Raw genomic sequence first — 453,317 nt, 5'->3', positions numbered from 1 at the left:
AGGTCGTGGGCGCGTCCGACCACCTCCGCGACGAGCAACTCATCACGGACCACACCACGACGCTCGTCAAGAACGACAGCGACGTGCTTCCGCTCACTCGCGACCCGCAGAGGGTTCTCGTGACCGGCTGGGGCGTGACGACGACGACCACGCTCGGCAACGCGATCGGCCGACGTGGGCAGACCGTGACCGTCCTCGAGACGGGCACGACACCCAGCCAGACCAGGATCAACCAGGTGGTCGCCGACGCCGCGCACAGCGACCTTGTGGTGGTGTCGACGATGAACGCCGCCAGTGTCAATCCCATCACGGGGTTGCCCACCGCGTCGGCCGCCGCTCAGCAGGCCCTGGTCAAGGCGCTGCTCGCGACGGGCAAGCCGGTCGTCGTGTCCGGCATGCGCAATCCCTACGACATCTCGTACTTCACGGAGGCACCGACCTACCTTGCCACCTACGGCTACACGGCCGCCTCGATGGAGTCACTGACCCGCGTGTTGTTCGGGGAGGTCAACCCCGTCGGAAAACTGCCCGTCACAATCCCCCATGCGAACGGGTCGGGTGCCCTCTACCCCTTCGGACACGGGCTCCGCTACGACGGCTGACCGGTCGTTGACCAGGAATATGTGCAGGCCGCCGCCCAGTCCTCCTCGACACCTTCGGGGCTGCCGAAGAGGTCACCGAGCAGGAAGCCCTGACCAGAGCAGAGCGTGGCCAGTGAGATCGGGAGCTGTCAGCCGGAGGCCGCCGGTCGAAGCCCGTACCGTTCGGCCGCGCGCGCCTTGGCCTTCGCGGCCTCCACCTCGCGGTCACGGAGAGGTGCCTTGGTCACGAGGCTGTCCAGTAGGGTCCGGGTGGCCGCCGTGACAGCGCGGATCGCCTCGCCGAACGCCTCCTCGTTGGCCGCGGACGGCCGTGTCGTGCCGCTGACCTTGCGCACGTATTGGATGGCGGCGGCCTCGATCTCATCGTCGGTCGCAGGCGGTTCAAAGTTGTGGAGCACGCGAATGTTCCTGCACATGCCTCTACGATGCCAGGCCGAGCCGACAGCGGCAGATGGGTACCAACGACGACCGCATTGACGATGTATGCCGCGCATAACCTGATCATCGCGAGCCCCCCATCGCCGGATCGTCCCTGCGGCGCGGCGACCGCGTGCGCTCGTGATCCCGATCCTGCGGCCACCCCATTTCGCTGCGAGCGCTCGCCGTGGCCGGCCTGGCCCGACTGCCGCCAGCAGCGATTGGCGAGGCGGTCAGCTACGGGAGCGCGGCAGGCAGCACTTCTTGTACTTGAGGTCCGAGCCGCACCAGCAGGCGTCGTTGCGCTCCGGCGGCCAGGAAATCTGCGCGCCGGTCCGGGTCGCCAGATCTCGCCCGTAGCGGGTGCGGATCTCCGGATCCGTCGGATCCCCGTTGTGCCGGCTGGCGTAGCCGTTCAGCCCATCCACCGATGCGCCGACCACGCTCAGCCCGGTCCGACCGGTGTTGGCCTGCTGGACGAGGTGTCGTTCCAGGCGGCCCCGGTGCGCGTCCCAGTCCGGCCCGTACGCCTCGGTCAGCTCGGCGTGCTCGGCGAGCAGGCGGTCGAACTCGACCCGGGGCCAGAAGAGCAGGTCGGGCTCCGTGCCCTGCCGCTGCTCCGCCCGGCGGACGAGCTGAGCCTCCAGCCGGTCCGCCAGATCGTCCTGCCGATCATGCGGCAGGTTCAAGTCCCGGCGTACCCGGTGCCGCTGTTGGAGCAGGAAGAACAGGACGCCGGGCGCCTCCGGAGGGCCGACCTCCACCGTCGCCTCGGCGGCGGGTACGGCCTCAGTGGGTGCTCCGGCCGCCGTGGCGCGCCTGCCGAGCACGGTGTCGACCGCTTCGCTCAGCCACTCCTCGGCGATCACCGAGAGATCGCCGGCGTCCAGTGCCGCGCTGACGTACACCGGGGCCTCGGGCTGCTCGATCAGGAGCTGGCGCAGCGCGGTGAGTTCCGCCATCGCCTCGTCCTCCCGGCCGCCGGCCCGGAACAGGATCCGGGCCCGCAGCGCCCGGGCGAAGCCGGCCCGGGCATCCTCTACCGACGGGTACGCCTCCAAGGCCCGGTCCGCGTACCGGAGGGCGGCGTCCAGCCGCCCTCGGATCTCGGCGATCTCCGCGGCCAGGGTCAGCGCGTCCCCGGCGTCCTCCGGCTCCGCCAGCCGGCCCTGCTCCACCGCGTCTGCCAGGTCGGTTGCGACGCCGAGCGGATTGGCTGTGCCGAGCGCCGAGCGGCGAAGTTCGTCGAGGTCAGCGCTGGTGATCAGATCTCTCGTCGGCACGATCTCACGGTACGTCGGGCTCCGCCCGTAGCGCTGGCTGATCACCTGTTACGCCGATCTCACGCTGCCTCGGGCCGCCGTCCCGGGCGGGGATCGGGCCGCGGTCTCGACCGGGGGATCCGGCCGTCGAGGGCGGGCGGCTCTTCTCCGGCTGAGATGCGGACGCTGGCTGCGGCACGAATGGGTGCCGAGCATCAAAGGGTGGCATCCGGGGATGGCCGCGCCGACGGCACCGCGATCGTGACGGAGATCGTCGGGCCGGCGATCTTGTCCGGGGCAGATCGGTTCGCCGACGGTCGATACTGCGGGTGCGCCGAGAGCTCTCCGAGCAGCGGTGGTGGTCCTACTCCTGACGGCGTCGGTGGCCTGTGACAGCCCGGCGACCGACGCAGCTCCGCCGGTGTCATGGCCAAGGAGATGCTCCGCGAAGGCAAGATCGAGCCGGCCTCACCCACGGCGGCACTCACGCCGAACGTGAGCGACCAGCGCAACTACCTGTACGCCGTGGTCGACAAGACCACCCTGCCGGCCAACTCGGGGGCGAACTGGGTCGGGGTCTCGCTCGGCGTACGCCTCGTCAACGGCCAGACCGTCTACCTGTCGCACCACGTCGACCCGACCTGGTCGATCCAGCGCGACATCCCGGCGGCCACCACCGTCGAACTGCCCGCCGGCACCACGACCGACGACATCGCCGAGGTGAGTATCCACCGGGGCGTGGTCGGTGCCGACAGCGGCGCGACAGTGCAGGTGACCGGAATCCAGCGTGGCTTCTTCCTGGGCCAGGACTACCTACCCCAGCCGTCATTCCTAACCTGGAACGGCGACGTCGTCCTCGATCCGACCACCACGTCTCAGGTGGTCTGGCGGCGCTGAGCCGAGCTTTCCCGGGGGCCGTCGGCCGGTGGCCGGCGCCCCGCCCGCATTCCGGGAAAGTGGTGCGGGCATGCCGGTGGGGGCGGCCAAAAAGTTTTGTTCGGTTCCTACAAACGGTGCCGCTAAGGGTTCGGTGGTTACGACATGGCGCTGCCAGCCGGCAGGCGGAAAGGTGATCACTGCCGGAGGCCGGGGTCTCGCGGCGCATACATCGTGGGTCTACCGGAGGGGTCGGTCGGGTGTTCAGCCGTGTCGCCATCGTCAACCGTGGTGAGGCCGCGATGCGGCTCATCCACGCGGTCCGAGAGCTGGCCGCGGAGACCGGGACCCGGATTGAGACCGTCGCCCTGTACACCGACGTCGACCGCACCGCCACGTTCGTGCGTGAGGCGGACATCGCCTACGATCTCGGTCCCGCGTCCGGGCGCCCGTACCTGGACCTGAAGGCGCTCGAGCGTGCGTTGGTGGAGACCGGGGCCGACGCCGCGTGGGTCGGCTGGGGCTTCGTCGCAGAGGACCCGGCGTTTGCGGAGCTGTGCGAGAAGGTCGGGGTCGTCTTCGTCGGGCCGAGCGCGAAGGCCATGCGCAAGCTCGGTGACAAGATCGGCGCGAAGCTGATCGCCGAGGAGGTCGGCGTGCCGGTCGCGCCGTGGAGCCGTGGCGCGGTCGAGACCCTGGACGCCGCCCTGGCGGCGGCGACCGAGATCGGCTACCCGCTGATGCTGAAGGCGACCGCGGGCGGCGGCGGGCGCGGTATCCGCGTGATCACGAACGCGGCCGAGCTCGCCGACGCGTACGATCGCACCAGCCAGGAGGCAGCGCGGGCGTTCGGCAGCGGCGTCGTGTTCCTGGAGCGCCTGGTCACCGGTGCACGGCACGTCGAGGTCCAGGTGATCGCCGACGGCCAGGGCACCGCGTGGGCGCTCGGTGTCCGCGACTGTTCGGTGCAGCGGCGCAACCAGAAGGTCATCGAGGAGTCGGCGTCGCCGGTGCTCAGCCCGGCGCAGGCCGCCGAGCTCAAGGCGTCGGCCGAACGGCTGGCCGTCGCGGTCGATTACCGGGGTGCGGCGACCGTCGAGTTCCTCTACCACCCTGGCGACCGGCTGTTCGCGTTCCTCGAGGTCAACACCCGCCTGCAGGTCGAGCACCCGATCACCGAGTCCACGACCGGGTTCGACCTGGTCAAGGCGCAGCTGCACGTCGCCGCGGGCGGGCGGCTCGAAGGCGAGCCGCCGGTGGAGCGCGGGCACGCCATCGAGGCCCGGCTGAACGCCGAGGACCCGGACCGCGATTTCGCGCCCTCCCCGGGCCGTATCGCGCGGCTGGACCTGCCCGCCGGACCGGGCATCCGGGTGGACACCGGCGTCAGCGAGGGTGACACCATCCCCGCCGACTTCGACTCGATGATCGCGAAGATCATCGCCTACGGTCGCGACCGCGACGAGGCGCTCGGCAGGCTGCGCCGGGCGATGGCGAACACCACGGTGATCATCGAGGGTGGCGCGACGAACAAGAGCTTCGTGCTCGACCTGCTCGACCAGCCTGAGGTGATCGACGCCAGCGCGGACACCGGCTGGATCGACCGCGTCCGCGGCGCTGGCAGACTCGTCGCGCAGCGGCACTCCGCCGTCGCGCTGGCGGCCGCCGCCATCGAGGCGTACGAGGAGGAGGAACGCATCGAGCGGCGGCGGCTGCTGTCGACGGCGTTCGGCGGGCGCCCGCAGGTGCAGCACAGGAGTGGCCGGCCGCTGGACCTCAAGCTGCGTGGCGCAGGCTATCGCATGCGCGTGGCGCGGGTCGGCGCGCACCGGTTCCGCGTCGGCATCGAAACGGGCGGGGCCGTCCGCACCGCCGACGTCGAGCTCGACCGCTTCGACCGGCACACCGGGCAGATCGTCGTCAACGGTGCCCGGTACCGCCTGCTCACCGGGACGCACGGGCCGATCCACCTGGTCGAGGTGGACGGCGTGACGCACCGGGTCAGCCGCGACGAGGGCGGTGTCGTCCGCTCACCCATGCCCGCGCTGGTCGTCGCCACGCCGCTGGAGGTCGGCGCCGAGGTCGAGGCGGGCGCGCCGGTGCTGGTGCTGGAGGCCATGAAGATGGAGACGGTGCTGCGGGCGCCGTTCAAGGCGCGGCTGAAGGAATGCGCCGTCTCCGTGGGCAGCCAGGTGGAGGCCGGCGCACCGTTGCTGCGGCTGGAGCCGCTGGCCGAGGAGGCTGACGAGGACGCGGACGGCCCGGCCGCCGCGTCCGTCGAGCTGGACCTGCCCGCCGCGCCCGGGGAGATCCCGGCGCGGAAGCGCGCCACGCGCGGCCAGGAGGACCTGCGCGGCCTGCTGCTCGGCTTCGACGTCGACCCGCACGACGACCGTCGGGTGCTCGACGACTACCTCGCCGCGCGTCGGGCCGCAACCGAGGACGGCCACCGGCCGCTGGCCGAGGAACTCGACCTCGTCAACGTGTTCGCCGACCTCGCCGAGCTGAGCCGCAACCGGCCCACGGGCGAGGACGGCGGCGACGACGCCCACGTGCACAGCGCCCGCGAGTACTTCCACACCTATCTGCAGAGCCTCGACGTCGAGCGGGCCGGACTGCCGAGTTCGTTCCAGGGCAGGCTCGCCAAGGCGCTCGGGCACTACGGTGTCACCGACCTGGAGCGCTCCCCCGAGCTCGAAGCCGCCGTGTTCCGGATCTTCCTCGCCCAGCAACGCGCGTCCGCCGACGCCACGGTCGTCGCGACGCTGCTGCGCGCGTGGCTGCGGGAGTCGCCGCCGGACGAGACGCTGCGCGAGCCGGCGGGCCTCGCGCTGGAGCGGCTGGTGGCCGCGACGCAGGTCCGTTTCCCCGTGGTCGCCGACCTCGCCCGCGGCGTGGTGTTCGCCTGGTTCGCCCAGCCGCTGCTGCGCCGCAACCGCGCCCGCGTCTACGCCAAGGTCCGCAAGCACCAGCGCCACCTGGACGCGCACCCGGACGCGCCGGACCGCGCCGAGCGCATCGCCGAGATGGTACGCAGCACCGAGCCGTTGGTTCGGCTGCTCGGCCAGCGGCTCGTCCGCGACCACCTCGACAACGCGGTCATGCTGGAAGTGCTGACCCGGCGGTACTACGGCAACAAGGGGCTCACCAGCGTCGGCATCCGCGAGGTCGCGGGCTGCACGTTCGTGGTCGCCGAGCGCACGGACTCGAGCGTGGTCTCCGCCGCGGTGAGCTTCGACGCGCTGGGCGGCGCGCTGCGCGGGCTCGCCGAGCTGGCCAGCGGCGAGGACGCCGTCGACGCCGACATCTACCTCGCCTGGGAGAGCCAGCCGGAGGACTTCGCCGCGATGGCCACCGCGCTGCTCGAGGTCGTCAACGCGCACCCGCTGCCGCACCAGGTCCGCAGAGTCACCACCACCGTCGCGGGTCGCGGCGGAGCGGTGATGCACCACCACTTCACGTTCCGCCCGTCCGGCGCCGGGATGGCCGAGGAGCGGCTGATCCGCGGCCTGCACCCGTACATCGCGCAGCGGATGCAGCTGGAGCGGCTGCACAAGTTCGACCTGACCCGGCTGCCGTCGTCGGACGAAGAGGTCTACCTCTTCCAGTGCGTGGCGCGGGAGAACCCGTCCGACGAGCGTCTCGTCGCGTTCGCGCAGGTGCGCGACCTGACCGAGCTGCGCGACCACGACGGCCGGCTGGTCGCGCTGCCGACGACCGAGGACACCGTCGCCGCCTGCCTCGACTCGATCCGCCGCGCGCAGTCCCGGCGACCGTCGAAGACCCGCTTCAACACCAACCGCATCGTGATCTACGTGTGGCCGCCGAGCGACCTCACCCGGGAGGAGATGGAGATGATCGCCGGGCGCGTGCGCCCGACGACCGCCGGTGCCGGGCTGGAGGAGATCCTGTTCATCGCGCGGCAGCGCGACCGCGGGACCGGCGAACTGACCAAGATCGCCGTTCGAATCTCCTTCGAGGCCACGGGCGGCGCCGAGCTGACCGTCGGCGAGCCGCCGGTCGAGCCGGTCGAGCCGCTCGACGACTACCGGCTGAAGGTGCTGCGCGCGAGCAGCCGCAACACGGTGTACCCGTACGAGCTGACCGGCCTGCTCGGCGACTTCGCCGAGCACGACCTGGACGACGACCACGCGCTGGTGCCGGTCGACCGACCGAAGGGGCGCAACACCGCGGCGATCGTCGCGGGCTTGGTCACGACGCCGACCCCGCGGCACCCGCAGGGCATCACCCGGGTCGTACTGCTCGGCGACCCGACGAAGTCGCTGGGCGCCCTGTCCGAGCCGGAGTGCCGCCGGGTGATCGCCGCACTGGACCTGGCCGAGCGGATGCGGGCGCCGCTGGAGTGGTACGCCCTGTCCGCCGGCGCCCGGATCTCCATGAAGTCGGGCACGGAGAACATGGACTGGGTGGCGGCGGCGCTCAAGCGGATCGTCGAGTTCACCCAGGACGGCGGTGAGATCAACATTGTGGTCGCGGGCATCAACGTCGGCGCGCAGCCGTACTGGAACGCCGAGGCGACGATGCTCATGCACACCAAGGGCGTCCTGGTGATGACACCGGACTCGGCGATGGTGCTCACCGGCAAGCAGTCGCTCGACTTCTCCGGTGGCGTGTCCGCCGAGGACAACTTCGGCATCGGCGGCTACGACCGGGTGATGGGCCCGAACGGACAGGCGCAGTACTGGGCGCCGAACCTCCCCGCCGCGCGGGACGTGCTGATGTCACACTACGACCACACGTACGTCGCACCCGGCGAGGACGTGCCGCGGCGGACGACCACCACCGACCCCACCGACCGCGACATCTCCGACTTCCCGCATGCCGCAGCCGGCAGCGACTTCACCACCGTCGGCGAGATCTTCTCCGCCGGGGCCAACCCGGACCGCAAGAAGCCGTTCGACATCCGGACCGTGATGCGGGCGCTGTCCGACCAGGACCACCCGGTGCTGGAACGCTGGGCGGGCATGGCCGACGCGGAGACCGCGGTGGTGCAGGACGCGCACCTGGGCGGCATGCCGGTGTGCCTGCTCGGCATCGAGTCACGGGCGGTGCCGCGGCGTGGCTTCCCGCCCACCGACGGCCCGGACACCTACACCGCGGGCACGCTGTTCCCGCGGTCGTCGAAGAAGGCCGCGCGCGCGATCAACGCGGCCAGCGGCAACCGACCGCTGGTGGTGCTGGCGAACCTGTCGGGTTTCGACGGCTCGCCCGAGTCGATGCGAAAGCTGCAACTGGAGTACGGCGCCGAGATCGGCCGCGCGATCGTGAACTTCCGCGGGCCCATCGTGTTCTGCGTGATCTCGCGGTACCACGGCGGCGCGTTCGTGGTGTTCTCGAAGGCGTTGAACCCCAACATGACCGTGCTGGCGCTGGAAGGCTCGTTCGCTTCCGTGCTCGGCGGCGCTCCCGCCGCTGCGGTGGTGTTCTCCGGCGACGTCGACGCCCGCGCCGCGGCTGACCCGCGCGTGCGGGACCTGGAGGCCCGCGCTGCGGCCGCGTCCGGAGCCGACCGCGCCGCGTTGACCGCGGAACTCGACGAGCTCCGCTCGTCGGTCCGCGCGGAGAAGCTCGGTGAGGTGGCCACGGAGTTCGACCGCGTGCACAACATCCAGCGCGCCGTCGAGGTCGGCTCCGTTGACGCCGTCATCCGTGCAGCCGAGCTCCGTCCCCGCATCATCGAGGCCATCGAGTCACATCTGCGTTGACCGGCCGGGAGCGATCATCACGCCGGCCGTCGTGAGATACCGCGATGACCTGACTGGCGATCGGCGGGGCGTGAGCCCTGCCCCTGCCGAAACCCCATCCTCCCTGGTGAGGACCGGTGCGTGGGTGGTGGAGCCGCTGGCCGGGTCGCTGGGCGCTGAGCCCGGGCGTAGCTGCTGATCGATGCGGCATGATGGGCTGCCGTGCTGCTGCGACTCAACATCGCTAGCCGTCAATTCATGGCTTGAACTAACAACCATCAAAAGTTAGGCTCCGCGAGCGGAGCCAGTATCACCCTCTACTCGCAATCGCGGACGGCACCGACGCCGGCGCCTGCCGTGAGGACCCTTCCGTTTGAATCTGGAGGCGCCGTGAGGCAATCCGTTACTGCGGCACTCGCCGTCGCATCGGCAACGGTCACCGTGCTCGCAGCCACGCCGGCGTCGCCGGCGACGGCCGACCGTGGCAATGTCGTGACCGGGACCTACTCGACCGGCGCCGAACACCGGTGGCAGTCGTTGCCCACCATCCGCGTGGGCAACGACAAGGGCGCATCCGCCGACACAACTGTCGTCATCGACCCCAGCCAGACGCGTCAACGCTACAGCGGCGTCGGCTTCTCCCTGGACGAGACGAGCGTCTCCAACCTCTGGAAGCTCGACCCGGCGAAGCGGGAGCAGGCCGTCCGGCTGCTCGTCGACCCGAAGACCGGGGCGGGCCTCGACCGGTTCCGCCTGACGATCGGCAGCCCTGACGTCATCGAGCACCTGCCGTTCTGGTCGGAGGACGACCTGCCTACCGGCGTCAGCGATGACTTCGACCTGAAGCACTTTTCGATCCAGCGCGACATCGACCTGCACATCATCGACACGATCAAGCTGATCCAGCGCTACAACCCGCACGCCACGTTCTTTGCGTCCGCCTGGAGCGCTCCGGCCTGGATGAAGACGAACAACCGCTTCATCGGCGAGGTCGCGCTTCGGCCGGGCAGCACGACCAGCTACTACCAGGTCGGCAAGCTGCGCGATGACTGCATTGACGTCTTCGCCCGCTACTATGTCAAGTTCGTCCAGGCGTACGCGGAGCACGGCATCAAGATCGGTGGGCTGACGCTGCTGAACGAGCCCGGCATGGACGTCGTCTACCCGGCCATGGACATCAGCGTCGAGCAGCAGCAGAAGCTGGCCATTGCGATCAAGCGCGAGTTCGCCGCAGCCAACCTCGACACCCAGCTCTACGTGCACGACTTCAACTTCTGGGACTGGCGCGACCCGAACAGCACCGAGACGAAGAACTACTACCGCATCTTCGAGGACGCACCGGACGGCTCAATCACCGGGGCGCAAGTCCGCGCGGCAGCCGACGCCATCGCCTTTCACCCGTACTGGGGCGACCCGACCGTCATGCGCGACGCGTACGAGCAGTACGGCAAGCCCATCGAGATGACCGAGACGGGCAGCGTCTCCCCGGACACCCTCCTGAGCTACTTCCGGCTGGACGCCAGCTCGTACGTCATGTGGGCCCAGGCCACCGACCAGGACGGCGGGACACTGCACTGGACACCTGCGCGCGACAACAACATCGACTGGGCGGAAGTCGGCCGGACCACGAAATGGCCCAACCGTCTGGTCACCGTCAACACCACCACCCGTGACTTCACCGTCCGGGACGAGCTCTACCAGTTGGGGCAGTTCGCGCGATACCTCGGCCCCGACGATGTACGTGTGCAGTCGAGTGGCGAGGCGAACGGCATCAGCAACGTGGTCTACCGGGACAAGGCCAACAACTTCGTCGCCGTACTCCGCAACAGCAACGACGCTGACAGCAAGGTACGCATCGTGCTCGCCGGTCAGTCCTTCCTCGAGACGGTGCCGGCGCACTCGTTCGCCACGTTCCGGTGGAAGGGCAAGCTGCCGCCGACGAAGGGCAATCACGCCCCGGTGCTGGACAACGTCGCCGATGTGGTCGCCGACCAGTACAGCACGGTGCAGGTGCAGCTGACAGCGGCCGACGTCGACGGCGACCCGCTCGGCTTCTACGCCACCGACCTGCCGGACGGGGTCAGCATCGACGGCACCACCGGGCTCGTGACGATCCACCCCACCGTGGCCGGCGAGCAGGATTTGACCTTCGTGGTCACCGACGGCCAGGCAAGCGACAAGGTGAGGGTCCACCTGACCGTGCGGCCGCACGGCGCGCCCATCGGCGCAAAGGTCGAGGCCGAGTCGTACCTGGAGCAACACGGCTGGGACGAGGGAGGCTGCTGCTTCGTCGAGAGCAACCCGGCCGCCAGCGGCGGCAAGAACATCGGCTGGACGGCCGCCGGAAACTGGCTCAAGTACCGCATCGCGGTCGCGCAGGCCGGAACGTACGACCTTGAGCTGCGCGTCGCCAACGGCACGGGTGCCGCCGCGGCGAACGCGCTGTCGTTCCGCAACGCGAGCGGGCAGGTGCTCGCGACCGTATCCGTGCCGGACACGGGCGGCTGGGGTAGCTACCAGTCGGTGCACGTGCCGGTCGCCCTGACGGCGGGCGATCAGCTGGTCACGGTGTACTGCGAAACGGGCGGGTTCAACCTCGACTACTTCCGGCTCACACCGTAGTCAGCCGCCACGCGTTCACGCGGCCAGGTCGAGACCTCTGCGTTCTCGACCTGGCCGCGGCGTCGTCCCGCCCGCCCAGAGGAGCCGCCGGTGACTGTCCTGACAAGGTCGGGTCAGGACTCGGCAACCTCGGCTCCGCCGACAGCAGGTGCCCGAGCTTCGGCGGGGCTGGCTGGCTGGGCTGCTGTCGACAGCCATTTCCCCGGCAGTCCAGCCGATTCATCAGAAATTCCTGCGGCATCCGTTCATCAGGCCACGCACCGTTGCCTTGCCTACCCGTGGATACGGGTCTGAACGGCGGCCCGCGATGTGCGGCGCGAGAGAGGGCCCGGGCGGTGACACCACCCGGGCCCTCTCGGTCGGCCGGAACTAGACCTTCTGCAATGCGAAGTCCAGCGTCGTCGCCTCTCCCCTTCTGATCTTTACAGCCGTCGTCTGTGGCTGATAGCCGTCGATCGCGCAGATCACCTGCAACGGGGTTGTTTCGGACGTCGAGCCACAGCTGGTAATGGCCGCTCGCATCGGTTCTGAGCGTGTAGTGCCCCAACGACGTGTTGATTTGGACCGTTGCGCCAGGCAACGCACCTGACGGCCCGGTGACCGTACCGGTGATCTTGCCCCAGGTCTTCGGCGGGTTGACCGTCATCGACACCGGGACGGTCGGCGTCGTGTACGGCGTATCCGTGCCGATCACAACAGCCGCCGTGTACGTCCCCGGCTGCGTGATGTCCGGAACATTCGCGTCGACGGTCACGGTGACCGTGGTGCTGGCACCCGGTGCGAGCGTGAGCGTCGTCGGGTTCACCGCGAGCCAGCTCACGTGGTTCGTCTCGCCGCAGTCGACCCTGCCCGGCAACACCTCGGAGCTGCCCAGGTTCTGGGCGTCCTCGCCACCCGTGTTACCACCGATCTTGTAGAACCCGCAGGCGCTACCACTGCGGTAGAGCGTGTTGTTCGAGTTCGAGATGGGCGTCCAGGTGTCGCTGGCCGGGTCGAGGCCGAAGCCCTGGTTGGTGACCACCGAGTTGTGCTCCGTGACACCACCGGAGACCAGCAACCGGCCCTCAGCCGTGGTGTACCCGGACCCCCACAGGTCGATGGGCATGTCGGCCGCCGGCGACCACGAGTCGGCATGCGGGTCGTAGACGTACGTGTGGCGCGTCGCGCCGCCGGAGCTGGACTCGCCGCCCGCGCAGTAGAGGGCGTCGGAGATCGCACCACACGCCTCCCAGCTCACCGGCTCGGGTAGTCGGGGGCGCGGTCCCACGAGTCACTGGCCGGGTCGTACACCATGACGTCCTTGGCGCCACACACCATCTGGAGGCAGCCGCCGACGACGTACATCCTGCCGTCGAGCACCGCGACACCGGAGCCCGCGAGCGGTTTCGGGTTCGTCGCCGCGGTCGTCCACACATTCGTTGCCGGGTCATACACCTCGGACTTGCCGTCGGGGGCGCCGTCAACGGCCGAGCCGCCCCCAGCCGCCTGTTGCGTAGATCTTCCCGTTCAACACCGCCATGGTCGGCCGCTGGCGATCGTCCGCGGGGCTCGCCAGCCGGGACCAGCTGCCCGCGGTCGGGTCATAGGCGTACATCGCGTGGGAGTAATCGGAGCCGGTGACCCCGAACGCCGAGTAGATCTTGCCGCCGAGCGAGACGACGCCGTTGTCCTGGATCGGGCTCGGGTAGTCGGCGATCGTGGTCCACGGCGCGGCGGCCGGTGCCGAGCTGTTCGGTGCGGCGCTGCCCGCCTTGGGGGTCGACCCGACCGTGTTGCGCAGGGACAGCGGAGAGTACGTGCCCTTGATCCGCGTCGTGGGCGACCGGCTGGCCATCATCCCCATCAGCTCCAGCGAGCAGGATGTCGGCGTCGCCTACGTGGTCCACCCATCGTCGCTACTCGACGCGTTCATCACGCTCTTCGAGGCGGAGTGGGACCGGGGCATACCGCTGTCCATCGACGGGCCGGTCGACGGCGCGAGCGGACCGGACGAGGAAACCAGGGACCTCTTGACGCTGCTCGCCTCGGGCCTAACCGACCAAGGTATCGCCCGGTCACTGGGCTGGTCGATCAGGACCACGCAGCGCCGGATCCACGCGCTGATGGAAGACCTGGGTGCCACCACCCGCTTCCAGCTGGGAATGACCGCCACGGCGCGTGGCTGGCTGTGACGTCCCGTCTCAACGGGGCGTTGTCGCGTTTGCCCTCGGCCCTCTTGCGGTCGAAGCAGCCGCGGCTGACGGGTCGGCAAGGGCGGCGAACGCGGCGAGGACGAAGGCGCGTTCGAGCTGTTGAAGCCGCAGTCCGGGGCGGCGCCAGCAGGCAGCCGCCCCGGATTCGGGCGTGGTTCAGGCGATCCGGTAGGCCCGCTGGATCGTCTGTGTCACCGTGTTGCCGGCGGTGTCGGTGGCCGTCAGGCGCAGCGACACGAAGCCGGGCCGTCGCGGATGGGCGATGCGGGCGACGCCGCGGACGATCGGCAACGCGATCCACGTCCTGCCGTCGTCGAAGGATGCGGCCACGCCGAGCGTGCGGCCCGGCGCGGCGGCTGAGCCCGCCTGCCGGTCCAGCGCCACGGGGATGGTCATCGTCCTGCCCGCCTGGGCCGTGTTGGTGTCGTCGAGCGCGGGCATCGGCCGGGCCGTGGTCAGGGGCAGTCGCTGCGGCGTCGACGTGTGCGCCGAGATGAAGGTCCAGGCCACTGAGACCGACGTCGACAGGGTGTCCGGGGCGCCGCGGGTGACGGTCGCCTCCAGGCGGTAGGCGGCCTTGTCGGCGGGCACCGAGAAGTCCGCGTATGGTCCGTCCGCGGTGGCGATCTCCTTACCGTTGCTTGACAGCCGGAAGTGGACCTGCAGGTCGTCGCGGCTCGCGGGGCGGCCGGTCGCGTCGCCGAACAGGGGTGGCGACGCGACCGAGATGGTGTCGCCGTCGCGGCCCGCGTACCCCAGCGGCGACCAGGTCGGGGCCCCGCCCACCGTGGGCCCGAAGGGCGCCGCGTTCCAGGTCTGGGTGTACGTCCTGCCCGGGTGGAAGGTGGACTCCTGCGTGGTGAGGTTGTCGCCCTCGACGAACGTGGACGTCCAGACGATGCCGCCGTCGGTGTTGTAGTACTCGGTGGCGTGGAATGGCAGGTCGAACGAGGTGCTCGAACCGATCGGGCCGGGGCCGCCGGGGGACGCCGCGCGGTGGAGGCGGACGGCGGTGGCGGTGGTGGACTGGCTCCGGTAGGTCGCCTTGACGGTGGCGAGGTTCTTCGGCGACAACGTCCTGGTCAGCCCCGTGAACATGTCGCCGTGGCCCACATACGCGAGGTCGTACGTGTAGGGGCTGTTCCGGAACGTCCGGTCGGGGCCCGGTCGGGCGAGCCCGATGCCCAGCGTCGCGGCGAACTCGGGGGCCGCGACGGCAGGCCCGATCCGGCCGAAGAAGACGTCCGCGAACGACACCCCGCTGAGCTGGACACCCGGGTAGCGGAAGCCGTCGTTCCAGTTCGCGCTCACGTTGATCGACAGCGGTGCGGCGTCCCGCTGGGGCACGGTCAGCGAGACCGGCTGGGCCGTGCGGGCGTCGAGCGCCTCGGTGACCGGGCCGTGTACGTCCAGGACCGGCTGCACGAGCAGGGTCGACACGTTGCCCTCGTGGATGGTGCTGTAGAGCGCGTAACGGCCCTTGGGTAGCCGCAGGGTGCCGCCGCCCGGTTGCCCGTCAAGGGCGGTGAACTCGCCGGTCGCCAGGTTCGCCGCCACGGTCTGGTACTCCGTGGCCGGTCTGCCGTCGCGCCCGGTGTGGTCGAGCCGGACGTCGTAGCTCTCGATCTCGCGGTTGAGCGCGAACGGTGTCCGCACCCGCAGGTCCCCAGCGCCGGTCGCGGTCAGCGCGCCCTGGTAGAGGCCGTCGGGGGCGTCGACCCGGGTGTCCACGGTGATCGTCGCCTCGGCGCGGCCGCCGGCCGGCACCACCAGGGTGGTCGGGCTGACGGTGATCATGCCGGCCGGGGCCGGGGCGACGGTCAGGGACAGGGTGACCGGCGCGCTGCCCGTGTTGCGGTAGCCGATGACGCGGGAGATCGGGGTGTCGTCGGCGTGGGGCCAGCGCTGGACTGGGAAGTCGACCGCGGCGACGTCGGCGGCGATCGGCTGGGCGACCGCTCGGCCGATGTCCACCCGGCCCGCGCCCTGCTCGTAGAGGCTGTCATCGCCGGCCGGCTTGGCCGAGCCCATCAGGGCGGCCTTGAGTTGCGGGCCGGACCAGTCCGGATGCTGCCCAGCGAGGATCGCGGCCGAACCCGCCACGTGCGGGGTGGCCATCGACGTGCCCGACATGGCGACGTAGCCGCCGCCCGGGGCGGCCGCCGCGATGTCGACGCCCGGCGCGCTGATCTCGGGCTTGATGTGGTTGTCGCCGATGCGGGGGCCCCTGGCGGAGAAGTACGCCCGCTGGTCGTCGGCGGCGACGGCGGCGACGGCGAGTGCGTCGTCCGCGGAGGCCGGTGACATGACCGACTTCGGTTTGCCCTCGTTGCCGGCGGCGACCACGAAGAGCGTGCCGTACCGGTGACTCAGGTCCTGGACCGCGGTCTCCAGCGGGTCGAGACCCGGCGCGTCCGTGCCGCCCAGGCTCACGTTGACCACCCGGGCCTGCGACGCGGCCCACTGCATGCCGGCGATGATGTCCGAGTCCTGGCACTCCTCGGTGGCGCAGACCTTGCCGACGACCAGCTTCGCGCCCGGTGCCACGCCCCGGTACCGGCCGCCCGAGGCGGCGCCGCTGCCCATGATGGTCGACGCCACGTGGGTGCCGTGGCCGACCGTGTCGCCGGGGTCGTTGCCGCCGGTGAAGTCCCGGATCGCGGCGATGTGCCCGGCGAAGTCGGAGTGGCTGGCGTCGATCCCGGTGTCCAGCACGCCGACCGTGACGCCGGTGCCGTCGAAGCCGGCCTGCCAGGCCGCCGGCGCGCCGATCTGCGGCACGCTGCGGTCCAGGGACACCCGGCGCTTGCCGTCCAGCCAGACGTGGGTGATCCCGGCGGTGAGCGTGCGCTCGGACGCCGTGCCGCGGGTGAGTGACGCCCACAGCGTGACCCGCTCGTCCAGTCCCGCCCGCACGGCCAGCGCGTGGGCGGCGGGCAGGTCGGCCCGCACCCGTGCGGCACCCTCGACGGCCGCGGACCGTGCCTGCGGCGCCATGTTCTCCGGGTACGCGACCAGCAGCGGTAGCTCGGCCGCCCGGTCGTCGTAGCCGAACTCGCCGAGCGCGGTGAGGTCGAACAGCCGCCGGTCGAGTCGCCCGTCGTGCAGCAGCGGCATCGCGTCGACCGGGACGACGAACTGGTGACCTCCCTCCCGGCTGCTCACGAACCGCATGCCGGGCCGCCCCGGCCCCCGCTGGATCTCCAGGTGACCGTCCGCGTCCAGCGACACCCGATCCCCGGTGATCAACGTGAAGGTACCGGGCTTGCCGGAGACCGTGGCCCCCGGCTTCTCCTGCGCGTCCGCCTGTGAAGCCGTGAGGCCGGCCGCCGCCAGCACGGTCGCCAGCACCCCGGCTGTCAAGGCGCGTCGTTGCCGTCGTCGCACATCGTCCTCTCCGTCACGGGCCTCTCCCGGGACGGCACGATGACGCCTGGCCCGCTCGACGGGTTGATCACTCACGCTGTGACGTGTACCACAATCCTTCACCGCGCAGATGGACCGGGCGTCCCTCCCGGGTCTCATTTCGGCGGTGACCACGAGACGAGTTTCTGGGGAAGGTGCAGGTCAGGATGCGTGACGCCGAGGAGTTCGACGGCTTCTACGCGGCCTGCGCGGGACGGATCGTGGGTCACGTCTATGCGCTGACCGGCAACCGCAGTGAGGCGGAGGACGCCGTCGCCGAGGCTTTCATGCGGGCCTGGCAGCGCTGGCGGACTGTGCGGGAGGCGGACAGCCCGGAGGCGTGGGTCCGCCGGGTCGCCTCCCGAATCGCGGTGAGCAGCTGGCGCAAGACGCTCAACCGGATCCGTGCACACCGCCGGGCCGCCGTCGACCAGAGCGTGCCCGGACTCAGCGTGGACCACGTCGCCCTGCTCCAGGCGCTGCAGCGGCTGAGCGCCAACCAGCGCCGCGCCGTCGTGCTGTACCACCTGAACGATCTCAGCGTTGCCGAGGTGGCAGCCGAGATGCAGGTGCCCATCGGGACCGTCAAGGCGTACCTTGCCCGCGGCCGACGAGCGATGGCCGGAATGCTGACCGAGACGCACCACGAGGAGGCGTCCCATGGCTGATCCGCACGACGACCTCACGGCCATCGCCGACAGGGTCCGGGACGTTACGACGCTGCCCGCAGCGCAGACGTTGCGCCGCCGCAGCGACCAGCGCCGGCGGCGCCGGGCGGCAGTCACCGGCGCGGGCCTGGCCGTGCTGGTCGTGACCGCCGGCGCCACCCTGCTGCCGGCGCGGGACCACGTTGAGACGCCGGACCGGGGTGTTGTCGGCCCGGCGGGCGAGGTCCCGCCATCGGTCGCCCCGTCCGTGACCGCGCCAGCGGGACCGCAGGAGTTCCTCGGCGGCCGGCGGCAGGTCCTTATCGTTGTGCCCGGCATGGGCGGGGCCGCATTGGCGATCGGCCGTGACGACGACCGGGCGCGGGCCACCACCGAGCCGGGCATCGACGACCGGGCCCTGTGGGTCCTGCACCCCGAGGGGGACAAATTCCGGATCATGCTGGCCACGCCGCGTGGCACGAGCCAGGTCTGCATGACCGTCGTGCACGACGCCGCGCCGGGCAGCGTCCGCGGCCGGGTGTGCGATCCGACCGCGCAGACGCAGCTCTTCAAGATCGAGCAGATCGCCGACGGGAGCTACTCGATCCTCCAGGATCGCCGCTACGTCCAGGTGGTCGACGGCACCAACGCCCTGGTCCCCGACCTGCCCGAAGGCCTGACTACCACGTACGAGTTCGAGGACCGCGGTCCCGCCGCCACTGACTGGTCCGGCGGGGGGAGCAGCCCCACCCCTTGAGCAGAGGGCGAACAGCAACCACACCCGTGCGGCCCGTATGAGGTGGAGCCGATCCGACACGCGGTGGCCGACGAACTACTAGGCGGCCCCCGGAGTCCGCTGGAACATCCGACGGCCCGCTCCATCCGACAGATGGAGCGGGCCGCACCCTGCTGTGATACGGCCGGTAACACGGCTCCCTACCCGCAAACAGATCGTGACCCGGGCCCCGTTCCACGGGCCTATCGGTGGTGTTGGTGGAACGATGGAAGACGTGGGAACTGCGAAAACTGCTACACCTGCCATCTCGCCGCTTGCTGGCGAGCCGATCAAGCGTGCGGATGCCGAACGGCTCGCGGGAGTGCTGAAGGCATTCGCCGACCCGGCCCGGCTACGACTGCTCAGTCTGATCCAGTCCGCTCCGGAGGGCGAGGCGTCCGTGAGTGACCTCACCGCGCCGCTTGGTCTCTCCCAGCCGACCGTCAGTCATCACCTTCGGATCCTCACCGAGGCCGGTCTGCTCGAGCGCGAGAAGCGAGGCGTCTGGGCGTACTACCGCCTGGTGCCGTCAGCCATCGCCGCGATCGCCGACTCGTTGACGCCGCCCCGCAAGCGGGCGACCAAGAAGGCCCGCTGAGCGGCACTCAAGGCCGCCGCCGGTGCCCGGTCCTGCAGGTTGCCGACAATGACGTCCGCTCTGGTCACGGCCGGCTTGACCACGCCGACAATGTCTGCCTCGTCAACGTGCCCGGGCTAGTCGTATCGCCGGCGGCTCAGCCGGCCCGGACCGGTGTCAAGGCAGGAGGAACCGGCCCCCGGTGGTCATGTGGCGCGGGGGTGCGGCGTTCAGGCGGCGAAAGCGCCGATATCGGCTGATCTTTCGCGAGTGCCACCGTCGCCGCGCCCGTCAAGCCGGGACGGCGCCGCCAAAAGCGCGCGCAGCTCGCGGACCGCTGCCCGCCCGGCGCGGTTCGCGCCGACTGTGCTCGCGGACGGCCCGTAGCCGACCAGGTGGATGCGGGGGTCGGCGACCACCCGAGTTCCGTCCACGACGATGCCGCCGCGGGGCCCCCGCAGCCGCAGCGGGGCCAGGTGGTCGAGCGCCGGCCGGAAGCCGGTGCACCAGAGGATGACGTCCACGTCCTGTGCCGAGCCGTCGCGCCACCGGACGCCGTCGGAGATGATCCGGTCGAACATGGGCCGGCGTAGGAGGAGACCGCGTTCCCGGGCTTCGCGCAGCTGCGGTGTCCACGACAGCTCGGTCGCGCTGGCGATGCTTCCCGGGGGCAGGCCGGCCCGTACCCGTGCCTCCACCTTGGCGACCACCTCGCGTCCGTAGTCCGGCGTGAAGGGCCCGTCCCGGAACACCGGCGGCCGGCGGGTGACCCAGGTCGTCGTCGCCGCGACGTCGGCGATCTCGACCAGGAGCTGCACCGCCGACGTTCCGCCCCCGACGACAACCACCCGCTTTCCTGCGAATTCCGCCGGCCCCCGGTAGTGGGCGGTGTGCAGCTGCCGCCCGCGGAACGTCTCCCGTCCCGGGTAGTACGGCACGAACGGCCTGGTCCACGTCCCAGCGGCGTTGATCAGTGCCCGGGTGGTCCAGGTGCCGTTGTCGGATTCGACGAGGAGTCGTCCGTCGCGTGCGTTCCGGACGGCCGTGACGGCGACTGGCCGCCGCACGTCGATGCCGAAGTCCTTCTCAAAGGCGGTGAAATAGGCCGGCACCGCGTCGGCGGCTGGCTCGTCCGGCGACGGAGGCGTGAAGCGCATGCCGGGCAGGTCGAAGATCCCGTGCACGGTCGCCATGCGCAGCGTCGGCCACCGGTGCTGCCAGGCCCCGCCGGGTGCCGGGTTGGCGTCCAGGACGACGAAGTCAAGACCGGAGGAGCGCAGGTGGTATGCGCTGGACAGCCCCGCCTGTCCGGCCCCGATAACCACCACATCAGTTTCCGGCATGTGCTGGACAACGTCTCAGGCTCACCCGGACCTTCCCACGGGCGATGGATCTCACACCGCCCGGACGTACCCGCCCAACCCGGCCGTGGCCCGCTCGGTTTCGGCGGTCGACCCGCCCAGGTGGCAGCCGACCAGGGTTACGGTCGAGCGGCCGAAAAGTGCCAATGCCGATCATTTCCTCGGCGCAGATGAAGGGCTCGGCCTCGATCATGTACATCGAATACAAACAACTCTGGGCCGACGTCGGCCAAGACTTCACGATCATCGTTCATGGCGAACTACAGCTGACGCCCAGATAGCCGCATCAGCAGATTGCTGGTGCCGTTGCTACGGTCTGTGTTCGAGGATGGACACCGACCAAATTCCCATACGCGCCGATCATCGACTTGGATGTCTTCCACCTGTGCCACCGCAGTACGCCTACCAGCGTGTAGCCGAAGACATGGCGAACCGGATCAAGTCCGGGGAGTTTCCGCCTGGCTCACGCCTGCCCAGCCGCGCCAAGTTGTGCGAGCAGTACGAGGTGTCCAGCTTCGTCGCGGACCGTGTGTTTCTGATCTTGAAGATGCAGGGGCTGACGGAGTCGCTGCCCGGAGCCGGGTCTACGTGAAGGAGAACGGCTAGCGGTGGACGTGGGCGCCTCGGGATACGCACCCTGGCCGTGTGGCCCGACCAGCGTGTCGCAGCTGGCGCAGTCACGGCTCGTGGCCGAGCCTTCACCGCGCTGCCCGCGATCTTTGAGCCGGCGGAGAATGGGCGCCCAGGGAAGTCGCGCCCGGCATACCGTCTGCGGCGCCCTCTCGGCCTGGCTTGCCAGGCTGCAGGCGGGTCAGGCTGGTCGCATCTCCCTCACGTTCGGTGCCCTCAGTGAGACACGCTGCCGCCATTCGGTAGCGGAGTCGACGGGTCCTATGTGGCCGAAAGGTAAAGCAGGGCTGGTGCCGACGCCGTGATCAAGGATCCCCCCCGGAGGCTTCCCAACTCAGATAAACGCGGAGGCCGATTGGACGCGCCTTCCCAGTGGCGACTTCTTCTCGATCCACCGCGAGTCCACATCTGAGCCAGGGGCGCTGCAGGGTCGCATTCCCGATCTTCCCGGCAGTGACGATCTTCGTCGCTCCCCCGGCAGGCCCACCCCGCCCGGCTGCTACAAGAGGTTGAAAGGCTGACGTCTGTCGCGTGTCTGCGTGGTCTGGGTCGATGGGTTCAGTGGCACCGAGTGAGGAGGTATCGGGGGCTGATGGTGGGATAAACGCGGCGGCCCGGACGCGAGGAAACCATCCGGCAGCAGGTCACCCACAGGTCACCCTGGCACGATGGGCGATCCGGCAGGGCTGTGGTCAGTTCCCCTGACGCAGAACTCGTTGCCGTCTGGATCTGCCAGCATGACTGCGCCGTCCTTACCGATCTCGAGCCGAGTGGCCCCGAGGGAGATCAGCCCGTCGACCGCCGCTTGCTGGTCGCCAGCGGCCGGGATGAGCTCGAAGCGCTGCTGGTTCGGCTCCTTTTTCGGGGCCACGGGCGGGCCTGCCCATGCGACCTTGGTGCCGCCGCGCGGTGACTGGATCGCGGTCTCCTCGTCCTGGTCCCACACCAGCGGCCAGCCCAGCACCTTGCTCCAGAACAGGCCGACTTCCCGGGTGCCGTCACAGGTGAGCTCACCGAGGAAGCCGCACCCGGCGAGGTAGGCGTTGCCGGGCTCGATCACGCAGAACGCGTAGCCCGCGGGGTCGGCCAGGACGACGTGCTCGTCCTCAGGTCGCTGCCCAACGTTGAGGTGGCGGCCACCAAGCTTCAGCGCCATCGCCACCGTGTGCTGCTGCTCGTCGAGATCGGCGCTGGTCAGGTGCAGGTGCATGCGGTTCGCTCCGAGTTGGCCCGCGCGGCCCGGAACGAACCGAAGACCGAGCTGGGCGTCATCGCCCGGCAAAAGCGCACCGACGGCATCCTCGATGACCTCCCGGCCGAGCAGAGCGGCCCAGAACTGCGCCGGACGAGCCGGGTCGTGCGCCTCGAAGGTCACGGCCAGCAGTCGCGAACGCATCACCAGACAGTAGACACCGCCCCGGCAAGGCAACAAGGCATTAACGAGTTGGTGCACGTACAAGAGGTTGAAGGCCGAGGTCCGCGTCGTTATGGCAGTTCGGGTTCGAGGGTCATGCCGGTTTGGGCGAGGAAGCCGGCGACGGCCGTCCGGCCGGATGATGACCCGACTGAACAGGAACCTGACGGCGATGAGACACCGACACCTTCGACGCCGTGTTCGCCCCAGCAGGCGTCACCGTCCTGAAGACCCCACCGCAAAGCCCGCGAGTAACCGCCTACGCGGAAAGGCTCGTCCTCACCGCACGCAGCGAGGTCACCGACTGCATGCTCATCTTCGGAGAAGGACATCTACGCCGCACGCTCGATGGATACGCGCGCCACTACAACGGGCGGCGGTCACATCGAGCCCTGCAGTTGCAGCCCCCGCGATCCGACCGTCCCGTCGTTGACCTGACCCACGAGCGGACCCGCCAGCGTGAATCAACTGGTTGGCATTGCTACAAAGGCCTCGTCACGGTACTACCCGTGGTGGCCGGACCTCCCGTCGTTCGTCCTGGCGCGGGCCGTGCACCGCGCCTCGGCCTGGCTGCCGGTCACCGGCAGCATTGCGTGGGCGGTCGCGGTGACTCCTGGCTCGACTCGGTTGACCAGGCTGATTCCCCACCCCAGCGGCGCGGTGTCGGTCGCGACGGACAGCTCTACTCGGTAGCCGTGGGTGACCCGGTCGGCGTTGGTCACCGTGTAGGTGACCTGCGCCGCGCCCTGGGTGCTCAGATCGCAGCGGGTGACGCTGGCCTTGACAGGTTCGGCGGATGAGGCCTGAGGCGGCCCGAGCGCCAGGCCGACGACGACCGCCGCGACGGCGAGGCACGCTTCGGTGACGGCGAAGTATCGCACCTGTCTCTGACTACGCATGGTTGAACACCACCGTGGCCATCAACCACACCGTGGACGCGCCGGTGGTGGCACTCGCCGCCGGGCGAGCGCCGGCACTCACCGGCAGGTCCTCGACCAGTAGGTCCATGTTGCCGTTGGGTGACAGGTTCGTGCGGGCGTTGTATGCGGGGTCAGGGACGAGCAGCGTGCCGAATCCGGAGTCGGCGTAGAAGCCGAGCGCGAGTTCGCCGTCGGCGGTGGCCGGGTTGGTCGCGGCTGACTGCACGGCCAGCGCGCCGCTCGTCGTACCCGTCGCCGTGGCCTGCTGGTCCACGGCTGCAGCGCCCGCGGCGGTCGACAGCCCGGCGTACTCCAGGGCGGCGACGCCCACGTCGGCGGCGCCGGACACCGACGCGGTGATCGTCGGCTTGGTCCCACCGTTGTTCACCACCGCGGTCCACACGCTCATCTGTGTGTGGTCGGATGCGGTGAACGAGGTGACTTTGGTGAACGTGTCGCCGGCGTTGTCGGTGACGGTGTTCACGGTGGCCGATCCCGCGCTCCAAACGCCCACCTGCACGATGAGCCGGTTGTCGCGGGTGGTGGTTTGCGGTGTGGCGACGGCGAGGCTCGTCCGTCCGGCACCCTTCGCTGACACCTGCTGCACGAAGGCCGGTGCCGGCGGGCTGACGCCCGGGGTTACGGGCGCCGAGGGCGCAGACTGCGGCCCGTCGCCGATGGTGTTGGTGGCGCTCACGGTGAAGGTGTACGTGGTGCCGTTGGTCAGCCCGCCGATCGTGCCGGTGGTCGACGGTGGTGACCCGCTGACAGTGGTCGGTGCCTGGGCCGTCGCGCCCACGTACGGCGTGACGGTGTAGGAGGTGATCGCGCTGCCGCCGTTGCCGGGCGCGGTCCAGGTCACCCTCGCGGAGCCGTCGGCGGCGGAGGCGGTGACGCCGGTCGGTGCCGACGGGGCCGTCGGCGGTGCGGTGGATGCGGCCTTGAACACCAGTGTGCCGAGCAGCCAAATGGTGTTGGAGCCGGTGCCCACGGCCGCGTTTGGGGTCGCGCCCGCGGCCACGACCTGGTCCTCGGTGAGCAGGTCCATGTTTCCGTTGGGTGAGACGTTGCCGCGCACGGTCCAGCCGGTGCCCCCGGTGAGGCTTTTGCCGAAGCCGGAGTCAGCGTAGAAGCCGACGGCCAGCTCGTTGCCGCCCGTCGTGGGTGGCGTCGCTCCGGACCGGACCGTGGCGGCGACGCTGGTGGTGCCCGACGCCGTGGCCTGCTGGTCGACCACGCTGGCATCCGCGACGGTGGACAGCCCCGCGTACTCCAGCACGTCGACGCCGATGTCGGCCGGGCCGGACACCTGTGCGGTGACCGCCGAGGACTGACCCGCGCCGGCGGTGACCGGCGCGGTCCACACGCTCAGCTCGGTGCTATCGGGTGCCTTCCAGCGCGCCACCTCGACGAACTGGTCGCCGGCGGCGTCGGTGACGCCGGTGGTGACGGCGCCGGCCCCGCTCCAGGTGCCGACCTCGACGATCAGTCGGTTACCGGAGCCCAGGACCGCCGGCAGCGTCGCCGACAGGCTGTCGCTGCCCGCGGACTGGGTACCGGTGTGCTGGACGAACGTCGGTGGCGGCGCGATGCCGGGGGTGACCGCAGCCGACGGCGCTGACGGCGGAGAGGTACCGATCGCGTTGGTGGCGGTGACCTTGAACGTGTAGGCGGCGCCGTTGGTGAGGTTGGGGATCGTGGCGCTGGTCGCCGGTGGATTCCCCGTGACCGTGGTCGACAGCTGCGCGGTCGTGCCGATGTACGGGGTGACGGTGTAGCTGGTGATCGGGCTGCCGCTGCCCGGCGGCGCCTTCCAGGACACGTTCGCGCTGCGGTCCGCGGGTGTCGCCGTCACCGCGGTCGGCGCAGCCGGCGCGGTGGGGTTGGCGCCGATCTGCACCATCGAAGCGACCGATGGCACCCCGTTGCCGTTGAGGATGAACAGCATGTAGTAGCCCGGAGGCGCCAGTTCCGGCCCAGCGGGCGCCTGCACTGTCAGCCCGCTGCCGTTTTTGGTGAAGCTGAGCGGCACAAAGTGCTGGTTCATGTCCATCTGATGGGTGTCCGCACCGAGCGATACCAAGTTGACTGCCGTGATGGACGTCGCGTCGGGGGTGGACACCGAGATCGTGCCGCCGTAGGAGCCGCCGCCGGAGGTCGACGTGATGGTGGGTCGGGGACCGTTGGAGAGGTAGGCGGGCGAGTAGTACTGCGCCGAGTACTGGGCGGCGCCGCTGCTGCCGAACGGGTGGCCACCGCCGGCCACCAGCACCCGCGCGTCCGGCATCAGCAGCGCGGTCGAGTGATAGTTGCGGGCCGCAGCCATCGGCGCCGCCGCCGTCCAGGTCTGGGTCGCCGGGTCCCAGATCTCGGCCGGCAGCATCCCGCTGGTGACGATGCCCTGGTCGGTGTTGGTGTTGCCGCCGACGGCGAGAACTTTGCCGTCCGGGAGCATGGTGAGTGTGTGGTAGACCCGGGCGTTGTTCATCGGCGCTGTCTGCTGCCAGGTCGGGGTTGCCGCGTTGAGGTCGATGACCGCCGTCGTCTTGAAGGCCGATCCGGGACGGTTGACATCGACGCCGCCGCCGCTGTAGAGCACCTTGCCCGGCCGGTACATCACGGAGGACCCGTTGTGGACACCGCTCGTGCCGCCGACCGGGGTCCAGGTCTGGTTGTTCACGTCGAGCAGGAATGAGTTGTCCTCGTTGGGCCCGATGGTGAAGACCTTGCCGCTGGGCAGCAGATACGAGAACGGGTACTCGGTCTCGTGGACCTGGGGGGTGGACACGCCGGACAGCAGGGTCCAGGTGTTGGTGGCCGGGTCGTACACCTCGGGGGTGTCCGCCCAGTGCGAGGCGTCGGTGTCGTTGCCGCTGATGGCGACGTAGCGACCGTCGGCCAGTTCGGTCACGGTCGGGTACCACCGGGGCCTGTGCATGTCGGCGACGCGGCTCCAGGTGTTGGTCGCCGGGTCGAAGATGTTGGTGTCGACAATGCCGAGCTGCCCGGTGGTCAGCCCGCCGTAGCCGCCGACGACCAGCAGCCGCCCGTCCGGCAGGCTCGCGGCGCCGTCGCAGAAGACGCTGGTCGGGGCGTTGAACGTGTTGAACGCCTGCGGCGATGCCGGGTTCCACACGACCGTGGGCTGCGGTTGCTGCCAGCCGTCCCAGGCCACCACGCTGCCGTTGTAGAGCAGGGTGTTGCTCAACGCCACGATGGGCCAGGTCTGCAGGCCCGACCATGATCCACCGGCCTGAGGGCCCGGCGTGACCGGGGCCGATGCGGTCGAGGCCGGGCCGGTCCCGACCCCGTTGGTGGCGGTCACCGTGAAGGTGTATTCCGTGCCGTTGGTCAGCCCGTTCACCGTCGCGGTCGTCGGCGGCGGCGAGCCGGCCACGGTGGTCGGGGCTTGTGCGACACCGCCCGCCGACGGCGTGACGGCGTAGCTGGTGATCTGGCTGCCGCCGTCGCCGGGTGCGGTCCAGGTCACGGTGGCACTGCCGTCGCCGGGCGTGGCGGCCACCCCGCTGGGGGCCTGCGGCGCGGTCGGCGTCGTTGACGACGCGGCCCGCAGCACGACGGTGGCCATCAGCCAGGTCGTGCGTGCCGCCGTGCCGGCGCCCCCGTTGGGCGTCGCACCCGCGGCCACAATCTGGTCCTCGACGAGCAGCTCCATGTCGCCGGTCGGGGAGAGGTTGGCGCGCTGGGTAAAGCCCGTGCCGGGGGTCAGGGTGGCGCCGAAGCCGGAGTCCGCGTAGAGACCGAGTGCCAGTTCACCGCCGGCGGTCGTCGGGGCGGTGGCGCCCGAGCTGACGGTCGCGGCGGTGCTGCCGGTGGTACCGGCAGCGTGCCTCTCCTGGTCGACCACCGAGGCCGTGGACAGGCCGGAGTACTCCAGCGCCGCGATCCCCAGATCAGCCGACGAGGTGGCCCGTGCGGTGATGGTCGGCTTGGTCCCACCGGTCACGACGACGGCGGTCCAGACACTCATCTCGGTGTGGTCGGACGCCGTGAAGCTCAGGATCTTGACGAAGGTGTCGCCCGCGTTGTCAGTCACCGCGCTGACCGTGGCCGACCCTGAGTTCCACACGCCGACCTCGACGACCAGCCGATTGCCCGCTGTCGTCGGGTTCGGAGTGGTGACAGCCCGCGTCACGCCCAGACCATGCCCGGTCACTTGTTGCACGAACGCCGGTGGGCCGGTGGCGTACACCGGCTGGGCGGGAACCAGGATCGTCGCATTCAGCAGAACGATGGAGGATACGAGCACGGCGCCGCGGAACGAGGAAGACATGGATCCTCCATCACTCAAGCCAATGAGCGGAGTGTGCCAGTGCGGAATTGCCCGGCGACCGAACGGCAAGATGGCCGACAGTCGGAGCCGGCGAGTGTGCGCGGGTCGTACCATCCGCGTCTCGTTCGACGCAGCATGAGATCGTCGAACAACACACGCCATCGCTCGGCGTCTACCCTGTAACCGGCAGCCGCCGCTCCATCATGGTCAATCCACACAACCGTCCATGATCGTCGGCGGCTGCCCTCGTTTCCGCACCGGCATGAACCCCAGCTCAGCCGAGGTCAACATCTCCGGCTGGAGTACCAGAGAGGCTCCGCCTCGGACCGCCAAGCACCGCAGCCGAGCTGGACGAATACTTACGGGTGATCTTCGGGCAGGCTCAGGCAAGGACCTGCGGTCCGATCTTGGCCGACCGCCGCCGCCCGCTGCGCCAATGTCCGGCCGCCGAGACGACCGGCCGTGCCACCCAAAGTGGCTGGTCAGAGCCCATGTCTGCAAATGTGGAGCGGGCCAGACCAGGTGAACCGCCCCGGGGCTGGTAGAGACCTCATCCCCTGGATGCGCCAACACCACGCCACCGTGCTCGCACTCCGCCCCGATGCCGTCGTCTACGCCGCTGCCGCCGGCGACGCCGACCTGCCTTGCCCGCCGTTCGTCCACCCGCCACAGAGCCCCGTCGCCGAACAAGCGCCCTCGCCCACCGCGACGACGACGCCCTGACCTGACCCGCCCCCATCGCATCGACGCCTACCACCACGTCGCCCGCGCCATCAAGGAGAGCTGGCCATGCTCAACCTCGCGGTCATGCTCGAAGGCAGCGCCGAACGGCTCCCGAGCAGGGTTGCCGTCGTCCTCGGTAACACTCGCTTGTCGTACGCCGAACTCAACGGTGCGGCGAACCAGGTCGCCCACCACCTTCATGCCAGCCGACGCGGTCGTCGCCGTGTCCCTCAAGGCTGCCCGCGCCGACTCCCGCCCTGGGGCAGCTGTCCGGGAATCGGCCGACCCGCCGGGACAAGGGGGGCGGGACCACCCGCAGGGCCCCGCCGGATTCGTCGACCGGGTGATCTCCCGCGGCGGCGTGTCTGGTGACGGCAGCCCGACGACGGACGCCGCCGCGGAAACCATCACCACCGACGACGGGCCACCTGGCCAACTCCCCGCCGACCTGCGCGTATCCGACGTCATTGGCCTGTCATTGGAGGCCGTACGGGATCTTCTCATCCGCTACCAGTTGGCCGGCTACCCGCCGGACCTGCTGATCAAGATACCGACGAACGCCGTCCGGACGTACGACTTCCACCGGCGGCCGACATGATCGAAGTCGGCCGGCGGGCAGCGCTCGATGCCCTCGCGTCGAGCCCGTTCGCCTGACGGCGCCCCCAGAGATCGAGACCACTCCGCTGGTTTTCGTTTGTTTCGCAGCGGGTAGCCGCGCCCGGTGAGCGACGCCGACGATCGGTCCATGGCTCGCCGGACGCTGATCGTCATCGGTCTGGTCCTCGCCACCCTGGTCGGGCTGGCGTCGGTGTGGGAGACCCGGCGGGTGCTGATGTGGGTGGTGGTGGCCGCGTTCTTCGCGGTGGCCCTGAATCCGCTGGTGGATCGGGTGCAGCGACGGTTCGTCCGGCGTCGGGCGGCGGCCACGCTGGTCGTGTTCCTGGCCAGCTTCGTGGCTCTCGCCGCGCTCGGCGTGCTCATCGTGGTGCCCCTGCTGGACGAACTGGCCCGGTTCACGGACCGGGCGCCGGACCTGTTGCGCGAGGCTCGGGCCGGGCGAGGACCGGTCGGCGAACTGCTGGAGCGGTTCCACCTGCGGCAGTACGCCGAGGCCCACGCCGACCAGTTCCAGCGCTTCGGCGGCAAGCTCGGCCGGTCGACGGTCGGGCTGGTCCGCGGGACGGTTCAGGGCGTCGCCGGAGTGCTGACGGTGGTGGTGCTGGCGTACCTGATGGTGGTGCAGGGGCCGCGGATCACCGCCGGGACGCTGGCCCTGGCCGGCGGCGACCGGGCGCAGCGGCTGCGCCGCATCGGCCGGGAGTCGGCGCGCACCATCACCGGCTACCTGAGCGGAAACCTCCTGATCAGCCTGATCTGTGGCCTGGCGACCTTCGTGGTGCTCGCGCTCACCGGCGTGCCGTTCGCCGCCGTGATCGCGCTGCTGGTCGCCATCGCGGACCTGATCCCGCTGGTGGGGGCGACCCTCGGCGCCATCGTCGCGGGCGGCGCGGGCTTCCTGCACTCGCCCACCGCCGGGGTGATCGTGCTGGTCTTCTTCGTGGTCTACCAGCAGGTCGAGAACCACCTGCTGCAACCGGTCATCATGTCCCACACGGTCCAGCTCAACCCACTGACCGTGCTGGTCAGCGTGCTGCTCGCCGCGGAGCTGGGCGGCCTCCTGGGAGCCCTGCTGGCCATCCCGGCCGCCGGCATCGCGCGAATTTTGCTGCGTGAGTTCGTGCCCGCCGACCGGCAGGCCAGCTCCGTGCCAGCCGAGCCCGGCCCCGCAGACCGCACGGGGGGACCTGCACCGTCTGAGCGGCCTCGGTCAGGGTGGCCCGGACCAGCCGGCGGGCGACCATCCGGAGGACGACGCGACGGCCGGCAGCCGAGACCTGGCGACCGGGACCGGCCACCGGCCGGCGAATGACGGGGCTGACCGGCGGCGTGCCGCCACCTCAAGCGCGCCCGCCCGGTCCAGGTGGAGCGCCCCGCTTGAGGTTTGACCCGGACCGAGCGGGTGCGGTCTGGTGGCCTCCGGTATGCGACGGGGCGGCGCCAAAGCGGCTGGCCATCCCGGAGCGCCGGGGCCAGGGCGAGCAGCCCTGGCCGCCGGAGGCCGGATCCGGGTCGTGGGGCTGGACCCCCGGAGGCAGCTTCCTTGCCGGATCGGCGCGGTACCCGCTGCGCGGACCGGCTGCCGTAGCGGCCGCGTCCCGCTGAGTGGGTGGGCAGGAAGGGCCGGCCCCGGGCAGTAGTCGTTGTGCGGCGGCCATGTCGGCAACGTTCGAGGCCCAACGGCATGGTCCGACTACCGTTAAGACGGGCATAAACGGCAGAAACGGGCGGCCGATGACGACGGGTAAGTTAGGGGTACTGCTGCGAAGACCCGGGCAGGGGCGGCCGGCATTCCTGGAACTGTTCTTCGACCTGGTGTTCGTCCTCGCGTTCTTCCGGCTCTCGCAGCAGCTGCTAGAGCATCTGAGCTGGACTGGCACGTTCCAGACACTGGTGTTGCTGCTCCCTGTGTTGGCGGTTTGGATCTCTACGGCGAGGTTGCTGGACGCGTTCGACCCGCAGCATCCGCTGGTGCAGCTGCTGGCCATGCCCATCATGTTCGGCACCCTCTTGATGGCGGCTGCGACGCCTGAGGCGTTCGGCCGCAAGGGCTTGGTCTTCGCAGGTGCGTACCTCACCGTCCGGCTTGGTGGCCTGGCTGTCGCCATCTTCTTTTTGCGTGGCCACGAGGCACAGCCCAGCGCGGTGCGGCTACTGTTCTGGGTCGGCATGGCTACGGTGCCATGGATCGCGGGTGGGCTCCTGACCGGCTGGGTGCGTGGAGCGTTGTGGGTAACGGCGGCGGTCATGGAGTACGCGGGGATCGCACTCGGCTTCCCCACGCCGCGACTGGGCCGCAGCGGCGAGCGTCGACTCGAGGTCGTGGTTTCCGAGGAGCACACGGCCGAGCGGTACCAGCAGTTCTTCATCATCGCGCTCGGCGAGCCGATCCTGGTGACCGGACTGACATTCGGAAGCGGCGAGTTCGGGGCTGACCGCAGCGCCGCGGCCCTACTGGCGTTCGCCACCACGGCACTGCTGTGGCGCATCTACATCCACCGCGCCGGAGCACTGCTGGCCGGCGCCATGACAATGGCCCCCAACCCACGCCGCGTTGCTGTCCTGACGATCTACTCCCACATGATCATGGTCGCCGGCATCGTCACCATCGCCGTCGGCGACGAACTCCTCATCACCCACCCGCTCGGACACCCGAACCCGGCCTGGACCGCCGTCATCCTCGCCGGACCCGCCCTGTTCCTCGCCGGACGCGCCACCTTCGAGTACGCGGTGTTCGGCCGCGTGTCCGCCCCCCGCGTGATCGGCGCACTCGCCCTGGTCGCCCTCACCCCGGCAATGCGGCCGCTGCCGCTGCTGGCGGTAGCCACCACCGCCGCCCTCATCCTGGCCGGCGTCGCCGTAGCCGACATGCTCCGCACTCGAAGACTTCCATCCGAGCAGCCGTCACCATCCCGTTAGACGAATCGAACCCGCACGGTCAGATTGGGAATCCGGTTGAGTCGCGGGGCTGTCTCCTGTGCCTGGTGCTGCCGCAACGGCTCGGGTCCGGCATCGTGGGGTGATCTGAGGGGGTCGCTGTCGGCAATAAGCTGCCCGGCGTCGCCGAGCGCATAGCCATGGGAGCGGATGCAACCGAATCGCCTCGACTGGGAGAACGGGTCGCAGGTTTGTGAGGGCCGGGCGGGGTACCCCCCGCCATGGCCGCTGACCGGAGCCCCCTGCCCCGCCCTGAGGAGGTGGTCGAGCAGGGCAGAGACCTGGTGGCGCAGGCTGCACGCCGTGGTGGTAAGGCCGGCCGACTGCGGCTGCGTCAGGTTGAGATCGTCCTGGTCATCGCGGCCCAGTGCGGGCTCGCCGCCACCCTGGCCTGGGGGCTCGCGCACGAGGTGGCGGGGCGTCCCGCGCCGGTCTTCGCGCCCAGCGCGGCCGTCGGCACGATTGTCGCCGCACTCGGACAGCGCGCCCGACGTACGGCCGAACTGATGCTGGGCGTCGGGCTGGGCCTGCTCATCAGCGACCTTTCACTGCGTTACCTCGGGTTCGGGGCCTGGCAGATCGGCGTGGTGGTGGCGCTGGCCATCGCCGTCGCCCTGCTGATGACCGGGCACAGCGGCGCGCTGGTCGCCCAGGCCGGCAGCACCGCCGTGCTGCTCTCCACGCTGTCACCGGTCCAGCACAATCTCGAATGGGAGCGGCTGATCGAAGCCGGGTCGGGCGCTGTCGTCGGCCTGGTGGTGGTGGCGTTACTGGTGCCGATCGACCCGATGCGCACTCTCGAGCGCGCCGCCGCACCGCTGACCGAGACACTCGCATCGCAGCTTCGGGAGGTCGCACACGCGCTGAGACAGCGGGACCCGGACCGCGCGGTGCGGGCACTCGACCAGCTTCGCGGTATGGACGGCGACCTCAACCGGCTGCACGAGGCGCTGGGTGGCGCCGAGGAGGTGACGATGATCTCGCCGGTCCGGTGGCGGCGGCGCCGCGATGTCGAACGCTACCGGCGCGGGATCCAGTACATGGATCGAGTGGCGCTCGCGTGCCGGTCCATGTCCCGCTGGGCGGCGACCTCGCTGCAGTACGACGAGCCGGTGCCGGAGGAACTCATTGCCGCCGTGGAGAGGCTCGCCGAGACGGTCCGAGTGCTGCAGCGGGAGGCACGACAGGCTGGGCCGTTCGAACAGACCCGCGAGGCGGTACTGGACGTCGCTCGGCTGGTCGGCAAGGCGTGCCGAAAAGGCCTGAGAGCGTACGGAAGTGCCATGGTGATCCAGCTCCGCACGGCGTCGAGTGACCTGCTCCGGGCGACCGGGTACGAGACGGACACGGCCAACCGTGTGGTACGGGAGGCGGTCAACGCCTAGATCAGTCGAGGGCCCTCCTGGCTGGGTGGACGTCGGTTACGGACGGCCATCGAGGGCGGGCAGTGGCCGCTGGCAGATCTCGTGGGCCTGGTCGGGCGGAGGGCCGAGCACGCGCAGCAGGTCCTCGGTGACCCGGTCGGTGGCTTCGGCGTCGTCACGCTCGGGGTGGTACAGCAGGATGCCGCGCCGACGCAGCGGCGCTGCCGTACGTCTGCCCGGACCGGTCGTGGAGGTCGACGATCTCCGACAGCAGCCCGCGGTCTTCGACCTCCCGCGGCCCGGGGTCGGCCTCTCGATACAGCCGCACCGCACGCCGGCGCAACTTATAGGGCGACACAGCAGTCGCTGCGGGCAGTGCCAATGTCGGCAACGTTCAAGGCCCTACGGCATGGTACGACTACGGTCAAGACCGGCAGAAACGGCAGAAACGGGCGGCCGATGACGACGGGCAGGGCGAGCAAGCTGCTACGAAGGCCCGGGCAGGGGCGGGCGGGATTCCTGGAACTGTTCTTGGACCTGGTGTTCGTCCTGGCGTTCTCCCGGCTCTCGCAGGAGCTGCTGAAGCATCCGAGCTGGACTGGCGCGTTCCAGACACTGGTGTTGCTGTTCGCCGTGCTGTTTGTCTGGATCGCTGCCACGAGGTTTACGGACACGTTCGACCCGCGACGTCCGCTGATCCAGCTGGTGGTCATGTCGATCATGTTCGGCACCCTCGTGATGGCGGCTGCGGCGCCGGAGGCGTTCGGCCGGCGGGGCCTGGTCTTCGCAGGTGTGTACGTCTTCGTCCGGCTTGGTATCTTCGCTGTCGCGATCCTTCTGTTGCGGGGCCACGAGGGGCAGCGCAACGCGCTGCGGCTACTGTTCTGGGTCGGCGTGAGCGCGGTGCTCTGGATCGCGGGGGCTTTCCTGCCCGGCTGGGTGCGGGGAGCGCTGTGGATGACGGCGGCGGCCGTGGAGTTCGTGGGGATCGCACTCGGCTTCCCCACGCCGCGGCTGGGCCGCAGCGGCGAGCGTCGACTCGAGGTCGTGGTCTCCGAAGAACACGTGGCCGAGCGGTTCCGGCAGTTCTTCATCATCGCGCTCGGCGAGCCGATCCTGGTGACCGGACTGGCATTCGCAAACGGACCGTTCGGGGCTGACCGCAGCGCCGCGGCCCTGGTGGCGTTCGCCACCACGGCACTGCTGTGGCGCATCTACATCCACCGCGCCGGAGCACTGATAGCCGGCGCCATCACGGCGGCCCCCAACCGACTCCGCGTTGCTGTCCTGGCGGTCTACGCCCACGTGATCATGATCGCCGGCATCGTCACCATCGCCGTCGGCGACGAACTCCTCATCACCCACCCGCTCGGACACCCGAACCCGGCCTGGACCGCCGTCATCCTCGCCGGACCCGCCCTGTTCCTCGCCGGACGAGCCATCTTCGAGTACGCGGTGTTCGGCCGCGTGTCCGCCCCCCGCGTGATCGGCGCACTCGCCCTGGTCGCCCTCACCCCGGCAATGCGGCCGCTGCCGCCGCTCGCGGTAGCCACCACCGCCGCCCTCATCCTGGCCGGCGTCGCCGTAGCCGACGCGGCCCGTGCCCGACGATTCCCATCCGAGCAGCCATCACCACCCGGTTGAATGATCGCGAGCGGGCAGAGATCCAGCGGTCAACTGTCCTGGTGCTGCCGCAACGGCTCGCGGCCAGCATCGTGGGTGGTCTGAGCGGGGTCGCAACGCCCATAAGCTGCCCGGCTTCGCCGAGCGGGTAGCCATGGGAGCGGGGGCAACCGAATCGCCTCGACAGGAAGCTCGACAGGGAGGAGAACGGATCGCCGGGTTTGTAAGGGCCGGGCGGGGTAACCCCCGCCATGGCTGCTGAGCGGGGAGACCTGTCTCGCCCCAACGCCGCTGCCGGGCACGCCAAGGACCTGGCGGCGAAGGCCCGGCGTCACGGTGGCGAAGCAGGCCGGCTGAGGCTGCGCCTGTTCACGATCATTCTGTTCGTAGCAGCTCAATGTGGGCTTGCCGCCACGTTGTCCTGGGGGCTGGCGCACGACGTCCTGGGTCGCCCCGCACCGATCTTCGCGCCCAGCGCGGCCGTCGGCACGATCGTCGCCGCCCTCGGGCAGCGCGCCTTACGTACCGCCGAGATGCTGCTCGGCGTCGGGCTGGGCCTGCTCGTCAGTGACTTTCTCATTCGCTCCCTCGGGTTCGGGCCCTGGCAGATCGGCCTGGTGGTGATGCTGGCCATCGCCGTCGCCCTGTTGATGACCGGGCGCAGCGGTGCGCTGGTCGCTCAGGCGGGCAGTACCGCTGTGCTGATCGCCACGTTCTCCCACGTGCAGCAGGGCCTCGAATGGGCGCGGATCGTCGACGCGGGAGTGGGCGGCGCCATCGGGCTGGCGGTAGTGGCGTTGCTGCTACCGATCAACCCGATGCGCATTCTCGAGCGGGCTGTCGCACCGGTCGCCGCGACCCTCCACACGCAGCTTCGAGAGGTGGCACACGCACTCGCCCGGCGTGACCCGGACCGCGCGATACGGGCGCTGGACCAGCTGACCGGCATGGAACCCGACCTCGCCCGGCTGCACGAGGCCCTGGCTGGCGCCGAGGAGGTAACGACGATCGCGCCGCTACGCTGGCAACGCCGAATCGATGTCAAGCACTACCGGCGCGGCATCCAGCACATCGATCGGGTGATCCTCGGGTGCCGGGCGCTGGCCCGCTGGGCCGCGACCACGTTGCAATACGACGAGCCGGTCCCGGAGGAACTCCCCGGCGCCGTGGATAGGCTCGCCGAGGCGATCCAGTTGCTGAGGCGGGAGGCGCGGGCGGGTGGGCCGTTCGACCAGACCCGCAACGCGGTGTTGGACGGGGCGCGCCTGGCCGGCCAGGCGTACCACAGGGGCGTCAAGCCCTTCTCGGACGCCGTGGTGATCCAGCTGCGCACCATGGCGAGTGACCTGCTCCGGGCGACCGGGTATGAGCCGGAGACGGCCAACCGGATGGTGCGCGAGGCGGCCACTTCCTAGGAGCGGCCCGCTCGGGCGCATGAACATCGGCCTACGGGCGACGGCCATGCAGGTCGGGCAGCGGGCGTTGGCAGATCTCGTGGGCCTCGTCGGCCGCGAGGCCGAGCATGCGCAGCACGTCCTCCGTGACCTGGTCGGTGGCTGCGGCGTCGTCACGCTCGGGGTGGTCGTGCAGCAGTTGGCCAAGGCACAGCGCGGCGCCGGCCACGATCACCATCGCCAATTCGGGCTCGCGCACCTGGAACCGGCCGGCGCGGACGCCGTCTTCGATGTCGCGCCGGGCTCGAGGCGCGAGCCCCCTGCCTGAGCCGGCCAGGGCCAGGCCGTTGTTGAGCAGGACCTTGCTCAGTTCGGGATTCCGGCGGTGGAGGCGTCCGGTCAGCCGGAAGCTCTGCGCGAAGACGTGAGCCGGGTCGTCCAGGCCGACGGTCAGCTCGTCGAGCAGGGCGCCGTAGCGGTCGAGTGCGTCTTCCACTGCGGCCTGGAAGAGCTGTTCCCTGCTGTCGAAGTGGTTGTAGAACGAGCCCATACCCACGTCCGCGGCCTGGGTGAGTTCGAGAATCGGGACGTTCAGCTGTCCGGCGGCGAGGAAGGTCTGGGCCGCGCGAACGAGCGCCGAGCGGGTGCGGGCTTTGCGCCGTTCCAGGCGGTTCGGGGCGTGCCTGATCTGCTGCTCCATGCCTGCTCGATCACCTCTCCCAGGTCGGTCTGCACCCACTTTAACCCTGGCGAGCTTCAGAGTTGACGGAATCGTCATCCGGCCTTGACTGACGCTACTCTCGTAAGTGACGATTTCGTCATCACCTGGAAAGGAGCGGGACATGACCGATGGGCACGACCCGCACACCGGCCTGCACAGCGAGCAGGGTGCCTTGCGGGGCGAGCACCCGGGGCGGGCGCGCAACCCGGTCGTCAAGGTGCACGACCTGGCCTGGCTGGAGTTCCAGAAGCCCGATCTGGAGCGGGCCGAGGTCTTCGCCCGGGCCTTCGGCTTCACGACCTCGCTGCGTACTCAGGACGAGCTGCACCTGCGGGGCACCGACCCCGGTTCCCCCTGCGTGCTCATCCGCCGGGGCCCCCGGTCCCGGTTCATCGGCCCCGCGTTCAGGGCCGCCGAGCCGAACGACGTGCTGCGGCTCGCGGACGCGACCGGGCGGACCATGGCCAGCCTGCCGGAGAGCCTGGGCGGGGTGACGGTGGACCTGGTCGACCCGAGCGGGGCGCGGGTACGCGTGGTCGCGGACACGCACGAACTCCCCGCGCTGCCCACGCAGCAACCCCTGACCTTCAACGTCGGACACGACGTGGCGCGGACGAACGCCACCCAGCGGCCGCCGCGGGAGCCTGCCAAGGTGCAGCGCCTCGGTCACGTCGTGCTGCAGACGACCCGATACCTGGAGACGCTCAACTGGTATCTCGAGCACCTGGGCCTGATCGTCAGCGACTTCCTCTACCACCAGGGACAGCGCGAGCGCGGCCCGGTCATGAGCTTCATCCGCTGCGACCGCGGCAGCACGGCCACCGACCACCACACGCTCGCCATGACACTCGGCCCGGCCAACCGGTACGTGCACTCGGCCTACCAGGTCCCCGACCTCGACTCCCTGGCCGCCGGCGGGGAGCACCTGCTCGACCGGGGCTACCAGCGGTCCTGGGGGATCGGCCGGCACATCCAGGGCAGCCAGATCTTCGACTACTGGCGCGACCCGGACGACTTCCTGGTCGAGCACTTCACCGACGGCGACCTGTTCGACTGCACGCTCGAGCCGGGCTGGGCACCGATGAGCGCCTCCGGGCTCGCCCAGTGGGGTCCGCCCGCCACCAAGGACTTTCTCGGCATGAGACCCGGCCGGGAATCGCTTCGCGAGCTGCGCGCGGTCATCAGCGCGCTGCGCGAGGACAACGAATTCGACCTCCACCGCCTCCGCGGCCTGATGAAAGCGTTCACCTCATGACCACCTCCGTCCTGCGCACCGCCGACGCCTGGTGGGTGCTCACCCCCACCGGCGCCGCCAAGGTGCACACCAGCGCCACCGCCACCGCCGAACTGCTGGCCGACCGGCCGGCGATCGTCGCGGCCGCGACGAGCAGCGACACCGTTCCGGTGGACGACCTTGCCCTGCTCTCCCCGGTGACGGCGCCCTGCCGCGTCGTCGCCCAGATGACGAACTTCGCCTCGCACGTCACGGACACCAACGGCAATCCCGAGACCGTCCCCCTGACCTTCTTCCGCAAGACGTCGGGCTCGATCAGCGGTCCCTTCGCCGACGTGGTCCGTCCCGCCCATGTGCGGCTGCTTGACTACGAGGTGGAGATCGGGCTGGTCTTCGGCCGCGAGATGCCCGTCGGCACGACCGTCACCGAGGACAACCTCGCCGACTACGTCGCGGGCCTGGTGGTCACCAACGACATCTCCGCACGGGACGTCCAGCTGCCCAAGACCCAGTTCTACGAGGCCAAGTCCTACCCGACGTTCACGCCGGTCGGCCCCGCGCTGGTGCTGCTCGACGCCGACGAGCTCAAGCGGTTCACCGACCTGCGGCTGAAGCTGTGGGTCAACGGCGAGCTCCGGCAGGACATGACGGTCGCCGACATGATCTACCGCCCGGTCCAGGCGCTGCAGGCGCTGACCCGCTTCCAGCGGCTCGACCTCGGTGACCTGCTGCTGACCGGGACGCCGGTCGGGACGGCCCTGAGCGCCCCGCCGAAGCCGGTCGCGTTCGTGGCCTCGCTGCTACCGCCCGCGGTGAAGTGGAAGATGTTCTTCAAGGGCCAGGCTCGGAACCCCAGGTACCTGAAGGACGGCGATGTCGTCGAGGCCACCGTCGCCACCGATGACGGCGCGATCGACCTGGGCCGGCAGCGCACGGTCGTGAGGTACGCCCAATGACCGGGCCCCTGCTGTGGCCGGACTACGCCACCCCCGCCGAGCTGGCCACGATCGAGGCCGTGCCGCTGGCGGCGCGGGGCCTGCCCGAGTCGACCTACGCGCTGCTCGCGAGAGCGGCCACGCGGTGGCCGGACCGTACGGCGATCTCCGTCCTGCCGGACGCCCCCCGCTGGCGGGAGCCGCTGCGCCGTACCTTCGCCGAACTCCTGGCCGAGGTCCACCGGTACGCGAACCTGCTCCATGACCTCGGGGTGCGGCGGGGTGACGCGGTCGCCCTGATGTCACCCAACTGCGCCGAGCTGATCACCGCGACGCTGGCCGCGCAGCTCGCCGGGATCGCGGCGCCCCTGGGCGGCGGACTGTCCCGGCCGCACCTCGCCGAGCTCCTCCGGCGCTCCCGTGCCCGCGTGCTGGTCACGGCCGGGCCCGAACTCGCGCCGGACACGTGGGACACCGCGCAGGCGCTCGCCCGGGACGGCCTGCTCGACGCGATCCTCGTGCTCCGGCCCACCGGGGCGGCGGACGCGCCCCAGCCGCTGCCGGCCCTCGACGGTGTACGCGTCGGCTACCTCGGCGAACTCGCGGCGCCCATGAATCCGGCCACCTTCGACGGTGCCCTACCCCGGACCTCCGACCTGGCCGCGATGTTCCACACCGGCGGCACGACCGGCGCGCCGAAGCTGGCCGCGCACACGCACGCCAACGAGGTCGCCGACGCGTGGATGCTGGCCGCCAGCTCCCTGTTCGACGAGGAGACCGTGGTCTTTGCGGCCCTCCCGCTGTTCCACGTCAACGCACTCGTGGTCACCCTGCTCGCGCCGCTGTTCAAGGGGCAGGCTGTGGTGTGGGCCGGTCCTCTCGGCTACCGCGACCCCGCGCTCTTCGGCGCGTTCTGGAAGATCGTCGAGCACTACCGGATCGCCGCCATGAGCGCGGTGCCCACCGTGTACGCCGTACTGGCGCAGGTCCCGATCGACGCCGACATCAGCAGCCTGCGGTTTCCGATGGTGGGGGCCTCGCCCCTGCCCGCCGCGGTCCGGGACACCTTCCAGGCCCACACCGGGATAACCCTGGTCGAGGGCTACGGGCTGACCGAGGCGACCTGCGCGAGCGCGCGTACCTTCCCCGACGCATCGCGGCCGGGCTCGGTCGGGCAGCGCCTGCCCTACCAGCGGGTGCGGGTCGTCGCCACGGACGGCACGTGGGAAGACCGACCCGTCGGCGAGACGGGCGTGCTGGCCATCAGCGGCCCGACGGTCTTCCCCGGCTACGTCATCGGCCGGGACGAGAACGGCCACGTCCTGGACGGGCTCGGCAAGCTGGTCGACGGCTGGCTGGACACCGGCGACCTCGCGCGCCTCGACGAGGACGGCTTCGTCTACCTCGCCGGCCGGGCCAAGGACCTCATCATCCGCGGCGGACACAACATCGACCCCGCGATCATCGAGGACACGCTGCTGGCCCACCCGCAGGTCACCGCGGCCAGCGCGGTCGGGCGCCCCGACGTCCACGCCGGCGAGGTACCCGTCGCCTACGTCACCCTCGCGCCAGGCGCCATCGTGACGGAGGACGAACTGCGCGACTGGGCGAGCGACCAGGTGCCCGACCGCACCGCCGCGCCCAAGACCGTGACGATTCTCGACGAACTGCCCGTCACCGCCGTGGGCAAGCTCTACAAGCTCGCCCTGCGGAAGGACGCCGTCCGCGCGGAACTCCGTGCCGCGCTCGACCAGATCCCTGGAGTAAAGGACATCGAGGCCGCGATCGAGGGCAGCTCCATCGTGGCCACTGTGAAAATTCATCCCTCTGCCCAGGAGGAGGCCGTCAAGGCGATCCTGGGCCGGTATGCCATTGAATGGCGATTGGTGGTTGTGTCATGACGCTTGCTGCGGCCATCCTCGCGGTACTGCTCGCGCTGGTCTTCCTCGCCCTTGGCACGGCCAAGATCCTGGCCTTGCAACCGATGCGGGAGCTGGCCGCGGAGGCCGGTTTCTCCGTCGCCGCCTATCGCCGCATCGGCCTGCTCGAGGTCGCCGCGGTGATCGGACTGCTCGTCGGCCTGTTCCAGCCGTTGATCGGCGCCCTCGCCGGTGCCGGACTGCTGCTCCTGCTCGCCGGGGCCATTGTCGTGCACCTGCGTAAGGGAGACGGCCCGCGGAAGTACGCCCTGGCCGTCGTCTGCGGGCTCCTGGTCGCCACCTACCTCGTTCTTCAGCTGCTGGCGGCACAATGACAGTGGTTCCCGTGGTGATCGTCGGCGCCGGCCCCACCGGGCTCACCGCCGCGACGCTGCTCGCCCAGTACGGCGTCGAGTGCCTGATTCTCGAGCGGTGGGATTCGGTCTACCCCCAGCCCCGGGCCGTCGCCCTCGACGACGAGGTCCACCGCATCCTGGCGCGCCTCGGGCTGCGGGACGAGTTCGCCGCCATCTCCAGACCCCACCGGGGCCTGCGGCTCCTCGACCGAAACATGCGGGTGCTCGCCGAGTTCCAGCGCGATGTCGAGCCGGGCCGGCACGGCTACCCCCAGGGGAGCATGTTCGACCAGCCGGAACTGGAGGCGATTCTCCGCCAGAATCTCAAGCAGTACGACACCGTCACCCTTCGCGGCAACACCGAGGTCACCGCGCTGACCCAGGAGGCCGGCGGGGTGCGGATCGACTTCACCGACACGGCCACGGGCGAGCACGATGTCGTCCGCGCGGCGTACGTCCTGGGGTGCGACGGCGCCAACAGCCTGGCCAGGGCCTCGATCGGCGCCAGCATGCAAGACCTGGGATTCACGCAACGCTGGCTCGTCATCGATGTGGTCACCGAGGCCGACCTCGGCCAGTGGGAAGGGGTGCACCAGCTCTCCGACCCCGCCCGCGCCGGCACGTACATGCGGATCGGGAAGACCCGCTACCGGTGGGAGTTCCAGCTGACGCCGGGTGAAACCGCGGACGACTTCCGCGACATAGCCCAGCTGCATCCGTTGATCGCGCGGTGGACCGGGAACATCCCCGTCGGGGAGCTGGAGATCATCCGTGCGGCGGAGTACACCTTCCGCGCGCAGGTCGCCGACCGCTGGCGCGACCGGCGGGTGTTCCTGCTCGGCGACGCCGCCCACCTCACCCCACCGTTCATCGGTCAGGGCATGTGTGCCGGGCTGCGCGACGGGATGAACCTCGCCTGGAAACTCGCCGGCGTGCTCGACGGGACCCTGCCCGAGACCGTGCTCGACACCTACGAGATCGAACGCAGGCACCACGCCCGCGCCATGATCAAGCTGGCGAAGTTCATCGGCACCGCGATGACGGCCGGCGGCGAGGTGGGCAACCTCATCCGCCGGGCGGTGGCGCCGCGGCTGCACCTCGTGCCCGGCCTCACGGACCTGGCCACCGACAGCCAGACACCCCCGCTGCACCGGTCCGACCTGGTGATCCGGCCACGCCTGCGCCGCACCCTCGCGGGCCGGCTGTGCCCGAACGCGACCGTCGACGGCGATCGCCGATTCGACGACGTGGCCGCCGGCCGATTTGCGATCGTCACATCTCACGAGCCGTCCCCCACCCAACGAGCCGACATCGAACGGCGTGGAGCACTTCTCATCACCGCGGAACCCGGCAGCGAGCTATACCAATGGCTGAGGACAGGTGGGGCGCGCGTGGCGGTCGTCCGTCCCGACGGCACCGTCCTCAGTGCCGGCCGCCAACTGCGCGCCTGTCACTGAGTCACACCGCCGTATCCGCCGCCGCCATCCCTCACCAGACTGCCCAGCCGGAGGCCCCTCCCCCACCATCCCGAAACTGATCCGTAGTGGAGATGCTGACGCCGGACATCCGGCTCTCACTTTTCGTGATCCGGCGTCGGCACCGATGAGTGTGCCGTCGAGGGGGTTGTCGGTCAGCGTTTCGTCCGCTTCGCAGCGGGTAACTGCGCCCGGTGAGCGACGCCGACGGCCGGTCCATCGCTCGCGCTCACCGGCGTGCCGTTCGCCGCCGTGATCGCCCTGCTGGTCGCCATCGCCCACCTGATCCCCCTGGTGGGGGCGACCCTCGGCGCCATCGCCGCGGGCGGCGCCGGCTTCCTGCACTCCCCCACCGCCGGGTGATCGTGCTGGTCTTCTTCGTGATCTACCAGCAGGTCGAGAACCACCTGCTGCAACCGGTCATCATGTCCCACACGGTCCAGCTCAACCCACTGACCGTGCTGGTCAGCGTGCTGCTCGCCGCCGAGCTGGGCGGCCTCGTCGGAGCCCCGCTGGCCGGTGGGCAGGAAGGGCTGCCCCCGGGCAGTAGTCGCTGTGCGCGGCTTCTGTGTCGGCAACGTTCAAGGCCCAACGCATGGTACGACTACGGTTAAGGCGGACAGAAACGGCAGAAATGGGCGGTTGATGACGACGGGTAGGTTGCGCGTACTGCTGCGAAGACCCGAGCAGCCGCGGGCGGCATTCCTGGAACTCTTCTCCGACCTGGTGTTCGTCCTCGCCTTCGTCCGGCTCTCGCAGCACCTGCTGGAGCATCTGAGCTGGACTGGCGCGTTCCAGACACTGGTGTTGCTGTTCGCCATGATGCATGTCTGGGTCTCTACGGCGAGGTTTACGGACCTGTTCGACCCGCAGCATCCGCTGGTACAGCTGTTCACCATGCCGATCATTTTCGGCACCCTCGTGATGGCGGCTGCGGCGCCTGAGGCGTTCGGTCGGCGGGGCCTGGCCTTCATAGGGGCGTACCTCGCCCTCCGGCTTGGTGGCCTCGCTATCGCCATCTACTTTTTGCGTGGCCACGAGGTGCGGCCCAGCGCGGTGCGAATACTGTTCTGGGTCGGCGTGGCTTCGCCGGCATGGATCGCGGGTGCGCTCCTAACCGGCTGGGTGCGTGGAGCGCTGTGGCTGACGGCGGCGGGCGTGGAGTACGCGGGGATCGCACTCGGCTTCCCCACGCCGAGGCTGGGCCGCGGCGGCGCGCGTCGATTCGAGATCGTGGCCTCCCCAGAGCACGTGGCCGAGCGGTTCCAGCAGTTCTTCATCGTCGCGCTCGGCGAGCCGATCCTGGTGACCGGACTGACATTCGGCGAAGGCGAGTTCGGAGCTGACCGCAGCGCCGCGGCCCTGGTGGCGTTCGCCACCACGGCACTGCTGTGGCGCATCTACATCCACCGCGCCGGAGCACTGCTGGCCGACGCCATCACAGCGACCACCAACCTGAACCGCGTTGCTATCGCGACGGTCTACGCCCACGTGATCATGGCCGCCGGCATCGTCACCATCGCCGTCGGCGACGAACTCGTCATCACGCACCCGCTCGGACACCCGAACCCGGCCTGGATCGCCGTCATCCTCGCCGGACCCGCCCTGTTCCTCGCCGGACGGGCCATCTTCGAGTACGCGGTGTTCGGCCGCGTGTCCCGCTCCCGCGTGATCGGCGCACTCGCCCTCATCGCCCTCACCCCCGCGATGACGCTGGTGCCGCCGCTCGCGGTAGCCACCACCGCCGCCCTCATCCTCGCCGGCGTCGCCGTAGCCGACGCGGTCCGCGCTCGAAGACGCCCCTCCGAGCAGCCGTCACCACCCGGTTAGCGGGCTGGCGTATGAGGTCCTGGGCCGCCCCCACCGATCTTCGCGCACAGCGTGGCCGTCGGCACGATCCGCCCTCGGGCAGCTGCTGTCGAGCGGACCGTGCAGTCGGGTCGCACGGCTCGACGGGCGCAGAGGCACAACGATTACTAGATCCCTCAGTGGACCATCCAGATAACCACGGGGTTCGCTGCGCGGGCCATGAGCGCACCATGCGATGCGGTCGGAGACACTCGGACGATGAAAGGTATCCCCACGAAGACGTTGTATCACCGCTCGTTGGGCTGGCACGCCCCCGCCCTGCGGCGAGCCGTCATCGTCGCCTCCATCGGGCTGATCGTCGCTCTCGCGCTCCTGCCCTTCATGGCCTGGGAGTTGGCCGCGGTTGGGGGCTGGGACACCGCTGCGCTCACCTTCCTCATCACGGTCTGGCCGATCATTGTCCGAGCAGACGGCTCGCATACCGCGCTGCTCGCCAGACGTGAGGACGAGACGCGGGGAACCGCCGCCGTGCTGCTGGTAGGGGCAGGCGTCACCAGCCTGCTGGGGGTCGGCTTCACCCTCAGCCTTGCCGGCCGGCAGAGCGGCTCAATGCGGATACTGCTCATCGGCGTCGCAACGCTGACCGTCCTGCTGTCGTGGACCATTGTCCACACGGTCTTCACACTGCGCTACGCCGACCTGCATTTCGGGTCGACGGCCGGGGGCATCGGTTTCGGCGGCGAGTCCGTGCCAGGGGGGCCTACCTACCGCGACCTGGCCTACGTCTCTTTCACGATCGGCATGACTTACCAAGTCTCCGACACGGCCATCAGCGACCCTCGGATCCGGGGCACCGTGCTCTCCCATGCCATCCTGTCGTACGTATTCGGCGTGGTGATCGTGGCGGGTGGTGTCAACCTCATCGCTGGGCTGGCCCGTTGACCATATCGACCCGTGCCGGCTGCCTGGTCTTGAGCGGCTGACGCTCCGTCCCTGACCCCGAGCTCTCGGTCATCCGCCCTCAGCGGCGTACCAACGCCAGCCGGCGAGAGCCCGCCGGGTAGGGAAGGGCTTCTGCCAAGGCGGCCGCCCGTCGAAAAGCGTCCGCCGCATCCCGCTCGCGGCCCAGCGCCGCCAAGGCGGCGGCATGCACCGTCCGCGCGTCCGTCTCCGCAAGCCGCTCCCCGGCCCGCTCCGCGCGCCCCACCTCTGCCGCCGCCACCTCGACGGCCTCCTGAACGTGCCCGCATGCCAACCACGCGCGGGCCATCAGGTGCGCCCACCTCGGCTGTCGGTCTGCGAGGAGCGCCAACGCGTCCTCCGGGCGCCCCTCCTGCAACGCCAACTCGGCTCGCACCGACCGCACCTCGTCCTGGGCCTGAAAGTCCCCCTGCGCGCGTGCCACGCGCTCGGCCTCGTCCAGGAGCATGCCCGCACCCGGCATTCCCATCCGGATCCGCACCCTGGTGAGGGCTGCCAGGGCGTACGGCACGCACCAGCCGACGCCCGGCCCCGTCTCCCGCACCGCGGTCTCCGCCAGGTCCCGGGCCTCGGCCGTCTCCTCCATCAGCAGATGGAGCTTGGCCAGGTTCGCCCGCTCGAAGACCGTTGCCGTCGGATCGCCGGCCCGCTCGGCAAGGTCCAACGCCCGCCGCCCCGTTTCGATGGCCTCCCGTAACCGCCCGGCCCGAAGAGCGGTTTCCCGCAGCACCGAAAGGACCAGGGCGAGTAGCTGCGGATCTCCGTACGCCTTCGCGTGCGGTAGTGCGCGTTGCGCGACCAGGCCCGTCTCCCCGAAACGACCGGCCAAGCCCAGGGACGTCGCACGCATCGCCAGCGCCCGGGCGAGCAGTCCCCGCCGCTCCGGGCCGGCCACCGCCCGCGCTGCGGTTTCCGCCGCCCGCGCGGCCGCCGCTCCCTGCTCGTACCGGCCGGCGACGAAACAGAGCACAGCCCTGGCGAGATGATGGGCGCTCGTCGTCGCCGCCGGCGTGTCGGGAGCGGGCGCAGTGGCATCGAGCAGCCGGAGGCCCTCGTCCGTGCTCCGCGTTTTCGCCATGAGTTCGGCGAGTCGGGCTGCGGCGAGCACCCGTCCGTCCCGGTCGCCGTGGCGCTCCATCTCCGCCAGAGCCTCGCGGAGCAGCCGGGCCGCATCCTCGAACCGGCCCATCCGGCGCAGCACGGCGCTGTGGTCCATCCGTGCGCGCGCCGATTCGGCGACGAGCGCGTCGAGCCGGTCGGTGAGCTCCGTGTAGTAGCGGTCTGCGGTGTCGTTCGCGTGATGCGCCGCCGCCCGTTCCGCTGCCCGCCGCAGATACCCGGTGGCGCGCGGGTCGTCAGCGCCCGTCAACTGGACGGCGAGCGTGTCCACGGCATCCGGCCGGCGCCGGAGCACCGCCTCCGCGTACGCCGAGTGCAGGAGCCGCCGCCGGGCCGCCGACAGCATCTGGTAGCAGGTCATCCGGATCAGGGGATGGCGGAAGGCAAGCCCGGCCACCTGACGGCCCTCGACGGCCACCGGCCGCTCCTCCAGCACCGAGGCGGCGACAGCGGCCTCCACGGCCTCCGTCGCCTCGGCCGCCGACAGCTGTGGCTGCCCGCAGCGCCGGGCGACGTCCAGGACCTCGGCGAGTGCCGCGTCCTGACCCGCCACCGCGACCACGTCCACCACGCGGCGGGCTGTCGGGTCGAGTCGTCCGAGCCGCTGGGCGACCACCTGCCGGATTCCCTCGGGTGCTCCCGGAACGCCCACGACCCCGTCCCGGAGCGCACGCGCCAGTTCGAGTGCGAAGAGCGGATTGCCCAGGGACAGCTCCCACACCCGTTCGGGGACTTCAGCGGCCGGGGAGCCCAGCGCGTCGGCCGCGAGCTCGAGACACGCCTCCCGGGGCAGGCGGGGCGGTTGGACGGCCCGGGCGAGCGACTGACGCACCAGCATGTCCAGCGCGTGCCGCCGCGGATCGGAGTCCGGCAGCTCCTCGGGGCGCAGCGTGGCGAGAAACCGCCAACCCATACCGTTCTCCCGTGCCCGCCGCGCGAGATAGCTGAGGAGCTGGAACGAGCCTGCGTCGGCGGCATGAAGGTCGTCCAGAACCAGCAACACCGGCCGAGTCGCCGCCAGCTCCTGGAACAGCGCGGCCGCTGCCTGGAACAGGCGGTCCCGCTCCTCCTCGGGGCTTCGCCACGACCTCGGCTCCACCCTCCCCAACGGCAGGAGCCCGGCCAGTTCCGGATACTCCGCGCCCATGCTGGCGCGCTCCTCGAGGGAGCGGTCTGCCAGCCAGCCCTCAACCGCCTCCGCGAACGGGCCGTACGGCCGGCGCCCTTCCGCGTCGTGGCCGGCGCCCCACAGCACGGCCGCCCCCTTCTCGGCAGCACGGCGGGCCGCCTCGGCAACGAGGCGCGTCTTGCCGAGGCCGGCCTCGCCGGTGACGAGGAGGACCGGCGGGGTGTCGACTTCCAGCAGCTCGGCCAGCACGTCATCGCGACCCCGCAGCGGCAGGGCGGGTGGTAGCCGCACCGCCGCCGGCAGCGCCGGCTGTCCCGACCGGGCGGCCGAGGTCGGCGCGGCGAGGGCTCGGCGGTACAGCGCTTCCGTCTCGGCGCCCGGCCGAACCCCGATCTCCGCGTCCAGCGCCTCCCGGCACAGGTGGTACTGGTGTACGGCCCGGCGTCGGAGCCCCTGCCGGAGGAACGCCTCGATCAGGATGCGGTGGGCGTCCTCCTCGGCGGGTGAGGCCGCCAGGACCTGCTCGGCGGTCTCCACCGCTTCCTCGATGGCGCCGGCCGCAAGATGTGCGGCGGCCAGGGCGAGGAGGGTCCTTTCCCGCAGCGCGGCCAGTCGTTCCCGGCGGGTGTGAGACCACGGCGCGTACCGGTCCTCGGGGAGAAGCTCGCCGGTGAACGCGTCGAGCGCGGCCATCAGTTCTGCTCGGCCGCCGTGCGTGAGCGCTGCCTCCGCGAGCCGTTCGGCTTCGTCGGCGTCGATCCATACGGTGTGCGGAGCCAACCGCAGCAGCGCCCCCTCGCCGATCAGGTAGGACGAGGTGGCCCGGGGCGCGAGTTCCGGTTCGACGGCCCGGCGGGCGGCGTGCAGCGCCACCCGCAGGCTGCGCAGCGCTGCCTGGGGATCGGCGTCCGGCCAGCAGATCTCCATCGCCTCCTCGCGATGGAGGCGATGGTCCGGGGCGACTGCGAGCAGCTTGAGCAGCGTCCGGGCGCTCGGCCGCGGCCACCGCTCCGCGAGCGGTGGCCCGTCGTTCCGGTGGACCCGGAACCCGCCGAGGAGGTGCAGCCGCAGCACCTGGATCTCCCTACGCTGATGAGGGCTCCCACCATAGCGGGAGCCCCCATCAGCGGTGTCAAGTCAGGAATTGGTCACGACGCCCGTCACCATTCCGTGAATCCGGTTGTCGACCCCCATGTCGTACCGGTAGCCGGACAGTTCGGCCATCCGGTCCTGCCCGAGGTTTTCGTTGTGCAGGCCGACGATCTCGTCCACGCCGTCACCGGTGAGGTCCGCGATCAGTACGTTCTGGGTCGCGTACCGCTGCAGTCGGGCCTCGTGATCCGGGTAGTGACCGCCCTTGAGTACGCCGGAGTCCCAGATGTAGAACGCGCCTTCCGTCCCACCGACGAGCAGCCGGCGCCCACCGGGACCGGTCGCGAAACCGGCTCGGTGGATGGTCGGCAGCGTGTAGATCAGGTAGTCGTTGCCGTCCGTGCCGAAGGTTTGCAGCGAGGCCGTTCCGGTGAGGATCAGGCCCTCGTCGCCGGTGAACCAGTTGCCGAGTGTGAAGGTTCCACCACCGATCGCGCTCTTCACCACCCCGCCCGTGCGGACGTCGCGGAACTCGAAGAACTCCCGCCACCAGCCGTTCTCATCGCGCACCATCCAGGTGGCCACTGCCGCATGCCCGTCCGCGTACGGGATCGCGGGCGAGGCGTACACGCCGTGGAAGAGCTGCGCACCGTAGATCTTCGGGTCGCTACCCGTCCACACCGGGCTGGCGGTCCAGGCGACCGTACCGGTCCGGGCGTCCAGAGCCAGCTCCCCGACCGTGGCGGGCTCGCGCTGGTAGGCCGTCTGGTACGAGCCGAGCACCCGGCCGTCGGCCACCGCCAGGTCCGAGACGGCAACCGGCCCCGTGCCCTGGGGAGCGTAGGACCACAGTTGGCGGCCACTACCCCGGTAGGCGCGGACGGCGTCGGTCGGCACGAGCACGTCGTCAGCGCCGTCGCCGTTCAGATCGGCCACGGTCACCGAGCGGACGAACTGCCCCGGCTGGTCGATGGTCGCGCTGACCCGACCGGTGGTGGCGTCGATGATCACCGCGGCGGTCTCGGCGGCCACCACCAGGTCGTCGCGGCGTCCGTCACCGTCCGTGTCACCCAGCACGATGTCGCCGTACACGGCGCCGGGCAGGGTGGCCTGCCACAGCACCCGTGGCTTGCCCGCGGCCAGCGACGGACCGTCGAACGCCCACAGGCCGCGGGACTGGCCGCCGGCCACCACGTCCTTTCGGCCGTCTCCGTTCACATCGACCGCGATGCCGGTCGACAGGTCGGCAAGGAGCGGTACGAGCCCCGCCGACGTGCCGTTGTCCAGCCGGTAGAGGTGGATGTTCTGGGCGTTGTCGATGGTGCGTACCAGCCAGTCGTCGCCGGCCTGGTACGGCTCGGCGTAGATCGGGGAGGCGACCACGCCCTTCTGCGACCACCGCACCGAACCGTCCGTGCCGCTGAGCACGGTGATCGTGCCGTAGCGGCGGCCCCCCGAGTTGACCGCGTGCTCCTTGTCCGCGGTTGTCACGTACGAGGCGATGGCCTTGCCGTTCGCGATCCGCAGGCCGAGGACGCTGTCACCGTCCCGCACGTTCGACTCGTCCCGCTTCACCGTGTACGACCAGAGTTCCGTCCCGCCGTCACCGCGCAGGCCGCGCACCGTCGCCGCGTTGATGTCCAAGTCGTCGTCGAAGGTGGCTTCGGCGACCGCGTACTCGACGCCGCCGCCGCCCTTCAGCTCGCCGACCGCCAACTCGGTAGCGACCGCGTTGACCCGCTCGTCGAGCACGGTCCGGGTGCCCTTGGCCAGGTCGTAGCCGACCAGCTGGTACCGCACCCCGTCGGTGTAGTCGGACTGCTCGACGGCGACGAGCCGGTTCCGGGACGGGTCGACGACCGCCTCCCGCCCGTACATTGTGCCGGCGGTCTGCCAACGCGGCGCGCCGTTCGCCGTGTCGATCACGATTGTCTGGCTCGCGGCCGGGTCGGTGTCGGTCTTCCGCACGTACCAGGAGAGGGCTGCCGCGGTGTCGGAGAGCGTGGTGACCGAGGCCCACCGGCCGTCGCGCTGGCCGGTGTCGTACGACCAGGTCGCCGCCGGGGTCAGTCGCCCGTCCCCGAACGTGAAGTGGAAGCCGTACAGCTTCGTCGTCAACGTCTCGTCGGCGCCGAAGTTGTTGGACGGCTGATCGGCGACGAGCAGGGTCTTGCCGGCGAGGACGACCTGCTGGGCGTCGGGGAAGATCTGCGACCACAGGGTCGCCCCGGTCTTCCCGTCGAGGACGGTGACGAAGCTACCCGTCGTCAGGGGCGAGCCCGGGGAGGTGAACGGGCGATACGGGCTGGCGCCCACCTTCGCGGTGAAGGCGACGTCAGCCACCCCGTCGCCGGTCAGGTCGCCCTGCGCGAAGCCCCGGTCGGCCAGGTCCGCGTACGGACTGTTGACCTCGTAGCCGACGGCGATACGGGCAGGGTACGGCTCCTTCTGCCACGGCCGCAGCGGCTTGACGTGCCAGTCGGCGTAGAGGGAGTCGCTGTCGCGCTTCCACACCGCCTGGCCGCCCGTCGTGAGACGGGTGATCAGGCCGAGACTGTGCACGGCGAGGAAGTCGCCCTTGCCGCCGCCGAGTGGGGCGGTTTCGGCGTTCCCCCGGTACGTCTCCAGCGCGGACGCCTCGGTGAGGGTGACCGGTGCCGCGTCCTGCGGCTGCTCGGCCGGCGGTTCGGCGGTGTCGCTCGGCGCGGCCGCCTTCTGGGCAGAGGGGGCCGCCGTGAACCGACTCTCGAGTTCAGCGGCTTGGGCATCGGTCAGGACCCGCGCCTGCGACCCGTCCTCGGCGTACGCCGGGTTGGTGATCGCGGGGAGCGCGGCGAGCGCGAGCCCGGGCGCGAGCAGGGCGGAGGCGAGGCGCAGGGCGCCTCGGGGTCGGTTCTTCATTATGCCGCCTTGAGGGTGATACGGAGGGCGCTGTGGTCGGTGAGGACCGGTTCGTTGAAGGAGTACTGCACGGCGTCGACGCCGGCCTGGCTCTCGATGCCGACGGTCGCTGATCCGCCCTTCTCCAGCGCCGAGGCGCCGTCGATGGACTGGTACTGCAGGACGATCTCCCCGGTCGCCTCTTCGAAGACCGCCTCGAACGTCACTCGCCGGCTCGAATCGGCGGCGAAGGTCGCGTTCTCCCAGACGATCACGAACTTCCGCTGTCCGGCCGTGCCGGTGACAGCGGTCTTCACGGCCGACTTCTTGTCGAGGACGAGGTCGTCCCAGTAGGCAGCGAGGATGCCGTTCGGCTGCGACGCCGCCGGCAAGGTGGTGTTGACGTAGTCGCCGAGCCGCGGGGAGAGGAAGTTCACCAGGCCGTTGGTCGTGATGTTCACCTGGTTGTACGGGACGCCGTAGAAGCTCACCGGGAATGGCAGGGCGACGGTCTTGGCGTTCTCGTCGCCGGAGAGGGCGACCTTGGTGGCGCCGCTGACCCAGGAGTACGTGGCGGGCAGGCAGCTGTTGCCGAAGGCGTCGCTGTGGGCGGGCAGTCGGACCGTCAGGCTCTCATCGCCGTCCACGGTCAGGGTCGTCTGGTAGGTGCCGTTGCACAGCACCGGCGCGGCCGGCGTCGCCACCAGGGTGAAGGATCCTTCGGCGACGACCGGGAAACGGACGGCGCCGGCGGCGTCCGACACGACCGGGGCGAGCGGTGCCTCGACGATCCGGACGCTGGCACCGGGGAGCGGCTTGCCCGTCACGTCGTACACCGTGCCGGTCACGGCGTGCCGGGGAACGGCGTCCAGCGCGATGTCGTGGGAGAGGGCCTGGCCGTCGGTGACGGTGAGGTCCTCCGTGACCATGCGGTAGCCGTAGCTGACGCTGGTGACGGTGTACGCGCCGGCCGCCAGGACCAGCCGGTAGGCGCCCGAGGCATCCGTGGTCACGGTGCGCTGGCCGCCCTGGCCCGTTGCGGTGATGGTGATTCCGGCCAGGCCGGCGCCGGTGACCCGGTCGGTGACGGTACCGGTGATGGTGGCCGCGGTGTGCGGGGCCCGGTCGACGGCGGCGAAGGCGTCGAGCTTGCCCTCACCCCAGACGTTGTTGGCGTCGGCGGTGCCGCCGCAGTGGGTGTCGTCGACATCCCGCGCGGAGTCGTTCAAAACGGCCCGGGTGGCGTCGATGTCGCCGACGAGGGAGGGGGCCGCGGACCAGAGCAGGGCGACGGCACCGGCGACATGCGGGGTCGCCATGGACGTACCGGAGATCGCCCGGTAGCGGCTGCCCGGCCAGGCGGAGCGGACGTTGACGCCGGGCGCGGCGATGTTCGGCTTCATGGAACCGTCGACGAGGGAGGGGCCGAAGCCGGAGAAGGACGCGATGGCTCCGGTCGCGTCGTACGCGCCGACCCCGTACGTCGGAGCCTGGGCACCCGGCGCCTCGGTGGTCGAACAGGAAATTCCGTTGCCGGCGTTGCCGGCGGCGAACGCCTCGAAGATGCCGGCCGCGTTCCAGGCCTCGATCATGTCCTGGTAGAAGGTGGTGTTCCCGCCGCCCCAGGAGTTGTTGACGATGTCCGGGGCGAGATCGGGCCGGGGGTTCTGCCCGTTGTGGTCGGTCGGCGCGAGGATCCACTGGCCGGCCTTCAGCAGCGAGGTGTCCGAGCAGGAGCTGGCCTCGCAGCCCTTGGCGGCGATCCACTTCGCGCCGGGTGCGACGCCGATGCCGCCCGCGCCCGCGATGGTGCCCATGGTGTGGGTGCCGTGGCCGTTGTTGTCGCAGGGGGTGCCGCTGTCGGGGCACTGGCCGGACGCGTCGTACCAGTTGTAGTCGTGGTTGTAGGTGCCGTCGCCGAGGTTGCCCCGGTAGTTGTCCGCCAGGGCCGGGTGGTTGAACTCCACGCCCGAGTCGATGCTGGCGACAACGACGCCCTCGCCGCGGTCGGCGTACTGGGACCAGACCTGGTCGGCCCCGATGTCCTTGACGCCCCACTCCGGGACGGCCTCGGCCGTGGTGACGGGGCCCATCGCGGCGGTATCGATGGCGTAGTGCTGCTCCTGCCGCAGGGCGGCGACATCGGGACGGGCGGTCAGCCGCTCGACCAGGTCCCGGCCGCCGGTGACCTTCACGGCGTTCGCGATCCAGTACGACTCGTAGCCGATCTTCGCCTGGTCCAGGTAGCGGGTCAGCGAGCCCTGGTCCCGGGTGGCCTCGGCGCGCAGCGCCTGGTACGCGGCGACCTTCCGCGCCTTGCCGCGCTGGCGAGTGGCACCGGACAGGTCGGGACGGCTGTCCAGGACGACGAAGAAGGTCGCCTCCTGACCGGCGGCAACGGCGGCGGCGAGACCCGGGTCGACGGCCGCATGGTGCCGGGGCGCGGCGGTCGCGGCCGGCGCGGCGAGTCCGCCGACGACGGTGACGGCAACCGCTGCCCAGGCGGTGGCTGCTCGCCGCAGGGGTGAACGGGGCAAATGCATCTATCTAGCTCCTCAATTGCCGATACGGGGATAGCCGGTGACTCCGTTTCCTGGGAAGCCGTCGGATGGGCGATCGGGAAGCGCGGAGCTGGCCTGGTCGGGCAGGCTACGGCTGGACCGTTACTGGCGAATTACTGACGCGGCGCGGGAGCCAGCCAGTGGGTGGAACCGTCAGTGGCGGGGTGGGGGGCCCGACCGCCTCTCCCCTCTTCATGAGCCCCGGGGGCGCTGGAAACCGACGCCACGCTCGATGGGCGCGGCTAACGTGCGGCGCCGGCCCGCCGCTTGGTCCACACGTCGAACGCGACGGCGGCGAGGAGTACCAGGCCCTTGACCAGCATCACCTGCTCACTGGGAGCCCCGATCAGGGACATGCCGTTGTTGATGACGCCCATGATGAGGCCCCCGGTGATCGCGCCGACGACCTTGCCGACGCCGCCCTGGACGGCGGCGCCGCCGATGAAGGCTGCTGCGATGGCATCGAGCTCGAACTGGTTGCCGGCGGTCGGGCCGGCCTGGTTGAGGCGGCCGGCGAAGATGATGCCGGCGAGGGCGGACAGTACCCCCATGTTCACAAAGATCCAGAAGACGTTGGACTTGACCTTGACGCCGGACAGGACGGCGGCTTGCAGGTTTCCGCCGACGGCGTAGATCTGCCGGCCGAACACGGCCCGGTTCATCAGCAGGCTGTAGCCGAGCACCAGGGCGGCGAGCAGCACGAGGACCCAGGGCAGGTTGCGGAATCGGGCGAGCTGCACAACGATCCCGAGGACGAGGAACGCAGCGAGCGCGATCTTGGCGAGGAAAGTCGGCAGCGGATCGACCGCCTGGTGGTAGCCCAGCCGGGCGGCGCGGGTGCGCCACTGGGTGATGGCTATTCCGGCCACGGCCGTGATGCCGACGAGCAGGCTGAACAGGTCCGCACCGCCGAGCGGTCCGAGGCCGACGTTGCCGAGGTAGCCCTGGGTGAAGCCGTTGGACAGGGTGCGGATCTCCTCGGGGAACGGGCCGATGCCCTGGTTACCGAGCACGGTCAGGGTGAGCGCGCGGAACAGCAGCATGCCGGCGAGGGTGACGATGAACGCCGGAATCCCGAAGTAGGCGATCCAGTAGCCCTGCCAGGCACCGATGAGAGCGCCTGCGATGAGGGTGATGACCATGGCGAGCGGCCACGGTGCGCCCATGTTGACGGTGAGGACGGCGGTGATCGCGCCGGTGACCGCGACCACGGAACCGACCGACAGGTCGATGTGTCCGGCGATGATGATCAAGATCATGCCGATGGCGAGGATCAGGATGTAGGAGTTCTGAACGATGATGTTGCTGATGTTCTGCGGCTGCAGCATCGCGCCGTCGGTCAGCACGGTGAACAGCAACACGATCAGCGCGAACGCGACGTAGATGCCGGACTGACGCAGGTTGACGGTGAAGCGGCGTGGCGCGCGGCCGGCCGGTTGCCCCGGCTGGGCCAGCGTGGTGTCGGCCATCGCAAGGTCGGCGTTGGTGGGTGCGACGCTGGTCATGCTGGTCTCCCGTTTACTGTCTCTTGGTCATGTAATGCATGAGCCGCTCCTGCGTGGCATGCTCGCGGGGCACCTCGCCCGTAATCCGGCCGGCGGACAACGTGTAGATTCGGTCGCACAGCCCCAGCAGCTCGGGCAGCTCGGAGGAGATCACGAGCACGGCCCTACCCTCGTCGGCGAGCCGGTTGATGATCGTGTAAATCTCGTACTTGGCCCCGACGTCGATGCCCCGGGTCGGCTCGTCCAGGATCAACACGTCCGCGTCGGTGAACATCCACTTTGACAGGACGACCTTCTGCTGGTTTCCGCCGCTGAGTTTGCCGGTGACGCTGAGCACGCTGGGGGCCTTGATGTTCATGCTGGCCCGGTACTCGTCGGCGACCCGGTACTCCTCGTTGTCGTTGACCCATCCGCGCGTCGCCAGTTTGCCGAGCGCCGCGGCGGAGACATTGCGCTTGACGTCCTCGATCAGGTTGAGGCCGTACCGTTTCCGGTCCTCGGTGACGTACGCGATGCCGTGCCGGATGGCGTCGCGCACGGACTTCAGGTGGATGTCCCTGCCGTCCTTGACGACCCGCCCGGTGATGTTCGTGCCGTACGAGCGGCCGAACACGCTCATCGCCAGCTCCGTCCGCCCGGCGCCCATCAGCCCGGCCAGCCCGACGATCTCCCCGCGGCGCAGCACCAGGTTGGCGCCGGACACCACGACCCGGCCGTGCCGGGTCGGGCTGTGCACGGTCCAGTCCTCGACGCGCAGCAGCTCCTCGCCGATCTTCGGCGTGTGTGGCGGGAAGCGGTGGCTCAGGTCCCGGCCCACCATCCCGGAGATGATCCGGTCCTCGGTCACCTCGTCGGTGGCCATGTCGAGGGTCTCGATGGTGCGCCCGTCGCGGAGGATGGTGATGGCGTCCGCGATCGCGAGGACCTCGTTGAGTTTGTGCGAGATGATCACGCAGGTGATCCCCGCGTCACGCAGCCCGCGCAGTAGATCCAGCAGGTGCGCCGAGTCCTCGTCGTTCAACGCCGCGGTCGGCTCGTCGAGGATCAGCAGCTTCACCTCCTTGGAGAGCGCCTTGGCGATCTCCACCAGCTGCTGCTTTCCCACCCCGAGATCGATCACCGGGGTTACCGGATTTTCGGCCAGGCCCACCCGCGCCAGCAGCTGTGCCGCCTCGTGGTTGGTCCTGTTCCAGTCGATCAGGCCCCGATGGGCCCGCTCGTTGCCGAGGAAGATGTTCTCCGCGATCGACAGCTGGGGGCACAGCGCGAGCTCCTGATGAATGATGACGATCCCGCGGTGCTCGCTATCGCGGATGCCGGAGAACCGGCACGGCTCGCCGTCGAAGTAGATCTCGCCCTGGTACGTGCCGTGCGGGTACACCCCGGACAGCACCTTCATCAGCGTCGACTTACCCGCGCCGTTCTCGCCACAGATCGCGTGGACCTCCCCCCGGCGCACGGACAGGTTGACGTCCTGAAGCGCCATGACCCCGGGAAACGTCTTGGTGATGCCCTGCATCTGCAGGATGTGATCGCTCATCGCCGCACTCCCTTCGCCGGCACGTGTCCTACGGGGCTGAAGACTCCCGCCGCGCCGCCTTGTGGGCGCGGCGGGAGTCACCCCGGGTCAGCCCAGCTGCGCGCCGGTGTAGTAACCGGTGTCGACGAGCGCCTGCTTGTAGTTGCTCTTGTCTACGATGACGGGCTGCAGCAGGTACGACGGCACCACCTTGACCCCGTTGTCGTAGTCCTTGTCGTTGTTCACCTGCGGTTTGCTCCCCTTGAGCACGGCGTCGGCCATCTGCACCGTCACCTTGGCGAGCTCGCGGGTGTCCTTGTAGATCGTCGAGTACTGCTCACCCGCGATGATGGACTTCACCGACGCCAGCTCCGCGTCCTGGCCAGTGACGACCGGGTACGGCTGGCCGGCGGTGCCGTAACCGTTGCTCTTGAGGGCCGACAGGATGCCGATCGACAGCCCGTCGTACGGCGACAGCACCCCGTCGACCGTGGCGCCGCCCGTGTACGTCGAGGTCAGCAGGTCCTCCATGCGCTTCTGCGCGGTGGCCGGGTCCCAGCGCAGGATGGCGACGGTCTTGAAGTCCTTCTGGCCGCTCTTCACCACAAGCGCGCCCTTGTCGATGTGCGGCTGCAGTACGCTCATCGCACCGTTGAAGAAGAACGTGGCGTTGTTGTCGTCCGGCGAGCCAGCGAACAGCTCGATGTTGAACGGCCCCTTCGCCTCACCGGGCGAGCCGTCCGGCTTGAGCAGCTTGAGGCCCACCAGCAGCGAGGTCGCCTGCTGCACACCGACCTTGAAGTTGTCGAACGTCGCGTAGTAGTCGACGTTCGGGCTCTTGCGGATGAGCCGGTCGTACGCGATGACCGAGATGTTCTTGTCCTTCGCCTGCTGCAGCTGCGTGGTCAGCGCGGTGCCGTCGATGGACGCGATGATGAGCAGCTTGGCGCCCTTGGTGATCTGGTTCTCGAGCTGGTTGACCTGGGTCGGGATGTCGTTCTCGGCGTACTGCAGGTCGACCTTGTAGCCGAGCGCCTCCAGCTGCTTCTTGACGTTTTCGCCGTCGCTGATCCACCGCTCCGACGACTTGGTGGGCATGGTGACGCCGACCAGCGCGCCGGCGGTGTTGCCGGACTGCGCCTGCTGGTCGACGGTCTTGGTGCTGGAGCCGCAGGCGGTCAGGGCTGTGGCGAGCACGATGGCTGCCGCCGCCGACCCAAGCCGGGTGATGAGCATGAGGTCTCCTCTAAAACGGGGAATGGGGTAACGCCGGGTCTAGCGGCTGTGCATCAGCCGGTAGTAGGCCTGGTTCCAGCGCAGCCGGTCACCCAGGTCGGACGGGGTGGTGCGGTGGTCGATGAGCAGGAATTCGGTGTTCACCATGTCGGCGAAGTCCCGCAACGTTTCCGCGCCAACCGCCTGGGTCAGCACGGTGTGGTGCGGTCCGCCGGCCATGAGCCACGCCTCGGCGGAGGTGGACAGCGACGGGGCGGGCTTCCACACCGCGCGAGCGACCGGCAGGTTGGGCAGCGGCTCATCCGGCGGTGTCACCTCGACCGTGTTGGCGACCAGCCGGAACCGGTCGCCGAGGTCCGTCATGCCGATCACCACGCCGGCGCCCGGTGCGGCGTCGAACACCAGCCGTACCGGGTCCTCCCGGTCGCCGATGCTCAGCGGGTGGATCTCGCAGGACGGCTGGTCCGCGGCGATGCTCGGGCAGACCTCCAGCATGTGAGCTCCGAGGATCTTCGGCTCGCCCGGCCCCAGGTGGTAGGTGTAGTCCTCCATGAAGGAGGTGCCCCGCCCGCTGCCAGCACCCATGGCCTTGACCGCGGCGAGGAGAGCGGAGGTCTTCCAGTCCCCCTCGCCGCCAAAGCCGTAGCCGTCGGCCATCAGCCGTTGCACCGCCAGACCGGGCAGCTGCCGCAGGTCGCCGAGGTCCTGGAAGTTCGTGGTGAACGCGCCGAAGCCGCCTGCGGTAAGGAAGTCGCGCAGGCCGACCTCGATGCGCGCGGCGTACCGCAGGGACTCGTGGCGCTCGCCACCCCGGGCCAGTTCCGGTGCGAGGCGGTACGCGTCGGCGTACTCGACGACGAGCGCGTCGATCTCGTCAGCGGCGGCGCCGTCGACCGCGCCGGCCAGGTCATTGACGCCGTAGGTGTTGACCGAGACGCCGAACCGGAGCTCGGCCTCGATTTTGTCCCCTTCGGTCACCGCGACGTCGCGCATGTTGTCGCCGAAGCGTGCCAGGCGAAGCCCGCGCAGGTGGTCCACGCCGAGCGCGGCGCGGATCCAGCCGTCGAGTCGGGTGACCACCTCGGCATCGGAGGCGTGACCGACAATGGTCTTGCGGGTCACCCCGAGTCGCGTCTGGATGTAGCCGAACTCCCGGTCGCCGTGCGCGGCCTGGTTGAGATTCATGAAGTCCATGTCGATGGACGCCCAGGGCAGCGCCGCGTTGAGCTGGGTGTGCAGGTGCAGCAACGGTTTGCGCAACACGTCCAGCCCACTGATCCACATCTTGGCCGGTGAGAACGTGTGCATCCAGGCGATGACGCCCACGCAGCCGGGGTCCGCGTTGGCATCGAGCATCACGTGGCGGATCGCGGTCGAGTCGGTCAGCACCGGCTTCCAGACGATCTCGGCCCCGAGTTGACCCGAGGACACCAGGGTTCGCTGGATCTGCTGGGACTGGTCGGCGACCTGGTTGAGGGTGTCAGGTCCGTACAGGTGCTGGCTGCCGGTGAGGAACCAGACCTGGGGTTTTGGGGCCGATGCCATGCTGGGCTCTCCTGTCGGGGTGCGGCTCACGCCTGCCCGTAGACGTTCTGGTAGCGGTCGTAGAGGGCGTCGATGTCGCTCTGCCGCATCGGCAGCGGCGCGCCGAGCTGGCGAGCGATGTGCACGGTCCGGGCGACGTCCTCGCACATCACCGCGGCTTTCACCGCGGCCCGGGCGTTCGACCCGATGGTGAACACGCCGTGGTTGCGCATGAGAACGGCCGGCGAGCGGTGGGTGCGGAGCGTCGCCACGATGCCCCGGCCGATCGAGTCGTCACCGATGAGCGCGAACGGCCCGACCGGAATCTCGCCGCCGAACTCGTCGGCGATCATGGTGAGCACACACGGGATCGGCTCGCCCCGGGCCGCCCAGGCAGTCGCGTACGTGGAGTGGGTGTGCACGACGCCGCCCACGTGTGGCATGTGCTTGTAGACGTACGCGTGGGCGCTGGTGTCCGACGACGGTGACAGGTCCCCGTCGACGAGGTTGGCGTCGAGGTCGGTGATGACCATGTTCTCCGGGCGGATGTCGTCGTAGCTGATGCCCGACGGCTTGATGACCAGCAGGTCCGCGCCGGGTACGCGGGCCGAGACGTTGCCGGCCGTCCACACCACGAGTGCGTTGCGGGGCAGCTCGGCGTGCAACGCGGCCACCTGGTCTCGCAGCCCCCGGATGGTGGCGTGGACAGACTGGATCACGCTCATCGGGTCACCGCCGAACGCTGGATGGCGCGCAGCTTGCGCATGAGCTTGTTGTCGCCGCGGCCGAACTGGTCGTGCAGCCGGGTGTATTCGGCGAAGAGCTCGTCGTAGACCGCCGCGTCCGCCTCGTTCGGGCGGTACGCCGCCCGAACGACCCGTCCCATGCGGGCGGCTGCGGCACGCGCGTCGGGGTAGGCGCCGGCGGCGACTGCGGCGTGGATCGCCGAACCCAGCGCGGGTCCCTGCCCTGACGGGACCATGGACAGCGGTAGTCGGGTCACATCGCTGTAGATCTGCATGAGCATCGGGTTCTTGGCGAGTCCGCCCGCGACGACCAGCTCGGTGACCGGGACTCCGGCGTCGCGGAAGGTCTCGATGATGGTGCGGGTGCCGAAGGCCGTGGCCTCGATGAGCGCCCGGTAGATGTCCTCCGGCCGGGTGGCAAGCGTCTCTCCCACCAGCAGGCCGGACAGCTCGTGGTCGACGAGCACCGAGCGGTTGCCGCTGTGCCAGTCCAGGGCGAGCAGTCCGTGCTCCCCCACGCGCTGGCGCGACGCCAGTCTGGTGAGGTACTCGTGGACACTCAATCCTTCGGCCTGGGCCTGCGAGGTGTAGCTGGCCGGCACGTGCGTCCGTACGAAGTGCGCGAAGATGTCGCCCACACCGCTCTGGCCGGCCTCGTAGCCCCAGAGCCCCTTGACGATGCCGTTGTCCACTACGCCGCACATGCCAGGCACGACGCGTAGCTCGCGGCCGTTCATGATGTGGCAGGTGGAGGTGCCCATGATGGCGACCATCTGCCCGGGGTCGAGCGCGTTGGCTGCGGCTGCCGTGACATGGGCGTCCACGTTGCCGACCGCGACCGGAATGCCGGGGGGCAGCCCCGTCCACGTCGCGGCCTGGCCGGTCAGCGTGCCGGCGGCCTCCCCCAGCTGGCCGATGGGCTGGTCCAGCCTGGTCGCGACGAAGTCGGCGAACGCGGGATTGAGTTCGGCGAGGAAGTCCGGGCCGGGGTACTGCCCGTCCTGGAAGATGCCCTTGTAGCCGGCGGTGCAGGCGTTGCGGACGTAGCGGCCGGTGAGCTGCCAGACGATCCAGTCCGCTGCCTCCACCCATCGCTGCATGGCCGCGTAGATCTCCGGATCCTCCTCCAGCATCTGCAGCGCCTTGGCGAACTCCCACTCCGAAGAGATCACGCCCCCGTAGCGGGCCAGCCAGGGTTCGTTCCGCTTCACGGCGAGCTGGTTGATCCGGTCGGCGTGCGGCTGGGCGGCGTGGTGGCGCCACAGCTTGACGTAGGCGTGCGGCCGGTCGGCGAAGTGGTCCAGCTCGGACAGGGGTGTGCCGTCGGCCAGCGTCGGGACCATGGTGCAGGCGGTGAAGTCGGTACCGACGCCGATGACGTCGGCCGGGTCGATGCCCGCCTCCTGCACCGCCTGCGGCACCGCGACCTGCAGCACCTCGCGGTAGTCCTGAGGCACCTGCAGCGCCCATTCCCCGGGCAGCGCCTCGCCGGAGGGCAGGGCGTCGGTCACCACGGCGTGGGGGTACTCGTGCACGGCCGAGCCCATCTCGGCGCCGTCGGAGACCCGGACCACCAGGGCCCTTCCCGAGAGCGTGCCGTAGTCCACGCCCACCACGTACTTCTCTTCACTCATGTGCTGGTCCCTGTCGGTGGCGCGGTGCTCTGGCGCACCACGAGCTTGGGAATGACCAATGGCGAGGGCTGCAGGGCGTCGCCGTTGATCGCCTGCGTGATGACGTCGATCGCACGTCGACCGATGGCCTCGAAGTCCTGCTCGATCGTCGTCAGCGGCGGGATGAGGTAGGCGGCCTCGGGGACGTCGTCGAACCCGACGACGGAGATGTCCTCCGGCACCCGCCGGCCGCGCTCGTGCAGCGCACGGAGCACACCGATCGCCATCTGGTCATTCGCCGCGAAGACCGCGGTGGTCTCGGACATTCCGTAGATCCGCAGCCCTGCGGCATACCCGCTCGCGGAGCTCCAGTCGCCGTGCACCGGCTCGGCCGGGCGCAGCCCCGCCTCACTCATCGCCAGGCGCCAGCCCTCGACACGGGCGCGCGCCTCGGCCCAGTTGAGCGGACCGCTGACGTGCACGATCTCGCGGTGCCCGAGCTTCAGGAGGTGCTCGGTTGCCATCCGGGCGCCGAGCACCTGGTCGACGCCGACGCTGAGGGACGCCTTGGACAGGTCTCCCTCCACGACGACGAAGGGGACGCCGGAGCGCTGCTTGCGCACCACCTCGAGAGCCTCGTCGTGGCCGGCGATCATGACGATGCCCTCCACGCCGACCCGCATGAGGTGGTCGTTGGCGTCGTCGAGGGCCCGCCGCGTCACCTCGGACAGGCTCACGGAGGTGGCGAAGTACCCGGCGGCGCGGGCGGCGTCCTCGACGCTCCGATGGATACTCGTGGGACCGAACAACGTCCTGGCGGTGCCGATGATGCCGATCATCCCGGAGCGTCCGCGCACCAGGGCGCGGGCGGCGGTGTTGGGACGGTAGCCGAGGCGCTCGATGGCCTGTAGCACGCGCTTTCGTGTCTCCGGCTTGATGCTGGGCGACCCGTTGATGACCCGGGACACGGTCTGGTGCGATACGCCCGCGAGGCGAGCGACGTCGGCCATCACCGGGGCCTTGACAGCCTCCGTCACGGCTGCCTCCGCATGAAGACCCGCTGCATCACGATGAAGAGGAGCAGCAGCGTTCCGATCGCGATCTTTGTCCACCATGAGCTCAGCGTGCCTTGAAACGAGATCAGTGTCTGAATGACACCCAGGACGAGAACCCCGAGCAGCGAGCCGAGGACGTAACCGACGCCGCCGGAGAGCAGCGTGCCGCCGATCACGACGGAGGCGATGGCGTCCAGTTCCATGCCGACGGCGTGCAGGCCGTAGCCGGAGAGCATGTAGAGGGCGAGAAGAAGTCCGGCGATCGCGGAGCAGAGCCCGCTGATGACGTAGACGCCAACCTTTACCTTGGCGACCGGTAGGCCCATCAGCATCGCCGAGTTCTCGTTGCCGCCGACCGCGTACGCCGTACGGCCGAGCCGGGTTCGGTGCAGCACCCAGACGCCTACCGCCACGATGGCCAGGGCGATCACCACGCTCCAGGTGATCGAGACGTTGTCGGACAGCGGGATCGCCGCGGTGGCGAAGGTGCGGAAGGTCGGGTCCTTGATCGAGATCGACTCCACGCCGACGACGAAGCACAGGCCCCGGGCGAGGAACAAGCCGGCGAGCGTCACGATGAACGGCTGGATCTCGAAGTAATGGATGACCAGGCCCATGAGCAGGCCGAGCGTCGATCCCATGGCCAGCACCAGCAGCACCACGAGCGGCGCCGGAAGCCCAGCCCGCAGGCCGGCCGCGGCCACCATCGTCGACAGCGCGACAACCGCGCCCACCGACAGGTCGATGCCGCCGGTGACGATGACGAAGGTCATGCCGACGGCCAGGACGACGAGGAAGGCGTTGTCGATGAACAGGTTGGCCACGACCTGACCGGACAGGAACCCGTCGTAGCGGGCGGCGCCGACCCCGAAGAGAAGCACGAACAGCACGAACGTGGCGATCACCGGAACGACCCGGCCGGGTACCGACCGGCGACCCGGAAGCGTCCCGAGCGAAGCCTTGCCCTTGACGGGCGTTGCTGAGGTCGTCATGGCTGGGCCACCTTCTCCACCATCGCTGCAGTCAGGGTCTGCGTGTTCGGTCGGGCCGCGGGCTCGGCGTCAAGATCCGGGGGCGCGTGCCGTCGCCGGGTGCGACGAAGCAGGGCGGCCCGCGCCTTGGGCGCCTGCAGGAGGCACACGGCGATGACGACGACCGCCTTGAAGACGAGCGTGATCTCGGGCGCGATGCCCATGCTGTACACCGTCGTGACGAGCGTCTGGATGATCAGCGCGCCGAGCAGGGTGCCGGTGAGGCTGTAGCGGCCGCCGGCCAGCGAGGTGCCACCGATCACCACGGCCAGGATGGCGTCCATCTCGATCCAGAGCCCGGCGTTGTTGGCGTCGGCGGCGCTGACGTTCGAGCTGATCATCAGGCCGGCGACGCCCGCGCAGATCGCGGCGAACACGTAGACGGTCCACCGGATCGTGCGCGCGCGCAGGCCGGCCAGCCGGCTGGCCTCGGGGTTGATGCCGACGGACTCGATGAGCAGGCCCAGCGCCGTCCTTCTGGTCAGGAGGGCGACGAGCACGAACACGGCGACGGCGATGAGGATCGAGACGGGCAGCACCAGGAAGCCGGCGCCGACTGTGCGGAACGTCGGGTTGCGTACGGTGATGATCTGGCCGTCGGTGATGAGCATCGCGATGCCCCGCCCGGCCGTCATGAGCACGAGCGTCGCGATGATGGGCTGGATACGCAGGGCGGCGACGAGAAAGCCGTTCCACAGGCCGAGCACGGCGCACAGCGCCAACGCGATCCCCATGCCGGCCAGGGCGGCCCCGGCGCTGGTGGGGTCGGCCGCACCCGCGATATAGGAGCAGGTGACCGCACCGGAGATGGCGACGATCGCGCCCACCGACAGGTCGATCCCCCGCGTGGCGACGACCAGACACATGCCGAGCGCGATGAGCATGGTGGGCGCGCCGTTCTTGAGGATGTCGACGACGCTGCCGTAGAGGTGGCCGTCCTGAATCCGCAGGGCCAGGAACGACGGGCGTACGACCGCGTTGGCCGCCAGCAGCAGCACGAGGGTCACCAGCGGCCACAGCAGTCCGCTGCTACGGAACCGGTTCAGGGGGCGCGTGGAGGTCATGCCGCCACCGCCTCGGTACGCTCGTCCACGTGGGCGATGAGCCGCATGATGTCGTCCACGGTCGCGTGCTGGTCGAGCTCGGCGATCTTGGTGCGGTCCTTCATCACCACGATGCGGTGGCTGAGGCGCACGACCTCCTCGAGCTCGGCGGAGATGTAGACCACGGCCACGCCTTCCTGGGCGAGCTCGGCGACGAGCTTCTGGATCTGGGTCTTGGCCCCAATGTCGATGCCGCGGGTGGGCTCGTCGAGGATGAGCAGCTTCGGCTTGGTGACCAGCCAGCGGGCGAGCAGCACCTTCTGCTGGTTGCCACCGGACAGCTTGCCGACGAGCGCGTCGGGGTTCGTCGGCCTGATGTCCAGCGCTTTGATCCACTTCTCGACCACTTGGTCCTTGACCTTGCGAGGGATGGGCCGAGCCCAGCCGTTGGCGGCCTGCATGGCCAGGATGACGTTGTCGCGGATGCTGAGGTCGGCCAGCACACCCTCGCCCTTGCGGTCCTCGGAGCAGAAGGCAATCCCGGCGGCGATGGCGGCGCGGGGATTGCGCAGGTGCACCACCTTGCCGTCGACGGTCATCTGGCCGCTGTCCGGGCGGTCCGCCCCGAAGAGCAGCCGCGCGAGCTCGGTGCGACCGGAGCCGAGGAGTCCGGCCAGGCCCACCACCTCGCCGCGGTTGATCCGCAGGTCGAGCGGCGCGACCGAGCCCTTGCGCCCGACTCCGGTGGCCTGCAGCACGGGAACGGTGGAGGCCTCCTCACCGGCCTGTCCGGCGAGCCGCTCGACCTCCGCCAGCGCGCCGAGTTCTCGTCCGATCATGAGGGAGACCAGCTCGAGCCGGCTGAGATCGGCGGTGCGGTACTCCCCCACCAGCCGGCCGTTGCGCAGCACCGTCATCCGGTCGGAGATCTCGTAGACCTGCTCGAGGAAGTGGGACACGAAGAGGATGGCGACGCCCCGGTCCCGCAGCACGCGCATGATGCGGAAGAGTTCGGCGACCTCGTCCTGATCGAGGCTGGAGGTCGGCTCGTCGAGGATGAGGACCTTGGCGTCCACGGCGACCGCGCGCGCGATCGCCACGAGCTGCTGGATGGCGATGGGATGCTCGGCGAGGACGGATCCGGGGTCGATGTGGAGTCCCATGTCGGCGAGCAGCTCGGCGGCGCGGGCCCGGGTCGCCCTGCCGTCGATGGCGCCGAACCGTCGCAGCTCGCGGCCGAGCAGGATGTTCTCGGCGACCGTCAGGTTGGGGCAGAGGTTGACCTCCTGGTAGACGGTGCTGATCCCGGCGTCCTGGGCCTCGGCCGGGCCGGAGAACGACACCTCCCGCCCCTCGATGGTGGTGACGCCGGCGGTCGGGGTGTAGACGCCGGTCAACGCCTTGATGAGCGTCGACTTGCCCGCGCCGTTCTCCCCCATGAGGGCGTGCACCTCGCCGGCGAAGAGCCGGAAGTCCACCTCCTGCAAGGCCTTCACACCCGGGAACTCCACCGAGATCCCGCGCAGTTGTACGAGCGCGGGCGGTTCCGTCGCAAGGGGTGCCTGCTTCGCGTCCACCGACATCGTGGTCCTCCATCACGTGCTACGAGCCATGGCCGGCTGCGGTGCCGGACGCCGGGGTTGCGGCACCCCGCCATCCGCGGGGATGGCGGGGCGCCGGTGGGCGGAGTCCGCCCGACCTCAGTACTTGCGGTTGGGCAGGTCGGCCTTCGCCTGCTCCTGCGTGAACGTCGTCTCCTCCGTCACCACGCGCTCGGGCACCTGCTCACCGTTGACGACCTTCTTGGCGAGGTCCATCAGCTGGGGGCCGAGGAGCGGGTTGCACTCGACGATGTAGTTGATCTTGCCGTCGGAGAGCGCCTGCATCCCGTCGTGCACCGCGTCGACCGTGATGATCTTGATGTCGACGCCCGGCTTCTTGCCGGCCGCCTCGATGGCCTCGATGGCGCCCAGGCCCATGTCGTCGTTGTGCGCGTAGACCACGTCGATCTTGGGGTTGGACTTGAGGAAGGCCTCCATCACCTGCTTGCCGCCGGACCGGGTGAAGTCGCCGGTCTGGGAGGCGATGACCTTGATCTGCGGGGCCGCCTTGGTGGCCTCGGCGAAGCCCTCCTTACGGTCGATGGCGGGGGCCGCGCCGGTCGTGCCCTGCAGCTCCACGACGTTGACCTCGCTCTTGCCCGCGGACTCCTTGACCAGCCACTCGCCGGCCTTCTTGCCCTCTGCGACGAAGTCCGATCCGAGGAAGGTCTTGTAGAGCGAGGTGTCCTGCGAGTCCACGGCGCGGTCGGTGAGGATCACGGGAATGTTGGCGCGCTTGGCCTCGAGCAGCACCGCGTCCCAGCCGGTCTCGACCACCGGGCTGAAGGCGATGACATCCACCTTCTGCTGGATGTAGCTGCGGATCGCCTTGATCTGGTTCTCCTGCTTCTGCTGGGCGTCGGAGAACTTGAGATCGATCCCCGCCTCCTTGGCCGACTCCTGGACGGACTTCGTGTTGGCGGTACGCCAGCCGGACTCGGCACCGACCTGGGCGAAGCCCATGGTGATGGTGTCGTTTCCGGCTCCGCCGCCACCGGACGCGGCCGAGTCACCGCCGCATCCCGCCAGGCCGACGGCCAGCACCACGCCAGCGACGGCCGCGAGGAACTTCTTCGACATTGGACTTTCCTCCACTTTCTGACGCCTTGGTGGGCCCCGCCGTGCGGCTCGTTCCTGGTCCGCCGCCTGGCAACCACTGCCCATCTGGCGCAGAAGTGTGAGCGTTAACATCCGCGGGTGTCAACCCCTCGTGTCCTCTTTGTCAACGGAAGATGTCGCTGCAGGTAGGAGTATTGACACGATCGGAGGCCGCCCGTATGTTAGCGCTCACTTTCGAGCATGTTAACGCTCACTTCGCAGGCCAAAGCGCGTTCCTCCAAGCGCAACTGCTCCAGACAGCACCCGGCTACACCACCCGTCCCGACGCCCGGCCTCGGCCGAGTCACCAGGAGGAAGCCCGGCAATGTCCCCTTCCCGGCCCCGCCCGGCGCGCCACTCCGCGCCCCACCGAACCCGCCGCCTGCTCGCCGGCGTCACCGCACTTGTCACCAGCCTGGTCAGCGTCACCGCCCTGGCCCCGCCCAGCCAAGCGGCCACTCTCGACGACGGCCTGGTTCTGCACTACAACCTGACCCAGACCAGCGGCACGGCCGCGACCGACAGCTCGGGGCACGGCCGCAACGGCACGCTCAGCGGCGACGCGACCTGGCAGGGCCCGGACGGCCTGCGCCTCGGCGGCGCCAACGGCCACGTCCGGCTGCCCGACAACATCCTGCGGGGCCTCACCGACATCACCGTCTCGGTGCAGGTCAACATGGCGACCGACCAGGCCACGCCGTACTTCATCTGGGGGCTCGGGAACACCGGTTCCGACGGCGTCGGCAACGGCTACCTGTTCAACACCGGCAATGCCTTCCGCGCCTCCATCGCCAGCGGCAACTGGTCCACTGAGCAGACCGTGACCACCGGCCAAGATCTCACCCGGGGCAGCTGGCGCACCATCACCTACACCCTCGGCGGCGGCACCGCAGTGCTCTATGAGGACGGCGTCGAGGTCGCCCGCAAGTCCGACATCACCCTCACACCCGGGTCGATCGGCGGTGGCACCACCACCGCCAACTACCTCGGCCGTTCGGTCTACACCACCGACCGGTACCTAAAGGGTCAGGTCCGCGACTTCCGCATCTACGACCGGGCCGTGACCGCCGACGAAGCCCACACCCTCGGCGAACAGACCGCCTCCGGAAGGGCCGCGGCGGACGCGGCAGCCCTCGACCTGGGCGACACGTCCGGGGTCACGGAGAACCTGAGCCTGCCGACCCGCGGTGCCGGCGGCTCCACCATCACCTGGTCGTCGAGCAATCCCACGCTCGTGTCGAACACCGGCGTGGTCACCCGTCCCGCACCCGGATCCAGCAACGCGACCGTGACGCTGACCGCCACCGCGTCGTACGCCGGCTACGCCGCCACCCGGGAGTTCGCCGTCACCGTCGTCGAGGACATCACCGACCAGGAGAAGGTCGAGGCAGCCCTCGCGGCCATCGTCATCCACGACCAGGACGCGATCCGCGGCAACATCACGCTGCCCGCCAGAGGAGCCCGCGACGTCACCCTCAGCTGGACCGCCAAGGGCTCCTCCATCGTCAGCAGCACCGGTGAGGTGACCCGGCCGCCGTACGGGTCGAGCGCGGTCAAGGCCCGCCTCAGCGTACGCGCGACCAAGGGTGCGGCCAGCGGCGTACGCAATTTCACCCTGACCGTCCTCCCGCTGCCAAAGAAGGACCCCCTCGAGGGCTACGCCTTCGCCTACTTCACCGGTGAGGGCAGCGCTGACGGCGAGCAGATCTACTTCGCGGCAAGCCGCGGGAACGACCCGCTCAAGTACGACGAACTCAACGGCGGCCGCCCCGTCCTCACCTCCGGTGCAGGCGACGAGGGCGTGCGCGACCCGTTCATCATCCGCAGCCCCGAGGGCGACAAGTTCTACCTCATCGCCACCGACCTCAAGATCTACGGCAACGGTGACTGGGACGCCAGCCAGCGCACCGGCAGCAGGTACATCGAGGTGTGGGAGTCGACCGACCTGGTGAACTGGTCGCAGCAGCGTCATGTGCGCGTCTCCCCCGACACCGCCGGCAATACCTGGGCCCCGGAGGCGTACTACGACGACACCATCGGCGCCTACGTCGTGTTCTGGGCCGCCAAGCTCTACGCACCGCAGGACACCGCCCACACCGGCAACACCTACAACCGCATGCTGTACGCGACGACCCGCGACTTCCGCACCTTCAGCGAGCCCAAGGTGTGGATCGACCCCGGCTACTCGGTGATCGACTCGACCGTGATCAAACACGGCGGCACCTACTACCGCTTCACCAAGGACGAGCGGAACAACACCTCCAGCACCCCGTGCAGCAAGTTCATCCTGGAGCAGAAGTCGACCCAACTGCGCAGCACGAGCTGGGACTTCGTCCAGGACTGCATCGGCAAGGCGACGGACACCACCGCCGGCATCTCCCAGGGCGAGGGTCCGACGATCTTCAAGAGCAACACCGAGGACAAGTGGTACCTGTTCATCGACGAGTTCGGCGGGCGTGGCTACCTGCCGTTCGAGACCACCGACCTCGACGGCGGGCAGTTCACCATGTCGACCGGCTACGACCTGCCGGCCCACCCGCGGCACGGCACCGTCCTGCCGGTCACGAAGGCCGAGCTCGACCGCCTCCGCCAGGGCCCCTCGCCGGCACCGACGACCAGGAAGGGCATAATCGCGGACTACCACCTCGTCGGCGGCATCGGCACGACGGTGGCCGACAGCTCCGGCAACGGCCGAGACGCCACCATCCACGGCGGGGTCACCCGGAGCAGCGACGCGATGACCTTCGACGGCACCGACGGCTACGTCGACCTGCCGGACAACCTGCTGACCGGCCTGTCCGACGTGAGCGTCTCCGCCCAGGTGTGGATCGACCCGGCACAGGAAACGCCGTACTTCATCTGGGGCCTGGGCAACACCACGAACGGCGCCGGCAACGGCTACCTGTTCGCCACCGGCAACTCCTACCGCACCGCCATCGCGACCGGGAACTGGTCGACCGAGCAGAACATCGGCACCGGACGCGACCTGAGCCGGGGCAGCTGGCACACCATCACCTGGACGCTCTCCGGCGGGGTAGGCCGCCTCTACGACAACGGCGTCGAGGTGGCACGCAACACCGGCGTCACGAACAAGCCGGGTGACCTCGGTGGCGGCATCACCACGGCCAACTACCTGGGCCGCTCCCTCTACACCGCCGACCGCTACTTCAAGGGCCGGATGCGCAGCTTCACCCTGTGGAACCGGGGCCTGTCGGCCAGTGGGGTGCTCGCCCTGCCCGGAAACGAGACCGCCATCGGCGCGGTGAAACTGGACGCGCTCAAGGTCCCGGCCATCATCAACGGCGACACGAACACCGTCACCCTGCCGGTCAAGCCGGGCACCGACCTGACCGCTCTCGCACCCGAGTTCGCGATCAGCGACGACGCCCAGGTCAGCCCCGCCGACAAGTCCGTCCAGGACTTCACGCGACCGGTCACCTACACCTTGACGGGCGCCGACGGCAGCAGCCGCGCCTGGACCGTCAAGGCGGTTGTCATGAACAGCCCGGTCCTGCCCGGCTACAACGCCGACCCCAATATTGTGCGCTTCGGCGACACCTACTACATCTACGCCACCACCGATGGCTACCCGGGCTGGTCCAGCACGACCTTCAAGACCTGGTCGAGCAAGGACCTGGTCCACTGGACCGAGCATCCCACCATCCTCGACCTCGGCCCGGACGTGGCCTGGGCGGACGGGCGGGCCTGGGCGCCGGCCGCGATCGAGAAGGACGGCCGGTACTACCTCTACTTCTGCGCCGACGCCAAGATCGGGGTGGCCGTCGCCGACTCCCCCACCGGCCCGTTCGTCGACGCGCTCGGCAAGCCGCTCGTCGCCGCCAACCCCGACGGTGGTCAGGCGATCGACCCCGCGGTCTTCACCGACGACGACGGCCACAGCTACCTCTACTGGGGCAACGGCAACGCGTACGTCGTGCCGCTGAACCAGGACATGACGTCGTTCGACGCCACGAAGGTCAAGCGGATCACCGGCCTGACCGGCTTCCGCGAGGGCCTCTTCATGGCCAAGCGGGGCGACACGTACCACCTCAGCTGGTCCATCGACGACACCGGCAGCGAGAACTACCGCGTCGGCTACGCCACCGCCACGAGCCCGATGGCCGACGGGCTGGTCAACCGGGGCGAGATCCTCACCAAGGACGTCAGCCTCGGCATCCTCGGCACCGGGCACCACAGCATGATCCAGGTGCCGGGCACCGACGACTGGTACATCGCCTACCACCGGTTCGGCATACCCGGCGGCGACGGGACGCACCGTGAGGTGACCATCGACCGCCTGCGGTTCAACGCCGACGGCACGATCGCCAAGGTCGTCCCGACGCTCGAGAGCGTACCGCCGCTGGCGCACTGACTCTCCGGGGGCGGACGTCACCGCGATCTCCGGGGCGTCCGCCCCCTCCGGTACTCACCACCACCCCAGGACAGGGAGGCCCATCACCCATGCGCACCCACCGCCTCGTCGCGGGCCTGGTCACCGGTGTCGTTGGCACGGCGGCGCAGTACGCCGGCGCCCCCGCGCTCGGTGCCGACACACCGACCGCGCTCGACTACACGATCAACGTCGACGCCCAGGGCAGCGGCCCCGCCATCGACCGTGCCATGTACGGCGTCTTCTTCGAAGACATCAACCGCGCCGCCGACGGCGGCCTCTACGCCGAACTCGTCCAGAACCGCTCCTTCGAGTACCTTCCGGTCGACAACCGCTCCGACACCGGCCTCACGTCCTGGAGCGCCGTCTCCTCCTCCGGCGGTAGCGGCACCGTCGCCACCGTCAACGACGACGCCCGCCTCAACGAGCGCAACCGCACCTACCTCAAGCTGACGCTGAACAACGCCGGTGCCGGCACCTACGGCGTACTGAACTCGGGTTACAACACCGGTATTGCGATCGAGGCCGGCAAGACCTACGACTTCTCGGTCTGGGCCCGCACCGACGCCGCAGGCGGCACCTCGTTGACCGTCACCCTGCGCAACCAGGCCGGCACGACGTACGCCGCGCCGGTCCAGCTCGCGGCCCAGGGCGACACTTGGCGCAGGTACACCGGCACGTTCGTGGCCACCGGCACGACCGACGCAGCCCGCCTGGCGGTGGAGGCCGGCGGCGACGGCACCCTGCGCCTCGACATGGTCTCGCTCCTCCCCCGCGACACGTTCAAGGGACGCCCCAACGGCCTGCGCAAGGACCTCGCCGAGAAGATCGCCGCCCTGCGCCCGGGCTTCGTGCGCTTCCCCGGCGGGTGCATCGTCAACACCGGCAGCATGTACGGCTACGACGCCGCCAGCGGGTACCAGCGCGCCCGCGCCTACCAGTGGAAGGACACGATCGGGCCGGTCGAGGAGCGTGCCACCAACGCCAACTTCTGGGGCTACAACCAGTCGTACGGCCTGGGCTACTACGAGTACTTCCAGTTCGCCGAGGACATCGGCGCCAAGCCGGTGCCGGTGGTGCCGGCGCTCGTCACCGGCTGCGGGCAGAACCGGGCCGTCGACGACGAAGCGCTGCTGCAGCGGCACATCCAGGACACCCTCGACCTCATCGAGTTCGCCAACGGCCCGGTCACCTCGACCTGGGGTGCCAAGCGCGCGGCGATGGGTCACCCCGCACCGTTCGGCCTCGACCGCATCGAGGTCGGCAACGAGGAGAACCTGCCCGACGCCTTCATGGCCCGCTTCGTGAAGTTCCGCGACGCCATCGCGGCGAAGTACCCGGACATCATCGTGATCAGCAACTCCGGCCCGGACGACATGGGGACGACGTTCGACCGGGCCTGGGAGCTCAACCGGGCCAACGGCGTGGAGATGGTCGACGAGCACTACTACAACGACCCGAGCTGGTTCCTGCAGAACAACAAGCGCTACGACAGCTACGACCGCTCCGGCGCCAAGGTGTGGCTGGGCGAGTACGCGTCGTGGGACAACAAGCTCTCCAACGCGCTCGCCGAGGGCGCGTACCTGACCGGCCTGGAGCGCAACGCCGATGTAGTGACGATGGCGTCCTACGCGCCGCTGCTCGCCAACATCGACTATGTCCAATGGCGGCCGGACCTGATCTGGTTCGACAACGACCAGTCCTGGGGCTCGGCCAACTACGAGGTGCAGAAGCTGTTCATGACCAACGTCGGTGACCAGGTCGTGCCGAGCACCTCCAGCGGCGCGGTAAAGGAACCCGAACCCGTCACCGGCGCGGTCGGCCTGTCCACGTGGCGGACCGCGGCCAGGTACGACGACGTGGCGGTCACCTCGGCCGACGGCACAACGCTCTTCAGCGACGACCTCTCCAACGGAGCCGACCGGTGGACGCCGATCGCAGGCCGCGGCGTCTGGTCGGTCGTGGACGGCGCCTACGTCCAGTCCGACACGGGGGCGGAGAACACCATGGTTGAGGCGGGTGACGAGAGCTGGCGCGACTACGACCTCAGCGTCAAGGCGACCAAGCTCTCCGGTGCCGAGGGCTTCCTGGTCGGCTTCGGGGTGAAGGACTCCGGCAACTACTACTGGTGGAACCTCGGCGGCTGGAACAACACCCAGGGCGCGGTGGAGAAGGCTGTCAACGGCGGCAAGACCACGCTGATCGCCAAGCCCAACACCATCGAGACCGGCCGCACGTACGACGTCAAGATCCAGATCCGCGACACCAAGGTCACCCTGCTGCTCGACGGGCAGGTGTGGGGCAGCTTCGACGACAACGCCGTCACCGAGCCCTTCGCCCAGGTCGTCACCCGCGACGTCGCGGCCAAGCAGCTGATCATCAAGGTCGTCAACGCCCAGGATGCCCCGGCTCGCACCACGATCAACCTCGGGGCCGGCGTGCGGGTGATGGACAAGGCGCAAATGACCGTCATCAGCGGTGACCCGCAGCAGCTCAACACCCGCACGGCGCAGCCGATCAAGCCGGTGACCAGCACGATCAAGGGCGTCGCGACCACCTTCACCCGGATCTTCGAGCCCAACTCGGTGACCTTCATCCGAGTGCAGACCAGGTAGGAGCCGCAGATGAGCATGCACCTCACCCGACGTACTCTCCTGCGCGGCGGCCTCGGCGTGGCGGCGACTGGGCTAATCCTGCCCGCCGTCGGCGAGGATGCTTGGGCAACGCCCCCGCCCACGCCCACGGACGCCGACATCTACGGCGCCCCGACCACCAGCCCCCTCGTCTGGCAGCGGGCCGACCCGTTCGTCACGCCGCGCACCGACGGCCTCTACTACTTCACCGCTTCCGTCCCGGAGTACGACCGGCTCATCGTCCGCGCCTCGCCGACGATTGAAGGGCTGGGCAGCGCCGCGGAGACGGTGGTGTGGCGTCGTCCGGCCAGCGGGAAGATGGGCGGCCACATCTGGGCGCCGGAGCTGCACCGGATCGACGGCCGCTGGTATCTCTACTTCGCGGCCGGCGACTCCGACGACGTCTTCCGGATCCGGATGTACGTCATGGAGTCGATCGCCGCCGACCCCCGCGACGTCAGCGGCTGGTCGTCACCGCGCCAGATCATCACGCCGTGGGACAGCTTCGCGCTCGACGCCACCACCTTCGAGCACGACGGGCAGCGCTACCTCGTCTGGGCGCAGAGCGAGCCGGAGATCAACGTCAACAGCAGCCTCTACATCGCCCGGATGACCTCGCCGTTCACCATCATCGGCACACCGGCCCGGATCGCCACGCCGACGAAAGCGTGGGAGGTCCAGGGCTTCCGGGTCAACGAGGGACCGGCGGTGATCACGCGCAACGGCCGGATCTTCGTCACCTTCTCGGCCAGCGCCACCGACCCCCGCTACTGCATGGGGTTGCTCACCGCGGACGCCCGCGCCAACCTGCTCGACCCGGCCACCTGGAGCAAGAGCCCGGACCCCGTGTTCACCACAAACGAGCAGACCGGCCAGTACGGCCCGGGCCACAACAACTTCACCGTCGCCGAGGACGGCGAAACGGACTTGCTCGTCTACCACGACCGGGACTACCGGGACATCGTCGGCGACCCGCTCTACGACCCGAACCGGCACGCCCGCGTCCAGCGGCTCTACTGGCACGAGGACGGCACTCCCCTATTCGGGGTGCCGGTTGGCAAGGGCGGACCCGTCCTGCGGCTGTCGCCGGCGGACGCCCCGTCCGCGTTCGTCCGCCACTACGCGTACCTGCTGCGCGTCGACCCCGACGTGCGGGAACTCGCCGACTCCCAGTTCCGGTTCGTGCCCGGGCCGGCCGGCGAGGGCACCGTCTCGATCCAGTCGGTGAACTTCCCCGACCGCTACTGGCGGGTGGACGGCACGAGCCTCCGGATCGATCCGGCCGAGGACGGGAGCGGGTTCGCCGCGCAGGCCAGTTTCCGCAGGCTGCCGGGCCTGGCGAACAACGACGGAATCTCCCTCGAGTTGTCCGATCGGCCCGGCGTCTACGTCCGCCACGACAAGGGCGCCCTCACGGTCGGCAAGCCGTCCGGCTCGAAGTCGACGTTCTGGCTGAGCTGAGGAGGGGAACGGCATGAACACTCCTGCCCTGGACCGGCGCGGCTTCCTCCGCGCCACCGCGCTGGCCGGCGCCCTGCCGCTGCTGCCGTCGCTCGCCGGGACCGCGGCGGCCCCGGCAAGCGCCATCGCTGCGGCGTCGGGTGCCGCGCTCCCCGCCCCCGCGGCGTGGCGGCTGCGCCCCTTCGCCCTCGCCGACGTCTCGCTCTCGTCCGGCCTGTTCGAGGACAAGCGCGCGCTGATGCTCGACTACGCGCGGGGCTACGACGTCAACCGGCTACTCCAGGTGTTCCGCGTCAACGCGGGACTGCCCACGCTCGGCGCGGTCGCGCCGAGCGGCTGGGAGGGCCTGGACGGCGAGGCCAACGGCAACCTGCGCGGCCACTACACCGGGCACTTCCTGTCCATGCTCAGCCAGGCGTACGCCAGCACGGGTGAGCAGGTGTTCGCCGACAACATCTCGACCATGATCGGGGCCCTTGTGGAGTGCCGGCAGGCGCTCAACCGGTCGCCCTCGGTGCGGAGTGTGCCTGGGCGGTTCGGGACGGCGGTGGAGAGCCAGCGCGGGTCGTACGAGTTCGCGCAGCTGCCCACCACGGTGCTCGGCGGCGCGGCGGAGCTGACCTTCGCGGCGTGGGTGAGGCCCAGCCACGGTGCGGCGTGGGCGCGGATCTTCGACTTCGGCAACGACACCACTCGGTACATGTACCTGGCCGCGCGGAACCAGAACGGCCTGCCCCGGTTCGCGATCACCACCGGGGGCGCCGGCCGGGAGCAGGGCATCAACGCCAACGTCGCCCTGCCGGTCGGCGAGTGGAGCCACGTCGCGCTCACCCTGGCCGACACGGTCGCCACCCTCTACGTCAACGGCGTCGTCGCCGGGCGCAACACCGCGATGACGCTCGGCCCCGCCCAGCTCGGTCAGCTCAGGAACTACTGGCTCGGCCAGTCGCTCTACCCCGACCCGGTCTACGCCGGCGCCTTCGACGACGTCAATCTCTGGTCCCGGGCCCTCACCGACGCCGAGGTGGCGGCGCTGCGGACGCAGCCCGCGTCCGCAGCGCCCGCCGGTCGGGGTGACCTCGCCTCCTACGACCTGGACGAGCCCGACGGGCAGGTGCTGCACGACTTCTCGGGGCGCGCCCAGCACGCCACCTGGCTGCGCACGTGGGGCGGGCCCAGCCACCCGGGCTTCCTCGCGGCATACCCGGAGACGCAGTTCATCACCCTCGAGACCATGACGGCGTCCAACTACTTCGTCGTCTGGGCGCCGTACTACACGGCGCACAAGATCCTGCGTGGGCTGCTCGACGCGTACCTGGCCACCGGCGACCTGCGGGCGCTCGACCTGGCCGAGGGGATGTGCGACTGGATGTACTCGCGGCTGTCGAAGTTGCCCGCCGCGACCCTGCAGCGGATGTGGGGCATCTTCTCCAGCGGCGAGTACGGCGGCATCGTCGAGGCCATCTGCGACCTGCACGCGCTCACCGGCAAGGCCGAGCACGTCGCGCTGGCCAAGCTCTTCGACCTCAACCGGCTCATCGACAGCTGCGCCGGAGCGCAGGACATCCTCGACGGGCTGCACGCCAACCAGCACATCCCCATCCTCACCGGGCTGGTACGGCTGCACGATGAGACCGGCGAGGACCGCTACCTCGCCGCGGCCAGGGGCTTCTGGAACATGGTGGTCCCCGCGCGGATGTACTCGATCGGCGGCACGAGCACCGGAGAGTTCTGGCGCGTGAGCGGCCGCATCGCGGGCACGATCAGCGACACCAACGCAGAAACCTGCTGCGCCCACAACATGCTCAAGTTGAGCCGAATGCTCTTCTTCCATGAGCAGAACCCCAAGTACATGGAGTACTACGAGCGGGCGCTGTTCAACCAGGTGCTGGGGTCCAAGCAGGACAAGGCCGACGCGGAGAAGCCGCTCACGACGTACTTCATCGGGCTCACCCCCGGGCACGTTCGCGACTACACCCCGAAGCAGGGCACGACCTGCTGCGAGGGCACGGGGATGGAAAGCGCGACAAAGTATCAGGACTCGGTCTTTTTCGCGGCCGGGGACGGGTCGGCGCTCTACCTCAACCTCTTTGTCGCCAGCACACTTCGCTGGGCGGCGAAGGGCGTGATCGTGGAGCAGTCCACCGCCTTCCCCGTCGAGCAGGACACCCGGCTGACGATCTCCGGGAACGCCACGTTCGACCTGATGGTGCGGGTGCCGGCGTGGGTCGGCCCCGGCTTCGCGGTGGCGGTCAACGGCAAGGCGCTCAAGCTCGACGCGGTGCCCCGGACGTACCTGCGGGTGGCGCGGACGTGGCGCAGCGGCGACGTCGTGACGATCTCGCTCCCCTTCACCGTGCGGACCGAGGCCGCCCTCGACGACCGGTCGCTGCAGTCACTCTTCTACGGTCCGGTCAACCTCGCGGTCCGGGACGCCAGCCGCTCGTACCTGTCGGTCGGGCTCTACCGCAACGCCGCACTCTCGGGTGATCTGCTGCCGAGCCTGACCCCGGTCGAGGGAAAGCCGCTGCACTTCACTCTCGACGGCCGCGAGCTCGCGCCGTTCCACGAGGGCACCGAGGACCCGACACACGTCTACTTCCGGCGCTCCGAACCGATCGTGGTGTTCGGCGGGCGTGACTCCGGCGTGGCGAACCCCGTACGCGCCAACGGTGTCTCCTTGCTGGACGAGCTGTGGTCGGGCGCGCCCTATGGCAGCAAGACCGAACTGCTCAAGAAGCTGGAAAGCCTAACCAGCTCCTGGGTGACCGACGGCTTGCTGTCGGCCGGTGACCGCAGCACCATCCTCGCCACAGCCAAGTGCGCGCAATTCGTGCCCTGAACGCGCTCTGCCATCACTCGGTGCAGTACCCATGGGGTTGGCCGTACTGCCAAGGGGCCAGTTCTGGCCCACCACACCGCCGACCAACAGGAGAAGAGGCGCTACCGATGAGACGAAACACGCGGCGTCTACTCGCCGCGATCAGCGCGGCCACCATGGCGGTGGGCGGCACGGTCATCGCTGCAACGGCGACCGCCACGCCGCAGGCCGCACGGGCCGCGGCGTCGCCGACCGCGTCGCTGCCGGCTGTCACGGTACGCCCCGACCCGTCCTATCAGGGGCAGCCGTATGAAGGCTGGGGCACGAGGCTCGTCTGGTTCGTCAATGTGACCGGTGGTTACCCGGACGAGGTCCGGGAGAAGCTCGCCGAGATGCTCTTCGGCGAGGAGGGTCTGAACCTCAACATCGCCCGCTACAACATCGGCGGTGGCAACGCCCCCGACGTGCCCGACTACCTGCGCCCCGGCGGCGCCGTCCCGGGGTGGTGGCGGGCGCCCGCTGGTACCACCCGAAACGACAAGGACTGGTGGCACCCCGAGAACCCCGATCACTGGAACTGGAACGCCGACCAGAATCAGCGATGGTGGATCAACCGCATCAAGAACGACGTCACCCACTGGGAGGCCTTCAGCAACTCACGGCCGTATTTCCAGACGGTCAGCGGCTACGTCTCCGGCGGATTCAACGCGACCCAGGACCAGCTCAGGATCGAGAGCATCGACGAGTTCTCCACCTATCTGGTCCGGGTCGTTCAAGAGGTGGAGCGGACGCACGGCATCAAGATCGACACCATCAATCCCTTCAACGAGCCCAACACCACGAGGACCGACGACCACGGCGAGCGGATTCGGCACTACGTCCGTGACCTGTGAGCACGCGCAGAGATGCAGAAACGCACGCACATGCCGCTGGTCGGTGCCGGCGGATCGCGCCGGGTCGGGCAAGGTAGGCGGGATCACGACGCTGCGATTTCCGCCGGCCTTCGATGTTCGGCGATACGGCTCCTGCGGAGGCTATGGCGGATGACCAAGAGTGAAGCGATGTCTCAAAATATCCGGGGTGCGCCGCGCACGCAGGTAGCAATCACCGCCCTGCTCATCGTCGCTGGCGTGCTCATCCTCTTCGTCCCCGCCAGTGACGAAGGTCGGGTCCTCGTGCCGATCAGCGAAGGTCACGGACTATCCGCCGTAGACGGGATCGGCGCGGCACTGCTGGCGGTGGGCGGCACCTGGCTGGAAGTGCTCGTGGTACGGCGCCTGCCGTACCTCGCCCTGCCCCCACGGGCCTTGTTCGGACTCGGCCTGCTGGCCGGCCTCGGCATGGGGCTCCTGATCGCCTCGGTCTTCTCGGGATTCTTCTGGTGGTGGGCTGTCGGCGCCACCGCACTTGGCGTTGCCGTCCTCGTCCTCGTGCCCCTCACGGCGCGCCGTTGAGGGCGCTGACCGTACGTCCGCTTCTGCCGCGATCCGCGCGAGTGCGGCGAGCGCCTCTTCACATCCGAACCGCGCCTATGCCGATACGCTCGCGGTGGGCCCCGAGGACGTTGAACCCCTGACCGACCTGAGTCCGGCCGACTGGTTGATCCAGGAGGTGACGGGCTTTGAGGGGGCGGGTCCCCGACGTTGTGCCGGCGACGTAAGACGCCTTCGCGCGGGTCGTCTCCCAAGAGGACCTGCCGTTGCCGCTGCTCCGCAACGTGCTGGCCAGGCATACCCAGACGCCGGACACGTGCTGGTTTGCCCACTGGGACGGCTGGCCGGCGGCGGGGGCCTGGAGGCGGCGAGCACCGATGTTCCATCTGCCGCATCGCGAATTTCTCCGGTTCACCGGAAGCCTCGACGACGATCTGATGGCCTTCGCGGGCGACAACCGGGGGCCGAGCCTGTGGTGGCCTGAGGACAGGGCGTGGGTGGTCGCAAACGAAGTGGACTCCGATGCGACCTACATCGCCGGGTCGCGCCAACTCCTGGACGACCTCCTTCGAACCAACGGGCTCGACGTCGCCGAGGTCGGACCCAACGACCAGATCACGGTCGATGAATGAAGAACCGCCGGGAGTGTTCCCCGACATCCGGATCTGCCGCCGATCGGGCGTGTCGGCTACGTGCGTCCGTCACGGTCGGGGCCCTCGGCTGCGAGGCCGCACAGCGACGAGTCACTGTAAGTAGCTGTGGACAATGGCCACAGCGCCGTGCCCTGTACGGGCTCGGGCCGTTGACCACGGTCGAGACGATCCGCTAAGCCGGGCGGGGCAACTCGTTGACCGCGGCAGGCCCGATGCCGCCGGCGACGAGGCCGACCGTGACCACGCCGACGACCCCGGCGCGGCGGGCGCGACGGGGTCGTACCGAAGCAAGGGTGGCGTGCCGGCCAGCAGTGCAGCCAAAGCGCCGACTCCCAGTCAGCCAGGACGGCGGTGCCGGCCTGGGAACGCCTCCGGTACCAACGGTGCTGCCGGAACCTCGGGCGACGCCGGACAGGGCTGACCTCCCGCCGGCTCAGTGCCAGTCGCTGATCTGCACGTCCCGCGGCGCCGGCGCACCCTCGCCGGTCTCCACCAGCGACTTCAGGCTCATCAGGAACGAGCCCCACTTGGTGCTGCAGTGGTGCATGAACTCCACCGGCTCCTTCCAGCCCTGGTGCTTGAACAGCACGATGGTGTAGTCGCCGTCCTGGCGGAGGTCCCAGTCGATCGTGGTCCCGATCCACTCCTCGGGGCCGTCGACCACCCGCCACGCCACCCGCTCGGACGGCCGTAGCTCGACGACCTCCATGTCGAAGCCACCGACCGGGAACCGGAACTCGAGGACACCGCCGACGTCGCCACTCCCCTTCGTGTCGTCGGTCCACCAGCCGGCGAGGCCCTCGACGGTCGTCAGCGCGTCGTACACCTTCTCCGGCGTCGGGGTCTTGACCCCGACCCTGTGCAGAATGTCCACCATCTCGACTCTCCTTGATCTCGTCAGTTCCGTTGTCAGTCCTGTTGGGTGCGCTGGATCGCCTCGGCGATCCGCTTGATCCGCTGCAGCCGGGCATCCCACGCCGACCCGACCGAGGACAGCTGGGCCACCGCGCGGGCGAGCTGGGCGTCGTCCACCCGGTACCGCTTCTCCCGACCGGCCGGCGTCGCCCGGACCAGGCCGACCCGGTCGAGGACGCCGAGGTGCTTGGCCACCGCCTGACGGGTAACCGGCATCTGCTGACTCAGCGTGGTCGCGGTGCCGTCGCCCTCGATGAGCAGCAGGTCGAGCATCCGGCGCCGGGTCGGGTCCCCGATCGCGGACCAGAGGTCGTCGTCGACCTTCTCGGCCACCGCGGTGCTCATGGCCGCACCTGCAGCGTCGCGACGTACGGCGCCAGCCGCGGCAGATAGAAGTCCCAGCCGGTGACGTGCTCCTGGTACTGCTGCTCCAGGACGGCGACCTCCCAGCCCATCTCGCGGAAGCCGGTCTCGGTCATCTTGAGCAGCGTCCCGCCGCCGGACGGGGTCAGGTCGAAGGTGACCAGCAGCGAATTGCCCTCCGCCGCGACCTCGTCGGCCGGGTGCGTCCACCGGAACGAGAACGTCCGCGGCGGTCGCGCCTCGACGACGGTGAACGGCACCACTGCCCCGCCGGCGTCGCGGTCGCCGAAGACGATCTCCCCCGCCGACCCGGGCGTCGGGTCGTACCGGGCGTCGTCTGGCCACCATTGCTTGAGGTGGTCGGGACTGCTCACCACCTCGAAGACGATCTCGGGCGACGCCTCGACGTAGATCTCGCGCTCGATGGTTCCGAACTCCATGACACCCTCCCGCAACGTTTGGTTGCGCATGACGGTACCCGGAAGGTCGGGCTCGTGCAACCATCAGTTGCGCTTTGGAGACGACAACCCGACTCGGTCCGATAGCTGGCCAACATGAGCACGCCCGATCCACGTCCTCCACGGCCGAGATCACGTGGACTGATCTGCCGCCGAGCGCGCGTTGGCTGCTCGGCGGTTGCGCACGGTCAGCCGATGAGCGGACGCTTTTCGGCTCGTCTTTCGGGCGCCGCGATTCGCCTGTGGATCACCGGTGGTTGTCGGCTTAGCGGGTGGTGGGGTTGGTCAGTCGGTTCAGCTCGGTGTCGGCGAGCCGGCGCAGGGTCTGGTCGGGGTCGCTGGCATAGCGGTGGAGGATGTCCGGGGCAGCGTCGGGCGCGAGATGTCGCGCCACAACCGCGACCCGCTGCCGGACCGTAGGGTCCGGGTCGTCCGCCAACTCGACAAGAAGCTGCCCCCAGTGCGATGGCTCGCCGCCGGCGCTGGCGAGTCCGCTAATGGTGGCCGCCCGTACCGCCGCCTCATCGTCTTGCGCCAGCATCGTGAGCCGTGGTGTCACGCGGGGATCGGAGTCGACCGCCTTCGCGAGTGCTTTGGCGGCCTGGACTCGCAGCTGCGGGTCGTCGGCGGCAGCCAGCGCCAGTAGCGCATCTACCGCGGCGTGCCCGCCAACCGAGCCGAGGGCTTCCGCGGCGCACTCGCGGACGTGCCGTCGGAGTCGTCGAGCAGCTCCAGCAGGGCCGGGGTCGCCTCGTCCCCACCGAGCCGCCCAAGTGCGTACGCGACCATGGAGCGTACCTGCGGTGCCCGGTCGGCGGCGAGGGCAACGAGCGGCGCAACCGCGTCAGCCCGGCCGGTGTAGCCAAGCCGGCTCGCCGCCGCCACCCGCACCTGCTCGTCCGGGTCACGCAACGCCAGAACGACCGCACCGAATGCCCGCTCGTCGCCGGCGGGGTCAGGGATCGAGCCGATCGCCATGGACCTGACCTTCGGGTCGGAGTCGGTCGCGGCCGCGGCCAGCAGCTCGACATCCTGCGCTTCGACGACGAACCCAAGCGCCCACAGCCCCTCGCGGCGCAGCTCGGGCGTATCACCCGTGGCGAACTCAAGCAGCAAGCACCGGCTGGCCGCCCGGTCCGCGTGCAGTAGCTCGATGATCTCGGCCTGCAAGCTGTCCTGGTCGTCCCCGAGATCACGCGCAGAGGCGCGCAGCAGCACCGGCAGCCCCGCCACACCCTCGATGCCGGCCAGGACACCGGCAATCAAGTCGCGACCGTAGAAGTTCCCCTCGTCGAGGAACCGGTCCAGTGTCTCCTGCAGCGCGGGTACCAACGTGGTGTCCCCGCACGTCGACAATGCCGTGACGGTCGCCACGATGTCCTCGTAGTCGTCCTCAAGCTCCACGGCATGTCGGACCAGGGCCTCCAACGCCCCACGACTGTCGATCACCCGGACACCATGCCACACCACGATCCGGCGGCGGAACAAAGCACCGACGTGCAAGATCAACGCGCTCATCTAATGGGTTCTGTCAGCCTGCTGGTGCAGGATGGCTCCGGGAGATCACCTGCACCCAGGCATCCTCGACGATCGTCCTCAACAGACAGACGCCGGGGTTACGAGACGTCCCTTAGTCGGAAGGGGAAGCGTGATGGTGAATGTCGTCCCGACGCCGGCCTCACTCGCGACCGTGATGGTGCCCTGGTGATCGGTGACGATCTGCCGGGCGATGGCGAGGCCGAGGCCACTGCCCCCGGTACGGCGGCCCCGTGCGGCGTCGGCCCGCCAGAACCGGTCGAACACATGCGGCAGCGCGTCCGCTGCGATTCCCGAGCCGGTGTCGACGACCTGGACGATCGCCTGCGTGTCGGTGCGGCTCGCGACCAGCCGGACGCTGCCGCCCGCAGCGGTCGCCCGTAGTGCGTTGGTGACGAGATTGCCCACCACCTGGCGGAGCCGGTCGGGATCGGCGTGTACCGCAACCGGCTCGGCCGCCACGCGCAACGACACCCCGGCTGACTCCGCCCGGGCGTGGTGGGCGGTGCGGCAGGTCTCCAGGAGTTCGGCCAGATCCACGGTGACCCGGTGGTACGCCAGGTTGCCGGCCTCAGCCAGGGCCAGGTCCTGCAGGTCATCGACGATGCGCTGTTGCAGCACCGCCTCTTCGAGCAGCGAGGCGTAGAGCTCCTGGTCCGGCGTGATCACGCCATCGGAGAGCGCCTCGAGATAGCCGCGCAGGTTGGCCAGCGGGGTGCGCAGTTCATGTGCGACGTCGGCGACCAGCCGGCGTTGCCGCTCCTCCCCGCGCTGCAGGGAGTCGGCCATCCGGTTGAACGACCGGGCCAACTCCGCCAGCTCGTCGTTGCCCCGCACCGGCACCCGTCCGGCGAGGTCGCCCCGGCCGAGCCGCTGAGCGGCCGTGGTGAGCGTGTCGATGGGGCGCAGCACTCGCCGGCTCAGCAGCACGGTGCCGATGACCGCGACCGTCGCAACGCCCGCCGCCGCGGCGAGCAGCGGACCGGCCGCCAGCGCGGACGCCGGATCGCCGCGAGCGCCGAGGTAGACCCGGGCGGGTATCGGCGCGACGTCACTGATCTGGTTGGTAAAGGCCTGGGCCAAGCAGGAATCCAGTGGTTCCACCGCCGTCAGGGCGCCACAGTCCTGCACCCGGTCGGCGCCGGCCGCCCGGTCCCGGTCCGGCTCGGCCGCGGCGTCGCGACAGCCGTCGACGATCTCGTCGACGCCCTGGCGATCGCGCACGTCGGCCGCGCCCAGGTCGGCGTCGAACTGCGGAACTCCCGTGCTGGTGGGTGAAGCAACAACAGGGACGGATTCCCGGGTCAGGCAGGCCGCGAACAGCACGCCGGTGCGGTAGGCGGCGATCGCGAGGACCACGCCTTTCTCCCGGGCCGGCTCCGCTGGCAATGCGGCCAGATTCAATACCGGCCGCGGGTCGACGAACCCGACCATCGTGCCCAGCGGCCGGGCGGTGCGGTTCTCCTGGGTGTCCGTGTCCACGATCACGTCACCCGTGTCGGCGACCAGGTGGATCCGCTGACCGGTCTGGGCGCGCAGGGCCTGCACCAGGTCGGGCACGCCCTCCCAGGTGCCGTGCTGGCTGCCGTACGTCCTGAGTCGGCCGACGACCTGGTCGAGTTGCGCCCGGTCGGTGGTGGCCGAGTCGTTGATCTGTTGCGAGGCCTGCCGCAGGGTCAGCCACGCGGTCGCCGCGGTCGCGCTCACCGCGACGAGGATGACCAGCCAGAGCACCCGTAGCCGAAAACTCACCGGCTGGCTCCGGGCGTGCCCTCGGGCGTCGGCGTCGCCGCCGGTTCCGGCTCCGGTTCGGCAAGCCGGTAGCCGCGGCCGTAGACGGTCTGCACGTACCGCGGCTCGGCAACATCATCCTCGATCTTGCGGCGCAGGTTCATCACGTGCGCGTCGACGGTGCGTTCGAGCACGAAATGATCGAATCCGAAGGCCCGGTCGATGATCTGCGCCCGGGTGAACGCCCGCCCCGGCTCGCCGGCGAGCACCTCGAGGATGCCGAACTCCTTGGCCGTCAGGGCGACCGGCCGGCCGCCGACGCGTACCTCGAACCGGCCGGCGTCCACCTCGAGCTCGCCGACGCGCAGCACCGCCCGTTTGTCGGCGCTCACCACCCGGGCCCGGCGCAGCAGCGCCCGTACCCGGGCGGCCAGCTCCCGCGGGCTGTACGGCTTGGTGAGGTAGTCGTCGGCGCCGATGTCCAGGCCCAGCAGCATGTCTTCCTCGGTGGTACGGGCGGTCAGCAGCAGGACCGGGATGTCCGATTCGGCGCGCAGGATCCGGCACACGTCGAGGCCGTCGACGACCGGCATCATCACATCGAGGACCACCAGGTCCGGCCGGCGAGCCCGGCACTGGTCCAGCGCGCCCCGCCCGTCGCCGACCAGCAGCACGCTGTGCCCCTCGCGTTCGAGATAGACCCGCACCAGGTTGGCCTGCTTGGGGTCGTCCTCGGCGACCAGGATCCGCGCGCTCATGTTTCCCCATTCTGCCTGGTGGTGGCGGGGGTCAAGTAAACCCGAAACCCGTGAAGAACTGATGTGGGCGGGCTCCGAAAGCGGCGAGCGGGATATCCGCACAGCTGGCCCACGGCTTCTTCAAGGGTTCTTCACAACAGGCTGCCTACCGTGCCCGTCATGTCAGTCAGGAGCCGGACATGATCTTCGAACCAGCACACCCAGGCCGCCGCGACGAGCAACGGCGGCGGGCGGTCCGGCGGCGGATCCGGGAGACGCTCGCGGTGCGCCGGGCCGCCGCTGTCGGCGGGCACGGGGCCGCCGAACCGCCGGATGAACCGCCCGTCGAACCCAGGGCTGCCGGGTGACGCCTGGTACGCGCGGTCGGCGCGCGCCGACCGATGTGATCAACGGGAGTGCCCAGCTCGCCGAGGCCGTGATCGATCTTGCGGCGATCGCGGAGAACATCCGGACGATCGCGGCCATCGCACGTACCGGGTTGATGGCGGTAGTGAAGGCCGACGGGTTCGGGCACGGCGCGGTGCCGGTGGCGCGGACTGCGTTGGGGGCCGGCGCCGACTGGCTGGGCGTGACCTCGGCGACGGAGGCGGTGGCACTGCGATCGGCGGGCATCGATGCGCCCATCCTGAGCTGGCTGCACCGGCCGGACGAGGACTTCACCCGCCTGATCGCCGCGGACGTCGACATCGCGGTGTCGACCACGACCCATCTGCGCGCGGTCGCCAACGCGGCCACGGATCTCGGTGTGCCCGCCGCAGTCCAGCTCAAGGCGGACGTCGGTCTGTCACGCAACGGTGCCAGCGGCGACGAATGGCCCGAACTGGTCGCCTGGGCTCGCAAGCACGAGGCGGAGGGCAGCGTCCGGGTACACGGGGTGTGGTCCCACTTGACGAACGCCGACGTGCCTGGATGCCCGAGCATCGGGCGGGAGCTGTCAACGTTCCGGGAGGCGCTGCGGATCGCTCGGGATGCCGGGCTTGACCCCGAAGTGGCGCATCTGGCCAATTCGGCGGCGACACTGGCCGCCCCGGAGACCCGGTTCGATCTCTGTCGGATCGGCCTGGCCATGTATGGCGTCGACCCCTTTGGCGCGACTGGTCCCCGCCGTTTCGGCCTGCGACCCGCCATGACCCTGAGGTCAAGGGTGATCAACCTGAAGCGCGTGCCCGGCGGGACCGGCGTCTCGTACGGGCCCGACCACGTGACCAATCGGCCGACCACGCTCGCTCTGCTGCCGCTCGGGTACGCCGATGGTCTGTCGCGCACCGCCGAGGGCCGCGCGTGGGTCTGGCTCGCTGGTCGACGATGTCCGATCGTCGGCCGCATCGCCATGGATCAGTGCGTCGCCGATGTCGGCGATCTACCGGTGGTGCTCGGCGATCCCGTGGTCGTCTTCGGTGCCGGCGCCGAGCCGGGCTCGCCTGACACGGCCGAGCCGACGGCCGCGGAGTGGGCGCAGTGGGCCGGCACCAACCCGCATGAAGTCTTGACCGGAATTGGAGCGCGAGTGGCGCGCGTACACCTACGCGGGGGAGCGGCGACATCATGACTGTTCGTTTGGCGGTGCTGTTCGGTGGGCGCAGCGGGGAGCACGAGGTCTCCCGGCGCTCGGCGGAAAGCATCCTGGCCCATCTCGACCGCGACACGTACGACGTGACCGAGGTGCTGATCGAGCGGGACGGCCAGTGGCGGGTGGATGGCGACCGGGCCACGTTCGCGCAGGCGCTGCGGAGCCTGGGCGGTCAGGACGTGGTGTTTCCGGCGCTGCACGGCCCGTACGGTGAGGACGGCACCGTCCAGTCGATGCTGGAGTGGCTCGGCGTCGCGTTTGTCGGAAACGGTGTCTTCGCCAGCGCCGCGGGGATGGACAAGCCGGTCACGAAGAAACTCCTCGCCGCCGACGGCCTGCGCGTGGCCGCCGGGGTGACGCTGCGCCCCGACGAGGAGCTGTCGTCGCGGGATCAGGAGCGGCTGGGGCTGCCCGTCTTCGTCAAACCGGCCCGGGCCGGCTCCAGTCTGGGAGTCTCCAAGGTCGAACAATGGGCGCAACTGCCTGCCGCCCTGCGGCTCGCGCGCGAGAGCGACGCGAAGGTTCTCGTCGAACGCGCCGTGCGCGGGCGCGAGATCGACGTCGGCGTCCTTCAGCACCCCGACGGTCGCGTCGAGGCCGGGCCGCCGCTGGAGATACGGGTGGCGAACGCCGCCTTCTTCGACTACGACGCCAAGTACGACGGCGGTGCCGTCTTCCACATTCCGGCCCAGCTCGACCCCGGCACCACCCGACTGCTGCAGGACCGGGCTGTGCAGGCGTTCCACGCGCTCGGCTGCCGTGGGCTGCTCCGCGTCGACTTCTTCCTCCCGGATCGGGACGCCGACCACGGCACAGGGTGGACCGGAGACTACCGGGAGCCGGTGATCAACGAGGTCAACACCTTCCCCGGATTCACCGCCGCCTCCCAGTACCCGCAGATCTGGCAGCGGGCCGGCGTCGGCTACTCCGCACTGCTCGACATCCTCATCCAGGGCGCACTGCACCGACGCGACACCGCCTCCCCCTGCCCGAGTCCCTGCTGATGGCCGTCTACACCGCGGAACATCTCCGTGGTCTCCGCATGATCGTCACGGGCGGGGGAACGGGCGGGCACACCTACCCGGCGCTGACCACGATCCGTACGCTCCGCGACCGGCTAGCGGCAGCCGGCACCGCACCGGACGTCCGCTGGGTGGGCGTCGCCCACGGACTGGAGGCCAGAATCGCCCGGCAGGAGGGCATTCCCTTCACGGCGATCACCACCGGCAAACTGCGCCGCTCGCCGAACCTGCACGAGTGGGGCCGCAACGTCGCCGACGCCTTCCGCGTGCCGCTCGGCATCTTCCAGTCCATCATGATCGTGGTGCGCACCCGGCCCGACGTGGTCTTCTCCACCGGCGGGTACGTCTCCGTCCCGATCGGGATCGCCGCCTGGATGACCCGCCGCCCGCTGGTCATGCACGAGCAGATCCTCACGCTCGGGCTGGCGAACCGGATCCTCGCCCGCCTGGCCGATCGAGTCCTGCTGAGCCACGAATCCTCCATCGACCATCTGCCCGCCCGAGCGAAAGCCCGCGCGGTGATCACCGGCAACCCGATCCGGCCCGAGATTCTCAGTGGCAACCGCAACCGGGCGCTCGCCGCATACCACCTGGATCCGCGCCTGCCGCTGGTGTACGTCACCGGCGGCGCCCAGGGCGCCGTCCAGGTCAACAACCTGATCGCCGACATCCTCCCCGGACTCCTGCCGAAATGTCAGGTGCTGCACCAGTGCGGTGACTTCTCACTCGACCGGATGCGGCAGGTCGCGGCCGCCCTCCCGGAACACCTGCGCAGCAGGTACCGGGTGGTCGATTACGTCCACGGCGAGCTGCCCGACGTCCTGAGCGCTGCGGACATCGTCGTCGCGCGCAGCGGCGCCGGCACGGTCGCCGAACTCACCGCCCTGGGCAAGGCATGCGTCTTCATCCCGCTCATCCCCACCGGAGGCGACGAGCAGCGGCGGACCGCACGGCACCTCGCCGACGCAGGTGCGGCCCGCATGCTCGCCGGCTCCGACGCCTCCGCCAACCGCCTTTGTGAGGAGATCATGGTGCTGCTCGACCACCAGGAGCGACGCCGGGAGTTGGCCAACGCCGCCCGTCAACACGGCCGGCCCCATGCGGCCACGGCCGTGGCCAGCGCGATCATCGACGCCGCTGGGCGGTACCGGTCATGATCCTGCTGTCTGATCGGCGAATCTCGGCCATCCCGCTCGGCGACAACGGGGAGGCCCTGGTCGACGTACGCCAGGTTGCGGAACTTCGGGTTGACGATCGCCTGGCCGACGAGGCCGGGGCCTACGCACACCTGCGTGAGGCAACGGTCCAGCGCCTGCTCGCCGCCCAGCGGACCCTGCCTCGGGGGCTGCGGCTGCGGATCATCGAGGGGTACCGGCCACTCAGCCTGCAGACGACCTACTTCGAGGGCTACAAGGACGAACTGCGCCGCAGGTACCCGGACTGGGACTCGGCGCGCCGGCACGTGGAGGCCAGCAAGTACATCTCGCCGCCCGAGGTGGCTCCGCACAGTACCGGCGGGACGGTCGACCTCACGCTCTGTACGGCCGATGGGCTCGAACTGGACCTGGGCACGATCGTCAACGCCAGCCCGGTGGACAGCGCCAACGCCTGCTTCACCGGATCACCCGACATCTCGCCGCAGGCCCGCACCAATCGCGCCATCCTGGGCCACGCGCTGTCGTCCGCCGGCATGGTCAACTACCCGACCGAATGGTGGCACTGGTCGTTCGGCGACCGCTACTGGGCGCTGAGCACCGGGGCCGCCCGGACCCGGTACGGGCCAGTAGATCTGCCGTGAGGCGGCTGTACGAGATTGATCTGTTGCGGATCATCGCAGCCCTGGCGGTGGTGATCTTCCATTACACCTTCTCCGGCTGGATGCAGGGGCTTTCACCGGTCTCGTTCCCGGGGGCTCGGCGAGGTGTCCCGGTACGGTTATCTCGGCGTGGACCTGTTCATTGTGATCAGCGGTTTCGTCGTGCTGTTGTCCGCGTGGGACCGCAGGCCCCGGGCGTTCGTCGTCTCCCGGATCGTGCGGCTCTACCCGGCCTTCTGGATCGCGGTCACGGTTGTCGTCGTCATGCCGGCGAGCATGCCGACGGCGGGGATCACCGCGGTTTCATCGCGGTTCACGCCCACCGGCAAGCCACGAAACCAGCGGCACCAGGTGACGAACCTCCACAAGTAGGTGCACAACGCCTAGCTGGGACGGTGAGGCCATAACCGGTGGCAGGCACGCCGATCATGGAGGTCCTATGGCGATGCGCATGGATGTGATCCCCGGACAGGCCACTCTTGCGTCGTGGGCGGCCCAGCAGCGAAAGGTCCGGCCGCGGCGGTTCACCTCGTCGGCGGATGGGCTGCGGTTCGCGTTCTACGGCCGGATGTCCACAACGGACTGCCAGGATCGGGCGTCGTCGTGCCGGTGGCAGCGCGACTACGCCCAGGACCTGGTCGCCGGTCATGGTCGGATCGTGGCCGAGTTCTTCGACGAGGGTGTCTCCCGCCGGTTGGCCTGGCCGGACCGGCCGCAGGCGGCACGGCTGCTCGCCGCCGTGGCGGACCCGGCGCGCGGGTTCGACGCGATCGTCGTGGGCGAGTACGAAAGCGCCTTCCACGGCCAACAGCTCGAACAGCTGACCCCCACCATCGTCCGGCACGGGGTGCAGCTGTGGCTGCCGGAGACCTACGGGCCGGTGGACTTCGACAACCCCCGACAGTTGGCGCTGCTGGACCTGCTGGGCGTGGTCTCCCAGCGGGAGGTGTCCCGAGCCCGGCACCGCACCTCCGCGGCCATGCGCGCCCAAGCCGAACTGCAGGGTCGACGCCTCGGCGGCCGGCCACCCTACGGCTACCGACTCGTGGCCGCCGGACCTCATCCGAACCACGCCCACGCCGCCTGGGGCGGCGCCTGCATCGCCTGGAAGCCGACCCGGTCACCGCCCCGTACGTCCGATGGATCTTCGAGCGGCGGGTGTTGGGATCCGACCACGGGAGGATGATCTTCGCGTTCCTTGCACTCTCAGGCGGCGAGTGCTAGACCGTAGTTAGCACTCGCCCTGTGCGAGTGCTAGCCGAATGGGATGAGCCCTCTGGTGGGGCGTGCGCGTACGTCATCGCAGGTCGGTCCGATCAGTGCTGCATGTCAGCACGACGAGTAGAGGACGACGCAGATGGCCAAGTTGATCGCATTTGGTGAAGACGCCCGTCGCGGCCTCGAACGTGGCATGAACATCCTCGCCGACACGGTGAAGGTGACGCTGGGCCCGAAGGGCCGCAACGTCGTGCTGGCAAGCAGCTGGGGCGCGCCGACCATCACCAACGACGGTGTCAGCATCGCCAAGGAGATCGAGCTCGACGACCCGTACGAGAAGCTCGGTGCCGAGCTGGTCAAGGAAGTCGCCAAGAAAACCGACGACGTGGCCGGCGACGGCACCACGACGGCGACCGTCCTGGCCCAGGCCCTGGTACGGGAGGGGCTGCGCAACGTCGCCGCGGGCGCGAACCCGATCGCGCTCAAGCGCGGCATCGAGCAGGCCGTGGCCGCGGTGACCGAGGCGTTACGTAACCAGGCCCAGGACGTCGAGACCAGAGCGCAGATCGCGGCCACCGCGTCCATCTCCGCCGCCGACGCAAGCGTCGGTGAACTCATCGCCGAGGCGATGGACAAGGTCGGCAAGGAAGGCGTCATCACCGTCGAGGAGAGCAACACCTTCGGCCTGGAGCTGGAGCTCACCGAGGGCATGCGCTTCGACAAGGGCTACATCTCGCCCTACTTCGTCACCGACACGGAACGGATGGAAGCCGTTCTCGACGACCCGTACCTCCTCATCGTCGAGAACAGGATCTCGAACCTGACCGACCTGCTCCCGATCCTGGAGAAGGTCATGCAGGCGGGCAAGCCGCTGGCCATCGTCGCCGAGGACGTCGAGGCCGAGGCTCTCGCAACCCTGATCGTCAACAAGGTCCGTGGCACTTTCACGTCGCTGGCTGTCAAGGCACCCGGCTTCGGTGACCGCCGCAAGGCCATGCTGGCCGACCTTGCCGTCCTCACCAATGGTCAGGTCGTCAGCGACACCGTAGGTCTCACGCTGGAAAACGTCACCCTCGACATGCTCGGCCGGGCCCGCAAGGTGGTCGCCACCGTGGACGAGACCACCATCGTCGACGGTGCCGGTGACGTGGAGCAGATCGCCGGCCGGGTCGCCCAGCTCCGCGCCGAGATCGACAACAGTGACTCCGACTACGACCGGGAGAAGCTGCAGGAGCGGCTGGCCAAGCTGGCCGGCGGCATCGCGGTGATCAAGGTCGGTGCGGCCACCGAGGTGGAGCTCAAGGAGCGCAAGCACCGCATCGAGGACGCCGTCCGCAACGCCAAGGCCGCCATCGAAGAGGGCCTGCTCCCCGGCGGCGGCGTGGCCTTGGCCAACGCCGCGGTCACGGCGTTCGACAAGCTCGACCTTGCCGGTGACGAGGCCACCGGCGCGAACATCGTGCGGGTCGCGTTGACCGCGCCGCTCAAGCAGATCGCCAGCAACGCCGGCCTTGAGGGCGGCGTGGTGGCAGAGAAGGTCAACTCACTTCCCGCCGGCCACGGCCTCGATGCTGCCACCGGCGAGTACGTCGACATGATCAAGGCGGGTATCGTCGAACCGGCCAAGGTGACCCGTTCCGCGCTGCAGAACGCCGCGTCGATCGCCGCGCTGTTTCTGACCACCGAGGTACTCGTCGCCGACAAGCCATAGACGCCCGGCGTCGGCTTGCCGGGCAGCGACGACCTTCGGGGCTGTCACAGACCGGGGCCGGCCAGTGCGGCTGCGTGCCGCACTGGCCGGCCCCGTCAAGGGATTGAGCTGTCGTGCCGTCAGGGACGGCGGGGTGGACCCGGAATCAGGCGGTGACGGTGAGCTGGTTCTTGACGCTGGTCACGCCGGAACATGACCACGACACCTTCTCGGCCTGACGGCGTTCGGCCCACGATCGCACGGACCCGCGCAGCGTCACCTCCGCGCCGTTGACATCAGCCTTGATCTGGTGGGAGTCGAGCTGGGCGTTGCGCAGGATCGCCCCGTCGATCGCGGCTTTCAGATCGTCGGACGCTGGAGTGGTCGCGATCAGTCTGATGGTGTTGGCGACCGCGGTGACGCCCTTGAGGTACATGACCGCGCGTGCCGCGGCCTCCCGCTGGTACTGCCAGTTGACGGTGCCGGACAGGGTGACCACGTGATCGCGGACCCCTGCCTTGACTGTGTCGGAGGGTACGTCGACCGCCCAGCTGAGCATCTGGTTCGCCGCCTCGGCGATGTCGCTGTCCTTGGCGCCGGACACGCCCGGGTCGCGGACCACGATGTCGTCGGTGACGGCCTGAACGCCGGCTACTCGCATGGCCGCCCGTTTCGCCGTATGCCGCTCGGGCAGGCTGCCCACGTCGCCGGAGAGTGTCACCACGCCGCCGTTCGCCAGCACCACGAGATGCGCGGCGTCGATGCTGGAATCAAACAACAGTTCGTCGGTTACGTTGGTCTGCAGGTCCTTGTCGCTCCTCCGGACAGTCTGTGTCATAGGCCAACCATGACCCTCCGGCTGTCAGCACGCCAGCCGATTTGGTGCATATTCGAATAAATCTTGAGATTGATTCTCAACTGCATGTGTTTAACATGTTATGCCGGCTTATTTGGTGCGGCATTGTTTGTCACCACTGCGGGGTGACTCTCCACGGTGGTCCCGCATCCCACACCGGCGATGTCGAGAGCGGTCCTCAAAGCCTCGGCCGTGATTGGTGTCATCCCGGTTGCGGCGATTCGAGCACGATGTCGTGCCGACGTACCCCTCGCGGCCCTCATCGCCGCGACCCGAAACTGCGCACCCTGTGCACCCTCGTCGGCGACCGTCACCTCGCCGTACCCGTCGAACACGAAAAGCAGTTCCGCCGCACGCTGCGCGCCCTCGGTCACACCATCGCCACCTCGACGGGATGAACCAGGCCGCAACGGCCCAACAACCACTTCCTCGCAGGGCAGACCGCGTCGGCTGGGGGACTCGAGCATGCCGAGCCCGTCCTCGCCGCGGCCATCCCCAGGGCAATCACCGGCACACTGTTGCCGCCAGCTGAGGCGAGCACGACCATCGCCCGCCGCAGCCGCACGACCGAGCCGGTGCCCCGACGCACCAGACGTTGCAGCCGTTGACCCTCTTGATCACTCAATCGACGTACCCGAACCGGCTCTGCCACCCCGACAGCCTGACGGCCCCACGCCGGCCCAGCCCTTCACTCAGGCCGGCGTGTCACCAACACCGCCAACGTTTGTGGTCAGAGCACTAGATAACTATCCCGGGCATTCTCGCCGCGTACCTGGCCGACAGCGATTACGAATGGCTGATAGGAGTGAGCCGCGCCGGGAAGTGGTGCACACCTCACGGTGCTGGGGGTCTGTCGCCAGTGCGGGGGCGGACAAGACCCGACTCGTAGGCGAGGACCACGGCCTCGGCGCGGCTCTCGAGGCCGAGTTTGGAGAGCACGCGCGCGACATGCGTCTTGACGGTGGCCTCACCGAGAAACAGGCGCTCGGCGATCAGCCGGTTCGTCATGCCCTGCGCGAGGAATTGGAGGACTTCCAGCTCTCGCGGGGTCAGGTGACCCAGCTGGACCGGTGGGGGTCCGGCATCGGCGGTGCGTAGTCCATCGACGAGCCTTCGCGAGACGGTGAGGTCGAGGACCGTTGCTCCCTGAGCCGCGCCACGGATGGCCGTGATGATGCGTTCCTCTGGAGCGTCCTTGAGCAGGTACCCAGTGGCGCCGGCCGTCATGGCGCGGCGCACCTCGCGATCGGCGTGGAAGGTCGTCAGTACGAGCACCGCCGGCGGCGGCGTGACCGACCGCAATATCTGATAGGTGGCTTCGGCTCCGTCCCAGCGCGGCATCCGCAGGTCCATGAGGACGACGTCCGGCGTGGTGCGACGGGCGACCTCGACGGCTTCCACGCCATCGGCCGCCTCGCCGACGACGTCTATGTCCGGCTCGGCGGTCAGGATCATGCGGAGGCCGCTGCGGATGAGGTGTTCATCGTCGACGAGGATGACGCGGATTGTCATGACGGCTGTCCGTCGAACGGCAGGACGGCGTGCACGGTGTGCCGCCCGTGACCGTCGGCACCGACGTGCAGGGTGCCGCCCGTTAACCGCACCCGCTCGCGTAGCCCGACCAGCCCCCGGCCGGTGCCGGCCACGCCACCCCCGATGCCGGCGCCGACCGCCGCGTCGGCCAGCAGGCCAGCCGTCCCGTTGCCGGAGTCGACCCGCACGTCGATTCCGTCGGCCCGGTAGGTGACCGTGACGCGGGCCGGCGTCCCCCCACCGTGGCGCAGCGCGTTCGTCAGAGCCTCCTGGACGACGCGGTAGGCCGACACGTCGATGCTGGCCGCATGCCGGGTCGGCGCTCCGGTCACCTGGAGCGTCACCGGCAGGCCAGCGGCGGCGACCCGGTGGACGAGCGCCTCGAGCTCGGCCGGGCCCGACCGCACCTCCGACTCATCCCCGTCCTGGTCGGGATCGCCCAAGAGGGCGAGCATCCGCCGCAACTCGTCGATCGCGTCGCTACCCATGTCCTCGATTGCGTCCAATGCTCGGCGCACCTGCTCCGGATCCGTGTCGATGCATCGGCGGGCGCCGCGCGCCTGGACGACGATGACGGTCACAGCGTGAGCGACGACGTCGTGCAGCTCCCGCGCGATCCGTCGGCGCTCGGCGGCGACCGCCTCGCGTTCGCCCGCCTCGCGCATCCGCTCGCCCTCGACCACGGCCAGTTGTGCCATCCGCGCCCGCCGGTCCCGTCGGTGCATGGCCCTGCCGACCGCCCAGGCGAGCAGACCCCACAGGCTGTTCACGGCGACGGACCCAACGTCATAGTCCATCAGCAGGCTGCGCACCACCCCGGCCACGACCACGACCGCCGTCCCAGCCAGGCCCGGGCGGATCGGGGCGTACGCGCCGATCGCGTACGCGGCGACCAGCAGCGCCAGCGCCTGGATCAGGCTCTCGGTCGGGTGCGGGGCCAGCAAGGGATAAGCCGCGAAGCAGGCCGCGACGACTCCCGTGGAGGGCAGGGGCGCGGCCCGGCGCCAGACCAGGCCGATTGTCATCGCGAGCGTCGTGATCAGCGAGGGTTCCGGGTCCGCGGCCAACGCCGGGATCGCGACAATCTCGACCACGGCCAGGACGGCCAGGCACGCGGGCAGGACAGTGTCCGACCAGGTGAGACGGTGAGGCACGCCAAAACGATAGGTGCCCGGCCGGACCAGGCACATCCGCAATCCGGTGGACCCGGGCGGCAGAGGTCCGTCGCGGTGATGACGTGCGTCCCCCGATCGCCGGACGACCTGGCGCGGTTCGGCTTCCTAATGTCACGCCGAACCCGCCCACCGGGCGGGCCATGACAGTGGAGGAACCATGACCGCGCCGTACATCAGCATCCGACGCCGGGCCGCGCTCGCCGGCCTGGTTGTCGGCCCGCTTCTGCTCACCGCCGGCGAGCTCGTCCAGCCCGATTCCGGCGACGGCGCCGACGGGATGGCCGCCGCCATCGCGCAGTCTGCGGACGCCTGGCTCATCGGCTGGACGCTGACGATGCTCGGCGCCGCCGTCATCCTGCCCGGCCTAGCCGCGCTCAGCGCACGAATCGGCCGGCGCGGGAGTGGGCTGAGCACCGCAGGCACCATCCTGTTCGGCGCCGGGCTGCTCGGCCTGGTTGGTCTCGCCGCCAGTGAGCTCTCTCTCGTACCCGTCGTCAACCAGGACGCGGCGGCGGCCGTGCCGATCCTCGCGCGCATGAACGAGAGTGCCGCGCTGCTCACGATCTTCGCGCTCTATCTGCCCGGCTGGTTCTTCGGTCTGCCGGTGCTTCTGGGCGGCCTGTTCCGCGCCCGGGTCGCGCCTTGGTGGTCCCTCGCCGCTGGCATCGCCTCGGTCATCGTCGGCTTCGTGCTCGCCGACACCGTGCCGCAGGCCGATGCCGTCTCGTCCGTCCTGATGCTGCTCGCGTTCGGCGGCGTTTTGGCTCACCGGGACCCGGCCCGGATCGCCGTCGCCGCCAGAACCGCAGACGCGACAGTGACAGCCTGAACATGTTCGCAGCCGACCCAGATCCCGGGTCGGTCGCGAACAACACCTCGGTGAGAGTGGCTGGACGTACGGAGGCGCAAGGGCAGCCAGCACCTGTTCCACGCCGACGGCACCATCACCGCGCAGGACGCCTCCGGCCGGGAGTACGACGTCGACGGGGAGGCCGCCATCTACGACAACGACGACGCCAAGGGCTTCCTCGACGAGATCAACCCGGGCAACGCGGTGAAGGCGAACGTCTACTTCGACGTGCCGAAGGGCACAAAGCTGAAGACGATCACCTTCGACGCCGGCCTGTTCACCCTAGCCGAGGACGCCGTCGTCACCCTGTGACCGGCCTAGCAACAGACGACAGCCCCGGAGAACCTCCGGGGCTGTCGCCGATATCGCCGGCCGGCATGCGGGCAGCAGCTGAACCTGCAGGGGCGAGGGCAAATCATTTCTCGCGGTGGCTTCTGGTAGACCTTCCGGCGTACGAGCTCGTCTGCTCTTTCAAGTTCATGTCGACGTCGACTTCGCCGCTGCCACCCTTGGCGGTCTTAAAGTCCGGCCGGATGTAGTAGGCGCGGATTAGGAAGTCCCTCGAGTTCACCTTGGCACCGAACCCGTTGTCTGGCATGGCGAGATACTCCCCTGGGTGCCGGCCAGCGACGACCGCCGAGAACCCCTCGACCGGCTGCGACGGCAGCGGGAATGTGATCCCATTGACGGTCCCGGGAGGCAAGAGGGTCCCGGAGGGCGGGCCGGGAGCGTACGTCTCGACCGGCAGGACGGCGCGACCAAGCAGGGTCAGTTGCGCCCTTCGATTGTCATCGGCGTGCGCACCAAGGAATGGGATCCCCACCGTCACCGTCACCGTCACCGCGAGCGCGGCGGTGACGAAAGCGGACAGTCGCTTGATCATCATCGGCTCCTCCGGACGGTGTGATCCGTTAGTGAGCTTGCGTGAGCCCATGTCCCGGGTACACGTTGCCGAGGTCCGACGCCCGCACGGGACCGACTCGGTCTCCACCCGGGCTCGAATCGGAACGCGTGACCATCCGCTCAACGATGCGACTGCGTGGACAAAAGTCCCGTCCACTCCTTGGCGCCATCCCGTACCCGTCCAGCCGCCTTGTGCGAGCGCGACTACGGGACAACCTGTCGGTGAATGACCTGCCGCTGCTTTTCGGGCCGTACGCCGTGGTCGGATCGGGTCGGCGCTACAGAGGTTGAAAGACGCAGGTCTGTTGTGGAGGCTCCTCGGCGCGTCGTACCGACGTGACCGGGTTGAGCCTCAGTGGGACGGCGCTAAGCTCGGGGTCCGGCTGGCCGGCTGCCTTGTTGCGGACGCTCGGCTGAGCGACATGTCTGTGAGACATATGTATGTCTGACGGACATGTCGCTCCCGGCGTGACCCCGAGTCAGGCGTCTGCGGTCGCCCGGGTTGCCCTCCCTGCCGGCGTGGAGACCGGGCGCGACCGATCGACGCCGAGCGCCAGGCCGGCGAAGCCGGCCACCATCAGCACGCTCACCGCGACCTTGAGCGGGACCCCGTCGGTGACCAGGTCCAGCACCTGCCCAGCGGTGAGGACCAGCGGCACCCAGAGCGCCACCAGCCGGGCCCGCCAGGCGCCGAAGGCGAGTACCAGGAGGCCGACCAACCAGCCGAGCAGCCACACCGCGAACGAGGCCATCACGAACGGGTCTCCGTCGAGGGCGTTCGTCACCGGCCGCGCGGCGTCGGCGTCGACCCCGCCGCCGGCGAGGGCCCCGAAGTAGGCGTTGTAGTGCCAGAGGTGGACGGTGGAGAAGTAGAGGCCGAGCAGGGCGGTCGCGCCGCCGATGGTGGCCGCGACCGGTTTCCGTCCGGCCAGCACGGCCGCCAGCCCGAGCGTCGCCGGCAGCAGCAGAAGATGGGCCAGGGCGAACAGGACGGTCTCCACCCGCCACGCGCCCAGGTTCTCGGCGGCCACCGCCACGTTGCTGGCGGTCTCGGACACGTCGTCCGGGAACATCACCCAGTAGAAGGCAGTCGCGACGCCGTACAGCAGGCCGCCCGTGAGCAGGACACCCGCCGTGAGCCGCCGGCTCCACTGCCGTCCGGTCTGGTCATCCATATGAATCTCCCTCCAAGAAGCTGTGCGAGGGACGCTAGGAGCCGGGCCCGGCCAGGTCGTCGGCCGTGAAGTTGATCCAGGGGTGGAGTCCCGGCCGCCGCCGCTACACCTGTGGGTGGACGCGGAACTCCGCTCGCGGTGGATACCCTTCGACGCATGTCAGCCGCCCTCGACATCCGGGCCCGGTGGCGCGAGGTGGCCACGGGGCTCGCCGGTGTCGCGCTGCTCGCGTTCGGCCTGGCCGAGCTCTACGTCCCGCTGGCCGGCTATGTCGAGGGGCAGGGGCCGGACCTTGCCGCGCTTCCCGACGGCTGGCTCGCCGTGCTCACCGTGCTGGTGGCGGGCTACGGCCTCGCGGTGGCCGGCTGCACGTCGTACCCCCGAACGGCCGCCGTCCTCGCCGGCGTCTGCTTCACCGCGCAGAGCTTCACGCCCGTCCTACCGGAGTGGCCGGTCGTGCCGCTGCTGGCGCTGCTCGCCGCCTGCTTCGGCTGTGTCGCCGTGGGTGGCCGGGCGGCGCCCACGGTCGCCGTGGTCAGTTACTTCGGTGCGCTCGGGATCGAGAACGCGGTGGCCGGCGACTCCGACTGGGTGTTCATCCTGTTCGTCGGGCTGGCCGTGCTGGGCCCCGGGTACGCCGTGCGGATGCGGCGGGCGCAGGCGGCGCGGCTGGTCGCGCTGGCCGCCGAGCGGGAGGCCGCCGCCCGGACGGACGAGCGGCTGCGGGTGGCCCGGGAACTGCACGACATCGTCTCGCACGGAGTCTCGGTGATGGTGCTGCAGGCCGCAGCGGCGCAGGCCGTGCTCGACTCGGACGCGGGTCAGGCCCGCATGTCACTCGACGCGGTCCAGGACGTCGGACGCGAGGTGGTCACCGAGCTGCGGCGGCTGCTCGTCATCCTCCGCGGTGCGGAGGCGGCCCCGGAGGGGCTGCCGTCGCTGCGGCGGATCGACGCGTTGACCGCCGCGGTGCGCCTCGCCGGCGGCCGGGTCGAGGGGACCGTCACGGGCGACCTCGGCATGATCCCCACCGCCACCGATGTCAGCGGCTACCGCATCCTCCAAGAGGCGCTGACGAACGCCGCCCGGCACGCGCCGGGCTCGACCGTCCGCGTCTCGATCGAGGTGGCCGGCGACGCCCTTCGGCTGCACGTGGTCGACGACGGAGCGCGGCCGGCTCGGCGGAACGCCGGCACCGGCCACGGTCTGACCGGCATCCGGGAGCGGGCGGAGCTGTTCGGCGGCACGGTCAACGCGGGTCCGCTCGCGCAGGGCGGGTTCGAGGTACGGGTCGAGCTCCCCTTCGACGCCGAGGCGTCCGCTGCCCCGCTCTCCCCGACGGGAGTCAGCGGGTGACGCGCGTCCTCATCGCCGACGACGAGGCGCTGGTGCGCGGCGGCCTCCGCATGATCCTCACGGCACAGCCCGACATCGAGGTCGTCGCCGACGCCGCCGACGGCGAGGAGGCCGTGCTGCTCGCGGCCCGGTGCGTGCCCGACGTGGTGCTGATGGACATCCACATGGCGCCCACCGACGGGATCGCCGCCACCGAGCGGATCCTGGCCGTGCGCAATGAGACCCGGATCATCATGCTCACCACCTTCGACCTCGACGAGTACGTCTACCGGGCGCTCCGGGCCGGCGCCTCCGGGTTCATGCTCAAGACGACCCCGCCCCGGGAGCTGGCCGAGGCGGTGCGGACGGCGGCCCGGGGCGACGCCCTGCTCTCCCCGTCGATCACCCGTCGGCTGATCGACCACTACACGGCGACGGCCACTGTGGTCGGCAACCCGGGCCTGGCGGAGCTGACCGCCCGGGAGACCGAGGTGTTGCGGATGATGGCGCTAGGCCTGTCCAACCGCGAGATCGCCAGCGAGCTCTTCGTCGAGGAGGCGACCGTGAAGACGCACGTGAACCGCATCTTCGCCAAGCTCGGGGTGCGGGACCGGGTGCAGGCGGTCGTGCTGGCGTACCAGAGCGGGGTGGCCCAGCTCCGGCGGTAGGGCGGGTGCCGCCGTCAGCCGATCAGCGGGCGGAAGGTGCCGAGCGCGGCGGTGAACCGCTGCCGGCGGGCGATCGTACGGTGATTGCCGGCATCGAAGCCGCGGGCGTCCATCGCCACCGCCAGCCGGGTGCCAGCGACAGCCCGGAGAACGCCCGGGCTGTCGCTGTCTTACCGCAGGTCGGCGGCGATCCGGTCGGCGTCGGCGGTCAGGGCGTCGTAGCCGTCGGCGGTGAGCTTGCCGCCGCGTCGCAGCTCGTCGAGCTTCTCGCGCAGCTTCTTGAGCTGCTCCTCGGCCTGGTCGGTGTCGCTCTCGGCGATCTCCTTCGCGATTGCGTCCACCTTGGTGTGCAGGTCCCTGGCGGCATCCGGGTTCAACCGGCCGGCTTCCACCTGTTCCCGGATCGACTGGCGCATGCCGGCGATCGGGTCAGCGGGTGGGGTGGGGCTCGGCCTTCGGGAGGTGGCTTGCCGGCTCGGTGTCGGGCTGGCCGGGTTGCTGGTGGCAGAGGCGACGGCCCGCAGGGTCGGCGTGGCGGGCGCGACGGTGAGCGGCACGGCCGGCACGCGGGGCGCCACGACGGTGGTGGCCGATGCCGGCGGCGTAGTGGGCCCCGCGACCGAGGTGTGGTCGTCGCGGTCGAGCAGCGTGACGCCGGTCAGGGCGAGCAGCGCGACGCCGAGCAGGGCCGCCGCCAGCAGCACCTCGCGCCGATACCGTGCCGGGCGGTAGCCCGGCCTGGGGCGTGCCGGGCCGACTGCGTCCGACCTGGGCGGAAGAGCGATCACCGGGGTGGACCGTCCCGGCCGGCCCGGGTCGGCCGGCGTGACCGACACGAGGGGAACCGGCGTGCCGGCCCGGGGCAGCAGGGCCGCGAGGCGGCCCCGGACTTCGGCCGCGTCGGGCGGCCGGTCGGCGGGATCCTTGGCCAGCAGTTCGGCGGCCAGGGCGTCCAGCTCGGCGGGCACGTCGGGCCGGCGCTCGCGCAGCGGCGGGGGTGGCTCGTTGACGTGCTGATGCAGCACGCTGAGCTGCTCACCGACGAACGGCGGACCGCCGGCGAGCATGGCGTAGACGGTGCAGCCCAGCCCGTACAAGTCGGTGCGGTGGTCCACCGGCTGGCCGAGGGCCTGCTCGGGAGACATGTACGAGCTAGTGCCGAGCTTGGTCGCCGGCCCGGTGAGGGTGTTCTCCCCCTCTGCCCAAGGAAGGCGGGCGATGCCGAAGTCGCAGATCTTCACTGTGCCGGTGACGGTGACGATCAGGTTGCCCGGCTTCACGTCACGGTGCACCACCCCGGCCGCGTGCGCGGCGGCGAGCCCGTCGCAGGTCTGCACGGCGATCGACAACGCCTGCAGGACGGGGAGCGGGCCGTCGGCGAGCAGTGCGGACACGGTCCGCCCCTCCACCAGTTCCATGATCAGGTAGGAGTCGTTCTCCTCGGTGCCGAAGTCGTAGACAGCGACGATGTGCGGATGGGCCAGCCCGGCCGCCGCACGGGCCTCCCGGTCGAAGCGTTCCGCGGCCATCGGCTCCTTCAGGCCTGCCGCGGCGAGCACCTTGATCGCCACCGGGCGGTCCAGCCGCAGATCGCGACCGCGCCACACCTCACCCATGCCGCCGCTGCCCAGCAGCTCCTCGGACCGATAGCGGCCATCCAGCAGACGTCTCAGCACGGGGCCTCACTGCTCCAACCCTGCACGCCGCTACACGGGGGGCGGTGACGCGACGGCCGGCATCGGGGTCATCGGACGAACCATCAGGAGTTCCTCATGGTGGACGGTCCCCCGGGCTGGTCAACGCGCCATCGGCACCGAGGAAACGACCGGCGTCGCTGACAGCTTGGAGGAGTGCGTCCTGAGCGTCGGGCTTGGGACTGTTCAGGTGACAGCATGATGGGCCGGTGATTAAGTCCGCGGCAGAGGCCCGCATGGCAGCGACGCCGGGAGGCACCATGACGTCAGCCTTGACCGTGCCGACGAGGCCAGCCCTCCGGCCTGGTCGAACATTTGTTCGATAACCTGGCCGCGTGGAGTAGCGAACGCGCTGGCACATCACGATCCGCTGGGACCGGGCCGACAACTCGCCCACCGGCGTGACCGTCCTGGAGCGCGTCGTCGACTCCCCCGCCGACCTGCGCCGCCTGATCGAGCGGGCCCGCGCCGACCCGCACGTGGTCGCCTTCCCCTACCGCCAGGCCCGGGAGCTGGTGGGCGACGAGCCGCAGCAGTGCCACAACGGGCACGGCTACGCCGGCGGCTCGGCGACCACGCCGATGCGGGACTGGTGGCCGCGCCGCTGCGGACGCCCCCGCCCACGCCACACCGCCCAGACCGTCCTAGGAGGATCGGTTCCACGGTGGACGGCGAGCCACCCCACCCCCACCTTTAGCTCGTCGCCAGCACGCGGGCGGGGATCAGCTGCCCACGATGAATCACACGATTCTCGACACTGCTGCTGCCGGGACACTCACAGGCAGCGTCGAACCCAGCTTGGCGAGTGCGGCGGCGAGGCCTTCCCCTCGATCAGCCTCTGAACCGATCACAGTCAGGCCCTTCCCATCGCGCACCTGGCGCGACTCCAGGGCAGGTACACCCAGGCGCGGCGGCTCGGACTGGTCCCCGACGACTACCCCGAGCACGTCGAGGAGTCTCCTCTGGCAGCCGCCGGCACGAAGGGCCGCCGCAGACAGCCCTTCGTGACCACCCGTGGCGGACGGAGTGCAGTGGAGAAGGTCAGGCAACGGTCGTGGCGCCGACGACCTCCATGTAGGTGCGCTCCCGGGCCATCTGGTGGCCGAGAATCCCGAAGGCGAAGATCACGGGCAGGGCCATGCTGCCCATCGACGTGACCTGGCCGATGGCGACGGCCAGCGGGATCTGCAGGGCGAGCAGCCACGCCGGCAGCTTCGGCGTGAGGCCTCTGCGGAGCAGGGCAATGCCGAGCATCGTCGACCCGATCAGGGTCAGCAGCAGGCCGGGCAACGTGATCAGGAACGCCGTCTCGAAAAACGCGTTGTAGGTGCCGAACTGGGTCCAGTAGTCGCAGAACACCCCGACGCAGGCCCACACGTAGCCGGTCAGCGCTACCCGCCAGGCCCACTTCTCGAAACCGACCGGGCCGCGCCGCCGGCGCACGACGAACGCGCACAGTGTGAACGCCACGAACACGGGTAGCCAGATCTTCCCGTAGGTCAGGTACACGGCGTCCGGGTTCGCCCAGTCGAGCAACGGCTTCAGCGCAGACCGGGCCGGGTCCGACCACAGGCGGGTCAGCGGCAGCTCCAGGTCGCCCTTTCCATCGACGGTATTGTGTCGCGCCAGCGCATGCAGCTGGCCGGCCACCAGGCCGAACCACGCCATCACCCAGGCGAAGCGCCCAATCGTCCGTTGCCTCTCCACCGACTCCAACATGAATCCTCCTCAGCACGTGGTCGACCCCCTGCCGACCGTCCTACCGAAACGCTAGGAAGGCGGGCACGCCGAGGTCGTCAGTGCTGGGCACGGACGCATGTCCACCCCAGGGTGGAGAACAGCTTCACCTAACGGTGGGCGCGTGAGGGGCTGGGCTGGTCCTACGCTCAACCCGTGACCATTGCGTGGCGAATCCTCGCGCGAGACGCCGCACTGCCGGTGGCGCTCGCCATGGTCGGTGTCGCCGAGATGGCGGCGATGGGCTCTCATCCGTGGGGGTTCGGCGCCGTGCTCGAGGTCGTGGCCTGCGCCCTGCTGGTCTTCCGACGGCGCAACCCGCTGGTTCTGGCGACGCTCGCCACCGTGGTGCTGCTGGCGATTCCCTGGGTGGGCCCGCAGCTCGACGAGGCCAGCGTTCCGATCCCGATCTGGGCCCTGGCGGTGTTCTCGCTCGCCCGCTGGGTACGCGACCTGCGCGGGTTGGTCGGCGTCGCGGTGATGGCGGCGGTGGTATTCGCCGACTACGCGTTCGTCGACCAGCGCCACCACAACTGGTCCGACGTGATCTTCGTGGCCGCGCTGATCGCGCCGCCGTACGTCCTGGGCCGGCTGACCCGCAGGCTCGCCGAGCAGAAGGGGCTGCTCGAGCACAACCAGGAGCTGGTGAAGCGCGAGGCGGTGCGCGCCGAGCGGGACCGAATTGCCCGCGAGCTGCACGACGTGATCGCGCACTCGGTCAGCGCCATGGTGGTGCAGACCGCCGCCGCACAGGACTTGGTGCGCAGCGACCCCGACAGCGCCGAACAGATCCTCGCGACGGTCGCCGCGACCGGACGGCGCGCCCTGTCCGAGACCGGCACGCTGCTGCACGTGATCCGCGACCACGCCGACGAGCTGGGCCTGCAGCCAGCCCCGGGTCTGGCGGACCTGCCCGAGCTCGTCGAGCGGTTCCGCGCCGACGGCCTGAACGTCGCCGTCGACGTGGACGAGCCGCTGCCCGTGCTGCCGGCCGGCGTCGACGTCTCGGCGTACCGGATCGTCCAGGAGGCGCTGACCAACGCGCTGCGCTACGGCGCTGATCGGACCGCCGCCCTCCGTCTCTCCTGCACACCGACCGTTCTCTCGATCCGCGCCTCGAACCCGAGCAACGGCAGCAGCGGACTGGGAAGCGGGCTCGGGCTTCTCGGCATCGCCGAGCGCGTCTCGCTGCTCGGCGGCAGCCTGTCGCACGGCATCGGCAGCGACGGCAGGTTCCAGCTCGACGCGACCCTCCCGGTTGCCACGCCATGACCAGCGTCGTCGTCGCCGACGACCAGGACCTCGTCCGCTTCGGCCTCGAGATGGTGCTCAGGGCCCGCGGCATCGACGTGGTGGGGCTCGCCGCGGACGGCCGCGAGGCGGTGGAGACGGTACGACGTACGCGGCCCGACGTCGTACTCATGGACATCCGGATGCCCGTGCTCGACGGCATCGCGGCCACCGCGCAGATCACCGACGCCGGCCTCCCGTCGCGGGTGCTGGTCCTGACGACGTACGACCTCGACGCCTACGTCTACGGCGCGCTCAAGGCCGGGGCCGCAGGCTTCCTGCTGAAGGCGACGCCACCAGACCGACTCGTTGCGGGGGTGGACACGGTTGCGGCGGGAGAGTCGCTGCTCGCGCCGTCACTCACCCGACGGCTGATCGAGGAGCATGTACGACGTCCCCCTCCCGTCGAAGGGGTGCCCACGCCGCTCGCGACCCTCACCGACCGGGAACTGGAGGTGTTCACGCTGATCGCGCGGGGGCTGGCGAACGACGAGATCGCAGCGCACCTGGTGGTCGCGGACACGACCGTCAAGACACACGTAAACCGGATCCTGGCCAAGCTGGCGATGACCAGCCGGGTGCAGCTGATCGTGCTGGCGTACGAGACCGGGCTCATACGCCCCGGAGCGGGCGCCGCCTTGTGGGCAGCGTCCGAGAACCACCGTGGACGTCGCTGAGCGTGGCACCACCATTCCCGAATCTCGGTGGCTGAACGCTAACGATCAGGCGCGGTGGTGAGCGCCTTGCTGTAGACCGTGGAGCTGCGCCGGACCGTCATGCCCACCCGTACTGTCGCTGCACGCCGACGGTGTGTCGGCCCTTCTTCAGATCGCCCGTCTCGTCGATGACCAGTACAGCCTCGGCATCACCGAGGTGGTGGCCGACGAACTGCCGGACATCAGCGCGGACCGCGGCATCGTCCCACTTCACCCGGGTCAGCAGGTACGGGCGTCCACGCCGGTGACCGGGGGCTTCGTCAACGGAGAGATTGTGCCGCAGGTACCAGCGGACCGCGACGACGATCGCCTCTGCGGGAAACCGGAACCCGGTAAACGCCGACTTCGGAGGCGACCAGGGGCGACGAGAACTCGATCGCAGCACCCGTCAAGCCTGCCTCGATCCCTCGACACGGGCAACGCAACAGACCCCACCGGTGGAAGCGCAGGTTGCGGTCTCCGTAGTACAGCGCCCAAGTGCCGTTGCTCTTGGTGTACCTCATGTGTGCGACGGGAAGCCTCGTCCACCCCGGCCCGATGTCGGCACGCCACGGCGCTCGATTCGACGACTGTGGCATACCAGGACATGGCCGACTTCGCCGAGAGGATCAGCGACGAGGCGGTCGGGCGGAGGCTGGCGCGAGCACATGGGGGCGTGACATAGCTCGGTCCTCCAAAAGAGATCGATCCGCTACCAAATTCGGAGTTCACGTGACGTCGGATCGGAACGCCGCGCCAGTCGCGGTCTGCGCGTAGCTGAGGATCAACTGCTCCGCACCGGCGGTGTCGATGTCACTGTCCTCGAGCACCACGTAGAAGCCGTACCCGTCTTCGAGCGCCACCAGGTTGCGGGCGATCACGCGCGCGGCGGCGGTGAGCCGAAAGACGCCGGTGGCCTCGCCCGCAGCGAGGATGGCGTGGTAGATGCCGACCTGTCGTTCGAAGTAGGCGTGGTTGAGCGCACCGAAGGTGCGGTTGCGGAACGCGGGGCCTTCGAACTCATAGAGCATCCGAACGAGCTCGTCGTCAGGACCGGTGGGCAGGCCAGCGCGGACCGCCGCGACGAGCTTCTCGTGAGGATCCGCGGCGGCGTCAACGGCCGCCTCGCGGTCGCGACAGAACCGTTCGATGGCGCGGTGGTGGGCTTCCAGCAGAAGAGTCTCCAGCTCGTCGTAGTAGTAGAGGACCGCGCCGGCGGTGAGGCCCGCCTCGTCAGCGACGTCACGTAGGCGTACCCGGGCCAGCCCGTGTTTGACCACAGCGCGTTGCGCGGCAGCGACGATCTGCCGACGGCGCTCTCCCTGATTCTTCGTCCTCGCCACGCAGTCATTCTTTCATAAGTTGTGCAAGATCTAGACGAACCCCTTGACAGGCGCAAGCGGCGATTCTTTAATCCGAAGTTCAAAGAATGATTCGATCCTCGGGAGAGCACCGTGAGCGACACGCAAGCCCCGGCATCGTCGCTGGGCGCACCAGACAAGGGACTCAAAGGCGGCGCGCTCGGGCTCGCCTCCAGCATCGTCATTGGCATCTCCGCGACCGCGCCTGCCTACACGGTTGCGGCCAGCGTGGGCTACATCGTGCTCGCCGTCGGGGTCGCCGCCCCCGCGATGCTCCTGCTCGCGTTCGTCCCGATGATGTGCGTGGCGGTCGCGTTCGCTCAGCTCAATCGCGTCGACCCAGACTGCGGCACCACGTTCACCTGGGCCGCCCGTACGTTCGGCCCACGCACGGGCTGGCTCGGTGGCTGGGTGATGACGGCCGCGTCCGTCGTCGCCATGGCGTACCTCGCTGGCATCGCTGGCTCGTACCTCCTACTGCTCTTCGGCGCGGAAGGCCTCGCCGCCTCACAGACCTGGGTCACCGTGGTCGGCGTCGGCCTGATCTCGCTGATGACGCTGGTGTGCTGGCGAGGCATCGGGATCTCCGTCTGGGTTCAGCGCGTCTTGCTGGTCGTCGAACTGATCATGTTGGCCGTCTTCGCGGTGGTGGCGCTGGTGAAGGTAGCCACCGGTCATGCCCCCGCCGGACACGCGACGCCGTCGCTGGGCTGGTTCAATCCCCTCGGTGTGGGCTCGTTCGGCACGCTTGCGGCCGGCCTGCTCGTCGCGATTTTCGTGTACTGGGGATGGGACTCCGCGGTCAGCGTCAACGAGGAGACCGAAGCCCCCGACCGCAACCCCGGACGCGCCGCGGTCATCTCGATGGCCCTGCTCATCGGCATCTTCGTGCTCGCCACCGTGGCGGCCCAGGCCTACGCGGGCGTCGGCGCGGACGGCATCGGCCTCGGCAACGAGGACACCGCGGCCGACCTGCTCGCCGTGGTCGGCGCCGCGGTGCTCGGCTCGGCCTGGGGCAAGCTGCTGATCCTCGCCGTCCTCAGTTCGGCGATCGCCGCGCTGCAGACCGGGATCCTGCCCACCGCCCGTACCGTGCTCTCGATGGCGACGGCGAGGGCAGTGCCGGCCTCCTTCGCGCGGATGAACCGCCGCTTCCAGACACCGTCTGTAGCGACCGCGGTCACCGGCGGAGCGACCATCGTCCTGTTTCTGGGCCTGAGCCTGCTCGGCGGCGGCAAGGCGGCAGCCGATGCCATCGCATCGATCGGCCTGCTCATCGCGTTCTACTACGCCCTGGTCGGCTACACGTGCGTGTGGCAGTTCCGCAGGGTGCTCACCGGCAGCGCCAAGGACCTACTGCTCAAGGGCATCCTGCCGCTGTTCGGCGCGGTGACCCTCACCGCTGTCTTCGTCAAGAGCGTGTGGGACATGCGCTCCCCGGACTACGGCGTCACCTCGATCGGCGGCGTGGGAGGCGTGCTGCTCATCGGTGGCGGCACCATCGTGCTCGGAGCGCTGGTGATGCTCGGCTACTCGCTGGCCAGGCCCGCCTTCTTCCGGGCGAAGCTCGCGTCCCCCGGGTCGACGGGCAGCGAGTCGCCGGCCGATATCGCGGCGCTGACGGAGAGGCAACCGCTCGGACCGGCCGTCTCCGATCCCGCCTCTTGAAAAAAGGCACCACCCCCCATTGCAATGATTCCAAGGAGTGGCATGCGCACCCTGGCGATAGCCGCCGTCCAGACCAAGCCCATTGCCGGCGACACTGACGCAACCTGGGTGCGCTACGCCGATCAGATCCACGCCATCCGGGAGACATTCCCGCAGGTGCAGCTCGTGGTACACCCCGAGCTGCACCTGTCGGCGCCGGGCCTGCTGCTGCAAGAGGACCCGTCGTACGCGGACCAGGCGGCCGTAGAACTGCCCGGTCCGTTGACCGACAAACTCGCCGACCTGGCCCGCCAGACCGGCCTGTGGCTGGTGCCAGGCAGCGTGTACGAGCGCGGTCTGCATGGCGCGGTCCACAACACCGCCGTGGTGGTGGCGCCCGATGGGCGGCTCGCCGCCCGATACCGCAAGTGCTTCCCATGGCAACCGTACGAGACCACCACACCGGGAGATGACCTCGTCGTGTTCGACATGAAGCTCGGCGACGATCGGAAAACCCGCATCGGGCTCGCGATCTGCTACGACGGGGCCTTCCCGGAAGTCTTCCGTCAGCTCGCGTGGTCAGGTGCGGAAGTGGTGCTGCAACCGACGCTCACCCCCACCCGCGATCGCGAGATGGAACTGGTGTTCGCCAGGGCCAACGCTGGCGCTAACCAGGTGTACGTGGTCAGCGTGAACGGCTCAGATCCGCACGCGACCGGCGAGTCGGTGATCGTAGACCCCGAAGGCATCGTCCGCCAGCAGGCCAGAGGTGGCGAAGAGATCCTCATCGACGTGTTGGACCTCGACGCCGTCACGCGCGTGCGCACCTTCGGCTCGTTCGGGCTTAACCGTCCATGGGACCAGCTGGACAAGCACGGACCGAACCTCCAGCTGCCCATGTACGGTCGCATCAACCCCCGGCCGACCGCCTGAGGTTCCCCAGGGATCTGGACACCGGGTCATGCCGCGATCTAATCCAGCGGAAGACGGTGACGTGGTTCCTGCCTCGGTCCCTCGAGCACGGGCAGTGCAACAGACCCCCGGCGACGTCGACCAGTTCGGCGCGGCGGTGCTGCGCGGGGCGCTGGACGACGCCGACGCGGAGCACCCGGACCGCGTCGAGCTGCACCCGACGGCGACCGGCTAGGCCCGCGTGCCGCTGCCCCGGCGCACCCAACGGCCGCCGACCACCAGCAGCACCAGGCCGACCACCGCCACGATCGGCCCGATCACCGCCCACATGCTCTTGCCGCTCATCGCGCTGCCGGCGAACACGTCGAGGCCTTGCAGCGCCCAGACCAGGCCGGCCACCAGCAGCAGCGCGCCAACGACAACGGACACCCAACCCTTCATCGGGTTGCCTCCTCCAAGCTGACCGGATGAAACGGCGTGGCGCCTCCCCGCCACCCACAATGGGGGCTGTGGCGGCGGGGGCCCCACGACATGCTTCACGGTCGGTGGTGCGGAAAGGTTCAACCCCGGGCCAGCGCCTGTCCGGCCACGCGCAGTCGCTCCGGCTCGTCCATGACGACCCCCCGCCTCGGACAGGACCGCGGTGAACCGCGCCGCGCGGGCATCGAACAACTCCCGTACCCGCCGGTGCAGGTCGACCCGGTTGCGCTCGGCCAGTTCGCGCAGCGCCGAGTCACCGAAGGCCGCCGAATCACCGACCGCGGCAGAGTCACCCAACACCGCGTGGAGTAGGGCCTGGCCGGCCGCCGTGGTCGCGCCGGCCGCCCCGGTCTCGGTCGCCGGCCAGGGTGAACGGGGCGAGGCGAATACCGCGATCATCGGCCGGCACGGTTGATGTCAGTCGTGGATGTCAGCCCGCTCAGTTCGTCACCCACCCGGCTGCGGGTTTGGTCGCGGCAGCGTTCACGAGGCACGGAGAAAGGAGGCCCAACCACCCGCCAGCGGCCGTCCTACGGGCAGGGACTGAAGCCGGCGCAGCACCTTCGGATCCTGAGCTTCCAGCCAGTCGATCAGCTGACGAAAGGATACGAGCCGGACTGAGGGATATTGGGCCATCCGTGTCGCAGCCTGGGCGATCGCCTCCATGTAGATCCCGCCGTTCCAGTGCTCGAAATGGTTGCCGATGATGAGCGGCGCCCGATTGGTGGTGTAGGCGCGCTGGAAGCCGGCGAGAAAGGCGTCGCGCGCCTCGCGGAGCCAGATCGGACGCATCCCGGGATCTCCGTTGGGGGTCCTCGACTGGTTGTACATCATGTTGTAGTCCATCGCGAGGACCTCGAAGCGGTGCCCGGGGAACGGGATCTGCTGCATCGGAATGTTCCACAGGCCCGTGGCGAACCTCGAGGGCCATACCTGGGTTCCGGTGCCGGAACTGTCGTACCTCCAGCCGCGGACGCGCGTGGCACGCAGGAGGTTGGCCTGTCCCTCGAGGCAGGGGGTGCGGCCGCCGATCAGCTCGTGGGCGTAGTCGAACGGCAGTGGGGGTAGGTCGGTGAACCCCGTATTCGTGCGCCAGTTGGACACGAACCCGACGGCCTGGTCGATCTCGCGGTCCCAGTCGGCCGGCGACCACCGCCGCACCCCGCCTGGTCCGCAGAAGTGCCCATTGAAGTGGGTCCCGATCTCATGGCCCTCCTGCCAGGCGAGACCTAGCTGCGCGATCGTTGCGTGAACCGACCGCTCGGACAGGAAACCGATCGCCGAGGAGCCGACCGGGTGCTGCGGCGGTGCGTAGGCCATCCGCTTCGCCTCCGGCAGGGTGTAGATCCCCGAGAGGAAGAACGTCATGGCACCCTGCAGTTCCTGTGCAACGCCGCGGAACCGCGAGAACAGCTGGGCGCCCGTCTCCCCCGCACCATCCCAGGACAAAACCACAAACTGCGGCGGTTCCTCCCCGGGGGCGAGCCGCCGCGCGCGCGGCTGGTGTTGGTGAGGCCCGCTGTCACGGCTGCTGCCATCCCCGATCACCCCAGCCGTGTGGAGTGGCGTTGGTGTCGATGCCGGTGAGACAGCCATCCCACCCGTGGGGTGCGCCGAAGTCCCGCGAACCCCGACCTCGGACGCGCCGCCCGAACCGAGGGGCCGCGGACCCTCGCCCCTGCTGCCATCGCATCCGACCAGCGAGGTCACGGAGGCACCCACTGCCGCACTCAACACGATCCTTCTGCTGACCCCCACCTGGCCCTCCTCAACGATGAACCGCGCACCTGACCCCGACACTGTGACGCCCCTCCAGGCTCGATGGTTGCAACCCGCCGCCAGAGGGGATGCGCGACGTACGGAGGCTGCCCTGACCCCTCGTTTGTAAGGCGCACTCGGCGATGGTCACGGCGTCCGTCACCGTTCGGGACGTCCGAGACCTCCGCCTGATCCGTCCGGTGACGTTCGCCGACGGCCGGCTCCGTTGATGTCAGGTGCGGATGCCAGGGCGGGGACGCTCGACCCCGCACTGCCAGGGGCGACCTCAGTGTTCCGCTGGGCTGCGAAGCCACTGACGCTCGGAGCCGAGTCTCATCGCCAACATCAACTGCAACAGTGACAAGGCACCACCTGGTGGGCGGGGTACGTGGCGCCGAGGACATGCGCCCTTTTCGCACCGTCGTCGGGCTCTCCACCTCTTCGTCTGGCTACTGCTGCGTCTCGTTGCCCGCAGTCCCCTGTGTCCGGCTGTTGACAATCGGAAAACCAAACGGGTAATGGGCGTCCACTCCTGCGGCCAGTCACACTCGCGCAGTGAAGCACCGCGCTCCCCCGCCAGCCGGCGTCCTCTCGAAAGCCAATCGCTACCCGGCGAGGGTTATCGGGATCACCTTTGCGGTGCTGCTGGTCCTTTGCTTTTGCGGTAACGCCTTGGACGAGTTCCTCAGCGACGACGAGTCGACGACCACCCCTTCGGTGAGCGCGAGCGCCGACCACATCGCCGCCGTCCCCCCAACCCCGCCCCGGCCAGTCCATCGCCGACGCCGAGCAGGACGGCGAAGCCCACCCCGAAGCCGACACGCAGCAGCCCTCAGTCGACGGTGAGGCGCACCACCCGCCCGTCCATGCGCTGAACGCCGACCCGAGGTCATGGAACACTTCCCCGCGCCACTAACGCGCGTCGACAGTGACTTGCTGGTCGACCGCATCGAGGTCCAGCACGCCGAGCACGACGGCTTGGCCCCGGTCGGCGGCTTCGCGCAGCAGCTGACGGATGAGGTGGCTGCCGATGCCGCGGTCCTGGTGGGCCGGCTCGAGCTCGACGCGGGCCAGGTAGACCTCGGTGGGGCTAGTCGATGATCAGCACGCCTGGGTCGTGGCCGTCAACGATCACGATCTTGGTTCTGGCCGGTATGAAGCTGCGTGGGTGGAAGGGGCTGCTGGGTCTGCTCGTCCCAGCCCCAGATTGCCTCGATGTAGGTGCGCATGGCAGCGCGGTGCAGCAGGTAGCACATGGTGCTGTCCGCTGCCGTGGCCGGGCGCAGGCCGATGGCCGTCATGCTGCGGCGTCCGTGGGGCGCTCATGGGGCTGCAAACACAAGGACCCGGATGCTGGGCGATGACGACTCGCGGGGAGTAGCGGTCGTGACGGCGAGTTGCAAGTATGCCGACATGGACTCCCACCACCCTCAAGTACCGGCTCCGCCTACACTGAACACCGCGTCCGGCCGCACCCCAACCGGTCGCTGGTACTTCGTGCTAACCATCTTGACGGCGGGACTGTTCGCGTGGGTGCCGTTCCTACATGCGGCCCAGCGGCTAAACAGACCACACCTCCGACGACTGGCGGCGGTTTACGGCGGGGTCGCTGTACTCATGCTCGCGCTAACTGGCATGACACCAGTCGATGCCGCTGGTGATCCAGTTGGCAAGGTCGGCGGGGTACTCCAGTTCCTGACGGTCGTCCTGAGCCTCGCCACTCTCGGCGTTGCGTGCTTTCAGCTCGCGCCACTACGGCGTGAGGCCTACGGACTCGCCACACCAGCGCCCCAGCCGGTCGCCGCTGCCGACCCGGCAGTCGCCGCTGTGCTCGCCGCGCGCGCCAGGCGCGCGGAAGCGAGAGCCATCGTCACGAAAGACCCCCTTATGGCACGTGAACTAGGGATTGGTCGTCCAGACCGGAGGCGGGCATACGACGACGGCGGCCTGGTCGATCTAAATGGCGCACCGGCGGACGTGATCGCCACGACGTGCGACATCCCTGCATCCACCGCTGAGCTGTTTGTGCAGGCTCGTGAAGCGCGAGGCGTCGCGTTCTCAGACGTCGACGAGGCGTTGATCCTCGCAGAGGTCCCGGTACAGCTGTGGGACCAAATCAGGGACCGAGCGATCCTCGTGCCATAGACAGTGACCTCTTCGAGCCCCGCCGAAGAGGTCACCGGACAGGAAGCCCTGGTCCGAGGGTTGCCCGTGGGATTCGACTCTCAGCTGCCGGAATCCCTACCGACTCCGCCACGGCGGATCCCCGAGCCGTACGCCGATGCAGCATGGCACTTCAAGCCGTGTTAGCCGTCACCGAAGGTGACGGCTAACAAACCTGGTGCGGTACCGGCGCCGGAGTGTCGACGATCTGGCAGGTCAGGTGACCCCGATGTTCAGGTAGAAGTGGCCGAGCTTGAGCGAAAGAGAGGCGCCTCCGAAGTGGTGAATGAGCAGGGCCAACAGGATGACGATCAAGATGCAGACGACGAGCCAGATCAGGAACCACACGAACCCTGGGATCCCGTAGCGACCGACGCGAGCCATTAGGCTCGCCCCCTCGCGGTTGGCGCTGCAGCAGGCACCGCCACCCATGGACGTGTCGGCTGTCGATAACTGCGCCCGACGCTAGCGGACGTCTCCATACTGCCTCCTTCATTGAGGTGTCCGCGAAATTTCCCTACCGAGGCGCGCGTCAAACTGGGACGGAGGAGCCCTGATCTTGTCCAGCGGGTCAGGCGTGTCCAGCCCAACCCGAGCTACGGGCCTGCACGGGACGACTTCACCAAGCTCAATGCCGCCGATCATTGGCTCGGCTGGCTCGGACACGATCCGGCTGCGACGATCCGAGAATCCATAGCCGAGGTCCTCGATCAGCAGGTACCGGGCGCGACCTTGCGATGGATGAAGATCACCGAGGAGCCGCGGTACCTCACCGCTGGACGGCCTGCCCCCGATGACCCGGACAGCCTGATCGTTACTCGTGCCGCCCTGGCCGCGTCTTTCGCCATTGGGGTCGACTCGCCGTCCGGTCGCTACGACATCCTGTGGGGCGTCTACAGCATCGCCGTCGTCGGTCTTGGTTCCGGCACGCGTGCCCGCAGCCGGGCGTGGTTCGACCTTTGGACCGCCCTGGATGCGGCCGAACAACAACTCCGCACCCGCATCGCCGAGGTCGAACCGCCAAGCTGACCTGTCGGGCCGCCTACTGTGCGACGCCCAGACGCACGCCGACGCACAACCCCGTGCCGACCGGGTATGAGCCCGACGACTGCGACTGTCCCATGATCAGCGTGGTCTCCGCCCGAACGCCCGTCCTTTGAGCGGCTGAGGCTAGAGCATGCGGAGAAGGCCGTGCGCTGCGGCGAATGCCGTGTCGGAGCGGGGCGGTGTTCGCGCCAATAGGCGTCCGGCCTCGCGGTTGCGGCGCTCACTGCCCAAGCCAACGCCGATGTGTTCGAGGGTGGGGTGGTCGACGAAGGGTGTGAACGCCTCCACCGGCAGCAGGGACTCCGTGATCGTCAAATCCTGCAGCCGTGGCGCGGCCGCGAGGCCGCGGACAGCGGCCGGGTGGCGAAGGTGCCGCATGGCCGTGCAGTCGACGCGCAGGAGCGCGGCGCAGGAGCTGAGGTCGGGAAGCCGATCAACAGGGAGGGCGTCCAACCACAGCCACTGCAGCGCCGGCAGACGCGCCACCACGGCGAGATCGGTCAGCTTGCGCACCGTGCGGAGCGCGAGGCACCGGAGGGTGGAAATCCGGGTGAGCCACTCAGCGGCCGTGAGCGAGCCGAGAGTCAACGCCAGTGACTGCAGTCGAGGCAGGACAACATCGGGAACGACGCGGTCGACGGGAAGCCGCCACAACGCGAGTCCCTGTAGACCGGGATTGGCGGCGAGCAGGTCCGCAAGGCCGCGCCGGTGAGCGACGACCCGCAGCCGGCGAAGACCGCGGAACGCGGCCACGGGCGTGAGGTCGAGAAGCTTCCGGCTCTCTCCAAGGTCAAAGGCCTCCACATCAGGGCTCAGCTGCTGCAGCGGGGCCAGGTCCGCCAGGTGATAGAGGCCGGCGACGCTGAGGCGACGCAGGCGGGGGAACCAGCGCAGGAACCGCAGCGCCGCCAGGTCCTCGTCGGAGCCATACACCCGGAGGGTGACCGTTGGGTGGTCGGTTAGGAACGCGGCAAGTGCTCCGTAGTCCGGCTCGGCGAGCGGCCGGCAGAACTGCACCACCGCGTCATCACGGAGCCCGACGCCAAGCCGGCGCACGTCAACCGAGCTCGACACCTCCACCAAACCCTTCATCGCTGACCATCGTCCCGCACGACCGTCATCCGTTCATAGGGCGGCAGCATCACGCCTCGGGCGTCGATGCATATCCTCTTCAACGTCAATGACGACAGCCGGACATACACGAGCAAGGAGTTGCCGCCATGGCTCGTAAGGTAATCACGATGCTGACCGACGACCTCGACGGCAGCACCGCAGACCGGACCGTGGAGTTCAGCCTCGACGGCACGTCGTACGCGATCGACCTTTCCGACCAGAACGCGGGGAAACTCCGCAAGGCGTTGGACGCCTACATCGGCACCGCTCGGCGCGTCGGACGAGGAGGCATTGCGACCGGCAGCACCAACCGCCGGGCTGCCCCTCCCGCGACTACTCGCGTCGCCCGCAGCCACAACCAGGCAGTCCGGGAGTGGGCAGCGAAGAACGGCTACGAGGTCTCTGAGCGGGGCCGGATCCCCGTCTCCGTGATCGACGCATACAACAATCGCTGAGCCGTCGCCCGCTCACGCGCCTGGGATGTAACCAGCGAGGCATTGACGTCTACGGCATGGGGCCAACCACTTGGGGGTGTACCGCTCCGGCCGAACTGTTCACACGCCCGTTCTGTCGCCGCCGCCTGCGCCAGGTCAAAGCGGACGGTGGCGACCTCGGTGGCCAGGTTGACCTCCGCGGCTGTCACCCCGTCGACGCGGCGAAGCGCCTTCTCCACCCGGCCGACACATGAGGCGCACGTCATGCTGCCGATGTCGAGGGTGCAGCTGGCGGTCGCCTCGGTCGCCGCGGCGGCGGTCGACGCGGTGATGGTCATTGCCGTCTCCTGTTCGGGCCGGGTACGGGGGCTGTGGCTGATTGTTCGGGGGCGGGGATCGGCCCCGAACCGGCGATTTCGCCAGGTTCGGGGCCGGGGTCAGTGGCCGGTGGCCGGTGGCCAGGTCGGTGTACGCGCTCGGGGGCCAGACCGCGAGGATCTTGGGTCGCAGGGTGGCGCCGAGGCGGTGGTAGAAGCGCTGCGCGTCGACGTTGTCAACCTCCATGCCCCAGCGGATGGGTAGTTGCGCGGGTGCGGCCAATGCGGCGAGGGCGGCCATGAGCTGCCGGCCGGCGCCGGAGTCGCGGTGCCCGGGGCGGACGTAGAGGTCGTCGAGGTTGAGCATTTCGCCGCCGGTCCACAGGTGCAGTTGGCGGACTGAGGAGACGTAGCCGACCGCCCGGCCGCCGCGCTCGGCCAGCAGGACGATCACCTCGGGGCGTGGGAGCAGGGCGCGCCACTGCTCGTCGGTAACGTGTACCTGCGCCGCCTGGCCCTCGTGGGCGGCGATCTCGCGGACCATCGTGGCCACGTCGGCGGCGTCATCCGGCGTGGCCCGACGGATCGTGACCTCGGTCATCGCGGGCTCCTCTCGTGGGGTGGGGTGGACGGGGCGGACACGGCGGCGGGAGCGGGCAGGACGGCTACTGCCGCCGCGGTCGGGTTTACGCGACGCCGCAGGTGTCACCGACGTCGCCGGGCTGGGGCGGGGCGTCAGCAGTGGGCGTACTCGTGCGGGCGCAGCAGCATGGCCACGGCCATCGCCGGGAGCATGAGCAGGTGGCCCCACAGCATCAGGGTGCCGGTGTCGATGAGCTCGAGCGCCAGTGGCACGAACAGCACCAGGAAGGGCACGTACATGGCCGCGCCCATCTCGGCGATGGGCCGCCAGCGGTGGCCGCGGAACTTCATCCACGCGGACATGGCCACCGTCATGTTCGTCGCCATGATCAGCGCGCCGGTGTACGGGTTGTGCATCAGTGCGGCGGCGCCGAGGGCGTCGAGGACGAACATCCACACCGGGTGCAGGACCACCATGCCGACGGCCATCGCCACGACCATCTCGGCGAAGTGCAGGGCGAACTTCTTGGCGCTCAGGCGGTGGCCGTTGTGCGCCACGGCGCCGGTGGGCGCGGGGGCTGTGCTTGGGGTGGCGGGTTGGCTGTGCATGGCGTGTCTCCAGGGATGGGCGTGGGTTACGGGACGAGGGCGTAGCCGGCCTCGTCGACTGCGGCGGCGATGTCGGCGCGGTCGACTGGCTGGGAGGCGGTGGCGGTGACGTTGCCGGTGGCCAGGTCGACGGTGACGGACTCGACGCCGGCGACACTCGAGATCTCCTCGGTGACGGAGCGGACGCAATGCGCGCAGGTCATGCCGGTGACTTCGAACGTGGTCGAGCCGATGAAGGTGCGGGGCGTGCCGGAGAGCATGGGGAGCTCCTCGAGGTGCTGGTGGTGCGGTCAGGTAGAAGAGTCGGCGCGGGGGTGGGTGCGTCTTACCGGGGAAGTCGCCGGGTTTTCGCCGGGATCTGCCAGGTCAGTGGCCCTGCCCGCCGGGACCGTGGCCGCTGGCGCCGGTGCCGGGCTTGCCACCGAGCACGGCGAGCGGGGTGAGGATGGGTGGCGGCTGGCCTTCGTCCGCTGACTTCGTCGGGTTGGCCGGGCGCGGGGGTCGGGCAGCGATGGGCATGGACGTGCTCCGCTTCTCTTGGAAGGGGTGGCGAGGCAACCGAGCTGCCTCGGGCATGGTCGTTCTGAGCGTTCGCAGGTGCTGAGCCGGGGGGTCCGGCGTCGCGGTGGCCGCCCAGCTGGGGCGGCCACCGCGGTCCGCGGCTGGTCGAAGGCTGGGTGGGGGCTCAGCCCACGGATGCCATGTCCTGGATGGGCCGATCGTCGCCTTCGTGTCGGCGCGGTCGCCGGCGATGTCGAAGGTGACCAGCGCCGCGCGGGCCCTGGCTTCATCGGCCAGGCGACGGGGCCTGCGAATCCTGAATCCGCCAGGCGACCACGACCAGCCAGATCATCCACGCTACGTCCAGGACGAAGGCCAGCACGATTGCGATCGTCTCCGTTTGCGAGAAACCTGCGGAGCCGACCACCCAGCCCTGCACCAGGTAGGTGAGGCCGGAAAGCCCCATCAGGTGGGCTAACGGCCGCGGGAGCCATGCCGTCCGCATGACTGCGGCTGCGAACAGGAGCAAGGCGAGGCCCAAGGCGAAGTTTTGGTAGCTCCTCACCCCCCACTCAAGCCAGCGGATTGCCTCGGCGCTCGCGAAGCGCGCCGCCTTCTCGGCGTCCGGGGCGCTCGCCCACGCGTTCACAGCCTGCTTGAGGGCGACCCCGTCGACCGCCTGGAGGACGCCGTACAGCGCCAACGTCGCCACCGCCGATGCGGCACCGAATCGACCCGCCCATCTCGCCGTTTTAGCCTGAACGTCCAGGGCGAAGAACAGGGCGAGCAACCCTGCGAGGAAGATCGCCATGCCCGCGAACTGGCCGAGGTGCACGGCTGTCCAGATCCCGCTGCCGGCGTACTCGGCGAACACGGCGGAGTGGTTATTAGCGTCCCCAGCGGCGTGGAACTGGGTGACCACGATGTACAGGAGTTGTCCCACGAGCAGCAGCGTGGCGGACAGGCGCAGCGACGTGCGACGCGCCAGGGGTTCGGTGTGCGCGGGGGTGGCGCTGAGGGCGGGAAATGTGCTGGACACGGCAGGCCTCCAGGTTGCGTGAGGGATGAACGGTGTCACGGGGCGAGGACGTAGCCCGCCTCGTCGACTGCGGCGATGTCGGCGCGGTCCACGGGGCGAGAGGCGGTGACGGTGACGGTCCCGGCGGCCAGATCGACGTTGACGGAGCCGACGCTGTCGACGGCGGCGATCTGCTCGGTGACCGCGCGCTGGAAGTGCGCGCGGGTCATGCCCTCGACCTCCAAGGTGGTCGAACCGATGAAGGCGCTGGACAGCAAGGGAAACTCCTTGAGGTGCTGATGCTGGTGCGGTCAGGTACAAGAGTCGGCGCGGGGGTGGGTGCGTCTCACCGGGAAAATCGCCGGGTTTTCCGCCGGGATCGGCCCGGTCAGTGACGGTGCGCCCCGTGCCCGTGGCCGGTGACGGCGGCACTGGGCTTGCCACCGTGCACGGCGAGCGCGGTGAGGACGAACAGGGCGGCAAGGACGCGTACGGCCATGGCGACCAGGCCGCCGAGGATCACGGTGCGGGCGCCGTAGCAACCGAGCTGTGCGCCGCCGGCGCATGCGGCGACTGGTGCCCGTGGGCGGGGGCCGCCGGCTCGGCGGCGGTCGGCCGATGGCTCCTGCTCGGAAGCGGGGGTGGTGGTCGGCTGCCACGTTCGCCGCCGGCATGATCACTCACGCCGGTGATTTCGCCGGGTCCTGATCCGGGACTTGCCCGGCGCGCTCGGTACCGTCGGACTCATGTTGGCCGGACGGGAACCCGAACGCGCGGCGATCGCCGCCCTGCTCGACGCCGCCCGCACCGGCAGCGGCGGCGCGCTGGTGGTGCGCGGCGTCGCCGGGGTCGGCAAGTCGACGCTGCTGGCCGACGCGCTGGCAGCCGCGTCGGACCTGCGGGTGCTACGCACCTCGGGCGTGGAGTCCGAATCGCCGCTGGCCTTCGCCGCGCTGCAACGGCTGCTGTGGCCGCTGCGCACCCGCATCGACGCCCTGCCGGCGCCGCAGGCCGCGGCGCTGCGCGCGGCGATGGGAGAGGCCGAGGGCGAGGGCGACCGCTTCCTGGCGTTCCTCGGCACGCTGAGCCTGCTCGCCGACGCCGCCGAACAGGCGCCGGTGCTGGTCGTCGTCGACGACGCGCACTGGCTCGACGACGCATCGGCTGCGGCGCTGCTGTTCGCCGCCCGCCGGCTGCAGGCCGAGCGCGTGGCGCTGCTGTGTGCCGCCCGCGACGGCGACGCCCGCCGCTTCGACGCCGGGGACCTGCCCACCGTCGTGCTCGGCGGGGTGACCGGCGCCGACGCCGACGCGCTGCTGTCCGCCCGCGCCGGGATCGACATCGACCCGGCGGTATGCGACCAGCTGGTCGCAGGCACCGGCGGCAACCCGCTCGCGCTGGCCGAGCTGGCCGGGGTGCTCACCGCCGACCAGCTGGCCGGCCGGGCGTCGCTGCCCACCCCGCTGCCGCTGACCGGCGGCGTCGAGCGAGCTTTTCTCGACCGCTATCGCCGCCTCGACGAGCCCGCGCAGCGGTTCCTGCTGGTCGCCGCGACCGACGACACCGCCCGCCTGACCGTGGTCCGCGACGCCGCCGAGCGCCTCGACGCCGCTGAAACCGCCCTGGATGCGGTGGAGCGGTCCGGGTTGCTGCGCGTGGACGGCGATGTGGTCGCCCTCTACCACCCGCTGGTGCGCTCGGCGGTCTACCGGGCGGCCACCAGTGCGCAGCGCCGCGCCACGCACCGTGTGCTCGCCGACGTGCTGACCGGCGACCCCGAGCGGCGGGCCTGGCACATGGCCGCCGCCGCTGACCGGCCCGACGAGGACGTCGTCGCCGCCCTCGACGGGGTCGCCGAGCGCGCCGCGGCCCGCGGTGGCCACGAGGCGGCGGCCGCCGCGTGGGCCCGCGCCGCCGAGCTCACCGCCGGCGGTGAGGCCCGCGGCCGGCGGCTGTACCTGGCCGCATCCTCGGCCTGGCTGGGCGCGCACCCGTCGCGCGCCTCGGCACTCGCCCAGGCTGCCGCGGCAGACGTGACCCATCCGCTGCTGCGGGCGCAGCTGCTCGCGCTGCAGGGACAGATCGAATGGAACACCCGCTCACTGAACGACGGCTACGACCTCATCCTGCAGGCCGCCGAGGTCGCCGCGGCCGTGGACGCGGCGCTGACGGCCCAGCTGGCGATGCTCGCCGCGTCGCTGGCGGCGTTCGGCGCCCGATCCCCTCGCCCGGTGAACCCGACCGCGCTGGTGGCCGAGCTGGCGCCGGACGCGCCGCCCCGGGTGCAGGCCGCCTGGGCCCTGCTGCAAGGGTTCGGCGCCGTCGCCCGCAGCGAACTGGCGGCCGCCGCGGAATCCTTCGGGTGCGCGTTCCTCTTCACCGACGCCGACCCGGTCGACGACCACGTGCTGCAGCCCAACCTGGGCATCGCCGCGATGCTGATAGACGACGACGAGCGCGGGCTGCGGCTGCACGAACAGCAGCTGACCGCCGCCCGCCGCGCCGGCGCGCTGAACATGGTTGAGCACGCCCTCACCCGCGGTGTCCACTTCCAGATCGCGACCGGCGCCTGGTCGAAGGCCGCCAGTGCCGCCGCCGAAGCGCTGCCGCTGACCGCCGACACCGGCCACCCGGGGCTGACCGCGCTGCCCACCGCGCAACTCGCCCTGGTCGCGGCGCTGCGCGGAGACGACGCCGCCGACTGCCACCTGGATAGGGTCACCGAGATCCGGGACAAACACCCGATCGGCATCACCGACGGCCTCGTCGCCGACCTGACGCACTGGGCCCGCGGACTGCGCGCGGCCGCGCAGCCAGCGACCGCGCTGCACCACCTCGAGCAGATCGAAGGGCCGGCGTGGCGCCGCCTAGTCGCCCTCGACCTGTTCGACGCCGCCGTCCGCGGCGACCGCCCCGACCTCGCCCGCACCTGGCTGGCCGAGCTGGACCATTTCGCCGCGGGCACCGGCCTGCCGGCCGCGATCGCTGTCGTCGAGCACGGCCGCGCCCTGCTCGCCGGCGACGGCGCCGAGACCCACTTCCAGCGGGCACTCGCCGCGCACGCCGACTCGCCGCGGCTGCCCGACCGGGCCCGCACCCACCTGGCCTTCGGCGAACACCTGCGCCGCGCCCGCCGCCGGGTCGACGCCCGCGAGCACCTGCGCACCGCGCTGGCGCTGTTCGAGGACCTCGGCGCCGCCCCGTGGGCAGAGCGGGCCGAGCAGGAGCTCCGCGCCTCCGGGGAAACCGCCCGCCGCCGCGATGTCACCACCGCAAACGAGCTGACCCCGCAGGAACGGCAGGTCGCCGCCCTGGTCCGGCAGGGCCTGTCGAACCGGAACGTGGCCGCGCAGCTGTTCGTCAGTCCACGCACCGTCGACTTTCACTTGAGAAACTGCTACTCCAAACTGGGCGTCAGCTCCCGCGCCGAGCTCACCGCTCTCCCGCTCGACCTGTGACCGCCGTGGCCTTGCACCTGAAGACCGCATCAGTCGTTGTCACTCACCGATCCCTCTCGCATTTACTCCCCAGGGGTATGTGCGAGAAGGGTGTCCTTCAGATAACCATCGTTTCCTAATAACGCAGCTGTCGAGTCCCTGGCCCGTCCCCGTCTGAGCATGATCAGGGCGTTATCCACGGCACGCGAGTTGTCCACAGCCTGGGGACCGGCGGCCGTGGTGCGCCAAGGTCTTGACGGCGAAGCTGAGCTGGTCGGCGAGGCCGCCGCCCGGCTGCTGGCCACGGCCACACGCACTCGTGACCCCTCTGCCCCAACCCGAAGACCTCACGTCGCTGGTCCTGCGTACCGATTTCACCGATAACGCGGCGTGGGACGCACTGAAAGCCGTCCCCATCGCCGGAGACCCTTACCCCAACGCGACCTTCGTCAGCGACCTCAGTACCCGCGGTAGGCATCCATGCCCTGGTCCAAGCCGATGCCGACGCGGACGATGACGACAAGCTGACCTACCTGTTCCTCGCCGACTCGACCACCATGGCCGACGACGAACACCCGCTGCTCGCCGTCGACCTCTACGACGAGCCCGGCCGCACCTTCCGGGTGCCACCCCGCTGGTACGCCGAAGTCTCCGCCAACATGTCCATCGCGAACATGGACTTCGCCGACTTCGCCGACGCCGCCGACGAGTCCGGCACGTTCCGCGGCTTCGAGGGTGACTGACCAAGCCCGTGAAGGAGAGGCCAATGGCCCGCCGAATCGGGCACGCCGCGGACTGGAGAGCGAGGCACAAGGTCTACCAGTACCGGCCGCCCGCGACGGAGACGACATACTGACAGCTTGTCGCAGCATGTCGATAGCCCCCACCGTCAGGTCCTATCCCGTGCCTTGAAGCGACACCCCTGTTGGCCCGTTCCGACCCGGTACCCGTTTCGCTACTCAGAAATTGGCCCGGCTTGCCGGCGGCGCAGCGTGCGGATCCACCCCTGGGCGGTGTGCCGGGGCACGTCATAATGGTCGGCGACAGCCGTCACATTGCCGGCCTGCTGGTAGACCGCTTCGAGATCGGCCGGTGAGCGCCGGTACACCCGTCCCTCGCCTCCGGATAATCCGCCTTTGCCGATCCGCTTCGTGGCCTTCGCCGCCGTAGTCGTGGCCTTGGCGCCCGTTGCGGTCTTCGGCTTGCCCGCTCGGCTGTGGGTCGCGCCGGCGCCTGACGCCTGGGTGGCCGTCTTCGCTTTGCTTGCCTTGGTCGCCGGTGACGCCTGCTTGGGCACCACGACGTCAACCGCACCAGCGCCTTCAGCGTTACTCGTAGCCAGCTCATCCGCACCCGTGGTAGGGGCGGTGGGCTGGACCGCCGTCGGCTCGGCGGCGGGCTCACCGTCGCCGATGGGCACGGCGCCGGCCGCGGGCGCCTCGTCGGATACGGCAATTGGCGGCGTGGCTATCGCCTGCTGCCCACCGGCGGCGGGCGCGATCGCCCTCAAGAGCAGGTCCAGGTCGACCGCGGGGATCTGGCCCGCGGTCAGCCCGTCCCCCTGCCCGGCGCGAACCACCAGTTCGGTGATGCGCGGGGTGGTGTCGTTCACCTCGACCTTCAAGGTTGTGGTCGCTCGACTGGGATCGTCAGCGGCGATGGTGATGGTGTAGGAACTCATCGAATCATGCCCTCCAATGTGGATACCGGCCGTCGCCTCATGTAAGACGTCCGGCAACGCGGCAGGAACTCCACCTGTTCACCGATCGGCGTTGGTGAAGAAAGTACCGCAGACCCCCTGAGCCGATATTTCAACCCATCACCAATCACCCAGGTCGGGTTGCTCAAGCGGTACGGCGCCGCTTGTTCTTGATCCTTCCGGCGACGGCGGTTGCGGCTTCATGGTGCAGCCGCTTGACGACGCTCTGGTAAGTGTCGTGGTGGAGTGGCCGAGTTGGTCGGAGACGACTTTGATGTCGACGCCAGCGTCGGGGGCGAGGGTGGCGGCGCCGTGGCGCAGGTCGTGCAGGCGGATGGGTGGCAGCCCGGCTCGTTTGACGAGGCGGCGGAAGCGTTGGGTGACGGCGTTGGGGTGCCAGGGTTCGCCGTCGGGGCGGACGAAGAACAGTCTGGTGTCTGGCCAGTCTGTGCCAGCGGCGAGGCGCCAGGCGGCGCGGCGGGCCTTGTAGGCGGTGAGCACGGCGACGGGGTCGGGGTCGGGGTCGACATCGCGGTTGCCGGCGTCGCTCTTGGGCCGCTCCTGCCGGGTTTCGTAGCCGCGGGTGGCGATCTGGTTGACGATGCTGACCTCGGCCTTGCCGAGGCGGACTTCGGCGTCGAGGAGGCCGCACCGCGGCGGGGTCCGCGGTAGGCCATGAAATGCAGTAGGGGGTGCAGGTCGGGGGCGTGGTCGGCGGCGTAGTCGAGGAACTGGACGAGGAGGTCGTCGGTCCAGACCATGACCGGACCGGGGACGTCACCCGTGGCCCTCCACCTCTCGACCCGTTCCGGTTCCCACACGATCGGCTTGGCCCGAGCATTGGAGGTCTTGACCAGGGTGGCAGGGTTCGGGATGCCGCTGACCACTTTGGGGCGAGGGCGTCGTTGAACGCCTTGCGCAGGGTCGCGCGGATACGCGCGATGGTGGCAGGCCCGGTGGGTCGCACTCCTCTCACGCTGGCGCGGGTGGGCGGGGTCGGGGCTGACTTTCGCGGTAGCGATGTCGGCGTTGCGTTTTTTGATCTTGTCGATGAGGTCTTCGATGTGGTGGGGGCGGCCGGGGCGCCGTCGGCCGCGCTATCCGGGGTGCTTCGCCGCCAAGCCGGTGCACCGCTGTGCGGTGGCGAGCTTGTCGAGGATGCGCTGCTTACCAACCCCGGTGGCCGGCACCGGCTGGCCGCTGCCGGACACCGTCGCCGGGACGAACTGGCTGTCCACCACTGTCCGGTCGCGTACGACCAGGTTCAGCACGCCGGAGTCCGCGCTGTGCGAATTGCCGTACCAGAGGAAGTTGCCCAGTCCGTAGTGCACGTAGGTCTGGCCCAGCCAGCCGTCGGCCAGCAGCGTGTGCGCGTGCGTACCGACCACGATGTCGGCGCCAGCCGCGGACAGCCTTCCGGCGAACGTCTTCATCTCCCCGCTCGGGCACGAATCACCCTCGACGCCCCAGTGCATGAAGACGATGACCAGGTCGGCCTGCTCCCGCGCCGAACGCACCGCGGCGGTGGCCCGGGCGGGATCGAACGCCATTGCCACCCCCGGTCGGGTGTCCGTCGCCCGCCACGACCCGGCCAGGTCATGCACCTGTGACATGCCGAGCACCGCGATCCGCAGCCCTCGTACGGTGGTAAACCAGGGCGCATATGCCGCGTCGGCGTCGCGGCCCGCGCCGAACACCGGGTACTGGGCTTCCGTCGCGGCGTCGAGGGTGTCGGAGAGCCCCTGCTGGCCGTAGTCGAGGATGTGGTTGTTGGCGATCGACGCCGCGTCGACCCCGGCCGCGCGCAGCGCCGCGAAGGCGGTCTTCGGAGCCCGGAAGTGGTACGTCTTCGGCTGCGGGGTGCCCCGGTCGGTCACCGCCGTCTCCAGGTTGACCAGCGTGACGTCGGCGTCGCGCAGCGTCGACGCGATCGCCCCGAAGGCCGTCTCCGGATCGTCGAGCAGGCGCAGGGTACGGCCGGTGAAGTGGACGTCACCGGCGAAGGCCAGCCGCACCTCGACCGGCGCCCTCGGCCCCGGCGTCGCGGTGCCGGTGGCGGACGGCGTCGGACCCGGCGTGGCCCCGCGCCAGACCGGTGCCGGGCCGGTCGATCCGGCGGCGCATCCGGCCAGCCCGACGCCGACCGCGACCGCCGCCAGCGCCGCCAGCGAGGTAAGCGCGGTCCTGCGGATCACCCGGCCGAGGGTACGCGCTCCGGGCGACGCCCCAAGCGCCTGGAGGGTGCTACTGCGGCGCGGCGGGATCTTCAGCGCGGTCGGCCTGAGGCGGCACGTCGAGGTTGGCTGGCTCACTTGACCTGGCGCCGATCCGATAACGCAACTGTGAGTGTGAGGGTGCGGTTCTGAGATCGTAGGAGCCGTGCTCCCGCGGGCCACGGTCTGACCCGTAACGCAACCGGCTCAGTCGATGCCTTTGCGCTGATCTGTCGACTGTGGCTCGCGGGAGGGCCTGCTGTCACCGGACCGGTAGAGCGTGTCCCGATAGGGGCCTTGCTGCAACAAGGGCACCATCACAGTTCTGACCGCCCTGCCGGCCCGGCGATGGCCATCCGCCGTCCCAAGCCACCAGGAGACAAACGGTCCATGCCCAGCATGCCGAACACCGCCCCGGACAGTCAGCCCGACCCGACCGGCGAGGAGGTCATCCTCGGCGTCGACACCCACAAGGACGCCCACGTCGCCGCAGTGACCACCCCGCTCGGCGTCCAGGTCGCCTCTGCCAGCTTCCCGACCACCGCCGCCGGCTACCGCGACCTGCTGGCCTGGGCACGTGGTTTCGGCGACCTCCGCCGCGCCGGTGTCGAGGGAACCGGCTCTTTCGGCGCGGGCCTGGCCCGCTACCTGCGTGACCAGCGTCTGACCGTGATCGAGGTCAACCGCCCCGACCGCGCGGCGCGCCGCCGCCACGGCAAGACCGACACCGTCGACGCGATGGCCGCCGCCCTGGCGGTGCTGTCCGGCCGGGCCGCCGCCACCGCAAAGACCGCCCGACGGGCCGGTGGAGATGCTGCGCATGTTCCGCCTGGCCAGAGCCTCCGCGGTGAAATCCCGCACCCAGGCGGTCAACCAGCTCAAGGCCGTCATCGTCACCGCCGCCACAACGCTACGCGACACCTTGACCGGCCTGTCCGACACAGCGTTGATCCGCCACTGCGCCACCCTGCCCGACACCGCCCCGACCGACGTGGCCACCGCCACCGTCTACACCCTGCGCCGCCTGGCCCAGCGTATCCAGACACTCACCGCCGAGGAACGTGAACTCCAGCGCCAGATCACCGCCGTGCTGAACTCGTACGCGCCACAGCTGTTGCACCGTCACGGGATCGGCCCCGACAGCGCCTCCGCGCTGCTGATCACCGCAGGGGACAACCCCGACCGGATGCACAGCCAGGCATCCTTCGCCGCGCTATGCGGCGTCAACCCGATCGAGGCGTCCTCGGGCAAGACCCGCCGGCGCCGACTCAACCGCGGCGGCGACCGCCGTGCCAACGCCGCCCTCTACCGCATCGCCCTGACCCGATCACGGGGTGACCAACGCACCCAGGACTACCTCGACCGACGCAGCAGTCAAGGCCTCACCCGCCGCGAAGCCATGCGATGTCTCAAGCGGTACATCGCCCGCGAGATCTACCACCTGCTCCGCCAGCTCGATCCCGTAGATCCGACCCCACGAACCGCTTGACAGAACATAGGGGCATCGGCGCCCCTCAACCCGCACGACGACGGTGAAGGCGCCCACGATGCTGTACTCTTCGCCGGCCCGCAGCCGACCCGGGCGATTGGACCGACCCCCCGCCAACTCGGCGCCACCCTGCGCGTTGCGCCGGTGTACCAGCACGATCGGTTCGTTCAGGCCTCGGTCCCGTTGACCAGGCTGCCGGTACTCCACCCAAACCGGTCCGAGGAGGAGCGGCCACCAGGAGAGCTTCACCGCCAGGTAACCGTCGACCTCCGGCCGGTTCACCGCCGCCAAAGTCACTGCTTGCGACGTGAGCGGGAAGGACTGCCACACGCGAGACCGGTGCAGCCACCCCCAATCGTTCAAGGTTCGGGCCGCCAAGCCGGGACCCGCAGCGCGATTGAGGACATCGCGGAATGCCTTGACCCTTCGGACCGCGCTCATCATGTCGTAGTCGTCGCCGTACACGCCCTCGACCTGGGAGGAGGAGCGCTCGAGTCCGAGAGCGTGGCCCATCTCGTGGTGCATGAACACCGGCTCGAACGTGCGGCCCTCGGCATACGCCAGGACGATCTCGTTTCCGCCGACGGACCCGTGGTCGGCGGTGATGTTGTAGCAGTAGGAATCGGCGCATCCTCGGCGGCCTCGCCGGCATGCGCTTCCACCGCAAGGTCGACAAAGCCGGACTCGGCCACTGGACCCCGGCCGGTGAACGCACCGAGCGGCCCACCAGCGACATGGCCGAGGAGAACCGTCGGCTGCGCAAGGTGGTGGCGGAGCAGCGTTGGGCGAACGAGATCTTGAAGGCGGCGAGCGTGCTTGCTGGCTTCCCGGCTGTGGCTGCCGCCGGTACGCGTGGCCGGCCAGCCTGCCGAGGGAGCCTGCTCGGCGAGAAATTAGTCGGGGCCGCCGGCCCTGATCAGACCCGACTCGTAGGCGAAGATGACCGCCTGAACGCGATCCCGCAGGTCGAGCTTCGCGAGTAGATGGCTGACGTGTGTCTTGGCGGTGTGCTCGCTGACGAACAGGTCCGCGGCGATCTCGGCGTTGGTGCGGCCTCGGGCCACGAGATGAAGGACATCGAGTTCGCGGGGAGTCAGCTCGGCGAGTGCGGCGCTGAGCGCCGCCCGCGGCTGGGGCAGCTGGGAGAACTGTTCGATGAGCCGGCGGGCGACGGACGGCGCGAGCGTCGCGTCGCCGGCCGCCACGACCCGTACGGCGTCGATGAGTGTCTCCGCCGGAGCGTCCTTGAGCAGATAACCGCTGGCACCCGCGCGAAGCGCCTCGAATACGTACTCGTCGAGATTGAAGGTGGTCAGGATGATGATCCTGGTGCAGCCGCCATCGGCGACGATACGGCGGGTCGCGGCGAGACCGTCCAGGATCGGCATGCGGATGTCGATGAGTGCGACGTCCGGGCGGTGGCGGCGCACCGCGGCCACTGCCTGCTCCCCGTCGCCCGCCTCGTCGACCACGGTGAGGTCCGGTTCGTCGTCTAGGAGCAGACGAAAGCCGCGGCGTACCATGGCCTGGTCGTCTGCGATCACCACGCGGATGGTCACTGCGAGACCTCGTTGCCCGTGACGTGAACCAGCCGCTCACGTTCGACGGGCAGTGTCGCCCGTATGGAGAACGTGCCGTCCGGCCGTCGTCCGGCCTCGAAAGTGCCACCGTAGAGTGCCGCGCGCTCGCGCATCCCCACCATGCCGTGGCCGACGTGTGGAGACGGTCCCTCCTGATGCGGCGGGGTATTCGTGACCCCGATCGTCAGCTGGCCTCGACCGTGGTCGATCGCCACGTGCGCCGCCGAACCGGCACCGTGCTTGAGGACATTGGTCAACGCCTCCTGCACGATCCGGTATGCGGCGAGGTCGAGCCCGGGTGGCAGCGGCCCCTGGTCCCCGGTCACGGTCAGCTCCACCGGGACACCTGACGCCCGCATCTGCTCGACAAGGCCGGCAAGCGTGGCCAGGCCGGGCTGCGGGGACAACGCCAGTTCCTCACCGTCGGCGCGCAGCAGCCCCAAAAGTCGGCGCATCTCGTCCAGCGCCAGCCGGCCAATCTGCTCGACCTCGCCGAGCAGGTGCGCCTCGTCGGGCCGCTCCCGGCTGATCCGTCGTCTGACCAGACCGGTCTGGACCACCATCACACTGACTGAGTGGGCGATGACGTCGTGCAGTTCCCGGGCGATGCGGGCCCGTTCCTCGAGAACCGCCTGCCGAGCCAACTGCTCCCCCTGCTCCTGCAGGCGGATCGCGCGGCGTTCCCGGGAACGTAGGGCGGCGCCGAAGCCCCAACTGCCGGCGGCCAGCATGAGCGCGAACGGATAGTCGAAGAACTCATGGCGCGTCGGGTCCATCCAAAGGCCGAGCCACAACACCACCGCAGTGACGCCGATGCCGACCAGGCCGATCCGCCACGGCCCGTACGCCCCGACGGCGTGCACGGCGATGATCGTCGCCAGCAGGGCATACATCGGACTGACCGTGTGCGCCACCGTCGCGAGCGCGAGCAACGCAATCAGCACCGCCGTCAGCACTGCCGTCGGCGCCCGCCGTCGCCACGCCAGCGATCCGGTCATCACCAGCGCGATCACGGTCACCGTCGGCCGAGGCTCCTGACCCGGCTCGATGAGCCAGACGCTGGCTAGCGCGAGGGCGGCCAGCGCGCTGGCGACCATCCGGTCGACCAACCTCAGACGCTGTATCCGGTCCACAGAACGGAACCTAGCGCGGGAGTGACGGGACGCGCGTCAGCCGGGCGGGCGATGCGCTGGCGGCTGGCGTCGCCTGCGCGAGGGAGGTACAGATAGTGATGCCGGGCGATGTGCCCCCGTGGCTCCCGGGCCTACCTTGACGAAGCAGTCCCGAACCACCACCCCAGTGGAGGCCATCATGCTCAGCCCTGTGGACCGATTTCGCAGGCGTTTCACCGCTGCGGCACTCGTCGCTGGCGGTGTCGCGATCCTCGTCTTCCTGGCCACCAAAACGGTCAATTCCGGCGACGAGAAAGACGTCCTCGACTCCGTCGCGGCGCATCAGCAGCTCAACGCCGTCTCGTCCGTGGCCCAGCTCCTCATGGTGGCGCTGATGCTGCCGGCGCTCTTCGGCCTGCTGCATCTGTTGCGCCACCGCGGCGCCAGGTTAGCCCACCTCGGCGTGGGGTTGCTGCTGCTCAATCTCGTTGGCAACGCGGTCGACGTGGGGCACAGCAGCGTCGTCGCCGGCATGGTCGACGATGGCGTCAGCAGCCAGGACGTCGCCGTTATGGCGGCGACCAACAGCGACCCCGCGCTCGTGGTCGCGGTGTTGTTCACCCTCCTCGGCCTGCTCGGCTTTCCAGTCCTCGCCGCCTCACTCTGGCGGAGCGGCGCGGTGGCCCGCGCGATCCCGGTGCTGATGCTGTTCGGAATGGCGTCGTTCTTCGTGCCGCTGCCCGAGGCAATCGGTGGCGCGCTGCTGGCAGCGGCGTTCGCGTGGACCGGCGTGCGGGTGCTGCGTGCTCCGGATCGGGAGTGGCTCGACGGTTGGCGGGCCTGCGCACCCGCGGCCCCCGCTGCGGAGGTGAAGGCCGCCTAGCCGGCGCTGGTGGCTGGCTTCGGCCAGCCACCAGCGCTGTCTGGCTTTTGCGGGCTGGTGGTTCACAGGTGGTGGATGGCGGTGGAATTCAGGCGGAAGCCGATGGTCCGGTCCGCACGGCGATCCGCGATCAGGTCGGCCTTCCTCAGACTCGTCACGCCGCCATCTCCAGCTGCGCCGCCAGCGCCCTGCGATCCTTGACCGGCCATGACGCCCTTTGAGGTCCCCCCGCTTTGATGGAGCGGTGGTTACCTGCTGCCGGCTGGTGCAGGGGTAGCGATAGTTGGTTGGGCTGGTTCCTTCTGGCGGGGGTGCCAGGCGGTTTCGTACTCGTCGGGGCTGAGGTAGCCGAGTTCCTTCTGGATGCGGCGGGTGTTGTACCAGCCGTCGATGTAGGCGAAGATCGCGTTCTCGGCCTCGTCGCGGGTCCGCCAGGAGGTGCGGAAGACGAGTTCGATCTTCAGCGTCGACCAGAAGTTCTCCATGAGCGCGTAGTTCGACGTCGCGGGACTACCGCATCGAATGGTTGGGGCGTGGCCGAGCCGGTGGGCCGACCGGCCAGCGGCCTGAGTGGCGTGGCGCTGCCCTCGACGGCACACCGCGGCAGTGACGACGGAGACACGCCCACCGGAGCCCGAGTTCCCCGACCCGGCGCAGCTCTACCCGGAGGTCGCCCGCGCCGGCAGCCTGGCCGCCGCGTCGAGGCGGCCCGCCGCCGAGATCGGCGTGGACGTTGGCGACGTAGCCGCCAACGAGCGCTACCCGCTGCAGTACGCGGGGGTGGCCAGCGCGGTGCCGGAGCGCGTCGCTGGTCGAGGCGATCTCAGCGGGTTCCGGCGCCGTGTGGCTCCCGCTCGGGGTGATCGACGAGGCCGCCGCCGAGCGTGCGCTCGACGCCGGGCTCGACGTCGTCATGGACCGTTGCCCGGCGATCGAGTGGGCGCGACGCCGGGGCGTGCAGGCGTGTGTCGGGCGGGACTGCCGCTCGGGCGGGACCGCGGGTGGCGGCCCCGCCCGAGCGACGGGCTGAGGGTGGTTACATCAGCCCGAAGGCGCGGGTGATGCTCTGGGTGACGCTGTTGCCCTGGTTGTCGTGCGCGGAGGCGCGCAGGGTGACGTACGTGGCGCCGGCCGGGGCGTGGAGCATGGTCTCCCAGCCGTCACCGATGTGGTTGAGCGCTGCCTGCTGCCAGGTGGCGCCGTCGTCGTAGGAGACGTCAAGGGTGACGTCGCCGATCGCATTGGAGCTCGGTCCTCCCGCGAGGTGGGAGGGAGTGACCACGAGGTCGGCGTTCCGGCTTGCCTTGCCCGCGGTGTCGGTGTCGACCTTGTAGTCGAGCTGGATCAACGGCAGGACTGCGGACGTACCGGGGTCGCCGGCCGCCGAGGTGAACCCCCACTCGGTCCGCGTGCTGGTGGAGTACGGGTTCTTCCAGTCGCCCCGGGAGTTCTCGGAGACGAGCCGGTAGGGCAGGCGCTGGGGGCTGAGTCCCGAAACCGCCATATAGTCGGCGGGCCACGTGGACAAAAGCGTGTCTCCCTGGTACAGCGTCACCGTGTTCCTGACTAGGGGGTTGCTGACGGTGATGCCCACGTGGTCCACACCGGAGTCGCCCCAGCCCGGGATCGCGGCGTCGATCTTGTCGTCAGTCCTATTCCCCCCTGTCTGGTTGTCGAGGCGGGGACGGTGGATCGGGCCGAACCAGTGAAGGTCGCTGGTGGTGCCCGCCTTGTAGCGCACCGCCGAGGCCGTCTCCTGGACTTCACCGGGGAGCTGGGCCCGCTCCTTCCACTGGATGTCCGTGTTGTCGGCAGAGACCCAGTCGGTGCGCTCACCCTGGGCTGGAGCCTCGTTAAGGAAAGAGGCGCCTGTTATGAATCCCTGCCAGATGTCTGAGCGGTATTCGGTCGCCCTGTTCGGCCGGTAGTTACGGAAGGAGACGTCGACGCGGGCCAAGTCCTCCTCTGTCGGCTGGTAGGTCAGGTCGTCGGGTATCGCGCCGACGTAGTGACGGACAAGGTCGTAGAGGTAGTCCGTGACGCGGCTGGAGACCAGGGTCAGCGGGGTCTTACCGTGCTGGATCTGGGTGATCAGCTCCTCGCCCTCGTCCTGGGTGAGGGTGGCCACTGAGACAGGCGGAAGGAACGGAAGGGAGATGATGGGCTGCCTGGGCCAGGGCGCCAGCCGGCCCACCCCATCGTTGACGACCAGCAGCAGCCGTGCGCCGGCCTGTGCGGCCGCGGCCTCCTGCTGCTCCAGTACGACGGTGTCGTTGCGGCGCACCACGACGATCTTGCCGTGGGCCTTTAGCCCGGCGTAGTCGGCCGGGGCGCCCTGCCCGGCGAAGATCGTGTCGAGGGTCATCCGTCCATCGGGAAGCGGCTTCGAGCCTCGCTGAAACCTCAGGTCGTCGAAGCTCCGCTTGTCGGAGGCCACCGTCAGTGCGGGCTCCTCCTTGCGCCAGCGCGCGCCGAAGGAGAAGTCACCCTTGGTGACCTTATTGCCGGTGGGCAGCGCCCACATGCTGTCGTACCCGGGCATGAAGGTGCCCGCGGTGCTCATCACGCGATGGGCGGAATCAAATGATCGGTAGACGTCCATGTGGGCATGGGAGTCGGTGGTCTCCTTGGGAACGACGGCCCTGACCTGCCGGGCGGCCGAGGCGTCCAGCGTGACCGCGCGATCCCGGTCCAGGACGATCTCGGGAGCGCTCAGCAGCGCTACGCCCAGGGAGTGCGGGCCGTGCGTGCCCTGCACGTCGGCCTCGAGGAAGGCAGCGTACGTGTCGACCGGCAGCCGGAGGTTGAGCGTGCCCGACTCATCGATCCCGTAGAAGTGAGAGAAGTTCTTTCCCGCCACCCAGAGCAGCCCGGAGAGCGGCTCGCCGCTGCGGTCCTTGGCGGTGATCGAGAGGTTGTAGCGCTCCGCTTCCTTGCCCACTCCGATGAGGGTGTGGGCGAGGATCTTACCGTCGGCGTCGGAGGCGTTGATCATGCCGCTGAAGTGGCTGTCCAGGGGGGCCTTGTCCATGTTGGCCGTGTAGGTGACCTTGCTGGTGCCGTGCGCGGGCACGGTGACCTGCGTGGCGGACAGGGTGAACAGACCCGCAGGCGCGTCAGGCGCGTTGATCGCCAGATTGAGGGTGACCGGGGCGTCGGCGGTGTTGGTGTAGGTCACCTCCTTGTCGCGCTTCTCACCGGGCTGGTGCGGCCACGGGTCGAGGCCGGCGTAGGCGCTGCCGGTCGCGAACATCGTGTCCCGCACAGCGGCCGCGACGTCCAGACGGCCGGAGCCGGCCGCATAGGGGGTGTACTGCGGGGTGGCCTTGGTGGAGCTGATCAGGGCATCCTTGAGCTGCTGGCCGGTCCAGTCCGGGTGCGCGGCGGCCAGCAGCGCGGCGGCTCCCGCGACGTGCGGGGTGGCCATCGAGGTGCCGCTCATCGTCGTGTAGGGGCCCTCGCCCGGATTCGCGGTGTAGTGCGAACGTGCCGCAAGCACGTCGACTCCCGGTGCGGTGAGCTCCGGCTTGAGCCCGGAGTCGCCTACGCGCGGGCCCTGGCTGGAGAAGTCGGCGAGCTGGTCGGAGGCGTCCACGGCTCCGACGGTGAGAGCGGCGTCCGCGGCGCCCGGCGAGGCGACGGTACCCGGGGCGCCACTGTTGCCCGCCGCGATGACGAAGAGCGCGCCGGTCTCCGCGCTGAGCTGGTTGACGGCCTGGCTCATCGGGTCGGTGCCGTCGGTCGGCTGGCCTCCGAGACTCATGCTGATGATCTTGGCGCGCTGGTCGCGGGCGGCCCACTCCATACCCGCCAGGATCCACGACTGCTGGCCTACGGTGTCGCAGCCCGCGCACACCGAGAAGAGCACCTTGCCGATGTGCAGGCGGGCGCCGGGGGCGACGCCCTTCTCCTTGCCGTCCGAGGCGGCGCCGGTGCCGGCGATGGTGGAGGCGACGTGCGTGCCATGGCCTTGGTAGTCGTTGACGTCGGGATCGTTGGGCACGAAGCTGGCCGAGCCGGCGATGCGGTCCGCCAGGTCCGGGTGGCTGGCGTCCACGCCGGTGTCCAGCACGGCGACGTCGACGCCCTGACCGGTGTTGCCTGCCGCCCATACCTCCGGGGCGCCGATCTGCGCGGTGGTGTCGGCCAGAGTGGCCTTGACCTTCCCGTCCAGCCACACCTTGGCGATACCACCGGTGAAGGAGGGCTGGGCGCCGCCGGTGACGCGTGCGGCACTTTGCGCGCCGGCCCCTCCGGTGAGCCCGGACCAGAAGTCGGCGGCGTGGCCGTGGCTCTCGGTCAGCGCGGCGCCCTGAATGCTGCTGAGGGTGCGGACCTTCGCGACTCCAGCGGGAAGCGCTTGGGCGCGGGCGCGGGCGGCGCTGTCGGTATAGCTGACGAGCAGCGGGAGATGGTCGGTGTGCGCGTCATCGTAGCCGTCGGCGAGCAGCTCGGTGACGTTGAACAGCTCCTTGTCCAGGCGCCCGGCGGAGACGTACGGCAGGGCGGAGTCGGGGTAGACGTAGGTGCTCTTCCCGACCTGGTGGATCTTGAACCCGATGGCTTCACCGTCCGGCCCCGTGACCCCCTTGCTCTCGGTGCCGTCGGCGGCGGTGGTGACCGTAACCGTGTCCCCGGTGATCAGGGTGACGGTGCGAAGGGCGCTCGGACCGGATCCGGTGCCGGCGTGCGATGTGCTGGTAGCGCCAGGGGTGGCATCCACCGTGGCGGCGAACGCCGGCGGGCTGACCGTCAGGATCGCCAGGGCAGACGCCAAAGCTGTCAGCTTCGATCTGCGGGGGAATGGGGTTGGCAAGGGGGGCTCCTTTGATGATGTCCCTGAGCCGGGGGCGGCCGGACGGGGTTGATCACGAACCGCCGCAGCTAGGCTGGCAGCGCGCCAGCCGCTGGCGCAAGATGGCAGGCTGACCAATACTTGCCAGGTGGCGGTTTTATGCCGGCCAGCACGATGGTCAGCGGCTGCCGGGACACGCATCCGGCATCACGCAGAACAGCCGGGCCGCCCTCGCACTGGAAAGCCCCGCCAACAACGGAAGCCTGGAGGGCGACATGTTCAAAGCACTGGGCCTCGCGCCAGCGGAGAGTGCCGTGTACGTCGCGCTGGTGGGCAACCCTCGAGCGAGCGCGGACGAACTTGCCACAACCGCCCGGCTGTCCCCGGCTCAGACCAGAGGTGCACTGGTCCAGCTAACCGAGCGCGGTCTGGTCAGCCGGCTTCCGGGACGGCCGGTGCGCTATCTCGCCGCGCCACCTGACGCAGCGATCGGCGAACTGATCGGCGCGGTCGAGTCGAAACTGTGGCAGGCGCGCGACGCGGCACAGGCACTGATGGAGACGCACCGGGCCGCATCTCGTTACATCCATCCGGAGCAGTCACTGGAGGTGCTTGTCGGCCAGGACAACATCGGTCGCAGAGTGACGCACATCGAGAACAGCGCCAAGACGCAGGTACGCGGCTTCGACAAGCCGCCCTACGTCAGCACGCCCAGCGCGAATGTGAAGAGCGCGAATGTGGAGAACCAGGGCAAGCGGCTGCGCCGGGGCATCCGGTATCGGGTGATCTACAGCCGAAACGCGGTCGCCTGGCCTGGGCGGCTACGAGCCGGCCTACTCGCCACGCTGCGCGAGGGTGAACAAGCGCGGGTAAGGCCGGACCTGCCGCTCAAAATGCTCATGGTCGATGACCGGATGGCCGTCATTCCAACCAGCTCCAGCGAGCAGAACGGCGTCGCCTACGTGATCCATCCATCCTCTCTGCTCGACGCACTGATCACGCTCTTCGAGGCGGAGTGGGAGCGGGCCGTGCCGCTGTCCGTCGACGGGCCGGTGGACGACGCGAGCGGACCGGACGAGGAAACCAGGGATCTATTGATGCTGCTCGCTTCAGGGCTGACCGACGAAGGTATCGCCAGGTCGCTAGGCTGGTCGATCAGAACCACGCAGCGCCGGATCCACGCGCTGATGGAAGACCTCGGCGCCACCACCCGCTTCCAGATGGGCATGAGCGCCAAAACGCGTGGCTGGCTGTGACTCTCTGGACCCAACCGCCGCCGGGCAGAACGCGCTCTCGATCCCCTTTCGATGATCGATTCCGGTCAGAGACAGCGGTCGGGTTTGCTACGGGTCGACTGGTGACGGGAAAGAGGTGAGGCCGCACCACTTCGGTGTGAAAAGAGTGGTCTCCGGAGCATCGCTAGTCCACGGAGACGCGCACCAGCAAGCCGAGCCTGACAGCGGCCACCAAAAGTTCCCCATGAACGGCCAGTTGCGGTGTGGCTGTGAGTGATCACTCTTGGCTCGGTAGCTTCGCCGCGGCGCGTGACGAGCGAGCCGGAACGGCGCCGACGGCTGGTGGGTCAGTGGCGTCCAGCTCGGGTCAGGGTGTCCTGGGCCTGGGTGGCCATGGCAGTGACCAGGTCCTCCGCCGAGGGCAGGTCGGTGATGAGGTCGACGACCTCGCCCGCCCAGACCGGCAGCGGGGGCACCGCGCCGCGTGCCACGTCGTCCTGGTACGCCTGACGGGCTTGGGGATCGGCGGCGAGCTCGGCCTCCCGGCCCCGCCAGCGGTCGAGGTAGGGGTGGCCGAGGGTGCGGGCGGGGTACTTCGACGGCCATCGGGAGCCGCGCGCGATGTCCAGCACGGTGCTGCGCTCGGTGTCCTGCCCCCGCCCATCGAGGATCGCCTTGGTGATCGAGGGATCGACCAGGGCCTCGGTGGTGGCCTGGAAGCGGGTGCCGATGAGCGCTCCGGCAGCGCCCAGCACGAGAGCTGCCGCCACACCACGTCCATCGGCGATCCCGCCCGCTGCCAGCACCGGCACCGGAGCTACGAGATCCACCACCGCGGGCACGAACGGCAAAGTGGACCGCCCGCGCACGGCTCCGTGCCCACCGCTCTCGGTTCCCTGAGCCACGATCACATCGGCGCCCAAGTCCACGGCCCGCTTGGCCTCCTCCAGATCTGTGACCTGGAGGATCAACAGAGCCCTTGCCCGGCGGACATGCTCCGCGTATGGGCTCGGATCGCCGAAGGACAGCATCACGGCGCTGGGGCCGTAGCTCAGCGCCAGCTCCACCGCGGCGAGATCGATCCCCCAGGTCAGGAATCCCACACCCCACGGCCCTTCAGTGCCCGCGACGATCGGCACCTCACGTGCCAGCCACTCCGGGTCCCCGTACGCGCCGCCCAGAATCCCGAACCCGCCACCGCGGGAGACAGCTGCGGCCAGCGCGCCACCGGCCGACCCACCCATCGGCGCCAGCGCGATCGGGTACCGCACGCCGAGCATCTCCGTGAACGTCGTCGACAACGCCATGCCCACATCATGCCGCCGCGTCCGACGCGCAGGATCACAAGGCAGCAACTGACCTCCGCGGACCCGACCCGCCACGCCCAGCGATCAGCTCGTCACAGCCTCTCAGCCCGAGCTGAGTCAAGGCGCCGTCGAGCGTCGCATGCGTGGCCACCTGGCTGACCTCGTAGGCGATAGTGCCGACAATGACGCGGAGTGCCGCAACGTCTGTGGCGCCTGCCATCGCTCGATTCTGGCAGATCGGGGAGGCCGGGCGGCGGGCGAGCAGGTGAGCGAGAGGCGGTAGGTGTAACGGCCGACCACGACGATGGGCCCGGGCCAGGGTTTCGCGGTCGCCTCCAGGTGGGTCGGCGCCCGGAGGTCGACCTGGCGGTGCACGTGGCCGCTCGGCTAGGGGTGCTTGCCATCGTCGGTGCGCTGCGTCCCCGATCCGCCTGTCCCCCAGCGCACGCCGCCGCCTGGGCCGACGAGTACGTCCGCTCGCGCAACGCCGACGCCCTCGCGGCCTTCGTCCCCCGCGACGGCCGCTGACGGATCAGCATCCGGGGCGCGCGGCGCGGTGATCCGCCGGGCGGGATGGCCCGGCCGATCACCGCAGCCACGAAGCCGGCACCCGGCCAGGATCAGCCGAGGTCCCGCACCCGTACGTTGCGGAAGGCGATGACCGAGCCGCCGTCGTGGTTCTGCAGGCCGATGTAGCCCTGCGCGTACTGCCGTCCACTGGTGCCCGGGTCGGTCGGACGGCCCGGGAACGGCAGGCCGGGCACGTTGTCGAACTCGTTGATCACCACACCGTTGCGGATCACGGTGTAGTGCTGGCCGACAACCCGGATCTCGAGGTCGTTCCAGACCCCCTTGTCCGCCGGGCGGGCCTGGGCGAGGTTCAGGTCGGCGAACCCGTACACGGATCCGGTCTTCCGCGGGTCGTTGCTGCCGATCTCCGGCGAGTCATTGATCTGGATCTCGTGGCCGCAGTTCACGGCAACCCATGCCGGATCAGTCGTGTTGCACTGGGGGGTGGCGGCCGGGTCGACGCCGGGAAACCGCACGAAGACCCCGCTGTTCGACCGCGCGTTCGCGTCCCCACTCCGCTCATCGCGGAACTGCAGGCGCAGCGAGAAGTCGCCGAACTGGGCGGCTCGGTACCAGAGCATGCCGAGCCCGCCGCCGGTGGGCGAGTTGGTCGTCACCATCGACCCGTCGTCGCGCAGGCCGAACCCGCGGCCGCCGACGTAGCCCCAGTTCGCGTACGACTCGGCCGTCCCGTCGAACAGGCTGACATAGCTCATCGTCTTCCCCACGTCGGAGTGTGCCGCGGTTTCGGTCAGCGCGGCGGCCTCCTCGGTGGTGATCACGTCGGCGCCGACCAGATCCCGGGCGACGTGCGTCACGTGCGCCACGAACCCGCCGTGGTTGGCCCAGGCGCTCTCGTCGTCGATCAGGTCGTTGATCGAACAGCCACCGTCGACGGTCCGGTTCGCCACGCCGCTGTTGTAGTCGAGGAAGCGGACGGTCGGCCGGCTGTCCGGCGCGGCGCACGACGATTGCGATGCGGTGGCCGGCGCCGCCGCGAAACCCCCGCTCAGGACCGCGGCGGCGAGGATCGCCGTACCCGCGAGGAAACGATTCCTGCTACCCACGCTGAACCTCCTTGTCTCACCGATGGAGGCGGCGCTGCCGGTTCTCGCTCGTCAGCTCGCCGTCTGCATCGGACTCTCGTTCCCCGCGAGGTTCTGAGCGCCTCCCGGGGGCGTTACATGACAAGTCCTCGCCCGAACCTAGATTGTTTCCATCGATACATCAAGAAGTTTCGTCGTACCGCGCCCATCTTTTGCTTGAAGCGACGGAAAGCCGAAGCTAAAGGTCAGCCTTGACCGTTTGTTTCGGACTCGCCAGGCTGACCCGTGCCGATCGCGTCGATCCACGTCCCTCGACAGCAGCGCAGCCACGCCGCCCGGGCCCGGCCGCGGGAGGAGACCATCGAGCGCCTGATCGAGCACGGCTGGTCCGGCACCACTACCACGGTGGTGGCGAGCCGCGCGGGCGTCTCGCGGGGCGCCCAACTGCATCACTATCCGACCAGGGCCGCCCTGGTCACCGCCGCCATGGCACACCTGGCCGAGCGCCGGGCCGCCGCACTGCCGGCCGGGACGCAACGGCTGGACCGGCTGATCAACATGCTGGCCGCCGCCTTCACCGGACCACTCTTCGTCCTCGAGCTCTGGGTGGCCGCGCGCACCGACCCGGTACTGCGGGCCGCCCTAGTCCACCCGGACGCGCAGCAAGTCCGTCTTCGGCGGCATGAGCAAGGGCGAACGCAACCGGATCAAGGTTCGCGTCCGCACCGCCATGGCCGCCCAGACCCTCCTCGAGGGCCGCTACCTCGGCGGACGCCCACCCTACGGCTATGCCCTCCGCGACCTCGGACCCCATCCCAACCCCGCCAAGGCCGCCGACGGCAAACGCCTCAAGGGCCTCACTCCAGACGAACAGACCGCGCCGATCCTCCGGCGGATCTTCGCCGAGTTCCTCGCCGGTATCGGGCTCTTCGCCATCGCCGAAGGACTCACCGCCAATCACGTGCCCTGCCCATCCGCGCACGACCGCGCCCGCAACCGGCACCGCAGCGGCATCGCCTGGTCCAAGAGCGCCGTCCGCGTCATCCTCACCAACCCCCGCTACACCGGGCGACAGGTATGGAACAAGCAACGCACCGACGAGGTGCTGCTCGACGTCGACGACGTGGCAATGGGCCACACCGGCGTCATGCGCTGGAACGCCCGGGACAAGTGGGTGGTCTCCAAGGAGATCACCCACGAACCACTCATCGACGACGCGACCTTCGAACAGGCCCAGCAATCCTCCAACGGCGCGGACGGGGAACCGGCGGTCAACACGTCAAGCAGCGCACCCGCAACCCGTACGTCTTCCGCGGCCTGATCTACTGCGCCGCCTGCGACCGACGCATGCAGGGCCAGTACAACCACGGCGACGCCTACTACCGCTGTCGCTTCCCCCAGGAAAACGCCCTCGCCAACCAGGTCGCGCATCCCAGCAATGTGTACCTGCGCGAGGACGCCCTCACCGACCCGCTCGACACCTGGCTGGCCTCCGCCTTCGCACCCCACCGCATCGAACAGACGATCACCGCGATGGCCGACGCCCAACCCCTGGATCATCCGCCCGCACTTGCTACGGCAGCCCAGACGATCATCACCGCATGCAACGCCAAGCTGGAGCGCTACCGGGCGGCCCTCGACGCCGGAGCGGACCCGACGGTGGTCACCGGCTGGATCGCCCAGACCCAGGCCGAACGCGCCCGCGCCGAAGCCGACCTCCACGCGAACGTGGGTAAAAGCCCGCGCCGGATGAGCCGAGCAGAAATCACGAGCCTGGTGACGGCGCTCGGCGACATCGCCGCCGTGCTCCGCGACGCCGACCCCGCCGACAAGGCCGAGGTCTACCGGCAACTCGGCCTCCGGCTCACTTACCAGACGGAAACGCAAACGGTGCGCGCTGCAGTGGATCTCAGCGCGCACCGTGGGGTAATGGTTTGTGTCCGAGGGGGGACTTGAACCCCCACGCCCTATACGGGCACTAGCACCTCAAGCTAGCGCGTCTGCCATTCCGCCACCCGGACCTGCTCGTCCAGCCTACCCTGTCGGCCGCGGTGACCTCGTCACCCGTCAGCCGCCCCGGCGGGCCGCACGGGGCATTACTGTACACGGCTCGGATGGATCATGCACATCGCCGGCCGCCGCGCTCCGGCCACGGACGTTTCCGCAGCTCACGGCGCCGGAGCGCGGATTTCGCCGGCGGCCTGGTCTCAGGATGCGCCGGGGCGGGTAGCGTCCGACCGCCGATTACCGGCAGCATTGCTAACGTGTCCCACCCCTCCCCCCTGACCGCCGCCGCGCACCAGGCCCTCGCCCTGCGCTCGGCCGGTGATCTGGCCAACGCCCGCCGCCTGCTCACCGACGCGATCGTGGCGGCCCGACCGGCGTACGGGGAGGACCACCCCGAGGTGCTGGGCAACGCCCACCTGCTGGCCCGGCTGCACCGCGAGGCCGACGATCCGGCCGCGGCCCGCCGGGTCCTGGAGGAGGCGTACGCGGCCGGCGAGCGCCGCCGCGGGGACGGCGACCCGCTGATGCTGGCGCTCAGCTTCGACCTGGCCGGGGCGGCGGAGGAACTGGGCAACCGGCACGAGGCCCGCCGCAACTACACCCGCGTCGCCACCGCCGGGCCCGCGGTGCTCGGCCCCGACCACCCCGCGGTACGCGCGGCCCGCAGCTACCTCGGCGGCTCCGCCGCCGCTCCCGCCGCCGGCGGCCCGCGCCCCGATCCGGCAGCACTGTCCGGGCCGACGATGTCGCTGCCGGCCGTACCCGCCCCACCGGCGCCGCAGGCCCCGCCGCCAGTTCCCGCCGCACCGCGGTCCGCCCCGCCCGCGCCGGCCGTGCCGGCGTCGGGGTGGGCGCCCCAGCCCGGGCCGCCGCAGTCGGCAGCGCCCCGGGCCGCAGTGCCGCAGCCCGGGGTTCCGCAGCCCTGGGGTCCGCAGCCGCCGCAGTCCAGGGCGCCGCAACCGGCCCGGCCCGTCTCGGCGCCGGCGCACCCGGCGTCGTCGGGGTGGGCGCCGCCACCGGCCCGCGGACCGGCGGCGTCGCTGCCGCCGCCCCCGCTGTTCGCCCCGCCGTCGCCGCCCAGCGCGGCTCCCACTTCCGCGCCGCCCGGTCCCGTCGCTCCCCTGCCGTCACCCCCGGTCATCCCGGCGCCCACGTCGGCCCCGCCCGCGCCGACCCCGGCGTCCCGTCCGGCGCCTGACTCCGCGCCGGTGTCGACACCACCGGCTGGCGCCGCTCCAGCGGGCACCTGGGCCCCGACGCAGACCTCCGCGCCACCGGCGCCCCTGCCGCCGGCCCCGGTAATTCCGGGACCGGCCTCCGCGCCCCCCGCACCGCCCGCCGTCGTCCCGGCCTCCGCGCCGCCCACCTCGCCCGCCGGCCCGTCGGCGGCCACCGGCCCGCTGTCCCGGCCGCAGCCGGACGCCGACCTGATGTCCCCGCCGAGCCGGCCCGCCACAGCGGAAGCCGCCGGGGGCGGGAGCGACCAGCAGCCGCCGGCCGCCCCGGCGCCGGGCTGGACCAAGCCGACGGTGCAGGTGCAGCAGCTCGCGCCGCTGTTGCGCGAGGAGGCGGACCGCGCCGCCGCGGCGGCGCCGGCCCCACCGCCCGGCACGCCACCGGTCCTGCCGGTCGCCGCCGCGCCCGCCAGCGCCCCGCCGCCGCCCGTGAGCGCACCGCCCTTTAGCCCCCCGCCCCTGGGCACCATGCCCGTCAGTGGCGCACCGACGAGCAGCCCGCCGGCTACCCACCCGCTCAGCACTCCGCCAGCGCCGGTCCATCCGGTCAGCGGCCCGCCGGAGCCGATGCCGCCGACGAGTGCGCCGCCCATGCCCGCGTACCCGGTCAGCGGCCCACCGGGACCGACGCCCCCGGTCAGCGCGCCGCCCACACCCGCGTACCCGATCAGCGGCCCGCCGGGGCACCCGGCGTACCCGGTGAGCGGCCCCCCCGACCTGGCGAACCCGTACCCGGGCGGGGCGGGCCACCCGGTAGGCCCGCCGCCGGTGAGCGGGCCGCCGGCCGTGGCTCCGGTCTGCGCGTCACTCGTGCCGCCGTGGGGGTTGACGGCGCCGCCGTGGAGCAGCGCCGCACCGCCGCAGCCGCTCGACCGGCCCGCAGACGGGGGGCCGGACGCGCCGCCGGAGGACGCCGACGAACCGGAGCCGCACCCGCTGCCCGGGCCCGCCCCGGTCACCGACCCCGGCGTCCCGCCGCCGCTGCCGGTCTACGACGGCCTGCTGGAGTTCCCCGAGCCCCGGCCGGCCGATCCGGCGCCCGGGACGGAGGCGTACCCGGCGCAGGGGGCCTGGCCGGCGGTGCCGGCGCCGTTCCACCGGCCGACCGCGTACCCGCAGGTCGAGGAGCCCGAGTCACGCGGCCGCAACCGGACGGCGATCGCCGTGGCGGCGGGCGTCGCGGTGGTGGCCGTGGCCGCCGCGGTCGGCGTGGGCGCGGTGGTGCTCAACCGCGACGCCGCCCCGCCGCCCACGCCCGGGCCGGCGTCGGCGAAGCCGAAGGTGAGCGGCCCGCCGCCAGGTGACCTGCGGTTGCAGGACGACTCCACCACGATCACGATCACCTGGACGGACCCGACGGACGGTGGGGTTCCGTTCGTGGTGGCCGGCGGCCGGGCCGGGCAGAAGCTGGGGGTGATGGCCACCGTCGACGCCGGGGAGACCCGCTACACGGTGAACGGGCTTAGCGCCAAACTGGACTACTGCTTCACCGTGCTGGCCGTCTTCTCGACGGACACCTACGCCACCTCGGGGCAGGTCTGCACCCGCCGGGAGGGCGGTACGGGAACACGCTGACTGGTGCCGTCCACCCGGGACCCCGCTGGTTGTCCACAGGAGGACGGTGCGGGTTCCACGGTCCTCGGCTGGCCCCTATGATGGCTCCCGGCTATGGGAGGGTCGACCGTGCGTAGGCACCTCCCACACCGATACGGGGAGCAGCGACTTGTGTTGCTTTCCTTTCTGACCGTGGGGGATGATCAATGAAGGTCACCCGCATCGCCTACTCGGCCCGCCTGAACCCGGGCAAGTACGCCGCACTGGTGGAGCAGGCCCGTCGGTTGGGTCGGGTTCGTAGTGAGATGTGGCAGCGTTACGGCTCGATCAACGGTGTCGGGGCCGGGTTGCGGGACCGGCAGGTGCGGGATCGGTGGTTGGCTGACGGCACGCACGTGCGGTTCGGCGTGTTGGCGAACGCGTGGAAGGAAACCGTCCGCGACGCGATGGCCGACATCGCCGCGAACCTGGCGGCGGCCAAGGTCGAGGTCCAGTGGGCCATCGGCCGACGCACCAACGCTGGCGCCGAGCGCAAGCGGATGTTCACCACGCTGAGGGCCGACCAGTGGGCCAGTGATCCGTTCCTGGCTCGGCAGATGCGCAAGCACTGGAAGCGCGGGAGAAATCGCACACACGATCAGATCGTCGTGTGCGCCGACAAGTACAACACCGCCGTCGATGGGCAGAGCCGGTTGTGGTTGGCGGTTCCCGGTCTTGAGCCCCGCAAGATGGTAAAAATCCCGCTGTCGACGGCTGTCGCGCCGACGGGCACGCTGCGGCTGATCCTGCGCGGTGGTCGGGTTGAGGTGCACTATCAGATCGACGCGGCGGAGATGCGGTCGTCGCAGCGGCCGTGCGGCGATGCGACGGTCGGTGTGGACAAGGGCTACACCGAAGCCTTGACCGACTCCGACGGCCAGCCCCACGGTGTACAGCTCGGCGTGGTGCTGTCCAGCGAGTCGGATCGGTTGAAGGAACGTAACCGGCGTCGGGCGAAACTGCGGTCGATCGCCAACACCGCCGCCCTGCGCGGTAACCACGCGAAGGCGCACCGGATCAAGGTCAACAATCTCGGGACCGTGAAGCGGGATCGGCAGGCGGCCCGGTACCGGGCGCGGGTGCGCACGGAGATCTTCACCGCCGTACACGAGGTCGTGGAGAAGGCCGCCACCGTGGTCGCCGAAGACCTCACCAAACGCTTCGCCGGGCGCAAGACGCTCGGCAAGAACATCAACCGGCGCCTCGCCGGGTGGACCAAAGGGGTCACCGCCGAGGCCCTAAGAAACGTGTCGGAGCGCAGAGGTTCTGCGCTCGTGCACGTCAACGCCGCCTACACCTCACAAACCTGTCACCGCTGCGGCGCCTTCGGCCGACGCAGCGGGGACCGGTTTCACTGCACTCCGTGCGGGGTGGTGTGGCAGGCCGACGTGAACGCCGCGATCAACATCCTGCACCGAGCCGGCGACCCCGACATCGCCCTGCACACCCCACACCACAAGGTGAAGCAGATCCTGCAGGACCGGACCGATCGCCACCGGACCAGACTGCCGGTCCAGGACTCCAGCCCGGCCATCGCTGAGCGGAGAGCGAATTATCCGAACCGCTCAGCTATGAGCAACTAATGGGAAGCAGGCAGCCGGCAGTGGTCACCATCGAGGACGTCGCGAGCACCGGGGCGGGCACGCCCCGACCCCGTTCCCGGATGCGGGGCGGCCTGGTCACCATCGGCACCGTGGCGGCGCTGCTGGCCGCCATGGGGCTGACCGTCCTCGGGCTGGGCGCCGCCGACAACACGGTCGCCAACTACGACGCCAGCTCCTGGCTGTGGAGCACCACCCGCAGCGAGATGGCCCGGGTCAACGGGGTCACCGCGCGGGTCGACACCCGGGTCGAGGTCCCCGGTGCCCGGCGGCACCAGCTGCAGGTCACCCAGACCGACCGGCTGCTGATCCTGCGCGACCTGAACACCGGCCAGGTCAGCTCGCTGGACCTGGCCACCCTCCAGATCACCGCGACCACCCCCACCACCCCCGGCTTCGGCGTGAACGTCGCGCTGCACGAGGACGCCGCGTTCGTGGTGGACGCGGTGCAGGGCATCGTCCGGCAGTTCGACCCGCGTTCGCTGACCCCGGTGGGCGAGCCGGTGCGCTACCCGCCGGGCATCACCGGCGGCTCGTTCGACGGCGAGGGCCGGTTGTGGATCGCGGTGCCGAGCGAGGGCACCGTCTCGGCGATCACCGCCGCGGCACTGCCCGCCACCCCCGGGGCGGCACCGCCGGCGGGCCTCAGCCCCAAGCGGGTCGAGACGTACGACGTGGCCGAGCCCAGCCACGAGCTGGCGGTCTCCACCCTGGACTCCGGCGTCGCGGTGCTCGACCGCACCTCGGCGTCGCTGGTGACGGTCCGGGGCGGCCGGACGGAGCGGGCGAACCTCAAGATGGCCTCCCCCGGCGCGCTGCCCGTGCGGACCAGCGGGCCCCAGGTGCCGGTCACGGTGGCCGGCGAGCGGCGGGTGCACGTGGTCCGCGACAGCGCGGAGGTGGGGCAGTTCACCGTGCCGGGCGCCGGTGACCGGCTCAGCCCGGCGGTCGCCTGGGCGAACCGCTTCTACTGCGCGGACGAGGCGACCGGCACGGTTTACTCGTTCGACGCGGACGGCAAGCTGGTGGACACCATCAAGGGCTCCGGGACTTCCGGCCCGCTGGAGCTGGAGGTGCGGGAGAACCACCTCTTCATCAACGCGCCCAACTCGCCGACCGCCCGGGTGGTCGACGACAAGAACCAGGTCCGCGAGGTCAACAAGTACGCCAACGACGTGCTCGGCGGCGACCCGCCGCCGGCGCCCCCGCCGCCGCCCCCGCCGAAGAAGCCCCGGGTGGGCAAGCCGGGCGCGCCGCGCGCCGTCACCGCCGCGGCGGGCAACGCCTCGGCCCGGGTGAGCTGGCGGCCGGCCGCCGCGAACGGCGCCGAGATCACCAGGTACGTGGTGGAGGGTGCCGACCAGCGCCACGAGGTGGGCGCCAACCAGCGCGCGGTGGAGATCACCGGGCTGACCAACGGCGAGACGTACACGTTCTCGGTGCACGCGGTCAACGCCAAGGGCGACGGGCCGGCCCGCAAGAGCAACCCGGTCACCCCGACCGCGGCGGTGCCCGACTCGCCGGCCAGCGTCACCGCCGGGGCCCGCCCGGACGGCACGGTGTTGGTGAAGTGGCCCGCGGCCAACGGCCAGGGCAACACCATCGCCCGGTACGCGGTCACCGCCGCCTCGGCCGGCGCCACCGCCCCGGCCGGTGAGTCGACGAAGACGGAGTTGGTGATCCCCGCCGGTGAGCTGGCGTACGGCACCCAGTACGCGTTCACCGTGGTGTCGGTGAACGACAAGGGCGCCGGTTCGAAGGCCTCTCCGGTGAGTAACACGGTGGTGCCGTTCGCCGCCCCCGGCGCGCCCACCGAACTGAAGGCGTCCACGGTGGCCGACCAGCCGGGCACCGTGGCGGTGCAGTGGGCGCCGGCGGTGGAGAACGGCCGCCCGGTCACCAAGTACCTGGTGGACGTCGGCGGGAAGACCAGCGAGGTGACCGACACCCGGACGACGGTCGGCGGTCTGGGCAACGGGCAGAACGTCACGGTGAAGGTGAAGGCGGTCAACGAGGCCGGCCCCGGGCCGGAAGCCAGCACCACCGCCCGGACGGTCGCCGCGCCGCGGATCACGGTGACCGGCTCGTCGGCCGACGCGACGTCGGTGACGGTGTCGTTCACCGTGGACGCCGGCGGCGGGAACGCCACCTGCTCGGCCGCCACCGGCGGGAAGACCGCCAGCGGGAGCTGCTCCAGCCTGCGGGTCACCGGGCTGACCCCGGGCACGGCGTACACGGTGACGGTGACCGCGACCAACGCGGCCGGCAACGGCACCGCCACCAAGGCCCAGTCGACCGACCCGCTGTACGGGATTGCCACCTGCAACAACGGGCCCAGCGGCGATCAGCGCACCTACTGCGACGCCGACGTGTCCGGCCGCAACGGCAACGAGATCTTCTCGGTGCCGCAGCAGCTCAACGCCAAGCAGGTCGGCTGGGCGAAGCCCGGCACCCGGTTGAAGGCGTACTGCAAGAAGCAGGGTGAGAACGTCGACTCCTGGATCTACAACAATCAGAAGCAGAGCACCTGGTGGGTGCAGGTCGACTACTCGGGGCGGAACTACATCCCGTGGGCCTGGCTCAACCTGGAGGGCGGCGACAACATCAACGTCCTGCCCACCTGCTGACGGCGTACCACCCAGTCGAGGAGCACGCGCGCACGTGAACACCCCCGAACCGCTCAGCCAGGCGGAGGTGCAGGGCTTCGCCGCCCTCGCCGCCCGGCTGGCCGAGAACGTCAACGCGGTCGTGCTGGGCAAGCCGCAGGTGGTCCGGCTGGCGTTGACCGCGCTCTTCGCCCAGGGGCACGTGCTGCTGGAGGACGTGCCCGGGGTCGGCAAGACCACCCTGGCCCGGGCGATCGCGGCCACGGTGCAGGGCCAGTGGCGGCGCATCCAGTTCACCCCGGACCTGCTCCCGTCGGACGTCTCCGGGGTGACCATCTTCAACCAGGCCACCCGCGGCTTCGAGTTCCACCCCGGTCCGGTCTTCGCCAACATCGTCATCGCCGACGAGATCAACCGGGCGTCACCGAAGACCCAGTCGGCGCTGCTGGAGGTGATGGAGGAGCGGACCGTCACCGTGGACGGCGTCCGGCATCCGGTGCCGCAGCCGTTCCTGGTGGTGGCCACCCAGAACCCGGTGGAGATGGACGGCACCTACCGTCTGCCGGAGGCCCAGCTCGACCGGTTCCTGGTGAAGCTGTCGGTCGGCTACCCGGACGAGGCCGTCGAGATCGAGGTGCTGCGCGGAGCCACCGTCCGCTCCCCCGACTCGCTCAGCGCGGTCACCGACACCGCCGCCCTCGGGGAGATGGTGCGGATGGCCCGCCGGGTGCACATCGCCGAGCCGCTCTACACGTACGCGGTCCGGCTGGCCGCGGCCACCCGTGGCCACCCGCAGGTGCGGGTCGGGGTCAGCCCTCGCGGCGTCATCGCGCTGACCCGGGCGGCGTGCGCGTACGCGCTGATCGACGGGCGGGGCTGGATCATGCCGGAGGACCTGAAGGCACTCGTCGAGCCGGTCTTCGCGCACCGGCTGCTGCTCACCCCGGACGCGCAGATGCGCGGGGTGACCGCCGCCGAGGTGCTGCGCCAGGCGGTCGCCTCGGTGCCGGTGCCGCTGCCGTCCGGCCAGCCCGCCCCGGTGCACGGCTGAGCCGTGGGGATCACCGCCCGTGGTGTCGGGCTGCTCGTCGCCGCCGTCGCGCTGCTCGGCGTGGGCTTCCGGTACGCGTACCCGGAGCTGACCGTGCTCGGCGCGGCGGCCGCCGTCGCGGTCGGGCACGCGCTGGTCACCGCCGCGTGGCGGCCCCGGCTGGCGGTGGAGCGCGGTGCCGACCCGGACCGGGTGGCCCGCGGCGAGCCGGCCAGCATGACGCTGACCGTGCGCAACACCGGGCGGCTGCGGGCGGCCAACCTGGTCGCCGAGGACCGCTGCGGCGCGGCGCTGGTGCCGGTGCCGCTGCTGCGGCTGCGTCCCGGCCGGGACACCACGGTCCGCTACGACGTGCCGACCCGCCGCCGGGGCGTGGTGCCGGTCGGCCCGCTGCAGGTGACCCGGCGCGACCCGCTCGGGCTGGTCGCGATGGCCCGCCCGTACGGGGGCACCGTGCCGGTCTGGGTGCACCCGCGCATCCATCCGCTGCGCGCGGTGCCGACCGGGGCCGGGCGGAGCCTCGACGGCCGCACCGACAGTGTGCCGCACGGCTCGATCACCTTCGACTCCCTGCGCGAGTACGTGGTCGGCGACGAGCTGCGCCGGGTGCACTGGCGGACCAGCGCCCGGGTCGGCGAGCTGATGGTCCGGGAGAACGTGGACACCAGCCTGCCCCGGATCGTGGTGGTGCTGGACAACCGGGCGGCCGCGCACCCGCAGCGGGTCGACGGGGTGGCGGAGTCCTTCGAGGCCGGCTGCGAGGCGGCGGCGTCGGTGGTCGCCGCCGCGGTCCGGGAGGACCTGCCGGTGAGCCTGCTGCTGGTCGTGCCCGCCGACGGGGGCCCGGCCGGCGCCGGTGGGCCGCTGGACCGGCTCGCCGCGGTCGAGCTGGCCGACGCCGGAGATGACGTGCTGCGGACCTCGACGAGCCGGCTGCGGCAGGAGCGGCTCGGCGACACCCTGGTCTTCCTCACCGGGCCGGGTGGCCGCGGCGACCTGGGACACGTCGGCGCGCTGCGCGGGGCGTACCCGTCGGTGCTGGTGGGGGTCCTCGGCGCGGCGGAGCCGACGCCGGCCGGCGCGGCCGGCCTGGTGGTGGTGGACGCGGCGGACGGCGCGGAGTTCGCGGCCGAGTGGGACGGGGTCCGTCGGTGGTGAGCCTGGCGCCGCCCCGCGAGGCGGACGCGCCGACCGGGCCCCCGCCGCCGGCGGAGCGGCGCGGCGGGGCCGTGGTGCGGGTGCTGGGCGCCGTGCCGGTGCCGGTGGCGCTGATCACCATGATCGCCCTGGCTGGGGTGGTGCTCGACCGGGTGTACGCGGGGCCGCTGCTGACCCGGCTGATGGTCGGCGCCGCGGTGGGCTCGGTGCTGGTCAGCGTGGCCGCCCGGCGGTTGGCGTCCTGGCTGGTCGCACCGCTGTCGGTGCTCGCCCTGGCCGGGTGGACCGCGCTGGCGCTGCGGTTGGCCGCCGCGCACGCCGACCTGCCGGGAAGCCTGGGCGCGCTGACCGCCGACGCCGCCAGCAACGCCATCCCGCGGCTGTTGACCGCGATGATCCCGGTCGAACCGGCGCCGGACACGGTGCTGCTGCCGCTGGTCGCCGCCTGGCTCGCGGGCCTGGCGGGCGCGGAGGTGGCGCTGCGGGCCGGCCGGGTGCTGCTCGGCTACCTGCCGCCGGCCCTGCTCTACGCGGGGGCGCTCTACGTGGTCGGCCCGAACGCGCAGCCGGCGATCTGGCCGACGGTGGCGTTCGCGGCGGTGGCCGCGGTGGGCCTGGCGGCGCTGCCGTGGCGGGACGGGCCGGCGGGCGGCGACCCGACGGCCGGCCTCGCTCCGGCGGTACGCGCCGCGGTCCGGGTCCGGCTGCTCGCCGCCGGCGCGGCGGGAGTGGCCGTCGTGGTCGGGCTCGCCGCCCTGCTCGCCCCGGTGGTCGCCGCTCAGGTGGACGAGCGCCCGGTGGACCCGCGCCGGTACGTGGAACCACCGCAGATCGAGTCGCTGGACGAGAACCCCCTGATCCGGATCTCCGGCTGGGCGTTGAACCCGGACCAGCGACTGCTGGAGGTCCGTACCGAGGCGGGCGGGTCGGGGCGGGAGGCGGCCCGGATCCGGCTCGCCGTGCTCAACGACTACGACGGGGTGACCTGGCGGGTCGGGGCCACCTACCGCAACGCCGGCCGGATCCTGCCGGCGGTGGAGCCGGCTGCGGGCGGCGCCACCGACACGGTCCGCCAGGAGATCACCGTGGCCGACCTGACCGGGCGGCTGCTGCCGGCGGTCGCCACGCCCCGGGAGATCACCGGCGCCCGGGTGGCGTACGACCCGGCGACCGGGACGCTGATCCGGCCGGAGGGGCTGGCTCCCGGGCTGCGCTACACGGTCACCTCGATGCGGGAGCGCCCCGGCGGGAACCTGCTGGCCACGGCGAACGTGCCGGCGGGTGACGCGGTGTCCCGGGTGCTGCGGGTGGCCGACGGGACGCCGGAGCCGTTGCGCCGGCTCGCCGCCCAGCTCGCCGAGTCCAACGGCGCCCCGTACGCCCGCGCCGCGGCGATCGAGCAGTTCCTCGCCGAGCACTACCGGGTCACCGCGGACGCGCCGAGCGGGCACGCGTACCCGAACCTGGCCTTCTTCCTTTTCGGCCCGCGCAACGGCGGCGGGCAGCGGGGCACCTCGGAGCAGTTCGCCGCGGCGTTCGCGGTGCTGGGTCGGCTGGCCGGGCTGCCCACCCGGGTGGTGGTGGGCTTCGAGCCCCGGGGAGACGGCCCGGTCCGCGCGGCGGACGCGTTCGCCTGGCCGGAGGTGCTCTTCGAGGGGGTCGGCTGGGTGCCGTTCGACCCGATGCCGCAGCCGGATGAGCAGCCGCGCCCGGTGGAGGAGGACTTCCGTCCCACCCCGGACGACCCGCCCCCGTCGGAGGTGCCCGCGCCGACCGTGGAGCCGACCGCGACGCCCCCGGCCGAGGCCGCGTCCGGCCCGGCGGACGACCGGTCCGGGCTCTCCACCCCGGTCCTGGTGGGCGCCGGCGCGGGCGGCCTGGTGCTGCTGGTCGGGTTGGTGCTGCTGACCCTCGCCGCGCTGCGCCGGAGCCTGACCGGGGCCCGGCTGGGGCGGGGTGACCCCGGTGGGCGGATCGCCGGCGCCTGGCGGGAGGTGACCGACGCGCTGCGGCTGGCCGGCCACCCGGTCGGCGACGACCTGGCGGCGGCCGAGGTGGCCGAGTCGGCACGGCGAGTTCTCACCGCGGCCCGGGCGGCGACGCCCACTGAGGTGGGCCCGCCGGCGGTGGCGGTGGACGAGCTGGCCGGGCTGCTCAACCAGGTCGCCTTCGCCCCGGGCACGGCGACCCCGGAGCAGGCGGAGCGGGCGGCGGTGGTCGCCCACGGGTACGTGTCGGCGCTGCGGGACGCCCGCCCGTGGTGGCGGCGGCTGCTCTGGTCGGTGCGTCCGGGCCCGCTGCGCTGGCGCCGCTGACGTCTGCCGCCGGGCCTTACCGTCGGGGCATGTCCGGACCCGGCTGGGCTGTCATCGCCCTCCTCGCCGGCGCCCCGCTGATCATGGCCGGCCGGACGTGGCGCGCTCGTCGCCGTCGCACACTCATGGGCGGCCCGCCCAGCGACGTCGGCGGTGGTACCGGGTCGATCTGACCGACGGGCGTGGAGGGTTCAGGCGCGCAGCTTGCGGACCAGCTTGCGCAGGCCGGCCTGCCAGCCGTCCGGGTCCTCGGCGCGCCGGCGGGTGTAGGCGGCGACCTCCGGGTGGGGCAGGATCAGGAACCGCTCCTCGGCCAGCCCGGCGATGGTCGCCTCGGCCACCTGGTCGGGGGTGAGCACCGCGCCGGAGGCGGCGATGACCCGGGCGCCGAGGTGGCCGGCGGCGAGGCCGTCGGCGAGCATCGGGGTGTCCACGCCCTGCGGGCAGAGCGCGCTGACCCGGATGCCGGCGTCCCGGTAGGTGATCGCGAGCCACTCGGCGAAGCCGACCGCCGCGTGCTTGGTCGCGCTGTACGGGGCGTCGCCGACCGCGGTGAGCAGGCCCGCCGCCGAGCACGTGAGCAGCAGGTACCCCGAGCCGCGCTTCAGCATCGCCGGGAGCACGGCCCGCGCGGTGTGGACGTGAGCGAGGACGTTCACCCGCCAGGCCCGGTCCCAGTCTGCGTCGGGGGCCTCCACTCCCCCGCCGGTGGCCACGCCGGCGTTGGCGCAGAACAGGTCGATCCGCCCGTACCGCCGCTCGGTCTCCGCCACCAGCGCGCGGACCTGCTCCTCGTCGGTGACGTCCAAGCCGACGGCGTGCGCGACGGGGCCGATGTCCGCGGCGACCGCACGGGCCGCGTCGGCGTCCAGGTCGGCGAGTACGACGGCGGCGGCGCCCTCGGCGACGAAGCGGCGGGCCAGCGCGGACCCGATGCCGCCGGCCCCGCCGGTGATCACGGCCACCCGGTCGGTGAGGTTCATTTCAGCTCCGGTCCGCGTCGGCGACGCCCAGTCGGGGGATCAGGGTGGTCAGGGCCGCCGCGCCGCCGGCGGCCAGCTCCGGGGTGGGCAGCAGCGCCATCACCGGTACGTCCACCCCGGCGTCGGCGTAGCGGCGGACCTGCGCCACGCAGTGCTCAGGCGAGCCGTGCAGCACCAGCGCGTCGACCACCTCGTCGGGCACGGCCGCCGCGGCGCCCCGCCGGTCCCCGGCCGCCCACGCCGCCCACATTGGACCGAGCGTCGCCTCCCGGCCGAGCCAGCGGTGGAAGGCGGCGTACGCGGGAACGGTGAGGTAGCCGGTGATCAGCCGGCGGCCCAACGCGCGGGCGTGCGCGGCGTCCTCGGTGGGGCAGACGAAGATCCGGGCGACCGCCTCGAAGCCCGGCCGCCGGTCGCCGAGTTCGGCGAGGGCCCGGGGCACGTCGTCGGCGGCGAGCCAGTTGAGGATCACTCCGTCGGCCTCGGCGGCGGCGAGCCGGAGCATGCCGGGGCGCAGCGCGGCGAGCAGCACCGGCGGCGGGACGGCCGGCGGGCGCTCCAGGGTGAACCGGCGGACGGTGAACGTGTCGTAGACCTCGTCGACGGTCTCGCCGCGCAGCGCGGCGCGAAGGAACCGCAGCACGTCCCGGGTCCGCCGGAACGGCTCGTCGAAGCGGACCGCGTTCCAGTCCCGCACCAGCACCGGCGAGGAGGCGCCGATGCCGAGGGCGAAGCGGCCGGGCGCGGTCTCGGCGAGGGCGGCGGCGGTCATCGCCAGCAGCCCGGGCCCCCGGGTGAAGACCGGGGTGATCGCGGTGCCGAGCCGCAGCCTCGGCTGCCACGCCGCGGCGAGCGCCAGCGGGGTGAACGCGTCGGCGCCGGCCACCTCCGACGACCAGACGTCGGTGAACCCGGCCCGGTCGAGGGCCGCGTAGACCGCGGCGTGGTCGGCGAGCGGGATCCCGCTCAACGGCACCGTCATGCCCCATCGGTTCGTCACCGGTCGATCGTGCCCGCTCGCCGGCGTCCCGAGCAAGATCCGAAACAGTCCCGCCGGGGGCGATCCGGGCGATACCCACCGTTACGCCCGGAAAGAGTGTTACGACTGCCAGGTGGGTGGGAGCGACGGCGGGAACCGCCGACCATGACGAGTGGTAGGGCGAACGGCCCGCCGCTCACGGTCGAGGGCAGCGCGGAGCGGGCGACCTTCCTGGAGCTCTTCTTCGACCTGGTGTATGTCTTCGCGCTCACCCGCGTCTCGGCCCGCGCGTTCGAGGACCTGGCCATGGAGCCGGGGCACGTCCGCGGCTGGTCGGCGGTCACCGGCGGCGGCAAGACGCTGCTGCTCCTCTTCGCGCTCTGGACGGTGTGGCAGGGCACCGCGTGGACCACCAGCCGGTACGACCCACACCACACCTGGCTGCAGACCATCGTGATCACCGCACTGGTGTGCAGCATGGTGATGGGAATCGCCACCCTCCGCGCGTTCAGCGAGACCGGGCTGGCGTTCGCCACCGCGTACGTGGTGGCGCAGCTGAGCCGCCCGGCGATTCTGCTGGTGGCCCTGGGCCGCGGGCACCCGTACCGCCCGCTCAAACTGCGGATGCTGATCACGTTCAGCGTGACCGCGGTGTTCTGGTTGACCGGCGCGTTCAAGCCCACCGACCTCCGGGTGGTGCTCTGGACGACGGCGCTGGGGCTGGAGTACCTGGCCCAGCGGTGCGGCTGGCCGGTGCCCGGGCTGGGCCGCTCCACCGTCTCCCGCTGGGACATCGCCGGTGAGCACCTGTCCGAGCGCTACCAGCAGTTCTTCCTCATCGCGCTCGGCGAGGCGATCCTGGTGACCGGACTGGCCTACACCGGCGACGGGTTCACCATGGCGCGGACCGCCGGCTTCGCCATCGCCCTCCTCTCCTCGATCCTGCTCTGGCGGATCTACGTCCAGCGGGCCGGGCAGATCCTCGGTGAGGCGGTGATGAAGGCCGCCCATCCCGCGACCATCGGCCGCTCCGCGGCGGACACCCACCTGGTGATGGTGATCGGCCTCGTGGCCACCGCGATCGGCTACGAGCTGGTCCTCGCGCACCCGCTCGGGCACAACGAGGTGCCGTGGATCGCGATGACCCTCGGCGGCCCGGCGTTCTTCCTGGCCGGCCGGGCCCGCTTCGAGTACGAGGTCTTCGGCCGGGTGTCGCCGTCGCGCTGGGTGGCGATCCTCGTCCTGGTGGCGCTGGCGCCCTTCCTGCTGCGTGTCGCCTCGCTGATCTCGGCGGCGGCCGCGGCGGTCGTGCTGCTCGGCGTCGCGCTGGCGGACGCCCGGCGGGCCTGGGGCCGGCCCCCGGAGGCGGCCGCCCCACCGTTCTGAGGGCGCCGGCGCAGACCGTCCCGGTGCTTCCGAGGGCACCGGCGGGGAGGCTCCGGCGCTACCATCCGCTGGTGACCTTCTCGATCGTCGCCCGGTCCGCCGACGGCCGTCTGCACGGCGTCGCCGTGGCCAGCAAGTTCCTCGCCGCCGGCGCGCTGGTCCCGGCCGCCGAGGCCGAGGTCGGGGCCGTCGCCACCCAGGCGCACGTCAACCTCGCGTACCGGCCGCAGGGGCTGGCGCTGCTGCGCACCGGCGTGGCGGCCGCGGACGTGGTGGCCGGCCTGGTCGCCGCCGACCCGGGCCGGGACGACCGACAGCTCGGCGTGGTCGGGGCGACCGGCGACGGCGCGACCTGGACCGGGCCGCGCTGCCACCCGTGGGCCGGCGGCCAGGCCGGCGACGGCTGGGCCGCGCAGGGCAACATCCTCGCCGGGCCGCACGTCATCGACGCGGTCCGGGACGCCTGGTTGGGCGGGGGTGGCCTGCCGTTCCCGCAGCGGCTGCTCGCCGCGCTGCACGCCGGGGACCGGGCCGGCGGCGACCGGCGTGGCCGGCAGAGCGCCGGCCTGCTGGTGGTCGAGCGGCACGGCGGGTACGCCGGCACCGGCGACACCCTGGTCGACCTGCGGGCGGACGACCATCCCGACCCGGTCACCGAGTTGGTGCGGCTGCTCGACACGCACACCCTGCTCTTCGGCAAGCCCGATCCGGCCACCCTGCGGGACCTGGCCGGGCCCCTCGCCGACGAGGTCGCCGGCCTGCTGACGGCGGTCGGCCACCCGGTCGGCCCGGCCGGCCTCGACGACGCGCTCGCCTCCTGGGCCGGCGTGGAGAACCTCGAAGAACGGCTGGTGCCCGCCCGGATCGACCCGATCGTCCTGGACCACCTGCGCCGCACCGCACCGCAGATCCCCGCCCCCCGCCGCACCCGCTGACCCCACCCGTCCGGGCCGAACGCGGTTCATCCGACGCGAGCGGCGGTGCAGTGGAAGGTCACTCGCTTCCGGTCGCGGCCCCGGGCCGGTCAGCCGGCGAAGGAGAGCCAGCGGAAGGCCGACTCCTCGATCAGGGTCCGTTCCCGGTCGGTCAGCGCTGCCCGGCCGGTGGCCTTGCGGATCACCGTCAGCGGGTCCCAGTCCAGCCCGGCCGGGACGGGCCGGCCGCCGGTCAGCAGGTCGGCCACCACCGCGGCGGCCGCCGGGGTCAGCCAGGGCCGCCGGTCCAGCGCGTCGGCCAGGTCCAAGCCGTGCACGCCGACCTCCACCACCCGGGTCCGCAGGAACTCGGTCAGGGTCATGGCGTCACCGTGCCGGGTATGGACCAGGCGGCCCGGCGGCTGCGCGGCCACGGCCTCGTCGGTGGCCCGCCAGGTTCGCGCGAAGTCCGCCGCCACCTCCGGCACGCCGGGCCGCTCGCGCGCCTCCCGCCGGGCGCTGTCGATCCGGGCGTGGTCCACCTCCGGGGTGAACTTGGCGGCCCCGAAGTAGCCGGCGGCGTCCACCTCCGCCCGGTCCGGGGCGGGCGCGGCGAGCATGTCGACGACGCGGCCGGCGCCGGTGCGGACGTGCGCCACGAGGTCGCGGACCGCCCAGGGCGGGCAGGGGGTGGGCCGGTCGAGGTCGGCCTCGTCGAGCCCCCGCAGGATCTCCGCCAGCCGCGCGCACTCGTCCCGGAACGCCGCCCGCACCTCGTCCACCCGTGCTCCCCCGATCGGTCCAACCCGCCGGGCTACCCTCTCACGCCGCCGTTTCGGCACCCACGGTCCGGGTATGCGCCGGTGGACGAAAGGGGGCGTCGAATGGCCGGCATCATGCTGCGCAGCACCGCGTTCAATGACCACGACCTGCTACCGGGACGCTTCTCCCGGGAGGGCGGAAACGTCTCGCCGCCGCTGGAGTGGTCCGAGGTCCCCGACACGACCGAGGAACTCGTCCTGATCGTCGAGGACCCGGACGCCGGGAAGGCTCCCTTCCTGCACTGGCTGGTCACCGGGATCTCGCCCGAATCCGCCGGGGTCGCCGAGGGCGCGATACCCGAAGGGGGCCGCGAGTGGCCCAACAGCTTCGGTACGACCGGGTGGGGCGGCCCACACCCGCCACTGCACGAGGACTCGCACCGGTACTTCTTCCGCCTCTACGCGCTGGAGCGCCCGCTGGAGCTGCCCGAGGCGCCCCAGGCCACCGAGGTGCACAGCGCGCTCACCGACAAGGAGATCGCCAGCGGCACGATGGTAGGCACCTACTACCGCAGTTAGCCCTTGTACCGGGGCACCAGGCGGTGCACCACCGCGAGGACCAGCGCGGTCACCACGGCGATCGTCCCGACGATGCCGGCCGCGCTGCCCGCGTACCCGACGAAGAGAGGGCGGCGGGACAGCTCGTCGGCGGGGACCTCGGGGAGATCGACCAGCCAGGACAGGGCGAGCGCGGAGGCGACGAGGGCGAGCGCCCCGCCGATGCCGAGCACGGCCGCCGCGACCCGGTGCGCGTCCTCGGCGGAGAACGCCGCCTGTTCCCGCTGGAAGAAGAGCAGGACCAGGCCGGCCACCGCCGCCCAGGCTCCTACCAGGAGGAACGCCGCCACGGCGTCGCTCGGTCGGTGCCAGCCGGCGGAGAGGGTGGCCACCCCGGCGGCGGCGGCGTACCCGGCGCCGAGGAAGGCGCCGAGGACCCGCACCTTGGGCGGGAGCACCAGGATCAGCGCGACCGCCACCGAGGCGGCCACCGCCGTGTGGCCGCTGGGCAGGCTGTTCCCCGCAGCCGCCCGCTCCGGGTCGACGCCGAAGTCCGGCCGGGTCAGGAAGTGCTTGAGCACCTGGGTGCTGACGTTCGCGCCGACGATCAGCAGGGTGGCCGTCACCGCCAGGGCCTTGCGGCCCCGGATCAGCGCGATGAAGCCGATCACCGCGGTGGCCACCACCAGGGACACCACCGACATCGCGTTGAGGATCCGGTCCACCGGACCGTCGATCCGTTCCTGGCCGATCCGGTTGCCGGTGAGCGCCACCGTGTCAAGCCACTGGCCGACCTCGGTGTGCAGGGCGAAGCGCCACACCACGAGGAGTGCGGTCACCTGCACCAGGGCCAGCACGACCAACCAGACCGCCGTCCAACCCCTCGCAGTCTCCCGCACCCGCACACCGTAACGGCCGGACCGGGTCGGCGCTCGGTGGGACTGCGGCGGCCCACGGCGGCGGTGCCGGCAGGCCGGACGAGGTGGTGGGACAAGACCGGTCGGGACCAGCCGGCGCCGGAAATGAAAGAGAGGCCGCCACGGGGGGAGCGGCCTCTCCGGTGATGTACGTTACTCCGTCCACCGCTGCCGCGTGATCCCGTGCAGCCCGGATTTCGCGGGCTTTTTCGCGGCAATCTCGTCTCCGGACGGAGCGGTTGGCCGGCTGATCCGCCGCGTCGGCCGGACGGCCGGCTTACCCGGCCTGACCCTGGGAATCAGGCCGTCCGCCGACCGGGCTTCCGCAGTTCCCCCGGGGCCTGGTCGGCCTCCGGACGGGCGGGGCCGGCCACCCGTCCGGAGGAGCGCGTCACCCGTTGGGGAACAGTTCCCGTAGTCGGCGTACGCCATGGCGACGTCGTCGAACCGCCGGTAGTCGCCGCGCTGCTCGCTGATCAGGGTCCGGACGGACGTGGGATCCACCGCGCCGCCCTGTCCGCCACGGCCGCCGGAGCGGCCCGGGCCGGGCTGGCGGGCGCCGGGCTTGCCGTCGTGGCCGCCACGGCGGTCGGTGGCTGCGACAGCGCCCCGGACCGGGAGAACAGCCCGGACCCGCGCGGACCGCTGCGCTTCCCGCCGGGCTTCGGCTGGGGCGCGGCCACGTCGGCGTACCAGATCGAGGGGGCGGCGAAGGAGGACGGCCGGGGCGAGTCCATCTGGGACACCTTCAGCCACACCCCGGGCCGGACCCGCAACGGCGACACCGGCGACATCGCCGCCGACCACTACCACCGCTAGTCGCTGCTGGACAACTTCGAGTGGGCCGAGGGGTACGACCAGCGCTGGGGCCTGGTCTACGTCGACTACCCGACGCAGCGCCGGGTGCTCAAGCGCAGCGCCCACTGGTATCGCACGGTGATCCGCGACAACCGCCTCTGAGCGCCGCGGCGGCGACCCGGCCGGGGTGGACGCCCCGGCCCGGTCGCCCCGGTCAGCGGGGCAGCGCCTGCTGCAGCTCCGCCCGCAGCGCGGGGGTGAGCATCTCGCCGGCCTGCTTCGCCAACCGCGCCATCTCGTAGCCGACCACGCCGATGTCGGCGTCGGCGGCGGCCAGGGTGGCCAGGATCGAGCCGTCCCGGATCTGCATGACGAGGAAGTACCCGCGCCCCATCTCCACGACGGTCTGCTTGACGATGTCGCCGTCGAACATCTGGGCGGCGCCGGCGGTGATGCTCATCAGCCCCGAGGTCACCGCGGCCAGCTTGTCGGCGTGGTCGCGGGGCAGGTGGGCGGAGATCGCCACCAGCAGCCCGTCGGAGGAGACCACCACCGCGTGCGCCACCCCGGGGACCCGCTCGGCGAACGCGTTGACCAGCCAGCTCAGGTCACGCGCCTCCTGGCTCAACGTCATCATTGTTGTCTCCCTTTGCTGCGGTCGCCGACGGGCGGCATGATCAACTCTGTGGTCTCCTCGGCCTCGGCCCGCCGCACCCCGCCGTAGAAGCGGGAGAGCATGCCGCCGACGGCGTCCGGGTCGGGTTCGTGGCGCGGGTCGGGGCGGGCGGAGCGGGTGACCGCGGCCAGCTGCGCCATCGGCACTCGTACCGGCAGGCCCCGCTCGTTGGTCCCGCCGGTCACCGGCGTCTCGGCCGGCGCCGGGGTGACGCCGAGCGTCGACGACGACGGCCCATGGCGGGAGAACCAGCCGCCGCCGTCGGCCGACGGGGTGAGCACGTTCTCGGCCCGGATCGGCGCCTGCCGGGTCTGCCGCGGCACCGGCGGCGGCTCCGGCCGCCGGCCCGCCACGGGCAGCTCCGCCGGCGCCTCCGGCCGCCGGCCCGCCACGGGCACCTCCGTCGGCGACAGAGGCGGCTCCGGCCAACGACCGGCCACCGGCAGCCCCGGCACCGGCACGGCGGGCGGGGTGGCCGGCCGGGTAGCCGCGCCGACCTGGGTCAGCATCCGGCGCGTGGCCGGCGCGTCCAGCCCGGGAGCGGGTGCCGGCGCGAGCAGCTCGGCGGGGATCCGGACCTGGGCGACGAGGCCGTCCTGGCCGCCCTGCAACCGGATCTGGACGCGATGCCGCGCGCCCAGGTGGCTGACCACGAACAGGCCCATCCGCTCGGAGGCCGCGACGTCGGCCGCCGGTGGCTCGGCCAGCAACGCGTTCGCCTCCGCCAGCGCGCTCGCGCTCATGCCGAGCCCCCGGTCGGCGATCTCCACCAGCGCCCCGGGGCCCTCGGCCCCAGCGCTGACCCGGACGACGGTGTCCGGGCGGGAGAACGCGGTCGCGTTCTCCAGCAGCTCGGCGAAGAGGTGCACCAGGTCGCCGACGGCGTGCCCGACGACGTGCAGGTCCGGCCTCGAGTCGTGGCGGACCCGCTGGTACTGCTCGATCTCGGCGCCGGCGGCGAGCAGCACGGCCGTCAGGCCGACCGGGCGGTTCCACCGCCGGGTGGACTCCGTGCCGGCCAGCACCAGCAGGCTCTCGTCGTTACGGCGCATGCGGGCGGCCAGATGGTCCAGCTTGAACAGGTTCTCCAGCTGCTCCGGATCGTTCTCCTCGCGTTCCAGGTCGTCGAGGAGCTCGAGCTGCCGCTCGACCAGCACCTGGCTGCGCCGGGCGAGGTTGACGAACATCGCGTTGACGTTGCGGCGCATCAGCGCCTGCTCGACGGCCACGCTGACCGCGCTGCGGTGCACCGCCACGAACGCCTCGGCCAGCTCGCCGATCTCGTCCAGCGAACGGACCACGGCCGGCGGTACGTCCATCCCGGTCACCGGGCTGTCCACGGCGCGCAGCCGGTCGAGGGCGTCGGGCAGCTCGACCTGCGCGATCCGCAGCGCCTGGCTGCGCAGCAGCCGCATGGACCGGGCGATGGACCGACCGATCAGCAGCGAGATCAGCACGGCGACCAGCAGTACCGCGACGATGCCGCCGACCACCAGCAGGGTGTCCCGCAACTGCCCCGAGCTGGCGTCGTCGGCGCGGCGTACGGCGTCATCGAGCACCTCGCCCTCCAGCTGCCGGAGCAGCTCCTGACGCTGCTCGCTGGCCGCCCACCAGTGCGGTGCGGACAGCACCGCGGGTGGGGCCGCGCCGCTGGGGAGGGTCCTCTCCTCCATGCGGGTGGCCGACACGAACCCCGGGTCCACCGACGTCTGGTCGTAGCGGCGGACCTGGCCGGCGGTGGCCGCCACCCGGAACGCGCCCAGCGCGGTCAGCTGCTGGGCCCGCAGGTCGGTCAGGGCGACCTGATCGTCCAGCTCGTACCGGCCGGCGCGGGCCGCCTCGTAGAGCTGGGCGCGGATCCGCGACGAGAGCTCCTTGACCCGGGCGAGCTGAACGTACCGCAGCACCGCGTCGGTGAGCGCCCGCTGGTTCTCCCGAGGCGACGGCGCGGCCAGCAGGTGGAGCAGCGCGCCGATCGCCCGGTGGTAGTTGTTCAGGATGGTGTCGCTGCCGAGCACCGCCGGCGGCACCGCGGGACGGATGTAGATGACCTGGTCGTACGCCTCCAGCACCTCCGAATAGGACACCCGCCAGGCGGCGTCGGCGTGGGCCAGCGGCTCGGCCGCTCGGCGCAGCTCGGCCAGGGCTTGGTCGGAGGCGGTCTGCAGCGGCTTCAGCTCGAAGATTGCGGCGTCCCGCTCGGCTCCGCCGCCGGCCCGACGCAGCGCGGCGAGCTCACCCGCTGTGCGGTCCCGTTCGTGCTGGAGCCGGTCCACCGCGAGGGTGATCTGCCGGCCGATGCCGACCTGCTGGGCGAAGTCGCTCAGCGTGGTGGTCTGCCCGACCAGCGCCCGGGTCTGCACCCCGGCCAGGACCAGGAACGCCACCGACGGGACGATCAGCACGGTGGCGAGCTTGGTGCGCATCCGCCAGTCCCGCAGCCGCAAAGCCGAACGGCGACGGTGCGGTACGACCCGGACGTCGAACCGGTTCCGGCGGTGGTTCGAGACCGCGCCCCGATCGGGGTCGGGACCTGCGCCCACACGTGCCTCCTCGGTCCCTCGCCTCCGCCACCTCGGGGAGCGCAGTCCATCCAACCAGGCCGGCGTACGGTGTCAACGGCCTGACCGGCCGGTGAACGAGGACGGTCAGCCCGGCCGGGCACCGGCTACGGTGTTCGGCGCCTCCGCCTCGTCCGTCCGGCCGATGCCGCCGAGCCGAGCCCCGTCGGCGACCCGCCCGAGCGCCACCAGCGCGGCCCCGGTCGCCCCGATCTCCGGATGCCGCTGGTGCCGCACCTCCCGTGGCGCCAGCGCGGCGACGAACGCCTGTCGCCACCACGCGGAGGCGGCCATCGCGCCCCCGCCGAGCACCACCTCGGCCGGCTGCACGACGCCGGACTCCAGCAGCGCCAGGTCCTCGGCGACCAGCTGGCACAGACCGGTCATCAGCCCGGCGAAGAGGTCGACGGCGGTGGCGCCGAAGCTGAGCCCGCGCAGCTCACCGGAGCCGGCCGGCGCCACGCCCGGCGGGCGGTCACCGCCGAAGCGGGGGTTGGCCGACACCCGGCCGTCCGCCGAAACCCGGGACAGCGCGGCCTCCAGCTCGGCGCCTTCGGGCAACCGCAGCTCCCGCTTGGCCCAGCCGAAGAGGTTCCCGCCGCTGGAGTACGCCGACCCGGTCACCACGTGCTCGTGGTCGACCCGGTAGCGCCAGAGCTGGTCGGGCAGCGGCGGCAGCGCCGCCCCGGCCGGCAGCGGCTGGATGAGGCGTACCGCGGCTGAGGTGCCCACGGTGACCGCGGCCCGGGACGGGTCGACGCAGCCGGAGCCGACATTGGACGCCGCGCCGTCGCCCACCGGGACGGTCCACCGGGCCCCGGCCAGCTGCGGCCAGCGCCGGGCGTGCTCCGGCCGCAGCCGGCCGCGCCAGCCCATCGGGGCCAACGGGGGAAGCTCGCCGGGGCCGACGCCGGCCAGGTCACAGGCCTCCGCGTCCCAGTCCAGCCGGCGCAGGTCGAGCAGCCCGGTGCCGGAGGCCATCGAGACGGAGATCGGCGCCTCGGTGAGCAGCACCTCGAGGACGTACTCGGCCAGGCCGGCGAAGCGGGCGGCCGGGGTGCCCGCGCGCTCCCGCAGCCAGGGCAGCCGCACGGACCAGTAACCGCGGTGCCACCAGGCGCCGGTGCGCTGGTGGAAGGCGTGCAGGTCGGTCGGACCGGCCGCGCCCGCGGACGGTGTCGCCCGGGTGTCCAGCCAGGTCAGCACCGGACCGAGCGGCTCGCCGTCGACGTCCAGCGGGACCACCGAGTGCCACTGCGCCGAGGCCGTCACCAGCTCGACGTCGCGCAGGTGGCCGGCGTCGGCCAGCTCGTCCAGGCACTCCGCCAGGCAGGCCAGGTAGCGCGGGCCGTCCAGGGTGCCGGTGCCGTCCTCGCCGGTGGCCAGGTGCACCTTCCGCCGGGCCAGCGCGCCGGGCCGCGGGGTGGCGTCCGCGTCCAGCACGAGTCCCCGTACGGAGGAGGTGCCCAGGTCGAGAGCGAGAATGTTCATTGCCGGTCAACCTACCCGGCAGGCCGGGCGGCGAAGCCAAGATCCGACCCGGCCGGGACCGCGCGATCGGGTTCCCGGGGGCCGCCGGGTCGCGTACAGTGATCGCCATGCCCGCGCACCTGTCCTGCTGGTGGCCCGCCGACCCGGCGGCCCACCCCCGCGCGTAGCTTTCCCACGCGGCCGCCCGACGAGGCGGCCGCCGGTCTCTCCCCGGCATCCCGGGCCGCCCCGCCGGCGGCTCCCGGCCCGAGGAGACCCCGATGACCCGCCCGCACGACCTGCTCGCCGCCGCCGCCGCCGACGGCGTCGACCCCGGCCCGTTCGCCCTCGTCCGCCGCGAGGGCGCCGACCATCTCGAGCTCTTCACCGGCACGGTACGCACGGCCGACCGGCTCGCCGACATCCCGCTGCCCGACGGCCCGCCCGGCCCGCGCACGCTGGCCCTGGTCCCGTACCGGCAGATCGGCGAGCGCGGCTTCGCCTGCGTCGACGACGGCATGCCGCTGGAGTGCCTGGTGATCTCCGCACACCAGCGGATCGGGCTGGCCGACGCGCTCGACGTCCTGCCCGACCGTCCGGTGCGCAGCACCGGGGCCGGCTTCGACGTCGCCGACGACGAGTACGCCGCGACCGTCGGCCGGGTGATCGCCGACGAGATCGGCCGGGGTGAGGGCGCCAACTTCGTCATCCACCGCACCATGCGGGCCACCGTGCAGGGGCCGCCGCTGGTGGCGGCGCTGGCCGCGCTGCGCCGGCTGCTGCTGCGCGAGCGCGGCGCGTACTGGACGTTCGTGGTGCACACCGGCACCCGGATCCTGGTCGGGGCCAGCCCGGAACGGCACGTCAGTGTCGACGACGGCCTGGTGATGATGAACCCGATCAGCGGCACGTTCCGGCACACCGGCGCGGCGGCGGACCGCGACGCCCTGCTGCGCTTCCTCCACGACCCGAAGGAGGTCGAGGAGCTGTACATGGTGCTCGACGAGGAGCTGAAGATGATGGCGACCGTCGCCGAGCACGGCGGCCAGGTGGTCGGGCCGCACCTGAAGGAGATGGCGCACCTCGCACACACCGAGTACCTGCTCGCGGGGCGCGGCTCGCGGGACGTCCGGGAGGTGCTGCGGGAGACGATGTTCGCCCCGACGGTCACCGGCAGCCCGATGGAGAACGCCTGCCGGGTGATCGCCCGGCACGAGCGGACCGGCCGCCGCTACTACGCGGGCGTCCTCGCGCTGCTCGGCCGGGACGACGACGGCCGGCAGACCCTGGACGCGCCGATCCTGATCCGGACCGCGGAGCTCTCCCCCGCCGGCGAGCTGCGGGTACCGGTCGGGGCGACCCTGGTCCGGCACTCCACCGCCGAGGACGAGGTGGCGGAGACGCACGCGAAGGGGGCCGGGGTGCTGGCCGCGCTCGGCCTCGGCCCGGACGCGCCGGAGCCCGCCGCCCGCCCGGCGGTCTCGGCGGGTCTGACGCCCCGCCACGACCCGGAACGGTCGCTCGCCAACGATCCCGAGGTTCGCGCGGCGCTCGCCGCCCGCAACGCCCCGCTGGCCCGGTTCTGGCTCGACCAGCGCACGCCCGGCGCGTCCGCGCTGCCCGGGCTCACCGGCCTGCGGGCGCTGATCGTGGACGGTGAGGACACCTTCACCGGGATGCTCGCCCACCAGCTCGGCGCGCTCGGCCTGCGGGTGGACCGCCGCGACTGGCGGGAGCCCGCCCCGGTGGACGGGTACGACCTGGTGGTGGTCGGTCCCGGGCCGGGTGACCCGGGCGACCCCGCAGCGCCGAAGATGGCGGTGATGCGGGCGCTGCTGGCGGGCCTGCTGGCCGCCGGCCGGCCCACGCTGGCGGTCTGCCTCGGGCATCAGCTGCTCTCCGGGCTGCTCGGGCTGCCGCTGCACCGGCGGGAGGCGCCGTACCAGGGGGTGCAGCGGGACGTGACGGTCTTCGGGGCGGCCCGCCGGGTGGGCTTCTACTCCACGTTCACCGCCCGCGCCGACGCCGACCGGGTGGCCAGCGCGTACGGGCCGGTGGAGCTGTCCCGGGACCCGGCGGACGGGGCGGTGCACGCGCTACGCGGGCCGGGTTTCGCCGGGGTGCAGTTCCACCCGGAGTCGGTGCTCAGCCGGGACGGCCTGGCCGTGCTGGCCGACCTGCTCGGGCATCTGCTCGCCAATCCGGCCCTGACCGGGCATGGTCCGGCCGATCGGGGGTAGGGCTGAGGGCGACCGGTGGTGGTGGTCCGGACGGGTCGAGAGCCGTTTCCTTTCATGATGCGTGGGTGAGCTCATGATTGGATGTCCTACCTTGCGGTGGGACGGTCCCGGTCTTCCCCGCCGTGGCGGTGCCGGGTTGACGTTTCACAGCCACCAGCCCGCCGGGGCGGGTCTTACGGTCGGCTCCACGTCCGTTTCGCGTCTCCGGGCCACTCCCGGCGACGGTGACCGCCAGCGCGGCCAGGTTCCGTGCGGCATTGACGTCCCGGTCCAGGACGAGGCCGCACAGGGTGCAGGTGTAGGTGCGCTCGGACAGGGCGAGCTTGGTTTTCACCGCGCCGCAGCTCGAGCAGGTCTTCGAGGACGGATACCACCGGTCGGCCACTACCAGCCGCCCGCCGCGCCATGAGGTTTTGTACGCCAGTTGCCGCCGTAGTTCGGCGAACCCGGCGTCGGCGACGCTTCGGGCCAGCCGCCGGTTGGCGAGCATCCCGGCCACGTTGAGGTCTTCCACCACCAGCGTGCCGTACTCGCCGGCGAGCCGGGTAGTCAGCTTGTGCAGACCGTCACGGCGCAGATGAGCCACCCGGGCATGCGCCCGACCGAGCCGGGCGGACGCCCGCTCCCACCGCTTCGATGCACGCCGGCCGGTGCGCCGGTCAGGGCCGACCCCGCGAGACATGCGCCGGGCGAGACGCCGCATCCGGCGGGCGGCGCCGTCCAAATGGCGCGGGTTGGGCTCCACCTCACCGGTGGACAACACCGCCAGATGCGTCACACCCAGGTCCACGCCGACCGTCGCATCCGGGCAGGCCGCCGCACCCCGGGCGCGCTGCACCGCGCAGGTGAAAGACACGTACCAGCGGCCACCGTCGCGGCGCACCGTCGCCGACACGATCCGGGCGGTGCCCGCCTCCAGCCGGCGGGCGAGCTTACGAGCCGACTCGTGCAGCTTCAACCGGCCCAGCCGAGGCAACACCACATGCCTACGGTCCGGCTCGACGCGGATGGCCCCGGTGGTGAACCGCACCGAGGGTGTGGAGCGGCGGCGTGACTTGAACCGCGGGAACCCCACCCGGCGCCCGGCCCGCTTGCCGGTGCGGGACTCCGACCAGTTCTTCAACCCCCGGGCCAGCGCGTCCAGGCCGGTGTTGAACGCCTCCTTGGAGCACTCCGCCCACCACGGCGCCACATCGGACTTCGCCTGATTCCACGCCCTGCGCAGCGCCGGCAGAGACCAGCCGATCGCGGGGGTGAGGTGCTCGTCGTCGATGCCGTAGGTGCGTTCGGCGGCCCGCTGGTCCATGACCGCCTTGACCCGGGCCAGCGCCCAGTTGTGCGCCACCCGCGCCGCCCCCGCGTGAGCCAACACCACCCGCTCCTGCCGGGGCGTCAGGTCCAACGCGAACCGGTACGCCTGCACCACACCCAACCGCTCCCGGCCCGCCACGCCCAGCACCATAACCACCGGGTACGACGTAAACCGCAACCACCAACGCCGCACCCCACGGCACCGAGCCGCCGACCGCCTGATCCCCCTTCACGTGCACCACCCACACCGCAAGCCACTCTTTCAATGTCACCAGCGCATGCCAACGCCTACTCAACCGGCAACAGTTGACACCCCCCGTCCGACCACCGGTCACCGCCTGTCGGGTCAGCCGGCCATGCCCTTCTTCAGGGCGGTGCTGATCTGGATCGCGCGCTTCGCGGTCAGCGCGGTCGCGTTCAGCGCGATGTCGTCGGGCGCGGTCTCGCCGTTGTTGCTGGTGTGCGAGGCGCCGTACGGGTTACCCGCGACGAACTGGCTGGGGTCGGTGTAGCCGGGGGCCACCACGATGCCACCCCAGTGGTAGAAGACGTTGAACAGCGCCAGCAGGGTGGACTCCTGGCCGCCGTGCGAGGTGGCCGTCGTGCAGAACGCCGAGTAGACCTTGTTGACCAGCGCACCCTGGGCCCAGAGCGGGCCGGTGGTGTCGATGAACTGCTTGAGCTGGGCGGCGACCATGCCGTAGCGGGTGGGCGAGCCGAAGATCACCACGTCGGCCCAGGAAAGGTCGTCGAGCTGCGCCTCCATCACGTCCTGGGTCTCCAGGTGGTGCGCCTGCCACCCGGAGTTGGAGCGGATCGCCTCGTCGGGCGCCAGCTCACGTACCTTGCGCAGGCGCACCTCGGCCCCGGCCTCGCCGGCGGCCTCGACCGCTGACTGCGCCATCTGGTAAGTGATGCCGGTCGCGCTGTAGTAGATCACCGCGACCTTGGTCCGACCATCCATCAGACGTTCCCTCCTCAAATCGGATCAGCTCCGGCGACTACCCGTTGCGTGCGGCATCAAACGGCCGCCGGACACACTCATGTCGATCGATAGGTTGCGGCTGCTCAAGATTTGCGCAAGTTTCGATCCGCAACGGTGCCGAGGCTCCGCCCGCCGGGGATTCTGATCGCACCGGTGCCGGCGGAACCCCGCCGCCGCCCCGCGCCGGGGCCTGAACGGGGGATCGCGCTCCGCCGGCGACGAGGCTGGCGTAGCGCGATCAGGGGTCAGCGGACCAGGGCGTCCATCAGCCGGTCCAGCTCCGCCGCCGGATCGGCGGTCAGCCCGGTGTGCACCGGACCGGCCTGGATCATCGTGCTCCGCGGGGCGGCCAACCAGCGGAACCGCTCCCCCGGCTTCATCGTCCGCGCCGGCCCGTCGCCGCCGCAGGTCCGGTCCCAGGAGCCCAGCGCCGCCGCCACCGCCTCCAGGTCCACGTCGGGGGCCAGGGCGCGGGCCCGGTCGGCGTCCAGGTGGGTACGCGCGCCGAGGAAGTGGCGGGCCTGACAGTAGAGCAGCACGCCCACGTTGATCTGCTCGCCGCGCTCCACCCGGGGCACCAGCCGGATCACCGCGTACTCGAAGGGCTCTCTCATGCCGCGCTCCCGGCGGGCAGCCAGGCGTCGGTCCGCGCGACCCGCCGCGCCAGGTGGTCCACGTACGCCGCCCGGGCGGCGTCGGGGGTGTCGAAGTCCGGGCCGGTCAGCCACTCCCCCGGCACCAGCGCGAGGACCTCGGTGAGCAGCTCCCGCCCGATCCGGGGGGCCAGGTCGGCGTCCGCCTCGGCCAGTCGGGTGGCATACGGGGCGAGCACGTGGTCATCGGCCCGGTAGACCCGGTGCACGGCGGCCTCGGCGCGCGGCCAGTTGTGGTGGAAGTAGAGGGTGGCGCCGTGGTCGATCAGCCACAGCTGCCGGTGCCACATCAGCAGGTTGGGGTTGCGCCAGCTCCGGTCGACGTTCTCGGTGTACGCGTCGAACCAGAGCACCCGGGAGGCCAGCTCCGCGTCGACCGGGTGGGCGACCGGGTCGTAGCCGAGCGCGCCGGGCAGGAAGTCCATCCCCAGGTTCGCCCCGCCGCTGTTGCGCAACAGCTCCTGCACCTCCTGGTCGGGCTCGGCCCGACCGATGACCGGGTCGATGGTGAGCACCACCAGCGGCGGCACCGCCAGCCCGAGCCGGCGGGCCAGCTCGCCGCAGATCACCTCCGCCACCAGCGCCTTCGGCCCCTGCCCCGCGCCGCGGAACTTCGCCACGTAGGTGCCGAGGTCGTCGGCCTCCACCACGCCGGGCAGCGAACCGCCCTCGCGCAGCGGGGTGACGTACCGGATGCCGGTGACCTGACGAAGCACGTCGCCCACCCTAACGGTCCCGAAAGCGTCGGACCGGCCGCCTATGCTGACCGTCCACCACCGGCGGGAGGCGACCCGATGGACGTGCGGCTCACCGGCGCGGAGGCCCTGGCCCTGCGGATGACCAGCCTGCTGCTGCGCCCGCACCCCAGCGCGAAGCCGGCCGACGTGGCCGGGGTGGTCGAGTGGTTCGGCGCCATGCAGGCCCAGGACGCGGCGAGCGGCATGTGGTCGCTGGGCGTACGGCTGCAGGGGTGGAGCCTGACCGACGTCCGGGCCGCGCTGGAGCGGCGGGAGGCGCTGCGGACCTGGCCGATGCGCGGCACGGTCCATCTCGTACCGCCCCGGGACGCCCGCTGGATGCTGGCGGTGACCGGCGTACGCGCGCTGGCCGGTGCCGCCGCCCGCCGGGCCACCCTGGGGCTCACCGAGGCCGAGGCCGACCGGGCCGCCGACGTGCTGGGCGCCGCGCTGGTCGGCGGCGGCCGGCTCACCCGCGCCCAGTGCCTCGCCACCCTCACCGCGGCGGGGATCGACACGAGTGGGCAGCGCGGCTACCACCTGCTCTGGTACGCCAGCCAGCGCGGCGTCACCTGCATCGCCCCGCACGTCGGCACCGAGCAGACGTTCGCCCTGCTGGACGAGTGGGCGCCCGACCCGCACCGGCCGGAACGCGACGAGGCGCTCGGCATCCTGGCGCTGCGCTACTTCCGCGGTCACGGGCCCACCACACGGCAGGACTTCGCCGGTTGGACCGGGCTGACCGCCGCCGACGCCAGGCGCGGCATCGCGGTGGCGGGCGACGCCTTGGCCACCGTCCGGGTGGACGACGCGGAGGCGATCGTCGACGCGGCCCTGCTCGACGCGCCCCGCGCCCCGGTCGACGACCTGCACGTGCTGCCCGGCTTCGACGAGTACCTGCTCGGCTTCAAGGACCGCGCGCTGATGCTCGACCGGGCGCACCTGCCCGCCGTCGTCCCCGGCGGAAACGGGGTCTTCCAGGCCACCGTGGTGCGTGGCGGCCGGGTGGTCGGCACCTGGAAGCGCACCATCGGCAAGACCCGGGTGACGGTGACCGTGCAGCCGCTGACCCCGCTCGCGGGCGCGACGCGGGCCCGGGTCGAGGAGGCCCTGAACGGTTACGCCCGCTTTCTCGACCTGCCGCTGCGTCTCGCCTGGTGACGCCCGCACCCGGCACAGCGATGACGGCCCTGGCCGCCGCCGCATGCAGACCGGCCAGGCGCGCCGGACGGTCTGACCGGTCACGGCGCCGGTGGGGCCGCCCCGCCGGCCGCCGGGTGCCGGGCCAGGTCGGCCGGCGTGTCCAGGTCGGCCGGGCTGCCGGCGCCGTCGCACGGAACCAGGGTCACCAGATCTGGACGGGCACGCAGGAGGTCGCGGGCACCCCGGTCCCCGGTCGCGTACCGGCCGAGCATCGGCCACGTGGCACGGTCGAGCAGCACCGGATGCCCGGTCCGCCCGCCGTAGGTGGCGACCGCGACGGTGGCGCCGGCCGCGTGGGCCGCGCGCACCCGGCACACCGCGGCCGGCGCGAGCGACGGCTGGTCGACGAGCACCACCACGGCGGCGTGGACGTGCCCCGGCAGCGACGCCAGGCCGCAGCGCAAGGAGCTGCCCAGCCCGTCCCGCCAGTGCCGGTTGAGGACCAGCACGGTCCCGGGCAGCTCGGGCAGTGCGTCCGCGCCCGCGCCGACGACCACATGGACCGGCGCGCAGCCGCCGGCCCGGAGCAGGCGGACCCCGCGCCGGACGAGCGGCTCGCCGGCCAGCTCGACCAGCGCCTTGGGCCGGCCGAACCGGCGCCCCGCCCCGGCGGCGAGCAGCAGCCCGGCGGCGATCACCGCAGCGACGCCGCGGGCTGGCGGGCCGGGTCCGGGGCGCCGCCACGATGGATCGGGCCGCTCAGGGCGTGCAGCGCCCGACCGGTGCCGCCGTGCCGCCGGGCCACCACCTCCGCCGCGATCGCCAGCGCCGTCTCCACCGGCGTACGTCCGCCGAGGTCGAGCCCGGCCGGCGCGGCCAGCCGGGCCAGTTGGGTCGGTGAGACCCCGTCGGCGCGCAGCCGGGCGAGGCGGGCCTCGTGCGCGCTCCGGCTGCCGAGCACCCCGATGTAGCCGGCCGGGGTGTCCAGGGCCGCGCGCAGCAGCGGGATCTCGTAGCGCGGATCGTGACCGAGCAGGCAGAGCACCGTGCCGGCGTCGACCGGGGTGCCGGCCAGCCACCGGTGCGGCCAGGCCCGGTGCACCTCGTCGGCGTCCGGGAACCGTCGGGTGGTGGCGAACGCCGGGCGCGGGTCGCAGACGACGACCCGGTAGCCCAGTCCGGCGCCGACCCGGCTGAGCGCCGCGGTGACGGCGGTGGCGCCGAACAGCAGCATCCGGGGCGCGGCCGGCACCGCCTGGAGCAGCACCCGGACCGGCGGCCGGTCGCCCCGGCGGAGCACCACGGTGCCGCCGTTCAGCAGGCCGGCGGCGCGGCCGACGACCCATTCGTCCAGCGCCGGGTCGCCGAGGCCGCCCTCCGTCGCGTCCGGCCGGACCACCAGTTGGGCGGCGAAGGGCGCCGGCCCACCGACGACGGTGGCCACGGCGACCGGGTCCGGGCCGGCCAGGGCGGCGAGCGCCCGCCCCGTCGGGCCGTGCGGTGTGACGCGCCGCAGCAGCACCTCCAGGACCCCGGCGCAGCCGGGTCGGGCCGGCCAGGGACCGTCCGCGCCGACGGCGTACCGGGCCAGCCGGGTCCGCCCGGTACGCAGCGTCTCCGTCGCCGCGTCGAGCACCGCCGACTCGGCACAGCCGGCGGGGATGCCGCCGCGCACGTCTCCGGACGGGTCCACGGCCAGCAGGTCGCCCGGTGCGGTCACGCCGCCCGCGGTACTGGACACCACGGCGGCCAGTCCGAACGGGACGCCCTGCCGGCGCCACTCCAACGCCGCGGCCAGTATCTCGTCCATCCCGCTCCGCCGATCCCCACCCGTCGGGCGTTCGCCCGGTTTTGTCCGTTAACGGCAGGAACGACGGTAGTCTGACCGGGTGCGGGGCGGGCGGGAGAGCGGGAATCCGGCGGACGACCAGTGGTCGAGCCGGATCGCCCTCACCGTCAACGGCGTCGGCCACGACCTGACCCTGGACCACCGGACCACCCTGCTGGACGCGCTGCGGGAACGGCTCGGCCTGACCGGCAGCAAGAAGGGCTGCGACCACGGCCAGTGCGGCTCGTGCACGGTGCTGCTCGACGGCCGGCGGGTGAAGAGCTGCCTGATCCTGGCGGTCACCCTGGACGGTCGGGAGGTGACCACCGTGGAGGGACTCGCCGGACCGGACGGGCTCTCCCCGCTCCAGGCCGCCTTCGTCGCACACGACGCGTTCCAGTGCGGCTACTGCACCCCCGGCCAGCTCTGTTCCGCCCGCGGGATGCTCGACGAGGTGACCCGGGACTGGCCCAGCGCGGTGACCGGGGACCTCGACGGGCCCGTGGAGCTGACCGACGACGAGGTGCGGGAACGGATGAGCGGCAACCTGTGCCGCTGCGCCGCGTACCCGAACATCGTGACCGCGATCCGCGCGGCGGCGGCGTCCCGGTGAGAGCCTTCCGCTACCACCGGCCCGTCGACGTCGCGGAGGCGGTCGCACTGCTCGACGCGGACCCGGGGGCGGCGTACCTGGGCGGCGGGACCAACCTGGTGGACCTGATGAAGCTCGGCGTGCAACGGCCGGGCCTGCTGGTGGACGTGACGGGGCTGCCGCTGGACACGGTGGAACCCGGGCCGGACGGCGGGTTGCGGATCGGCGCCACGGTGCGCAACAGCGACCTCGCGGCGCACCCGCTGGTCCGGCGGGACTACCCGCTGCTCACCCGGGCCCTGCTCGCCGCCGCCTCCGGGCAGGTGCGCAACATGGCCACCACCGCCGGCAACCTGCTGCAACGCACCCGCTGCGGCTACTTCCAGGACACCGCAAAGGCGTGCAACAAGCGGGAGCCCGGCGCGGGCTGCGCGGCGCTGCACGGACAGAACCGCGAGCTGGCCATCCTCGGCTGGTCCGAACGCTGCGTGGCGACCCACCCGTCGGACCTGGCGGTCGCCCTGGTCGCGCTGGACGCCATGGTGGAGGTACGCGAGCCGGACGGCCCCCGCGACGTGCCGCTCACCGAGCTGCACCGGACGCCCGGCGACCACCCCGAACGGGAGACCACCCTCCCCCGCGGCGCGCTGATCACCGCGGTACGGGTCCCACCGCTGTCGTTCACCCGGCGGTCCACATATCTGAAGGTGCGCGACCGGGCCTCGTTCGCGTTCGCGGTCGGCTCGGTGGCCGCGGCGCTCGACCTGGACGGGGACGTGGTCCGCGACGTCCGGCTGGCGTACGGCGCGGTCGCGCACCGGCCGTGGCGGGCGTACCGGGCGGAGGAGCTGCTGCGCGGCCGGCCGTTCACCGCCGAGCTCGCCGCCCGGGCCGCGGACGCCGAGCTCGCCGCGGCCCGCCCGTTGCGGCACAACGCGTTCAAGGTGCCGCTGATCCGCAACCTCACCGTCCGCGCGCTGACCGGCCTGGCCGGACCGGTACGGCCGTGAGCGCGCCGGCGGTCGGCGCGGTGGGCCGGGGACATCCCCGGCTTGAGGGCCGGGACAAGGTCACCGGGGCGGCCCGGTACGCGGTCGAGTACCCGGTCGAGGACGTGACGTACGGCTGGGCCGTGCCGGCGACCGCGGCGCGCGGCCGCATCGTCCGGGTCGACGCGGCCCCGGCGCTGGCCCTGCCCGGGGTGCTCGACGTGCTGCACCACGGCCACGCGCCCCGCCTGACGCCCGGGGTGGACGCGGACCTGTTCCTGCTCCAGGAGCCGACCGTGCACTATCGCGGGCAGTTCGTCGCCGTCGTGGTGGCGGAGACCATCGAGGCGGCCCGGGAGGCGGCCGGGCTGGTCCGGATCGACTACGACAGCGAGCCGCACAGCACCGTGCTCTCGGAACATCACCCGGGGCTGTACCGGCCGGACACGGTCAACCCGGGCTTTCCGACGGACACCGCCGAGGGCGACTTCGACGCCGGCTTCGCCGCCGCCGAGGTGCGGATCGACGCCACCTACCGCACCCCGGCCTACCACAACAACCCGATGGAGCCGCACGCCACCACCGCCCGATGGCGGGACGGGCGGCTGCTGGTGCAGGACTCCAACCAGGGTTCCTCCCCGGTGCAGGCGACCCTCGCCGAGCTGTTCGCGCTGCCCCGGGAGTCGGTCCGGGTGGTCGCCGAGCACGTCGGCGGCGGCTTCGGCAGCAAGGGGTACGCCAAGGCGGCCGTGGTGCTCGCCGCGCTGGCCGCCCGGCAGGTGGACCGGCCCGTCCGGCTGGCCCTGACCCGCCAGCAGCTCTTCGGCCCGATCGGGTACCGGACCCCGACCATCCAGCGGGTCCGGCTCGGCGCCGACGCCGACGGCCGGATCGCCGCGGTCTGCCACGACGCGATCAGCCAGACCTCGACGCTGACCGAGTTCGCCGAACAGACCGCCGTCTACACCCGCAGCATGTACGCCGGGCGGCACCGGCGCACCACCCACCGGCTGGTCCGGCTGGACGTGCCGACCCCGTTCTGGATGCGCGCGCCGGGCGAGTGCCCGGGCGCGTACGCGCTGGAGTCCGCGATGGACGAGCTGGCGACGGCGTGCGGCGTCGACCCGGTCGAGCTGCGGGTCCGCAACGACCCGACCGCCGATCCCGACGGCGGGCAGCCGTTCAGCAGCCGCAACCTGGTCGCCTGCCTGCGCGAGGGGGCGCGCCGGTTCGGCTGGGCCGACCGCGACCCCACGCCGGGGGCCCGCCGCGAGGGGCGGTGGCTGGTCGGCACGGGCGTGGCCGGGTCGAGCTATCCGGCCCGGGCCCGGGCGGCGGCCGCGGCGGCCACCGCCGCCCCGGACGGCACCTTCGACGTACGGATCAACGCGACTGACATCGGCACCGGCGCCCGTACCGCCCTGTGGCTGGTGGCGGCGGACGCGCTGGGCGTACCCGTGGAGCGGGTGACGATCCGGGTGGGCGACAGCGACCTACCGCCGGCCGGGGTGGCCGGCGGTTCGATGGGCACCTCCTCGTGGAGCTGGGCGGTGATCCGGGCCTGCGAGGGGCTGCGCGACCGGCTCCGGGACGCCCCGGGTGGGGCGGTGCCCGCCGACGGGCTGACCGTCGAGGCGAACACCGCCGACGAGGTCAAGGCGCAACGCCCGCTGGCCCGGTACGCGTACGGCGCCCAGTTCGCCGAGGTGCGCGTCGACGCGGACACCGGCGAGATCCGGGTGCCCCGCCTGCTCGGCGTCTTCGCCGCGGGCCGGGTGGTGAACCCCACCACCGCCCACAGCCAGCTCATCGGCGGCATGACGATGGGGATGTCGATGGCGCTGCACGAGGAGGGCGTGCTCGACGAGCGGTACGGCGACTGGGTCAACCACGACTTCGCCATGTACCACGTCAGCGTCTGCGCGGACGTGGAGCGGATCGAGGCGTACTGGCTGCCGGAAGAGGACCCCGACGTCAACCCGGCCGGGGTGAAGGGGCTGGGCGAGATCGGCATCGTGGGCACGGCCGCCGCGATCACCAACGCCGTGCACCACGCAACCGGGGTGCGGGTCCGGGACCTGCCCGTCCGGCTCGACAAGCTGCTGGACCCTACGCCCACGCGGTGACTTGGCTGTCGCCAGCGGGATTGCGGATGGTCCAGTTCACCCCATCGATCCTGCTCAAATAGCTGGCACGGTTGCTGTACCTCACTGCTGTACTGCTGGCTTCTCGTCGCCGCGCCGCAGGATGCTCACCTCAGCCAGCCGAGCAAACGCCGGTGGGTCGGGCACGGCCAGGGCGCCGCGCAGCCGCCGCAGCTCCAGATCTGCAGCACCGGCCCGTGTGTGCTCACTCGCCGCGCCCCCCGAACGGTGCCGTCACCGAGTGGTCAACCGACTCACCGCCGGCCTCCGGCTGTCGGGTCCGCTCCCTCCGCTCAGGGTGCGAACCCGCCATCAACGAACGACGTTGCGACGTCCCACGCCCTCCTCAATGGAGGAAAGCGTCACCCGGCGTTCACCGTCGATCCAGAGGGCAACTGTCCGCTTACGGGCTGCTCCGTCCGCTGTCGGCCGACGACAAGGGGCGTACTCGTCGCACAGCTCGCGCAGGGTCACGGCCTCAGGCACCCCGGCCTGTTCCACCCTCGCCAACAGCTCGGCCGCCCGCCACCAGTTCGACGGCACCACCCGTCCGGACGCGACAGCCTCCGCAGCGAGAGCGGTCGCCTCATCAGGTTGGCCGGCGGCGACCAGGGCAAGGCCGAGGTCCAAGCGGGCCGACGCGGACCGGCGTGGCCGTGCCCCACCATCACCGTCCGGGTCCAATTCGGCAAGCACAGCCCGGGCGACCTGCTCAGCACCCGGGTCGCCCGCCCAGGCCAGTGTGGTAGCTGTGTAGGCGGCAGCCTTGGCCGGGTCGTAGCGATAGTGGTGCTCGGCTCGCTCAGGAACTGGCAGGTTCGCCGTCAGCCGCTCCACTCGGTCCAAGGCTCGCCGGGTCTCAAGAACGTCACCCATCCGCGCCCACGCGCGTGCCTCCTGAGCGGTGGCCTGGATGTGGGCGGAGCTGCCCAGCGGCGCGACTCGTTGGGCCTGCCGGGAAAGGTCGAGCGCCTTGCGATAGTCACCTTGGGTGAGCACGCCTCTGTACTGACATCGCTGCCGGCGATCCTCAGTCGCAGCTCGGCGGCCTCAGCAGCATGGTCGACCGGCGCATCGACCAAGCGAGCGAGCTCCCCGCCGGCGTTGAGAACCCGATCCAGATGGCGCGCGGTATCGGCGGTGGGAGCCTTGAGTCCGTGCTCCAGCTCATGCAGGTGACTCTTGCTTCGATGGGCAAGCTGCCCGAGAGATCGCAGGGACAGTCCGCGCCGCTCTCGGAACTCGCGCAGGGCTGCGCCGAAACGTGGGTCGACGGATGGTGCCATTGCGCCGCTCCCCACGGCGGCGGCTCGGCCGGCCTCAACCCCGGCGGGCCACCGCCATCGACCGTACCCCTTCGCCGCCCTGGGTGGCTGTCCACAGCGCTCGTCAGCCTTCCACCAACGCATGCAGGTAGGCCACGCGAGCGCCCGGGATGCCGAACTCGCTATTCGGGCCGACCACGAAGCCGTACGGCACGGCTGTGCGCTGCGGACCTGCGTCGAACCACCGGCCGCCGTCCGCGGTTCGCTCCGGCATGTCGGTGCGGCCGTACGCTCCCTGAGTGGAGTCGGCGGGCGGTCAGCGGGCGGGCGTGCGGGGCTGGCTTCAGGACCTGTGGCTCGTCGCGATCTACGACGACGTGCCGGACGACGAGGTCAGGCGATGGTGGAACTGCAAGGAGACTGATCTCCTGGGCGTCCTCGTCGACTTGGCGCCCGGCCTCCGCCTCGGCACGATCGTGACCGCCGACGGCGACCCGCCCAGCGCCACCCAGCGGGTGTCGTCCCTCATGTTCCTGCGCGGCACCTGTCCAGAGGAGTTCGAGCCGGACGCCCGGGAGCCGTACGTGATGCCTCTGCTCGACGCCGGGCTGCGCGCCGCGCTGCTGGCGACCTTCGCCCCGCGACCCGATGACCACCCGCTGATGGCGGCCGCGCCAGTCGACGCCCTCGCGGCGTTCCTCGACGAACACGACGGAGCGCGGCTGCTCACGCACACACCCACCGAGGCGGTCGAGGTGCTGCTGACAGAGCAGTCTCGGGGAGGTGGGTGACGCATCTGGCTAGTGCGGTGTCCACTAACGTTCACCGGGTTTCCGGTGGGTGTCATGGATCCTCGCCGTGGGGGCGAGCGACTCCCCACCGGGTGGTGGGGCGGGCCTCCGCGGGCCAACTGATCCTCGCGCCGCCCCGGGTGGGCGGCGGGGGTCACGTCGGGACCGGCCGGCACCGGGCAGGTGCCGGCCGGCTCGACGGTGCGTGACCACCTCCGGCAGCACAACCGCTGCCGGGGTGGTGGATCCGCCGCCCGGAACACGGGTGGCGATGCTGGCCGCCGCAACGAGGTCACGGTGACCGGAAAATGCGCAGTGCGGGCAGGACAACGTCCGCCCACGAGGTTTCGGCACCCGCCGGTGGCAGGCGGGACAGGTGGAGGACGTGCCACGTTCGTCGACCAGCCGAACACTGATGCCGGCGAGGGTGGCCTTGTCGGTGAGGACCTGCAGAAGCCGGCCGATCTGCCACTGCCGCAACCGCAGGTTGTGCCGCCGCCCAGCAGGAATGTCGAGCACCCCGCGGGGGTCGCCGACGTGCAGGACACCGACCCGCTGCCGCACCGCCCACGAGACGACCGTGCGGGCGGCTTCGTGCTGGGCCTGACGCACCCGCCGCCGGTGCCTACCCTGCACCAGGCGGGCCCGACGGCGGTACTGCCGCCACCGGCGTGACCCCTTCTGACCCGGCTTCGGTGCCCGGCGTGAGACGGCGCGGTGGCGGGATTTGGTGTCGGCCAGGTGCATGCGGTGTTCGGCGCGGATCGCCCGCCCCGACACCAGCAGCCCTTCGCCGTCGGGGCCGGCCACGGCGTAGGGGTGGATGATCCCCAGGTCCACCCCCGCCACCCTGCCGGGGTCCGGTTCCTCGCCGGGCGGGTAGACCGCCACCGGCACCTCAGCGGTCACGTCGAGGAACAGCCGACCACCCTCACACCGCAGGGTGACCGACCGGACCTGCTCGACCGGATACGGCACCTCCCGCGCCAAACGCACCCACAACGGCGACGTGCCTTTCGCGGTCCGGATCCGCACCCGAAGTCCGTCGAGGGTGAACGTGCCGTGATACCAGCGCACCGGCACCAACGCCCGCCGACGACGCGGGAACCGCGCCGACACGTCACCGTCCTTGCGGCGTTTCGCCGCCGCGAACCACGCATCGGAGAACCGGCGCAACACCGACCGGGCACCCGTGGTGTCCAGTTCGGCGAACGTGCCCGGCCCCGACGCCGCCAACTCCCCACACAACTGCTGATAGCCGACCAGCGGCGCGTCGTGGCGTCGGCGCCGCCACGCGTTCACCTCCAACACGCACGCCCACACATCACCGGCGGAGCGCAGCAGCCCGAAACACCGCCGCCGCTGGCCTGGCGTGAGCCGCAACCCGACGAATGCGGTGCGATGCACGACCCGCGGCGCGGCGGGATCCCGACGACGAGGCACGAACCGAAGCCAACACCACCCCTCCGACACTTTCACCCAACCGAACCATCCCGGCCAACGTTTGTGGTCATAGCACTAGCGGGGTGGTGAGGGCGGCTCGGGTGGGCGTCCTCGGGCGCGGGCTGCGTCGGATACGGCGATTCCGGCCAGGACGAGGGCAGCGGCGGCGGCGGCCACCAGCGGCGGCAGGAAGATCGTTGTCGGTGAGATGGCGGCGAGCACTCCGACCCCGATCAGCCGGTTGCGGGACACCCGGCTGAACACCCCGTACTCGAAGAGGGCGCGTCCGGCCAGGAACAGCGCGGGTCCGCCGAGGATCACGGCGATCAGGGCAGGGTCGGTGTGCCCGAACGGGTGCTCGATGACAAGCTCGTCGCCGACGGCGACGGCGAGGATGCCGGCGACCATCACCAGGTGGGCGACTACCGCCAACGTAGCAACGCGGACCGGGTCGGAGGCCGCGGCGATGGCTTCCGCCAGCAGCTGCCCGGCACGGTGGATGTAGATTCGCCACAGCAGCGCGGTGGTGGCGAACGCTATCGCCGTCGCGGCGCTGCTGCCGGCCCCGAACCCGCTGCCCCTGAAGGTCAGCCCGGTGACCAGGATCAGCTCACCGAGCGCGATGATGAACAGCTGCTGGTAGCGCTCGGCCAGGTGCTCGCCGGAGACCGCGAACTCCGCCGTGCTCGCGCGGCCCAGCCGTGGTGTGGGGAAGCCGAGTGCGATTGCCGCATATTCCACGGCCACCGCCACGGTCCACAGCACGGCCCGCGCCGTCTCGTGAGCGACAGCGCCCGCGATCCACGGCACCGCGGACACGCCGGACCAGAAGAGTAGTCGCATAAACAGCCGCTGCGCCTCGTGGCCCGACAGCATGAACACCAGGACGATGAAGCGACCGATCTCGGTGGCGACGTACACGCCTGCGAAGAGCAGGCCTCGCTCGCGGAACGCCTCAGGCGCTGCGGCGGCCATGACCAGAATGCCGAACATGGTCGCCATGACCAGCACCTGTATCAGCGGTTGCTGCGGGTCCAACCGATCGGTCAGCCCCGCCGTACGGCTCCAGACACCCCACAGGGCGAGCAGCAACACCAGCGTCTGAAAGGCCTCGCTCCAGGTCAGCTGCTCCACCAGCCCGCGCGAGAGCGTTGCGAGCGCGAAGACGAACACCAGATCGAAGAACAGCTCGAGGAACCCCGCCCGCGGTTCCTCGGGTCTCCGCAGCAGTCCTACTGCCCTACTCGTGGTCATCGGTTCGCCCGCTTCTGCCGCTTTGTCAGCCCGTGAAGCATTCGTACCAGCCAGCAAGGCTGGTGGTACGGATGTGCCGCCGTTACCTGGGGCCGATCGGCCGTGTCACACACGACGGGCGACGGTCGGGGCCTGTGATTCCTTCCAGCCTTCGCCGCCAATTCCGTCGCTCAAACAAGTCCTCAAGCCGTGGTGAGAAGGTCGGCCAGGGCGTCTGGCCTTTCGAGCGCGATGAAGTGGCCGGCTCTGGGCAGCTGCGTGAACTGGGCGGTTGGGAGGAGCTGCCGGTTGGCCTGCCGGTCTACTTGGTTCAGGCGCTGCACGCGTAATCGGAGAACGGGTCTTCGCCTTCGCCGAGGATCAGCGGCACGTCGTACACCGACAGGTCCGGCCTGGGCCGCGCGTACCGGACCAGGTGACGCCACCGGTGGTGCTCGTAGGCCGTGTCCACCTCAATGTCCACCACCACAGTCGGCTCGACTTGGGCGTAGCGCAGCGGCTCGGGCCGCTCGAACTGGCCGGACCATGCGGCCGGTAGCGGATCGGGCCAGGGATGGGTGACAACGCCGCGGTCGGTCGGACGTGGCGGCGACAGCAGTCTCGCCAGCTTCAGACGCTGAGGCGTGGCAAGCGGGTGCGTGCGGCCCGTGTATCGCAGCCGACCGCGCCGGTCGAACCGGCCGAGGAGAAGTGTGTCGGGGTTGCGGATGCTGCCGGTGACGCCGCCGATGATCGCCTCCGTGGTGGCACGGGCGCGGAACTTCGCCCACCCTCGCCGGCCAGGCTCATAGCGGCTGTCCAGCCGCTTGATCACGACGCCTTCCACGCCGGCCGCAGTCCAGGTGGTCAGCCATTCACTGGCCTCGGAGACGTCGGGGCTTTGCGGGGTGACCGCCAGCTGCGGCGGGGCACCGTCGAGCAACCGCACCAGCCGGGCACGACGCTCGACAAGCGGAGCGTCGAGCACCCGGCTCTCCGCCAGCATCGACCAGCAGGTCGAAGGTGACGTAGTAGGCCGGGTGCTCACGGGCTTCGCGCAGCAGCCCTCGGCCAGCGGTGACCCGCCGCTGCACCAGGGCGAAGTTCGTCCGTCCGCGCTCCCAGACCACCAGTTCCCCGTCGAGCACCGCACCGGGCGGGACGAAGGCCCGCACAGCTCGCGTGATGTCAAAGGTGACGTCGGTTATCGGAACTGTCCGAATGCCTGTCGTATGGCTATCTCCGCGGCTTCGGACACAAGTTGAACCTCGGGCCTGGCGCTGCAAGATCGTCGTCGGCCTCGGGTCGGCGAGTTACGAACCACGGCGCTGTGAGGTCCAGGGCTGCTCCGCTTTCCGTCGGATGGCAAGATCGTGCCTCGTGATCGATGATTTCGCTAAGGACGATCTGCACGGCCAGCTCAGGTCGATACGTCAGGCGCTGGTCTGGAAGCTCGAGGGCCTGTCCGAGTACGACGTCCGGCGTCCTTTGACAGCGACGGGGACCAACCTCCTTGGCCTGGTGAAGCACTTGGCGACCCTGGAGGCCTGGTATTTCGGTGAGGTCTTCGGCCGCCCGTTCCCGGAGCCGCTGGGGCGATGGCAGGACGCGGACGGCAGCGACCTGTGGGTGACCCCGGGCGAGACCCGCGAGCAGATCATCGACTTCTATCAGCGTGCCTGGGGGCATGCGGACGCGACGATCGAAGAGCTTCCCGTCGACGCGCCTGGCCACGTGCCGTGGTGGTCGCGGCCGGACGTCAAGCTGTTCAACATCATGGTCCACGTCCTTCAGGAGACCACCCGGCATGCCGGACACGCCGACATCCTGCGTGAGCAGCTCGATGGCCGGACCGGGGTGAGGGCTGAGTACGAGGAGCAGATCGACACGGCGGCCCGGGAGGCGTACTGGGCGAAGATCGAGCGGGCTGCGCAGGAGGCGGCCGGCGGCTCGCATCATGCCGACCTATCCGACACGCATTGCCCGGTGGGGACTGCGCCGTGAGAAATCCGGATCTCGTGGAGGTTCGCCCGTGAGGGCGGTCATCGTCGCGGCCGCGGTCGCGTTCATCATCTCCCTGTTCGGCACGCCGGTGGCGATTCGCGTCTTCACCGCGCTCAAGGCCGGCCAGCCGATCCGATCCATCGGGCTCGCCAGCAACCAGGGCAAGAAGGGCACGCCCACGATGGGCGGCGTCGTCTTCATCGTGGCGACCGTCTTCGCCTACGTCGCCGGGCATATCGCCCTGACCACCCTGCCCGAGCGGCAGATCGCGCAGGAGGGGCCGACCATGACGGCCCTGGTGCTGCTCGGGCTGTTCGTCTTCTGCGGCGCGGTCGGCTTCTTCGACGACTTCCTCAAGGTGCGCTGGCGCAACTCCGACGGACTGTCCGCCAAAGGCAAGCTGCTTGGCCAGGCGATCGTCGGCGGTGGGTTCGGCATCGCCGCGCTCTACGTGCCGAGCACCAACGGCCAGACCGTGGCCAGCGAGCACATCTCGCTCATTCGCGACATCAGCTGGCTGGACGTCGGCAAGGTCGGCGCGGTCATGGTCTTCGTCTTCGTGATCATGGCGATGTCGAACGGCGTGAACCTCACCGACGGCCTCGACGGCCTGGCCACCGGCGCGTCGATCCTGGTGTTCGGCGCGTACGCGCTGATCGGCTTCTGGCAGTACCGGCACTGGTGCGCCGACGACGCGTACGGCCGCGTGAACGACTACTGCTACCAGGTCCGGGATCCCCTGGAGATCGCCATGATCGCGGCGGCGGCGGCCGGCGCCTGCGTGGGCTTCCTGTGGTGGAACACGTCCCCGGCGCGGATCTTCATGGGTGACGTGGGCTCGCTCGGGCTCGGCGCCCTGATCGGCGGGCTCGCGGTGGCAACCCGCACCACGCTGCTTTCGATCATGATCGGCGGGCTCTTCGTCATCATCACGACGACCTGGGTGATCCAGATCGTCTCGTTCCGGACCACCGGTAGACGTGTCTTCCGGATGGTGCCGTTGCACCACCACTTCGAGTTGGCCGGATGGAGTGAGGTCAATATTGTGGTCCGGTTTTGGATCGTGGCCGGCGTCTGCGTGGCGGTCGGCCTGGGCCTGTTCTACTCGGATTTCTTGGCGGTCGTTGGATAAAAGCCACGCGACAAGCCTGTGTCGTGCCACCGACGGTGATCCGCCGGGCAGCCTGGTTCCCCACCGGGGTGCCAACATCGCCGTCAGCGTTGGTCGGTGGGATCAGCTCGTTGCGGACTGAGCGGTTGCTGACGTCGGATTGCTGCGGGGATTTCGGTGGCGAGTTGGAATAGTGCGGTGCTGCGGGCCTGGTTGGGTCGGATACCGAGCTGGTTCAGTCGCTGCTTGAGTTGCATGCAGCCACTACTCGCGTGACACGTAGTTCAGCGGCGCACTGCCCCTGGGCGCGCGGTCTGCGGCAGATATGCGCATCCGATCAAGCAGCGAGATCGTTCCCTCTGGCGTTGTTGTCGAGATTGGGACGGCCTGCGAGGACGCCGCAGCCATGCTGCGGCGTGTTCCGGCAGCGGTTGGCCGCCGTAGTAGTTGATCGGTACTGTGCGTCGGTGGCCCGTGCACAGCTCACCGCCGAGTTGGTGGTTGATGGTCGTGTTGCGCAGGCATTGGCGCTGTCGCCGGACGGCAAGTGGGTCGCCTACGTGGTCGCCCCGGTCGGGCGGGCTGGTGATCATCCGGTCAGCGAACTCTGGGTCGCCGCCGTTGACGGGACCGGGTCTCCGCGACGATTGACTTCGGGTGAGGCGTACGATTCAGCGCCGCGGTGGGCCGGGGATTCGCTGTTGATCTACTTTCTCTCCGACCGGGCCGAGCGTGGCACGGCGCAACTGCACCGGGTGGGGCTGGTCGATGGTGTCGTGGAGGCGGTCACGTGCTGGGCCGGTGGGGTGTCAGGTCACCTCCCACTGGCCGATCCGGACCTGGTCGTGGTGATCGCAGCCGATGAACCGTCCGCTGAGGACGAACGTCGGGACAGGGAGCGCGACGACGCTCGGGTGTGGGGTGAACGCGTACGCCCGGACCGGCTGCGGCTGCTCGACGTACGGAGCCGCGAGATCCGGACACCGGATGCGTTCGGCGATCGCCATGTCGTCGAGGTGGCCCAGCGGCCCGACGATGGAACGCTGGCGGTCCTGACCTGGTCGACCCCCGACGTGGACCCGGGCCTGGTGGAGCCCGGTCTCCACCTCCTCGATCCGGGCAGCGGCGTGACGCGGGACCTCGGCCCGGCCGCAGCGGACGCGTCGTCGCTCGTCTGGTGGCCCGCCGACGACGGCTGGCACCTGGCATATGTCGCGAAGACCCCGCCAGGTCTGGTGGGCGGACATGCGGTTCTCGATGTCGCCGTGCCGGTGAACGGGCCGGTGGGCGAGCACTGCAACCTGACCGCCGGCACGACCGGCTGCCCGAGCAACCTGGTTCAGGTCGACACCGGTCCGCCACTGGCGCTGGTCGTCGACGGGCTCGATACCGCGATCCACCGGCTCGATCCGGTCGGGCCCACCCTCGTCGAGGTGTCCCGGGTCGACGGCCTCGCGACGTTGTTGACCACAAACCGGCACGGTGAAGTCGTCGCGGCGGTGGTCAGCACGTCCTACGAGCCCGGAAACGTCCACGCTGGCCCCACTTGCGGGCCGGTGACGAGGCTGACCGACCTCAGGCCCGAACTCCGCGACATCCGGTGGGGTGTCCAGGAACGCCTGTCATACGAGGCATCCGACGGGCTGGCCCTCGACGGCCTGCTGATCCTGCCCGCCGGCCGGTCCCACACCGACGGGCCCTTTCCACTGGTGACACTGGTCCACGGCGGCCCGTACGACCGGCACGCCGACCGGCTCATGCTCGGCTGGGACCCGTCCGGCCAGTGGCTGGCGACCGCCGGCTACGCCGTGTTCCTGCCGAACCCGCGCGGCGGCCAAGGGCACGGCCACGACTTCGCGGTGCGCGTCGCCGGCGCGGTCGGCCTGGACGAGTGGACCGACATCTGCGCCGGCATCGACCTGCTCATCGCCGACGGCGTCGCCGACCCCGACCGGCTGGGCATCGGCGGCTGGAGCCACGGCGGTTTCATGGCCGCATGGGCGGTCGGGCAGACCGACCGGTTCAAGGCCGCCGTGATGGGAGCCGGAATCAGCGACTGGGGAATGCTCGCCGCAACCGGAGAAGATGGGCCGTTCGAGTCCGCCCTCGGCGGCAGCAGCGGCTGGGAAGGAACGGGCCCACACCGCCACGACCGGCTCAGCCCGATCTCGTACGCCTCCAAGGTCCGCACGCCGGTGCTGATCCTGCACGGCGAGAACGACACCAACGTTCCGGTATCACAGGCGGAGTTCTTCCACCGCGCGCTACGCAGGTTCAGAGTCGAGCACCAGTACGTCGTATATCCCCGAGAGAACCACTCGATCCGCGAACGCAACCACCAACTCGACGTACTCCGCCGCACCCGCGCATGGTTCGACCGGTGGCTCGAATGACCCAACGGCCGCCCGCCCGGCCGATGTGGGTCACCCCCGGTTATCGGAGCAGCGCCAGTCCAGGCGCTCCTCCCCAGCGGGCGGAAAGCTGATCTCAATCGCGAGCTCGCCGTAGGTGTGGGGGCCCGGCGCAGCACGTCCATACCCAAGGAGTAGCCGGACCTGCTGCCCGTTCGTTGCCCCGTCGGCGCAGAGCAGATTCCACTCTCCTGGCTCCGGGGCGATCCTCCAATGACCCGCCGTCAACAAGGTGCGGTAGTGGTCAAGGACCGAGTCCATTGACGTGCCCGGCGGCAAGCCGATGTCCGCCGTAACGTACCGCGCCGTTGGGTCGCTGTCATCGCCGCACGGGAACTGTTCGATGCGGTCGAGGGTGGTGCCGGGTGGAGACGAGGTCAGTGCAGGATCTCGTGCCAGCTGCTCGGCCAACCGGTGATCGCTTTCTATGCACTCGACTTCCTCCGCCGGGCTAGCCGTCTTGCTGAGCCCCTGCACGGTCAGTCCACACAGCGCCACAACACCGACCAGCACTACCCCGACTACAGCGAAGCGGCCAAAGACCTGCTGAGGCATCCGCTGAGGGTAAGGCAAGTACAGCGACGGCGGTCTAGCGGATCTCCTCGTCGGGCAGTCGCCAGACCGTCCAGCCTCCCCGGACGGGGACAAGGTGGAGCGCCTCACCAGCCGAACGACCTTGGCTCCGTCCGGGGAGGCTGGTAGCCCTTGGGGTGCCCGGCGAGGGGATCAGCGGCTGGATCTCTGAGGAGGGCCGGGGTTCGGGGCGGAGCCCCGAGGTCTTCTAGATCCTGGTCGTCTCAAGCGTGGCCGGCCGGCTCGGCCGATGCCGGCCGGAGGTCGCCAGCAGGCCGGGGCCGGGCCGGCGCGGCCCGCTTGCGGGCCGCCTTAAGCCCGATGTGTCGGCGGATACTTCAGATCGGTTCGCCGTTGATGCGATATACGCTGCCTGTCCACCAGCCTGGCTGTTCGTCGGGCTGCCAGATCACGTCGAGTCCCAGATGGAAGAAGCAGGCGTCGAGGCTTGCCACCATCCCGGTGGCAGCGTCTTTGGCGGTGTCGGGGTCAGCATCGGCGGGGATACCGGACAGCCGTCCGCACATCTGCGTGCCTCGTTTGGTGAGCGTGGAGTGCCGCCAGCCGCCGGACGCCGGGTAGATGACGATGGACACTGGTGGGCCGTCGTCGCTGGGCGTTCGCGTAGCGGTCACGGGTTCAGTATCCCAGCATGAATCTTTACCCCTCCGTGGTGCGGCAGGCCGGCGCGTGCGCGGCGGGCCGGAGGTCCAGAGCGCGACGCGGCGAGCCGGCACGGTCGCGCCGCGCTTGCGCGGCGCCTTGATCTTAAAGAGCTCAATTCGGCAGTTGGTGGGACTAGACACGGTCTGGGTCTGTCCTCCGTCGACTAATGCGCGACGCTCGTCCGCCAACTGATCCCGACCAGGTCGGCGCGCGGAACGCGGCAGAAGAGGGCGTCTGACCTTCCGATACCGCGTCAATCCGCCGACACTGAGCCGATGAACCCGGACGGCGCCCTCGAGATCGCCTTCGACGTACCAGGATGGCCACCGCTCAAGAATGAGGCCAAATCCATGCTGGCCGCCGGCCACAAGCACCACGGAAGTGTCCGAGCCCTGTTGGAAGCAGCCGCCGTAGCGTCACGGCAAGTCGGCTGGACGATAGTAAGCGCCGACATCGCGCTTGATGTAGTTGTTCGAGCGCCGGCAGGCCGTCCTCCTGGAGACGCAACCAACTATCTCGGTGGAATCGGGGACGTTCTCCAAGACAAGAGTCACCCAACCAGCATGGACCTTTCCCACCTCGGAGCGCTCCAAGAGGTCGCACTCTACGTAGACGACCGCCAGATCCGCCGGGTGACGTACAGCGTCGAGCTTGCGGCGAGCGCTTCTTACTCTGTCCGCGTTTCAATCCTGGACGGCTGATGACTAGCCTGCATCGCGACCACCTGCGATGGTTCGGCGGCAGAGCGCGCGGATCGCGGCAAATCCGGACGCCAAGATCATAACTGCCACGTTATGGTCCCCAGCGGACCTCCAATCGCTGCAGCTACTCCAGCCCGGCTGCGACGCGACCAGCGGTGGTAGCGGATGGCCACGCGGTGGCGGGTGTCCGGCTCCGTGACCGGGAGGGGCTCATCGCGGCGGCAGTAGGGACAGCAGGCGATCGGGAACCGGCAGCCGACGCGCCGCGAGGACGGCCAGGCCTGCACCGGTCGCGTTCAACAGCACGTCGTCGATCGACGAGACGCGTCCGAGTGCCAGGGCGTACTGCAGCGCTTCCACCGCGGTCGACATGCCCGCAGCCGCGGCGACCACGTATGCGAACCGGACCTGCCACCCCATGCCCAGACCGAACCCGACCGCCGCGAACACCAGCAGATTGCCCCCGATCTGGAAGAACGCGGTCAGCGGGCGGTCGGCGAGGATCTCCATAAGGTCGCGCAGCGGCACTAGCCGAACCTCTCGGGGGGCGTCGAGTGGGGTGAGGACCACTATCAGCCACGGCAGCGTCCAGACCGCCATGGCCGTCGTGGCCAGTGCCCGCCGGACCGCCAGCCCCGCTGGGACGCCGCGCTGCCGGTAACAGGCCACGAGGTGACGCGTGCCGACCAGGCTGGCCAGGACGAGAGCCACCGCTGTCGCCACGACCGGGAGCCAACGCAGGTACCCGCCTGGAATCATCGTGGACCACCATAGTTCGGCCGGGCATCAGCCCACGCCAACGAAATGTGTGGATCCCGTGCAACAAGATCGGGTGATCGCTCATCGGCAGAGTCGCTCAACCCGGTCGGTCGCTGTCACGTGCCTGAGGCCATGTAGGCGGCGAGGATGTAGTTCGGGTGCCGATCGAGGTTCTTGCGGGCCCGGTCGTAGCGCATCGTGGTGCGGGGGTCCGCGTGGCGGGCGGCGATCTGTACGTCGCGGAGGCTGACCCCGGCGTCGAGCATGGTGGTCACGAACGTGTGGCGCAGCATGTGCGGGTGCATCCTCGGCATCCGGATGCCCGCGGTTTCGGCGAGATGCTTGAGCCGGCGGGTCGCCGCGTGCCGGTCCATCCGCGCGCCGACGGTGTTACGCAGGATCGGTCCGCCGGTGCGTTCATCGACGGCCCGGTCGATAGCTCGGGCCACAGCTGGTGGCAGCGGGACGAGCACGACCTTGCCGCCCTTACCGTGTATGCGCAGGACGCGGTGGCCGTGTTCCTCGCCCAGGTCGCCGATGCTGGCGCCGCACGCCTCGAAGATTCGCAGACCGAGCAGTCCCAGGAGCGCGATCAGGGCGAAGTCGTTCGGGTTGGTGGACTGCCGGGCGGTGGTGATCAGGGCCTCGAACTGCAGGTGCCCCAGCCCGAGGGTCGGTGATTCGGACGGCACGGTGGGACGGCGGACGTAGTCGGCTGGGGAATGTTCGAGGATGGCGTCGATGACGCAGACCCGGCAGAAGCCGACCACCACGGACAGGCGTCGCGAGACCATCGAGGGCTGATACCGGCGGACGTCCTGCAGCCAGCGCACATATCGTTCGACGTCGACTCGGCGAATGATTAGCGGGTCGAGGTCTTGCTCGGTGCACCAGCGGAGGAAGACACGCAGGTCGGACTCGGTATGCACGCGTGTCTGGCCGCGATAGCGGCCCAGGAAGGCAGACACTGCTGCACGCATGACGAGCTGGTCGGGAGGTATGACACCGGACGCGGACGAAGAGGAGGCAGCCATACATCACGGTGTGTCACCAGCAGCCATGAACACCAGCAAGCGCGGAGCAGCAAGTGAGGATGCAGCAGCCTGACTGGACCTCGCTAATCTCAACGTTTATAGCGGACCTCAACCATGCTTAACGAGGGTCTGCCCAGGTGCGCGGCAGCGAGCCTTTGATGGGCCACCGGCCGGCCATGATGGCGTGGCCGCAGCTCGGTGTGGCCGAGTCCTCCGACGTGGCGTGCCGCGAGGTCACGTGGACGACGGTACGCAGACCGTCCGGCTATGGCCGGCGATGCGGCCCGGTCGGAGCCGAGACCGACCGGGAGTCGTCACCGGTGGCCATCCCGGTGCAACTGTGTGCGGGGTCGCTCGGGGCCTTTGGTCGACCGGTACGGCGCAATCCGCACTCGCCGACTGGGCGAGCGCCGTGGAGTGACTTGAAGATGGCGGCCGTGACGCTTCACATGCGTCGTTCGGGCTGCCCGTCCTCCTCGGCGGGCGCGGGGCCGAGGATTTTCCGCAGGTCAGCCATGGCGTCTTCGGCGAGCAGAGCAGGGGTGCTCTCCAACATCAGCTGGACGCTCTCGCCGATCTGCTTCTGCGTCAATGCCAGGGTGGCGCTATTCAGCTCCGCTGTATCGCGGTCATCGTCGATCCGCGCATTACGCACGATCTCGATCTGCTGCTCGCTGAACAGCCGGGCAGCTAGCGCCACGACGATACGCTTCCGCGCTTCCGCCCGGCTCATACCAGCCCTGTACGCCTCGATAGCGGCAGCCACGTCATGCGACGCTTCCACAGGCGCAGCTTCCAGCACCACACCGGCTTCCACCGGTGCGGGGTTCACTGGTGCAGGTTCCGCCCCGATGTGCGACTCGACGGCGACGACCCGCTTTTTCTTCTTGCGGGTCGCCTTGTTCCACGCTGATGACACGGTCGACCCGACAGCGGAGCCGGCCGTTACCGCAGCCGACCCCACGGCGGAGCCGGCCGATGCCACCGCCGACCCCACGGCGGAGCCGGCCGTTACCGCAGCCGACCCGACAGCGGAGCCGGCCGATGCCACCGCCGCCCCGACAGCGGAGCCGGCCGATGCCACCGCCGCCCCGACAGCCGGGACGGCCGACGCCACCGCCGACGTGGCGGCCGGGACGGCGGTTTCGGCCACCCACCTCTCGACGTGCGGCCTGGCCCTTTCCAGGGCTATCAGCGTCACCTCGACAGCCAGCTCGCGCAGGAAGTCCTCGAGCTCGGAGCGTTCCCTGGGTCCTAGATGCGGCATCTCGTCTCCGTCGATCGGGTCGAGGGTGACGTGGCCCAGGTTGTTCGTACCGCCGTCACGGGTCAGCGGGCTGAACGAACCGGGTTTCTTCGCCGATCGCGACAGACGCGCGCCGTCCTCGTACTCGACCCACATCTTTTCCCTAGGCATCCGCCGACCCCGTCCCCAGCAGCACTGTCCACCCACCGCGCCACGCAGATTCAGCGCCATGGCACGCCGAGCCGCATCGTCCCAGACGCATCGCCGCCCAGGCCACCGGACAAGATCCGTAAACCTTTGACCACTCCGGCGATTGCCACTCGATGACGTTCGGGCATCGACAGCGGAATCCCCTGCCAACCGGCCGAGACGCCGCATTTGACCCGACTACCTCGGAGTGCGGCTTATGGCGTTGCGGCGCGCATCGGCCAAGATCTCTGTGCGCTTACCGTACGTCTGGCAACCAGCTCGCAGACAAGCCGCACTGCGCCCACACCTAGCTTCCGTCAGACCGGTCGAGGATCGATGCCCCTTGCGCGCCTTACCAGCGGCAGATCCAGGCGTGGCGTGTGCGGTGCGACCTAGCCTGTCTGCATGCGACGCTTCCACGATGAGGACCTCACCGGCGCAGAATTCCGCGAATGCGACCTGAGTAGAGCGCGGATGGTCGGCGTGGTCATGCAGGATGCCGAGATCGACGGCCTGGTCACCAATCTTGTGGTCAACGGGGTCGAGGTGATGTCGTACGTCGAGGCGGAGCTCGACCGTCGTCACCCGGTACGGCTGCTGATCCGCTCAGATCAGCCGGACGACCTGCGAGAGGCCTGGCGGCAACTGCGGGACGATTGGGCGACGACTACCGAGCGAGTTCGGTCCATGCCCGAGAACAGCGAACATCACGGCGTCGACGGCGAGTGGTCGATGGTCGAAACCCTGCGCCACCTTGTCTTCGTGCACGACTCTTGGTTCCGACGCTGCGTGCTCGGGCTCACCGAGCCGTTCACGGCCATGGGACTGGGTCCACCGTTCGTCATGGACCAGGAGGACGGGCTCGACCCGTCCGCCCAACCGAGCCTCGACGAGGTGCTCGCCGTACGAGTCCGGCAGGCTTCAGAGATCGAGACACGGCTGGCCGAGGTCACGCCTGATCAGCTCGCGAAGACCGCGCCGGTCCCGGACGACGACAGATGGCCCCCGTACGCCAAGGGGCGGACAGTGCGGCAATGCCTCGGCACTGTGTTCAACGAGGAATGGGCTCACCACCGGTTTTGCAAGCGTGACCTGGACAAACTGTCGCATCAGGGTTCTTCACAGGGTTCATGAGCGAACTCTGAGCCTGTGCTGCCGTACTTCGTGACAGTCGCGGTCATGTGGATACCCTCGGGTTCTGCTCATCGATCTTGACACCACTGAACTCGTGACGGGTAGGTCACGTCTGGCGGCGATTTCGGTCGAACCGCAGAGAACCTGCCGCCGTGATCACCCAGCACTGGCACCGTGAGTCATAGTCCTCATCGAGAATCGCGAGTGTCTGAACGCGCGGATCTCGGCAGAAGCGGACACCGCGCCAATGTCGCAGAGCGGTCAGTCGCACCGACCGTGTTTCGATCAATTCACGTGGGTCGGCATGGCCAGGTTGACTTGCGGGCGGCGTCTCGTCCCTGAGACACCTCGAAGTCTCTGGAGAACCGTCCCACTTCGGTTCATAAACCAGGTTTGTATCCTCAGGCACCGAGTCGACCGGCGCGGCCAGCATCGGAGCAACCGGCCGGTGCAGCACCGGCCCGCCCGGCGACGTGTCCCACCGCCGGGCCGGGCTCACCCCCTCCAGCCCCGTCCACCCAGACCGCGAGTGCCGCTCATGTACGTCCCTCCCTGGCCATCGTCGGGCAGCGGGAGCGGACCCGGGGCGCAGATCAGGCACAACGAATGCATGGGAGCCGCGCATTACGGGTCGGTTCCCGCATCCTGGTCCACGGCCTGGTCCCAATGCACGATCGAAAAAGGCCGTCTACGACTGGCGAAACGGCCTTTGACCTGGGGTGGAGCGGAGGGGATTTGAACCTCCTGACGCTCAGAGCGTCGAGGATCCAACCGCGCTGCTGACCTCGGCGGGGGAGCGCTGAGGTCGAGACAGTTACCGCTCCCGGACGGCGTAGGTCAGGTGCGTCACCCTCGGGGAGGGCTCCGCGCGGACCGGCTCCAGGGCCACGCGGCCCGCGTCCACGCCCTCGAACAGGCGGATTCCGGAGCCGAACAGCACGGGCGACAGTGCGATCGAGAACTCGTCGATCAGGCCGGCGTTCACGTACTCCAGAATCGTTGCACCGCCGCCCGCGACGCGGACGTCTCGGTCGCCGGCGGCCTCGCGGGCCTGGTCGAGCGCGGGCTCGATGCCGTCGTTGACGAAGTGGAAGGTGGTCCCGCCCGGCCGCTCCCAGGGGTCACGCTTCTCGTGCGTCACGACGAACACCGGCGTGTGGAACGGCGCCTCCTCCGGCCACGCCTGCTCGCCGGCGTCGAACATGCGCTTGCCCATCACGCTCGCGCCGGTGCGCTCGAACGTCTCCCGCACGATGTCGTTGTCGCGCCCTTCCTCGCCGCCCTCGCCGAGCTTCAGGTTCTCCCGGAGGAAGCGCTGCGGGAATATCCACTGCTGCAGTTCCATCCACTGCTGTCCCATCAAGTCCTCGAGGGACTCGGGCGCGATGAAACCGTCCAGCGACATCGACACGCTGAAGAACACCTTCCCGGCCATCAGCCCTCAGTTCCCTTCCGAACGATCTCGGTGACGTAGGCAGCCAGGTTGCTCAGGGTCTGCTGGCCGCCCTCGATCGCGTGGTACTTCTCGACCGCCTCGTCGCGCAGCTCCTTGGTGGGGAACACCGTGCGCATCTCGATCCGGGTCGCCGCGCCGTCGGGCGCGAACGTGAGGATCGACTCGAAGGCGTTCGGGTCGCCGCGGGACTCACCGTGCAGCAGCGCGATCCCCTCCGGCGGGACGATCTCGGTCCAGGAGATCCACTCCTGGTAGTCCGTCCCGTCCGGCCCGTGCATCACAAAGTCCCACTCCCCGCCGACGCGGAACTCGAAGGACCGCGTGGTCGTGGTGAATCCCTCCGGCCCCCACCACCGCGACAGGTGCCGCACCTCGGTGAACGCCTCGAACACCAGCTCCCGTGGGGCGTCGATGACCCGGGAGATCACGATCTCGCGGTCAGCCGTCGCGGACTGCGCCGGCGCTCCTCGTCCCATCTCGCTCATCAGCTACTCCTCCTGCCTTGCCTGCTTCAGGTCCTGCACGTACGCGTCCAGCCGGTCGAAGCTCTCGTTCCAGAACCGCTCGAACCCGCCGGTCCACTCGTGGACCGGTCGCAGCCCGCGGGCGTCAAGGCCGTACAGGCGCTGCTTGCCTGCCTTGCGGTCCCGCACCAGCCCGACCTCCCGGAGCACCCGCAGGTGTTTGGACGCCCCCGGCTGGGTCATCCCCAGTTCCTGGGCCAACTCGGTCACCGGCCGCTCACCCGCCCGCAGCAGTACCAGGATCTCCCGGCGCTGCGGCTCGGCGATCGCGTTGAAGACGTCCGACGTCGTCGCTGCTCGTGCCATGGACGCCATCATATACCGTTATCGGCATGCGTCAAGCCGGGAGGAATCAGGCGGGCCTTGTCAGCGCGACGAGGTGGGGTGCGTTGACGGCCCGCCACCGGGTCTGTGCTGATTCGATGAGCTTGAACGCCATCGCGACGCCGGCGGCGCGGGAGCCGGGGCCCTTGGTGACTCGCTGGCGAAGCCTGACGGTGGCGAAGGTGGACTCGATCGGGTTGGTGGTGCGCAGGTGGATCCAGTGCTCGGCGGGGTAGTCGTAGAAGGCCAGCAGCACGTCGAGGTCCGCCGAGGACCATCCACAGGTTCTGATCATTGCTCAGCCCGATGAGCCAACGCTCCTGGCGACTAGACGCAGGACCAAGCCGGGCTCTCCAGTTCACCAACTACTGGTGAAGCGGTAGCGGCTCCACAGGTCGAGGTCCAGTTGACGCTGTGCTACCTGGGCGCACCTCGTCACCAATGGCCGTTGTTGGTCGACCTTGTGCGGCCTGCGACGGCCTGGCGACGACCTGGAAGCCCTCGGCGAGTGGCACGCAGCACGCGGCTTGCATCTGGTACCTAGGTACAGGCTTACCGTCAGGGTATGAGTGACCACCACATCACGACGGGCGGCTCCTGGGTGCCGGACGCGTGCACCCTGCCGACGGCTGAACGGCCGCTGCGGCTCACCGAGTTCGATCAGTTCTTCGCCGAAGCCGTGCGGGGTATCGACCGGCTGTCGGCACAGCATCTGCGGTTGCAGCTCGACGGCGCGGAGCAGGTCGAGGACACTGCGCGGAATCTGACGGCCCGTGAATCGTCCTGCTGCCCGTTTTTCGCTTTCGACATCGCGCGACCCGGCCCGGATTCGCTGATGCTGGACGTTCGGGTACCGGCGGCACACGTCGACGTGCTCGATGCCCTCGCCGAGAGGGCCATGTCTGTCCGGGTTCAGAGATGACCGGGTCGGGGCTGCGCAGCGGCCAGCTGGCCGACGCGGCCGGAGTCAATTTGCAGACGCTGCGCTACTACGAGCGCCGGGGACTGCTCGCCTCCCCGCAACGGTCGCCGGGCGGGCACCGCCTCTACCCGTCCGACACCGTCACCCTGCTGCGGGTCATCAAGACCGCGCAGCGCCTCGGCTTCACCCTCAACGAGGTCGCCGACCTGCTCGACGCCGGGCGACACCAGCACAGCGGCCGACCCGACAGCGGACTCCAGGCAAGGGCCAAGGAGAAGCTCGTCGAGGTGGAACAGAAGTTGGTAGACCTGACCGTCATCCGCGACACCCTGCGAGCCGCCATCTCGGCCGGCTGTGACGACCTGGTCGCCTGCGCCGGCAGCGCCTGCTGCCCCCTGCCCTTCGCTGAACTCGCCGAAAGGAACGACCGTGCCGTCACCTCCTGATCGGCTGCGCCGCCTGCTTCCCTCCAGCATGACGGGACTCGCGACAACCGCCTGCGCGGCCTGCTGTGTACTGCCGCTGCTGCTGACCGCTGGGATTCTCGGCGGTGCCGGCTGGGCCGCGGTGAACCGCTTCCTGCCCGGCGTCGCCGTCGCCCTAGCCGTGCTCGCCGGCCTGTCCTTGTGGTGGGCCACCAAAGGCCGCCACACCGCCGGATGCGCCGGATGCGCCGGCGGCAACTGCTCATGCGGTCAGCACGACCAGCACGACCGCGAGGTGGTCCAGCGACGGTCCGACGCATGACGGTTGCCCGCTCGATCCTGCTGTTCCTACTCGCCGCGCTCGCCGAAATCGGCGGCCTGGCTCGTCTGCAGGGCTGGCGGGAAAACCGAGGGCTGTTGTGGATCGTCGCCGGCTTCCTCGCCTGAGGCATGGTCGTCGACAAGTTCCACCCCGACCGCTACGACATCATCGGCCCAGCCATCTGCCTCGTCGGCGTCGCCGTCATCACGTACGCCCCACGCAGCGGCTAGTCCTGTCGGTGCCGCACACCGCCGGGAATGGGGCCGGGCCCGACGTCGCCGGTCAACTCTTGACCACCGCCGGCGACAACGCCGAACGTCTGCGCTCCGAAGCCGCCCTGGCCCACCTCTGCGGCGCCGCGCCCATCCCCGCCAGCAGCGGACGCACCGACCGGCACAGCCTCAACCGCGGCAGCGACAGGGCCGCCGACTCAGCCCTGCACACCATCGCCCTGGTCCGGATGCGCTACGACCCTCGCACCCACGCCTACGTCGACAAACGCACCAAACAAGGCCTCAGCAAGAAAGAGATCATGCGCTGCCTAGAGCGCTACATCGCCCGCGAGGTCCACACCGCCCTCCTCGTCGACTTCACCTCCCTCAACACCCCGTGACATCCGTTGGAGCATCCCCCTCGATGCGAACGGGCGCCGGCGGCGGCTGTCACCGGCCCCCGTCGGCATCCCGTCAGTCGGCGAGCGCGCCGGCCGCCCGGCCCTCGTGCAGGGTGAGGTTCCGGCCGGTGGCCGGGTCGAACAGGTGGATCTTGTCCAGGTTGAACCAGACCCGCCGGTTCTCCCCCTCCCTCGCCGGCGACTCGGCGGAGAGCCGGGTGACCAGGCTGGACCCAGCCCCGGCGAAGTCGGCCGCGCCCGCGTCGGCGGCCAGCTCCTCCAGCTCGGCGGCGGTGGCCCGCTCCCCCTCGACGGTGAAGTAGACGTACTTGTCCGAGCCCATCGACTCGACGATGTCCACCGGCGCCTCGAACTCCATGCCCCGGCGGCGGGTCTCCTCGTCGATCAGCTCGGCGTCCTCGAAATGCTCGGGGCGGATGCCGAGGATCAGCTCCCGGGGGGCGTCGGCGCCGTCGAGCTGCCGGCGCACCCGCTCGCCGATCTGCACGTCACCCAGCGCGGTACGCAGGCGACCGTCCTCCACGGCAGCGTGCAGGAAGTTCATCGACGGCGAGCCGATGAAGCCGGCGACGAAGAGGTTACGCGGGTGGTCGTACAGCTCCTGCGGCGGGCCGACCTGCTGCACCGCGCCGCCCCGCATGATGACCACCCGGTCGCCGAGGGTCATCGCCTCGGTCTGGTCGTGGGTCACGTAGACGGTGGTGGTGCCGAGCTGTTTCTGCAGGCGGGACACCACCGTACGCATCTGCACCCGTAGCTTGGCGTCCAGGTTGGACAGCGGCTCGTCCATCAGGAACGCCTTCGGCTGCCGAACGATTGCCCGGCCCATCGCCACCCGCTGCCGCTGGCCGCCGGAGAGGTTGGCCGGCTTGCGGTCCAGCAGCGGGGTCAGCTCCAGCACCTTCGCCGCCTCGTCGACCTTGGCGTCGATGGTGGCCTTGTCCAGCTTCGCCAGCCGCAGCGGGAAGGCCATGTTCTCTCGCACGGTCATGTTCGGGTAGAGCGCGTACGACTGGAAGACCATGGCGATGTCCCGGTCCCGGGGCGCCTTGTCGTTGACCCGCTCCCCCGCGATCCGCAGCTCACCCGAGCTGATGTCCTCCAGCCCGGCGATCATGTTGAGGGTGGTGGACTTCCCGCAGCCCGACGGGCCGACCAGGATCACGAACTCGCCGTCGGCGATCTCCAGGTCGACGTCCTGCACCGCGACGGTCCCGTCCGGGAACCGCTTGCTCACCTTGTCCAGCACGATGTCAGCCACTGTTACCACCTATCCCTTGACGGCGCCGGAGGTCAGACCGGAGACGATGCGGCGCTGGAAGAAGAGCACGAACAGGATGATCGGAACGGTGATCACCACGGCGGCGGCGCAGATCGCCCCGGTGGGGTCCTCGAACTGCGACTCGCCGGTGAAGAACGACAGCGCCACCGGCACCGTGCGGGCCCGCTCGGTCGAGGTGAGCGTGATGGCGAAGAGGAAGTCGTTCCAGCAGAAGATGAAGACCAGGATCGCCGTGGTGAACAGCCCGGGCGCGGCCAGCGGGGCGATGACCCGCCGGAACGCCTGGCCCTGGGTGGCGCCGTCCATCTTCGCCGCCTTCTCCAGGTCCCAGGGGATCTGCTTGAAGAACGCCGACAGTGTGTAGATGGCCAGCGGCAGGGCGAAGGTGATGTACGGCAGGATCAGCCCCGGCCAGGTGTCGAAGAGGCCGAGCTGACGCTCGATCTCGAACAGCGGCGACACCAGCGACACCTGGGGGAACATCGCGATCAGCAGGGAGACGCCGACCAGCAGCTGCTTGCCCGGGAAATCCAGCCGGGAGATCGCGTAGGCGGCCATCGCGCCGAGCACCACCGCGATCAGGGTGGCGATCAGCGCGATGCCGATCGAGTTGGCCAGGGCCCGGACGAACTGGTCGGTGTCGAAGATCGTCCGGTAGTTGTCCAGGGTCCACTCCCGGGGCCAGAACTTCCCGTCGGTGAGGGTGCCCGGGGTCTTGAACGACAGCGAGGCGATCCAGAGCACCGGGATCAGCGCGAACACGACGACGATCACGTCGAGCAGACCCCAGCGAAGCTTCGCCCGCGTGGTGGTTTCGGTGGCCATCTCAGCGCCTCTCCCCGTCGTCGCTGCCCGGGGCAGCGGTACCGAACAGCTTCACGAAGACGAAGGCGATGATCGCCACCGTGATGAAGATCAGCACCGACATCGTCGAGCCGATGCCGAGGTTCAGGCCCCGGATCAGGTTGTTGTAGGCGAGCATCGACACGGACGAGGTCTCGTTGCCGCCGGCGGTGAGCACGAAGATGTTGTCGAAGACCCGGAACGCGTCCAGCGTGCGGAACAGCAGGGCGACCAGGATGGCCGGCTTCATCACCGGCAGCATCACCTTGGTGAACCGCTGCCAGGAGGTCGCTCCGTCGGTGGAGGCCGCCTTGAGCAGGTCCTCGGGGACCAGGGCCAGGCCGGCCATCAGCAGCAGCGCCATGAACGGCGTGGTCTTCCAGATCTCCGCCAGCATGATGATCGCCAGCGAGCTGGCCCGCTCGGTCAGCGGCGCGCTGCCGTCGAAGACGTTCGCCAGGTAGCCGGTGCCGGGGGTCCAGGCGTACCGCCAGGAGAAGGCCGCGACGACCGTGACGATGCCGTACGGGATCAGCGCCGCGGTGCGGACGATGCCCCGGCCGACCAGCGTGCGGTGCATGATCAGCGCGAGTCCCATGCCGAGCACCAACTCGACCGCGACGGTGACCACGGTGATGAGCGCGGTGACCCCGAACGCCGTCCACCAGAACTGGTTGGTCAGCACGGTGGCGTAGTTGTCCAGCCCGATGAACTCCCGCTGGTCGGGGAAGCGCAGGTCGAAACGCTGGAGCGACAGCCAGACCGAGTAGATGATCGGGTACGCGGTGACCAGCACCATGACCAGCGCGGCCGGCGCGCAGAGCAGCCAGCCGAGCCGACGCTCGGCCCGCTTGTTCTCGCTCAGCGGGGCCTTCGCCCGGCGGCCGGCCCGCTGGGCCGGCACCGCGGCGTGCCGGCCGCCGGACCGGGTGGCGGTCTCGTCGGCCGCGACGTCCGCACCGGTGGGAGTGGCGTTGATGCTCACGGGAGGACCCCCTTCGACTCGAGGGCGTCGGCGATGGCGTCCCGCAGCTCGTTCGCGGTCTGCTCGGGCCGGATGCCCGACGGCGGCGACAGGATCGCCGACATGACCGTGGAGATGCTCTGGTAGGCGGGGGTCAGCGGACGGACCGCCGGCTCCTTCAGCTCCTCCAGGATGGTGTCCTTCATCGGGTACGCCTTGTCCATCTCCGGGTCGTCGTAGACCTTTTCGATGGTGGGCGGCACGCCGTCGTTGACCGCCGAGAACTTCTGGTTCTTCGCGTTGCGGATGCACCGGGCCGCCTCGAACGACTCCGTCGGGTGCTTCGAGTAGCTGCTGACGGCCATGTTGACGCCGCCGATGGTGACCTTGCTCGGGGTGTTCGCGTCGATGCCGGGAACCCGGGCCCACTTGACCTTCTTCGCCAGCTCCGGGTTGGCCTCCTGCATCGCCGGATAGACGAAGGGCCAGTTGACCTGGAAGGCGCCGGTGCCGGACTGGAACTCCAGCCGGACCGGATCCTCGATGGCGTTGCTGAACGACGGCGACGTCACGCCCGACGTGGCGAACTTCTTCAGCTGGTCGAGCGCCTTCACGGTGCCGGAGTCCATCACGGCCTGCTTGCCGTCGTCGCTGAGGATGTTCCCGCCGGCACTCTCGGCCAGGGTGTTGTAGAGGACGACCAGACCCTCGTACTGGGCGCCCATGGTGAGCACCTGGTACGGCTTGTTCTGCTGCTTCAGCTGCTGGGCGGCGGAGATCATCTCGTCCCACGTCTTCGGCGGCTGCTGCAACAGGTCGGTGCGGTACCAGAGGAGCTGGACGTTGGTGTTCTTCGGCGCCGCGTAGAGCTTGCCCTCGTAGCGGGCGGTGTCCAGCGGCCCGGTGAGGGTGCCCTGCTCCACCTCCGCCTTGTCCTGGCCGGTCCACTCCCGGATCCAGTCCGCGCTGGCGAACTCCTGGGTCCAGGTGACGTCGAGGCCGAGCACGTCCATCCCGCTGTCCTCCGCAGCGAGCCGGCGCACCAGCTGCACCCGCTGCTCGTCGGCCTGCCGCGGCAGCACCCGGTACGCGATCTGGTAACGCCCCTGGGCCTGCGCGTTGCACTCGTCGACGACCTTCTGCAGGTTCTGTTCCGGCGGGTAGTACAGGTTGATCGTCGGCGTACCGCCGTCACCGCCGGACCCGCAGGCCGCGAGCGGCGCCACCAACGTCAGCGCGGCGGCTGCCGCCGCCGCGCGGAACCGTGGCCGTCGCCGGTCCGCGGCCTTGTCGGGGTCTGTCGTCATCGCCCTCCCCCTTTCTTCGGCGAGAGCCGGGGGAGGTGCCCGCGCCCCGGCGCACGGCGAGACGATCGGGGCGTGGGGCGGCGACAAATCCGTCCGGCCCCGGACGTTTCGTGCGCCAAACAGTGCCCGACCGGCCACGCTACGAAACCTGAGCGTCATGAGACGGGAACGACAGCGCCCGGCGTGGGCCGGGTTCCGCCCCACAGGGCGGCGTGATGGCCGGATGATCGCGCGCTTCAAGGACCTCTGCATGGACGCCGTCGACGCCCCGGTGCTGGCCGGATTCTGGGCCCGGATCCTCGACGGCGAGGTGGTCGACACCGGTGACGGCGACGCCCGGGTGGACGTCCGCCCCGGCGGGGCCGGACCGGAGCCGAGCTGGGTCAACCAGGTGCCCGAGCCGCGTACCGGCAAGACCCCGGTCCACCTGGACCTGCGCCTCGCAGACGCCGACCCCACTTCTGCGCCTTCCCGCCGAGTCCCACCCAGTGAACGGCGACGCTACCCAGCGTGCCCCCGGTGGACTAGCGTTTCGCCTAGCTCCGCAGCCAGCGCGTCGCCGTCGAAGTCGATACGCCTCCGGCCGACCCCCGACCCGTCCGATCGGTTGGTAATCGCGGGAACCCCCCTCTGCCGCGTCGCCGGTTGGGCAGGATCGTCCCCAACGAGGAGGTTGTCGTGCAGGACACCCGCGCTCTCGCCCTGACGTTCGAGGTGAGCGGCCTGCCCCCGGTCAAGACCGAGGCTCTGTCCATCTTCGCCGCCGGGCACCGGCAGGCGACGCGGGTCCGCGCCCTGCTCCAGGCGGCCTGCGCGGCCGCCCAGCGCACCGGCTGGACCCCGCTCGACGGGCCGATCGAGGTGGACCTGACCCTGCGCTGCCCGCCCGGGCACCGCACCTCCGACGCCAGCACGCTGCTGGGCGGGGTCTGCGCGGTGCTGCAGGACAAGAAGCGGGTAGCCAACATCGGGCTGGCCCACCTCGGCGTCCTGGTCGACGTCGCCCTCTACGACGACGATCGGCAGATCCGCCGGCTGTCGTACGTCGAGGAGCCGGCCGAGGACTTCTCGTACCAGGTCCGGGTGGCCGCCGTACCCACCGCGGTTTGACCGACGGCCGCGGTGGGGTACCGCGGACGCCGATGAAGGGAGCGCCGATGTCGGAGCCACATGTCACGCTCGACCCGAGCGGGCTCGACGCCGTGCAGCAGAAGCTGCGCGGCCCGCTGGAGGATCAGCTGACCTCGGCCCTGCAGGCGGCCATCGACCGGGTCCGGTCCGGCTACGCGGGCGAGCCCGTCGAGGAGGTCTGCCGCCGGCTGCTCGACGAGACCCGCGCCGGGCTGCACCCGGACATCGCCGCCGGCTTCAATCCCGACATGGACGAGTTTTGTCGGGTGGCCGTGGCGATCGTCCGGGGCGAGATCTCCTGACACACCCCTGATCCGACCGCGCCGGCCCCCGTGGGCCGGCGCGGTCGGCCTGCGGTCAGCTGCGGCGCACGTCCACCGAGACGACGTGGGCACCGTCGGGCCGGGTCGATTCGGCCAGCCGCACCGGCGGCGGACCGCCGGTGGTGCGCAGGCCCAGGCCGAAGCTGAGATGACCCTCGAAGTCCCCTGCCGGGGCCCAGCCGCGCAGCGTCGGGTAGCCGATGGCCCGCGCCGGCGCGCGCACCGTGTTCCGGCCGCTGCTGTCGTGCCCCTGCGCCGGGTCGAAGCGGACCGACAGGAACGCGTCCCCGGGCAGGTCGACCGGCGCGCCGCTGCCGTCGGACTCGACCCGGGAGACGTAGCCGACCTGGTAGCCGGGAGTCGGGCCGCGGAAGGCGAAGGTGATCCGGCTGAACCCCTCGGCCGGATGGTCACCGACCTGGATCTGCACCAGGACGGGCAGCGGCTCCCCCGGCGCCGGGGTGACCGGCACCGTGACGGTGTGCGTCACCCGGGCCGGCGAGGAGGGCACCCCCCACCCGTACGTCACCCGCCAGCCCCGGTCGGCCGGGGCCGCGGCGGTGGTGGCAGGCGCGGTGGGCGCGGTGGGCGCGGTGTCGGTGGGGGCGGCGGCGGTCGCGCTGGGCGCAGGCGCCGTCGAGGGCGCTGACGTCGCGCCGTCGTGGTCGGTCGTCGTACAGGCCGCCGCGAGGAGCACGACCAGGCTGGCGAGCAGTGGTACGCGCTGAGGTGTCATGAGTCAGTGTCACCCGGGCCGGAGCACTCCCACCAGAGCCGATCATCCCGGTTCAGCCCGCCCACCGCACGGCGTGGGCCGGATGCCGGCACCGGCGCGGCTCAAGCTTCTCCGCCGGCGTAGCCCCCTCAGGTGGTGAGGTCGAGCGACTTGACCACCACCAGCGCCACGAGCAGCACCGCGACGGCGACGCTCACCGCCACCTGCACGAGGGTGCGCCGCCCCGCCGGCGCGTACGCCATCCCGGCCCCGACGGCGGCGCCGGTCAGCAGGCCGCCCAGGTGCCCCTCCCAGGAGGTCCAGCCGGCGGTGAGGACCAGCCAGAGGACGAACGAGAAGAACAGGCGGTTGCGGTCGATCGGGTGGTGCTGCAGGCGTCGGGTGAGGACGAGGTAGCAGCCAACCAGCCCGTAGCCCGCGCCCGAGGCGCCGACGACGGTCTGGTGCGGGTCGACGAGGAACGCCAGCACCGACCCGCCGAGCGCGGCGAGCAGGTAGACGGTGAGAAGGCGCAGGTGGCCCAGCCGTTCCTCGAGCACTCGACCGAGCAGCCAGAGCCAGTACATGTTGAACAGGATGTGCAGGATGCCGAACCGGCCCTCGGTGGGCAGCAGGTGCAGGAAGGTCGAGGTGATCAGCCGGTACCACTCGCCGTGCGCGATGCCGATCGGGTGGTACCCCGGGTAGGCGCCGCCGTCGTCGACATACCGCTGGCCGCTGTCGTCGACCAGCGCCGTGCCCACCCCGTCGAACTGGTCCACGATGGCCGGGCGAACCAGCTCGACCAGGTAGACCAGCACGTTCAGCCCGATCAGCACGTAGGTCACCAGCGGTTGGCTGACCACCCGGCCGCCGAACACCGTACGGGCCTGACGGATGCCGCGGTTGTCCTCGCGTACGCACTCTGGGCAGCGGTGTCCCACCGGCGCCTCGCGCATGCACTCAGGACAGATGTGGCGGTCGCAGCGGGTGCAGCGCAGCAGCGTTTCCCGGCGGGGGTGGCGGTAGCAGGTGGTGCTCGACTCCTCGGCGGGAGGCTGGCCGGTGCTGAGCGTGTCCATGTGGTGAGCGGTTCCCCGGGTGCGGCGTCGAATGGGTGGGACGGAACGTCCGGCCGGGATCCGGGCGGACGCTCCGGTGGACGGGTCGGCGGAGCAGTCCGGCTCAGTAGCGGCTGAGCACCGGGTACGGGCTGAGCACGATGCGCGGCGAGGCTGCCGGGTTGAGCCAGCCGAGCACCCCGACCAGGTGGTCGTGCGAGAGGCTGACGCAGCCGGCGGTGGCGTTGCCCGACGCGGTGCTGAACTCGTGCAGAAAGATGCCGCTGCCGGCGTTCGGCACCGGCCTGGCGACGTTCGGGGCCATGTTGTAGGTGATCACCGCGAAGTGCGTGTACGCCGGTGTCTCCTGCCAGAGCGCCTCGCTGTAGCCGCCCGGGTTGGTGGTGGTGTGCTGGAAGCTGTTGTAGTACGGCGAGTCCGGGTTCTCGTTCCACCAGTCGTAGCTGACGAGCCGGTGGTAGGGGTAGCGCACGCCCGGGTTCGCGCCGATGCCGTACATCGTCGGGCCGATCGAGTAGACGCCGGTCGGGGTGGTCGGCACGCCCTCGACGTGGTTGTCGCTGAAGCCCCTGGAGCCGATCCGCGCGGGCAGGGGCGCCGACACCGGGATCCACCGGCCGCCGACCTTCGTGAACGTCTCGAGGGTCGCGGACGTCGAGGTCCAGCTCGCCGCGCCGACGACGATGACCTGCCTGGTCTCCGTCGGCAGCGTCTTCAGCCTGGCGGCATGGTTCTTCGCGTGCGAGCCGCCGGGCCGGACGGGGCCGCCACCGGCGTCGGGATCGGTGATCGCCGCGACCGCGGGTGTCGCGCCACCGGCGATGATCGGCGCGGCGACGCCGGCGGCCGCGCCGAGAATGAGAGATCTCCGCTTCACCCGGACGATCCTGGCACCTCGCGCTTTTCCCTGACGCCCCACCAACAGTGACATATATCCGCCGTTCCGCTCAGCGTGTCCATGTAACGCCAACGGGACCCGGTGCGCTTCGCGGGAACGGTCCCCGGCTCGGACCCGGAACCGAAAGCGGAGAACTCGATCGGCTTCCGCCGGGACGGGTCAGGACCGGGTCCGCAACTCCCCGGTCCTGACCCCCAGCCGTCCGGCGTGGTAGCGGAATTCGCCGTTGCGAGCGCGGCGGGCGTGGCACGCCGCCCACGCCGGGCTCAACACGGCGAGCCGGCCCGCATGCACTCAGCTCCACGGTGCCCAACTACCGGACTTCGGCGCGCCCCCGACTCACCCCGAAGAGCCGTGAACGCGGGCCCAGGTTAGGCATCCCGCCGCAGGCCGAACAAGCTTTGCCGGATCCGGGAAAGTGTGATTGATACCAAGGTTGAAATGCGGCATGTCGGCGTAACAGGCTCAGCCGGAATGACGCTGTTCCTCCTCGGAGCGACCGGTCCGCCCGGCGTCCCGATCGGCGTCGGACCGGCCGGCCGCCAGGGCGCCGGCGATCAACGCGAGCGCGCCCAGGTGCAGCATTCGCACCCCGCCCGGGGCGGGCATCGTGGCGTACGGCAGCGCCGGTAGCACCGCCGCCCCGGCGGCCGTGACGAGCAGCGCCACCCGCCAGAAGACCGCGGGGCGGGCCGGCGGCGCCGGGGGGCGTACGCCGTCAAAGATCTCATGCCGGCGCGCGGCGCGCAGCGCCAGCCCGACCACGACCACGGCGCCGACCACCGTGCTGAGCAGGTCGGCGAAGAACCACCAGTACATGCCGGTGAGGGCGTGCCAGTCAACACCGACGACGCGCAGCCAGCGGTCGGTGTGGGTGACCCGGTCCCAGCCGACATGGCTCGCCGCGCCGATCAGCGCCGAGCAGACGGTGACCTGCCAGGGATGCCGGACGCTGCCGAGCGCGGCATGGTCCCGCCAGGCGAAGGCGCGCTGACCGGGCAGGTGCACCGCGATCCCGGCGATCACCCGGCGGACGATCCAGGCATAGCCGAGCGCCACCGGCAGGCACCACCAGAGCAGCCCACCCAGCGTGTGGGTCCGCGGCCCGAGGGCGAACCGGGTGCCGGTGAACAGGTAGCAGACGTCCGGCGACACCGCGCCGGTGGCCAGGGCCACCCCGTCGAACCAGTGTGGGCGCCACAGCTTCAGCGGCAGCACCGGAGCCAGGTGCGAGGGGAACGTCAGCGGCACGAGCTGGACATTACCGGCGGATCAGAAATGCCGGAGCAGGTCGGGGAAGGCGGCCAGCCGGACCACGCCGGTGTCGGTCGGGTCCAGCTCGTCGTCCTCCAGCACCCAGGTGTTCTCGTTGGGGATGAAGACCGCGTTCAGGCCGGCGGCCCGGGCCGGCAGGATGTCGGACCGCGGCGAGTTCCCGATCATCCACGCGCCGGCCGGGTCGAACCCGTGCTCGGCGGCCAGCCAGCGGTACGTGTCGACGTCCTTCTCCCGGACGATGTGCGCGGCCCGGAAGTGGCGCAGCAGACCCGAGGCGTCGAGTTTGCGCTGCTGCTCCTCCCGTTCCCCCTTGGTGAGCAGCAGCAGCTCGTGGCGGGTGGCGAGATCGTCCAGCGTCTCCGCGACCCCGGGCATCAGTTCGACGGTGTGCCCGACCAGCGCCGCGGCCAGCTCGTCCAGCTCCCGGCGCTCCCGCTCGGTGGCCGGCCGCTCGCGCAGCCGCTCCAGGCACTCCCCCAGGCTGTGCAGGAAGACCTTGCTGCCGTAGCCGTGCGCCACGGCGTTGGCCCGCTCGATGTCGTCGAGGACGGCCCGGATCTCGGTCCGGTCCAGCGTGGGGTGGTCCAGCCAGGCGAGGAAGTCGTCGATCACCCGCTCGAAGAGGACGTTGTTCTCCCAGAGCGTGTCGTCGGCGTCGAAGATGAGCACCGTCGCCTCCCGGCGCTGCCGCATCGCGTTCCCCTTCCGTGTCCGGACCGGGGACACGCTACTGCCCACGGCCGACCCGGGCATCCGGTTATGTCCCCCGGTGGCGGCTCAGCGCCGCAGGGTGAGGATCAGGTCGGCGACCAGTGCGGTCCAGCCGGTCTGGTGCCAGGCCCCCAACCCGGCGCCGTTGTCGCCGTGGAAGTACTCGGGGAAGCAGATCAGGTCCCGCCAGTCCGGGTGGGTCTGGAAGAGCTGGGCCGCGCCGTAGATCGGCCGCCGGCCCCAGCCGTCCCGGGTGAAGAGCGAGATCAGCCGGGCGGAGAGGTCGTCGGCGATCTCGTCCAGGGTCAGCTTCTGCCCGGACCGGGTCGGGTACTCGACCTGGAGATCGTCGCCGAAGAAGGCGGCGTAGTCGCGCAGCGCGCTGATCAGCAAAAAGTTGGTCGGCATCCAGATCGGGCCGCGCCAGTTGGAGTTGCCGCCGAACAACCCGCTGGTCGACTCGGCCGGCTCGTAGCCGACGCTGAACTCCTGGCCGCCGAGGGTCACCGTGAAGGGCTTGTCCAGGTGGGCGCGGCTGAGCGTGCGGAGGCCGTACTCGGAGAGGAACTCGTCGGTGTCCAGCATCCGGGCGAGCAGCCGGACCACCTGGTCGGGGCCGACCATGGACAGCAGCCGCTGCTGCCGCCCGTCCGGGCCGAGCCGGCGGGCGCCGATCACCTCGGCGTACTCGGGGCGGTTGGTGAGGAACCAGCGCAGCCGGGCGCCCAGCTCGGGCAGCCGGTGCAGGGTCTTCGCGGTGAGCCGGGTGGTCGCCGCGAGGGGCAGCAGCCCGACCACCGAGCGGACCTTCAGCGGCACCTGGCTGCCGTCGGCCAGCCGCAGCACGTCGTAGAAGAAGGCGTCCTCGTCGTCCCAGAGCCCCTGGTCGTAGGCGGCCGCGGCGATGTACGCGAAGTGCTCGAAGAACTTCGTCGCGGTGTCCACGTACGCCCGGTCGTGCTCGGCGAGCACGATGGCCATGTCGAGCAGGTTGAGCGCGTACATGGCCATCCAGCCGGTGCCGTCGGACTGCTCCAGCACCCCGGCCACCGGCAGCGCGGCGGAGCGGTCGAACGGGCCGACGTTGTCCAGCCCGAGGAAGCCGCCCTCGAAGACGTTGTTGCCGCCGGTGTCCTTGCGGTTGACCCACCAGGTGAAGTTGAGCAGCAGCTTGTGCATCACCCGGGCGAGGAACTCGTGGTCCCGGGAGCCGTCGATCTCGAAGACCTTCAGCGCCGCCCAGGCGTGCACCGGCGGGTTCACGTCGCCGAACGCCCACTCGTACGCCGGGACCTGCCCGTTGGGGTGCAGGTACCACTCGCGGAGCAGGAGCAGCAGCTGCTCCTTGGCGAAGCCGGGGTCGACCCGGGCGATGGTGACGCAGTGGAAGGCCAGGTCCCAGGCCGCGTACCAGGGGTACTCCCAGGGGTCCGGCATGGAGATCACGTCGAAGCTGGTCATGTGCCACCAGTGGCTGTTACGCCCGTGCCGCCGACCGGCCGGCGGTGGCGTCGAGCCGGGGTCGCCCTCCAGCCACCGCTTGACGTCGAAGTGGTAGAACTGCTTGCCCCACATCAGCCCGGCGATGGCCTGCCGAGCCACCAGGGCCTCGTCGGCGCTCGCCGCGGCCGGGATGACGCTGTCGAAGAACCGGTTCGCCTCGGCCCGCCGGGCCCAGAGCACCGCGTCGAAGCCGTCGCCCAGGTCGGCCGGCGGCGGCGGGGCGAGCCCCGGCGGCGGGGCGGTCCGGGTCAACCGCAGCCGGATCTGCCGCTGCCCCCCGGCCGGCACGTCGAAGACGTAGTGCAGCGCGCCCCGGGTCCCCTCCCGGTCCGGGTTGACCGTGGCGGCGCCCTCGACGACGTGGTCGTTGATGCCGTCCTTCGGGTACGGCGACCGGCCGGGCAACCTCCAGAGCCGCTCGGCATTGGTGTCGTTGTCGCAGAGCAGCGGGATCGGCGTGCCGTCGCCCTCGAGGAGGATCTGGCCGAGCACCCAGTGCTCGCCGACCAGGCGGGCGCCGTCACCGACCAGCCTCGGCACCCGGTCGCCGCCGGGCAGCCCCCACGCCCAGGTGTTGCGGAACCAGAGCGTGGGCAGCACGTGCAGCCGCTCGGCCCGGTCGCTCCGGTTGGCGACGGTCACCAGGATGCACATGTCGGTCGGGGACGCCTTGGCGTAGTCGACGGTCACCGCCCAGTACCGGTCGTCGTCGAAGATCCCGGTGTCGACCAGCTCGTACTCGGTGTCGTCCCGGCCGCGCAGCGCGTTGACCGCGACCAGCTCGTCGTACGGGAAGGCGGCCTGCGGGTAGTGGTAGCGCCAGCGCATGAAGGAGTGGGTGGGGGTGGAGTCCTCGTACCACCAGTACTCCTTGACGTCCTCGCCGTGGTTGCCGCCGTCGCCGCCGAGGCCGAACATCCGCTCCTTGAGGATCGGGTCCTTGCCGTTCCAGAGGGCGAGGGCGAAACAGAACGTCTGCCGGTCATCGCAGACGCCCGCCATGCCGTCCTCGTTCCACCGGTAGGCTCGGGACCGCGCGTGATCGTGGGGAAAGTAGTCCCACGCCGTGCCGTGTTCGCTGTAGTCCTCCCGTACCGTCCCCCACGCCCGCTCGGACAGATAGGGACCCCATGCGCGCCAGTCCTGCTCCCCGGCGTCGGCCTGGGCGAGCCGGAGCCGCTCGGGGTCGGGGGCGGCGGAGGTCGGACGGTCAGTGATCACCTGCACATCTTCGACGCCGCCAGGGTACTTCACCACAGCGGCCATTCTCGTCGTGGCGTGTAGCACGCCGCTCCGGGTGGAGGAAAGTTGATCGAAATGCGCTTCGGTCCGCAGGTCTGCGGCGACCTCGCCGCCGGGTCGACCCGGGAATGGCTGGTCCCGGACGGCCGGGGCGGCTACGCCATGGGCACGGTCAGCGGGCTGCGCACCCGCCGATACCACGGGCTGCTGGTGGTGGCCGGGGAAACGCCGGCGATCCGCCGGATGGGTCTGGTCGGCCTGGACCCGGCGGTCACCCTGCCGTCCGGGGCCCGGGTGCGCCTCGGCGCGCACGATTGGTCCTCCGGTGACGTCGACCCCCGCGGCTTCGAGCTGCTGGAGCAGTTCGCCCTGGTCGACGGGGTGCCGCGCTGGCGCTGGCGGATCGGGGACGTGGTGATCGAGCGGGAGATCGCCATGGCGTACGGCCGGTCCTGCGTGGCGGTGGTGCACCGGCTGGTGTCGGGCGGCCCGGTCCGGCTGGACCTGGCGGCGGCCTGCACCTGGCGGGACGCGCACGGCGAGCGGCGGGCCGACGGGCCGACACCTCGGATGGAGCCGGCCGCGGGCGGAGCGGTGATCGAGGGGGCGTTCCGGCTGACCGGGCCGGACTGGACGCCCGCGGGGCAGTGGTGGCTGGGCGTGCGCCACCGCGAGGAGGCGGCCCGCGGGCTGAACCCGGACGAGGACCTCTGGTACGCGGGCCGCTTCGCCGGGGCGCTGGACCGCCCCGGCGACACGGTGTCGGTGCTGGCCTGGGCCGACGACCTGACCGACCATCCGCCCGCGGCGAGCGCGCTGGTCGAGGCGGCCCGGCGGCGAAACCGGGACGTGGTGGCCGCGGCGAAGCCGGCCGACCCGGTGGCGGCGGCCCTCGCCCTGGCCGCCGACGCGTTCGTGGTGCGCACGGCCAACGGCCCGGACGTGGTCGCCGGCTACCCGTGGTTCGGCGCCTGGTCGCGGGACACCATGACCTCCTACGAGGGGCTCTTCCTGCGCACCAACCGGGGCGACGAGGGGCGGGAGCTGCTGCGGGCGTACGCGGCGACGCTGTCGGAGGGGATGCTGGCGAACACCGCCGACACCGGCCGGGTGGAGTACAACACGGTCGACGCGACGCTGTGGTTCCTGCACGCGGTGAACCGGCACGTCACCGTCACCGGCGACACCGACCTCGGCGACGAGCTGCTGCCCGCGCTGCACGCCGTGGTCGAGGCGCACCTGGCGGGCACCCGGTACGGCATCGCGGTCGACCCGGCCGACGGGCTGCTCACCCAGGGCGGCCCGCCGGAGGTCGCGCTGACCTGGATGGACGCCCGGGTGTACGGGGTGCCGGTGACTCCGCGGACCGGCAAGCCGGTGGAGGTCAACGCGCTCTGGGTGAACGGGCTGGCCGGCCTGGCCGAGCTGACCGAGCTGGTCGGCCGGGACGGCACCGCGCTGTGGGGGCTGCACACGAAGGCGACCACGGCGTTCCGGAAGCGGTTCCCGGCGCCGGTGGGCTGGCTGCACGACGTGGTGGACGCGCCGGCCCCGGCGTACCCGCTGGGCGGGGCCCCGCACCACGACGACGACCTGCTCCGCCCCAACCAGCTGCTCGCCTGGTCGCTGCCGTACGCCCCGCTGGACCCGGACGAGGCGACGCTGCGCCGGATCACCGCCGGGCTGTTCACCCCGCTCGGGCCGCGCAGCCTCTCCCCCGACTCACCGGGCTTCGTCGGCCGGCACCGGGGCGGTCCGGCGGAGCGGGACGGGGCCTACCACCAGGGCACCGTGTGGCCGTGGCTGATCGGGCCGCTGGTCGACGCGCACCGGCGGGCCGGACTGCCCACCGATGATCTTCTGGTCGGACTCGAGGGGCATCTGGGCGAGTACGGGCTGGGATCGGTGAGCGAGACGGCCGACGGGCTCGCCCCGCACGGCGCGACCGGCTGCCCGTTCCAGGCGTGGTCGGTCGCCGAGCTGTTGCGCGTCCGGCAGGCCGGATAGGCACGCGTTACACACCGGCAACCACGGCGTCTCCGCTGGTTATCGACCGGTCGGCAGGATTGGCCCCGACCCACCCGAGACGACCGGCACCCGGTGTGGTGCCGGCCGCGGCGCGGTGCGGGAACAACTCAAAGGGGGACGCATGTCACCTGACGCCGACGTGATCGACATCCACCCCGCCCGGCACCAGCGGGTGCTGATCCTGTCCTGGGAGTACCCGCCCGTGCTCGTCGGTGGACTCGGCCGCCACGTGCACGCCCTCTCCGTCGCCCTGGCCGCCGCCGGCCACGAGGTCACCGTCGTCACCCGGCACGCCGAGGGCGCCCAGCCGGAGGAGTACGCCGACGGCGTCCGGATCCTCCGGGCCGCCGAGGACCCGGTCACCTTCCCGCTCGCCACCGGCTCCCTGCTGGCCTGGACGATGGCGTTCAACCACACGCTCACCCGCACCGCCCTGCGCGCCGCCGGGTCCGGCGCGTACGACGTGATCCACGCCCACGACTGGCTGGTCGCGCACTCCGCGGTCACCCTCGCCGAACACCTCGACCTGCCGCTGGTCACCACCATCCACGCCACCGAGGCCGGCCGGCACCAGGGCTGGCTGCCGGCGGAGATGAACCGCACCATCCACGGCGTCGAGCACTGGCTGAGCAACGCCTCGGCCCGGGTGATCGCCTGCTCCGGCTACATGCGGGACCAGGTGGCCCGGCTCTTCGACGTGCCGACCGGGCGAATCGACGTGGTCCCCAACGGGGTCGACCACCGGGCCTGGCACGCCCGCCCGCGGACGGTCGCCTCCGCCCGGGCCCGCTACGCCGGGGACGGCCCGCTGATCGGGTACGCCGGCCGGCTGGTCTACGAGAAGGGCGTGCAGCACCTGGTGCACGCGGTGCCGTACCTGCGGGACCGGCACCCGGGGCTGCGGGTGGTCATCGCCGGGGACGGGCCGTACCGGGACGAGCTGGTCGCCGAGGCGCGACGGCTGCACCTCGGCGACACCGTGCGCTTCGCCGGTTTCCTGGACGCCACCCAACTGCCGGCGGTGCTCGCCGCGACCGACGCGACCGTGATCCCCAGCCTCTACGAGCCGTTCGGCATGATCGCCCTGGAGGCGGCGGCCGCCGGAGCCCCCCTCGCCGTGGCGAGCACCGGCGGGCTGGCGGAGATCGTCGAGCCCGGCGTCACCGGGGTGACCTTCCCGCACAGCGACCCCGACGCGCTCGGCGGCGCGGTCGACCAGCTCCTCGGCGACGAGGTCTTCGCCCGCCGGTTGGCCCGCCGGGCCCGCAGCATGGTCGCCGAGCGGTACGGCTGGTCGACCATCGCCGCCCGGACCGCGACCAGTTACGCCGCCGCCCGCCGGGAGCACGGGCCGTTCCAGGCCCGGCGGGCCGCCGCCCTGCTGACCGGTGGCCGGCCCGCCATCGCCATCCCGGACGGAAACCTGCTGACCGGGGCCGCCAGCTGAGCCGTCCGCGCCCTGACCGCTTCCGACCCGGTCCCTGAGCCCCTCCCCAGTGGACCGTCCGGGTGATGCCCCTCGACGACGCGGCTGATTACAGTGGCGTAGTTTTGTCGATCAAGATCTCTGGGGAGGGCGAGTCGACATGATGGGACCGTCCCACGCGCTGTCCGGCGCGGCGGTGTGGCTGGCCGGGTCCTGGGCGCTGGACCAGTTCTCCGACTACCACCAGACGCCGCTGGCGCTCGCGGTGGGGACCGCGGTCTGCGCGGGCGGGGCGCTCTTCCCCGACCTCGACCTCTCCGGCAAGGTGACCCGCAACCAGGGCGGGGCGACGGTGGCCCGCACCTTCGGCGTGTTCAGCCTCTTCATCGCCGAGGTGATGGAGAAGATCTCGCTGGGCGTCTACTACGCCACCAAGCTCAGCAAGGATCCGCGCCGCAACAACGGTCACCGCACGCTGACCCACACCCTCCCGTTCACCGTGCTGGTCGGCTGGGGCACCACGGCGCTCTGCGCCCACTTCGGCAAGTGGGCGGTGGTCAGCATCCTGTTCTTCATGATCGGGCTGGCGCTGCGCGGGCTCTTCGACGAGTGGGCCGAGCGGGCCGGCTGGGTGATCGTGACGCTGGCCTCGGCCGCCGCCGCCTGGTTCACCTTCGCCAACCTGCCGGGCGACCGAGGTTATCCGCTGATCGGGTTGGCCGTCGGGGTGGGTTGTTTCGTGCACATCCTCGGCGACATGATCACCCGGGCCGGGGTGCCGATCCTCTGGCCGATCCCGATCAAGCGCCGGATGTGGACGATGGTCGGCCTGCCCAACGGCATCGCGCTGCGCACCGGCAGCAAGGCCGAGGTGATCGTGCTGCGGGCCGCGCTGACCGTGCTGGCGGTGCTCGCCGCGGTGGGGCTGGTCGCGCCGTCGGTGCTGCAGCGGTTCAACATCGAGGTGTGACGGAGATCGAGGACACCCTGGCCGGCGCGGGCCGGCCGCCGGTCGAGGACGCCGCGGTGCCGGCGTTCTGGCGCCGACTCGGCCTGCCCGGGCTGGCCGACGTGCACGTGCACTTCCTGCCGCCAAGGCTGCTGCGCAAGGTATGGGCGTACTTCGACGCGGCCGGGCCGCTGGTCGGCACGGAGTGGCCGATCCGGTACCGGTGGAGCGACGCCGAGCGGGTCGCGCACCTGCGCCGGCTCGGCGTACGGGCGTTCACCGCCCTGGCGTACCCGCACCGGCCCGGCATGGCGGAAGCGCTGAACCGGTGGACGCTGGACTTCGCCCGCGCCACGCCGGGCTGCCTGCCCTCGGCGACCTTCTACCCGGAGCCGGACACGGTCCGGTACGTCGCCGGGGCGCTCGACGCCGGCGCCCGGGTGTTCAAGGTGCACGTCCAGGTCGGCGGGTTCCTCCCCACCGACCCGGCGCTGGACGCGGTGTGGGGGCTGCTCGCCGACGCGGGCGTGCCGGTGGTGGTGCACGCCGGGCACGCGCCCGTCGGCACCCCGCACACCGGCCCGGAACCGTTCGCCGCGCTGCTCGCCCGGCATCCGGGGCTGACCGCGGTCGTGGCCCACCTGGGCGCGCCCGACTACGCCGCGTTCCTCGACCTGGCGGAGAAGTACGAGCGGGTGCGGCTGGACACCACCATGGCGTTCACCTCGTTCTTCGACCGGTTCATGCCGTTCCCGGCCGGCGAGCTGCCCCGGCTGCGCGAGCTGGGGCTGGCCGGCAAGGTGCTGCTGGGCAGCGACTTCCCGAACATCCCCTACCCGTACGCGGAGCAGCTCGCCGGGCTGGAACGGCTCGACCTCGGCGACGACTGGCTGCGCGCGGTCCTCTGGGAGAACGCGGCCGACCTTTTCGCGCTGGCCTGACCCCGGTCGCTACCCCTGCTTGAGGGCGGAGAGGCCGACCCAGCGTCCCGCGTACGGGCCCGAGGCCAACCGGAGGTGCTCCACCCCGTTGAGCACCGCCCGCGCCCACCGCCCGGCGCCGACTCAGACGCCGACGCGCTGCTCGGGGATGGTGAGGCCGTAGAGCGCCATCAACTCGGGGCTGTCGATCCGGCTGCCGTCGGCCACCGAGTCGCAGGAGATGTCGACGATCTGGTCCTTGTGCGCCAGCAGGTAGGGCCGGGCGCCGACGTCCGCGCTCGCCAGGGTGGCGATGCCGGCCCAGTGCCGGCGGCCGAAGAGCATCGGGTAGCCGCGCAGTCCGTCGTAGGTCGCGCAGACCAGCACGTCGGGGTACGGCAGCGCGGTCACCCGCCGGATCGCGCCGGCGGTCAGCCCCGGCATGTCCACGGGCGCCACGACGACCGCCTCGATCCCGTCGTCGGTCAGGGCCGCCAGGCCGGCGCGGATGGAGGAGCCGACGCCGGTCCCCCACGCCCGGTTGACCACCACGGTGGCCCCGGTCAGGTCGGTCGTCTGGCGGACCTGGTCGGCCGCCGCGCCCAGTACGACCACGATCTGCTCGCAGCCCGCCTCGACCATCGTGTCGATCATCCGGTTCACCAGGGGCTTCTCCCCCTGGTGCAGCAGCGCCTCGGGTCCGCCGAGGCGACGTCCCCCACCCGCTGCGATGATCATTCCTGCGATCCGGTTCAGCTGGGCCCCCTCGACCGTGGGGACGGCACCGGCGCCACCCGCGTCCGGTCCGTCCCGTTTACGCACAACGGGCCCAACGAGCACCCCCGGGGCGGGGTAGCGGGGCAAAAAGGAAAATTGCCTGACTATGCCGCGTCGGCGTAGCAGTCGACCACGGACAGGTCCAGCGGGAACCGGACCGGGGTGTCGCCGAAGAGCAGCGCCGCCGCCCGCGCCCCCGCGGCGGTGACCGCCTCCGCCACCGCCTCGGCCTGCCCGGCCGGGCAGTGCACGATCACCTCGTCGTGCTGAAAGAAGACCAGCTCGGCCTCGGTGCCCGCGAGGGCCGTCCGCAACGTGGCCAGCAGCGTCGAGGCCCACTCGGCGGCGGTCGCCTGGATGACGAAGTTGCGGGTGAACCGGCCCCGGGAACGGGCGGCGCGGGCCCGGGGCCCCTGTGGGTCTCCCCCGGCGTCCGGGTCCGCCTCGTCGCCGTCGGCGAAGCCGACCGAGCCCGGCGGGCAGGTGCGCCCGAGCCAGGAGCGCACCAGTCCACCGGCCTCGCCGGTCCGCGCCGCCGCCTCGACGTAGCCGAACGCCGTCGGGTAGTTCCGCTTGAGCACGGCCAGGGCGGGCACCGCCGATCCGCCGGTCTGCCCGTACATCGCGCCGAGCAGGGCCACCTTCGCCCGGGCCCGGTCACCGGCGAAGGCGTCCCGGGCGAGCGCGGCGTAGAGGTCGCCGGCCCCACCGGCCGCCGCGAGCCGGGCGTCCCCGGAGACCGCGCCCAGCACCCGCGGCTCCAACTGGCCCGCGTCGGCGACGACGAAGGTCCAGCCGGGATCGGCCACCACCGCGCGCCGGATCACCTTCGGGATCTGCAGCGCCCCGCCGCCCCGGGTGGCCCATCGGCCGGAGACCACGCCGCCGGGCACGTACTCCGGGTGGAAGCGGCCGCCGGAGACCCAGGCGTCCCGCCACGCCCAGCCGTGCGCCGTCCAGATCCGGTAGAGCTCCTTGTATTCCAGGACCAGCGGCACCGCCGGATGCTCCACCCCGCGCAACACCCAGGCTCGGGTGTTCGGCAGCTCCACGCCGGCCCGGGCGAACGCCTTCAACAGCTCCGCCGGGGAGTCCGCGTGCAGCTGCCGTACGCCGAACGCCGCGGCGATCCGGGCGGCCAGCTCGGCCAGCCGGCGGGGCGGCCCGCCCACCGGGGACGCCTCCCCGAGCAACTCGGCGAGCATCGCGTCGTGCACCTCGGCCCGCCACGGCAGCCCGGCCGCCCCCATCTCCGTGGCGATCAGCGCGCCCGCCGACTCGGCCGCCACCAGCAGGCGGAACCGGCCGGGATGCTCGGTCGCCGCGATCCGGGCGAGCTGGTCGGCGTACACCCGGGTCAGCGCTTCGATGCCCGGGCCGGGCGGACCGGACGGCGCGTCGAAGAGCGCGCCCTGCCCATGGCCGGGCGGCTCCGGCGGGCGGGGCGCCGGGTCGGGCGGGACCGGCGCGCCGGTCAGCCGCGCCCAGGCCGCGGCGAGCGACCGGGGCTCGCCCCACCGGCCGGCGTGCCCGAGCAGCAGCGCCTCGGTCAGTTCCACGTCGTGGCAGCGCTCCAGCCGGACCCCGGCGCGCAGCAGCACGGGGTAGACCGCCGCCCCGGCGGCCCACACCCAGCGCGGGCGCTCGGCGGCCTCCCGGGCGGCCACCGCGGCGGCGAGGTCGGGCACCGGCTCCGCCGGCCCGGCGGGCCGGCCGGCGGCGTCGAGGGGTTGCAGCACTCCCCCGCCCCGCTCGTCCGCCACCACCGCCACCAGCACGGACGTGATTCTGCCCCGCACCTGCGACAGTCCGCCGCGCGCCGTCGCCCGAGAGCCCTCATGCACGACGGCGAGTGGCCGTCCCGACCGGGACGGCCACTCGCCGCGGGCGGCCGCGCCCCCGCGGCGGGCGGGTTACTTCCCCACGCCGGCCGTCAGGCCGGACTGGACCTGGCGCTGGAAGACGATGTACACGATCAGCACCGGGAGCATCGCCATGGTGACCCCGGCGAAGAGGCCGGACCAGTCGGACTTGTAGCCCTGGTTGACCGAGAGCTCGATCAGCCCCTGGGCGATCACCTGGTGCTTCGGCTCGCCCGCCACGGACTGCATGAGCAGGGTCGGCAGGTACCACTGGTTCCACTGGCCGAGGACGTTGAAGATGCCGATGCTGACCAGGCCCGGCTTGGCCATCGGCAGCATGACGCTGAAGAACGCCCGGGTGTGCGAGGCGCCGTCGACCATCGCCGCCTCGGCGATCGAGTGCGGCAGCGTCCGGAAGAACGAGTGCATGAAGAAGACGGTGAACGACAGCGACCAGGCCACATAGACCAGAATCAGCGTGGCGTGCTTGTTCGGGCCGAGCAGCGGAAACACCACGCTCATGTTGTAGACGCCCTTGAACAGTGGCACCGCGGCGAGGTAGACCGGCAGCGTCAGCCCCGACAGGAACATCCAGTAGATCAGCCGGTTGCCCCGGAACTCGTAGCGGGCCAGCGCGTACGCCGCCATCGAGCCCAGCAGCATCGTCAGGGTCACGCTGAAGGCGAGCACGAGCAGTGTGTTCAGGAAGAAGCTGTCGATCCCGGCCGTCCAGGCCCGGGCGAAGTTGTCCCACTGCAGCGACTTCGGGATCAGCGACAGCGGCTCGCGGATCACCTCCGAGTCGGTCTTGAGTGCGGACATCACCACCCAGAGCAGCGGATAGACCACCATGATCGCCCACACCGCGAGGAACAGGTGCGAGAAGCCGTTGAATATCCGGCCGCCGATGCTGTTGGCGGCTTTCGCCCGTCGGCCCGCTGCCGAATCGGCCGGCGACGCCGCATCGGGTCGCCTCTGGTCGGAGGTGTGGGTCACCGTGCTCATCGTCCAGGCCTCCTCAGAACTCGATCCGCTCACGGCGGGTAATCCTCAGCTGGAGGGCGGCCAGCAGGATGGTGAAGATGGCCAGTGCCACGGCGATCGCGCAGGCGTAGCCGAACTGGCCCTTCTGGAACGCGTTGAACTGGATCACCGAGGCGAAGATCTCGCTGGCGTGGTTCGGGCCGCCCTGGCTCGGCGTCATGACGAAGACCAGGGCGTACATGTCCAGGGCGATGAAGCCCAGGTAGACCCAGGCGACCGAGATGGTGTCCCGGAGCAGCGGCAGGGTGACCCGGAAGAACGTGTGGAACCGGCCGGCCCCGTCGAGGATCGCCGCCTCGTAGATGTCCTTCGGGATCGACTGCATGGCCGCGGAGAAGAGCACCATGTAGAAGCCGGCGCCGCTCCACACCGCGATGAGCAGCAGCCACCAGAGCACCGCGGGGATGCCGAGGAACGGCTCCGGGTCGGCGGTGAAGGCGATCGGGTTCTCCGCGTCGACCAGCCCGATCTTGACGAGCAGGCCGTTGATCAGGCCCTGCTGGTCGGTCCGGTAGATCTGCTGCCACATGACGGCGATGACCACCAGCGACAGCACCTGCGGGAAGAAGAAAATGACCTTGTAGAGGGCGGAGCCGAACACCCCGCGGATGCCGGCCCTGTCCTCGCGTCCGCCCACGTTGAGCAGGAACGCGAGGAACAGGGCCAGCGCGATGGTGAACAGCGGCACGGTGACCAGGAAGAACACGTTGTGCCAGAAGGCCTTCCTGATCAACTCGTCCGACAGCAGCCGGACGTAGTTGTCAAGACCGACGAAGTGCTGGGAGTCCGAGTACCCACCCCAGTCGGTCAGCGAGTAACCCGCCGCCTGCACGAAGGGCCACACCACGTAGAAGAGGTACAGCGCAACCGGCAGGGCCAGGAAACCCGTGACGAAACGCGCAACACCATGCCGCATGGTCACTCACTTCTCTAACTGATCGGGGTCGGTCAGGCCGTGCGGGTCTGCTTCTTGATCGACGAGTCCTTGGCGACCTTGTCCGCGGCCGCCTGCATCTTGTCGACAAACTGCTTCGCCGTGAGCCGGCCCGCCATCAGCTCCTCGGACAGGTTCTGGCTCTCCTTGTCCAGGTCGGCGTAGAAGTCCGGGAACTTGACCGAGATCAGGTCCGAGGTGGCGTTCTTCATCAGCGTGTTCGCGGACGCCAACGCGGTGTCCTGCACGTTGTCGCCGGAGCCCTTGGTGGAGGCCAGCGACTTGGTCAGCTCCGCGAACTTCGCCGAGCCGGCCTTGGACAGGATCGCCCGCAGGAACTCCTTGGCCGCCTCCTTGTTCGGCGCCTTGCTCGGCACCACGAAGCCCTCGCCGGAGCCGGCGTACACGTCCTTGGCCGCCTTGTCGCCCGGGTTGGACCAGTAGTCCGAGAGCGTCAGCTCGAAGCCCGGCGGGATGGTCGCGGTCATCTCGTTCTTCAGCCAGGTGCCGACCTGGATGAACGCCGCCTTGCCGTCGAGCCAGGCCTGCTGCGACTGGGTGTGGTCGAGCTTGCCCGGCAGGAGCAGCTTGTCCTTGACCAGCTTCTCCCACGGCTCCAGCGCCTTGACGATGCCGTCGGCCTTCCAGGCGTTGTCCTTGAGGTTGTCGATGTCGATGACCGCCTGCTTGCCCACCGCCTTCCAGATGCTCGCCATGAGCGCCCAGCGGGGGTAGTAGCCGTGGACGGCGTCGTGGACGTACGGCGCCATGCCCTTGGCCTTGATCTTCGGGGCCAGGGCGAAGAACTCGTCCCAGGTGGTCGGCGCCTGCCAACCCTCCTTCTTGAACAGGGCCGCGTTGTACCAGTTGCCCCACACCGTGTACGCCACGTTCACGACGTAGAACTTCCCGTTCTGGGTGCCGTCGCCGACCGTGCCCGGCAGCAGCGTGTCGGCCACCGTGCCCTCGCCGTCCCACGCCGGGGCGGTGAGCAGGTCGTCGAGCGGCTCGATCGCGCCCTCGTTGATCAGCGTGCTGCGGTCCATGCTGTCCGCGCCCGAGTTCATCACCAGGTCGCTCGGCTGGGTCGCCATCTTCGGCTGCTCTTCGGTCTTGATCTTCTGGGTGGAGCTCATGTTGACCGTGATGTTCGCGTGCTTGGCGTTGAAGACGACCTTGTCTTCCTTCGCCCACTGGTCGCCGAGGCCGCCGTTGAAGATGACCACCTTGACGGCGCTGCCGTCCTTGACGCCGAACGGGTTGTCCTTGCTCTTGGCGGCGCCGGTGTCGTCGGACTTGCTCGGCTCGCTGCCGGCGCAGGCGCTGAGCAGGCCGGCGGCCGGGGTCGCCAGCAGGCCGGCCGCGGCGGCCCGCTGGAGCAGGGTCCGGCGGCTGAGGTCGCCGAGGTTCTCGGGGGTAACCGACATCTCTGTCTCTCCTTGTGGTGTCCGGGTCAGGCGGTCCGCCGGAGGCGCCCGGCGTACCGCGACTCGAGGGCGAGGTTGTGCTCGTCCCCACCGGGGACGTTGGCGGAGAGGTAGATAGGGGGCACCTCTCCGGCCTGGTGGAACCGTCGTACGACCTCGGCGGTCAGCAGCTGCGCCAGCAGCGCCGCGGTGACCGACGAGACCGCACAGACCGCGCCGCCGCCCTCGAGCGGCAGCAGTGCATCGCCGTACGGCGCGCCGTTGTCCAGCACGACGTCGGCGAGGTCGGCGAGCCGGTGCCCGGACGGGTGCCGCGGGGCGACCCGTGCCGTGTGCTCGACCGAGGTGACCGCGATCAGCGGATGGCCGCGCTCCTTCACCAGCGTCGCCAGCTCGACGACCGAGCCGTTGATGCCGGACTGGGAGGCGACCACGAACACGTCCCGCGGGTGCGGGGCCGCGAGCGCGTAGAGCTGGTGCGCGACGGCCGGGTCGCGTTCCAGCTTGGGGTCGGCGAGCACGTCGCGGGGCGCGTCGCCGTGCAGCACCAGATCGTGCAGGGAGAGCCGGTTGGTGGGGACCAGCCCACCGGCCCGGGCGACCAGTTCGGCGGCGAACGCCTCGGAGTGCCCGGCGCCGAAGCCCTGGAGCACGCCGCCGGCCCGCAGCCCGGTGGCGATCAGGTCGGCCGCCCGGTCGACCGCGTCGGACTGGGTGTCGACCAGGCGGTCGAGCACCGGGCGGACGGCGTCCGCGTAGCGCTGTGCGCTGATCATGAGGCGGCCCCCTTCGCGGCTTTGTGCCCGTCGACGGCCTGGGCGGTGCGCCGAAAGGCCGCGTGGGCGCGGTCGTGGGTCCGCTGCGCCACCGCGATGTAGAGCAGGTCGAGGACGACGAGCTGGGGATGCCGGGCGGAGAGCGCGTCCGGCCGGAAGGTGGTGGCCTGGCTGGCCGTGAGCAGCACGATGTCGGCGAGCTCGGCCAGGGGCGAGCGGGGGAAGCCGGTCAGCGCGACCGTGGTGGCGCCCCGGCTGCCCGCCTCGGCGAGCATCTCGATGGTCTCCCGGGTCTGCCCGGTGTGCGAGATGCCGAGCGCGACGTCGCCGGCGCCCAGCAGCGCCGCGCTGGCCAGCCCCTCGTGCACGTCGCTCCAGGCCCAGGCGGCCACCCCGATGCGGTGCAGGCTGAACTGCATCTCCTCGCCGACCAGGGCGCTGCCGCTGGCGCCGAAGATGTTCACCCGGCTCGCCCCGGCGATGGCCACGGCGGCCCGTTCCACCTCGGCCAGGTCGAGCAGCGCGGCCGTGTCGTGCATGGCCCGGGTGTCGGCGGCCATGATCTGGTCGAGCACCCGGGACAGCGGGTCGCTGGGCTGGATCTCCCGGCCGATGTCGACGGTCCAGCCCGCCGAGCGGGCCCGGCCGGTCTCCGACGCGATGCCGAGTCGCAGGTCCGCGTAGCCCTCGAAGCCCATCGCCCGGCAGAAGCGGGTGATGGTCGCCGGTGAGGTGCCGCTGCGCTCGGCCAGCTCCACGATGGTGGCCCGGGCCGCCGCTTCCGGGTCGCTGAGCACGTGCTCAGCGACCCGGCGCAACGCCCCCGTCAGCTCCCCCGCCCCGGCCCGGACCCTGGCCAGCACCCCGTCCGGGGAGACGGCCACCGCAGCCCGCCGGTCGACCGCGTCGGCGTCGACCACCGCGTGCAGGTGCAGCGCGGGGGTGTCCACCTCGTGATCAACCATGCGACGCCTTTCGAAAAGAGTGTTAACTGTTAGTGGTAAAAGTTCTTACTGAAGGGCCCTCCGTGTCAAGGCCGTGGGCGAAGTTTTCAAACTGTTACCTGGCGCACACCGCCGCGCGCGGTCGCGGATCTTGCCTCCGGCAGCCGCGCCGACCAGCATGAAGGCCGCCAGCCGTCGACCACAGGGAGGCCCACCGGATGTCCGGCACCGTCGTGGTCGGTCTCGACGTCGGAGGTACGTCCACCCGGGCGACCGCGCTGAGCCTCGACGGCGTACGCCTCGGCGCCGGCCGGGCCGGCGGGGGCAACCCGACCAGTCACGGCGCCGAGCGGGCCGCCCACGAACTGCTGCTGGCCCTGCGCGCGGCGCTCGCCGAGGTGGACCCGGCCCGGGTGCGCGCCGGCGCCATCGGGCTGGCCGGGGCCGGCCGGCTGCTCGCCGACCCGGCCGGCCGGGCGGCGTTCGACCGCGCCTGGGACGACGCCGGCCTGCGCTGCCCGTACGCGGTGCACGGCGACGCCCTCGTCGCGTACGCCTCGGGCACCGCGGTCCCGGACGGCACCGTGCTGATCGCCGGGACCGGCGCGATCGCCGCCCAGGTACGCGACCTGCGCCTGGACCGCACCGCGGACGGGCACGGCTGGCTCCTCGGCGACGCCGGCTCCGGCTTCTGGCTCGGCCGGGAGGCGGTCCGCCGGCTGCTGACCGACCTGGACCGGGCCCGGCCGCCGAGCGGCCTCGCCACCCGAGTGCTCGCCGAACTGACCGGTGCGGCCGAGGTGGCGGCCCGACCCCGGGCGACCGCCGAGGCGGTGGTGCAGGCGGTGACCCGCCGCCCACCGGTGGAGCTGGCCCGGCTCGCCCCGCTGGTGGTGGCGGCCGCCGCCGAGGCTGAACCGACCGGCCTCGACCTGGTCGCCGAGGCCGCCGCGCTGCTCGCCGAGAGCGTGACCCGGATCCGGCCGGCGGGCGCGACCGACCCCGTGGTGCTCGGCGGCGGGCTGCTCACCGGCGACACCCCGCTCGCCGAGGCGGCCCGCGCCGAACTGAGTCGCCGCTGGCCGGGCGCGCCGCTGTGCACGGCCGGCGACGGAGCCGCCGCGGCGGCCTGGCTCGCCGCCCGCGACCTGCCCGAGGTGGCCGATCCGGCGGCGCTGCACGCCCTGCTGGTCCCGGCGCCCAGCTGACCTGCGGTCGGGCCGCGATCCGTCGTCCGCTCAGCGCGGCCCGGCGGACATCGGTCCGCCGGACCGCGGCGCCTGTCGTCACGACCGGTGTCCGCGGCGAGGCCCGCCCGGCCGCCGGGCCTCCCCCTCGCCGGCAGTCGCCGGCGGCCGCGAGAAGCCGCGCCGGCAGGCGGCTACCGCTCCCCGTCGCCGAGGACGGCCTCGAGCCGGCGCCAGACGTGCGTGCGCCAACCGCCGTCGAGCAGGTCGAACGTCCGCCGCTGCACCGGGTCGTCCGGGTCGAAGCCGGCGTGCTCCAGGAAGAGCCGGGTGCCTCGCCCCTCCGGCGCGAGGGTCCAGCTCACCACCGTGTCCAGGCGTCCGCCCCGCCATGCCCAGCGCAGCCGGCGCGGCGGGTCGATCTCCAGCACCTCGCAGTGCACCACCCCGTCGAAGCCCTGGCCGGGCCGTGGCTCGGTCTGGAAGGTGAAGCGGTGGCCCGGGAGAGGGCGGAAGTTGTTCGGCATCAGCCAGCGCGCCAGCAGATCAGAATCGGTCAACGCCCGCCAGACCTTGGTCGGCGGGTGGGCCAGGAACTGGTCCACCGCGATGGTGCGGAGCTCACTCATCGGGCAGCTCGTCGAGCACGTCCCGCAGGTCGGCGAGGCGGGCCCGCCAGAACCGCTCGTACGGGTCGAGCCAGTCGGCCACCTGGCGCAGCGGCTCCGGGCGCAGCGAGTAGAACCGCTGCCGACCGATCGGCTGCTCCACCACCAGGCCGGCGTCCTTGAGCACCCTCAGGTGCTCGGACAGGCTGGGGCGGCGCATGTCGAAGTGGTCGGCGAGTCGCTGGACCGGCTGCTCGCCCCGCTCGAGCAGCAGCCGGAGCAGATCCCGTCGGGTGGGGTTGGCCAGCGCCGCGAAGACGTCCCCCTCAGACACGGGTTACCTGGAGCACGATGCCGTTGCCGTCCGGGTCGTCGAAGGTGGCGTACCGGCCCCAGGGCGCCGTCTGGATCCCGCCGTCGGCGAAGACCACGCCCCGCCCGCGCAGCGCGGCCACGTCGCCGTCGAGGTCGTCGGTCTCCAGAACGAGGCCCTTGAGCGAGCCCGGCGGCATGGTCGGGAACCAGGTGACCAGGGTCAGGGCGGTGGCGGCCCCCTTCGGCGCGACCTGCACCCAGCGGCCGCCGGGGCCCATCGGGTTGTCCCAGATCAGGTCGAAGCCGAGGACGTCGACGTAGAAGTCACGGGCCCGGTCCTGGTCGCTGACGGGCACGGAGAGGAGCTGTACGTGGGTCACGGTCATGCCGTCACAATAGGTAGGAGATTTCCTACCAGTCAAGCGGCGGGAAGGCCGGCCGACCCGGGGGTCGACCGGCCTTCCCGCCGCTCCGCGGTCAGTTGGTCGGGTGACCCGGCTGGCCCTGCGGGTGGCCGTACTGGCCCTGCGGGTGGCCGTACTGGCCCTGCGGGACCGGCTGGCCCGGCTGCGCCGGGTAGCCCTGCGGAGCCGGGTGGCCCTGCGGGGCGGGGTGGCCCTGCGGAGCCGGGTGGCCCTGCGGGGCCTGGCCGTACGGGCCGGGCTGCCCCTCGGGCGCCGACCAGCCCTGCACGGGCTGGCCGGGGTGGCCCTGGGCGGCGAACTGGTGCGCGGCGGCCTGGTCCTTGGCCTCCTTGCGCGCCTTCACGGTCCGGACGATCAGCAGGATCGGCAGGATGAAGGCGTAGAAGAAGATCGTGTACCTACTGCCCACGGGAGCGAGGAACATCAGGTAGAAGCCGTAGCAGAAGAAGCCGAGGCCCACGACGACGTTCAGGATCCGGGAGCCGGTGCCCTGCTCGCGGATCGCGAGACCGATGACGATCAGGGCGATGCCACCCAGCATCAGCAGGAGTTCGTAGACAAGTTCAAACATGTGATCCCCGTCAATCCGGTGAAATGTGCCGGCCCACCATAGAGGAGCACCGGGAGGCCCTGCTGCCCCGTTTCCTGTGGCGGGCGACACCCTACTTGAGCTGGCCCGCGGTGAGGCCGACCTGGATCTGCCGCTGGAACGCGACGTACACCGCCAGCACCGGCAGGGTGGCGATGGTCAGGCCGGCGAACAGGCCGCTGAAGTCACCCTGGTAGCCCTGACTGACCGCGAGCGCGGTGAGCCCCTGCGCCAGCACCCATTTGGAATCGTCACCCTGCATCAGGACCTGCGGAAGGATGAACTGATTCCAGTGACTCAGAAAATTGAAGATCGCCACGCTGATCAAACCCGGTCGTGCCATCGGCAGCATCACCCGGAAGAAGAGCCGGAAGTGACCGCATCCGTCGATGAGTGCCGCCTCCGCGACCGACGTGGGCAGCGTCCGGAAGAAGGCGGTCAGGAAGAAGACCGTGAAGGGCAGGGAGTAGGCAGCGTAGACCAGCATCAGCCCGGTCCAGCTGCCGAACAGGCCGGCGTTGCGCACCACGAAGAAGAGCGGTACCAGGGCGAGGAAGACCGGGAACATCATCCCGCCGACGAACAGGTAGTAGACGATCTGCCGGCCCCGGAACTCGTACCGGGCGAAGACGTACGCCGCTGCGGCGCCGAGGAGCATGGTCAGGGTGAGCGAGCCGGCCACCACCACGGCGCTGTTCAGGAAGTACCGGCCGATGTGCGCTTCGGTCCAGGCCCGGGACCAGTTCTCGAAGCGCAGCGTGCCGGGGAGTCCCCACGGGTCGGAGAGGATCTCGCCGTCGCTCTTGAACGAGCTGAGGAACATCCACAGCAGCGGCAGCACGGTCAGCGCGGCCCAGAACAGCAGGAACCCGTGCGAGAAGACGTTGGCGAAGCCCCGCTCGCGGCGCAGGGGCCGATCATCGGTGCGGGTGGGCTCGGGCTTGTCCGCCCCCGTCGTCGTGGGCCGGTCCAGAGTGGTCACGAGTATTCGATCCGATCGCGACGGGCGGTACGCAGCGCCAGCACCGCGACCGACAGGGTCAGGAACAGCATCACCACGCCGATCGCGGAGGCGTACCCGAACTTGCTCTCGCTGCCGAACGCGGTCTCGTACATCCGCAGCCCGATGACGTCGGAGGAGAAGTTGGGGCCGCCGTTGGTCATCTGCTGGACCAGGATGAATCCGTCCAGCGCGGCGATGGCCAGGTAGATCCAGGCGACCTGCACGGTGTCCCAGAGCAGCGGAACGGTGATCCGGCGCAAGGTGGTCCACCGCGACGCCCCGTCGAGCATGACCGCCTCGTAGATGTCGCGCGGGATGGCCGACATGGCCGCGCCGAAGAGCACCACGTAGAAGCCGACGTTGCTCCAGATCATCACGGCCAGCACGCACCAGAACGCGGTACGCGGGTCGCCCAGCCAGGTGGGAGCGGGCAGGCCGATCGCCCGCAACGCCCCGTTGAGCAGGCCGTTGTTGGGGTGGTAGACCTCCTTCCAGAGCAGCGCGATGATCACCACCGAGAGCACCTGCGGGAAGAAGTAGACCATCCGGTAGATCGATGTGCCTCGTACGCCGGTGACCCCGGCCCGGCCCTTGCGGCCACCCGTGTTGAGCATGGTGGCGAAGAACAGGCCGAGCCCGATGGTCACCACCGGCACCACCGCGAGCATGACCGCGTTGTTCCTGATCGCGTTCCACACCTGGCCGTCGTGCAGCAGCGTCCGGAAGTTGGCCAGCCCCACGGGGTCGGCGTCCGCGGAATAGCCGAGCCAGTTGGTGGTCGAGATCTGGAAGGCCTGCAGGTACGGCGACAGCACGAAGATGCCGTAGAGCAGCAGCGGCGGCACCAGGAAGGTGATGATCAGCGGGTATTTGCCATGTCTCACGAAAAGGACCTACTCCCCAGCGGCGGACCGGTGGGGGCGGGACGCGCCCGCCCCCACCGCCCGGACGTTACGCGGCCCGCTTGTACTTCTTGATCGAGCTGTCCTGGGCGATCGAGTCGGCGCCCTTCTGGCACTGGTCGAGGAACTCGGCCGGGGTGCTCCGGCCGCTGAAGAACTCGCCGCAGGCGGCGTCGACCAGCTCGCGCTCGAGCTTTCGGTAGTAGTTGTTGTAGACCCAGTTGAAGCCGTTGCTGCCGGACGCCTCCAGCGCCTTGACCACGCTGGTGAGGCCGAACGGCAGCTCGATCCCCTCGGTTGCGCCGGCCACCACGGTCAGGCTGGAGACCTTCTTGGTGAAGTCCTGTGCGCCCTTCATGGACAGCATGGTCCGGAAGTACTCCAGGCCGCCGGCCACGTTCTTCGCCTTGGCCGGCACCATGAACGGCTCGCCCGCGGTGCCGCGGATCGCCTCGAACGGCAGCTTGTCGCCGCTGCCCAGGCTCGGCGTCGGCGCGATCGTCATGTTGAACCCGGCCGGGGTGACCTTCGCCTGCTCGCTCTCCAGCCACGAACCGCAGGAGATGAAGGCGGCCTTGCCCTGGCACCAGGCGGTCTGCGACTGGATGTGGTCCAGGCCCGGCGTCCCGTCCAGGATGTACTTGTCCTTGACGATCTGGTACCAGGCGTCGGCCGCCGCCTTCATGGCGTCGGACTTCCACGCGTTCGGCTCGAGGTTGTCGATGGCGGTCGCCACCGAGGGCCCGCCGAACTTGATCGCGGTGGCGATCAGCGGCCAGCTCATGTAGCGCGGGTGCTTGCCCGCGTACGTCCAGGGGGCGATGCCGGCGGCCTTGATCTGCTTGCAGAGCGCGATGTGCTCGTCCCAGGTCTTCGCGTACTGCCAGTTGCGCTCGGTGAAGAGCTTGGTGGAGTGCCAGATGCCGTACGCGGTGTACGTGTAGTTGAGGACCAGGAACTTCCCGTCGTACGAGCCGACCTCGATGGCGCCGGGGAGCAGGGTGTCCTTGACGGTCTTGCCCGCGATGTCGAGGCTCGGCGCGGCGAGCAGGTCGCCCAGGTCGGCGATGGCGTTCTGGCTGACCAGGCCGTTGAAGTCGATCTGGCCGGCGCCCGAGTTGTTCACCACGTCGGGCGGGGTGCCGTCGACGAAGCGCGGTTGGAGGGTCTTGTTGATCTCCTGGGTGGCGGAGTGCTTGATCTCCGCCTTGGGGTACTTCTCCTTGTACATGGCCTCGTGGGCCTTGGCGTACTCCTCGCCGAAGCCGCCGTTGAAGATCACCACCTCGAGCGGGGCGTCCTCCTTGACGCCGAGCGGGTTCTGCTCGCTCTTGGTGCCCTTGTAGGTGCCGGCGTCGGACTTGTCGTCCCCGCCGGAGGTGGCGCAGCCGGCGAGCAGACCGGCGGCGGGGGTGGCCAGCAGACCGGCGGCGGCGCTGCGCCGCAGGATGTCACGCCTGTTCATCACATCTCCTCGGTTCGGGTGCGGGGGGCCCGCCGGACTGGGGGAGGCGGGCGCGGCGTCGAGGCACGGGGGTGTCGCGTGTTGCTTGTCTTCAGTTCTTATATTCTTGCTGAAGAATTCTTACGACAGTCGGACGCGGACCACAAGACCCGAGGACCGAACCGTTATCACCACCGGCCGATGCCGGCTGGCATAGCCTGGGCCCATGCGCCGCCTGCGGCAGCTCGCCGAGCGCACGCCGGCGGGGCGGGAGCGCTACGTCGACCTGCTCCGGGCGCTCGCCATCACCATGGTCGTCCTCGGTCACTGGGCCGTGACCGTCATCGGGTACGACCGCGCCGGCCGGCCCACCGGGCACTCCGCCCTCGGCGACCTGCCCTGGGCCTGGCCGCTGACCTGGGTGGCCCAGGTGATGCCGGTCTTCTTCCTGGTCGGCGGGTACGCCAACGCCGCCTCGCTGACCGCCCGCCGCTCCCGGGGCGGCGACGCCACCGGCTGGCTGGTCGACCGCAGCGCCCGGCTGGTCCGCCCGACCACCGCCCTGCTGGTGGTGCTGGCGATCGGCGCGGCGGTCGCCCGGCTGCGCGGCGCCGACGCCACCGAGATCCGCACCGTGGTCTGGTTCGCCACCATCCCGCTCTGGTTCCTCGTCGCCTACCTGATCGTCGTCCCGCTGACCCCACCGATGTACGCGCTGCACCGCCGCTTCGGACTGGTCGTGCCGCTGGTGCTGGTCGGCCTCGTGGCGCTCGGCGACCTGGGCCGGCTGCTCGGCCCGGCCGGCCTGGCGGCCGGGAACTACCTCTTCGGCTGGCTGGCCGTGCACCAGCTCGGCTTCGCCTGGTACGACACCCGCTCCCCGGATACGCCGCGCCGCCGGCGGCTGCCCACCTCGCGCCGAGCCGGGGCGGTCCTGCTGGCCGTCGGGCTGGTCGCGCTGGTGCTGCTGACGATCGTCGGCCCGTACCCGGTGGCGATGCTCAACGTGCCCGGCCAGCGGCTGGACAACGCCGCCCCGCCGAGCCTGGCGCTGCTCGCCGTGGCCACCGCGCAGCTCGGGCTGATCCTGCTGCTCCAGGCCTCGGCCCGCCGCTGGCTGCGCCGGACCGGCCCGTGGCAGGCGGTGATCGCGGTGAACTCCGTGGTGCTGACCGTCTTCCTCTGGCACCTGACCGCCGCCGTGCTGCTGGTCGGCCTGCTCGACGCCCTCGGCGCGCTGCCCACCCCCCGGGTCGGCTCGCCGGCCTGGTGGGCGTGGCGGGTGCCCTGGCTGCTCGCCCTCGCCGCGGTGCTGGCGGCGCTCGTCGCCGTCTTCGGCCCGATCGAGGCCCGTAGCCGCCGGCACGCTCCGGCCGGGCCGGCGCCGCCGGCTGAGGGCGACGACCGGCTCGCGGGCGGCCGACACGGGGGGCCGGCCGATTCCGCGCGGACGGTCCCGGCCGCCGCCGGGGGTGGGCACCCGCTCCGCACCGGGCTCGCCGTCGCCGGCTACGCGGGCGTGATCGCCGGGCTGCTGCTGAACAGCCTGACCCGCAAGTCGGCCCCGGAGCCGCTGGGGCTGCCCGCCCCGGCGCTGGTGGCGTACCTCGCCGGGGCGGGGGTGCTGCGGCTGCTCAGGTCTGGGTGGGGAAGCCGAGGTTGACCCCGCCGTGGCGGGGGTCGAGCCAGCGGCTGGTGACCACCTTGCCCCGGGTGAAGAAGGCGACCCCGTCGGCGCCGTGCGCGTGCAGGTCGCCGAAGAGCGACGCCTTCCAGCCGCCGAAGGAGTAGTACGCCATCGGCACCGGGATCGGCACGTTGATCCCGACCATGCCGACCTCCACCTCGTGCTGGTAGCGCCGGGCGGCGCCGCCGTCGTTGGTGAAGATCGCCGTGCCGTTGCCGTACGGGTTGGCGTTGACCAGGTCGACCGCCTCGTCGTACGAGCCGACCCGGACCACGCTGAGCACCGGGCCGAAGATCTCGTCGGTGTAGATCGACATCTGCGGGGTGACGTGGTCGAAGAGGGTCGGGCCCAGCCAGAACCCGTCCGCCTCGCCGTCCGGGGTGACGTCCCGACCGTCGACCACCGGCACCGCGCCGGCCGCGATGCCGGACTCCACGTACGAGCTGACCTTCGCCGCGTGCGCGGCGGTGACCAGCGGGCCCATGTCGCAGCCGCGCCGGCCGTCCCCCGTGCGCAGGCCGGCCATCCGCTCGGCGATCTTCGCGACCAGGGCGTCGGCGACCGGCTCCACCGCGACCAACGCCGAGATCGCCATGCACCGCTCCCCCGCCGAACCGAATCCGGCGTTGACCGCCGCGTCGGCGGCCAGGTCCAGGTCGGCGTCGGGAAGCACCACCATGTGGTTCTTCGCGCCGCCGAGCGCCTGCACCCGCTTGCCGGCCAGCGACCCGCGCTGGTGCACGTACCGGGCGACCGGGGTGGAACCGACGAACGAGACGGCCTTCACGCCGGGGTGGTCGAGCAGCGCGTCGACCGCCTCCTTGTCGCCGTTCACGACGTTCAGGACGCCGTCGGGCAGGCCCGCCTCGGCGAACCACTCGGCCAGCAGCAGCGCCGCGCTCGGGTCCTTCTCGCTCGGCTTGAGCACCACCGCGTTGCCGCAGGCGACCGCCACCGGCACGAACCACAGCGGCACCATCACCGGGAAGTTGAACGGGGAGATCACCGCGACCACCCCGAGCGGCTGGCGCAGGCTGTACGAGTCGACCTCGGTGGAGACGTTCTCGCTGAAGCCGCCGCGCAGCGCCGAGGGGATGCCGCAGGCGTACTCGATCACCTCCAGGCCGCGCTGCACCTCGCCGGCGGCGTCCGCGAGCACCTTGCCGTGCTCGGCGGTGATCACCTCGGCGAGCCGGTCGCGCCGCGCGTTGACCAGCTCCCGGAACGCGAACAGCACCGCCGTCCGCTTGGCCAGGGAGGCGTCCCGCCAGGTCCGCGCGGCCCGCTCGGCGGCCCGCACCGCACGCGAGACGTCCGCGGCGCACGCCAGCTCCACCTGACCGGTACGCCGGCCGGTGGCCGGGTCGAAGACGTCGGCCCGCCGCTCGGAGCTGCCGCCGACCCGCTTGCCGTCGATGAAGTGCCCGATGCTCACTGAGTCATCTTCCGTTCGCGACTGCGGGGCTCGCACAACCGGCTCACTCCTCGCGCTCACTGGGCCATCTTCCGTTCGCGACTGCGGGGCTCGCACAACCGGCTCACTCCTCGCGCTCACTGGGCCATCTTCCGTTCGCGACTGCGGGGCTCGCACAACCGGCTCACTTCTCGCGCTCACTGGGCCATCTCCGCCGAGGAGCGGATCGCGTCGACCAGGATGGCCAGCCCCTCGCGGGCCTCCTCCTCGGTCAGCGTCAGCGGCGGGCCCATCCGCAGCACGTTGCCGTAGAGGCCGCCCTTGCCGGCGAGCAGCCCGCCGGCCCGGCACGCCTCGAAGACCCGGACGGTCATCGCCGGGTCAGGTTCGGTGGTGCCCGGTCGGACGAACTCGACGCCGAGCATCAGCCCCTTGCCGCGTACCTCGGCGACGCAGTCCAGGCCGCCCACCGCGGACCGCAGGCCGTCGGCGAGGATCGCGCCGACGCGGGCCGCGTTGGCCTGGAGGTCGTGGTCGAGCAGGTAGTCGAGGACGGCGTTGCCGGCGGCGGTGGAGATCGGGTTGCCGCCGAAGGTGGAGAAGCTGATCGCCGGCACCGACTCCAGCACGTCGGCCCGGCCGACCACGCCGGCCAGGGCGAAGCCGTTGCCGATGCCCTTGGCGAAGGTGAGCAGGTCCGGGGTGACGCCGTGCGCCTGGTAGCCCCAGAAGTGCTCGCCGGTGCGCCCCCAGCCGGTCTGCACCTCGTCGGAGATGAACAGGATGCCGGACTCGTCGAGCACCTTCTTCCAGGCGGCGAAGAGCCCGTCCGGCGGGTGCACGAAGCCGCCGACGCCCTGGATCGGCTCGGCGATCAGGCAGGCCACGTCCCCGGCGGTCTGGGTGGCGAGCACCTCCCGCAGGTCCTCCGCCGCCGCGTCGACCTGCTCCCCGGGGTCGAGCCGGGCGAGCAGGCCGCGGACCCGCTCGCCGGAGTGCAGCCAGGCCACCTGGAGCGGGTTGAGCGCGCTGGCCGACCAACTCCGGTTGCCGGTGACGCCCATCGCCGCGTACGACCGGCCGTGGTAGCTGTTGCGCACGGCGAGGATCTGGTGCGAGCGGCGGTAGTTGGTGGCGACCAGCAGGGCCGCCTCGTTGGCCTCGGTGCCGGAGTTGGTGAAGAACACCCGGGCGTCGGGGATGCCGGAGACCCGGGCGACCTTCTCGGCCAGCTCGACCTGCTGCCGGATCAGGTAGAGGGTGGAGCTGTGCACGATGCCGGTGGCGAGCTGCCGCTGCACCGCCTCCCGGATCTCCGGAATGTCGTAACCGACCATGTTGGTCAGCACACCGCCGAAGAAGTCCAGGTAGCTGCGCCCCTGCGCGTCGGTCACCCGGCGACCGGAGCCCGATACCAGCTCGATCGGCTCGTCGTAGTAGAGCGGCATCCAGGACGGGAGCACGGCCCGGTGCCGGGCCAGCAGGTCGTCGGAGGTCATCGTGGCACCCTTCAGGCGGTAGGCGTCCTCGCACGCTTTCATCGGGCGGCGGCAGGGACAACTGTCACTGTGTAGCGCAGCGACGGTGCGCGCCTGACAGCGCGTCAACCGCCGCGCTGCGGTTTCCGGGGTGGGGCGTGATCTTCACTCACCTTTCCGCCGGTCCTTGCGCTGGTCAACCACTCGATCCGTAGCGGGCGACCCGGCGAAACGGACGGGCAGCCGGCACCGGCAACGACCCGTGCCCGCCCGGGTCGCGGCGGTAGCATCCGCCGGGTGCGGACTGTGGGGGTGGCGCTGCCGACCGGCGCGGCGGGGACGACCGGCCGGGAGCTGGCGGCGGGCGTACGGGCCTGGGTGGACTCCGCACCGCTACGCGCCCTGGTCAGCCACTTCGGCGGCGACTGGCCGGCCGGCGACCTGACGACGGCGCTGGCCGGGCTGGACGACTTCTCCGCCCGGCACTGGGACTTCCGGGACGGGCGGGAACGTCCCGAGGCGCGGGAGCCGGCCTTCGATCCGGCGACGATCGGGCTGGTGCTCGACTCGGCCGCCGCGCTGGGCCTGGTCCGGGCCGTCCCGCCGGCCCTGCCGAGGTACGCGCACCTGCTCGTGCTGGGCGGCCTGGCGCACGCCTGCCTGCGGCGCACCGCGTACGCCGCGCACCTGCTGCGCGACGGGGCCGCGGTCTCCGGGGAGGTGGCCGTACTGGGCAGCTTCCGGGCGCTCTCCCCGGTCGAGACGCGGATGCTCGCCGACGTCGGCATTCACGGCTGCGCCACCGAGGTCGACGCCCTCGACGCGGGGGTGCGGGCGGCGTTCGGGGTGGCGACGCCGGCCGAGGAGACCGGCGAGGACGCGGAGCACCCGCACCGGGCCTGGTCGTCGCGGACCTATCGGCCGGCCGGGCTGCCCCCCGTCCGGGTGCTCGCCGCCCCGTCCAGCGAGCCGGACCGGCGCCGGGCGCACACCGCCGACACCCAGCGCTTCTGGGCCGAGCACGTCCGGCTCCGCCCCGGCGATCCGGTGCTGATGGTGACCGCGCCGATCTACGTGCCGTTCCAGCACTGCGACGCCCTGCGGACCCTGGCCGTGCCGTACGGCTGCGGGATCGACACCGTCGGGGTCGACCCGGCGCTGCCGCCGCTGGCCCGGCTACCGGAGCCCACCCTCACCCCGGGGCGCTACCTGCAGGAGATCCGCTCGGCGATCCGGTCCATGCGCGCCCTGCACGCCACACTGCCGACCGGCTGACCGGCGGGCGGGCGCGGCCCGGTCGGCCGGCGTCAGCGGGCGGTGTCGGCGACCGCCTGGGCGAAGACCTCCGAGCGGTGCTCGAAGTTGCGGAACCGGCCGTAGCTCGGGGCGGCCGGGGAGAGCAGCACCACCCCGCCGGCCCGGGTGAGCTTGCGGGACAGCCCCACCGCGGCGACCAGGTCGTCGGCGAGTTCGGTGCGTACCGTCGGCAGCCCGGCGAGCGCCTCGACGATCCGGGGACCGCTGTCCGGGATGCCGATCACGGTGATCTCCCGCTCGGCCAGGTGGTCCCGCAGCGGGGTGTAGTCCAGGCCCCGGTCGGTGCCGCCGACGATCACCGTGAGCGGCCGTCCCTCGTACGCGTCGATCGCGTGCATCGCCGCGTACGGGCTGGTGGCGAGGGTGTCGTCGACGAAGGTGAGGCCGGACGGGTCCGGGATCTCGGTGAGGCGGTGGGCCAGGCCCTGGAACTCGGCGACCGCGACCGCGAGGGTGTCCTTCCGGGCGACCACGTCGACGCCGAGCGCGTCGAGCACGGCGAGCGCCACGCAGAGGTTGCCCTCGTTGTGCCGGCCGACCAGCGGCAGCACCGCCCGGGGGAAGAGCGGCTGATCGGCCAGGTGGAACCAGGGGGCGCCGTCCGGGCCGGTGGCGACGTGGGTGGCGTCCGGCGAGCCGGCGCGGACGGCCGCGCGGTCGCCGAGTTCCAGGGCGAGCCGGGGGTCGGCCCCGTTTACCACCACGGTGTGCGGGCCGTGGGCGAGCAGGTTCAGCTTGTCCTGGTAGTACTCCCGCTCGCCGCCGTGCGCGTCCAGGTGCTCCGGGAAGAGCGCGGTGACCACCGCCACCCGCGGTGAGTCGGTCAGGTCGGCGCACTGGTAGCTGGAGAGCTCCAGCACGTACAGCTCGGCCTCGGGCAGGTCCAGCAGCGGCACGCCGATGTTGCCGCCGAAGACGTTGGGCCGGTCCATCGCGGTCAGCAGGTGGCTGATCAGGCTGGACGTGGTGCTCTTGCCCTTGCTCCCGGTCACCCCGACCGTACGGTCGGCGTGGTCGGCCATCCACAGCGCGCTGCCCTGGGTGACGGGCACGCTGCGGCGGCGCAGCTCGACCATCCACGGATGGGTGTTCGGCACCCCCGGCGAGCGGACCACCACGTCGGCGGCGGCCAGCCGGTCGAAGCCCTCCTCGCCGCTGACCAGGGGCGCGGCCTCGGCGAGCGGCCCCTCCCACGGCAGCGTGAGGAAATTCGCGCTGTCGTCCACGACGACCAGGTCGGCCGGGCCGTGCGCGGCGATCGCGGTCACCGCCGCCCGGCCCTCCCGGCCGGCCCCCCAGACGGCGACGGTACGTCCGCGCAGGTCAGACAGGCGCACGGGCTCTCCTCGGGGGTTTCGACGGCGATCGGCGGGCAGGGTCCGACGCAGCCGGACACGGCCGGACGAACCAGGGCCTAGTATGGCGTGTGCCCAACGAGCAGCTCCGGCGGATGGACGCCTTCACCTTCCCGTCCCACTCGATCGATCTCGCGACCGGCGAGGCGTTGTTCGACTACGCCCTCACCGGCCCCCGCGGCGAGCAGCGGTTCACCGAGGTGATCACGCTCCCGCTGCCGGCCGAGCCACCGTCGGACGAGACCGTGGCCACCCTCGACCGGGTCCTCGAGCTGCTGCACGTGGTCGCCGGCGTCAGCTACTACAAGGCCGCCGCGCCGCACCGGCTGGTGCTGCCGACCCCGCTGGGCGCGGCCGCCGTCGAGCTGGTCACCGCCGTCTACACCAGGGGCCTCGCCGAGTACGCGTACCGCAACCAGCTGCCGCACGTGCTGGAGCTGCGCCCGGAGGTGCCGGCCGGCGAGGTCACCCCACCCCGGGCGTACGACGACTCGGACCGCCGCCCGCTCTCCGCGGTCGGCGGCGGCAAGGACTCCATCGTCAGCCTGGAGGCGCTGCGCCGGGCCGGCTTCGACCCGGTGCCCTTCTCGGTCAACCCCAACCACGTCATCGTCGCGGTCAACCATGCCTCCGACCTGACTCCGCTGGCCGCCCGCCGGCGGATCGACCCGGTGCTGTTCGACCTCAACGCGGCCGGCGCGCTGAACGGGCACATCCCGGTCACCGCGATCAACTCGCTGATCGCGGTCGCCACCGCCGTGCTGCACGGGCTCGGCCCGGTGGTGATGTCCAACGAGCGCTCCGCCTCCGACCCGAACCTGGTGTGGAACGGTCACGAGATCAACCACCAGTGGTCCAAGGGCGTCGAGGCGGAGGGGCTGTTGCGGGCGGCCCTCGCGGAGCACGCCGGGCTCACCGAGCCGTACTTCTCCCTGCTGCGCTCGTTGTCCGAGCTGCACATCGCCCGGCTCTTCGCCGAGATCGAGCGGTACGACGACGTGGTGACCAGCTGCAACGCGGCGTTCAAGCTGCGCGACGCGAGCGAGCGCTGGTGCCGGAACTGCCCGAAGTGCCGGTTCGTCTTCCTGGCCATGGCGCCGTTCATGCCGCGCGAGCGGATCACCCACATCTTCGGCGGTGACCTGCTGGCCGACGAGGCCCAGATCCCCGGCTACCGGGAGCTGCTCGGCGTGGACGGGCACAAGCCGTTCGAGTGCGTGGGCGAGGTCGAGGAGTCGGTGGTGGCGTTGAGCCTGCTCGCCCAGCAGGAGCAGTGGCGCGCGGCCCCGGTGGTCCGCGCCCTGGTCGACGCGCTCCCCGACACCGCCTGGTCCGCCGCCGCCACCTCGGACGTTTTCACCCCCGGCGGCCCGAACTTCGTCCCCACCACCTATGCCAAGGCCCTCACCGCCCTGACCTGACCCACAGCGCTGCCACCCCACCCCGCCGGGCGGGGCCGGGGCGAGCGCCCGGCGGGTGGATCAGGGGGTGCGGACGGCGTCGAGGGCGAGCAGGGCGACGTGCAGGGAGAGGCAGGCCTCGACCGAGTCGAGGTCGACGTCGAGGATCCGGCCGATCCGGGCCAGCCGCTCGTAGAACGCCGGCCGGGACAGGTGCGCCGCGGCGGCCGCCGCCGACTTGTTCCGGCCCTGCTCCAGGTACGCCCGCAGGGTGCCGAGCAGTTGCTCCCGAGGATGCCGGGCGTCGTACGCGAGCAGCGCACCGAGTTCCCGCTCGACGAAGGTCTGCAACCGGGGCTCATCGCGTAACAGGTGCAGCAGGCCGGCGAGACCGACGTGCGGCAGCCGGAAGATCGGCAGGTCGCGCCGGTCCCGGCGGGCGGCCTCGGCGACCTGCCGCGCCTCGACCAGGGAACGCCCGGCCTCCCGCAGGCTGCCCACCCCGGACCCGGCGGCCACGATCAGGGCAGCGGGTCCCGAGCCAGCCGGCCGGGGCGCACCGGCACCGGTCTGGCCGGGACGGGCGGGCCCGTCGGTCGGGCGGGCGACGGCGGCCCCGACGGCCGAGCGGGGAGTGGGCAGGCGGGTCGGGACGGCGTCGAGGCGTACCCGACGGAGCGCGGCGGCGAACGCGGCCAGCGCCTTCTCCTCGGCGGCCGGGTCGGACAGGGCCAGCAGGGCACCGACGGCATGGTCGTCGACCGCGCTGGTGAGGGCGCTCAGCTTGGCCTCGCGCAGCGCCTGGCCGACCGCCTCGGCGAGATCGCGCAGCCGGGCCGGACCGGCCTCCGGGCCGGGGTCGCCGGGCAGCCCGGCCTCCCCGACCGGCACGGCCTCCGGCGGGTCGTCGGCGCGGTGCCGGACCACCACCCCGACCAGGTGCCGGCGGTCCAGCGTCACGCCGAGCGCCTTGGCGCGCAGGGCCACCTCGTCGACCGGGCGGGAGTGGTCGAGCAGGGCGGTGAGCAGGGTGCGGTGGATCTGCCGCTCCAGACCCTCGGCGTCCCGCCGAATCAGCCGGCCCAGCGCGAGGGTGGACGCGGCGCGCTCGATCAGGATGGTCAGCCGGGTCGGCGGGGTGCGCGACGGCCGGGTCTCGGGGGTCCGGCCGTCCTCGTTCGGCCAGCGCAGCAGCAGCCGGCCCCAGTCCTGGCCCCGGGCGCCGACGGTGGTGACCAGCCACCCGCTGTCCGGGTCGTACGCGGTCCGGCCCGCCGGCCGGATCCGCCGGGAATGCTGCTCCCAGCCGTCCAGCAGCAGCTCCGCGCTCTCCCCCGCCGGGTCGTACGCGAGCACCTGCCGGGACAGGTTCTCCAGCACCACCGGGCAGCCGGCCAGCTCGGCGGCCTGCCGGACCACCTCGACGGCGTCGGCGCCCTCTACGGAGAGCTCGGTGAACCGCTGGTGGATCTCCTCGGTGGCCCGCAGCTCGGTGAGCTGGGCGTCCACGATCAGCGCGTGCACCGCCTCGGTGATCCGGACGAACGGGGTGGCCCGCCGCAGCTCCACCAGCGGCAGACCGCGCCGCTCGGCGGCCGCCGCCATCACCCGGGGCACCCCGCTGACGTACCGGCGGCCGAGCTCCACCACGAGCCCGGACACCCCGACGTCGGCGAGGTCACCGATGAAGGCGCGCAGGCCGGCGTCGTCCGCGGGGAGCCCGATGCCGGTGGTGAGGACCAGCTCGCCCCCGCCGAGGAGGGTGGCGATGTCCGGCACCTCGGCCACATGCACCCACCGCACCGGCCGGTCCAGGCCGGCGTCCCCGGCGACCAGGCGCGGGGCGCCGTGGCGGACCGGGTCGAGCGCGAGAACCTCACGGACGGTAGGGAACACGGCCGACACGCTACCCTGCGTCACCCCCGATCTCGAAGGACCACACCGGGAGCCGCTCGACTCGGACGGCACGCGCCGACCCTGGCGTCACAGCGGGTCGTCGCGGCCCAGTTCCCAGCAGGCCACCGCCGTGGCGGCGGCCACGTTGAGCGAGTCCACCCCGCGCCGCATCGGGATCACCACCCGGACGTCGCTGGCGTCCATCGCCGCCCGGGTCAGGCCGGCGCCCTCGGCCCCCATGAGCAGCGCCGCGCGGGCCCGCTGGGCCGCGTCCAGCCGCTGGATCGGCACCGCGTCCGGCGCGGGCGTCATCGCCAGCACCGTGAAGCCGGCCGCCCGGACCTGGGCCAGCGCGTCCGGCCAGGGCTCCAGCTTGGCGTACGGGATGGCGAAGACCTCGCCCATGCTGACCCGGACGCTGCGCCGGTAGAGCGGGTCGGCGCAGGACGGGGAGAGCAGCACCGCGTCCACGCCGAGGGCGGCCACGGCCCGGAAGATCGCCCCGAGGTTGGTGTGGTTGTTGACGTCCTCCAGGATGACCGCCCGCCGGGCGCCGGCCAGCACCTCGGCCGCGCTCGGCAGCGGCTTGCGGTGGAACGAGGCGAGCACGCCCCGGTGCACGTGGAAGCCGGTGGCCCGCTGGAGCACCTCCTGGGTGGCCGCGTAGACCGGGGCGTCGCCGGTGTCGAGGTCGGCGAGCTGGTCCGCCCGCTTCGCGTCGACCAGGTACGACCGGGCCGGGTAACCGGCCCGCAGCGCCCGCCGCAGCACCAGCTCCCCCTCGGCGATGAACAGGCCGTGCGGGGGCTCCCAGCGGGTACGCAGCTCGACGTCGGTCAGCGCACGGTAGTCGGCGATCCGGTCGTCGTCGGGGTCGGTGATCTCATGGACGGGCACCCGACGATTCTGCCGGACGCCGCCACCCGCACCACCGACCGGCCGCGTCGCCCGCAGGGATGAGGGTGGCGGGCGCCGCCGGTCAGCCGGCCCGCTCGTACCGCAGCAGCACGCTCGCGCCGTCGAAGCTGCGCGATCCGACCAGGCGCAGTGCGAGCCGGTCCTTGGGCGGGAAGACCGGCTTGCCGCCGCCGAGGACGACCGGGTGCACGACGACCTGGTATTCGTCGATCAGGCCGTGGTCGGTCAGCGCCGCGGCGGCGCCCGAACCGCCGGTGAGCAGCAGGCCCCCGCCCGGCTCGGCCCTGAGGGCGGCGACCTGCTCGACCAGGTCGGCGCCGATGACCCGGGCGCCGTGGTCGGCCGATTCGAGGGTCCGGGACAGGACGATCTTCGGGGTACGCCGCCAGATCGGCGCGAACGCCCGGCCGTGCGCGTCGGACATCGACTCGGCCCGCGGCCACCAGTACGACATCACCTCCCAGACCTTGCGCCCGTAGACGAACGCGCCGGCGCGTTCGCTCTGCTCCAGGGAGTACGCAGACAGCTCCGCCCCCATCACCGGCCAGTCGAACTCGCCGTTCGGCCCCTCGATGAAGCCGTCGACGGACTGGTGCACCCAGTAGATGATCTTCCCCATGGCGGTTCTCCTCGATCGGCCGCGCCCCCGGCGGGCGCTGTCACCGGTGGGTCGGAGCCGCCCGGCGGGATCCGACACCCGGAGCGGATTTTCTTCCGTCGGTTTTCCGCCCGCCGGCGCCCGGCCCTTCGGGCCCGCGCCGCCGCACCCGGTTTGCGCCGCCCGGTACCGTCCGAACCCGTGGCCAGTCCCGTGAGTTCGGGACCTTCATGGTGGTCGACGGGGACGGCGACCCGGACGAAGTGGCGGCGGCGCTGGACCGGGTGGTGGCGCCCCTGGTCCGGCGCTGACCACGCGCACGTCGGGCTAGATTGTCGATCATGGAGTACCGCCTGGTGGACCGGCTGCCCACCGTCGAGGAGTTCGTCGCGGTCACGTCCGCCGTCGGCTGGGCCGACGCGTACGACCCGGCGGCGATCCAGGCCTCGCTGGCCGCCTCGCTGCACGGGGTGGTCGCGGTCGAGGGCGACCGGGTGGTCGGGCTCGGTCGGCTGGTCGGCGACGGGGCGATCTACTACTACCTGCAGGACCTGGCCGTGCTGCCGGAGCGGCAGCGGCGCGGGGTCGGCGCGGCGATCCTGGGCCGGCTGGAGGAGTGGATTGCCGCGCGGGCCTCGTCCCGGACGTTCGTCGGGCTCTTCGCCGCCGGGGAGTCGGTCAGCCTCTACCGCCGGTTCGGGTACGCCGCGCACGACGACATGACCGGCATGTTCCGCGTCGGCCCCCGCTGAGGCGACGCCCGCCCGACGAACGGATCCTGGGCAGCTGCCGATCGGGAGCGGCCACTGCCCAGGATCTCAAGCCGTCCGTCAGCCGCGGCGGTTCTGCAGCCAGCGCAGGAGGTCCGACGGGATGCCCCGGTCCTGCTGCTGTCGCGGCTGGTCGGGCCGCGGGGTCGGCTGCGGCTTCGGCCGCTGCGGGTCGCCGGCCAGCTCGCGGCTCGGCGCGGTGAAGTCCTTGACCGGCTGACCGCTGACCGCGGTCTTCATCACCCGGGCCACCGCGTCGATCACCTTCGCCTGCACCGCCGCGCCGACCAGATCGGTCGAGTCGTCCGGGTTGGCGGCGATGCCGGCGACGGCCACCTGCGGAGTGAAGCCGACGAAGGTCTCCGTGGCGTTCTGCTCCGAGCTGCCGGTCTTGCCGGCGACCGGCCGGCCGACGATCCGGTCCACCGAGGTCGCGGTGCCGCCGTTGCACTGCCCGTACGCCGACTGCTGGCCGACCGGGCAGCGGGCCGCGTCGGTGGCCGCCCGGGCCACGTCGGTGTCCAGCACCTTCTTGCAGGACGGCTGGCCGACGGCCACCTTCTCGCCGTTCGCGGCGGTCACCGAGACCACCGGCAGCGGCGTGCAGTACGTCCCCTCGGCGGCCACCGTGGCGTACGCGTTGGCCAGGTCGAGCGGGGTGGTGGCGGCCACGCCGAGGGTGAACGCGCCCCAGTTCTCCGCGTCGTCCCTGGCGAAGGCGGCGTCGGAGTCGGCCCGGAAGGTGATCCCGAGCCGCTGCGCCATCTCGACCGCCTTCGCCGGCCCGACCTGCTCGGCGAGCCAGACGAAGTAGGTGTTCACGGAGCGGCCGAAGCCGTCCCACATCATCCGGTACCCGTCCATCCACTGCGGGTTGGCGTTCGCCGGGCACCATTTGCCGTCGCAGGCGCCCTCGCCCTCGGCGGCGTACCGGGTGGGCAGCTTGGCGGGCGCGTCGAAGCCGGTGGAGAGGGGCTTGCCGGCCTCCAGCGCGGCGAGCATGGTGAACATCTTGAACGTCGAGCCGGCCTGGTAGCCGTCGACGCTGTCGCCGCCGGAGATCAGTGGGTTGACGGTGTTCGGCCGGTTGGCCTGCCCGGCCGGGTTCTCGTCCAGGCTGTAGTGCCGGTTGACCGCCATCGCCAGCACCCGGCCGGTGCCCGGCTCGACCGCCGCGATCGGCAGGGCCCGCTTGTTGTCGTACCCGTAGACGGCGGTGGCCTGCTGCTGCGCGGTCTGCTGGACCTTCGGGTCGAGCGAGGTGACCACGGTGTAGCCGCCGCGGCGCAGCGCCTGCTCGCGCTCCTTGACGGTGTTGCCGAAGGCGGGCTGCGTCAGCCACCACTGGCGGAGGTAGTCGCAGAAGAAGCCCCAGTCGTCGTGCCCCTGGGCGACCGCGGTGCAGCCGTTGGGCTGGGCGGTCGGGTGCAGGGTGAGCTTCTCCGCCTTGGCGGAGGCGGCCTGCGCCGCGGTGATCGCGCCGGTCCCGGCCATGGCGTCGAGCACGTACGCCCGACGCTCCAGCGCCCTGGCCTTGTCGCCGTCGATCGGGCTGTACTCGTCCGGCGACTGCACCAGCCCGGCGAGCAGGGCCGCCTCGCCCAGGGTCAGGTCACCGGGCGCCTTGCCGAAGTAGCGCTGGCTGGCCGCCGCGACACCGTACGCGCCGGAGCCGAAGTAGGCGATGTTCAGGTACCGGTTGAGGATCTCGTCCTTGCTGAGGGTCTTCTCCAGCGCGCCCGCGTACCGGATCTCCTGGATCTTGCGGCCGACGGTCTGCTCGGTGGCGGCCTGCCGTTCCTCGGCGGTGCGGGTGGGGTCGGTCTTGAGCACGTTGCGGACGTACTGCATGGTCAGCGTCGAGCCGCCCTGCTCGGTGCCGCCGCCGCGCAGGTTGGCGACCAGGGCCCGGGCGATGCCGCGCAGGTCGGCGCCGCCGTGCGAGTAGAAGCGCCGGTCCTCGGCCGCGACGATCGCCTGCCGCATCACCGGGGCGATCTCGGCCAGCGGCACGTCGGTGCGGTTCACGTCGTAGAACGTGGTGATCAGGGTCTTGCCGTCGTTGGCGTAGAGGTAGGAGCGCTGGGGCTGCGCGGGAGTGCGCAGCGCGTCGGGCAGCTCCGCGTACGCCCCGAGGGCCGCCTTGGCGACCTGCCCGCCGAGCAGGCCGCCGGGCAGCGCGGCGACCGCGAGGACGAGCCCGGCGAGGGCGCCGGCGAGGAGCACGATGAAGGGCCGCGACAGCGGCGACCGGGGTGACGGCATGGACCCCAGGATTACCGCGAAAGCCGCCAACCGGCCACCCCGCCAGGCAACTGTCAGTTACCTCACGGTGACTTCCCAGCTACGGGCTGGTCATCAGGTGGGGAGGGGGCCGTTCGGGGAGGATCCGGGCGCGGTCGGGGTGGAGACGCTGGCGGTGGCGGCGTCCCGGGCGATGGCGGCGGGCACCAGGCGACCCGAGCGGTAACCGATGCCGATGCCGGAGACCAGCACGAAGAGCGCGCCGAACGTCTGCAACGAGCCGATCAGCGCGCCACCGAGGCCGAGCAGCGGGGCGGCGATCATCAGCATGACCCCGTCGCCGTAGCTGAACATCCCGGACCGGGCGACCGACCACCCGGTGAGGAACCACCCCAGGGTGTAACAGGTGGCCCCGACCAGGACCAGGCTCCGCGCGGTGGTGCCGAAGACGGGCGTCTGCTCGGCCAGCCCGGCGAACGGCAGCATCAGCACCGTGCCGGCGATGCTGACCAGCAGCCCGGCCGCGGCGACCCGGCGACAGCGGGTGGCGGCGAGCAGGCCGGTCAGGGCCAGCAGGGCGAGCAGGCCGAGCCAGACCGCGGCGACCCAGCCCACCAGGTAGAGCTGCCGGCCGTCGGCCGGGTAGGGGTCGTTGCCCACGCCGCCGTCGCTGGCCATCGCCACCGCGCCGTAGAGGATCGCGTACGCGGGCAGCAGCCAGACCGCCGCGCGGGCGAACCGCCGTACCGACCAGGCCCAGCTCGCGTTGGTGGCCGGGGCGGCCGCTCCGGGGTCGGAGACGAACGGCAGCACCCCGAACCCACCCCCGGTACGCCGGCTGCCCAGCGGACCGGCGGGATCGTGGTCGCCGGGGACCGGCTCCCTGGACCACAGACTGTTCGCCGGATCCTTCATGCGTCACCTCGCTCCGCCTGCGGGCGGCGCGGGACGCGTACGGCGCCCCGGCTCCTGCTCACCACCCGTCCTCAGACCGATCGTGGCAGGCGCCGGGGCGCCGTATGAGCGTTTCTCGCATTTGCCGCCGGAGTCGGGCGGCGGCCGGATCAGCCCCGCTCGCGCCGGTCCGCGGGGTCGTTGAGCAGGCTCTCCGGGGAGACCGGCTCCGGCGCGGGCAGCCCCTGCGGCTTCGCACCGCCGGTGGCCTGCGCCTCGGCGACGCGCACCTCGTCGTGGATCTGCTGGGCCGCAGCGGCGGCGGCCTGCGCCGCCTCCGCGGCCTCGCGCTCGACCTGGCTCGCGTGGTCGGCCGCCTCCGGCGCCGGGAGGTCACCCACCATCTGGCTCAGACCGCCCAGCGCGCCGCCCATCCCCTCGAGAGCCTTGGTCAGCTCGGCCGGGATGATCCAGACCTTGTTGGCGGTGCCGTTGGCGATCTGCGGCAGGGCCTGGAGGTACTGGTACGCGAGCACCTTCTGACTCGGGTTGGCCTGGTGGATGGCGTCGAAGACCGTCCGGATCGCCTTCGCCTGGCCCTCCGCCTGGAGGATCCGGGCCTGCCGGTCACCGTCGGCGCGGAGCACGGCGGACTGCTTCTCACCCTCGGCGGTGAGGATCTGCGACTGCTTGTGACCCTCGGCCGTGAGGATCGCCGCCCGGCGGTCCCGCTCGGCGCGCATCTGCTTCTCCATCGAGTCGCGGATGCTCGCCGGCGGCTCGATCGCCTTGATCTCGACCCGGGTGACCTTGATGCCCCACCGGCCGGTGGTCTCGTCCAGCACCCCGGAGAGGTGCCGGTTGATCTCATCCCGGCTGGTCAGCGCGCGCTCCAGGTCCAGCGAGCCGATCACGTTGCGCAGCGTGGTGACGGTGAGCTGCTCGATGGCCTGGAGGAAGCTCGAGATCTCGTAGGTCGCCCGGACCGCGTCGACCACCTTGAAGTAGAGCACCGTGTCGATCGAGACGACGAGGTTGTCCGAGGTGATCACGGGCTGCGGCGGGAAGCTGACCACCTGCTCCCGCATGTCGACCTTGGTGCGCACCGCGTCGACGAAGGGGACCAGCAGATTGAGTCCGGGGTTGAGGGTGCGCTTGTACCTACCGAGCCGTTCGACCACGTCCTGGCGCTGCTGCGGCACGATCCGCACCGCCTTGACCAGCGTCACCACGACGATCAACGCCACGGCGGCCAACAGCACCAATGCAATGTCCATACCGTTCACCTTTTCGCTTCGGGAAGCTCACCGGGGTGGGAAATGTCGTCGTGCCAGACCAGGGCGGTGGCGCCCCGGACCTTGATCACCTGCACCCGCTCACCAGGCTCGAAGCGCTGCGTCACGTCGTACGAGCGGGCGCTCCACAACTCGCCGTCGATCTTGACCATGCCGTGCTCGGCGTCCACCCGCTCCAGCACCAGCGCGGTGGAGCCCTCGATCGCCTCCACGCCGAACGGCTGGTCGCCGCTCTCCAGCGCGGACTGGGCGTGCCGCCAGATGACCGGCCGGACCACCGCCACCGAGAGCGCGGAGACCACCGCGAAGACCAACGCCTGCAGCGCCACGGGGGCACCGAGCGCGGCGGCGCCGGCGGCGGCGAACGCCCCGGCCGCGAACATGATCAGGAAGAGCGTCGTCGTGAAGATCTCGGCGACCGCCAGTACCACACCCAACACGATCCACACCACGGCGTCCACGTAGCAATCGTGACACGTCGAAGCACGCACCGGCGTCCCGCGATGATCAGTAAGCTCTGCGGCACCCGATGCCCCGCCGAGCGAGGAGAACAACGTGCCCCTGCTGCCCGACACCGCCCGACAGGTCGACGCCCTGGTCAGCCGGGCCCAGGCGGAGGGCCGGGCGCCCTCGCTCGCCGTCGGGGTGGTCCGGGACGGGACCCTCGCGCACCTCGCGGTCGCCGGCGAGCACCCCCGGCCGGACGCCGACCGGCAGTACCGGATCGGCTCGATCAGCAAGACGATGACCGCCGTGCTCGTCATGCAGCAGCGGGACGCCGGCCGGCTCGCCCTGGACGACCGGTTGGAGCGGCACCTGCCCGGCACCCCGGTCGGCGCGCTCACCCTGCGCCAACTGCTCGGGCACGCCAGCGGCCTGCAGCGGGAGCCGGACGGGTCCTGGTGGGAGCGGACCGAGGGCGTCGACCTGACCACCCTGGTCGCCGGGCTGACCCCGGACAAGATCGCCTACCCGCCGCACCACGTCTACCACTACTCCAACCTGGCGTACGGGCTGCTCGGCGGGGCGCTCGAACGGATCACCGGCACGCCCTGGTACGACCTGCTCCGCGAACGGGTCCTCGAACCGCTCGGCATGCGCCGGACCACCTACCACGCCACCGAGCCGTACGCCCGGGGCTACGTCGTGCACCCCTGGCACGACACCCTGCGGGAGGAGCCGCGTACCGACACCGGAGCGATGGCCCCCGCCGGTCAGCTCTGGTCCACCGTCGAGGACCTGGCCCGCTGGGCCGCGTTCCTGGCCGACCCGGCGCCTGAGGTGCTGGCCCCGGCGACGCTGGCCGCGATGTGCGCGCCGGTGGTGATCAGCGACCTGGACTCGTGGACCGGCGGGCACGGCCTCGGCGTGGAGCTCTACCGGGTCGGCGACCGGGTGTACCTGGGCCACGGCGGCTCGATGCCCGGGTACATCGCCGGGCTGGCGGTCCACCGGCCCAGCCGCACCGCCGTGGTCGACTTCGCCAACTCGTACGGCCTGCGCGGCGGGCACCACATCGTCGGGCTGGCCCGGCAGATCCTCACCCTCGTGCTGGACGCCGAGCCGGCACCGGTGCAGCCGTGGCGCCCGGCCGAAGCGCCGCCGGCCGGGCTGGCCGAGCTGACCGGCCGCTGGTGGTGGATGGGCGCCGAGTACGAGGTGCGTCCCGACGGCTCCGGCGACCTGCTGGCCGGCCCGGTCGGTCAGCCGGTGCTCCGGTTCGCCCCGGAGGGCCCGGACCGCTGGCGGGGCCGCTCCGGCGGCCAGGACGGGGAGATCCTCACCGTCCTCCGGGACGAGGAGGGCCGTCCGGTCGCCCTCGACATCGCCACCTTCCTCTTCACCCGCACCCCCGACCAGGAACCCTGACCCGCCGCCCGAGCCGAGCCGAGCCCGACCGGACCGGACCGGACCGGACCGGACCGGACCGGACCGGACCGGACCGGAGGACGCCAATGGATCAGACTCATGAATCATCGACGTCATCAGGTCCGTAGCGCCCCGAAGACCATTCCCACTCCCGACCGCGACCGGACCGCCGAGCCCGCCTCCGGCCCTGACCGCAACGGACGAATCACACAGGTTCGGTGACGAAGTCGATCAGCCGTTCCATCGCGTTGATCAACGGCGTCTCCACGTCGGCGAAGCTGTCGACCCGGGACAGGATGCGCCGCCACATCTCCGCCGGCTCGGCCACCCCGAGGGCCGCGCAGACGCCCTCCTTCCAGGGCCGTCCGGGCGGCACCACCGGCCAGGCCGCGATGCCGAGCGCCGCCGGCTTGACCGCCTGCCACACGTCGACGTACGGGTGCCCGGTGACCAGCACGTGCGGCGAGGAGACCCGGGCCACGATCCGGCTCTCCTTCGAGCCGGACACCAGGTGGTCGACGAGCACGCCGAGCCGCCGGCCCGGGCCGGGGGCGAAGTCCCTCACCTCGGCGTCGAGGGCGTCGATGCCGTCGAGCGGTTCCACCACCACGCCCTCGATCCGCAGGTCGTCGCCCCAGATCCGCTCCACCAGCGCGGCGTCGTGCACGCCCTCGACCCAGATCCGGCTGGCCTTGGCGACCTGCGCGCGGACGTTGTCGACCGCGATCGAGCCGGAAGCGGTGCGCCGTCGGGCCGCCGGCACCGGGGCGCGGGCCGGCCGGCGCAGCGTCACCGGCCGACCGTCGAGCAGGAAGGCCGCCGGCAGCAGCGGGAAGTTGCGCCGCCGGCCGTGCCGGTCCTGCAGCACCACCGCGCCGGCCTCGAAGCCGACCACCGCGCCGCAGAACCCGGAGTCGGCGTCCTCGACCACCAGGTCCGGCTCGGCGTCCACCTCGGGGGTGACCTTCCGCCGTCGCCAGTCCCCTGCCAGCACGTCCCCGTCGTATCGCCCCGCCATGTGGATCACGCTAACCGGCGGTCCGGCGCGCCGCCCGGCGACGCGCCGCCGGTACGCCGGCCGGGCCCGACGAGGGATGCCGCCGGCCCGCCAAAAGGGGCGAAGAAGGCAGTTCGGGGCAGGCTACGCGGCCGGAGCGGCAGTCGAGACAGGGGCGGCGGCGAGCACGTACCCTTTCGGCATGTCCCTCCCCGCCACGGGCGCGGCCACGCTGGCTCCGCGCCGGTCCAGCCGGTTCGTCGCCTGGGTGCGCGCCTGGCGCGCCGGCCTGGTGCCCTTCGACGAGGTCGCCGACTCGATCGCCGGCGACGAGGAGCACCTGGTCGCGGACGCCCCCGGCACCTGGACCGACGTCCCGCTGCGGGAGGCCCTGCCCACCCTGGCCAAGCTCTCCCCCGACGAGATCAGGCTGGTGCTGCCCGCGCCGGGCGACCCGCGCGGCCTGCCCGGCCCCGGTGACTTCGCCGGCGCGGCGCTGCTCGCCGGGGAGGCCGTGGTCGCCGGCGGGCTCGGGCTGATCCCGCAGGTGCGCAGCCACACCTCGGGCTCGGGGATGACCTGGGAGACCGTGCTCTGGCGGGTGTACCCGCTGCCCTCGAACGCGCCGGCCGCGTCGATCGCCGCGCCCGGCGCGGCCGAGGCGGAGGCGGAGCTGGCCGCCGCGCTCGCGGAGACCACCGCCGCGCTGACCCGCCTCGACGTCGCCCAGTGGCGACCGGAACTGGCCGGGGCCCTCGCCGCGCTGCGCCGCCCGGACGGCGCCACCGATCTGCCACCCGGCTTCGACCCGCGGGCCCGGCGGCTCTTCGCCCGGGCGGCCGTGCTGGACCGGGTGCTCGCCCTCGCCGGGCACAGCGCGCCGGGCGGGGCGATGAACAACTACGAGGCCCAGCAGCGCGACGCCGCGCTGCGCCCGCTCACCACCGCCTGCCGGCAGGCCCTGGTCGCCGCCTGCAACGCCCCGCTGCGCCCCTGAGGGCGCAGCCGGGCGCGCGGGGTCAGATCTCGTCGAGCAGATCCGCCACCGAGTCGACGATCCGGGACGGCCGGTACGGATAACGCTCCGCCTCGGCGCGGCTGCTGATCCCGGTCAGCACCAGGATCGTCTCCAGCCCCGCCTCCAGCCCGCAGAGGATGTCGGTGTCCATCCGGTCGCCGATCATCGCGGTGGTCTCGGAGTGCGCCTCGATGGTGTTCAGCGCCGAACGCATCATCATCGGGTTGGGCTTGCCCACGAAGTAGGGTTCCACCCCGGTCGCCTTGGAGATCATCGCCGCCACCGAGCCGGCCGCCGGCAGCGCGCCCTCCACCGAGGGGCCCGTCACGTCCGGGTTGGTGCAGATGAACCGGGCCCCATCGTTGATCAGCCGGACCGCCTTGGTGATCGCCTCGAAGCTGTAGGTGCGGGTCTCCCCCAGCACCACGTAGTCCGGGGCGAAGTCGCTGAGCACGTACCCGACCGCGTGCAGGGCCGTGGTCAGCCCGGCCTCCCCGATCACGTACGCGGTGCCACCCGGGCGCTGGTCGGCCAGGAACTGGGCGGTGGCCAACGCCGACGACCAGATCGCCTCCTCCGGCACGTCCAGCCCCATCCGGACCAGCCGGGCCTGGAGGTCCCGCGGGGTGTAGATCGAGTTGTTGGTGAGGACCAGGAACGGCTTGCCGGAGGCACGGAGCCGCTTGATGAACTCGGGTGCGCCAGGCACCGGCTGGCCCTCGTGCACCAGCACGCCGTCCATGTCGGTGAGCCAGCTCTGCACCGGCTTGCGGTCATGCATGTGTCGTCCCAGGGGGTGTCGGAGGTGGGTCGGGCTCACCGGGGGCGGGCCGGGGGCACGCAGCACGGCGTCGGGCAGGTGTCCCACATGGGCAGCTCGCCGAGGCGGCGGCGCAGTCGCTCCCCGTCTGGCTCGGTGCGCTCACGCACCAGCTCGCGGACCATGGCCACGAAGCGCGGGTCGGTGCCCGGGGTGCCGGCCCGGACGAAGTCCAGGCCGAGCTGCCTGGCCGTCTCCAGCGCCTCGGTGTCGAGGTCCCAGACCACCTCGAGGTGGTCGGAGACGAAGCCGATCGGACTGACCACCACACCGGTCACGCCGGACTTGGCGAGGCTGGCCAGGTGGTCGTTGATGTCCGGCTCCAGCCACGGCACCTGCGGCGGCCCGGACCGGCTCTGCCAGACCAGGTCGTACGGCAGGTCCGGGGCGGCGGCGGCGTGCACCAGCCGGGCGGTCTCCGCGAGCTGCGCGGTGTACCGGCCGCCGTTCGGGCCGGCGGTGGCGGCCATCGACGTCGGGACGGAGTGCGCGGTGAAGACCACTCGGGTGGTGTCGCGCTTCGCCGGGTCGAGCTGCGCCAGCGCGGTACGCACCGCGTCGGCGTGCGGCTCGACGAAGCCGGGGTGGTCCCAGAACTGCCGCAGCTTCTCGATCACCGGGGCGTCCGGGCCGACAGCGGCCCGGGCCGCGGCGATGTCCTCCTGGTACTGCCGGCAGGAGGAGTAGCCGCCGTACGCGCTGGTGACGAAGGCGAGCGCCCGCTCGACCCCGTCGTCGCGCATCTGCGCCACGGTGTCGGCGAGCATCGGGTCCCAGTTCCGGTTGCCCCAGTAGACCGGCAGGTCGACGCCGTTGGCGGCGAAGTCGTCGCGGATCGCGGCGAGCAGCTCCCGGCACTGCTGGTTGATCGGGGAGACCCCGCCGAAGTGCAGGTAGTGCTCGACGACCTCCGCCAGCCGCTCCGGCGGCACGCCCCGCCCCCGGGTCACGTTCTGGAGGAAGGGCAGCACGTCCTCGGGCCGCTCCGGACCGCCGAAGGAGACCAGCACCAACGCGTCGTACGCCATGGCGACATTCTCCCCCGACGGCCGTGACGGGCCGACGACGACCCCGGACGCTCGGGTTTCGCGGCCGCCTCAGGCGCCGATCGCGTGGTAGCCGCCGTCGACGTGGACGATCTCGCCGGTGGTGGCCGGGAACCAGTCCGACAGCAGCGCCAGGCAGGCCCGCGCGGCCGGCTCCTGGTCGGTGAGGTTCCAGCCCAGCGGGGCGCGGTCGGCCCAGGCGTCCTCGAACTGGTCGAAGCCGGGGATGGACTTGGCGGCGATGGTCCGCAGCGGTCCGGCCGCGACCAGGTTGCTGCGGATGCCCTGCTTGCCCAGGTGCAGCGCCAGGTAGCGGGAGGCGGACTCCAGCCCGGCCTTGGCCACGCCCATCCAGTCGTACACCGGCCAGGCCTTGGTGGCGTCGAAGGTGAGGCCGACCACCGCGCCGCCCGCTGACATCAGCGGCAGCGCCGCGATCGCCAGGGACTTGTAGGAGAAGGTGGAGACCTGCAACGCGGTCGCCACGTCCTCCCAGGGGGCGTCGAGGAAGCCGCCGCCGAGGCAGCTCTGCGGGGCGAAGCCGATCGAGTGCACCACCCCGTCCAGGCCGTCCACGTGCTCGCGGACCTTGTCGGCGAGGCCGGCGAGGTGCTCCGGGTTGGTCACGTCGAGCTCGATCACCGGGGCCGGCTCGGGCAGCCGCCTGGCGATCCGCTCGACCAGGGAGAGCCGGCCGTAGCCGGTGAGCACGACCTGGGCGCCGTTCTCCTGGGCGAGCTTCGCCACCGAGAAGGCGATCGAGGCGTCGGTGATGACGCCGGTGACAAGCAGCCGCTTACCGGCGAGCAGTCCAGACATCGAGAGGTTCCTCCGTGCGTTCTTCTCGGGACGGGTGGCTCAGTGGCCCATGCCCAGGCCGCCGTCGACCGGGATGACGGCGCCGGAGATGTAGCCGGCCGCGTCCGAGGCCAGCCAGGTGACGACCCCGGCGACCTCGTCCGGCTCGGCGAACCGGCCGGCCGGGATGGCCTTGCGGTACTCGGTGCGGCGCTCCTCGGGCAACGCGGCGGTCATGTCGGTGGCGATGAAGCCGGGCGCGACCACGTTCGCGGTGATGTTGCGGCTGCCCAGCTCCCGGGTGATCGAGCGGGCCACGCCCACCAGGCCGGCCTTGCTGGCCGCGTAGTTGACCTGGCCGGCGCTGCCGTAGAGGCCGACCACCGAGGAGATGAAGATCATCCGGCCCCACTTCGCCCGGAGCATCTTCGCCGAGGCCCGCTTGGCGCAGCGGAACGCGCCGGTCAGGTTGGTGTCCAGCACCCCGGTGAACTGCTCCTCGGACATCCGCATCAGCAGCGTGTCGTCGGTGATGCCGGCGTTGGCCACCAGCACCTCGACCGGGCCCAGCTCGGCCTCGACGGTGCTGAAGGCCGCGTCGACGGAGGCGTAGTCGGTGACGTCGCACTTCACGCCGAACAACCCCGCCGGGGCGTCGCCGCTGCGGTGGGTGACCGCCACCCGGTCGCCCTGCTTGGCGAAGGCCTGCGCGATGGCCAGGCCGATCCCCCGGTTTCCGCCGGTCACCAGCACGGTACGGGCCACGGGTCCCCCTCTGCTCAGCGGATCTCTGCGTCGGTCGGAGCCTAGGGGTTACCGGTAGGTAAGCGCTAACGCGGCCAGGTCACACCGGGGTGTGACGCCCGGGCTCGTCCCGTGGCGGGACGACGTCGCGGCGGCCGGTCCGTACGCTGCCGCTGATGGAGGAAGCCCGTGTCAGGACCTGGTGGCGGGCGCTGCGGCGTGCCGTCGCCGGGCCGGACGTCCCGCCCGTCCGACCACCGCTGGACCGCTGGCCCCGGCTGGCCCCGTACGCCGGGCCGGTCGGCCTGCTCGTGTTGGTCGGTCTCTTCGCCGCCACCCTGGCCACGGAGACCGACCGGCACCTGCCCGGGATCGTGCCGATCCTGTTCGCGGCGCTGACCGTCGCGCCGCTGCTCGCCCTGCCCCGGCGTCCCCTGCTGGCCTGGCGGCTCACCATCGTGGCGCTGGCCACCTGCACCTTCAACGCCCCGCCCGACGCCGCCTGGCCGTGGAACCCGGTGCTGGTGCTCGGGTCGCTGCTGGTGCTGGCGGTGGTGGCGGCCCGGGTGGACCGTCGGGTGCTGGTCTGGGTGGGCCTGCTCACCATGGTGCCGGTGGTCGCGCTGGTCGACCGCGACCACCGGGTCGGCGTCCTGGTGCTGGTCCTGACGCTGCTGGTGCTCGGCGACCTGGTGCGCGGCAACCGGCTCTCCCGCCGGGCGCTGGCCGCGCAGACCGCGCTCAGCGAGCGGGAGCAGGAGCGCCGGGCGGTGCTGGAGGAGCGCACCCGGATCGCCCGGGAGCTGCACGACGTGGTGGCCCACCACATGTCGATGATCGCCGTGCAGGCGGAGACCGCGCCGTACCGCCTCGCCGACGTGCCGGACGGCGCTCGCGCCGAGTTCGCCGCCATCGCCGGCTCGGCCCGCGAGGCGCTGACCGACATGCGCCGCCTGCTGGGCGTGCTGCGCAGCGAGTCCACCGGTCCGGAGACGGCCCCGCAGCCCGGCCTGGCGGACCTCCCGGCGATGGTGGACGCCGCCCGCCGGGCCGGCCTGGCGGTCACCCTGGACGCGCCGGCGCCGGCCGGCGGAACGCCCGCGCCGGCCGGGCTGGCCGCCTACCGGATCGTCCAGGAGGGGCTGGCGAACGCGGCCCGGCACGCGGCGGGGGCCGCAGTGCGGGTCAGCGTCCGTCCGGGCCGGCACGCCCTGGCGGTACGGGTCGAGAACGCCGCCGGCGGCGGGGACGCGACGGCGGCCGAGCGGGGCGCCGGGCACGGGCTGGCCGGGATGCGCGAACGGGCCCTCGCGCTGGGCGGTACGTTCGCCGCCGGGCCGGCCGACGGTGGAGGGTACGTCGTCGACGCGCTGCTGCCGTACGACGGGGAGGACGGGGACGGATGATCCGGGTGCTGATCGCCGACGACCAGGCGATGGTCCGGCAGGGCTTCGGCGCGCTGCTGGCCGCCCAGCCGGACCTGCTCGTGGTGGGCGACGCCGCCGACGGTGCGGCGGCGGTCGAGGCGGCCCGCCGGCTGGACCCGGACGTGGTGCTGATGGACGTCCGGATGCCGGTGCTGGACGGGCTCGCGGCGACCCGCCAGCTGCTCGGCGACCGCCGGGCCGACCGCCCCCGGGTGCTCATCCTCACCACCTTCGACCTGGACGACTACGTCTATGAGGCGCTGCGCGCCGGGGCCAGCGGCTTCCTGCTCAAGGACGCCCCCGCCGCCGACCTGGTGCACGCGGTCCGGGTGGTCGCGGCCGGGGAGGCCCTGCTCGCCCCGACCGTGACCCGCCGGCTGATCGCCGAGTTCGCCGCCCGTCCCGGGCACCGCCGGCCCCGCCCGACCGACCTGGCCGGGCTGACCCCCCGGGAGACCGAGGTGCTGCGCCTCATCGCCCGGGGTCGCTCCAACGCGGAGATCGCCGCCGACCTGGTGGTCGCAGAGCAGACCGTGAAGACCCACGTCGGGCGGATCCTGGCCAAGCTCCAGCTCCGCGACCGTGCCCAGGCGGTGGTCATCGCGTACGAGACGGGTCTGGTGGCCCCCGGGGAGTAACCCCCGAGGCGGCTGACCGGCGGCTCGCCGGACCGGAGCCGGATGACCCTCCGGTGGGGCGGGTGGGGGCCGGTCGGCCGAGTGCGGCGCGCCGGCGCGCCGGGTGTACGATCATCCACGTTTGCGGGTGGTGGATCACCCGCGTTCCGGGCCCCGCCGACCGCAGGAGGTGATCGCTGTGCGAGATAGCGATCCTCCCAGTCGTGGCCGGGCCGAACGTCAGCCCCGCTGAGCCACGACTCAGTCTGGCGAGCTGACCCAGCTCCCGCTCCCCCCGCGTGACCCTCGGCCCCGGCCGGGGTGAGCGTGCTGCGCCGCCCCGACCCGGGCCGGCCGCGGGGAGCCCCCCGGTCACGACTTCGTGTGCGCGTCCTGCCTGCCCCTGCGGTCCCGTCGCGGACCGCCAGCCGCCACCGGAGCCTGTCCATGAGCCGTTACGTCGCCCCGCTGGGCTTCACCCTCGCCGCCGTCTGGGTGGCCGTCCTCTTCGTCCTGGCCGGCGGCGGTCACTGACCACCGCCGGCTGTCGGCCGCGGCGAGCGACACGTGTCGTCCCGCTGTGGTCGTCGCCGGCCGCCGCGCCCGCTCAGAACAGGCGCGACGACCAGAGCAGGCTCAGCCCACCCGCGCAGAGGGCGAGGAGCAGCGCGATTCCCGCGTACCACTGGGTGATCTCGCGCGGCTCGGTCCGGAACCCGATCGAGCTGCCCATGTCCTGGTAGACCTGCTTCAGCTCGCTGACCGAGGCGGCCTCGTAGAAGAACCCCTCGGTGGTTTCCGCGAGCTGCGCGAGAGCCATCCGGTCCACCGGCACCCGCTGCGGCTGGCCGCCGATCTCCACCTGCCCCGAGTCGGTGCCGAACGCGATCGTGGAGACCGGGACGTTCGCCGCCTGGGCCGCCGCGGCGGCCTCCTCCACCGACCGCCCCGAGGTGCGGTACCCGTCGGAGAGCAGCACGATCCGGGCCGGCGGGATGCCCGCCGCGCCGTCGGCCGGCACCGAACGGATGGCCTCCAGGCAGGTGAACACCGCCTCCCCGGTGGCCGTCGACTCGGCCAGCACCAGTCCGTCGATGGCGGTGGTCACCGCCTCCCGGTCCTTGGTCGGCGAGACCAGCACGTTCGCCGACTTGGCGAAGGAGACCAACCCGAGGTTGTAGTTCTCCGGCAGCTCCCCGACGAACTGCTTGGCCGCCTCCTGGGCCGCCTCCAGCCGGTTCGGCGCCACGTCGTCGGCCTGCATCGACAGCGACACGTCGATGGCGAGCATGACGGTGGCCCGCTCCAGGGGCTCCTTGGTGTCCATCGCCGGCCGGGCCAGCGCGGTGGCGAGCACGAGCAGGCAGAGCAGGAACGCGGTGGCCGCCGCGTGCCGCCGCCAGCCCAGCCCCTTCGGCGCGAGGGTCCGCAGCAGGTCCACGTTGGTGAACCGCATCGCGTACGCCCGGCGGTGCAGCTGCCGCCAGACGTACGCGGCGGCAAGGGCGAGCACCGGCAGCACGGCCAGCAGCCACCACGGTTGCAGAAAACGGATCATCGTGTCGTCCCTCGGGTGCGGGCGTGCCGCTGCGCGGCCACGAAGCGCACCATGTCCAGCAGCCAGTCTCGGTCCGTACGCAGCCGCAGGTGGGCCGCGCCCGCGGCGCGCAGCTCCGCGGCGATCGCCGCCCGCTGGGCGGCGGCCGCGTCGGCGTACCGGCGGCGCAGCCGCGGGTCGGCGGTCTGCACCTCGTGCAGCTCCCCCGTCTCCGGGTCGACCACGGGCAGCACCCCCACGTCGGGCAGCTCCAGCTCGCGCGGGTCCACCACCTCGATCGCCAGCACGTCGTGCCGGACCCGCAGCTTACGGATCGGCCGGCCCCACTGCTGCGGCGGTGCCAGGAAGTCGGAGATGACCACCGCCACACCGCGTCGGCGCGGCGGCCGGTTGAGCATGTCGACCAGCGCCCCGAGGTCGCTGCGCCCGGGCTGGATCTCCGCCTCGGCGATCGCCCGGAGCAGGCCCTGCGCCTCCTTGCGGCCGGCCCGGGCGGGCAGCCGGCGCAGCGTCCCCGGCCCGGCCGCCGGGGGGGCGCCCCGCCACCGGCCGGCCCGCGGGGGCGCCGGGGCGCCGGTGCCGACCACCGCCCCGATCCGGTTGCCGCCGCGTACCGTCAGGTGGGCCAGGGCGGCCGCCGCGGCGACCACCACGTCGCGCTTTAGCCACCGGCCGGTGCCGAAGTCCAGGCTCGCCGAGAGGTCCACCGCCAGCCAGGTCTCCAGCTCCCGGTCGGCCACCGTACGCCGGACGTGCGGCATCGTGGTCCGCGCGGTGACCGGCCAGTCCATCCGGCGTACGTCGTCGCCGGGGCGGTACTCGCGGGACTCCCCCGCCTCGCTGCCCGGCCCGGGCAGCAGCCCGGCGTAGTCGCCCTGGAGCAGGCCGTCGAGCTTGCGGGTGACCAGCAGTTGCAACCGGGACAGCACCGCGCCGCTGCGCTCCGCGCCGGCCCCGGCCGGCAGGTGGGTGGGTGGGGTCACGGCCGCTGCCCGGGCCAGCCCGCGCCGGCCGGGGCAACCGGTGGCGGCGGGGTGGCCTGCTGCCGGGGCGCGACGGCGGGCAGCGGGATGGTGGACATCACCCGGTGCACGATGTGGTCGGCGGGGACGTCGTCGGCGAGCGCGTCGTAGCTGAGCACCAGCCGGTGGCGCAGGATGTCCGGGGCGATGTCCTGCACGTCCTGCGGCAGGGCGTAGTCCCGGCCGCGCAGCAGGGCCAGCGCCCGGCTGGCCCGGACCAGCCCGAGCGAGGCGCGCGGGCTGGCGCCGTACTGGATGAGCTGCGCGACGTCCGGCATGCCGTGCTCGGCCGGGGCGCGGGTGGCCAGCACCAGCCGGACCGCGTAATCGACCAGCGCGTTGTGCACGAAGACCTGGTCGGCCTTGCGCTGGAGGGCGATCAGGTCGGGCGTGCTGAACACCGGCGTCGGCTCGGGCGGGGCGACGCCCATCCGGTAGACGATCTCCCGCTCCTCGGCGTCGGTCGGGTAGCCGACCAGGACCTTCATCAGGAAGCGGTCGCGCTGCGCCTCCGGCAGCGGATAGACGCCCTCCTGCTCGATCGGGTTCTGCGTCGCCATCACCAGGAACGGGTCGGGCACCCGGTGGGTCTCGCCGCCGATGGAGACCTGGCGCTCGCTCATCACCTCCAGCAGCGCCGACTGCACCTTGGCCGGCGCCCGGTTGATCTCGTCGGCCAGCAGGAAGTTCACGAAGACGGGGCCCAGCTCGACGTCGAACTTCTCGCTGGACTGGCGGTAGATCCGGGTGCCCACGATGTCGGCGGGGACCAGGTCGGGGGTGAACTGGACCCGGGCGAAGGAGCCGCCCACCACCTTGGCGAGGGTCTCCACGGCGAGGGTCTTCGCCACCCCGGGCACCCCCTCGAGCAGGCAGTGCCCCCGGGCCAGCAGGGCGACGAACATCCGCTCGACCATCCGGTCCTGACCGACGATCACCCGCTTGATCTCGAACAGGGCGCGTTCCAGCAGGGTGGCGTCCTCGGCCGGAGTCGTGCTGACCGGCGGGGGCGCGTCCGGCAGGGCCTCGGTCGGGGTCGGGGCGTCGGGCGTGGTCGGCTGGGCCACCGGTCCTCCACAGCATGGTCGGTCGTCGGTCGTCGCGGCGTGATGCGTATCAAGACTGTCATGCCCGGCTGAGAGCCGAGGGTGCGAGAGGACGATTTTCGCCACGCCGTCCCGTGGCCCGGAAAACCCTGAACACGGGTGGACAGGAAGGGGTACGGCGTGTGTACGATTCACCCCGTCGCCGGGCGGCTCCCCCCGTGGCCGCCCGGCGCTAAAACTTCCCGGAGCGCGGCCTAGACTCGCCCCGATGACCACTTCCCGCCCTGCCGAAGAGGCGCCGATCTGTTCGGCACGCGGTTGTCGCGCTCCGGCCGCCTGGGCGCTGCGCTGGAACAATCCCCGCCTGCACGACCCCGACCGGCGCAAGACGTGGCTGGCCTGTCCCGAGCACCGCGAATCGCTCGGCGCGTTTCTCGATGCACGTGGCTTCCTGCGCGAGGTGGCGGCGGTGGCCGGATCGCCTACCCTCGAAGGGTGAGTGAGCGCAGCGGATCACCCCGGTGAACGGTGACGACCTCGCCGGGCCGCCGTCGGCCCCGGCCGGCCCGCTGGAGCCGTGGCCGGACACCGTCCGCTGGCAGCCGATCTCCCACGACCTGATCTGGGTGGAGCTGATCCGGCTCGGCGTGCTGCTGGCCGTTCTGCTGATCGGGCTCGGCCTCGGCTGGGCGTTCAGCGGGCACTGGCTCTTCGGCGCCGCCCTCGGCGTGATCGTCCTGCTGGCCGGCTGGCGGGTGGTCGCGATCGTCCGGGCGGTGCACGCCTGGGGGTACGCCGAGCGGGAGCACGACCTGCTGGTCCGGCACGGGCTGCTGGTCCGGCGGCTCTCCATCGTCCCGTACTCGCGGATGCAGTTCGTCGACGTCAGCGCCGGGCCGCTGGAGCGGGCGTTCGACCTGGCCACCGTGCAGCTGCACACGGCCGCGGCAGCGAGCGACGCGCGGGTGCCCGGGCTGCCGCCGGCGGAGGCCTCCCGGCTGCGCGACCGGCTGACCGCGCTCGGCGAGGACCGGGCGGAGGGCCTGTGAGCGACGGTCCGGCCGACCCGCGGCCCGACGCGCCGCAACCCGATCCCGAGCCGGCCCCGCCGCCCGCCGGCCCCGCCCCGCCACCCTGGCCGCACGCGCCGCGACCCGCCGCCCACGACCCCGCCCAGCCGCCCTGGCCGGCGGCCCCGCGACCTGCAACCCCCCACCCCGCCCAGCCGCCCTGGCCGGCCGGACCACCCGGCACCCCCGGGCCGGCCCACTGGCCGGCCGCGCCGCAGCCCGGGGCGCCGGTGCCGGGGACGGTCGGGCAAGGCTGGCCCGGGCACGGCTGGCCGGGCGTGCCGGGCGTCGCTGCCCCGCCCGGCGAGGAGCCCCGGCAGCGGCTGCACCCGTTGAGTCCCGTGCTGCACGGCGCCAAGTCGCTGGTGGTGGTGATCGCCGGTCTCTCCTGGTCCACGCTCTCCCGGGTCGGCTTCGGCTGGTTCGCCGCAATGGCCGCGGTGCTCGCCCTCGGCGCCACCGTGCTGGCCGTGGTCAGCTGGTACAACACCGGCTACCACATCGTCGGCCGGGAGTTGCGGGTGCACGAGGGGCTGATCTGGCGGCGTACCCGGGCCATCCCGCTGGAACGGTTGCAGGCCGTGGAGCTGGTCCGCCCGCTGCTGGCCCAGCTCACCGGGCTCGCGGAGCTGCGCCTGGAGGTGGTGGGCGGGGGCAAGACCGAGGCGCCGCTGGCGTACCTGGGGGTGGCCGAGGCGGCCGCGCTGCGCCAGCGCCTGCTCGCCGTCGCCGGCCGCGCGCCCCAGGCCGCTGCCGGCCGCCCGCCGGAGGCCGTCGCGCCCGCCGCCGGCCAGGCCGCCGCGCCGGCGCCGGCCGGGCGCTGGCTGCACACGGTACGCAACACGGACCTGCTGGTCAGCCAACTGCTCACCCCGCAGGCCTTCCTGCTCCCGTTCGGCCTGGCCTTCGTGGTGGCGCAGTTCCTCTCCGAGGGTTCCCGGTCCTTCATCGCGGTCGCCAGCACCCTGACCGCGATGGCGGGCGTCCTGCTGCAACCCGTCCGCCGGGTCCTCGACGACTGGGGCTTCCGGCTGGACCGGGACGAGGACACGCTGCGCATTCGCAACGGCCTGCTGGAGACCCGGGCGCAGACGGTGCCGCTGCACCGGGTGCAGACCGTCGGCGTGACCTGGCCGCTGCTGTGGCGGATGAAGGGCTGGCTGCGGCTGCGGCTGGAGGTGGCCGGCTACTCGGGCGCCGAGCCGGACGACCGGAACCGCCCGGACCGCCTGCTCCCGGTCGGCGATCTGCGCACCGGCGAGCTGGTGGTGGCGGAGGTGCTGCCGGGCGTACGCCTCACCGCGCTGCCGCTGACCCGGCCGCCGCGGCGGGCCCGCTGGCTGCGTCCGCTGAGCCGGTCGGCGACCGGCGTGGGCCTCGACGACCGCGTTTTCGCCGCCCGCTCCGGCCTGCTCACCCGGCAGTTGGCGATCGTCCCGTACGCCCGGATCCAGAGCGTGCGGGTGACGCAGGGGCCGGCGCAACGGCGGCTGCGGCTGGCCACGGTGCACGCGGACACGGCCGGTGGGGCCGGTGCGGCCGCGCACGACCGGGACGTGGCCGAGGCGTGGGAACTGGCGGCCGAGCTGAACGCGCGGGCGCACGCCGCCCGCCGTGCCGACGGAGATCCCCGGGCCTAGCCCGGCCATCAGGGCACCCGCGCGCCCCGTGTGCCGTCGGCGGCCGGGCCCGCCACCGGCGGCCGAGGGGCGGGCCGCCCGACGGCGACCCGTCAGCGGTCGGCCGGCACCGCGTCAGCGGTCGGCCGGCACCGGCGAGGAGTCGGCGGCGGCGTCCCGTCCCGCTTCCCGGCCGGCGGCGGGGGTCGCCGGGGCCGCTGCCGGGCCGTCGATGACCTCCCGCGCCGCCGACGAGGGCGCGCTCCGCGCCCGCCGGGCCGCCCACCAGCGTTCGGCCAGGGCGACGACGAGGAAGGTCATCCCGACGTACGCCCAGCCGACCAGCACGTCGATCATGTAGTGCTCGCCGCTGTAGACCAGGGTGAACGTCATCGCCAGCGGGTACGCCAGCAGCAGCGGCCACCAGCGCCGCCGGGTGGCTCCGAGGAAGAACAGCACGACGAAGAGGGCGAACGCGGTGTGCAGGGAGGGCATCGCGGCCACCGGGTTGGCGGCGATCTGGCCGGCGTTGAGCACGTTGCCCGCGCCGTGCATGCCGAACGCCTTCCAGCCCCGGGTGGAGATGCGGGCGACCTCGGTGAGCAGACCGTTCTGCGCGGCCCACCAGGGCGGCGCGGCCGGGTAGAGGAAGTAGGTGACCAGCCCGGCGGCGCAGAGGAACGCCCACCGCCGCATGTATGCCGCCCAGCGGGTCCGGTCGCGCAGCCAGAGCACCGCGGCGGCGGCCAGGGTCACCACGAAGTGGGAGAAGTAGACCCAGCTGACCACCACGTCCCACCAGTGCACCTCGGGCCGGTACAGGTGCTGCTGCAACCAGACGGTGGGCACCTCGCCACCGGTGGCCCAGCCGAGCAGGAACCGGTCGGCGACGATCAGCTCCATCGCGTGCGGCGTCGCCCCGTTGTCCGCGAACCCCCGGGAAAGGTTGTACCCGGCGAGGAGCAGCACCACCGGGACCCAGTCCCGGGCGAACCGCAGGTGGCTGCGCCACGGCCGGGTGGAGTTCCAGGCGATGGTGGCCGCCCAGATCCAGAGGAAGGCGTACGCCGGGTCGGTGGGCAGGCCGATGGCGAACCAGCCGGCCACGAACGCCACCGCCCAGATCGCCATGGCGGTGACGCGGCGTCGCCCGCCGTCGGGCGACGCGGCCGGGCCGGTCCGGGCGGGGGGCTGGGGATCTGTCACGACGGCCATCGCGGTCAAGGTTAACGGCGGGCGACGCAGGGACCGACGCCGACCACCGCCCGTCGCGCGGGCCGGGTGGCGAGCGACACGGCCGACGGGGGTCCGTCGCACCCGACCGCTGATCATCGAGCCCGGCCGACGGGTGCGGTCGACGGGTGCGGTCGACGGACTCGGACGGGCCGGGCTCGGGGATGGGCCGGTTGTCGCCCGGCGTCGCCCGGACCGCGGGCGAACACCTACGCTGGGACCATGCACGAGCCGCCGGAGCCCTCCTTCGCGCCGGGCCTGACCGCCCGGGTCGAGCTGACCGTCACCGACGCCGACACCGCACAGGCGGTGGGCTCCGGGGACGTGCCGGTGCTCGGCACCCCCCGGGTGCTGGCCCTGGCCGAGGCGGCGACGGTGGCCGCGACCGCCACCCGGATGCCGGCCGGGCAGACCACCGTCGGGCTGCGGGTCGAGCTGGACCACCGGGCTCCCACGCCGGTCGGCCGGACGGTGGTCGCGCAGGCCCGTCTCGCCACGGTCGACGGCCGACGGCTGCTGTTCGAGGTGACGGTCGCCGACGGCGGGGAGACCGTCGCCGAGGGACGGGTCGAGCGGGTGCTGGTCGACCGGCAGCGCTTCGTCGAGCGCGCCTCGCGGGCGTCATGACCAGCCGCTTCGTCGAGGTCGCCGACCGCGTCCACCTACTGCGCGAGCCGCTGCTCCAGGTGAACGTGACGCTGGTGGTGGGCGACGGCGCGGCGCTGCTGGTGGACACCCTCTCCACCGCGGGCCAGGCGCGCGAGCTGGCCGCCGCGGCCCGGGCGGTCACCCCGCACCCGTGGATCGTGGTCAACACCCACCACCACTTCGACCACTGCTTCGGCAACGCCACCCTGGCCGCCGACCCGCCCCGCCCGGTGTACGCGCACGAGCTGGCCGCCGCGGCGCTGCGCGAACGCCCCGACCAGCTTCGCCGGGCCGCGTACGAGGAGACGCGCGAGGAACGGCCGGCGCTCGCCGCCGAGCTGGCCGACACGGTGCTGTTGGCCCCGACGCACACCGTGCACACCGAGACGGTGCTGGACGTCGGCGGCCGGCGCGTGGTGCTGCGCCACCCGGGGCACGGGCACACCGACGCCGACCTGGTGGTGCACGTGCCCGACGCGGACGTGCTGGTCGCCGGTGACCTGGTCGAGCAGAGCGGGCCGCCGGCCTTCGAGGAGTCGTACCCGCTGCAGTGGCCGGACGCGGTCGCCGACCTGCTCCGGCTCACCACCGCCGCGACGGTGGTGGTGCCCGGGCACGGCGAGCCGGTCGACGTCGAGTTCGTCCGCGCCCAGCACGCCCAGCTCGTCGAGCAGGCCTGGATGATCCGCGCCGGCCACACCGGCAGCGCCCCGCCCGAACGGGTGGCCGCCGAGTCCCCGTTCGGCGCCCGCCCCGGCCTGATCGCCGCCCGCCGCGGCTACGCCGAACTGAACGGCACCGACTGACCCACCCCACCCACCTCGCCCCGCCGCGCGCCCCACCCGCGCCGCCGATCTTGCAGTTGGGGCCTGCGATCCACCCCGTTCCGCGGCTTTCGCCCGGGCACCATCTGCAAGATCGCCGGGCAGGGGGCGGGGCGGGTCAGGGCTGGGGCTCGCCGCCGTGTCGTGGGGCTCCCGGCTCGTTCGGCTTCGCGGCTCTCGTCCACCGCCACAACTCCCTGACCGGATACCCGGGGCCGGTCAGGAGGGAAAGCGGTCCAGCACCGCGGCGCGGGTGGGCATGGAGACCGCGCCGCCGGGGGACTCGCAGACCAGGCCGGCCACCCGCAGCGCGAAGGCGACCCGCTGCTGCCAGCCGGCCGGGTCCACGGGCTCGCCGTCGACGAGCAGGTCGGCGATGAGGGCGCCCATCGCCGAGTCGCCGGCCCCGGTGGCGTCCACCGCCCGGACGTTCGGCGCGGGAACGCGTACCACGTCGGGGCCGGCGGCGACCAGCGCGCCGGCCGCGCCGAGGGTGACCACGACGGTCCCCGCGCCCAGCTCGCGCAGGTACGCGGCGACCCCCTCGACCGGCTCACGGGGATAGAGCACCTCGGCGTCGGCGGTGCTGAGCTTGACCAGGTGGGCGCTCGCGGCGAACTCGGCCACCACCTCACGCAGCCGCTCGAGGGCCCCCGGCCTGCCCAGCAGCCGGGGCCGGACGTTCGGGTCGAACACCCGCAGCGCGCCGGCGATCGACCAGGCCCGGCGCGCGGCGGCGCGCACCGGCGGATCGAGCAGCACGATCGATCCGCAATAGAGCACATCCGCACCCTCGACCAGCGCAACGTCCAGGTCGTCGGCAGTGAGCAGGGCGTACGACCGCGGCTCGCCGTAGAAGCGGAAGTCCGGTTCGGGGCCGGCGAAGGTGGCCACCGCCAGGGCGGTCGGCGCCGGTACGGTCACCGCGCCGGTCAGCCCGACCCCGGCCGCGCCCAGGAACGCGCGGATCCGGGCGGCGAGCGCGTCGTCGCCGAGCGACCCGACGTACTGGACGTCGCCGCCGAGTCGGGCCACCGCCACGGCCACGTTGAGCGGGCCGCCACCGATCGCCTGCCGGTAGACGGGCTGCCCCTCGTACTCGGCGTCGAGCAGGTCGACCAGCGCCTCGCCCAGCACCACCGCGTACCCCATGTCCCCTCCCGCGTTCCGATCTTGTCGCACCAGGCTGGCACACTCCCCGGCACCAGGGGCGCCGAAGCGACCGTATTGACCTACTGGGCGTTCTGCGAGGCGCGCGACTGGGAGGCGTTCGGCGGGCTGCACCGCTGAAACGATCCAGAGGGTTTGCGTCCGCCGGAGTCGCCTCCGCAGACGCAAACCTCTGGATCAACAGCGCGAGACCCGGGTCGGCCGGGCGTCAGCGGACCATGGAGCCGACCACCGGCTTGGTGAGCAGGGCGGACTGGTTGCGCTGGATGCCCGGGTCGAGGGTCTTGGCGACGAAGATGGCGTGCCAGATGCAGAAGATCAGCACGGTCCACACCTTGCGGGAGTGGTCGGCCTCCTCCCGCTTGTGCTCCTCCAGCAGCCGCATCGCGTACGACAGGTCGATCAGGTCGCCGGCGCCGGAGGTGGCCAGCACGTGCCGGGCCCACTCGTACATCTCGCCGCGCAGCCAGACCCGGGTCGGGGTCGGGAAGCCCAGCTTCTTACGGTTGACGATGGCCGGCGGCACCACGCCCTGCAGCGCCTGGCGCATGGCGTACTTGGTGGCGTCGGAGCGGGGCGGGAGCTTCAGGTCCACCGGGATGCCGGCCGCGACGTTGAAGACCTCGCGGTCGAGGAAGGGCACGCGCACCTCCAGCGAGTGCGCCATCGAGATCCGGTCGGCCTTGACCAGGATGTCGCCGCGCAGCCAGGTGTAGAGGTCGACGTACTGCATCTTGGTGACGTCGTCCAGCTCGATGCACTCGGCGTAGATCGGCTCGGTGACGTCGGTGTAGCGGACCGAGGGGTCGTAGCGGCGCAGCAGGTGCTGCTTCTCCTCCTCGGTGAACATCCGGGCGTTGCCGTAGTAGCGCTGCTCGATCGGGGTGGTGCCGCGCTCCAGGAAGCTCTTGCCCTTGACCCCCTGCGGGATGGCCTTGGAGACCGCCCGCAGCCCCTTCTGCACGCCGCCGGGCAGGCCGTTGACCGTATTGAGGGAGAGCGGCTCCCGATAGATCGTGTAACCGCCGAAGAACTCGTCCGCGCCCTCGCCGGAGAGGACCACGGTGACGTGCTCGGCGGCCTTCTTCGCCACGAAGTAGAGCGGGACCAGCGCCGGGTCGGCCACCGGGTCGTCCAGGTGCCAGACGATCTTCGGCAGCGCGTCGATCATGTCCTGCGGCCCGATCTTGGTCGGGATGGTGGTCACGTCGAGGTGCCGGGCCGAGTCCTGGGCGACGTCGATCTCGGAGTAGCCCGGCACGTCGTAGCCGACGGTGAAGGTGAGGATGTTCGGGTTGAACTCACGGGCCAGCGCGACCACCGCGGTGGAGTCGATGCCGCTGGAGAGGAACGAGCCGACCGGCACGTCCGAACGCATGTGCATCCGGACGCTCTCCCGCAGCGTCTCCCGGATCTCGTGGTAGAGCTTCTGCTCGTCGGAGACCGGCGCCGGCCGGAACACCGGCCGGTACCACCGGCGCACCTCGATCCGGCCGCCCGGCGTCCAGGTGAGGTACTCCCCCGACCCGATCCGGTTGATCCCCTTGTGCAGGGTGCCCGGCTCGGGGACGTACTGGAGGGTCAGGTAGTGGCTCAGGTTGGCCGCGTCGATCCCGGCGTCGCCGGCGTACGCCGACTGCGCGAACGGCAGCAGCGCCTTCTTCTCCGACGCGAGGTAGAGGCCGTCGGCCGTCTCCAGGTAGTGCAGCGGCTTGATGCCGAAGTAGTCCCGGGCGCCGAACGCCCGCCGCTCCTGCCGGTCCCAGATGACGAAGGCGAACATGCCGCGCAGTCGGGTGAGCACCTGCTCGCCCCAGTAGTGGTACCCGGCGACGATCACCTCGCCGTCACCGTTCGTGGCGAACTGGGCGCCGAAGTCCCGAATCAGCTCGTCCCGCAGCTCGATGTAGTTGTAGATCTCGCCGTTGAAGGTGAGCTGGTAGCGGCCGCCCGCGTAGGGCAGCGGCTCGTGGCTGAGCGCCACGTCGATGATCGCCAGACGCTTGTGCGCGAACACCCCGTCCGCGTACCGGCCGGAGGCGTCGCCGACCACCTCGACCCCCGTCTCGTCGGGGCCGCGGTGGTGCAGGCACTCCAGTGCTCCGGCGATGTTGTCGCGGTGGGCGGCGGCGTCGCCGCGCGCGCTGAAGAAGGCCAGGAGTCCGCACATGGTGGTCATCTTTCCACGCGCCCGGAGCGGACGTCGCGGCACCGCAGGCTCTTCCCGTCGCGGTCCGCGCGGTACCGTCTGGACCAGCGACGAGGCGCAAGGAGGCGGATCATGGCCGAGGAGCGGGCGCAGCAGGGCAAGCCGGCGGACGGTACGGAATCGCACGACCCGGACTTCCCCGAGGCGTTCCTGACGTTCATGCGGCAGGGCTGGCGGGACACTGAGCTGCCGGTCGGCCCACGGCCGGAGGTGCCCAACTACGCCAAGCGGCGGGCCGCGCTCTCCGCAGCCTTCCCCGGCGAGATCCTGGTCATCCCCACCGGCGGCGAGAAGGTACGCGCCAACGACACCGACCACCCGTTCCGGCCGGGCAGCGACTTCGCGTACCTGACCGGCGACCACGACCCGGACAGCGTGCTCGTGCTGCGGCCGAACGGCTCCGGGCACGACGCCACGCTGTACATGCGGCCCCGGTCGTCGCGGGAGACCGACGAGTTCTTCCGCAGCCGGCACGGCGAGCTGTGGGTGGGCCGGCGGCACACCCTCGGCGAGAAGTCGACCGAGCTGGGGCTGCCGACCGCCGACCTGACCGAGCTGGACGCGGCGCTGGCCGACTGCGCGCCGGGGCGTACCCGGGTGTTGCGCGGCTTCGACGCCCGGGTCGACAAGGGGGTCCGCCCGTGGGACGGCGCCCACGCGGAGGGCCAGCCGGCCCGCGACCGGGAGCTGGCCATCGCCATCTCGGAGCTGAAGCTGGTCAAGGACGAGTGGGAGATCGCCCAGCTCCAGGAGGCGTGCGACGCCACCGTCCGGGGCTTCGAGGACGTGGCCCGGGCGTTGCCGGCCGACCGCGGCGTCTCCGAGCGGCTGCTGGAGGGGATCTTCGCGCTGCGCGCCCGGCACGACGGCAACGACGTCGGCTACGGCTCGATCGTCGGCGCCGGCGAGCACGCCACGATCCTGCACTGGGTGCACAACCACGGCGCCACCCGTCCGGGCGAGCTGCTGCTGATGGACATGGGCGTGGAGAACCGCAACCTCTACACCGCCGACGTCACTCGGGTGCTGCCGGTCGACGGCCGGTTCACCCCGCTCCAGCGCCAGGTGTACGACGCGGTCCACGCCGCCCAGCAGGCCGGGATCGACATCATCAAGCCGGGCGTGGCGTTCCGGGAGGTGCACCTGACCGCGATGCGGGTGCTCGCCGAGGCGCTGAAGGATCTCGGGCTGCTGCCGGTGAGCGTGGACGAGGCGATGGACCCGGCCTCGACGGTCTACCGCCGGTGGACCCTGCACGGCACCAGCCACATGCTCGGCATCGACGTGCACGACTGCGCCAATGCCCGCAAGGAGAAGTACCGCGACGGCGCGCTCGGCGAGGGCTACGTGCTGACCGTGGAGCCGGGGCTCTACTTCCAGCCGGAGGACGAGCTGGTCCCGGAGGAGCTGCGCGGCATCGGGATCCGGATCGAGGACGACATCCTGGTCACCGCGACCGGCGCGGTGAACCTCTCGGCCGGGCTGCCGCGCCGCTCCGACGAGGTGGAGACCTGGTTGGCCGAGCAGCGCGAGGCGGGTCCGCGCCTGCCGGGCTGAGCCGGGAGTACGACCAGCGGCGGGCTCCGCCGCCGGTGTCTGCGACGTATCTCGTCGTTACGACACCGGTGGCGGGGCCCGTCGCCGTTTGCGCTGGTCAGAGCCTTTCCTGCCAGGGCGCCCCGGTCACGCCGGCCGTCCCGATGTGAGCGGAATGCGGGGTTTTCTCGGATAAGTCCCCGTCGCGAGGATCCTTCTCATACGGTGTGCATCAGAGGCTGCAACCTATTTGTAGCTGGTCGCCCTGCCTCAGGTAGGTCGACCCCTTTGAGCACGAAAGGGCGGAAGGCTCTGATGTCCAACGACGTAACGACTTCCGACGGCGGGGCCCCGATGACCCCGTCGACGAGCAAACGGCGGGCGCTCTGGGTCGCCACCGGCGTGGCCGGGCTGACCGGTGTCGTCGGTCTGGCGGCGCTGGGTGGCCTCGCCGCTCGTGACAACAAGTCCGACGACGGGCAACGCGTCGCGGAGAACCACGCGGCCGCGCCGCAGAACATGAGCGACGCGAGCAAGAGCGACGGCCAGGACGCTGGCGCATCCGACCGGGACAACAAGGACCGGGACAACAAGGACCGGGACAAGGACAAGGACCGGGACAAGGGCGACGAGGTTCGGGAGGTGGCCTGTGACGACGATGATCTGATCGAGGCCCTCGAGGTGGCCAACCGGGATGAGGGTGGCACGCTGAAGCTGGCTCCTGACTGCCAGTACGAGCTGGACCAGTTCGACAAGAAGTCCGACGCGGGCCTGCCGACGATCAAGCAGGAGATCAAGATCGAGGGCAACGGCGCGACGATCAAGCGGGAAGCCGAGGAGGGGTTCCGGATCTTCCGGGTCGCCGACGGCGGTGACCTGACCCTGAAGGACGTCACCGTCAAGAACGGCGCCGCCGCCGAGCGCGAGCGCAAGCCCGTCAAGTACGTGCCGGAGAAGGCCGAAGGCAACCAGGGCGGTACCGGCGGCGGCGCCGAGGCGCCGGCCGTAGCGCCGCCGGCGCTTGCCGTAGCGCCGCCGGCGCTTGCCGTAGCGCCGCCGGCGCTTGCCGCGGCGCCGGCACCGCCGGCACCGCCGGCCAAGGACAGCGAGCACGGCAAGGACAGCTGGGACGGCAAGGACGGCAAGGACAGCGAGCACGGCAAGGACGGCAAGGACGGCAAGGACGGCAAGGAGCACGAGGGCGACGGCGGTGGCCTGCTGGTCGAGCGGGGCGGCAAGGCCCACGTGGTGAACAGCAAGTTCGTCCTCAACAGCGCCGAGGAAAACGGCGGCGCGATCGCCAACTTCGGCCGGGTCGAGGTCGAGAACAGCACCCTCGACAACAACCACGCCGGAGAGAACGGCGGCGCCATCTTCAACGCCGGTGTCCTCGAGGTCGAGGGCTCCCGCGACGGCAAGGGCGCCGAGTCCCGCATCACCAACAACACCGCCGGCGAGAACGGCGGCGGCATCGCCAACGGCAACGGCGACAAGAAGAAGGACCACGAGGACGGCAAGGGAGACCACGTCAACGGCGACCACGACGACGAGGGCAAGGCCGGCACCGTGGAGATCGAGAAGACCCTCATCGAGGGCAACACCGCCAAGAAGAACGGCGGCGGCCTGTTCAGCAACGACGGCTTCGTCGACGTCAGCTGGACCTTCGTCAAGAACAACACCGCCGAGAACGGCGGCGGCATCTACGCCGTCGACACCGTCCTGACGGTCAAGCACAGCACCATCGAGAAGAACAAGGCCCACCAGGACGGCGGCGGCATCTACAACGTCAACAGCGAAGAGAAGAAGCACGACAGCATGCAGTACGGCAAGGACAAGGACGAGGAGAAGCGGCGCGGCACGGCCACCGTCACCGACAGCGAGATCCTCGAGAACAGCGCCGGCCGCTTCGGCGGTGGCATCTTCAACGGCGAACCCTTCGAAGAGCCCTGGGCTGCTGGCAACATGGCCGCCCCGAGCGCCTCGTCCAACCACAAGGACCACGACGACGACTTCGAGGCCACCCTGGTCCTGCGCGACACCAAGATCAAGGAGAACTTCGCCGGTTGGAACGGCGGCGGCATCTACAACAACGAAGGCAAGGTGACCCTGACCAACACCAAGGTCACCAAGAACAAGGCCAACAACGGCAACGACAAGGACCACCACGGGATCGCCGGCGGCATCTTCAACAACGATGGCAAGGTCAAGCTCGACGACGACTCCACCATCACCGACAACGACCCCACCAACTGCGCCAACACCGTCGAAGACTGCTTCGACTGAACCACCACATAACGCCGGAGGTCCCTCTCCCCACGCGGGGAGGGACCTCCGGCCATCTGTCGAGTGGTACGGGCGGTGGCGGTCCCGGCCGTCACCGTTGACCCTCCTCGGCCACCACCGCGAGCTTTCCGCCGCCGGCCACGTCCTCGACACCCCTCGTACCGGGCCGGCACGCGCGTCCACACTCCTGCCGGTCGCGCTGTCCGCATACCGAATGCGGGGGTTTTTCGCATACGCCCACATGGTGAAGAAGATTCCCATACGGTGTTGTTCAGCAGCTACAACCGATTTGTAGCGAAGGCCGCCTCGCCAGGGCGAAGCGACCTTGTCTGGTACGAGGAGAGGGCAGAGACCTCCAATGTCCAACTACCTTCGCGATAACGATGACGCCACCCGCAAGACGAACTCCCCGTTCCGCCGGCGCCGGCTCTGGCTCGTCACCGGCGTTGCGGGCCTCACGGGAGCGGTCAGCCTCGCGGGCGTTGCCTACGCCACCACAGGGGTGACCGGCGGGCACCGGCTGACCGACGTCAAGTGGTCGACCGCCCAACTGGTCAGCGACGACGGCAAGGACCAGGACAACAAGGACCGGGACAAGGACAAGGACCGGGACAAGGACCGGGACAACAAGGATCAGGACAACAAGGACCGGGACAACAAGGACCGGGACAACAAGGACCGGGACAACAAGGACCGGGACAAGGACAAGGACCGGGACAAGGGCGACGAGGTTCGGGAGGTGGCCTGTGACGACGATGATCTGATCGAGGCCCTCGAGGTGGCCAACCGGGATGAGGGTGGCACGCTGAAGCTGGCTCCTGACTGCCAGTACGAGCTGGACCAGTTCGACAAGAAGTCCGACGCGGGCCTGCCGACGATCAAGCAGGAGATCAAGATCGAGGGCAACGGCGCGACGATCAAGCGGGAAGCCGAGGAGGGGTTCCGGATCTTCCGGGTCGCCGACGGCGGTGACCTGACCCTGAAGGACGTCACCGTCAAGAACGGCGCCGCCGCCGAGCGCGAGCGCAAGCCCGTCAAGTACGTGCCGGAGAAGGCCGAAGGCAACCAGGGCGGTACCGGCGGCGGCGCCGAGGCGCCGGCCGTAGCGCCGCCGGCGCTTGCCGTAGCGCCGCCGGCGCTTGCCGTAGCGCCGCCGGCGCTTGCCGCGGCGCCGGCACCGCCGGCACCGCCGGCCAAGGACAGCGAGCACGGCAAGGACAGCTGGGACGGCAAGGACGGCAAGGACAGCGAGCACGGCAAGGACGGCAAGGACGGCAAGGACGGCAAGGAGCACGAGGGCGACGGCGGTGGCCTGCTGGTCGAGCGGGGCGGCAAGGCCCACGTGGTGAACAGCAAGTTCGTCCTCAACAGCGCCGAGGAAAACGGCGGCGCGATCGCCAACTTCGGCCGGGTCGAGGTCGAGAACAGCACCCTCGACAACAACCACGCCGGAGAGAACGGCGGCGCCATCTTCAACGCCGGTGTCCTCGAGGTCGAGGGCTCCCGCGACGGCAAGGGCGCCGAGTCCCGCATCACCAACAACACCGCCGGCGAGAACGGCGGCGGCATCGCCAACGGCAACGGCGACAAGAAGAAGGACCACGAGGACGGCAAGGGAGACCACGTCAACGGCGACCACGACGACGAGGGCAAGGCCGGCACCGTGGAGATCGAGAAGACCCTCATCGAGGGCAACACCGCCAAGAAGAACGGCGGCGGCCTGTTCAGCAACGACGGCTTCGTCGACGTCAGCTGGACCTTCGTCAAGAACAACACCGCCGAGAACGGCGGCGGCATCTACGCCGTCGACACCGTCCTGACGGTCAAGCACAGCACCATCGAGAAGAACAAGGCCCACCAGGACGGCGGCGGCATCTACAACGTCAACAGCGAAGAGAAGAAGCACGACAGCATGCAGTACGGCAAGGACAAGGACGAGGAGAAGCGGCGCGGCACGGCCACCGTCACCGACAGCGAGATCCTCGAGAACAGCGCCGGCCGCTTCGGCGGTGGCATCTTCAACGGCGAACCCTTCGAAGAGCCCTGGGCTGCTGGCAACATGGCCGCCCCGAGCGCCTCGTCCAACCACAAGGACCACGACGACGACTTCGAGGCCACCCTGGTCCTGCGCGACACCAAGATCAAGGAGAACTTCGCCGGTTGGAACGGCGGCGGCATCTACAACAACGAAGGCAAGGTGACCCTGACCAACACCAAGGTCACCAAGAACAAGGCCAACAACGGCAACGACAAGGACCACCACGGGATCGCCGGCGGCATCTTCAACAACGATGGCAAGGTCAAGCTCGACGACGACTCCACCATCACCGACAACGACCCCACCAACTGCGCCAACACCGTCGAAGACTGCTTCGACTGAGCAACTGGACAGCGAACAGCCGGATGGAATAGGTCGGCCCCCTGCCACCGAAAGGTGGCAGGGGGCCGACCCGCGCGAACTACTCCTGGACGAAGACCGCCACGCTGCGGGCCGGCACGGTGAAGGTGCCGCTCGCGTTGTCGAACGAGGCCGTCCGGAGCACCGGGTCGGCCGAGTTCGCCAGCACCGGGTGCAGCGCCACGTTCGCCCCGCGCAGGCCGGTCACCGTCTGCTCCGCCGCCTCCGGGGTGCCGTTGAAGACCACGGTCACCGACTTCCATTTCCCGTCCAGCCCACGGCCGTCCAGGGTCATGGTGAGCACGCCTGGGGTCTCCTGCTCGCCGGAGAGGGGGAAGGCGACGCGCTTCTGCACCTGGTCGGCGGTGGTCAGCCCGAAGACCGGCGAGGACCGCCGGACCTCCAGCAGCTCCGCGTACCGGGCGTCGGCCAGGTTGATCGCCGCGCAGTCCGGCACCAGCTTCGGATCGGCCAGCAGCGGCTTCGCGTACGACCACTTGCTCTCGTTGTCCTGCGCCGGCGGGAGACCGGCGCCGAAGCCGTTGCCCTGGGTGCAGTCCCAGCGGATCTGGTTGAACCAGTCACCGGAGTTGAACGAGTTGCGGTCCAGCGACTTGGAGCGCAGCCGCTCCGAGCCGGCCGTCACGAAGCCCGTCCCCTGCCCGAAGGCGGTGGTCGCCAGGGCGAGCACCTGCATCCGGGCCCGGTCCTGCGCCGAGGTGCCCGGCGGCAGCTTGTACGCCAGCGCGTCGTACAGGATCTCGTTGTCGTGTGCGTCGACGTAGGTGACCGCCTCGCCCGGCGCGGCGGTGTAGCCGGCCGGCGCGCCGTTGTAGTCCACCTGCGCGCCGGTGATCTTCGCCCCCGACGAGTCGGTGAACCGGTAGCCGCGCAGGTTGCCGGTGAGTCCGACCTTGATCAGGTCCTGGGAGTGCAGCAGCCGCGCCTTCTGCTCGGCCGCCGACCCGTTGACCGGGTCGCCGTTCGGGTCGGTGTACAGGCCGGAGGCGAAGCCCTGGATCCGCGGGTTCCCGTCGAACGGGCCGCCGCCGCGCACCGCGTCGCGGAGCCGGTCGTTGAAGGTGCCGATCCCGGTGCCGGCCATGTTGGCCTGGGTGGCCTGCACGAACCGGGCATCGTTGGCGACCTCGCCGAAGTTCCAGCCCTCGCCGTAGAGGAGGATCTTCTTCCCGTCCACGCCGTCCCTGGCCAGGGTGAGCCTGTTCAGCGCGGCCCGGACGGCCAGGATGTTCGCCTTCGGGTGGTGGCCCATCAGGTCGAACCGGAAGCCGTCCACCTTGTACGCCTTGGCCCAGGTGACCAGGGAGTCCACCACCAGCTTGCCCATCATGGCGTGCTCGGGGGCGGTGTTGGCGCAGCAGGTCGAGTTGGCGACGCTGCCGTCCTCCAGCAGCCGGTGGTAGTAGCCCGGCACCACCTGGTCGAGCACCGACTTCGGGTCGGTGCCGGCGGCCGAGGTGTGGTTGTAGACGACGTCCATCACCACGCGCATACCGGCCTGGTTCACTCCGGCGACCATCTGCCGGAACTCGGTGGTCCGCTTCGCCCCGGCCGGGTCGACGGCGTAGCCGCCCTCTGGCACGGTGTAGTGCAGCGGGTCGTATCCCCAGTTGAAGCCGTCCTTCTCCGCCACCGCGGCGACGCACTTCTGCTGCTGGTCGGAGTCCGGCGGCAGCGCGGCCAGGTCGCAGGCGGGCTGCTGCTGGTCGGCCCGCTGCTCGGGGATGGTGGCGAAGTCGAACGCCGGCAGCAGGTGCAGGTAGTTGACCCCAGCGTCGCCGAGCGCCTTGAGATGCTTCATGCCGGTCGTGTTCGGGTCGGTGAAGGCGAGGTAGGTGCCCCGCCGCTCGGCCGGCACGCTGGCGTCGGCGATGGAGAAGTCGCGGACCGACAGCTCCTGGATCTGCGCCTTCGACGACGGCACCGCCGTCGGCTTGCGCAGCTTCGCCCAGCCGGCCGGGGCCAGCGCCGGGTCGGTCAGGTCGACGATCTGGCTGTGCGTCGAGTCCGGCGCCAGGGCCACCGAGTACGGGTCGGTCACCGCGGCGGTGACCACCTGCTGCACCGCCGGCTGCCAGGCCTCGACCTGGTAGCGGTAGTACCTGCCGGTCCAGGCCGTGGTGCCGCGCACCGACCAGACGCCAGTGCGGTCGTTGCGGCTCATCGACACGGTCTTCGGCTCGGCGGTCGGCGAGTCGAAGAGCTGCAACGCGACCGTGCGGGCGGTGGGCGCCCAGACGGCCAGGGTGGGCACCCTGCCGGCGAACGTCGGGCCGAGCCTGGCGGTGGTGGCAGCCCGGTAGACGTCGTCGAGCACGCCCGGGATCTGCACGCCGGTCGCGCCGAGCAGCTTGCCCTCGGCGTCCCGCTCGGTCACCACGAGCTGCCCGCGCAGGACCGCCGGCACCTTGGCCAGGTCGCCGGAGTCGAGGCTGAAGGCGTGGTAGGCCCAGAGCTGCGGCCAGGCCGCGCGCTGGGCCTCGGTGAGCCCGTTGCGCTGCGCCCGCAGCGGCAGCGTGGTGTACGTCCCGGCCAGCTCGCCGTCGACGATGCTCAGCCCGCCGGCCGGGGCGGCCACCAGGGCGTACCGCCTACCGTCGGTCGGCCCGGTCTGCCAGGCGACGGTGGACCGGTCGATCCACTGCGCCTTCTGCTTGCTGATGTCGACGTCCCTGGCCACGCCGGAGGAGGTGGACGGCAGCAGCCGACCCTTGACGCCGGCGAGCAGCCAGACCTCGTGGCCGGCGGCGGCGAAGTCCAGCCGCTGGTCGTCGGGCTGATCCTTGGTGTCGCCGTTGTGGATGATGTAGCTCAGCCCGGTGGCCCCGGCGGCCAGGGGCACCCGGAAGACCGCGCCGAAGGAGTCGATCTTCTCCGGCTTGAGCGGGCTGGACCAGTCGGTCGGGTTGGCGGCGCCGTCCCAGAGGTGCAGGCCCCAGCCGTCGTAGTTGTTGTCGGCCTTGCGCCAGTGGATGACCGCGGTGCTCTGGTCGACGGCCGGGTCCGGCTCGCCGGTGGCGGCCTGCCGGGTCGGGTAGAGCGCGCTGTCGCCCTGCTTGACCCAGACCTCGCCGGTCTGCGTCACGTCGATGGTGCGGTCGTTCGCGACGTCCTTGTTCCCGTTCTTGTCGACCACCAGGAAGCCGACGGACTTGGCGCCCGGCTTCAGCTTGACCCAGGCGAAGCGCCCGAAGGAGTCCTCACCGGCGAACGGCTGCCCCTTTGGCCACTCGGTGGCGTACGCCGGGTCGATGTCGCCCCAGGTGTAAAGGCCCCAGTCGTCGTACCCGCCGGCCGGGCGCTGGTAGTGCACCACCGCCCAGTCCCGCGAGGCGCTCTGCGCCGGGGTGCCGACGATGCCGGTGGCGCGGGCGCCGGCGACCCGGCCCTTGCCGTCGCGGACCACCGCCTTGTACTCGACCCTGGTCCCACCCGCGAGCCCGGTCAGGTCGTGGTAGACGGTGTACGGGGCCTTGTGCGCGCTGCCGAGCAGCGTCCACTTGCCACCGTCGACCCGGGCGGCGAACGTGACGGTGGCCAGCGGGTCGCCGGTGACCTGGGCGGTGACGGCGGCCTTGGTGGCGACCGGGGCGTCACCCGGCTCGGTGATGGTGATGCCCGGCGCGGCGCCGGCCTGCGGGATGGCGCGGTCGGCCTTGAGCACCACGGCCGACATCGCCGGCACGGTCACGCTCAGCTTGCCGTCGGCGCCGGCCGTCGAGCCGGCCGAGCCGCCGTAGACGCCGGCGAAGGTGGCGCCGGCCGACCAGGTGTCCACGGAGACAGTCTGCGCGGTGGCGGCGTTGTTCACCGCCACGACGTACTCGGTGCGGTCGGAGGGCAGGATCCGGGAGAAGGCGAAGACACCGGGCCCGTCGGCCGCGTACCGGGTGACCTGGACGCCCTCCCGCAGCGCCGGGTGGGCCTGCCGCAGCTTGCCCAGCTCGGCGATGGTGCGGTACAGCGGGTGGCTGTTGTCGTACTGGTCGCTGGCGTGGGTGCGGGTGGTGCCGATCAGGTCGTCGTCGAGGTAGTCCGCCGACCGGCTGGCGAACATGTCCTGCCGGGCGTCCTTGTCCCCGCCCGGGCCGGTGAAGCCCTGCTCGTCGCCGGAGTAGACGACCGGCTGGCCGCGGGTGAGGAACATCAGCTGGTGGGCGAGCTGGTCGCGGCGGAGCTGGCTGGCGTCGTCGCCGCCGGTCGCGGCGATGAACGAGCCGATCCGACCCATGTCGTGGTTGCCGAGGAAGGTGGTCAGCCGGTTGGCGTCGGTGTCCCGGGCGGCGTAGAGGTCGTCCCGGGCGTACAGGTCGGCGAGCGCCTTGGCGGAGCCGTCGGCGGCGGTGTAGCCGCGGGCGGCCTCCTGGAAGGAGAAGTCGAGGGTGGCGGGCAGGCCGCCCTGCCGGACGTACGTCGACTCGATCTCCTGGTCGGCGCTGTAGACCTCGCCGAACATGAAGAAGTCCTTCTTGCCGGCCTTCTCGGCCGCCCGCTTGATGCCCTGGCTGAACTGCGGCCAGAAGTCGAGGTTGGCGTGCTTGACGGTGTCCAGCCGGAAGCCGTCGACGCCGGTGCTGCCGATCCAGTCGCCGTAGACCTTGGTCAGCCCGCGCACCACCTCGGGGCGCTCGGTCCACAGGTCGTCCAGGCCGAAGAAGTCGCCGTACTCGCTGTTCTCGCCGGCGAAGGTCGAGTCACCCCGGTTGTGGTACATGGTCGGGTCGTTCAGCCACGCCGGGACCTTGGCCTTCGCGTCGGCCGCGCTGGCGAACGTCGGCGTGTACGGGAACGACTTCAGGTCCACCTTCGGAAAGTCGCGGGTGCCGTCGGCGTAGTTGCGGTCCTCGAAGGCCCGCCCCTGGCTGTCCTTGTACGGCGCGGTCTTCTTGTCGACGTAGGCGTACTTGTCCTCGGCGTACTTGATGACGTCGGCGGTGTGGTTGACGATGACGTCGAGGTAGACCTTGATGCCGCGCTGGTGCGCGAGCGTGACCAGCTTCTTCAGCTCCTCGTTGGTGCCGAAGTGCGGGTCGACCTGAGTGAAGTCGGTGATCCAGTAGCCGTGGTAGCCGGCGGAGACGTCCGCGCCGCTGCCCTGCACGGGCCGGTTCTTGAAGATCGGGGCGAGCCAGATGGCCGTCGTGCCGAGACCCTGGATGTAGTCGAGCTTGTTGATGACGCCCTTGAGGTCACCGCCGTGGTAAAAGCCCTTGTCCTTCGGGTCGAGCCCGGTGCTGAGCCGGTCACCGGTGAGGCCGCCGGTGTCGTTGCGCTTGTCGCCGTTGGCGAAGCGGTCCGGCAGGACGAAGTAGAACTGGTCGGCCTTCGCGGTGTTGGCGCTGGCCTTGAGCAGGGCCTCGGCGGACGGCTCCTGGCGCCACTGCGCCGCGCCGGCGGCCGCGAGGAGGTCCGTGCCGGCGGACCGGTCGGTGGCGTCGGCGCCCAGTTGGTGAACGGCGACCGGCACGCCGACGAGGGCGAGGGTGAGGGTGGAGACCAAGGCGAGCAGCGCCTGGCGGGATATCGGCGGGGGTTTCATCGACGGCCTTCCTCTGGTCGCTGATTCGCCCGCACGCTAGCCCTTGCCGAAACATTCTGCAATACCTTGCAAACCGCGTCGCAACAAGGCAGCCGCCTTGCGAAACAGAGCATCGGCCGGGCAGGCCGGGCCCACTGCGGACGGTGATCAGGATGGCGGCCACCATCGGCCGGCGACGTGGACCGCGTGCCGGGTCAGAAGCCGGAGCAGCGCGAGCCGTTGACGGTGCAGAGTTCCGGGCGGGTCGTGCGGGTGTTTTCGACCTGGAAGCGCAGCGGCACCGACTGGCCGGACGCCAGGTCCACCCCGCTCCGGTACGTCAAGACGCCGTCGAACACGCTGCCACTTCCCCCCTCCGCACCGGCCACCCAGTACGCGACTATCCGTCCCTCGGAGAAGGCCAGCCGCACCGTCCAGCCGCGCCGGGTCGAGTCGGCGTTGACGATCAGCACCTCACCCATGAACCCGCCGTCCCAGGTGTTGGCCACCCCATACCGGCCGCTTTCCAACGGGCGCACCGGGGGTGGGGTCGGACGCGCAGTGCCCCCGCCACCACCGGCGGGCGCGGACGGGCTCGAGGTCGGCCGGCCGGCGCTCGGCAGGACGGTCGACCGCGGCGACAGTCCGGGCGGCGCCGGCGGGGCCTCGATCGACTCGGCGCGGGACGGTGTGGCGGGGGGCAGTCCGGGCAGCGGGATGGTCGCGACCGGCGGGCCCGGCCCGGCGTCGTTGTACGGTCGCCGCCCGCGCGCCGATCCCAGCGCGACGACCAGCAGCACCACCATCACGATCACGCCGATCGACACCACGATCCACGGCGAGGACGCGATGGCGGCGCCGGCGCCCGGCGACGGTCGGGCGCGACGCGTGCCGGACATGAGCCCCCCCTGTCGATCCCGTCGGGTGAGCGTAACGATCGGGAGCAATGTCGGAAAGTGCCCGGTCCCGGGCAAACGCGCAGTCAGCCGATGACGCAGTCCGCGTCGTTGACGGTGCACTGGCCCGGCCGGTCACCGCTGCCGGTACGGCTGAACCGCATCTGCACGACGGCGCTCTCCCCCGAGCCGAGCGGGCCGGTGCCACGCAGCACGAACCAGCCGTTGCCCTGTGAGCTCACCGAGAGCCCGGAGCCGGAGGACGCGTCGATGCTCTTCACGTTGCCGGCGAAGGTCAGCTCCACCTCCCAGCTCTGGCTTCCGGCGGACCCGTTGCCGACCGTCAGCCGGGCCTCGAAGTAGTCGCGTCCGCTCGCGGTGGCCTGGTAGCGCGCGGTCAGCGCCCCGGCTCGCGGGGCCGCCGGCCGGGCGGGGGCCGACGCGGGCGGCCGGGCCGAGCTGGCCCGCGGCGACGGCGTGCCGCTGGCCGAGGCGGTCGGCGAGGCGGTGGGGCCGACGGCGACCAGCGGGGCGTCGGTGGGCGCGGCGGACGTGGTCGTCGCACCCACGGTGGGCAGGTAGATCGGCGGGGCCGGCGGCGGCGCCGACTGCCGCTCCGGCCCGCGCAGCGAGAAGAGGACCACGAGCAGTAGAACGGTCAGCAGGCTGACGCCCAGCAGCACCACGAACCAGGGCACCGACGTCAGCACCCTCGCCACGGACGACCCCGCCCGCTCGTCGTGCCGGATGCTCATCAGGTCCCCCCTCGTCGGAGCCGACGCGCCAGCGTAGCCAGCCTGATCCGAATAGCGCAGCACGCCCACCCCGATCCGACCGTCCGGTGGGCGGGACACGGAAAACGGCTGGCCGACGGGCGGCGGTTCGGGTCTACTCACGACCATGCCCGCGTTGATCCCACCCACCGAACGGGTGCGCGCCAGCTTCCTCGCCGCCATGGCCGAGTTCCGCGCGGAGGGACGCGGCGACCGGCAGGACCACACCATGGTCGGCAGCGAGATCCGGGAGCACGGCGCCGGGTGGCACACCGCGCCGGGGTTCGCCCGGTACGTCGCCGAGCTGCGCGCGCAGGAGCTGGAGGAGACGCCCCGGGCGGAGGGCTGGGTGCCCTGCACGACGCTCTGGTGGACCGACGGCGACGAGTACCTCGGCCGGCTCGCCATCCGGCACCGGCTCACCCCGTTCCTGCGCGAGGCGGGCGGCCACATCGGCTACGACGTACGCGCCGGCGCCCGCCGGCGGGGCCACGCCACCGCCATGCTGCGCGCGGCGCTGCCGGTGACCCACGCGCTCGGCATCGACCCGGCGCTGGTCACCTGCGATGTGGACAATGTGGCCTCGCGGCGGGTCATCGAGCGCAACGGCGGTCTGCTGGAGGACGAGCGGGCGGGCATGCTCAGGTTCTGGGTGCCGACGGCTCACTCGTGACCGCCCCGGGTGCGCGCGAAGCGCCGCAGCCTCGGTGTCATGCCGTCCGGATGACGGTGCAGATGGCCGGGCCGCCCTCGGTGGCCCGCAGCAGGTAGCGGTAGCGCTCGCCCGGCACCGCCCGGCCCTGGCTGTCCAGGAACTCCCACCGCACCGCCACCTCCGTGAGCAGCGCGGAGACCTGCTGCACGTCCTCGATCTGCGCGTTCGCCGCGACCAGTTCGCGCTCCTGGTAGTCCGGGGCGGCGCCCACGAAGGAGAGCGCCACCGCGGCCGGGGAGGTGAACGAGAAGCTGTACGTGTCGGCGACCACCAGCCCGGGCAGGGCGTAGCAGCCGGCGATGGCGGGCACGTCGCCGGCGGTCAACGCCACGCCGTACCGGTCGAAGAAGTCGGTGAGCGTGTCGAGATCCGTCGGGGCCTTCACGCCGGTCTCAATTGCCGCGCACGCGGCGCGTCAAACCTGGTCAGCGCGGCGGGATGCGTACCTCGATCTCGGCGCCGAGCTGGGCGCCGCCGGTGAGGTCGAGGTCGTCGCCGCTCCAGAACCGCCCCGGGTCGTACCAGTTCGGACGGCGGCCCGCAGGCAGCAGCCCCATCGCCTCGTACGTCACCGCCACCACCTCGGCGCAGTACGCCGTCTCCAGCGCCCGGTCGCGCACCGGCACACCGCCACCGCCCGCGTCGACGGGCGTCCGGCGGCGCACGCTGGGCACCCGCCCCCGCGCCCAGCGCCAGGCGAGCTGCGCGGTGGACGGGAATGGGGTGCCGTCGAGGCGGGCGACGGTCTGCAGCACCGCCTCCTCCATCGCGGCGCCGGCCGGCGGTTCGAGCTGGCGCAGCCAGCCGCGCTGCCCGTACCGGTTCGCCCAGACGCAGACCGCGTCCCGCAGGTCGTGCAGCTGCACGCCGCGCTGGTGGGTACCGGTCCACATGTCGGGCAGGGAGCGGCCCAGCTCGGCGTGCCACATCAGCGGCGGCATGTCGTCGAGCACCACCGCCATCCCGACGTGGTTCACCGGGCTGTTGGTGGTGAACTGGATCGCGCGGTCGGGGACGCTGCGGCCCCGGAACACCCACACGTCGCCGGTCCGGGTCAGCTCCACGGCCTCGTCCAGGCTGATGCTCATGGACGACTACCCTAAGCGGATGCGGCAACGGATGCGGTGGTGGAAGGTGCTCGGACTGGCCGGCCTGGCCGGCGTCGCGGCGTCCGGGGTGGTCATCGCCCGGGCGGAGCGGCGACGGCGGGCGTACACCCCGGAGGAGATCCGGGACCGGCTGCGCGAGCGGCACACGAAGGCCGCGGGGGCCGCGGCGCCGGCCGACGACCGGCCCTGACCCGGCGCCGCGCCGCTCACCCGCCGTCGCGGGCCACGCGCCGCACCGCCTCGTCGAGCACTTCCGGCGTACGACCGACCAGCGCGCCGCCGTCGTCGAACAGCAGGATCGGGCGCTGGATCAGCTCCGGGTGGGCCACCATGGCGGCGATCCACCGGGGTTCGTCGGCGTCGTCGCGCGGCCAGTCGACCATGCCCAGGGCGACCGCGGCCGGCTCCCCGGTGCGGCAGATGTCCCACGCCCGGGCACCGAGCCGGCGCAGCACCTCGGTCAGCTCGGCCGCGCTCGGCGGCTGCTCCAGGTACGCCCGCAGCCGGTACGGCACGCGCGCCTCGTCGAGGGTCGCCCGCGCGCCGGCGCACTTCGAGCAGGCCGGGTTGTGCCAGATCTCCATGACCCGACATGGTGACAGACCTCGCCGGCTCGTCGCCACCACGTCCACAATGTACGATTTACCGGGCCACCGACCTGGTTGCCCGCGGTTAGGATCATGGCGTGGCCCTCCCCTTCTACCAGACCCCGTTCGTCCTGTCCCCACCCCCGGCGCCGGCCGAGCGGCACGGCCGGGTGGATCTGCACCTGCCGGCCGACGACGATGGTCCCTGTCCGGCCGTTGTCCTGGTGCACGGCGGCCCGCTCCCGCCCGGCGCCCCCGACCCCCGGGACTGGCTGGTCTACCTCGGCTACGGCGCCCTCCTCGCCGAGCAGGGCGTGGTGGCCGCCGTGGTCAGCCACCGCCTGCACACCCTGGCGGACTACCCCGTGGCGGCCGGCGACGTCGCGGAAGCGGTCGACCTGATCCGGGCGGATCCGCGGGTGGACCCCGACCGGCTCGTGCTCTGGTTCTTCTCCGGTGGGGGCCTGCTGCTGGCGGACTGGCTCCGCGAGCGACCGGCGTGGTTGCGTGGTGTGGCCGCGACCTACCCGCTGCTCACTCCGCTGCCGGGCTGGGAGGTCGACGCCCGGTTCCGACCAATCGACGCGCTCGACGCCACCGACGTCCCGCCCATCGTGCTGACCAGGGCGGGCCTGGACCGGCCGGAGATCCTGGCCGGCACCGAGGCGTTCACCGCCGCCGCGGCCCGACGCGGGACCCCCGTGCGGCTGGTGGAGGTGCCGGACGGCCGGCACGGCTTTGACGCGCTCGACCAGACCGACCAGTCCCGGGCTGCGGTACTTACCGCCCGCGACGCGATCCTCGAAATGCTGAAGGCGCTGTAGCCCCCTCCGCGCTGCACACGCCACGCTGCGTGCGTGGCGCCAAGCCGCGCCGCCTGCGCAAGCCGCGCCCGGCGCGGCGCCGCAGCCCCAAGATCCGCGCAACTTCGGGGGAAGAGTGGCCTCAACGCGCGCGGAGGGCACTGTATCCGGGAAAGTGCGCGGATCTTGAGCGCCCGCACGGGTCGGAGGGCCGTGCACGCCGATGTCCGGGTCGGTTGCCGGGGCCTGATGCGCCATGTGTCCGGTTTACGGCCCGGTGTGCCGTGGGCGGGGCCACCCCGGCGGTGGAATGGCGGGCGGGGCCGGGTCGTTGAACATGGCATACCACCGAGGAACCCCCGCCCCCGGTGCTGGCCCCGGCGCCGAGCCGGGAACACCCGGCCCGCCGGGACGGTTACATCCCCCGGACCCGAGCAGGCCCCCGGCCGCCGGGCAGATCCCCCTCAAGACTTTCCCCCCTTTTTCGCGCGGCACCACCGCACCCCCGTGCGGGACCCCCGAGCAGAGGAGCACGCCATCATGCGTACCGATCTGATCCGTAAGACCGCTCTGACCGCTGCCGGCCTCGCCGCCACCGCCGCCGGCATCGCCGGCCCGGCCATCGCCGCCCACGCCGCCCCCGCCGAGAAGGCCACGGCGCAGGTGCACACCGACCGCAAGCAGACCGACCGCAAGCACAGCGAGCGGGAACTCAACGTCCGCTACGCCGCGCAGCCGAACTTCTACTACTGCGGCCCCGCCGCCACCCGCAACGCCCTGTCCGTGCAGGGCAAGGACATCAACGTCGACGCCATGGCCAAGGAAATGGGCACCACCGAGGCCGGCACCAACAGCGTCAACGACATCACCCCGGTCCTGAACAAGGAAACCGGTAAGGACGTCTACCACAGCGTCGAAATCCGCGACGCCAAGGCCGACGACAAGCAGACCGACAAGCTGCGCACCGACATCGTCGCCACCGTCGACGACGGCCGGGCCGTGGTCGCCAACATCGCCGGCACCGCCGTCGACACCGACGGCACCGTCCACTCCTTCGAAGGCGGGCACTACATCAGCGTCGTGGGCTACCGCGACGGCGGCCACACCGTCACCATCGCCGACTCCGCCGACCCGAACATGGCCTCCTACCGCATCAGCGTCGACAACCTCGCCGACTGGATCGCCACCCGCGGCTACACCGCCTCCTGACCCACCGCACCAACCACGAAAGGGCCGACCCCACCACGGGGCCGGCCCTTTCGCCGTCTTCCACCGTCCGCACACGGCACCGAGGGCCCGGCGGCCGGCGTGAGCCGCCAACCGGACCGTCAGCGGCCGGTTCACGGATGCAGGGCCGCCAGGGCGGACCCGGGTTGCGGCGTCAGCGCTCGCTGCCGGCTCGGACCGGCTCGGCCTCGTCGGCCAGCTCCGCCGGGTCGAGCCGGTGGGCCCGGCGGCGCAACCACCAGGTGCTCGCGAGCCCGGCGAGGATCGCGAGCACCAGGCCGGCCCAGGAGAGGTCCTTGAGCCAGTGCTCGGCCGCTCGACCCACGGTGAAGAGCAGGTAGGTGGTGCCGAAGGCCCAGACCAGGCCGCCGGCCGCGTTCGCCAGCAGGAACCGGCGGTACGGCACGTGCAGCGCGCCCGCCAGCGGCCCGGCGAGGATCCGCAGCAGCGCCACGAAGCGGCCGAAGAAGACCGCCCAGACGCCGTGCCGGGCGAAAGTCTGCTCGGCGCGGGCGAGCTGCGCGGGGCCGAGATGTCGGGGGAAGCGCCGACCCAGCCGGGCGAGCAGCGGGCGGCCGCCGCGTCGGCCCACCGCGTACCCGATCGAGTCGCCGACGATGGCGCCGGCCGCCGCGGCGGTGGCCACCCACTGGGGCTCGACCACCCCGGCGGCGGCGAGCAGGGCGGAGCTGACCAGGACGATCTCGCCGGGCAGCGGAACGCCCATGCTCTCCACGCCGATCACCCCGGCGACGATCAGGTAGACCACGCCCGGGGGCAGCGCGGATAGCCACTGCTGTACGTCGACCACCGCCACCCCTTCCGGTCCGACCTCGAACCCTACCCTCGCCGCGGCGCTCGAACCGCCCGCTCCCGCACCGACCGCCCGACCGGGCCGGCGCCCGTCGACGGCACACCCCGCGCTGGTGGGGACGGGCGCGGCGGGTGGCGGCGTGAGGCTCGGCGGGCGGTCAGCCGGCGATCGGGGCGAGGAACTCCAGGCGGTTGCCGTGCGGGTCGTGGGTGTGGAAGCGGCGCATGCCGGGGACCTCGTCGTCGCCCCAGGTGACCGGGTGGCCGGCCGCGGCCAGCCGGGCGGCGAGGTCGTCGAGGTCGGGGCGGAGCAGGGCCGGGTGCGCCTTGCGGGCCGGGCGGAAGTCCGCTTCGACGCCGAGGTGCAGTTCGGCGTCGTACCCGGTGAACCAGCAGCCACCGCGGGCGGCGAGGGGCGGTGGCTTGGGCTTCTCGGTCATGCCGAGCAGGCCGACGTAGAACGCCCGGGACGCGGCCTCGGAGCCGGGTGGGCAGGCGAGCAGGACGTGATGGATCATGGTGGCACCTCCTCGTCCCGAACCCTGGCATGAGGTTGCGTCAATAGCAAGACGGACGTACGGTTTTGTTGAAAGCGAGAGTCGGCGGTAAGTGTCACCTAACCGGGGCGTCCCCCCGGCGGGTGCGACAGACTGCTCAGGACTACTCACGGTCGCTGGTGTGAAGGAGTACGACGTGGCGAGCCTCGACACCTTCGGTGCGAAGACCCAGCTACGCGTCGGAGACGCGAGCTACGAGATTTTCAAGATCGACAAGGTGGAGGGCCACGACCGGCTGCCCTACAGCTTGAAGATCCTGCTGGAGAACCTGCTGCGGACCGAGGACGGCGCGAACATCACCGCCGACCACATCCGCGAGCTCGGCGGCTGGGACCCCACCGCCGACCCGAGCGTGGAGATCCAGTTCACCCCGGCGCGGGTGCTCATGCAGGACTTCACCGGCGTGCCCTGCGTCGTGGACCTGGCCACCATGCGGGAGGCCGTCCGCGACCTCGGCGGCGACGCCACCAAGGTCAACCCGCTGGCGCCGGCCGAGCTGGTCATCGACCACTCCGTCATCGCCGACCTGTTCGGCCGCGAGGACGCCTTCGCGCGCAACGTCGAGCTGGAGTACGAGCGCAACAAGGAGCGCTACCAGTTCCTGCGCTGGGGCCAGACCGCGTTCAACGAGTTCAAGGTCGTCCCGCCGGGCACCGGCATCGTGCACCAGGTCAACATCGAGTACCTGGCCCGCACGATCATGGAGCGCAACGGCCAGGCGTACCCGGACACCGTGGTCGGCACCGACTCGCACACCACTATGGTCAACGGCCTGGGCGTGCTGGGCTGGGGCGTCGGCGGCATCGAGGCCGAGGCCGCGATGCTCGGCCAGCCGGTCAGCATGCTGATCCCGCGGGTCGTCGGCTTCAAGCTGTCCGGTGAGATGCCGGCCGGCACCACCGCCACCGACCTGGTCCTCACCATCACCGAAATGCTCCGCAGGCACGGCGTGGTCGGCAAGTTCGTCGAGTTCTACGGCCCCGGCGTGAGCGCCGTGCCGCTGGCCAACCGGGCCACCATCGGCAACATGTCGCCGGAGTACGGCTCCACCGTGGCGATCTTCCCGATCGACGCCGAGACCGTCCGCTACCTGGAGCTGACCGGCCGCGACCCGCAGCAGGTCGCGCTCGTCGAGGCGTACGCCAAGGAGCAGGGCCTCTGGCACGACCCGGACCACGAGCCGGAGTACTCGGAGCGCCTGGAGCTGGACCTCGGCACCATCGAGCCGTCCCTGGCCGGCCCGAAGCGCCCGCAGGACCGGGTGCCGCTGGGCGCCGCCAAGACGCTGTTCCGCGGCGCGCTGACCGACTACGTGGCCGACGACTCCGCCGGCGAGCGCGACCTCAAGCCGGGCGTCGCCCGCGAGCACCTGCCGCGCGGCGCCAACGGCCCGGCCGACGAGGCCAGCGCCGAGTCCTTCCCGGCCAGCGACCCGCCGGCCAACGAGTTCAGCGACCCGGCCGACGAGCCGCGCGACCTGGAGACCGCGGCGGTCGGCTCCGGCGGTCGGGCCAGCAACCCGATCCGGGTGACCGGCGCCGACGGCGTCGAGTACGAGCTGGACCACGGCGCCGTGGTGATCGCCGCGATCACCTCCTGCACCAACACCTCCAACCCGCAGGTGATGATCGGCGCCGCGCTGCTCGCCCGCAACGCCGTCGACAAGGGCCTTTCCCGCAAGCCGTGGGTGAAGACCACCCTGGCCCCCGGCTCCAAGGTCGTCATGGACTACTACGAGCGGGCCGGCCTCACCCCGTACCTGGACAAGCTCGGCTTCAACCTGGTCGGCTACGGCTGCACCACCTGCATCGGCAACTCCGGCCCGCTGCCGGAGGAGGTCTCCGCCGCGGTCAACGAGAACGACCTCGCCGTCGTCTCCGTGCTGTCGGGCAACCGGAACTTCGAGGGCCGGATCAACCCGGACGTCAAGATGAACTACCTGGCGTCCCCGCCGCTGGTGGTCGCGTACGCGCTCGCCGGCACGATGGACATCGACCTGGCCAACGAGCCGCTCGGCGAGGACAGCCAGGGCAACCCGGTCTTCCTGCGCGACATCTGGCCGAACAGCGCCGAGATCCAGGACGTCATCGCCCAGGCGATCGGCGCCGCCGGCTTCAGCGCCGCGTACGCCGACGTCTTCGCCGGCGACGAGCGCTGGCAGTCCCTGCCGACCCCGACCGGTGACACCTTCGCCTGGGCGGGCGAGTCCACCTACGTCCGCAAGCCCCCGTACTTCGAGGGCATGGGGCGCCTACCGGCGCCTGTTTCCGATATCGGTCCCGCGCGGGTGCTGGCCAAGCTCGGCGACTCGGTGACCACCGACCACATCTCCCCGGCCGGCTCGATCAAGGCCGACTCCCCCGCCGGGAAGTACCTCGCCGAGCACGGCGTGCCGCGCCACGAGTTCAACTCGTACGGCTCCCGGCGGGGCAACCACGAGGTGATGATCCGGGGCACCTTCGCCAACATCCGGCTGCGCAACCAGCTCGTGCCCGGCGTGGAGGGCGGCTTCACGGTCAACCACCTGACCGGCGAGCAGGCCTCGATCTACGACGCCTCCATGGCGTACCAGGAGGCGGGCGTCCCGCTGGTCATCCTGGCCGGCAAGGAGTACGGCTCCGGCTCGTCCCGCGACTGGGCGGCCAAGGGCACCATGCTGCTCGGCGTCAAGGCGGTCATCGCCGAGTCGTACGAGCGGATTCACCGCTCCAACCTGATCGGCATGGGCGTGCTGCCGCTGCAGTTCCCGGTCGACGCCACCGCCGAGTCGCTCGGCCTGACCGGCACGGAGACCTTCTCCATCGCCGGCGTGACCGCGCTCAACGACGGCGAGACCCCGCGCACGGTGAAGGTCACCACCGACACCGGCGTGGACTTCGACGCGGTGGTCCGGATCGACACCCCCGGTGAGGCGGACTACTACCGGCACGGCGGCATCCTGCAGTACGTGCTGCGTCGCATGATCGCCAGCTGACGTACCAGCGAAGAGGGCCCCTTCCCGCGATTGCGGGGAGGGGCCCTTCGGCGTCCGGGAGGTCAGTCGGCGGCGGCGCGGCGGCGGGCCTCGCGGGTCTTCATGGCGTGCTCCAGCAGCGTGATGAGCACCTCCTTGCTCGACTCCCGTTGCCGGGCGTCGCAGAGCACCACCGGGACCCCGGGGTCGAGGTTGAGCGCCACCTGCACCTCGTCCAGCCGGTACTCCTTGGCGCCCTCGAAGCAGTTCACCGCCACCACGAACGGCGTGCCCCGCCCCTCGAAGTAGTCGATCGAGGGGAAGCAGTCGGCCAGCCGCCGGGTGTCGGCGAGCACCACCGCACCGATGGCGCCCAGCGCCAGCTCGTCCCAGACGAACCAGAACCGGTCCTGTCCCGGGGTGCCGAAGACGTAGAGCACCAGGTCGTCGCTGATCGTGATCCGACCGAAGTCCATCGCGACGGTGGTGGTGCCCTTCTGCTCCACGCCGGACAGGTCGTCGATCCCCACCCCGGTCTCGGTCAGCACCTCCTCCGTCCGCAGTGGACGGGTCTCGCTGACCGCGCCGACCATGGTGGTCTTGCCCACGCCGAAACCACCGGCGATCAGGATCTTGATCGCGGTGGGCAGCGGCGCCGCTCCCGCCGGCCGCTCAGAGGGCCCGAAGTCCATTGATAACCGCCTCGAAAACGCTGTCGTCGGGAAGGCCGGCGGTGGTGGCGCGCGGCTCACGGACCTGCACCAGGGTTCGGGCCACCAGGTCGCCGAGGAGGACCCGGACGGTACCCACCGGCAGGTCGAGGTGGGCGGCGATCTCCGCCACGGACTGCATCCGCTGGCAGAGACCGACGATGGCCACGTGCTCGGGGCCCAGCCCCGACTCCGACGCCACGTCGGCCCGGGTCGCCGTCACCAGGGAGATCAGGTCGAACGTGCCGGTGACCGGGCGGGCCCGGCCCCGGGTGACCGCGTACGGGCGCACCACCGGGCCCGCGTGGTCGTCCACCCACTCGTGCTCCGCGGAGTCCCCCTGGACGGTCATCGCGTCGGGGTCTCGCCGGTCGGCTGCTCGGGCGTCCGGGTCGGCGAGGCGACGAACCTGCCGACCCGGGTGACCAGCATGGCCATCTCGTACGCGATCAGGCCCACGTCCGCGTCCTCGGAGGCCAGCACCGCCAGGCAGGCGTTGCGACCGGCCGCCGTGACGAACAGGAACGACGACTGCATCTCGATGATGGTCTGCTGCACCTGACCGCCGCCGAACCGCTTGCCCGCGCCCCGGGCCAGGCTCTGGATGCCGGCCGCCATCGCCGCCAGGTGCTCACCGTCGTCCCGGCTCAGCCCCTGTGAGGAGGCCATCAGCAGGCCGTCGGTGGAGAGCGCCACGGCGTGTTCCGCCTGCTTCACCCGGCCGACCAGATCATCCAGCAACCACGTCAGGTCCGCGCTCGAAGCCGTCTTCTGCGCCACTCGTCGTCCTCTTCTCCCCGGCTGGTGTCGCCGTGCTCGCTCCGCCGTACCGGCCGCCTGGGTGCCGCCGGACCGACGTCGTCCTCAGGTCGCCTGCTCGTCCCTGGTGTCCGGCCCGCTCCCGGACCCGCGCGTCACCCCGCCGAGCAGCCGCGCCGCATCCGTCCGGCCACGTCGGGTGCCGCTCTGGTAAGAGCTCATCATCCGGCGTACCTGCTCCGGCGGCCGTACCGTGTCGTCGCCCGGATCAGCGTCCGAAGTGGACGGGTCGTCACGCAGTTCCGGCACGATGCTCGCCTGCCGTACCCGCACCGGCAGCCCGGAGTCGGTCCGGGCCGGATCCTCCCGGCCGGCGGTCTCGCCGGGCGCGGGGTCGGCCGCCGCCGGAGCGGCAGCACCGTCCCCCTTGGACCGTCCGACCGCCACCGGCAGGCCGGTCGGAAAGGTCGGAGCGTCCAGCCCCGGCTGCCCGGTCCGCCGGGTACGCGTCGGCAGCCCCGCCTCCGTCACCGGCGGCTCGTCCGGCCCGGCGTGACCGGGTACGGGGTCCGTCCCGGCCGGCACGTCGTCTCCGGCGTCCTCCCGGCGCTCGGCGTCCGGCGTCGTCGGCCGGGGCGGCTCGACCAGCGCCACCGGACTGGTGGTCTGCTCGCCGGTGGGCTCGGACCGTCCGGTCCCGGTGGCCGCCGCGACCGGCGCGCCGATCCCCGCGCCCGCCCGGAACCCGCCGGAGGTGGCCGGGTCGGGGCCGTCGTCGGTGACCAGATCGAGCGGGATCAGCACCACCGCCGTCGTCCCGCCGTACGCGGACTCCTTGAGCTGCACCCGCACGCCGTGCCGCTCGGTCAGCCGGCTGACCACGTAGAGGCCGAGCCGGGCGGCGTTGGCCAGGTTCAGTTCGGACCGGTCGACGATCCGGTGGTTGGCGGCGGCGAGGTGCTCCTCGGTCATGCCGAGGCCCCGGTCCTCGATCTCGATGGCGAACCCGTTGGCCACCAGTTGGCCGCGCACCTCGACGGTGGTGTGCGGGGGCGAGAACGACAGTCCGTTCTCGATCAGCTCGGCCAGCAGGTGGATGACGTCACCGACGGCCCGGCCGGCGAGCGACACCGGGCCCAGCGGCAGCACGTTCACCCGGGTGTAGTCCTCGACCTCGGCCACCGCGCCGCGGACCACGTCGACCATCGGCACGTTCCGGCGCCAGGACCGGCCCGGGGTGGAGCCGGAGAGCACGATCAGGTTCTCGGCGTTGCGCCGCATCCGGGTGGCCAGGTGGTCCACCCGGAACAGGTCCTCCAGCTCCTCGGCGTCGTGCTCGCGGCGTTCCATCGCGTCGAGCAGGGTGAGCTGGCGGTGCACCAGGGCCTGGGTGCGCCGGGCCAGGCTGAGGAACACGTCGCGGACGCTGCGACGCAGTTCGGCCTGCTCGACGGCGGTCCGGATCGCGGTCTCCTGCACGGCGTTGAAGGCCTTGCCCACCTGGCCGATCTCGTCGTCGCCGAACTGCAACGGGGGCGCCTCCCGGGCGACGTCGACCTCCTCGCCACGGCCCAGCCGCTCCACCACGCCGGGCAGCCGCTCGTTGGCCAGCCGGAACGCCGCCTCACGCAGCCGTTCCAGCTGGCGCACCAGCGACCGGGCGGTGGTGATCGACACCACGATGGACGCGATGACGGCGAGCAGACCCAGGCCGGTGGCCAGCACCAGTCGGACGATGACGCCGATCGCGACCGGCGTGGCGCGCCCGACCACGTCGTCGCCGCCGGCCACCACCACGTCGCTCCACTGCGTCAACGCCGGGGCGACCGCCTTCTCCCAGTCCTCGGCCTTGATGGTCAGCCTCGGGTCGTCGGCCCGGGCCTGGAGGAGACCGTTCTCCAGGGTGTGCAGGCGGGTGAAGGACGGACCGCCGGTCATCGCGGCGTACCGGCTCCGGTCGGCGCCAGTCAGCCGGCTGACGGCGAGCTCGGCGGCGAAGCGCTGCGCGCCGATGATCTGGGCCAGCTGCGAGCGCTCGGCCGGCGTGATCCGTCCGGCGGCGAGCACGCCGGTGAGCACGGCGTCCTCCTGGGACAGCAGCTCACGGGCCCGGTTGAGTTCGATCAGAGCGCTGGTGTCCGCCGCGATCTGCCGGTCGTCCAGGCCACCAAGGGTGGTGTACACGGTGAAGAGGGAGTCGATCACGCCGCGGTAGGCGGTGAAGGTGGAGAGCCGGTCGGCGCTGCGGTCGTCCACGGCGGACCGGATCTCGTCCAGCTGGGCCAGCTGGCTGTTGACCTCGGCCACCCGGCGCTCGAGGTCGGCGCCGGCGGCCACCTCGGCCCGCCAACTGCGGGCCGACTCGGCGAACGCCGCCGCCAGCTGGTCGCTACGGGAGCGCTCCTGGGCCAACGCGTCGCGACCCGCGCCGTCCGGCCGGCCCAGGTACGCCAGCGAGAGCCGGCGCTCCTGCTGGAGCTGCAGCACCAGCGGCTCACTCGGTTCGGCGACCGCCGTATTTAGCGTCTGCACGCCGAGGAGGTTGAAGCCGTCCCGGACGGTGACCCACGCCGCGAAGGCCCAGAGCGCGACCAGGGACGCGAGCAACGCGATGACTTTGGTACGGAGGTTCGTACTGCGGGAACGCATTACACCGTCCTGGCGGGTGTTCGAGGTGCACCGGTCGCACATGGCCGTTACGCCTTCGACCACGCGCGCACGCTAGCAGTGTCGGAAACTTCACTCAAGCGGCACTGATCAACCCGCCTGCCACATATCCGGGCGGGTGAAGGCCCATCCGCAGGCGGACCAGGTACCGAGCGGCCGTGACGGCGGCGCCGACGATCAGCGGCGGACGGTAAAGATCCTTGTCGTGCCACAGGGCCGGCTCACCGTCGCGCCCCTCCATGGTGGACAGGTACCGGTAGCCGTGGTGGAGGTGCGGCAGCGGCCGGGGGTCGGCCGGCCGCGTCGTCGAGAGCAGCGCCTGGAGGGCGTACGCGGTCTCCTCCACTGTCCCGGTCCAGCGTCCCCAGGAGCCGTCCGGCCGCTGCTCCTCCAGGAGCCAGGCGGCGGCCCGGTCCAGCGCGTCGTCCCGCCTCACGCCCCGCCCGTACTCCGCCAAGGCGAGCACCGCGCAGCAGGTCGCGTAGTACGGGGAGGCGTGCCAGCGGTCCGACCACGCGCCGTCCGGGCCTTGCCGGGCGCAGAGCCAGGCGGTGAGCCGCTCGACCGCCGACGCCAGCCGCGGCTCCGCCGGCGTCCGCGTCGCGTGCCACCCGAGCGCGTCGAGGACGTGGGCGTTGGTGGTGACGGAGGCGCCGTCCTCACCGTGCCAGGTGCAGAAGTGTTCTCCGGTGTCGTACGCCCAGAGGCTGGACGGTGGCACCGGCCGGCCGAGCCGCGCCAGCGCCGACAGGGTCACCGAGGTGGTGTCCGCGTCCGGGGGCAGGCCCGGGCCGGTGGGCGTGCCGGCCGGGCCGAGCGCGTCGGCGAGGCTGGCCAGCATCCTCGGGGGAACCGGGAACGGTACCCCCGACCGGCTGAGCGTGCTCAGCACCCAGGCCCGCTCGAAGACCGCGATCGGGCTCGCCGGCGGCACCGGGCCGCCGTACTGCCGGACGGTCTCCTCCAAATAGGAGAGTGCCGGCGCGGCGGCGTCGTCGGGGGTGCCGATCCAGGCCGCCGTCGCCGCGGGCGAGGCGCCCACCGCGCCACTTCCGGGAACCATCGCACCGGTCGCCCGCCGGGCGGCCGGACCGCCGACCTCCAGGGCGTGCCAGATCTTCTCCGGGACCGGGTCGCCCGAGCCGAGCACCTCCCGCACCCGTTCGAGGCGGCCGCGGCCCATCCCGGCGGGCAGTGGCAACGGGCCGTCGTACGGCCCGCGGCGCAGCTCGGCCCGGCCGCCGGCGGCCACCCGCGCCAGGTGCCCGTTGAGGGACTCGACCAGCGCCGGCACGACGAGGTCGATCGCCGGCAGGTCGGGTAGCGCGAGGCCGGGCTCGGCGAGCAGGTCGCGGAGTCGGACCAGCCCCGGGCCGAGGGCGCGGACGACCCTGGTGTGGATCTCGCCGTCGTCCGGGGTCCGCAGGTCGCCCCGGAGAAGGGCGGCCAGCAACGCCTCGACCGCGCTGAGCGTCGGCACCAGGGCGTACCCGCCGGGGCCGCCCCACCCGCCGGTGGGGGCCTGGGTCAGCAGCAGGTGATCGATGCGCTCGGCGTGCCGGACCAGCCAGGGCGCCAGGCTCACCAGTCGCCCGGTCTCGTAGACCGACGCGGACGACTGACCGTTCGGCGCCAGCATCATGGCGGCAATGAGCTCCCGTGCCGCCGCCTCCTCGTGCCCGGTGTCCGGTGCGACGTCCAGCGGTGCCGCGTCGGTCACCGTACGCCCCAGAAGTCCGTGGCGCGGTAGAAGCCGCTGCTGAAGCCGATCTGCCGGGCGAGGTACGCGGCCTGCACCGGGCAGCTCCGCTCCAGCGGTGCGAGCAGCGCGCGGCAGTTCTCGACGAGCCGGTCGATCATTTGTTCCACATCGGACCGGTCGGCGACCAGCATGATCGCGTTCAGGTCACCCCACCGCAGGTCGCGCTCGTAGGTGCCGAGGTCGTTGACCAGTCGCAGGATGCGCTGCACCTCGTCGCTGGCCGTGACGAGCTGGTCGAGATGGCGGTGCGTGGCCTCGTCGCCGGAGTAGATCCAGTGCGCGACGTTGACCACCGTGCAGGCGAGGTTGGCCGCGTTGGCGAGGTAGTCGTCCAGGCTGGGCAGGAGGCCGGACTCCGCCCGGTCCGCGCGCCACTCCCACTCGCGCGCCATGGCGGTGAGGGCCAGTTCGACTTCCCGCCGCCAGACGCCCCGCAGCTCGGTGAAGGCCGGGACGGTGGCGAGGTCGTCGCGGAGCTCGGCGAGCAGTTGCCCGAGGAAGTCGTCGGCCGCCACCTGCCGGCCGTCCGCCGCGGCCAGGCAGCCGTCGATGACTCGTTCGACGTCCTGGCGGGACGTCGCCAACACGTCCAGGTGCCAGTCGGCCGCGAACCCCCACAGCACGGCCCGGTTCGTGATCCGCAGCTGCTCGGCGGTGCACCAGGGCGCACCGAACGCGATGGCCATCGCGATGCTGCCGTACAGGGCGCTGTCGAACGGCTCCGCGCCGAAGATGGCGGGGTAGCGCCCGGCCTGCTTCCCCAGGTCGCGCTGCCCCTTGGCGGCGAGGGCGCAGATCCGTCCTTGATCCGCGGCGGCTGCCAGCTCGCCCGGGACGTCGGGCGCGAGCGGCGGAGCCGTCACCGGGACACCGGCCTCAGGTGCAACTCGACCCGCTCCCGGGCTCGCAGGGCGGCGGCCAGCTTCACCGACGGCAGCTCGGCGTGGCGGGGCTGGAGATGGAACCGCTTCAGCAGGTTGGCCACGATGAGCTGTGCCTCCAGATAGAACAGGTGCATGCCGAGGCACTGGTGCGGTCCGCCACCGAAGGGGAAGTACGCGTACCGGTGCCGGCCGCGGCTCCGCTCGGGCGCGAACCGGTCCGGGTCGAAGACCTCGGGCCGGTCCCAGTAGGCGGTCATCCGCTGGGTGATCAGCGGACTGACCAGGAGGGTGGCGCCCGCCTCGATCCGTACCCCGCCCAGCACGTCGTCGGCCACCGCCTGCCGCGGCGCGAGCCAGGCGACCGGGTAGAGCCGGATCAGCTCGTCCAGCACCATCCGGGTGTACCGGAGCTGGGGCAGATGCGCGGCGGTGACCGGACCCTTGCCGACCACCCGGTCGATCTCGTCCCGCAGTCGGCCGGCCACCTCGGGCGACCGGGCGAGGTGCGGCCAGAGCCAGGTCAGTACGTTGATGGTGGTCTCGGTGGTGACGGCGACCATCGCCACCGTGTCGTTCCGCACCTGCTGTTCGTCGAGCTGGCGGCCGTCGTCCGTGCGCGCCTGCCAGAGTGTGGAGATGATGTCGTCGCCGTCGGCCGGGGCGTCGCGCGCGGCACGGATGATCGGCACCAGCACCTCGTCGATGCGCCGGACGGCACGCCGGAAGGCCCGGTCGCCGGGCATCGGTACCGACAGCGGGGCGAACGGCACCACCACGCGGGGGATCACTGAGGTGGCGATGGCGTCCTGGGCCGCCATGATGCGTAGGGCATCCGCGACCGAGATGCGGTCCGCGAAGAGCGCGCGCACGATGGCGCGGCACACGATCCGGGCCTGTTCCGCTCCGATGTCGACCGGGCGCCCCGCCCGTGCCGGCTCGTCCAGCTCGGCCACCGCGTCGGCGATGGTCACGGCCATGCCTTCCATCAGCGCCTCGACCCGGCGGGCGGTGAACATCGGCTGGAGGATGCGCCGGCTCTCCGACCAGATCTGCCCCTCGCCGAGGATGCCGTCGCCGAACAGCCGCCGGATGGGCCGCCAGAACAGCCCCTCCCCCGACCGGACGTAGTTCCCGGACCGGTCCCCCAGCACCTGCTGCACGTGCACGGGATTGGTGACCAGGTACGGGCGGAACGATCCTAGGTTGAGCTTCACCACCTCGCCCTGTGACCGTTCGCCGAACTCCACCAGGGCCGCGGTCGGGTCACGGAAGAGGCGGGGCAGGACGTGGCGCAACGGGATGACGTCGGGTCGCCGGATACCGACCGGCACGGTGTCGGATGCAACCACCGCCTTCGGACCCCTTCCGGGCAACGCCGCCCCAGGCAACCATGTTGTCGAGCCAAGCTCCCGGGAAGCATGCCACCGTCCGAACGACTTTCTCTAGACAGAAGAAGAGAAATTTTCGCTGCGGAAGGTTTAGCACTCCACAAAGGAGCCGGACGGCACCGCTCACCTGCGCAAATCCCGGCGGTACCGCCACTCGCTGTCCACCACCTGGTAGCCCAGTCGCCGGTTGACGGCGAGCATCGCCTCGTTGCTGGTCACGGCGTGCCGGTAGCCGGCGTCCCGGGCCCGGCGCAGGGCGGCGGCCTTGACCGACCGGCCCACACCCCCGCCCCGGTACGCGCGCCGGGTGCGGTCATCCCCGACTGGTAGCGGTACCGCCCGTCGGTCAGCGCCAGGCTGAACGCCACCACCACGTCGTCCGCCAGCGCGACCGAGGTCAGCACGCGGTCCAGGTCGGGGCGCTCCCAGTAGGCGGCCCGCCAGTCGTCGTAGGAGATGTCGTCCATCCCCACCACGCCGGGCTCGTCCCGGGAGACGTCCAGGTCGGCCTCGTAGAGCGGCCGCGGCTCGGCCAGGTCGGCCGCTGAGGCCAGCCGGATCCCGGCTGGCGCCGGGAGATCCGGCAGCTCCGCCGCGGCCAGGTCGACCCCGGCCGCGCCGCTCGGGATGCACCGTCACGTTGGCGAAGCCCAGCCCCGGCTCCGCTCTCGTGCAGCAGCCCGGTCCGCGCGACGCCGACCAGCTCGCCGGCCGACTCGGCGACGAGCAGCGCGTACCGCTCGGCGGCCGGGGAGCTGGTCGCGGCCCCCGCGTTCGCGCCCCCGATTCCGTCCGCCGGGGACGACCGGCGGCTGCCAGGGCAGCTCGGCGTGCGGTGACGCTCGGCACGGGTGACGGACGGTGACCCGGCCGGCCCGTCCCCGACCGTAGCCGTCCCGCCGACCGGCTTCGGATCTCCCCCGCCCTTTGCTCTGCTGCCTTGGCGGCAACACCGGCCTGGCCAGTGCTGGTTCACGGCCGGTCCGATCGTCGGCGCCACTGTCGGCGTCACGCCGGGTAACTGTTGCCTCCGCTGCAGCAGAGCAAAGGGCCGGCGGCGACCCGCCGGCGTTCGCTGGTCGATCACTGTGCGTTCCGCCCCGACGACCTGATCGGACCACCCGTCAGCCTCCCGCGGCGGCCGACGCGGCGACGGCGGAGAGAACCTGGGCGCGTGCCCGTGCCCTGTGCCAGGCTCAGGGGCATGGACGACAAGACCATCCTGAACCGGATCTCCGAACTGGTCGACGAGGAGCACCGGCTCCGCTCGGCCGCGCAGGAGCACGAGTCCGGCACCGACGACGAGGCCAAGGAACGGCTGCGGGCGCTGGAGGAATCCCTCGACCAGTGCTGGGACCTGCTGCGCCGCCGCCGCGCGGCCCGGCAGGCGCACGGCGACCCGGACGCCCAGGGCGAGCGACCGCTGCCGGAGGTCGAGCGCTACCTCCAGTGAAACGGTGGCCCGGGCGGGTCCACCCGCCCGGGCCACGGTCCGCTCAGCGGATGCCCGCCTCCTGCAGCAGCAGCCCGGTCAGCTCGGCCGGGTCGACCGCCAGGGCGGGCAGTCCCCGAGCGGCGAACCACGCGCCGACCACCCGGACGTCCCGGGCGAGGAACTCCGGCCCCTGCGGGTTGGCCACCACGTCGACCACCTGCGGCAGGTCGATCATGACCAGCCGACCCCGGTGCACCAGCAGGTTGTACGGCGACAGGTCACCGTGCGCGTACCCGGCGCGGGCGAGCACGACCAGGGCGTCGACCATCTGCTCCCACAGATCGCGCAGCTCGGCGGGTTCGGGCCGGAGCTGGGCCAGCCGGGGCGCGGCCTGCCCCTCGTCGGCGTCCCCGACGAACTCCAGCATCAGCTCGGTGCCGAGCAGCTGCACCGGGTACGGCACGGCGATCCGCCCGGACTCCGCGCCGATCTCCCAGAGCCGGGCCAGCGCCGAGAACTCGGCCGCCGCCCACTGCCCGGCGATCATCTGCCGGCCGAAGGCGGTCCGGCCGGCCATCGCCCGGTTCTCCCGGGACCGGCGGACCCGGCGCCCCTCCAGGTAGCCGGCGTCCCGGTGGAAGAGCCGGTGCTGGGCGTCCCGGTAGCGTTTCGCCGCCAACAGGCAGGACCGGCCGGTCTCCGGCACGGCCCGGCGGACCAGGTGGACGTCCGCCTCCTTGCCGGTCTTGAGCACGCCGAGTTCGGTGTCCCGGGCGGCCAGCTCGGTGACCAGCCACTCGGGGTGCGGTTCCGGGCCGTGCACGGCCCCGTCCCAGGAGGACCAGGGGTCCTCGGGGTCGGGCTCGTCGTCGGGCTCGGTCAGGGCCGGCTCGGCGGGCCGGCCGTGCTTCAGGAAATGCGGTTCGTCGTCGTCGAAGCGGCTCTTGCCGCGGCCACGGCGCTCGCGCGCCGGGAGGTCGTGTTCACGCACGGGTTTGGTGATCCCTTGATCGAGGCTGATGGAGGCAGGTGGAACGACCCTGCAAAGACGGCCATGACCGACCTCCTCTCCTCGACCGGGCGCCGCCCGGCTGCGCCTGCGCGCGGCACCCATGCTCACCGCGGGCCGCCGCGGGGTCAACCGAATAACCGGGACCCGGCGGCGACGCGCCGGCTCAGCCGGCGAGCACGGTGGCCACCGCGGCGATCAGCCCGTCCACGGTGCGGGTGGGCGCGAACCGGGTGTCCGACCAGGTCCGGCCGCGGTGCAGCCAGACGCTCGGCAGGCCAACGGCGGCGGCCCCGCCGATGTCCGCCTCCGGGCTGTCCCCGACCACCCAGGCGCCGCGCAGCGACATCCGGGCGCGCTGGGCGGCGAGCGCGAAGATCCGCGGGTTGGGCTTGCTGACCCCGGCCTCCTCGGAGATCACCCAGTCGGCCACGTACCGGTCCAGGCCGGTCCGGCGGATCTTCGCGTCCTGCTGGCGCACCGCGCCGTTGCTGACCACCACCGGTACCCAGCCCGCGTCGTCGGCGATCCGCAGTGCGCAGGCGACCAGCGGGTCCAGCCGGGTGTTCGCCACCACCCCGTCGTGCAGCTCGTCGACCAGGTCGATGGAGGGGACGGCCAGCCGGTACCGGTCGCGGATGGCGTCCGCGACGTCCCACCGGTCGGTCAGCCCGTCGGCGTCGACGGAGAGCAGCCAGTCGATGTCGGCGGCCGGCGCGCCGACGTTGTCCAGGAAACGCTCTCCCCACGCACGGAACGACCCGGTCCGGTCGAGCAGGGTGTTGTCCAGGTCCAGTAGGAGCAGCGGCACTCGCGCACCCTACGGGACCGAGGTGCACGGCCGACAGGGGCCGGGCGACCCTGCGCCGTCGGTCAGCCGGCCAGCACCGTTCGGGGCAACCCCTGGTCGGCAGGGCGGTCGGCGAGCATGGTGTGCGCCGCCCGGGTGGCCGCGAGCGCCCCGGGGTCGAGGGTCGCGACCAGCACGTCCTCCCCCGCGTCGGCGCCGCGGGCGAGCGGCCGGCCCTCCGGGTCGTACACCGCCGCGCCGCCGCTGAACCGCCACGGGTCGGCGCCGCCGACGGCGTTGGCGAAGACCACGTACATGGTGTTGTCCAGGGCGCGGGCGGCGTAGTAGAGGTCCCGCCGGTGCGCCGAGCCGGCCAGGTAGCCGCTGGGGCAGAGGTAGCCGTGGGCACCGTCGGCGGCGGCGGCGCGGCCGTGCTCGGGGAAGCACCCGTCGTAGCAGATGCCCAGGCCGAGCCGCCAGCCGTCGACCAGCAGGGTGGCGCCGCGCCGGCCGGCGTCGAACAGGTCGCGCTCACCGCCCCAGAGCTGCTGCTTGTCGTACGCCGACCGGGCGACCCCGGCGGCGTCGACGACGAGCGAGGAGATGGTCCGCCGCCCGTCGGGGTGCCGGACGGCCGCGCCCACCACCACGGTGGCACCGCCGTCCCGGGCAGCCGCCCGCAGCGGGTCGAGCCGCGGATCGTCGACCAGGCCGTCCGCGTCGGCGGCCACGTCGGTGCCGGCCGGGTCGGCGGCCAGGGTCGGCGGGTGGTACGCCGGCAGGAACAGCTCCGGCAGCACGACGATCCGGGCGTCGGGCGCCCGGCCGACCAGCCGGGCGGCGGTGGTGGCGTTTCCGGCGACGTCGCCGGGGACCGGCTCGGCCTGGACGGCCGCCACGGTCAGCGGATGCTCGGGAAGGGGGGTGGCCGGCGTCATCGGGCGATCGTAACCGGACCCCCCGAGCTCGGAGGCTTCCGGCGGAGCCCGATCCCAAGCCGTACGTACGGTTTGCATCGGCCCGGGGCACCTGACACGATCGTCCCGTGCCCAGAGTAAGTCAGGACCAGCTCGATGCGCGCCGGCAGGAGATCCTCGGCGCCGCGCGGGCGTGTTTCGCCCGGCACGGTTACGAGGGCGCCACCGTACGCCGCCTGGAGGAGGCCACCGGGCTGTCCCGGGGCGCCATCTTCCACCACTTCCGGGACAAGGACTCGCTCTTCCTGGCGGTCGCCGAGGACGACGCCGCCGCGATGGTGGAGACGGTGGCCCGCAACGGCCTGGTCCAGGTCATGCGGGACCTGCTCGCCCGGGCGGTCTCCCCGGACACCACCGGCTGGCTGGGCAGCCAGTTGGAGGTCTCCCGGCGGCTGCGTACCGACCCGGCCTTCGCCCGGCGCTGGGCGGAACGGTCGGCGGCCATCGCCGAGGCCACCCGGGAACGCCTGGTCCGCCAGCGGGAGGCCGGGGTGCTCCGCGAGGACGTGCCGATCGACGTGCTGGCCCAGTTCCTGGAGCTGGCCTACGACGGGCTGGTGCTGCACCTGGCGATGGGTCGTCCGGCAGGTGACCTCGGCCCGGTGCTCGACCTGGTCGAGGAGGCGGTCCGCCGCCGCTGACCGCACGGGTCCGCCCCGTGGCGCCGGATCTCGGTCCGGTAACTCGGCCCACGGGCCGGGATCACCCCTGGCGGGTCTGCTCCACAATGGGGCCGCGATCCCCTCGCGCGACAGGAGCAGACCATGACCGTCCTCGCCGCACCGGGCGACACCTGGGGCATCCCCGGCCCGGTCTTCCTGCGCTGGTACCTCCTGGCCGTGGCCGTGGTGCTCGTCGGCACCCTGGTCCACCGCTTCCGCGCCCTGGCCGGGGCGCCCACCGACGGCGTCGGGCAACTCGGACCGCAGCAGGTCGCGTACCTCAACGGGGGCGACCAGCTCGCGGTCTGGACGGCGCTCGGCGGGCTGCGACGCGGCGGCGTGGTGGGCGTACGGCCCGACCGGCGGCTCACCACCGGCACCTCGATGCCCGCCGGGGTCACCCCGCTGGACCAGGCGATCTACAACGCGGCCGGCCGGCACGTCTTCGCCCGGGAGCTGCGCCGCGACGAATGGGTGGCCCGGGCGGTCGAGCAGCTCCGGGACGGTCTGCGGGACCGCGGGTTGGCGCTCGACCCGGCCCGGCGGGCCGCCGTGCGACGCGGCCCGATGCTGCTGGCCGCCCTCCTCGCGCTCGGCGGGATCCGGCTCTTCGTGGGGCTGTCGAACGGCCGCCCGGCCGGCTTCCTGATGCTCACCCTGTTCCCGCTGTTCTTCGCCTTCGTGCTGCTCATCCGGGTGCCCTGGCGGACCCGCGCGGCCGACCGGGCGCTGCGCGAGCTGCGTCGCCGGCACACCTACCTGGCGCCCGCCTCGGCGCCCGCGTACGCCACCTACGGCCCGTCCGACGCGGCGATGGGGGTGGCGCTCTTCGGCACCGCCACCATCTGGACGATGGACCCGGGCTTCGCCGAGCAGGCCGAGATCCAGCGCCAGGCGCTGTCCGGCAGCGGCGGCTCGAGTGGCGGCAGCTCCTGCGGCGGCGGCAGCTCCTGCGGCGGCGGCAGCTCCTGCGGGGGTGGCGGCGGCGGCGGGGGCGGGTGCGGCGGATGACCGGGCCGTACGGGGTGGGCATCGGCTGGCGGCCGGAGATCGCCGGTTTCGTGGTCGACCTGCCGGGGCTGCGCTTCGTCGAGGTGGTCGCCGAGACGGTCGCCCCGGCCGGGCCGCTGCCGCCCGGCCTCGCCGAGCTGCGCGGGCGCGGGGTCACCGTCGTACCGCACGGGGTGAAGCTCTCCCTCGGCGGCGCCGAGCCGGTGGATCCGGCCCGGTTGGCCCACCTGGCCGGGGTGGCCGCGCTGGTCGACGCGCCGCTGGTGAGCGAGCACATCGCGTTCGTCCGGGCCGGCGGGCTGGAGGCCGGGCACCTGCTGCCGCTGCCGCGCAGCCGGGAGGCGGTCGCCGCGGTGGTGGCGAACGTCCGGCGGGCGCAGGCCGAGCTGCCGGTGCCGATCGCGCTGGAGCCGATCGCCGCGCTCTTCGACTGGCCGGACGACGAGCTGGACGAAGCGGCCTTCCTGACGGAGATCCTGGACGCCACCGGGGCGCTGCTGCTGCTGGACGTCGCCAACGTGCACGCCAACGCCCGCAACCGGGGCACCGACCCGCTCGCGCTGCTCGACCGGCTGCCGCTGGACCGGGTCGCCTACGTGCACGTCGCGGGCGGGGCCGAACAGGGCGGCTTCTACCACGACACGCACACCGACCCGGTGCCCGCCGAGGTGCTCGACCTGGTCGGCGAGCTCTGCGCCCGACGCCGGCCGCCGGCCCTGCTGCTGGAGCGGGACGGGGGGTACCCGCCGGCGGCGGAGCTGCGCGGTGAGCTGGACGCGCTCGCCGCCGCCGCCGGATTCCCGGTGGTCACGTGACCGGCCCCGACGCCGCCGCCAGCGCCGCGGTCAGCCCCGCGACGGCGGCCACCGGCGCGGCCGACGACCGCCGTCCCGGGCCGGCCGTCCCCGCTCCGGCAGGGCGGCCACCGACCGACGGTCCCGGCCCGGCCGGCGACCTGGCGACCCGGCAGGCGGAGCTGGTCGCGACGTTGGTCGCGGGCGGTCGGCTGCCGTCCGGGTTCGCCCCGGCGCCGGTCGACGCCGCGCGTCGCGCGTTGCTGCGCAAGCGCGGCGGCGACGTGGCCCGGCACTGGCCGCTGCTGGCCGCCGGCCTCGGCGCCGCCTGGCCGGCGACCTTCGCCGACTGGGCGGCGGGCCGCCCCACCAACGGGTCGCTGCGCGACGGCTGGGACCTGGCCCGGGAGCTGCGCGACCGCGGCACGCTGCCGGCGCTCGGCGCGGAGGAGCTGGCCACCCGCGAGGCCGTCACCCGCTACGACGGACGCGGCGCCCCCCGGCCGCGCCGGCTCCCGGCCGTGGGCCGGGCCGGCGGCGCCGTCGCGGTGCAGCTCGCGGGTCGGGTACGCCTGCTGCGCCCCGCCCGTCGCTGAGCCGGTTGGCGCGGTGCTCCGCGGTACGGCAGGATCGGCCCCATGGATCTCGGACTGGCCGGCCGGGTGTACGTGCTCACCGGCGCCTCCGGTGGCCTCGGTTTCGCCACCGCCGAACGCCTCGTCGCGGACGGCGCCCGGGTGGTGATCTCGGCACGCGCCCCGGAGCGGGTGGCCGCGGCGGTCGAGGCGCTCGGCGGCCCGGAGCGGGCGATCGGGCTGACCGCCGACCTCAGCGACCCGGAGACGCCGCAGCGGCTGGTGGCCGCCGCCCGGGAACAGTTCGGCCGCCTCGACGGGGCGCTGGTCTCGGTGGGCGGGCCGCCCCGGGGCACCGCCGCCCAGGTGAGCGACGAGCAGTGGCGGGAATCGTTCGAGACGGTCTTCCTGGGCAGCGTCCGCGCCGCCCGGACGGTCGCCGCCGCGCTCACCGGCGGCGGCGCGATCGGCCTGGTGCTCTCCACCTCGGCCCGCGGGCCGGTGCCCGGTCTGGGCATCTCCAACGGGCTGCGCCCGGGCCTGGCCGGGGTGGCCAAGGACATCGCCGACGAGTACGGCCCGCGCGGCGTACGCGTGGTCGGCCTGCTGCCGGGCCGGATCATGACGGACCGGAACCGGGAGCTCCTCGCCGCCACCGGGGACGCCGAGCGGGCCCGGGCCGAGGCGGAGGCCGGCATCCCGCTGCGCCGGATCGGCGAGCCGGCGGAGTTCGGCCGGGTCGCCGCGTTCCTGCTCTCCCCCGCCGCCAGCTACGTCACCGGGATCACCGTGCCGGTCGACGGCGGCGCGCTGCGCGGCCTGTGACGGCGGACCGGCGCTACCCGCGGCCGACGCGGGAGGACCTGGCGGCCGCGGCCGACAAGATCCTTCCGGACCTGATCGCGCCGGGGCTGGACGTGCTCTTCGTCGGGATCAACCCGGGGCTCTGGTCGGCGGCCACCGGCTGGCATTTCGCCCGGCCGGGCAACCGGTTCTGGCCGGCGCTGCACCGGGGCGGCCTCACCCCGCGCCAGCTGCACCCCAGCGAGCAGGGCGAGCTGCTCGGCTGGGGACTAGGCATCACCAACATGGTGGCCCGGGCCAGCGCCCGGGCCGACGAGCTGACACCGGCGGAGCTGGTGGCCGGCGCGGACGCCCTGGCCACGAAGGTCGAGCGGTACCGGCCGCGGTGGGTGGCGGTGGTCGGGGTGACCGCGTACCGGATCGGTTTCGCCCGGCCGAAGGCGGCCTTCGGGCCGCAGCCCGAGCTGCTCGGCGAGGCCCGGCTCTGGGTGCTGCCCAACCCGAGCGGCCTGAACGCGCACTTCACCCCGGAGACGCTCGGCGCCGCCTTCGCCGAACTGCGCGCGGCGGCGACCGCCGGCTGAGCTCCGGTTGCCGCCGGCGTCAGTTCGCGGCGGCCGGCGGCATGGCCTCGTCGGCCACGTACGTCGCCATCGGCATGGTGATCACCGGCTCGGGACCGGTGGCGTCGACGTACGGGGTGGGCGAGTCGGCGACCGCGAACTGGGTGCGGTACAGCTCGGCGTAGAGGCCGCCGACGGCGACCAGCTCGTCGTGCCGGCCCCGCTCGACGATCCGCCCCTCGTCGAGGACGAGGATCTGATCGGCGTCCCGAACGGTGGAGAGCCGGTGCGCGATCACCAGCGCGGTACGCCCGGTCAGCGCCACCGACAGCGCCCGCTGCACGGCCGCCTCGCTCTCCGAGTCCAGGTGGGCGGTCGCCTCGTCGAGGATCACGATCGACGGAGCCTTGAGCAGCAGCCGGGCGATGGCGATGCGCTGCTTCTCGCCGCCGGAGAAGCGGTAGCCCCGCTCGCCGACCGTGGTGTCCAGGCCGTCGGGCAGGGAGCGGACCAGGTCGGCGACCTGCGCGCCGGCCAGCGCGGCCCAGATCTCGTCGTCGGTGGCGTCCGGCTTGGCGTAGCGCAGGTTCTCCGCGATGGTCTCGTGGAACAGGTGCGAATCCTGGGTGACCACGCCGATCTCGTCGCGCAGCGAGGCGAGCGTGGCGTCCCGGACGTCGACCCCGCCGACCAGCACCTGGCCGTCGCTGACGTCGTAGATCCGGGAGATCAGCATGGACAGCGTCGACTTGCCGGCGCCGGAGGGGCCGACCAGGGCGACCATCTGCCCGGGCTCCACGGTGAACGAGACGCCCTTGAGCACCGGCTCGTTGACGGTCCGGTCCAGGGTGGCGACCTCCTCCAGGGAGGCCAGCGACACCTCGGCCGCGCTCGGGTAGCGGAACCGCGCGTCGCGGAACTCGACCCGGCCGTTGCCCCGGGGCACCACGACCGCGCCCGGCTTCTCCTCGATGCCGGGGCGCAGGTCGAGCACCTCGAAGACCCGGTCGAACGAGACCAGCGCGCTCATCACGTCCACCCGGACGTTGGAGAGCGCGGTCAGCGGCCCGTAAAGGCGGGTGAGCAGCAGCGCGAGGGTGACGACGGTGCCGGCACTCACCCCGCCGGTGACCGCGAGCCAGCCGCCCAGGCCGTAGGTGAGCGCCTGGGCCAGCGACGCCACCAGCAGCATCGCGACGAAGAAGGTCCGCGAGTACATGGCCGACTGGATGCCGATGTCGCGCACCCGCTCGGCCCGGCCGGCGAAGCGGCGCGCCTCGGCCTCGGGCGAGCCGAAGAGCTTGACCAGCAGCGCCCCGGCAACCCCGAACCGCTCGGTCATCGTCGCGTTCATCTTGGCGTCGAGGTTGTACGACTCGCGGGTGATCTCGGCCAGCCGCTTGCCCACCCGGCGGGCCGGGATGATGAAGATCGGCAGCAGGATCAGCGAGAGCGTGGTGATCTGCCAGGAGAGGGTGAACATCACGCCGGCGGTGAGCACCAGCTGGATGACGTTGCTGACGACGCCGGACAGGGTCGAGGTGAAGGCCCGCTGGGCCCCCAGCACGTCGTTGTTGAGCCGGCTGACCAGGGCGCCGGTCTGGGTCCGGGTGAAGAACTGCAACGGCATGCGCTGCACGTGGTCGTAGACCCGGGTGCGCAGGTCGAGGATGATCCCCTCGCCGATCCGGGCGGAGTACCAGCGCTGGGCCAGGGAGAAGAGCGCGTCGGCGACCGCCAGCACGGCGATGACCACCGCGAGCCGGACCACCACCGAGCCCGCCTCGGCGCCGCCGCGGTTGATCGCGTTGATCACATCACCGGCGAGCACCGGGGTCGCCACCCCGATGACTGCGGCGATCACCACGGTGACCAGGAAGACCACGATGTCGCGCCGGTACGGCTGGGCGAAGGCGACGATCCGCTTGGCGGTGCCGCGCTTGAGCTGGTGCGCGGTCACCTCATCCTGGCTGCGCATCGACCGGAGCATGCTCCAGCCCGCCATGCCCCCGCCGTGCATCGGACTGGACACTCGTCACCTCCGGGTCGTGGGCAGCCTGAGCCGTCAGGTCAATTCTCCTGACGACTACGACAACCTCGCGAGTAACCCGGATCTTCCCTGACGGTCCTTACTATTCTCCCCGCCCGGCGAGGTCACGCAAGCGGCGGGTCTGCGCCTCCCGCTCGGCGCGCTGCTGTTCGGCGTGGGTACGACCGCCGGCGCCGGCGAGCAGCGCCTTGATCTCCACCACCGCGTCGCGATTGCCGGCCAGCAGGCCGGCGGTCAGGTCCCGCACCGCGCCGTCGAGCTCGGCGGTCGGCACGACGAGGTTGGCCAGCCCGATCCGGTCGGCCTCGGCGGCGTCCATCCGGCGGCCGGTGGCGCAGATCTCCAGGGCGCGGGCGTAGCCGACCAGCTCCACCAGGCGCTTCGTGCCGGCGAGGTCGGGGACGAGACCGAGGGTCACCTCGGCCATGGAGAGCTTGGCGTCCTCGGCGAGCACCCGCAGGTCGCAGGCGAGGGCGAGCTGGAAGCCGGCGCCGATGGCGTGCCCCTGCACGGCGGCCACCGAGATCACGTCGGGGCGGTGCAGCCAGGTGAAACCGCCCTGGAACTCGGCGATCCGGTCGGCGCACTCCTGCTCGGAGAGGGTGGACAGCTCGGCGAAGGAGCCGGGCCCGGAGGCACCGGCCACCGACAGGTCGAGGCCGGCGGAGAAGGCCCGCCCCTCGCCGCGTACGACCACGACGCGGACGTCGCCGGGCAGTTCCCGGGAGAGTTCGCTCATCGCGCGCCACATCGCCGGGGTCTGGGCGTTGAGCACGTCGGGCCGGCACAACGTCACCGTCGCGACCGGCCCGTCGCAGTCGAGTCGTACCCCGGTCGTCTCGGCGGTCACCGGACCGCCCGGGGCACGGCGCTGATGGACGACGCTGGCGGGCGGGTCACGCCTTCTTGCGGCGCCGGGCGCCGCCGCGCTGCCGCAGCTGCACCCCGGACTCGGTGAGCACCCGGTGGATGAACCCGTAGGAACGGCCGGTCGAGGCCGCCAGCGCACGGATGCTCTCACCAGAGGTGTACCGCTTTACCAGGTCCTTGGCGAGCGTCTGACGCTCGGCCCCGACGATCCGGCGACCCTTCTCAGTGCTGGTGGCTGTGCCAGTGGCTGCCATGCTGATTCCTCACGTCCCAGACTGTGCGGTTCGGATACGGTCCCACCTATTAGACCGCCTCGAACGATCATGCGCCAGATATCAACTCTTCGCCAACCGACACGCTATGCAATGTCACCTTCCCGATAGAGTGATCCTTCTGACCGGCTGACACGAGGTTGCCGGACCGGCTCCGACAGTCCACCCGGTCGATGGATCATGTTTCGCCGACCCGCCCATCGGTCCGTACGCTGCCTCGCGTGACCGACCTGCTCGCCACCGCGGCCGCTGCGGCGGCCGTGTTCGCCGCCACCAACATCGACGACATCATGGTGCTGACGGTGCTCTTCGTGGCGGCCCGGCGCGCCGGACGGCCCCGTCCGTGGCACATTGTGGCCGGTCAGTACCTCGGCATCGGCGCGCTGGTCGGCGCCGCGGTGGTGGTCGCCGCCGGGCTGCTGGTCTTACCCGACCCGTGGACCGGGCTGCTCGGCCTGCTGCCGATCGGGCTCGGCGTCCGCGCGCTGCTCGCCCGCGCGGACTCCGACGAACCGCCGGCCGTGGTGGGCAGTCTGCTCGGCGTCGCCGGCGTGACGATCGCCAACGGGTCCGACAACATCGCCGTCTACGTGCCGGTGTTCCGCTCCCTCGACCCGGCGGCCGGGCTGGTGTGGCTGCTGGTCTTCGCCGCCCTGGTGGCGGTCTGGTGCGCGGCCGCCGCCCTGCTGGGCAGCCACCCCCGGGTGGTCCGACTGGTCGGCCGCGCCGGCCACTGGCTGGTGCCGGCGGTCTTCATCGGGATCGGCGTGGTGATCCTGGTCAGCTCCGGCGTCCTCGCCCGGCTGGCCGAACTCGCCGGCTGACCCCGACCCCGGGCGGGGTCGGGGTCAGGCCAGCTCGACCAGTTCGAGGAGGTCGTCGCTCCAGGCGTCCTCGTCGCCGTCGGGAAGCAGGATCGCCCGGTCGGGCTTGAGCGCCAGGACCGCGCCGGGGTCGTGGGTGACCAGCACGATCGCGCCCGGGTAGCGGGCGATCGCGTCGAGCACCTGCTCGCGGCTGACCGGGTCGAGGTTGTTCGTCGGCTCGTCGAGCAGCAGCACGTTCGCGCCGGAGCAGACCAGGGTGGCCAGCGCCAGTCGGGTCTTCTCCCCGCCGGAGAGCACCCCGGCGGGCTTGTCGACGTCCTCGCCGGAGAAGAGGAACGCGCCGAGGATCTTGCGCAGGTCCGTGTCGGTCTGGTCGCTGGCGGCGCTGCGCATGTGCTCCAGGATCGTCCGGTCCACGTCCAGCGTCTCGTGCTCCTGGGCGTAGTAGCCCAGCCGCAGCCCGTGCCCGGCGTGCACCTCGCCGGTGTCCGGCTGCAGCAGGCCGCCGAGCATCCGCAGCAGGGTGGTCTTGCCGGCGCCGTTGAGGCCGAGGATGGCCACCCGGGAACCGCGGTCCACCGCCACGTTGACGTCGGTGAAGATCTCCAACGACCCGTACGACTTCGACAGGCCGGTCGCGGTGAGCGGGGTCTTGCCGCACGGTGCCGGGGTGGGGAAGCGCACCTTGGCCACCTTGTCGGCGTGGCGGACCTCCTCCAGGCCCGAGATCAGCTTCTCGGCGCGGCGGGCCATGTTCTGCGCGGCGACCGTCTTGGTCGCCTTGGCCCGCATCTTGTCGGCCTGCGCCATCAGGGCGCCCGCCTTCTTCTCGGCGTTGGCCCGCTCCCGGCGGCGGCGCCGCTCGTCGGTCTCCCGGGCCTCCAGGTACGCCTTCCAGCCCAGGTTGTAGACGTCGACCACCGACCGGGTGGCGTCGAGGAACCAGACCTTGTTGACCACGGACTCCAGCAGCGAGCCGTCGTGGGAGATCACGATCAGGCCGCCCTTGTGGTTGGCGAGGAAGCCGCGCAGCCAGGTGATCGAGTCGGCGTCGAGGTGGTTGGTGGGCTCGTCGAGCAGCAGGATGCCGCCGCCGTTCTCGCCGGCGTCGCGGAACAGGATCCGGGCCAGCTCGATGCGCCGGCGCTGACCGCCGGAGAGGGTGCCGATGGTCTGCGCCAGGGCGCGGTCGGGCAGGCCGAGGTTGGCACAGATCCGGGCCGCCTCGGCCTCGGCGGCGTACCCGCCGAGGGCGGCGAACTGGTCCTCCAGTGCGCCGTAGCGACGGACCAGCTTGTCGTCGGGGTTGTCCGCGAGCTGCTGCTCGAGCTGCGACATCTGGGCCATCAGCACGTCCAGACCGCGGGCGGAGAGCACCCGGTCCCGGCCGGTGACCTCCAGGTCGCCGGTGCGCGGGTCCTGCGGGAGGTAGCCGATGGCGCTGCGCCGGTCGATCTGCCCCCCGTACGGCTGCCCCTCGCCGGCCAGCACCTTGAGGGTGGTGGTCTTGCCGGCCCCGTTGCGGCCGACCAGGCCGATCCGGTCGCCCGGCTGCACCCGCAGGGTGGTGTCGGACAGCAGGATCCGGGAACCGGCGCGCAGTTCCAGGCCGGTGGCAGTGATCATCTCGGGGTACTCGCTCTCGGGATTGCGGAAGGGCTGACTCAGGGCACGCGAAAGCGCCGGCGGGTTCGATGTTTCCCGTCGGCGCGGGGCCGTTCAGCCTTCGCAGCGCAGCACCCGCCAAGTGTACCGGGCGGCCTGCGCCACCCCGCCGGGATTAGTGGGCAAGATCATCGGGTACCGAAAATGCCGTCCGGACCCGGTCCGGTACCGCAACCACCACAAACGGATCAATCGGTGATCGGGGTCAATATGGAGCTGAACGAGAACGCGCGGATCGACACCAGTCAGGTGGACGATCGGCGAGGGTCCGGCGGAGGCGGCGGGATGGGCATTCCGATCCCGATCGGCGGCGGGCGAGGTGGCATCGTCGGCATCATCATCGCCGTCCTCGTCGCGCTGGTCGGCGGCGGCTTCGGGCTGAACGCGATGAACGACGGCGGCGGGTCGCAGCAGGGCGACAACAGCTCGCTGCAGCAGAAGTGCTCGGCCCAGGACGCGCTGGAGCAGCTGGACTGCCGCAACACCCTCTACGTCAACTCGATCCAGGCGTACTGGACCAAGGCCCTGCCGGAGGTCTTCGGCGACCAGTACAAGCCGTCCAAGACCGTCTTCTTCAGCCAGGGCGTCAACACCGGCTGCGGCCAGGCCGACTCCGGCGTCGGCCCGTTCTACTGCCCGGCCGACGACCTGGTCTACATCGACCTCACCTTCTACAAGCTGCTCGCCGACCAGCTCGGCGCCGAGGGCGAGTTCGCCCAGCCGTACGTGCTGGCCCACGAGTACGGCCACCACGTGCAGGACCTGCTCGGCACCGAGGCGCAGATGCGCCGCCAGCAGCAGCGCGACCCGAACAACGCCAACGCGCTGTCGGTGAAGCTGGAGCTGCAGGCCGACTGCTACGCCGGCGCCTGGGCCAAGAACGCCACCGGCACGGCGGACGCGCAGGGCCAGAAGATCTTCAAGAGCATCACCGAGCAGGACATCCAGCAGGCGATCGACACCGCCGAGAAGATCGGCGACGACGCCATCCAGAAGCGCTCGGGCCGGCCGGTGAACCCGGACGAGTTCACCCACGGGACCTCCGAGCAGCGCCAGCAGTGGTTCACCAAGGGCTACTCCACCGGCGACCCGAAGGCCTGCGACACCTTCGGCGGCAGCCTCTGACGCCGACCGGACCGCACCCAGGACCCCGGCGCCATGGTCGGCGACCCGCGCCGGGGTCCTTTCGGGTCCGGGGCGGCGCGCGGGGCCCGGGCCGCGCAGGATGACCGGAGATCCACCCCGCAGCCGGGTCGCCGCGTACGTCATTCGCCGCACGAGCGGCCCCGAACTGCTCGTCTTCGACGACGTCGACTTCCCGGAGGCGGGCACTCAGGTCCCGGCCGGCGGCGTAGAGCCGGGCGAGACGACCGCCGAGGCCGAGGCCATTGCTTGGGTCATCGAGGGCTTCGGGTCATCCGAGCCGGGATACCTGGTAGTGGCTAATGAACCAGGCTTCGCCGATCCGGCGCACGATCACGCTGAGGTGGACGGCCAGGACCGGCCGGTCGGTGAAGGCGAACTCGACACTCAGGTAGCCGAGGACCAGGTCGTCGGCGAGGCGCCGGGTCTCGCGGATGTCGTACGCGGCGGTCAGGCCGATGGGCTGGGCGGCGTAGTACTGGGCAACGCCGTCGCGGCCGACGGTGTACGGATGCAGACCTTGGAAGATCGCGTCCTCGGTGAAGTACGACGCGACGCGATCGGGGTCGTGGGCGTTGACGGCGGACCTCCACCGGTCGAGGACGGTACGCAGAATCTGGGCCTCGGTGCTGGTCATGGTGGTCTCCCGTGCTGTTGGGCGGATGGGCGGCCTCGACGAAATCAATGCCCGGCGCTCTGGCCACCGTCGACGTGCAGCATCTCGCCGGTGACGAACGCGGCGGTCTCGGGATGGGTGATCGCGCCAACGATGTCGCTGACCTCGCCCATCCGTCCGACGGGCGCAAGCCGGCAAGGAACGCGTGGGTCTCGACCGGGTGCGTCGGGGCGGATAACGCGAGGCGAGACGCGTTGACCGTCGGGCGACCCGTTCCGGGCTTACCGGGCCGGCTGGCCCGGGTCGTTCGGGTGCGGTGACAACGGCGTGACGGCGTCGTGCCGCCACGCGCGCAGCGGCATCGACGCGAGGACCATTTCCAGCTGATCCGCATCGTCCGCACGGAAAAGCCCCCACGTACGCCACTCGCCCGGCGCCAGCGGCGGCCGCCACAGCCGCAGGAGACTGCCCTGCGCCGCCAGCTCAGCCGACCGCGCCGCCTCGCGCTTGCGCATCTCGGCGACCTCATCGTCTGACGTGCCGTTCGGCACCGTGGTGACCATGTCAACCAGAAACTCCACTGCTCATACTCCTTTCGCCCGGCGCACAATACTGAATATTTTGCGCGAAACCGCTCGTACGGGACGCTACTGTCGCCTCTGGCTCCTCGGCTGGATGCGGCCGCCGCGGGCACCACCGCCATCGGCTGAGGTCAGTCGGCGCGGTCGGGTGCCGGGTCGCGGACCAGGATCCGCACCGCGCGGGCGGCGGCGATCGCGCCGACCAGCACCGCGTGCCGGGGCTCCGGCACGTCGAGGAGTCGCTCGGCGCGCAGCGCGGCCAGCGGCGCGAGCCGCCGCTCGGCCAGCACGGTGTCCACCGCGCGACGGTCCCCGCCGCAGACCAGGGCGTTCAGGGTCGCCGCCTCCGGCAGCAGCAGCCGGACGGCCAGCTCCACCGCGTCGCCCAGCGCCGCCTTCGCCTGGTTGTCCCGGCGTCGGGCGAAGCGCTGCTGGGACCAGCCGCCCGCGGCGGTCCGCCCCTGCACGTACCGGGTGTCCACCTTGGAGACCACCAGCTCCTCCCCCGCGGCGACGCCGACCGCGACCGCGCCCTTGCGGGCCAGCAGCAGGCCGAGCCGTCGCGGCGCGGCGGCCGCGGCCACGAAGCCGGAGACGTCGGCCGCGCCCGGGGCCCCGGGCGGGGTGTGCAGCTCGGCCGTCGCGCCGTCCGGGGCGGCCAGCAGCAGGCCGTACGCCTCGACGGTGGTGGTGGGCGGGCCGTGCCGGTCGGCGAAGCCCTCGACCCAGCGGGCGACGCGGGCCGGGTCGACCTCGACCCACCGGCCGCCCCCGGCTGCGGGTCGGCTGGTCACCGCCCGACCGTACGGCACGGCCGGCCTCACCCGCGCTTCCGGCCCCCGCTCAGGCCGGCAGCAGGGTGGCCACCGCCAGGGCGGCGATGAGCGCGCTGGAGACCAGCCCGGTGACCAGCCGGCCACGGGGCCCGGCCAGTGCCCGGCCGACCAGCGTGCCGCCGCCGGCGACGAGCAGCTGCCAGCTCGCCGAGGCGAGGAACGCGCCCGCCACGAAGAGCGCCGCGGCGGCGGCGTCCGGGTCGGCCGCGTCCCGCCGGCCGAGCACCAGCGCCGCGAAGTAGAGCACGGTTGCCGGATTGAGCAGGGTCAGCCCGAGGACCCCGGCGAAGGCCCGGCCCGGAGTGGTGAGGCCGTTGCCGGCGCGGGCCGGCGCGGGCCCGGCGTCCGGCCGGCGAGCGCGCCAGGCGGAGCGCAGCCCGTGGGCGGCGAGCCCGAGCAGCACCAGCGCGGCGGCCACCCGCAGCGGGCCGGCGACCGGGGCGATGACGCCGGCCAGCCCCGCGCCGCCGATCGTCGCGACGGCCGCGTACAGCCCGTCGGCGGTGGCCACCGCGAGCGCCGCGGCGGCCCCGACCCGGAACGAGGTACGGGCGCTGAGGCCGAGGATGAGGATCGCGATGGCGCCGACCGGGATGGCGACGCCGTAGCCGGCGAGCAGGCCGGCGAGGAGGGCGTCACCCATGGCGGGCGGGCCCCGACCACCTCCCGGCGTCGGCCCGCTGCTGTCGCCCCGCGTCGACGACGGCGTGGGCGGGGACAGCTGGGCGGATGCGGAGATCGGTCACCGGGTCATTGTGGCCGCGCCGGCCGGGCCGCGGAAGCGGATTTCACGCCGCGGTCCCGGGAACGGGTCGAGCGCGGCGCCCCTGCGGGCACCGCGCTCGATGACGACCGACCGCAGTCGGGTCAGACGTTGAAGCCGAGGGAACGGAGCTGGTCCCGACCCTCGTCGGTGATCTTGTCCGGGCCCCACGGCGGCAGCCAGACCCAGTTGATCCGGATGTCGTTGACCAGTCCCCCACCGGGGCCGGTGGTCAGCGCCTGCCGGGCCTGGTCCTCGATCACGTCGGTGAGCGGGCACGCCGCCGAGGTCAGCGTCATGTCCAGCGTGGCGACGTTGTCGTCGCCTACGTGCACGCCGTACACGAGGCCGAGGTCGACCACGTTGATGCCCAGCTCGGGGTCGACGACGTCCTTCATCGCCTCCTCGATGTCGGCGACGGCCGCCTTGCCGCCGGTCGCCGCCGAAGCCGCGCCGGCCTCCGCCACAGCGCCGGCCGCCGTGCCGGTGGTCTCCTCAGAACTCATGCCTTCACCTCCGTTGGGTTCACGCCCACGCCGGCGCGTGCCGCGGCGTCCTTGAACGCCATCCACGACAGCAGCGCGCACTTCACCCGGGCCGGGTAGCGCGCGACACCCGCGAACGCCACCCCGTCTCCGAGCACCTCTTCGTCCGGCGTGACCTGGCCACGCCCGGACATCAACTCGACGAACGCCTCGTGCACCGTGCCGGCGTCGTCCGCGGCCCGACCGCGCAGCATCTCGTGCAGCACGCTCGCCGAGGCCTGGCTGATCGAGCAGCCCATGCCGTCGTACGAGATGTCGGTGAACACCTTGCCGTCGGTGGTCACCCGCACGGTGATCTCGTCACCGCAGGTCGGGTTGACGTGATGCGCCTCGCCGACCCGGGCGTCCGGGTCCGCCGCGTCCCGCAGGCCACGGCCGTGCGGGTGCTTGTAGTGGTCCAGGATGATCTCCTGGTACAGCTGGTCCAGTTGCATCAGTCGAACACCTTCCGCACCTGCTCGAGACCGGCCACCAGCGCGTCGATCTCCTCGGTGGTGGTGTACAGGTAGAACGACGCCCGCGTCATGGCCGGCACGCCGAACCGGGTGCACACCGGCTTCGCGCAGTGGTGCCCCACCCGCACCTGCACGCCGAGCGAGTCGAGGACCTGCCCCACGTCGTGCGGGTGGATGTCGCCGAGCGCGAAGGAGATCGTCCCGCCCCGGCCGACCGGCACGTTCGGACCGAAGATCCGCAGCCCCGGCACGGTGGCGAGAGCGTCCAGCGCGTACGCGGTCAGCTCCTTCTCGTGCCACTGGATGGCCCGCATGCCGATGCCGCTGAGGTAGTCCACCGCCGCGCCGAGCGCAACCGCCTCGGCGATCGGCGGGGTGCCCGCCTCGAACCGGGCCGGCGGCGCCGCGAACGTGGACCGGGCCATGGTGACCGTCTCGATCATCGAGCCGCCGCCGAACACCGGGGGCATCGCGGCGAGCAGCTCGCCCCGGCCCCACAGCACGCCGATGCCGGTCGGGCCGCACATCTTGTGGCCGGTGAAGACGATGAAGTCGGCGTCGTAGTCGACCACGTCCATCGGCATGTGCGGCACCGACTGCGAGCAGTCGAGCAGCAGCAGCGCCCCCACCTCGCGGACCCGCTGGGTGATCCGCGCGGTGGCGTTCACCGTGCCGAGGATGTTGGAGGCGTGCACCAGCGAGACGATCTTCGTCCGCTCGGTGACCAGGTCCGCCAGTCCGGACTCGTCGAGCCGGCCCTGCTCGGTGACCGGGAACCAGCGCAGGGTCGCGCCGGTCCGCTCCGCCAGCAGCTGCCACGGGACGATGTTCGAGTGGTGCTCCATCTCGGAGATCACGATCTCGTCGCCCGGACCCAGCCGGAACCGTGGGTCGGCGTCGGGCCGCAGCGAGGCGTTGGAGAACGCGTACGCCACGATGTTGATCGCCTCGGTGGAGTTCTTGGTGAACACCACCTCGTCCACGCTCGGCGCGTTGATGAACGCGGCGATCTTCGCCCGCGCCCCCTCGTACGCCTCGGTCGCCTCGGTGCCCAGGGTGTGCACCGAGCGCGACACGTTGGCGTTGTGCATCGCGTAGTGCTCGGCGAGCACGTCGAGCACCTGCCGCGGCTTGTGCGAGGTGTTGGCGCTGTCGAGATAGACCAGCCGGTGCCCGTTGACCTCCCGGTCGAGGATCGGGAAGTCGGCGCGCACCGTGGCCACATCGAAACGCGGCACGTCGTCGTACTGCGGCATCCCCTCGGGGATGGCGATCGTGGTCATCTCAGCGGCCCCTGTTCCGTGTCTCAGGCCCGCGCGGCGCCGGCTCCGGCGACGTACCGCTCGTAGCCGGATTCCTCGAGCTTGTCGGCCAGCTCCGGGCCGCCCTGCTCGACGATTCGGCCGGCGACGAAGACGTGCACGAAGTCGGGCTTGATGTAGCGCAGGATCCGGGTGTAGTGGGTGATCAGCAGCAGTCCGGTGTCGCCGGTGTCGCGGACCCGGTTGACGCCCTCGCTGACCACGCGCAGCGCGTCCACGTCGAGGCCGGAGTCGGTCTCGTCGAGGATCGCGATCTTCGGCTTGAGCAGCTCCAGCTGCACGATCTCGTGCCGCTTCTTCTCACCGCCGGAGAAGCCCTCGTTGACGTTGCGCTGGGCGAACGCCGGGTCCATCTGGAGGCGCTCCATGGCACCGCGCAGCTCGCCGCCCCAGGTGCGCAGCTTCGGGGCCTCGCCGTCGATGGCGGTCTTGGCGGTACGCAGGAAGTTGGCGACCGAGACGCCGGGGACCTCGACCGGGTACTGCATGGCCAGGAAGAGGCCGGCGCGGGCGCGCTCGTCGACGGACATGGCCAGCACGTCCTCGCCGTCGAGGGTCACCGAGCCGCCGGTGATCTGGTACTTCGGGTGGCCGGCGATCGAGTACGCCAGGGTGGACTTGCCGGAGCCGTTCGGGCCCATGATCGCGTGGGTCTGACCCGAATCAACCGTCAGGTTTACCCCATCAAGGATCGGCTTGAGCTCACCCTCGGGCAGCTTGACCGACACCTTCAGGTCGCGGATCTCCAGGGTGCTCATTATCGGGTCACTCCATTGCTCGGCATCGGGCGGCCGTCGTCGCCCACGGGAAGGTAGATGTCGCCGTCGCGGACTTCGACGGGATAGACGGGAACGGGTTCGGTCGCGGGCAGCCCGGTGGGCTCACCCGTCCGAAGGTCGAAACGGGATCCGTGCAGCCAGCATTCCAGCGTGCACCCGTCGACCTCCCCCTCGGAGAGGGCGACCGCGGCGTGCGAGCACTCGTCGTACACGGCGTAGAACTGGCCGTCCTCGCCGTGCACGAGGGCGATCTGCGTACCGTCCACGTCGGCGCTGATCGCGGTGCCCTTCGGCACGTCCTCGGTCGAACAGATCCTGATCATCAGGCGCCGGCCCTGGTCAGTCGCGCCTCGATCGCGTCGCCGAGCCGCTCGCGCAGCTCCTCGACCGGGATCTTGTTGATCAGCTCGGCGAAGAAGCCGCGGACCACCAGGCGGCGGGCCTCGCCCTCCGGGATGCCCCGGGCCATCAGGTAGAAGAGCTGCTCGTCGTCGAAGCGGCCGGTCGCGCTCGCGTGGCCGGCGCCGGCGATCTCGCCGGTCTCGATCTCCAGATTGGGTACGGAGTCCGCCCGGGCGCCGTCGGTGAGCAGCAGGTTCCGGTTGATCTCGTACGTGTCGGTGCCGGTCGCCTCGGCGCGGATCAGCACGTCACCCACCCAGACGGTGTGCGCGCTCTCCCCCTGCAGGGCGCCCCGGTAGCCGACGTAGCTGCGGCAGTCCGGCACGCTGTGGTCCACCAGCTGCCGGTGCTCCAGGTGCTGGCCGCCGTCGGCGAAGTAGACGCCGTACAGCTCGGCCTCGCCGCCCCGGTCGCCGTACTCCACAGAGGTGTACTGGCGGACCAGGTCGCCGCCGAGGCTCACCTGGACGTGCACCACCCGGGCGTCCCGACCAAGCTTGATCTTGATGTGCTGCGCCTGCACCGCGTCGGGCGCCCAGTCGGCCACGGTGACCAGGGTCAGCTTGGCCCCGTCGGCGACCGTCACCTCGACGTTGTCCGCCAGCGTGGCCGAGCCCTCCTGGGAGAACACGACCGTCGCCTCGGCGAACCGGCCGACCTGGACCTGGGTCCGGGCGAAGGAGAGCTCCTCGGGGCACGCGCCCAGCAGCCGGACGACAACCGGCTCGGACACCACGGCCTCGGCCGCCACCTCGACCACCGCGACCCGTGCCGCCCCGCCGTGGGCCAGCGCGCTGATCCGGTCGATCGGCACGAGCACCGACGCGACGCTGGCGTCGGTCGGCTCGACGAACCGCACCGACACCCCGGCCGGCAGGCGCGGGTGCTCCACGGTGACGCCCCGGCCGGTGGCGGCCGAAGTGTCCGCCGTGGCCAGGCCGCGAAGGCGCTTGAGCGGGGTGAAACGCCACTCCTCCTCCAGGCCGGTGAGGGCCGGGAAGTCGGCGACGTCGTACGAGCGCAGCGCCTGCGACTTGGTGCTGGGCGGCGCGGAAGCCTGGGTAGTCATTTCTTCCTTGGTCTGTTCTGCGACGACGGTGTCTGGTGCTCGGACGGCGGGCCGGCTCGCGCCGGCCCGCCGGTCGGTGCGGGCGGCGTCAGCCGACCGCGCCCTCCATCTGGAGTTCGATCAGCCGGTTGAGCTCCAGGGCGTACTCCATCGGGAGCTCCTTGGCGATCGGCTCGATGAAGCCGCGCACGATCATCGCCATCGCCTCGTCCTCGCTCAGCCCCCGGCTCATCAGGTAGAAGAGCTGGTCGTCGCTGATCTTGGAGACGGTCGCCTCGTGCCCCATCGACACGTCGTCCTCACGGATGTCGACGTACGGGTAGGTGTCCGAGCGGGAGATGGTGTCGACCAGCAGCGCGTCGCACTTGACCGTGCTCCGGCTGCTGTGCGAACCCTCCAGCACCTGCACCAGGCCCCGGTACGAGGTGCGGCCGCCGCCCCGGGCGATCGACTTCGACACGATGGTCGAGGAGGTGTGCGGCGCGGCGTGCACCATCTTGGCGCCCGCGTCCTGGTGCTGGCCCTCGCCGGCCATGGCCACCGAGAGCACCTCGCCCTTGGCGTGCTCGCCGGTCATGTAGACCGCCGGGTACTTCATGGTGACCTTGGAGCCGATGTTGCCGTCGACCCACTCCATGGTCGCGCCCTCGTGGCAGACGGCGCGCTTGGTGACCAGGTTGTAGACGTTGTTCGACCAGTTCTGGATGGTCGTGTAGCGGCAGCGCGCGTTCTTCTTGACGATGATCTCCACGACCGCGCTGTGCAGCGAGTCGGAGGAGTACAGCGGCGCGGTGCAGCCCTCGACGTAGTGCACGTACGCACCCTCGTCGACGATGATCAGCGTCCGCTCGAACTGGCCCATGTTCTCCGTGTTGATCCGGAAGTAGGCCTGCAGCGGGATCTCCACGTGCACGCCCTTCGGCACGTAGATGAACGAGCCACCGGACCAGACGGAGGTGTTCAGCGCGGCGAACTTGTTGTCGCCGACCGGGATGACCGTGCCGAAGTACTCCTTGAAGACGTCCTCGTGCTCGCGCAGCGCGGTGTCGGTGTCCAGGAAGATGACACCCTGCTCCTCGAGGTCCTCGCGGATCTTGTGGTAGACGACCTCGGACTCGTACTGCGCCGCGACGCCGGCGACCAGCCGCTGCTTCTCCGCCTCCGGGATGCCCAGCCGGTCGTAGGTGTTCTTGATGTCCTCGGGCAGGTCCTCCCAGCTGGTGGCCTGCTTCTCGGTGGACCGGACGAAGTACTTGATGTTGTCGAAGTCGATCCCGGTGAGGTCCGCGCCCCAGGCCGGCATCGGCTTGCGGCCGAACAGCCGCAGGCCCTTCAGGCGCAGGTCGAGCATCCAGGCCGGCTCGTTCTTCTTCGCCGAGATGTCCCGCACCACCGCCTCGTTGAGGCCACGCTGGGCGACAGCCCCGGCGGCATCGGAGTCGGACCAGCCGTACTCGTAGCGACCGAGGGCGGCGAGCTGCTCCTCCTGGGTCAGGGGCTGGACGATCTGCTCGGTCATCTATCTGTCCTCACAGTGGTGACGGTGTTACCGGACTGGGCACGCGGCTGGGCCGGGATGTGCGTGGTGCACACCCCGTCGCCGTGCGCGATGGTGGCCAGGCGCTGCACGTGGGTGCCGACCAGGCGGGAGATCACCGCGGTCTCGGCCTCGCACAGCTGGGGGAACTCGGCGGCCACGTGCGCCACCGGGCAGTGGTGCTGACAGAGCTGGCCGCCGGAGGCGATCGTGGACGCGTTGGCAGCGTAACCCTCGGCGGTGAGCGCCCCGGCGAGCGCCTCGGCCCGCGCGAGGGGATCGTCGCCGGCGTCCTCCATGGCGGCCCGGCAGCGGTCCTCCAGGGCGGCGACCTGATCGGCGGCGAACGCCTCCACCGCGTCGGACCCGCCGTTGCTGGCGATCCAGCGCAGCGCGGCGGTGGCGATGTTGTCGTAGTGGTGGGTGCCGCAGCGGACCCGGGCGGCGTCGGTCAGCACGAACACCTTGGCCGGGCGGCCCCGGCCGCGGCTGCCCCGCACCGTCTGCTCGCGGGCGACCACGTCCCCGTCGGCGAGCATCGCGTCGAGGTGCCGGCGGATCGCCGCCGGGCTGAGCCCGAGCGCCGAGCCGAGCTGCGCGGCGGTGGTCGCCCCCCGCTCCAGCAGGAGCTGGGTGACCCGGTCCCGGGTGGAACGATCGGACGCGGCCGCACCGGCGACCGGAGCGGTCGCCGGCAGGTGCCCGGAGAGCTCTGCCGCGTTTTTCACAACGTCAACGTTACGTAATTCGTCCGAGGCCCGCAAACCCGGGTCCCGGTGATCCCGACCACCGGCCCGGCAGAGTCGCCCGATCGGGTACCACTACGGTGCGTAGGATTCGCTCCGTGAAGCCTTCCGTCCGGTTCCCGGTCTCCGCCTCGCTGCTGCGCCGCCTCGCGTACGCCTCGATCATCGCGAACGTGGCGATCGTGGTCACCGGCGGGGCCGTCCGGCTCACCGCCTCCGGCCTCGGCTGCCCGACCTGGCCCCGGTGCACCGACGGGTCGTACGTCACCACGCCCGAGATGGGCGCGCACGGGGTGATCGAGTTCGGCAACCGGCTGCTCACCTTCGCGGTCGGGATCATCGCGCTCGCCGTGCTGCTCGCCGTACTGGCCCGGCGGCCCCGCCCGCGCGGGCTGCTGCCGCTGGCGGTCGCGGTCTTCCTGGGCATCCCCGCGCAGGCGGTGATCGGCGGGATCACCGTGCTGACCAACCTCAACCCGTGGGTGGTCGGGCTGCACTTCCTCGCCTCGATGCTGGTCATCGCCGCCGCGTACGCCCTCTGGCGGCGCACCGTCGAGCCGGACGGGCCGACGACCCCCACCGTGCCCGGCCCGTTGCGCGGCCTCGCGCTGCTCACCACGCTGGTCAGCGCGGCGGTGCTGGTGGTCGGCACCTGGGTGACCGGCAGCGGCCCGCACGCCGGCGACCAGGGCGCCGCCCGCAACGGCCTAAACCCCGAGACGATCGCCCAGGTGCATGCCGACGGCGTCTTCCTGCTGATCGGCCTCTCCGTGGCGCTGCTCTTCGCCTTCCACGCGGTCGGCGCGGGCCGGGCCGCCCGGGCCGCCGGGGTGCTGGTCGCGGTGGAACTCGGGCAGGGCCTGATCGGCTTCGTGCAGTACTTCACCCACCTGCCGGCGGTGCTGGTGGCCGCGCACATGCTCGGCTCCTGCCTGGTCCTGCTCGCCACCCTCGCGGTGCTCTGGTCGACCCGCGAGCGCCGACCCGTCCAGCCCACCCCGACCACCGTCCCCGCCGCCGAGCCGGTCACCGCCGCCGCCTGAGCCCGCCCCGGCTCCGCGAACAGGGGTGGGACGGGAACGGGTCCGTTTGTCGTCGCTGGAGCGACGACAAACGCACCCGGAGACGGTCAGGCGCGGCGGGCCAGGTGGGTGGCGATCGCGTCGGCCAGGCGGTCGGGGGCACCGTCGGCGTGGCCGATGAAGAGCGAGGGCTCGGTGAGTTCCAGCTCCACCAGGACGGGCGATCCGTCCGGACCCGGGATGAGGTCCACCCGGGCGTAGAGCAGCCGCTCGGGGCCACCGGGCACCACGGCGAGGGTCTTCTCCGCCACCGCCAGCTGCTGCGGCGTGGCCGTCCGGGCGCCGATGTCCTCCACCTTGTAGAGCCCCTCGACACCCAGGTCCGGACCGGTGAGCATGGGGCCCTTGCAGATCGCGTGACTGAACCGGAGCCCGTCCGGACCGGCCAGGAAGAGCAGCGCCGTCTCGCCGGCCGTGTCGACCGCGTGGAGGTAGGGCTGCACCATGGTCAGCCGGCCCGCGTCGGAGAGCCGCCGGACGTGTGCCACGGCCAGCTCGCGGTGCTCCGGGTCGGCCAGGTCGTACCGGCCGGTGTCCTGGCTGCCGGCGCTCACCGCCGGCTTGAGGACGTACTCGCCGGACTGCGCGGCCACCCAGCTCTCCCCGGGCGCCACCCACGTCGTGGGCACGGTGGGCACGCCGGCGGCGGAGAGCTCGGCCAGGTAGCGCTTGTCGGTGTTCCAGCGGACCACCTCGGCCGGGTTGGCCAGGCTCGGCACGGTCCGGGCCCAGGCGACGAACTCGTCGCGGCGCAGCGCGTAGTCCCAGGGCGACCGGAGCACCGCCAGGTCGTACGCGTGCCAGTCGACGGCCGGGTCGTCCCAGACCACCGGCTCGGCGGCGATCCCCCGGGCGGCCAGCGGCGCGAGCACGAGCCGGTCATCCGGGTCGAGGTCGGACAGTTCGCTGCAGGTGACGAGAGCGACCCGGGGTTTCCCCCGGGCCGACTGGCGATTATTGATCAATGTATCTCTCAACGGGCCATGGTGCGTCGCGCCATCGACCGCCACAGGTCGTTGCTCGGACGCATCTGGTCCATCAGTTCACGCTCCCAGGCGTTCTCGACGGTGACTCCCGCCTTGGCGCAGGCCTGCCGCGCGACGTCGGTGCCGTCCGCGAACTGGTCGGCCCACGCCCCGTCCTCACCCACGAGGACGATCCGCGCACCGCGCTTGCCGACGTACTCGATGACCGCCTTCGCCCCGCCGTGCCCGGCGGCGAACGACTTGATGCCCGAGACAAGACCGTTGGGGGCCTGCTCCGGTGCGGCCTGCTGAGCCGTCAGCGTCGTATCGGAACCATCTGCCATGACGCGAAGCCTAAGCAGAGTTCCACCCACGTGTGCGAGAACCATGAACAATTTGTGATGCCAATTACCTACGGGTTTAAGGAAGACCACAGGTGATTCGCCCGGGCACGTCGTAGTAAGTCAGCACGAAGCGGACAGGCGGGATCGTCACTATCTGTCCCGGTTGAGCCACCGGAATCAGCACGAAAAAAATTCTGATGAAATCTTCGACCGGCGGAACTCATCCACCCCGATGACTCCGGGGCCGCGCTCAGATCAGCGCGTCGAGCGCGACGGCCGCGAAGAGGATCGTGAGGTACGTGGTCGACCAGTGGAACAGCCGCATCGGCTTGACCGCCTCGCCGCGCGCCGCCCGCCGGCAGAGCTTGTGCGCCTCGACCACGAAGATGCCGCCCACCACCAGCGCGGTGACCCCGTAGATCGGGCTCATCCCGAGCGGCCAGACGGCCAGCGAGGAGAGCAGGGTCAGCCAGGAGAAGACGATGATCTCGGCGTTGACCCGGCGCACCGAGGCCACCACCGGCAGCATCGGGATGCCGGCCCGGGCGTAGTCGGCCTTGTACTTGATGGCCAGCGCGTAGAAGTGCGGCATCTGCCAGAAGAAGACCACCGCGAACAGGCCCCAGGCGGCGGGGGCCAGCGAACCGGTGACCGCGGCCCAGCCGATCAGCACCGGCGCCGCCCCGCACGCCCCGCCCCAGAAGGTGTTGGCCGCGGTGGTCCGCTTCAGCCAGAGCGTGTAGACCAGGTCGTAGTAGGCGATCGCGGCCAGGGTCAGCCCGGCCGCCAGCCAGTTGGTGGCCGCGGCCATCAGGGCGACCGAGATCACCGCCAGCACCAGCCCGAAGACGAGCGCGTTGCGGGGCGTCACGGTGTGCGCCGGCAGCGGACGGCGCTTGGTGCGCCGCATCAGCTGGTCGATGTCCCGGTCGATGTAGCAGTTGAGGACACTGGCCGCGCCGGCCGCGAGCGAGCCGCCGACCAGCACCACGGCGACCAGCCAGAGCGACGGCATGCCGCCGTCGGCGAGCATCATCGCCGGCACGGTGGTGACCAGCAGCAGCTCGACGATTCGCGGCTTGGTCAACGCCACGTACGCCGCCACGACCGCCCGGACGTCCCGCCGGCCGGTCGCCGGCGCCTCCCCCACCGTGCGCACCGGCGGCTGCCCGGCAGAGTTGCTGACGGGGCGCTCGGTGATCATGCTCACGGATTGCCACCTTCCGGCGTCGGCAGGGGGAGATCGAGTCGGCCCGGACCCGTCCGGGGTCCACACACCGCCCCACACACTACGCGTCGTCGTTTTGGCTGCCCGGCGGACCCGACAACGGTGCGAGGCGTCACAGTCGGCGTTGAACGACCGATCCGGTCGGACACGTACAGACCACCATGCAGAGATCCCCGGGCGCATGTTTAGGACAGCTCGATAGGGTCATCAGTGAGGGTTCCGCCCATCTGCCGAGGAGCACAACCAACGTGGCTGCCAACCGACCCGAGCTTCCCGCTCTCAACTGGTCCGACCTCGACCGCAGGGCCGTCGACACGGTCCGTGTGCTGGCCATGGACGCCGTGGAGAAATCCGGTAACGGCCACCCGGGCACGGCGATGAGCCTCGCCCCGGCGGCGTACCTGCTCTTCAACCGGGTCATCCGGCACAACCCGGCCGACCCGAACTGGCCCGGCCGGGACCGGTTCGTGCTCTCCGCCGGGCACTCCAGCCTGACCCTCTACATCCAGCTCTTCCTCTCCGGCTACCCGATGAGCCTGCAGGACCTGCAGTCGCTGCGGCAGTGGGGCTCGCTCACCCCGGGCCACCCGGAGCACGGGCACACCCCGGGCGTGGAGACCACCACCGGCCCGCTCGGCCAGGGCCTGGGCAACGCCGTCGGCATGGCGATGGCGGCCCGTCGCGAGCGGGGCCTGTTCGACCCGGAGCCGGAGCGCGGCGAATCGGTCTTCGACCACGACATCTGGTGCATCGCCTCGGACGGCGACATCGAGGAGGGGATCTCCCACGAGGTCAGCTCGCTCGCCGGCCACCAGCAGCTCGGCAACCTCGCGGTGATCTACGACGACAACGAGATCTCCATCGAGGACGACACCCGGATCGCCAAGAGCGAGGACGTCGCGGCCCGCTACGAGGCGTACGGCTGGCACGTGCAGACCGTCGACTGGCGCCGCGGCGACGCCGACCAGGGCGACTACCACGAGGACGTCGAGGCGCTGTACCAGGCGCTGGTGGCAGCGAAGGCTGAGACCGGCCGCCCCTCCTTCATCGCGCTGCGCACCATCATCGGCTGGCCCGCGCCCAACAAGAAGAACACCGGCAAGATCCACGGCTCGGCGCTCGGTGCCGACGAGGTGAGGGCCACCAAGGAGATCCTCGGCTTCGACCCGCAGCAGAGCTTCGAGGTCGACGAGGAGGTGCTCGCCCACGCCCGGAAGGTGATGGACCGGGGCGAGTCCGCCCAGCAGGAGTGGACGGGCGCGTTCGACGCCTGGGCCAAGGCCAACCCGGAGCGCAAGGCGCTCTACGACCGGATGGCCGGCCGGGTGCTGCCGCAGGGCTGGACCGACGCGCTGCCGACCTTCCCCGCCGACGCCAAGGGCGTCGCCACCCGGGCCGCCTCCGGCAAGGTCCTCGAGGCGCTCGCTCCGATGCTGCCGGAGCTGTGGGGCGGCTCGGCCGACCTGGCGGAGAGCAACAACACCACGGTGAAGGGCGAGCCGTCCTTCATCCCGGCGGTGCACGCGACCAAGGACTTCCCGGGCGACGAGTACGGACGCACCCTGCACTTCGGCATCCGTGAGCACGCCATGGGCGCCATCCTCAACGGCATCGCCCTGCACGGCGGCACCCGCCCGTACGGCGGCACGTTCCTGGTGTTCAGCGACTACATGCGCCCGTCCGTCCGGCTCGCCGCGCTGATGAAGCTGCCGGTGACCTACGTCTGGACGCACGACTCGATCGGCCTCGGCGAGGACGGCCCCACCCACCAGCCGGTGGAGCACCTGACCGCGCTGCGGGCCATCCCCGGCCTGGACGTGGTCCGCCCGGCCGACGCCAACGAGACCGCGTGGGCGTGGCGGCAGGCCCTGGAGCACACCGATCGGCCGACCGCGCTGGCGCTCAGCCGGCAGCCGCTGCCGACCGTGGACCGGGAGCGGTTGGGGGGTGCCGAGGGCGTCGCCAAGGGCGGTTACGTGCTGGCCGAGGCGTCCACCGGCAAGCCGCAGGTGATCATCGTCGGCACCGGCTCCGAGGTGCAGCTCTGCCTCACCGCCCGGGAGCGGCTGGAGGCGGACGGCACCCCCACCCGGGTGGTCTCCATGCCCTGCCAGGAGTGGTTCTTCGAGCAGGACGAGGCGTACCGGGAGTCGGTTCTGCCACGCGGGGTAAAGGCACGGGTGAGCGTGGAGGCGGGCATCGCCATGTCCTGGCGCGGGATCGTCGGCGACTGCGGCGAGAGCGTGAGCCTGGAGCACTACGGCGCGAGCGCCCCGCACACCGTGCTCTTCGAGCAGTTCGGGTTCACCCCCGACCGGATCGTGGCCGCGGCGCACGCGGCGCTGACCCGGGTGGGCGACATCACCGGTAACACGACCGGTAACTGAGGGGAGCGTGGGCGGCATGACGGACAGGCTGGCTGAGCTCAGCGCCGCGGGTGTGGCGATCTGGCTCGACGATCTTTCGAGGACCCGACTGAGTTCCGGCGGGTTGGACCAGTTGCGCCGGGAGAAGCACCTGGTCGGGGTGACGTCCAACCCGACCATCTTCGCGAAGGCGCTGAGCGACGCGGACGAGTACAACTGGCAACTGAAGGACCTCGCCATCCGTGGGGTGGACGTCGAGGAGTCCGTCCGCATGCTCACCACGTACGACGTGCGGTGGGCCTGCGACGTGATGCGGCCGGCGTACGACGCGACCGCCGGGGTGGACGGCCGGGTCTCGATCGAGGTGGACCCGCGGCTGGCCCACGAGACGGAGAAGACAGTCGCCGAGGCCGGGTCGCTGTGGTGGTTGATCGACCGGCCCAACCTCTTCATCAAGATCCCGGCCACCGAGGCGGGCCTGCCGGCGATCACCGCGACCCTGGCCCAGGGGATCAGCGTCAACGTGACGCTGATCTTCGGGCTGGACCGCTACTCCCAGGTGATGGAGGCGTTCCTCGCCGGCCTGGAGCAGGCCAAGGCGAACGGCCACGACCTGTCCAAGATCGGCTCGGTCGCCTCGTTCTTCGTCTCCCGGGTCGACACCGAGGTGGACAAGCGGCTGGAGAAGATCGGCTCGGACCAGGCGAAGGCGCTGCGCGGCAAGGCCGCCATCGCCAACGCCAGGCTGGCGTACGAGCGCTACTGCGAGGTCTTCGGCTCCGACCGGTGGCAGGCACTGGCAGACGCCGGCGCCCACCCGCAGCGCCCGCTGTGGGCCTCCACCTCCACGAAGAACCCGGACTACCGGGACGTCATGTACGTCGAGGAGCTGATCGCCCCCGGCACGGTCAACACCATGCCGGAATCGGTCATCCACGCCTACGCCGACCACGGGGAGACCCGCGGCGACACCATCACCGGCTCGTACGACGAGGCCCGCAAGGTCTTCACCGACCTGGAGGCGGTCGGCGTGGACATGTCCGACGTGATCGCCACGCTGGAGCGCGAGGGCGTGGAGAAGTTCGAGGCGAGCTGGCTGGAGCTGCTCGACGGCGTGAAGAAGTCGCTGACCGAGGCGGCCAAGGGCACCGGCAAGCCGGGCCGGGCCGCCAAGGGCAGCGCCCGGGCCGCCGAGCAGGCCGGGGGCAACGCGTGACGAACGGCGCCGGACGCGCCCCGGGCCGGCCCGGGGCGCTTCACGCCGTCGCACCCCACAGGGTGGCGACGTGAGCGACCTGCTGGCCGGCCCGGCGGACGCGGCCGCCGGGCTGGCCGTGTACGGCGCGGACGCGGTCGACCGGTCCGCGCCCGCGTCGGCGCGCGACGCCCTGGTGACCCGGGGCGTGCCCGCCGCGCTGGCCGCGAAGGACCCGACGCTGTGGGGCCCGGAGGCCGAGGCGACGGCGAAGGCACGGCTCGGCTGGCTGGACACCCACCTGCGCAGCCGGGAGCTCCTCCCCCAGCTCGCCGAGCTGACCGCCGAGCTGGAGGACCTCGACCACGTGGTGCTCGCCGGGATGGGCGGCTCGTCGCTCGCCCCCGAGGTGATCGCCCGGACCCTGGGCCGGCCGCTGACCGTGCTGGACAGCACCGACCCGGGGCAGGTCCGGGCGGCGCTGGCCGACCCGCTGGAGCGGACCGTGGTGGTGATCTCCAGCAAGTCGGGTTCGACGGTGGAGACCGACAGCCACCGGCGCGTCTACTGGCAGGCCTTCCTGGACGCCGGCATGACCGAGGCGGAGGCCGCCCGGCACTTCGTGGTGGTCACCGACCCGGGCTCGCCGCTTGCGGAGACCGCCGCCGAGATGGGTGTGGTCACCATCTTCGCCGACCCCGAGGTGGGCGGCCGGTACTCGGCGCTCACCGCGTTCGGGCTGGTCCCGGCCGCGCTGGCCGGGGCCGAGGTGACGGAACTGCTCGACGAGGCCGAGGCGCTGAGCGGGTCGCTGGGCCGGGACCGGGACAACCCGGGCCTGGCGCTGGGGGCGGCCCTGGCCGCGGCCGCCACCACCGGCCGCGACAAGGTCGCCCTGGTCGGCGACGGCACCGGCATCGACGGGCTGGGCGACTGGGCGGAACAGCTGCTCGCCGAGTCGACCGGCAAGGCCGGGGTCGGCATCCTGCCGGTCGTGGTGGAGTCCCCGCGGGCGCCCGGCACCGCCGGCCCCGACGTGCTGACCGTGTCCTACGGCGGCGCGCTGACCGCCGGGGACGTGCCCGGCGGTGGCGGCAGCCCCGACGTGGCGGTCAACGGCCCGCTCGGCGCGCACTTCCTGACCTGGGAGTACGCCATCGCGATCGCCGGTGTGGTGCTCGGGGTCGACCCGTTCGACCAGCCGAACGTCACCGAGAGCAAGGAGAACACCGCTCGGATCCTCGCCTCGGCTCCGCCGGCGGAGACGCCGTCGTTCGTCGAGGGTGCCGTCGAGGTGTACGCGCCGGCGGCCGCCCCGGGTGACCTGGCCGGCGTGCTGAGGTGGCTGCTCGACGGGCTGGGCGACGACGGGTACCTGGCGGTGCTGGCGTACCTCGACCGGCAGGCCGACGCGGCGGTGGCCGGGCTGCGCCCGCTGCTCGCGGAGGCGGCCGGCCGGCCGGTGACCTTCGGGTGGGGACCGCGCTTCCTGCACTCGACCGGGCAGTACCACAAGGGCGGCCCGCAGGTCGGCAGCTTCCTGCAGGTGACCGGCGCGGTCACCGAGGATCTGCCGGTCCCGGGGCGGCCGTACACCTTCGGAGAGCTTCAGGCGGCCCAGGCCGCCGGCGACCGGCAGGCCCTGGCCGGCCGGGAGCGACCGGTGCTGCGACTGCACCTGACCGAGCGGGCGGCGGGCGTCGCCCAGCTGCTGGATGCGGCCGGACGGACACGGACGTGACGATGAATGACGTGAACCCAGCGGAGCGAGGAGGCGGCGTGAACCCGCTGCGCGACGCGCAGGACCGACGGCTGCCGCGGATCCCGGAGCCATGCGCTCTGGTGATCTTCGGGGTGACCGGGGACCTGGCCCGCAAGAAGCTGTTGCCGGCGGTCTACGACCTGGCCAACCGGGGCCTGCTGCCGCCCGGTTTCATGGTCCTGGGCTTCGCCCGGCGCGACTGGGGCGACGGCGACTTCGAGTCGCTGGCCCACGAGGCGGCGAAGAAGCACGCCCGGACCCCGTGGCGGGAGGAGGTCTGGGCGCGGCTGGCCGGCAACATCAAGTTCGTCGGCGGCTCGTTCGACGACGACGCCGCGTTCGACCATCTCGCGGCGACCCTGGACGAGCTGCGCGACAGCCACGGCATCCCGGGCAACGCCGCCTTCTACTTCTCCATCCCCCCGGCGGCCTTCCCCATGGTGCTCAAGCAGCTGGCCCGCACCGGGATGGCGGACAATGCCAAGTCCGGCGGCTGGCGGCGGGTGGTGGTGGAGAAGCCGTTCGGCAACGACCTGCCGTCGGCGAAGGCGCTCAACGACCTGGTCGACGATGTCTTCACCCGGCAGGACGTCTTCCGGATCGACCATTACCTGGGCAAGGAGACGGTCCAGAACATCCTCGCCCTGCGGTTCGCGAACAACCTGTTCGAGCCGCTGTGGAACTCCAAGTACGTCGACTCGGTGCAGATCACCATGGCCGAGGACGTCGGCATCGGCACCCGGGCCGGCTTCTACGACACCGTCGGCACCGCCCGGGACGTGCTGCAGAACCACCTGCTCCAGCTCCTCGCCCTGGTGGCGATGGAGGAGCCGACGAGCTTCGACGCCGACGAGATCCGGACCGAGAAGCTCAAGGTGCTCAGGGCGATCACTGTGCCGAAGGACGTCGCCCGGGACACCGTCCGCGGGCAGTACCTGCCCGGCTGGGTCGGCGGCGAGCGCGCGGTGGGCTACCGGGAGGAGGAGGGCGTACCGGAGGACTCCACCACGGAGACCTACGTGGCCGTCAAGCTCGGCATCCAGAACCGCCGCTGGGCGGAGGTGCCCTTCTACATCCGGGCCGGCAAGCGGCTGCCCCGGCGGGTCACCGAGGTGGCCATCATGTTCAAGAAGGCGCCGCACCTGCCGTTCAACCAGGCGGACATGGAGTCGCTCGGCCCCAACCAGCTCGTCATCCGGGTCCAGCCGGACGAGGGCGTGGTGCTCAAGTTCGGCTCCAAGGTCCCCGGCACCACCATGGAGGTCCGCGACATCGCGATGGACTTCCAGTACGGCGAGGCGTTCACCGAGTCGAGCCCCGAGGCGTACGAGCGGTTGGTGCTGGATGTGTTGATCGGCGACCGGACCCTCTTCCCGGACGCCGCCGAGGTGGAGCAGAGCTGGCAGGCGGTGGACCCGCTGGAGCACGCCTGGGCGGGTACCACGCCGGAGCCGTACCGGGCCGGTGAGTGGGGCCCCCGGGCGGCCGACGAGATGCTGGCCCGCGATGGCCGGGCCTGGCGGCGGGCGTGAGCGAGCACAGCGAGGGAACCAGGAGGCTCCATTGATCGGGCTGTGGGACACCACCGGCAACGAGGTGGTCAAGGCGCTCGCGGCGGAGCGCCGCAGCGCCGGCGGGGTGGCCAGCGGCATGGCGCTCACCCTGATCGTCGTGGTGGACGAGAAGCGGGTCCGCGAGGCGGAGGCGGCGGCGACGATCGCCGCCGCCGCCCACCCGTGCCGGATCGTGGTGGTGGTCCGCTCGGACGTCGAGCGGGACCGCAACCGGCTGGACGCGGAGATCGTCGTCGGCGGCCGGCTCGGCCCGTGCGAGGCGGTGGTGACCCGGATGTACGGCCGGCTCGCCCTGCACGCCGAGTCGGTGGTGATGCCACTGCTGGTGCCCGACGTGCCGGTGGTCACCTGGTGGCACGGCGAGCCGCCGGCCGAGATCGCCACCGACTTCCTCGGCGTGGTCGCGGACCGGCGGATCACCGACGCCGCGCAGGCCGCCGACCCGATCGAGGCCATCCGGCAGCGGGCCCGGGACTACGCCCCCGGCGACACCGACCTGGCCTGGACCCGGATCACCCTGTGGCGCTCCCTGGTCGCCGGGGCGTTCGACACCACCCAGGCCCGGGTCACCGAGGCGACGGTCATCGGGCCGGGGATGGACCCGACGGCGGCGCTGATGCGCGGCTGGCTGGCCGCCCGGCTCGGCATCGACCCGGTGTGGGAGCACAGCGCCGAGCATCCCCGGATGCGCGGGGTGCAGTTGCGCTGCGCCAACGGCGACGAGCTGACGCTCACCCGGGAGGACAACGTCGCCATCTTCCGGCGTACCGGGCAGGAGGACCGGACCCTGCCGCTGGTCCGCCGGCCGCTCGGCGACGAGCTGGCCGAGGAGCTGCGCCGGCTCGACGCCGACCAGGTGTACGCCGAGGCGCTCGGCGCCACGGCCGGCCTCACCGGGCTGGACCAGCGCCCCGGCAACCGGGTGCACGTTTGGAAGGATCCGGCGACGGCCCAGCGGGCCGAGGCCGGCGTCACCGCGCACGCCGGCACCAGCGCGACCCCCTGACCACGGCGGCGTGGGGCGGGCCGGCGCGGCCCGTCCCCCGCCGGCGGACGGGCGCGACGGACGGGCCGACCGGCCCCCGGGCACGACGAACAGGGACCGCGCGGGCGCGGTCGGGAAACGAAGGCACAACATGAGTGAGGCGAGTGTCGCCGTACACGCCGACGCCGACCTGCTGGCGCAGGCGGTGGCGGCCAGGTTGGTGGTGAAGCTGCTGGACGCGCAGGCGGACCGGGGCCAGGCGTCGGTGGTGCTGACCGGCGGGCGGATCGCCGCGGCGGTGTACCGGGCGGTGGCGGCGCTGCCGGCCCGGGACGCCGTCGACTGGTCCCGGGTCGACGTCTGGTGGGGCGACGAGCGGTTCCTGCCGGCCGGCGACCCGGAGCGCAACGAGACCCAGGCCCGGGCGGCGCTGCTGGACGTGGTGCCGCTGGATCCGGCCCGGATCCACCCGATGCCGCCCTCCGACGGGCCGGCGGGCAACGACCCGGAGGCGGCCGCCGCCCGGTACGCCGAGGAACTGGCCCGGGCGGCCCGGCCGGGGCACGCCCCGCTCCCCCACTTCGACGTGCTGATGCTCGGCGTCGGGGAGGACGGGCACGTGGCCTCGGTCTTCCCGGAGCACCCGGTGCACCACGACAACCGGCCGGTCAGCGCGGTCCGGGGCAGCCCCAAGCCGCCGCCGGTGCGGACCACGCTCACTCTGCCGGCGATCAACACCGCCGAGGAGGTCTGGCTGGTCGCCAGCGGGGCCGACAAGTCCCGGGCGGTGGGTATGGCGCTGGCCGGGGCGGGGCCGGTGCAGCTGCCCGCGGCCGGGGTGCACGGCGTCAGTCGTACCCTCTGGTTGCTGGACCGGGCCGCGGCGGCCGAGGTGCCGCCCCGGCTGCGCAGCCTGCGCTGAACGACGGACGGTGCGCCCCGGTCCGGCGGGAGCGGAGCTTGCGCGGGTCAGGCCCCGCCGCGGCGCTGGCGCAGCGCGGCCAGGGCCTCGGCGAGGATCGCCTCGCCCTCCTCGGGGGTGCGCCGCTCCTTCACGTACGCCAGGTGCGACTTGTAGGGCTCGGTCCGGGCCCGACCGGGCGGGTTCTGCGCGTCCCGCCCGGCCGGCTGGCCGCAGCGCGGGCAGTCCCAGAGCGGCGGCGCCTCCGCCTCGGCGGCGATCAGGATCTCGACGCGGTGATTGTTGCGGCACCAGTAGGCGACCGCCCGGCGCGGGGCCGGTGCGGCCCGCTCGGTCGGCCGCTCGGGGGTGGACCCGACCCGGGCGCCACGGATGACGTTGCCACTCGGCACGGCTGCTCGCTCCTGTCGTCGTCGGGAACCGCCGCTCGGGCGGGCGGCGACGCGGTGCGGCGGACAAAGAACTGCGCGCGGCCCGTCGTGACGGACCGCGCGCAGATTGTACGACCAGACGGGCTCGCTCAGGCGCCGCTGCTCATCTGCAGCCGCAGCCAGAGGCCGATCCCGACGATGGACGCGAACCAGACGATCCCCACCAGAACGGTGTAGCGGTCGAGGTTCTTCTCGGCCACCGAGGAGCCGGCCAGGCTGGAGCTGACGCCGCCGCCGAACATGCTCGACAACCCGCCGCCCTTACCTCGGTGCAGCAGGATCAGCAGGGTGAGCAGGATGCTCGTGATGATCAACAACACGATCAACGTGTACGCGAACGCGATCGGCATGGCTGGGGTCAGTCCTCTCGTAGCGATCATCTGCCCGGGCAGGTCGGGCACGCGGCACCGGCCGGCGGACGGGCGGAGTCAAGAATAGCGAGCCGTCAGCGGGCGATGTGCTCCGGGAACCGGCAGATCTGCGCGAATTCCTCGGCGTCCAGGCTCGCCCCGCCCACCAGGGCCCCGTCCACGTCCGGCTGGGCCATGATCGCGGCGATGTTCGACGCCTTGACCGACCCGCCGTAGAGGATACGGACCTGCTGCGCGGTGCCCTCGTCGAAGGTCTGCCCCAGGCGCTTGCGGACCTCGCCGCAGACCTCCTGGGCGTCCTCCGGGGTGGCCGTCTTGCCCGTGCCGATCGCCCAGACCGGCTCGTACGCGACGACGACCCTGGTGACCTGCTCCGGGGTCAGCCCCTTCAGCGCGCCGTCGAGCTGGTCGCAGCAGTGCGGCACGTGCTTGAGCTGCTCCCGGATCTCCAGGCCCTCGCCGATGCAGAGGATCGGGGTGAGCCCGTTGGCCAGCGCCGCCGCCACCTTCGCGTTGACGACCGCATCGTCCTCGTAGTGGTAGGCCCGCCGCTCGGAGTGCCCGACCACCACGTACGTGCAGCCCAGCTTCGCCAGCATCGGCCCGGACACGTCCCCGGTGTACGCCCCGGACTGGTACGGCGACAGGTCCTGCGCGCCGTAGCCGATCAGCAGCTTGTCGCCGTCCACCGCGGTCTGCACGGTACGCAGGTCGGTGAAGGGCGGCAGGACCACCGTCTCCACGTCGGTGAGCTGCTTCTCGGTCAGGCTCGCGGCCAGCTTCTGCACCAGCAGGTTGGCCTCGAGGTGGTTCAAGTTCATCTTCCAGTTGCCGGCCATCAGCGGCCGGCGGGTGACGCCCGCCATCAGTCCTCCAGTGCCGCGATGCCGGGGAGGGTCTTGCCCTCGAGGAACTCCAGGGAGGCGCCGCCACCGGTGGAGATGTGGCTGAACGCCTTCTCGTCGAGGCCGAGGACCCGGATCGCGGCCGCCGAGTCACCGCCGCCGACCACGCTGAACGCGTCGGAGTCGGCGATCGCCTCGGCGACGCCCCGGGTGCCCGCGGCGAAAGGCGGCATCTCGAACACGCCCATCGGGCCGTTCCAGAAGATCGTCCGCGCGTTCCCCGGATCTCCACACGCGGAGGTCTTCAGGGCGGCGGCGAAGCCGGCGACCGTCTCCGGGCCGATGTCCAGCCCGACCCGGTGGCTCGGGATGCCGTCGGCACGGAAGACGTCGTGGTCGGCGTCGGGGGAGAAGGCGGTCGCGGCCACCACGTCGACCGGGAGCATAATCTTGCCCTCGGAGCGCTCGAGGAGGTTGCCGCAGGTCTCCACCATCTCCTCCTCCAGCAGCGAGGTGCCCACCTCGTGGCCCTGGGCCTTGAGGAAGGTGAAGCACATCCCGCCGCCGATGAGCAGCCGGTCGACCTTCGGCAGCAGCGCCTCGATCACCGCCAGCTTGTCGGAGACCTTCGAGCCGCCGAGCACCACCACGTACGGGCGGTCCGGCTCGCCGGTCAGTCGGGAGAGGACCTCGACCTCGCGCAGCACCAGCCGGCCGGCCACGTGCGGCAGCCGCGCCGGCACGTCGAAGACGCTGGCGTGCTTGCGGTGCACGGCGCCGAAGGCGTCGTCCACGTACGCGTCGCCGAAGGCCGCGAGCTGGTCGGCGAAGGCGCCCCGCTCGGCGTCGTCCTTGCTGGTCTCGCCCTTGTTGAAGCGCAGGTTCTCCAGCACCGCGACCTGGCCGTCGGCCAGGCCCTCCACCGTGGACCGGGCGGAGTCGCCGACGGTGTCGGAGGCGAAGTGCACCGGCGCGCCGAGCAGCTCGCCGAGCCGACCGGCGACCGGGCGGAGGCTGAACTGCGGGTCCGGCGCGCCCTTCGGGCGGCCCAGGTGAGAGCAGACGACGACCTTCGCGCCCCCCTGCACCAACGCGCCCAGCGTCGGCAGGACGGCCCGGATCCGGCCGTCGTCGGTGATCTCACCGGTCTGCTTGTCGAGGGGGACGTTCAGGTCGGCGCGCACCAGCAGGCGCCGACCCGACACCCCCTCGGCGAGCAGGTCGTCGAGGTTGCGGATGCTCACAGCGACGAACCCACCAGCTTGACCAGGTCGACCAGGCGGTTGGAGTAGCCCCACTCGTTGTCGTACCAGCCGACGACCTTGACCTGGTTGCCGACGACCTTGGTCAGCGGCGCGTCGAAGATGCACGACGCCGGGTCGGTGACGATGTCCGCGGAGACGATCGGGTCCTCGTTGTAGACCAGGAGGCCCTTGAGCGGGCCGTCGGCGGCGGCCTTCATCGCGGCGTTGACCTCGTCCACCGTGGTCTCCCGGTTGACGTTCACCGTGAGGTCGGTGGCGGAGCCGGTCGGGATCGGCACCCGCAGCGCGTAGCCGTCCAGCTTGCCCTTCAGCTCCGGCAGCACCAGGCCGATCGCCTTGGCGGCGCCGGTCGACGTCGGCACGATGTTCAGCGCGGCGGCCCGGGCGCGGCGCAGGTCCTTGTGCGGCGCGTCCTGCAGGTTCTGGTCCTGGGTGTACGCGTGGATCGTGGTCATCAGACCCTGCTGGATGCCGAACGTGTCCTGCAGCACCTTCGCCATCGGAGCAAGGCAGTTGGTGGTGCAGGAGGCGTTCGAGATGATCGTGTGCTTGGCCGGGTCGTACTGGTCGTGGTTGACACCCATGACGATCGTGACGTCCTCGTTCTTCGCCGGGGCGGAGATGATGACCTTCTTGGCCCCGCCGTCGACGTGCGCCTTCGCCTTGGTGGCGTCGGTGAAGAAGCCGGTGGACTCGATGACCACGTCCACGCCGACCTCGCCCCACGGCAGCTTCGCCGGGTCCTTCTCCTCGTACACCTTGATGGTCTTGCCGCCCACGGTGATCTCGTCGGCGGTGGCCTTCACCTCGTGCGGGAGGCGACCCAGGATGCTGTCGTACTTGACAAGGTGGGCGAGCGTCGCGTTGTCGGTCAGGTCGTTGACCGCGACGATCTCGATGTCAGCGCCGGACGCCAGCACTGCCCGGAAGAAGTTACGGCCGATCCGGCCGAAGCCGTTGATGCCAACCCGGATGGTCACAGGTCCCATCTCCTCGCGTTCTGGTCCGCCGGCGTCAGACCCGGGCCGGCGGAGGTGTGTTCGCCGACCGGTGGAGCCGGCCGTTGACGGTTCATCTCGGCCACCCCGCCGCGGTCCTCAAGGACCTGACCGCCGGAGGCGGTGAGCACGGCGAGGGATGCCTGTGCCGGCCCCCTTGCCGTACGCAGCGACCTTATCCGAGCGTGCGGTGTCGCGCTGCGGCGGGTGGTGATCCCGCTCGCACCGTGCCGCCCCACCGTCCTATCAGACCACGAGCATGTCGGGCGTGACGGCCGCTTCCGTATCCGGGATGCCCAGGTCGCGGGCCCGCTTGTCGGCCAGCGCCAGCAACCGGCGGATCCGCCCGGCGATGGCGTCCTTGGTCAGCGGCGGCTCGGCCAGCGCGCCCAGCTCCTCCAGCGAGGCCTGCCGGTGCTCCAGGCGGAGCCGACCGGCAGAGGTCAGGTGGTTCGGCGCGTCATCGGCGAGGATCTCCAACGCGCGGGTCACCCGGGCGGCCGCGGCCACCGCGGCGCGGGCGGACCGGCGCAGGTTGGCGTCGTCGAAGTTGGCCAGCCGGTTCGCGGTCGCCCGGACCTCCCGGCGAACCCGCCGCTCCTCCCAGGCCAGCACGCTGGAGTGCGCGCCGATCCGGGTGAGCAGCGCGGCGATCGCGTCGCCGTCCTTGACCACCACCCGGTCCACCTGGCGCACCTCGCGGTTCTTCGCCACGATGCCGATCCGGCGGGCGGCGCCGACCAGCGCGAGGGCCGACTCCGGTCCGGGACAGGTGATCTCCAGGGCGCTGGAGCGGCCCGGCTCGGTCAGCGACCCGTGCGCCATGAACGCGCCCCGCCAGGCGGAGACCGCGCAGCAGGCGTTCGCGGCGACCACGTGCGGCGGCAGGCCGCGCACCGGACGACCGCGCACGTCCAGCAGCCCGGTCTGCCGGGCCAGGGCCTCGCCGTCCTTCACCACCCGGACGATGAAGTGGCTGCCCTTGCGCAGCCCGCCGGAGGCGAGCACGTGGATCTCGCTCGGGTACCCGTAGACCTCGGCGATCTCCCGCCGGAGCCGCCGGGCCACCGCGCCGGTGTCCAGCTCGGCCTCCACCACCACGCGACCCGACACGATGTGCAGCCCGCCGGCGAAGCGCAGCAGGGCCGCCATCTCCGCCCGCCGGCAGCAGGGCTTGGGCACGTCGACCCGACTCAGCTCGTCCTTGACCGCAGCCGTCATCGCCATAGTGCGCCCCTCCACGGACCGGTACCGGCGTGTCGCCGGTGATTACGTACGTGCTTAACGATCGGCGCCCAGGACAGGCACCAGCGCGGCGCCCAGGGCGGCCGGATCATGGCGGGGCGTGCCGTCGGTGACGGCGATGGGAGCGAGCAGCAGCCGGGCACCCAGCGATTCTGCCGCACGTTCGACCGATTCGGGGTCACCCACCGCCTTGGAGTCGGCCAGCACCACGTCCACCTTCAACTCGGACAAATAGCGGTGCAGGGTGGCCAGATGGTCGGCCAGGGAGAGGCCGAGGGTCTCCTTCTCGGCCACCAGGTTGAGGGTGACCAGCCGCCGGGCCGGGCTCGAGACGATCGCGTGGGCCAGTCCCGGCACCAGCAGGTGCGGCAGCACGCTGGTGTACCAGCTGCCCGGCCCGAAGATCAGCCAGTCGGCCTCGGAGACCGCGGCCACCGCCTCCGCGCAGGCGGCCGGCGCCACCGGGGTGAGCCGGAGCGAGTCGACCCGGCCGCCGGTGACCGCGACCTGGTGCTGGCCGCGCACGGTGCGTACCTCGTCGGGGTGGTCGGCGTCGGCGCCGCGCACCCGGGCCTCGATGCCGACCGGCTGGCAGGACATCGGCAGCACCCGGCCGACCGCGCCGAGCATGGCGCCGGCGTGGTCGAGCGCGGCGACCGGGTCGCCGAGCAGCTCCATCAGGCCGCAGAGGACCAGGTTGCCGACCGCGTGCCCGGCCAGCGCGTCGGGGGTGCCAAGCATTCCCCCGGCGTTCTCCGCGACGGTCGCGGCGGCGTCCGCGCCGGCCCCCCGGCCGGGGTCCGCGGCGGCGAAACGGTGCTGGAAGAGCCCGGCGCTGCGCCGGGTGGCCGGGTGGTCGCCGGCCAGCGCGACGAGGGCCTGCCGCAGGTCACCCGGGGGCAGGCCGCCGCGCTCGGCGCGCAGCCGGCCGCTGGAGCCGCCGTCGTCGCCGACCGTGACCACCGCGGTGATGTCCAGGTCCAGCTCCGGTACGCAGTGCCGCAGCGCCCGCAGGGACGCCGACAGGCCGTGCCCGCCGCCGAAGGCGACCACCTTCCGGCCGGTCATTCCCGCCCCAGGTCCCGGTGCTGGGCGTTGGCGGCGATGCCGGACTGGCGCAGCCGGGCGGCCAACTCCTCGGCGATGGCGACGCTGCGGTGCTTGCCGCCGGTGCACCCCACGGCGACGGTGAGGTAGCGCTTGCCCTCGCGTTCGAACCCGGCGGTGGTGGCGTTGACCAGGTCGGCGTACCCGGCCACGAAGGCGTCCGCCCCCTCCTGGCCCAGCACGTACGAGCTGACCGCCTCCTCCCGCCCGGTGTGCTCCCGCAACTCCGGCACCCAGTACGGGTTGGGCAGGAACCGGGCGTCCATCACGAAGTCGGCGTCGGGCGGCAGCCCGTACTTGAAGCCGAAGGAGAGGACGGTGATCCGCAGGCGGCGGGCGTCCTCGCCGCCGAAGAGCTCCTCGACCCGCCGCCGGAGCTGGTTGACATTGAGGTGGCTGGTATCGATGATCACGTCGGCCTGGTCGCGGGCCTCCTCCAGCAGGTCGCGCTCGACGGCGATGCCGTCGGCCAGCCGCCCCTCACCCTGCAACGGGTGCGAGCGCCGGACACTCTCGAACCGGCGGATCAACACCTCGTCGTCGGCGTCGACGAAGACCACCCGCGGCGAGAAGCCGCGGTCCTTGAGCTCCCGGATCGCCCCGGCCAGGTCCGTGGAGAAGGCGCGCGAGCGGACATCCAGCACCATCGCGGTACGCCGGGCGGCGCCGCCGGCCTTGAACGCCAGCTCCGCCATGTCCAACATCAACGCCTGGGGCAGGTTGTCGACCACGTAGTAGCCGACGTTCTCCAGCGCCCGGGCCACTGTGCTCCGCCCACCGCCGGAGAGGCCGGTCACCACCACCAGGCTGGTGTCCGCCTCGGTCGGCGCCGGCTGCCCGACCGCCGGTCCCATCGCCGTGCCCGCCGGCACCAGGTCCGCCGTCGTCCGCGCCTCGCTCACCCACTACCCCCAAGCCGTGGCGCCGCGGCCGGTCGGCCGCGCGTGGTCAATCAGCGACTCTAACCGCTGGGACCCCGCCTGGGATTCCACGGGGTGACGACCGGAACACCTGCTTGTCCGGTTCCGGCCCGGAATCCGGCGGCGGCCAGGGCCCGCCCGCGCGTCCTCCCCCGGGCCGGCGCGGCTCGGCGTCGGCGGGGTGTCGGGGGACGCTCCTAGACTGCGCGGATGGTCTCCCCCACCGATCTACGGACCGAGGACGCGCTGCGGGTGCTCCGGCGGGTGTTCGGCTACGACGCCTTCCGCGGCTTCCAGGAGGAGGTCGTCGACCACGTGGTGGCCGGCGGCGACGCGCTGGTGCTGATGCCGACCGGTGGCGGCAAGTCGCTCTGCTACCAGATCCCCGCGCTGGTCCGCGACGGCGTCACGGTCGTCGTCTCCCCACTGATCGCGCTCATGCAGGACCAGGTCGACGCGCTCACCGCGGTCGGCGTGCGGGCCGGCTTCCTCAACTCGACGCAGGATCTGGCCGAGCGGCGGCGGGTCGAGGCGGCCTTCGTCGCCGGCGAGCTGGACCTGCTCTACCTCGCGCCGGAGGGGCTGGCCGTCCGATCCACCCTCCAACTGCTGGAACGCGGCACCATCGCGCTCTTCGCGATCGACGAGGCGCACTGCGTGTCGCAGTGGGGGCACGACTTCCGCCCCGACTACCTCAACCTCTCGATGCTGCACGAGCGGTGGCCGGGGGTGCCGCGGATCGCCCTGACCGCCACCGCGACCAGCGCCACCCGGGCCGAGATCGCCACCCGGCTCAGGCTCACCGACGCCCGGCACTTCGTGGCCAGCTTCGACCGCCCCAACATCCAGTACCGGATCGTGCCGAAGCGGGAACCGCGCAAGCAGCTGCTGAGCCTGCTCCGCGACGAGCACCCGGCCGACGCCGGCATCGTCTACTGCCTCTCCCGCGCCTCGGTGGAGAAGACGGCCGAGTTCCTGGTGCAGAACGGCATCCCCGCGCTGCCGTACCACGCCGGCCTGGACGCGGCGACCCGTGCCGCCAACCAGCAGCGCTTCCTGCGCGAGGACGGCCTGGTCATGGTGGCCACGATCGCCTTCGGGATGGGCATCGACAAGCCGGACGTCCGCTTCGTCGCCCACCTGGACCTGCCGAAGTCCGTCGAGGGCTACTACCAGGAGACCGGCCGCGCGGGCCGGGACGGCCTGCCGTCCACGGCCTGGCTGGCGTACGGGCTGCAGGACGTGGTGCAGCAGCGGAAGATGATCGAGACGTCGGAAGGTGACCTCGCGCACCGCCGCAACCTCGCCGCCCACCTGGACGCGATGCTCGCGCTCTGCGAGACGGTCCGCTGCCGCCGGGTCCAGCTCCTCGAGTACTTCGGCGAGTCTGCGACGCCGGCCTGCGGCAACTGCGACACCTGCCTCAACCCGCCGGAGTCGTGGGACGGCACGGTCGCCGCGCAGAAGCTGCTCTCCACCGTCTTCCGGCTGGACCGGGAACGCAACCAGCGGTTCGGCGCCGGGCACTGCGTCGACATCCTGCTCGGCAAGCGGACCGACAAGATCACGCAGTACGGTCACGACTCGCTGACCGTCTTCGGCATCGGCACCGAGCTGCGCGAGGCCGAGTGGCGCGGCGTGGTCCGGCAGCTGCTCGCCGAGGGCCTGCTCGCCGTCGAGGGCGACTACGGCACGCTGGCGCTGACCGAGGCGAGCGCCGAGGTGCTGGGCCGGCGGCGCACCGTGACCATGCGCCGCGAGCCGGAGAAGCCCGCGGCCAGCCGGTCGGCGAAACCGCGTGGCGCGGCCACCGTGATGGCCGAGCTGGACCCGGTCGCGACCTCGGTCTTCGAGCGGCTGCGCGCCTGGCGGGCGGCGACCGCGAAGGAGCAGGGCGTGCCCGCGTACGTCATCTTCCACGACGCCACCCTGCGGCAGATCGCCACCGACGCGCCGGCCTCGCTGGCCGAGCTGTCCCGGGTCAACGGCGTCGGCGAGAACAAGCTGGCCAAGTACGGTGACCAGCTCCTCGCCGTGCTCGCCGAGGGCGACGCACCCGCCTGACCGACCCGGTCTGGCGGCGTTGGTTCCGCCCGTGCACCCACGTCCTGATCGCCGCGGGCATCCGGACCGTGGAAGACGGCGAAAGGGCCGACCCCGGGTGGGGTCGGCCCTTTCGTGGTTGGTGCGGTGGGTCAGGAGGCGGTGTAGCCGCGGGTGGCGATCCAGTCGGCGAGGTTGTCGACGCTGATGCGGTAGGAGGCCATGTTCGGGTCGGCCGAGTCGGCGATGGTGACGGTGTGGCCGCCGTCGCGGTAGCCCACGACGCTGATGTAGTGCCCGCCTTCGAAGGAGTGGACGGTGCCGTCGGTGTCGACGGCGGTGCCGGCGATGTTGGCGACCACGGCCCGGCCGTCGTCGACGGTGGCGACGATGTCGGTGCGCAGCTTGTCGGTCTGCTTGTCGTCGGCCTTGGCGTCGCGGATTTCGACGCTGTGGTAGACGTCCTTACCGGTTTCCTTGTTCAGGACCGGGGTGATGTCGTTGACGCTGTTGGTGCCGGCCTCGGTGGTGCCCATTTCCTTGGCCATGGCGTCGACGTTGATGTCCTTGCCCTGCACGGACAGGGCGTTGCGGGTGGCGGCGGGGCCGCAGTAGTAGAAGTTCGGCTGCGCGGCGTAGCGGACGTTGAGTTCCCGCTCGCTGTGCTTGCGGTCGGTCTGCTTGCGGTCGGTGTGCACCTGCGCCGTGGCCTTCTCGGCGGGGGCGGCGTGGGCGGCGATGGCCGGGCCGGCGATGCCGGCGGCGGTGGCGGCGAGGCCGGCAGCGGTCAGAGCGGTCTTACGGATCAGATCGGTACGCATGATGGCGTGCTCCTCTGCTCGGGGGTCCCGCACGGGGGTGCGGTGGTGCGCGCAAAAACGGGGGGAAAGTCTTGAGGGGGATCTGCCCGGCGGCCGGGGGCCTGCTCGGGTCCGGAGGATGTAACCGTCCCGGCGGGCCGGGTGTTCCCGGCTCGGCGCCGGGGCCAGCACCGGGGGCGGGGGTTCCTCGGTGGTATGCCATGTTCAACGACCCGGCCCCGCCCGCCATTCCACCGCCGGGGTGGCCCCGCCCACGGCACACCGGGCCGTAAACCGGACACCCCGCGCACCGGAGGGCGCGCCGATCCGGACATCCAGCCACACACGCCCCGACCCGCCCAGCGTCAAGATCCGCGCATTTTCGGGCAGAGTGCCGCCTCCCGGCGCACCGCCCCCATCGAGTTACGGACGGTGACCCTCGTTCGGCCCGCCAATCATCCGACCGCTCCCTTTGCTCTGCTTCCCCACAGGCAACAGGCACGGCCGGTAACCGTTGCGTCCGTTGAAGCAGAGCAAAGCGGTGCCGAGGAATGGTCGCCGGTCGGAGCGGCCGAGTCGAAGAGGCCTGGTCAAAAGCCTCTGACAAAGCAGGAAGGCGACATGGCCCCACCTTCCCAGGGAACCGGTGACTAGCTCTGCGGCGACTTGGTGCCCTCGTCCAGGGCGGCCAGGATCGCCTCGGCGGTCCGCTTCCCCACCCCGGGCACCTCGGTGATCTCCTCGACGGTGGCGACGGAGAGCCGCTTGAGGGAGCCGAAGTGCCGCAGCAGCGCCTTGCGGCGTACGTCGCCCAGACCGGGGATGTTGTCCAGCGCCGACTCGGTCATCCGCTTGGAGCGCCGCTGGCGGTGGAAGGTGATGGCGAAGCGGTGCGCCTCGTCGCGGACCCGTTGCAGCAGGTAGAGCCCCTCGGAGGTGCGCGGCAGGATGACCGGGAACTCGTCGTCCGGCAGCCAGACCTCCTCCAGCCGCTTGGCCAGCCCGCACAGCGCCACGTCGTCGATGCCCAGCTCGGCGAGGGCCTGCGCCGCGGCGCCGACCTGCGGCGCGCCGCCGTCGACCACCACCAACTGAGGCGGGTACGCGAACTTGCGCGGCCGCCCGGTGGTCGGGTCGATGCCGGGCCGGTCCGGGTCGCCGGCGGTCTCCTCGCCGATCTCCCCGGTCTCGGCGCGGGCGTCCAGGTAGCGGGCGAAGCGCCGGCGCAGCACCTCGGACATGGCCGAGAGGTCGTCGGTGGCGCCCCGGACGATGAACCGGCGGTATTCGCTCTTGCGGGGCAGCCCGTCCTCGAAGACGACCATGCTGGCCACCACGTCGGTGCCCTGGATCTGCGAGACGTCGAAGCACTCGATGCGCAGCGGCGACGTCCGCATGCCGAGCGCGTCGCTGATCTCGTCGAGGGCCTTACTGCGGGTGGTCAGGTCACCGGCCCGCTTGAGCTTGTGCCGGGCGAGGGCGTCCTTGGCGTTGCGCTCCACGGTCTCCAGCAGCGACTTCTTGTCGCCACGCTGCGGCACCCGCAGCGACACCCGGCTGCCCCGGTGGCTGGTGAGCCACTCGGCCAGCGCGTCGGCGTCGGCGGGCAGCTCGGGCACGAGCAGCTCGCGGGGCACGTCGGCCTCGCCCTGCTCCCCGCCGTAGACCTGGGTGCAGAAGTGGTGCACCAGGTCGCCGGTGCTCAGTTCTTCGGTCTTCTCCACCACCCAGCCGCGCTGGCCGCGGACCCGGCCGTCGCGGACGTGGAACACCTGGACGGCGGCTTCGAGGGGATCGTCGGCGAAGGCCACCACGTCGGCGTCGGTACCGTCGCCGAGCACCACGGTCTGCTTCTCCATCGCCCGCCGCAGGGCGGCGACGTCGTCGCGGAGCCGGGCGGCCCGCTCGAACTCCAACTGCTCGCTGGCCTCGGTCATCTCGCGCTCGAGCCGGCGGACCATGGTGTCGGTGCGGCCGGCCATGAAGTCGCAGAACCCGTTGACGATGTCGCGGTGCTGCTCGGCGGAGACGCTGCCGACGCACGGCGCGGAGCATTTGCCGATGTAGCCGAGCAGGCAGGGACGACCCACCTGTCCGGCCCGCTTGAACACCCCCGACGAGCAGGTCCGCGCCGGAAAGACCCGGAGCAGCAGGTCGAGCGTCTCGCGGATCGCCCAGGCGTGCGAGTACGGCCCGAAGTAGCGCACCCCCTTGCGCTTGGCGCCCCGCATCACCTGGAGCCGCGGGTACTCCTCGTCGAGGGTGACGGCCAGGTAGGGGTACGACTTGTCGTCGCGGTAGCGGACGTTGAACCGGGGGTCGTACTGCTTGATCCAGGTGTATTCGAGCTGGAGCGCCTCGACTTCGGTGCCGACGGTGACCCAGTCGACCGACTCGGCCGTGGTGACCATCTGCTGGGTGCGCTGGTGCAGGCCCCACAGGTCGGCGAAGTAGGAGTTGAGCCGGCTGCGCAGGTTCTTCGCCTTGCCGACGTAGATGACCCGGCCGGTGCCGTCGCGGAAGCGGTAGACCCCTGGCGACTCCGGGATGGTGCCGGGCGCGGGACGGTAGGTCGAGGGGTCAGCCACGCGAACAAGCCTAGTCCGCACCCCCGACACCCCGCCCCCGCCGCCACACCTGGCGGGCGGGGGCGCCGGGGCGGTCAGGCGAGGGAGATCTGGTCGCCGTCGACCTTGACGTTCTTGGCGGCCAAGGGGCGGGTCGCGGGGCCCTGCTTCACCGAGCCGTCGCTGATCGAGAACCTGCTGCCGTGGCAGGTGCAGTTGATGGTGCCGCCGTCGACGTTCGACACCGGGCAGCCCTGGTGGGTGCAGATCGGGTTGAAGCCCTTGAACTCCCCCGGGTTGGGCTGGGTGATCACCACGCCCTTGCTGGCGAAGACCGCGCCGCCGCCGACCGGGATGTCCGTGGTGCGCGCCAGGGGGCCGGTGGTGTCCCGGTTGCCACCCTCGGCGTCGCCGGCGCTGCTCACGCTCGGGCCACCGCTGCTCGGGGCCGCACCGCCGCCGGTCTCGCCCGCGTCGCTGCCGCAGCCGGCCAGCACGACCGACGCCCCGACCGCGCCGACGCCCGCGAGCAGCGCCCGGCGCGTCTGGGTACCCGGCCCGGTCAGCACCTGATCGTCACTCATCTCCCGGCCTCTCTCTCGGCTGTCGCCGCCCGTCATGATCCGCGGCCACACTGCTGAACACGGATCACCGCGCCGCACGGTTCATACGGTTGCGTCACCGAATGGATATCGGAGCGGGCGGACCCGGCCGCCGCCGGGTCCGCCCGTCCGTGCCGTCCGGAATCAGGACAGGGAGATCTGGTCGCCGGTGACCTTGATCTCCTTGGCCGGGAGAGGCTTCTTGGCCGGGGGCGCCTTGACCGAGCCGTCGGCGATGGAGAACTTGCTGGCATGACAGGGGCAGTTGATGGTGCCGCCCTCGATGCTTGTGACCTTGCAGCCCTGGTGGGTGCAGATCGCGCTGAAGGCCTTGAATTCACCGGGCTTCGGCTGCGTGACCACGACATCCCGGTCGGCGAATATCTTGCCGCCACCGACCGGGATTTCGCTGGTCTTTGCCAGGGGCTGGCCACTCCCAGCGGGGGACGTGGGGCCGGCGGCGGCCTGGCCGGAGTCGTCGCTGCCGCAGGCGGCCAGTACCGCCGCCGCGCCGACCGCGCCCGCACCGGCGAGCAGTGCCCGACGGGTCTGGTTACCCGGCTCGGTGAGCACCTGATCGTCACTCATGACTTCCCCTCTCTGCCGCCGCGCCCGTCATGATCCGCGGTCACGTTCCTGCCACGGATCACCCTGCCAGAAATTTCACCCGCTTTACGGCTATTCCGGCCGCGCCCGGGGCCGGCAACCCAACCGGGTACGCGGCCGCGCGGATGTCAGCGCGCGCCGGCCGGCACCTTCTTCGAACTCCGGGACCTGGTGCCGTTGGCCTTCGCCGCCCGGTTGGTGGCCGCCGTGGCGCCCTTGGCCTCGCCGTCGAGCTTGAGCACGTGGCGCAGGAACTGGCCGGTGTGGCTCTCGGTCACCTCGGCGACCTCCTCGGGGGTGCCGGTGGCCAGCACCGTGCCGCCCCGGTGGCCGCCCTCCGGGCCCATGTCGATGAGCCAGTCGGCGGTCTTGATCACGTCGAGGTTGTGCTCGATGGTGATCACCGTGTTGCCCTTGTCGACCAGGCCCTCGAGCACCATCAGCAGCTTACGGATGTCCTCGAAGTGCAGGCCGGTGGTCGGCTCGTCGAGCACGTAGACCGTCCGACCGGTGGAGCGCTTCTGCAGCTCGGAGGCGAGCTTGACCCGCTGCGCCTCACCGCCGGACAGCGTGGGCGCGGGCTGGCCGAGGCGGACGTAGCCGAGGCCCACGTCGACCAGCGTCCTGAGGTGCCGGTGAATGGCCGGGATGGCGGAGAAGAACTCCGCCGCCTCCTCGATCGGCATCTCCAGCACGTCCGAGACGGTCTTCCCCTTGTAGTGCACCTCCAGAGTCTCCCGGTTGTACCGGGCGCCCTTGCAGACCTCGCAGGGGACGTAGACGTCCGGGAGGAAGTTCATCTCGATCTTGATGGTGCCGTCGCCGGAGCAGGCCTCGCAGCGGCCGCCCTTGACGTTGAACGAGAACCGGCCCGGGCCATACCCCCGGACCTTGGCCTCGGTGGTCTCGGCGAAGAGCTTCCGGACGTGGTCCCAGACCCCGGTGTAGGTGGCGGGGTTCGACCGGGGCGTCCGGCCGATCGGCGACTGGTCGACGCCGACGACCTTGTCCACGTGCTCCAGGCCGGTGACCCGGGTGTGCCGGCCGGGGACCAGCCGGGCGCCGTTGATCTGGTTGGCCAGCACCGCGTACAGGATGTCGTTGACCAGCGTCGACTTGCCGGAGCCGCTGACCCCGGTGACCGCGATCAGCTGGCCGAGCGGAAACGACACGGTGAGGTTGCGCAGGTTGTGCTCCCGCGCCCCCTGCACCACCAGCTCCCGGCCGGGGGTCTGCGGACGCCGCTGCCGCGGCGTCGGGATCGACTTGCGCCCCGACAGGTACGCCCCGGTGATCGACTCCGGGTTTTCCAGCAGGGCCGGCACCGAGCCGCTGTGCACGATCTTGCCGCCGTGCTCGCCGGCGCCCGGGCCGATGTCGACGATCCAGTCGGCGACCCGGATGGTGTCCTCGTCGTGCTCGACCACGATCAGCGTGTTGCCCAGCCCGCGCAGCCGGATCAAGGTCTCGATCAGCCGGTGGTTGTCCCGCTGGTGCAGGCCGATCGACGGCTCGTCCAGCACGTAGAGCACGCCGACCAGACCGGAGCCGATCTGGGTGGCGAGCCGGATGCGCTGCGCCTCGCCGCCGGAGAGGGTGCCGGCCGCGCGGTCCAGCGAGAGGTAGTCCAGGCCGACGTCGAGCAGGAACTTCAGCCGGGCGTTGATCTCCTTGAGCACCCGCTCGGCGATCATCTTCTGCCGGTCGGTCAGCTCGATGCCGGCGAGCAGCTCAGCCGCCTCCCCCACGGAGAGATTGCAGACCTCGGCGATGCTCCGGCCGGCCAGGGTGACCGCGAGCACCTCGGGCTTGAGCCGGGTGCCGCCGCAGGCCGCGCAGGGCACGTCCCGCATGTAGCCCTCGTACTTGTCCCGCGACCACTCCGACTCGGTGTCGGTGTGCCGGCGCTCGATCCACTGCACCACGCCCTCGAAGCCGGTGTAGTAGGAGCGCTCGCGGCCGTACTTGTTGCGGTAGCGCACGTGCACCTGGTCGTCGGAGCCGTGCAGGATCGTCTTCTGCGCCCGCGACGGCAGCGCCCGCCAGGGCGTGTCGATGTCGAAGTGCTCGGCCTCGCCGAGCGCCTCCAGCAGACGGAGGAAGTATTCCAGGTTGTGCCCGGTCGCCCAGGGCTGGATGGCGCCCTCGCGCAGGCTGCGCTCCGGGTCGGGGACGACCAGCTCCGGGTCGACCTCCTTCTTGGTGCCCAGGCCCGTGCACTCGGGGCAGGCGCCGTACGGCGCGTTGAAGGAGAAGACCCGCGGCTCCAGGTCCTCGATCGCGAGGGGGTGGTCGTTGGGGCAGGCCAGATGCTCGGAGTAGCGGCGCTCGCGATCCGGGTCGTCCTCGGGCAGGTCGACGAAGTCGAGCAGGACCAGGCCGCCGGAGAGGCCGAGCGCCGCCTCCACCGAGTCGGTCAGCCGCTGCTTCGAGCTCGCCTTGACGCTGAGCCGGTCGATCACCACCTCGATGGTGTGCTTCTCCTGCTTCTTGAGCTTCGGCGGCTCGGTCAGCGGGTGCACCACGCCGTCGACCCGGGCCCGGGCGTAGCCCTTTGCCTGGAGCTCGGCGAAGAGGTCGACGTACTCGCCCTTGCGGCCGCGGACGACCGGCGCGAGCACCATGAACCGGGTGCCCTCGTCCATCGCCAGGACGCGGTCGACGATCTGCTGCGGACTCTGCTTGGAGATCCGCTCGCCGCAGACCGGGCAGTGCGGCTCGCCGATGCGGGCGAAGAGCAGCCGCAGGTAGTCGTAGACCTCGGTGATGGTGCCGACGGTGGAGCGCGGGTTGCGCGAGGTGGACTTCTGGTCGATGGAGACCGCGGGGCTGAGGCCCTCGATGAAGTCGACGTCGGGCTTGTCCATCTGGCCGAGGAACTGCCGGGCGTACGACGACAGCGACTCGACGTAGCGCCGCTGGCCCTCGGCGAAGATGGTGTCGAAGGCCAGGCTCGACTTGCCCGACCCGGAGAGCCCGGTGAACACGATCAGGGCGTCCCGGGGCAGGTCGAGACTGACGTCACGCAGGTTGTGCTCGCGCGCGCCTCGGATGATCAGTCGGTCGGCCACGGTCCGTGTACTCCCGGGAGAAGAAAGTGGGGCGGATCTGTCCGCTCCGAGCGGGGTCTGAGCGGTTTGCGGGCGCAGAAGAGACGCCTCGGCAACTTTAGCCCCGAGGTACGACAACTTTCCGCGCCCGCACATTCCCCCAGCTCAGGCCGTTCGCGCCGACCGCGAGTGGGTCAGCGTGACCGGCCAGCGGCTCAGTATCCGCCCGGCGACGGGGGCGGCGTCGGACGCACCGTGCGCCGTCGACCGCCACGCCAGCCGCCGCGACGTTCGGCGGCCAGCCGGACCTCCCGGCGGCGGCTCTCGAAGGCCACCTCCCGCTGCAGCCGGCGCCAGCTCTCCCAGCGCCGCGCCGGCAGCTCCCCGTTCTCCAGCGCCTCCCGCACGGCACAGGCGGGCTCGCCGTCGTGCGCGCAGTCGGCGTACCGGCAGCCGGCGGCCAGCTCGACGATGTCGGCGAAGGCCCGGTCCAGACCGGCCGATCCGTCCAGCAGGCCCACCGCCCGGACGCCCGGGGTGTCCACCACCGCGCCCCCGTGCGGGATCGGCACCAGCGACCGCCAGGTGGTGGTGTGCCGGCCCTTGCCGTCGACCCGGCGGATCGCCTGGGTCGGCATGACGACGGCACCGGCGAGGGCGTTGACCAGGCTCGACTTGCCGGCCCCGGAGGGTCCGAGCAGGCCGAGCGTCCGCCCGGGGGCGACGAACGGCCGCACCGGGTCGAGCCCGACGCCGTGTTCGGCGCTGACCGGCAGCACCGGCACCCCCGGCGCGACGGCGGCGAGCTGGCGGGCCAGCGCGGCCGGGTCGGCGGCCAGGTCGACCTTGGTCAGCACGATCAGGGGCCGGGCTCCCGACTCGTGGACCAGGGAGAGCGCCCGCTCGATCCGGCCGACGTCCGGCTCGGGGTGCACGGGCTCGACGACCGCGGCGGCGTCGAGGTTGGCGGCGAGCACCTGCCCGCTGGCGTCCTTGCCGGCGGTCCGGCGGACCAGCGCGCTGCGCCGGGGCAGCACCGCCTCGACGGTCCGCCGCCGGTCCGGCCAGGTGCCGACCAGCACCCAGTCGCCCGCGCAGGGCAGCGCGGCCAGGTCGCGGGCGGCGGCGGCCAGCACCCCGCCACCGAGGCTGGCCCGGACCGGGCCGTCGGCGCAGAGCACGGTGCAGACCCCCCGGTCGACCCGGGCCACCCGGCCCGGACGGTGGTCGCTGCCCCGTCGTACGTGTGCCGCCCAGCCGGCGTCCCAGCCGAGGGCGGTCAGATCCATGGTCATGGCATCCTCATCGGTGTCGAGGCGGCAACTGGCGGAACACGCGTGCTACGACCGGCATGATCACCACCACCTCCTCCGACGTCCCGGTGCCGCGTTCGAGGCCGACGGTAGGGCGCGCGCCGACGCGCCGAAAGCGATTTCCACGGCGACGCCGGCGCGCCGGACCGCTAGGGTCGACGCGTGACCACCGATCCGCTGCTGCTGACCGGCGAGGTGGACGACGCCACGGCCCGGCTGCTGCGTACCGTGGCAGCCTTCGACGCCGCGGACGTCGCCGCCGCCTCCCTGCTGCCGGGCTGGACCCGGGGGCACGTGCTGACCCACCTGGCCCGCAACGCCGACGGCTTCGTCAACCTGCTCACCGCCGCCCGCACCGGCGAGCGGATCCCGATGTACGCCAGCGCGGACGCCCGTACCGCGGACATCGAGGCCGGCGCCGATCGTTCGCCCGCCGCCCTCCTGGACGACCTGCGGCGCACCTCGGACCGGTTCGTCGAGGCGGTCGACACGATGCCGGTCGAGGCGTGGGCGGCGACCGTCGAGACGCGGCGTGGCCCGTGGCCGGCGGCCATGCTGGTCTGGGGCCGGCTCCGCGAGATCGAGGTGCACCACGTGGACCTGGCCGCCGGCTACCGGCCGGTCGACTGGCCGGAGGCGTTCGGCCAGCGGCTGCTGCACGAGGTGGCCACCGGGCTGGCCGACCGGCCCGACGCGCCGGCCATGGTGCTGCGCTTCGACGGCTTCCGCCAGGAACTCGTCGTGGGCGATCCCGAGGGGGCGCCCACGATCACCGCCGCCGCGCCCGAACTCGCCGCCTGGCTGATCGGCCGCAGCGCGGGCGAGGTGCTCACCGTCACCCCCGACGGTCCCCTGCCGACTCCACCGGAATGGATATAGCGGACCCATGACCTACAGCGGAGACGTCACGCCCGGCGGCGCGCCGGCCGTACGTGAGCTCGGCGGGCTCACCATCACCAAGGTGTCGGTGGGCCCGATGGACAACAACGCCTACCTGCTGCGCTGTCAGGACACCGGCGAGCAGGTGCTGATCGACGCGGCCAACGAGGCGCCCCGGCTGCTCGAACTGGTCGGCGACGGCGGGCTGGCCGCGGTGGTCACCACGCACCGGCACATGGACCACTGGGTGGCTCTGGAGGAGGTGGTCGCCAAGACCGGCGCCCGCCCGCTGGTGCACGCCGACGACGCCGACGGGCTGCCGATCGACGCGGAGTCGCTCGCCGAGGGTGACACCGTTGCGGTCGGAGGCTGCGCGCTGGAGGTCATCCACCTCAAGGGGCACACCCCCGGCTCGGTCGCCCTGCTCTACCGCGACCCGGCCGGCATCCCGCATCTGTTCACCGGCGACAGCCTCTTCCCGGGTGGGGTCGGCAACACCGACCAGGACCCGGAGCGGTTCGGGCAGCTCATCGACGACGTCGAGCACAAGCTCTTCGACCGGCTGCCGGACGAGACCTGGTTCTACCCGGGCCACGGCAGGGACAGCATCCTCGGCACGGAGCGCCCGTCGCTGCCGCAGTGGCGCGCCCGCGGCTGGTGAGTCCCCCGCCGGTGCGGGCCAGACCGCCCGCACCGGCTGCCGCTCCGACCCCGACGGTGGCCGCGCGTCGCGGCCACCGCCGGCCCCCGTCGCCGGCGCGGCCGGTCAGGCGGACGTGCCCACCCCGGCCAGCGCGCGGAGCCGGTGCCGGGTGCCCAGCAGCACCGGGCCGGCGAGCAGCAGGCCGACCGCCATGGTCAGCACCGTCGGGTTCGGCGCCCCGGGCAGCAGCCCGGTCAGCGCCCGGGCCGCGGTGCCGAGGAGCACGTAGAGGCCCGCCCAGGCCGTCGCGCCGAGCGCGGCGCAGGCCGCGAATCGCCGGTACGACATCCGCAGCCCGCCCGCGGCCAGCGGCAGCAGCGCGTTGAACACCGGCAGGAACGGCGCGACCAGCACCATCCGGCCGCCGCCGCGGCGCAGGATCACCTCGGCCGCCGCCCATCGCGACTCGCCGATCCAGCCGCCCACCCGGCTGCGCCGCAGCCGGTCGCCCCAACGCCGGCCGGCGAGGAAGCTGAGCGACCAACCGGCCAGGCAGCCGGCCACCACCGCCGCCACGGTCGCCAGCCCGGTGGCCGGCCGACCGGCGCCGACCGCGGCGAGGACCGCGGCGTCGCCGGGCACCAGCACCCCGAGCAGCGGTACGGCGTCGGCGAGCATGACCATGCCGAGCGTGCCCATCAGCAGGGCGGTGGGCAGCTCACCGAACTGGGCCAGCAGATCAGTCATGCCCGTACGCTATGGCCGCCCGGCCGCGCGCACATCGGGTCCGATCCCCCACCGGCCCCTGATCCCGGCTCGGGGTCGACCCCGACCCGCCGCCGGCGGTCAGGCCGGGCGCAGCACCTGTACCCGACGCATCGGGGAGTCCACGGACGGCTCGGTGGTGGGCACCGGATAGCTGGCCACCACCTCCAGCCGCCCCAGGGGCAGGTGCCCCCGGTCGGGGTCGCCGACCAGCACCTCGGCGCCGCCGGCGGCGGCCCGCTGCAGGAACGGCAGCACCCGTTCGGCCAGTGCGGCGTCGTAGAGGATGTCCCCGGCCACCAGCAGGTCCGCGGTCACTGTGGAGTCGAGCAGGTCGTCGGCGCTGGCGGCGACGAGCACCCGGTTGGCTCGCGCGTTGACGGTGACCGCCGCGACGGCGTACGGGTCGATGTCGTTGGCGACCACCTGGTCGGCGCCGGCGAGCGCGGCGGCGATGGCCACCAGCCCCGACCCGGCGGCGAGGTCGAGCACCCGGCGGCCGGCGGCCAGTTCGGGGTGGTCGAGCAGGTGGCGGGCCAGGGCCTGCCCGCCGGCCCAGGCGGAGGCCCAGTACGGCGGCGGCAGCGGGTGACCCGCCGCCGCCTCCATCCGGGCCCACCAGACGATCGCGTCCTCGGCCAGGTGCAGTCGCACCTCGGGCACGAACGGGGTCTCCATCAGCCGGAGCCGGTCCAGACCGGAGCCGGGCACGGTGATCTCCCGTTCCAGTTCGGCCAGCGCCGTGCGATCCCTCACCGGCGCAAGCATGCCCCGGGTCGGCCCGGACCGGGTGGCTTTCCCGCTCCGCGCGCGGATTCCCTGGGGCGCGCCGGCACTTCCGGCAGCGAATTGCGCTCCGGGAGGCTACTGTCGGGGTGGTACAGGGCGATCATCGGCCGAACGGTCGGTGCTCACCCGCTTTGAACAGGGAGAGATTGCATGGCAACCGGCACGGTCAAGTGGTTCAACTCGGAAAAGGGCTTCGGCTTCATCGAGCAGGACGGCGGAGGCCCGGACGTGTTCGTCCACTACTCGGCCATCGCGAGCAGTGGTTACCGGGAACTCAACGAGGGCCAGAAGGTCGAGTTCGAGGTGACCCAGGGGCAGAAGGGGCCGCAGGCGGACAACGTCCGTCCGCTGTAGCTCCGTGCCGGTGGCGGCGGTCGGGTTCCGACCGCCGCCGCAGCGCATCTCAGGCCGGTTCCGGCGCGCCCGGCAGGTCGCGTCGTCGCCGCAGCGGCCCGACCAGCAGGATCAGCGGGGTCACCGCCAGCCAACCGGTCATCACCCAGATCGCCCGGCCCGGCCCGTACGCGGCGCCCAGCGCCCCGGCGAGCACGGCCGCCAGCGGGATCGTCCCGTAGTTCAGCAGCTGCATGCTGACCGTCACCCGACCGAGCAGCGCCTGCGGGGTGTAGGTCTGCCGGAAGCTGCCCTTGACGACGTTGCCCACGGCGACGGCGAGGCTGACCACGACTCCGCCGAGGAGCAGCCAGAGCACCCCGCTCCCGGGCCCGGCGAGCGGGATGAGCAGGGCGGGTGGCCCGGTGCCCAGGGCGGCCAGCAACATCGCGCGGGCGGTGCCGACCCGGCGGGCGACGGTCGTGGCCACCGTCGCGCCGACGATCCCGCCCAGGCTGGCCAGGCCGATCAGCAGCCCGACCAGGCCGGGCGGCAGCCCCGCCGAGCGGACCAGGAAGACCACCAGGACGGCCTGGTACCCGGTGAGCCCGATGTTGCTGGCGGCCCCGAAGACGGTCATCACCCGCAGGTACGGGTCCCGGGCGACGAAGCGGATCCCGGCCGCCACCTCCCGGCGCAGCGACGGCGGGCCGTCGAGGCGGGGCGTCCGGCGCTCGACCGCGCGGATGCGCCACAGGCAGGCGGCGGAGACGAGGAAGCTCAGCGCGTCGAGCAGCAGGGCGGTGACCGCCCCGGCGAGCTGGGCGACCAGGCCGGCCAGCCCCGGACCGACGACGTAGCTCGCGGTCTGCGTGGCGTGCAGCTTCGCGTTGCCCTCCGGCACCTCCTCCGGCCGGAGCAGGGTCGGTAGGTACGCCTGGTCGGCGGTCTCGAAGAAGACCCGGGCCAGGCCCGCGCCGAGCGCCACGGCCAGCAACTGGCCGATGGTGAGCACCCCGAGGACGGCGGCCACCGGGACGCTGAGGAACAGCACGGCCGACACCAGGTCGCAGACGATCATCACCGGGCGGCGGCGCAGCCGGTCGACCCAGGCGCCGGCCGGCAGGCCGACCAGCAGCCAGGGCAGCCACGCCGCGGCGGTGAGGACGGCGACCTGGAAGGTGGTTGCGTCCAGCACGGCCAGCGCGACCAGCGGCAGCGCCACCGTGGTCACGTTGCTGCCGACGCTGCTCACGGTCTGTCCGGTCCAGAGCAGCCGGAAGTCCCGGTGCCGGAACAGCCCGCCGCGTGGGCGTACCGGCGGGTCGGGCACCCGGCGCGCCGTCGGCGCGCTCACGGCTGCGCCGGGATGCCGTACGCGAACAGGAACACCGGCTCGCGCCGCCGCCCGTCGTCGGGCACCTCCCGGTCCGCCCACCGGGCGAACAGGTCGACCACCTCGCGTCCCAGCTCGGCCAGCTCCTCCGGGGTGAGGTGCAGCCAGCGGTCGGTGGAGAAGGGACCGTCGCCCCAGGCGGCCTGGGCCTCGTCGGTCGCGGCGTGCCAGGCGCGGGCGAGGGCGACCTGCCGGTCCAGGTTGAGCGAGGTGGCGGCGTCGGCGACCGCCCGGGCGGCGGGGTCGGCGTCGAAGTCGGTGTTGGACCAACGCACGCCGCGGCTCTGCAGGCGCCACCACCGCTCCCGGCGATCCCGGGCCAGCTCGGGAGCCTCGGTGACGAGTTCGGCGGTGGCCAGCACCTTGAGGTGGTGGCTGACGTTCGCCGGCGCCTGGCCGGTCCGCTCGGCGAGCAGGCCGACGGTCGCCGAGCCGTGCACCTTGAGCACGTCCATCAGGCGACGGCGGAGCGGGTGGGCGAGCGCGGCGAGGACCCGGGAGTCGGTCACCTGTCGGACGTTCTGGTTCGGCATACGCCCACCCTGACATCGGCAACGACGTTTGCGCAATGCCTGTTGCGAAATAGTACTTGCCGATAGGACGGGAAGCCGGTCACTCCATCGTCGTGACCCGCTCGCCGCGGGGCCCTCGCCGCCCCCGGCGGGAGGACGCTTCCCTGGGGTCCGGGGCACCGGCGACGGACTCCGCCACGCACCAAGAGGCACTATCTGGAACTGAGGGAAGACTCTGGACCGACGCCGAGGAGCGGTAGGACGATCGCCGACGGGTGCTCCGGATCGTGCAGGATCTCCCGCCGCCCGGCACGCAGCGTGACGGCCGTGCCGAGCGGTTCGCCGGTGCCCGGGTTGCGCGCGTACCGCGGATGGGCGCCGCCGGAGACCTGGACCCGCAACCGGTGCCCGGGGGCGAACCGGTGCGCGGTCGGCCAGAGGGTCACCGGCACCCGCACCACGCCGGACGGACCGGTCGGGAAGCGGCCCGGCGCGACCCGGACCAGACCGTCGCAGACGTTCCAGGATCTCCCCCGGAGGTCCACGTCGCAGAGCCGCACGAAGACGTCCAGGTACGACAGTTCACTGCGGACATGGATCTCCGCGTGGACCGGTCCGACCACCTCCAGCGGCGCGTCGAGCGGCGGGCTGGTGTAGGTCAGCACGTCCGGCCGGGCCTCCACGGGCCGGTTGTCCACCGCGCCCGCCCGCTGGGCGACCAGGAGCGGGCCGCCGAGCGACGGCGTGGGGTCGGCCGGGTCGTACCAGATCCGGTCCGGCGCGGACGGGGTCGGCGGGTCCGGCGCGAGGGCGCCTTCGGCGTGCAGGTGCCACCGGGTCGGCGCGGCCGGCGGGGGCCAGTCGGTCAGGTCCCGCCAGCCACCGCCCACTCCCCCGACGTGCACCCGCACCGGCGCGGTACGCGTGCCCGCGCGGCCGGCCAGGTGCTCGTCGAGCCAGTCGAGGCCGTCCCGCAGGGCGGCCACGAAGAGCCCGGGGCTGCCGTGGGTCCACGGTCCGACGGTCAGTCGCGGGTGGGCGCCGGCGGCCCGCAGCGCGGCGTAGTCGTCGAGCTGGGCGGGGAGGAAGATGTCGTGCCAGCCGCTGATCATCGCCACCGGGGCGCGCACCTCGGCGATCCGGTCGCCGAAGACCCGGGACCGCCAGTAGTCGGCGTCCGGGGTGTGGTGGCGCAGCCACTCCTGAAAGAAGGGCACGGTGACGCCGGTGGCGATCCGGTCCGCCTCGGCCAACGGCAGGTGGGCCAGCGCAGCGGTCAGCCGAGGCTGCCCCCGCTTGAGCTCCCACTGCCGGGCCAGCCACGGCACGGTCTGCGCCTGGAGCAGCTCCGCCCAGGTCAGCACCGTGTCCAGGGCGAACGACTCGCCCGCGTACGTCGAGTCGCGGGTGCCCGAGGCCGTCACCACCGCGACCATCGCCTTGAGCTCGTCGGCCGCCTCGGCGGCCACGGCCCACTGCACGAAGCCCTGGTAGCTGGCGCCGAACATGCCGAACGCCCCGGACCACCAGCGCTGCCGGCGCAGCCAGTCGACGGTGTCCAGGCCGTCGTCGCGCTCGTGCACCAGCGGCGCGAACTCCCCGCCCGAGCCGTACGTGCCCCGGCAGGACTGGATGACCACGTGGAAGCCGCGCTCGGCGGCGAGCCGGCCGAGGAGCCGCACCGGCCCGCCCCGCCCGTAGGGCGTACGGATCAGCACGGTGGGCGCGCCGGGCAGGTCGGGGGCGTAGTGGTCGGTGCGCAGCGTCACCCCGTCGCGGACCCGGACCGGGATGTCCGGGGTCACCGTGACCCGCGGGCTCCGGGCGGCCGGTAACCGCAGCGCCGCGGTGGCGAGTCGGGTGGCGAGCCGGTCGAGCACGTCGGTCAGTCCGTGGCCCGGCGGGACGACTCCGGGCGGGCGGCCCGCACCGCGTCGCGGTGTTCGCGCTGCGAGGCGCTCATCTCGGTCATGAACCGGTGGACCACGGCCAGGTCCTCGTCGCTGAACCGGGCCAGCACCTGGTCGGTGCGGGAGCCGAGCGGCTGGAAGAACTCCCTCGCCAGCGCGGCGCCCCGGTCGGCGTGGTGCAGGAAGACCTTGCGCCGGTCGGCGGTGTCCCGGTCACGCCGGATGTGTCCGGCCCGTTCGAGGCGGTCGACCAGGGCGGTGACCGAACCGGAGGAGAGGTTCAGCTGCTCCCCGAGCCGGCCGGGGGTGATCGGTTCGCCGGCCAGCTCCGCGTCCATGACGGCGATCAGCGCCTGCAGGTCGGTGGCGTTCAGCCCGTGCAGGGCGGCGAACGCGTGCCCGACGTGCTGCGCGTCCACCGAGTAGCGCCGCAGGTCAGTGGTGATGTCCGAGATCATCCGCCCGCGTGGGTCGTCCCGCCGCCGATACCTGCCGTGCGATGCCACGTCTTGTCGATTCCCCTGTCGAACGGGCCCGGGTCAGCAGCATAGAACGGCGGCCACGTAGCCCGCGCGGGTCCACCGCGGCCGGCGTCGTCGGTCAGGTCAGTAGCTCAGGCAGACGCACTCGGTCATCAACGCGCGCACGTTGCGCACGTACTGCGGGTTGGGGATGGTCAGCGGCTCGCCCTCCCGCGCCACCGCGTTGTGGCCGTAGTTGTACGCCGAGATGACGGCGTTGAGCAGGCAGGAGTTCAGCTCGCTGGTGCAGAGCGAGGCGTCCAGCCGGTAGTCGGCCTCGAAATACATGTCGCCGATGTACTTGGTCAGCCAGGCGAGATAGTTGGCGCCGAGGTAGGCGTTGTCCCGGTAGTCCGCGATGTCGTACGACTGGCCGAAACGCTGGTTCATCCAGTCCGCGGTGGCCGGCATGACCTGCATCAGCCCGATGCCTCCGTCGCAGGCGACGATGTTGGACTGCCAGCCGCTCTCCTGCCAGGCAGTCGCCTTGAGCAGGTCCAGCGGGATCGCGATGTCCGGCGCTGACGTCGGCCAGTAGGTGCGGCCGGCGGCGGCGCCGAGGGCCGCCTTGACCTCGCTGCGGGTCGCCTGGGTGCCCTGGTTAGGTGGGCTGGCAACCGCTCGGTGCCGGCTTCGGCGGGGGCGGCGGGACCCGCGTCTCGGTCGGCGGCTTCGGGGTGACGAGCGGTCCCGCCGCCGTCCGGGTGGGCTTCGGCTTCACCGTCGGCTTGGCACTCGGGCTGGCCTTGGCGCTGGGCGCCGCGCCCATCGCCTCGACCCCCGGCGGCACCTCGTTCGGCTGGTCGCCGGGCGCCTCGACGGGCGCCTCCGTCGGCAGCGCGACCGGCGCGGCCAGCTCCCGGGGCGCGGGTTCCGCGCCGCCGCACCCGGTGATCCCGGCGGCCAACAGCACGCCGACCACCACCGCGGCGCCGACCCGACCCATCCCTGGACCCATCTGACCCCTCCCCCGTGGCATGCGCCGGACCCTACAAGGACCGGCCGGTTCGCGGGGGCCCGATGGCCGTTCACCGTCCGGTCCATCGACGCCGGACCGGCTCCGGCGCGCCGGCAGCTCCCCGGCCGGATCTTCACCGGGCGCGTCGCGAGCCGGGTGCCACGGCCGGTTCGTCGCCGGTCGGCCCGTCCGCCGCCCGGCCGCCGCCGACCGCCCGGTCCCGGGTGGCCCAGGCCACCATGAACACCGCCGTCCAGGCCATTCCGAGCAGGACGGAGGTGGCCGTGCCGCTCGCCGTGCTCCAGCCGAGATACAACCGGGCGCCGCCGATCGCCACCACGCCCGCGACGGCGACGGTCCAGGCCGCCACCGCCGCCGGCCAGGGCGCTCCCCGGGACAGCAGCCAGGCCAACGTGCCGAGGCTCGCCGTCACCACCGCGTTCTGGGTCGGAAACAGGACGGCGGCATCGCCCGGCCCGCCCGGTCCGGTCAGGTCGGCCACCACGGCCAGCACCACCAGCGGCACGAACGCCCCCACCGTGCCGACGACGCTGAGCAGGTCCGCCCGCCAGGGCCGGTGCCGCCAGGCCAGCACGGCGGCGACCAGCGTGACCACCATGATCAGGACCGACCCGCGCAGCACCGAGGCCGCCGTCGACGCGGCGTGGACCACCCCGGGGGTACGCCGGTCGGCGAACCAGTCGGCGAGGAGGCCGTCGACCACCGCGAGCCCGCTGTACCGGACCCCCGCCTCCAGCGCGAAGGCGATGGCCAGCCCCGCGGCGAAGAGCAGCAGGAGGCCGGCAGCGAGGTTGAGCAGCAGCGTCCAGGCCGGGCCGATCCGCGTGCTGAGCAGGAGGAACAGCACCCCGTAGCGGGCCCGCAGCCAGCGCAGCGGCGGCAGCCCGGCGGCCCGCGACGCCAGGGCCCGCGCCGGGTCGGGGTTACGGCCCAGCCACCGGCCGGCCAGCACCACGGCCACCAGGCAGAGCAGCAGCACCGCGACCGCGCCGGTGGCCCGGCCGAGCAGGTGGGAGACCCGCTCGTACGACTCGCCGGCGAGGTAGCCGAGCAGGACCGAGCCGCCCACCCAGGTGACCACCCCGCCGAGGTTCCACGGCGCGAACCGGCGGTACGGCATACCCGCCGCGCCGGCCAGCCGGGGCGCCAGCGTGCGGGCGAAGGCCACCCAGCGGGCGGCGAAGAGCCCCCGCCCGCCGAGCCGGTCGAGCAGCGCGTCCGCGCGGTGCCAGCGCTCCGGGCCGATCCGGGCGCCCAGGCCGGAGGCGCGCAGTCGGGGGCCGTAACGGCGGCCGGCCCGGAAGGCGAGTGTGTCGCCTATCACGGCAGCACCCGTCATGACGAGCAGCGCCGGAATAATCCGGAGCGTCCCCGCGTACGCTAAGAAGCCGACCAGCAACAGGGTCGCCTCTCCCGGCACCAGCAAGCCGAAGATCACCGCCGTCTCACCTGCGACGATCGTCGCGGCGACCAGGTAGATCAGCAGGGACGGCAGGCCCTGCAGCGACATCAGCAGGTCAGGCATCCGGTGCCCAGCAGCACGGGGGCCAGCATGCCAGCCGCAGGAACGGTCGGAACAGCAGTTTCGGCAGAGATCCGGGCGATCTCGGGGTGACCCCGACACGCGCACCGGCAACCGCAGACAGGAGTATGGAGGGTATGCAGCTTCGCACCGACCTCCGCAACGTCGCCATCATCGCCCACGTCGACCACGGCAAGACGACCCTGGTCGACGCCATGTTGCGGCAGGCCGGCGCCTACGGCGCCCGCGGCGAGACCACCGAGCGGGTCATGGACTCGATGGACCTCGAGCGGGAAAAGGGCATCACCATCCTGGCCAAGAACACCGGCGTGCGGTACATGCCGGCGGACGGCTCCGACCCGGTCACCATCAACATCATCGACACCCCCGGCCACGCCGACTTCGGTGGTGAGGTCGAGCGCGGCCTGACCATGGTCGACGGGGTGGTGCTGCTGGTCGACGCCAGCGAGGGCCCCCTGCCGCAGACCCGGTTCGTGCTCCGCAAGGCCCTCAAGGCCCGGTTGCCGATCATCCTCGTGATCAACAAGGTGGACCGGCCGGACGCCCGGATCAAGGAGGTCGTGGACGACACCTACGAGCTCTTCCTCGACCTGGACGCCGACGAGGAGCAGATCGACTTCCCGATCGTCTACGCCTGCGCCCGCGACGGCATCGCCTCGCTGACCCAGCCCGCGGACGGCGCGGTGCCGGACGACAGCAGCTCGCTGGAGCCGCTGTTCCGCACCCTGCTGGACACCATCCCGCCGCCCGCGTACGAGGAGGAGGCGCCGCTGCAGGCGCACGTCACCAACCTCGACGCCTCCCCGTTCCTCGGCCGGCTCGCGCTGTGCCGGGTCCGGCAGGGCACCATCCGCAAGGGCGAGACGGTGGCCTGGTGCCGCACCGACGGCAGCACCCAGCGGGTCCGCATCTCCGAGCTGCTGATGACCGAGGGCCTGGAGCGCAAGCCGGCCGACTCGGCCGGCCCGGGCGACATCATCGCGGTCGCCGGCATCCCGGAGATCATGATCGGTGAGACCCTGGCCGACGCGGAGACCCCGCAGCCGCTGCCGCTGATCACCGTCGACGAGCCGGCCATCTCGATGACCATCGGCACCAACACCTCGCCGCTGGTCGGCCGGGTCAAGGGCTCGAAGGTCACCGCCCGGATGGTCAAGGACCGGCTCGACAAGGAGCTGGTCGGCAACGTGTCGCTGCGGGTCCTGCCGACCGAGCGGCCGGACGCCTGGGAGGTGCAGGGCCGTGGCGAACTTGCCCTGGCCATCCTGGTGGAGCAGATGCGCCGCGAGTCCTACGAGCTGACCGTCGGCAAGCCGCAGGTGGTCACCCGGGAGATCGACGGGAAGACCTGCGAGCCGGTCGAGCGGCTGACCATCGACGCCCCGGAGGAGTACCTGGGCGCCATCACCCAGCTCCTGGCGACCCGCAAGGGCCGGATGGAGCAGCTGGTCAACCACGGCACCGGCTGGATCCGGATGGAGTGGCTGGTCCCGGCGCGCGGCCTGATCGGCTTCCGCACCGAGTTCCTCACCGACACCCGCGGCACCGGCATCCTGCACCACGTCTTCGAGTCGTACGAGCCGTGGTTCGGCGAGCTGCGCACCCGCCAGAACGGCTCCCTGGTCGCCGACCGGGCCGGCGCGGTGACCTCGTTCGCCATGATCAACCTGCAGGAGCGCGGCCAGCTCTTCGTCGAGCCGACCACCGAGGTGTACGAGGGCATGATCGTCGGAGAGAACTCCCGCTCCGACGACATGGACGTCAACATCACCAAGGAGAAGAAGCTCACCAACATGCGCGCGTCGACCTCGGACGAGACCGAGAAGCTGATCCCGCCGCGCAAGCTGTCGCTCGAGCAGGCCCTCGAGTTCTGCCGCGAGGACGAGTGCGTCGAGGTGACCCCGGCCGCGGTGCGCATCCGCAAGGTGGTGCTGGACCAGACCCAGCGCGGCCGGATGGCCGCCCGCCGCAAGCACGCCGGCTGACCAAACCCGCAACCCCCGGAGCCCGGACCGCCCCAGGCGGCCCGGGCTCCGCCGTCTCCGCTCCCGGCTCCTTACCCCTCCCCCTCCCCGGCGGGCGGTGGGGGGTGGGGGGTCAGCTGGGTTTGGTGGCGAGGAGGGCGAGGACGTCGGGAACCGGGCCGGAGCCGGACTCGGTGACCCGGGTCAGGGTGAGGCCGGCGGCGGTGACCGCGTTGAGCAGGTCGGCCAGTGGGACGTGCCAGGCGCCCACCCTCGCCCGCACACCGTGCGGCGACCAGGCGCGGAAGCTGCGGTCCCGCTCGGCGTACCCGCCGTCGATCACGATCCGCTCCGGGTCGGAGCGGTCGGCGAACGCCCCGGTGAAGCACGGGTGCACGCCCACGTGGACGAACCGCCCGCCCGGCGCGAGGACCCGGGCCGCCTCGGCGATGGTCGCCGGGTAGTCCGGCATGTCGGTGTGGGCGAGCACGCAGACCGCGGCCGGCACCGCGGCGTCGGGCAGCGGCAGCGCGGTCGCGTCGGCCCGGGCCACCGGCAGCCGAGCCCCGGCGTGCCGGAGCTGCCCGGCCGAAAGGTCGACCCCGACCGGGTCCCAACCGAGCCGGCGCAGGTGGGCGGCGTGCGCGCCGGTGCCGCAGCACAGGTCGACGCAGCGGCCCGGGCCCCTGCCCAGCAGCTCCCCCAGCACCCTCCGGATCCGCCGGCTGTAGTCGCCAGCGGAGGTGGAGACGTAGTCCTCGTACCAGTCGGCGATGGCGTCGTAAGCGGCGGTCGTCATACCAGCACGCTAGGACCCCGCGCGGCGGACCGCTGCCCCGAGCGCGGCGATGATCGGCTACGGTCACCGGCATGATCTGGGACGACCTCGACGCCCACCTGGACAAGGTGCCCGGCACCGTCTCCGCCTACGTGGGGCGGCTGGACGCCCGACCCACCTGGACCCGGCTGCCGGACGCCACCCACTACGCGGCCAGCACCATGAAGGCTGCCGTGCTGGTGGCGCTGCACCGGGCCGCCGAGGCCGGCACCCTCGACCTGGACACGCCGATCCCGGTGCGCAACGAGTTCGACTCCGCGCTGCCGGGCGCGCCCCGGTTCTCCTGCGCACAGGACTACGACAACGACGACGCCGTGTGGGACCGGGTCGGCGGCACCGCGCCCCTGCGCTGGCTCGCCGAGCGGATGATCGTGCGGTCCAGCAACCTGGCCACCAACATCGTGCTCGGCCAGGTCGGGCTGCCGGCCGTGGCGCAGGCGTGGGCGCTCGGCGGGGCCCGGCACAGCGTCACCGGCCGGGGCATCGAGGACTTCGCCGCCCGGGAGGCCGGCATCACCAACCTGGTCACCGCGGCCGACCTCGCCGCCCTGCTCAGCCGTCTGGCGGTCGGCGCCGACCGGCCCGACCCGCTCGCCGCCCCGGCGAGCTGCGCCGCGATGCTGGACGTGCTCTTCGCCCAGGAGCACCGCGAGGACCTCGCCTCCGGGCTGCCCGAGGGCACCCGGATCGCGCACAAGAACGGCTGGGTACGCGGGGTGCGGCACGGGGCCGGCGTGGTCTTCCCGACCGACGCCCCGCCGTACGCGATCGTCGTCTGCACCACCACGGACCTGGCCGACGGCGGGCCGAGCGGCGAGGAGGTCGAGGACGACGCCTGCCGCCTGATCGCCGACATCTCGGCACGCGTCTGGGACGCCCGCCACAGCCTCGCCGGCTGACCGCCGCGCCGCGCCCTCGTCGCGCCACCCGCCCGCAACGCCGCCGACCCGAACGGCCCGCCGCCCCGCGCCGCCGTCGCGCGGCTCCGCCACCCGGCCGGAGCAGTTTTGCCCCGGCCGGCGGCCCCTCACTCCAGCAGGTTGTCCCGCAGCGCGGCGACCACCTCGTCGGTCACGCCCAGCCCGTCGCGCAGGTACGCCCCGAACGAGCCGTGCACCCGGCGCACCTCGTCGTACGCGGCGTCCAGGTACTCCGCCCGCACCTCCAGCAGCGGCCGGGCCGTCACCGGGTCGAGCTCGGGCTGCCGCCGGGTCATCGCGGCCAGCAGCACCTCGCGCAGGCTCTCGGTCAGCTCGTTGTGCCGCAGGTAGTCCGCCCGGATCGCCGCCTCGTCCACCCCCAGCGCGGTGAGCAGGACGACGGCCAGCCAACCGGTGCGGTCCTTGCCGGCCGAGCAGTGGAACAGCAGGGGCAGGTTCCGCTCCTCGGCCGCCAGCCGCACCGCCGCCCCGAACCCGGCCCGGGCCACCTCCCCGGAGACGAACCAGCGATAGATCCGGGCCATCGCCGCCGGCATGCCCTCCCGGGCCAGCTCGTCGTACGCGGTCAGGTCGTGGCCGAGCAGCACCGCCGACACGTACGTGAAGACCGGGTGCGCCGGGTCGTACACCGGCAGGTGGACCACGCGGGGCTCGCCGGCCAGGCGGTCCGGCGGGGCGACCTCCTGCTCGGCGGCGCCCCGCAGGTCGACCACGCAGACCGGCCCCAGCTTGCCCAGCACCGGCAGGTCCTCGTCGGTCAACCGGCCCAGCGCGGCGGTCCGGATCAGCCGGCCGGCCCGTACCCGCCGCCCGTCCGCCGCGGGCAGGCCGCCCAGGTCACGGGCGTTCGGCGCCCCCACCAGTTCCCAGTCCCGCTGCAGCATCCGGCCTCCCCTGTTCGCACCTGCCTGCGTATAGGGTGCCGCACATGACGATCGCCGCGGTACGCACCCACCGGCTCTCCGCCCCCTTACACACCCCGTTCGTCACCGCGCTGCGCCGGACCACCACCGTGGACACCCTGGTCGTGGAACTGATCGACGACGACGGGCGGTCCGGTTTCGGCGAGGCGCCGCAGGTCTGGCAGGTGACCGGCGCGTCCATCGCCGGCGCGGAGGCCTGCGTCCGGGAGATCATCGCCCCGGCGCTGGCCGGGCGGGACGCCGACGACCTGGTGGCCCGCTGCGGCGAGGTGCAGCGGGCGGTGGCCGGCAACGAGTCCGCCAAGGGGGCCGTCGACGTCGCGCTGCACGACCTGGCCGCCCGGCGGCTCGGCGTACCGCTGGTCCGGCTGCTCGGCGGCACCACCCGCCGGGTCCCGACGGACGTCACCCTGGCCGCCGGCGATGCGGTCGACCTGGCCGCCGCCGCCAAGCAGCGCCGGGCCGAAGGGTTCGACGTGCTCAAGCTGAAGGTGGGCACCGACGCCGGCGGGGACCTGGACCGGGTGCGCGCGGTCCGTTCCGCGGTCGGGCCGGGGGTGCGGATCCGGCTGGACGCGAACCAGGGCTGGACGCCGCGCGAGGCGGTTCGGATCATCCGCGGCATCGAGGACGCCGGCCTCGACGTCGAGCTGGTCGAGCAGCCCGTGGCCCGCTGGGACCTGGACGGGCTGGCCTGGGTCAGCGACCGCGTCGACCTGCCGATCCTCGCCGACGAGTCGGTCTTCGGCGTCCGCGACCTGGTCGAGGTGATCCGCCGCCGGGCGGCCGACATGGTGAACGTCAAACTCGCCAAGTGCGGCGGCCTGCACCCGGCCCGCACCCTGCTCGACCTGGCCGCCGCGCACGGCGTCGGCACGATCGTCGGCTCGATGATGGAGAGTCAGATCGGCGTCGGGGCCGCGGCCAGCCTGGTCGCGGCCTACGGCACCACCGCCGTGTCGGACCTGGACGCCGCCTGGTGGCTGGCCTGGTCACCGGTGCGGGGCGGGATCCGGTACGACGGCGCGACGGTCGTGCTGCCGGACGCCCCCGGGCTCGCGGTCACCTCGGTCGCTGAAGCAAAGATGCAGACCCGTGGTTGATGGCCGTTAAGATCTTTCATAGGGTCGCGGGAGACAGCGGCGCGAGGTGGGAGTGGACGTGGAGCTGCAAGTGGGCCGCGAGGCCGTCGTCCGGGTCCCGGTGGCGACCCTCTGGAGTGCCCCAGAGGCGGTACGGCCGGTCGACCGCCCCGCGCTGGCCACCGCGCCCGACGTGCCGGCCTGGATCGCCGGCATGGACACCGACCAGCAGGTCGGCGAATGCGTGCTCAGCCAGCTGCTGCTCGGTGAGCGGGTGCGCGTCACCGAGCTGCGCGCCGACGGCTGGGCGCGGGTGATCGCCGGCGAGCAGCCGGCCGCTGGGCTCGACCCGCGCGGTTACCCCGGCTGGCTCCCCGCCGCCCACCTGACCACGGGTCCGGCCAACCCGACCGCGACCGGACCGGATGCCTCGGCCGCGGCCCTGGTGGTGGATGCCACGGTCACCGCCCTGCACGCCGCGCCCGACGGGCCGGTGACGCTGTCCGGGGTGATCCTCGGCACCCGCCTCGCCGCGGCCGGCCGGGCCGTGGACGGGTGGCGAGCGGTCCACGCCCCGGGGCGCGCCGACCCGCTCTGGGTGCCCGAGGGCGACGTGGTCCCGCTGCCGACCGAGTGGCCGGAGGCCAAGGAGGTCCTCGCCGTCGCCGAGCGTTTCCGCGACCTCGTCTACATCTGGGGTGGGATGTCGAGCCACGGCATCGACTGCTCTGGCCTGGTGCACCTGGCCTGGCGACGGTTCGGGGTGACCCTCCCCCGGGACGCCCACGCCCAGGCCGAGCGGACCACCCCGCTGGCGCTCGGCGACGAACGCCCCGGCGACCTCTACTTCTTCGCCCGGCCTGGTCGCCGGATCCACCACGTCGGCATCGTCAGCACGGAGCCGCACGGCGGCGAGCGGCGGATGCTGCACGCCTGCTACCTCCAGCGCCGGGTGGTGGAGGAGCGGCTCCCCGCCGACCGGGAGGCCACCCTGGTCGGCGCGCACCGGGTCTAACCTCGTACCCGGACAGGGGCGCTCCCGACGACGGGAGCGCCCCGTTCCCGACGGGCGGTCAGCGTCGGGCTTCGGCCAGCTCGCGGCGCCGGTCGCGGGACGACTTGACCAGGCTCGCCGCGGTGGCCGCGGCCAGGGTGCCGAGGATGACCGCCAGGGAGAGCCAGATCGGGATGTGCGGGGCCCAGCCGACGTGCTGGCCGCCGTTGACGAACGGCAGGTTGTTGTCGGCGAGGGCCTCCAGCACCAGCTTGACCCCGATGAAGCCGAGCACCACGGCAAGGCCGTAGCTGAGGTAGATCAGCCGGTCCAGCAGCCCGCCGAGCAGGAAGTAGAGCTGCCGCAGCCCCATCAGCGCGAAGACGTTCGCGGTGAAGACCAGGTACGGCTCCTGGGTGATGCCGAAGATCGCGGGGATCGAGTCGAGGGCGAAGATCAGGTCGGTGGTGCCGATCGCGATCATCACGATCAGCATCGGGGTGAAGAGCCGCCGGCCCTTCTCGTGGGTGGTCATCTTCGCGCCGTCGAAGTCCCGGGAGATCGGCAGCGCCTTGCGGCTCCACCGGATCAGCAGGTTCTCGCTGAACTCGTCCTCGTCCGGCTCGCCCTGCCGGGCCAGGTTGACCGCGGTGTAGATCAGGAACGCGCCGAAGATGTAGAAGACCCAGGAGAACTGGGAGATCAGCGCGGCGCCGGCGGCGATGAAGCCGCCCCGCATGACCAGCGCCAGCACGATGCCGACGAGCAGCACCTTTTGCTGGTACTGCCGGGGCACCCCGAACCGGGCCATGATGATCACGAAGACGAAGAGGTTGTCCACCGAGAGGCTGTACTCGGTGAGCCACCCGGTGTAGAACTGGCCGGCCACGCTCGGGCCGGAGCTGACCCAGAGGCCGGCACCGAAGAGCAGGGCCAACCCGACGTAGAAGCCGACCCAGAGGCTCGACTCCCGCACACTGGGCTCGTGCGGGCGCCGACCGATGATGAAGAGGTCGACGAGCAGGACCGCCGTCATCGCGACGAGAGTCCCGGCCCACACCCATCCGGACACGTTCAATTCCATCCTCCGGCAGACACGCAGCGTCGGGCACACCGTACGCCGGGTGAGGGGCCGGGGTGCGTCGACGCTGACTCTGGTGACTGTCGGAGGTCTCTTCCGCCACCGACCCGATGACGGGCCACTGACCGACGGAGCCGGGTCGTGCCGCCAGGGGTCGGCGGCCGTCCGTGCTGACGACTCCGTCGCGGGGGAATACTCCCCTCCTCGGCCGCCATTCTTCACCATCCGGGGCGGCCGGCGCATCTCCGGCGACCCTGATTGGCGCTGGGATCACTTTTCCGATGTGCGGCAGGTCACATCCGCTGCGACGTCCTAGGAGGCTAGGTGCCCGTCAGGAAGCGGCAGCTGGGGGTCGGCGAGCGACCAACCGGCCGCCAGCAGCGCGTCGCAGGCCGCCGTCGCCGTGGCCAGCCGCTGCGGGTGCGGGCCACGCAGCTCCACCACCGGCACCCCGCCGTCGGCCAGCTCGGACCGGAACCGCCCGGTCATCCAGGCCCGCAGGTGCTCCCCGTCGCGCAGGCCGTCGTCGTCGAACGGGACGCTCTCGTGGTCGGTGAGCAGGTAGGGCGCCGGCCGGCGGGCCGCCGCCCGGACCGCCGGCGAGGCCGAACCGAGGTACCGCTCCTCCCAGACCGCGGTGGCCCGGGCGTCCGTGTCGCAGAACAGCAGGGGTCCACTGGTCCGGGCCGCCGCGTCCTCGGCGGCCTGCTGCGCCCGGACCACCTCGACGAAGTCGTCCCGCCCCCAGGCCACGTCGAAGACCGTCGCCTCCGGGCGTCGCGACCGCAGCTCGGCGAGCTTGCGGGCGGTCAGCTCCCGCCCGTACTCGGGGACCCAGGCGGTGCGGTAGTGGGCCGCGAGGGCCGCGGCCATCGTCGTCGTGCCGGTCGACTCGGCCCCCACCACCACGACCCGGCGGACGAACCAGGCCCGCACCGGCGGGCGCAGCCACCGCCAGTGCCCCACCGGGTCCGCCCGCACCGCGGTGCCGGAGACCGGCACCCCCCGCCGGTCGGAGTCCACGCAGACCGGCACGGCGTCGAAGCGGCGGGCCAGCTCCGCGCCGTACGCCTCCGAGGAGAAGACCGCGTCGACCGGTTCGGGCCCGACCGCCTCCCGGAACACCGCGCAGTGCGCGTCCCAGACCACCGGGTCGGCGTAGTCCACGGGATGGTCGTCGTACCGGCCCACCACCCGCACCCACGGGGTGGCCGCGTGCGCCTCGCGCAGCCAGGCGACCCGGTCGTCCAGCGGGATCGACTCCCGCCGGGACGGCGCGACCACCACGGTGACCGCCGCGCAGCGGGCCGCGGCGGCCTCGATCAGCGCGTGGTGCCCGGCGTGCGGCGGGTAGAACTTCCCCACCACCATCCCGTGTCGGAACTCCCGCTCCCCGCCGTCGCCGGGCCCGGTCACGCGGCCACCGGGGCCGGGCCGGGCGGCACCGCGGGCGCCGTCGACCGCTCGCGCAGGTCGGCCCGCCAGGCCCGCAACCCCACCACGCAGAGGGCCAGGAAGATCAGGTAGAGCCCGCCGGTCAGCCAGAGTCCCTTGTACGCGTAGAGCGGGATGTAGATCAGGTCGGCCATGATCCACAGCCACCAGCTCTCCACCAGCTTGCGGGTCTGCCCGTACGTGGCGAGCAGCGAGAGCGCGGTGGTGACCGCGTCGGCCAACGGCACCGTCGAGTCGGTGGCCCGGTCCAGCAGCGCCCAGAGCCCGGCGGTGAGCAGCACCCCGGCGACCCCGAGGGCCCACCACTCCCGGTGGCCGGTGCGGGCGACGGTGAGCCGGCTGCGCCGCTCCCCGCCGAACAGCCAGTGCCACCAGCCGTACACGCCGAGGACCACGTAGACGACCTGGAGGCCGGCGTCGGCGTACAGGCCGGCGGTCCAGAAGAGCAGCATGAGCAGCAGCACGTTGGCGATGCCGATCGGCCAGTTCGCGATGTGCTGCCGGGCGACGAGCCAGACGTTGACCACGCCGGTGGCGAAGCCGAGCAGCTCCGCCCAGGTGGTGCCGGTCCCCGCGACGGTGAACGCCGTGCCGGTCAGCCAGTCGAGCATGTGGTCCTCCCCCGTTGCTTCCGCGCGCCCACCCTAGAGCGCCGGCCCGGACCGGGGAAGACCCCTGCCCCCGCGGTGGCCGGGCCGGCGTGCGAGGCTTCCGGCATGGTTCTTGAGGTCGCGCAGATCGACGTGACGCCCGGGCACGAGGACGCCTTCGCCGCCGCCTACGCGCAGGCGTACGCGATCATCACCGGCACGGAGGGCTGCCGCTCCGTCCGGATGACCCGGGGCGTCGAGTCCCCCTCCCGGTTCGTGCTGCTGGTCGAGTGGGACTCGGTCGAGGCGCACGACGTCCACTTCCGGCAGAGCGAGAAGTTCCAGCAGTGGCGCGCGCTGATCGGCCCGCACTTCGCCGGCCCGCCCCTGGTCGAGCACTTCGTCGACGTGCCGGCCTGAGCTGTCGTACCCGCCGGATAGCGTGCGTGCGACGCGCCGGCCGCCGGTCCCGACGGGCATCGGGGCCGCCGGGCCCGGTGGCCGCGCGCCGACACCCTCGCGGGGCGGTTGCCGCTGACCAGTCCGGATCGGGTCAGCTGCCGTTCGGGACGTCCGGCGCGGCGCGGGGGCGCGGCACCACGGGCTGCTCCGCCTGCCGGGCCAGCAGCGCCGCCGTCTCGTCGGCCGGCAGCGCGACCGCGAGCAACCACTCCACCAGCCGCTCGTACCGGGTCACCTCGGTGTCGGTCACCAGGCGCAGGTCGGTGGTGAGCGTCTCCACCAGCACCGTCCGGGGATCGGCCGGGTCCGGGAACGCGTAGTGCGAGAACCCCGTCAACGGGTGAATGCCGCCGCGGGGCGCCGCGGGGCGCGCCACCAGCCGGACGGTGACGTTCGGCCGGTCGGCGAGGACCACCAGGTGCCGCAGCTGCTCCCGCCAGACCTCGACCGGCGTGCCGCCGCGATCGCAGGCCCGCTCGTCGAGCAGCGCGATGTACTCGGGTGGGTCAGCCCGGCGCAGCACCTCCTGCCGCGCGAGCCGGGCCCGCACGTCGGCCTCCACGTCCACCTCGTCGTCGAGCAGCGCACCGGCGGTCACCCGCAGGCGCGCGTACGCCGGGGTCTGGAGCAGCCCGGGCACCACGGCGGGCTGGTACTCCACGAGGCGGGCGACACCCGCCTCCAACTCCGCGTACGCCCGCTGCCGCTCCCCCATCTCGCCCAGCGCCTTCGACCAGCCGCGGCCGGTCGCCGCATCCCGGGCGATGACGACGAGCGCCTCCCGCTGGCCCGGCGGCACCGCGTAGACGTCGAGCAGGTCGAGCACGTCGGCCAGATCCGGCCGGCTCTGCCCCAGCTCGATGCGGGACAACTTCGACGTGGACGCCCAGCCGAGCCGGCCGCAGACCTGCTCCAGGGTGAGCGACTCCCGGTGGCGCAGCCGGCGCAGCTCGGCGCCGAGCCGCACCCGCCGGACGACAGGACTTGCTGACAACGGCATTCCAGCCTCCCACCGAGGGAGAGTACGCACGGTCGTCACGCACGGCAATACCTTGCTCGCACAGTGCGACCATCCGCCGGGAGTGCGCGGCAGCGGATCGGCCCCGGGACGCGGCGGTGGCCCCGGGACCCAGGCGGGGGCGACTCGGCTCAGGGCCGGTAGCTGCCGAAAGACCAGACGTGGCCGGCGAGGTCCCGGGCGGCGTAGTCGCGGGAGCCGTAGTCGGTGTCGAAGGGTTCCCGGACGATCTCGGCGCCCGCGGCGCGGGCCCGCGCGCAGTGCGCGTCGACGTCGTCGAGCGCGACGTAGACCGACCAGTCGTCGTCGGCCGGTCGCGGTCGCGGCTCGGACCGCTCACCGAGCATGATCATGCCGGTGTCCAGGGTGAGCTCGGCGTGCGCCACCGAGCCGTCCGGGGCGTCGTGCACCGCGTGCACGGTGAAACCGAACGCGGTGCAGAGCCAGTCGATGGCGGCGCGGGCATCGGGGTACCTGAAGATCGGATACAAGGTTCGCATGGCTCCACTGTGCCGCCCCGTCCGTCAGCCCGGATTGGACGAATGTGACCCGGCCAGGCTGGCCGGCGTCGCCCCGGCGAACTCGCGGAACTCCCGGATCAGGTGGGACTGGTCGTAGTAGCCGTAGCGGACGGCCAGCTCGGCGGTGCCGGCCGGGGCCCCCTCGCCAACCGGCCGATCGCCGGTCAGCGCCGCATGGGCTCCCGCGAAGCGGAGCAACCGGGCGGTGGTCTTCGGGGGCAGCCCCACCTCCCGCCGGAACACGGTGGCCAGGTGGCGGCGACTCCAGCCGAGCTCCTCGGCGAGCGCGCCGACGCCCACCCGCCCGGCACTGCCGGCCAGCCGTCGCCACGCCCACGTCAGTCGGGGATCCACCGGCTCGGCGGCGGCAAGGCGTGCGGCCACGGCGCCGTCGAGCAGGCGGAACCGCCCGGGCCAGTCCGGCGTCTCGGCCAGCCGGCACCGGAGCCGGTCGAGCCACCCGCCGGGGAACCGCTCCACCGCCACCGCCCGGTTGGCGAACTCGCCCAGGGGCACGCCGAGGATCCGGCGGGCCGCCAACGGCGCCAGCAGGAGCTCCACCCCGATGCCCACCCCGATCGTGCGGGTCACGCAGTACGCGTCGAAAGTGCCGGCCACGAAGGAGTCGACCCGGTACGCCCCGCGCTCGGCGCACCGGGGGTCGACCACGTCCAGCGGGGCGCCCCAGCCGAGGATGAGCACCACGAAGGCGCCGGCCGCCTCCCGGCGTACCAGGGGCAGCTCCGCCCGTTCGCGGTAGCCGACGTACCGGTCGACGAACGGCCGCAGCCGGACGTCGGGCCGACCGACGACGACCTCGAACGCGCCCATCCCCGGCCTCCGTCCGTCACCTCACGCCGGCGGCGTCCATCCCCCGCAGTTCCTTCTTGAGGTCGGAAACCTCGTCGCGGATCCGGGCCGCCAGCTCGAACTGAAGCTCCCGCGCGGCGGCCAGCATCTGGTCGTTGAGCTCCTGGATCAGGTTGGCCAGGTCGGCCCGGGCCATCCCCTCCCGCGACGGGGTGGCGCCGCCCCGGCTGCGGCTGCGGGTCTCCTTGACCGGCGCCTTGCCCCTGGAGAGCTGCCGCGCCGCGCCGCCGACCCGGCTGTTCTCGGTGTCCTCGGCCTCGCGGTAGATGTCGTCGAGGATGTCGTGGATCTTCTTACGCAGCGGCTCCGGGCTGATCCCGTTCGCCTCGTTGTGCGCGATCTGCTTGGCCCGCCGCCGGTTCGTCTCGTCGATCGCGCCCGCCATCGACGGGGTGATCTTGTCGGCGTACATGTGCACCTGGCCGCTGACGTTACGCGCGGCCCGGCCGATGGTCTGGATCAGTGACCGGCCGCTGCGCAGGAAGCCCTCCTTGTCGGCGTCGAGGATGGCCACCAGCGACACCTCGGGCAGGTCGAGGCCCTCCCGGAGCAGGTTGATGCCGACCAGCACGTCGTAGTCGCCCTTGCGCAGCTCGCGCAGCAGCTCGACCCGGCGCAGCGTGTCGACCTCGGAGTGCAGGTAACGCACCCGGATGCCGTTCTCCAGGAGGTAGTCCGAGAGGTCCTCGGCCATCTTCTTGGTCAGCGTGGTGACCAGCACCCGCTCGTCCCGATCGGTCCGCAGCTTGATCTCGTGCATCAGGTCGTCGATCTGGCCCTTGGTGGGCTTCACGACGACCTCGGGGTCGATCAGGCCGGTCGGGCGGATGACCTGCTCGACGAACTCCCCCTGGGCCTGCTCCAGCTCCCACGGACCGGGGGTGGCGGAGAGGAACACCATCTGGCCGACCCGCTCCAGGAACTCGTCGAAGCGCAGCGGCCGGTTGTCGGCGGCGCTCGGCAGTCGGAAGCCGTGGTCGATGAGCATCCGCTTGCGGGACGCGTCGCCCTCGTACATGCCGCCGATCTGCGGGATGGTCACGTGCGACTCGTCGACCACGGTGAGGAAGTCGTCCGGGAAGTAGTCGAGCAGGCAGTGCGGCGGGCTGCCGGGCAGCCGGCCGTCGATGTGCATGGAGTAGTTCTCGATGCCGGAGCAGAAGCCGACCTGGCGCATCATCTCGATGTCGTACGTGGTGCGCATCCGCAGCCGCTGCGCCTCCAGCAGCTTGCCCTGCCGCTCCAGCTCGGCCAGCCGCTCGCCCAGCTCCACCTCGATGTCGCGGACCGCCCGCTCCATCCGCTCCGGCCCCGCCGCGTAGTGCGTGGCGGGGAAGATCAGCAGGTGGTCGACCTCCCGGACCACGTCCCCGGTGAGCGGGTTGAGGTAGTAGAGCTTCTCCACCTCGTCGCCGAAGAGCTCGATCCGGACCGCTAGCTCCTCGTACGCCGGGATGATCTCCAGCGTGTCGCCGCGGACCCGGAAGGTGCCCCGCTGGAAGGCCATGTCGTTGCGGGTGTACTGGATGTCGACCAGCCGGCGCAGCAGCTGGTCGCGGTCGAGCTCCTGCCCGACGGCGACCCGGACGGCCCGCTCGAGGTATTCCTCCGGGGTGCCCAGGCCGTAGATCGCCGAGACCGTCGCCACCACGATCGTGTCGCGCCGGGTGAGCAGCGACATGGTGGCCTTGTGCCGCAGCCGCTCGACCTCCTCGTTGATCGAGGAGTCCTTCTCGATGTAGGTGTCGGTCTGCGGGATGTACGCCTCGGGCTGGTAGTAGTCGTAGTAGGAGACGAAATACTCCACCGCGTTGTGCGGGAGCAGCTCGCTGAACTCCTTGGCCAGCTGGGCGCAGAGGGTCTTGTTGGGCGCGAGCACCAGGGTCGGCCGTTGCAGCCGCTCGACCAGCCACGCGGTGGTGGCGCTCTTGCCGGTGCCGGTCGCGCCGAGCAGCACGGTGTTGCGGTCGCCGCGCCGAACCCGACGCTCAAGGTCGTCGATGGCCGCCGGCTGGTCGCCGGCCGGCTGGAACTCGCTGACGACCTGGAAGCGGCCGTCGAGCCGGGGAATGTCGAGCGCCATGACATCAACCGTACGCCGCGGGTCCGACAGTTCCGGGCCGACCACGGAGGGTCCGTGATCGGCTTCGATATTCCCATTGTGTGCCACATCTCACGGAGCTAGGCTTTCGACGTAGGCCGCTCGCGGCGGCCGACCGGGCCGGCGGCCCCCCTCAGGGGACGGCCGCCCCCGGCACCGAGGGCTGCAGCACCCGGACATCACCGGCGTGCGCGCCCGACGTGGTCGCGCTGGAGGCGCTGACCGGCCGCCGCGAGCGCCCCTGCTCGTCACCCAAGTCCCGCAGCCGCGTTCTCCACTTGTGGAGAACTCTCCCGGGCGGCCCCCCCGCCCCACTCCCGCACCCGCCGCCGGCCGCGCCCGACGCCGGCGGGCCGCCGCGCCGGTCGCCGAAGCGGCCGCACCGCGTACCGCAACCGCCCCGGTCGGCCACGGACCGGAGCGCCCGCCCGGGGCCGAGCCGGACGGCGCGGGGGACCCGCCCGCGCGGCCGAGCCGGCGCCGGAGCCTCCTGCTCGCGCTCGGGGTGGCGGCGACGGCCTCCGCCGCGGCCCTGGTCGCCGGGCTGCTGAGCTGGACGCCGTCCGAGCCGGCCGACCCGGCCCGCCCGTTGACCGCGGCCGAGGCGGAGCGGCTGGCGGCGATGCGGGTCACCGCCTACCGGGACGTCCGCTCCGGGGTGCACGTCACCGTCGGCGCCGGGGCGGCCCGGACCGAACTGGTCGGCTGGGTCGACTGGGCCCGGCCACTGGTCTACCTGGACGTCGGCGGTCCGGCAGCCGGCGCGGAGCGGGGCCTGGTCCAGGCCACCCCGACGGCGCTGGTGGCCCGGCCGGACCCGAGCGCGGCGGCCACCCCCGCCCCGCCGCCGCTGGTGCCCCCGACCGACCGCTGGCAGCTGCGGGAACCTCCCCCGGGGCGCGGCCTGACCGCCGTGCTCGACCTGCTCCTCGCCCTGAGCGCGGACCGACCCGACCCGGTCGCCGCCGAGGCGCGCTGGCTGGGTCGAGAGTCCACCGCCGGCACCCCGGTCGACCTGCTGGAGGCGCCGCTCGCCGCCGGCCCGACCGCGGTGGCTCCGGCGACACCGGCGCCGGTCCGACAGGTCCGGCTCTGGCTCGACCGGGACGCCCGGTTGCACCGGCTGGCGGGGCGACTGCCCGACGACACGCCGGTCACCGTGGAGCTGGAACGCAGCGACCGCCCGACCCTGCGACCGGTCGACGCCCTGGGTGGCCGGCCCGGCCTGCCACGGGCGCTCACCGACGCCGAGGCCGACCGGTTGACCCGGCTGCCGAGCCGGCTACGGGCCGCCGGTGGCGCCGCGCTGACCGGAACCGCGCCACTCGGCCCGACCGCGAACCTGCGCGCCGCCGGCTGGCTGAACTGGGCGGGTTCCTCCGCGTACCTGGCGGTGGGCGAGGTCGGCACGCCGGGACGCCGGACGCTGCTGCGCCACCGGGCGGGCCAGGCCACCCGGGTGGAAGTGCCGACGGAGGGCGGCACCGCGGAGCTGCCGGCCCGACCGCCGCTGCCGGCGCCGGCCGGCGTCTCCTGGTCGCCCCCCGCGCCCCCGACCGACGACCTGGACCGGCTGGTCGGCGCCGCGCTGCGGGCGGGTGGCCCGCCGGCCGACGCCAGGTCGGCGGTCCGGCTGCGCGGCGACCGGCTGGCCGACCGCACCGTCGACGTCATCGAGCTGCGGGACCGCCGGGCCCCGCTGCGCTACTGGATCGACCGGGACGGGCTGCTGCGCCGGGTGGAGCTGCGGACCGGGCGCGGCGTGTGGGCGCAGCTCGAGCTCACCCCGGGACCGGTACCGGCGCTGCCCACCGCCATGCCGCGGCCCACCGACCGGTCGAAACCCCGCTGACCCGGCCGTCAGGGCCGCCAGCCCGTCCGCGCGGCCCACTCCTCCGCCCGGAGGTGCTCCTCGTCGAACCAGGGGTCCTTCAGCGTGCCGTAGGTCGCGCCGTCCGGCGCTGAGGCCGCCAGCTCCCGCTTGAGCTGGAGGTAGGCGGCCCGCTGGTCCGGGTCGGCGCGCAGGTGGTCGCGCATCAGCAGCGCGTACCGCCAGCCCGGGGAGCCGGTCACCCGCAGGTGCAGGTACACCGGACGGCCGGGGTCGGCGCTGCCGTGCAACCGCTTCTCCCACCGACCGCTGCCGGCGGGACGCGGGTTGTCCCACCATTCGCCGGGCAGCCGGGGGAAGCCGGCGTCGGCGAGCCGTTCGGCGATCGGCCCGTCCGCCTCGGCCAGCGACGGCACGGCGAGCTGAATGTCGAGGACGTCCTTCGCGGCGAGCCCGGGCACGGCGGTCGAGCCGATGTGGTCGATGCGCAGGTCGGCGGGGGCGAGCGCGTGCCGGATCCGGGCGGCCAGCCGGGCGTGCTGCTGCGGCCAGCTCGGATCGGGCTCGGTGAGCACCACCCGCTCCGGCCGGACCGCCCGCCGCGCCCGCAGGTTCTCCTCGTACGGGACCAGCCGGTCGCGCCACAGGCCGTCCACGGCCGCGTGCAGCTCCGCCAGATCACCGTCGTTGCTCAGCACCACGTCGGCCGCCGCCCGCCGGCGGGCGTCGTCGGCCTGCGCGGCGATCCGCCGCTCGGCCTCCGCGCGGTCCATGCCGCGGTCGCGGGCCAGCCGCTCCAGCCGGGTGGCCACCGCCGTCCGCACGACCACCACCAGGTGGTACGTCGGCGCGAGCCCCACCTCCACCAGCAGCGGCACGTCGTTGACCACGACGGCATGCGCCGGCGCCGCGGCGACCAGCTCGGCGGTACGCGCCCGGACCCGGGGATGGGTGATCGCCTCCAACCGGCGGCGGGCCGCCTCGTCGGCGAAGACGACCGCGCCCAGCGCCGCCCGGTCCAGGGCGCCGTGGGTGTCGAGCACCCGGTCGGAGAAGGTCGCGACGATCTCGGCCAGCCCGGCGCTGCCCGGGGCGACCACCTCGCGGGCGACCTGGTCGGCGTCGATCACCACCGCGCCGAGTTCGGCCAGCCGGGCCGCCACGGCGCTCTTGCCGGACCCGATCCCGCCGGTCAGTCCCACCATCAGCACCGGACCAGTCAACCGGATCACCGCCCGCACCACCAAACCGCCGAGCGGCCGGGACGGTGGCCGGGCGGGGACAAGCGAGGGCCCCGCCCCGGCGACCCGGTGGAACCGGATCGGCGGGAGCGGGGCCCATCGTCGTCAGCGGGTCACTTGCCGCCGGCGAGCTTCTCCCGCAGCGCGGCGAGCGCCTCGTCGGTGGCCAGGGTGCCAGCCGGCTCCTCGGCCTGCCGGCTCGGGGCCGTGGTGGTCGTGGTGGTGGTGCCACCGGCGGCCACGGCCGGAGCCGGGTTGGCAGCGGCCTCGGCGTCGGCGGCCCGGGAGGTCTGCACCTGCTTGGTGTGGGCCTCCCAGCGCTGACGCGCCTCGGCGTACTGGTTCTCCCAGGTCTCGCGCTGCTTGTCGTACCCCTCGAGCCACTCGCCCGTCTCCGGGTCGAAGCCCTCCGGGTAGATGTAGTTGCCCTCGGTGTCGTACGTCGCGGCCATGCCGTAGAGGGTCGGGTCGAAGTGCTCCTCGCCCTCGACGAAGCCCTCGTTGGCCTGCTTGAGCGACAGCGAGATCCGGCGACGCTCGAGGTCGATGTCGATGACCTTGACCATGACCTCGGAGCCGACCTGGACGACCTGCTCCGGGATCTCCACGTGGCGCTCGGCCAGCTCGGAGATGTGGACCAGACCCTCGATGCCGTCGTCCACCCGGACGAAGGCGCCGAACGGCACCAGCTTGGTGACCTTACCCGGCACGATCTGCTGGATCGCGTGGGTGCGGGCGAACTGACGCCACGGGTCCTCCTGGGTCGCCTTCAGCGACAGCGAGACCCGCTCGCGGTCCAGGTCGACGTCCAGGACCTCGACCTCGACCTCCTGGCCGACCTCGACGACCTCGGACGGGTGGTCGATGTGCTTCCAGGAGAGCTCGGAGACGTGCACCAGACCGTCGACGCCGCCGAGGTCCACGAACGCGCCGAAGTTGACGATCGAGGACACGACGCCCTTGCGGACCTGGCCCTTCTGCAGCTTGTTGAGGAACTCGGTGCGCACCTCGGACTGCGTCTGCTCCAGCCAGGCCCGGCGGGACAGGACCACGTTGTTGCGGTTCTTGTCCAGCTCGATGATCTTGGCCTCGAGCTCGCGGCCGACGTACGGCTGCAGGTCGCGCACCCGCCGCATCTCGACCAGGGAGGCGGGCAGGAAGCCGCGCAGCCCGATGTCGAGGATGAGGCCACCCTTGACCACCTCGATGACGGAACCGCGGACGACACCGTCCTCGTCCTTGATCTTCTCGATCGTGCCCCAGGCCCGCTCGTACTGCGCCCGCTTCTTGGAGAGGATCAGACGACCCTCCTTGTCCTCCTTCTGGAGGACCAGGGCCTCGATGTGGTCACCGACCGAGACGACCTCGGCGGGGTCCACGTCGTGCTTGATCGACAACTCACGAGAGGGGATGACACCCTCGGTCTTGTAGCCGATGTCGAGCAGGACCTCGTCCCGATCGACCTTGACGACGGTGCCTTCGACAATGTCGCCGTCGTTGAAGTACTTGATGGTCTCGTCGATCGCGGCGAGGAAAGCTTCCTCGGAACCGAGATCGTCGTGGGTGACCCGGGTGGCGCTCGAGGGGGCCTCGATGCTGCTCGTCATGTGGGCGGTTGCTCCGGTCGGATGGGTTGTCACAGCAGGCGTGGTGTCGCGGTGACCTTTTCGCGCCAGCGGATTCGCCGCCGGGCACACCGAACGATCGCCAAGAGAAGATCATTAGTGGCTCCGGTGACCGCGCACCTGCTCCCTGCCGAGGCACACGATCCGCGAGCGCATCGTCTAGCCTACCCGCTGCATTACCACAGCGTGCAAGCCCTCCCGTCTCCCCGCGACCTCGTCAGCTGCGAAAGCGGAGATTTCGAACGGCAAGGTGCCACGGCTGTCTCGTCCGTCACATGCGCCCCATCGGCCCCACCGGTCCGCCCGCCCGCCGACCGGGCGCGGGGCCTAGCGTGAGCGGGTGGATGACGACAGGGTGGGCCGACGCCGGGTGGGCGACGCGGAGGTACGCCGGGCCAACCGGGGCTGGTGGGACACCGACGCCGACGACTACCAGGCCGAGCACGGCGCGTTCCTGGGCGACGTGGACTTCGTCTGGTGCCCCGAGGGGCTGCGCGAGGCCGATGCCCGGCTCCTCGGCGACCTGGCCGGCCGCCGGATCCTGGAACTCGGCAGCGGCGCCGCGGCCGCCGCCCGGTGGCTGGCCACCCAGGGCGCCCGGCCGGTCGCCCTGGACCTGTCCGCCGGCATGTTGCGGCACGCCGCGCTCGCCGCCGACACCACCGGGGTACGCGTCCCGCTGGTGCAGGCGGACGCCCTCGCGCTGCCCTTCGCCGACGCGGCGTTCGACACCGCCTGCACGGCGTTCGGCGCGATCCCGTTCGTCGACGACTCGGCCGCGGTGATGCGGGAGGTGTTCCGGGTGCTGCGCCCCGGCGGCCGCTGGGTCTTCTCGGTCACCCACCCGATGCGCTGGATCTTCCTCGACGATCCCGGCGAGGGCGGGCTGACCGCGGTCCACTCGTACTTCGACCGCTCCCCCTACGTGGAGCAGGACGAGCACGGGGTGGCCACGTACGTCGAGCAGCACCGCACCCTCGGCGACCGGATCCGGGAGATCGTCGGCGCCGGGTTCCGCTTCCTGGACCTGGTGGAGCCGGAGTGGCCGGAGGGGCACGAGGGGATCTGGGGGCAGTGGAGCCCGCTGCGCGGCCGCCTCTTCCCCGGCACCGCCATCTTCGTCGCCGAGAAGCCCGCCGAGCGGTAGCCGTCGTTTCCGCTCGCCGGCCCCGGGTACCCCGGGGCATGGCCGAGAAGGAGTTCCACGCGGGTGACCACGTCTCCTGGGCCAGCCACAGCGGGCGGGCGCACGGCGTGGTCAAGGAGAAGCTCATCGACCGGACGCACATCCGCGGGCATCCCGTGAACGCCTCCGCCGAGGACCCGCAGTACCGGATCCGCAACGACGACTCGGGCCGGGACGTCGCCCACCGACCGGAGGCGCTGCGCCGTGAGCCGAAGTGACGACGGCCGCGACAGCTATCGGGAGTTCACCGAGGCGGTGAACATGAAGCCCGGCGAATTGCAGAAGTGGCTGGAGTCCGACGAGTCCAAGCACGTCGGCTGGCGGAAGAAGGGCACCACGGGCGGCGAGTCGGTCGGCCACGAGTCCGGCCGCAAGATCATCCAGCTGCTGCGGCGCAAGCGCGACCAGCTCTCCGAGGGCGACTACAAGCACATGCGCAAGGTCGTCGGGTACGTACGGCGGCACATGGCGCAGCGACCGAGCGGCGACGTCCGCGCGACCCGGTGGCGGTACTCCCTGATGAACTGGGGTCACGACCCCCTCAAGGCTCCGCTCCCACCGCCGGGCGGCCCGTCCCGGCGGGCCCTCGAGAGGCGCGGCGCCCCACCGAAGGCGCGCCGCGGACCGGGACGGTAACCCGCGAATCAGTGGTCGGCGCTGTTCCAGTCGCGGCCGTCGCCGACGGAGACCTCCAGCGGCACCGACAGCGGGTACGCCTCGCCCATCTCCTTGCGCACCAGGGCCTCCAGGGTCTCCCGCTCGCCCGGGGCAACCTCGAGGACCAGCTCGTCGTGCACCTGGAGCAGCATCCGGGAGCGCAGCCCGGCGTCGCGCAGCGCGCTGTCCACGTGCAGCATGGCGACCTTCATGATGTCGGCCGCAGAGCCCTGGATCGGGGCGTTGAGGGCCATCCGCTCGGCGATCTCCCGGCGCTGCCGGTTGTCGCTGACCAGGTCGGGCAGGTAACGCCGGCGGCCGAGGATGGTGGAGGTGTAGCCGTCCTGGCGGGCCCGGGCGACCACCTCCTGCAGGTAGTCGCGGATGCCGCCGAAGCCGGCGAAGTAGTTCTCCATCAGCCCACGCGCCTCCTCGGCGCTGATCCCCAGCTGCTGGGAGAGGCCGAACGCGCTCAGCCCGTACGCCAGGCCGTAGTTCATCGCCTTGATCTTGCGCCGCTGGTCGGCGCTGACCGCGCCGACCTCGACCGAGAACACCGACGAGGCGGTGGCGGCGTGGAAGTCGTGGCCGGAGTTGAACGCCTCGATCAACGCGTCGTCCGACGACAGGTGCGCCATGATCCGCATCTCGATCTGGCTGTAGTCGGCGGTGAGCAGGCATTCGTACCCCTCCCCCACCACGAAGGCGCGGCGGATCCGCCGGCCCTCCTCGGTGCGGATGGGGATGTTCTGCAGGTTGGGCTCGGTGGAGGAGAGCCGGCCGGTGGCCGCCACCGTCTGGTTGAAGGTGGTGTGGATCCGGCCGTCATCGGAGACCGACTTGAGCAGACCGTCGACGGTCGACTTGAGCTTGGCCACGTCCCGGTGGCGCAGCAGGTGCTCCAGTACGGCGTGCGGCTGCTGGGCGTAGAGCCACTGCAGGGCGTCGGCGTCGGTGGTGTAACCGGTCTTGATCTTCTTCGTCTTCGGCAGACCCAGCTCGTTGAAGAGGATCTCCTGGAGCTGCTTGGGCGAGCCGAGGTTGAACTCCCGCCCGACCGCCGCGTACGCGCCCTGCGCGGCGGCCTTCACCTCGGCGGCGAAGTGCGCCTCCAGCTCCGACAGGTAGTGCGTGTCGGCGGCGATGCCGGTGCGCTCCATGGCGGCGAGCACCCGCATCAGCGGCAGCTCCACCCCGGCCATCAGCCGGAGGGACTGCTCGCCGTCGCGGGACAGCTCGGCGTCGATCGCGTCGGCCAGGTCGAGGGTGGCGCGGGCCTGGAGCATGAGGTTCTGCTCGGCCGCGCCGTCGTCGCCCAGCCCCTCCAGGGTGAGCTGGCCGGTCTCCGGCGCGTCGACCCGCAGCTCGCGGTGCAGGTAGCGCAGCGCCAGGTCGGCGAGGTCGTAGGAGCGCTGGTCGGGCCGGGCCAGGTAGGCGGCGATCTGGGTGTCCCGGGAGATGCCTTCCAGCTGCCAACCGTGCGCGGCGAAGGCCAGCACCGCCGGCTTGCTGTCGTGCAGCACCTTGGGCCGCTTGCCGTCGGCCAGCCAGCTCGCCAGGGCAGCCTCGTCGGCCGGGTCGAGGGTGGCCGGGTCGAACCAGGCGGCCGCACCGGCGGCGGTGGCCAGGGCCATCCCGGCCACCGAGGCGGTGTGCCGCCGGTTGGGGCCGGTGTCGAGCTTGACCGCCAGCCCGACCGGGGTGCCGGCCGGGGCGTGCGTCTCCAGCCAGCCGGCGAGGGCGCCGGGCTCGGTGAGCACCTCCCCGGTCAGGTCGAACCCGGCCTCGGCCTCCGGCTCCACGGCCTCCAGGTACTGGTAGAGCCGGTCGCGCAGGATGCGGAACTGCAGGGTGTCGAAGACCTGGTGCACGGCCTCCCGGTCCCAGCCCTGCCAGCGGGCGTCCTCGGGGCGGACGGGCAGCTCCAGGTCGGAGACCAGGCAGTTGATCTCGTAGTTGCGGATCACGTCGGCGAGCCGCTCGCGCAGGCTGTCGCCGGCCTTGCCCTTGATCTCGTCGGCCCGGGCGATGACGCCCTCCACCCCGCCGTACGTGTTGATCCACTTGGCCGCGGTCTTCGGGCCGACGCCGGGGATGCCGGGCAGGTTGTCGCTGGTCTCGCCGACCAGGGCGGCCAGGTCGCGGTAGCGCTGCGGGCCGACACCGTACTTCGCCTCGACCGCGGCCGGGTCCATCCGGGCCAGGTCGGAGACGCCCTTGCGCGGGTAGAGCACGGTGACACTGTCGCCGACGAGCTGGAAGGCGTCCCGGTCGCCGCTGGTGATCAGCACCTGCATGCCCTGGTCGCGGGCCTGGCAGGCGAGGGTGGCGATGACGTCGTCCGCCTCGTACCCCTCCTTCTCCACCACCGGGATGCGCAGCGCGGCGAGGACCTCCTTGACCAGGCTGACCTGGCCCTTGAAGTCGGTCGGGGTCTCGCTGCGACCGGCCTTGTACTCCGCGTAGCGGTCGGTGCGGAAGGAGCGGCGGGAGACGTCGAACGCCACCACGATGTGGCTGGGCTGCTCGTCGCGGAGCACGTTGATCAGCATCGAGGTGAAGCCGTAGACCGCGTTGGTGGGCTGGCCCGTCGTGGTGGAGAAGTTTTCCACCGGCAGGGCGAAGAACGCCCGGTATGCCAGGGAGTGTCCGTCGACGAGGAGCAGGCGCGGCGTCGTAGCTGTCACGGCAGCGACTCTAGTCCGGGGTTACGACAGACCGGGACACCGGCACGGACCCTGGCGCGGCCGGTCCGCCGCGCCAGGGTCGTACCTCACAGCACCTTGGCCAGGAACGCCTTCGTCCGCTCGTGCCGCGGACTGGCGATCACCTCGCGGGGCGCGCCGGACTCGACCACCACGCCGCCGTCCATGAAGATCAGCGAGTCACCGACCTCGCGGGCGAACCCGATCTCGTGGGTCACCACGATCATGGTCATGCCGTCCCGGGCCAGGTCCTTCATCACGTCCAGGACCTCGCCCACCAGCTCCGGGTCGAGCGCGCTGGTCGGCTCGTCGAAGAGCATCAGCTTCGGCCGCATGGCGAGGGCCCGGGCGATCGCCACCCGCTGCTGCTGGCCGCCGGAGAGCTGACCCGGGTACGACCCGAGCTTGTCGCCCAGCCCCACCCGCTCCAGCAGGGCGGCGGCCCGGTCCCGCGCGGCCGCCTTCTTCTCCCGCCCCAGCAGCACCGGCGCCTCGACGATGTTCTGCAGCACGGTCATGTGCGGGAAGAGGTTGAACCGCTGGAAGACCATGCCGATCGCCCGGCGCTGCGCGGCCACCTCCTTCTCGCGCAGCTCGTGCAGCTTGCCGCCGCGCTCGCGGTAGCCGATCAGGTCGCCGTCCACCCAGATCCGGCCGGCGTTGATCTTCTCGAGGTGGTTGATGCAGCGCAGGAACGTGGACTTGCCGGAGCCGGACGGCCCCAGCAGGCAGCACACCTCGCCGGCACGGACCTCCAGGTCGATGCCCTTGAGCACCTCCAGCGAGCCGAACGACTTGTGCACCTGCTCGGCCCGGACCATCAGCCCGGACTCCGCCGCCGGAGCGCCCGCCTGGGTGGGGACGATCAGCTCGGTCATGACGGTCCCACCATCCCCGAATTACCTCCGCCGCCGGTCTCCGCGGCCATGCCGCGCAGCCGCAGCCGGGCCCGACCGGCCGTGCCGTACCCCTTGCCGAAGTGCCGCTCCAGGAAGTACTGGCCGACCAGCAGGATGCTGGTCAGGAACAGGTACCACAGGCAGGCCGCGACGTACATCGGGAAGATCTGGAACGTCCGCTTGCCGACCGCGTCGAGCTGGAAGAACAGCTCGACGCTGACCGGCACGTAGAGCAGCAGGGAGGTGTCCTTGAGCATGGCGATGGTCTCGTTGCCGGTCGGCGGGATGATCACCCGCATGGCCTGCGGCAGCACCACCCGACGCAGCAGCTGCCCGCGACTCAGACCCAGCGCCTGGGCCGCCTCGGTCTGCCCCTCGTCCACCGACTGGATGCCGGCCCGGACGATCTCGGCCATGTAGGCCGCCTCGGACAGGGCAAGCCCCAGCAGGCCGGCCATGAAGCCGGTGAGGATGTCCCGGGAGGAGAAGCCGAAGAGCCGCAACTGCAGGTTGTCGATGCCGAACAGGTGGCCGAGCTGGGTGTCGAAGGGCACCCCGAACTCCACCCGGCTCCACAGGATCCCGATGTTGCCGAAGACGGCCAGCAGCACCAGCCGCGGCACGGCCCGGAAGAACCAGGTGTAGAGCCACCCCACACCGCGCAGGATCGGATTGTCGGACAGCCGCACCACCGCGATCACCACGCCGAGCCCGACGCCGATCAGCATCGCGCTCACGGTCATCAGCACGGTGCCGCGCAGCAGGCCTTCGATGATCGGCGGGCGGAACATCTTGTCGACCATGAAGGACCAGTTGAACGCCTTGTTGGTCACCAGCAGGTGCACGAACATCGCGGTCAGCACAGCCAGCACGGCCACGGCGATCCAGCGCCCCGGATGCCGTACGGGCACGGCACGGATCGGTTCCGGCCGTGCCCGTACGGTTGTCGCTTCGTCGGTTGTCATGTCGCGTTACGGGTTGATCGCGGGATCCGTGATCGCGCCGTCCCCAACCTTCCACTTGTCGAGCACAGTCTTGTACGAGCCGTCGGCGACCAGCGCCTTCGTCGCGTCCCGGACGGCCTCGGCGAAGGCCGCCTGGTCCTTGCTCACGACGTAGCCGTACGGGGCCGCCTCGTACTGCTTGTCGAGCAGGTCCAGCGCGCCGTTGGACTGGGTCACCGCGTACACCCCGACCGGGTAGTCGGCGAGCATCGCGTCGTCCTTGCCGGAGACGACCGCCGCCGTCGCGGCGTCCTGGCCCGGGAACTGCTCGATGGTGATCGCCTTCTTGCCACCGTCGGTGCACGCCTTGGAGCGCTTCTGGATGTCCTCGACCTGGACGGTGTCCTTCTGCACGGCGATCTTCTTGCCGCAGGCGTTGTCCAGCGTCACGCCGGCCGGGTTGCCCTTCTTGGTCACCCACTGCGTGCCGACCTGGAAGTAGCTGACCATGTTGGCCTGCTGCTTGCGCTCGTCGTTGACGGTGAACGACGAGACGCCGACCTCGTACTTGCCGGAGTTGACCCCGGAGATGATGTCGCCGAACGGCGCGGAGACGAACTCCGCCTTCAGGCCGAGCTTCGCGGCGACCGCCGTGAACAGCTCCACGTCGAACCCGACCACGGTCTTGCCGTCCGGGTCCAGGAACTCCGCCGGGGCGTACGTCGAATCGGTGCCGACCACGATCTTGCCGTCCGACTTGATCGCGTCGGGCACCTTCGCGGCCAGGGCCGAGTCGGCCGTGGCCGTCACGGAGGGGCCGGCGCCGGGCTGCTCGGTGCCGGCCTCCTCGCCACAGGCGGCCAGCGACACGGTGAGCATGGCTGCACCGGCGACGCCGAGCGCCGCCCGCCAGCGGTTATGAGGGGTGAACATGAACAACTCCTTCTTGCAGGATGTACGCCTCAGTCGCCGAGCGCCTCAGGCCACGCCAAGGTACGCCTCCTTGACCGCCGGGTCGTGCAGCAGGTCCTGGCCGGTGCCCTCCTTGACGATCCGGCCGGTCTCCAGCACGTAGCCCCGGTGGGCGCGGGAAAGCGCCTGCTGGGCGTTCTGTTCCACGAGCAGGATCGTGGTGCCCTGCTCGTTGATCCGGGTGATGATCTCGAAGATCTGCTGGATCAGCATCGGGGCGAGCCCCATCGACGGCTCGTCGAGCAGCAGCAGCCGCGGCCGGGCCATCAGCGCCCGACCGACCGCGAGCATCTGCTGCTCGCCGCCGGAGAGCGTGCCGCCGGCCTGCTTGCGCCGCTCGGCCAGCCGGGGGAAGAGGTCCATGACCATCTTCAGGTCCTCGGCGATGCCGGCCCGGTCCCGGCGGGTGTACGCCCCCATCTCCAGGTTCTCCAGGACGGTCATGCCGGGGAAGACGCCCCGGCCCTCGGGCGCCTGCCCGATGCCCCGGACCACCCGCAGGTCGGCCCGCATCCGGGTGACGTCGGTGCCGTCGAAGACGATCGAGCCCTGGGCCACCGGGCGGAGCCCGGAGATGGCCCGCATGGTGGTGGTCTTGCCGGCGCCGTTGGCGCCGATCAGGGCCACCACCTCACCCTCGTTGACCGCCAGGCTGATCCCGTGCAGCGCCTGGATCCGGCCGTACAGCAGGGTCAGGTCCTTGATCTCAAGCAGCATCGGTCGGCACCCCCAGGTAGGCCGCGATCACCTTCGGGTCCTCGCGGACCTGGGCCGGCAGGCCCTCGGCGATCTTCTTGCCGAACTCCAGCACCACGATCCGATCGGTCACGCCCATGACGAGACGCATGTCGTGCTCGATCAGCAGCACCGTCGTGCCGTTGTCCCGAATCTTACGGATCAGGCCGAGCAACTCCTCCTTCTCCGCCGGGGTGAAGCCGGCGGCCGGCTCGTCCAGGCAGAGCAGGGTGGGATCGGTCGCCAGCGCCCGGGCGATCTCCAGCCGCCGCTGCTCGCCGTACGAGAGGTTGCGCGACAGCTCGCCGGCGCGCCGCTCGATACCGACGAAGCGCAACAGCTCGTACGCCTTGTCCCGGCCCTGCCGCTCCTCCCGCCAGTGCCGGGGCAGCCGGAACATCGCGGAGATCACGCTGGTCTTGTGGTGGGCGTCCGCGCCCACCATCACGTTCTCCAGCGCGGTCATCTCCGGGAAGAGCCGGATGTTCTGGAACGTCCGGGCGATGCCGGCCTTGGTGATCCAGGACCGGCGCCTGCCGTTGGTGCGCTGCCCCTTGAACCGGATCTCGCCCTCGGTGGGCCGGTAGACGCCGGTCATCGCGTTGAAGCAGGTCGTCTTGCCGGCGCCGTTCGGGCCGATCAGGCCGAGGATCTCCCCCTTGTACAGGGTGAACGCGACGTCGTTGAGGGCGACCACACCGCCGAAGCGGAGGGTGACGTGGTCGACCTCCAGCAGCGGCTCCCGGCCGGCCGGATCCGTGGCGCCGGGGGTGGACTCCACCGGCGTGTCCGAACCCTTCTCCGGCGGGGTGCCGACGGTGCTGCGACCGTCGTCGGCGATGTCCCGCTCGCTGGTCTCGTCCCGCTCGCTGTGCATCTGCGGCTCACTCATTGGGCACCGTCTCCTGGGGGACCGCTTCCTTGCGCCGGTCTGCGAACTCGGCCGCCCGCCGCCGGTTGGGCACGATGCCCTGCGGTCGGAAGATCATCATGACGATGACGACCAGGCCGAAGATGAGGATCCGGTACTCGGCCGCGTTGAACTCGACCCCGATCAGGTCACCGGCACCGCGCAGCCACTCCGGCAGGTACCAGGTGATCGCGCCACCGACGATCGCGCCCTTGATGTTGCCGGCGCCGCCGAGAATGACCGCGGCGAGCACCAGGATCGAGCTCTCCAGCTGGAAGCTGTCCGAGTTGATGAACGTCTGCTTGCCGGCGAAGATCGCGCCGGTGAGGCCACCGACCGCCGCGCCGATGGCGAACGCCCAGAGCTTGTACTTGAACGTCGGCACGCCCATGATCTCGGCGGCGTCCTCGTCCTCCCGGATGGCGACCCAGGCCCGGCCGACCCGGCTGTTGGCCAGGTTCCGCATCGCGAAGATGATCACGATGATCAGGGTCAGGATCAGCCAGTAGTAGGGCTTGGAGTCCACCACGCTGAACAGCGGCTTGCCGTCCGAGCCGGTGCCCGGCGGGTGCGGCACCTGCGGGATGCCCCGCTGGCCTCCGAGCAGGCCGTTCTGATTCGAGGCGTAGAGCCGGATCATCTCGGCGAAGCCGAGGGTCACGATCGCCAGGTAGTCACCGCGCAGCCGCAGCGTCGGCCCGCCGAGGATCACCCCGGAGATCATCGCCACCGCGATCGCCACCGGCACCGCCGCCAGCCACGGCCAGTTCGTCCCGAACCGACTCTCCGGCGAGGTCAGCAGCGCCACCGTGTACGCGCCGACCGCGTAGAAGCCGAAGTAGCCGAGGTCGAGCAGGCCGGTGAAGCCGACCACGACGTTGAGCCCCACGGCCAGCAGCACGAAGATCGCGGTGTCGAAGAGCACCGCGGCGAAGTCCGACTGGGTGGTGTAGAGGGCGAAGTACTCGCTGCCGATCGGGAAGCCGAGGTACTCGTAGAACCACTTGTTGGGCAGGATGTAGAGCAGCACGACCAGGGCCGCGAGCCCGGCCCAGCGCACCTGCTTCGGCATGGCCGCCCATCGGCCCTTGAGCGCCGAGGTCCGTCCCTTGTCCACGGTGGCGGTCATGCGCGCGCCCTCCCGAGAGATTCGCCGAGCAGTCCGGTGGGCCGGAACATCAGCAGTACGACCAGCAGCACGAAGGCGGTGAAGTCCTTCCATTCTCCACCGAACAGACCGGCGGCGTAGTTCTCCGCCACCCCCAGCAGCAGGCCGCCGAGCAGCGCCCCGCGCAGGTTGCCGATGCCGCCGAGCACCGCGGCCGAGAAGGCCTTGAGCCCGATCAGGAAGCCGACGTTGAACTTGGTGAACTCGTACCGGACGTCCCAGAGCAGGGCCGCCACGCCGGCCATGATGCCACCGAGCACGAAGACCAGCAGGATGACCCGGTTCTTGTTGACGCCCATCAGGGCGGCGGTGTCCGGGTCCTGGGCGACGGCGCGGATGCCCCGCCCGAGCCGGCTGCGGTTCACGAACTGGTCCAGGCCGACCATCATCAGCAGGGTCACGGCGAGGATCAGCAGCTGGACGTTGGTCACCGCGGCGCCGAAGACGGTGAAGACCGTGTCCCGCGGGATCAGCGTCGGCATGCCGAACGGCGCGCGCTCGGTGCCGATGCCGAACGACTCGGAGAGCACGAACGAGGCGCCGATCGCGGTGATGAGGAAGGCCAGTGGCGGGGCGTTCCGCCGGCGCAGCGGACGGTAGGCGACCAGTTCGACGGTGACCGCGGTGGCCGCCGAGGCGACGATCGCGACGGCGAGGCCGGCGAGGATCGCCGCGATCAGCGGGCCGAAGGCCGGCGCCGGGGAGTTCTGGTTGTAGCCGAGGGCCTCCCAGGTCCACAGGGCGGCGAAGGTACCGACCATGAAGACCTCGGAGTGGGCGAAGTTGATCAGGCGCAGGACGCCGTACACCAGGGTGTAACCGAGGGCGACGAGCGCGTAGATTGCGCCCTGTTCCAGCCCGGTGATGGTCAGTGCCGGGAAGTTCCCGAACAGCTCATCGAAGTTCAAGTGAGGGCTCCAACTGTTGCGGCCAAGCGGTGCGGCCGGGAGAAAGCTCCCGGCCGCACACACCTGGTGTCCCGTGGCGGGACCGGACAGAACCGGTCAGGCCTTGGGGATCTCGATGTCGGGGACGACCTTGCCCGCGTTCACCTTGAAGGCCCAGACCAGCACCTGGGCCGGGTCCAGCTCACCGTTGGCCTCGAACTTGTAGGTCACGCCGGTGGCGCCACCCGCCTTGTTGTAGGAGTTGATGAAGCTGAGCAGGTCGGCGCGGGTGCCCTTGCCGGCCTTGATGCCCTCGAGCATGATCTTGGTGATGTCGTACGACACGTCGGCGTAGGTGCCCGGCTCGGCGTTGTCGAAGGCCGCCTTGTAGTCGGTCACGAAGGTGCCCTTGGCCGCGGTGGCCGGGGCGCACGGGCAGGTCAGGATGGTGCCCTCGGCGACCTGCTCGCCGGCGACCTTGATGAAGTTGGCGTCGTTGACGCCGTCACCGGCGACCATGGTGCCCTTCCAGCCCGCGCCCTTGAGCTGCTTGAGCAGCAGGCCGGCCTCGGTGTAGTAGCCACCGAAGAAGAGGACGTTGGCGCCGCTGCTCTGGATCTTGGTGACGACGGCGGAGAAGTTGGTCTGCTTGACCTGGATCTTGTCCTCGCCGGCAGCCGTGCCGATGACCTTCTTGACCTCGTCCACCAGGCCGGCGCCGTACGCCGACTGGTCGTCCACGACGTAGACCTTTTCGGCCTTGAGGACGTTCTTGATGTAGCGGCCGGCGGCCGGGCCCTGGGAGGTGTCGTTACCGACGCCCCGGTGGAAGATCTTCCAGCCCTTGGTGCTCAGGCTCGGGCGGGTCGCCGACGGGGTGATGATCGGGAGACCGGCCTCCTCGAAGGTCGGGTCGGCCACCTCGGACTCACCCGAGAACGCCGGGCCGATGATGCCGACGACCTTGCTGTCGCCGACCGCCTGCTGGGCCAGCGCCGGGGCCTTCGCCGGGTCACCCTGCGAGTCGTACTCGGCCAGGTTGACCTTGCAGTCCGCGTTGTCCTTGTTGTACTGGTCGATGGCCAGCTTGGTGCCGTTGCGCATGTGGATACCGAGACCCGCGGCGTCACCGGTCAGCGGGCCGAAGAAGCCGATCTTCAGGTCGCAGGCGGCCTTGTCGCCGCTCGCCTCACTACCACTGTCGGCCTTGCAGGCCGCGCCACTGAAAACGAGCGCGGTGATGGCTACGCCACCAAGCACCCGTGCGAGCTTCTGCCTCACGGCTCGTACCCTCCTCCGTCCGAAGGCCCGGACCACCCACCGCGAATTGGACCTTGCGAGTGCTGGCCGGACCGACCGCGATCCCGGTCTGGGCCGGGACGTTATCCCACTGGTGGGGCGTGCCGGTAGACCTAGGAAGAGGGGTTGACCTAACCGTTACGTTGAGTGGCCGTTTTCACAGATGTGCTGTAACAGACGCGGGTGCGTCCTGGGAGAATCGGACATCAGAAACCGAACGGAAACCCGCTGGTGGAAGGCTCAGCCGGGGCTCCACGGGCCGCGCGCAGACCAGACCGTGGCCCCTAAATTGTTGTCCTCCAGCAACAGAACGGCCTCCCCAGCACCGGCCACCGCCACCGTGCGGTCGCTGCCCGCCGGCACCGCCACCGGCAGGGCCACCGGGGACCAGGCCACGCCATCCCGGGAGAACCACCCGGCGCCCGTCTTCCCGCCCGCGACCACCGCGAGCGCACCGTCGGCGACCGCGGCCAGCCCCCACACCCGACCCGGCCGGTCCGTCCCCGCGCCGCCGAAGCCGCCGCCCGCGCGCCAGCTCCCGCCGTCACCCAGCCAGGCGCCCAGGCCGTCGCCCCGGCGGCCGACGGCCACCGCGCGCTCCCCCACCCGGACCACCCGCTGCAGGTCCGCGTCGACTCCGGCAGTCGGCAGCGCCGCGCGCCGCCAGGCCCGACCGTCCGGCGAGGTCCACACCGCCGGATCCACGCCGGTACGCCCCGACGGCTGCACCGAGCCCACCATGAGCCACCCCGACGCCGTCGCCGTGCCGTCCGCCGCCCACGGCCGGCCGGTCGCGTCCGTGGCCAGCCCCGGCACCCCGCTGACCAGCCGGAAATCGGTCCCGTCGGCGGAGACCCAGGCCGCCGACCCGGTGGCCCGGTTACCGGAGATCAGCCAGCCGCGTGGGCCGCCCGCGATGCGGCCCACGTTGACCGCGTCCGGACCACCGAACACCTCGAACTCGGCGGGCACCTCCACCAGCGACCCGTCGGCGACCTGCCGCCAGGTGCTGATCCGCGGATTGCCGTGCACCCCGCCGCTCTTGCCGCCCACCGCCGCCAGCCGGCCGTCCCGGCAGCCCGCCGCGGTCAGCACGTTCTCCTCGCCGTACGGGCTGCGCGGCACCGGCCGAAGCGCGGTCCAGGCGGCGGCGTCGGTGCTGGTCCACGCCGCCGGGCGGGTGCCGCCCGCCGCGTCGGCGACCGCGCCCACCACGAACCACCGGCCGGCGCAGGCCGCCGCGTCGCGCAGCAGCAGCCGCCCGGGCGCGCCGGGCGGTGCCGGCAGGGTGACCGGCTGCCAGGCGGGGCGGGCCGGCTCCGGCGCCGGGTCGGCGTGGCTGGTCGACCGGCAGCCGGCCAGCAGCACGGCCGTCAGGCCGAGCACCGCAAGCGGACGCCGAGCACGCATGGCCGCGATCGTATCGACCGGCGACGAGCTGCGGAGCCCGCCGGCGCGCTGGATTCCCGCGCCGGCGGTACCTGTGCGGGCGGTCAGGAGGCGGGCCGGGTCACCTCGCCGCCGGCGGTCTCGGCGAGGATCCGCTCGGCGACCTCCTTCATGGTCATCCGGTGGTCCATCGCCGTGCGCTGGATCCACTTGAACGCCTGCGGCTCGGTCATCCCGTACGTGGTCATCAGCGCGCCCTTGGCGCGCTCCACGGACTTGCGGATCTCCAGCCGGTCGGTCAGGCCGGCGACCTCCGCCTCCAGCGCGGCGATCTCGGAGTAGCGGGACAGCGCGATCTCCACCGCCGGCACCAGGTCGCTCTTCTGGAACGGCTTGACCAGGTACGCCATCGCGCCGGCGGCCCGGGCCCGCTCCACCAGGTCCCGCTGGCTGAACGCGGTCAGGATGATCACCGGGGCGATCCGGGCGCCGGCGATCCGCTCGGCGGCGGCCAGCCCGTCCATGATCGGCATCTTGATGTCGAGGATGACCAGGTCCGGCTTGAGCTCTTCGGCGAGCTTGACGGCGGTCTCGCCGTCACCGGCCTCGCCGACCACCTCGTAACCCTCTTCGATCAGCATCTCGGCCAGGTCCAGCCGGATGAGCGCCTCGTCCTCGGCGATCAGTACGCGCCTGCGCTCGGCATCCGTCTGCGTCTCGGCCACGAGCCACTCCCACCAGTCTGAGCCCGACACCCGCCGTGCCGGGTGTCGCCGCCCTTAGCGTAGTGGGTAGTCTGTCAACGCCGAATCACAGAAGGCCCCTGTACTCCAACCGGAAGAGAGACGGAGCTCAAACCTCCGACAGTGTGGGTTCGAGTCCCACCGGGGGCACCAAAGTGTCGTACGGGCGTTCGAAAATGAACCCGTGCACTCGCTTGAGATCCGCTCCCGCGCCCGTCAGCAGTACCTGGCCGGCAGCACTGTCGCGGAAGTCGCCCGCCACCTCGGCCTGCCCTACCCGACAGTTCGGCACTGGTGCAAGGATCGAGCGGAACCGAAGCAACCGGGCAGCCAGGTGCGCTGCTTCCGTTGCCGTTCAGTCGTCGACAATCCGACAGACCCGGCGTCCTACGTCTACCTCCTCGGCCTCTACCTGGGCGACGGCCATCTGGTCACTACGGCGCACGTCCCCGTCCTCGTCCAACAAGTCCAGAAGCAGGGGTGCGTAGGAGTGCAGAGCTACGGCGTCCACTGGCCCTGTCTCTTCCCCCAGCACGGGCCCGGCAAGAAGCACGAGCGCCAGATCCTCCTGGCCGACTGGCAGCGAGAGATCGTCGAGCGCCACCCCGGCGACTTCCTGCGCGGCCTCTTCCACTCCGACGGCTGGCGGGGCAGCAATCGGATCACCGTCCGCGGCAAGCGATACGTCTACCCGCGCTACATGTTCATCAACGAGTCCGCCGACATCATGGGCCTCTGCCAGTGGGCGCTGGACCTGCTCGGCATCGCCTGGCGGATGAACCGCCGCAACTCGCTCTCCGTCGCCCGCCGCGAGGCCGTCGCCGCCCTCGACCGGCACGTCGGCCCGAAGTCCTGACCGGCCTATGCTCCTGCCATGACCCCCACCGGATCCGGATCCCCGGCACCCGCCCCGCGCACCCGTACCGACGCCGCATGAGGGTCGTCGTCTTCGGCGCGACCGGGATGGTCGGGCAGGGTGTGCTGCGGGAGTGCCTGCTCGCCGACGACGTGGAGAGCGTGCTGGTCGTCGGCCGAACCGGCACCGGGCTACGGCACCCGAAGCTGCGCGAGATCATTCACCGCGACTTCACGGACTTCGCCCCGATCGCCGACGAACTCACCGGCCTCGACGCCTGCTTCTACTGCCTCGGGGTCTCCGCCGCCGGGCTGAACGAGGCGGACTACACCCGCGTCACCTACGACTACACGCTCGCGGCGGCGCGCACCCTCGCCGAGGCGAGCCCCGGGCTCACCTTCGTCTACGTCTCCGGGGCCGGCACCGATTCGTCGGAGCGAGGGCGGGCCATGTGGGCGCGGGTCAAGGGCCGGGCGGAGAACGCGGTGCTCGCGCTCCTGCCCAATGGGTACGCCTTCCGGCCGGGTTTCATCCAGCCGATGCACGGCGCGGTGTCGAAGACCGGCTGGTACCGGGTGCTGTACCGGATCACGACGCCGCTCTATCCGGTACTGCGCCGGCTCTTCCCGGGTCAGGTCACGACCACCGAGCTGGTCGGCCGCTCGATGCTACGAGTGGCCCGGGAAGGCTCTTCCCGGCGAGTGCTGGAGAGCCGCGACCTGGGCTGAGGAGCGAGAGGCGCTCAGCCGATCGCGGCGAGCGCCCGTTCCAGGTCGGCGCGCAGGTCCTCCGGGTCCTCCAGCCCGACGGAGACCCGCAGCAGCCCGCCGCACGGCTTGGCCTCCCCCGCCACCGGCCGGTGGGTCAGCGAGGCCGGGTGCTGGATCAGGGTGTCCACCCCGCCGAGCGACACCGCGTGGGTGATCAGCTCGCACGCCCCGGCGACGGCCGCCGCGGCGGGCGCGCCGCCGCGTACCTCGAAGGCGAGCAGGCTGCCGGTGCCGGACATCTGCCGGCCGACCAGCCCGGCCGGGTCGTGCACCGCCGGGTGGTGGACCCGCTCGACGGCAGGGTGGCCGGCGAGCCAGATGGCCAGCTTCTCCGCGGCGGCCTGCTGGGCGCGGACCCGCAGCGGCAGCGTCTGCAGGCCGCGGTGCAGCAGGTACGCGCCGAGCGGGTGCAGGATCGCCCCGGTGACGGCGCGGACCTGGCGCAGCCGGGTGGCCCAGCCGGCGTCGCAGGCGACCACGCCGGCGAGGACGTCGCCGTGGCCGCCGATGCTCTTGGTGGCGCTGTGCAGCACCAGGGTGGCGCCGTGCCGGGCGGGCTGCTGGAGCACGGGCGTGGCGACGGTGTTGTCGACCAGCAGGGGGACGTCGCCGGCGGCGTCGGCCAGGGCGCCGATGTCGACCAGGTCGAGGGTGGGGTTGGCCGGGGTCTCGACGATGACCAGCGCGGTGTCGGGGCGGACGGCGGCGGCGACCTCGTCCGGGCGGGCCCAGGTGACCTCGGTGCCGAGCAGGCCGGTGGCGAGCACGTGGTCGGTGCCGCCGTAGAGGGGGCGGACGGCGACGATGTGCCGCTTCCCGTCGCGGGTGGCGGCGAGCAGGGCGGCGGTGAGGGCGGCCATGCCGCTGGCGAAGGCGACGGCTTCGGCGGTGCCCTCGAGTTCGGCGAGCGCGGTCTCGAACCGGGCCACGGTGGGGTTCCAGAGCCGCTGGTAGACGGCGCTGCCGCCGGCGGGGAGGGTGCCGCCGGTGGCGAGGGTCTCGTACGCGTCGCCGCCGTCGTCGACCGAGGGCAGCGGGTTGGTGGTGGAGAGGTCGATCGGCGGCACGTGGACGCCGAGACCGGCGAGGTCGTCGCGCCCGGCGTGCACGGCTCTGGTGTCCACGGCTGTCATGACCGGAAGGGTCGAACATCAGCGCAGCTGGAAGCAATAGGCACGAAGAAGATTCTGTCATCAGCTCTTCCAACGCTCGCCGATTCGGTGAAGGATGCTCGCATGCCCGTTGCACCGAACGATGTGCGGCCGTTCGCGGCCCTGGATGACGTCGACCGCGCGATCCTGACCGAGCTGGCCGCCGACGGCCGGCAGCCGAACAACGCCCTCGCCGAGCGGGTGGGGGTGGCACCCTCCACGTGCCTGACCCGGACCCGGGCGCTGCGCGAGTGCGGGGCGATCCGCGGCTTCCACGCCGAGGTCGATCCGGCCGCGGTGGGACTGCCGTTGCAGGCCCTGGTGTCGGTGCGGCTGACCGCGCACGAACGGGCGGCGGTGGACGCGTTCCGGGCCCGGTCGGTCCGGCTGCCGGGGGTGGTGTCGGTGTTCCACGTGGCCGGCGCGGAGGACTACGTGCTGCACGTGCGCGCGGCCTCCGGGGACGCGCTGCGGGACTTCGTGCTCGACCACCTGGCGGTGGACCCGGCGGTGCAGCACACCCAGACCAGCCTGATCTTCGAGCAGGCGCGCGGTATGGGTTAGCGCACCATCCGGAACAATTCCGGCGCGGGCGGAGTTGCTCAACGAGTGATCGACGTACCCATGTCTGTTCTTGATCTTGCTCCCGTGGCCCGTGGGACGACCTCCGGTGAGGCGCTGCGGCACACCACCGAGCTGGCCCGCCGCACCGAGGAGCTGGGCTACCACCGGTTCTGGGTGGCCGAGCACCACAACATGCCGGCGATCGCCAGCTCCGCCCCGGCGGTGCTGCTCGCCCACCTGGCCGCCAACACCTCGACGATCCGGCTGGGCTCGGGCGGCGTGATGCTGCCCAACCACGCCCCGCTGGTGGTGGCCGAGCAGTTCGGCACCCTGGACGCGCTGCACCCGGGCCGGATCGACCTGGGCATCGGCCGGGCGCCGGGCACCGACCAGGTGACCGCACTGGCGCTACGCCGGACCATGGAGGGGCTGTCAGCCGAGGGGTTCCCCCGGGAGCTCGCGGACCTGATGAACTACTTCAGCGGCGAGGAGCCGGGGCCGATCACGGCCACCCCGGGACGCGGCCAGTCCCCGGCCGTGTGGCTGCTCGGGTCGAGCGGGTTCAGCGCCCAACTGGCGGGGCTGCTCGGGCTGCCGTTCTCGTTCGCGCACCACTTCAGCGCCCAGAACACCCTCCCCGCGCTCCAGCTCTACCGGCAGAGCTTCCGGCCGTCGCAGTGGCTGGAGCAGCCGTACGCGATGGTCGCGGTGAACGTGGTCTGCGCGGAGACCGACGAGCGGGCGGAGTGGCTGGCCGGGCCGAGTTCGCTGTCGTTCCTGAAGCTGCGCTCGGGCCGCCCGGAGCCCCTGGCCAGCCCGGAGGAGGCGGCGGCGTACCCGTACGACGAGCTGGAGCGCGACTTCGTCCGGCAGCGCCGGGAGGGTCAGGCGATGGGTTCGCCGGAGACGGTGGGCCGCCAGCTGGGCGAGCTGCTGGAGCGCACCGGCGCGGACGAGCTGATGCTGACCACGATGGTGTACGACGTGGCCGACCGGGTCCGCTCCTTCGAGCTGGTCGCCGAGAAGGTGGCCGGTGGCCTGCGCCGGAACGGCTGAAACACGCTCTTCATAGCGACGTCACCCCACCGTCGCGGAGCGCGCCTAGCTTGGTGACCGGTGGTGGTACGGCACTCCCCGGTCGGGACGGGTCGGGGGTGCTGCGGTGTGGTGCACCGGGTCGCCGACTGTGCGGATTCCGCGGTCGGCGACCCGGTGCCTGCCTTCCGGCCCTTGCCCTCGTCGGGAGAAATTGATCGACTCGAGGGCATGGCTGAGCACATGGACCCCGAGGAGTTTCGGCGCGCCGGGTACGCGGTGGTCGACTGGATCGCGGACTACTGGACGACGCTCGGGCAGCGACCGGTGACCTCCCAAGACCCGCCGGGCGCGGTGGTCGCCGCGCTGCCGGCCGGCCCGACCGAACGGGGCGAGCCGGTCGAGGCGGTGCTGGCCGACCTGGACAGCGTGATCGCGCCGCGGTTGACCCACTGGCAGCATCCCGGCTTCTTCGGCTACTTCCCGGCCAACACCTCCGGCCCGAGCGTGCTCGGCGACCTGGTCAGCGCCGGCCTCGGCGTGCAGGGCATGCTCTGGGCGACCGGCCCGGCCTGCACCGAGCTGGAGACGGTGACGCTGGACTGGCTCGCCGGGTTGCTCGACCTGCCGGAGCGGTTCCGCTCCACCGGCCGGGGCGGCGGGGTGATCCAGGACTCCGCCTCCTCGGCCACCCTGGTCGCCACCCTGGCCGCGCTGCACCGGGCGAGCAGGGGCCGCTGGCGGGTGGACGGGATCGACCGGCGGTACCGGGCCTACACGTCCACCCAGGGGCACTCCTCCATCGAGAAGGCCGCCCGGATCGCCGGGCTGGGCGCGGACGGCGTCCGAGCGGTCGAGGTGGACCCGCGGACCCAGGCGATGCGCCCCGAGGCGCTGCGGACGGCCATCGAGGCGGACCGGGCCGCCGGGGTGACGCCGGTGATCGTGGTGGCGACGATCGGGACCACCTCCACCACCGCCGTCGACCCGCTGCCGGAGATCGGCGCGATCTGCGCGGAGTACGGCGTGTGGCTGCACGTCGACGCCGCGTACGCGGGCGCGGCCGCGGTCTGCCCGGAGCTGCGCTGGTCGCACGCCGGGCTGGAGCGCGCCGATTCGTACTGCTTCGACCCGCACAAGTGGCTGCTCACCGGCTTCGACTGCGACGCGTTCTGGGTGGCCGACCGGGGCGAGCTGATCGAGGCGCTGACGGTGATGCCGGAGTTCCTGCGCAACGCGGCCACCGAGTCCGGCGCGGTGCTCGACTACCGGGACTGGCAGGTGCCGCTGGGCCGCCGCTTCCGGGCACTCAAGCTCTGGTTCGTGCTCCGCTGGTACGGCGTCGAGGGGCTGCGGGCGCACATCCGCACCGGGGTGGCCCTCGCCGACCGCTTCGCCGAGCGGATCGAGGCCGACGACCGGTTCGAGCTGGCCGCCGCCCATCCGTTCTCGCTGGTCTGCTTCCGGCTGCGGGCCGGTGACGAGCCGAGCGCCGAGCTGCTGCGCCGGGTCAACGACACCGGTCGGGTGCACCTGACGCACACCCGGGTCGAGGGGCGGTACACGCTGCGGCTGGCGGTCGGCTCGCCGCTGACGACCGAGAAGCACGTCGACGAGGCGTGGGACCTGCTCTCCGCGGCGGCCGAAGACCTGCTGACCGGCTGACGGCCGCCCCAGGGACCAGCCGCCTGGAGCGGATCAGCCCTCGACGGCCACGGCCAGCCGACGGGACCCGTCCACGTCGGCGGTCGCGGGCTCCCCCACCACGATCGCATCGGCGGCGGCCGTCGTGGCCGGGGCGCCGTCGGCGGCGGGCGCCGTGTCGGCGATGGCCCGGCGGGTACGCCGCAGCGCGCGCACCGCCAGGGCCAGCGCGACCAGCCAGCCGGCGGCGAGCACCACGTAGAGCAGGGACGGGACCGGGCCGCCCAGCTCGCCGGCGCGGATCAGCGTCCGGGCGTTGGTCAGCACGATCACCCCGCCGATGGTGGCGCCGAGCAGCTGGGCCGGGACGATCCGGACCAGCCAGGCGGCGATCGGCGCGGCGACCAGGCCACCGACCAGCAGCGCCGCCACGGTGGGCAGCAGGAAGCCCTCGGCGCCCAGGCCGATCAGGAAGCCGGCGCTGGCCGCGCCCGCCACCACGAACTCGGCGGTGTCCACGGAGCCGATCACCTTGCGCGGCTCCATCCGTCCGGAGACCAGCAGCGCCGGCGTGGCCACCGGCCCCCAGCCCCCGCCGCCGGTGGCGTCGACGAAGCCGGCCAGCAGGCCGAGCGGACCGAGGAACCGCCCGCGCAGCGGGCCGGCGGCCCGGTTGCCGGGCAGCGGTCGGGCGAAGCGCACCAGCAGGCACGCGCCGAGGGTGAACAGGATCGCGGCCATCCAGGGCGCCGCGGCCCCGGTGGAGATGGAGCTCAGTAAGGTGGCGCCGGCGAACGCCCCGATCGCTCCCGGCACGGCGATCCGGCCGACCACCCGCCAGTCGACGTTGCCGAACCGCCAGTGCGCCACTCCGGCCGCGAGCGTGGTGCCGATCTCGGCCAGGTGCACCGACGCGGAGGCGGCGGCCGGCGCCACTCCGGCGAAGAGCAGCAGGGTGGACGAGGTCAACCCGTACGCCATGCCCAGCGCGCCGTCGACCACGCGGGGGGCGCGGGTCAGCTCCAGGCGCTCGGGTCGGCGGCGAGCTCGTTGACCCGGCCGGGCAGCGTGCCACTGGCCACGTCGGCGATGGTGACCAGCTCGAGGATCTCCCGCTCGGTGGCCCGCAACGCGATCCACACGTCCTGCAGCGCCCGCGCGGCACCCTGGTAGCCCAGTTCCTCCGGTCGCTGCCCCCGGACGTGCGCCAGCGGGCCGTCGATCACCCGGATGATCTCCGCGAGGGAGATCTCCGCCGCCGGCCGGGCCAGCCAGTAGCCGCCCTCCGGGCCGCGCTGGGCGTGCACGATCCCGCCCCGGCGCAGCTGGAGCAGGATGCTCTCCAGGAACTTCGGCGGGATCTCCTGGGCGCGGGCGATCTGCTCGGCGGTGACCGGCCGGCTGCGTCCGGCCGCCGTGTCGTCGGCGACCGAGGCCAGCTCGGCCGCCGCGCGGAGGGCGTAGTCGACCCGAGCGGAGAGACGCATGCCGGCAAGGTTAGTCCGCTGATCAACCGCCAGGGTTGGCGACCCTCGGCCGATCGGTCCCGGCAGAGCCGCCGGCCGGTCAGGCGCCGACGCGGCGAAGCAGCCCTTCCTGCACCGCGCTGGCGATGTGCCGGCCGTCGGTGGTGAACATCCGGCCGGTGGCCAGCCCTCGCGCGCCGGAGGCGGACGGGCTCCAGCAGTCGTAGAGGAACCACTCGTCGGCCCGGAACGACCGGTGGAACCAGAGCGCGTGGTCGAGGCTCGCCCCGACCACGCCGCCGGGACCCCAGACCTCGCCGTGCACCGACAGCACCGAGTCGAGCAGGGTCAGGTCGGAGGCGTACGTCAGGGCGCAGGCGTGCAGCAGCGGGTCGTCGGGCAGCTTGCCGTCGATGCGCATCCAGACCCGCTGGTACGGGTCGGCGGGCCGGTCGCCGGGGCGTACCCAGCCCGGCTCGCCGACGTACCGGACGTCGATCGGGCGGGGGATCTGCCCCCAGATGCCGAGCCGCTCCGGATACCGGGAGAGCCGGTCGGTCATGGTGGGCACGTCGTCCGGCCCGGGCACGTCCGGCGGGGTGGGGGCCTGGTGGTCCAGCCCTTCCTCCTGCCGTTGGAACGACGCCGACATGAAGAAGATCGGCTTGTCGTGCTGCAGGGCCACCGAGCGGCGTACCGAGAAGGAGCGGCCGTCGCGGACGTTCTCCACCTGGTACTCGATCGGCTCGGCGGGGTCACCGGGCCGGACGAAGTAGCCGTGCAGCGAGTGCACGAAGCGTTCCGGGTCGACGGTGCGTCCGGCGGCGACCAGCGCCTGGCCGGCGACCTGCCCGCCGTACACCCGCTGCGGACCCACCGGCGGGCTCATCCCCCGGAAGGTCATCTCGCCGATGTGGTCGAGGTCGAGGACCTCCAGCAGCTGGTCGACCGCGGCCTGGCCGGCCGGCTGGCGCTCGGTCACTGCAGGGCCCGCGCGGAGGCGGCGTCGACCAGCGAACCGAGCTGGTGCACCCGCAGGGTGTTGGTGGAACCCGGGGTGCCGGGCGGGCTGCCGGCCACGATCACCACGTAATCGCCGGGGTTGGCCCGGTTGAGGCCGAGCAGCGCCTGGTCGACCTGGCGGAACATGTCGTCGGTGTGCTCGACGAACGGCATCAGGAAGGTCTCCACGCCCCAGCAGAGCGCGAGCTGGTTGCGCACCTCGGGGACCGGGGTGAAGGCCAGCAGGGGCAGGTCGCAGTGCAGCCGGGCGAGCCGCTTGACGGTGTCACCGGTCTGCGAGAAGGCGACCATGGCCTTCGCGCCGATCGCCCGGGCGATCGAGGAGGCGGCGACGGTGAGCGCGCCGCCGTGGGTACGCGGGTCGTGCTGGAGCCGCGGCACCCCGATCGAGCCGGCCTCGGTGGTGGTGATGATCTTCGCCATGGTGCTGACGGTGAGCACCGGGTACTTGCCGACGCTGGTCTCGCCGGAGAGCATCACCGCGTCCGCGCCGTCGAGCACCGCGTTGGCCACGTCCGAGGCCTCCGCCCGGGTCGGCCGGGAATTCTCGATCATGGAGTCGAGCATCTGGGTGGCCACGATGACCGGCTTGGCGTTCTCCCGGCAGAGCTGCACGGCGCGCTTCTGCACCAGCGGCACCTGGTCCAGCGGGAGCTCGACGCCGAGGTCGCCGCGGGCGACCATCACGCCGTCGAAGGCGAGCACGATCGCCTCCAGGTGGTCCACCGCCTCGGGCTTCTCGACCTTGGCCAGCACCGGGCGGAACACGCCCTCCTCGGCCATGATGCCGTGCACCAGCTTGATGTCCTCGGCCGAGCGGACGAAGGAGAGCGCGATCAGGTCGACGCCCAGGCCGAGGGCGAAGCGCAGGTCCGCGGCGTCCTTCTCCGACATCGCCGGCACGCTGACCGCGACGTTGGGCAGCGAGACGCCCTTGTTGTTGGAGACCGGGCCGCCCTCGGTGACCAGGCCGCGGATGTCGTTGCCGGTGACGTCGCTGACCTCGACCGCGACCCGGCCGTCGTCGATCAGCAGCCGGTCGCCCGGCTTCACCTCCTGCGGCAGCTTCCGGTAGGTGCAGGAGACCCGGTCCTTGGTGCCGAGAATGTCGTCCGCGGTGATCACGACGGAGTCACCGGTGCGCCACTCGTGCGGGCCGTCGGCGAACCGGCCCAGCCGGATCTTGGGGCCCTGCAGGTCGGCGAGGATCGCCACCGGGTGGCCGGCCGCGTCGGCCGCCTCGCGGACCAGCCGGTAGACCGACTCGTGATCCTCATGGCTGCCGTGGCTGAAGTTGAGCCTCGCCACGTTCATGCCCGCCTCGACCAGGCCCCGGATGCGCTCCGGGGACGAGGTGGCGGGGCCGAGAGTGCAGACGATCTTCGCGCGGCGTGTCACGCCCATCAGGCTAGTCTCTCCTTCGGATCGACCTGCCGGCCGACCCCTTGCGGACTGCGGAACTTTCGCCCAACGGCGCGCGATTCCCGCGCAGCGGGCGGACGGAACCGCACCGGGAACGTCGTGTGTCGGCGGGCATCGGCGACCGCGCGGCCGAAATCGTACCGCCCGCCGTCAGGTACCGGCTTGTGTCCTCCTGGAGTCCACCCGGCGGCCGGTCCGCGCCGGCTGCGGCGGCAGCGCGCTGGTGCCGGACGTGCGCACGCCTCGGCCCAGGACATCCCGGGGCTCGGCCTCAGGTCTGCGTCTTGGCCAGCGGGAACTCGAGCGAGCCGGCCGGGCAGAGGAAGGTCAGCACGTCCACCCGGTAGAGGCCGGCCTGCACGGCCGGGTTGGCCTCCATCACACTGCGGACGTCGTCCACGGAGCCGGTCCGGGCCAGCCCGAAGCCGATCGGCGGGTCCGGCTCGCGGGCCGGTCCGTCCACCGAGCCGTCGATCAGGATGATGCCCCGTCGCTGCAGCGCCCGCATGTGCTGGAGGTGCTCGGCCTGCAACCGCTGCACCGTCTCCTCCGGCAGGGCCCGGCCCGACGGCCCCGGGTACAGCACGATGCACTCGTACGTGTCGAGCGCGAAGTCGACCTGCGGCGTTCCCGACATGGCGCCTCCTCCCGACGTACGCCCGACCCGGGCACAGCGTCGCACGAGCCGGACCGCCGTAGCGGGCGCTCGGCGCAACTGCCCCCCGGCCGGGCCGGAAGCCGACCGGATGGGCCGTTCGTCCGCGCCACGTCGCGGCCCGCGCTGCTGGCCGACCTCTCCGGCCGGGTGGGCGACCAGGCCCTGGCGGTGATCCGGAACCGCGAACGTGTCCCCACCCACACTCCCGGCATCGACGTTGCGGCCGGCGTTTCCCGGGAAATCCGATACGTTGACGACGACGGACAGGATTGGGGACCGCTCATGGCGATCGACGCAGGCAGGCAGCCCGCGAAGGTTTCGGGGACGTACCGGATCGGTGGCGACCTCCAGGTCGACCGGCTGGGCTACGGGGCGATGCAGATCACCGGGCCCGGGGTCTGGGGCGATCCGAAGGATCCCGCCGAGGCGGTCCGGGTGCTGCGCCGGGCGTACGAACTCGGCGTGACGTTCATCGACACCGCGGACTCGTACGGGCCCTTCGTCAGCGAGCTGCTGATCAAGGAGGCGCTGCACCCGTACGCCGACGACCTGGTCATCGCCACCAAGGCCGGGCTGACCCGCTCGGGCCCGGGCGACTGGCGCCCGGTCGGCCGCCCGGAGTACCTGCGCCAGCAGTGCGAGCTGAGCCTGCGCCACCTGGGCCTGGACAGCATCGGGCTCTACCAGCTGCACCGGATCGACGCCAAGGTGCCGCTGGAGGACCAGCTGGGCGAGCTGGCGCTGCTCAAGCAGGAGGGCAAGATCCGGCACATCGGCCTGTCCGAGGTGACCGTGGAGCAGATCGAGGCGGCCCGGAAGATCACCCCGATCGTCTCGGTGCAGAACCTCTACAACCTCGCCGACCGCAGCGCCGAGGACGTGCTCGACCACTGCGAGCGCAACGACCTGGCGTTCATCCCGTGGTTCCCGATCGCCACCGGCAACCTGGCCAAGCCGGGCGGTCCGCTGGACGCGATCTCCACCGGGCACGGCGCGACGCCCGCGCAGCTCGCGCTCGCCTGGCTGTTGCGCCGGTCGCCGGTCATGCTCCCCATCCCGGGTACGTCCTCCGTGGCGCACCTGGAGGAGAACATCGCCGCGGCCGAGGTGAAGCTCACCGACGACGAGTTCGAGGCCCTCGCCAAGGCGGCCTGAGCGCGGTACGCAGACGGCCGGCCGCCCTCTCGGCGGCCGGCCGTTTCGCGCTTCAGAGGGCGAAGCAGTTGGGGCGGATCGCGGCGTCGGTGAGCGCCTGCCGGACCACCGTGTAGGTCGTCCCGTCGAGGATGAGCCCGAGGTGGCCGACCACCCGCAGCGGGCACCACGCCTGGATCAGCACGTTGGTGGCACCGTCGGCGAGGCTGGCGTTGGCGATAGGCCAGACCAGCTCGTCCTGCCAGGTCCGGACGGTGGTCCAGCGCACCGTCCCGGGGGTGTCGTCGCCGCCGTTGAGGGCGGCGAGGAGGTCCGAGCCGATCGACATCTGCTGGCAGGCCACGATGCCGGCGCAGCTGCCGAGCCCGAGGAAGTTCAGGATGTTGGCGGCGTAGGTGCCCTGCTGCGGGCTGCCGAGGCTGAGGTAGCGGTCGACCTTGTCGACGCCGCCGAGGAACTTGACGTACCAGCGGGAGACCAGGCCGCCCTCGGAGTGGGTGACCAGGTCCACCTTGGCCGCCCCGGTGGCGGCGCGGACCTGGTCGACGTACGTGGCGAGGGCGCGGGCGGATTCGCGGATGTCGCCGAAGCCGAGCCCGGGGAGCTGGTAGATGGAGACCCGGAAGCCGTCGGCGCGCAGCCGGGCGGCGATCGGCTCGTACGCGATGGAGACGCCGATCAGTCCCCCGACGACGATGACGGGGTTGGCGCCGGCGGCGGCGATCGCCTCGCTGCCGGCCACGGTGCCGGCGGTGCGGGCGGTGGTGGCAACGGCGCCGGTGGTGGTGGCGCTGGTGGTGGTGGCGTGGTGGGTGCCGGCCTGGGCGGCGGTGGCAGGGACCAGCAGGGCGGCGACGGCGGTGGTGGCGGCGAGGATCGTTCGGAGCAGCATGGCTGCACCTCCGGTGGGAGGCACCCGGGGAGCCGGGACGGTGGGTGGGGGGATCCGATCGATCGGTGGCACGATGATGCGGGTCACAATTCGTGCTCGTCAATGAAAAGTTACGGGCGGGTAACGTGAACTCCCGATGGGAGCGCGATCAGGCATTTCGGGCGCATGAATCGGTTGCGCCGCGGCGTCACGCAGCGCTCCGACACCACCGCCGGGACTCCATGTCAACGGTTCTGCCATCGGTCAGCGGCGGTACGCTGTGCCGATTCGTCCAGCCGGGATCACGGGAAGTGCCATGACCTCCTCCACCGAGCTGCTGAGCAGCGACGACCTCGACGAGATCGGTCACCTCGCGTACTCCGCGCCCGACCCGGAGGCGCTGGTCACCCGCCTGGTCGATGCGGTCGACGGCGGCCAGATCCTGGACAAGCGCGACTTCGGGTACGCACTGACCCTCGCCGCGGAGATCGTCGAACGGGAAGAGGACGACCCGGAACGGGCGCTGGCCCTGACCGAACGCGCCATCGACGTCCACCGCACCCACGGCGAGCCGGACCACGGCTACTCCCGGGCGATGCGCGCCCGGCTGCTGCACCGCTTGGGCCGCGTCGACGAAGCGATGGCAGGGCTGGAGGAGCTGCGCCCGCTGCTGACCGTCGACCCGACCGCAACCTACGTGACCGAGGTGCTGGAGGAAGTCGGGTACGACGACCTCGCCGAGCGTTGGCTGACCGACGCGGTCCGCGAGCTCCTGGGCCGGACCACGGACCGGCCGTACGCGGCGGAGGAGTCGCAGCAGCAGACCGCCGCGATGGTGTACGGACTCGTTCAGCAACGGCACCGGCTGCGCGGGGAGATGGACCTGCCCCACGACGACCTCGACAACCTGGCCGACCGGCTGCGGGCCGCCAGCTCACGAGCCCTGGACCAGCTCGACGACGGCCCGAATGGGATCGTCTTCTGGCCCCGGGCGGAGTTCAACGCGCTGCTGCTGCGCTGGCCGGCGCTGGCGGAGACGTACGGGACCGGTTGGGACGACCACCGGGCCCGGGCCGAGCGGGACCTGGTCGAGCTGGCCGAGGAGGGCGTGAGCGGTCTGGGGCTCGTCGCCGGCTCCGCGGAGGGCGTGGCCAGCTTCGCCCGGGACGCCGACCTCGACCCGACTGACCTGGCGGCGGTGGACGAGTATGCCGACTCCCTGCTCGCGGAGGCCGACCCGATACCGTGGCCACCGGGCCGCAACGAGCCGTGCTGGTGCGGGTCAGGCAGCAAATACAAGAAGTGCTGCCTGCCCCGGTCGCGGAGCTGACGCCTACTCGGCCGGTCCTCCCGCATACGGGAGGGTCACCCCCGCTCAGCGACCCGGACGACGAACGTCCGCCAGGCCGCGGGAGTGAAGGTCAGGGCCGGGCCGGCCGGGTCCTTCGAGTCACGGACCGCGACCACCCCGGGCAGGTTGTCGGCCACCTCGACGCAGGCACCGCCGTTGCCGCTTCTGGCTCTGCTGGTCGAGTACCCCCGCCGACCGCACGGCACTGCTGGTCTACCTGGGCACGCTGATGGCCGAGGCCGGCGCCCAGCTCTCCCGGCTCAACGGGCACGCCGCGCCGGAGAACCTGACCGAACGCTTCCTCACCTGGGCCCGGGCGCGGTGACCCGGGTCAGCTGCCCAGCGCCTGCACCCTGGCGATGGTCTCCTGGACGTGCTGCTTCGCCGGCTCGCCGCCCTGCGCTGCCTGCGCGAGGGCCTGCCGGTACGCGTCGATCACGCCGATCAGCGGACCGGCCGCCACGCCTTCGAGGGCGCCGGCGACCAGTGCCCGCGCCTCGGCGGCGTCCTGTGCCGCGGCGGCCGTCTTGGCCCTCGCCTCGTCCAGCTTCTGGGCCGCCGCCGCCAGCCTCGCCATGATCTGCGCCGCGCTCACGCGCCCTCCCCTGGTCAGACCCCGGCCCGGTACGCCGGGGCCGGTGACAGATCCTGACACGACAACGGCCCGGCCGGCACCCGTCAGCCGGCGGCGAGCAGGGCGGCGAGGCGGCGTACCGCCGGGTTGTGGTGCCTCGACGCCGGGCGAGTCCGATGTCGACGGTCGGGGTGGGGGCGGTGAACCGGCGCAGCCGTACCCAGGGCACGGTCAACGCCAACCCGGCAGGTCGCCGACGCGGTGGTCAGAAGCGTCGTCCTAGTGGGTGAGTACCCTGCCGGGATGGCTTCGGATGACGACATGGCGGACCGGGTCTCGCAGTCCCAGTTCCCGCCGAGCCGGGTGGTTGGTCGGGGGCGTGGCTGGTACCGGGGTGACTGCCACGTGCATTCGGCGCGCTCGAACGGTGGAGAGCTGACGCCGGAGCAGCTTGCAGCCGGTGCCCGTGAGATCGGGCTGGACTTCATCGCCATCACCGAGCACAACACATCTGACACTCATGGCGTCTGGGGTCCACTCGCCGGTGACGATCTGCTGGTGATTCTGGGCCAGGAGGTCACCACCCGGACCGGGCACTGGCTGGCGCTCGGCGTCGACCCGGGACAGGTGGTCGACTGGCGGTATGGCATCCGCGATGACGTGAACGACCGGCATCTGGACCAGGTACGTCAAGCCGGTGGGCTGTGCGTGGCGGCCCACCCGCACGCGCCGTATCCCTCTGGCGTTTTCATGTACCCGTTTCACGGGTTCGACGTGGTAGAGGTGTGGAACGGGCTGTGGAGCTCAGACCTGCCCTGGAACGCTGACAATGGGGCGGCACTGGCCGAATGGGGTCGCAGCCTGGCTGCCGACATCCACGGTGGGCGGTGGCGGCCGGCGATGGGTAACAGCGACACGCATCTGGATGGCCAGATCGGCATACCGCAAACCGTCGTGCTGGCCGAGGAGTTGAGCACCGACGCGGTCCTTGCCGGCATCCGGGCCGGGCGGAGCTGGATCGCCGAGTCGACTGCGATTGAGCTGTCCCTCACCGCCTCTGCTGGTGATCGCAGCGCCGGAATCGGTGAGCGGCTGAGGACCTGCGGCGAGCCGGCCGTGGTACGGGTGGACGTGCGGGGCGTGCCGTCCGGCACCGTCAGCTTCCACACCGATCGAGGCAAGGTGCACCGCGAGTCCCTGCCTAGCGGCGGATCCGGTGCTGTGGAATGGCGCACCAGCGCGGCAGAATCGGCGTTCGTCCGAGTCGAGGTACGCCAGCCCGGAGGGCACATGGCGGCGCTCACCAACCCCGTCATCCTGACCTGAACTCAATCGCCGCCGGTCGATCCGGCCTGGACCGCGCCGTTCCGGCGGGGGGACGATCCAGGTCCAGCCGCCCGCTGCGGGCGGCCCGACGGGGAGGCTGACCATGACGGGGAGGGCGGACGTGGTGGTGGTCGGTGGCGGGATCATCGGCCTGACGGCGGCGGTGCGGCTGCGCGAGCGGGGTGCGCGGGTGACCCTGCTGGCCGCCGACGAACCGGCGGACACCGTCTCGGCGGTAGCCGCCGCGGTCTGGTACCCCAGCCACACCGAGGAGGACCCGCGGGTGCTGCGCTGGGCCCGGGAGACCCACGCCGAGCTGGGCCGGCAGGCGACGGCGGGCGTGCCGGGCGTGGTGGCCCGGCCGACCCGGATGCTGCTGCGCCGGCCGTGGGAGGGCCCGCCCTGGTGGGCGGCGGCCACCGGGGACCTGCTCGCCGCGCCGGGCGCCGGGCCGTACTCGACGGAGCTGCGGTTCACCGCGCCGACCGTGGAGATGGTGCCGTACCTCGGCTGGTTGCGGGAGCGGTTCGCCCGTGCCGGCGGGCGGTTGCTGCGCGGCCGGCTCGACCGGCTCACCGACGGCTTCGCCCTGGCGCCGACGGTCGTCAACGCCACCGGGCTGGCCGCCGGCCGGCTCGCCGACGACCCGGCCGTGCACCCGGCACGGGGGCAGGTCGTGCTGGTCGCGAACCCGGGGTTGACCACCTCGGTCCGCGACGAGGAGAACCCGGCGGGGATCGCCTACGTGCACCCGCGCCGGCACGACGTGGTGCTGGGCGGCACGTTCGAGCCGGGCGAGTGGGACACCCGGCCCGACCCGGCCACCTCGGCGGCCATCCGGCGCCGGTGCGTGGCCCTGGTGCCGGAGCTGGCCGCCGCGCCGGTGCTCGGCGAACGGGTCGGGCTGCGGCCGGCCCGGCACGGCGGCCCGCGCGTGGCGGTCCAGCCGGGGGTTCCGACCTGGCGTCGGCTGGTGCACGCCTACGGCCACGGGGGCGCGGGGATCACCCTGTCCTGGGGCTGCGCGGCCGAGGTGGCCCGGCTGGCGCTGGACGACGAGGACGAGCTCGGAACGGCTCAGCGCAGCACGCGGAATGCGAGCAGGTAGGCGCAGTAGACCAGCGGCACCAGCAGGACGCAGATCACGAAGCCGAGCGGGACGAACCGCGACGGCGGGGCGTCGCCGTCGATCACCTGTCGCCCCCACCTGCCGAGCACCAGGTAGCCGGCGACGAACGACGCCACCGGCAGGCCGGCGCACATCGAGGCGTACAGAGTGCCGAGCCCGACCACCTCGAGGCCGGAGGCGACGACCATGGCCAGCATCAGCACCGCCCCGGCCAGCGCGGAGCAGGTGTAGACGGCGGACGCCCGGGCCAGCGGGGACCAGGTCGGCAGCAGCGCGGGCCGCCGGGCGAGCCCGTCGGCCTGCTGCCCGTGCCGGTCCGCCTCGTCGGCGAGCTGCCGGGCCGCCGCCAGCTCGGCCGCCGGGTCGGCCTCCGGCGCGCGCGGGGCCGGCACCCCGGCGCCCGTCGGGCCGGCGCCCGGCGTCGGCGTCGCACCGGTCGTCACCACCCCCTGCGGGTACGCCCCGACCCCCGACCGCCCCGGCGCGGCGGCTGCGCCGCCGGAACCCGCCGTCCCGGGTTGACCGGGACCGGACGGGGCCACGACGGTCGAGGCGGGTGCGGCCGACGCGGCGGACGGCACCGCCGACCCGGACGCGGCGGCGCCGATGGCCCGACCGAGCTGCTCGAGACGCTGCCGCTGGGCGGCGAGCCGCTGGCCGAGCTGATCGACCGCGGCGTGCAGCGCCCGGCGGCGGTCCGCCTCGGCGGTGGCGGCCCGGTCCGCGCCGCGCCGCTGGCCGGAGAGCTGCCGGGCCAGCGCCGCGTACTCCTCGAACCCGGTCACCGGTCGGCACCCCCGTCCGGCTCGGGCCCCTCGTGGACGAACGGCACGATCAGCCGGATGCGCTGGTCGTGCCGGTCCACCAGCAGCGCCCGGCCGGCGCGCGGGGTGTAGCTGAGGTCGTGCACGCCGAGGTGCAGGCCGAGGTCGGCGCCGGGCACGTTCAGCGCGACCAGGCACGCGACGTCGTCCCGGTGCTGCGCGCCGCCGAGGTCCTCGGCGAGCCGGCGCAGCCCCCGCCACCAGCCGAGCAGGTGCACCCCGTGGCCCGGCCCCTGGCGCAGCAGGGCCCGCAGGTCGTCGTGGCCGGAGCGGAAGGTGCCCGGGTCGGCGGCAGCCAGCGCGGCCGAGGCGGCGTCCACACCGAACACCACGAGGTAGGTCCGGCCGGCGGTTCCGGACCGGTCCGGGTGGGCGAGCCCGACGATCCGCTCGCGCAGGCCGGCCGCGTCGAGTCGTTCGACGGGGTGGCCGGCGGCGGCCAGGGTCATGGCCAGGTCGTCGGCGAGCTCGACCGTCCCGGCGGCGAGCGGCACGAGCAGGAAGCGGGCCGTGCCGGGGGCGTGCTGCCGGGCCAGGCTGAGGACGGCCGCCCGGAGCACGTCCGCCCCGGCGGTGGCGGTGCCCACCACGGCCAGATGCCGGCCGGGGGTGGCGTCCAGGGTGAACCCGGCGGCGCTGCCGGCCACGTCGACCGCACGGCCGACCAGGGCGAGCGGCACGTCGCCGCCCGATCGCAGCCCGGCCCAGGTGGGGTCGTCGGTCAGCCGCGGCGTCTCGTACCCCCGGAAGACGGCGGGTGGCCGCGCGCCCGCCGGCCGGGCCGCCCACAGCTCGTGGCGGAGGGTGGCCAGGTCCGCGGCGGCGGCGTGCGCGTCGGGGAACCGGACCACGGTGTTCGCGCCCGCCGCCCCTCCGGCGGTGTTGACCACGGCGGAGCCGACTTCCAGGGCCTTCGCCGCGTCGTTGAGCGGGTCGAGCACGCCGCCTCCGCCGGGCAGCGCCACCCGCAGCGGGAACTGGCCGAAGATCGCCTCGGCCCGGCCGTAGAGCGCCTCGACGCCGGTCGTGCTCTGGCTGGCCAGCACCAGGTGCAGGCCGTACGAGCGGCCCTTGCGGGCCAGCTCCTCCAGCAGGTCGACGGCCTGCCGGGCCAGCGCGTCATTGCCGGCGAAGAGCACCTGGAACTCGTCGACCACGGTGACCATCCGGGGTGGACGGGCGTCCGGGGGCAGGTCGGCGAGCTTGGTGACGCCGTGCCGCTTGAGCAGGTCGGCCCGGCGGGTCAGCTCCGCGCGCAGCTCCCGCAGCACGGCCACGCCGTACTCGCGGTCGGATTCGATGCCGACCGCGCGGGCGTGCGGCAGCCAGGACGGGTCGCGTTCGGTGGGGACGAACTCGGTGAAGCTCACCCCCTCCTTGAAGTCGAGCAGCAGGAGCTGGAGTTCCGCCGGGGCGTACCGGGCGGCCAGCCCGTAGAGCACGTCGAGCAGGAACACCGTCTTGCCCGCCCCGGTGCGACCACCGATCAGCCAGTGCGGGGTGGCGTCGTCGAAGGCAACGGTCACCTGCTCCCGACCGGCCCGGCCGAGCGCCGTCCGCAGTCCCGGTCCGGCCGGTTCCGCCCAGCGCCGCGGGGGGAGCAGGTCGGTGAAGCGCAGCGCCTCGGCGCGGCGGGTGGCCGCCGCGAGCCGCGCGCCGAGCGCGGCCACCGAGGCGGCCGGCGGGTCCCCGTCGAGCAGCACCGCGGCGGCCAGCCCGCTGCCGTCGGCACTGAACGGCTGGCCGGGCGGGTCGCCGACCAGCGCGTACCGCTCGTTCAGGCGGAGCTGGGTGGCCGCCCCCAGCGGCGGCGGGGCATCGCCCGGGCCGGCCGGCGGGTGACCGGCGAGCAGGACGCAGACCGCGGCGGCCGGGCCGGCGTGGGTCAGCGCGGCGAGCCGGGCCAGCTCGCGCGGCGGCGGCGCCGACGCGGCGACGAGCAGCAGCAGCTCCCGGTCGACCGGGCCGGCGTGCTGGGCGGTACGCGCGTGCCGCTCCGCCTCGTCGAGGAGGGCGGCCACGTCGGCGGCGGTGGTGGCCGGCGGGGCGAGCACCCCGGCGTCGAGCAGCGGACGCAGCGGCACGAAGGCCGCCCCGAAGGCGACCGTGTCGATCCCGGCGACCCGGACCGCGCCGGCCGGGGCGGCGGCGAGCAGCCGCACGACCACCGCCCGCAGCAGTTCGCCGACCCGGGGGTCCCGGGCGTCGCAGTCCACCGCGAGATGGGCGCCCCCGGCCAGCGGCAGCAGCACCGGGAAGCCACCGTCCAGGGTGGTGGCTTCGCCGACGCGTACCGGCACCGGGGCGGCGGTGAGGTCGGCGGCGCCGTGCGGCGGGCCGGCGAGGTCGGCGCCGACCCGGGCCAGCCGGGCGACCAGCTCCGCGTTGTCGGGGGCCGGCGGTCCGGCGGCGGCGAGCGCCCGGCGGCCGTTCTCCCACCGCCGTACGGCCTCCCGGTGCGCGGCGACCGCCTGCCCGTACGCCGCCGCGAGCCTGCCCACCTCTGTCCCCCCGACGCCGCCGCGGTCCACGATCGAGGGGAACCCTAACCGACGCCCGCCGACCCGGCACAGTGTGCGGCGCGCCGATGGTTGGGCCATTGTTCACCTGTACGTCGCCGGCCATGCCGGCCATCGTTGGCCCGGGCCGACTTGCCTGCTGGCGGAACCACAACTGGTGAACAGGAAGGCGACGACGTGACCTCCTCCCCCATCTCCCGCCGCGCCGTGCTGCGCGGCGGCGCGGCCGGCGGCCTCGGCATCGTGGTGGCCGGCAATCTGGAAGCGATCGCCGGGCCGGTGGCGGCCCGCGCCGCCACCCGCCCCGCGGTCGGCTACGGCGACCTCGTCCCGGACCCGGCCGGTCTGCTGGCGCTGCCGCCCGGCTTCTCGTACACCATCGTGGCGCAGGCCGGCGCGACCCTGCTGGAGTCCGGGCAGCCGACCCCGAGCGACGCCGACGGCACCGGCTGCTTCCTCGGCCGTGAGGGCTCGGTGCTGGTCAACAACCACGAGATCGCCGGCGGCGAGCCGTACCCGGTGCCGGCGATGGCCGGCCTAACCTACGACCCGGGCGCCCAGGGCGGCACCACCACCATCGAGGTGGACGGGCAGGGCCGGCGGCTGCGCGAGTACGTGAGCGTGGCGGGCACGCACAACAACTGCGCCGGCGGCATCACCCCCTGGGGTACCTGGCTGACCTGCGAGGAGACCGAGCAGCGCAAGGGCGGGAGGTTCCTCAAGGACCACGGGTACGTCTTCGAGGTCGACCCGCACGACCGGGCGGCCAACCAGGACCCGGTGGCGCTGAAGTTCCTCGGCCGCTACTCGCACGAGGCGGTGGCCGTCGACCCGTACACCCACGCGATCTTCCTGACCGAGGACGCCGGCGGGCCGAACGGGCTCTACTTCCGCTGGACGCCGCCCGCCGGCTTCCGCGGCGGCAAGGGCGCACTGCGGGCGCTGGCGCAGCGCCCCGACGGTGACACCGTGGGCAACCTTCAGGCGATGATCTGCTACCTGGGCAGCCAGCACATCGCCGACCTGTCCGAGGCCACCGCCCCGGGCACCCGGTACAAGGTGGCGTGGGTCGACGTGCCGGACCGGGACGCGAAGACGGTCTCGGTGCGCAAGCAGTTCACCGACGAGCAGGTGACCCGCAGCCGCAAGCTGGAGGGCGCCTGGTGGGCCGACGGCGGCGCGTACTTCGTGGCCAGCTTCGCCCGGCTCTCCGACGGCAGCACCAACGAGCACGACGGCCAGGTCTGGTTCTACGACCCGCGCAGCGAGACGGTCACCCTGAAGACCATCTTCGGGGTGAACCAGGACCCGGACGCCGACGCCGGGAACTTCGACGGGCCGGACAACATCACCGTCTCCCCGTACGGCGGGGTGATCCTGGCCGAGGACGGCGAGGGGGTGTCCCACCTGGTCGGGGTGACCGCCCAGGGCAAGGCGTACCCGCTGGCCCGCAACGAGCTCAACGACAGCGAGTTCACCGGGCCGACGTTCAGCGCGGACGGGAAGATCCTCTTCGCCAACATCCAGACCCCGGGTTACGTCTTCGCCATCACCGGCCCGTGGGGGCGGCCGAGCAACGCGGACGTCTGACCACACCCCGACCGGCGGCGGTCCTCACGAGGGGCCGCCGGCCGTCGGTCGGTCAGGCGGGACCGCACCCCAGGTCGGCGTACGTGGCGTCGAGCCGGCCGGGCACCCGCTTCCCCCGGTGGGAGGGGGCGCCCGGCCGGTCGTCCGGCACGGCCGCAAGCCGGCCCCGGTAACCCTGAGCCGACGCTACGAAGCTGATGTCACCGGTGATTCAGCCGGCCTGGCGGTCGCCGCCTCGATCGCGCGGATGTGCCGGTACGCGAACCAGAGCGGCGGGAACGCGCCGACCGCGAACGACAGGTCGACCAGCGTCCAGAACCAGGGAATGTCCCGGACCGGCCCGCAGATCAGCGCCAGCGGCACGATCCCGGCGCAGGCGATCATGCCGAGCTGGACCACCCAGACGTTGCGCACCGGGTCCCGCAGGGGCCCCCAGAACGCCACCGCGAGCACCAGGTGGGCGAAGGCGAGCCAGTCGGTGCCGTAGCGCATGAACGGATAACGGTCGCCGGTCTCGACCAGTCCGGTGTGGACCCGCTCGATCCAGCCGACCAGCGCCGGGAGCTGACCGGAGAGCGGATCGAGCGCCCGCAGCAACCAGCGCACCTCGATCTCCAGCGGGAACGCGGTCACCCCGCTCAGGAACAAGCCCACCACCACGACCCACAGCCACCCGCGCACCCGGCGCAGGCGCTTCTCGATGTCCATACCGGCAGCGTAACGATGATCTTCGTGGCGTCCCGTCCCGAAAGCATGGGCGGCGGCCGCGAAGGTCATGGCCTCGCTCACAGCATCGTCGTGCACGGGCCCGCCTGAATCGTTTTCGACATCAGCTCGATAGCGACCGAAGAGCACATCGGCCACCGCTCGGGGCTGCCAGCTTTCCGCCGGAACGGGGGCGGTCGACCAGGTGGGCGGCCGACCGGGCCGCGCCGGTCAGTCGGGGGCGACGGCGGGATCGGTGCGACGCGCAGGTCGCGCACTGTGGGCCGCACGGATGGCCCGGCTGGACCGGAGCCGGCCGGCGCCGGGCCGGAGGGCGGCCAGGCGCATGCCGGGCGGCACGCTCCCGGCCGGGCGGGGCACCCGGGCCGGGCGGGCGGCGCCGACCACCGCGGCAGCGGGTCGGACGACCCGGGCGGCCGTGGCGGCGACCCGGCGTACCGGGCGGCGCACGGCGGCGGGCGCGGCCAGCACCAGGGTGACCCGGCGACGCAGCCGGTGGTCGCGCAGCCCGTCGAGGGCCACGCCCGCGGCCACGGTGGCGACCGCGGTCACCGCGCCGGCCAGCACCAGGGTCTGCCGGGGCCCGACGTGCTCGGAGAGCCAGCCGAGCAGGGGTGCGCCGACCGCGGCGGAGACCGAGCCGGTCACCGCCAGGGCGGCCAGCACCCGGCCGCGCATGGCGTAGTCGGTGTCGAGCTGGGCGCGAGCGCCGACCGTGGTGTCGATGACCACCGCCGCCGCGGCGACGGGGAGGATCACCGCGGCGAAGCTCATGGTGCCGGGGGCCAGGCCGGCGGCGATCTGCAGGACGCTGGCCAGCAGACCCGCGCCGACCAGCATGCCGTAGCCCAGCTCCCGCCGGCGGGCCGCCACGAGCGCGCCGAGCACGGTGCCGACCGCGAAGACGGTGGAGAGGAAGCCGTACCCGGACGCGCCGCCGCGCAGCGGCCCGTCGCTCATCGCCGCCATGGTCACCTGGTAGTTGCGGCCCAGGCTGCCGAGCACGAATGACAGCGCCAGCGCGACCAGCACCACCGGCTGCCGGAGCAGGTAGCGGAACCCGGCCCGGATGCCGCCATCCTCCGGCGCCGCGTCGGCCGCCGCCGGCTCGCCGATGTGCCGCTCCCCCTCACGTACGGCGAACAGGGCGACGACCACGGCGACGAAGCTGGCGGCGTTGCTGGCGAAGAGCAGCGCCGGGCCGACGGCGGCGACCATGACGGCGCCGATGCTCATGCCCAGGATGCGCCCGGCGGAGTTGGTCAGCGAGCCGAGCGCGATCGCGTTGCCGAGGCTCTCCCGGTCGACCAGGGTGGAGCACCAGCGGCCCATCACGGGGCCCTCGATCGCCGAGACCGCGCCGGTGACCAGGGAGATCGCGTAGACCGCCGGGAGGCCGCCGGCGCCGGTGACGGCGACCATGGCCAGCCCGGCGGCGAGCGCGGCGTGCACCGCCTGGGCGGCGATCAGCAGCGGCTTCGCCGGCAGCCGGTCGGCCAGCGAACCGCCCCAGACGCTGAGCAGCAGGGTCGGCAGGGCCTGGAGCAGGACGGCCAGGCCCATCGAGGTCGCCGAGCGGGTCTGCGCGAGCACGTACCAGTTGACGCCGAGCACCTGCATCCAGGTCCCGATCACCGACACGAACCCGGCGCCGGCCCAGATCCGGTAGTTCCGGTGGCGCAGCGCGGCGAACGTGGCTCCGAGGGCCACGACGACCTCCCCGTTGGCGACGACATGACAAAGCCGCACCATTTCGGGTGCGGCAGCCGCCAAGTCTGGCCCGCGGTCAAACCGATCCGCCGCATTCGTGAGCAGGTTCACCGGGTCGCCGGCGGCAGCCCGCATCAGCAGGGCAGCCCCCGGCACGAACCGGACGCCGACGCCGAACACCCCGGTCCGGGACGGGTACGTCCGGACCGGGGTGTTCGTGTCGCGTTGTGGCCCCGGGTCAGCGGGCGGCGAGCGGCTGCGCGGCCGGGTCCACCGGGGCGGGCAGGGTGCCGACCCCGCCCAGGTAGGAGTGGATCGCGGCGGCGGCGGCCCGCCCCTCGGCGATGGCCCAGACGATCAGCGAGGCGCCCCGGTGCATGTCGCCGGCGACGAAGACCCCGTCGGCGTCGGTCTGCCAGTCCGGCCGGGCGTCGACCGCGCCGCGGGCGTTGCGGGCCACCCCGAACTGGGCCAGCAGCGGCTGCTCCTCGGTGCCCTCGAAGCCGATCGCCAGCAGCACCAGGTCGGCCGGCAGCTCCCGCTCGGAGCCGGGCAGCGCGGTGACGATCCGCCGGCCGTCGTGCTTCTCCACGGTCACCTCGGCGATCCGGACGCCCTTGACCTGGCCGGTGCCGTCGTCGACGAACTCCTGCACGGCGACGGCGAAGACCCGCTCGCCGCCCTCCTCGTGCGCCGGGTAGCTGCGCAGCACCCACGGCCAGGTGGGCCACGGGTCCCGGGCGGCGTCCCGGCTGGTCGGCGGCTCCGGGTAGAGGTCGAGCTGGTGGACGCCGGCCGCGCCCTGCCGGTGGGCCACGCCGAGGCAGTCGGCGGCGGTGTCGCCTCCGCCGATGATCACCACGTGCTTGCCGGCCGCGTCGATCGGCGTGCCGTCGGAGAGCACCGCCAGGGCGGGGCGTCCCTCGCCGGCCGCGGCGTGCCGGCCGGCGGCCGCCGCGGCGACCACGCGATTGGCGGCGACCAGGTGCGCCATCGCCTGGTGCACCCCGCGCAGCCGCCGGCCCGGCGTCTCCGGGGTGTCCCGGCCCTGCAGGGCGCCGCAGGCCAGCAGCACCGCGTCGTGCTCGGCGTGCAACTGCTCGGCGGTGACGTCGACGCCGACGTCCACCCCGGTGCGGAACCGCACGCCCTCGGCGGCAAGCTGGGCCAGCCGCTTGTCGATGTGCTGCTTCTCCAGCTTGAAGTCAGGGATGCCGTACCGGAGCAGGCCGCCGAGGGCGTCGTCCCGCTCGTACACCGTGACCGCGTGACCGGCGCGAGCGAGCTGCTGCGCCGCGGCGAGCCCGGCGGGCCCGGAGCCCACCACGGCGACCGACCGGCCGGTCGGGGCCGGCACCGGGCGGGGCCGCAGCCCGCCGCGGGCCACCGCCGCGTCGGCGATCTCCATCTCGACCTGCTTGATGGTGACCGGTTCCCCACCGCCGATGCCGAGCACGCAGGCGGCCTCGCAGGGCGCCGGGCAGAGCCGGCCGGTGAACTCCGGGAAGTTGTTGGTGGCGTGCAGCGACTCCACCGCGGCGTCCCAGTTGCCGGTCCGGACCAGGTCGTTCCAGTCCGGGATTCGATTCCCAAGAGGGCACCCCGCAGTGTCGCTTTGGCAGAACGGGATGCCGCAGTCCATGCACCGGGTGGCCTGCTCGCGGATCAGCTCCTCGCCCGCCGGCGGGTACACCTCCCGCCAGTCGGTGATCCGCACCGGCACCGGGCGGCGTGCCGGCAGCCGCCGGTTGTAGCGCAGGAAACCGTTCGGGTCAGGCACGAGCCACCTCCTGGGCGACCGCCCGCGGGGCGGGCGGCACCGGCATGGACGAAGCGGAAGGCGCCGACTGCGGTGTCGGGGCGGCGTGCGCCGCCAATGCGCTCATCACCGCGTCGTCGACGTCACGGCCGGCGGCTTCGGCGGCCCGCATGATCTCCAGCACCCGGCGGTAGTCCCGGGGCACCACGGCGGTGAACTCCTCCACCGCCTCCGGCCAGCGCTTCAACAGCTCCCCGGCGACCGCCGAGTCGGTCTCGGCGAAGTGTCGCTGCACCAGCTCGTGCAGCCGGTCCCGCTCCTCGGGACGCAGCGGCGCCAGGTCGACCAGCTCGGCGTTGACCCGCGCCCGGTCGAGCCGCCAGACGAACGCGGTGCCGCCGGACATGCCCGCGGCGAAGTTGCGCCCGGTCTCGCCGAGCACCACCACCGTGCCGCCGGTCATGTACTCGCAGCCGTGGTCGCCGACGCCCTCGACGACGGCCACCGCGCCGGAGTTGCGCACCGCGAAGCGCTCGCCGACCCGGCCGCGCAGGAAGACCTCGCCGCCGGTCGCGCCGTACAGGATGGTGTTGCCGGCGATGATCTGGTCCTCGGCCCGCTCCCCCGGCCCGGCCTCGCCGTCGACGAACGGCGCCGCGGGGTCCGGGCGGACGATGAGCCGGCCGCCGGAGAGGCCCTTGCCGACGTAGTCGTTGGCGTCGCCGTGCAGCCGCAGGGTCACCCCGCGCGGCAGGAACGCGCCGAACGACTGCCCGGCAGTGCCGTGCAGCAGGAACTCGATCGTGTCCTCCGGCAGGCCGGCGCCGCCGAAGCGGCGGGTCACCTCGCCGCCGAGCATCGCGCCGACGCTGCGGTGCTCGTTGCGGACGGCCACCTCGACCCGGACCGGCGTGCCGTCGCGCAACGCCGGCTCGGCGAGCGCGATCAGCTCGTTGTCCAGGGCCAGCTCCAGGCCGTGGTCCTGGGCCCGGATGCCGCGCCGCGCGGCGTCCGCCGGCAGCTCCGGCAGCTGGAGTACGGGCGCGAGGTCCAGCCCGTGCCCTTTCCAGTGGTCGATCGCCGGGGTGACGTCGAGCAGTTCGGTCTGACCGATCGCCTCCTCGATCGACCGGAAGCCCAGCTCGGCGAGGTAGCCGCGGACCTCCTCGGCGAGAAAGAGGAAGAAGTTCTCCACGAACTCCGGCCGGCCGGTGAACCGCTCGCGCAGCACGGGGTTCTGGGTGGCGATGCCGACGGGGCAGGTGTCCAGGTGGCAGACCCGCATCATCACGCAGCCCTCGACGATCAGCGGGGCGGTGGCGAAGCCGAACTCCTCCGCGCCCAGCAGCGCCGCGATGAGCACGTCCCGGCCGGTCTTGAGCTGGCCGTCGACCTGCACGGTGACCCGGTCGCGCAGCTTGTTGAGCAGCAGCGTCTGCTGCGCCTCGGCCAGGCCCAGCTCCCACGGGGTGCCGGCGTGCTTGAGCGAGTTGAGCGGCGACGCCCCGGTGCCGCCGTCGTGGCCCGAGATCAGGATGACGTCGGCCTTGAGCTTGGCCACACCCGCCGCGACGGTGCCCACGCCGACCTCGCTGACCAGCTTCACGTGCACCCGGGCGGCCGGGTTCACGCATTTCAGGTCGTGCACGAGCTGGGCGAGGTCCTCGATGGAATAGATGTCGTGGTGCGGCGGCGGGGAGATCAGGCCGACGCCCGGGGTGGCGTGCCGGGTCCGGGCGATCCACGGCCAGACCTTGTTGCCCGGGAGCTGGCCGCCCTCGCCGGGCTTCGCGCCCTGGGCCATCTTGATCTGGAGGTCGTCGGCGTTGACCAGGTATTCGCTGGTGACCCCGAACCGGCCACTGGCGATCTGCTTGACCGCGGAACGGCGGGCCGGGTCGTGCAGCCGCTCGACGTCCTCGCCGCCCTCGCCGGTGTTGGACTTGCCGCCGAGGCGGTTCATCGCGATGGCCAGGGTCTCGTGCGCCTCGGCCGAGATCGACCCGTACGACATGGCGCCGGTGGCGAACCGCTTGACGATCTCGCTGGCCGGCTGCACCTCGTCCAGCGGCACCGGCGGGCGCACCCCGGTACGCAGGGTGAACAGCCCGCGCAGCGAGCCGGCCTGCGCGGCCAGCTCGTCGACCTTGGCGGTGTATTGCCGGAAGACGTCGTATTGGCGGCTGCGGGTGGCGTGCTGGAGCAGGAAGACCGTCTCCGGGTTGAACAGGTGCAGCTCGCCCTCGCGGCGCCACTGGTACTCGCCGCCGACCTCCAGCCGGTCGGAGGCCGCCGCGCCGGGGGCGGGCCAGGCCAGGGCGTGCCGGGCGGCGACCTCGGCGTGGATCTCGTTCAGCCCGATGCCACTGATCTTGCTGGGGGTGCCCCGGAAGTAGCGGTCGACCAGGCGGGTGTCCAGGCCGACCGCCTCGAAGACCTGCGCGCCGCAGTACGACGAGACCGTCGAGATGCCCATCTTCGACATGATCTTCAGGACGCCCTTGCCGAGCGCCTTGACGTAGTTCCGTACGGCCTTGGCCGGCTCCATTCCGACCACCGCGCCGGTGGAGATCATGTCTTCGACCGACTCGAAGGCCAAGTACGGGTTGACCGCCGCCGCGCCGTACCCGATCAGCACCGCCGCGTGGTGCACCTCCCGGCAGTCGCCGGACTCCACGATCAGCGCCACCTGGGTACGCGTCTGCTCGCGGACCAGGTGCTGGTGCACCGCCGCGGTGAGCAGCAGCGTCGGGATCGGCGCCAGGTCGGCGTTGGAGTCCCGGTCCGACAGGACCAGGATCCGCACCCCGTCCTCGATCGCCTCGGAGACGTGCCGGCAGATCTCGGTCAGCCGGGCCTTGATCCCGGCGCCGCCGTCGCGGACCCGGTAGAGCCCGGAGACCCGGACCGCCTTGAAGCCGGGCAGGTCGCCGTCCTCGTCGATCGAGAGGATCTTGGCCAGCTCGTCGTTGTCGATCACCGGGTACGGCAGCACGATCTGCCGGCAGCTCGCCGGACCCGGGTCCAGCAGGTTGCCCTCCGGCCCGATGGTCGACGCCAGACTGGTCACCAGTTCCTCCCGGATGGCGTCCAGCGGCGGGTTGGTGACCTGGGCGAAGAGCTGGTGGAAGTAGTCGTAGAGCAGCCGCGGCCGGGTCGACAGCGGGGCGATCGGGGTGTCCGTGCCCATCGAGCCGATCGGCTCCGCACCGGCCCGCGCCATCGGCGCGAGCAGGATCTTCAGCTCCTCCTCGGTGTAGCCGAAGGTCTGCTGGCGGCGGCGCACCGAGTCGTGGGTGTAGACGATGTGCTCGCGCGGCGGCAGGTCGCCCAGGTCGATCAGGCCGGCGTGCAGCCACTCGTCGTACGGCTGGGCGGCGGCCAGCTCGGCCTTGATCTCGTCGTCGGAGACGATCCGGTGGTTGACCGTGTCGACCAGGAACATCTTCCCGGGCTGGAGCCGCCCCTTGGCGACCACCCGGGCCGGGTCGAGGTCGAGCACGCCCGCCTCGCTGCCCAGCACCACCAGCCCGTCGGAGGTGCGCCACCAGCGGCCGGGGCGCAGCCCGTTGCGGTCCAGCACCGCGCCGACGATCTCGCCGTCCGTGAAGGCCACCGAGGCCGGCCCGTCCCAGGGCTCCATCAGGCTGGCGTGGAACCGGTAGAAGGCGCGCTTGTCGGCGCGCATGTCCGGGTCGTTCTCCCAGGCCTCGGGGATCATCATCAGCACCGCGTGCGGCAGGCTCCGCCCGGCCAGGTGCAGCAGCTCCAGGACCTCGTCGAAGTTGGCGGAGTCGGAGGCGCCCGGGGTGCAGACCGGGAAGACCCGGCGGATGTTGCCGGGAAGCTGCGGGCTGCGCAGCAGCGCCTCGCGGGCCTGCATCCAGTTCCGGTTGCCGCGGATGGTGTTGATCTCGCCGTTGTGCGCGATGAACCGGTACGGGTGGGCCAGCGGCCAGGACGGGAAGGTGTTGGTGGAGAAACGCGAGTGCACCAGGGCGATCGCGCTCTCGACCCGCTGGTCGGTCAGCTCCGGGTAGTAGGCGGGGAGCTGGTCCGGAGTGAGCATGCCCTTCCAGACCATGGTCCGCCCGGACAGCGACGGGAAGTACGCCGGCACGCCCCGCTCGGCGGTCTCCCGCTCGGCCTGCTTGCGCACGCAGAACGCCACCCGGTCCAGGTCCAGTCCGGTCAGCGGGGAGCCGGCCGGACCGGCCGGCGAGTCGGTCAGCCGGTGCGCGGCGAGAAAGAGCTGCCGGACCCGGGGCATCGCCGCGAGCGCCGTCTCGCCCAGGCCGCTCGGGTTGGTGGGCACGTCCCGCCAGCCGAGCACGTCGGCCCCCTCGACCAGGGCGTACTTCTCCACCACCCGACGCGCGAGGGCCTCGCCGGCGTCGTCGTCGGGGAGGAAGACCAGGCCGGTCGCGTACCGGCCGGCGGGCGGCAGCGGGAAGTCGACCACCGAGCGCAGGAACGCGTCCGGCACCTGGATCATGATGCCGGCGCCGTCACCGGTGTTGTGCTCCGCGCCCCGGGCGCCCCGGTGGTCCAGCCGGCAGAGCGCGCCGAGACCGTTGGCGACGACCTCGTGCGACCGGCGTCCCTGCAGGTCGGCCACGAAGGCCACGCCGCACGCGTCGTGCTCCTGCGCGGGGTCGTAGAGGCCCGTCGCGGGTGGGGCCGACTGCGGGCTGTGAGGGTACGGAAAGGCCACCGGGCCTCCTGTCGTCACTCAGCATGGATCATGGTCGGGACGACGTCGGCCCTTGTGGGTTTATTGAGTCTACGTTAGGGCGTGCGGCGCAAGGCCAGTTCGGATTGATCACACTTCCAGAATCTGGGACGTGTAGTCTCGCGCGGTGGATGTCGTACGCGCTGAGCTGTTCGACCGGTTGGAGCGTTTCTACGACGCGGTGCCCCGCGACGGCGCCCGCACCGAAGAGTACGGCGCGCTGGTGCTCTTCGTCCGGGACGGCGCCGGCTGGCCGTTCTACGCCCGCCCCCGGCTCGACGCCACGGAGCCGCCGTCGCTGGCCGACGTCACCGCCGTCCGGGCCCGCCAGCGGGGGCTCGGACTGCCCGAGGCGTTCGAATGGGTGCACGAGGTAACCCCCGACCTGCTCGCCGTCGCCCGCTCGGCGGGGCTGACCGTGCTGGAGGCGCCGCTGATGGTGCTCGACCCGGCCGACCCGCCGGACCCGGCGACGCTCGGCGACGTATCGGTGCGGGTCCTCGACCCGGCCTCCCCCGGGTTCGCCGCGGATGTGGCGATCCGGCGGGCCGTCGCGGCGGTCGGCTTCTCCAACGGCGGCACCGCGCGGGGGGAGGCCGGACCGGCGGAACGGGACGCGGCGGTGGCCAGCCTGGACGTGGCCGCGCTCGACGAGGAGGCCGTCCGGGTCGCGGACGGCCGGCGGATCTCGGTGCTCGCGGAGGCCGCCGAGCAGGGGGCGCTGGCCAGCGGGATGGCGATGCGGGTCGGCGACGTCGCGGAGATCGCCGGGGTGGCCACCCTGCCGGTCGCCCGCCGCCGCGGCCTCGGCGCCGCGGTCACCGCCGCCCTGGCCCGTGAGCTGCGCGCTGCCGGCACCGACCTGATCTTCCTCTCCGCGGGCAGCGAGGAGATCGCACGGGTCTACCTGAAGGTCGGCTTCCGCCGGGTCGGCACCGCCTGCATCGCCGAACCGGCGGCCCTCATCGGCTGACCGAGCGCCCACCGTTCCTGGCGGGAGCCGCCGGCCTCAGGCTGGGGGGTGCCACTGGGCGGCGGCGGTGGCGGCGGTGTTGCGCAGCCGCGGGCTGATCGTGCCGAGGGCGGCGTCGCGGGCGCGCAGCGCCAGCCGACCCCGGGTCTGCAGCACCGCCGACATCCGGCGGGTCTGCCGGACCATGGTCGCCGCGCGGGGCCGGCGCAGCCGGTCGTACGACGCGACCGCGTCGGGCAGCCGGGACTCACGCAGCAGCGAGGCGAGGGTCGCCGCGTCCTCGAAGGCGAGGCAGGCGCCCTGCCCGAGGTGCGGCGGCATGGCGTGCGCGGCGTCGCCGAGCAGCACCACCCCGCCCGGGCCGGCCGGGAAGCCGTACGCCCGGGGCAGCGGACGCAGCTCGCGGATCTCCTGCTGGACCAGGTCGGCCGGGTCGGTCGCGTCGAGCAGCTCGGCGATCGGCGCGGGCCAGCCGGCGTACCAGCGCTTGAGCAGGGCGAGCTGGGTCTCCGCCGGCTCGGGGCGGGGCGCGCCGGCGGCGGTGGCCACCCAGTAGATGCCGCCCCGACTGGAGCCCCCGGCGGTGCCCCGCTCGCCGAGGGAGGCGGCCACGAAGCGGTAACCGGCCCCCAGCGTCTCCCCGCACACGGGCTGGTCGGCGGGAAGCTTCGGCGCCCGGTACCAGGGGATCACCGCCCGCCAGGCGGCGCAGCCGGAGCTGACCACCCCCGACTCCGGGGCGAGCTGGCGGCGGATCTCGCTGTCGGTGCCGTCGGCGGCGACCACCAGGTCCGCCTCGACGGTGTGCCGGCCGTCGCCGACCGCCGGACGCTCGCCGGGGGCCGTGCGAACGGTCCGGACGGCCACCCCGGTCCGCAGCTCCACCCGGTCACCGAGGCCCGCGATCAGCGTGTCGTGCAGGTCCTCCCGGTGCACCACCACCGGCATCCGCTCGGCCGGCGTCGGACGGGGCTGCACCAGCCAGTGCCCGTCCGGGCGGCGGACGCCGCCGTCGGCCAGCGGCGTGGCGATCGCGTCCAGGCCGGCGCCGAGGCCCAGGGCGCGCAGCGCGCGTACCCCGTTGGGCCAGAGCACGAGGGCGGTCGATTCCGGACGGACCCGGTCGGCCCGTTCGAGGAGGGTGACCCGCCACCCGGACCGGGCCAGCGCGCCGGCCACCGCCAGCCCGCCGAGCCCGGCGCCGACCACCACCGCGGTACGCATCGCTGTTCCGCTCAGCTGTCCCGGTCGGCGGGGCGGGCGCCGGCCGCGCCGGCCCGGTCGTCCGGCTCGGCCCGGTCGTCCGGCTCGGCCCGGTCGTCCGGCTCGGCCCGGTCGTCCGGCTCGGCCCGGTCGTCCGGCTCCGCGCGGTCGTCGGACTCGGCGCGGTCGTCGGGGTCCGCGACCGCCGTGCCGTCGACCTCGGTCTCGTCCTCGGGCGTGGTCTCCGTCGGCTCGTCCGGCACCGCGCCGGTCTCCTGGTACGCGCGGAACTGCTCCTCGCTGACCACCCGGTAGCCCTCCGGCGCGACCGCCCGCGGCCCGGCCTCCCGGGCGGAGAGGTCGACCTGCGACACGTCGCCGCCGGATGGCGGGACCGGAGTCGCCGGCGTGCCGACCGGGATGAGGTACTCCCGCGGCCCGCGGACCCGGAGGAAGTAGATCAGCGCGCCGAGGAAGACCAGCGCCGCGGTCCAGACGTTGAGCCGCAGGCCGAGGATGTGGTTCGCCTCGTCGGTACGCATCAGCTCGATCCAGAACCGGCCCGCCGTGTAGCCCATCACGTAGAGCGCGAAAGCCCGGCCCTTCCCCAGCCGCAGCTTCCGGTCGAGGACGAGGACCAGCGCGGCGACGCCGATGTTCCAGAGCGCCTCGTAGAGGAAGGTCGGGTGGTAGAGCCCCGGCTGGAGGATCGGGTTGCCGGCGTCGTCACGCAGCGCGTGCCCGGGATTGTCCGGGTCCATCACGTGCACCTCGAGCCCCCACGGCAGGGACGTGCGCCCGCCGTACAGCTCGTTGTTGAACCAGTTGCCGAACCGGCCCACGGCCTGGGCCAGCGGCAGGCCCGGCGCCAGCGCGTCGGCGACCACCGCGAACGGGATGCCGAGCTGCCGGGCGGCGATCCAGGCACCGAGCGCGCCACCGGCGACGGCGCCCCAGATGCCGAGACCGCCCTCCCAGATCGCGAACGCCTTGAGCGGCTGCCCGTCGGCGCCGAAGTACTTCTCCGGCGAGGTGATCACGTGGTAGATCCGGGCACCGATGATGCCCGTCGGCACCGCCCAGACGGCGATGTCGAGCACCGCGCCCGGGGCCACGCCGCGCTGGCGCAGCCGGCGTTCGGTGACCACGCAGGCCACCACGATGCCGAGGATGATGCAGAGGGCGTACGCCCGGAGCGGGACCGGTCCGAGCTGCCAGACGGCGGTGCTGGGGCTGGGCAGGGCCGCCAGGGGGGTCATCGGGGCGTGGGTCACGGGTGCACACGCTACCGGTGCGGACCGGCTCCGCGGCACCCCGGTCCGGCCGGCTTCGCCGGCCGGCTGACTTCTGGTTTGCACGGTCGTAGGCTCTTTGTCCATGAGCGGGCTCACCTGGGCGGTCGCGGCGGTCGTCAGCGACGACGCCGGTCGGGTGCTGCTCTGCCGGCAGGGCCGGGGCGAGCGACGCTGGGCACTGCCCGGCGGCCGGCTGCGCCGGGACGAGAGTCCGGCCGCGGCGGTGCTCCGCGACATCCGCGCGGAGACCGGCTGGGAGATCCGGGTCGTCGACCTGGTGGGCCTCTACCGGCTCAGCGACCGGGGCGCTGTTCCGCCCACCGCGGGCCGGTGCGGACCGCTGCCGGACGTGCTGGTGCACGTCTTCCGCGCCCGGGTGACCGGCGCGGCGCCCGCGGCCGACCCGGTGGGCGGCTGCCACCTGGGCTGGCACGCCCCGGCCGAGCTGCCGGACGCCGTCACCCCGATCACCCGCGCCGCCGTTACCGACGCGCTGGCCGGCCGGTCGGGGGTGCTGCGGGACGCCGGGCGGGAGCCGGCGCGGCCAGCGGCTGCCCTGTCCCTCGGGGAGACCCGCGGAGGGCCCAGCGGGCACGGCCCGGGCGGCGAGCCCGTCGCGCCCGGGCAACGGGCCGAGCCGGGCGACACCCCGGCCGCCCGACGCTGAACCGTCGCCGCCGTCCGCGCCGGCGGAGCTGAGTCACCTGCGACATCAGCTTCGTAGCGTCCGTCAGCGAATACCGCACTCGGGGCGCGGCGAGACGAAGCGGGGCCTGCCACCGGACCGACCGGGGGCGACGCGCCCGGCCGGCCCGTCGGAGGTCAGCGGACCGGAGTGCGGACGCCCTCGGCGAGCTCGGCGCTGAGCGTACGCAGCGCGGCCAGGCCGGCGACCTGGTCCGGCGCGTCGAGCAGGCAGCGGACCAGCGCGCTGCCCACGATGACGCCGTCGGCGTACCCGGCGACCGTGCCGGCCTGCGCGCCGGTGCCCACGCCCAGCCCCACGCCGACCGGCAGGTCGGTGACCTCGCGCAGCCGGGAGACCAGGATCGGCGCGGCGTCGGAGGTCTGCGCGCGGGCGCCGGTGACGCCCATGATCGCGGTGGCGTAGACGAAGCCCCGGCAGTGCCCCACGGTCATCTCCAGCCGAGCGTCCGTGGAGGACGGGGAGACCAGGAACGTCCGGTCCAGGCCGTGCGCGTCGGAGGCGGCCAGCCATTCGGCTGCCTCGTCCGGGATCAGGTCCGGGGTGATCAGGCCGGTGCCGCCGGCGGCGGCGAGGTCGCGGGCGAAGGCGTCCACGCCGTACTGCTCGATCGGGTTCCAGTAGGTCATGGTGACCACCGGGGCGCCGGTGGCCGCGACCGCCTCGACGATGCGCAGCGTGTCCGCGGTGCGGACGCCGCCGGCCAGGGCGATGTCGCTGGCCTTCTGGATCACCGGGCCGTCCATCACCGGGTCGGAGTAGGGGATCTCCATCTCGATGACGTCCACGCCCGCCTCGACCATCGCGGTCATCGCGGCGATGCTGCCCTCGACGGTCGGGAACCCGGCCGGCATGCAGCCGACCAGCACCGCCCGCCCGTCGGCGCGGGCCTTGTCGAAGGCCACCCCGATCTTGCTCATGCGGGTCACTCCTTGTCGAGGATGCCGAAGTACTCGCCGGCGGTGTGCACGTCCTTGTCGCCCCGCCCGGAGAGGTTGACCACGATGACCGGCTCCCGGCCCAGCTCGGCGGCGAGCGTCGGGGCGATCTTCAGCGCGCCGGCGAGCGCGTGCGAACTCTCGATCGCCGGGATGATCCCCTCGGTCCGGCAGAGCAGCTCGAACGCGGCCATCGCCTCGGTGTCGGTCACCGGCGCGTACGTGGCCCGGCCGCTGTCGTGCAACCAGGCGTGCTCCGGGCCGACACCCGGGTAGTCCAGCCCCGCCGAGATGGAGTGCGACTCGATGGTCTGGCCGTCTTCGTTCTGCAGCACGTACGTGCGGGTCCCGTGCAGCACGCCGGAGCTGCCGCCGGTGATGCTGGCCGCGTGCCGGCCGGTCTCCACGCCCTCGCCGCCGGCCTCGAAGCCGTACAGCCGGACCTCGGTGTCGGGCACGAACGCGTGGAAGATGCCGAGCGCGTTGGAACCGCCGCCGACGCAGGCCGCGACCGCGTCCGGCAGCGCGCCCGTCAGGTCCAGGCACTGCTGGCGGGCCTCCTCGCCGATGCCCCGCACGAAGTCCCGGACCATCTCCGGGAACGGGTGGGGGCCGGCGGCGGTGCCGATCAGGTAGTGGGTGTCGTCGACGTTGGCGACCCAGTCCCGCATCGCCTCGTTCATCGCGTCCTTCAGGGTCCGCGAGCCGGTGGTGACCGGGACGACGGTGGCGCCGAGCATCCGCATCCGGGCCACGTTGAGTGCCTGCCGCCGGGTGTCGACCTCGCCCATGTAGACCACGCAGTCGAGGTCGAACAGGGCGGCGGCGGTGGCGGTGGCCACGCCGTGCTGGCCGGCACCGGTCTCGGCGATCACCCGCTTCTTGCCCATCCGCTTGGTGAGCAGGGCCTGGCCGAGCACGTTGCGCACCTTGTGCGCGCCGGTGTGGTTGAGGTCCTCGCGCTTGAGCAGGATCCGGGCGCCCGCCTTCGCGGAGAACCGCTCGGCGGAGTAGAGCAGCGACGGGGTGCCGGCGTAGTCGCGCAGCAGGGAGTCGAACTGGGCGAGGAACGCCTCGTCGGTCATCGCCTTGCGGTACGCCGCGTCCAGCTCGTCGAGGGCCGCGACCAGCGCCTCCGGAACGAACCGGCCGCCGAATCGACCGAAGTGACCGGCGGCGTCGGGGACCTGACCGGCCGGGGCGGACGCGTTGGCGCTCATCGCGATGTCCTCTCGCTGCTGACTCTCCCCGGCGCGGGTCAGCGCACCGGGCGGGGCGTGGCCGGGTGGTTGCCGGCGTTGACCAGCTCGGCGACCGCCTCGCGGGGGCTCTTCTGGGTGACCAGGCCCTCGCCGACCAGGACCGCGTCGGCGCCCGCCGAGGCGTACCGGATGAGGTCGTGCGGGCCGCGCACGCCGGACTCCGCGATCTTGACGACGCGGCTGGGCAGGCCGGGCGCGATCCGCTCGAACACCGAGCGGTCGACCTCCAGGGTACGCAGGTCACGGGCGTTGACCCCGATCACCTGCGCGCCGGCCTCCAGGGCCCGGTCGGCCTCCTCCTCGGTGTGCACCTCGACCAGCGCCGTCATCCCGAGCGACTCGATCCGCTCCAGCAGACCGACGAGCGCGTTCTGCTCCAGCGCCGCGACGATCAGCAGCACCAGGTCGGCGCCGTGGGCCCGGGCCTCGTGCACCTGGTAGCTGGAGACCACGAAGTCCTTGCGGAGCACCGGGATGTTCACCGCGGCCCGCACGGCGGCCAGGTCGTCGAGCGACCCGCCGAACCAGCGGCCCTCGGTCAGCACGCTGATCGCCCGGGCGCCGCCGGCGGCGTAGTCGCCGGCCAGGTCGGCCGGGTCGGCGATCTCCGCCAGCCGGCCCTTGGACGGCGACGAGCGCTTCACCTCGGCGATCACGGCCACCCCGGGCCGGCGCAGGGCCGCGTACGCGTCCAGCGGCTGCGGCGCGGCGGCGGCCAGTTCGCGGATCCGCTCCAGCGGAACCTGCTCCTGCCGTCGCGCCACGTCCTCGCGGACGCCGGCCAGGATCTCGTCGAGCACGCCTACGGACGCCGCCGGACCGGCCTCGTCCCCCTCCGCGTGCGCATGCTCAGCAGTCACCAACGGACTCCCCTCTCCGGGTGTCATGGGCCGATGCTAGGGGGCGCCACCGGGCCACAAGTGCCGGGGGGTATGGCGCTCCTCACGAAATGGGCTGTGGCATGATGGCCGACTTCAGGTGAACGGCATGTCACGCAGTGCCACCGCACCCATCGACCGGCGACGCCTCCGCCCGTCGACCCGCGTCGACCGCCCCATAGATCGCCGCCCATGCTCCATCTCACCACGGCCGGCACCGAGGCGCAGGACGACGATGTCGGTCGATGCTGTGAGCAAGCTCAAGGACGAACGGCCCTACCCAGGTCATCCCGGCGAAGGCACAGTTGACCTGGCCTTCACGGCGGCGAAACGTGAGCGGCGCAGCATGTCCCTCGGGCAGACTCGATGAGGCGTCCGCCAACCGTCGCCAACGATCTCGTGCGGGGTGACCATGAGCACCAACGGACCGAACCAGACCATCGGACTGACCACCATCTCCCGGACCGTCGCCTCCCTCGCCGTCGGCGTGGTGCACACCCTCGAACGGGCCATGGTCGGCGACGGCCGGATGCGGACCGCGCGCGGCAACGCCTGGGAGGCGGTCTGCGCCGACCGGGCCCGCGCGGAACAGCGCCGGGAGCTGGACCGCCTGGTCGCCGAGTTGGCCGCCGCCCGGGCCGCCGTGCGGGACCGCCGCGAGGAGCGGGACCCGCAGCCGGTCAGCTGACCGTCGGGTCCTCACCCCGGTCGAGCGCGTCCCAGGCGTCCCGGGTGCCCCGCCCGACCGCCGGGCCGTCCGTCGTCGGCTGCTCCGCCGCGCGGACCGGTCGCTCGTACCGTGCCCCCATCGCCGGCCAGTCGCCACCGCGCAGCGCGGTGACCAGACCGCCGGCCGCGGCGATCAGGCCACCGACCAGGCAGAGCGCCGGCCACTGCCGGCTGACCCCGCCGTCGAAATTGGCCGTCAGGCCGTACCCGCCGCCGGCCGTCACGGCCAGGCCGAGCAGGGTCAGCAGCCCGCCCAGCAGGCGCCGGACCCGGCCCCGGGTGGCCAGCACCGCGCCACCACCGGCCAACGCGACCAGCGCCAGCGCGGAGAGCCAGGGCAGCAGCTCCGCGCCGGTGCGGGCGTGCCGGGACGGCGGCAGCGACCCGCGGGCGGTCAGCTCGACCGACCAGGTCCGGGTCGCCGCCCAGCAGGCCAGGCCCGCCCCGACCAGGCAGAGCAGCACCGCGTACGTCAGCTCGCGGCGCCGCCGCGCGATCGGCGCGGCGGTCTCCGGACCGGCCGCCGACGGGTCGGTGGCGGCGCTCATCGGGCGGCCCGCAGGGTCTCGGCGGCGGCGATCGCGGCTAGCACCGCGGCCGCCTTGTTCCGGGTCTCCTGGTCCTCGGCGGCGGGATCGGAATCGGCCACCACGCCCGCCCCGGCCTGCACGTACGCCCGCCCCTCGCGGATCAGCGCGGTGCGGATGGCGATCGCCATGTCCAGGTCACCACCGAAGCCGAAGTAGCCGACCGTGCCGCCGTAGAGGCCCCGCCGGACCGGCTCCAGCTCCTCGATGATCTCCATGGCCCGCACCTTCGGCGCGCCGGAGAGGGTGCCGGCCGGGAAGGTCGCGGCCAGCGCGTCGAACGCCGTGCGGTCCGCCCGAAGCTCCCCCACCACGGTGGAGACGATGTGCATGACGTGGCTGTACCGCTCGATGGTGGCGAACTCCGGCACCTCCACGGTCCCGGGCCGGCAGACCCGGCCCAGGTCGTTGCGGCCCAGGTCGACCAGCATCACGTGCTCGGCGCGTTCCTTCGGGTCGGCGAGCAGCTCGGCGGCGAGCCGGGCGTCGGCCTCCGGGCTGCCGCCCCGCGGCCGGGTGCCGGCGATCGGGTGCAGCAGCGCCCGCCGCCGGCCGTCCGCGCCGGTGCTGACCTTCAGGTGCGCCTCCGGTGAGGAGCCGACGATGTCGAAGCCGTCGAAGCGCAGCAGGTACATGTACGGACTGGGATTGGTGGTGCGCAGCACCCGGTAGACGTCGAGCGGGTCGGCGTGCGTCTCCCGCTCGAAGCGCTGGGCGAGCACGATCTGGAAGCACTCGCCGGCCCGGATCGCCTCCTTCGCCGCCTCCACCGCCTTCGGGTACCCACCGTCGGGGGTACGGCTGACCACCTCGCCGGCGGGCGGCCGGTCGACGGTCGAGATCATGGGCGGAATCGGTCGGGACAGCGCGGTGGTCATCGCGTCGAGCCGCCCCACCGCGTGGTGGTACGCCGCCGCGACCAGGACCGCCCGGTCCGGCGCGTCCGGCGGCGGCAGGATCGCGTTGGCGACCAGGATCGCCGAGCCGTCGTAGTGGTCGAGCACCACCAGGTCGGTGGCGAGCATCATGCCCAGCTCGGGCACGCCGAGGTCGTCCTCGGTCAGCTCGGGCAGCCGTTCGAAGCGGCGGACCAGGTCGTACCCGAGGTAGCCCACCATGCCGCCGGTCAGCGGCGGCATGCCGCTGGCCGGGTCCCAGGCGGGCCCGCCGAGGGCGGCGACGGTCTCCCGCAGCACCCGGACCGGATCGCCGTCGACGGGCAGGCCGGCCGGCGGCTCGCCGGTCCAGACCGCGGCGCCGTCCCGTTCGGTCAGGGTGGCGCTGCTGCGGACGCCGATGAAGGAGTAGCGGGACCAGGCCATCCCGGCCGAGCCGACGCCCTGCTCGGCCGACTCCAGCAGGAAGGTGCCGGGGCCGCCGGCGAGCTTGCGGTAGACCCCGACCGGGGTCTCCGCGTCGGCGAGCAGCCGTCGGGTGACCGGGACGACCCGCCAGCGGGCCGCCAGGTCGGTGAAGGTGGCCTGGTCGGGGCTCACCGTGCCGTCGGTCATGGGGTCACTCCCTCGCCGGTGACCGGCAGTTCAGTGAAGAAGCACGTCCGGTGCCCGGTGTGGCAGGCGGCGCCAACCTGGTCCACGCTGACCAGCAGCGCGTCGCCGTCGCAGTCCAGGGCGACCGAGCGGACGTACTGATGGTTGCCCGAGGTGGCGCCCTTCACCCAGTACTCCTGCCGGCTGCGCGACCAGTAGGTGGCCCGGCCGGTGGTCAGGGTGCGGTGCAGCGCCTCATCGTCCATCCAGGCGACCATCAACACCTCGCCCGTGTCGTGCTGGCGCACCACCGCGGCCACCAGGCCGTCGGCGGTGCGGCGCAACCGGGCGGCGATGGCCGGATCGAGCCGGGACGGCCGGACCGGGCCGGCGGCCGCGGGTTCGCCGGAGGTGGCGGGAGCGCCGGTCGACGGCGCGTCAGTGGCGGGCACAGTGAGTCATTGTCCCGCACGCGGCGCCGGGACCGCCGCGGTGTCCCGATCGCCGGGCACGGAGCGCGCGCCGGCCCGGGTCAGCTGGGCCAGGTAGCGGTCCAGCCGGCCGGCGGCAATGACCGATGCCGGACCTCGTATCCGATCCGGGGGTTAGTGCCCGACGAATCTCATCGCTGTCTCGGGATACCTTTCGCCAGCGACCGCGCCGGGCGGCACGGCCTCGCTGAGCCGGGACAGCTGCGCGGCGCTGAACTCGAGGTCGGCGGCCGCGGCGTTCTCCTCGAGGTAGCGGACCCGCTTGGTGCCGGGGATGGGCAGCACGTCCTCGCCTTGGGCCAGCAGCCAGGCCAGCGCCACCTGGGCGGGCGTACGCCCCAGCTCGGCGGCGACCGCCCGGACCTCGTCAACCAGCTTCAGGTTGGCGTCGAGGTTGCCCTCGGCAAACCGGGGCACCCCGGCCCGCCAGTCGTCCGCGGCAAGCTGCTCACGGCTGGTGATCGCCCCGGTCAGCAGCCCCCGCCCGACCGGCGAGTACGCCACCAGGGACACGCCCAGCTCCCGGCAGGTGTCCAGCATCTCCGCCTCGACGTCCCGGCTGAACAGCGAGTACTCCATCTGCACTGCGGCCACCGGGTGGACGGCGTGCGCCGCCCGCAGGGTCGCCGGGCTGACCTCGGAGAGCCCGATCAGGCGTACCTTGCCGGCCGACACCAGCTCGGCCATCGCCCCGACGGTCTCCTCGATGGGGGTGTCGGGGTTGCGCCGGTGCAGGTAGTACAGGTCGATGGTCTCCACCCCGAGCCGGCCCAGCGAGGCGTCGCAGGCCTCCCGGGTCCAGGCGGCGCTGCTGTCCACGAAGGCGCCCGGGGTGCCGGTGCCGCCGAAGCTGTCGCCGGTGGTCCGGTTGCCGAACTTGGTGGCCAGGAAGACCTCGTCCCGGCGGGCCCGCACCACCGGGGCGAGCAGCCGCTCGTTCGCGCCCCGGCCGTACATGTCGGCGGTGTCCAGGTGGTTGACGCCGAGGTCGAGCGCCCGGTGCAGGGTGCGCGTCGACTCGGCGTCGTCGCCCGCGCCGTACGCGAAGCTCATCCCCATACAGCCCAGGCCGATCGCCGAGACCTCCGGCCCGGTCGCGCCCACTCGTCGCCGGATCATGCGCCCTCCTCCTCGGCTCTGCGATACGCGTCGATCTTGTAGTCGAGCACCTTCAGGTCCTCCTCCAGTTCGGCCATCCGGGCCAGCACCCGGGCCCGGTGCGCCTCGAAGAGCGCCCGCCGGGCGCCGAGCGTCCGGTCGCCCTGTCGGGCCAGCTCGGCGTAGCGGCGCATGTCCCGGACCGGCATCCCGGTCCGACGCAGCCGGGTGAGCAGGAACAACCAGTTGACGTCGGTCTCGGTGTAGCGCCGCCGGCCGGCGGAGTCCCGTCCGACCGGGGCGACCAGCCCCTCCTGCTCGTACCAGCGCAGTGTGTAGGTGGTCAGGCCGACCCGTTCCGCCGCCTCACCGACGGTGAGGCTCATCTCGCGCGTGCTGATGTCCACGCCCCAAGGCTTCCAGTTGGAGCGCACTCGAAGTCAACCGTTGCGCGTCGGCCGTTAACTCATCTACTGTTGAGTTCAACAGATGATGAGTTTTGGGGAGGTGGGGCGATGGACGACGCGATCGCGGTCCGCGACCTGGTCGTCGACCGCGGCCGACGGCGGGTGCTGCAGGGCATCAGCTGCACGGTGCCGCGCGGCACGGTGACCGGGCTGCTCGGTCCGAGCGGCAGTGGGAAGACCACCCTGATGCGGGCGATCGTCGGGGTGCAGACGGTCAGCTCGGGCACGGTCACGGTGCTCGGCCGTCCGGCCGGGGCGCCCGAGCTGCGCAGCCGGATCGGCTACCTGACCCAGGCGCCGAGCGTCTACGCCGACCTGACGGTGCGGGAGAACGCCCGGTACTTCGCCGCCCTGCACGGCCGCGACCACGCCCGCGCCGACCGCGCGGTCGCCGACGTCGGGCTGGCCGAGGCGGCCACCCAGCTCGTCGGCACCCTCTCCGGCGGCCAGCGCAGCCGCGCGTCCCTGGCCTGCGCCCTGGTCGGCGACCCTGAGCTGGTCATCCTCGACGAGCCGACCGTCGGCCAGGACCCGGTGCTCCGCGCGGACCTGTGGGCCCGGTTCCACGAGATGGCCGCGGCCGGGACGACCCTGCTGGTGTCGAGCCACGTGATGGACGAGGCGGCCCGGTGCGACCGGCTGCTGCTCATTCGGGAGGGGCGGCTGGTCGCCGACGACACCCCGGACGCGGTCCGGGCCACCACCGGCGTCAACGACCTCGAGGAGGCGTTCCTGCGACTGATCAGGGCGAGCGAGGCGGGCCGGAGCGGCCACGCCGGACAGGAGGCGTCGTGAGCGCGAGGAGTGAGCCGGGCCTGCGAGCCCCGCAGTCGCGAACCGAGGAGGCGTCGTGAGCGTACGGATCCTGGCCGCGACCACCGGGCGCATCCTGCGCCAGCTGCGGCACGACAAGCGCACCGTCGCCCTGCTCGTGGTGGTGCCCAACGTGCTGCTCACGCTGGTCTACTTCATGTACGTCGACCAGCCCACCCCACCGGGACAGCCCACGGTCTTCGACCGGGTGGCGCTGATCATGCTCGGCTTCTTCCCGTTCATCATCATGTTCCTGGTGACCAGCATCGCCATGCTGCGAGAGCGGACCACCGGCACCCTGGAACGGCTGCTCACCACCCCGCTGGGTAAGATCGACCTGCTCTTCGGCTACGGCATCGCGTTCGGGCTTGCCGGCGCGGTCCAGGCCGCCATCGCCTCGGTGGTGACGTACTGGGTGTTCGACCTGGACACCGCAGGCAGCGTCTGGCTGGTCGTCATGATCGCAGCGATCAACGCCGTGCTGGCCGTGGCGCTCGGGCTGTTCTGCAGCGCCTTCGCCCGCACCGAGTTTCAGGCCATGCAGTTCATGCCGATCGTGGTGGCTCCCCAGCTGCTGCTCTGCGGGCTCTTCGTGCCACGGGGCGAGATGGCCGGCTGGCTGCAGGCGATCAGCGACGTGCTGCCGCTGTCGTACGCCGTCGAGGCGCTGCAGGAGGTGGGCGCGAACGCCGAACCGACCGGCACGATGTGGCGGGACGCGGCGATCGTCGCCGGCGCGACCGTGCTGGCGCTGGTGCTCGCCGCGGCCACCCTCCGGCGGCGCAGCGACTGACGGCTGTCCCGGTCCGGTCCGACCGTGGTCGGACCGGACCGGGACCCGATGACGTGACAAGTGACGAGCGAAGGGCAGCGATGGCGCGGCGGACGGGACGGCGACCCGGCAACCCGGACACCCGGGAGGCGATCCTCGGTGCGGCCCGCGCCGCCTTCGCCGAGCGGGGCTTCGACGGCGCGTCCATCCGGGCCATCGCCGCCGCCGCACAGGTGGATCCGGCCCTGGTGCACCACTACTTCGGCAGCAAGGACCAGCTCTTCCTGGCCGCCATGAACGCCCCGGTCGACCCCCGGGAGCTGCTGCCGAAGGTGCTCGCCGGTGACCGCGACGGCATCGGCGAGCGGCTGGTGCGGATGTTCCTCGGGGTGTGGGACTCGCCGGCCGGCACCGCCGGAGTGGCCCTGCTGCGCTCCGCGGTGAGCAACGAGTGGACTGCCCGGCTGCTGCGGGAGTTCCTGGTGACCCAGGTGCTGCGCCGGGTGCTCGACCAGCTCGACGTCGACCCGGCCGAGCTGCCGCTGCGCGGGTCGCTGGTGGCCAGCCAGCTGATCGGGCTGGCCATGATGCGGCACGTGGTCCGGCTGGAGCCGGTCGCGTCCGCCGCCCCGGAGACGCTGGTCGCCGCGGTCGGCCCGACCGTCCAGCGCTACCTGACCGGCGACCTGCCGGTCTGATGGGGTGGCTTACCACCGGGACAGTCACCATCCGACCGCCGCAGGTTGAAGATCAAGCTAGCGGGTCGTAGCGAACTTTGAATTCCCCGAGCATGCGCACGTTCACTACATCGCGTTGCCGGTCGTGTGCGACGAGCAGCTGGTGGTGGAGTTCTACTCCCGCTGACCGCTGCGGTCAGCGGGTCTGCTCCAGCCAGGAGGCGTAGAGCAGCCCGTAGACCGACTCGGGATCCCTGACCAGCTCGTCGTGCGGGCCGCGCTGCACGATGCGGCCCCGGTCCACCACGATCACCTCGTCGGCGGCCTGCGCGGTGGAGAGCCGGTGGGCGATGGCGAGGGTGGTCCGGCCCCGGGTGACCGCGTCCAGGGTGCGCTGGAGGCGTACCTCGGTGGCCGGGTCGACCGCGCTGGTCGCCTCGTCCAGCACCAGCATGTCGGGGTCGGCGACGTACGCCCGGGCGAGCGCGACGAGCTGCCGTTCCCCCACGCTCAGCGCCTCGCCGCGCTCGCCGACCGGGGTGTCCAGTCCCGCCGGCAGCCCGTCCAGCCAGTCGGCCAGGCCGAGCTCGGTGAAGGCGACGGTGAGCTGCTCGTCGGTCAGCTCGGGCCGGGCGAAGCGGACGTTCTCCCCGACGGTGGCGTCGAAGAGGAAGCCGTCCTGCGGCACCATCACCACCCGGGAACGCAGCGAGTCGAACCGGACCTGCCGCAGCGGCACCCCGGAGAGCAGCACCTCGCCGGCGGTCGGGTCCATCAGCCGAGTGAGCAGCTTGGCGAAGGTGGTCTTGCCGCTGCCGGTCTCGCCGACGACCGCCACCCGGCTCTTCGCCGGGATCTCCAGCCGGACGTCGTGCAGCACCGGCGGGCCGCCCGGGTAGGCGAAGGTCACCCCGGCGAAGCGGATGTCCAGCGGGCCGGGCGGCAGCTCCCGCCCCTGCGCGCCAGGGTCGGCCACGTCCGGGGCGACGTCCAGCACGTCCAGCACCCGGCGCCAGCCGGCGATCGCGTTCTGCGCCTCGTTGAGCACCTCGGTGGCGATCTGCACGGGCTGGATGAAGAGCGTCACCAGGAACAGGAACGCGGTCAGCTGACCGATCGACAGGGTGCGGTCGACGCCCAGGGTGACCCCGACGACGACCACGCCGGCCAGCGCCAGGCCGGCCGCCAGCTCCCCCACCGAGCTGCCCACGATGCTGATCCGAATGGCCCGCTGCTGGGCCTGCCGCTGCCCGTCGATCGCCGCGTCCAGCCGCCGGGCCGTCCGCCCCGCGATGCCGTACGCCCGGATCACCGGCGCGCCCACCACGCTCTCCGCGATGGCGCCCAGCAGCGTGCCCGTCCGCTGGCGGACCAGGCCGTACGCCCCGGCGAGGCGACGCTGGAGCAGCCGGATCACCAGCACCGCCGGCGCGAACGCGGCCAGCACCACCAGGGTGAGCTGCCAGGAGTACGCCAGCATGACGATCGTGGTGACCACCAGCTGACCGAGGTTGACGATCAGGATCACGCCGCCCCACTGCAGGAACGTGGTGATCTGGTCGACGTCGCTGGTCACCCGGGACACCAGCGAGCCCCGCCGCTCCGACTGCTGGTGCAGCATGGACAGGTCGTGCACGTGCCGGAACGCCCGGGTCCGCACCCCGGCCAGGGCGGTCTCGCTGACCGTGAAGAGCCGCCGCATCATGAGGTAGCCGCAGGTGGTGGTGACCACCAGCACCGCCGCGGTGACCGCGACCACCCGCCACACCACGCCGAGGTCCAGGCCGCCGACGATGCCGTGGTCGATGCCGCGCTGGACGGCGACCGGGACGGCCACCCGCCCGATCATGTAGATCAGCGCCAGCGCCACGGTGCCGGCCAGCCCGGTCTTCAGCTCCGGGGAGAGCGCCAGCCCGCGCCGCAGCGTCCGCCAGGTCGACTCGGTGCTCTCCGTCGGCCGTTCGGCCTCAACAGTGGTGCTCACCGGTCAACCTCGACTTCCAGGCCGGAGGTCAACGGCGTGACCTCGTCGTACGTCCGGGTCTGCTCGCGGTCGTGCTCCGCCTGCTCGTACGCGGTGACCAGGTCGGCGTAGCCGGGGACGGTGGCCAGCAGCTCGGTGTGGGTGCCCCGGGCCAGGACCCGCCCCTGCTCCAGGTAGATCACCTCGTCGGCGAGGGCGATGGTGGCCCGCCGGTAGGCGACCACCAGGATCGACGCGGCGGCGCCCGAGCCGCCGGTCGGGGCGCGCAGGCCGGCCAGGATGGCCGCCTCGACCCGCGGGTCGACCGCGCTGGTGGCGTCGTCGAGCACC

General features: G+C 71.9%; 402 protein-coding genes, 2 tRNA genes and 12 pseudogenes (2 of these 416 cut by a window edge). 168 read left to right on the top strand and 248 right to left on the bottom strand.

The genetic code is table 11. From position 1 onward, the window contains the following. On the top strand, positions 1 to 602 hold the final stretch of the coding sequence (locus tag GA0070613_RS20320; protein ID WP_089013744.1) for a glycoside hydrolase family 3 protein. Its footprint begins 1,276 nt before the window's first position; 602 of the gene's 1,878 nt are visible here — the last part of the coding sequence; its start codon lies off the left edge, out of view; it ends in the stop codon at positions 600 to 602. Between the two features lie 128 nt (positions 603 to 730). Here the strand turns inward: GA0070613_RS20320 and GA0070613_RS20315 are convergent, their stop codons facing one another. Together GA0070613_RS20315 and GA0070613_RS20310 are read right to left on the bottom strand one after the other, a co-directional pair. Beyond that, complete coding sequence (locus GA0070613_RS20315) at positions 731 to 1,018, bottom strand: DUF2277 domain-containing protein (RefSeq protein ID WP_089013743.1); 288 nt, start codon at positions 1,016 to 1,018, stop codon at positions 731 to 733. A gap of 234 nt (positions 1,019 to 1,252) precedes the next feature. Continuing rightward, on the bottom strand, positions 1,253 to 2,302 hold the full coding sequence (locus GA0070613_RS20310; RefSeq protein ID WP_089016077.1) for an SEC-C domain-containing protein: 1,050 nt from the start codon (positions 2,300 to 2,302) through the stop codon (positions 1,253 to 1,255). A 405-nt stretch (positions 2,303 to 2,707) separates the two neighbouring features. Here GA0070613_RS20310 and GA0070613_RS20305 point away from each other — a divergent pair, with 405 nt between their 5' ends. The 3 genes from GA0070613_RS20305 to GA0070613_RS20295 all read left to right on the top strand — a co-directional run bounded on the left by GA0070613_RS20305 (position 2,708) and on the right by GA0070613_RS20295 (position 11,484). After that, positions 2,708 to 3,178, top strand: coding sequence for a hypothetical protein (locus GA0070613_RS20305; protein WP_197698930.1), 471 nt, complete (start codon positions 2,708 to 2,710; stop codon positions 3,176 to 3,178). A 239-nt stretch (positions 3,179 to 3,417) separates the two neighbouring features. Further along, positions 3,418 to 8,883: an ATP-binding protein gene (locus tag GA0070613_RS20300; protein WP_089013742.1), complete on the top strand. Its 5,466-nt coding sequence runs from the start codon at positions 3,418 to 3,420 to the stop codon at positions 8,881 to 8,883. 471 nt (positions 8,884 to 9,354) lie between these two features. Then, on the top strand, positions 9,355 to 11,484 hold the full coding sequence (locus GA0070613_RS20295) for a carbohydrate-binding protein (RefSeq protein WP_231929304.1): 2,130 nt from the start codon (positions 9,355 to 9,357) through the stop codon (positions 11,482 to 11,484). On the opposite strand, the gene GA0070613_RS20290 is transcribed toward GA0070613_RS20295, so the two are convergent. Genes GA0070613_RS20290 through GA0070613_RS20280 form a run of 3 tightly spaced genes read right to left on the bottom strand, consistent with a single transcriptional unit; the run spans position 11,474 to position 13,321 of the window. Next, complete coding sequence (locus tag GA0070613_RS20290; protein ID WP_157746409.1) at positions 11,474 to 12,721, bottom strand: carboxypeptidase-like regulatory domain-containing protein; 1,248 nt, start codon at positions 12,719 to 12,721, stop codon at positions 11,474 to 11,476. The genes GA0070613_RS20295 and GA0070613_RS20290 overlap by 11 nt on opposite strands. Beyond that, positions 12,718 to 12,897 (bottom strand): kelch repeat-containing protein, encoded by a 180-nt coding sequence (locus tag GA0070613_RS20285; RefSeq protein ID WP_089013739.1) that lies wholly within the window; start codon positions 12,895 to 12,897, stop codon positions 12,718 to 12,720. The genes GA0070613_RS20290 and GA0070613_RS20285 overlap by 4 nt, the downstream gene beginning before the upstream one ends. A 46-nt stretch (positions 12,898 to 12,943) precedes the next feature. Beyond that, on the bottom strand, positions 12,944 to 13,321 hold the full coding sequence (locus GA0070613_RS20280) for a Kelch repeat-containing protein (RefSeq protein WP_157746407.1): 378 nt from the start codon (positions 13,319 to 13,321) through the stop codon (positions 12,944 to 12,946). Between GA0070613_RS20280 and GA0070613_RS20275 the strand changes: the two genes are divergently transcribed. Beyond that, positions 13,299 to 13,655: a helix-turn-helix domain-containing protein gene (locus GA0070613_RS20275; protein WP_089013737.1), complete on the top strand. Its 357-nt coding sequence runs from the start codon at positions 13,299 to 13,301 to the stop codon at positions 13,653 to 13,655. The two genes, GA0070613_RS20280 and GA0070613_RS20275, sit on opposite strands and share 23 nt — an antisense overlap. Before the next feature lie 177 nt (positions 13,656 to 13,832). Here the strand turns inward: GA0070613_RS20275 and GA0070613_RS20270 are convergent, their stop codons facing one another. Beyond that, complete coding sequence (locus tag GA0070613_RS20270; RefSeq protein WP_157746406.1) at positions 13,833 to 17,039, bottom strand: S8 family serine peptidase; 3,207 nt, start codon at positions 17,037 to 17,039, stop codon at positions 13,833 to 13,835. Positions 17,040 to 17,248: 209 nt separating this feature from the next. Between GA0070613_RS20270 and GA0070613_RS20265 the strand changes: the two genes are divergently transcribed. The 3 genes from GA0070613_RS20265 to GA0070613_RS20255 all read left to right on the top strand — a co-directional run bounded on the left by GA0070613_RS20265 (position 17,249) and on the right by GA0070613_RS20255 (position 19,101). Then, positions 17,249 to 17,749, top strand: coding sequence for an RNA polymerase sigma factor (locus GA0070613_RS20265; RefSeq protein ID WP_089013735.1), 501 nt, complete (start codon positions 17,249 to 17,251; stop codon positions 17,747 to 17,749). After that, positions 17,742 to 18,485: a hypothetical protein gene (locus tag GA0070613_RS20260; RefSeq protein ID WP_089013734.1), complete on the top strand. Its 744-nt coding sequence runs from the start codon at positions 17,742 to 17,744 to the stop codon at positions 18,483 to 18,485. The genes GA0070613_RS20265 and GA0070613_RS20260 overlap by 8 nt, the downstream gene beginning before the upstream one ends. Positions 18,486 to 18,729: 244 nt before the next feature. Beyond that, entirely contained in the window at positions 18,730 to 19,101 is a 372-nt protein-coding gene (locus tag GA0070613_RS20255) for an ArsR/SmtB family transcription factor (RefSeq protein WP_089013733.1), read from the top strand. 209 nt (positions 19,102 to 19,310) lie between these two features. Here the strand turns inward: GA0070613_RS20255 and GA0070613_RS20250 are convergent, their stop codons facing one another. Further along, positions 19,311 to 20,423, bottom strand: coding sequence for an FAD-dependent oxidoreductase (locus tag GA0070613_RS20250; protein WP_089013732.1), 1,113 nt, complete (start codon positions 20,421 to 20,423; stop codon positions 19,311 to 19,313). 346 nt (positions 20,424 to 20,769) lie between these two features. Here GA0070613_RS20250 and GA0070613_RS34015 point away from each other — a divergent pair, with 346 nt between their 5' ends. Beyond that, entirely contained in the window at positions 20,770 to 21,033 is a 264-nt protein-coding gene (locus tag GA0070613_RS34015; RefSeq protein WP_089013731.1) for a winged helix-turn-helix domain-containing protein, read from the top strand. Between the two features lie 693 nt (positions 21,034 to 21,726). Here GA0070613_RS34015 and GA0070613_RS20240 read toward each other — a convergent pair. Beyond that, positions 21,727 to 22,467 (bottom strand): VOC family protein, encoded by a 741-nt coding sequence (locus GA0070613_RS20240; RefSeq protein ID WP_172875857.1) that lies wholly within the window; start codon positions 22,465 to 22,467, stop codon positions 21,727 to 21,729. A gap of 215 nt (positions 22,468 to 22,682) precedes the next feature. Between GA0070613_RS20240 and GA0070613_RS33555 the strand changes: the two are divergent. Next, a pseudogene (locus tag GA0070613_RS33555) lies at positions 22,683 to 22,883 on the top strand (integrase core domain-containing protein); the annotation flags it as partial. A 105-nt stretch (positions 22,884 to 22,988) separates the two neighbouring features. Here the strand turns inward: GA0070613_RS33555 and GA0070613_RS32200 are convergent. After that, positions 22,989 to 23,384 (bottom strand): hypothetical protein, encoded by a 396-nt coding sequence (locus GA0070613_RS32200; RefSeq protein WP_157746405.1) that lies wholly within the window; start codon positions 23,382 to 23,384, stop codon positions 22,989 to 22,991. Continuing rightward, positions 23,377 to 27,462 (bottom strand): fibronectin type III domain-containing protein, encoded by a 4,086-nt coding sequence (locus GA0070613_RS20230; protein ID WP_157746404.1) that lies wholly within the window; start codon positions 27,460 to 27,462, stop codon positions 23,377 to 23,379. The genes GA0070613_RS32200 and GA0070613_RS20230 overlap by 8 nt, the downstream gene beginning before the upstream one ends. A 1,159-nt stretch (positions 27,463 to 28,621) precedes the next feature. Here GA0070613_RS20230 and GA0070613_RS20225 point away from each other — a divergent pair. The 6 genes from GA0070613_RS20225 to GA0070613_RS20195 all read left to right on the top strand — a co-directional run bounded on the left by GA0070613_RS20225 (position 28,622) and on the right by GA0070613_RS20195 (position 36,379). Next, a complete protein-coding gene (locus tag GA0070613_RS20225) occupies positions 28,622 to 29,020 on the top strand; it encodes a hypothetical protein (protein ID WP_089013728.1) in 399 nt (132 codons plus the stop codon). A 147-nt stretch (positions 29,021 to 29,167) separates the two neighbouring features. Further along, entirely contained in the window at positions 29,168 to 30,352 is a 1,185-nt protein-coding gene (locus GA0070613_RS20220) for an AI-2E family transporter (protein WP_231929301.1), read from the top strand. Between the two features lie 422 nt (positions 30,353 to 30,774). Then, complete coding sequence (locus GA0070613_RS20215; RefSeq protein ID WP_089013726.1) at positions 30,775 to 31,959, top strand: low temperature requirement protein A; 1,185 nt, start codon at positions 30,775 to 30,777, stop codon at positions 31,957 to 31,959. A gap of 239 nt (positions 31,960 to 32,198) precedes the next feature. Continuing rightward, entirely contained in the window at positions 32,199 to 33,362 is a 1,164-nt protein-coding gene (locus GA0070613_RS20210; RefSeq protein ID WP_089013725.1) for an FUSC family protein, read from the top strand. A gap of 360 nt (positions 33,363 to 33,722) precedes the next feature. Next, a complete protein-coding gene (locus GA0070613_RS20200; RefSeq protein ID WP_231929300.1) occupies positions 33,723 to 34,985 on the top strand; it encodes a low temperature requirement protein A in 1,263 nt (420 codons plus the stop codon). Positions 34,986 to 35,215: 230 nt separating this feature from the next. Then, positions 35,216 to 36,379, top strand: a complete 1,164-nt coding sequence (locus GA0070613_RS20195; RefSeq protein WP_231929299.1) for an FUSC family protein — start codon at positions 35,216 to 35,218, stop codon at positions 36,377 to 36,379. Between the two features lie 31 nt (positions 36,380 to 36,410). On the opposite strand, the gene GA0070613_RS20190 is transcribed toward GA0070613_RS20195, so the two are convergent. Further along, positions 36,411 to 37,058, bottom strand: coding sequence for a TetR/AcrR family transcriptional regulator (locus GA0070613_RS20190; protein ID WP_089013723.1), 648 nt, complete (start codon positions 37,056 to 37,058; stop codon positions 36,411 to 36,413). A 142-nt stretch (positions 37,059 to 37,200) separates the two neighbouring features. Between GA0070613_RS20190 and GA0070613_RS20185 the strand changes: the two genes are divergently transcribed. From GA0070613_RS20185 to GA0070613_RS20150, 9 genes are all read left to right on the top strand, one after another. Next, a complete protein-coding gene (locus GA0070613_RS20185) occupies positions 37,201 to 38,334 on the top strand; it encodes a VOC family protein (RefSeq protein ID WP_089013722.1) in 1,134 nt (377 codons plus the stop codon). Beyond that, complete coding sequence (locus tag GA0070613_RS20180; protein ID WP_089013721.1) at positions 38,331 to 39,269, top strand: fumarylacetoacetate hydrolase family protein; 939 nt, start codon at positions 38,331 to 38,333, stop codon at positions 39,267 to 39,269. Before GA0070613_RS20185 ends, GA0070613_RS20180 begins: the two co-directional genes overlap by 4 nt. Then, the gene (locus GA0070613_RS20175) at positions 39,266 to 41,149 is read left to right on the top strand and encodes an acyl-CoA synthetase (RefSeq protein ID WP_089013720.1); all 1,884 of its coding nucleotides are present in this window, start codon (positions 39,266 to 39,268) and stop codon (positions 41,147 to 41,149) included. Before GA0070613_RS20180 ends, GA0070613_RS20175 begins: the two co-directional genes overlap by 4 nt. After that, on the top strand, positions 41,146 to 41,502 hold the full coding sequence (locus GA0070613_RS20170) for a DoxX family protein (protein ID WP_089013719.1): 357 nt from the start codon (positions 41,146 to 41,148) through the stop codon (positions 41,500 to 41,502). The genes GA0070613_RS20175 and GA0070613_RS20170 overlap by 4 nt, the downstream gene beginning before the upstream one ends. Beyond that, positions 41,499 to 42,980, top strand: coding sequence for a bifunctional 3-(3-hydroxy-phenyl)propionate/3-hydroxycinnamic acid hydroxylase MhpA (gene mhpA, locus GA0070613_RS20165; RefSeq protein WP_089013718.1), 1,482 nt, complete (start codon positions 41,499 to 41,501; stop codon positions 42,978 to 42,980). The genes GA0070613_RS20170 and mhpA overlap by 4 nt, the downstream gene beginning before the upstream one ends. 255 nt (positions 42,981 to 43,235) lie before the next feature. Beyond that, positions 43,236 to 43,361: a hypothetical protein gene (locus GA0070613_RS34010; protein ID WP_269459002.1), complete on the top strand. Its 126-nt coding sequence runs from the start codon at positions 43,236 to 43,238 to the stop codon at positions 43,359 to 43,361. Beyond that, positions 43,358 to 43,612 (top strand): AI-2E family transporter, encoded by a 255-nt coding sequence (locus tag GA0070613_RS20160; protein ID WP_231929298.1) that lies wholly within the window; start codon positions 43,358 to 43,360, stop codon positions 43,610 to 43,612. The genes GA0070613_RS34010 and GA0070613_RS20160 overlap by 4 nt, the downstream gene beginning before the upstream one ends. A 46-nt stretch (positions 43,613 to 43,658) precedes the next feature. After that, a complete protein-coding gene (locus tag GA0070613_RS20155; protein ID WP_231929297.1) occupies positions 43,659 to 44,828 on the top strand; it encodes a low temperature requirement protein A in 1,170 nt (389 codons plus the stop codon). A gap of 237 nt (positions 44,829 to 45,065) precedes the next feature. Beyond that, positions 45,066 to 45,749 carry a DUF1345 domain-containing protein gene (locus GA0070613_RS20150; RefSeq protein ID WP_157746403.1) on the top strand — a complete coding sequence of 228 codons (684 nt, stop codon included), beginning with the start codon at positions 45,066 to 45,068 and terminating at the stop codon, positions 45,747 to 45,749. A gap of 79 nt (positions 45,750 to 45,828) precedes the next feature. Here the strand turns inward: GA0070613_RS20150 and GA0070613_RS20145 are convergent, their stop codons facing one another. The 14 genes from GA0070613_RS20145 to GA0070613_RS20080 all read right to left on the bottom strand — a co-directional run bounded on the left by GA0070613_RS20145 (position 45,829) and on the right by GA0070613_RS20080 (position 68,522). Further along, positions 45,829 to 49,110: an ATP-binding protein gene (locus tag GA0070613_RS20145; RefSeq protein ID WP_089013715.1), complete on the bottom strand. Its 3,282-nt coding sequence runs from the start codon at positions 49,108 to 49,110 to the stop codon at positions 45,829 to 45,831. A gap of 63 nt (positions 49,111 to 49,173) precedes the next feature. Beyond that, positions 49,174 to 52,029: a PQQ-binding-like beta-propeller repeat protein gene (locus GA0070613_RS20140; RefSeq protein WP_089013714.1), complete on the bottom strand. Its 2,856-nt coding sequence runs from the start codon at positions 52,027 to 52,029 to the stop codon at positions 49,174 to 49,176. Further along, positions 52,029 to 54,551, bottom strand: a complete 2,523-nt coding sequence (locus tag GA0070613_RS20135) for a S8 family serine peptidase (protein WP_089013713.1) — start codon at positions 54,549 to 54,551, stop codon at positions 52,029 to 52,031. Before GA0070613_RS20135 ends, GA0070613_RS20140 begins: the two co-directional genes overlap by 1 nt. A 260-nt stretch (positions 54,552 to 54,811) precedes the next feature. Further along, positions 54,812 to 56,074 carry a multiple monosaccharide ABC transporter permease gene (gene mmsB / locus GA0070613_RS20130; protein WP_172875856.1) on the bottom strand — a complete coding sequence of 421 codons (1,263 nt, stop codon included), beginning with the start codon at positions 56,072 to 56,074 and terminating at the stop codon, positions 54,812 to 54,814. 13 nt (positions 56,075 to 56,087) lie between these two features. Continuing rightward, positions 56,088 to 57,614, bottom strand: a complete 1,527-nt coding sequence (gene mmsA, locus GA0070613_RS20125; RefSeq protein WP_089013712.1) for a multiple monosaccharide ABC transporter ATP-binding protein — start codon at positions 57,612 to 57,614, stop codon at positions 56,088 to 56,090. 87 nt (positions 57,615 to 57,701) lie between these two features. Continuing rightward, positions 57,702 to 58,829 (bottom strand): multiple monosaccharide ABC transporter substrate-binding protein, encoded by a 1,128-nt coding sequence (chvE, locus tag GA0070613_RS20120; protein ID WP_089013711.1) that lies wholly within the window; start codon positions 58,827 to 58,829, stop codon positions 57,702 to 57,704. Positions 58,830 to 58,868: 39 nt separating this feature from the next. After that, positions 58,869 to 60,374 (bottom strand): L-arabinose isomerase, encoded by a 1,506-nt coding sequence (araA, locus tag GA0070613_RS20115; protein WP_089013710.1) that lies wholly within the window; start codon positions 60,372 to 60,374, stop codon positions 58,869 to 58,871. A 26-nt stretch (positions 60,375 to 60,400) separates the two neighbouring features. Then, complete coding sequence (locus GA0070613_RS20110) at positions 60,401 to 61,078, bottom strand: L-ribulose-5-phosphate 4-epimerase (protein WP_089013709.1); 678 nt, start codon at positions 61,076 to 61,078, stop codon at positions 60,401 to 60,403. Further along, on the bottom strand, positions 61,075 to 62,733 hold the full coding sequence (gene araB / locus GA0070613_RS20105) for a ribulokinase (protein ID WP_089013708.1): 1,659 nt from the start codon (positions 62,731 to 62,733) through the stop codon (positions 61,075 to 61,077). The genes GA0070613_RS20110 and araB overlap by 4 nt, the downstream gene beginning before the upstream one ends. After that, complete coding sequence (locus GA0070613_RS20100) at positions 62,730 to 63,827, bottom strand: LacI family DNA-binding transcriptional regulator (protein ID WP_231929296.1); 1,098 nt, start codon at positions 63,825 to 63,827, stop codon at positions 62,730 to 62,732. The genes araB and GA0070613_RS20100 overlap by 4 nt, the downstream gene beginning before the upstream one ends. Then, positions 63,746 to 64,759 carry a galactofuranose ABC transporter, permease protein YjfF gene (gene yjfF, locus GA0070613_RS20095; RefSeq protein WP_089013707.1) on the bottom strand — a complete coding sequence of 338 codons (1,014 nt, stop codon included), beginning with the start codon at positions 64,757 to 64,759 and terminating at the stop codon, positions 63,746 to 63,748. Before yjfF ends, GA0070613_RS20100 begins: the two co-directional genes overlap by 82 nt. Further along, the gene (locus GA0070613_RS20090; protein ID WP_089013706.1) at positions 64,756 to 65,862 is read right to left on the bottom strand and encodes an ABC transporter permease; all 1,107 of its coding nucleotides are present in this window, start codon (positions 65,860 to 65,862) and stop codon (positions 64,756 to 64,758) included. Before GA0070613_RS20090 ends, yjfF begins: the two co-directional genes overlap by 4 nt. Further along, a complete protein-coding gene (locus GA0070613_RS20085; protein ID WP_089013705.1) occupies positions 65,859 to 67,424 on the bottom strand; it encodes a sugar ABC transporter ATP-binding protein in 1,566 nt (521 codons plus the stop codon). The genes GA0070613_RS20090 and GA0070613_RS20085 overlap by 4 nt, the downstream gene beginning before the upstream one ends. A 117-nt stretch (positions 67,425 to 67,541) precedes the next feature. Next, positions 67,542 to 68,522 carry an ABC transporter substrate-binding protein gene (locus tag GA0070613_RS20080; protein WP_089013704.1) on the bottom strand — a complete coding sequence of 327 codons (981 nt, stop codon included), beginning with the start codon at positions 68,520 to 68,522 and terminating at the stop codon, positions 67,542 to 67,544. Between the two features lie 343 nt (positions 68,523 to 68,865). Here GA0070613_RS20080 and GA0070613_RS20075 point away from each other — a divergent pair, with 343 nt between their 5' ends. From GA0070613_RS20075 to GA0070613_RS20045, 7 genes are all read left to right on the top strand, one after another. Further along, the gene (locus GA0070613_RS20075; RefSeq protein ID WP_089013703.1) at positions 68,866 to 72,912 is read left to right on the top strand and encodes a family 43 glycosylhydrolase; all 4,047 of its coding nucleotides are present in this window, start codon (positions 68,866 to 68,868) and stop codon (positions 72,910 to 72,912) included. An 89-nt stretch (positions 72,913 to 73,001) separates the two neighbouring features. Then, positions 73,002 to 75,545 carry an alpha-L-arabinofuranosidase C-terminal domain-containing protein gene (locus tag GA0070613_RS20070; protein ID WP_089013702.1) on the top strand — a complete coding sequence of 848 codons (2,544 nt, stop codon included), beginning with the start codon at positions 73,002 to 73,004 and terminating at the stop codon, positions 75,543 to 75,545. A 9-nt stretch (positions 75,546 to 75,554) separates the two neighbouring features. Then, positions 75,555 to 77,024, top strand: coding sequence for a family 43 glycosylhydrolase (locus GA0070613_RS20065; protein WP_089013701.1), 1,470 nt, complete (start codon positions 75,555 to 75,557; stop codon positions 77,022 to 77,024). 13 nt (positions 77,025 to 77,037) lie between these two features. Further along, positions 77,038 to 79,866: a beta-L-arabinofuranosidase domain-containing protein gene (locus GA0070613_RS20060; protein ID WP_089013700.1), complete on the top strand. Its 2,829-nt coding sequence runs from the start codon at positions 77,038 to 77,040 to the stop codon at positions 79,864 to 79,866. A 107-nt stretch (positions 79,867 to 79,973) separates the two neighbouring features. Next, on the top strand, positions 79,974 to 80,738 hold the full coding sequence (locus GA0070613_RS20055) for a glycoside hydrolase (RefSeq protein ID WP_089013699.1): 765 nt from the start codon (positions 79,974 to 79,976) through the stop codon (positions 80,736 to 80,738). A 150-nt stretch (positions 80,739 to 80,888) separates the two neighbouring features. Then, entirely contained in the window at positions 80,889 to 81,299 is a 411-nt protein-coding gene (locus tag GA0070613_RS20050; RefSeq protein WP_089013698.1) for a hypothetical protein, read from the top strand. A gap of 245 nt (positions 81,300 to 81,544) precedes the next feature. Beyond that, complete coding sequence (locus GA0070613_RS20045; protein WP_157746402.1) at positions 81,545 to 81,910, top strand: hypothetical protein; 366 nt, start codon at positions 81,545 to 81,547, stop codon at positions 81,908 to 81,910. 454 nt (positions 81,911 to 82,364) lie between these two features. On the opposite strand, the gene GA0070613_RS20040 is transcribed toward GA0070613_RS20045, so the two are convergent. From GA0070613_RS20040 to GA0070613_RS20010, 8 genes and pseudogenes are all read right to left on the bottom strand, one after another. Further along, positions 82,365 to 82,808, bottom strand: a complete 444-nt coding sequence (locus tag GA0070613_RS20040) for an SRPBCC family protein (protein ID WP_089013696.1) — start codon at positions 82,806 to 82,808, stop codon at positions 82,365 to 82,367. Between the two features lie 32 nt (positions 82,809 to 82,840). Beyond that, positions 82,841 to 83,191: an ArsR/SmtB family transcription factor gene (locus tag GA0070613_RS20035; RefSeq protein WP_089013695.1), complete on the bottom strand. Its 351-nt coding sequence runs from the start codon at positions 83,189 to 83,191 to the stop codon at positions 82,841 to 82,843. Continuing rightward, positions 83,188 to 83,649, bottom strand: a complete 462-nt coding sequence (locus tag GA0070613_RS20030; RefSeq protein WP_089013694.1) for an SRPBCC family protein — start codon at positions 83,647 to 83,649, stop codon at positions 83,188 to 83,190. Before GA0070613_RS20030 ends, GA0070613_RS20035 begins: the two co-directional genes overlap by 4 nt. Positions 83,650 to 83,932: 283 nt before the next feature. After that, entirely contained in the window at positions 83,933 to 84,208 is a 276-nt protein-coding gene (locus GA0070613_RS33550; protein WP_231929295.1) for a HEAT repeat domain-containing protein, read from the bottom strand. Positions 84,209 to 84,211: 3 nt separating this feature from the next. Continuing rightward, positions 84,212 to 84,313, bottom strand: a pseudogene (locus GA0070613_RS34470) (hypothetical protein); the annotation flags it as partial. Positions 84,314 to 84,318: 5 nt separating this feature from the next. After that, entirely contained in the window at positions 84,319 to 85,185 is an 867-nt protein-coding gene (locus GA0070613_RS20020) for a HEAT repeat domain-containing protein (RefSeq protein ID WP_089013692.1), read from the bottom strand. A 78-nt stretch (positions 85,186 to 85,263) separates the two neighbouring features. Next, the gene (locus GA0070613_RS20015; protein WP_089013691.1) at positions 85,264 to 86,955 is read right to left on the bottom strand and encodes a sensor histidine kinase; all 1,692 of its coding nucleotides are present in this window, start codon (positions 86,953 to 86,955) and stop codon (positions 85,264 to 85,266) included. Further along, complete coding sequence (locus tag GA0070613_RS20010) at positions 86,952 to 87,692, bottom strand: response regulator transcription factor (RefSeq protein WP_089013690.1); 741 nt, start codon at positions 87,690 to 87,692, stop codon at positions 86,952 to 86,954. Before GA0070613_RS20010 ends, GA0070613_RS20015 begins: the two co-directional genes overlap by 4 nt. A gap of 179 nt (positions 87,693 to 87,871) precedes the next feature. Between GA0070613_RS20010 and GA0070613_RS32195 the strand changes: the two genes are divergently transcribed. The 8 genes from GA0070613_RS32195 (at position 87,872) to groL (ending at position 95,029) form a co-directional block, all read left to right on the top strand. After that, positions 87,872 to 88,039, top strand: coding sequence for a hypothetical protein (locus GA0070613_RS32195; protein ID WP_157746401.1), 168 nt, complete (start codon positions 87,872 to 87,874; stop codon positions 88,037 to 88,039). Beyond that, positions 88,036 to 89,241: an alanine racemase gene (gene alr, locus GA0070613_RS20005; protein WP_231929293.1), complete on the top strand. Its 1,206-nt coding sequence runs from the start codon at positions 88,036 to 88,038 to the stop codon at positions 89,239 to 89,241. Before GA0070613_RS32195 ends, alr begins: the two co-directional genes overlap by 4 nt. Beyond that, a complete protein-coding gene (locus GA0070613_RS20000; RefSeq protein WP_089013688.1) occupies positions 89,238 to 90,266 on the top strand; it encodes a D-alanine--D-alanine ligase family protein in 1,029 nt (342 codons plus the stop codon). The genes alr and GA0070613_RS20000 overlap by 4 nt, the downstream gene beginning before the upstream one ends. Continuing rightward, entirely contained in the window at positions 90,266 to 91,441 is a 1,176-nt protein-coding gene (locus tag GA0070613_RS19995; RefSeq protein ID WP_089013687.1) for a UDP-N-acetylglucosamine--N-acetylmuramyl-(pentapeptide) pyrophosphoryl-undecaprenol N-acetylglucosamine transferase, read from the top strand. The genes GA0070613_RS20000 and GA0070613_RS19995 overlap by 1 nt, the downstream gene beginning before the upstream one ends. Then, on the top strand, positions 91,438 to 92,082 hold the full coding sequence (locus tag GA0070613_RS19990; protein ID WP_089013686.1) for a M15 family metallopeptidase: 645 nt from the start codon (positions 91,438 to 91,440) through the stop codon (positions 92,080 to 92,082). Before GA0070613_RS19995 ends, GA0070613_RS19990 begins: the two co-directional genes overlap by 4 nt. A gap of 147 nt (positions 92,083 to 92,229) precedes the next feature. After that, positions 92,230 to 92,472, top strand: a complete 243-nt coding sequence (locus GA0070613_RS19985; RefSeq protein ID WP_089013685.1) for a hypothetical protein — start codon at positions 92,230 to 92,232, stop codon at positions 92,470 to 92,472. Positions 92,473 to 92,539: 67 nt separating this feature from the next. Next, positions 92,540 to 93,286 carry a recombinase family protein gene (locus tag GA0070613_RS19980; protein ID WP_231929291.1) on the top strand — a complete coding sequence of 249 codons (747 nt, stop codon included), beginning with the start codon at positions 92,540 to 92,542 and terminating at the stop codon, positions 93,284 to 93,286. Between the two features lie 171 nt (positions 93,287 to 93,457). Then, on the top strand, positions 93,458 to 95,029 hold the full coding sequence (gene groL, locus GA0070613_RS19975) for a chaperonin GroEL (RefSeq protein WP_089013684.1): 1,572 nt from the start codon (positions 93,458 to 93,460) through the stop codon (positions 95,027 to 95,029). A 145-nt stretch (positions 95,030 to 95,174) separates the two neighbouring features. On the opposite strand, the gene GA0070613_RS19970 is transcribed toward groL, so the two are convergent. The 3 genes from GA0070613_RS19970 to GA0070613_RS19955 all read right to left on the bottom strand — a co-directional run bounded on the left by GA0070613_RS19970 (position 95,175) and on the right by GA0070613_RS19955 (position 98,551). Beyond that, the gene (locus tag GA0070613_RS19970) at positions 95,175 to 95,846 is read right to left on the bottom strand and encodes a BON domain-containing protein (protein ID WP_089013683.1); all 672 of its coding nucleotides are present in this window, start codon (positions 95,844 to 95,846) and stop codon (positions 95,175 to 95,177) included. Positions 95,847 to 96,698: 852 nt separating this feature from the next. Continuing rightward, complete coding sequence (locus GA0070613_RS19960; protein WP_089013681.1) at positions 96,699 to 97,376, bottom strand: response regulator; 678 nt, start codon at positions 97,374 to 97,376, stop codon at positions 96,699 to 96,701. Then, on the bottom strand, positions 97,373 to 98,551 hold the full coding sequence (locus tag GA0070613_RS19955; protein ID WP_157746400.1) for a sensor histidine kinase: 1,179 nt from the start codon (positions 98,549 to 98,551) through the stop codon (positions 97,373 to 97,375). Before GA0070613_RS19955 ends, GA0070613_RS19960 begins: the two co-directional genes overlap by 4 nt. Positions 98,552 to 98,729: 178 nt before the next feature. On the opposite strand from GA0070613_RS19955, the gene GA0070613_RS19950 reads away from it, so the two are divergent. Together GA0070613_RS19950 and GA0070613_RS33540 are read left to right on the top strand one after the other, a co-directional pair. Further along, a complete protein-coding gene (locus GA0070613_RS19950; protein WP_089013679.1) occupies positions 98,730 to 99,401 on the top strand; it encodes a hypothetical protein in 672 nt (223 codons plus the stop codon). A gap of 60 nt (positions 99,402 to 99,461) precedes the next feature. Next, complete coding sequence (locus GA0070613_RS33540; protein WP_089013678.1) at positions 99,462 to 99,734, top strand: DUF4352 domain-containing protein; 273 nt, start codon at positions 99,462 to 99,464, stop codon at positions 99,732 to 99,734. Between the two features lie 103 nt (positions 99,735 to 99,837). Here the strand turns inward: GA0070613_RS33540 and GA0070613_RS19940 are convergent, their stop codons facing one another. Both GA0070613_RS19940 and GA0070613_RS19935 read right to left on the bottom strand, forming a co-directional pair. Continuing rightward, a complete protein-coding gene (locus GA0070613_RS19940; protein ID WP_157746399.1) occupies positions 99,838 to 100,305 on the bottom strand; it encodes a hypothetical protein in 468 nt (155 codons plus the stop codon). A gap of 499 nt (positions 100,306 to 100,804) precedes the next feature. Next, positions 100,805 to 101,500 (bottom strand): hypothetical protein, encoded by a 696-nt coding sequence (locus tag GA0070613_RS19935; RefSeq protein WP_089013676.1) that lies wholly within the window; start codon positions 101,498 to 101,500, stop codon positions 100,805 to 100,807. 156 nt (positions 101,501 to 101,656) lie between these two features. On the opposite strand from GA0070613_RS19935, the gene GA0070613_RS19930 reads away from it, so the two are divergent. After that, a complete protein-coding gene (locus tag GA0070613_RS19930) occupies positions 101,657 to 102,856 on the top strand; it encodes a sensor histidine kinase (RefSeq protein ID WP_089013675.1) in 1,200 nt (399 codons plus the stop codon). Continuing rightward, positions 102,853 to 103,503: a response regulator gene (locus tag GA0070613_RS19925; protein ID WP_197698929.1), complete on the top strand. Its 651-nt coding sequence runs from the start codon at positions 102,853 to 102,855 to the stop codon at positions 103,501 to 103,503. The genes GA0070613_RS19930 and GA0070613_RS19925 overlap by 4 nt, the downstream gene beginning before the upstream one ends. Before the next feature lie 14 nt (positions 103,504 to 103,517). Here GA0070613_RS19925 and GA0070613_RS32190 read toward each other — a convergent pair. Then, positions 103,518 to 103,637: pseudogene (locus GA0070613_RS32190) on the bottom strand (energy-coupling factor transporter transmembrane component T); the annotation flags it as partial. 36 nt (positions 103,638 to 103,673) lie between these two features. Further along, the gene (locus tag GA0070613_RS19920) at positions 103,674 to 105,179 is read right to left on the bottom strand and encodes a serine/threonine-protein kinase (protein WP_089013674.1); all 1,506 of its coding nucleotides are present in this window, start codon (positions 105,177 to 105,179) and stop codon (positions 103,674 to 103,676) included. 419 nt (positions 105,180 to 105,598) lie between these two features. Here GA0070613_RS19920 and GA0070613_RS32185 point away from each other — a divergent pair, with 419 nt between their 5' ends. Further along, on the top strand, positions 105,599 to 106,039 hold the full coding sequence (locus GA0070613_RS32185) for a hypothetical protein (protein ID WP_157746398.1): 441 nt from the start codon (positions 105,599 to 105,601) through the stop codon (positions 106,037 to 106,039). A gap of 199 nt (positions 106,040 to 106,238) precedes the next feature. On the opposite strand, the gene GA0070613_RS19915 is transcribed toward GA0070613_RS32185, so the two are convergent. Continuing rightward, entirely contained in the window at positions 106,239 to 106,916 is a 678-nt protein-coding gene (locus GA0070613_RS19915; protein WP_157746397.1) for a hypothetical protein, read from the bottom strand. Positions 106,917 to 107,090: 174 nt separating this feature from the next. On the opposite strand from GA0070613_RS19915, the gene GA0070613_RS19910 reads away from it, so the two are divergent. Together GA0070613_RS19910 and GA0070613_RS19905 are read left to right on the top strand one after the other, a co-directional pair. Continuing rightward, positions 107,091 to 108,206: a sensor histidine kinase gene (locus GA0070613_RS19910; protein ID WP_157746396.1), complete on the top strand. Its 1,116-nt coding sequence runs from the start codon at positions 107,091 to 107,093 to the stop codon at positions 108,204 to 108,206. Beyond that, entirely contained in the window at positions 108,203 to 108,901 is a 699-nt protein-coding gene (locus tag GA0070613_RS19905; protein WP_089013671.1) for a response regulator transcription factor, read from the top strand. The genes GA0070613_RS19910 and GA0070613_RS19905 overlap by 4 nt, the downstream gene beginning before the upstream one ends. A gap of 109 nt (positions 108,902 to 109,010) precedes the next feature. On the opposite strand, the pseudogene GA0070613_RS32180 reads toward GA0070613_RS19905, so the two are convergent. From GA0070613_RS32180 to GA0070613_RS19895, 3 genes and pseudogenes are all read right to left on the bottom strand, one after another. After that, a pseudogene (locus GA0070613_RS32180) lies at positions 109,011 to 109,169 on the bottom strand (transposase); the annotation flags it as partial. 214 nt (positions 109,170 to 109,383) lie between these two features. After that, a pseudogene (locus GA0070613_RS34465) lies at positions 109,384 to 109,518 on the bottom strand (DUF3024 domain-containing protein); the annotation flags it as partial. A gap of 129 nt (positions 109,519 to 109,647) precedes the next feature. Further along, entirely contained in the window at positions 109,648 to 110,262 is a 615-nt protein-coding gene (locus GA0070613_RS19895; RefSeq protein ID WP_197698927.1) for a TetR/AcrR family transcriptional regulator, read from the bottom strand. Between the two features lie 111 nt (positions 110,263 to 110,373). On the opposite strand from GA0070613_RS19895, the gene GA0070613_RS19890 reads away from it, so the two are divergent. Together GA0070613_RS19890 and GA0070613_RS19885 are read left to right on the top strand one after the other, a co-directional pair. Further along, a complete protein-coding gene (locus GA0070613_RS19890) occupies positions 110,374 to 111,948 on the top strand; it encodes an APC family permease (RefSeq protein ID WP_089013669.1) in 1,575 nt (524 codons plus the stop codon). 42 nt (positions 111,949 to 111,990) lie between these two features. Further along, positions 111,991 to 112,860, top strand: a complete 870-nt coding sequence (locus tag GA0070613_RS19885; protein WP_089013668.1) for a carbon-nitrogen hydrolase family protein — start codon at positions 111,991 to 111,993, stop codon at positions 112,858 to 112,860. Positions 112,861 to 113,070: 210 nt separating this feature from the next. On the opposite strand, the gene GA0070613_RS19880 is transcribed toward GA0070613_RS19885, so the two are convergent. Continuing rightward, positions 113,071 to 113,280 carry a hypothetical protein gene (locus tag GA0070613_RS19880; RefSeq protein ID WP_089013667.1) on the bottom strand — a complete coding sequence of 70 codons (210 nt, stop codon included), beginning with the start codon at positions 113,278 to 113,280 and terminating at the stop codon, positions 113,071 to 113,073. 522 nt (positions 113,281 to 113,802) lie between these two features. Further along, on the bottom strand, positions 113,803 to 114,867 hold the full coding sequence (locus tag GA0070613_RS19870; RefSeq protein WP_231929289.1) for a polysaccharide deacetylase family protein: 1,065 nt from the start codon (positions 114,865 to 114,867) through the stop codon (positions 113,803 to 113,805). Between the two features lie 1,101 nt (positions 114,868 to 115,968). Here GA0070613_RS19870 and GA0070613_RS34620 point away from each other — a divergent pair. Beyond that, positions 115,969 to 116,178 carry a hypothetical protein gene (locus tag GA0070613_RS34620; protein ID WP_231929287.1) on the top strand — a complete coding sequence of 70 codons (210 nt, stop codon included), beginning with the start codon at positions 115,969 to 115,971 and terminating at the stop codon, positions 116,176 to 116,178. A 23-nt stretch (positions 116,179 to 116,201) separates the two neighbouring features. Here GA0070613_RS34620 and GA0070613_RS32165 read toward each other — a convergent pair whose 3' ends face one another. Continuing rightward, positions 116,202 to 116,378, bottom strand: coding sequence for a hypothetical protein (locus GA0070613_RS32165; RefSeq protein ID WP_157746395.1), 177 nt, complete (start codon positions 116,376 to 116,378; stop codon positions 116,202 to 116,204). Between the two features lie 334 nt (positions 116,379 to 116,712). Between GA0070613_RS32165 and GA0070613_RS19860 the strand changes: the two genes are divergently transcribed. Beyond that, positions 116,713 to 117,222: a hypothetical protein gene (locus tag GA0070613_RS19860; protein WP_197698926.1), complete on the top strand. Its 510-nt coding sequence runs from the start codon at positions 116,713 to 116,715 to the stop codon at positions 117,220 to 117,222. A 234-nt stretch (positions 117,223 to 117,456) separates the two neighbouring features. Here GA0070613_RS19860 and GA0070613_RS34005 read toward each other — a convergent pair whose 3' ends face one another. After that, positions 117,457 to 117,588: a hypothetical protein gene (locus GA0070613_RS34005; RefSeq protein WP_260428364.1), complete on the bottom strand. Its 132-nt coding sequence runs from the start codon at positions 117,586 to 117,588 to the stop codon at positions 117,457 to 117,459. 393 nt (positions 117,589 to 117,981) lie between these two features. Here GA0070613_RS34005 and GA0070613_RS19850 point away from each other — a divergent pair, with 393 nt between their 5' ends. Then, positions 117,982 to 118,269: a hypothetical protein gene (locus GA0070613_RS19850; protein ID WP_089013663.1), complete on the top strand. Its 288-nt coding sequence runs from the start codon at positions 117,982 to 117,984 to the stop codon at positions 118,267 to 118,269. Positions 118,270 to 118,410: 141 nt separating this feature from the next. Here GA0070613_RS19850 and GA0070613_RS19845 read toward each other — a convergent pair whose 3' ends face one another. Continuing rightward, the gene (locus GA0070613_RS19845; RefSeq protein WP_089013662.1) at positions 118,411 to 119,379 is read right to left on the bottom strand and encodes a leucine-rich repeat domain-containing protein; all 969 of its coding nucleotides are present in this window, start codon (positions 119,377 to 119,379) and stop codon (positions 118,411 to 118,413) included. Positions 119,380 to 119,507: 128 nt separating this feature from the next. Here GA0070613_RS19845 and GA0070613_RS19840 point away from each other — a divergent pair, with 128 nt between their 5' ends. Further along, positions 119,508 to 119,855, top strand: a complete 348-nt coding sequence (locus GA0070613_RS19840) for a histone-like nucleoid-structuring protein Lsr2 (RefSeq protein ID WP_089013661.1) — start codon at positions 119,508 to 119,510, stop codon at positions 119,853 to 119,855. On the opposite strand, the gene GA0070613_RS34455 is transcribed toward GA0070613_RS19840, so the two are convergent. The 8 genes from GA0070613_RS34455 to GA0070613_RS34000 form a co-directional block, all read right to left on the bottom strand. After that, on the bottom strand, positions 119,792 to 120,100 hold the full coding sequence (locus GA0070613_RS34455) for a heavy-metal-associated domain-containing protein (protein WP_408630957.1): 309 nt from the start codon (positions 120,098 to 120,100) through the stop codon (positions 119,792 to 119,794). The genes GA0070613_RS19840 and GA0070613_RS34455 overlap by 64 nt on opposite strands. Beyond that, a complete protein-coding gene (locus GA0070613_RS34450; RefSeq protein ID WP_408630956.1) occupies positions 119,991 to 120,752 on the bottom strand; it encodes a GNAT family N-acetyltransferase in 762 nt (253 codons plus the stop codon). Before GA0070613_RS34450 ends, GA0070613_RS34455 begins: the two co-directional genes overlap by 110 nt. 134 nt (positions 120,753 to 120,886) lie before the next feature. Next, positions 120,887 to 121,342 carry a hypothetical protein gene (locus GA0070613_RS19825; RefSeq protein WP_089013660.1) on the bottom strand — a complete coding sequence of 152 codons (456 nt, stop codon included), beginning with the start codon at positions 121,340 to 121,342 and terminating at the stop codon, positions 120,887 to 120,889. Between the two features lie 26 nt (positions 121,343 to 121,368). After that, positions 121,369 to 121,602, bottom strand: a complete 234-nt coding sequence (locus GA0070613_RS19820) for a heavy-metal-associated domain-containing protein (RefSeq protein WP_089013659.1) — start codon at positions 121,600 to 121,602, stop codon at positions 121,369 to 121,371. Between the two features lie 106 nt (positions 121,603 to 121,708). Continuing rightward, complete coding sequence (locus GA0070613_RS32160) at positions 121,709 to 121,861, bottom strand: hypothetical protein (protein WP_157746394.1); 153 nt, start codon at positions 121,859 to 121,861, stop codon at positions 121,709 to 121,711. A 268-nt stretch (positions 121,862 to 122,129) separates the two neighbouring features. Continuing rightward, positions 122,130 to 122,882, bottom strand: coding sequence for a DUF4386 family protein (locus GA0070613_RS19815; protein ID WP_089013658.1), 753 nt, complete (start codon positions 122,880 to 122,882; stop codon positions 122,130 to 122,132). Between the two features lie 35 nt (positions 122,883 to 122,917). Further along, positions 122,918 to 123,139, bottom strand: coding sequence for a heavy-metal-associated domain-containing protein (locus GA0070613_RS19810; protein ID WP_089013657.1), 222 nt, complete (start codon positions 123,137 to 123,139; stop codon positions 122,918 to 122,920). A gap of 110 nt (positions 123,140 to 123,249) precedes the next feature. Further along, positions 123,250 to 123,384, bottom strand: a complete 135-nt coding sequence (locus GA0070613_RS34000; protein WP_269459001.1) for a hypothetical protein — start codon at positions 123,382 to 123,384, stop codon at positions 123,250 to 123,252. 223 nt (positions 123,385 to 123,607) lie between these two features. Here GA0070613_RS34000 and GA0070613_RS33995 point away from each other — a divergent pair, with 223 nt between their 5' ends. Beyond that, the gene (locus GA0070613_RS33995; protein ID WP_157746393.1) at positions 123,608 to 126,319 is read left to right on the top strand and encodes an AAA family ATPase; all 2,712 of its coding nucleotides are present in this window, start codon (positions 123,608 to 123,610) and stop codon (positions 126,317 to 126,319) included. Between the two features lie 455 nt (positions 126,320 to 126,774). Continuing rightward, entirely contained in the window at positions 126,775 to 127,041 is a 267-nt protein-coding gene (locus GA0070613_RS19800) for a DUF6924 domain-containing protein (RefSeq protein ID WP_408631008.1), read from the top strand. 212 nt (positions 127,042 to 127,253) lie between these two features. On the opposite strand, the gene GA0070613_RS19795 is transcribed toward GA0070613_RS19800, so the two are convergent. The 3 genes from GA0070613_RS19795 to GA0070613_RS19785 all read right to left on the bottom strand — a co-directional run bounded on the left by GA0070613_RS19795 (position 127,254) and on the right by GA0070613_RS19785 (position 130,192). Then, complete coding sequence (locus GA0070613_RS19795) at positions 127,254 to 127,979, bottom strand: hypothetical protein (protein ID WP_089013654.1); 726 nt, start codon at positions 127,977 to 127,979, stop codon at positions 127,254 to 127,256. Between the two features lie 138 nt (positions 127,980 to 128,117). Beyond that, positions 128,118 to 128,498, bottom strand: a complete 381-nt coding sequence (locus GA0070613_RS33510) for a tyrosine-type recombinase/integrase (RefSeq protein ID WP_231929286.1) — start codon at positions 128,496 to 128,498, stop codon at positions 128,118 to 128,120. Between the two features lie 596 nt (positions 128,499 to 129,094). Then, positions 129,095 to 130,192 carry a CapA family protein gene (locus tag GA0070613_RS19785; protein ID WP_231929284.1) on the bottom strand — a complete coding sequence of 366 codons (1,098 nt, stop codon included), beginning with the start codon at positions 130,190 to 130,192 and terminating at the stop codon, positions 129,095 to 129,097. Between the two features lie 366 nt (positions 130,193 to 130,558). Here GA0070613_RS19785 and GA0070613_RS34445 point away from each other — a divergent pair, with 366 nt between their 5' ends. Continuing rightward, positions 130,559 to 131,275 (top strand): IS110 family transposase, encoded by a 717-nt coding sequence (locus tag GA0070613_RS34445; protein ID WP_408630955.1) that lies wholly within the window; start codon positions 130,559 to 130,561, stop codon positions 131,273 to 131,275. Then, positions 131,202 to 131,699 (top strand): transposase, encoded by a 498-nt coding sequence (locus GA0070613_RS34440; protein WP_408630954.1) that lies wholly within the window; start codon positions 131,202 to 131,204, stop codon positions 131,697 to 131,699. Before GA0070613_RS34445 ends, GA0070613_RS34440 begins: the two co-directional genes overlap by 74 nt. Positions 131,700 to 132,592: 893 nt before the next feature. Here GA0070613_RS34440 and GA0070613_RS19775 read toward each other — a convergent pair. Next, positions 132,593 to 133,258 carry a response regulator gene (locus tag GA0070613_RS19775; RefSeq protein WP_089013653.1) on the bottom strand — a complete coding sequence of 222 codons (666 nt, stop codon included), beginning with the start codon at positions 133,256 to 133,258 and terminating at the stop codon, positions 132,593 to 132,595. Next, positions 133,255 to 134,388: a sensor histidine kinase gene (locus GA0070613_RS19770; protein WP_157746392.1), complete on the bottom strand. Its 1,134-nt coding sequence runs from the start codon at positions 134,386 to 134,388 to the stop codon at positions 133,255 to 133,257. The genes GA0070613_RS19775 and GA0070613_RS19770 overlap by 4 nt, the downstream gene beginning before the upstream one ends. A gap of 202 nt (positions 134,389 to 134,590) precedes the next feature. Between GA0070613_RS19770 and GA0070613_RS19765 the strand changes: the two genes are divergently transcribed. Continuing rightward, complete coding sequence (locus tag GA0070613_RS19765) at positions 134,591 to 135,274, top strand: DUF4386 family protein (RefSeq protein WP_157746391.1); 684 nt, start codon at positions 134,591 to 134,593, stop codon at positions 135,272 to 135,274. 248 nt (positions 135,275 to 135,522) lie between these two features. On the opposite strand, the gene GA0070613_RS19760 is transcribed toward GA0070613_RS19765, so the two are convergent. Beyond that, positions 135,523 to 135,759: an IS3 family transposase gene (locus GA0070613_RS19760; RefSeq protein WP_089013650.1), complete on the bottom strand. Its 237-nt coding sequence runs from the start codon at positions 135,757 to 135,759 to the stop codon at positions 135,523 to 135,525. 323 nt (positions 135,760 to 136,082) lie between these two features. On the opposite strand from GA0070613_RS19760, the gene GA0070613_RS34615 reads away from it, so the two are divergent. Next, the gene (locus tag GA0070613_RS34615; RefSeq protein ID WP_197699109.1) at positions 136,083 to 136,304 is read left to right on the top strand and encodes a CoA-binding protein; all 222 of its coding nucleotides are present in this window, start codon (positions 136,083 to 136,085) and stop codon (positions 136,302 to 136,304) included. Between the two features lie 6 nt (positions 136,305 to 136,310). Here the strand turns inward: GA0070613_RS34615 and GA0070613_RS19750 are convergent, their stop codons facing one another. After that, a complete protein-coding gene (locus GA0070613_RS19750; protein WP_231929280.1) occupies positions 136,311 to 140,051 on the bottom strand; it encodes a S8 family serine peptidase in 3,741 nt (1,246 codons plus the stop codon). Positions 140,052 to 140,344: 293 nt separating this feature from the next. On the opposite strand from GA0070613_RS19750, the gene GA0070613_RS19745 reads away from it, so the two are divergent. Beyond that, positions 140,345 to 141,325, top strand: a complete 981-nt coding sequence (locus tag GA0070613_RS19745; RefSeq protein ID WP_089013648.1) for a helix-turn-helix domain-containing protein — start codon at positions 140,345 to 140,347, stop codon at positions 141,323 to 141,325. A gap of 326 nt (positions 141,326 to 141,651) precedes the next feature. Here GA0070613_RS19745 and GA0070613_RS19740 read toward each other — a convergent pair whose 3' ends face one another. Beyond that, entirely contained in the window at positions 141,652 to 142,611 is a 960-nt protein-coding gene (locus GA0070613_RS19740; RefSeq protein WP_089013647.1) for an NAD(P)H-dependent flavin oxidoreductase, read from the bottom strand. Between the two features lie 339 nt (positions 142,612 to 142,950). Here GA0070613_RS19740 and GA0070613_RS33505 point away from each other — a divergent pair, with 339 nt between their 5' ends. Continuing rightward, on the top strand, positions 142,951 to 143,139 hold the full coding sequence (locus GA0070613_RS33505) for a hypothetical protein (protein WP_089013645.1): 189 nt from the start codon (positions 142,951 to 142,953) through the stop codon (positions 143,137 to 143,139). Positions 143,140 to 143,231: 92 nt separating this feature from the next. Here GA0070613_RS33505 and GA0070613_RS19725 read toward each other — a convergent pair whose 3' ends face one another. Beyond that, the gene (locus tag GA0070613_RS19725) at positions 143,232 to 144,248 is read right to left on the bottom strand and encodes a 3-keto-disaccharide hydrolase (protein WP_089013644.1); all 1,017 of its coding nucleotides are present in this window, start codon (positions 144,246 to 144,248) and stop codon (positions 143,232 to 143,234) included. 264 nt (positions 144,249 to 144,512) lie between these two features. On the opposite strand from GA0070613_RS19725, the pseudogene GA0070613_RS33040 reads away from it, so the two are divergent. The 3 genes and pseudogenes from GA0070613_RS33040 to GA0070613_RS33030 form a co-directional block, all read left to right on the top strand. Further along, positions 144,513 to 144,890, top strand: a pseudogene (locus GA0070613_RS33040) (TetR family transcriptional regulator); the annotation flags it as partial. Between the two features lie 19 nt (positions 144,891 to 144,909). After that, entirely contained in the window at positions 144,910 to 145,548 is a 639-nt protein-coding gene (locus GA0070613_RS33035; protein ID WP_197698924.1) for a recombinase family protein, read from the top strand. Between the two features lie 26 nt (positions 145,549 to 145,574). After that, positions 145,575 to 146,183, top strand: a complete 609-nt coding sequence (locus GA0070613_RS33030) for a hypothetical protein (protein WP_197699108.1) — start codon at positions 145,575 to 145,577, stop codon at positions 146,181 to 146,183. On the opposite strand, the gene GA0070613_RS19715 is transcribed toward GA0070613_RS33030, so the two are convergent. Beyond that, positions 146,165 to 146,248: transfer RNA gene (locus GA0070613_RS19715), tRNA-Leu, on the bottom strand. The two genes, GA0070613_RS33030 and GA0070613_RS19715, sit on opposite strands and share 19 nt — an antisense overlap. A gap of 243 nt (positions 146,249 to 146,491) precedes the next feature. Between GA0070613_RS19715 and GA0070613_RS33990 the strand changes: the two genes are divergently transcribed. From GA0070613_RS33990 to GA0070613_RS32150, 7 genes are all read left to right on the top strand, one after another. Beyond that, positions 146,492 to 149,044: a fibronectin type III domain-containing protein gene (locus GA0070613_RS33990; protein ID WP_269459000.1), complete on the top strand. Its 2,553-nt coding sequence runs from the start codon at positions 146,492 to 146,494 to the stop codon at positions 149,042 to 149,044. 356 nt (positions 149,045 to 149,400) lie between these two features. After that, the gene (locus GA0070613_RS19700; RefSeq protein ID WP_197698923.1) at positions 149,401 to 150,645 is read left to right on the top strand and encodes an RNA-guided endonuclease TnpB family protein; all 1,245 of its coding nucleotides are present in this window, start codon (positions 149,401 to 149,403) and stop codon (positions 150,643 to 150,645) included. An 80-nt stretch (positions 150,646 to 150,725) separates the two neighbouring features. Further along, complete coding sequence (locus GA0070613_RS19695) at positions 150,726 to 153,290, top strand: fibronectin type III domain-containing protein (protein ID WP_231929850.1); 2,565 nt, start codon at positions 150,726 to 150,728, stop codon at positions 153,288 to 153,290. Positions 153,291 to 153,324: 34 nt separating this feature from the next. Further along, on the top strand, positions 153,325 to 154,320 hold the full coding sequence (locus tag GA0070613_RS19690) for an AAA family ATPase (RefSeq protein WP_089013640.1): 996 nt from the start codon (positions 153,325 to 153,327) through the stop codon (positions 154,318 to 154,320). A 3-nt stretch (positions 154,321 to 154,323) separates the two neighbouring features. Next, positions 154,324 to 155,478: a DUF58 domain-containing protein gene (locus GA0070613_RS19685; protein ID WP_089013639.1), complete on the top strand. Its 1,155-nt coding sequence runs from the start codon at positions 154,324 to 154,326 to the stop codon at positions 155,476 to 155,478. Further along, positions 155,454 to 157,793 (top strand): transglutaminaseTgpA domain-containing protein, encoded by a 2,340-nt coding sequence (locus tag GA0070613_RS19680; RefSeq protein WP_408630953.1) that lies wholly within the window; start codon positions 155,454 to 155,456, stop codon positions 157,791 to 157,793. The genes GA0070613_RS19685 and GA0070613_RS19680 overlap by 25 nt, the downstream gene beginning before the upstream one ends. Before the next feature lie 29 nt (positions 157,794 to 157,822). Then, complete coding sequence (locus tag GA0070613_RS32150; RefSeq protein WP_157746390.1) at positions 157,823 to 157,966, top strand: hypothetical protein; 144 nt, start codon at positions 157,823 to 157,825, stop codon at positions 157,964 to 157,966. A gap of 18 nt (positions 157,967 to 157,984) precedes the next feature. On the opposite strand, the gene GA0070613_RS19675 is transcribed toward GA0070613_RS32150, so the two are convergent. Together GA0070613_RS19675 and GA0070613_RS19670 are read right to left on the bottom strand one after the other, a co-directional pair. Beyond that, entirely contained in the window at positions 157,985 to 158,776 is a 792-nt protein-coding gene (locus GA0070613_RS19675) for an SDR family oxidoreductase (RefSeq protein ID WP_089013638.1), read from the bottom strand. Between the two features lies 1 nt (position 158,777). Further along, complete coding sequence (locus GA0070613_RS19670) at positions 158,778 to 159,758, bottom strand: LLM class F420-dependent oxidoreductase (RefSeq protein WP_089013637.1); 981 nt, start codon at positions 159,756 to 159,758, stop codon at positions 158,778 to 158,780. A 162-nt stretch (positions 159,759 to 159,920) separates the two neighbouring features. Between GA0070613_RS19670 and GA0070613_RS19665 the strand changes: the two genes are divergently transcribed. After that, positions 159,921 to 161,141, top strand: coding sequence for a low temperature requirement protein A (locus tag GA0070613_RS19665; RefSeq protein WP_089013636.1), 1,221 nt, complete (start codon positions 159,921 to 159,923; stop codon positions 161,139 to 161,141). A 71-nt stretch (positions 161,142 to 161,212) separates the two neighbouring features. Then, positions 161,213 to 162,076: a DUF1028 domain-containing protein gene (locus GA0070613_RS19660; protein ID WP_089013635.1), complete on the top strand. Its 864-nt coding sequence runs from the start codon at positions 161,213 to 161,215 to the stop codon at positions 162,074 to 162,076. An 89-nt stretch (positions 162,077 to 162,165) separates the two neighbouring features. On the opposite strand, the gene GA0070613_RS19655 is transcribed toward GA0070613_RS19660, so the two are convergent. Next, positions 162,166 to 162,837 carry a maleylpyruvate isomerase N-terminal domain-containing protein gene (locus GA0070613_RS19655; protein WP_089013634.1) on the bottom strand — a complete coding sequence of 224 codons (672 nt, stop codon included), beginning with the start codon at positions 162,835 to 162,837 and terminating at the stop codon, positions 162,166 to 162,168. Positions 162,838 to 162,939: 102 nt separating this feature from the next. Between GA0070613_RS19655 and GA0070613_RS19650 the strand changes: the two genes are divergently transcribed. Beyond that, a complete protein-coding gene (locus GA0070613_RS19650; protein WP_089013633.1) occupies positions 162,940 to 163,395 on the top strand; it encodes a YbhB/YbcL family Raf kinase inhibitor-like protein in 456 nt (151 codons plus the stop codon). Here GA0070613_RS19650 and GA0070613_RS19645 read toward each other — a convergent pair. Then, positions 163,392 to 164,279 carry a phosphatase PAP2 family protein gene (locus GA0070613_RS19645; protein ID WP_172875855.1) on the bottom strand — a complete coding sequence of 296 codons (888 nt, stop codon included), beginning with the start codon at positions 164,277 to 164,279 and terminating at the stop codon, positions 163,392 to 163,394. The genes GA0070613_RS19650 and GA0070613_RS19645 overlap by 4 nt on opposite strands. Before the next feature lie 585 nt (positions 164,280 to 164,864). On the opposite strand from GA0070613_RS19645, the pseudogene GA0070613_RS33495 reads away from it, so the two are divergent. Together GA0070613_RS33495 and GA0070613_RS34430 are read left to right on the top strand one after the other, a co-directional pair. Beyond that, positions 164,865 to 165,107, top strand: a pseudogene (locus GA0070613_RS33495) (family 1 glycosylhydrolase); the annotation flags it as partial. Between the two features lie 6 nt (positions 165,108 to 165,113). Further along, complete coding sequence (locus GA0070613_RS34430; RefSeq protein ID WP_089016065.1) at positions 165,114 to 165,251, top strand: family 1 glycosylhydrolase; 138 nt, start codon at positions 165,114 to 165,116, stop codon at positions 165,249 to 165,251. Between the two features lie 52 nt (positions 165,252 to 165,303). On the opposite strand, the gene GA0070613_RS19630 is transcribed toward GA0070613_RS34430, so the two are convergent. From GA0070613_RS19630 to GA0070613_RS19620, 3 genes are all read right to left on the bottom strand, one after another. Further along, positions 165,304 to 165,726 (bottom strand): roadblock/LC7 domain-containing protein, encoded by a 423-nt coding sequence (locus tag GA0070613_RS19630; RefSeq protein ID WP_089013632.1) that lies wholly within the window; start codon positions 165,724 to 165,726, stop codon positions 165,304 to 165,306. Next, entirely contained in the window at positions 165,723 to 168,308 is a 2,586-nt protein-coding gene (locus tag GA0070613_RS19625) for a nitrate- and nitrite sensing domain-containing protein (RefSeq protein WP_089013631.1), read from the bottom strand. The genes GA0070613_RS19630 and GA0070613_RS19625 overlap by 4 nt, the downstream gene beginning before the upstream one ends. A 105-nt stretch (positions 168,309 to 168,413) precedes the next feature. Next, positions 168,414 to 169,817 (bottom strand): FGGY family carbohydrate kinase, encoded by a 1,404-nt coding sequence (locus tag GA0070613_RS19620; protein WP_089013630.1) that lies wholly within the window; start codon positions 169,815 to 169,817, stop codon positions 168,414 to 168,416. A 260-nt stretch (positions 169,818 to 170,077) separates the two neighbouring features. Between GA0070613_RS19620 and GA0070613_RS19615 the strand changes: the two genes are divergently transcribed. Continuing rightward, positions 170,078 to 172,036, top strand: a complete 1,959-nt coding sequence (locus GA0070613_RS19615; protein ID WP_089013629.1) for a chorismate-binding protein — start codon at positions 170,078 to 170,080, stop codon at positions 172,034 to 172,036. 52 nt (positions 172,037 to 172,088) lie between these two features. Here GA0070613_RS19615 and tnpB read toward each other — a convergent pair whose 3' ends face one another. The 4 genes from tnpB to GA0070613_RS19595 all read right to left on the bottom strand — a co-directional run bounded on the left by tnpB (position 172,089) and on the right by GA0070613_RS19595 (position 175,701). Beyond that, positions 172,089 to 173,498: an IS607 family element RNA-guided endonuclease TnpB gene (gene tnpB, locus GA0070613_RS19610; protein WP_089013628.1), complete on the bottom strand. Its 1,410-nt coding sequence runs from the start codon at positions 173,496 to 173,498 to the stop codon at positions 172,089 to 172,091. 195 nt (positions 173,499 to 173,693) lie between these two features. Then, positions 173,694 to 174,311, bottom strand: coding sequence for an NAD(P)H:quinone oxidoreductase (gene wrbA / locus GA0070613_RS19605; protein ID WP_089013627.1), 618 nt, complete (start codon positions 174,309 to 174,311; stop codon positions 173,694 to 173,696). 266 nt (positions 174,312 to 174,577) lie between these two features. Continuing rightward, positions 174,578 to 174,946 carry a DUF3037 domain-containing protein gene (locus GA0070613_RS19600; protein WP_089013626.1) on the bottom strand — a complete coding sequence of 123 codons (369 nt, stop codon included), beginning with the start codon at positions 174,944 to 174,946 and terminating at the stop codon, positions 174,578 to 174,580. Continuing rightward, positions 174,943 to 175,701, bottom strand: a complete 759-nt coding sequence (locus tag GA0070613_RS19595) for a HipA family kinase (RefSeq protein ID WP_089016064.1) — start codon at positions 175,699 to 175,701, stop codon at positions 174,943 to 174,945. The genes GA0070613_RS19600 and GA0070613_RS19595 overlap by 4 nt, the downstream gene beginning before the upstream one ends. Before the next feature lie 78 nt (positions 175,702 to 175,779). On the opposite strand from GA0070613_RS19595, the gene GA0070613_RS19590 reads away from it, so the two are divergent. Continuing rightward, a complete protein-coding gene (locus tag GA0070613_RS19590) occupies positions 175,780 to 176,883 on the top strand; it encodes a winged helix DNA-binding domain-containing protein (RefSeq protein WP_089013625.1) in 1,104 nt (367 codons plus the stop codon). Between the two features lie 80 nt (positions 176,884 to 176,963). Here the strand turns inward: GA0070613_RS19590 and GA0070613_RS19585 are convergent, their stop codons facing one another. After that, the gene (locus GA0070613_RS19585; protein WP_089013624.1) at positions 176,964 to 177,563 is read right to left on the bottom strand and encodes a nucleotidyltransferase family protein; all 600 of its coding nucleotides are present in this window, start codon (positions 177,561 to 177,563) and stop codon (positions 176,964 to 176,966) included. Next, positions 177,560 to 178,675 (bottom strand): XdhC family protein, encoded by a 1,116-nt coding sequence (locus tag GA0070613_RS19580; protein ID WP_089013623.1) that lies wholly within the window; start codon positions 178,673 to 178,675, stop codon positions 177,560 to 177,562. Before GA0070613_RS19580 ends, GA0070613_RS19585 begins: the two co-directional genes overlap by 4 nt. Positions 178,676 to 178,808: 133 nt before the next feature. On the opposite strand from GA0070613_RS19580, the gene GA0070613_RS19575 reads away from it, so the two are divergent. The 3 genes from GA0070613_RS19575 to GA0070613_RS19565 are packed head-to-tail and all read left to right on the top strand — an operon-like array spanning position 178,809 to position 182,400. Then, positions 178,809 to 179,306, top strand: coding sequence for a 2Fe-2S iron-sulfur cluster-binding protein (locus GA0070613_RS19575; protein ID WP_089016062.1), 498 nt, complete (start codon positions 178,809 to 178,811; stop codon positions 179,304 to 179,306). Next, positions 179,303 to 180,295, top strand: a complete 993-nt coding sequence (locus tag GA0070613_RS19570) for an FAD binding domain-containing protein (RefSeq protein ID WP_089016063.1) — start codon at positions 179,303 to 179,305, stop codon at positions 180,293 to 180,295. Before GA0070613_RS19575 ends, GA0070613_RS19570 begins: the two co-directional genes overlap by 4 nt. Beyond that, positions 180,292 to 182,400, top strand: a complete 2,109-nt coding sequence (locus GA0070613_RS19565; RefSeq protein ID WP_089013622.1) for a xanthine dehydrogenase family protein molybdopterin-binding subunit — start codon at positions 180,292 to 180,294, stop codon at positions 182,398 to 182,400. The genes GA0070613_RS19570 and GA0070613_RS19565 overlap by 4 nt, the downstream gene beginning before the upstream one ends. A gap of 435 nt (positions 182,401 to 182,835) precedes the next feature. Here the strand turns inward: GA0070613_RS19565 and GA0070613_RS19560 are convergent. Together GA0070613_RS19560 and GA0070613_RS32145 are read right to left on the bottom strand one after the other, a co-directional pair. Further along, positions 182,836 to 183,704, bottom strand: a pseudogene (locus GA0070613_RS19560) (helix-turn-helix domain-containing protein); the annotation flags it as partial. 103 nt (positions 183,705 to 183,807) lie between these two features. Next, on the bottom strand, positions 183,808 to 183,957 hold the full coding sequence (locus GA0070613_RS32145; protein ID WP_157746388.1) for a hypothetical protein: 150 nt from the start codon (positions 183,955 to 183,957) through the stop codon (positions 183,808 to 183,810). Positions 183,958 to 183,982: 25 nt separating this feature from the next. Here GA0070613_RS32145 and GA0070613_RS19555 point away from each other — a divergent pair, with 25 nt between their 5' ends. Further along, complete coding sequence (locus GA0070613_RS19555) at positions 183,983 to 184,474, top strand: hypothetical protein (RefSeq protein ID WP_089013621.1); 492 nt, start codon at positions 183,983 to 183,985, stop codon at positions 184,472 to 184,474. Positions 184,475 to 184,498: 24 nt separating this feature from the next. On the opposite strand, the gene GA0070613_RS19550 is transcribed toward GA0070613_RS19555, so the two are convergent. The 3 genes from GA0070613_RS19550 to GA0070613_RS19535 form a co-directional block, all read right to left on the bottom strand. Beyond that, a complete protein-coding gene (locus GA0070613_RS19550; RefSeq protein ID WP_269458999.1) occupies positions 184,499 to 185,881 on the bottom strand; it encodes an RNA-guided endonuclease InsQ/TnpB family protein in 1,383 nt (460 codons plus the stop codon). A gap of 111 nt (positions 185,882 to 185,992) precedes the next feature. Beyond that, entirely contained in the window at positions 185,993 to 187,171 is a 1,179-nt protein-coding gene (locus GA0070613_RS19545; RefSeq protein ID WP_089013619.1) for a low temperature requirement protein A, read from the bottom strand. Between the two features lie 310 nt (positions 187,172 to 187,481). Then, entirely contained in the window at positions 187,482 to 188,138 is a 657-nt protein-coding gene (locus GA0070613_RS19535) for an ATP-dependent DNA ligase (RefSeq protein WP_231929278.1), read from the bottom strand. Positions 188,139 to 188,530: 392 nt separating this feature from the next. Between GA0070613_RS19535 and GA0070613_RS19530 the strand changes: the two genes are divergently transcribed. The 3 genes from GA0070613_RS19530 (at position 188,531) to GA0070613_RS19520 (ending at position 192,658) form a co-directional block, all read left to right on the top strand. Continuing rightward, entirely contained in the window at positions 188,531 to 189,154 is a 624-nt protein-coding gene (locus GA0070613_RS19530; RefSeq protein WP_089016061.1) for a DinB family protein, read from the top strand. A gap of 28 nt (positions 189,155 to 189,182) precedes the next feature. Then, positions 189,183 to 190,286, top strand: a complete 1,104-nt coding sequence (mraY, locus tag GA0070613_RS19525; RefSeq protein WP_089013618.1) for a phospho-N-acetylmuramoyl-pentapeptide-transferase — start codon at positions 189,183 to 189,185, stop codon at positions 190,284 to 190,286. Between the two features lie 446 nt (positions 190,287 to 190,732). Next, a complete protein-coding gene (locus tag GA0070613_RS19520) occupies positions 190,733 to 192,658 on the top strand; it encodes a S9 family peptidase (protein WP_231929277.1) in 1,926 nt (641 codons plus the stop codon). Between the two features lie 30 nt (positions 192,659 to 192,688). On the opposite strand, the gene GA0070613_RS19515 is transcribed toward GA0070613_RS19520, so the two are convergent. Together GA0070613_RS19515 and GA0070613_RS19510 are read right to left on the bottom strand one after the other, a co-directional pair. Beyond that, the gene (locus tag GA0070613_RS19515; protein WP_089013617.1) at positions 192,689 to 193,231 is read right to left on the bottom strand and encodes a hypothetical protein; all 543 of its coding nucleotides are present in this window, start codon (positions 193,229 to 193,231) and stop codon (positions 192,689 to 192,691) included. A gap of 356 nt (positions 193,232 to 193,587) precedes the next feature. Further along, a complete protein-coding gene (locus GA0070613_RS19510; protein WP_089013616.1) occupies positions 193,588 to 193,845 on the bottom strand; it encodes a hypothetical protein in 258 nt (85 codons plus the stop codon). Positions 193,846 to 194,190: 345 nt separating this feature from the next. Here GA0070613_RS19510 and GA0070613_RS19505 point away from each other — a divergent pair, with 345 nt between their 5' ends. Next, positions 194,191 to 194,616 carry a RusA family crossover junction endodeoxyribonuclease gene (locus tag GA0070613_RS19505; RefSeq protein WP_089013615.1) on the top strand — a complete coding sequence of 142 codons (426 nt, stop codon included), beginning with the start codon at positions 194,191 to 194,193 and terminating at the stop codon, positions 194,614 to 194,616. A 210-nt stretch (positions 194,617 to 194,826) separates the two neighbouring features. On the opposite strand, the gene GA0070613_RS33490 is transcribed toward GA0070613_RS19505, so the two are convergent. From GA0070613_RS33490 to GA0070613_RS32140, 3 genes are all read right to left on the bottom strand, one after another. After that, a complete protein-coding gene (locus tag GA0070613_RS33490; protein WP_269459056.1) occupies positions 194,827 to 195,216 on the bottom strand; it encodes a VanZ family protein in 390 nt (129 codons plus the stop codon). A 275-nt stretch (positions 195,217 to 195,491) separates the two neighbouring features. After that, complete coding sequence (locus tag GA0070613_RS19495) at positions 195,492 to 196,169, bottom strand: tyrosine-type recombinase/integrase (protein ID WP_231929273.1); 678 nt, start codon at positions 196,167 to 196,169, stop codon at positions 195,492 to 195,494. 685 nt (positions 196,170 to 196,854) lie between these two features. Further along, complete coding sequence (locus GA0070613_RS32140; RefSeq protein WP_157746387.1) at positions 196,855 to 197,811, bottom strand: hypothetical protein; 957 nt, start codon at positions 197,809 to 197,811, stop codon at positions 196,855 to 196,857. A gap of 438 nt (positions 197,812 to 198,249) precedes the next feature. Between GA0070613_RS32140 and GA0070613_RS19480 the strand changes: the two genes are divergently transcribed. After that, positions 198,250 to 198,978 (top strand): DinB family protein, encoded by a 729-nt coding sequence (locus GA0070613_RS19480; protein WP_089013610.1) that lies wholly within the window; start codon positions 198,250 to 198,252, stop codon positions 198,976 to 198,978. 814 nt (positions 198,979 to 199,792) lie between these two features. On the opposite strand, the gene GA0070613_RS19475 is transcribed toward GA0070613_RS19480, so the two are convergent. From GA0070613_RS19475 to GA0070613_RS19460, 4 genes and pseudogenes are all read right to left on the bottom strand, one after another. Next, positions 199,793 to 200,413, bottom strand: a complete 621-nt coding sequence (locus GA0070613_RS19475; RefSeq protein WP_089013609.1) for a dihydrofolate reductase family protein — start codon at positions 200,411 to 200,413, stop codon at positions 199,793 to 199,795. After that, the gene (locus tag GA0070613_RS19470) at positions 200,413 to 200,919 is read right to left on the bottom strand and encodes an SRPBCC family protein (protein ID WP_089013608.1); all 507 of its coding nucleotides are present in this window, start codon (positions 200,917 to 200,919) and stop codon (positions 200,413 to 200,415) included. The genes GA0070613_RS19475 and GA0070613_RS19470 overlap by 1 nt, the downstream gene beginning before the upstream one ends. 3 nt (positions 200,920 to 200,922) lie before the next feature. Continuing rightward, positions 200,923 to 201,264 (bottom strand): ArsR/SmtB family transcription factor, encoded by a 342-nt coding sequence (locus GA0070613_RS19465; protein ID WP_075033765.1) that lies wholly within the window; start codon positions 201,262 to 201,264, stop codon positions 200,923 to 200,925. A 46-nt stretch (positions 201,265 to 201,310) separates the two neighbouring features. Continuing rightward, positions 201,311 to 201,547: pseudogene (locus tag GA0070613_RS19460) on the bottom strand (IS256 family transposase); the annotation flags it as partial. A 300-nt stretch (positions 201,548 to 201,847) separates the two neighbouring features. Between GA0070613_RS19460 and GA0070613_RS19455 the strand changes: the two are divergent. The 5 genes and pseudogenes from GA0070613_RS19455 to GA0070613_RS19435 form a co-directional block, all read left to right on the top strand. Beyond that, on the top strand, positions 201,848 to 202,204 hold the full coding sequence (locus GA0070613_RS19455; protein WP_089013607.1) for a hypothetical protein: 357 nt from the start codon (positions 201,848 to 201,850) through the stop codon (positions 202,202 to 202,204). Beyond that, a complete protein-coding gene (locus GA0070613_RS19450; RefSeq protein WP_089013606.1) occupies positions 202,201 to 202,650 on the top strand; it encodes a MerR family transcriptional regulator in 450 nt (149 codons plus the stop codon). The genes GA0070613_RS19455 and GA0070613_RS19450 overlap by 4 nt, the downstream gene beginning before the upstream one ends. Before the next feature lie 28 nt (positions 202,651 to 202,678). Then, positions 202,679 to 202,951 carry a hypothetical protein gene (locus tag GA0070613_RS19445; RefSeq protein ID WP_089013605.1) on the top strand — a complete coding sequence of 91 codons (273 nt, stop codon included), beginning with the start codon at positions 202,679 to 202,681 and terminating at the stop codon, positions 202,949 to 202,951. Beyond that, a pseudogene (locus tag GA0070613_RS19440) lies at positions 202,948 to 203,181 on the top strand (hypothetical protein). The gene GA0070613_RS19445 and the pseudogene GA0070613_RS19440 overlap by 4 nt, the downstream one beginning before the upstream one ends. Positions 203,182 to 203,201: 20 nt before the next feature. Continuing rightward, positions 203,202 to 203,564 (top strand): annotated as a pseudogene (locus GA0070613_RS19435) (transposase); the annotation flags it as partial. 73 nt (positions 203,565 to 203,637) lie between these two features. On the opposite strand, the gene GA0070613_RS19430 reads toward GA0070613_RS19435, so the two are convergent. The 4 genes from GA0070613_RS19430 to GA0070613_RS19415 are packed head-to-tail and all read right to left on the bottom strand — an operon-like array spanning position 203,638 to position 207,981. Continuing rightward, the gene (locus GA0070613_RS19430) at positions 203,638 to 204,846 is read right to left on the bottom strand and encodes an ABC transporter ATP-binding protein (protein ID WP_089013604.1); all 1,209 of its coding nucleotides are present in this window, start codon (positions 204,844 to 204,846) and stop codon (positions 203,638 to 203,640) included. Positions 204,847 to 204,855: 9 nt separating this feature from the next. Continuing rightward, the gene (locus GA0070613_RS19425) at positions 204,856 to 205,692 is read right to left on the bottom strand and encodes a carbohydrate ABC transporter permease (protein ID WP_089013603.1); all 837 of its coding nucleotides are present in this window, start codon (positions 205,690 to 205,692) and stop codon (positions 204,856 to 204,858) included. A gap of 1 nt (position 205,693) precedes the next feature. Further along, positions 205,694 to 206,695: a carbohydrate ABC transporter permease gene (locus GA0070613_RS19420; RefSeq protein WP_089013602.1), complete on the bottom strand. Its 1,002-nt coding sequence runs from the start codon at positions 206,693 to 206,695 to the stop codon at positions 205,694 to 205,696. Next, positions 206,692 to 207,981, bottom strand: a complete 1,290-nt coding sequence (locus GA0070613_RS19415) for an ABC transporter substrate-binding protein (protein WP_089013601.1) — start codon at positions 207,979 to 207,981, stop codon at positions 206,692 to 206,694. The genes GA0070613_RS19420 and GA0070613_RS19415 overlap by 4 nt, the downstream gene beginning before the upstream one ends. A gap of 157 nt (positions 207,982 to 208,138) precedes the next feature. Here GA0070613_RS19415 and GA0070613_RS34425 point away from each other — a divergent pair, with 157 nt between their 5' ends. From GA0070613_RS34425 to GA0070613_RS19405, 3 genes are read left to right on the top strand one after another with little or no spacing between them, the layout of a single operon-like run. Continuing rightward, a complete protein-coding gene (locus GA0070613_RS34425; RefSeq protein ID WP_408630952.1) occupies positions 208,139 to 208,687 on the top strand; it encodes a VOC family protein in 549 nt (182 codons plus the stop codon). Beyond that, on the top strand, positions 208,660 to 209,091 hold the full coding sequence (locus tag GA0070613_RS19410) for a RusA family crossover junction endodeoxyribonuclease (protein WP_089013600.1): 432 nt from the start codon (positions 208,660 to 208,662) through the stop codon (positions 209,089 to 209,091). Before GA0070613_RS34425 ends, GA0070613_RS19410 begins: the two co-directional genes overlap by 28 nt. Before the next feature lie 47 nt (positions 209,092 to 209,138). After that, positions 209,139 to 209,414, top strand: a complete 276-nt coding sequence (locus tag GA0070613_RS19405; protein ID WP_089013599.1) for a hypothetical protein — start codon at positions 209,139 to 209,141, stop codon at positions 209,412 to 209,414. A gap of 55 nt (positions 209,415 to 209,469) precedes the next feature. Here GA0070613_RS19405 and GA0070613_RS19400 read toward each other — a convergent pair whose 3' ends face one another. The 6 genes from GA0070613_RS19400 to GA0070613_RS19375 all read right to left on the bottom strand — a co-directional run bounded on the left by GA0070613_RS19400 (position 209,470) and on the right by GA0070613_RS19375 (position 216,888). Next, positions 209,470 to 210,171 (bottom strand): AMIN-like domain-containing (lipo)protein, encoded by a 702-nt coding sequence (locus GA0070613_RS19400; protein WP_089013598.1) that lies wholly within the window; start codon positions 210,169 to 210,171, stop codon positions 209,470 to 209,472. A 128-nt stretch (positions 210,172 to 210,299) separates the two neighbouring features. Further along, positions 210,300 to 211,232, bottom strand: a complete 933-nt coding sequence (locus tag GA0070613_RS19395; RefSeq protein ID WP_089013597.1) for a rhomboid family intramembrane serine protease — start codon at positions 211,230 to 211,232, stop codon at positions 210,300 to 210,302. A 103-nt stretch (positions 211,233 to 211,335) separates the two neighbouring features. After that, positions 211,336 to 212,109: a L,D-transpeptidase family protein gene (locus tag GA0070613_RS19390; protein ID WP_089013596.1), complete on the bottom strand. Its 774-nt coding sequence runs from the start codon at positions 212,107 to 212,109 to the stop codon at positions 211,336 to 211,338. A gap of 486 nt (positions 212,110 to 212,595) precedes the next feature. Further along, the gene (locus GA0070613_RS19385; protein WP_089013595.1) at positions 212,596 to 213,381 is read right to left on the bottom strand and encodes a DUF4184 family protein; all 786 of its coding nucleotides are present in this window, start codon (positions 213,379 to 213,381) and stop codon (positions 212,596 to 212,598) included. A 21-nt stretch (positions 213,382 to 213,402) separates the two neighbouring features. Further along, positions 213,403 to 214,101 (bottom strand): HAD family hydrolase, encoded by a 699-nt coding sequence (locus GA0070613_RS19380; protein ID WP_089013594.1) that lies wholly within the window; start codon positions 214,099 to 214,101, stop codon positions 213,403 to 213,405. A gap of 84 nt (positions 214,102 to 214,185) precedes the next feature. Then, complete coding sequence (locus GA0070613_RS19375) at positions 214,186 to 216,888, bottom strand: MGH1-like glycoside hydrolase domain-containing protein (protein WP_089013593.1); 2,703 nt, start codon at positions 216,886 to 216,888, stop codon at positions 214,186 to 214,188. Between the two features lie 42 nt (positions 216,889 to 216,930). On the opposite strand from GA0070613_RS19375, the gene GA0070613_RS19370 reads away from it, so the two are divergent. From GA0070613_RS19370 to GA0070613_RS19355, 4 genes are all read left to right on the top strand, one after another. Next, positions 216,931 to 218,871 (top strand): amylo-alpha-1,6-glucosidase, encoded by a 1,941-nt coding sequence (locus tag GA0070613_RS19370; RefSeq protein ID WP_089013592.1) that lies wholly within the window; start codon positions 216,931 to 216,933, stop codon positions 218,869 to 218,871. Between the two features lie 142 nt (positions 218,872 to 219,013). Continuing rightward, positions 219,014 to 220,339 carry a glycosyltransferase family 4 protein gene (locus tag GA0070613_RS19365; RefSeq protein WP_089013591.1) on the top strand — a complete coding sequence of 442 codons (1,326 nt, stop codon included), beginning with the start codon at positions 219,014 to 219,016 and terminating at the stop codon, positions 220,337 to 220,339. Positions 220,340 to 220,478: 139 nt separating this feature from the next. Beyond that, positions 220,479 to 221,288 (top strand): metal-dependent hydrolase, encoded by an 810-nt coding sequence (locus GA0070613_RS19360; protein WP_089013590.1) that lies wholly within the window; start codon positions 220,479 to 220,481, stop codon positions 221,286 to 221,288. 5 nt (positions 221,289 to 221,293) lie between these two features. Further along, a complete protein-coding gene (locus tag GA0070613_RS19355) occupies positions 221,294 to 222,208 on the top strand; it encodes an amidohydrolase family protein (RefSeq protein ID WP_231929847.1) in 915 nt (304 codons plus the stop codon). Between the two features lie 123 nt (positions 222,209 to 222,331). Here the strand turns inward: GA0070613_RS19355 and GA0070613_RS19350 are convergent, their stop codons facing one another. The 7 genes from GA0070613_RS19350 to GA0070613_RS19320 form a co-directional block, all read right to left on the bottom strand. Next, on the bottom strand, positions 222,332 to 222,925 hold the full coding sequence (locus GA0070613_RS19350) for a nucleotidyltransferase family protein (protein WP_089013589.1): 594 nt from the start codon (positions 222,923 to 222,925) through the stop codon (positions 222,332 to 222,334). A gap of 143 nt (positions 222,926 to 223,068) precedes the next feature. Beyond that, positions 223,069 to 224,772 carry a bifunctional 3'-5' exonuclease/DNA polymerase gene (locus GA0070613_RS19345; protein WP_172876008.1) on the bottom strand — a complete coding sequence of 568 codons (1,704 nt, stop codon included), beginning with the start codon at positions 224,770 to 224,772 and terminating at the stop codon, positions 223,069 to 223,071. A gap of 105 nt (positions 224,773 to 224,877) precedes the next feature. Continuing rightward, positions 224,878 to 225,678, bottom strand: a complete 801-nt coding sequence (locus GA0070613_RS19340; protein ID WP_231929846.1) for a carbohydrate ABC transporter permease — start codon at positions 225,676 to 225,678, stop codon at positions 224,878 to 224,880. A gap of 166 nt (positions 225,679 to 225,844) precedes the next feature. Further along, entirely contained in the window at positions 225,845 to 226,786 is a 942-nt protein-coding gene (locus GA0070613_RS19335; protein ID WP_089016057.1) for a carbohydrate ABC transporter permease, read from the bottom strand. A 32-nt stretch (positions 226,787 to 226,818) separates the two neighbouring features. Beyond that, on the bottom strand, positions 226,819 to 228,231 hold the full coding sequence (ngcE, locus tag GA0070613_RS19330) for an N-acetylglucosamine/diacetylchitobiose ABC transporter substrate-binding protein (protein ID WP_089013587.1): 1,413 nt from the start codon (positions 228,229 to 228,231) through the stop codon (positions 226,819 to 226,821). A 26-nt stretch (positions 228,232 to 228,257) separates the two neighbouring features. Continuing rightward, positions 228,258 to 229,007 (bottom strand): sugar isomerase domain-containing protein, encoded by a 750-nt coding sequence (locus tag GA0070613_RS19325; protein WP_089013586.1) that lies wholly within the window; start codon positions 229,005 to 229,007, stop codon positions 228,258 to 228,260. Further along, a complete protein-coding gene (locus tag GA0070613_RS19320) occupies positions 229,004 to 229,972 on the bottom strand; it encodes a MurR/RpiR family transcriptional regulator (protein ID WP_089013585.1) in 969 nt (322 codons plus the stop codon). The genes GA0070613_RS19325 and GA0070613_RS19320 overlap by 4 nt, the downstream gene beginning before the upstream one ends. Before the next feature lie 197 nt (positions 229,973 to 230,169). On the opposite strand from GA0070613_RS19320, the gene GA0070613_RS19315 reads away from it, so the two are divergent. Next, positions 230,170 to 231,159 carry a BadF/BadG/BcrA/BcrD ATPase family protein gene (locus GA0070613_RS19315; protein WP_089013584.1) on the top strand — a complete coding sequence of 330 codons (990 nt, stop codon included), beginning with the start codon at positions 230,170 to 230,172 and terminating at the stop codon, positions 231,157 to 231,159. A gap of 173 nt (positions 231,160 to 231,332) precedes the next feature. On the opposite strand, the gene GA0070613_RS19310 is transcribed toward GA0070613_RS19315, so the two are convergent. The 7 genes from GA0070613_RS19310 to ngcE (GA0070613_RS19280) all read right to left on the bottom strand — a co-directional run bounded on the left by GA0070613_RS19310 (position 231,333) and on the right by ngcE (GA0070613_RS19280) (position 236,445). Next, positions 231,333 to 231,767 carry an SRPBCC family protein gene (locus GA0070613_RS19310; protein ID WP_089013583.1) on the bottom strand — a complete coding sequence of 145 codons (435 nt, stop codon included), beginning with the start codon at positions 231,765 to 231,767 and terminating at the stop codon, positions 231,333 to 231,335. After that, the gene (locus tag GA0070613_RS19305; RefSeq protein WP_089013582.1) at positions 231,760 to 232,080 is read right to left on the bottom strand and encodes an ArsR/SmtB family transcription factor; all 321 of its coding nucleotides are present in this window, start codon (positions 232,078 to 232,080) and stop codon (positions 231,760 to 231,762) included. The genes GA0070613_RS19310 and GA0070613_RS19305 overlap by 8 nt, the downstream gene beginning before the upstream one ends. Further along, positions 232,073 to 232,447 carry a glyoxalase superfamily protein gene (locus GA0070613_RS19300; RefSeq protein WP_089013581.1) on the bottom strand — a complete coding sequence of 125 codons (375 nt, stop codon included), beginning with the start codon at positions 232,445 to 232,447 and terminating at the stop codon, positions 232,073 to 232,075. The genes GA0070613_RS19305 and GA0070613_RS19300 overlap by 8 nt, the downstream gene beginning before the upstream one ends. A 91-nt stretch (positions 232,448 to 232,538) precedes the next feature. Next, positions 232,539 to 233,057, bottom strand: coding sequence for a hypothetical protein (locus GA0070613_RS19295; protein WP_231929272.1), 519 nt, complete (start codon positions 233,055 to 233,057; stop codon positions 232,539 to 232,541). A gap of 91 nt (positions 233,058 to 233,148) precedes the next feature. Beyond that, positions 233,149 to 234,057, bottom strand: a complete 909-nt coding sequence (locus tag GA0070613_RS19290) for a carbohydrate ABC transporter permease (protein ID WP_172875852.1) — start codon at positions 234,055 to 234,057, stop codon at positions 233,149 to 233,151. Beyond that, the gene (locus tag GA0070613_RS19285; RefSeq protein ID WP_089013580.1) at positions 234,054 to 234,962 is read right to left on the bottom strand and encodes a carbohydrate ABC transporter permease; all 909 of its coding nucleotides are present in this window, start codon (positions 234,960 to 234,962) and stop codon (positions 234,054 to 234,056) included. Before GA0070613_RS19285 ends, GA0070613_RS19290 begins: the two co-directional genes overlap by 4 nt. Before the next feature lie 67 nt (positions 234,963 to 235,029). Next, on the bottom strand, positions 235,030 to 236,445 hold the full coding sequence (gene ngcE / locus GA0070613_RS19280) for an N-acetylglucosamine/diacetylchitobiose ABC transporter substrate-binding protein (RefSeq protein WP_089013579.1): 1,416 nt from the start codon (positions 236,443 to 236,445) through the stop codon (positions 235,030 to 235,032). 205 nt (positions 236,446 to 236,650) lie between these two features. Between ngcE (GA0070613_RS19280) and GA0070613_RS19275 the strand changes: the two genes are divergently transcribed. Then, complete coding sequence (locus GA0070613_RS19275) at positions 236,651 to 238,087, top strand: acyltransferase family protein (protein WP_089013578.1); 1,437 nt, start codon at positions 236,651 to 236,653, stop codon at positions 238,085 to 238,087. Here the strand turns inward: GA0070613_RS19275 and GA0070613_RS19270 are convergent. Both GA0070613_RS19270 and GA0070613_RS19265 read right to left on the bottom strand, forming a co-directional pair. Next, positions 238,059 to 239,546 carry a CoA-acylating methylmalonate-semialdehyde dehydrogenase gene (locus tag GA0070613_RS19270; protein ID WP_089013577.1) on the bottom strand — a complete coding sequence of 496 codons (1,488 nt, stop codon included), beginning with the start codon at positions 239,544 to 239,546 and terminating at the stop codon, positions 238,059 to 238,061. The two genes, GA0070613_RS19275 and GA0070613_RS19270, sit on opposite strands and share 29 nt — an antisense overlap. Before the next feature lie 176 nt (positions 239,547 to 239,722). Then, entirely contained in the window at positions 239,723 to 241,024 is a 1,302-nt protein-coding gene (locus GA0070613_RS19265) for an aspartate aminotransferase family protein (RefSeq protein WP_089016055.1), read from the bottom strand. A gap of 276 nt (positions 241,025 to 241,300) precedes the next feature. Here GA0070613_RS19265 and GA0070613_RS19260 point away from each other — a divergent pair, with 276 nt between their 5' ends. After that, positions 241,301 to 242,278 carry a hypothetical protein gene (locus GA0070613_RS19260; protein WP_231929271.1) on the top strand — a complete coding sequence of 326 codons (978 nt, stop codon included), beginning with the start codon at positions 241,301 to 241,303 and terminating at the stop codon, positions 242,276 to 242,278. 32 nt (positions 242,279 to 242,310) lie between these two features. Here the strand turns inward: GA0070613_RS19260 and murD are convergent, their stop codons facing one another. Beyond that, positions 242,311 to 243,657 carry a UDP-N-acetylmuramoyl-L-alanine--D-glutamate ligase gene (murD, locus tag GA0070613_RS19255; RefSeq protein WP_089013575.1) on the bottom strand — a complete coding sequence of 449 codons (1,347 nt, stop codon included), beginning with the start codon at positions 243,655 to 243,657 and terminating at the stop codon, positions 242,311 to 242,313. Positions 243,658 to 243,746: 89 nt separating this feature from the next. On the opposite strand from murD, the gene GA0070613_RS19250 reads away from it, so the two are divergent. Then, complete coding sequence (locus GA0070613_RS19250) at positions 243,747 to 245,096, top strand: hypothetical protein (RefSeq protein WP_089013574.1); 1,350 nt, start codon at positions 243,747 to 243,749, stop codon at positions 245,094 to 245,096. A gap of 60 nt (positions 245,097 to 245,156) precedes the next feature. On the opposite strand, the gene GA0070613_RS19245 is transcribed toward GA0070613_RS19250, so the two are convergent. From GA0070613_RS19245 to GA0070613_RS19235, 3 genes are all read right to left on the bottom strand, one after another. Further along, positions 245,157 to 246,971: a PucR family transcriptional regulator gene (locus tag GA0070613_RS19245; protein WP_456299190.1), complete on the bottom strand. Its 1,815-nt coding sequence runs from the start codon at positions 246,969 to 246,971 to the stop codon at positions 245,157 to 245,159. A gap of 87 nt (positions 246,972 to 247,058) precedes the next feature. After that, a complete protein-coding gene (locus GA0070613_RS19240; RefSeq protein ID WP_231929845.1) occupies positions 247,059 to 247,925 on the bottom strand; it encodes a TrmH family RNA methyltransferase in 867 nt (288 codons plus the stop codon). A 25-nt stretch (positions 247,926 to 247,950) separates the two neighbouring features. Further along, positions 247,951 to 248,508 carry a dihydrofolate reductase family protein gene (locus GA0070613_RS19235; RefSeq protein WP_089013571.1) on the bottom strand — a complete coding sequence of 186 codons (558 nt, stop codon included), beginning with the start codon at positions 248,506 to 248,508 and terminating at the stop codon, positions 247,951 to 247,953. Positions 248,509 to 248,828: 320 nt separating this feature from the next. Here GA0070613_RS19235 and GA0070613_RS19230 point away from each other — a divergent pair, with 320 nt between their 5' ends. After that, a complete protein-coding gene (locus GA0070613_RS19230; protein ID WP_089013570.1) occupies positions 248,829 to 249,239 on the top strand; it encodes a GNAT family N-acetyltransferase in 411 nt (136 codons plus the stop codon). A gap of 78 nt (positions 249,240 to 249,317) precedes the next feature. Here GA0070613_RS19230 and GA0070613_RS19225 read toward each other — a convergent pair whose 3' ends face one another. The 4 genes from GA0070613_RS19225 to GA0070613_RS19210 all read right to left on the bottom strand — a co-directional run bounded on the left by GA0070613_RS19225 (position 249,318) and on the right by GA0070613_RS19210 (position 254,151). Next, positions 249,318 to 251,522, bottom strand: coding sequence for a transglycosylase domain-containing protein (locus tag GA0070613_RS19225; RefSeq protein WP_089013569.1), 2,205 nt, complete (start codon positions 251,520 to 251,522; stop codon positions 249,318 to 249,320). Between the two features lie 93 nt (positions 251,523 to 251,615). Continuing rightward, positions 251,616 to 252,416: a hypothetical protein gene (locus GA0070613_RS19220; protein WP_089013568.1), complete on the bottom strand. Its 801-nt coding sequence runs from the start codon at positions 252,414 to 252,416 to the stop codon at positions 251,616 to 251,618. A 149-nt stretch (positions 252,417 to 252,565) separates the two neighbouring features. Then, entirely contained in the window at positions 252,566 to 253,672 is a 1,107-nt protein-coding gene (locus tag GA0070613_RS19215) for an SPFH domain-containing protein (protein ID WP_089013567.1), read from the bottom strand. A gap of 5 nt (positions 253,673 to 253,677) precedes the next feature. Next, complete coding sequence (locus tag GA0070613_RS19210; protein ID WP_089013566.1) at positions 253,678 to 254,151, bottom strand: NfeD family protein; 474 nt, start codon at positions 254,149 to 254,151, stop codon at positions 253,678 to 253,680. Between the two features lie 94 nt (positions 254,152 to 254,245). On the opposite strand from GA0070613_RS19210, the gene GA0070613_RS19205 reads away from it, so the two are divergent. Then, on the top strand, positions 254,246 to 255,559 hold the full coding sequence (locus tag GA0070613_RS19205) for a serine hydrolase domain-containing protein (protein ID WP_089013565.1): 1,314 nt from the start codon (positions 254,246 to 254,248) through the stop codon (positions 255,557 to 255,559). 205 nt (positions 255,560 to 255,764) lie between these two features. Here the strand turns inward: GA0070613_RS19205 and GA0070613_RS19200 are convergent, their stop codons facing one another. Next, entirely contained in the window at positions 255,765 to 256,577 is an 813-nt protein-coding gene (locus GA0070613_RS19200; RefSeq protein ID WP_089013564.1) for a DUF3097 domain-containing protein, read from the bottom strand. Positions 256,578 to 256,758: 181 nt separating this feature from the next. Here GA0070613_RS19200 and GA0070613_RS19195 point away from each other — a divergent pair, with 181 nt between their 5' ends. Beyond that, on the top strand, positions 256,759 to 257,553 hold the full coding sequence (locus tag GA0070613_RS19195; protein ID WP_089013563.1) for a hypothetical protein: 795 nt from the start codon (positions 256,759 to 256,761) through the stop codon (positions 257,551 to 257,553). A 22-nt stretch (positions 257,554 to 257,575) separates the two neighbouring features. On the opposite strand, the gene GA0070613_RS19190 is transcribed toward GA0070613_RS19195, so the two are convergent. The 4 genes from GA0070613_RS19190 to fabG form a co-directional block, all read right to left on the bottom strand. After that, positions 257,576 to 258,442 (bottom strand): HAD-IIA family hydrolase, encoded by an 867-nt coding sequence (locus GA0070613_RS19190; protein ID WP_172875850.1) that lies wholly within the window; start codon positions 258,440 to 258,442, stop codon positions 257,576 to 257,578. Continuing rightward, positions 258,391 to 259,422, bottom strand: a complete 1,032-nt coding sequence (locus tag GA0070613_RS19185) for a ferrochelatase (RefSeq protein ID WP_089013562.1) — start codon at positions 259,420 to 259,422, stop codon at positions 258,391 to 258,393. The genes GA0070613_RS19190 and GA0070613_RS19185 overlap by 52 nt, the downstream gene beginning before the upstream one ends. A gap of 69 nt (positions 259,423 to 259,491) precedes the next feature. After that, positions 259,492 to 260,259, bottom strand: coding sequence for an enoyl-ACP reductase FabI (fabI, locus tag GA0070613_RS19180; RefSeq protein ID WP_089013561.1), 768 nt, complete (start codon positions 260,257 to 260,259; stop codon positions 259,492 to 259,494). A 39-nt stretch (positions 260,260 to 260,298) separates the two neighbouring features. Beyond that, positions 260,299 to 261,003, bottom strand: coding sequence for a beta-ketoacyl-ACP reductase (gene fabG / locus GA0070613_RS19175; RefSeq protein ID WP_089013560.1), 705 nt, complete (start codon positions 261,001 to 261,003; stop codon positions 260,299 to 260,301). A 155-nt stretch (positions 261,004 to 261,158) separates the two neighbouring features. On the opposite strand from fabG, the gene GA0070613_RS19170 reads away from it, so the two are divergent. The 3 genes from GA0070613_RS19170 (at position 261,159) to GA0070613_RS32135 (ending at position 263,560) form a co-directional block, all read left to right on the top strand. Further along, positions 261,159 to 262,388, top strand: a complete 1,230-nt coding sequence (locus GA0070613_RS19170) for a sensor histidine kinase (protein ID WP_089013559.1) — start codon at positions 261,159 to 261,161, stop codon at positions 262,386 to 262,388. Beyond that, the gene (locus tag GA0070613_RS19165) at positions 262,385 to 263,047 is read left to right on the top strand and encodes a response regulator (protein ID WP_089013558.1); all 663 of its coding nucleotides are present in this window, start codon (positions 262,385 to 262,387) and stop codon (positions 263,045 to 263,047) included. Before GA0070613_RS19170 ends, GA0070613_RS19165 begins: the two co-directional genes overlap by 4 nt. Before the next feature lie 363 nt (positions 263,048 to 263,410). Beyond that, entirely contained in the window at positions 263,411 to 263,560 is a 150-nt protein-coding gene (locus GA0070613_RS32135) for a hypothetical protein (protein ID WP_157746385.1), read from the top strand. Between the two features lie 73 nt (positions 263,561 to 263,633). Here GA0070613_RS32135 and GA0070613_RS19160 read toward each other — a convergent pair whose 3' ends face one another. From GA0070613_RS19160 to GA0070613_RS19150, 3 genes are read right to left on the bottom strand one after another with little or no spacing between them, the layout of a single operon-like run. Continuing rightward, a complete protein-coding gene (locus GA0070613_RS19160; protein WP_089013557.1) occupies positions 263,634 to 264,584 on the bottom strand; it encodes a VWA domain-containing protein in 951 nt (316 codons plus the stop codon). Further along, positions 264,581 to 265,585, bottom strand: a complete 1,005-nt coding sequence (locus GA0070613_RS19155) for a DUF58 domain-containing protein (RefSeq protein WP_089016053.1) — start codon at positions 265,583 to 265,585, stop codon at positions 264,581 to 264,583. Before GA0070613_RS19155 ends, GA0070613_RS19160 begins: the two co-directional genes overlap by 4 nt. Next, positions 265,564 to 266,673: an AAA family ATPase gene (locus GA0070613_RS19150; protein ID WP_089013556.1), complete on the bottom strand. Its 1,110-nt coding sequence runs from the start codon at positions 266,671 to 266,673 to the stop codon at positions 265,564 to 265,566. Before GA0070613_RS19150 ends, GA0070613_RS19155 begins: the two co-directional genes overlap by 22 nt. 247 nt (positions 266,674 to 266,920) lie before the next feature. Between GA0070613_RS19150 and GA0070613_RS19145 the strand changes: the two genes are divergently transcribed. From GA0070613_RS19145 to GA0070613_RS19135, 3 genes are read left to right on the top strand one after another with little or no spacing between them, the layout of a single operon-like run. Next, positions 266,921 to 267,151, top strand: a complete 231-nt coding sequence (locus GA0070613_RS19145; RefSeq protein ID WP_089013555.1) for a hypothetical protein — start codon at positions 266,921 to 266,923, stop codon at positions 267,149 to 267,151. 22 nt (positions 267,152 to 267,173) lie between these two features. After that, entirely contained in the window at positions 267,174 to 267,701 is a 528-nt protein-coding gene (locus GA0070613_RS19140; protein ID WP_089013554.1) for a PH domain-containing protein, read from the top strand. Further along, positions 267,698 to 269,362, top strand: a complete 1,665-nt coding sequence (locus GA0070613_RS19135) for a PH domain-containing protein (protein WP_408630951.1) — start codon at positions 267,698 to 267,700, stop codon at positions 269,360 to 269,362. The genes GA0070613_RS19140 and GA0070613_RS19135 overlap by 4 nt, the downstream gene beginning before the upstream one ends. A 114-nt stretch (positions 269,363 to 269,476) precedes the next feature. On the opposite strand, the gene GA0070613_RS19130 is transcribed toward GA0070613_RS19135, so the two are convergent. Continuing rightward, positions 269,477 to 270,556: a phosphatase PAP2 family protein gene (locus GA0070613_RS19130; protein WP_089013553.1), complete on the bottom strand. Its 1,080-nt coding sequence runs from the start codon at positions 270,554 to 270,556 to the stop codon at positions 269,477 to 269,479. A 240-nt stretch (positions 270,557 to 270,796) separates the two neighbouring features. On the opposite strand from GA0070613_RS19130, the gene GA0070613_RS19125 reads away from it, so the two are divergent. Both GA0070613_RS19125 and GA0070613_RS19120 read left to right on the top strand, forming a co-directional pair. After that, a complete protein-coding gene (locus GA0070613_RS19125; protein ID WP_089013552.1) occupies positions 270,797 to 271,201 on the top strand; it encodes a thioesterase family protein in 405 nt (134 codons plus the stop codon). Further along, positions 271,198 to 272,028 carry an MBL fold metallo-hydrolase gene (locus GA0070613_RS19120; RefSeq protein ID WP_089013551.1) on the top strand — a complete coding sequence of 277 codons (831 nt, stop codon included), beginning with the start codon at positions 271,198 to 271,200 and terminating at the stop codon, positions 272,026 to 272,028. The genes GA0070613_RS19125 and GA0070613_RS19120 overlap by 4 nt, the downstream gene beginning before the upstream one ends. 237 nt (positions 272,029 to 272,265) lie before the next feature. Here the strand turns inward: GA0070613_RS19120 and GA0070613_RS19115 are convergent, their stop codons facing one another. Further along, positions 272,266 to 273,198 carry a carbohydrate kinase family protein gene (locus tag GA0070613_RS19115; protein WP_089013550.1) on the bottom strand — a complete coding sequence of 311 codons (933 nt, stop codon included), beginning with the start codon at positions 273,196 to 273,198 and terminating at the stop codon, positions 272,266 to 272,268. Between the two features lie 226 nt (positions 273,199 to 273,424). Beyond that, on the bottom strand, positions 273,425 to 275,386 hold the full coding sequence (asnB, locus tag GA0070613_RS19110; RefSeq protein ID WP_089013549.1) for an asparagine synthase (glutamine-hydrolyzing): 1,962 nt from the start codon (positions 275,384 to 275,386) through the stop codon (positions 273,425 to 273,427). 111 nt (positions 275,387 to 275,497) lie between these two features. Between asnB and GA0070613_RS19105 the strand changes: the two genes are divergently transcribed. The 3 genes from GA0070613_RS19105 to GA0070613_RS32130 all read left to right on the top strand — a co-directional run bounded on the left by GA0070613_RS19105 (position 275,498) and on the right by GA0070613_RS32130 (position 281,624). Further along, the gene (locus tag GA0070613_RS19105) at positions 275,498 to 276,982 is read left to right on the top strand and encodes an aminopeptidase P family protein (RefSeq protein WP_089013548.1); all 1,485 of its coding nucleotides are present in this window, start codon (positions 275,498 to 275,500) and stop codon (positions 276,980 to 276,982) included. 294 nt (positions 276,983 to 277,276) lie between these two features. Continuing rightward, positions 277,277 to 279,244, top strand: coding sequence for a hypothetical protein (locus GA0070613_RS19100; protein ID WP_089013547.1), 1,968 nt, complete (start codon positions 277,277 to 277,279; stop codon positions 279,242 to 279,244). A 358-nt stretch (positions 279,245 to 279,602) separates the two neighbouring features. Next, a complete protein-coding gene (locus GA0070613_RS32130; protein WP_157746384.1) occupies positions 279,603 to 281,624 on the top strand; it encodes a hypothetical protein in 2,022 nt (673 codons plus the stop codon). 79 nt (positions 281,625 to 281,703) lie between these two features. Here GA0070613_RS32130 and pulA read toward each other — a convergent pair whose 3' ends face one another. From pulA to GA0070613_RS19080, 3 genes are all read right to left on the bottom strand, one after another. Then, positions 281,704 to 287,202, bottom strand: a complete 5,499-nt coding sequence (gene pulA, locus GA0070613_RS19090; protein WP_089013546.1) for a pullulanase-type alpha-1,6-glucosidase — start codon at positions 287,200 to 287,202, stop codon at positions 281,704 to 281,706. 194 nt (positions 287,203 to 287,396) lie between these two features. After that, entirely contained in the window at positions 287,397 to 288,080 is a 684-nt protein-coding gene (locus tag GA0070613_RS19085; protein ID WP_089013545.1) for a cellulose binding domain-containing protein, read from the bottom strand. Positions 288,081 to 288,163: 83 nt separating this feature from the next. After that, on the bottom strand, positions 288,164 to 288,832 hold the full coding sequence (locus tag GA0070613_RS19080) for a hypothetical protein (RefSeq protein WP_089013544.1): 669 nt from the start codon (positions 288,830 to 288,832) through the stop codon (positions 288,164 to 288,166). 145 nt (positions 288,833 to 288,977) lie between these two features. Between GA0070613_RS19080 and GA0070613_RS19075 the strand changes: the two genes are divergently transcribed. Beyond that, positions 288,978 to 289,523, top strand: a complete 546-nt coding sequence (locus GA0070613_RS19075; RefSeq protein ID WP_089013543.1) for a GNAT family N-acetyltransferase — start codon at positions 288,978 to 288,980, stop codon at positions 289,521 to 289,523. A 37-nt stretch (positions 289,524 to 289,560) separates the two neighbouring features. Here the strand turns inward: GA0070613_RS19075 and GA0070613_RS19070 are convergent, their stop codons facing one another. Both GA0070613_RS19070 and GA0070613_RS19065 read right to left on the bottom strand, forming a co-directional pair. Beyond that, positions 289,561 to 289,950, bottom strand: a complete 390-nt coding sequence (locus GA0070613_RS19070; RefSeq protein ID WP_089013542.1) for a hypothetical protein — start codon at positions 289,948 to 289,950, stop codon at positions 289,561 to 289,563. A gap of 40 nt (positions 289,951 to 289,990) precedes the next feature. After that, entirely contained in the window at positions 289,991 to 290,653 is a 663-nt protein-coding gene (locus GA0070613_RS19065) for a hypothetical protein (protein ID WP_089013541.1), read from the bottom strand. Between GA0070613_RS19065 and GA0070613_RS19060 the strand changes: the two genes are divergently transcribed. After that, positions 290,652 to 290,864, top strand: coding sequence for a hypothetical protein (locus GA0070613_RS19060; RefSeq protein WP_089013540.1), 213 nt, complete (start codon positions 290,652 to 290,654; stop codon positions 290,862 to 290,864). The genes GA0070613_RS19065 and GA0070613_RS19060 overlap by 2 nt on opposite strands. Positions 290,865 to 290,880: 16 nt before the next feature. On the opposite strand, the gene GA0070613_RS19055 is transcribed toward GA0070613_RS19060, so the two are convergent. Continuing rightward, positions 290,881 to 291,258, bottom strand: coding sequence for an ArsC/Spx/MgsR family protein (locus tag GA0070613_RS19055; protein WP_089013539.1), 378 nt, complete (start codon positions 291,256 to 291,258; stop codon positions 290,881 to 290,883). 101 nt (positions 291,259 to 291,359) lie between these two features. Between GA0070613_RS19055 and GA0070613_RS19050 the strand changes: the two genes are divergently transcribed. Further along, positions 291,360 to 292,085, top strand: a complete 726-nt coding sequence (locus tag GA0070613_RS19050) for an alpha/beta hydrolase (RefSeq protein WP_089013538.1) — start codon at positions 291,360 to 291,362, stop codon at positions 292,083 to 292,085. Positions 292,086 to 292,604: 519 nt separating this feature from the next. After that, complete coding sequence (locus tag GA0070613_RS19045; RefSeq protein WP_089013065.1) at positions 292,605 to 293,273, top strand: C39 family peptidase; 669 nt, start codon at positions 292,605 to 292,607, stop codon at positions 293,271 to 293,273. 172 nt (positions 293,274 to 293,445) lie between these two features. Here GA0070613_RS19045 and GA0070613_RS19040 read toward each other — a convergent pair whose 3' ends face one another. Beyond that, entirely contained in the window at positions 293,446 to 294,102 is a 657-nt protein-coding gene (locus tag GA0070613_RS19040) for a DedA family protein (protein WP_089016051.1), read from the bottom strand. A gap of 160 nt (positions 294,103 to 294,262) precedes the next feature. Further along, a complete protein-coding gene (locus GA0070613_RS19035) occupies positions 294,263 to 294,622 on the bottom strand; it encodes a VOC family protein (RefSeq protein WP_089013537.1) in 360 nt (119 codons plus the stop codon). 160 nt (positions 294,623 to 294,782) lie between these two features. Here GA0070613_RS19035 and GA0070613_RS19030 point away from each other — a divergent pair, with 160 nt between their 5' ends. Continuing rightward, positions 294,783 to 297,635 (top strand): aconitate hydratase, encoded by a 2,853-nt coding sequence (locus GA0070613_RS19030; RefSeq protein ID WP_089013536.1) that lies wholly within the window; start codon positions 294,783 to 294,785, stop codon positions 297,633 to 297,635. A 62-nt stretch (positions 297,636 to 297,697) separates the two neighbouring features. On the opposite strand, the gene GA0070613_RS19025 is transcribed toward GA0070613_RS19030, so the two are convergent. The 8 genes from GA0070613_RS19025 to GA0070613_RS18990 form a co-directional block, all read right to left on the bottom strand. Next, on the bottom strand, positions 297,698 to 298,306 hold the full coding sequence (locus GA0070613_RS19025) for a GTP-binding protein (protein ID WP_089013535.1): 609 nt from the start codon (positions 298,304 to 298,306) through the stop codon (positions 297,698 to 297,700). Then, complete coding sequence (locus GA0070613_RS19020; RefSeq protein ID WP_089013534.1) at positions 298,287 to 298,676, bottom strand: DUF742 domain-containing protein; 390 nt, start codon at positions 298,674 to 298,676, stop codon at positions 298,287 to 298,289. Before GA0070613_RS19020 ends, GA0070613_RS19025 begins: the two co-directional genes overlap by 20 nt. Further along, positions 298,673 to 299,104 (bottom strand): roadblock/LC7 domain-containing protein, encoded by a 432-nt coding sequence (locus tag GA0070613_RS19015; RefSeq protein WP_089013533.1) that lies wholly within the window; start codon positions 299,102 to 299,104, stop codon positions 298,673 to 298,675. The genes GA0070613_RS19020 and GA0070613_RS19015 overlap by 4 nt, the downstream gene beginning before the upstream one ends. A gap of 84 nt (positions 299,105 to 299,188) precedes the next feature. Further along, the gene (locus GA0070613_RS19010; RefSeq protein ID WP_408630950.1) at positions 299,189 to 301,690 is read right to left on the bottom strand and encodes a nitrate- and nitrite sensing domain-containing protein; all 2,502 of its coding nucleotides are present in this window, start codon (positions 301,688 to 301,690) and stop codon (positions 299,189 to 299,191) included. A gap of 136 nt (positions 301,691 to 301,826) precedes the next feature. After that, positions 301,827 to 303,470, bottom strand: coding sequence for a prenyltransferase/squalene oxidase repeat-containing protein (locus GA0070613_RS19005; protein ID WP_231929270.1), 1,644 nt, complete (start codon positions 303,468 to 303,470; stop codon positions 301,827 to 301,829). Then, positions 303,467 to 304,375 (bottom strand): terpene synthase family protein, encoded by a 909-nt coding sequence (locus GA0070613_RS19000; protein ID WP_172875849.1) that lies wholly within the window; start codon positions 304,373 to 304,375, stop codon positions 303,467 to 303,469. Before GA0070613_RS19000 ends, GA0070613_RS19005 begins: the two co-directional genes overlap by 4 nt. After that, positions 304,372 to 305,697: a cytochrome P450 gene (locus GA0070613_RS18995; protein ID WP_089016049.1), complete on the bottom strand. Its 1,326-nt coding sequence runs from the start codon at positions 305,695 to 305,697 to the stop codon at positions 304,372 to 304,374. The genes GA0070613_RS19000 and GA0070613_RS18995 overlap by 4 nt, the downstream gene beginning before the upstream one ends. 302 nt (positions 305,698 to 305,999) lie before the next feature. Continuing rightward, positions 306,000 to 306,260, bottom strand: a complete 261-nt coding sequence (locus GA0070613_RS18990; protein ID WP_157746383.1) for a hypothetical protein — start codon at positions 306,258 to 306,260, stop codon at positions 306,000 to 306,002. 728 nt (positions 306,261 to 306,988) lie between these two features. On the opposite strand from GA0070613_RS18990, the gene GA0070613_RS18985 reads away from it, so the two are divergent. Beyond that, positions 306,989 to 307,237: a DUF2630 family protein gene (locus GA0070613_RS18985; protein WP_089013530.1), complete on the top strand. Its 249-nt coding sequence runs from the start codon at positions 306,989 to 306,991 to the stop codon at positions 307,235 to 307,237. 43 nt (positions 307,238 to 307,280) lie between these two features. Here the strand turns inward: GA0070613_RS18985 and GA0070613_RS18980 are convergent, their stop codons facing one another. The 3 genes from GA0070613_RS18980 to GA0070613_RS18970 form a co-directional block, all read right to left on the bottom strand. Next, entirely contained in the window at positions 307,281 to 308,210 is a 930-nt protein-coding gene (locus tag GA0070613_RS18980; protein ID WP_089013529.1) for a serine protein kinase RIO, read from the bottom strand. A 184-nt stretch (positions 308,211 to 308,394) separates the two neighbouring features. Next, positions 308,395 to 309,039: an HAD family hydrolase gene (locus tag GA0070613_RS18975; RefSeq protein WP_089013528.1), complete on the bottom strand. Its 645-nt coding sequence runs from the start codon at positions 309,037 to 309,039 to the stop codon at positions 308,395 to 308,397. Positions 309,040 to 309,101: 62 nt separating this feature from the next. Continuing rightward, positions 309,102 to 309,956 (bottom strand): carbon-nitrogen hydrolase family protein, encoded by an 855-nt coding sequence (locus GA0070613_RS18970; protein ID WP_089013527.1) that lies wholly within the window; start codon positions 309,954 to 309,956, stop codon positions 309,102 to 309,104. Positions 309,957 to 310,063: 107 nt separating this feature from the next. Here GA0070613_RS18970 and GA0070613_RS18965 point away from each other — a divergent pair, with 107 nt between their 5' ends. The 6 genes from GA0070613_RS18965 (at position 310,064) to mug (ending at position 314,425) form a co-directional block, all read left to right on the top strand. Next, positions 310,064 to 310,636, top strand: a complete 573-nt coding sequence (locus tag GA0070613_RS18965; RefSeq protein ID WP_088975104.1) for a TetR/AcrR family transcriptional regulator — start codon at positions 310,064 to 310,066, stop codon at positions 310,634 to 310,636. A 123-nt stretch (positions 310,637 to 310,759) separates the two neighbouring features. Then, a complete protein-coding gene (locus GA0070613_RS18960) occupies positions 310,760 to 311,668 on the top strand; it encodes a TIGR04222 domain-containing membrane protein (protein WP_089013526.1) in 909 nt (302 codons plus the stop codon). Next, positions 311,665 to 312,483: a DUF692 domain-containing protein gene (locus tag GA0070613_RS18955; RefSeq protein WP_089016047.1), complete on the top strand. Its 819-nt coding sequence runs from the start codon at positions 311,665 to 311,667 to the stop codon at positions 312,481 to 312,483. Before GA0070613_RS18960 ends, GA0070613_RS18955 begins: the two co-directional genes overlap by 4 nt. 140 nt (positions 312,484 to 312,623) lie before the next feature. Beyond that, positions 312,624 to 313,058: a hypothetical protein gene (locus tag GA0070613_RS18950; RefSeq protein ID WP_089016046.1), complete on the top strand. Its 435-nt coding sequence runs from the start codon at positions 312,624 to 312,626 to the stop codon at positions 313,056 to 313,058. Between the two features lie 42 nt (positions 313,059 to 313,100). Then, the gene (locus GA0070613_RS18945; protein ID WP_089013525.1) at positions 313,101 to 313,862 is read left to right on the top strand and encodes an SDR family oxidoreductase; all 762 of its coding nucleotides are present in this window, start codon (positions 313,101 to 313,103) and stop codon (positions 313,860 to 313,862) included. Further along, on the top strand, positions 313,859 to 314,425 hold the full coding sequence (gene mug, locus GA0070613_RS18940; protein ID WP_089013524.1) for a G/U mismatch-specific DNA glycosylase: 567 nt from the start codon (positions 313,859 to 313,861) through the stop codon (positions 314,423 to 314,425). The genes GA0070613_RS18945 and mug overlap by 4 nt, the downstream gene beginning before the upstream one ends. 19 nt (positions 314,426 to 314,444) lie before the next feature. Here the strand turns inward: mug and GA0070613_RS18935 are convergent, their stop codons facing one another. The 3 genes from GA0070613_RS18935 to GA0070613_RS18925 form a co-directional block, all read right to left on the bottom strand. Continuing rightward, complete coding sequence (locus GA0070613_RS18935; RefSeq protein WP_089013523.1) at positions 314,445 to 316,424, bottom strand: ABC transporter ATP-binding protein; 1,980 nt, start codon at positions 316,422 to 316,424, stop codon at positions 314,445 to 314,447. A gap of 112 nt (positions 316,425 to 316,536) precedes the next feature. Continuing rightward, the gene (locus tag GA0070613_RS18930) at positions 316,537 to 317,304 is read right to left on the bottom strand and encodes an enoyl-CoA hydratase/isomerase family protein (RefSeq protein ID WP_089013522.1); all 768 of its coding nucleotides are present in this window, start codon (positions 317,302 to 317,304) and stop codon (positions 316,537 to 316,539) included. 46 nt (positions 317,305 to 317,350) lie between these two features. Further along, positions 317,351 to 317,578: a helix-turn-helix domain-containing protein gene (locus tag GA0070613_RS18925; protein ID WP_007462679.1), complete on the bottom strand. Its 228-nt coding sequence runs from the start codon at positions 317,576 to 317,578 to the stop codon at positions 317,351 to 317,353. A 239-nt stretch (positions 317,579 to 317,817) separates the two neighbouring features. Here GA0070613_RS18925 and GA0070613_RS18920 point away from each other — a divergent pair, with 239 nt between their 5' ends. Then, positions 317,818 to 318,420 (top strand): cadmium resistance transporter, encoded by a 603-nt coding sequence (locus tag GA0070613_RS18920; protein WP_231929269.1) that lies wholly within the window; start codon positions 317,818 to 317,820, stop codon positions 318,418 to 318,420. Positions 318,421 to 318,444: 24 nt separating this feature from the next. On the opposite strand, the gene GA0070613_RS18915 is transcribed toward GA0070613_RS18920, so the two are convergent. After that, on the bottom strand, positions 318,445 to 320,049 hold the full coding sequence (locus GA0070613_RS18915; RefSeq protein WP_089013521.1) for an ABC-F family ATP-binding cassette domain-containing protein: 1,605 nt from the start codon (positions 320,047 to 320,049) through the stop codon (positions 318,445 to 318,447). Between the two features lie 249 nt (positions 320,050 to 320,298). Between GA0070613_RS18915 and ypfJ the strand changes: the two genes are divergently transcribed. Continuing rightward, on the top strand, positions 320,299 to 321,213 hold the full coding sequence (gene ypfJ / locus GA0070613_RS18910; protein WP_089013520.1) for a KPN_02809 family neutral zinc metallopeptidase: 915 nt from the start codon (positions 320,299 to 320,301) through the stop codon (positions 321,211 to 321,213). A gap of 289 nt (positions 321,214 to 321,502) precedes the next feature. Here the strand turns inward: ypfJ and GA0070613_RS18900 are convergent, their stop codons facing one another. The 12 genes from GA0070613_RS18900 to GA0070613_RS18840 all read right to left on the bottom strand — a co-directional run bounded on the left by GA0070613_RS18900 (position 321,503) and on the right by GA0070613_RS18840 (position 330,864). After that, a complete protein-coding gene (locus GA0070613_RS18900; RefSeq protein WP_089013519.1) occupies positions 321,503 to 321,868 on the bottom strand; it encodes a YybH family protein in 366 nt (121 codons plus the stop codon). 260 nt (positions 321,869 to 322,128) lie between these two features. After that, entirely contained in the window at positions 322,129 to 322,428 is a 300-nt protein-coding gene (locus GA0070613_RS18890) for a muconolactone Delta-isomerase family protein (protein WP_089013518.1), read from the bottom strand. 131 nt (positions 322,429 to 322,559) lie between these two features. Continuing rightward, positions 322,560 to 323,222, bottom strand: coding sequence for an acVLRF1 family peptidyl-tRNA hydrolase (locus GA0070613_RS18885; protein ID WP_089016044.1), 663 nt, complete (start codon positions 323,220 to 323,222; stop codon positions 322,560 to 322,562). 49 nt (positions 323,223 to 323,271) lie between these two features. Then, a complete protein-coding gene (locus GA0070613_RS18880; protein WP_089013517.1) occupies positions 323,272 to 323,907 on the bottom strand; it encodes a LysE family transporter in 636 nt (211 codons plus the stop codon). Positions 323,908 to 324,131: 224 nt separating this feature from the next. Next, complete coding sequence (locus tag GA0070613_RS18875; RefSeq protein WP_089013516.1) at positions 324,132 to 324,533, bottom strand: metal-sulfur cluster assembly factor; 402 nt, start codon at positions 324,531 to 324,533, stop codon at positions 324,132 to 324,134. Beyond that, entirely contained in the window at positions 324,530 to 325,006 is a 477-nt protein-coding gene (sufU, locus tag GA0070613_RS18870; protein WP_089013515.1) for a Fe-S cluster assembly sulfur transfer protein SufU, read from the bottom strand. Before sufU ends, GA0070613_RS18875 begins: the two co-directional genes overlap by 4 nt. Then, complete coding sequence (locus tag GA0070613_RS18865; protein ID WP_089013514.1) at positions 325,006 to 326,310, bottom strand: cysteine desulfurase; 1,305 nt, start codon at positions 326,308 to 326,310, stop codon at positions 325,006 to 325,008. The genes sufU and GA0070613_RS18865 overlap by 1 nt, the downstream gene beginning before the upstream one ends. 23 nt (positions 326,311 to 326,333) lie before the next feature. Beyond that, the gene (gene sufC / locus GA0070613_RS18860; RefSeq protein WP_089013513.1) at positions 326,334 to 327,107 is read right to left on the bottom strand and encodes a Fe-S cluster assembly ATPase SufC; all 774 of its coding nucleotides are present in this window, start codon (positions 327,105 to 327,107) and stop codon (positions 326,334 to 326,336) included. Further along, positions 327,107 to 327,451 carry a non-heme iron oxygenase ferredoxin subunit gene (locus GA0070613_RS18855; RefSeq protein ID WP_089013512.1) on the bottom strand — a complete coding sequence of 115 codons (345 nt, stop codon included), beginning with the start codon at positions 327,449 to 327,451 and terminating at the stop codon, positions 327,107 to 327,109. The genes sufC and GA0070613_RS18855 overlap by 1 nt, the downstream gene beginning before the upstream one ends. Then, positions 327,451 to 328,599: a Fe-S cluster assembly protein SufD gene (gene sufD / locus GA0070613_RS18850; protein ID WP_089013511.1), complete on the bottom strand. Its 1,149-nt coding sequence runs from the start codon at positions 328,597 to 328,599 to the stop codon at positions 327,451 to 327,453. Before sufD ends, GA0070613_RS18855 begins: the two co-directional genes overlap by 1 nt. An 88-nt stretch (positions 328,600 to 328,687) precedes the next feature. Beyond that, complete coding sequence (gene sufB / locus GA0070613_RS18845; RefSeq protein ID WP_089013510.1) at positions 328,688 to 330,118, bottom strand: Fe-S cluster assembly protein SufB; 1,431 nt, start codon at positions 330,116 to 330,118, stop codon at positions 328,688 to 328,690. Continuing rightward, the gene (locus GA0070613_RS18840; protein WP_089013509.1) at positions 330,115 to 330,864 is read right to left on the bottom strand and encodes a helix-turn-helix transcriptional regulator; all 750 of its coding nucleotides are present in this window, start codon (positions 330,862 to 330,864) and stop codon (positions 330,115 to 330,117) included. Before GA0070613_RS18840 ends, sufB begins: the two co-directional genes overlap by 4 nt. Before the next feature lie 116 nt (positions 330,865 to 330,980). Here GA0070613_RS18840 and GA0070613_RS18835 point away from each other — a divergent pair, with 116 nt between their 5' ends. Further along, entirely contained in the window at positions 330,981 to 331,925 is a 945-nt protein-coding gene (locus GA0070613_RS18835; protein ID WP_089013508.1) for a COX15/CtaA family protein, read from the top strand. Positions 331,926 to 332,011: 86 nt separating this feature from the next. Here GA0070613_RS18835 and GA0070613_RS18830 read toward each other — a convergent pair whose 3' ends face one another. From GA0070613_RS18830 to GA0070613_RS18820, 3 genes are all read right to left on the bottom strand, one after another. Beyond that, positions 332,012 to 332,929 (bottom strand): ATP-grasp domain-containing protein, encoded by a 918-nt coding sequence (locus tag GA0070613_RS18830; protein ID WP_089013507.1) that lies wholly within the window; start codon positions 332,927 to 332,929, stop codon positions 332,012 to 332,014. Positions 332,930 to 332,937: 8 nt separating this feature from the next. Next, positions 332,938 to 333,273, bottom strand: a complete 336-nt coding sequence (locus GA0070613_RS18825; protein ID WP_089013506.1) for a hypothetical protein — start codon at positions 333,271 to 333,273, stop codon at positions 332,938 to 332,940. 250 nt (positions 333,274 to 333,523) lie between these two features. Then, entirely contained in the window at positions 333,524 to 334,483 is a 960-nt protein-coding gene (locus tag GA0070613_RS18820; protein ID WP_089013505.1) for a heme o synthase, read from the bottom strand. 266 nt (positions 334,484 to 334,749) lie between these two features. Here GA0070613_RS18820 and tkt point away from each other — a divergent pair, with 266 nt between their 5' ends. The 6 genes from tkt (at position 334,750) to pgl (ending at position 343,305) form a co-directional block, all read left to right on the top strand. Next, entirely contained in the window at positions 334,750 to 336,888 is a 2,139-nt protein-coding gene (tkt, locus tag GA0070613_RS18815; RefSeq protein WP_089013504.1) for a transketolase, read from the top strand. A gap of 16 nt (positions 336,889 to 336,904) precedes the next feature. After that, the gene (gene tal, locus GA0070613_RS18810) at positions 336,905 to 338,083 is read left to right on the top strand and encodes a transaldolase (protein WP_089016043.1); all 1,179 of its coding nucleotides are present in this window, start codon (positions 336,905 to 336,907) and stop codon (positions 338,081 to 338,083) included. Between the two features lie 70 nt (positions 338,084 to 338,153). Further along, the gene (locus GA0070613_RS18805) at positions 338,154 to 339,803 is read left to right on the top strand and encodes a glucose-6-phosphate isomerase (RefSeq protein ID WP_089013503.1); all 1,650 of its coding nucleotides are present in this window, start codon (positions 338,154 to 338,156) and stop codon (positions 339,801 to 339,803) included. A gap of 2 nt (positions 339,804 to 339,805) precedes the next feature. Next, a complete protein-coding gene (zwf, locus tag GA0070613_RS18800; RefSeq protein WP_089013502.1) occupies positions 339,806 to 341,356 on the top strand; it encodes a glucose-6-phosphate dehydrogenase in 1,551 nt (516 codons plus the stop codon). A 31-nt stretch (positions 341,357 to 341,387) separates the two neighbouring features. After that, positions 341,388 to 342,404: a glucose-6-phosphate dehydrogenase assembly protein OpcA gene (locus tag GA0070613_RS18795; protein ID WP_089013501.1), complete on the top strand. Its 1,017-nt coding sequence runs from the start codon at positions 341,388 to 341,390 to the stop codon at positions 342,402 to 342,404. A 130-nt stretch (positions 342,405 to 342,534) separates the two neighbouring features. Further along, positions 342,535 to 343,305, top strand: a complete 771-nt coding sequence (gene pgl, locus GA0070613_RS18790; RefSeq protein WP_089013500.1) for a 6-phosphogluconolactonase — start codon at positions 342,535 to 342,537, stop codon at positions 343,303 to 343,305. A 47-nt stretch (positions 343,306 to 343,352) separates the two neighbouring features. On the opposite strand, the gene GA0070613_RS18785 is transcribed toward pgl, so the two are convergent. The 8 genes from GA0070613_RS18785 to rapZ all read right to left on the bottom strand — a co-directional run bounded on the left by GA0070613_RS18785 (position 343,353) and on the right by rapZ (position 350,421). After that, positions 343,353 to 343,697, bottom strand: a complete 345-nt coding sequence (locus GA0070613_RS18785) for an RNA polymerase-binding protein RbpA (protein ID WP_089013499.1) — start codon at positions 343,695 to 343,697, stop codon at positions 343,353 to 343,355. A gap of 128 nt (positions 343,698 to 343,825) precedes the next feature. Further along, positions 343,826 to 344,086: a preprotein translocase subunit SecG gene (gene secG / locus GA0070613_RS18780; RefSeq protein WP_089013498.1), complete on the bottom strand. Its 261-nt coding sequence runs from the start codon at positions 344,084 to 344,086 to the stop codon at positions 343,826 to 343,828. Between the two features lie 95 nt (positions 344,087 to 344,181). After that, positions 344,182 to 344,973 carry a triose-phosphate isomerase gene (tpiA, locus tag GA0070613_RS18775; protein ID WP_089013497.1) on the bottom strand — a complete coding sequence of 264 codons (792 nt, stop codon included), beginning with the start codon at positions 344,971 to 344,973 and terminating at the stop codon, positions 344,182 to 344,184. Next, the gene (locus tag GA0070613_RS18770; protein ID WP_089013496.1) at positions 344,973 to 346,196 is read right to left on the bottom strand and encodes a phosphoglycerate kinase; all 1,224 of its coding nucleotides are present in this window, start codon (positions 346,194 to 346,196) and stop codon (positions 344,973 to 344,975) included. The genes tpiA and GA0070613_RS18770 overlap by 1 nt, the downstream gene beginning before the upstream one ends. Then, complete coding sequence (gap, locus tag GA0070613_RS18765) at positions 346,193 to 347,197, bottom strand: type I glyceraldehyde-3-phosphate dehydrogenase (protein WP_089013495.1); 1,005 nt, start codon at positions 347,195 to 347,197, stop codon at positions 346,193 to 346,195. The genes GA0070613_RS18770 and gap overlap by 4 nt, the downstream gene beginning before the upstream one ends. A 264-nt stretch (positions 347,198 to 347,461) precedes the next feature. Beyond that, the gene (gene whiA / locus GA0070613_RS18760) at positions 347,462 to 348,442 is read right to left on the bottom strand and encodes a DNA-binding protein WhiA (RefSeq protein ID WP_089013494.1); all 981 of its coding nucleotides are present in this window, start codon (positions 348,440 to 348,442) and stop codon (positions 347,462 to 347,464) included. 54 nt (positions 348,443 to 348,496) lie between these two features. Beyond that, positions 348,497 to 349,528: a gluconeogenesis factor YvcK family protein gene (locus tag GA0070613_RS18755; protein ID WP_089013493.1), complete on the bottom strand. Its 1,032-nt coding sequence runs from the start codon at positions 349,526 to 349,528 to the stop codon at positions 348,497 to 348,499. Continuing rightward, positions 349,525 to 350,421, bottom strand: coding sequence for an RNase adapter RapZ (rapZ, locus tag GA0070613_RS18750; RefSeq protein ID WP_089016042.1), 897 nt, complete (start codon positions 350,419 to 350,421; stop codon positions 349,525 to 349,527). Before rapZ ends, GA0070613_RS18755 begins: the two co-directional genes overlap by 4 nt. Positions 350,422 to 350,697: 276 nt before the next feature. Between rapZ and recQ the strand changes: the two genes are divergently transcribed. Beyond that, a complete protein-coding gene (recQ, locus tag GA0070613_RS18745) occupies positions 350,698 to 352,551 on the top strand; it encodes a DNA helicase RecQ (RefSeq protein WP_089013492.1) in 1,854 nt (617 codons plus the stop codon). A gap of 131 nt (positions 352,552 to 352,682) precedes the next feature. On the opposite strand, the gene GA0070613_RS18740 is transcribed toward recQ, so the two are convergent. The 6 genes from GA0070613_RS18740 to rsgA form a co-directional block, all read right to left on the bottom strand. Further along, complete coding sequence (locus GA0070613_RS18740; RefSeq protein WP_089013065.1) at positions 352,683 to 353,351, bottom strand: C39 family peptidase; 669 nt, start codon at positions 353,349 to 353,351, stop codon at positions 352,683 to 352,685. A gap of 629 nt (positions 353,352 to 353,980) precedes the next feature. After that, complete coding sequence (uvrC, locus tag GA0070613_RS18735; protein ID WP_089013491.1) at positions 353,981 to 355,918, bottom strand: excinuclease ABC subunit UvrC; 1,938 nt, start codon at positions 355,916 to 355,918, stop codon at positions 353,981 to 353,983. A 74-nt stretch (positions 355,919 to 355,992) separates the two neighbouring features. Beyond that, positions 355,993 to 356,481 carry a Rieske (2Fe-2S) protein gene (locus GA0070613_RS18730; protein WP_089013490.1) on the bottom strand — a complete coding sequence of 163 codons (489 nt, stop codon included), beginning with the start codon at positions 356,479 to 356,481 and terminating at the stop codon, positions 355,993 to 355,995. 162 nt (positions 356,482 to 356,643) lie between these two features. Further along, positions 356,644 to 357,087, bottom strand: coding sequence for a Rieske (2Fe-2S) protein (locus GA0070613_RS18725; RefSeq protein ID WP_089013489.1), 444 nt, complete (start codon positions 357,085 to 357,087; stop codon positions 356,644 to 356,646). 146 nt (positions 357,088 to 357,233) lie between these two features. Continuing rightward, on the bottom strand, positions 357,234 to 360,176 hold the full coding sequence (gene uvrA, locus GA0070613_RS18720; RefSeq protein WP_089013488.1) for an excinuclease ABC subunit UvrA: 2,943 nt from the start codon (positions 360,174 to 360,176) through the stop codon (positions 357,234 to 357,236). Between the two features lie 194 nt (positions 360,177 to 360,370). Next, positions 360,371 to 361,450 carry a ribosome small subunit-dependent GTPase A gene (rsgA, locus tag GA0070613_RS18715; protein ID WP_089013487.1) on the bottom strand — a complete coding sequence of 360 codons (1,080 nt, stop codon included), beginning with the start codon at positions 361,448 to 361,450 and terminating at the stop codon, positions 360,371 to 360,373. A 180-nt stretch (positions 361,451 to 361,630) separates the two neighbouring features. Between rsgA and GA0070613_RS18710 the strand changes: the two genes are divergently transcribed. Continuing rightward, entirely contained in the window at positions 361,631 to 362,347 is a 717-nt protein-coding gene (locus GA0070613_RS18710; protein ID WP_089013486.1) for a maleylpyruvate isomerase family mycothiol-dependent enzyme, read from the top strand. Between the two features lie 7 nt (positions 362,348 to 362,354). Then, positions 362,355 to 363,008 (top strand): MBL fold metallo-hydrolase, encoded by a 654-nt coding sequence (locus tag GA0070613_RS18705; RefSeq protein WP_089013485.1) that lies wholly within the window; start codon positions 362,355 to 362,357, stop codon positions 363,006 to 363,008. Positions 363,009 to 363,113: 105 nt separating this feature from the next. Here GA0070613_RS18705 and GA0070613_RS18700 read toward each other — a convergent pair whose 3' ends face one another. Continuing rightward, positions 363,114 to 363,737 (bottom strand): DedA family protein, encoded by a 624-nt coding sequence (locus GA0070613_RS18700; protein WP_089013484.1) that lies wholly within the window; start codon positions 363,735 to 363,737, stop codon positions 363,114 to 363,116. 99 nt (positions 363,738 to 363,836) lie between these two features. After that, the gene (locus tag GA0070613_RS18695; protein ID WP_089013483.1) at positions 363,837 to 364,523 is read right to left on the bottom strand and encodes a class I SAM-dependent methyltransferase; all 687 of its coding nucleotides are present in this window, start codon (positions 364,521 to 364,523) and stop codon (positions 363,837 to 363,839) included. 171 nt (positions 364,524 to 364,694) lie between these two features. Between GA0070613_RS18695 and GA0070613_RS18690 the strand changes: the two genes are divergently transcribed. Next, entirely contained in the window at positions 364,695 to 364,898 is a 204-nt protein-coding gene (locus GA0070613_RS18690) for a cold-shock protein (protein WP_088961229.1), read from the top strand. Positions 364,899 to 364,947: 49 nt separating this feature from the next. Here GA0070613_RS18690 and GA0070613_RS18685 read toward each other — a convergent pair whose 3' ends face one another. The 6 genes and pseudogenes from GA0070613_RS18685 to GA0070613_RS18660 form a co-directional block, all read right to left on the bottom strand. Next, positions 364,948 to 366,234 (bottom strand): MFS transporter, encoded by a 1,287-nt coding sequence (locus tag GA0070613_RS18685; RefSeq protein WP_231929267.1) that lies wholly within the window; start codon positions 366,232 to 366,234, stop codon positions 364,948 to 364,950. Then, a complete protein-coding gene (locus tag GA0070613_RS18680; protein ID WP_089013482.1) occupies positions 366,231 to 366,806 on the bottom strand; it encodes an ArsR/SmtB family transcription factor in 576 nt (191 codons plus the stop codon). The genes GA0070613_RS18685 and GA0070613_RS18680 overlap by 4 nt, the downstream gene beginning before the upstream one ends. Before the next feature lie 191 nt (positions 366,807 to 366,997). Further along, positions 366,998 to 368,665 carry a CocE/NonD family hydrolase gene (locus tag GA0070613_RS18675; protein ID WP_089013481.1) on the bottom strand — a complete coding sequence of 556 codons (1,668 nt, stop codon included), beginning with the start codon at positions 368,663 to 368,665 and terminating at the stop codon, positions 366,998 to 367,000. A gap of 5 nt (positions 368,666 to 368,670) precedes the next feature. Further along, a complete protein-coding gene (locus GA0070613_RS18670; protein ID WP_231929265.1) occupies positions 368,671 to 369,201 on the bottom strand; it encodes a MarR family winged helix-turn-helix transcriptional regulator in 531 nt (176 codons plus the stop codon). 99 nt (positions 369,202 to 369,300) lie between these two features. Further along, a pseudogene (locus GA0070613_RS18665) lies at positions 369,301 to 370,174 on the bottom strand (transglycosylase SLT domain-containing protein). A gap of 133 nt (positions 370,175 to 370,307) precedes the next feature. Next, positions 370,308 to 371,720 carry a DedA family protein gene (locus tag GA0070613_RS18660; protein ID WP_089013479.1) on the bottom strand — a complete coding sequence of 471 codons (1,413 nt, stop codon included), beginning with the start codon at positions 371,718 to 371,720 and terminating at the stop codon, positions 370,308 to 370,310. 134 nt (positions 371,721 to 371,854) lie between these two features. Here GA0070613_RS18660 and typA point away from each other — a divergent pair, with 134 nt between their 5' ends. Next, positions 371,855 to 373,723: a translational GTPase TypA gene (typA, locus tag GA0070613_RS18655; RefSeq protein WP_089013478.1), complete on the top strand. Its 1,869-nt coding sequence runs from the start codon at positions 371,855 to 371,857 to the stop codon at positions 373,721 to 373,723. Between the two features lie 112 nt (positions 373,724 to 373,835). On the opposite strand, the gene GA0070613_RS18650 is transcribed toward typA, so the two are convergent. Next, positions 373,836 to 374,501 carry a class I SAM-dependent methyltransferase gene (locus tag GA0070613_RS18650; RefSeq protein WP_089013477.1) on the bottom strand — a complete coding sequence of 222 codons (666 nt, stop codon included), beginning with the start codon at positions 374,499 to 374,501 and terminating at the stop codon, positions 373,836 to 373,838. Between the two features lie 71 nt (positions 374,502 to 374,572). Here GA0070613_RS18650 and GA0070613_RS18645 point away from each other — a divergent pair, with 71 nt between their 5' ends. Then, positions 374,573 to 375,439: a serine hydrolase gene (locus GA0070613_RS18645; RefSeq protein WP_089013476.1), complete on the top strand. Its 867-nt coding sequence runs from the start codon at positions 374,573 to 374,575 to the stop codon at positions 375,437 to 375,439. Positions 375,440 to 375,567: 128 nt separating this feature from the next. Here the strand turns inward: GA0070613_RS18645 and GA0070613_RS18640 are convergent, their stop codons facing one another. After that, on the bottom strand, positions 375,568 to 376,365 hold the full coding sequence (locus GA0070613_RS18640) for a tyrosine-protein phosphatase (protein ID WP_089013475.1): 798 nt from the start codon (positions 376,363 to 376,365) through the stop codon (positions 375,568 to 375,570). A 44-nt stretch (positions 376,366 to 376,409) separates the two neighbouring features. Here GA0070613_RS18640 and GA0070613_RS18635 point away from each other — a divergent pair, with 44 nt between their 5' ends. Together GA0070613_RS18635 and GA0070613_RS18630 are read left to right on the top strand one after the other, a co-directional pair. Further along, complete coding sequence (locus GA0070613_RS18635; protein WP_089013474.1) at positions 376,410 to 377,507, top strand: mandelate racemase/muconate lactonizing enzyme family protein; 1,098 nt, start codon at positions 376,410 to 376,412, stop codon at positions 377,505 to 377,507. A gap of 58 nt (positions 377,508 to 377,565) precedes the next feature. Next, on the top strand, positions 377,566 to 378,501 hold the full coding sequence (locus GA0070613_RS18630) for a C40 family peptidase (RefSeq protein ID WP_089016040.1): 936 nt from the start codon (positions 377,566 to 377,568) through the stop codon (positions 378,499 to 378,501). A 58-nt stretch (positions 378,502 to 378,559) separates the two neighbouring features. Here GA0070613_RS18630 and GA0070613_RS18625 read toward each other — a convergent pair whose 3' ends face one another. The 3 genes from GA0070613_RS18625 to pnuC form a co-directional block, all read right to left on the bottom strand. After that, positions 378,560 to 379,558 (bottom strand): TerC family protein, encoded by a 999-nt coding sequence (locus tag GA0070613_RS18625; RefSeq protein ID WP_089013473.1) that lies wholly within the window; start codon positions 379,556 to 379,558, stop codon positions 378,560 to 378,562. Positions 379,559 to 379,873: 315 nt separating this feature from the next. Further along, a complete protein-coding gene (locus GA0070613_RS18620) occupies positions 379,874 to 380,977 on the bottom strand; it encodes an AAA family ATPase (RefSeq protein ID WP_231929263.1) in 1,104 nt (367 codons plus the stop codon). Beyond that, the gene (gene pnuC / locus GA0070613_RS18615) at positions 380,974 to 381,627 is read right to left on the bottom strand and encodes a nicotinamide riboside transporter PnuC (RefSeq protein ID WP_089013472.1); all 654 of its coding nucleotides are present in this window, start codon (positions 381,625 to 381,627) and stop codon (positions 380,974 to 380,976) included. Before pnuC ends, GA0070613_RS18620 begins: the two co-directional genes overlap by 4 nt. A 105-nt stretch (positions 381,628 to 381,732) precedes the next feature. Here pnuC and GA0070613_RS18610 point away from each other — a divergent pair, with 105 nt between their 5' ends. Then, positions 381,733 to 382,026, top strand: a complete 294-nt coding sequence (locus tag GA0070613_RS18610; protein ID WP_089013471.1) for an antibiotic biosynthesis monooxygenase family protein — start codon at positions 381,733 to 381,735, stop codon at positions 382,024 to 382,026. A gap of 133 nt (positions 382,027 to 382,159) precedes the next feature. Here the strand turns inward: GA0070613_RS18610 and GA0070613_RS18605 are convergent, their stop codons facing one another. The 4 genes from GA0070613_RS18605 to uvrB all read right to left on the bottom strand — a co-directional run bounded on the left by GA0070613_RS18605 (position 382,160) and on the right by uvrB (position 386,560). Continuing rightward, positions 382,160 to 383,068: a helix-turn-helix domain-containing protein gene (locus GA0070613_RS18605; protein WP_089013470.1), complete on the bottom strand. Its 909-nt coding sequence runs from the start codon at positions 383,066 to 383,068 to the stop codon at positions 382,160 to 382,162. 149 nt (positions 383,069 to 383,217) lie between these two features. After that, positions 383,218 to 383,586 carry a VOC family protein gene (locus GA0070613_RS18600; protein WP_089013469.1) on the bottom strand — a complete coding sequence of 123 codons (369 nt, stop codon included), beginning with the start codon at positions 383,584 to 383,586 and terminating at the stop codon, positions 383,218 to 383,220. 24 nt (positions 383,587 to 383,610) lie between these two features. Beyond that, the gene (locus GA0070613_RS18595) at positions 383,611 to 384,438 is read right to left on the bottom strand and encodes a helix-turn-helix domain-containing protein (protein ID WP_089013468.1); all 828 of its coding nucleotides are present in this window, start codon (positions 384,436 to 384,438) and stop codon (positions 383,611 to 383,613) included. Positions 384,439 to 384,454: 16 nt separating this feature from the next. Then, positions 384,455 to 386,560 carry an excinuclease ABC subunit UvrB gene (uvrB, locus tag GA0070613_RS18590; protein ID WP_089013467.1) on the bottom strand — a complete coding sequence of 702 codons (2,106 nt, stop codon included), beginning with the start codon at positions 386,558 to 386,560 and terminating at the stop codon, positions 384,455 to 384,457. A 298-nt stretch (positions 386,561 to 386,858) separates the two neighbouring features. Between uvrB and GA0070613_RS18585 the strand changes: the two genes are divergently transcribed. Next, positions 386,859 to 388,430, top strand: a complete 1,572-nt coding sequence (locus tag GA0070613_RS18585) for a hypothetical protein (RefSeq protein ID WP_157746382.1) — start codon at positions 386,859 to 386,861, stop codon at positions 388,428 to 388,430. 8 nt (positions 388,431 to 388,438) lie between these two features. On the opposite strand, the gene coaE is transcribed toward GA0070613_RS18585, so the two are convergent. Beyond that, the gene (gene coaE, locus GA0070613_RS18580) at positions 388,439 to 389,620 is read right to left on the bottom strand and encodes a dephospho-CoA kinase (protein ID WP_089016038.1); all 1,182 of its coding nucleotides are present in this window, start codon (positions 389,618 to 389,620) and stop codon (positions 388,439 to 388,441) included. Positions 389,621 to 389,763: 143 nt separating this feature from the next. After that, positions 389,764 to 391,257 carry a 30S ribosomal protein S1 gene (gene rpsA, locus GA0070613_RS18575; protein WP_089013466.1) on the bottom strand — a complete coding sequence of 498 codons (1,494 nt, stop codon included), beginning with the start codon at positions 391,255 to 391,257 and terminating at the stop codon, positions 389,764 to 389,766. 358 nt (positions 391,258 to 391,615) lie between these two features. Between rpsA and GA0070613_RS18570 the strand changes: the two genes are divergently transcribed. From GA0070613_RS18570 to GA0070613_RS18560, 3 genes are read left to right on the top strand one after another with little or no spacing between them, the layout of a single operon-like run. Next, the gene (locus tag GA0070613_RS18570; RefSeq protein WP_089013465.1) at positions 391,616 to 392,422 is read left to right on the top strand and encodes a class I SAM-dependent methyltransferase; all 807 of its coding nucleotides are present in this window, start codon (positions 391,616 to 391,618) and stop codon (positions 392,420 to 392,422) included. Between the two features lie 38 nt (positions 392,423 to 392,460). After that, a complete protein-coding gene (locus GA0070613_RS18565) occupies positions 392,461 to 392,679 on the top strand; it encodes a hypervirulence associated TUDOR domain-containing protein (RefSeq protein WP_089013464.1) in 219 nt (72 codons plus the stop codon). After that, positions 392,666 to 393,097, top strand: a complete 432-nt coding sequence (locus GA0070613_RS18560) for a DUF3140 domain-containing protein (protein ID WP_089013463.1) — start codon at positions 392,666 to 392,668, stop codon at positions 393,095 to 393,097. The genes GA0070613_RS18565 and GA0070613_RS18560 overlap by 14 nt, the downstream gene beginning before the upstream one ends. Positions 393,098 to 393,105: 8 nt before the next feature. Here GA0070613_RS18560 and polA read toward each other — a convergent pair whose 3' ends face one another. The 11 genes from polA to GA0070613_RS18505 form a co-directional block, all read right to left on the bottom strand. Next, positions 393,106 to 395,805, bottom strand: coding sequence for a DNA polymerase I (polA, locus tag GA0070613_RS18555; protein WP_089013462.1), 2,700 nt, complete (start codon positions 395,803 to 395,805; stop codon positions 393,106 to 393,108). 86 nt (positions 395,806 to 395,891) lie between these two features. After that, positions 395,892 to 396,701, bottom strand: a complete 810-nt coding sequence (locus GA0070613_RS18550; RefSeq protein ID WP_089013461.1) for an amino acid ABC transporter ATP-binding protein — start codon at positions 396,699 to 396,701, stop codon at positions 395,892 to 395,894. Further along, entirely contained in the window at positions 396,698 to 397,687 is a 990-nt protein-coding gene (locus tag GA0070613_RS18545; protein WP_089013460.1) for an amino acid ABC transporter permease, read from the bottom strand. The genes GA0070613_RS18550 and GA0070613_RS18545 overlap by 4 nt, the downstream gene beginning before the upstream one ends. 6 nt (positions 397,688 to 397,693) lie before the next feature. Further along, a complete protein-coding gene (locus GA0070613_RS18540) occupies positions 397,694 to 398,599 on the bottom strand; it encodes an ABC transporter substrate-binding protein (RefSeq protein ID WP_089013459.1) in 906 nt (301 codons plus the stop codon). Positions 398,600 to 398,644: 45 nt separating this feature from the next. After that, positions 398,645 to 399,355: an ABC transporter ATP-binding protein gene (locus tag GA0070613_RS18535; protein WP_089013458.1), complete on the bottom strand. Its 711-nt coding sequence runs from the start codon at positions 399,353 to 399,355 to the stop codon at positions 398,645 to 398,647. Next, complete coding sequence (locus tag GA0070613_RS18530; RefSeq protein ID WP_172875847.1) at positions 399,345 to 400,265, bottom strand: ABC transporter ATP-binding protein; 921 nt, start codon at positions 400,263 to 400,265, stop codon at positions 399,345 to 399,347. The genes GA0070613_RS18535 and GA0070613_RS18530 overlap by 11 nt, the downstream gene beginning before the upstream one ends. Continuing rightward, positions 400,258 to 401,412 (bottom strand): branched-chain amino acid ABC transporter permease, encoded by a 1,155-nt coding sequence (locus GA0070613_RS18525; protein ID WP_089013456.1) that lies wholly within the window; start codon positions 401,410 to 401,412, stop codon positions 400,258 to 400,260. Before GA0070613_RS18525 ends, GA0070613_RS18530 begins: the two co-directional genes overlap by 8 nt. After that, entirely contained in the window at positions 401,409 to 402,359 is a 951-nt protein-coding gene (locus tag GA0070613_RS18520; protein ID WP_089013455.1) for a branched-chain amino acid ABC transporter permease, read from the bottom strand. Before GA0070613_RS18520 ends, GA0070613_RS18525 begins: the two co-directional genes overlap by 4 nt. Positions 402,360 to 402,455: 96 nt before the next feature. After that, the gene (locus tag GA0070613_RS18515) at positions 402,456 to 403,619 is read right to left on the bottom strand and encodes a branched-chain amino acid ABC transporter substrate-binding protein (protein ID WP_089013454.1); all 1,164 of its coding nucleotides are present in this window, start codon (positions 403,617 to 403,619) and stop codon (positions 402,456 to 402,458) included. 258 nt (positions 403,620 to 403,877) lie between these two features. Beyond that, the gene (locus GA0070613_RS18510) at positions 403,878 to 405,047 is read right to left on the bottom strand and encodes a hypothetical protein (RefSeq protein ID WP_157746381.1); all 1,170 of its coding nucleotides are present in this window, start codon (positions 405,045 to 405,047) and stop codon (positions 403,878 to 403,880) included. 83 nt (positions 405,048 to 405,130) lie between these two features. Next, positions 405,131 to 405,751 (bottom strand): ANTAR domain-containing response regulator, encoded by a 621-nt coding sequence (locus tag GA0070613_RS18505; protein WP_089016037.1) that lies wholly within the window; start codon positions 405,749 to 405,751, stop codon positions 405,131 to 405,133. 94 nt (positions 405,752 to 405,845) lie between these two features. Between GA0070613_RS18505 and GA0070613_RS18500 the strand changes: the two genes are divergently transcribed. The 3 genes from GA0070613_RS18500 (at position 405,846) to GA0070613_RS18490 (ending at position 407,353) form a co-directional block, all read left to right on the top strand. Further along, positions 405,846 to 405,922 (top strand) — tRNA-Leu (locus GA0070613_RS18500). A 31-nt stretch (positions 405,923 to 405,953) separates the two neighbouring features. Next, positions 405,954 to 406,625: a terminase gpP N-terminus-related DNA-binding protein gene (locus GA0070613_RS18495; protein ID WP_089013452.1), complete on the top strand. Its 672-nt coding sequence runs from the start codon at positions 405,954 to 405,956 to the stop codon at positions 406,623 to 406,625. A gap of 77 nt (positions 406,626 to 406,702) precedes the next feature. After that, positions 406,703 to 407,353: an NAD-dependent epimerase/dehydratase family protein gene (locus tag GA0070613_RS18490; RefSeq protein WP_089013451.1), complete on the top strand. Its 651-nt coding sequence runs from the start codon at positions 406,703 to 406,705 to the stop codon at positions 407,351 to 407,353. A 14-nt stretch (positions 407,354 to 407,367) separates the two neighbouring features. On the opposite strand, the gene GA0070613_RS18485 is transcribed toward GA0070613_RS18490, so the two are convergent. Continuing rightward, positions 407,368 to 408,528, bottom strand: a complete 1,161-nt coding sequence (locus tag GA0070613_RS18485) for a trans-sulfuration enzyme family protein (protein ID WP_089013450.1) — start codon at positions 408,526 to 408,528, stop codon at positions 407,368 to 407,370. Between the two features lie 102 nt (positions 408,529 to 408,630). On the opposite strand from GA0070613_RS18485, the gene GA0070613_RS18480 reads away from it, so the two are divergent. The 3 genes from GA0070613_RS18480 to GA0070613_RS18470 all read left to right on the top strand — a co-directional run bounded on the left by GA0070613_RS18480 (position 408,631) and on the right by GA0070613_RS18470 (position 411,810). After that, positions 408,631 to 409,110, top strand: a complete 480-nt coding sequence (locus tag GA0070613_RS18480) for an Lrp/AsnC family transcriptional regulator (RefSeq protein WP_089013449.1) — start codon at positions 408,631 to 408,633, stop codon at positions 409,108 to 409,110. A 60-nt stretch (positions 409,111 to 409,170) separates the two neighbouring features. Continuing rightward, positions 409,171 to 410,166: an LLM class flavin-dependent oxidoreductase gene (locus GA0070613_RS18475; protein ID WP_089013448.1), complete on the top strand. Its 996-nt coding sequence runs from the start codon at positions 409,171 to 409,173 to the stop codon at positions 410,164 to 410,166. A 210-nt stretch (positions 410,167 to 410,376) separates the two neighbouring features. After that, on the top strand, positions 410,377 to 411,810 hold the full coding sequence (locus GA0070613_RS18470) for a pyridoxal-dependent decarboxylase (RefSeq protein WP_231929262.1): 1,434 nt from the start codon (positions 410,377 to 410,379) through the stop codon (positions 411,808 to 411,810). 33 nt (positions 411,811 to 411,843) lie between these two features. Here GA0070613_RS18470 and GA0070613_RS18465 read toward each other — a convergent pair whose 3' ends face one another. The 5 genes from GA0070613_RS18465 to GA0070613_RS18445 all read right to left on the bottom strand — a co-directional run bounded on the left by GA0070613_RS18465 (position 411,844) and on the right by GA0070613_RS18445 (position 416,337). Continuing rightward, positions 411,844 to 412,770: a sulfite exporter TauE/SafE family protein gene (locus GA0070613_RS18465; RefSeq protein WP_089016036.1), complete on the bottom strand. Its 927-nt coding sequence runs from the start codon at positions 412,768 to 412,770 to the stop codon at positions 411,844 to 411,846. Positions 412,771 to 412,805: 35 nt separating this feature from the next. Further along, positions 412,806 to 413,276, bottom strand: a complete 471-nt coding sequence (locus GA0070613_RS18460; RefSeq protein ID WP_089013446.1) for an RrF2 family transcriptional regulator — start codon at positions 413,274 to 413,276, stop codon at positions 412,806 to 412,808. Positions 413,277 to 413,355: 79 nt separating this feature from the next. Further along, positions 413,356 to 414,237 carry an acyl-CoA thioesterase gene (locus GA0070613_RS18455; protein WP_089013445.1) on the bottom strand — a complete coding sequence of 294 codons (882 nt, stop codon included), beginning with the start codon at positions 414,235 to 414,237 and terminating at the stop codon, positions 413,356 to 413,358. Next, positions 414,234 to 415,682 carry a pyruvate kinase gene (gene pyk / locus GA0070613_RS18450; protein WP_089013444.1) on the bottom strand — a complete coding sequence of 483 codons (1,449 nt, stop codon included), beginning with the start codon at positions 415,680 to 415,682 and terminating at the stop codon, positions 414,234 to 414,236. The genes GA0070613_RS18455 and pyk overlap by 4 nt, the downstream gene beginning before the upstream one ends. Before the next feature lie 289 nt (positions 415,683 to 415,971). Next, positions 415,972 to 416,337: a YciI family protein gene (locus GA0070613_RS18445; RefSeq protein WP_089013443.1), complete on the bottom strand. Its 366-nt coding sequence runs from the start codon at positions 416,335 to 416,337 to the stop codon at positions 415,972 to 415,974. A gap of 303 nt (positions 416,338 to 416,640) precedes the next feature. Between GA0070613_RS18445 and GA0070613_RS18440 the strand changes: the two genes are divergently transcribed. Then, the gene (locus GA0070613_RS18440) at positions 416,641 to 417,513 is read left to right on the top strand and encodes an aldo/keto reductase (RefSeq protein ID WP_089013442.1); all 873 of its coding nucleotides are present in this window, start codon (positions 416,641 to 416,643) and stop codon (positions 417,511 to 417,513) included. A 52-nt stretch (positions 417,514 to 417,565) separates the two neighbouring features. Here GA0070613_RS18440 and GA0070613_RS18435 read toward each other — a convergent pair whose 3' ends face one another. Beyond that, positions 417,566 to 418,405: a lipase family alpha/beta hydrolase gene (locus GA0070613_RS18435; RefSeq protein WP_089013441.1), complete on the bottom strand. Its 840-nt coding sequence runs from the start codon at positions 418,403 to 418,405 to the stop codon at positions 417,566 to 417,568. 295 nt (positions 418,406 to 418,700) lie between these two features. On the opposite strand from GA0070613_RS18435, the gene GA0070613_RS18430 reads away from it, so the two are divergent. Beyond that, positions 418,701 to 419,714 carry an SEC-C domain-containing protein gene (locus tag GA0070613_RS18430; protein WP_089013440.1) on the top strand — a complete coding sequence of 338 codons (1,014 nt, stop codon included), beginning with the start codon at positions 418,701 to 418,703 and terminating at the stop codon, positions 419,712 to 419,714. Between the two features lie 35 nt (positions 419,715 to 419,749). Here GA0070613_RS18430 and GA0070613_RS18425 read toward each other — a convergent pair whose 3' ends face one another. Further along, positions 419,750 to 419,941 (bottom strand): DUF397 domain-containing protein, encoded by a 192-nt coding sequence (locus tag GA0070613_RS18425; RefSeq protein WP_089013439.1) that lies wholly within the window; start codon positions 419,939 to 419,941, stop codon positions 419,750 to 419,752. A 125-nt stretch (positions 419,942 to 420,066) separates the two neighbouring features. Next, positions 420,067 to 420,330 (bottom strand): DUF6244 family protein, encoded by a 264-nt coding sequence (locus tag GA0070613_RS18420; RefSeq protein ID WP_089013438.1) that lies wholly within the window; start codon positions 420,328 to 420,330, stop codon positions 420,067 to 420,069. A 300-nt stretch (positions 420,331 to 420,630) separates the two neighbouring features. On the opposite strand from GA0070613_RS18420, the gene GA0070613_RS18415 reads away from it, so the two are divergent. Next, entirely contained in the window at positions 420,631 to 421,635 is a 1,005-nt protein-coding gene (locus tag GA0070613_RS18415; RefSeq protein WP_172876003.1) for a CehA/McbA family metallohydrolase, read from the top strand. Between the two features lie 103 nt (positions 421,636 to 421,738). Then, positions 421,739 to 422,743: an FAD-dependent oxidoreductase gene (locus GA0070613_RS18410; RefSeq protein WP_172875846.1), complete on the top strand. Its 1,005-nt coding sequence runs from the start codon at positions 421,739 to 421,741 to the stop codon at positions 422,741 to 422,743. On the opposite strand, the gene GA0070613_RS18405 is transcribed toward GA0070613_RS18410, so the two are convergent. Continuing rightward, the gene (locus GA0070613_RS18405) at positions 422,713 to 423,549 is read right to left on the bottom strand and encodes a hypothetical protein (protein ID WP_089013436.1); all 837 of its coding nucleotides are present in this window, start codon (positions 423,547 to 423,549) and stop codon (positions 422,713 to 422,715) included. The genes GA0070613_RS18410 and GA0070613_RS18405 overlap by 31 nt on opposite strands. Then, on the bottom strand, positions 423,546 to 426,089 hold the full coding sequence (locus tag GA0070613_RS18400; protein ID WP_089013435.1) for an FtsK/SpoIIIE domain-containing protein: 2,544 nt from the start codon (positions 426,087 to 426,089) through the stop codon (positions 423,546 to 423,548). The genes GA0070613_RS18405 and GA0070613_RS18400 overlap by 4 nt, the downstream gene beginning before the upstream one ends. A gap of 195 nt (positions 426,090 to 426,284) precedes the next feature. On the opposite strand from GA0070613_RS18400, the gene GA0070613_RS18395 reads away from it, so the two are divergent. Further along, on the top strand, positions 426,285 to 427,697 hold the full coding sequence (locus GA0070613_RS18395) for an alkaline phosphatase PhoX (RefSeq protein WP_089013434.1): 1,413 nt from the start codon (positions 426,285 to 426,287) through the stop codon (positions 427,695 to 427,697). A 186-nt stretch (positions 427,698 to 427,883) separates the two neighbouring features. Here the strand turns inward: GA0070613_RS18395 and GA0070613_RS18390 are convergent, their stop codons facing one another. From GA0070613_RS18390 to gltB, 4 genes are all read right to left on the bottom strand, one after another. Further along, positions 427,884 to 428,405 (bottom strand): hypothetical protein, encoded by a 522-nt coding sequence (locus tag GA0070613_RS18390; protein WP_089013433.1) that lies wholly within the window; start codon positions 428,403 to 428,405, stop codon positions 427,884 to 427,886. A 228-nt stretch (positions 428,406 to 428,633) separates the two neighbouring features. Continuing rightward, a complete protein-coding gene (locus tag GA0070613_RS18385) occupies positions 428,634 to 430,133 on the bottom strand; it encodes an MFS transporter (protein ID WP_089016034.1) in 1,500 nt (499 codons plus the stop codon). A gap of 238 nt (positions 430,134 to 430,371) precedes the next feature. Then, positions 430,372 to 431,913 carry a glutamate synthase subunit beta gene (locus GA0070613_RS18380; RefSeq protein ID WP_089013432.1) on the bottom strand — a complete coding sequence of 514 codons (1,542 nt, stop codon included), beginning with the start codon at positions 431,911 to 431,913 and terminating at the stop codon, positions 430,372 to 430,374. Continuing rightward, positions 431,906 to 436,606: a glutamate synthase large subunit gene (gene gltB, locus GA0070613_RS18375; RefSeq protein ID WP_089013431.1), complete on the bottom strand. Its 4,701-nt coding sequence runs from the start codon at positions 436,604 to 436,606 to the stop codon at positions 431,906 to 431,908. The genes GA0070613_RS18380 and gltB overlap by 8 nt, the downstream gene beginning before the upstream one ends. Before the next feature lie 145 nt (positions 436,607 to 436,751). Between gltB and GA0070613_RS18370 the strand changes: the two genes are divergently transcribed. Next, complete coding sequence (locus GA0070613_RS18370) at positions 436,752 to 437,597, top strand: GNAT family N-acetyltransferase (protein ID WP_089013430.1); 846 nt, start codon at positions 436,752 to 436,754, stop codon at positions 437,595 to 437,597. A 36-nt stretch (positions 437,598 to 437,633) separates the two neighbouring features. Here the strand turns inward: GA0070613_RS18370 and GA0070613_RS18365 are convergent, their stop codons facing one another. Both GA0070613_RS18365 and lgt read right to left on the bottom strand, forming a co-directional pair. After that, a complete protein-coding gene (locus GA0070613_RS18365; RefSeq protein ID WP_089013429.1) occupies positions 437,634 to 438,821 on the bottom strand; it encodes an FAD-dependent oxidoreductase in 1,188 nt (395 codons plus the stop codon). 11 nt (positions 438,822 to 438,832) lie between these two features. After that, positions 438,833 to 440,059: a prolipoprotein diacylglyceryl transferase gene (gene lgt, locus GA0070613_RS18360; RefSeq protein WP_089016033.1), complete on the bottom strand. Its 1,227-nt coding sequence runs from the start codon at positions 440,057 to 440,059 to the stop codon at positions 438,833 to 438,835. Between the two features lie 118 nt (positions 440,060 to 440,177). Here lgt and GA0070613_RS18355 point away from each other — a divergent pair, with 118 nt between their 5' ends. Beyond that, positions 440,178 to 440,762, top strand: coding sequence for an NUDIX hydrolase (locus tag GA0070613_RS18355; RefSeq protein WP_089013428.1), 585 nt, complete (start codon positions 440,178 to 440,180; stop codon positions 440,760 to 440,762). A gap of 155 nt (positions 440,763 to 440,917) precedes the next feature. Here GA0070613_RS18355 and trpA read toward each other — a convergent pair whose 3' ends face one another. From trpA to trpC, 3 genes are read right to left on the bottom strand one after another with little or no spacing between them, the layout of a single operon-like run. Next, positions 440,918 to 441,721, bottom strand: a complete 804-nt coding sequence (trpA, locus tag GA0070613_RS18350; RefSeq protein ID WP_089013427.1) for a tryptophan synthase subunit alpha — start codon at positions 441,719 to 441,721, stop codon at positions 440,918 to 440,920. Between the two features lie 5 nt (positions 441,722 to 441,726). Beyond that, complete coding sequence (gene trpB, locus GA0070613_RS18345; RefSeq protein ID WP_089013426.1) at positions 441,727 to 442,959, bottom strand: tryptophan synthase subunit beta; 1,233 nt, start codon at positions 442,957 to 442,959, stop codon at positions 441,727 to 441,729. 38 nt (positions 442,960 to 442,997) lie between these two features. Continuing rightward, the gene (gene trpC / locus GA0070613_RS18340) at positions 442,998 to 443,801 is read right to left on the bottom strand and encodes an indole-3-glycerol phosphate synthase TrpC (RefSeq protein WP_172876002.1); all 804 of its coding nucleotides are present in this window, start codon (positions 443,799 to 443,801) and stop codon (positions 442,998 to 443,000) included. Positions 443,802 to 444,291: 490 nt separating this feature from the next. On the opposite strand from trpC, the gene GA0070613_RS18335 reads away from it, so the two are divergent. After that, complete coding sequence (locus GA0070613_RS18335) at positions 444,292 to 444,567, top strand: hypothetical protein (RefSeq protein ID WP_089013424.1); 276 nt, start codon at positions 444,292 to 444,294, stop codon at positions 444,565 to 444,567. Here GA0070613_RS18335 and GA0070613_RS18330 read toward each other — a convergent pair. The 5 genes from GA0070613_RS18330 to GA0070613_RS18310 form a co-directional block, all read right to left on the bottom strand. Then, the gene (locus GA0070613_RS18330; RefSeq protein ID WP_089013423.1) at positions 444,560 to 445,156 is read right to left on the bottom strand and encodes a Trp biosynthesis-associated membrane protein; all 597 of its coding nucleotides are present in this window, start codon (positions 445,154 to 445,156) and stop codon (positions 444,560 to 444,562) included. The two genes, GA0070613_RS18335 and GA0070613_RS18330, sit on opposite strands and share 8 nt — an antisense overlap. Continuing rightward, entirely contained in the window at positions 445,153 to 446,706 is a 1,554-nt protein-coding gene (locus tag GA0070613_RS18325; RefSeq protein ID WP_089013422.1) for an anthranilate synthase component I, read from the bottom strand. Before GA0070613_RS18325 ends, GA0070613_RS18330 begins: the two co-directional genes overlap by 4 nt. Continuing rightward, positions 446,703 to 447,137 (bottom strand): phosphoribosyl-AMP cyclohydrolase, encoded by a 435-nt coding sequence (gene hisI / locus GA0070613_RS18320; RefSeq protein WP_089013421.1) that lies wholly within the window; start codon positions 447,135 to 447,137, stop codon positions 446,703 to 446,705. Before hisI ends, GA0070613_RS18325 begins: the two co-directional genes overlap by 4 nt. Positions 447,138 to 447,290: 153 nt before the next feature. After that, positions 447,291 to 448,295, bottom strand: coding sequence for an aldo/keto reductase (locus GA0070613_RS18315; RefSeq protein ID WP_089013420.1), 1,005 nt, complete (start codon positions 448,293 to 448,295; stop codon positions 447,291 to 447,293). Then, positions 448,292 to 448,681 carry a MerR family transcriptional regulator gene (locus GA0070613_RS18310; RefSeq protein ID WP_089013419.1) on the bottom strand — a complete coding sequence of 130 codons (390 nt, stop codon included), beginning with the start codon at positions 448,679 to 448,681 and terminating at the stop codon, positions 448,292 to 448,294. Before GA0070613_RS18310 ends, GA0070613_RS18315 begins: the two co-directional genes overlap by 4 nt. Positions 448,682 to 448,789: 108 nt before the next feature. Here GA0070613_RS18310 and GA0070613_RS18305 point away from each other — a divergent pair, with 108 nt between their 5' ends. The 3 genes from GA0070613_RS18305 to GA0070613_RS18295 all read left to right on the top strand — a co-directional run bounded on the left by GA0070613_RS18305 (position 448,790) and on the right by GA0070613_RS18295 (position 451,024). Beyond that, on the top strand, positions 448,790 to 449,536 hold the full coding sequence (locus GA0070613_RS18305) for an ABC transporter ATP-binding protein (protein WP_089013418.1): 747 nt from the start codon (positions 448,790 to 448,792) through the stop codon (positions 449,534 to 449,536). A gap of 55 nt (positions 449,537 to 449,591) precedes the next feature. Next, positions 449,592 to 450,347 carry an ABC transporter permease gene (locus tag GA0070613_RS18300; RefSeq protein WP_089013417.1) on the top strand — a complete coding sequence of 252 codons (756 nt, stop codon included), beginning with the start codon at positions 449,592 to 449,594 and terminating at the stop codon, positions 450,345 to 450,347. A gap of 80 nt (positions 450,348 to 450,427) precedes the next feature. Beyond that, positions 450,428 to 451,024: a TetR/AcrR family transcriptional regulator gene (locus tag GA0070613_RS18295; RefSeq protein ID WP_089013416.1), complete on the top strand. Its 597-nt coding sequence runs from the start codon at positions 450,428 to 450,430 to the stop codon at positions 451,022 to 451,024. Positions 451,025 to 451,199: 175 nt separating this feature from the next. On the opposite strand, the gene GA0070613_RS18290 is transcribed toward GA0070613_RS18295, so the two are convergent. Both GA0070613_RS18290 and GA0070613_RS18285 read right to left on the bottom strand, forming a co-directional pair. Next, positions 451,200 to 452,987: an ABC transporter ATP-binding protein gene (locus tag GA0070613_RS18290; protein ID WP_089013415.1), complete on the bottom strand. Its 1,788-nt coding sequence runs from the start codon at positions 452,985 to 452,987 to the stop codon at positions 451,200 to 451,202. Continuing rightward, positions 452,984 to 453,317, bottom strand: partial view of an ABC transporter ATP-binding protein gene (locus GA0070613_RS18285; protein WP_089013414.1) — the 3' end only. The gene runs 1,544 nt beyond the window's last position; only the last 334 of its 1,878 coding nucleotides appear in the window; its start codon lies beyond the right edge, outside the window; it ends in the stop codon at positions 452,984 to 452,986. Before GA0070613_RS18285 ends, GA0070613_RS18290 begins: the two co-directional genes overlap by 4 nt.

Source organism: Micromonospora inositola (assembly GCF_900090285.1).
Lineage (GTDB): Bacteria > Actinomycetota > Actinomycetes > Mycobacteriales > Micromonosporaceae > Micromonospora > Micromonospora inositola.
This window is presented reverse-complemented; position numbering and strand designations above follow the sequence as displayed.

What these genes read in the sequence shown, in the direction of transcription:
- GA0070613_RS20315 (WP_089013743.1), bottom strand. Translation starts at nt 1,018, where the DNA reads ATGTGCAGGAACATTCGCGTGCTCCACAACTTTGAACCGCCTGCGACC.
- GA0070613_RS20305 (WP_197698930.1), top strand. Translation starts at nt 2,708, where the DNA reads ATGGCCAAGGAGATGCTCCGCGAAGGCAAGATCGAGCCGGCCTCACCC.
- GA0070613_RS20280 (WP_157746407.1), bottom strand. Translation starts at nt 13,321, where the DNA reads ATGATGGCCAGCCGGTCGCCCACGACGCGGATCAAGGGCACGTACTCT.
- GA0070613_RS20265 (WP_089013735.1), top strand. Translation starts at nt 17,249, where the DNA reads ATGCGTGACGCCGAGGAGTTCGACGGCTTCTACGCGGCCTGCGCGGGA.
- GA0070613_RS20260 (WP_089013734.1), top strand. Translation starts at nt 17,742, where the DNA reads ATGGCTGATCCGCACGACGACCTCACGGCCATCGCCGACAGGGTCCGG.
- GA0070613_RS20255 (WP_089013733.1), top strand. Translation starts at nt 18,730, where the DNA reads ATGGAAGACGTGGGAACTGCGAAAACTGCTACACCTGCCATCTCGCCG.
- GA0070613_RS20250 (WP_089013732.1), bottom strand. Translation starts at nt 20,423, where the DNA reads ATGCCGGAAACTGATGTGGTGGTTATCGGGGCCGGACAGGCGGGGCTG.
- GA0070613_RS34015 (WP_089013731.1), top strand. Translation starts at nt 20,770, where the DNA reads ATGGACACCGACCAAATTCCCATACGCGCCGATCATCGACTTGGATGT.
- GA0070613_RS20240 (WP_172875857.1), bottom strand. Translation starts at nt 22,467, where the DNA reads ATGCGTTCGCGACTGCTGGCCGTGACCTTCGAGGCGCACGACCCGGCT.
- GA0070613_RS32200 (WP_157746405.1), bottom strand. Translation starts at nt 23,384, where the DNA reads ATGCGTAGTCAGAGACAGGTGCGATACTTCGCCGTCACCGAAGCGTGC.
- GA0070613_RS20225 (WP_089013728.1), top strand. Translation starts at nt 28,622, where the DNA reads ATGCCAGCCGACGCGGTCGTCGCCGTGTCCCTCAAGGCTGCCCGCGCC.
- GA0070613_RS20220 (WP_231929301.1), top strand. Translation starts at nt 29,168, where the DNA reads ATGGCTCGCCGGACGCTGATCGTCATCGGTCTGGTCCTCGCCACCCTG.
- GA0070613_RS20215 (WP_089013726.1), top strand. Translation starts at nt 30,775, where the DNA reads ATGACGACGGGTAAGTTAGGGGTACTGCTGCGAAGACCCGGGCAGGGG.
- GA0070613_RS20210 (WP_089013725.1), top strand. Translation starts at nt 32,199, where the DNA reads ATGGCCGCTGACCGGAGCCCCCTGCCCCGCCCTGAGGAGGTGGTCGAG.
- GA0070613_RS20200 (WP_231929300.1), top strand. Translation starts at nt 33,723, where the DNA reads ATGTCGGCAACGTTCAAGGCCCTACGGCATGGTACGACTACGGTCAAG.
- GA0070613_RS20195 (WP_231929299.1), top strand. Translation starts at nt 35,216, where the DNA reads ATGGCTGCTGAGCGGGGAGACCTGTCTCGCCCCAACGCCGCTGCCGGG.
- GA0070613_RS20190 (WP_089013723.1), bottom strand. Translation starts at nt 37,058, where the DNA reads ATGGAGCAGCAGATCAGGCACGCCCCGAACCGCCTGGAACGGCGCAAA.
- GA0070613_RS20185 (WP_089013722.1), top strand. Translation starts at nt 37,201, where the DNA reads ATGACCGATGGGCACGACCCGCACACCGGCCTGCACAGCGAGCAGGGT.
- GA0070613_RS20180 (WP_089013721.1), top strand. Translation starts at nt 38,331, where the DNA reads ATGACCACCTCCGTCCTGCGCACCGCCGACGCCTGGTGGGTGCTCACC.
- GA0070613_RS20175 (WP_089013720.1), top strand. Translation starts at nt 39,266, where the DNA reads ATGACCGGGCCCCTGCTGTGGCCGGACTACGCCACCCCCGCCGAGCTG.
- GA0070613_RS20170 (WP_089013719.1), top strand. Translation starts at nt 41,146, where the DNA reads ATGACGCTTGCTGCGGCCATCCTCGCGGTACTGCTCGCGCTGGTCTTC.
- mhpA (WP_089013718.1), top strand. Translation starts at nt 41,499, where the DNA reads ATGACAGTGGTTCCCGTGGTGATCGTCGGCGCCGGCCCCACCGGGCTC.
- GA0070613_RS20150 (WP_157746403.1), top strand. Translation starts at nt 45,066, where the DNA reads ATGAAAGGTATCCCCACGAAGACGTTGTATCACCGCTCGTTGGGCTGG.
- GA0070613_RS20140 (WP_089013714.1), bottom strand. Translation starts at nt 52,029, where the DNA reads ATGAAGAACCGACCCCGAGGCGCCCTGCGCCTCGCCTCCGCCCTGCTC.
- GA0070613_RS20135 (WP_089013713.1), bottom strand. Translation starts at nt 54,551, where the DNA reads ATGCATTTGCCCCGTTCACCCCTGCGGCGAGCAGCCACCGCCTGGGCA.
- mmsB (WP_172875856.1), bottom strand. Translation starts at nt 56,074, where the DNA reads ATGACCAGCGTCGCACCCACCAACGCCGACCTTGCGATGGCCGACACC.
- mmsA (WP_089013712.1), bottom strand. Translation starts at nt 57,614, where the DNA reads ATGAGCGATCACATCCTGCAGATGCAGGGCATCACCAAGACGTTTCCC.
- chvE (WP_089013711.1), bottom strand. Translation starts at nt 58,829, where the DNA reads ATGCTCATCACCCGGCTTGGGTCGGCGGCGGCAGCCATCGTGCTCGCC.
- araA (WP_089013710.1), bottom strand. Translation starts at nt 60,374, where the DNA reads ATGGCATCGGCCCCAAAACCCCAGGTCTGGTTCCTCACCGGCAGCCAG.
- GA0070613_RS20110 (WP_089013709.1), bottom strand. Translation starts at nt 61,078, where the DNA reads ATGAGCGTGATCCAGTCTGTCCACGCCACCATCCGGGGGCTGCGAGAC.
- araB (WP_089013708.1), bottom strand. Translation starts at nt 62,733, where the DNA reads ATGAGTGAAGAGAAGTACGTGGTGGGCGTGGACTACGGCACGCTCTCG.
- GA0070613_RS20100 (WP_231929296.1), bottom strand. Translation starts at nt 63,827, where the DNA reads ATGGTGGACAAAGATCGCGATCGGAACGCTGCTGCTCCTCTTCATCGT.
- yjfF (WP_089013707.1), bottom strand. Translation starts at nt 64,759, where the DNA reads ATGACGACCTCAGCAACGCCCGTCAAGGGCAAGGCTTCGCTCGGGACG.
- GA0070613_RS20090 (WP_089013706.1), bottom strand. Translation starts at nt 65,862, where the DNA reads ATGACCTCCACGCGCCCCCTGAACCGGTTCCGTAGCAGCGGACTGCTG.
- GA0070613_RS20085 (WP_089013705.1), bottom strand. Translation starts at nt 67,424, where the DNA reads ATGTCGGTGGACGCGAAGCAGGCACCCCTTGCGACGGAACCGCCCGCG.
- GA0070613_RS20080 (WP_089013704.1), bottom strand. Translation starts at nt 68,522, where the DNA reads ATGTCGAAGAAGTTCCTCGCGGCCGTCGCTGGCGTGGTGCTGGCCGTC.
- GA0070613_RS20075 (WP_089013703.1), top strand. Translation starts at nt 68,866, where the DNA reads ATGTCCCCTTCCCGGCCCCGCCCGGCGCGCCACTCCGCGCCCCACCGA.
- GA0070613_RS20070 (WP_089013702.1), top strand. Translation starts at nt 73,002, where the DNA reads ATGCGCACCCACCGCCTCGTCGCGGGCCTGGTCACCGGTGTCGTTGGC.
- GA0070613_RS20065 (WP_089013701.1), top strand. Translation starts at nt 75,555, where the DNA reads ATGAGCATGCACCTCACCCGACGTACTCTCCTGCGCGGCGGCCTCGGC.
- GA0070613_RS20060 (WP_089013700.1), top strand. Translation starts at nt 77,038, where the DNA reads ATGAACACTCCTGCCCTGGACCGGCGCGGCTTCCTCCGCGCCACCGCG.
- GA0070613_RS20055 (WP_089013699.1), top strand. Translation starts at nt 79,974, where the DNA reads ATGAGACGAAACACGCGGCGTCTACTCGCCGCGATCAGCGCGGCCACC.
- GA0070613_RS20050 (WP_089013698.1), top strand. Translation starts at nt 80,889, where the DNA reads ATGACCAAGAGTGAAGCGATGTCTCAAAATATCCGGGGTGCGCCGCGC.
- GA0070613_RS20040 (WP_089013696.1), bottom strand. Translation starts at nt 82,808, where the DNA reads ATGGTGGACATTCTGCACAGGGTCGGGGTCAAGACCCCGACGCCGGAG.
- GA0070613_RS20035 (WP_089013695.1), bottom strand. Translation starts at nt 83,191, where the DNA reads ATGAGCACCGCGGTGGCCGAGAAGGTCGACGACGACCTCTGGTCCGCG.
- GA0070613_RS20030 (WP_089013694.1), bottom strand. Translation starts at nt 83,649, where the DNA reads ATGGAGTTCGGAACCATCGAGCGCGAGATCTACGTCGAGGCGTCGCCC.
- GA0070613_RS33550 (WP_231929295.1), bottom strand. Translation starts at nt 84,208, where the DNA reads ATGCTGGCGCAAGACGATGAGGCGGCGGTACGGGCGGCCACCATTAGC.
- GA0070613_RS20020 (WP_089013692.1), bottom strand. Translation starts at nt 85,185, where the DNA reads ATGAGCGCGTTGATCTTGCACGTCGGTGCTTTGTTCCGCCGCCGGATC.
- GA0070613_RS20010 (WP_089013690.1), bottom strand. Translation starts at nt 87,692, where the DNA reads ATGAGCGCGCGGATCCTGGTCGCCGAGGACGACCCCAAGCAGGCCAAC.
- GA0070613_RS32195 (WP_157746401.1), top strand. Translation starts at nt 87,872, where the DNA reads ATGATCTTCGAACCAGCACACCCAGGCCGCCGCGACGAGCAACGGCGG.
- GA0070613_RS20000 (WP_089013688.1), top strand. Translation starts at nt 89,238, where the DNA reads ATGACTGTTCGTTTGGCGGTGCTGTTCGGTGGGCGCAGCGGGGAGCAC.
- GA0070613_RS19995 (WP_089013687.1), top strand. Translation starts at nt 90,266, where the DNA reads ATGGCCGTCTACACCGCGGAACATCTCCGTGGTCTCCGCATGATCGTC.
- GA0070613_RS19990 (WP_089013686.1), top strand. Translation starts at nt 91,438, where the DNA reads ATGATCCTGCTGTCTGATCGGCGAATCTCGGCCATCCCGCTCGGCGAC.
- GA0070613_RS19980 (WP_231929291.1), top strand. Translation starts at nt 92,540, where the DNA reads ATGGCGATGCGCATGGATGTGATCCCCGGACAGGCCACTCTTGCGTCG.
- groL (WP_089013684.1), top strand. Translation starts at nt 93,458, where the DNA reads ATGGCCAAGTTGATCGCATTTGGTGAAGACGCCCGTCGCGGCCTCGAA.
- GA0070613_RS19970 (WP_089013683.1), bottom strand. Translation starts at nt 95,846, where the DNA reads ATGACACAGACTGTCCGGAGGAGCGACAAGGACCTGCAGACCAACGTA.
- GA0070613_RS19960 (WP_089013681.1), bottom strand. Translation starts at nt 97,376, where the DNA reads ATGACAATCCGCGTCATCCTCGTCGACGATGAACACCTCATCCGCAGC.
- GA0070613_RS19950 (WP_089013679.1), top strand. Translation starts at nt 98,730, where the DNA reads ATGACCGCGCCGTACATCAGCATCCGACGCCGGGCCGCGCTCGCCGGC.
- GA0070613_RS19940 (WP_157746399.1), bottom strand. Translation starts at nt 100,305, where the DNA reads ATGATCAAGCGACTGTCCGCTTTCGTCACCGCCGCGCTCGCGGTGACG.
- GA0070613_RS19935 (WP_089013676.1), bottom strand. Translation starts at nt 101,500, where the DNA reads ATGGATGACCAGACCGGACGGCAGTGGAGCCGGCGGCTCACGGCGGGT.
- GA0070613_RS19930 (WP_089013675.1), top strand. Translation starts at nt 101,657, where the DNA reads ATGTCAGCCGCCCTCGACATCCGGGCCCGGTGGCGCGAGGTGGCCACG.
- GA0070613_RS19915 (WP_157746397.1), bottom strand. Translation starts at nt 106,916, where the DNA reads ATGTTGGAGTCGGTGGAGAGGCAACGGACGATTGGGCGCTTCGCCTGG.
- GA0070613_RS19905 (WP_089013671.1), top strand. Translation starts at nt 108,203, where the DNA reads ATGACCAGCGTCGTCGTCGCCGACGACCAGGACCTCGTCCGCTTCGGC.
- GA0070613_RS19885 (WP_089013668.1), top strand. Translation starts at nt 111,991, where the DNA reads ATGCGCACCCTGGCGATAGCCGCCGTCCAGACCAAGCCCATTGCCGGC.
- GA0070613_RS19880 (WP_089013667.1), bottom strand. Translation starts at nt 113,280, where the DNA reads ATGAAGGGTTGGGTGTCCGTTGTCGTTGGCGCGCTGCTGCTGGTGGCC.
- GA0070613_RS34620 (WP_231929287.1), top strand. Translation starts at nt 115,969, where the DNA reads ATGGAACACTTCCCCGCGCCACTAACGCGCGTCGACAGTGACTTGCTG.
- GA0070613_RS32165 (WP_157746395.1), bottom strand. Translation starts at nt 116,378, where the DNA reads ATGACGGCCATCGGCCTGCGCCCGGCCACGGCAGCGGACAGCACCATG.
- GA0070613_RS19860 (WP_197698926.1), top strand. Translation starts at nt 116,713, where the DNA reads ATGACACCAGTCGATGCCGCTGGTGATCCAGTTGGCAAGGTCGGCGGG.
- GA0070613_RS19850 (WP_089013663.1), top strand. Translation starts at nt 117,982, where the DNA reads ATGAAGATCACCGAGGAGCCGCGGTACCTCACCGCTGGACGGCCTGCC.
- GA0070613_RS19845 (WP_089013662.1), bottom strand. Translation starts at nt 119,379, where the DNA reads ATGAAGGGTTTGGTGGAGGTGTCGAGCTCGGTTGACGTGCGCCGGCTT.
- GA0070613_RS19840 (WP_089013661.1), top strand. Translation starts at nt 119,508, where the DNA reads ATGGCTCGTAAGGTAATCACGATGCTGACCGACGACCTCGACGGCAGC.
- GA0070613_RS34455 (WP_408630957.1), bottom strand. Translation starts at nt 120,100, where the DNA reads ATGACGTGCGCCTCATGTGTCGGCCGGGTGGAGAAGGCGCTTCGCCGC.
- GA0070613_RS34450 (WP_408630956.1), bottom strand. Translation starts at nt 120,752, where the DNA reads ATGACCGAGGTCACGATCCGTCGGGCCACGCCGGATGACGCCGCCGAC.
- GA0070613_RS19825 (WP_089013660.1), bottom strand. Translation starts at nt 121,342, where the DNA reads ATGCACAGCCAACCCGCCACCCCAAGCACAGCCCCCGCGCCCACCGGC.
- GA0070613_RS19820 (WP_089013659.1), bottom strand. Translation starts at nt 121,602, where the DNA reads ATGCTCTCCGGCACGCCCCGCACCTTCATCGGCTCGACCACGTTCGAA.
- GA0070613_RS32160 (WP_157746394.1), bottom strand. Translation starts at nt 121,861, where the DNA reads ATGCCCATCGCTGCCCGACCCCCGCGCCCGGCCAACCCGACGAAGTCA.
- GA0070613_RS33995 (WP_157746393.1), top strand. Translation starts at nt 123,608, where the DNA reads ATGTTGGCCGGACGGGAACCCGAACGCGCGGCGATCGCCGCCCTGCTC.
- GA0070613_RS19795 (WP_089013654.1), bottom strand. Translation starts at nt 127,979, where the DNA reads ATGAGTTCCTACACCATCACCATCGCCGCTGACGATCCCAGTCGAGCG.
- GA0070613_RS34445 (WP_408630955.1), top strand. Translation starts at nt 130,559, where the DNA reads ATGGCCATCCGCCGTCCCAAGCCACCAGGAGACAAACGGTCCATGCCC.
- GA0070613_RS19765 (WP_157746391.1), top strand. Translation starts at nt 134,591, where the DNA reads ATGCTCAGCCCTGTGGACCGATTTCGCAGGCGTTTCACCGCTGCGGCA.
- GA0070613_RS19760 (WP_089013650.1), bottom strand. Translation starts at nt 135,759, where the DNA reads ATGGAGAACTTCTGGTCGACGCTGAAGATCGAACTCGTCTTCCGCACC.
- GA0070613_RS19745 (WP_089013648.1), top strand. Translation starts at nt 140,345, where the DNA reads ATGTTCAAAGCACTGGGCCTCGCGCCAGCGGAGAGTGCCGTGTACGTC.
- GA0070613_RS19740 (WP_089013647.1), bottom strand. Translation starts at nt 142,611, where the DNA reads ATGGCGTTGTCGACGACGTTCACGGAGATGCTCGGCGTGCGGTACCCG.
- GA0070613_RS33035 (WP_197698924.1), top strand. Translation starts at nt 144,910, where the DNA reads ATGAGCAAGGGCGAACGCAACCGGATCAAGGTTCGCGTCCGCACCGCC.
- GA0070613_RS33030 (WP_197699108.1), top strand. Translation starts at nt 145,575, where the DNA reads ATGCAGGGCCAGTACAACCACGGCGACGCCTACTACCGCTGTCGCTTC.
- GA0070613_RS19695 (WP_231929850.1), top strand. Translation starts at nt 150,726, where the DNA reads ATGCGGGGCGGCCTGGTCACCATCGGCACCGTGGCGGCGCTGCTGGCC.
- GA0070613_RS32150 (WP_157746390.1), top strand. Translation starts at nt 157,823, where the DNA reads ATGTCCGGACCCGGCTGGGCTGTCATCGCCCTCCTCGCCGGCGCCCCG.
- GA0070613_RS19675 (WP_089013638.1), bottom strand. Translation starts at nt 158,776, where the DNA reads ATGAACCTCACCGACCGGGTGGCCGTGATCACCGGCGGGGCCGGCGGC.
- GA0070613_RS19670 (WP_089013637.1), bottom strand. Translation starts at nt 159,758, where the DNA reads ATGACGGTGCCGTTGAGCGGGATCCCGCTCGCCGACCACGCCGCGGTC.
- GA0070613_RS19665 (WP_089013636.1), top strand. Translation starts at nt 159,921, where the DNA reads ATGACGAGTGGTAGGGCGAACGGCCCGCCGCTCACGGTCGAGGGCAGC.
- GA0070613_RS19650 (WP_089013633.1), top strand. Translation starts at nt 162,940, where the DNA reads ATGGCCGGCATCATGCTGCGCAGCACCGCGTTCAATGACCACGACCTG.
- GA0070613_RS19630 (WP_089013632.1), bottom strand. Translation starts at nt 165,726, where the DNA reads ATGATGACGTTGAGCCAGGAGGCGCGTGACCTGAGCTGGCTGGTCAAC.
- GA0070613_RS19620 (WP_089013630.1), bottom strand. Translation starts at nt 169,817, where the DNA reads ATGAACATTCTCGCTCTCGACCTGGGCACCTCCTCCGTACGGGGACTC.
- GA0070613_RS19615 (WP_089013629.1), top strand. Translation starts at nt 170,078, where the DNA reads ATGACCCGCCCGCACGACCTGCTCGCCGCCGCCGCCGCCGACGGCGTC.
- tnpB (WP_089013628.1), bottom strand. Translation starts at nt 173,498, where the DNA reads ATGGTGCTGGGCGTGGCGGGCCGGGAGCGGTTGGGTGTGGTGCAGGCG.
- wrbA (WP_089013627.1), bottom strand. Translation starts at nt 174,311, where the DNA reads ATGGATGGTCGGACCAAGGTCGCGGTGATCTACTACAGCGCGACCGGC.
- GA0070613_RS19600 (WP_089013626.1), bottom strand. Translation starts at nt 174,946, where the DNA reads ATGAGAGAGCCCTTCGAGTACGCGGTGATCCGGCTGGTGCCCCGGGTG.
- GA0070613_RS19590 (WP_089013625.1), top strand. Translation starts at nt 175,780, where the DNA reads ATGGACGTGCGGCTCACCGGCGCGGAGGCCCTGGCCCTGCGGATGACC.
- GA0070613_RS19580 (WP_089013623.1), bottom strand. Translation starts at nt 178,675, where the DNA reads ATGGACGAGATACTGGCCGCGGCGTTGGAGTGGCGCCGGCAGGGCGTC.
- GA0070613_RS32145 (WP_157746388.1), bottom strand. Translation starts at nt 183,957, where the DNA reads ATGCCGGAGCGAACCGCGGACGGCGGCCGGTGGTTCGACGCAGGTCCG.
- GA0070613_RS19545 (WP_089013619.1), bottom strand. Translation starts at nt 187,171, where the DNA reads ATGACCACGAGTAGGGCAGTAGGACTGCTGCGGAGACCCGAGGAACCG.
- GA0070613_RS19515 (WP_089013617.1), bottom strand. Translation starts at nt 193,231, where the DNA reads ATGCCTCAGCAGGTCTTTGGCCGCTTCGCTGTAGTCGGGGTAGTGCTG.
- GA0070613_RS19505 (WP_089013615.1), top strand. Translation starts at nt 194,191, where the DNA reads ATGAACCCGGACGGCGCCCTCGAGATCGCCTTCGACGTACCAGGATGG.
- GA0070613_RS33490 (WP_269459056.1), bottom strand. Translation starts at nt 195,216, where the DNA reads ATGGCGGTCTGGACGCTGCCGTGGCTGATAGTGGTCCTCACCCCACTC.
- GA0070613_RS19495 (WP_231929273.1), bottom strand. Translation starts at nt 196,169, where the DNA reads ATGGTCTCGCGACGCCTGTCCGTGGTGGTCGGCTTCTGCCGGGTCTGC.
- GA0070613_RS32140 (WP_157746387.1), bottom strand. Translation starts at nt 197,811, where the DNA reads ATGTGGGTCGAGTACGAGGACGGCGCGCGTCTGTCGCGATCGGCGAAG.
- GA0070613_RS19480 (WP_089013610.1), top strand. Translation starts at nt 198,250, where the DNA reads ATGCGACGCTTCCACGATGAGGACCTCACCGGCGCAGAATTCCGCGAA.
- GA0070613_RS19475 (WP_089013609.1), bottom strand. Translation starts at nt 200,413, where the DNA reads ATGGCCGGGAAGGTGTTCTTCAGCGTGTCGATGTCGCTGGACGGTTTC.
- GA0070613_RS19470 (WP_089013608.1), bottom strand. Translation starts at nt 200,919, where the DNA reads ATGAGCGAGATGGGACGAGGAGCGCCGGCGCAGTCCGCGACGGCTGAC.
- GA0070613_RS19465 (WP_075033765.1), bottom strand. Translation starts at nt 201,264, where the DNA reads ATGGCACGAGCAGCGACGACGTCGGACGTCTTCAACGCGATCGCCGAG.
- GA0070613_RS19455 (WP_089013607.1), top strand. Translation starts at nt 201,848, where the DNA reads ATGAGTGACCACCACATCACGACGGGCGGCTCCTGGGTGCCGGACGCG.
- GA0070613_RS19450 (WP_089013606.1), top strand. Translation starts at nt 202,201, where the DNA reads ATGACCGGGTCGGGGCTGCGCAGCGGCCAGCTGGCCGACGCGGCCGGA.
- GA0070613_RS19445 (WP_089013605.1), top strand. Translation starts at nt 202,679, where the DNA reads ATGACGGGACTCGCGACAACCGCCTGCGCGGCCTGCTGTGTACTGCCG.
- GA0070613_RS19425 (WP_089013603.1), bottom strand. Translation starts at nt 205,692, where the DNA reads ATGGCCACCGAAACCACCACGCGGGCGAAGCTTCGCTGGGGTCTGCTC.
- GA0070613_RS19415 (WP_089013601.1), bottom strand. Translation starts at nt 207,981, where the DNA reads ATGACGACAGACCCCGACAAGGCCGCGGACCGGCGACGGCCACGGTTC.
- GA0070613_RS34425 (WP_408630952.1), top strand. Translation starts at nt 208,139, where the DNA reads ATGAGACGGGAACGACAGCGCCCGGCGTGGGCCGGGTTCCGCCCCACA.
- GA0070613_RS19405 (WP_089013599.1), top strand. Translation starts at nt 209,139, where the DNA reads ATGTCGGAGCCACATGTCACGCTCGACCCGAGCGGGCTCGACGCCGTG.
- GA0070613_RS19400 (WP_089013598.1), bottom strand. Translation starts at nt 210,171, where the DNA reads ATGACACCTCAGCGCGTACCACTGCTCGCCAGCCTGGTCGTGCTCCTC.
- GA0070613_RS19395 (WP_089013597.1), bottom strand. Translation starts at nt 211,232, where the DNA reads ATGGACACGCTCAGCACCGGCCAGCCTCCCGCCGAGGAGTCGAGCACC.
- GA0070613_RS19380 (WP_089013594.1), bottom strand. Translation starts at nt 214,101, where the DNA reads ATGCGGCAGCGCCGGGAGGCGACGGTGCTCATCTTCGACGCCGACGAC.
- GA0070613_RS19375 (WP_089013593.1), bottom strand. Translation starts at nt 216,888, where the DNA reads ATGGCCGCTGTGGTGAAGTACCCTGGCGGCGTCGAAGATGTGCAGGTG.
- GA0070613_RS19365 (WP_089013591.1), top strand. Translation starts at nt 219,014, where the DNA reads ATGTCACCTGACGCCGACGTGATCGACATCCACCCCGCCCGGCACCAG.
- GA0070613_RS19360 (WP_089013590.1), top strand. Translation starts at nt 220,479, where the DNA reads ATGATGGGACCGTCCCACGCGCTGTCCGGCGCGGCGGTGTGGCTGGCC.
- GA0070613_RS19350 (WP_089013589.1), bottom strand. Translation starts at nt 222,925, where the DNA reads ATGATCATCGCAGCGGGTGGGGGACGTCGCCTCGGCGGACCCGAGGCG.
- GA0070613_RS19340 (WP_231929846.1), bottom strand. Translation starts at nt 225,678, where the DNA reads ATGGTGGTCTATCCGCTGCTCTGGGTGGTGATGTCCGCACTCAAGACC.
- GA0070613_RS19335 (WP_089016057.1), bottom strand. Translation starts at nt 226,786, where the DNA reads ATGCGGCATGGTGTTGCGCGTTTCGTCACGGGTTTCCTGGCCCTGCCG.
- ngcE (WP_089013587.1), bottom strand. Translation starts at nt 228,231, where the DNA reads ATGTCGGTTACCCCCGAGAACCTCGGCGACCTCAGCCGCCGGACCCTG.
- GA0070613_RS19325 (WP_089013586.1), bottom strand. Translation starts at nt 229,007, where the DNA reads ATGATCAGCGCACAGCGCTACGCGGACGCCGTCCGCCCGGTGCTCGAC.
- GA0070613_RS19320 (WP_089013585.1), bottom strand. Translation starts at nt 229,972, where the DNA reads ATGGTTGATCACGAGGTGGACACCCCCGCGCTGCACCTGCACGCGGTG.
- GA0070613_RS19315 (WP_089013584.1), top strand. Translation starts at nt 230,170, where the DNA reads ATGTCCGGCACCGTCGTGGTCGGTCTCGACGTCGGAGGTACGTCCACC.
- GA0070613_RS19310 (WP_089013583.1), bottom strand. Translation starts at nt 231,767, where the DNA reads ATGAGTGAGCTCCGCACCATCGCGGTGGACCAGTTCCTGGCCCACCCG.
- GA0070613_RS19300 (WP_089013581.1), bottom strand. Translation starts at nt 232,447, where the DNA reads ATGACCGTGACCCACGTACAGCTCCTCTCCGTGCCCGTCAGCGACCAG.
- GA0070613_RS19295 (WP_231929272.1), bottom strand. Translation starts at nt 233,057, where the DNA reads ATGTTTGAACTTGTCTACGAACTCCTGCTGATGCTGGGTGGCATCGCC.
- ngcE (WP_089013579.1), bottom strand. Translation starts at nt 236,445, where the DNA reads ATGAACAGGCGTGACATCCTGCGGCGCAGCGCCGCCGCCGGTCTGCTG.
- GA0070613_RS19275 (WP_089013578.1), top strand. Translation starts at nt 236,651, where the DNA reads ATGCGCCGCCTGCGGCAGCTCGCCGAGCGCACGCCGGCGGGGCGGGAG.
- GA0070613_RS19265 (WP_089016055.1), bottom strand. Translation starts at nt 241,024, where the DNA reads ATGACCTCCGACGACCTGCTGGCCCGGCACCGGGCCGTGCTCCCGTCC.
- GA0070613_RS19235 (WP_089013571.1), bottom strand. Translation starts at nt 248,508, where the DNA reads ATGGGGAAGATCATCTACTGGGTGCACCAGTCCGTCGACGGCTTCATC.
- GA0070613_RS19230 (WP_089013570.1), top strand. Translation starts at nt 248,829, where the DNA reads ATGGAGTACCGCCTGGTGGACCGGCTGCCCACCGTCGAGGAGTTCGTC.
- GA0070613_RS19225 (WP_089013569.1), bottom strand. Translation starts at nt 251,522, where the DNA reads ATGCCGTCACCCCGGTCGCCGCTGTCGCGGCCCTTCATCGTGCTCCTC.
- GA0070613_RS19220 (WP_089013568.1), bottom strand. Translation starts at nt 252,416, where the DNA reads ATGAAGGATCCGGCGAACAGTCTGTGGTCCAGGGAGCCGGTCCCCGGC.
- GA0070613_RS19215 (WP_089013567.1), bottom strand. Translation starts at nt 253,672, where the DNA reads ATGGACATTGCATTGGTGCTGTTGGCCGCCGTGGCGTTGATCGTCGTG.
- GA0070613_RS19200 (WP_089013564.1), bottom strand. Translation starts at nt 256,577, where the DNA reads ATGGCGGGGCGATACGACGGGGACGTGCTGGCAGGGGACTGGCGACGG.
- GA0070613_RS19195 (WP_089013563.1), top strand. Translation starts at nt 256,759, where the DNA reads ATGTCCCTCCCCGCCACGGGCGCGGCCACGCTGGCTCCGCGCCGGTCC.
- GA0070613_RS19185 (WP_089013562.1), bottom strand. Translation starts at nt 259,422, where the DNA reads ATGGCGTACGACGCGTTGGTGCTGGTCTCCTTCGGCGGTCCGGAGCGG.
- fabI (WP_089013561.1), bottom strand. Translation starts at nt 260,259, where the DNA reads ATGTCTGGACTGCTCGCCGGTAAGCGGCTGCTTGTCACCGGCGTCATC.
- GA0070613_RS19170 (WP_089013559.1), top strand. Translation starts at nt 261,159, where the DNA reads ATGGAGGAAGCCCGTGTCAGGACCTGGTGGCGGGCGCTGCGGCGTGCC.
- GA0070613_RS19165 (WP_089013558.1), top strand. Translation starts at nt 262,385, where the DNA reads ATGATCCGGGTGCTGATCGCCGACGACCAGGCGATGGTCCGGCAGGGC.
- GA0070613_RS19160 (WP_089013557.1), bottom strand. Translation starts at nt 264,584, where the DNA reads ATGATCCGTTTTCTGCAACCGTGGTGGCTGCTGGCCGTGCTGCCGGTG.
- GA0070613_RS19145 (WP_089013555.1), top strand. Translation starts at nt 266,921, where the DNA reads ATGACCACTTCCCGCCCTGCCGAAGAGGCGCCGATCTGTTCGGCACGC.
- GA0070613_RS19130 (WP_089013553.1), bottom strand. Translation starts at nt 270,556, where the DNA reads ATGGCCGTCGTGACAGATCCCCAGCCCCCCGCCCGGACCGGCCCGGCC.
- GA0070613_RS19125 (WP_089013552.1), top strand. Translation starts at nt 270,797, where the DNA reads ATGCACGAGCCGCCGGAGCCCTCCTTCGCGCCGGGCCTGACCGCCCGG.
- GA0070613_RS19120 (WP_089013551.1), top strand. Translation starts at nt 271,198, where the DNA reads ATGACCAGCCGCTTCGTCGAGGTCGCCGACCGCGTCCACCTACTGCGC.
- GA0070613_RS19115 (WP_089013550.1), bottom strand. Translation starts at nt 273,198, where the DNA reads ATGGGGTACGCGGTGGTGCTGGGCGAGGCGCTGGTCGACCTGCTCGAC.
- asnB (WP_089013549.1), bottom strand. Translation starts at nt 275,386, where the DNA reads ATGTGCGGACTCCTGGCCTTCTTCAGCGCGCGCGGCGACGCCGCCGCC.
- GA0070613_RS19105 (WP_089013548.1), top strand. Translation starts at nt 275,498, where the DNA reads ATGGCCGAGGAGCGGGCGCAGCAGGGCAAGCCGGCGGACGGTACGGAA.
- GA0070613_RS19100 (WP_089013547.1), top strand. Translation starts at nt 277,277, where the DNA reads ATGTCCAACGACGTAACGACTTCCGACGGCGGGGCCCCGATGACCCCG.
- GA0070613_RS32130 (WP_157746384.1), top strand. Translation starts at nt 279,603, where the DNA reads ATGTCCAACTACCTTCGCGATAACGATGACGCCACCCGCAAGACGAAC.
- pulA (WP_089013546.1), bottom strand. Translation starts at nt 287,202, where the DNA reads ATGAAACCCCCGCCGATATCCCGCCAGGCGCTGCTCGCCTTGGTCTCC.
- GA0070613_RS19085 (WP_089013545.1), bottom strand. Translation starts at nt 288,080, where the DNA reads ATGTCCGGCACGCGTCGCGCCCGACCGTCGCCGGGCGCCGGCGCCGCC.
- GA0070613_RS19080 (WP_089013544.1), bottom strand. Translation starts at nt 288,832, where the DNA reads ATGAGCATCCGGCACGACGAGCGGGCGGGGTCGTCCGTGGCGAGGGTG.
- GA0070613_RS19075 (WP_089013543.1), top strand. Translation starts at nt 288,978, where the DNA reads ATGCCCGCGTTGATCCCACCCACCGAACGGGTGCGCGCCAGCTTCCTC.
- GA0070613_RS19060 (WP_089013540.1), top strand. Translation starts at nt 290,652, where the DNA reads ATGGACGACTACCCTAAGCGGATGCGGCAACGGATGCGGTGGTGGAAG.
- GA0070613_RS19065 (WP_089013541.1), bottom strand. Translation starts at nt 290,653, where the DNA reads ATGAGCATCAGCCTGGACGAGGCCGTGGAGCTGACCCGGACCGGCGAC.
- GA0070613_RS19055 (WP_089013539.1), bottom strand. Translation starts at nt 291,258, where the DNA reads ATGGAGATCTGGCACAACCCGGCCTGCTCGAAGTGCGCCGGCGCGCGG.
- GA0070613_RS19045 (WP_089013065.1), top strand. Translation starts at nt 292,605, where the DNA reads ATGCGTACCGATCTGATCCGTAAGACCGCTCTGACCGCTGCCGGCCTC.
- GA0070613_RS19035 (WP_089013537.1), bottom strand. Translation starts at nt 294,622, where the DNA reads ATGATCCATCACGTCCTGCTCGCCTGCCCACCCGGCTCCGAGGCCGCG.
- GA0070613_RS19025 (WP_089013535.1), bottom strand. Translation starts at nt 298,306, where the DNA reads ATGGACTTCGGGCCCTCTGAGCGGCCGGCGGGAGCGGCGCCGCTGCCC.
- GA0070613_RS19020 (WP_089013534.1), bottom strand. Translation starts at nt 298,676, where the DNA reads ATGACCGTCCAGGGGGACTCCGCGGAGCACGAGTGGGTGGACGACCAC.
- GA0070613_RS18985 (WP_089013530.1), top strand. Translation starts at nt 306,989, where the DNA reads ATGGACGACAAGACCATCCTGAACCGGATCTCCGAACTGGTCGACGAG.
- GA0070613_RS18970 (WP_089013527.1), bottom strand. Translation starts at nt 309,956, where the DNA reads ATGACGCCGGCCACCCCCCTTCCCGAGCATCCGCTGACCGTGGCGGCC.
- GA0070613_RS18960 (WP_089013526.1), top strand. Translation starts at nt 310,760, where the DNA reads ATGACCGTCCTCGCCGCACCGGGCGACACCTGGGGCATCCCCGGCCCG.
- GA0070613_RS18955 (WP_089016047.1), top strand. Translation starts at nt 311,665, where the DNA reads ATGACCGGGCCGTACGGGGTGGGCATCGGCTGGCGGCCGGAGATCGCC.
- GA0070613_RS18945 (WP_089013525.1), top strand. Translation starts at nt 313,101, where the DNA reads ATGGATCTCGGACTGGCCGGCCGGGTGTACGTGCTCACCGGCGCCTCC.
- GA0070613_RS18935 (WP_089013523.1), bottom strand. Translation starts at nt 316,424, where the DNA reads ATGCACGGCGGGGGCATGGCGGGCTGGAGCATGCTCCGGTCGATGCGC.
- GA0070613_RS18925 (WP_007462679.1), bottom strand. Translation starts at nt 317,578, where the DNA reads ATGGCAGCCACTGGCACAGCCACCAGCACTGAGAAGGGTCGCCGGATC.
- GA0070613_RS18915 (WP_089013521.1), bottom strand. Translation starts at nt 320,049, where the DNA reads ATGATCACTGCCACCGGCCTGGAACTGCGCGCCGGTTCCCGGATCCTG.
- ypfJ (WP_089013520.1), top strand. Translation starts at nt 320,299, where the DNA reads ATGGAGCTGAACGAGAACGCGCGGATCGACACCAGTCAGGTGGACGAT.
- GA0070613_RS18900 (WP_089013519.1), bottom strand. Translation starts at nt 321,868, where the DNA reads ATGACCAGCACCGAGGCCCAGATTCTGCGTACCGTCCTCGACCGGTGG.
- GA0070613_RS18880 (WP_089013517.1), bottom strand. Translation starts at nt 323,907, where the DNA reads ATGGGTGACGCCCTCCTCGCCGGCCTGCTCGCCGGCTACGGCGTCGCC.
- GA0070613_RS18875 (WP_089013516.1), bottom strand. Translation starts at nt 324,533, where the DNA reads ATGAGTTCTGAGGAGACCACCGGCACGGCGGCCGGCGCTGTGGCGGAG.
- sufU (WP_089013515.1), bottom strand. Translation starts at nt 325,006, where the DNA reads ATGCAACTGGACCAGCTGTACCAGGAGATCATCCTGGACCACTACAAG.
- GA0070613_RS18865 (WP_089013514.1), bottom strand. Translation starts at nt 326,310, where the DNA reads ATGACCACGATCGCCATCCCCGAGGGGATGCCGCAGTACGACGACGTG.
- sufC (WP_089013513.1), bottom strand. Translation starts at nt 327,107, where the DNA reads ATGAGCACCCTGGAGATCCGCGACCTGAAGGTGTCGGTCAAGCTGCCC.
- GA0070613_RS18855 (WP_089013512.1), bottom strand. Translation starts at nt 327,451, where the DNA reads ATGATCAGGATCTGTTCGACCGAGGACGTGCCGAAGGGCACCGCGATC.
- sufD (WP_089013511.1), bottom strand. Translation starts at nt 328,599, where the DNA reads ATGACTACCCAGGCTTCCGCGCCGCCCAGCACCAAGTCGCAGGCGCTG.
- sufB (WP_089013510.1), bottom strand. Translation starts at nt 330,118, where the DNA reads ATGACCGAGCAGATCGTCCAGCCCCTGACCCAGGAGGAGCAGCTCGCC.
- GA0070613_RS18825 (WP_089013506.1), bottom strand. Translation starts at nt 333,273, where the DNA reads ATGGCAGATGGTTCCGATACGACGCTGACGGCTCAGCAGGCCGCACCG.
- tal (WP_089016043.1), top strand. Translation starts at nt 336,905, where the DNA reads ATGACGGACAGGCTGGCTGAGCTCAGCGCCGCGGGTGTGGCGATCTGG.
- zwf (WP_089013502.1), top strand. Translation starts at nt 339,806, where the DNA reads ATGAATGACGTGAACCCAGCGGAGCGAGGAGGCGGCGTGAACCCGCTG.
- pgl (WP_089013500.1), top strand. Translation starts at nt 342,535, where the DNA reads ATGAGTGAGGCGAGTGTCGCCGTACACGCCGACGCCGACCTGCTGGCG.
- secG (WP_089013498.1), bottom strand. Translation starts at nt 344,086, where the DNA reads ATGCCGATCGCGTTCGCGTACACGTTGATCGTGTTGTTGATCATCACG.
- tpiA (WP_089013497.1), bottom strand. Translation starts at nt 344,973, where the DNA reads ATGGCGGGCGTCACCCGCCGGCCGCTGATGGCCGGCAACTGGAAGATG.
- whiA (WP_089013494.1), bottom strand. Translation starts at nt 348,442, where the DNA reads ATGGCGATGACGGCTGCGGTCAAGGACGAGCTGAGTCGGGTCGACGTG.
- GA0070613_RS18755 (WP_089013493.1), bottom strand. Translation starts at nt 349,528, where the DNA reads ATGACCGGCCGGAAGGTGGTCGCCTTCGGCGGCGGGCACGGCCTGTCG.
- rapZ (WP_089016042.1), bottom strand. Translation starts at nt 350,421, where the DNA reads ATGGGACCGGCGGTCGGGCAGCCGGCGCCGACCGAGGCGGACACCAGC.
- recQ (WP_089013492.1), top strand. Translation starts at nt 350,698, where the DNA reads ATGGTCTCCCCCACCGATCTACGGACCGAGGACGCGCTGCGGGTGCTC.
- GA0070613_RS18740 (WP_089013065.1), bottom strand. Translation starts at nt 353,351, where the DNA reads ATGCGTACCGATCTGATCCGTAAGACCGCTCTGACCGCTGCCGGCCTC.
- GA0070613_RS18730 (WP_089013490.1), bottom strand. Translation starts at nt 356,481, where the DNA reads ATGAGTGACGATCAGGTGCTGACCGGGCCGGGTACCCAGACGCGCCGG.
- GA0070613_RS18725 (WP_089013489.1), bottom strand. Translation starts at nt 357,087, where the DNA reads ATGAGTGACGATCAGGTGCTCACCGAGCCGGGTAACCAGACCCGTCGG.
- rsgA (WP_089013487.1), bottom strand. Translation starts at nt 361,450, where the DNA reads ATGACCATGGATCTGACCGCCCTCGGCTGGGACGCCGGCTGGGCGGCA.
- GA0070613_RS18705 (WP_089013485.1), top strand. Translation starts at nt 362,355, where the DNA reads ATGACCTACAGCGGAGACGTCACGCCCGGCGGCGCGCCGGCCGTACGT.
- GA0070613_RS18700 (WP_089013484.1), bottom strand. Translation starts at nt 363,737, where the DNA reads ATGACTGATCTGCTGGCCCAGTTCGGTGAGCTGCCCACCGCCCTGCTG.
- GA0070613_RS18695 (WP_089013483.1), bottom strand. Translation starts at nt 364,523, where the DNA reads ATGCTTGCGCCGGTGAGGGATCGCACGGCGCTGGCCGAACTGGAACGG.
- GA0070613_RS18690 (WP_088961229.1), top strand. Translation starts at nt 364,695, where the DNA reads ATGGCAACCGGCACGGTCAAGTGGTTCAACTCGGAAAAGGGCTTCGGC.
- GA0070613_RS18680 (WP_089013482.1), bottom strand. Translation starts at nt 366,806, where the DNA reads ATGCCGAACCAGAACGTCCGACAGGTGACCGACTCCCGGGTCCTCGCC.
- GA0070613_RS18660 (WP_089013479.1), bottom strand. Translation starts at nt 371,720, where the DNA reads ATGCCTGACCTGCTGATGTCGCTGCAGGGCCTGCCGTCCCTGCTGATC.
- typA (WP_089013478.1), top strand. Translation starts at nt 371,855, where the DNA reads ATGCAGCTTCGCACCGACCTCCGCAACGTCGCCATCATCGCCCACGTC.
- GA0070613_RS18650 (WP_089013477.1), bottom strand. Translation starts at nt 374,501, where the DNA reads ATGACGACCGCCGCTTACGACGCCATCGCCGACTGGTACGAGGACTAC.
- GA0070613_RS18645 (WP_089013476.1), top strand. Translation starts at nt 374,573, where the DNA reads ATGATCTGGGACGACCTCGACGCCCACCTGGACAAGGTGCCCGGCACC.
- GA0070613_RS18640 (WP_089013475.1), bottom strand. Translation starts at nt 376,365, where the DNA reads ATGCTGCAGCGGGACTGGGAACTGGTGGGGGCGCCGAACGCCCGTGAC.
- GA0070613_RS18635 (WP_089013474.1), top strand. Translation starts at nt 376,410, where the DNA reads ATGACGATCGCCGCGGTACGCACCCACCGGCTCTCCGCCCCCTTACAC.
- pnuC (WP_089013472.1), bottom strand. Translation starts at nt 381,627, where the DNA reads ATGCTCGACTGGCTGACCGGCACGGCGTTCACCGTCGCGGGGACCGGC.
- GA0070613_RS18610 (WP_089013471.1), top strand. Translation starts at nt 381,733, where the DNA reads ATGGTTCTTGAGGTCGCGCAGATCGACGTGACGCCCGGGCACGAGGAC.
- GA0070613_RS18605 (WP_089013470.1), bottom strand. Translation starts at nt 383,068, where the DNA reads ATGCCGTTGTCAGCAAGTCCTGTCGTCCGGCGGGTGCGGCTCGGCGCC.
- GA0070613_RS18600 (WP_089013469.1), bottom strand. Translation starts at nt 383,586, where the DNA reads ATGCGAACCTTGTATCCGATCTTCAGGTACCCCGATGCCCGCGCCGCC.
- GA0070613_RS18595 (WP_089013468.1), bottom strand. Translation starts at nt 384,438, where the DNA reads ATGGGCGCGTTCGAGGTCGTCGTCGGTCGGCCCGACGTCCGGCTGCGG.
- uvrB (WP_089013467.1), bottom strand. Translation starts at nt 386,560, where the DNA reads ATGGCGCTCGACATTCCCCGGCTCGACGGCCGCTTCCAGGTCGTCAGC.
- rpsA (WP_089013466.1), bottom strand. Translation starts at nt 391,257, where the DNA reads ATGACGAGCAGCATCGAGGCCCCCTCGAGCGCCACCCGGGTCACCCAC.
- GA0070613_RS18565 (WP_089013464.1), top strand. Translation starts at nt 392,461, where the DNA reads ATGGCCGAGAAGGAGTTCCACGCGGGTGACCACGTCTCCTGGGCCAGC.
- GA0070613_RS18550 (WP_089013461.1), bottom strand. Translation starts at nt 396,701, where the DNA reads ATGACCGAGCTGATCGTCCCCACCCAGGCGGGCGCTCCGGCGGCGGAG.
- GA0070613_RS18545 (WP_089013460.1), bottom strand. Translation starts at nt 397,687, where the DNA reads ATGACAACCGACGAAGCGACAACCGTACGGGCACGGCCGGAACCGATC.
- GA0070613_RS18540 (WP_089013459.1), bottom strand. Translation starts at nt 398,599, where the DNA reads ATGTTCACCCCTCATAACCGCTGGCGGGCGGCGCTCGGCGTCGCCGGT.
- GA0070613_RS18535 (WP_089013458.1), bottom strand. Translation starts at nt 399,355, where the DNA reads ATGCTGCTTGAGATCAAGGACCTGACCCTGCTGTACGGCCGGATCCAG.
- GA0070613_RS18530 (WP_172875847.1), bottom strand. Translation starts at nt 400,265, where the DNA reads ATGAGTGAGCCGCAGATGCACAGCGAGCGGGACGAGACCAGCGAGCGG.
- GA0070613_RS18525 (WP_089013456.1), bottom strand. Translation starts at nt 401,412, where the DNA reads ATGACCGCCACCGTGGACAAGGGACGGACCTCGGCGCTCAAGGGCCGA.
- GA0070613_RS18510 (WP_157746381.1), bottom strand. Translation starts at nt 405,047, where the DNA reads ATGCGTGCTCGGCGTCCGCTTGCGGTGCTCGGCCTGACGGCCGTGCTG.
- GA0070613_RS18490 (WP_089013451.1), top strand. Translation starts at nt 406,703, where the DNA reads ATGAGGGTCGTCGTCTTCGGCGCGACCGGGATGGTCGGGCAGGGTGTG.
- GA0070613_RS18485 (WP_089013450.1), bottom strand. Translation starts at nt 408,528, where the DNA reads ATGACAGCCGTGGACACCAGAGCCGTGCACGCCGGGCGCGACGACCTC.
- GA0070613_RS18480 (WP_089013449.1), top strand. Translation starts at nt 408,631, where the DNA reads ATGCCCGTTGCACCGAACGATGTGCGGCCGTTCGCGGCCCTGGATGAC.
- GA0070613_RS18475 (WP_089013448.1), top strand. Translation starts at nt 409,171, where the DNA reads ATGTCTGTTCTTGATCTTGCTCCCGTGGCCCGTGGGACGACCTCCGGT.
- GA0070613_RS18470 (WP_231929262.1), top strand. Translation starts at nt 410,377, where the DNA reads ATGGCTGAGCACATGGACCCCGAGGAGTTTCGGCGCGCCGGGTACGCG.
- GA0070613_RS18465 (WP_089016036.1), bottom strand. Translation starts at nt 412,770, where the DNA reads ATGGCGTACGGGTTGACCTCGTCCACCCTGCTGCTCTTCGCCGGAGTG.
- GA0070613_RS18460 (WP_089013446.1), bottom strand. Translation starts at nt 413,276, where the DNA reads ATGCGTCTCTCCGCTCGGGTCGACTACGCCCTCCGCGCGGCGGCCGAG.
- pyk (WP_089013444.1), bottom strand. Translation starts at nt 415,682, where the DNA reads ATGGGCGTGACACGCCGCGCGAAGATCGTCTGCACTCTCGGCCCCGCC.
- GA0070613_RS18445 (WP_089013443.1), bottom strand. Translation starts at nt 416,337, where the DNA reads ATGTCGGGAACGCCGCAGGTCGACTTCGCGCTCGACACGTACGAGTGC.
- GA0070613_RS18440 (WP_089013442.1), top strand. Translation starts at nt 416,641, where the DNA reads ATGGCGATCGACGCAGGCAGGCAGCCCGCGAAGGTTTCGGGGACGTAC.
- GA0070613_RS18435 (WP_089013441.1), bottom strand. Translation starts at nt 418,405, where the DNA reads ATGCTGCTCCGAACGATCCTCGCCGCCACCACCGCCGTCGCCGCCCTG.
- GA0070613_RS18430 (WP_089013440.1), top strand. Translation starts at nt 418,701, where the DNA reads ATGACCTCCTCCACCGAGCTGCTGAGCAGCGACGACCTCGACGAGATC.
- GA0070613_RS18415 (WP_172876003.1), top strand. Translation starts at nt 420,631, where the DNA reads ATGGCGGACCGGGTCTCGCAGTCCCAGTTCCCGCCGAGCCGGGTGGTT.
- GA0070613_RS18410 (WP_172875846.1), top strand. Translation starts at nt 421,739, where the DNA reads ATGACGGGGAGGGCGGACGTGGTGGTGGTCGGTGGCGGGATCATCGGC.
- GA0070613_RS18390 (WP_089013433.1), bottom strand. Translation starts at nt 428,405, where the DNA reads ATGGACATCGAGAAGCGCCTGCGCCGGGTGCGCGGGTGGCTGTGGGTC.
- GA0070613_RS18365 (WP_089013429.1), bottom strand. Translation starts at nt 438,821, where the DNA reads ATGCGTACCGCGGTGGTGGTCGGCGCCGGGCTCGGCGGGCTGGCGGTG.
- lgt (WP_089016033.1), bottom strand. Translation starts at nt 440,059, where the DNA reads ATGACCCCCCTGGCGGCCCTGCCCAGCCCCAGCACCGCCGTCTGGCAG.
- GA0070613_RS18355 (WP_089013428.1), top strand. Translation starts at nt 440,178, where the DNA reads ATGAGCGGGCTCACCTGGGCGGTCGCGGCGGTCGTCAGCGACGACGCC.
- trpA (WP_089013427.1), bottom strand. Translation starts at nt 441,721, where the DNA reads ATGAGCAAGATCGGGGTGGCCTTCGACAAGGCCCGCGCCGACGGGCGG.
- trpB (WP_089013426.1), bottom strand. Translation starts at nt 442,959, where the DNA reads ATGAGCGCCAACGCGTCCGCCCCGGCCGGTCAGGTCCCCGACGCCGCC.
- GA0070613_RS18335 (WP_089013424.1), top strand. Translation starts at nt 444,292, where the DNA reads ATGAGCACCAACGGACCGAACCAGACCATCGGACTGACCACCATCTCC.
- GA0070613_RS18330 (WP_089013423.1), bottom strand. Translation starts at nt 445,156, where the DNA reads ATGAGCGCCGCCACCGACCCGTCGGCGGCCGGTCCGGAGACCGCCGCG.
- GA0070613_RS18325 (WP_089013422.1), bottom strand. Translation starts at nt 446,706, where the DNA reads ATGACCGACGGCACGGTGAGCCCCGACCAGGCCACCTTCACCGACCTG.
- GA0070613_RS18315 (WP_089013420.1), bottom strand. Translation starts at nt 448,295, where the DNA reads ATGATCCGGCGACGAGTGGGCGCGACCGGGCCGGAGGTCTCGGCGATC.
- GA0070613_RS18305 (WP_089013418.1), top strand. Translation starts at nt 448,790, where the DNA reads ATGGACGACGCGATCGCGGTCCGCGACCTGGTCGTCGACCGCGGCCGA.
- GA0070613_RS18295 (WP_089013416.1), top strand. Translation starts at nt 450,428, where the DNA reads ATGGCGCGGCGGACGGGACGGCGACCCGGCAACCCGGACACCCGGGAG.